This is a genomic window from Cupriavidus ulmosensis, from assembly GCF_977008105.1.
On sequence record NZ_CDRMWP010000002.1, the window covers coordinates 1,754,697 to 2,200,666 of the forward strand.

The following is a 445,970-nucleotide window of genomic DNA, read 5'->3' on the forward strand; positions in this document are numbered from 1 at the left end:
CGCGCGCGCGCATGGCGTCAACTTCATCGACACCGCCGACGTCTACAGCAAGGGCGCCTCCGAGCGCATGGTCGGCCGCCTGCTGGCCGGCGACCGCCACGACTGGGTGCTGGCCAGCAAGCTCGGCAACCCGATGGACGCCGCGCCCAACCGCTCGCACTACTCGCGCACCTGGATCCTGCGCGAGTCCGAGGAAAGCCTGCGCCGCCTGGGCACCGACTACCTCGACATCCTCTACCTGCACCGCGACTTCCCCGGCGAGAACCTGGAAGAGCCGGTGCGCGCGATGGGCGACCTGATCCGCGCCGGCAAGGTCCGCTACTGGGGCGTGTCCAACTTCCGCGGCTGGCGCATCGCCGAGATCGCGGCGCTGTGCGACCGGCTCGGCGTGCCGCGCCCGGTGGTCTGCCAGCCCTACTACAACCTGCTCAACCGCATGCCGGAAGTGGAGATCCTGGCCGCCTGCCAGCACTTCGGCCTGGGCGTGGTGCCCTACAGCCCGATCGCGCGCGGCGTACTCACCGGCAAGTACCTGCCCGGCCAGCAGCCGCCGCAGGATTCGCGCGCGGGCCGCGCCGACCGCCGCATGATGGAAACCGAGTTCCGCGAGGAATCGCTGGTCATCGCGCAGACGCTCAAGCAGCATGCCGAGGGCCGCGGGCTCCAGCTCGGGCAGTTCGCCACGGCCTGGGTGCTGGCCAACCCTATCGTCAGCTCGGTGATCGCCGGGCCGCGCACGCTGGCGCAGTTCGAGGACTATTTCGGCGCCGTGGGCGTGGCGCTGTCGGCCGACGAAGAAGCACTGGTGGACAGCCTGGTGCGCCCGGGCCACGCCTCCACGCACGGCTACAACGATCCCAACTACCCGCTGACGGGACGGCCGATCTCGGCGTTCTGACCCTGCCGGCCGCCCCGGCCGGCACTGGCACCACCACCGCACCCGCCGCCCGGCGGGTGCCGCCGCGCCCGCGCGGCCTCGCCGCGCGACTGCCCAAGATTTAGGCAGGCCGGCATCCTTCCGCCCCCATTGGCCGCGCGCCCCGCGCGGGCCCCGCTTATCCACACATCCTGTGGATAACGTCGGGCGGCGCTTTCGGACAAATCATGTATGCGCGCTGCGGCGGGCGCGCCCGCGTCCGCCGGCGCGCCCGCCGCACAGGATGAGTCGCCGGGTATTTTGGGAATGCTCTGCCTGGGCTTGCGGACAGCTCCGATCAATATCCGGCCCGGCGCGGACTATGCTGCCCGCATCGCCTTGCGGGACAGGCCCAGCCCATCCCGGTCCAGCGCATGGCTGCCCGTCTGGCCGGGCGGCGGATGCGCGCGCCCGCCCGCCATTTGCCCAAACGCCAGTTGGACATTCCCCCATGAAGATCGCACTGCTAGCGGACCGCTCGGTTCAGGCCGAGGCCCTGTCGGATTCCCTGCTCCGCGCCGGCATGCATTGCCACACGTACCATGCCAGCCGAGACCTGTTCCAGCGCATCGACCGCTCGCGCTACGACGTCCTGCTGATCGACCACGAGCTGGCCGACATGCCGGCGGTGCAGGCCGTGCGCGCGGTGCGCGCGGCGTGGAGCGGCGAGCTGCCGGTGATGGTGCTGTCCGACCGGCGCGACGAAGACTCGGTCGTCAACACCCTGCAGGCGGGCGCCGACGACTACATGATCCGCCCGCTGCGCGCGCGCGAGCTGGTGGCGCGGCTGCACGCGCTGCGCCGCCGCACCGGCGCGCGCGAGACGGCCCCCGGCCCCGCCATCGCGATGGGGCCCTACACGCTGGACTGCCTGTCGCGCCGTGCCGCCTTCCGCGGCCAGCGCGTGGCGCTCACGCCCAAGGAGTTCGATCTCGCCGCGCTGCTGTTCTCGGGCGCCGGGCGGGTGATGCCGCACGCGCAGATCGAGCACGCGATCTGGGGCTACGCGCTGCCGCCGGGCTCGCGCGCGCTGGCCAACCTGGTCTCGCGCCTGCGCCGCACGCTGGCGCTGCACCCCGGCAACGGTGTGGTCCTCTCGGTGGTCTACGGGCAGGGCTACCGCCTGGAGGAAACCGCGGCCGGCGTCAGCCGGCGCAACCGGCGCGCCGGGAGCTAGGCGCGCACCGCCGGGCCGGCCGCGCTCAGGCGCCGAGCCGCCCGTCGCGCATCAGCTCGCGCAGGTCGATCACGACGAAGCCGCTGCTGGCCTTCTTGGCCTCGCGCTTGGCGGTGGCCGCGGCCGCGCCGATATGGCTGCTGTCCAGCCGCCACGGGCCGGGCCCGCCGGCGGGCCCGGCGGCCGGCCGCGGTCCCACGCGCACCGCGCCGGCGGCCATCGTCACGGCCGGAAAAAAGGTCTGCTGGCCGAGGCGGTCCTCGCCGTGGATGCCGCCGGCCTCGCGGTCGGCGCTGGTGTACAGCTCGCGCGCGGCGCGGTTGAAACCGGCGATGGCCGTGCGCGTGCGGGTTTCCCAGTCGGGGCTCTGGTACAGCACCAGGAAGTCGTCGCCGCCCACGTGGCCGAGGAAGTCGCGCGCGGGGTCGCACGCCTGCGCCAGCAGGGCAGCCGCGCCCTTGAGCATCTCGTCGCCCTTCCAGTAGCCGTACTGGTCGTTGTAGGGCTTGAAATGGTTGAGGTCGACATAGCAGGCGTGGAACTCGGCGCCGGCGTCGAGCAGGCGGTCGATATGGCGGTTCAGCGGCATGTTGCCGGGCAGGAAGGTCAGCGGGTTGGCATAGCGCGCCGCCTCCATGCGGATTTCCGTGACCGCGCGGATCAGGTCCGCGCCGGTGCCCAGCCCGGCGTAGCGCCCCTGCTCGGTCACGATGAAGCCGTCGGCCAGCGGGCGCTGGTCCTCGCCGGCGAGCGCGCGCGCCATCTCGTCGATGCCGGCGCCCTTGTCGAAGCACAGCGGCGCGCGGCTGGCCAGGCTCATGCCGTTCTTCTTGCCGTACAGCTCGCGGTGGAACGGCGCGGTGAAGCGGTCGAGGAAATAATGCCGGTTGACGATGGCCAGCGGCGTGCCGTCGTCGTTGACCACGGCCACCGCGTGCAGGCCGGGGCGCGCGTGGAACAGGTCCAGCAGCGCGTTGTTGGTGATGCCGGCGCGCACCGCCGGCGCGGGCCGCATCAGCTTGCCCGCGGTGACGCCCGGGCGCGCCGAGCGCACCGTCTGCGGGAACACCGCGATCTGCTTGGACCCCAGCGCCTGGCGCGCCTGCGGCGCGACCGCCATGACCGGCTGCGCCGCTGGCCGGCCCAGGTAGTAGCCCTGCCCGAACGGCACGCCGAGGTCGCGCAGCACGGCCAGCTCGTCGGCATCCTCGATGCCTTCGGCGATGACCGCGCAGCCGAGCGCCTTGGCCAGCGCCAGCATGGTGCGCACGATCTCCAGGCGCCGCGGGCTGGTGCCGATGCCGCGCACCAGCGACTTGTCCAGCTTGACGTAGTGCGGCGTCAGGTGGATCAGGCGGTCGAGGTTGGCGTGGCCGGTGCCGAAATCGTCCAGCGCGTACTGCATGCCCAGCTCCTGCAGCACGCCCATCGCCTGCCCGAAGCGCTCGGCATGCTCGATCTGCGCCTGCTCGGTGATCTCGATCACCACCCGCGCGGGGTCGATGCTGCCGGCCACCAGCGCCTTCATCGCGCGCCCGCCGTCGGCCAGCAGGCAGCGCAGCGCCATCGTGCTGAAATTCAGGAACAGGCTGCCCGGCAGCGCGAGCGCGGCGCTGGAGGACAACGCCGTGCGCGCCGCCTCCAGCTCGATCTGCACGGTGTCGTCCTCGTTGCGGGCGAGGCGGAACAGCGCATCGGGCATGGCCAGTTGCGAGCCGGTCGGGCCGCGCACCAGCGCTTCGTATCCGAGGATCTCGCCGGTGCCGAACGCAACGATGGGCTGGAACACGGTGTGCAGCGGCGGCAAGCGAAGCCGCGGCAAGGTCACGCCGGCCAGGGGGGAAGCGTTGGACATGAACGGATAACGGACGGGCGTGACGAAACGTGAGCGGGAGGCGAGATAAAACGCGGCGAATGGATGGCGATTGGGCGGCGGCTGGTGGTGGAGGCGGACGCGGCGCGGGGAGGCCGGTGTGGCGCACACGTATTTCATGTCAGCTATATGACACGCCGATGACAATGGGTATTACCCCAATGGCCGGTCAGGGTGTCACGGTTTTGTCACAGAGGTATCCCAGCATGCGCGGCATAAGAGAAGTCGCCGCCGGCGGCCGCCGGCGCACGGCGGGCCGGATCGCGGCGACCAGGGTCAGTATGCGGGCCGCGAGGCCCATCGGAGTCCTCACCGTGTTGCAAGCCGCCGTTCCACTCTCCCCCGCCCGCCGCGCGGGCCCGCGCCTGCCCGCCTGGCTGGGCCGGCTGCCGCTGGCCGCGCGCCTGTGCATCGCCTTCGCGCTGGTCTATGCGTTCGGCGCCGCGGTCGGGCTGACGGGCATCGTCAGCCTGGTCTCGGTCAAGCAGATGACCGACACCCTGTACCAGCGCGACATGCGGGGCGCCATCGCGGCCGAGCGCGCGCAGTCGGCGCTGGCCCGGCTGGAGCGCGCCCAGCTTTCGCTCACGCTGGCCACCAGCGGCAGCGAGCGCGACGCGGCCGGCGCCGACATCGACAACGCCCTGGCGCGGCTCGACCAGGCCCTCACCGTGGTGCGCGCGGCCACGCCGGCGCAGGCCGAAGCGCTGCGCAAGGAACGCGACAGCGCCGCCACGCTGCTGGGCAGCTACGTGGCGCTGCTGCGCAAGCAGCCGCTCGACCCGCTGCAGTTCGACAGCGCGGTTTCCGTGGACGGCCATTTCCTCGGCGAGCAGTTGCAGAAGCTCGCCACCGTGGTGGAGGCCGCGCGCACCCGCCAGGAGCGCCAGGCCGCCGACACCGTGGCCGCGGTGACGTCCAGCCAGTTGCGCGCGCAGGGCCTGATGGTGGCCATGCTGCTGGCCAGCCTGGCCGCCGCGGCGGCGCTGGCCTGGTTTGCCGCGCGCCAGTTGCTGTCGCAGCTCGGCGGCGAGCCGGCGGACGCCGCCGAGGTGGCCAGCCGCATCGCCTCCGGCGACCTGCGCCAGGCCGTGCCGCTGCGCCGCGGCGACACCCGCAGCCTGATGTGCATGCTGGCCCGCATGCGCGACCAGCTCGCCGGCGTGCTGGCCGACATCCGCCGCTCGTCGGGCGAGATCGCCGCCACCAGCGCGGGCATCGCCGGCGGCAACCAGGACCTGTCGCGCCGCACCGCCTTGCAGGCCAGCGCGCTGGCCGCCGCCACCGACAGCGTGGCGCGCCTCGCCACGCTGGTCGGGCAGGCCCGCGAGCAGGCCACGGAGTCGAGCGCGATGGCGCGCCAGGCACGCCAGGCCACCGACGCCGGCATGGGCGTGGTCAGCCAGATGAGCGGCGCGATGGACGCCGTGCACGGGCATTCGCGCAGCGTGGCGGAGATGGTGGGGGTAATCGAGAGCATCGCCTTCCAGACCAACATCCTGGCGCTCAACGCGGCCGTGGAAGCGGCCCGCGCCGGCGAAGCCGGGCGCGGCTTCGCGGTGGTGGCCGAGGAAGTGCGCGGGCTGGCCCAGCGCAGCGCCACCTCGGCGCGCGAGATCCGCGCCACCATCGGCCAGGCCACCGCCGAGATCGCGCGCGGCGCGCAGCTGAGCCAGGAAGTGGTGAGCGCCATGAGCCGCATCGAGCAGGCGGTCGGCCAGAGCCACGCGCTGTCCGAGCGGCTGTGCGGCGTGGCCGACGAGCAGGCGCAGGGCGTGTGCGCGGTCGGCGAAGCGGTGGCCCAGCTCGAGCAGACCAGCCGGCAGAACGCCGAGCTGGTCGAAGCGGTCACGGCGCAGGCGGCGAGCCTGGACGAACAGGCCGCCGGGCTGGCGGCCGGGGTGGCGCGCTTCCGCTTCTGACGTTCGGCTTCTGACGTCCGGCTTCTGGCGTCCTCCCATCCATGTTCCGCAATGCAGAACATGGGTTCCACGGTGCAGTTGACGGGCACGGCGATCGATGGGACTATTGCCGCCATCGAACAAATCCGGCGGCCACGCCGGAAAGCCTTGCCCGGAGACATTGATGAGCACCACCACGCCCGGCGCGTCCGCGCCGGCGGCGGAATCGCGCGCCGATTCCATCGCCGCCACCCCCGCCACCTCCCCCGCCACCGCGTTCACCCGCCTGCACCAGACCATCGCGCCTTGGGTGCGCAGCCATCCGGAGCGCCTGGCCCTGGTCGATGCCGAGCGCTCGCTGCGCTACGGCGAGCTCGACGGCGCCATTGCCGGCACCGCCCGCGCGCTGGCGGCGCTGGGCGTGCGCGGCGGCGACCGCGTGGTGCTGGTGACGGAGAACTGCGTGGGCTGCGCGGTGCTGATCCTGGCGCTCAGCGCGCTCGACGCGTGGGCCGTGCCGGTCAACGCGCGCCTGTCGCAGCGCGAGATCGGCAACATCGTCGAGCATGCCGGCGCCCGCGTGGCGCTGTACCTGGACGGCGCCCATGCGGAAGCGCGCGAGCACGGCCTGGCGCGCGGCGCGCAGCCGGCGCAGTGGCCGCACGTGGGCCGCCTGCTGGTCGGCGCGGTGAACGCGGCGGCGGTGCCCGAGCCGGTCGAGCCGGCGGCGCGCGACCAGGTCGCCGCGCTGATCTACACCACCGGCACCACCGGCGCGTCCAAGGGCGTGATGCTCACGCATGCCAACATGATGTTCATCGGCCGCTCCAACCGCGCGCAGGGCCGCGTGCAGCCGGGCGACCGCGTCTACGGCGTGCTGCCGATGTCGCACGTGTACGGCCTGTCGGTGCTGCTGGTGGGGCCGCTGTCCAACGGCGCCACGGTGTTCTACGAGGCGCGCTTCCGCCCCGAGACGCTGGCGCGGGCGCTGGCCGAACAGCAGCTCACCGTGCTGCACGGCGTGCCGGCGCTGTACGCCAAGCTGATCGAATGGAGCCGCGCGCAGGCCACGCCGCTGCGCGCGCCCGCGCTGCGCATGGCGCAGTCCGGCGGCGCGCCGCTCACCGAGACGCTCAAGGCCGCCTTCGAAAGCAGCTTCGGCATCGTGCTGAACAACGGCTACGGCATGACCGAGACCTCGCCCACGGTGTGCCAGACGCGCGTGGAGTCGCCGCGCGCGGACTGCTCGGTCGGCCCGGTGGTGCCCGAGGTGGAGATCCGCCTGGGCGACCCGCTGCCCGACGGCAGCGGCGAGCTGCTGGTGCGCGGCCCCAACGTGATGAAGGGCTATTACCGCCGCCCCGACCTGACCGCGCAGGTGATCGACGCCGACGGCTGGCTGCATACCGGCGACCTCGCGCGCATCGACGCCGACGGCGCGGTGTTCATCGTCGGCCGCTCCAAGGAAATCATCATCCACTCCGGCTTCAACGTGTACCCGGAGGAAGTCGAGCAATCGATCAACGCCTTCCCGGCCGTGCTGCAGTCCGCCGTGGTAGGGCGCGCGGTGGAGGGCAACGAGGAAGTCGTCGCCTTCGTCGAGGTGCGCGCCGGCATGGCGCTGGACCCGGCCGCGCTGCGCGCGTTCCTGCGCGAGCAGTTGTCGCCGTACAAGATCCCGCACGAGGTGCGCGTCGTCGAGCACCTGCCGGCCGCGCCGTCCGGCAAGATCCTCAAGGCGAAGCTGCGCGAGATGCTGGCCGCCGCCGGCTGATCCGCATCCACGGCCCCGCCAGTCACCGCCCGCGCATGGACAACCTCGACGATCCGGACCCGCCGCCGCCCGACGACGGCGCCCAGCCCAAGGAAGACCGGCATTTCGTCACCGCGCTGGCGCGCGGGCTCGACGTGCTGGCGTGCTTCCGCAGCTACGAGACGCGGCTCGGCAATGCCGAGCTGGCGCAGCGCTGCGGCCTGCCCAAGTCCACCGTGTCGCGCCTGACCCATACCCTGACCGAGCTGGGCTACCTGCGCCTGGACCCCGAGCAGGCCAAGTACCAGCTCGGCAGCTCTGCGCTGGCGATGGCGCCGGCGGCGCAGCAGGGCGTGGACGTGCTGGAGGTGGTGCGCCCCTTCATGCGGGCGCTGGCGGACCTGTCGCAAGGCGTGACCTCGCTGATCGTGCGCGACCGCGCGCAGATGCTGATCTACGAGAACTGCCAGTCGGAGTCCTACCTGACGCTGCGCGTGGCGGCGGGCACGCGCATCTCGGGGCTGACCACGGCCGCCGGGCGCGCCTATCTCGAAGCGCTGCCGCCGGCCGAGCGCAAGCAGGCGCTGGCCGCGTTCCGCCGCCACGACGGGCTGGACGCCGCGCGCGCCGAGGCCATCGTGGCGCACGGCGGCGCCGAGGTGCGGCGCATGGGCTGCACCACGTCGTTCGGCGAATGGCTGCCCGACATCAACTCCATCGCCGCCGCGTTCCGCCCGGGCCGCGCGCTGCCACCGATGACGCTGTCATGCAGCGGCCCCACCGCCATCGTGCCGGCCGCGATGCTGCTGGAAACGGTGCGCCCGCTGCTGGTGGAAAGCGTGCGCGGCATCGAGGCGGCGCTGCAAGCGCAGGCGCGCTGAGCGGCGGGCAGGAAGACGGACGGATAGACGGACAGTCAGACCGACGGACGGCAGACCGGCAAAAAGGCGAGCAAGGAGGCGGGCAGGAAAGCGCCGCGCCGGCTCAGCTTTCGTCCAGGCCCGGCGGCATCGCGCGCGGGTTGCCGCCCTGCTCGCCCTGCCTGCCTTCCGGGCCGTGGCCGCCGAAGTCGCGGTGGCGCTTGTGCTCGCGCAGCAGCGCTTCTTCCTGCCGCAGGCGCCGGCGCAGGCCGCGCTCGAAGCGCCCGCCGATCAGGAGCAGCAGCAGCCCCAGCGCCAGCGCGATCGCCACGATGGCGTAGTACCCTGCCCCGCACGCCGCGCCGACGATGGCGGCCAGCCAGATCGCCGCCGCCGTGGTCAGGCCCTGGGGCTTGTCGTCGTTGCTGTGGCGCGAGATCACGCCCACGCCGAGAAAGCCGATGCCGGTCAGCAGGCCCTGCAGCACGCGCGACATGGCATCGGGCGGATGGCCCGACACCGTCACCACGCACACCGCGGCGGCGGCGCCCAGCGACACCAGCCCCAGCGTGCGCACGCCCGCCGGCTTGCCGTGCAGGTTGCGGTCCAGCCCGAGCAGGACCCCGCACAGCAGGCCGGAGAAAAGGCGGAGGAACAGGTCGAGGCTGAAAGCTTGCATGGATGGCGGCGGACGATGGCAGGCGGATGCCGGATTCCGCGAGCTTACCGCACGGCGCCGGCCGCCGGCCAGCGCCCCGGTCTCACGCCAGCGCCGCGGGCGCGGCCATGCCGTACTTTTCCAGCCACGGCGCGAGCTGCGGCAGGATCGCCGGGTTCAGCGCCACGCCCTCGCGCAGTTGCCGCGCCTTGCGCTCGAGCGCGCCCTGCCCCGGCAGTCTGACCCGGTCCACGCCGGGCCGCGGCGGGTTGCCGGTGCTGGCGCGCGCCACCCAGCCCATCTGCGTGGCGAAGGCTTCCTCGCCGGCGAACGCGGCCGGGTCGAGGATCTGCAGGAACACGGTGTTGCCCCAGCGCTTGCCCGGGTCGTCGCGGCCGTGGCCGGTCAGGCCGGCGGTCAGCGCCTCCACCATCAGCGACAGCGCGAAGCCCTTGTGGCCCACGTCGAGCCCGCCCAGCGGCAGGATCGAGCCGGCGTGCGGGGGAAACAGCACGGCCGGGTCGTCGCTGGCGTTGCCGTGCTCGTCGATCAGCCACTGGTGCGGCAGGCGCTTGCCTTCCTTGTACAGGCGGCCGGTCAGGCCGTTGGTGGTGATGGAGGTGGACACGTCGATCAGCACCGGGCCCTCGGGCGTGGGAAACCCGACCGCCAGCGGGCTCGGCGAGAACACCGCGCGGGTGCCGCCGAACGGCGCCACGGTGGCCGCGCCGGGCGCCGACGAGAACAGCAGCATGACCAGCCCGGCCCGCGTGGCGCGCTCCAGGTAGGCCGCCAGGCAGGCGATGTGGTGCGAGCGGCGGATGGTGACGGTGCCGGTGCCGTAGTCGCGCGCGCGCGCCATCGCGCTTTCCAGCGCGCGCAGGGTCAGCCACGGGCCAGGCAGGCGCTTGCCGTCCCAGGTGGCGACGGCGGCGCGCTCGGAGATGACGTCGTAGTCTTCCGTGACCGCCATGCTGCCGCTCTCGATCTCGGCCAGGTAGGTCGGCAGCAGTTGCAGGCCGTGGGTGTCGTGGCCCATCAGGTCGGCCTCGATCAGGATGTCGGCCACGTCGGCGGCGCGGTCGTCCGGCATGCCGGCGCGCGCGAACATGGCCTGGGCCATGCCGCGCAGCGCGGCGGCGTCATGGCGCGAAGTGGCAGGGCGCGGAGTGGCGGGGGCGGGATTGCTCATGATGATGGTTCCTCGATGGGGGCGCGCCCGGCGCAGCCTGCCGGGCGCCGGTTTATTCGTCGACCGAGACGCCGGCCGCCTTGACGACCTTCTCCCAGCGCACCTTCTCCGCCAGCGCGAAGGCCTGGAATTCGGCGGCGGGCTTGGGGTCGGGATCGGCGCCGGCGGTCACCAGCGCCTCGCGGAAATCGGGGCGGGCCGAGGCCGCCATGATGATGTCGCTCAGGCGCGTGACGATCTCGCGCGGCGTGCGCGCCGGCGCGAACACGCCGAACCACGAGCCGGTGACGAAGCCCGGCAGGCCGGCTTCTTCCATCGTCGGCACGTTGGGCAGCGCGCTCATGCGGTGCGCGCCGGTGACGGCCAGCGCCTTGAGCTTGCCGGCCTTGACGAACGGCAGCGAGGTCGGCGCGTTGTCGAACATCAGCTGCACCTGCCCGCCCATCAGGTCGGTCACGGCGGGCGCGCTGCCCTTGTAGGGCACGTGCACCATCGACACGCCGGTCATGACCTTGTACAGCTCGCCCGAGAGATGGATCGAGGTGCCGGTGCCGGACGAGGCGAAGGTGGTGCTGCCGTTGGCGCGCTTGACGTACTGGGTCAGCTCCTTGACGCTGTTGGCCGGCACGCCGGGGTTGACCACCAGGATGTTGGGCACCGAGGCGACCATCGCCACCGCGGCGAAGTCCTTGACGGTGTCATAGGGCATCTTGCGGTAGAAGCTGGCGTTGATGGCATTGGTGCCGACCGTGCCCACCAGCAGCGTGTAGCCGTCCGGCGCGGACTTGGCCACGGTGTCGGCGCCGATGTTGCCCGAAGCGCCCGGGCGGTTGTCCACCACCACCGCCTGCCCCAGCGACTTCTGCAGCTCGCGCGCGACCAGGCGCGCCACGATGTCGGTGTTGCCGCCCGCGGTGAACGGCACGATCAGGCGGATCGGCTTGGCCGGCCAGGTCTCGGCCCGCGCCGGCAGCGCGCCGCAGACGGTGGTGGCGGCCAGCGCGGCCAGGGCCAGCAGCGAGGCGCGGCGGCCGCGCTTGTGCGTTGCATCTTGCATCGGTGTCTCCTGCTCTTTGCGAGCTTTGTGGTTCGGCTTTCTTCGGGGCTTCTTCGAGCCTTCCCTGGCCTTCCTCGGGCGTTCTTCTTGCCTTCTGCGGGCTTTCTTCCTGCCCTCTGCGGGGCTTTCCCGGTTCGCCTGTCAGCGCGGCGGCAGCAGCCGGCCCGGGTTCATCAGGCCGTGCGGGTCCAGCGCCTGCTTGATCCTCTGCATTAGCGCCATTTCCACGGCGGACTTGTAGTGCGCGTTCTTCCCGACCTTGAGCTGGCCGATGCCGTGCTCGGCGGAGATCGAGCCGCGCACGCGCGCCACCGCCTCGTACACCAGCGCGCTGACCGCCGCGCCGCTGGCCTGCACGAACGGCGCCTGCGGCTGGCCGGCCGGGGCGCTGACGTTGTAGTGCAGGTTGCCGTCGCCGAGATGGCCGAAGGCCAGCACGCGCGCGCCCGGATGGGCCGCCACGATGTCGGCGCTGGTGCGCTCGATGAAGGTGGCGATGGCCGAGATCGGCACCGAGATGTCGTGCTTGACGTTGTCGCCGCCGTCGAGCGACTGCGCCTCGGGCAGGTGGTGGCGGATGCGCCAGAGCGCGTCGGACTGCGCCAGCGAGGCGGCGATGGCCGCGTCGGCCACGATGCCGGCCTCGAAGGCTTCCTCCATCAGCTCGCCGAACGCCTGCGTGGCGTGCGCCTCGCTGTGCGGGTCGCTGCTTTCCAGCAGCACGTACCAGGGATGGTCCTGCTCGAACGGCGCGCGGCAATCGGGGAAATGGCGCGCCACCAGCGCCATGCAGGCTCCGCTCATCAGCTCGAACGCGGTCAGCGTGGCGGCCAGCCGGCGCTGGGCCAGCTCCAGCAGGCGCAGCGCGGCATGCGGGTCGGCCACGGCGGCCAGCGCGGTCATGCGCGCGGCCGGGCGCGGATAGAGCTTGAGCGTGGCGGCGGTGATCACGCCCAGCGTACCCTCGGCGCCGATGAACAGCTGCTTGAGGTCGTAGCCGGTATTGTCCTTGCGCAGCGCGCGCAGGCCGTCCCAGATCTCGCCGTCGGGCGTGACCACTTCCAGCCCCAGGCACAGCTCGCGCGTGTTGCCGTAGCGCAGCACCTGCACGCCGCCGGCATTGCTGGCGAGGTTGCCGCCGATGGTGCAGCTGCCTTCCGCGCCGAGCGAGAGCGGATAGAGGCGGTCCGCCTCCTGCGCGGCCTGCTGGACGTTGGCCAGGATGCAGCCGGCCTCGGCGGTCAGCGTGTTGTTGAGCGGGTCGATCTCGCGGATGCGGTTCAGGCGCGCGGTGGACAGCACCAGCGCGTGGCCGCCGCCGTCGGGCACGGCGCCGCCCACCATGCCGGTATTGCCGCCCTGCGGCACCAGCGGCACGCGGTGCGCCGCGCACCAGCGCACCACCGCGGCCACGTCCGCCGTGGTGTCCGGCTGCGCCACGGCCAGCGTGCGGCCGGTGAAGTTGCGGCGCCAGTCGGTCAGGAACGGCGCGGTGTCGTCGGGCGCGGTCAGCAGCCGCCCGGAGAAATGGCCGCGCAGGCCATCCAGCGTGCCAGTGGTCATGCGAAGGGTCTCCTGTTCTGCGTTCTTGTTATGGATCTGGTGCGAGGCGTGCCGTATGCGGCACGCCGTATATCAGGTGCCGGCGGCTGTCCGGCGTCATGGGTCCGGCCGGTCTTGTGTTCCTTGTCTTCCGTGTCTTCCCATGCCCGCCGGACACGCGCCGCCGTCAGCCGGCGATGCGCATGGCCGGGGTGATCTGGCGCGGATCGGTGGTCAGTTCCAGCACGGCGGGCTTGCCCGCCGCCAGCGCGCGCTCGAAGGCACCGGCGAAGTCCTCGGTGCGCGTCACGCGCTCGGCCCAAGCGCCGCACGACTGCGCCATCGCCACGAAGTCCGGGCTGGGGATGTCGGTGCCGCTGACGCGGCCCGGATAGCGCTTTTCCTGGTGCATGCGGATGGTGCCGTACATGCCGTTGTTGACCACCACCACCACGAGGTTGGCGCCGTAGGCGGCGGCGGTGGCGATCTCCTGCGGGTACATCAGGAAGCAGCCGTCGCCGGCGAAGCACACCACCGTGCGCTGCGGGTCGCGCAGCTTGGCGGCGATGGCCGCCGGCAGGCCGTAGCCCATCGCGCCGCAGGTGGGCGCCAGTTCGGTGCGCGGCTGGCGGTAGGCGTAGTAGCGGTGCAGCCAGACCGTGTAGTTGCCGGCGCCGTTGCTGAGCACGGCGTCGGCCGGCAGGGTCTGGTTGAGATGGTCGACCACCGCGGTCATGTCCACGCCGCTGAGTTCGGCGTGCGGCTTGCCCGGCGTGACGAAGGCGATGTGCGCGGCGCGCGCGGCGCCGGTCCAGTCGCCCCAGGCCACGCTGGCCGGGGCCGGCAGCGCGGCCAGCATGGCCGCGCCGGTCTCGGTGCCGGCCTCGATGGCGAGTTCGGGCTGGTAGACGCGGCCCAGCTCGGCGCTGTCGGCGTGCACGTGGATCAGGCGCTGGCGCGGCGTGGGTGCCTCCAGCAGCGTGTAGCCGTCGGTGGCGATGTCGCCCAGGCGCGTGCCGAAGGCGAGGATCACGTCGGCGGTGCGCACGCGCTCGGCCAGCGCCGGGCTCACGCCCAGGCTCAGGTGGCCCACGTAGTGCGGGTCGCGGTTGTCGAGCACGTCCTGGCGGCGGAACGCGCATGCCACCGGCAGGTCCCAGCGCCGCACGAAGGTGGCGAAGTCCGCCGCCGCGCGCGGGCTCCAGTTGGCGCCGCCGGCGATCACCAGCGGCCGCTGCGCGCCGGCCAGCAGCGCGGCCAGCGCCTCGGCGTCGGCCGCGCGCGGGGCCGCCGCCACGGGCTGGTAGCGGGGGGTGTCGGCAACCTCGCACAGGCCGTCGAGCACGTCCTCGGGCAGCGCGATCACCACCGGGCCGGGCCGGCCCGAGGTGGCGCAGCGGAACGCGCGCGCCACCAGTTCCGGGATGCGCGCGGGGTCGTCGATCTCCACCACCCACTTGGCGATGGAGCCGAACATGGCGCCGTAGTCCACTTCCTGGAACGCCTCGCGGCCCTTGTGGCCGCGCGCGATCTGGCCGACGAACAGCAGCATCGGGGTGGAGTCCTGCGCGGCGATGTGCACGCCGATGCTGGCATGGGTGGCGCCCGGCCCGCGCGTGACGAAGCAGATGCCCGGGCGGCCGGTGAGCTTGCCGTCGGCCTCGGCCATGTTGGCCGCGGCGCCTTCGTGCTTGCACACGATCAGGTCGATGGCGGGCTGGTCGTGCAGGGCGTCGAGCACGTCGAGGAAGCTTTCGCCGGGCACGCAGAAGATGCGCTCGGCGCCGTGGATGCGCAGCGCGTCGACCAGCACGCGTCCGCCCGTGCGGGCGGCCGGCGCGGCGGAAACGGAATGGGTGGACGCGGTGGCGGCAGGAGTCTGGGTCATGTCGGTCTTCGGATGATGCACTGCGGTCAGGTCTGCGCCGGCGGCTGGTGGCGCGATTCGTATGGCGATTCACGGCGCGATTCACAGCACGATCACGGCGCGATTGTTGCGGCGCGGGACGCGAGCGGCGGCGGCGGATCGGCGGCAAGGCCGGGCAATGTGGTGATTGTTATGGCCGCCCCCCTTGCGCGCCCGGCATATGGCGCATTTCTGCTATGCGTAAAACGCAAGGCTGTGCCGTGCCGGTCGCGTGTAGATTGTGACCAAGGCGATCCCGCCCTGCCCCACCTTGCCGCTTGCCAGATGATAGCGGCCCGCGCGGGGCGGCGGAAAGAAGGATGGCCGCACAACAAGCCAGGAGACCAGCATATGCCTACCCACCGCCGGCCGCAGCGGCCCGCCCGCGTCCAGTTTCCCCAACATTTCCGTGCGGCACCGCTGTCCGCGCCACGCCGCGCCCTGCGCGCCCTGGCCGCCGCCGGCGCGCTGGCGCTGCTGGCCAGCGGGCTGGCCGCCCATGCGCAGGACGCCTGGCCGACCAAGCCCGTCAACTACGTGGTGCCGTTCGCCGCGGGCGGCACCACCGACGTGCTGGGCCGCCTGATCGGCCTGCGCCTGTCGCAGATGATCGGCCAGCCGGTGGTGGTGGAAAACCGCGCCGGCGCGGGCGGCAACATCGGCTCGGACTACGTGGCCAAGGCGGCGCCGGACGGCTACACGCTGGTCGGCGGCACCATCAGCTCGCATTCCATCAACGTCAGCCTGTACCCGAAGATGCCCTACGACCCGGTCAGGGACTTCAAGCCGGTGGCGCTGATTGGCACCCTGCCCAACCTGCTGGTGGTCAACGCCGGCAGCCCGTGGAAGAGCGTGCAGGACGTGATCGCCGCCGCCCGCGCCAAGCCGGGCACGGTGTCGTTCGGCTCGGCCGGCAACGGCACCTCGCAGCACCTGGCCGGCGAGCTGTTCGCCAGCATGGCCGGCGTCAAGCTGCTGCACGTGCCGTACAAGGGCAGCAACCCAGCGGTGCAGGCGCTGCTGGGTAGCCAGGTCGACGTGCTGTTCGAGAACAGCGTGGCGGCCATGCCGATGATCCAGGCCGGCAAGCTGCGCGCGCTGGCCACCACGGCGGCCACGCGCGCGCGCGAGCTGCCGGACGTGCCGACCGTGGCCGAGGCCGGCGGGCCGAAGCTGGCCGGCTACGAGATCGTCTCGTGGCAGGCGGTGTTCGCCCCGGCCGGCACGCCGCAGCCCATCGTCAACCGGCTCGGCGCCGACATCGGCAAGATCGTGCAGGAGCCGGACATGCGCGCGCGCTTCGCCACGCTCGGCATCGAGCCATCCGGCGCGGGCCCGGCCGAGCTGGGCGCGTTCCAGAAGCGCGAGGTGGCCAAGTGGGCGCAGTTGATCAAGAGCGCCAATATCCGGCCGGAATGACGCGGATGCATGGCCGGCGCCCATTGCCGGGTACCCAAGCGGGGCCGGGCGGCTTATGATGGTGGCCGCCGCCGGCCCTGCCGCCGTTTTCTTGCGCCGGTTTTTGCGCCGGTTCTTTCGCTATCTTCTGCCGCCTGTCTCGTCCGCCCCCTCCTTCCGCTATCCCGCTACCCGATCCCATGAGTGAACACCGCATCCCGACCGCCGCCCTGCATCAGTGGGTATCCGACCTCTGGCTCGCCGCCGGCTCCGACGCGCGCGAAGCCCGCCTGACCGCCGACCACCTGGTCGGCGCCAACCTGTCCGGGCACGATTCGCACGGCGTGGGCATGATCCCGAAGTACGTGCTGTCCTGGCTGGGCGAGCAGCTCCAGCTCAACCAGCACGTGAGCGTGGTGCACGAGTCCGGCGGCATCCTGAGCCTGGACGGCAACCGCGGCATGGGTCAGGCGGTCACCGAGGAGGCCATGAACCTGGCCATCGGCCGCGCGCGCGAGCATGGCGTGTGCGTGCTGGGGCTGCGCCGCTCGCACCACCTCGGCCGCGTGGGCCACTGGGCCGAGCAGGCCGCCGCCGCCGGCATGATCTCGATCCACTTCGTCAACGTGCTGTCCCGGCAGATCGTGGCGCCGCACGGCGGCTACGAGGCGCGCTACGGCACCAACCCGTTCACCATCGGCGTGCCGGTGGCCGGCGCCGCGCCGCTGGTGATGGACTTCGCCACCAGCGCGATCGCGCTGGGCAAGGTGCGCGTGGCCAACAACAAGGGCGTGCCGGTGCCGCCGGGCTGCCTGCTGGACGCCGACGGCCATCCCACCAACGACCCCGCCGTGATGTTCCCGCCCGCGGGCCAGCCGCATGGCGCGCTGCGCTCGTTCGGCGAGCACAAGGGCTACGTGCTGGCGATGATGTGCGAGCTGCTGGGCGCGGCCGTGACCGGCGGCCACACCATCCGCCCGGAGACGCTGACCCACGAGCACGCGGTCTGGAACAACATGCTGGCCATCGTGTTCGACCCGGCGCGCCTGGGCAGCAGCACCACCTTCGGCCACGAGGTGCAGTCCTTCGTCGACTGGGTGCGCTCGTCGAAGCTGCAGCCCGGCACCGAGGCCATCCTGCTGCCCGGCGAGCCCGAGCGCGCCTGGCGCCGCGCGCGCGCCGAGCACATTCCGGTGGACAGCGGCACGCTGGCCCAGCTCGACGACGCCGCCGCGCGCGTGCAGGCCGCGCGCGGCAAGTCGCCCGGCCCGCTGTCGCCGCTGGCGGTGGACTGAACCGCCCCCTTTCGGCAACCCGTCACCGGAACCACCATGCCCCATCTCATCATCGAACTCACCGAAAACACCCGGCTGGCCTGCTCGCAGGAAGAGCTGATGGACCAGGCCAACGCCGCGCTGCTGGCCTCCGGCCAGTTCAACGAGCCGGACATCAAGTCGCGCTGCGTGACGCTGACCGCCTACCGCCAGGGCACCGAGGCGCGCGAGCGCGCCTTCGTGCATGCCACGCTGCGCATCCTCGACGGGCGCGAGCTGGCCGTGCGGCAGGCGCTCGGCAAGGCCGTGTGCGAGGCGATCGCCGAGCAGGTGCGCCCCGGCCAGGCCGGCGAAAGCGTGCAGGTCAGCGTGGATGTGGTGGAGATGGAGCGCGCCAGCTTCGCCAAGCAGGTCGTCGGCGCATAGCCGCGCCCGGCAGGAACGCAGCACCGATGGCCTCCGCGCCGCGCCGCCGCCGTGCCTTCCGGGCACGCGCGGCGCGGCCGCCACGAGAGGCCACGCAGAAAGACAATCAGTGAAGATGCCCACAGGAGACAGCGTGACCACCACCAGCCCCGCCACCGCGCCCGCCGCGCCGGTCATCCGCCTGCACGCGCAGGACAACGTGCTGATCGCCCGCACCGAACTCAGCATCGGCACGCCGGTGCCCGGCGAGACCTTCACCATCCGCAGCCAGGTACCGGCCGGCTACAAGATCGCCGCGCGCCCGATCCACAAGGGCGAGCCGATCCTGAAGTACAACACCACCATCGGCTTCGCCGGCGCCGACATCGCGCCGGGCGCGCTGGTGTCCGGCCACAACATCGAGTTCCGCGAGTTCGACCGCGACTACGCCCATGCGCGCGACTTCGTGCCGGTGGCGCTGCTGCCCGAGGTCGAGCAGGCCAGCTTCGACGGCATCGTGCGCGACGACGGCCGCGTGGCCACGCGCAACTTCATCGGCGTGGTGGCCACCGTCAACTGCTCGGCCACCGTGGTGCACAAGATCGCCGAGTGGTTCACGCCCGAGCGGCTGGCGGACTTCCCCAACGTGAACGGCGTGGTGGCCTTCGCCCACAGCACCGGCTGCGGCATGGAGATGAGCGGCGAGCCGATGGCGATGCTGCAGCGCACGCTGGCCGGCTACATGCGCCACCCCAACCTGGCCGCGGTGCTGGTGATCGGCCTGGGCTGCGAGCGCAACCAGGTCAACGCCCTGCTCAAGGCCGAAGGGCTGGAGACCGGCCCGCGCCTGCACGCGTTCACCATGCAGGACACCGGCGGCACGCGCCGGACCATCGAAGCCGGCGTGGCCGCGGTGCAGGCGCTGCTGCCGGACGCCAACCGCGCGGCGCGCCGGCCGGTTTCGGCCAGCCACCTGAGCATCGGCCTGCAATGCGGCGGCTCGGACGGCTTTTCCTCGATCACCGCCAACCCGGCGCTCGGCGCCGCGATGGACATCCTGGTGCGCCACGGCGGCACCGCCATCCTGTCGGAGACGCCCGAGATCTACGGCGTGGAGCACACGCTGACGCGCCGCGCGGCCAGCCGCGAGGTGGGCGAGAAGCTGGTCGAGCGCATCCGCTGGTGGAAGGACGTGTACGCCGCCGGGCGCGACGTGCAGATCAACGGCCGCGTCAGCCCCGGCAACCAGGCCGGCGGGCTGGCCAATATCTTCGAGAAGTCGCTGGGCTCGTCGATGAAGGGCGGCACCGGCCCGCTGATGGACGTGTACCGCTATGCCGAGCCGATCACGCGCAAGGGCTTCGTCTTCATGGATTCGCCGGGCTTCGACCCGGTCTCCGCCACCGGCCAGATCGCCAGCGGCGCCAACCTGATCTGCTTCACCACCGGGCGCGGCTCCATGTTCGGCGCCAAGCCGGTGCCGTCGCTCAAGCTCGCCACCAATTCGCCGATGTACCGGCGGCTGGAGGAAGACATGGACATCAACTGCGGCGAGATCCTCGACGGCACCGCCACCATCCAGGAAATGGGCGAGCGCATCTTCGCGCAGATCCTGGCCACCGCCTCGGGCCAGCGCAGCAAGAGCGAGCTGCTGGGCCTGGGCGACCATGAATTCGCGCCGTGGCAGATCGGCATCACGGGCTGACGCCCGCTTGCGCCCGTTTGTGCCCGACTCCCTCCGACTCCGCCCGTACCCGACAAACTGCGCCAGGACACACCGCCTCATGCCTTCGTTGCCGACCCCGTTGCCGAACTCGCTGCTGCCCTCGCCGCTGCCCAACCGCTTCCGCGCCGACATCCTCGCGCGCCGCCGCCTGATCGGCTGCTGGTGCTCGCTGGGCAACGCCACCACCACCGAGATCCTCGGCCTGGCCGGCTTCGACTGGCTGCTGCTCGACGGCGAGCATTCGCCCAACGACGTGCTGACCTTCATCCCGCAACTGCAGGCGCTGCAAGGCAGCGTGAGCGCGCCGGTGGTGCGCCCGCCGGTCAACGACCCGGTGCTGATGAAGCGCCTGCTCGACATCGGCTTCTACAATTTCCTGATCCCGTTCGTGGAAAGCGCCGAGCAGGCCGGCCGCGCGGTCAGCGCCACGCGCTACCCGCCGGCCGGCGTGCGCGGCGTGTCGATGTCCCAGCGCAGCAACCGCTACGGCACGGTGCCCGACTACTTCAGCCGGATCAACGACAATATCTGCGTGCTGGTGCAGATCGAAAGCCAGAAAGGCGTGGATGCCGTGGACGAGATCTGCGCGGTGGACGGCGTGGACGGCATCTTCATCGGGCCGTCCGACCTGGCCGCCGCGTGCGGGCACATCGGCAACCCCAACCACCCGGACGTGCAGGCGCAGGTGGCGCGCATCTTCGCCGCCGCCAATCGCGCCGGCAAGGCCGTGGGCACGCTCACGCCGGTGGAGGCCGACGCACGCCGCTACCTCGACATGGGCGCGGCCTTCGTCGCGGTGGGCGTGGACCAGGGCATCTTCCGCAACGCGACGCAGGCGCTGCGCGACCGCTTCGCCGGCTGAAGCATCCTGACGACCTGAGGCTGCATGGCGTGGCGCCAGGCAGCGCACATGAAGAGAGGACAGACATGAGCAAGATCGGATTCATCGGCCTGGGCGTGATGGGCACGCCGATGGCGCAGCACCTCGCGGCCGGCGGCCACACGCTCTACGTGCACTCGCGCAGCGGCGCGCCCCAGGCCCTGCTCGACGCCGGCGCGCAGGCGTGCGCCAACGCCGCCGAGGTGGCGCGCCAGAGCGAGGTCGTTTTCCTGATGCTGCCCGACACGCCGGATGTGGAAAAGGTGCTGTTCGGCGACAACGGCGTGGCGCAGGGGCTTTCCAAGGGCAAGACCGTGGTCGACATGAGCTCGATCTCGCCGATCGAGACGCGCGTGTTCGCCGGCAGGATCGAGGCGCTCGGCTGCGACTACGTGGACGGCCCGGTGTCCGGCGGCGAGGTCGGCGCCAAGGCCGCCACGCTGTCGATCATGGCCGGCGGCAGGCAGGAGGCGTTCGACCGCGTGCTGCCGCTGCTCAAGCTGATGGGCAAGAACATCACGCTGGTGGGCGGCGTGGGCGACGGCCAGGTGGCCAAGGTGGCCAACCAGGTCATCGTCGCGCTGACCATCGAGGCCGTGGGCGAGGCGCTGGTGCTGGCCGCCAAGGCCGGCGCCGACCCGGCGCGCGTGCGCGAGGCGCTGATGGGCGGCTTTGCCAGCTCGCGCATCCTGGAAGTGCACGGCGAGCGCATGATCAAGCGCACCTTCGACCCGGGCTTTCGCATCGAGCTGCACCAGAAGGACCTGAACCTGGCGCTGTCCACCGCGCACAAGCTCGGCGTGAGCCTGCCCAACACCGCTTCGTGCCAGCAGCTGTTCAACGTGTGCGGCGCGCTCGGCGGCGCGCGCTGGGACCACTCCGGCCTGGTGCGCGCGCTCGAGCACATGGCCGGCCACGCCATCGGCGACAAGCCGGCGGCCAAGGGCTGATGGCGGCGGCGCGATGACGGCAAGCACGCTGAACTCGGAAGACCTGGCCTGCTTCGTCTGCGTGGCCAACACGCAGAGCATCTCGCGCGCCGCGCTCGAAATGGGCGCCGACCAGTCCACCGTGAGCCGCCAGATCGCGCGGCTGGAATCGGCGCTGGACACGCGCCTGTTCCACCGCAGCGGGCGCGGCGTGGTGCTGACCGAGGCCGGCCAGACGCTGATCGTCTACGCGCGCCAGGTCGCCGCCACGCTGGCGGAGGCGCGCGAGGCCATCCGCGCGTCGTCGGCGCAAGGGCCGGCGCAACTGGTGATCGCCGCGCAGCCGACCATCGCCAACACCGCGTTCGCCAGCATCGGCACCGCGCTCAAGCAGCGCTTTCCCGCCACCAAGGTACGCTTCGTCGAAGGGCTGGCCAGCCCGGTGCTGGCGTGGCTCGCGGCCGGCGAGATCGACGTCGCCCTGCTCTACCTGCCTGAGCAGCAAGGCGCGCTGAAGGTGGACATCCTGCTAGAGGAAGACCTGACCCTGGTCACGCCGACCTCGTGGAGCCATCTCGGCCCGACCTTTGCCGTGCGCCGGCTCGCCGAAGTGCCACTGATCCTGCCCAGCACCGGCCACGGCCTGCGCGTGCTGGCCGAGTCGCTGGCCGCGCGCAGCGGCACCGCGCTGCAGCTCGCGCTGGAATGCGATGCCTCCAACACCGTGGCGATGCGCCTGGTGGAAGACGGCTGCGGCGCCACGCTGCTGCCGTTTGCCGCGGTCGCCGACCGCGTGGCGCAGGGCCGGCTGCACTCGGCCCGGCTGGTGGATCCGGTGGTCACGCGCCAGGTGGCGCTGGCGACCGCGCGCAACCGCCCGCCGGTGCCCGAACTGTGGGACATCATGCAGACGGTGCGGCAGTCGGTGCGCAATATCGTGATGTCCGGCGCGTGGCCGGGGGCGCGGCTGATCTGAGCCGGGCCGGGTCCGCATTGCGCGGCCGGCACGGCTCGGGAGGGGAAGTGCCGGCAGAAAAGCGCCGGCAGGGAATCGCCGACGGAAAGGCGCCGACAGGGAGGCGCCGGCCGGCGCCTCCCGCCACGCTTACGGCAGCAGCGTCGAGACCGGCCGGCCGGAGGCGTAGATGCTGCGCACCTCGTCCGCGGTCAGCAGCCTGTTCCACAGCCCGATGTCGTTATAGTCGGCCTGGATGCGCGGCGAACCCGGCTGGTTCTTGGTGGTGTAGAACTTCCCGGAGCCGTCCTCGTTCAGGCTGAAGCCATTGCCCAGCCCCGCAACCTTGCTCGCCACGTTGGCGCTGATGCTCAGGTTCGTGATCTGGGCGCCGTACACCGGATCGAACAGGTAGGCCGACGCCGTCCTGTTGACGGTATCCACCGCCAGCGCGATGTAGACCCACTGCCCGTCCGCGAGGTGGCTGTTGGTCGCGTCGGCGCGGTCGCTGCCGCTGCCCAGGTTGAAGCGCACTTCGCACCCGGAGAACAGGCCAATCGTGATGCCGGCATTCTGGCCCGAGGTCCACAGCTTGTTCGACAGCATCGGCACGGCGGAACTGAGGTCCCGGGCGCAGACGTTCGTGACCCGGTACCAGAACCCCACCGTGAACTGCGGCGAGCCGGTGATGTCGCCGCCGCCATTCTGGATCAGGCGATATCCGGCCTGGCCAGTGGTCGCGCCGACCACGGCCGCGTCCACGCGCAGCGCCTGGGTCTGCCACGCATCGAGGAAATTGTCCGCCGGCAGGACGGAGCCGCCGTCGGCGGTGCTGTCCCACGGAACCAGCGAGGTCGCGCTCCTGGCATCAGCGAGGAAGGCGCCCGACAGCGACGCGCCGACGAACGGGAAGTAGCTGGTCAGCCCGGTGGTCAGGCTGCCGGCGAGCACCACGGGCTTCACGTAGTCGAGCTGCGCCGGGAACGATGCGAGCGCGTCGTCGGCCTGGATGGCATAGCTGTATTTCAGCAGCCCGCTGGCGGCGGCCGTGATGCCGGTGTCGAGGAACGTGCGCGCATCCGCCGCCAGCGTGGCAATCACGTTGCCGTCGCGCCAGACCTTCAGCGGGTTCGCTGGCGACTTCGTCAGCGACCAGGAAAGCGCGATGCTGGCCTTGTCGCCGCCGGCGGCGAAGCCGGTCGGCCGGATGCCCATGCCGGCCGCCAGGTTCTGGCCGTCGAAGTAGTAGTTCTCGGCGATCAGCGGCACCTGCAGGCGGTTCAGGATGGTCGGCGCGATGTCCGTGATGGCGCCGTGCTGGTAGAGCGCGCCCAGGTCGGCAACCAAATGCTCATCGGTTCCCGGCAGCGACGGCAGGCTCTCGCTGCTAGCGATGAACACCGTCTTGTTATCGAGCGACTGCCAGCCGCTGTTCGAGCCGAACTGGTCGAGGCCGTAGCCCGACGTCAGCAGCACCAGCCACTTCTCGTTCGGATGCGTCTTCTGCCGCTGCGCAATCTGGGCGCGCAGCGTGCCGACCGCGCTGGCCACGTCCGCCAGGCCGATGGCGGGCTGGTTCGCCGCCGCGCCCAGTTGCGCCACCGTGAGGTCGTATCCGCGCGACACCATGTCGGAAGCGCGCGCCGTCACGCAGGCCGCGTCTCCGGCGCAGTTGGTCAGCTCGTCGAAGACCCCCTTCGTGATATCCCCGTCGAGCAGGGCCAGGTCGGGGTCGCTGACCCCGGCCACGCCGATATGGACATTGGCGCGCGCCGCCTTGAGCATGGCGAACATGGTGTCGGCTTTCAGCGTCTCGCCGGCATCGTCGTCGGTATAGACGCCGTGCCGGTAGGCCCATTTCCCGGTAATCAGGCTCGCCCAGCTCGGGCGCCCGAGCGTGCGCTGCTCGGTCAGGCCGCCGGCCGTGCCGCCCGTCCACGCCGGTGCCACGGAGAGTCCGTCCAGCCCCGCGGCGGCATGGGCATCGAATGCCGCGCGCACGGCGCTGAAGGAGATGCCGTCTGCCTCCACCAGCAGAACCTTGGTGCCGGCATCCTGGGAAATTGCGACCGGCGTCGCGGGGGAATCCGCCGCAGCCGTGCTCGTATTCGAGTCGCCCCCTCCGCAGCCCGCGACGAGGCTTGCCAAGAGCAGGCTGGGAAACAACGCGATGACATGAATCTTGCGCATGAGAATTGATTGGCTCTGTGATGATTGATCGTGGACCGAAGGCCAGTCCACGCATCGGACTTCAGTCGGGACACCAGCGGGAATCGGCCAGCCGCCGGCCGGCACAGGACCAGCACTGCTGGCCTGCGCGGGCGCGGCGGTTTCGATCCGCTGGTGCAAGGACAAGGCCGGTTGCTTGCCGGCAAGGCGGCTGCGGCCGGGCGCGGCGAGGCATGACCGCCCGGCCGCGCCCGCCGCAGCCCGGTGCTTACTGGGCTCCCATCCCCATTGCCGGGTCGGAGATGGAGTCCTTGGCGATCTCCATGCGTCCGGCAAAGCGGCGCTTGAACGCGGCCGACGCATCGCAGGTCACGACGAAGTCGTACCACTGGCCGCTGCCGGCGATCTGCCATTCGAGCGAAGCGACCTGGCCCGGCTGGACGGTCGCCGACCACGGCCCGTCGGTCCGGTATGCCTGCGCGGCGACGCTGAACGTGCATGCGGAGCTGCCGCCGTTGTGCAGCTTGACCTGCACCGCGGCTGCGTCGCACGGGACGTAGCAGACCTGGATCTCCGGATTGGCGCCGGCCAGCTCCGTCACGTTGCCGGCAAATTCGCGGTGAAAGCCGTTGGGCCCGAGCACCCAGAGGTTGTACTGGCCGGCGTCGGCCGCGAGGTCCCATGCGTCGTCGAGCGTCTTGCCGGCCTCGACGACGTAGCGCCTGGGAATGCGATCCAGGTGCAGCTTGTCGTAGACGTGGAATACCGCCCCGGTGTTCGCGCTGCTGGCGTTGGCGAACAGCAGGCGCACCTGGTTCTGCGCCGCGTCGGCGCGCGCGCTGGCATGCAGCTCATACGGCAGCGCGCGCGAAGGCCGCGCGCCCTGCGGCACGGCGGGCAGGACCTGGTTGGCCGGCACGGCGATGCTTGCCTGCGACTGCTGCCAACTGGTGAGGCTGTCCGCGTCGTCCTTGGTGGTGCGTCCGGCAAGGGTCGGCAGCGTCTGGCTGTTCGGCGTGGCGAAGTTGAAGGCCGAGGTCAGGTCGCCGCAGATCGAGCGCCGGAAGGCGCTGATATTGGGCTCCTTGACACCGAAGCGTTCCTCCAGGAAACGAAGCGTCGAGGTGTGATCGAACGTCTGCGAATTGACCCAGCCGCCGCGGCTCCACGGCGAAACCACCCACATCGGCACGCGGATGCCGGGCCCGAAGGGGCGGCCGTCCGCCGGCGACTGGTTCGTGGTGGCCGGCGAATAGTTGTGGTATTCGAACGCCATGTCGCTGTCGGAAAGCGTGAACTTGCCGGCCAGGGAGCCGTCGCTGTTCCTCGACGGCGCGGACGGCGGCGGAAGGTGGTCGAAAAAGCCGTCGTTCTCGTCGTAGCAGATGATCAGCGCCGTCTTGCTCCATACGTCCGGCGACGCGGTCAGCGCGTCCAGCACGGCCTGGGCATACCAGCCGCCCTTGGCGGGGCTCGAGTCGCCCGGATGCTCGCTGTAGGCGCCCGGGGCGATGATCCACGACACCTCGGGCAACTGGCCGTTGGCGACGTCGTCGCGCAGGCTTTGCAGGAAGCCACCGTCCGGCATCGTGTTGGCGAAGCCCTTGGCCAGCGAGCTGTATTGATCGTCGATGTCGGCGTTGTAGGCCGGGTTGAAGCCGGTGGCCACGTTGTTCGACACCTGCCTGCCCGACGGCATCTTTTCCATCTCGGCACGCCAGTGGCGGAAGCCCATCAGCGCATTGCAGCCATAGTTCCCCGGCATGTTCTGGTAGATCTTCCAGCTGACGCCGGCCGCCTGGAGCCGCTCGGCGTAGGTCGTCCACGTCCACCCCTGCGTGGACGGGCCGACGCCCGCGCCCGCGTTGAATTCATTGATCGTGGCCGCGACGTTGTCGCCGGACGGGCCGTTTGTCCCGGTCCAGTAGAACAGGCGATTGGGGATGGTCCCGGTGTGCATCGAGCAGTGATAGGCGTCGCACAGCGTGAAGGCATCGGCCAGGGCATAGTGAAACGGCACTTCCGCCTCATCGTAGTAGCCCATCGACAGCGTTCCCTTCGCGACCGGCCATTGATTCATGCGGCCGTGGTCCCACGCCGCCTGGCAATCCGGCCAGGTGTGCGGCGTGCCGCCCGCGGCCTGGGCGTTGCCCTTGGTGAAGTCGAGGTGATACGGAAGCTCGGTCGTGCCGCCCGAACGGGTCTGATAGAAGACGTTCTGCCCATTGAGCAAGGGGATGGGAAACCGGTCCCCGAAACCGCGGGCACCCTTGAACATGCCGAAATACCCGTCGAAGGAGCGATTCTCCAGCATGAGCATGACGACGTGTTTTACGTCCTGGATTGTCCCGGTGGTGTTATTCGCCTCGATGGCGAGTGCCCGGCGAATACTTTGCGGAAAACCGGCCATCGCGGCAACCGCGGCCGTGGTCCCGAGGGTGGTTTTCAGGAACTTCCGTTTTGATTGATTGAATGTCATGACGTCTTTATCAGGAATTGGGGGCGGCCGAACCGATCGGTGATTATGGTGCGCAATGCGCCGCGCAAACGGAATTGCCGGTCCCCGGCGCAGCCGGCGTGGTTGGCGAGGCCGGCGAAGTGGATGCGCTTGTGCCGCCCGCGGTCTGATCCGCATCGTCGCCGCCGCAACCGGAAAGGACCAGCACGAGAGAAAGCGCGGCGGCACCCAGTAATGATCTTTTCGTGCCCGACATGGGGGAAAGTATTTTTTTCATGGCTTCAATCAATATCAATGGTAAAAAATGCACGCACCACTGCTCCGATAAAGTAGAACCGGTCAACGAAATTGACGGCAACAATATCCCCACACACCGAAAAACCCACGGGGAGTCGTTGGATGCGGCGGTGAGCAATGAGCGCGCCTGGCGGACTTCCGAAATACTGTTGCTGCGACCTCACCCTGGAATGGATTGCCTGGCGGAACGACGCGATGGCCGAGGCTCCCTCGCAAGACCACGAACAGCGGGCAGCAAGGTGCTCAGCGGCCGGCAGGCGGACTTGCCTGGCGCGATCCCCGGACACGGCAGTGATCTGACGGCAGCCTCCGCGGGCTGCTCCTGGTGCTCGGGCGCGGTGAAGCTGCGCCCGTCAGGACTCGCGCCGCCTTGCCCTGGCTGGCTTCCAGGGCGGCGATGCGCTGCCGTGGCCCCAGTGCGGTCGGCAGAGAAGAGGCTTCGCCGGGTGGACGCCGGTTCCGCCATTGCGCAAGGCATCGGCACGGATTCCCGCCGGCACCGGCGCGTGTTCGAGGCAATTGCCAGCCACCACGCCGGACGTGGCGACAGCCGCGGACATGCGGGGAGCGCGATCTCCGCAGGCGGCCGTTGCAGCGGCAGCCGCCAGGGGATAGTGCTTCAGGGCTCGGTACATGGGTTCTTCCGTTTCGACATTTGCGAAGGGGTTTTCTTGGGCACCCCTCAATGGCGGACGCATTTTCACGGCGCAATATTTCAGGTTGATGATTTTTTTGTTTCATTTCACCTTTTGCGCCAGAAAGGCAAGAACCATATCGGATTATGGATTTATTCATATTCTATGGATATGGCGCGCCATATCGTATAGATCTCCACACCAATTTCTGTTTCTGGCCAAAATCAATCAGGCGATGAAATAGATACGCCTCGTTAATACCAGTCGCAACGATCCTTGCCAGCCAGGCCTCAAATAACTATTTCATGAAATATCGATAAATCACATCGATATAATCGTCGCAAGGCAACAAATTAATCATCCATGCAAATATCGACGCAATCCATGATTTAATCCGCTACACAATGAAACCGAAAAATACTCCGTACCCGCTCATAGACTACACGGCGGCTCCACGCGATAATGCGTGGCAACTGGAGAGGGTAATTCCGGACGCGTGCCCGGAGGGATGTCGCGGGGCGCGAGTCTCCCGCCGGCGGAGCCCGCCGGAAATCGTTTCCGGATGGCGTCCGCCGGCGGTTCCGCTTATGCCGGCTTGATGTTCTGGTTGTGCCGGAACAGGTTGCCCGGGTCGTAGCGCCGCTTCAGTTCCGCCAGCCGCGCGTAGTTCGGCCCGTAGGCCGCGCCCACGCGGTCGCCCTCGTCCTGCGTGAGGAAATTGACGTACACCGTGCCCAGCGCATAGGGCGCGGCCGCCGTGAAGACCTCGCGCGCCCAGGCGACGCAGGCGGCGTCGCTGGCCGCGTCGTCCCAGCGGCCGTGCACGTTCATGATGAAGTTGGCGTCGCGGTTGGCGTAGGCGGTGGCGTCCGGCGCCACGCGGTTGGTCTGCCCGCCCATCGCGCCGATGAAGATCTCGGTCTGCGGCGACGGCAGCCGGGTGAGGCACGCCGTCAGCACCTCGATCAGGCCGTCGTCGAGCCCGGCGAAGTTGTGCGACTTCCAGTAGTTGCGCGCGCCCGGCACCAGCATGGGATCGAATGCCTGCTGCCACGAGGCGAAGCGCATCGGGCCCAGGTGCTCGCCATAGGGCGTGCCGAGATTGCGCAGCGGCGCGGCGAGCTGCGGGCCGTTTTCCACCGGGCCGATGTAGCAGACCGCGAGCGCCACGACGGGCTTGCCGTGCACCTCGGGCGGCAGGAACGGCAGCGGCGGCGCCTGCCGCAGCACCGCCCACACGGTGAGCTCGTCGGGCATGCCGGGAAAGCGGTCGCGCAGGCCCTGCAGCACCGTGCCCGCCTGCTCCAGCGGATAGACGATCAGCCCGCCGTAGATCTCGGGGCCGACCGGATGCAGCGCGAACTCGAACATCGTCACCACGCCGAAATTGCCGCCGCCGCCGCGGATGGCCCAGAACAGGTCGGCGTGCTCGCCCGCGCTGGCGCGCAGCAGCTTGCCGTCGGCCGTGACCACGTGCGCGCCGGTGAGGTTGTCGACCGAGGCGCCGAACTTGCGGCTGATCCAGCCGAAGCCGCCGCCGAGCGTGAGCCCGGCCACGCCGGTGGTGGAGTTGATGCCGAGCGGCGTGGCGAGGCCGAAGGCCTGCGCCTCGTGGTCGAACTCCGCCAGCGTGGCGCCGGACTCGACGTGGGCGCGCCGCGCCACCGGGTCGATGCGGACCGACTTCATGCCGGACAGATCCAGCGTGATACCGCCGTCGCATACCGCGTGGCCGCCGATGTTGTGGCCGCCCGAGCGCACCGACAGCAGCATGTTCCGGTCGCGCGCGAACGCCACCGTGGCCATGACGTCGGCCGCGCCGGCGGCCTTGACGATCAGCGCGGGGCGCCGGTCGATCATCGCGTTCCAGATCGTGCGGGCCTCATCGTAGCCCGCTTCGCCGGGCAGCAGCGCCTTGCCGCGCAGCCTTGCCCTCCATTCTTCCACCAGTTCACCGGACAGGTCAGCCATGATGCACCTCGCGACGTGAGTCCCCGGTTCGGTAGCTGGCCACGCGGCCGGCAAACGCGCGCACGGCATGCCCCCGCCGAAGCGTCATGTCGGCGGGAAAAGCGGCATGGCGAAGCGAACGGAGCAACGCGGTGGCGGCAGGCCGGGCGCCTGCCGTGGCGGCGCCCTTTGCCTTGTGCGGCTGGTTTGTGCGGTGTGTTGTCGCCGCGGTGGGGAACGGATCCTTCCCCAATTTAAGGTTGGCGCCGCGCCAATGTAAAGGCGTCCGGGACGCGTGCCCCGGACGCCGGCGGAAACCGGCCGCGCGGCGGGACTCAGGTCACGGGCGCCGGGTTGAACAGGGCCAGCGCATTGTGCAGCTTGTGATGCTCGGCCCAGGTCTTCCTGCGTCCGCTCGCCACGTCCAGCATCAGGAGGAAGAGCTCCCAGCCCACGTCCTCGATGGTGGCCTCGCCGGTGGCGATGCGCCCGGCGTTGACGTCCATCAGGTCGTGCCAGCGGCGCGCGAGGTCGCTGCGCGTGGCGACCTTGATGACCGGCACCTCGGCCAGCCCGTAGGGCGTGCCGCGGCCGGTGGTGAACACGTGCAGGTTCATGCCGGCGGCAAGCTGCAGCGTGCCGCAGATGAAGTCGCTGGCCGGCGTGGCGGCGTAGATCAGGCCCTTCTGCGTGAGCTTCTCGCCCGGCGACAGCACGCCGGTGATGGCGCTGGTGCCGGACTTGACGATCGAGCCCATCGCCTTTTCCACGATATTGGACAGGCCGCCCTTCTTGTTGCCGGGCGTGGTGTTGGCGCTGCGGTCCACGCGCCCCTTTTCCAGGTAGCGGTCGTACCAGTCCATCTCGCGGATCATGGCCTGCGCCACCGCGGGCGTGGCCGCGCGCGCGGTGAGCTGGTCGATGCCGTCGCGCACCTCGGTGACTTCGGAGAACATCACCGTGGCGCCGGCGCGCACCAGCAGGTCGGTGGCGAACCCGACCGCCGGGTTGGCCGTCACGCCCGAGAAAGCATCGCTGCCGCCGCACTGCACGCCCACCACCAGCTCGGAAGCCGGGCAGGTCTCGCGGCGGCGCTGGTCCAGCCTGGCCAGGTGCGTGTGCGCCATCGCCATGATGGAATCGATCATGCTCTCGAAGCCGACATGCGCGTCGTCCTGCAGGCACACCACGCCGACGTCGAGGCTGCCGGCGCCGGCCTGCGCGGGCAGGGTGCCGGCCGGCATCAGGCGCTCGGGCTGGAGCTTCTCGCAGCCCAGGCTCACCATCATCGCGGTGCCGCCGAAATTGGGGTTGAGCGCGATGTTGCGCAGCGTGCGGATCGGCACGATGGCGTCCGGCGCGTCGATGGCGACGCCGCAGCCATAGGTGTGCTCCAGGCCGATCACGTCGTCCACGTTGGGATACTGCGGCAGCAGCTCGGCCTTGATGCGGCGCACCGCGTGCTCCACCACGCCCGACACGCACTGCACGGTGGTGGTGATGGCGAGGATGTTGCGCGTGCCGACCGAGCCGTCCGGGTTGCGGAAGCCCTCGAAGGTGTAGCCCTCCAGCGGCGGCAGCGGCGCCGCGGCGCGCGTGCCGACCGGCAGGTCGTGCAGCTCGGGCGCGACCGGCATCTCGATCACGCGCTCGTTGACCCAGCTGCCGCGCGGCAGGTCCTTGAGCGCGTAGCCGATCACCACGTTGTAGCGCACCACCGCGTCGCCTGCCCTGAGGTCGGCCAGCGCCACCTTGTGGCCCTGCGGCACGCGCTCGCGCAGCGTCAGCCCGTCCGCGAACACCGCGCCTTCGGGCAGCCCGCCGTCATTGGCAACGATGGCCACGTTGTCCTGCTCGTGGATGCGGATGTACAGCGGGGCGCCCTGCGCCTGCGCGCCCGCCGGCGCGCCGCCTGGTTGTTCAATCTTGATATCGATCACCGACATGACCTTCCTTGTTCCTTGCCAGATACGTGCCCAGATGCGTGCCGCGCGCCGCTCAGGGATGCCTGAGCTCGACGCGCCCGATTTCCTTGACGATCACCAGATAGCTGATCACCGTCACCAGCGCGTTGGCGCCGACGAAGACCAGCGCGCCGTTGAACGAGCCGGTGGCGCCAAGGATATAACCGATCACGATCGGCGTGACGATGCCGGCAATATTGCCGAACATATTAAAAATACTGCCGGCCAGCCCGATCACTTCCTTCGGCGCGGTATCGGCCACCACGGCCCAGCCCAGCGCGCCGATGCCCTTGCCGAAGAAGGCCAGCGCCATGAAGCCCACCACCAGCCATTCGCTGTCCACGTAGTTGCAGGCCACCATGCTGACCGACAGCAGCATGCCGGCGACGATCGGCACCTTGCGCGCCATCGTGAGCGAATGGCCGCGGCGCAGCAGCGTGTCCGAGATCACGCCGCCCAGCACGCCGCCGAGAAAACCGCAGATCGCCGGCAGCGAGGCCACGAAGCCGGCCTTGAGGATGGACATGCCGCGCGCCTGCACGAGGTACACCGGGAACCACGTCAGGAAGAAATACGTAAGCACGTTGATGCAGTACTGGCCCAGGTACACGCCCAGCAGCATGCGGTTGGACAGCAGTTGCTTCACATAGAACCAGCGCGCGCCGGCGGGCTCCTTGCCGGCGCGGGCCTTGCCGCCGTCGCCGCTCATCTCGATCAGGCCGCCGCCCTGCCGGATGTGCTCCAGCTCGGCGCGGTTCACCGCCGGATGCGTGGCCGGGCTGCGCACCACCTTGATCCACAGGCCCGCCAGCACCATGCCGAACGCGCCCATCCACATATAAACGTGATGCCAGCCGAGCGCATGCGTGAGCCACGCCATCAGCGGCGTGAACAGCACCGCGGCGAAGTACTGCGCGGAATTGAAGATGGCCGAGGCGGTGCCGCGCTCGGCCGTGGGGAACCAGCTTGCCACGACCTTGGCGTTGGCCGGGAACGCCGGCGACTCCGCCAGCCCCACGGCGAAGCGCAGCACGAACAGCGTGGTGACGGCCGCGCCGACCGTGGCGAACACGCCGATAAAGCCCTGCAGCAGCGTGAACAGCGACCACAGGAAGATGCTGCACGCATAGATGCGGCGCGCGCCGAAGCGGTCGAGCAGCCAGCCGCCCGGGATCTGCGCCATCACGTAGGCCCAGCTGAAGGCGGAGAAGATGAAGCCCATCTGCACGGCGTCGAAGCCGAACTCCTGGCGCATGGCCGGGCCGGTGATGGAGAGCGTGGCGCGGTCGGCGTAGTTGACCGTCGTCACCACGAAGATCATCAGCAGGATCCAGTAGCGGACGTTGCTGCGGCGGGTGGCCTCGCCGGCCACGGTGAGGGTGTTGCTGGGATTCATGGGGTCTCCGGCAGGCCGGCCGCGCGCGTGGAGGCCCCCTTCCAACCGGTGCCGGCCACATCGAGACTGCCGCCGGCCTCGTGATATGTCATCGTATGACTGGAATTATAAGCACCTGGTTTCGGATGCGAAGCTAAGTGTTTACCCGATGTCGGGCTGCAGGACCGATTAGTCGCCGGGCGGCTTTGCCGATGGGACATGGCGTGCGGGAGAAGGCGTCCGAAGCGCTACCGCACCTGTCTTTCAGCGAGCTTTCAGGCATCCGTCGGGTATTCAGCGGACATTCGACGCGGAGCGGCGCATCGAAGCCGGTCCCCTGCCCGGCCGGCCAGCGCCGCCGCTTTCCGCCATCGCCACCTCCCACGGTCGCCCTCATGACAAATCCGCTTGCATAAACCCGGTCACAGTTGTACGATGACATATCTCAAGAACGAGTGCTCCCCACGGGAAGCACGGAGCCAACTGACCTAAACCTTGCCCTTGCGGCGCTCAGGACCAGCCATCATGACCACACCACAAGAACTCAAGCAGATCATCTCGGAAGGCCTGCTCTCCTTCCCCGTGACCGACTTCGACGCGCAAGGCGACTTCCGTCCCGACACCTACGTGGAGCGCCTCGAATGGCTGGCGCCCTACGGCGCCACCGCGCTGTTCGCCGCCGGCGGCACCGGCGAGTTCTTCTCGCTGACGCCGGACGACTATGCCAACGTGATCCGCACCGCCGTGGAAACCTGCGCCGGCAAGGTGCCCATCCTGGCCGGCGCAGGCGGCCCGACCCGCATGGCCATCGCCTACGCCAGGGAAGCGCAGCGCCTGGGCGCCAAGGGCATCCTGCTGCTGCCGCACTACCTGACCGAAGCCAGCCAGGAAGGCATCGCCAACCATATCGAGGAGGTGTGCAAGTCGGTCAACATCGGCGTGATCGTCTACAACCGCGCCAACTCCCGCATCAACGCGGAGATGCTGGAACGGCTGGCCGACCGCTGCCCCAACCTGATCGGCTTCAAGGACGGCGTGGGCGAGATCGAGCCGATGGTGCGCATCCGCCGCAAGCTGGGCGACCGCCTGTCGTACCTGGGCGGCCTGCCGACCGCGGAAGTCTATGCCGCGGCCTACAAGGCGCTGGGCGTGCCGGTGTATTCGTCGGCCGTGTTCAACTTCATCCCGAAGACGGCGATGGACTTCTACCGCGCCATCGCCGCCGACGACCACGCCACCACCAACCGCCTGCTCGACGAGTTCTTCCTGCCCTACCTGGACATCCGCAACCGCCGCGCCGGTTATGCCGTGAGCATCGTCAAGGCCGGCGCCAGGCTGGTCGGCCATGACGCGGGCCCGGTGCGCGCGCCGCTGACCGACCTGACCGAGCAGGAATGCGAGCAGCTCGACGCGCTGATCAAGAAGATGGGGCCGCAGTAAGCGGGCCGGCCGGCGGGCCGCCTCCGGGCCGCCGGCTGTCTTGCGCGGAGCCCGTCCCGGCTCCGCTCGCCGCCGCCGTTCCTTCCGCATCCTTTGCTTCCTCCGTCTCCTCCTCCCCCCTGCCGGCCCAGTTCCCCGCCTCGCGCTCCAGCCGCGCCCGCATGAAATCCATCAGCGTGCGCGTGGCCAGCGTGGGAAAGCGGTTGGGCGCGGTCAGCATGTAGATGCTGTCGCCCACGCCTTCGGGCTCGTATTCCGGCAGCACCGCCACCAGTTCGCCGCGCGCGATCTGGCGCCACACCGCATAGCGCGGCAGCAGCGCCACGCCGAGGCCGCCCGTCACCGTCTCGACCAGGAACGGGTAGTCGCCCGACTGGATGCGCGGCGCCACGCGCAGCATCAGTTGCGTGCCGGCCATCTTGAGCTTGAGATCGAAGCGTCGCCCCAGCGAAGCCGGGGAGATCAGATCGCAGCCCGCCAGCGCCTCGGCGCTCGCCGGCGCGCCGTGCCGCGCCAGGAAGTCCGGCGCCGCGCACAGGGTCCAGCCCACCGCGCAGATGCGGCGGGCCACGTGGTCGTCCGGCGGCTGGGAGGTGATCTTGAGCGCCACGTCCACCTCGGCGGACACGAGATCGCCGATGTAGTCGTTGATCAGCACCCGCAATGAGATGGCCGGATACTGCCGCGCGAACTCCAGCAGCACCTGCGCCAGGTAGAGATGGCCGAGGCCGGTCGGCAGGCGGATGCGCACGTCGCCGCGCACGGTCTGGCCGAGGCTGTCGATCGAGGTGCCGGCGGCCTGCAGCTCGTCCAGCATGCGCACGCCGTGGGCGTAAAGCAGGCGGCCCGCCTCGGTCAGCTCCACGTGGCGCGTGGTCCGCCGCATCAGTTGCGCGCCCATATGCTGCTCGAGCGCCTTGAGGCGGCGCGAGACGTTGGAGCGGGTCATGCCGCCGCGCTCGGCGGCGGCCGTGAGCGTCTTCGATTCGACCAGCGTGACGAACAGGCGGATCAGGTTGAGATCGAGATGTCCGAGGGTATTGTCAATCATGGATCAACACGGTTGGCACAGTCAGGCGGATTGTTACCGCGGGAGATGCGCCGTAGCATAAGCCATCCCCAGCCACCTGACGATTCCGCGTTCGATACCGATGGCCCAGACCCAGCCCCCGCACACGACTCATCCTTCCGCTTCGCCTGCCGACCTGCCCTTCGCCGGGCTGCGCGTGCTCGACATCAGCCAGGGCATCGCCGGGCCGTACTGCGCGCATATCCTGTGGCAGCAAGGCGCCGAGGTGGTCAAGGTCGACCCGCCCGCGGGCGACTGGGGCCGGCACGTGGGCGTGGTGCGCGGCGAGCACAGCGCGCTGTCGGTAGCCTACAACGGCGGCAAGCGCAGCGTCTGCGTCGACGCGGCCACCGATGCCGGCAAGACCCTGCTGTTCGACCTCGCGCTGCGGGCCGACGTGGTGGTGCAGAACTTCCGCCCGCAGGTGGCCGAGCGCCTCGGCGTGGGCTACGCCGCGCTGGCCGCGCGCGACCCGGCGCTGGTCTATGTGTCCATCAGCGGCTACGGCGCCGACGGCCCCTATGCCGACCATCCCGCCTCGGACTCGGTCATGCAGGCCGACAGCGGATTGATGTTCGCCAACCGCCTCGCCGACGGCACGCCGCGCCGCATCGGCATGCTGCTGGCGGACGCGGCCACCGGCCTGTACGCGGCGCAGGCGTGCGCCGCCGCGCTGTGCCGGCGCTTCCGCACGGCGGGCACCGGCGCCCACGTGGAATTGAGCCTGTTCGACGCCTGCTGCGCCTTGCAGGCCAACAACATCCTCGAATACGCCATCCAGGGCACGGCCGCGGCCGGCCCGGTCAGCGCGCCCAACGGCGTGTTCCCGACCCGCGACGGCAGCATCACGCTGCTGGCCCTCAACAATGCGCAGTTCGGCCGGCTCTGCCAGGCGCTCGGCCAGCCCGGCTGGGCCGCGGACCCGCGCTTTGCCGACAACGCCAGCCGCATGGCCCATGCCGGCTGGCTGCGCGACGCGGTCACCGATTGCCTCGCGCGCGAGCGCACCGCGCACTGGCTCGATGTGTTCCAGGCGCACGACGTGCTCCACGCGCCGGTGCGCGACCACCGGCAGGTGCTGGACCATCCGCAGGCGGCGCAGCAAGGCACCTTCCAGCAGATCGAGCAGCCGGGACTGGGCACGCTGCCGTTCGCCGGCATTCCCGCCCGCGGTCTGCGCCGCCCCACGGGCGCCGCGCCCCGCATCGGCGAGCACACCGAGGCCGTGCTGCGCGAATGGGGAGTCTCCCAGGACGATCTCGACCGCTGGCTGGCGGCCGGCGTGGTGCGGCAGGCAGCGGGAGCCGCGGCATGATGCGCGCCCTGCTGTGCGACCGGTTCGGCCCGGCCGAGGACGTGCGCGTGGCGGACATCCCCGCCCCCGCAGTTCTCGACCCTGCCGCACTCGACTCCGCTGCGCTCGACCCGCATGCGGTGGTGATCGCCGTCGAATACGCCAGCGTCAGCCACGCCACCGGCCTCATGGTGGCCGGACGCTACCAGACCAGGCCGCCGCTGCCCTTCGTGCCCGGCACCGAGGCGGTGGGCCGCGTGGTCGCCCGCGGCAGCGCGGTCACGCGCCTGCGCCCCGGCGACCGCGTGGTGGCCATCGCCGACTGGGGCTGTTTCGCCGAGCAGGTCTGCCTGCCCGAGTACACGGTCTACCCCATACCGGATGCGGTCGACACCCTGCGCGCGCTGCCGGTCCCGCTGTCCTACGGCACCGCCTACTGCGGGCTGGTGTGGCGCTGCGCGGTGCAGCCCGGCGAGACCGTGCTGGTGCTGGGCGCCGGCGCCGGGGTCGGACTGGCGGCGGTGGAGATCGCGCGCGAACTCGGCGCGCAGGTCATTGCCTGCGCCAGCACCGAAGCCAAGCGCGAGGAGGCGCTGCGGCGTGGCGCGGCGCACGCGCTGGCCCCCGAAGACCTCGCCGCCGCCGTCAAGCGCGTGACCGGCGGGCGCGGCGCCGACGTGGTGGTGGACCCGGTGGGCGGCGACCTGTTCGACCAGTCGCTGCGCGCGGCCGCCGCCAACGCCAGGCTGCTCAGCGTGGGCTTTGCCAGCGGGCGCATCCCGCAGGCGCCGCTGAACCTGCTGCTGGTCAAGAACCTGACGCTGCACGGCTTCTTCGTCGGCCGCTATATCGGCTGGACGCCCGCCAACGAGCGCGCGCAGCACGCGCCCGCGCTGCAGGCCGTGATGCAGACGCTGCTGGCGTGGGCCAGCGCGGGAAAAATTCGGCCGACCGTGTCGAAGGTGTACCCGATGACCGGGCTGGCCGAGGCGCTGCACGCGCTCGAAGCCCGCCAGGTGGTCGGCAAAGTCGCGATAAAAATCCAGGAGACAGAACCATGCACCACCACGCCGGCCGCAGGGCCGCAACCGGGCTAGCGCTGCGCGCCGCCACCCTCGCCACCGCCACCGTCGCCATCGCCATCGCCTGCGCCTTGGGCGGGGGGGCCGCGCGCGCCGCCGACGACTACCCGCAGCACCCGATCCGCCTGGTGCTGCCCTATCCGCCGGGCGGCCCCACCGACCTGCTGGCGCGCGTGGTCGCCGTGCGCATGGGCGACACGCTCGGGCAGACCGTGGTGGTGGACAACCGGCCCGGCGCCAGCGGCATGATCGGCGCCGAGAACGTGGCCAAGTCCGCGGCCGACGGCTACACGCTGCTCGCCAACGCCTCGCTGCACGTGATCAACCCGAGCATCTACCCCAAGATGCGCTATGACGCGTTCCGCGATTTCGTGCCCATCACGCAACTCGCGGACGTGCCGCTGGTGCTGGTGGTCAACAACGAGTCGCCGGTCAAGACCGTGCGCGACCTGATCGCCCTGGCCAAGGCGCGCAACGGCAGCCTCAACTTCGGCTCGGCCGGCAACGCCTCGGCCCAGCAGCTTGCCGGGGAATCGTTCAAGATCGCCGCCAGCGTGTCGATGCAGCACGTGCCGTACAAGGGCAGTTCGCCCGCGCTGACCGACCTGATGGGCGGGCAGATCCAGCTCATGTTCGACTCGATGCCCTCGGCCATGCCGTTCATCAAGGCCGGCAAGCTGCGCGCGGTGGCCGTGACCACGCTCAAGCGCGCCCGCGCGCTGCCGGATGTGCCGACCGTGGCCGAATCCGGCCTGCCCGGCTTCAACATCAGCACGTGGTACGGCTTGTGGGCGCCGCGCGGCACGCCCGGCCCGGTGGTCGAAAAGCTCGCGGCCAACGCCGCGCAGGCCCTGCGCCAGCCCGACGTGCAGCGCCAGTACGCCGAGATGGGCGCCGAGCCGGTCGGTTCGTCGCCGGCCGAGTTCGCGCGCTACACGCAGGCCGAAGGCAACAAATGGGCCGAGATCGTGCGCAAGTCGGGCGCCAAGGCGGACCAGTAGAACCCCGCGCAGGCATGTCGATCCCGTAACCGGCGTTCGCGCATGCCGCGGATGCGGGCGCCCGGGCGTCCCCGCCCACACATTTCGCGCCGCACCGCCCGCCGCCCCGCATGCGCGCCGCGGCACCGCGCCGCCCCCGGTTTGATCCAGCGCAATGGCCATGCGACATGGCGCCAGAGATGGCGCCGTGGCACATATAGTTCTTGAGCACCGCAAGCGGACACGGCCGGGCTGCCGCAATGGCCCTGTCCCGATGGCCGCCGGCGGCGCCCCGATAGCCATATCCGCGTGCTGGAGACAATGATGCCTGTGATGCTGAGCCCTCACGAGATCGCAGCCCTGATGATCCTTAACGATTCGGCGCGCCATCGCGAGCTGGATCCCGCCGACATCGGCGCGCTGGTCGAGCGGCAGCTGGTGCGCCTGGAAGCGCCGGTGCCCGGCTGCAAGCGGATGCATGTGACCGGAGACGGCCATCGTTTCCTGCGGGCCATCGGCTGGCTCTGCTAGCCGCCCGCGCTGTCCTTTCCATCCGCCTTCACCCGAAGCTCCCGCCAGCAGCGCATCGACCACGCCGGCCGGCACGCTGCCCGCGGCCACGTACCGCACATGACCTGAACGAGGCTTGCCATGAACCAGGAAAAACTGCTGACGTACCAGCCTGTCGCCGGACTGCTGCCGAGGCCCTCGGCCGGCACGCCGGCGAAGACCATCGCGCTGCCGGCGCCGGACATGACCACCGGGCTGCCGCTGATGGGCGCGCTCTGGCAGCGCCACAGCACGCGCGAGTTCGGCACGGAGGCGCTGTCGCTGCACCGCCTCGGCGAGCTGCTGTGGGCCGCCAACGGCATCAACCGCGCCGCCGCCGGTGGGCATACGGCGCCCTCCGCCCACGGCATCCACGAGATCGACGTCTACGCCGCCCTGCCGGGCGGCCTGTACCGCTACGATCCGCAGCAGCATTGCCTGCTGCTCAAGCGCGACATCGACGCGCGCGGCCTGACCGGCTACCAGGACTTCGTCAAGGAAGCGGCGCTCGACCTCGTGTACGTGGTCAACCACGGCCGCATGACCGGCATGCCCAGGCAGCAGCAGGACGTGTTCTCGGGCGTGGCCGCCGGCGCCATCGCCCAGAACGTCTATCTCTACTGCGCGTCCAGCGGGCTGGCCACCGTGGTGCGCGGATGGCTGAACCAGCGCCAGCTCGCGGAAGCCATGTCGCTCAACGAGGACGAGGTGCCGGTGCTGGCGCAGTCGGTCGGGTTCCCGGCGGCCGGCGGCGCGGCGCAGTAACCCCGGCCGCGCGGCCTACAGCGCGAAGCTGTCCGCGCGCGCCAGCGGCCAGTATTTCTCGTAGAGCTGGTAGCGGAAGTTGCCGTTGAGCAGGTCGCCCGGCGCGAGGAACTTGAGCAGCTCGGACATCAGCCGCACCTCGTTGGGCGAGATGCGGCGCACGATGTGGTGCGGCTCGAGGTCGCCCGGATGCTGCAGGCCGGCCGCCTGCAGCAGTTCCTGCAGCGCGTGCAGGGTCTGGCGGTGGAAGTTGGCCACGCGCTGGGCCTTGTCCGGCACCACGATGGCGCGCTGGCGCACCGGGTCCTGGGTGGCCACGCCGACCGGGCAGCGGTCGGTGTGGCATTTCTGCGCCTGCACGCAGCCCAGCGCGAACATGAAGCCGCGCGCGGAGTTGCACCAGTCGGCGCCGGTGGCGAGCGTGCGCGCCACGTCGAAGGCGGTGATGATCTTGCCGCTCGCGCCGATACGGATCTTGTCGCGCAGGTTCGCGCCGACCAGCGTGTTGTGGACCAGCAGCAAGCCTTCCTGCAGCGGCACACCGATGTGATCGACGAATTCAAGCGGCGCCGCGCCGGTGCCGCCTTCGGCGCCGTCGACCACGATGAAGTCGGGCAGGATGCCGGATTCGAGCATGGCCTTGACGATGCCGAAGAATTCCCACGGATGGCCGATGCAGAGCTTGAAGCCGGTGGGCTTGCCGCCCGACAGGTCGCGCAGGCGCTCGACGAACTGCAGCAGGCCCAGCGGCGTGGAGAACTCGCTGTGGGTGGCCGGCGAGATGCAGTCCTCGCCCATGCCGATGCCGCGCGTGGCGGCGATCTCGGGCGTCACCTTGGCCGCCGGCAGCACGCCGCCGTGGCCGGGCTTGGCGCCCTGCGAGAGCTTGACCTCGATCATCTTGACCTGCGGCGAGCGGGCCTGCTCGGCGAACTTGTCGGGGTCGAAGCGGCCGTCGGCGCGGCGGCAGCCGAAATAGCCCGAGGCCACTTCCCAGATCAGGTCGCCGCCCTCGGCGCGGTGGTAGGGCGAGATCGAGCCTTCGCCGGTGTCGTGGATGAAGCCGCCGATCTTGGCGCCGCGGTTGAGCGAGCGGATCGCATTGCCGGACAGCGCGCCGAAGCTCATCGCCGACACGTTGAACACCGACAGCGAGTACGGCTGGGCGCGGCCCTCGCCGACGGTGATGCGGAAGTCGGCCGACGGGATGCGGGTGGGCGCGAGCGAGTGGCTGATCCATTCGTGGCCCGCCAGGCGCACGTCGATCTCGGTGCCGAAGGGCCGGCTGTCGACCTCGTTCTTGGCGCGCTGGTAGACCAGGCTGCGCTGCTGGCGCGAGAACGGCATCTCGTGCGTGTCGTCCTCGATGAAGTACTGGCGGATTTCCGGGCGGATGAATTCGAAGAAGAAGCGCAGGTGGCCCCAGATCGGGTAGTTGCGCAGGATGGAGTGGCGCGACTGGCCGATGTCGCGCAGGCCGACCAGCAGCAGCGCGACCGGCACGGCGAGCCAGCCCGGCGAGATGCGGTGGACCGCGGCGAGGACCGCGCAGGCGAGCAAGGCCAGCGCGGACAACCACACCGCGCCGTAACGACGAGAAAACATGGATGCTCCTAGGTGCCGGCCCCGGGCCGGCGGCCCCGCGATTATCGCCGTTCCGCGCGAATCCGGCATGGTGGCGGTTGCCTCGCCGGATGCCGCGCATGGCGGCCGCGCGGGCGGCGCTGCAAAGAAAAAGGAGCCGGCAAGCGGCTCCTTCTCTCAAGCTGCATTCAGGCTTCCCCGTGGAAGCCCGGCACAGTCGCCGGTCAGGCGGCGGCCGCGTCCTTCAGCTTCTTCAGCGGGCGCACCTTGACCTTGACGCTCGCGGGCTTGGCCGGGAACCAGCGCTCTTCACCGGAGAACGGGTCCTTGCCGAAGCGCTTCTTCTTGGCCGGCACTTGCTGCGCCGTGACCTTCATCAGGCCGGGCAGCGTGAATTCGCCGGCGCCCTTCTTGTGCAGCGCGCTGACGATGGTGTTTTCCAGATGGGCCAGCACCGTCTTCACGGCCTTGGCTTCCAGCTGGGTCTGGGCTACCAGGTGAGCGACCAGGCTCGACTTGTTGAAGGTTTCCTTCAGCGGCTTCGGTGTTACCGCAGCAGCGGGAGCAGCCTTCTTGGCCGGCGCGGCCTTCTTGGCAGCAGCCTTTACGGGTGCTTTGGTTGCCGGTGCCTTCTTGGCAGCGGTCTTGGTTGCAGTCTTCGCGGTCGGATTCGCTTTGGTCGCCATATCGATAAATATGAGTTGAACAGAAGGATGTCGCACGGGATGTGGCACCCGATGCCGCGCTGGTTCTTGACCAGCCGGCTGTCGGCGCGCGACACCGACTGAATCATAGCGGAAACGAGCGCACGTCAAGGGGTTTTCGTGCTTGTCGATGCAAAAAGCGGGGTTTTCCCCGGGTTTTTCCGGGTTTTTTCCTGTCGTGGTGCGCCGTTGTGTCGCGTGGAAGCAGCAGCGCGCACCGCTTTGGCCCCTGAAAACAAGGGGTAAACACGAAAACGGGGAACGCGAGGCGCGCTCGCGCGCGGTACCGGCGGCGGAAAAAAATCAGCAACGTCCTAGTCATGCGTCGAGTCCGAACGCGAACACCGGCCCGAGCAGCAGCGCGCCGAGCGCGATCATCAGCAGCCCGCCGTCGAGGTGCTTCCACTCGTGCAGCACGGCGCGCGCGCCGGCGTGCGGCCAGAACAGCGCGATCACGCCGAGCAGCACCGCCGCGACCGCGCCGGCCAGCAGCAGCGCGCGCCGTGCCGTGCCGGACCGGCGGCGCGAAGGACTATCATTGGGGACGCGAAGGTCTGGCATGGCAGGCTCCCGGAAAGGCGGCAACGACGAAGGCGCCGATTGTGGCGAGCACTCCCTGAACCGCGCCTGAGCGCCGCGTTCAGCCCCCGTTCAGCCTCCGTTCAGCCAGGCCCGCGCACCATGCGTCCACCATGCGCCCGATGAAGACAGACCCCGCCGCCCGCCGCCCCCGCTGCCGTTTTCGCTACCCGCTGCCGCTGCTGGCCGCGCTGTCGCTGCTGTGCGCCGCGGCGCCCGCGCATGCCGACAAGGACGCCGACCGCGCGCGCGCCGCGGTGCAGTCGGGCGAGATCCTGCCCCTCACCCGCATCCTGGAGACGGTCGCGGCGCAGTACGCCGGCGACGTGATCGGCGTCAAGCTCGACCACGACGACGGCCTCTGGCAGTACGAGGTCAAGCTGCTGCTGCCCACCGGCGCGGTCGCCAAGCTCGAATACGATGCCCGCACCGCGGCCCTGCTCAAGGCCAAGGGGCGCGATCTCGACCAGGCCCGCAAGAAACCCTGAAGCCCGCATGCGCATCCTTCTGGTGGAAGACGAAGCCACGCTCGCCGCCCAGGTCCACGCCAGCCTGGCCGACGCCGGCTACGCGGTCGACACCGCCGCCGACGGCATCGACGGCTGCCACCTCGGCGCCACCGAGCCGTACGACGCCGTGGTGCTCGACCTCGGCCTGCCCGGGCTGGACGGCCTGTCCGTGCTGCGCCGCTGGCGCGCGGCGCAGGTCAACGTGCCGGTGCTGATCCTGACCGCGCGCGACAGCTGGACCGACAAGGTCGAAGGCATCGACGCCGGCGCCGACGACTACCTCGCCAAGCCGTTCCGCATGGAAGAATTGCTGGCCCGCATCCGCGCGCTGATCCGCCGCGCCCACGGCATGCCGGCGCCGGAGCTGGCCTGCGGTCCGCTGCGGCTGAACCCGCGCACCGGCATGGCCACGGTGGACGGCGCGGCCGTGGTGCTGACCGCGCACGAGTTCAAGGTGCTGGACTACCTGATGCACCACCCGGGCGCCATCGTCAGCAAGGCCACCCTGACCGGGCATATCTACGCGCAGGATTTCGACCGCGACAGCAACACCATCGAGGTCTTCGTCGGCCGCCTGCGGCGCAAGCTCGGCGTGGACGTGATCGAGACCGTGCGCGGCCAGGGCTACCGGCTGCGCCCGCCGCCCGCGCCGGCAGGAGACTGAGCCATGCGCCAGTCGCTCGCGCTGCGCCTGCTCGCGGTGGCGGCCATCTGGCTGGCCGCCGCGCTCGGCGGCACCGGCTGGCTGCTGTCCACGCTGTTCGCCCGCCACGTCAACCAGACCTACGTGCGCCAGCTCGACAACCAGCTCGCCAGCCTCGCCGCCGCGCTGGACTGGAGCGCCGACGGCAAGCTCGCGCTGACGCGCGCGCCGGCCGACCCGCGCTACGAGCTGCCCTACTCCGGCGCCTACTGGCAGGCGCAAGGCGGCGGCAGCACGCTGCGCTCGCGCTCGCTGTGGGACGCGGACATGCCCACCACGGTGGACAGCCGGGTCGCCGGCAGCCACGCCGAGGTGCGCCCCGGGCCCAACGGCCAGTCGCTGCTGGTGGTGTCGCGGCCGATCGTGCTGGCCTCGGCCGATGCGCCGGTGACGCTCTCGGTGGCGCTCGACCGCACCGAACTGCGCGCCGCGCGCCAGGCGTTCAACCGGCTGCTGGCGTGGTCGCTCACGGCGCTCGGCGCCGGGCTGCTGCTGGCGGTGGCGGCGCAGGTAAAGTTCGGGCTGGCGCCGCTGGCGCGGCTGCGCCAGGCGCTGGCGGCGATGCAGGCGCGCCGCGAAAGCCGGCTGGGCGGCACGTGGCCGGCCGAAGTGGTGCCGCTGGTCAGCGAGATCAACAGCCTGCTGGCGCGCAATGCCGACGCGCTGGCGCGCTCGCGCCGGCAGGCCGCCGACCTCGCCCACGCGGTCAAGACGCCGCTGGCCATCCTCGCCAACGAGGCCGCCCGGCTGCCCGGCGACGCCGCGCGCGCCGCCGCCGCGCAGGTCGAGGCCATGCGCCGCCAGGTGGACCGCCACCTGGCGCGCGCGCGCGCGGCCGGCGCCGCCAGCGCGCGCGGCGCGCGCATCGAGGCCGGCCCGGCCGCGGCCGAGCTGGCGCGCGCGCTGGCCCGCCTGCATGCCGGGCGCGCGATCGCCATCGAGGTGGAAGGGGAAGGACACTTTGCCGGCGACCGCCAGGACCTGATCGAGATCCTCGGCAACCTGCTCGACAATGCCTGCCAGTGGGCCGCCTCGCGCGTGCGCGTGACGCTGGCCGAACGCGGGGAAATGCTGGAAGTGCGGGTGGAGGACGATGGCCCCGGCATGCCGGAGGCGGCGCGCGAGCTGGCCACGGCCCGCTTCGCGCGGCTCGACGAAACCGCCGCCGGCAGCGGCCTGGGGCTGGCCATCGTCAGCGAGATGGCCGCGCTCTACGACGGCGGCCTGGAACTGGGCCGCGGGGAGCTGGGCGGGCTGCTGGCCCGCCTGACGCTGCCGGCGGGCCAGCCCTGAAGCCGGCGCGCCGGCTTCAGCAGGCCGAGGCCGCGGTCATCTTGAAGATGCCCTGCGCGTTGCCGGCGTCGAAGGACAGGTCCAGCGTGCCGGCGGTGCCCTCGGTGGCGGGCACGAAGTCGCGCGTGATGAACTCGTAGAACGAGCCCGGCACGGTGCGCTTCACGATGGCGCCGTCCGCGCCGACGAAACCGCGCTCGACCGGATCGGCCTTGAACGCGGTCTGCAGCACGCGGCCCGAGCGCGAGACTTCCACCGTGTCCTTGATCGGGCGGCCCAGGCCGCGCTGCGCGTCGGCCACGGCGCGCACGTCGGCCACGCGGTCGGTGGCGTGGTTGAAGGCGTTGCCCTCGGTGGAGATCCAGGCCATCTCGGCCGATTCCTTGAGCAGCAGCTCGTAGTCGGCCAGCGCCGGCGCGGCGTGGTGGCGCTCGAAGCAGGCGGCCAGTTGCGGCACCAGGCGCGCGGCGTCGGCCAGCGGCAGGCTGGCATCGCGCTCGAGCACGGCCAGCAGCACCACGGCGTCCTCGCCCAGCGGGTCGGCGGAGCCCGACACCACGCGCGACACGGCGGCCTGGAATTCGGCGCTGAAGCGCTCCGGATGCAGTTCGCTGAGGAAATACTGGGCGATGTCGTCGGGCAGGTCGGCGTGCGCGTAGGAGCGGCCGGTCATGCCGATGCGCTCCAGCGGATAGGTGCCGTTGAGGCGGTAGCCCAGTGGCCCCAGGATGCGGGTGAAGGCGATCTCGCCGCCGGGCAGGCTGCCGCAGTCCCACTTCACGGTGCGCAGCGCGCCGTGGTCGAACACCACGCGGCCGCCGGACCGGATCACGTCGCGGGTGTAGGCCATGCCAGTCGGCACGCGCTCGAGGATGCCGGCGAACAGCACCATGTTGAGGGCCTGCGCCACTTCGGCGCGGCTGGCCGTGTCGCCGCCAGCGTTCAGCAACTCGGGCGAAACATTCATCAATTGCAGCAACTCGGTTGCCTGTGCTTCGCCACAGATGGTTTCGAGCAGGCGTTGCAGATTCGGCTTGGTCATGGTCAATACGCTGGAAATCGTTTGTTTTCGGGGGACGGCGGGAGCCTGGAGCCTCCCGGCGGCCTTATTGTGAGACCGCGCGGGACTTCGTACAATTGATAACTTCGCACCAACTTCCTTCCCAAAACGCACTATGCGCAAAGGCATACCCAGCCTCACCGCGCTGCAGATGTTCGAGGCCGCAGCGCGGCTGGGCAGCTTCACCCGCGCCGCCGACGAGCTGGCCGTGACCGAAAGCGCGGTCTGCCGGCAGATCGCCGCGCTCGAGGCGCGCCTGGGCGTGCCGCTGTTCCACCGCATCCGCAAGCGCATCGCGCTCACGCCGGCCGGCAGCACCTATGCCGAGGAAGTGCGCGAACGGCTGGACCAGATCGAGCAGGTCACGCTGGACGTGATGGCGCAGCGCCCGCGCGGGCGCGCCATCGAGCTGGCCATCGGCCCGACCTTCGCCAGCCAGTGGCTGATCCCGCGCCTGCCGCAGCTGGCGCAGGCCCTGCCCGACCTCACGCTGCACCTGTCGGCGCGCACCGAGGCATTCGAGCTCAGCGATACCGCCTTCGACGCGGCGATCTACTACGGCGAGGGATTGTGGCCGGGCACCGAGGGCGAGCGCATCCTGCAGGAAGGCCCCTCGGTGCCGGTGTGCAGCCCGTCGCTGCTGGGGCGGCGCAAGCGGCTGGACCTGGCGCAGTTGCTGGCGCTGCCGCTGCTGCACCTGACCACCCGCCTGCGCGCGTGGCACGACTGGCTGGCGGCGGCGGGCGCGGCGCTGCCGGCGCAGGCCATGCGCGGCCCGCGCTACGACCTCTACACCATGCTGGCGCAGGCCGCCGCCGCCGGCGTGGGCGTGGCGCTGATTCCGCGCATCCTGATTGCCGAGGAGCTGGCGCAGGGCCGGCTGGTGATGCCGCTGGCCGCGCTGCCGGCCGAGGCCGAAAGCCGCAAGGCCTATTATTTCGCGCACCGGCGCGGGCTGGCGCCCGACGACAAGGTGCTGCAGCTGCGCGGCTGGCTGCTGGCGCAGGCCGCGTAGGCGGCCGTCCGCTCAGTGCGCGTGGGCGCTGACGGCCTCGCGCGTGTCGCGCGCCAGGCCGAGCGCGAAGGCGGTCTCGGCCACCAGGAACAGCGGCCCCACCACCAGGCCGGACAGGTCGTCGACGAAGGCGGGCTTGCGGCCTTCGTAATAGTGGCCGACGAACTGGATCACCCAGCCGATCACGAACAGCCCGATGCCCCAGGCCAGCCAGGCGCCGGTGGACAGCGCCGCCAGCAGGCCGCCCACATAGACGAAGCCCGCCAGGATCGCCGTCATGGCCAGCCCGAAGCCGGCCGACAGGCGCAGGTAGAACAGGCACGACAGCGCGTACAGCACCATCGCCGGGGTCAGGTAGGCCGGGCCCTCGCCGAGCGGCATGGCCGGGCGCGCGAGCAGCGTGGTCACGGCCAGGACGATCATCGGAATGCCGATAAAATGCGTGAACACATTGCGCGGATCGCGGTGGTAGGCCGCGTAGTTCGCGAGGTGGTCGATCAGTGTTTTCAACTGTGTCTCCTGCCGTCCCGCGAACGCCGCCGCTCGCCGTGCGGCTTATGATGGGGCCGGATGTGGCGGTATGGTAAAGGGGCGCCGGCACGCGGGTCTGTCCGGTTTTTGACAGTCCCCGGCCGCCCCGGCAGAGGGAAAACACCAAGCCCGCCAGGCCAGACAAAAACACAGGAGACGACGATGCCCGCAACGCCACGCGCGCAGCCGGCGCAGGCGCCCGACCCGCTGCCGGTGCTGCGCGCGGGAAGCTGGTTCGCCGCGCTGCCCGCGGCCATGCAGGACGCGCTGCTGCGCGACGCCACGCCGCGCCGGCTGGCCGCCGGCCAGTTGCTGTTCGCGCGCGGCGACGCCTTCGACGGCATCTTCGCGGTGCTCGCCGGCACGCTGCAGATCGACGCCCACAGCGCCGCCGGCAAAGCCGCCCTGCTCGGCCTGCTGGTCCCGGGCGCGTGGTTCGGCGAGATCTGCCTGTTCGACGGCCTGGCGCGCACCCACGACGCGCACGCCACCAGCGCCGCCACCGTGCTGCACCTGCCGCGCGACAAGCTCTACGCCATGCTGGCGCAGCATCCGCAATGGTGGCGCGAGTTCGGCAAGCTGCTGGCGGCCAAGACGCGCGAGGCCTTTCATTACGTGGAAGAGACCCAGGTGCTGCCGCCGCTGGCGCGCACTGCGCGCCGGCTGGCGGCGATGGCGCAGGCCTACGGCGACCTGCCCGCCGGCGGGCGCCGCTCCGTGCACATCCCGCAGGAGCAGCTCGGCCAGATGCTCGGGCTGTCGCGCCAGACCGTCAACCACGCGCTGCGCGAGCTGGAAGCGCGCGGGCTGCTGCGGCTGCATTACGCCGATATAGAACTGCTCGACGTGCCGGCGCTGCTGGCGCTGTCCTGACCCCGCATGACGATACCCATGACCACACTGAACACGCCGACCACGCTGAGCGCCCCGCGCCTGCAAGCCTATCTCGACCACATCGGCCACCCTCATCCGCCGGCCCCCGACCGCGCCGCGCTCGACAGCCTGATCGCCGCGCACCTGGCGCGGATTCCGTTCGAGAACATCGACGTGCTGCTGCAGCGGCCCGTGCGCATCGGCATCGACGCCGTGTTCGACAAGCTGGTAAGCCGGCGCCGCGGCGGCTATTGCTTCGAGCACAACACCCTGCTGGCCGCCGCGCTGCGCGCGCTCGGCTACGGCGTCACGGCGCTGGCCGCGCGCGTGCGCTGGCACGTGCCGGACGCGGTGCCGACCATGCAGTCGCACATGCTGCTGCGCGTGGAAGCCGCGCACCTGAGCCATATCGTGGACGTGGGCTTCGGCGGCCCCACGCCGTACCGCGCGCTGCCGCTGCCGCCGGCCGGCGAGGCCGATCCCGCGTTCCCCTACCGGCTGGCCCCGGCCCCGGCGGATGCCGCGCCCGCGGCCTTCCACCAGTACGACATGGAAGCGCGCGGCGCCGAGGGCTGGTTCCGCCTCTACCGCTTCGACCTCTCGCCGCAGCAGGAGATCGACTACGAGCAGCGCAACTGGTACACCGCCACCCACCCGGACAGCCTGTTCCGCAACAGCCTCACCGTGGCGCGCTCGCAGGGCGAGGCGCGGCTCACCCTGCTCGACGGCGACTTCCACGTGCGCGCGGCGGACGGCAGCGTGCAGCGCGAACGGCTCGATGCGCCCGATGATGTGATCGCGCTGCTAGCCGGGCGCTTCGGCCTGGCGCTGGAGCCGGCCGACGCGCAGACGCTGAAGGCGATGCTGCCGGCGCTGTTGTCGGCATCGCGCGCCGGCTGAGCGCCGGCCGCGTGTCAGGCGCCGGCCGGCTGCGTCTCGAATCCGGCCTGCGCGAGCAGCGCCGGCAAGCCGGTCTCGCCGACCAGGTGCAGCGCGCCGACCACCACCAGCGCCGGCGTGCGCGTGGCGATCAGCGCCAGGATCTTCGGCAGCCACAGCCGGTTGCGCGCGTCGACCAGGGCCGCCAGCGTGGCCGGCCACTGCGCGCGCCGCTGCGCCAGCAGCGCGGCGAACGGCGCGGCCTGCCCGCCGCGCCACCAGCGCACCATGTCGGCCGGCTCGGCGGCGGCCAGCGCGGGCTGCGCGGCGAAGAACGCCAGCATGCCGAGCTGCTCGTGCAGCGGCACGTCGCGCAGCAGGCGCAGCGCCTCGCCGGCGTCTTCGAGCGCCTCGGCGGGCAGGCCGTCCGCCCGCGCGCGCATCCACAGGTAGCGGTCCACGCCGTGCTGCGCCACGATGCCCTGCCGCGCTGCCAGCGCGAACTGCAGGTGCAGCGCCGCGAACACCGGACGCAGGCGCTCCAGCTCGGCGGCGGGCAGGCCGAAGTCCTGCCACAGCGCCCGCACCTGCCCGAGCACGGCGGGCGCGAGATGCCGGCCGAGGCCGTCTCCTTCCGGGAAATAGGCCGCGCCGCCGTCCGGCACGCGGTCCAGCGCGACCTCGAAGACCACGCGCGAGGCCGCGCGGTAAGCCTGTTCCGCCGCCGGCGCCAGCGCCGTGAGCGGCGCATCGAGTACGTGGATGGCGCCAAGCAGGGCGACGCCGGTGTTCCTGATCTGCCAAAGCATGAAGCGTATCTCCCCGGCGCGGGCAATGCCGCCGCCGCGCCGCCAGCATACCGCCTCCCGCTGTGCAGAACACGGCCATGCACCGCGTGAATTGCCGGCAGAAAAAACACTGATAAGCCGTGCCGGCCGCCGCTTTGCGTGTGGACTGGGCCATGCCGCCCGACCATAATCTACCGGGCGGTAGCATTGCGCGGCGCGCCGGCAGGTCCGGCGGGTCTGGCTTCCGCGCCCGCATCCCGATCACGCTTTTCATAAAACATCCGGTCCCGCGCGGCGAGGACCCGGACATCTGGAGACACGCATGTCATTGTTCGACCTGACCGGCAAGGTTGCCATCGTCACCGGCTCTTCGCGCGGCATCGGCCGCGCCATCGCGGAGCAGATGGCGGTACAGGGCGCCCGTGTGGTGATTTCCTCGCGCAAAGCCGAGGCCTGCCAGGAAGTCGTCGACGCCATCAATGGCAGGCATGGCGCCGGCACCGCCATCGCCGTGCCCGCCAACATCTCCTCCAAGGAAGACCTGCAGCGGCTGGTCGACGAGACCAGCCGCGCCTTCGGCAAGATCGACGTGCTGGTCTGCAACGCCGCCTCCAACCCCTACTACGGGCCCATGAGCGGCGTCACCGACGAGCAGTTCCGCAAGGTGCTGGACAACAACGTCATCTCCAACCACTGGCTGATCCAGATGGTGGCGCCGCAGATGATCGCGCGCCGCGACGGCTCCATCATCATCGTGTCGTCGATCGGCGGGCTGCGCGGCTCGCCCACCATCGGCGTGTACAACGTGTCGAAGGCGGCCGACTTCCAGCTCGCGCGCAACCTCGCGGTGGAGTTCGGCCCGCACAACGTGCGCGTGAACTGCATCGCGCCGGGGCTGATCAGGACCGACTTCGCGCGCGCGCTGTGGGAAGACCCGGAGCGCTACAAGCAGTCGACCCAGGGCGCGCCACTGCGCCGCATCGGCGAGCCGGTGGAGATCGCCGGCGCGGCGGTGTTCCTGGCCTCGGCGGCCAGCACCTTCATGACCGGGCAGGCGATGGTGGTGGACGGCGGCGTGACGATCTGAGCCGCGCGGGCACGCCCGTGCCCGCGCGCCCGCCCGCTGTTCCCGCTGTTCCCTCGGGAGTCCGCCGCCAGCGGGCTCCATTCCGCCATGCAGTCAGGGAGGCACCGATGCCGAACCAACCGCAAGCGGCCGCGTCCTGGCCGGCCATCAGCCTGGCCGAGGCGCATGCCCGCCTCACCGCGCCCGGCGCGCCGTTCGAGACCGAGACGCGCGTCATCCGCGGCATTCCCACCACCATCTTCAGGAACGCGCCGCCCACGTTGCGCGAGCTGTTCCTGCTCGCCCGCGCGCAGGGCGGCAAGACCTTCGTGGTCTATGAGGACGAGCGGGTCTCGTACGACGCCTTCGGCCGCGCCGCGCTGACGGTGGCGCACGCGCTGGCCCGCGACGGCGTGCGCAAGGGCGACCGCGTGGCGCTGGCCATGCGCAACCTGCCCGAGTGGCCGGTGATCTTCTACGGCGCGCTGCTGGCCGGCGCCATCATCACGCCGCTCAACGCCTGGTGGACCGGCGCCGAGCTCGAATACGGGCTGGCCGATTCGGGCAGCCGGGTCGCCTTCGTCGACGACGAGCGCCTGGGCCGCATCCTCGAACACCTGCCCGGCTGCCCCGCGCTGGAAAAGGTCTACGTCAGCCGCGCCGGCGCCGCGCGCGGCGACGCGCGCATCGCCGCGCTGGAAAGCCTGCTCGGCGCGCCCGATGCGTGGGCCGCGCTGCCCGCGCTGCCGGTGCCGGACATCGCCATCGAGCCGGACGACGACGCCACCATCTTCTACACCTCCGGCACCACCGGCAAGCCCAAGGGCGCGCTCGGCACGCATCGCAACTCGGCCACGGTGGCGGTGGCCGGCCTGTTCAGCCCGATGCGCAACTGCCTGCGCCGCGGCGAGCCGATTCCCGCGCCCGATCCGCTGGCGCCGCAGAAAGGCATGCTGCTGTCGGTGCCGTTCTTCCACGTCACCGGCTGCATGGCGGCGCTCAACGGCGCGCTGGCCAACGGCAGCAAGATCGTGCTGATGCGCCGCTGGGAGCCGGTGCGCGCGATGGCGCTGATCGAGCGCGAGCGCTGCACGGCGGCGGGCGGCGTGCCGACCATCGCGTGGCAGCTCATCGAGCATCCCGAGCGCGCGCGCTTCGACCTGACCTCGCTGGAGAACATGAACTACGGCGGCGCGCCCGCCTCCGCCGAGCTGGTCCGGCGCATCACCGAGGTGTTCCCGCATTCGGCGCCGGGCATCGGCTGGGGCATGACCGAGACCTCGGCCACCTTCACCAGCCACAGCGCCGAGGAATACGTGGCGCGCCCGGAAAGCAGCGGCCCTGCGCTGCCGGTGGGCGAGATGAAGATCGTGGACGGGCGCGGGCGCGCGCTGCCCGCGGGCGAGACCGGCGAGCTGATGGTGCGCGGCGCGAACGTGGTGCGCGGCTACTGGAACAAGCCCGAGGCCACCGCGCAGGCCTTCGTGGACGGCTGGCTCCGGACCGGCGACATCGCGCGGCTGGACGAGGACGGTTTTCTGTACATCGTGGACCGCATGAAGGACATGCTGATCCGCGGCGGCGAAAACATCTACTGCATCGAGGTCGAAAGCGCGCTCTACGGCCACCCCGCGGTGATGGACGCGGCGCTGGTCGGCATCGCCCACCGCACGCTGGGCGAGGAGCCGGCCGCGGTGGTCGCGCTGAAGCCCGGCGCGCAGGTCACGGAAGCCGAGCTGCAGGCCTTCGTGGGCGAGCGGCTGGCCGCGTTCAAGGTGCCGGTGCGGATCGTGTTCTGCCCGGAGATGCTGCCGCGCAACGCCAACGGCAAGATCCTGAAGTCGACGCTGCGCAAGATGTTCGATGCGGCGGCCTGACGCTGGCCCGACGCGGCCACGGCGGCACGGCTGCGTGCCGGCCCCGCGTTCCGCGCCGCGCCGCTCAGCCGCGCCCGACGAACGGCATCTTGGTGGCCATCACGGTCATGAACTGCACGTTGGCGTCGAGCGGCAGGTTGGCCATGTGGACCACCGAGCTGGCCACGTGGGCCACGTCCATGAGCGGCTCCGGCGCGATCTCGCCGTTGGCCTGCGGCACGCCGCGCGCCATGCGCGAGGCCATGTCGGTGGCGGCGTTGCCGATGTCGATCTGGCCGCAGGCGATGTCGTGGGCGCGGCCGTCGAGCGAGAGGCTCTTGGTCAGGCCGGTGATGGCGTGCTTGGTGGCCGTGTACGGCACCGTGTTCGGCCGCGGCGCGTGCGCCGAGATCGAGCCGTTGTTGATGATGCGCCCGCCGCGCGGGCTCTGCGACTTCATCAGCGCGAAGGCCGCGCGCGAGCACAGGAACACGCCGGTCAGGTTGGTGTTGACCACCGCCAGCCACTGCTCCACCGACAGTTCGTCGATCGGCACCGCCGGCGCGTTGATGCCGGCGTTGTTGAACAGCACGTCGAGCCGGCCGAATTCCTTGCGGACCGTCTCGAACAGGCGCTCCACCGAGGCCGGGTCGCCCACGTCGCACTGCACCGCCAGCGCGACGTGGCCGTCCGCGCGCGCCTGCGCGGCCAGCGCCTCGATCGATTCGGCCGTGCGGCCGGCGAACACCACGCGGTAGCCCGCCGCCAGCAGCGCCTGCGCCACCGCCTTGCCGATGCCGCGGGCCGCGCCCGTCACCAGCGCCACCTTGCCTTGCTGAGTCATGTTGTCTTCTCCGATGCTTGATTGGAATTGCAGCGGGCCGGGCCCGGGGCCTGGCCCGCCGGATGGGAATGCGTGGACGATGCTGGACGATGCGGATATGGCGGGAAGCGGGATCCCGGCGGCGCTACCTGATCGGAATCGGCGTGTCCGCCCCCACCGGCACCGCGGTCACGCTGTTCTGCGGACTGCCGGAGACGATGCGGTCGGAATACGTGAGGTAGACCAGCGTGTTGCGCTTGCGGTCCACCGTGCGCACCACGTGCAGCGCCTTGAACAGGATCGACATGCGCTCGGAGAACACATTGTCCTGCTGGCGCAGCGGCTCCTTGAACGAGATCGGGCCCACCTGGCGGCAGGCGATCGAGGCTTCGGCCGGGTCCTCCGCCATGCCCAGCGATCCCTTGATGCCGCCGGTGCGCGCGCGCGACACGTAGCAGGTCACGCCCGCCACCACCGGATCGTCATAGGCTTCGATCACCACCTTGTCGGAGCCCGTGATGCGGAAATTGGTGCTGACGCTGCCGATCTCCTCGGCCCGCGCCGGCAGCGCGAGCGCCAGCAGCGCCGGCACGGCAAGGGCAAAAGCGAGCTTGCGCTTCATCATGGTCTGCATGGCCGCGCCCATCGTCTCAGGACGCCTTGCCGGTGATCTCGTCATGCCGTTTTTCCATTTCCTGGCGCAGCTGGCGGCGCGCCTGCGCGGCGGCGAAGCGCTGGCGCTCCACCTCGTCGCGCGGCTGCAGCGTCGGCACCTCGGCCGGGGCGCCGTTGTCGTCCACCGCCACCATCGTGAAGTAGCAGCTGTTGGTATGGCGCACCAACTTGCTGCGGATGTTCTCCGTCACCACCTTGATGCCGATCTCCATCGAGCTGCGGCCCGTGTAGTTGACCGCCGCCAGGAACGTCACCAGTTCGCCGACGTGGATCGGCTGGCGGAACACCACCTGGTCCACCGACAGCGTCACCACGTAGCGCCCCGCGTAGCGGCTGGCGCAGGCATAGGCCACCATGTCGAGATACTTGAGGATGGTGCCGCCGTGCACGTTGCCGGAGAAGTTGGCCATGTCCGGTGTCATCAACACGGTCATGGAAAGCTGGTGGGACAGGTCATTCATGATCAAAATCCGGATTCTGGGGGCTGCCGGGCAGGTCCGCGAAGGCCCGCGCCGATGCCCGGCAGTGTAACCCGGAACGGCCGCGCCGCCGCGCCCGCGCGGGCGGGGACGATGCCGCCGGCGATACCGCCGGAGACACGGGCAATGAGATGCGGGAGATGGGAATGCGGGACGATAAAAAAGCGGCCTTTCGAGGCCGCCTTCTCATTTCCGCTGCGCTGCAGACGCGAACTGCTTACTTCTTCTTGTTCACAGCGTCCTTGAAGCCTTGGCCGGCGGAGAACTTCACCGTCTTGGCGGCCGGAATCTTGATGGTTTCGCCAGTACGCGGGTTGCGGCCGGTGCGCGCTGCGCGCTTGCCCGAGCCAAAGCTGCCGAAGCCCACCAGCGTTACCGAATCACCCTTGGCAACCGCCTTCTTAATGTTGTCCAGAGCGGCATTCAGCGCGCGCTCTGCTGCAGCATTGCTCAGTTCCGCGTCAGCGGCGATGGCAGATACCAGTTCACCTTTATTCATGGCTGATTTCCCTTGTTGGTCGTCGTCATCGGAGTGTCTGCCACGCGGCAAATCACCGATCGGCGCAGTCTAATCCGCGCTTTACGCATTGGGCAATCCCCAGTGGCACCAATGCAACGAAAAAAGCCGGAAATCCTTGAGTCAAGCGCCTTTGCGGGGAATTTACACTCCTTTTCCACGCTTTCAAATACGGTTCGTGAGGGTAGCCGAATTCGAACGCGCGTAAGTCCGCGGGCACGGCGCGCGAGCCTGTCCGGCACCGGCCGCCCGGCCCCGCCGCGCGGCCCGGAAGCCCCCTGGCGCCCCCGTCGGAACCGGCAGCGCCACCGACGCCGCCATGCACCGATATGGCGACAACGCTCATTTTGGTGCAGGCCAGGACCATCCGCGCGCCCCAAATCAATGCACCGCATCATTTTGGCGCAGGCCGTGCGGACCGCCGGCTCGCCTCCCGGCGCGCGGCACGGCGCATTCTGCCCGCCCGCGGCCGACATTGCCAGTCCTCGACTGCCGCCGCCGGCCACAAAGCAGTGCGGCAACCACCAAGACGGTGCAGTCATGCACCTGCATGGGACCAATCTGGAACGGTTATTGCATACGGGTGCTCCCATTTTGAGCATGAGGAATGTATGGACAATTGGAAGAGCGGCACCGATGCCCTGTTCATCCTGTTAGGGGCGATCATGGTGCTCGCCATGCACGCGGGCTTTGCGTTTCTTGAGCTCGGCACGGTGCGCAAGAAAAACCAGGTCAATGCGCTGGTCAAGATTTTGGTGGATTTCGCCATATCCACGATTGCCTATTTCTTTATCGGCTATACGGTGGCTTATGGCGTGGAGTTCCTCGCCAGCGCCCAGACGCTGGCGCAGCGCAGCGGTTATGAACTGGTGAAGTTCTTCTTCCTGGCGACATTTGCCGCGGCCATTCCGGCGATTATCTCGGGCGGCATTGCCGAGCGCTCGCGTTTCAACCCGCAACTGGTGGCCACCTTCGTCCTGGTCGGCCTGGTCTACCCGTTCTTCGAGGGCATCGCCTGGAACAACCGCTTCGGCGTGCAGGACTGGATCGCCTCGGTGGCCGGCGCCCCGTTCCACGACTTCGCCGGCTCGGTGGTGGTCCATGCGATGGGCGGCTGGATCGCGCTGCCGGCCATCCTGCTGCTGGGCGCGCGCCGCGGCCGCTACCAGAAGGATGGCCGCATCAGCGCGCATCCGCCCTCCAACATCCCGTTCCTGGCGCTGGGCGCCTGGGTGCTGGCGGTGGGCTGGTTCGGCTTCAACGTGATGAGCGCGCAGACCGTCGACAAGATCAGCGGGCTGGTGGCGATCAACTCCCTGATGGCGATGGCCGGCGGCACGCTGGCGGCCTGGGCCGCGGGCCGCAACGATCCCGGCTTCGCCTACAACGGGCCGCTGGCCGGGCTGGTGGCGGTGTGCGCGGGCTCGGACCTGATGCACCCGCTGGGCGCGCTGATCACCGGCGCCATCGCCGGCGTGCTGTTCGTCTATCTGTTTACGCTGGCGCAGAACAAATGGCACATCGACGACGTGCTGGGCGTGTGGCCGCTGCACGGCCTGTGCGGCGCGTGGGGCGGCATTGCCGCCGGCATCTTCGGCGCGCGCGCGCTGGGCGGCATCGGCGGCGTCTCGCTGGTCGCGCAACTGATCGGCACCCTGCTGGGCATCGTCATCGCCCTGGTCGGCGGCACCGTGGTCTACGGCACGCTCAAGAAGGTGGTCGGCATCCGGCTCGATGCCGAATCGGAATACAACGGCGCGGATCTCTCGCTGCACCGCATCTCGGCCACGCCGGAGCGCGAAACCAGCTGGTGAGCCGGCCGCCGCGGCAGACACCAAGCCCCACAATTCTGTGCTTGAACTTCCGCTCGCCGCAACGCAATAATGCGTAGCCCGCACGTGCGCCGCGCCGCCGGCGCGCGCGGGCGGCGCCGCACGACGTTCGGTGTTCATGAACCTGCAAGAGCCGGCAAGGGAGAACGCGATGGATGCCACCACGCTGCAGAAGCTACAGGAAGTCGTCGTCGCCTACGCGACGGAGTTTGGGGTCAAGGTGCTTGCCGCCCTGGCCTTCTGGGTGATCGGCCGCTGGCTGATCCATTTCGTGGTGCGCCTGGTGCAGGGCTCGCTGGCCAAGCAGAAGGTCGACCCCACGCTGCTGCGCTACGTCGGCTCGATCGTCACGGTCACGCTGAACGTGGTGCTGGTGATCGGCATCCTCGGTTATTTCGGCATCCAGACCACCACCTTCGCCGCGCTGATCGCGGCGGCCGGCGTGGCCGTCGGCATGGCGTGGTCGGGCCTGATGGCCAACTTCGCCGCGGGCGCCTTCCTGGTGGTGCTGCGCCCGTTCAAGGTCGGCGACTTCGTGACGGTGGCCGGCGTGACCGGCACGGTCAGGGAGATCGGCCTGTTCGCCACCACGCTGGACACGCCCGACAACGTGCTGACCGTGGTCGGCAACAACAAGATCTTCTCCGACACCATCCAGAACTTCAGCGCCAACGCCTTCCGCCGCGTCGAGCTCAAAGCCCAGCTGGCCGGCAGCACCGATGCGGCCGCGGCCATCGCGCTGCTCAAGGAACGCCTGGCCGCGCTGCCCAACGTCCTGGCCGAGCCCGCGCCGGACGTGGAAATCCTGGAGTTCACGCTGGTCGGCCCGGTCCTGGCGGTGCGCCCGTACTGCCATAACGACAATTACTGGCAGGTGTATTTCGACACCAACCGCGTCATCCGCGAGAGCTTCGGCGAAGCCGGCTACGCCGCGCCGATGCCGGCGCAACTGGTGGTCTTGCAGCAAAGCGGCGCCGCCGCGTCCTGACCCCGCGCGGCCCGGCTCATGCCGGGCGCTGCGCCTGCATGCCGGCGCGGCCGACCAGGCGCATGCCCACCGCGCCGATCCCGCACACCGCCATGACCACGGCGAGCGGCAGCGCGGTGCCGTCGCGCCACACGCTGACCGCGGCGCCGGCCAGCGTGCCGAGCGAAAACTGCAGCGTGCCCATCAGCGCCGAGGCCGTGCCGGCCCGGTGGCCCTGATGGGCCATCGCCAGCGCCGACGCATTGGGCAGGATGCAGCCCAGGCTGCCGATGAACACGAAGAACCCCGCCAGCAGCACCGGCAGCGGCGCCGTGCCCGCCAGCGCCACCGCGGCCAGCATCACGCCGGCCGCGCAAGGCGCCAGCAGCGCGCCGCGCAGCACGTGGTCGAGCGCGCGGTTGCGCACCAGCCGCGCGTTGACCTGCGACATGGCGATCAGGCCCAGCGCGTTGGTGCCGAACACGAAGCCGTAGTGCGATGGCGCGATGCCATGCAGCTCGATCAGCACGAACGGCGAACCCGCGATGTACGCGAACATGCCGGCCTGCGCGCAGCCGGCCGACAGCGAATAGCCGACGAAGCCGCGGTCGCGCAGCAGCTCGCCGTAGTTGGACAGCACGCGGCCCAGGCGCAGCGGCATGGCGCTGGCGTGGTCGAGCGACTCTTCCATATAGCGGTGGACCACCAGCAGGATCAGCAGGCTGGCGCCGCACAGCAGCCAGAAGATCGCGCGCCAGCCGAACACGCCGAGCACGGCGCCGCCGATGATCGGCGCCAGGATCGGCGCCAGCCCCATGACCAGCATCAGCGAGGAAAAGGCGCGCGCGGACTCGTGCGCCTCGAGCCGGTCGCGGATCACCGCCCGCGCCATCACCATGCCCGCGCAGCCGCCCAGCGCCTGCAGGAAGCGCCACAGCATCAGCGCCTCGACGTCGCGCGCGAGCGCGCAGCCGGCCGCGGCCGCCGCGTACAACGCCAGCCCGGCATAGAGCGGCGGCTTGCGCCCGAAGCGGTCGCTGATCGGGCCATAGAAAGCCTGCCCCGCCGCCAGCCCCACCAGGAAGGTGCCCAGCGTCAGCTGCACGCGCCCGATGTCCACGCCGAGATCCGCCGCCAGCGCAGGAAAGCTCGGCAGGTACATGTCGATGGACAGCGGCCCCAGCGCGGTCAGCGACGCGCATACCAGCAGCCAGAGGGGGAAACGCGCGGCCCGGGGGGCGCGGGCGGAGAGGCTCATCGGAACATCCTGGGGAACGGGGGACGCGCAGCCGGCGGCGCGCGCGGGGAACGGCAAGGCGAAAGGCGTAATTGTTGCATAGCGTAACAAGCCGCGCACCCGCGGCGGCAAACGCGGATGATGCTGGCGCGCGCGGCGTGCGCGCGCCCGGCGGCGAAGGTCCGCGCCCGGGCGCGCCGCCGCGCGGCGTGGATCAGGGGGGCTGGCTTTCAACCGCGGCAAGGCCAAGGGTACAATGCCACCCTGTCGGCCGCCCGGGGCGGACGGTCACGCAGCCCGACGCACCGCGGAAGCCAGCCTGCCGGCATGGCTTCCGGCAACGTTTTCCTGCATGAGAACAAGACACGCTCTGCTTACCGCCTTACTGACCCTGGCCGCCGCCGGCGCGGCCAGCTTGCCGTGGGCGCGGCACGCGCACGCGGCCCCGCCGCCCGCCAAAGCCGCCGCCTCCGCTCCTGCGGCGCCGCCCGACGAAGCCGACGCGCTGGCCCAGATGCTCAAGGGCGCGGCCACCGGCCAGAACACCGGCGCGGCCGGCGTGCCCGAACTGCTGCGCAACACCGCGCGGCCGGACAACATCCTGGCGCGCGCCTGCCGCCAGCTCAACGACATGCTGCCGATCGACATCGACGGCGAGACGCGCCTGCGCCGCTGCCAGTCGGTGCCGGGCAAGCACGTGCTGTTCCAGCTCGAGCTCACCAAGTACCGCGGCCCGATGCTGGACCTCGCCAGCTTCGAGCTCAGCTATGCCGCGCCCCTGCAGCGCAATATCTGCGCCAACCGCGACGTGGAAATCCTCACCAAGCTCGGCGTGAGCATGATGTTCCGCTACATGACGCGCGGCGAGCGCGGCGAGCGCCGCGTGGGCGATGTCTACATCAACGCGCCGATCTGCACCTCGGCACTGCGCTAGCGCGCCGGCCCGCGATCGCGCCGGACAAGCCTGCTTGAGGTCCGGGACGCCGCCCCCTCTCTCCCCTCCCTCCGCGCTCCTCTACCCCACAAAGAAAAACGCCGGCATCCCCCGCGAGGAATGCCGGTGCCGTCGTCCGCGCACTGCTCAGGCCAGCCGCGGCCGCAGCGGCACCACGTTGGCCGCGCGCCGCGGCAGGATGCGGGTTTCCTTCCAGCTCGCATGCGCCAGCGGCGAGGCCCACACCTGCTCATGCAGGCTGGCCAGCGCGAACGGGTCGCCCAGCAGCAGGTGCTTCTGCGCGGCGCCCAGGCTCTCGGGCCCCTCGGTCAGGGCCTGCTGCACCAGCGCGGCATGCGCGAGCCGCGTGGCCTCGGGCTGGATCAGGCGCGACGAGCCGGTGGCGCACATCAGGGCGTTGGTGACGGGGTCCACCACCGCGTCGATGAAGGCCGGCGGCTCGCCGGCGGCTTCCACGTGCTCCTGCATGGCCACCATCTCGCGCGGCGGCCGGGCTTCCTCGGGCGTGACGAACAGCCGGGCGCGGCGCAGCGCGCGGCCGAACGACACGCGCGACAGGAACACCGACATCGGGATCGACAGCGCCAGCGCGCCGACGATCGGCAGCAGCCACCAGACGAAGCTCGGATCGATCCACAGCACCAGCCCGCCCCACGCCAGGCCGAGCAGCGTATGCAGGCCGTGGCGGCGGAACGCCTCGCCCCAGGTGGTCTCGGCATCCTCGCGCGGGGGCGACTTCCAGGTAATGCCCCAGCCGCTGTAGGCCGCCACCACGAACTTGGTGTGGAACAGCATGCGCACCGGCGCCAGCAGCGCAGACATCACCACCTCGATCAGCATCGACATGACCAGCCGGCCCGGCCCGCCGTAGTTGCGCGCGTCCTTCATCAGCAGCAGCACGCTGGCCACCTTGGGCAGGAACAGCAGCGTCGCCGTGGCCGAGAACAGCGCGAGCGCCTTCTCGGGATGCCACTCGGGCCAGGTCGGGAAGAACTGGTAGGGCTGCGTGAAATACTCGGGCGGCACCAGCGCGTGCTTGGCCAGCATGATCGTCGACAGCACCAGGAACAGGAACCACAGCGGCGCCGACAGGTAGGCCATCACGCCGGTGAGGAACACCGCGCGGTGCACCGCGTGGAAGCCCTGCTTCATCCACAGCCGGAAGTTCATCAGGTTGCCCTGGCACCAGCGGCGGTCGCGCTTGACCTCGTCGAGCAGGTTGGGCGGCAGTTCCTCGTAGGAGCCTTCCAGGTCGTAGGCGATCCACACGCCCCAGCCGGCGCGGCGCATCAGCGCGGCCTCGACGAAATCGTGCGAGAGGATCTCGCCGGCCAGCGGCCCCTTGCCCGGCAGCGGCGCCAGCGCGCAATGCTCCATAAACGGCTGGATGCGGATGATGGCGTTGTGGCCCCAGTAGTGCGACTCGCCCAGCTGCCAGTAATGCAGGCCGGCGGTAAACAGCGGGCCGTACACGCGCGTGGAGAACTGCTGCACGCGCGCGTACATGGTCTCGCGCCCGACCGCCAGCGGCGCGGTCTGGATGATGCCGGCGCCGGGGTTGCTCTCCATCAGCCTGACCAGCGTGGTCAGGCACTCGCCGCTCATCACGCTGTCGGCATCGAGCACCACCATGTAGCGGTAGGCGCTGCCCCAGCGGCGGCAGAAGTCCGCCACGTTGCCGGTCTTGCGCTTGACGCGGTGGCGGCGCCAGCGATAGAAGATGCGGCCGAAGCCGTTGACGGCACGGCAGGTCTCCATCCAGGCGTCGGTCTCGGCGGCGCGCAGGTCGGGGTTGCCGCTGTCGGACAGCACGAAGAAATCGAAGCGCGCCAGCTCGCCGGTGCGCTCCATCGATTCATAGGTGGCGCGCAGGCCGGCGAACACGCGCGTCACGTCCTCGTTGCAGATCGGCATGATGACCGCCGTGCGCGCCTGCTCGGCGATGGGCCCGGCCTGCGCCGCGGAGCGCGAGATCAGGTGGCGGTCGCCACCCTTGGCCAGCACCAGGAAGCCCATCATGGCGGTCCAGAAACCGGCCGACACCCACGAGAACAGGATGGCGAAGAGTGCCAGCACGGCGATCTCGAGCGGGTCGGTGCCGTGGTACGGCAGCACCTTCGTCATGAAATAGGTGGCCAGCGCGGTCTGCCCGGCCACCAGGCCCAGCAGCACCCAGCGGCGGTGCGTGCCGGCCGGGTGCCACTTGCCCTCGGCGTCGGGGCCGTCGTGCAGCGTGTCCCAGGTCTCGGGCACCGGCGGGCGCCCGAACAGGCGCCGGCCCAGGTTGCGCAGAAAGCCGGTGACGATGTGGGGCGGCCACGCGCGCGGCACCATCGAGGCGCGCCGCGGGGCCGGGCCGGTGTCGATATGCACGGTGCCGTCCTCGCGCCGCGCGATGAGCGGCTCGCCCGCTGCCTGCGGCGCGCCGTAGGCGAGGCCGAGGCGGCGCCAGACCGAGGCGTAGGCCGCGCCGCCGGGGGCCGGCTGCGCGCCGTCCTTGGCGCAGTCCTTCGCCGCGAGCTTGCGCTGCAGTTGCTGCATGGCCGGCTCGGCGCCGTCGCTGCCGGCGATCTCGCCAAGCAGCTCGCGGCGCTGGTCGGGCGAGACCGGCACGCGATCGAGATAGCGCTCGCATGCCGCCGCCGGGGCGGCGCGCCGCTTTAGCCTGGGGGTAAGATGTAGCTCCACGTCTCGGATAGGGTTGTATTGCCGTTGCGAAGATAGCCGCGCAGCTCGACCGGCTTGGTCTCGTCCTTGCGGCGCACGACCATCGTCATGCGCCAGCCGCCGGTGGCCTCGTTGCGCTGCGTCGAAGTGCTGAGCAGCTCCCCGTTGCTGTCGGCCGAGATCACCGGATCGATGCGGGTGTCGGCGGCCAGTTTCTTGAAGGCAGGGCCTTCGAAATCGACAGCCAGCGAGAAGCTGGTGTCCTCCTGCTTGCGGCTCAGGCCCTGGCCTCGCCGCGTCTGTGTCACCCACGACAGCGGCGGCAGCTTCTCGCTGTCCTTCTGCCACAGCAGGCGGTATTCGTAATCGAAGGGCTGCCGCGGCTTGGGCGGGTTGTCCGGCACCCAGTAGGCCACGATGTTGTCGTTGGTCTCGTCCGGCGTCGGGATCTGCACCAGCTCCACGCGGCCCGAGCCCCAGTTGCCCTTGGGCTCCACCCACGCGCTCGGCCGGCGCTCGTACCACGCGCCGATCTCCTGGTAGTTGCCGAAGCTGCGGTCGCGCTGCATCAGGCCGAAGCCCTGCGGGTTGGTGGCCGAGAACGACGTCACCAGCAGCCGCTTGGGATTGCCCAGCGGGCGCCACAGCCACTCGCCGGTGCCGAGCTGGACCGACAGGCCGTCGGAATCATGCACCTCGGGCCGGTAGTCCGGCACCGGCGACGGCTGGTTCTCGCCGAACAGGTACATGCTGGTCAGCGGCGCCAGGCCAAGCTTGGTGACGTGCTCGCGCAGGAACAGCCGCGACTTCACCTCCATCGCCGTCTCCGCGCCGGGGCGCAGCACGATGCGGTAGGCCCCGCTCACGCGGCGCGAATCCATCAGCGCGTAGATGGTCAGCTGCTTGTCCGCCGGCGACGGGCGCTCGATCCAGTATTCGACGAAGCGCGGGAATTCCTCGCCCGAGTTGAGCGCGGTGTCCAGCGCCAGCCCGCGGGCCGACAGGCCGTACCACTGGTCCTTGCCGAGCGCGCGGAAATAGCTCGCGCCGACGAACGACACCACCTCGTCCTTGACCTTGGGCTGGTTCAGCGGAAACAGCACGCGAAAGCCCGCGAAGCCGAGCGGCTTGAGCTTGGTCGCGTCGAGCTTGTGCGGGCCGTAGTTGAAGGCCGAGGGGTCGAAGCGGATCTCGCGCACGCTGCCGCTGACCACTTCGTTGATGCGCACCGGCTGGTCGAACACCATGCCCTCATGGAAGAAGGACAGCTCGAACGGCAGCTTGGCGTTGCGCCACAGGTGACGGTCGGGCTTGAATTCGATTTCGCGGTAGCGCTCGTAGGAGAGCTCGCGCAGCTCGCGCGGCAGGTTCTGCGCCGGCGTCTTGTACGGGGTGGCCGCAAGCTGGCGCGCGCGCGCCGCCACGGTCTCGAAGTCGAACGCATGCGCCGCCAGCGCGCACACCGCCAGCAGTCCGCCGCACAACCACCGGCCCAGGCGCAGGGCGCCGCTGCTGGCGCGCGCCGGCTGGCGGCGCGGAAGGTTGACGGTGGTCGGCACGGTAACGGTATCGGACATGGATGCCAGTGGCAGGCAGGGTTGAACACAAGGGCCGCGGCAGGCTTCGCTGCAAGAGGCGGGCCATCGCCGGGCCGGGGCGGCAGCAGGCGGAGATCGCGTCGGTCGCGCAGGTCACGGCCGGGCGCGGCGGCTTCGGCACGCCGCCGGCGCGATCCCGAAAGAGCACGCGACGCATCATAACGACAATGTCTTGAAAAAGTAACAGCCTTGTTGCAATGCGCAATAGGACCTTAACAATTCGAGACTTAAAAGTCACGTTTCGACCACGCAACGTTTGCAACAATTTGAAACCCCGGTGGGCTGGAAGCCGCTTGGCGCGCGGCTTTCGGGCCGGTGCGTCACACCGGGAGCGCGGTGCGGCGCAGGTCAGGCGCGCAGGCCGTTCGTCGGCGTCTTACGGATCGCGGCGCTTGGCGTGGGAAGGCGGGCATGGCAGTCATCGCGCGGGTGTCGTGCGCGTTTCGCGTTTGTCGGGCTCGCTGGAACCAGTATGGACGAACCCCGAATCTGCAACGCTAGGATACGGATCGCGCTTCGTCAACGCGGGGGCCGGCGCCCCGAAACGGCGCATGGCGCACCCCGGTCTTCGTGCGGCGCACAGCGGCCGCGTGCCGCCCTGCCGGGCAGGCAAAAAAAAGAGAGGCCGCAGCCTCTCGATCGGATCTCACCCCGGTGCCGGTCCCCCCGGACGGCATGTTGCCACTGGGCACCGTTTCCCCGTCATCGCGGCAACGCGCCGGCGCGTCGGCCTATTGGCGCGGCGCGGCATGCAGATGCGGGCGGCACGGCGAACTGCTGGCGTCGCGGGCATGCCCGCCGCCGGTCGCCTTCGCTACCAGCAACGGCGCAGGAGCGCAAAAGGTTGACGCGCGCGCCGGCCCGCTCAGTGGCACAGGCGGTTGAACAGCTCGCCCGCCACGGTGCCGGCGGCGACCTGCTGCGGCATGCCGGCCTGCGGCGCGTCGATGGTGTAGAGCGATTCGCCGCGCGCGTAGCGCTTCGGATACAAGGTCTGCTCGACCACCGCGTACATCGAGGTCGCGCAGTTGAAGATCATGCGCCGGAGCGAGGAGCGGATCTGCTCGCCGCTCGTGGTGCGGATCACGCCGGCCGGCGCGTTGCGCATCACGGCCACGCCCACTTCCGCGCCGCGGCGGCGCACCGAGGTCTTGTCGAAATAGGAGATCGCGCCGTTGGCGCCCGCGAGCGGCAGCCAACGCTGCGGATCGGGCGCGCCGGTCTCGGGCGCCGCCACCGCGGTGCAGCCGTCGCGCGGCGTGGCGCGCAATGCCACGCCGCCGTCGGCGCCGGGGCATTGATACAGCCCCGCCGCGGCGGGACGGACCGTGCCGGTGGCCGTCTCGGCATGGGCGGCAAGGCACAGGCTGCCGCCCGCAAGCAGGACGATGGCACAGGAAACGGCGTGGAAAGCGGCGCGCAAGGACATGGACGGACCCTCGTTCAGGCAGAAAACAGGCCGCATTGTCGCATACGGTCCCGCCGCCGCCCCGCGCCGCGGGGCGCCGCGCTCAGCCCTGCTGACCGCGCCAGGCCACCAGGTCGGCGATGGTCAGTACCGGCAGGCGGTACATCTCGGCGAACGCCAGCGCCTCGGGGCGGCGCGCCATCGTGCCGTCCGGGTTCATCAGCTCGCACAGCACCGCGGCCGGCGCCAGCCCGGCCAGGCGGGCCAGCTCGACCGAGCCTTCGGTATGGCCGCGGCGCGCCAGCACGCCGCCGTCCACCGCCACCAGCGGGAATACGTGGCCGGGGCTGACCACGGCATCGAGGCCAGCGTCCTCGGCGATGGCGGCGCGGATGGTGGTGATGCGGTCGGCCGCGCTCACGCCCGTGGTCACGCCTTCGCGCGCCTCGATCGAGACCGTGAAGGCGGTGCCGTACTGGCTGCGGTTGTTTTCGACCATCGGGCGCAGGCCCAGGCTGGCCACCTTCTCGCGCGTCAGGCACAGGCACACGATGCCGCTGCACTCGCGGATCATCATGGCCATGTTGGCCTGGGTCAGGCGCTCGGCGGAGAGGATCAGGTCGGCCTCGTTCTCGCGGTCGTCATCGTCGAGCAGTACCACGGGACGGCCTTCGCGCATGGCGTCGAGCGCCCGCGCGATGCGCTCGCCGAGCGGGCGCTGGTCGGCCTCCGCGCCGGCCGGGAAAGCGACAACGGGTTGTTCCTGGGTGGGAAGTGACAGCATGAAACGCTCCTATTGCAACGATAAGCGGGCGTTCCAGGGGATCAGCGGAAAACACGGGCAAATCCAGCCGCGCAGGCGCGCAGCACGCGCATGCCGGGGGGAGCCAGCCGGGTTGTACCGCCCATCTTCTTTCATCCGGACTATGACCGTCGGCCCTGGCCTCTCACCAGGTCTGCTGACCCCGCACGGGAATGCGGGCGCTCGCGGGCTCGCCACGCGCTGTGGTGGCATACCGCCGGTGGGGACTTGCACCCCGCCCTGAAGACGTAACGATGCCGGCGCGCCACCATCGGGGATGGCAGGCGCGCCGGCAACGGCATGTTAGCACGGGTGCGCCAAGGCTTGCTTGGCGCGCCCCGGCCTAGGGCGCCACGGCCGCGGCGTGGCTGGCCAGCGCCTCCAGCGCCAGGCGCGAGGCCTCGTCGGCCGGGAAGAAGCACTCGATGCGCATTTCCTGCAGCGTCACGTCCTGCGGAATGCCGAGCGTGGTCAGCGTGGTGAACAGCGCGGCGCGGAAGCCGCCCGCCGCCACCGTGACCGGCAGCAGCGGCGGCGGCGGGCCGCCGGCGGCCTCGTCGTCGGCCAGCGGCAGGCCGCCCGGCCCGAGCAGATCCGGGTGCCAGGCCGCGATGCGCGCGAAGAGCGCGCGCGCGGCCTGGTCCTGCGCCTGCGTCTGCAGTTCCTGCCAGACCCGGCGCAGCAGGTAGCGGCCGACCTGGCGGGCGTTCCCGAGCGCCGGCCACAGCCCCTGCGGGTCGAACACCGTGAGCATCAGGTTGACGCGCGCATCGCCCGGCTCCAGCGTGGACGGCGCGCGCCCGCCGAGCAGCACGCGGAGCATGTCGCGGTAGGCCCGGTTGGCGTCGAGCAGGTTCCAGAAGCGGTCCAGCACCACCGCCGGATACGGTTCCTGCTTGCTCAGGATCAGCGCCACCGCCTGCTGCACCATCTGCAGCGCCGGCGCGCCGAGGCCGTGCTCGCTATAGGCCGGGGCGAAGCCGCCGGCCAGCAGCAGCCGGTTGCGCTGGCGCAGCGGCACGCCGAGGCGGTCCGCCAGCGACAGCACCATCTCGCGGCTGGGCCGGGCGCGGCCCGACTCGAGGAAGCTGATATGCCGCTGCGACACCCCGGCGGCCAGCGACAGCGCGAGCTGGCTGTAGCCGCGCCTGCCGCGCCAGTAGCGCAGCAGGCCGGGAAAGTCGGTGGCGGTCTCGGAGCTCGGGGTCAGGGTGTCCATGACGGCATTACAGCACGGCCGGCGCCATGCGGCGATTACCTCCGAGGTAATCCCGCGCCCCTGCTACAGCACCCTGCCCCGCGTCTCGCTCAACGCCGCCGCGAGGCCGTACTTGCGGATCTTCTGGTACAGCGTGCTCTTGGCGATGCCGAGGTGCGAGGCGGTCTTGGTCAGGTTGCCGCCGCTGTACGCCACCGCCCGGCGGATCGATTCCGCCTCGGCCATCTCCAGCGAGTACACGGCGCCGGGCGGCGCGGCAGCCGCGGGTTCCGCCCGGGCCGCATCGCCCTGCCAGGCGGCCGCGCCGATCTCCAGCGGCAGCTTGTCGACCGTGATCACGCCGCCGTCGGCCATCAGCAGCGAGCCTTCGAGCGCGTTGCGCAGCTCGCGCACGTTGCCGGGCCAGTCGTAGGCGAGCAGGCAGGCATAGGCGTCGTCGTCGAACGAGGCCAGCGGCAGGCCGTAGCGCTCGCACAGATGCGTGAGCCAGTGCGCCACCAGCGCGGGGATGTCGTCCTTGCGCTCGCGCAGCGGCGGGATGGCGATGTTGGTGACGGCGATGCGGTAGAACAGGTCCATGCGGAACTTGCCGGCGGCCACGTCGTCGCGCAGGTTGCGGTGGGTGGCGGCGACCAGCCGGAAGCTGACCTTGCGCGGCGTGTTCTCGCCGAGCCGGTAGATCTCGCCTTCTTCGAGCACGCGCAGCAGGTGCGGCTGGATGTCGAGCGGCATCTCGCCGATCTCGTCGAGGAACAGCGTGCCGCGGTTGGCGGCCTCGATCTTGCCGGCCGCGCCCGACTTGCGCGCGCCGGTGAAGGCGCCTTCGGCATAACCGAACAGCTCGCTGGCGAGCAGGTCGCGCGACAGCCCGCCGCAGTTCAGGGCCACGAACGGCCCCTCGGCGCAGGCGCTGGCCTGGTGGATGCCCTGCGCGAACAGTTCCTTGCCGACGCCGGTCTCGCCCAGCAGCAGCACCGGCACCCGGGACGGCGCGAGGTGCTGCGCCTTCTCCACCGCCGAGCGCAGCGCGGCGCCGTTGCCGACGATGCGCGAGAAGGCCGGCGCCGGGGCCGTGCGCGCCGGCGGCGCGCCGCTGGCCGCGCGCTGCGGCACGGCCGGGACCACCAGCAGGAAGCCGAGCGTCTCGCCGGCCTCGCGGATGGTTTCGAGGCGGGCCAGCCGCAGCCAGTCCGGCGCGGGCCGGACGGCGGCGCCGGCCTGCCGGATGCCCAGGCCCGGCACCGAGAACCTGCGGTCCAGCGCGGTGTCCACGCCCAGCCGCAGCAGCGCCGCGGGCGCCTGCGGATTGGCCTTGACCAGTTGCCCGCATTCGTCGAGGACCAGCACGCCGTCGCTGCGCAGCGAGCCGAAGTGGCTGGCGCAGCGGTCCAGCAGCCGCAGGCGGCGCTCCATCGCCAGCTTGGCCAGGCGGCTTTCGATGCGCCCGGCCAGCGAGACCGTCAGCGCCAGGCTGTGCCGGCTGTAGGTCTGCGCCAGGCCAGACACGTCGATGACGCCGAGCACGCCGCCGTCGAGCGGGTCGCGGATCACGGTGGCCGAGCAGGTCCAGCGCTTGATGCCGGCGCAGAAATGCTCGGCGCCGTGGATCTGCACCGGCTGCTGCAAAGCCAGCGCGGTGCCGATGGCGTTGGTGCCGCAGTTCAGCTCGGTCCAGTCGCAGCCCGGAATCAGGCCGACCTCGCCGGCCGGCTCGACGATGCGCATATCGCCTTCCTGCTGCAGGATCATGCCGTCGGGATCGGCCAGCAGCATGATGGTGCCGGTCTGCGAGAGGAATTCGTGGGTCTGCTGGATCAGCGGCAGGCTGGTGCTGACCAGCCGCGCGTTCTTCTCGCGCCGCGCCCGCAGGCCGTCCTGGCCCAGCGGCGGCGGCGCGGCGCCGGCGCCGGGATCGACGCGGGCCACGAGGCAGCGCCGCCACGAGTCGTCCACCACGCAGCGCAGCTCGCCGGCATTCGCCTCGCCGCCGCCAATCAGGTGTTCCCAGGCGGACATGATGCTCGCGTCATGATCGGGATGGGAAAACCAGTCCATCGGTGTGCTGGCTGGATGCATGCCGTGTCTCCTTGCGGGGTCCGCCGGTGGCGGATCACGAATGGCCGGTGTGCCGGCTCGCTCTTTTTCGCTCTCTGGCTCTGCCTGCGCGGGACTGGCGCCCGCGTTCCTGGCCTGCGCCTTCGCTTGCCTGGCCGTCTGCTTTGCGCATGCTACTCCCGGCAGCGCCACCAGGGCCAGCCGGGACTTGCCCATCCCTGCTGGCAGACTGCGAGCAAATTCCACGCCACCGGCCCGGCGCCGCGCCACGGCGCGCGCGCGCCGGACCGCCCGCGCGGCGCCGTCCGAAAACACGACGGCCGTCCGAAAATCGAACGGCCGTCCGGCCACCGGCCAAAACCGGCGGCCTGTCCACATGCGGTTGCCCGATGCGGAGGATGGGCTACATCGGCAGCGGAGCGCGCGTCAGTCCGCGCGCTCCGGCAGCGGCAGCTTCACCCAGTCGGTATAGAAAGCCTCGATGTCCGGCTCGAAGTCGTGGATCACCGGATACCACGGCGTGGGCGCCTCCACGTCGTGCATGGTCCCGCACTTCGGGCAGTAGTACTCGCGGTAGACCTGCCACTGGGTGTCCGGCGCCATCAGGTGCGGATAGACCTCGGTCATGGCTTCCTCGGTGTCGCGCACGTAGATGTTGGCGTGCAGCTTCCAGTTCTCCCGGTAGTCGCAGAACACATGGCCGCAGTCGCACTGCGTGACCCACTTGCGGGTCTTGGCCTGTTGCACGATGAACATGTGCGGGCCCAGCGGCAGCACGATGCGGTCGTCCCAGTCGAGCTTCTTCTGCAGCGCCTCGACGTACAGCTTGAAGCGCTCCGCGTCCTTGGGCATGGACAGCATGCGCAGCGTGGTGTCCCAGTCGAGCTTGCCGTCGACGAGGTTCTTGACCTGTTCACTGGTATAGGTAGACATCTTGCGTCTTCTCCTGAATCCTGCGTGATTGGATGTGCCGGGGCGGCCTTACTCTTCGACCAGCACCACGGTATGGACGTCCGGCATCTTGGACAGGTCCATGCGGTACTTGGAGCCGTAGGTCGGCACGTCGAGCTCGTCCTCGGTCAGGGTCCATGACGCCGGCAGGTCCCAGAACGCGCGGAACTGCTGCTCGAACTTCTGCGACAGGCCGAAGCTGGTGGCGAACATGTGCTGCACCTGGGTCGAGGCATGCTTGACCAGGATGCGCTCGCGCTCGCCCTTCATCCATTCCTGCGTCGGCTGCGAGCGCGCCAGGCGCTGGTTGCGGATCTCGACGCGCTGCAGCGCGGTCTGCCGGGCGTCCACCTTCCAGATGCCGTTGCCGTCCCTGGTCGCCACCGCGCCGTAGACCTTCTGCGCGTACTCGGGCAGCAGCACGGCGTTGTTCAGGTCGCGCTCGATGGCCTCCACCTCGCGGTCGAGCGGATCGCCGAAGCCGGGGCCGCCGCGCAGGTAGTTCAGGTACAGGTCGTAGTTGTCGTAGCAGTCCTCGGTGGTCATGCACTGCTGGTCGCGCTTGACGACGGCGCCGGCGTTGAGGTGGTTCTCGTAGTCCGGCAGGTCCGGGTTGGCGTCGCCGCCCAGCGGCAGGCTGTCGCCGCCGGCGATGCGCTCCTTCAGGCCGGTCTTGTGCGCCTCGAAGCGGTAGCCGGTGGCGGCCGGGTAGCCGCCCATCAGGCCCCAGTCGCTGTTCATGTAGCCGTTGCCCATGAAGAACATGGTCCAGTCCTGCGCCTTCCACACCATGCGCAGGGTCTCGAAGCCGCAGCCGCCGCGGTACTTGCCGTAGCCGCCGGAGTTGGCCTTGACGTTGCGCCCGAGGTAGAGCAGCGGCTCGGCCATCTCCCAGATCTCGATGTCGCCCATGTCGCCTTCGGGGTTCCAGATCGCCGCGGCGTGGTTCAGCCCGTCCTTGATGGCGCAGGCGCCGGTGCCGCACGACGAGGCCTCGAAGCTGTTGACCGCGTGGATCTCGCCTTCCTGGTTGATGCCGCCGCCCTGCAGCCAGTTGGAAGTGTTGGCATTGCCGGCGTTGACCTCTTCCAGGTAGCCGCGGCTGAAATACGCCTGCGACAGCCCGCGCCACATCGCGCTCCAGCCGGACACCAGGAAGTGCCAGGCGTAGGCGTGGCCGGTGCGGCGGTCGTCCGGGTTCATCCAGGTGCCCTTGGGCAGGTGGAATTCCGTGCCGAAGTAGGCGCCGTCGTTGATGCGCTGGGTCGGCACCAGGGTCTGGGTCATCATCACCCAGATGCCGCTGGTGAAGGCCACCTGGTGCGCGTTGTACGAATGCCAGCCCCAGCGGCTCGCGCCCTCGAAGTCCAGCCGCCACGAGCCGTCCTTGCGGATCTCCATCTCCACCGGCGAGTGCATGATCGAGTCGAGCTTGGCGAAGGCCGACGAGGTCTGCACGTCCGGATGGTTGTAGGGCACGTCGACGAAGGCCACCTTGCGGTACTTGCCCGGCAGCGTCATGGCCTTGATGCGGGTCTGCAGGCCGCGCCGCCCTTCCTCGATCACCTCGTAGGCGAATTCCTCGTAGGCTTCCAGCCCTTCGTCGGCGATCACTTCCTCGATCAGGTCGCGGATCATGTGGCAGCCAGCGATGCGGGTGCGCTCGTCAAGGATCCAGTATTTCGGCGTGCGCACCGAACGCTGGCTTTCGTGCAGCCAGTCGCGCAGCGGCGTGTCGTTCACGCCGGTCTTGCGGCAGGTGATCATGTAGCCGTCGCCGAAGCGCTGCACCTGCCCGGTCGACATCGAGCCGGGCGTGACCGCGCCGGTGTCGATCACGTGGGTCACGCCGCCCACCCAGCCCACCAGCTTGCCGTGCGAGAAGATCGGCACGATGGTGGCGATGTCGCACGGGTGCACGTTGCCGATCGAGCAGTCGTTGTTGGTGAACATGTCGCCGGGATGGATGCCGGGATTGCCCTCCCAGTTGTTCTCGATCATGTACTTGATCGCCGCGCCCATCGTGCCGACGTGGATGATGATGCCGGTCGAGGTCAGCACGCAGTCGCCGGCGGCGTTGTAGAGCGTGAAGCAGAGCTCGCCTTCCTGCTCGACGATAGGGCTGGCGGCGATCTTCTTGGCGGTCTCGCGCGCATGCACCAGGCCGCCGCGCAGCTTGGAGAACAGCTTTTCGTAGCGGATCGGGTCGCGCTCGCGGAAGGCCAGGCGCGTGAGCCCGTTGTAGTGGCCGGTCTGCGCGGTGCGCTCGAGTATCGCATCGCGGAATTCCTTGAGCGTCTGGCCGGTCTTGAGCAGGTCGGCCAGGCCGACTTCCTTGCTGGACATCATGTTCATGGCGTGTCTCCTGTTATTTCGCTGCCTTGTTCACTTCCTTGAGGTGGAACAGGCGATGCTTGTCGAGCGTGGTGGCGAAGCCCTCCGGCACCACGAAGGTGGTGGCGTCGGACTCGATGATGGCCGGCCCGGTGATGGTGTTGCCCGGCTGCAGCGCCTCCATCTTCCACAGCACCGCGTCGTGCCACCGCTTCTGGCGGTAGAGCGGGCGCGTGCCGATGCGGGCCGCGGCCGGCGGCGTGGGACCGCCGTCGGGGTCTTCGGGCAGCACCGGCTTCTGCGTCAGCACCATGCCGCGCATGATCGCGCCCGTCACCGAGAAGCCCAGCTCGGGCGAGCGCGCCGAGCTGGCGTACACGCGGCCGTAGGTCTGCTCGAAGGCATCGACGATGCGGTCCCAGTCGGCGGCGCCGGCCGCGCTGGGAATCGGCGAGTCGATCTCCAGGTCGTTGAGTTGGCCCATGTACTGCATGCGGTAGCCGGGGCGCAGGATCACGTCCTCGGGCTTGAAGCCGTTGATGCGGAATTCCTCGATCACCTTGGCGGCCAGGTCCGACCAGGCCTGCTGGATGGTCTGCGCGGCCTGCGCCTTGTCGGCCTCGGCCGCGCCCTGCGGCAGCGCCAGGTCGACGCTCTTGTCGTAGCGGTACTCGAAGTCCGCGCAGGCGCAGCCGAACGCCGAGAAGCCCGCGGCCCAGGCCGGCACGATCACGTCCTTGAAGCCCAGCCCTTCGGTATAGCCGTAGGTATGGACCGGCCCCGCGCCGCCGTAGGAGAAGCAGACGAACTCGGTCGGGTTGTAGCCCTTGGCGCTGACGTTGGAGCGCAGGTACTCGCGCAGCTGCAGGTCGAGCAGCTCGATCACGCCGGCGGCGGCGTCCTCCACCGACAGGCCCAGCGGGTCGGCGATCTGATCCTTGATGTGCTGGCGCGCGCGCGCCACGTCGAGCTTGATGGCGCCGCCGAGGAAGTTGTCGGGATTGAGGTAGCCGAGCACCACGTGGCAGTCCGACACCGAGACCGTGTCCAGCCCGCTCTCGGGCCAGCAGGTGCCGACCCGGTAGCCGGCGCTGTCCGGCCCCAGCTTGATGGCGCCGCTGTACGGGTCGAGCCGCACGAAGCTGCCCGCGCCCGCGCCCACGGAATCCATCGTCACCAGCGGCAGCGACAGCACCAGCCGCGCCATGTCCGGGTCGGCGGCGATGGCGAAGTTGCCCTTGGTGATGAGCGCCATGTCGAACGAGGTGCCGCCGATGTCGGAGCAGGCGATGTTGTCGTAGCCCAGCGTCTCGCCCAGCAGGCGCGAGCCGATCACGCCGCCGATCGGGCCGGAGACGATGGTGCGCGCCAGTTCCTTGGCCTTCCAGCTGATGGTGCCGCCGTGGGTGGCCATCACGCGCAGGTCGAACTTGGCGCCGTGCTTGCGGAAACGGTCGCTGACCTTCTTGAGGGTTTGGCGCGAGGGCTCGGCCGCGTAGGCTTCGAGCACCGTGGTGTTCATGCGGTGGCTTTCCTTGCGCTGCGGATAGTAGTCCACCGAGGCGAACACCGGGATGTCGGCGCCGAGCTTCTTGAGCTCGTCGCGCACGATGTCGCGCGCCTGCTGCTCGCTGGTGCCGTTCTTGTGCGACTGGAGGAAGCAGATCACGATGGCCCTGGAGCCGGCCGCCACCAGCTCGCGCGTGGCCTGGCGGGTCTCGTGCTCGCGCAGCGGGATCACGATCTCGCCCTGCACGTCGGTGCGCTCGGTCACGCCGCGCGTGCGCGACAGCGGCACCAGCGGCTCGTCGTAACGGTGCGTGTTGAGGTGGATGCGCTCTTCCAGCGCGTAGCCGAGGTAGCTCTGGATCGCGCGGCCCATCGAGTGGACGTGCTCGAAGCCCTTGTTGACCATCAGGCCCACGTCGAGCCCCTTGCGCTGCACCACGCGGTTGAGCATCGCGGTGCCCGAATACACGCAGGTCAGCAGCTCGGGATAGACGTCGTCGACGCCGCGCTGCCAGTGCGCCAGCGCGTCCTCGGACGAATTGAAGATGGCCAGCGATTCGTCCTCGGGGTTGCTTTGCGCCTTGCCCACGACGAAACGGCCATCGGAGCGCACAAAGAAGGTGTCGGTCATCGTGCCGCCGGCATCGATGCCCATCACCTGGACTTGCGATTGCACTTCCATATCCATGTCTCCTTCCAGTGATTGCGTTCACGGCGGCTGCCGGGCAGCGCCGTTGCCAGGCTCGCCGCGTCGCGGGGCCCGGTTTCTCTTCGCAACCGCTGTGCCAGCGCACGGAAGGCGGTGAATTGTCTTTTGCATCAACGGGTTGGCGCGCAGCCGCCGGGTCGCGGCGAGGGCGCCCGCGTAGCGGACGTCGCGATTTCGAACGGCGCCACCGTCCGGTTTTCGCGCTGTGGCGCGATGGCGGGAGAGGTGGAGGAAGAAATGGCACGGGAGGTGGCCGGGCGACCGGAACGGCACGTCCGGCGCCGGCGCGCGCGCGCCGGGAACGGTTCCGACACATAGCAATGTTATGCTTTGGCCCTCGATAACTCCTGCGCGCACAGGGCGCGCACCCTGATGGAAATTGCCATATTACTGGCGCTGATTTTGCTCAACGGACTGTTCGCCATGTCGGAAATCGCGCTGGTGACGGCCCGCAAGGCTCGTCTGCAAAAACGGATCGAGGAAGGCGACCGCGGCGCCATCGAGGCGATCAAGCTGGGCGAAGATCCCACCCGCTTCCTCTCCACCGTGCAGATCGGCATCACCTCGATCGGCGTGCTCAACGGCGTGGTCGGCGAATCCACGCTGGCCCAGCCGCTCGGCGTCTGGCTGCAGGGCTTTGGCATGCAGACCGTCACCGCCGGCTACGTGGCGACCGCCATCGTGGTGGCCGGCCTGACCTACTTTTCCATCGTGCTCGGCGAGCTGGTGCCCAAGCGGCTCGGCCAGATGGCACCCGAAAGCATCGCGCGCCTGGTGGCGCGCCCGATCTCGTTCCTGGCGGTGGCTTCCACGCCGTTCGTCAAGCTGCTGTCCAGCTCGACGCGCCTGGTGCTGCGCCTGCTTGGCGTGACGAGCGGCCGCGGCCCGGCCGTGACCGAGGAAGAAATCCACGCGCTGCTGGTCGAAGGCTCGGAGGCCGGCGTCATCGAGCAGAACGAGCACACGATGGTGCGCAACGTGTTCCGCCTCGACGACCGCCAGCTCACCTCGCTGATGGTGCCGCGCGGCGACGTGGTGTGCCTGGACGTGGAAGTGCCGCTGGAAGAAAACCTGCGCCGCATCGAGGAGTCCGACCACTCGCGCTTCCCGGTGGTGCGCGGCGGCATGCACGACATGCTGGGCGTGGTCAGCGCCCGCCAGTTGCTGGCGCGCCGCCTGCGCGGCGAGCCCACCGACCTGACCGCGGTGCTGCAGGCGCCGGTGTTCGTGCCCGAGAGCGTGACCGGCATGGAGCTGCTGGAGAACTTCCGCGCCTCGGGCGGGCAGATGGCCTTCGTCATCGACGAGTACGGCGAAGTGCTGGGCCTGGTGACGCTGCAGGACCTGATCGAGGCCATCACCGGCGAGTTCAAGCCCGACAGCGCCGGCGAGGAATGGGCGGTGCAGCGCGAGGACGGCTCCTGGCTGCTCGACGGCCTGATCCCGATTCCCGAGCTCAAGGACCGCCTCGTCCTGCGCCACGTGCCGGAAGAGGACAAGGAGCGCTACCACACGCTGTCCGGCATGCTGCTGCTGTTGCTGGGCCGGCTGCCGCAGACCGGCGACACCGTGCGCTGGGGCGACTGGAAGTACGAGATCGTCGACATGGACGGCAAGCGCATCGACAAGGTGCTGGCCTCCGTGGTGGTGCCCGAGGACGGCGCCGACGCCGAGACCACCGGCTGACCGCGCGGCGGGCATGGCGCCCGCCCTCCGTTCCTCTTGCCCCTTCCGCATCCCCTTCCGCATTCGCCGGCCCGCTCCGCACCACCGTGGGGCGCCGCCGGCGAGACTTGATCGCCATCAAGTCCGCGCGCCGGCGCACGATCCCGGCATCCGCCGCGCTTCGGGCCGCGCCCGCCCTGCCGTATGATCTTCGTTATGCCGAGCCAAGTGCGGCGCGGCGGCATGATCCACCAACACCCCTCCCATGCACCCAGACGCAGACGGCATCGTCGGCAAGCCGGAAGCGGACCTGCCCGACACCGGCGATTTCGCCGCCCTGCTGGCCGCGCGCCGGCAACGGCCAGGCGCGGCGCCCGGCCTGGCGGTGCTGGTCATCCACCTGGACCGCTTCAGCCACGCCAGCGAGACGCTGGGCCCCGGCCTGGCCGCCGGCCTGCGCGCGCAGGCGGCCGCGCGCGTCGCGGCGCTGGCCCGCGGCGCCGACCTGGCCTGGTTCGGCGACGCGGAGATCGGCGCCATCGCGGCGCTGCCGCCGCGGGCCGCCGACGCGCGCGAGGCCGCGCTGCGCCTGGCGCGCGCCGTGGCCGGCGCGCTCGCCCGGCCGTTCCGGCAGGACGGCTTCGAGCTGTTCCTGTCGTCCAGCATCGGCGTCGCGCCGGACGACCCCGCCCTGCCCGCCGAACGCACCGTGCGCCAGGCCTGCGACGCCATGCTGCGCGTGCGCAAGCGCGGCGGCGACGGCATTGCCGGCGCCGACGGCACGGCGCCGTCCCCGCTCTCCTCGCCGGTCCTGGCGGCATTGCCGCACGCGCTGGCGCGCGGCCAGCTCACGCTGAACCTGCAGCCGCGGGCCATGCTGGCCGGCGGCGAGATCGCCGGCTACACGGTCAGGCTGCGCTGGCAGAACCCCGAGTTCGGGCGCGTGGCGCCGCAGGATTTCCTGCCCGCGCTGGAATCGCGGGGCCTGATCGGCGACGTGGCGCGCTGGCTGATGGAGAGCGCGCTGCCGCTGCTGGCCAGCCCCGGCATCGCCGAGCCGTTCGAGCTGAGTTTCCCGGTTTCCGGCGCGCAGTTGCACGACCCGCCGCTGACCGGCACGCTGCTGCGCACGCTGGAGCGCCTGCGGCTCGACCCCGCCCGGGTCCGCCTGGAAATCCCCGCGGCGGCCGTGCCGGCGGGCGACCGCGCGGCCGCCGGCAGGCTCGCCGCGCTGCGCGACGCCGGCCTGCGCATCGCGCTGTGCGATCGCGCCGGCGCGCCGGGCGGCGAGCCCCTGCACGCGGCCCTGGAACGCCTGCGGCCGGACCTGCTGATGCTCGATGCGCGCGCCCCCGGCGGCGCTGGCCGGCCCGGACGCGAGGACACCGCCGCGGCGCACATGCGGGCCGCCTGCGAACTGGCCGGGCAACTGGGCCTGGCGGTCTGCGCCAGGGGCATCGAGACGCGCGGGCAGCTGGCCGGGGCGCGCCGCCTGGGGTGCGGCAGCGTGCAGGGCTACCTGCTCGCGCAGCCCTTCCCCGCGCACTGGCTGGCGCAGACGCATGCGGCCATCCGCGCGCGCGTGCGCGAGCTGCTGGCGCAGCCATAGGCCGCAGCCTCGCGGCGGCGCGGCGGCGCACCGTGAAAAAGTTACAAAATGCCGTGCCGGGTACCCCAATGAAGTGCGCCAACAACGGTAAAATTGCGGCGGACAAATCGACCAAAAGGAGTCTGGCGTGAAAAAAGGATGGATCTTCTGCGTTCTGCTTGCCACCCTGCTGGCGGGCTGCAATACGATGGCAGGCCTCGGCCAGGACATCCAGAAGGGTGGCCAGAAGCTCGAAGGCGCTGCCGACCGCAGCAAGTAAGCGGGACGCGCGGGCGCCCGCACAGGCACCCGGCGGCAAGAAGCCGGCGCATCGCGCCGGCTTCTTGCGTTGTTGCCGCGGCCTGGCAGCGGTTCCCCGGACCGCGGCGGCGCTTCCGGCTATAGCAGTTCCTCCGGCTACAGCAGTTCCTCCGGAGTAAACGGCGCCAGCACGTCGATCCACAGCCGCCTCGACCACGTGGTGTCCGGCTCGGCATCGAGCACGGCCGCATCCTTCCCCTTGCCATCCACCCATTGCACCGCGCCCGTGCCGGACAAGCGCAGCAGGTAGCTGTTGTCGTCGATGGCGCCGGCGAACAACTGCGCGACCTGCTGCGCCAGGCGCGGGCTGCGGATGATCAGGCCGGTCTCGGTGTTCTGGCTGGCCGAGCGCGGATCGAAGTTCATCGAGCCGACGAACAGGTTGGCGCGGTCCGCCACGGCGGCCTTCACGTGGAGGCTGGCCTGCGAGGACGTGAAATCGCCGACCGCCCGCTGCGGGCGGCCGGGGCGCGACTTCAGCTCATGCAGCTCCACGCCGGCGCGCAGCAGCGCCGCCCGGTAGCGGCGGTAGCCCACGTGCACGATCGGCGCATCGGTGGCGGCCAGCGAATTGGTCAGCACCCGCACCTTGACGCCGCGCCCGACGAGGCCCGCCATCCATGCCACGCCCGCGTCGCCGGGCACGAAGTACGGCGAGATCAGGATGATTTCCTGCTGCGCGCCGCCCAGCATGCGGCCCAGTTCCCGCACCATCGTGTCCTCGCCTTCGGGCGCCTTGTCGGGCGAGGCCTTGTCCGGCGTGTCGACCATCACGCTGGCGGCGGCCCATTCCAGCGGCAGCTTGCCGCCGCCGGCGAGCTGCCGCGCCAGGAAGCTCGCGCGCGGATCGATGCGCGCCGGCGGCGCCGCGCCCCGGGACTCGCCGCGCCCGGACTCCGCCTGCGGGCCGGCCAGGCCCGGCTCCAGGCTCGCCGCGCTGGCGGGCTCGGCCGACGCCGCCAGTTCCTCGGGGCTGGCCAGCGCCTCCACCGGAATCGCCAGCGGGCTGTTCCAGTAGCGGTCGAACGCCGCCGACAGCCGCCGCACCGCGGGGCCGGCGGCGATCACGTCGAGATCCACGAAATTGGTGTCCGGCGCGCGCAGGAAGTAGGCGCTGCCGATATTGCGCCCGCCCGTCATGGCCAGCGCGTTGTCGGCGATGAACGCCTTGTTGTGCATGCGCCGGTTGATGCGGCGGATGTCCGCCGCCGACGACACCATGCGCGTGAGCCTGGAAAAGCGCCCGGCCGGGAACGGATTGAACATCCGCACCTCGATGTTGCGGTGGCGCGCGAAGCGCAGGAAGGCGCGGTCCTTGCCGTCGCTGTGCAGGTCGTCGACCAGCACGCGCACGCGCACGCCGCGCCCGGCGGCGGCGCGCACGTGGCGCAGGATCTCGCGCGAGGACTCGTCGGCGTCGATGATGTAGTACTGCAGGTCGAGCGTGCGCGTGGCGCGGTCGGCCAGCGTCACGAGCGTGCCGAAGGCTTCCTCGCCCGAGGTGATGACGTGGAAGCCGGACAGCGCCGGGTCGGGCGCGCTCTGCGCCACCAGCCGGCCCAGCGCGGTGGCGGCGGGATCGGCCAGCGCCGCGCTCGGCTGGCGCGGCACGTCGCGCGGCAGGCTGGCGCAGCCCTCGGTGGCCAGCACCAGCGCGCAGGCCAGCGCGCGCGCCAGGCGGGCGATCCATGCCGGTCCGGCGCGGCGCTCTCGCGCCACCGCCCCCGCCGCCGTCACCGCCGCCGTCACCGTGAATCGCACCAGCATGCCGCCTCCAGCCGCGGGCCATCCAGGACCCGATACCGGAAGCTTAGGAGCTCGCGCCAGGCGCGGCTATCCGCCTTTGTCCGACGTGCCCGACAAAGCGGCGGCCAAGGCGGCGGCCACCCGGGGACGCTCCAGGCCGCTCAGGCCGGCTTGCGCAGCGCGGCCGCCTCGCGCGCCAGCGCGCGCACGCGCTCCCAGTCGCCCTTGGCCACGGCATCCTTGGGCACCACCCACGAGCCGCCCACGCACACCACGTTGGGCAGCGCCAGGTAGGACGGCGCGCGCGCCGCGTCGATGCCGCCGGTGGGGCAGAAGCGCAACTGGGCCAGCGGGCCGTACAGCGACTTGAGCATCGGGATGCCGCCGGCGGCCTCGGCCGGGAAGAACTTGAGGAACTGGAAGCCCGCTTCGAGCGCGGCCATCGCCTCGCTGGCGGTGGCCACGCCCGGCAGCAGCGCCACGCCGGCGCCCTGCGCGGCCACGGCCAGCGCCGGGGTCAGCCCGGGCGACACGGCGAACTGCACGCCGGCCTCGCCCACGGCCTGGAGCTGGGCCGGCGTGAGCACCGTGCCGGCGCCGACCACCGCCTCGGGGAAGGCCGCGGCCACCGCCTTGATGGCATCCAGCGCCACCGGCGTGCGCAGCGTGATTTCCAGCACCGGCAGGCCGCCGCCGATCAGCGCTTCGCTGACGTGCAGCGCTTCGTCGACCGAGGAGAATTCCAGCACCGGGATCACCGGCACGCCGGCGAAGCGTTCGATCAGGGAGGATTGAGTTTGCATGACGGATATTCAGTCAGGTAGGTCGGACAAGCCGACGAGGGCACGAAAAAACAGCGAACCGGTCGCGCGAAGACCGCGCGAAGCGGGAAAGATCGGAAAAATCAGGCAATCACGGAAACCGACTGCGCCAGCCGGGCCAGCACGGTCTCGGTGGCCGGGATCGGCGCCACCGCGCCGTAGCCGGTGGTGGACAGCGCCGCGGCCACGTTGGCGTAGCGCGCGGCCTCGAACGGATCGTCGCCGGCCGCCAGGCGCGCCACGAAGCTGCCGCCGAAGCAGTCGCCGGCGCCGGTGGCGTCGAGCGCCCGCACCGGGTACGGCGCCACCAGCGAGCGCGCCTCGGGCGTGGCCACGTAGGCGCCCTCCTCGCCCAGCTTGAGCGCCACCAGCCCGATGCCGCAGCCGAGCAGGTGGTCGACGATGGCGTCGCGGTCGTCGAGGCCGGTCAGCACGGTGATGTCGTCCCAGCTCGGCAGGCACACGTCGGTGAGCGAAAAGGCTTCGCGCATGATGCCGCGCGCGCGCGCCAGCGTCCACAGGCGCAGCCGCAGGTTGGTGTCCAGCGTCACCTTGGCGCCGGCCTTGCGCGCGTGCTCCATCGCCGCCAGCGCGGTGTCGCAGGCGCTGGTGCTGATGGCCAGGCTGATGCCTGACACATGCAGGTAGCGCGCCTCGGCGATGGCGTGGTGCGGCAGGTATTCATGGTGGTAGCGGCTGGCCGCCGAGCCGCTGCGCAGGTAGTCGAAGCGGTGGCCGTGCGCGTCGTGGCTGACGAAGTACACGCCGGTCGGCGCGCCGGCGTCGACGCGCACGTGGCGGGTGTCGACGCGCTCCTGCGTCCACAGCGCCAGCAGGCGCTCGCCGAAGCTGTCGTCGCCCACCGCGCTGATGTAGCCGGCGCGCGCGCCCTGGCGCGCCGCGGCGATGCAGAAGTTGGACGTGTCCCCGCCGAAGCCCTGCAGGTAGCGGGCGGGGTCGTCGGGCTGCTGGTTGAACTCCACCAGCGCTTCGCCGAAAGCCAGGATGTCGATGCTCATGGTGCGGGCGTCCTTCAGGAGGTTCCGTGGTTCCGTGATTCCGTTCGTGGCGGTCAGAAGAAGGTCTGGACGATGTCGGTCACGCGCAGGCTGCCGTCCAGCACCGGGATGTGGCGCCACTTGTCGAAGGTCAGGCACGGATGCGAGATGTCGAAGGCGATCATGTCGCCCACGCGGATGTCGTCGCCGGCGCGGATCCGCAGGTAGGCGTGCTGGTCCATCATGCCGCTCACCTCCCAGTGCGCGGGCGCCGCCTGCGGCGCGGCCGCGCCGGGCCGGTACAGCCGCGCCGGGACCGGCATGCCGGCGTCGAAGGCCGCGTCGCGCTTGCCCATGCCGACGATGGCGCGCTCCGGCTCGGGAACCGACTGCACGTAGGCCCACAGCTGCAAGGCCGGCAGCAGGCCCTCGCGCATCTTCTGCGCGACCGGGTTGCTGGCCAGGATGCGCTCCTGCGCGGCGCGGTAGATGCCCACGTCGTGCGTCAGGTAGCAGCCCGGGCGCAGCACGATGTCCAGCGGCGCGCCGATCTCGGCGCGCGCGAATTCCTCCGCCACCACGTCGTACCAGGCCGAGCCCGCGCCCGACAGGATCACCGGGCTGCGGCCGAAGCGGCCGGCCGCGGCCAGCTCGCGCGTGACCGCCACGGTGCGTTGCAGGAAGGCGCGGATGTCGGCCTCTTCCTTCAGCACGCCTTCGTAGATTTCCACGCCGGCCAGCGACAGCGCGCCGGGCCAGCGCGCCAGCGCAGCCAGCACCGCGGCCTGCTGGCGCGCGTCGCGCACGCCGGTGCGTCCGCCCGCCACGCCCAGTTCCAGCAGGACCTGCAGCGTCTGGCCGCGGCCGCTGAAATACGCGCCCAATTGATCCGCCAGTTCCGGCGAATCCACCAGCGAGAAGAACTCGAAGCCGGGATCGCGCAGCAGGTCCGCGACGATCTCCATATTGCGGCGGCCCACCAGCTGGTTGGCCATCAGCACGCGGCGCACGCCGTGCGCGTGGGCGGCGGCGGTCTGGTGCGCGGTGGCCAGCGTGATGCCCCAGGCGCCGGCTTCGAGCTGGCGCGCGAACAGCTTGGGCGCCATCGTGGTCTTGCCGTGCGGCGCGAGCTGCACGCCGTATTCGTGCATGAAGCGGCGCATCCACGCCAGGTTGTGGGCCAGGCGCTCTTCATACAGTACCGCCGCCGGCAGGCTCAGGTCCTCGGCCAGCAGTTGCCAGCCGACCTGGCCTGCGGCCGCCGGCGCCAGCGGCGCCTCCAGCTTGCCGAGCGCCTTGTTGAGCGGATCGATCATACCGGTCTGGTACTTTATTTCATGCATCTCTGTCATCACTGCGCAAAATTCCGATTGACGTAATGATAGCCTTGAAATTACGATATTTCACCCTTGTTATAAAGTAACATCCACGGCGTGCCGAACCTTGCCGGCGCCGGCGGATGCGCGCACGTTCCGCCCTTACGCTTCGCCCTACGCTCCCGTCCATGTCCGCGTCCTTCGACATCCTTTCCCGCATCGCCGAGCGCGGCCCCACGCTGCGCCTGGCCGAGCAGAAGGTCGCCCAGGTGATCCTGGAGGACCTGGCCGGCGCGGCCGCGACCAGCATCAACGAGCTGGCGCGCAAGGCCGGCGTGAGCGAAGCCAGCGTGACGCGCTTTGCCAAGGCCATCGGCTGCCGCGACGTGCGCGACCTGAAGCTGCGCCTGGCGCAGGCCACCGCGGTGGGCCAGCGCTTCCTGCAGGCGCAGGGCGCGCGCACGGCCGAGCCGGCCCCGGCCACGCTGGCCGACAGCATCCATGCCGACATCCTGGACTCACTGGAAGTCAACCGCAAGCTGATCGACCCCGACCACATCGGGCGCGCCGCGCGCCTGTTGCTCGACGCGCGCATGGTCTACGCTTTCGGCATGGGTGGCGGCTCGTCCTTCATGGCCGACGAGGCGCGCTACCGCCTGGCCCGCCTGGGCCGCCCCGTGGCCAGCTACCAGGATGCGCTGCTGCAGAAGATGGTGGCGGCCACCCTGCACAAGGACGACGTCGTGCTCGCCTTCTCCGCCACCGGCAGCGTGCCCGAGATGCTGGCCAGCTGCGACATCGCGCGCGAGTACGGCGCGCGCCTGGTGGCCGTGACCGCGCTGGGTTCGCCGCTGGCCGCGCGCGCCGACGTGCTGCTGCCGGTGCGCACGCTCGAAACCGATTTCATCTTCAAGCCCTCGGCCTCGCGCTACGCCATGCTGCTGGTGATGGACGTGCTGTCCACCCAGCTCGCACTGCTGCAGCAGGAGCAGAGCCAGGACCGGCTGCGCCGGCTCAAGTTCGTGCTCGACGCGCACCGCGGCAGCGCGGGCCCCGGCGCCGCGGACAGCCGCCAGCCGCTCGGAGACTGACATGCCCGCCTCGACCGACACCGCGCCGTCCGGCCTGCCGCCGTTCGACACGCTCATCCGCGGCGCCACCGTGCTCGACGGCTCCGGCGCCGAGGCGCGCCGCGCCGACGTGGCGCTGCGCGCCGGGCGCATCGCGCGCATCGCCATGCTGGACGACGATGAGGACGGCGGCATCGACCCCGCCGGCGCCGCGCAGGTGGTGGCGGCCGACGGCCTGGTGCTCGCGCCCGGCTTCATCGACGTGCACACGCACGACGACACCAACGTCGTCCGCCAGCCGCAGATGACGCCCAAGCTCTCGCAGGGCGTGACCACCGTGATCGTCGGCAACTGCGGCATCAGCGCCGCGCCCGTCGCGCTGCGCGGCGAGCCACCCGACCCGATGAACCTGCTCGGCGGCGCCGAAGCCTTCCGCTACCCGGATTTCGGCAACTACGTGCAGGCCGTGCGGGACGCGCGGCCCGCCGTCAACGTGGCGGCGCTGGTCGGCCACACCGCGCTGCGCAGCAACCACATGGACCGGCTCGACCGCGCCGCCACGCCGGCGGAGATCGCCGCCATGCGCGCGCAGCTGGAGGCGGCGCTGGCGCACGGCGCGCTGGGCCTGTCCACGGGCCTGGCCTACGCCAGCGCGTTCAGCGCCACCACCGACGAAGTGCTGGCGCTGTCCGAGCCGCTGGCGCGCGCCGGCGCGCTCTACGCCACCCACCTGCGCAGCGAGTTCGCCGAGATCCTCGAGGCGATGGACGAAGCCTTCCGCATCGGCCGGCACGCGCGCGTGCCGGTGGTGATCTCGCACCTGAAATGCGCCGGCGTGGCCAACTGGGGCCGCAGCGGCGAAGTGCTCGACGCGCTCGAGCGCGCGCAGCGCTGGCAGCCGGTCGGCTGCGACTGCTATCCCTACACCGCCAGTTCCTCCACGCTGGACCTCAAGCAGGTCACTAGCGACTTCGACATCATGGTCACGTGGTCCGGGCCGCATCCCGGCATGAGCGGCCGCCTGCTGGCCGACATCGCCGCCGGGTGGCAGACCAGCCTGGAAGACGCCGCGCGCCGCCTGCAGCCGGCCGGCGCGGTCTACCACGGCATGGAAGACGCCGACGTGGACCGCATCCTCAGCCACCCCGCCACCGTGATCGGCTCGGACGGCCTGCCCAACGACCCGCTGCCGCACCCGCGCCTGTGGGGCGCGTTCCCGCGCGTGCTGGGCCACTACGCGCGCGACCGCGAACTGTTCCCGCTGGCCGTGGCCGTCAACAAGATGACCGGCCTGTCGGCCGAACGCTTCGGCCTGGCGCAGCGCGGCTTCGTGCGCGAGGGCTACTGGGCCGACCTGGTGCTGTTCGACGCCGCCACCATTCGCGACGCGGCCAGCTTCACCGACCCCATGCAGCCGGCCGAAGGCATCGCCGCGGTGTGGGTCAACGGCGCGCTGTCCTGGCGGCAGCGCGCGGCCACCGGCGCGCGCGCCGGCCGCTTCCTGCCGCGCGCGCGGCGCGCCGGCGACGTGGCCGGCTAGCGGCGCCGCAACCCGTTTTCAGCAATCCGCTTCAGGAGTCCTCATGGAAATCAGACGATTCGGCGTGGAAGGCGGCACCGGCTCCGGTGGCCAGCACATGCCCTTTGCCCGCGCGGTCGCCGCCGACGGCTGGCTCCACGTGTCGGGCCAGGTGCCGATGGTGGCCGGCGAGGTCATCGACGGCGGCATCGTGCCGCAGACCCACCAGGCCATCAGGAACGTGCTCGCCATCCTGGCCGAGGCCGGCTACGGTCCCGAGCACGTGGTGCGCTGCGGGGTGTGGCTGGACGACGCGCGCGACTTCGCCTCGTTCAACAGGATCTTCAGGGAATATTTCGGCGCCAACCCGCCGGCACGCGCCTGCGTGCAATCGAGCATGGTGGTGGATTGCAAGGTCGAGATCGACTGCATCGCCTACAAGAAGCCGGCGGCCTGACCAACGCCTTCCGGCAAACACCTCAACCGGCCGCCTGCGCGGCCATTTTCATAACGGACGCGGGAGAGCCCCGCCGGACCCTCCGGCGGACCCCGCAGCAAGGAGACAATATGGGCGCCGTCACCGGAACCACACTATTGCTGTACGCGCTGATCGCCGTGATCGCACTGGTCGTGCTGATCGCGAAGTTCAAGCTCAATCCCTTCATCACCCTGGTCGTCGTCTCGGTGCTGCTCGGCTTTGCCGTGGGCATGCCGATGGGCGACATCGTCAAGTCGTTCGAGGCCGGCGTCGGCGGCACGCTCGGCCACATCGCGCTGGTCATCGGGCTGGGCACCATGCTCGGCAAGATGATGGCCGAATCGGGCGGCGCCGAGCGCATCGCGCGCACGCTGATCGATTTCTTCGGCGAGAAGAACGTGCACTGGGCGATGGTCACGATCGCCTTCATCGTCGGCCTGCCGGTGTTCTTCGAGGTCGGCTTCGTGCTGCTGGTGCCGATCGCCTTCAACGTGGCCAAGCGCACCGGCACCTCGATGGTGCTGGTCGGCATCCCGATGGTGGCCGGCCTGTCGGTCGTGCACGGCCTGATCCCGCCGCACCCGGCCGCGCTGCTGGCCGTGACCGCCTACGGCGCCGACATCGGCAAGACCATCCTGTACGCGCTGATCGTGGGCATCCCCACCGCCATCATCGCCGGCCCGCTGTTCGCGCGGCTGATGGACCGCTACGTCAAGCTGCCCGACGTCAACCCGCTGGCCGCGCAGTTCACCGAGGACGAGAGCAAGGGCACGCATGAACTGCCCGGCTTCGGCATCACCATCTTCACCATCCTGCTGCCGGTGGCGCTGATGCTGATCGGCAGCTGGGCCGACCTGCTCACCGCGCCCAAGACCTTCGCCAACGACTTCCTCAAGCTGATCGGCAACTCGGTGATGGCGCTGCTGATCGCCGCGCTGGTGAGCTTCTACACCTTCGGCAAGGCGCGCGGCTTCAACCGCGAGAACATCCTCAAGTTCACCAACGAATGCGTGGCGCCCACCGCCATCATCGTGCTGGTGGTCGGCGCCGGCGGCGGCTTCGGCCGCGTGCTGCGCGACTCCGGCATCTCCAACGCCATCGTCGACGTCGCCACCGGCGCGCACGTCTCCGTGCTGCTGCTGGGCTGGCTGGTGGCCGTGCTGATCCGCATCGCCACCGGCTCGGCCACGGTCGCCATGACCACCGCCGCCGGCATCGTCGCCCCGATCGCCGCCAGCGTGCCGGGCACCCGCCCCGAACTGCTGGTGCTGACCACCGGCGCCGGCTCGCTGATCCTGTCGCACGTGAACGACGGCGGCTTCTGGCTGGTGAAGGAATACTTCAACATGACCGTGGCGCAGACCTTCAAGACGTGGTCCGTGTGCGAGACCATCATCTCGGTGGTGGCACTGCTGCTGACGCTGGCGCTGGCCACGGTGGTCTGATACCGGCTGGCGTTGCCCGAGGCGGGGCGCTCGTCCCGCTTCGGCTTCGCGGCCCGGGCTGCGACCGGGCCGCGCTCCCTCCCGTCTCCTCCCTCCCTCCCCCTTTTTCGCTGCGCGGGCGTTCGTTTCCGTGGCTGCCCTTCGCCTTCGACATCCCTCCGTGGGCAGCGCAAGCCAATGGCGGCCTGCCGCAATCAATGAGACTTGTCGCCTTGCCGGCAACTCGCGCATCGCGGATAAACAGGCCATGCCTTCCCGCGAGGCGACGTATCTACAACGTAGATACGAAATTTGACCACCACAACCAGCGTATCTACAATGGCTATACATCTACTGGAGCCTGCCGTGGAACTGTCGATTCAGAAATGGGGCAACAGCGCGGCCGTGCGGCTGCCCGCCGCGCTGCTCGAACAACTCAAGGTCGCCTTGGGCGACAAGCTCACCGTCGACGTGCGCCAGGATGGCGTCCTGCTCAAGCCCGCCCGGCCCCGGTACGCACTCGAAGAACTGGTCGCGCAGTGCGATCCCGCCGCGCCGATGCCCGCGGACCTGGCCGCCTGGCACCACGCCGGGCCGGCCGGCCACGAAGCATGGTGAAGTCCGCCGGGTTCGACCGGGGCGACATCGTGCGGGTAAGCCTGAATCCCACGGCCGGCCGCGAGCAGCAGGGAGATTTCCGCCCCGCGCTCGTGCTGTCGCCCGCCGCCTTCAACGCGCTCGGCGTCGCGCTGGTCGCGCCGATCACGCAGGGTGGCGACGTTGCCCGTTTCGCCGGCTTCGCCGTGCCGCTGTCCGGGTCCGGCACCGAGACCCAGGGCGCCGCGCTGGTGAACATGGTGCGCGCGCTGGACCTTGAAGCGCGGGGCGCAAGGAAGGTCGAGCGCGTGCCGGCCGAAGTGGTGGAAGACGCGCTGGCGCGCCTGCAGACGATCCTGGCGTGACTGGAAAGGCCGGGCGAGCGTTTGCCGCGGCCGTCGGCCGCGCCTCCGATGCCGCCCGGCAATGTCATGACATTGCGTGTCCATGCATGCCGTGCCGGCATGTTCCCGTCATGACGGTGCCCCGGTGAAAGCGGCGATGCGCAGAACGGGCAATTCGCAAGGGGTGCCGATCCCGAAGCCGATCCTGGCCCGGTCGGGCCTGGGAGACGAAGTGGACATGCCGGCCGAAAATGATGCGCCCGGCGCCGCGCCGCGTCCCCGTCACCCTCATGAAGCGGGACGGCTCGCTAAAGAAAGCCGGGGTCGCAGCCGACAACACAATGCTGAACAGCCTGCGAGCGTTGCAGGAGGTAGTCGCGGAATGGCGCCGGGCCGGACGGACACGGGTTGCACCCCCTGTCCGTCCGGCCTGGCCCAGGTTGTGCCCCCGCCCCGCGTAGCGAGAATGGCCGCCCGGCCACCGGCGCCACGCGCGGGGCAATGGCAACCCCGCATGGGAAAAAGACAAACACGGAGCCAGTTGTGACCATCGATAGCATCATGTCCAGAAAGATCGTCAGCGTGGTGTTCGACGATACCTTGGCAACGGTCAAGCACATTTTCGACGAGGCGAAGTTCCATCACCTGCTCGTCGTCGAAGACGAGAGACTGCATGGCGTCGTATCGGACCGCGACCTGCTGCGCGCGGTGAGCCCGTTCATCGGCAGCAACGTGGAGTCGGCCAGGGACCTCAACACCCTCAACAAGCGCGTGCACCAGATCATGACGCGCAAGCCGATCACGTTGCGCCCCGAGGCCAGGATCCCCGATGCCATCGCGCTGTTTCTCGCTCATCGGATCTCATGCATCCCCATCGTGGACGCGCAGTTCCGGCCGGTCGGCATCGTCAGCTGGCGGGATATTCTGCGGTGGATTTCGGATGCCCCGGCGCCCGCGGATCCCGAACCGGACGACGCCGCGGCATGAACGCCGGTGGCATCCGGCCGCCCTGCGCCTGACATCGCCTGTCGGGACGGGTGCCGGGAGCCGCGGCCGGATCGCGGCCTGACCGGAAACTCGCGCCGATGCACGGCACCGACGGCCGCCCTGGCTCGTTCAACGCCGGAGCCGCGCTGTCCGGCAGGCATCGCGGCCCGCCGGCTTCCCGGTTCTATCTTCCCGCCACCGGCGCATTCGCCTCGAACTTGGCCCGATGCGTCGAGAAAAACGTCCGCACGTTGCGCACGTTGGACGCGCCGGCGAACAGCCGCCGCGCGAACGCATCGTAGGCGGCCATGTCGGCCATCTCCATCGTGACGATGAAATCCGGCCCCGGCGAAACCCGGTAGCACTGCGTGACCGCGGCCTCGGCGCAGATATAGGCTTCGAAGGCGTCGTGGTCCTCGGCGGTCTGGCGGTCTAGGCTGATCTCGATGATGGCGGTCAGCGGCGAGCCGGTCTGGCGCGGATCCAGCACGGCGATCTGGCGCTGGATAACGCCGCTTTCCCTGAGCCGGCGCACGCGCCGCAGGCAGGTGGGCGCCGAGGCGTGCACGCGCTCGGCGAGGTCGGTGTTCGAGATGGCCGAGTCGGCCTGCAGGATGCGGAGGATGCGCAGGTCGAGCTCGTCCAGGAAGGTGCCGGGCAATGGGGACTCCGCGAGGCCTGATGAAATAAAATTTCATCACTATTTGATGATGATTGATTATTTCATTGTTTATAGATTTAAGAAAGAAAATTACATACCGATCCCTCTACCATGCTAACCGCTGGCCCGGCCTCGGGCCGATCATGAGGGAAAAACGGATATGTGCGGAATTGTCGGGGCGGTCGCGCAGCGCGACATCGTGCCCAATCTCGTCGAGGGCCTGAAGCGGCTGGAGTATCGCGGTTATGACTCCTGCGGCGTGGCGCTGCACCAGGACCGGCAGTTGGTGCGCGCGCGCAGCGTGGACCGCGTTGCCGCCCTGCAGGCCGACATTGCCCGGCAGGCGCTGGCGGGCTACACCGGCATCGCGCACACGCGCTGGGCCACGCACGGCAAGCCGGTCACGGGCAACGCGCACCCCCACTTCTCGCCGCGCGAGGAAGCCGCGCGCATCGCGCTGTCGCACAACGGCATCATCGAGAACCACGAGGAACTGCGCGCGGGCCTGGAGGCCAGCGGCTACGTCTTTGCCAGCCAGACCGACAGCGAGGTGATCGCGCACCTGATCGACCACCTGTACGACGGCGACCTGTTCGAGGCGGTGAAGGCGGCCGTGGCGCGGCTGCGCGGCAGCTTCGCCATCGCCGTGCTGTGCCGCGACGAGCCGCACCGGCTGGTGGGCGCCCGCAGCGGCATGCCGCTGGTGGTCGGCGTGGGCGAAGGCGAGAACTTCCTGGCGTCCGACGCGATGGCGCTGTCCGGCGTCACGGACCGCATCGCCTATCTCGAGAACGGCGACGTGGTGGACGTGCAGCTGCACCGCTACTGGATCGTCGATGCCGCCGGCCAGCGCGTGGAGCGCCCCGTGGCGCGGGTGGCGGCGCACGGCAGCAGCGCCGAGCTCGGCCCGTACCGCTACTACATGCAGAAGGAGATCTTCGAGCAGCCGCAGGCGGTGGCCGACACCTTGCAGGACGTCACCGCGGTCATGCCGGAACTGTTCGGCGACAAGGCGTGGCGCGTGTTCAACGCGGTCGACTCGGTGCTGCTGCTGGCGTGCGGCGGCAGCTATCACGCCGCGCTGACGGCCAAGTACTGGATCGAGAGCCTGGCCGGGCTGCCGGTCAGCGTGGAGATCGCGAGCGAGTTCCGCTACCGCGAAAGCGTGCCGAACCCGAACGCGCTCGTCGTCGCGGTATCCCAGAGCGGCGAGACCGCCGACGTGCTCGGCGCGCTCGAGGTGGCCCGCCAGCTGGGCATGCGCCACACGCTGGCGATCTGCAACGTGCCGACCAGCGCGCTGGTGCGGGAATGCGCGCTGACCTTCATCACGCGGGCCGGCGTGGAGATCGGCGTGGCCTCCACCAAGGCGTTCACCACGCAGCTGGTGGCGCTGTTCCTGCTCGCGCTGACACTGGCGCAGACCCGCGGGCGGCTTTCCGCGCAGGACGAACAGCACCACCTGCGCGCGCTGCGCCACCTGCCGGACGCCATGCGCCAGGTGCTGGCGCTGGAGCCGCAGATCATGGCCTGGTCCGAACTGCTGGCGCGCCGCGAGAACATGCTGTTCCTGGGCCGCGGCATGCACTACCCGGTGGCGATGGAAGGCGCGCTGAAGATGAAGGAAATCTCGTACATCCATGCCGAGGCCTATCCGGCCGGCGAGCTCAAGCACGGCCCGCTGGCGCTGGTCAGCGACGAGATGCCCGTGGTCGCGGTCGCGCCCAACGACCGCCTGCTGGAAAAGCTCAAGTCGAACATGCACGAGGTCAGCGCGCGCAGCGGGCGGCTGTTCGTCTTCGCCGACAGCGACTGCGGCATCGCGCCGAGCCCCGGCATCGAAGTGCTGCGCCTCACGGAATACTACGGGCCGCTGTCGCCGATCCTGCACACGATCCCGATGCAGTTGCTGGCCTACCATGCCGCGCTCGCGCGCGGAACCGACATCGACAAGCCGCGCAACCTGGCGAAATCGGTGACGGTGGAGTAGCGATGTTGCCGGCGCAGTGACGCCGTGGCGGGCCTGGACATGCCGGGAAAGCCGCATGCCCCGTCCCCGCACCCCGAATCCTGTCGGAACGGCACGACAGGCAACACGCAATAAGTGACTCAAAGCCGATTCTTCGCGAGCAAATGTGAATGATGCACCGCCACAACGATGTTTTTGAGCAAACACTCCAATCCGCCCACTAGACAGGATTGGACTAGGGTTTATACTTACACCTGTCTCCTCCTTGTCTCCAACGACATGGATTCAACCCGCCCTTCGGGGCGGGTTTATTTTTTTCCGCCTCCGTTCGAATTCATCCGCAGGCCGCCGCCCCCGGTGTTCAGAGCATGAAACGTTTTGCAGCATTCGCCACGGCAAGCTGGTCGGCAGCCGCGCTGGTCTATTTCGGGCAGCACTCGACGGCCATGCTGGCCATGAGCGCCATCGTCGCCCTGGCCGGGCTGGACATCGCTTCCAGCCTCTGACCGGCACGCGGTCCCGCTCTCCATAGTTCCCCCGCTTCGCCACTGCGCGCCGTTTACCGCGCCGCCTTGACTGCCGGCCATATATGAAGGTAGCCTTCACAGCTAACCTTCATAATTTCCCGCGACCGACATGACCGCCCCGCACACGGATTCCGACGCCGCGCACGCCCTGGCCGCCGAACTGCGCGTGGTGCTGGGCAAGCTGACCCGGCGGCTGCGCGAGAAGTCGCATTTCAGCCATCTCACCTGGACCCAGTTGCGCGTGCTGCTGCGGCTGGAGCGCGAAGGGCCGGCGACGGTATCGGCGCTGGCGCGGGCCGAGGGCATGCGCCCGCAATCGATGGGCGAGACGGTTGCCGTGCTCAAGGCGGCCGGGCTCGTCAGCGGCGCGCCCGATCCCAGCGACGGGCGGCAGACCGTCCTGTCGCTCACGCCGGCCTGCGCCGAGGCGGTCCGGGCCGGCCGCGCGGCGCGCGAGGACTGGCTGTTCCATGCCATCGAGACCCGGCTCGCGCCGGCCGAGCAGGACGCGCTCGCCGCGGCCGTCGCGCTGCTGGCGCGGCTGGTGGAGTCCTGACGCCGCCGCCCGACGCACGACACCGCACTCGCCGCCCCCCCTTCCCAAGGAAACGCCATGACAACGACCACGCTCGACCCCAGGACCGCCCTCATCGTCATCGACCTGCAGCAGGGCATCGTGTCCTACCCCACGGTCCATCCCATCGGCGAGGTGGTGAAGAACGCCGGCGCGCTGGCCGCCGCCTTCCGCGGCCACGGCCTGCCGGTGGTGCTGGTCAACGTGGCCGGCGGCGCGCCGGGGCGAGCCGAGCAGACGCGCAACTTCGGGCAGCTTCCGCCCGGCTGGGCCGACCTCGTGCCCGAACTGGACCGCCAGCCGGGCGACCACCTCGTGACCAAGCGGACCTGGGGGGCATTTACCGGCACCGGCCTCGACGCGCACCTCAAGGGCCTGGGCGTCACGCAGGTCGTCATTGCCGGCGTGTCCACCAGCATCGGCGTGGAATCGACCGCGCGGCAGGCGCACGAACTCGGCTACAACGTCACGCTCGCGCTGGACGCCATCACCGACATGCACCCGGACGCGCACGCCAACAGCGTCGCGCGGATCTTCCCGCGGCTGGGCGAGACCGGCACCACGCGCGAGATCGCCGAATTGCTCGGCGGGACCCGCGCATGAGCGCCGCCGCGGCACGGCGCGCGCGGGACTGGGCGGCATCGTGTCCAACGTCGGCACGTGGATGCAGCGCACGGCCCAGGACTGGATCGTGCTGACCCACCTGACGCGCCACAACGCGACCGCGATGGGCATCGGCGCGGCGGCGCTGGTGGGAATCCGCCATCTCCGGAAGTACCAGGGCCTGCGCATCCGCGGGCATGACGGGCGGATGCGCCTGAGTTTCGATAGACTCGACACCGCCGCGGGGACGGACCCGCATGAGGCCGGCCCCGCGCGGGCGCCATGACGGACGGCACCCGCGGCGCGGCGTGAAGGCGCCGCGTTTCCTTGCCCGGCCAGCCAAAGCAGCGCTTCGCGCCGGAATGCGCTACGCTGCATGCCTGCGGTGTCCCGCCCTGCCATCCCATGCTTTTATGACAGTTGTCACAATCTCTTCATACGGGGAAGCAGGATGGCTACCCTCCCCCGCTATAGAATCGAACCCTAACTGGAGGAATAAAACGATGCCCAAAAAGCCAAGGAAGGTCGAGGAGTCAATCCCGGCCACTACCACGGCGCAAGGCCTGATCGCCCTGCTCGACCATATCGCCAACGCGACCGCCCAAGGCCAGCTGGACCCCGAGTTCGCCCGCAAGCTGGGCAAGCGGGCCCGCAAGGAAGCCGATGCGCTGGTCGCGGACGAAGTATTCTCCGCCGCGCACGGCGCGCAGGTGACGGCAGCGCTGCAGTCGCTGGAAGGCGCCATCGCCGACAGCGAAGGCGGCCTGCTGGGCAAGGCAGTGAAGCGCCTGCGCGACGCCGACAAGCGCGCGGCGGAAACCCCGGGCGCCTGAGCGCCCCCGCCACGGAGCGGGCTTGCGGTCCGGCCCGTGGCTGGTCCTGCGCGCATCCAAGTCCGTGCCGCGCGGGACCAGGGTGCAGCGGAGCATCGTCCAGCCATTATTTCGACAGTTATTTAAATATTGAAATCAGTACGGCCGCATGGCCAGCCGGAACCCGAACCCGACCGTGCGCGCCCGGATTCAGGGCGGATCCGGGGCCTGGGGTCGGGAATCAGGGATCGGGAGAAACGGCGCGCGCGCCGTGGCGCACGGGTGTCCCGGCATGCGCCTGTTTCACCGGGTCCGGCGCGGCGGCGCGCGCCTCGGCGGCGGAAATGGGCTGGAACGCGCCCGGCACGACGCGCGCCGCCACCTTGCGCGCGCCCGCCTCGCCCGGCCCCTCGGCGGCCGTGGCCGCCGCGGCGCTGCCGGAGGCCGGCCCGAGCGGCTCCGGACCCGCGCGCCGGTCATGGCAGATCCACATCGCGCGCTGCGGCACGTCGTTGAAATTGCCGTCGCTGGCGGCGAGGATGCGCGCCCAGACCTCGGGCGTGGAGCTGCGCCACACGCCGCACAGCAGGCGGCGAAAGCGCGGATCGCGCGCGGCCTGCCGCTCGATGCGGCCGATGAACGCGGGGCCGTGATATTCGATGAGGTCTTCGAGTTCGCCGGCGGCCAGGGCGCCGAGCACGCGCTCGTTGCCGGTGCGGGTCAGGATCTCCAGCACCAGCGCCCACAACTGGTCGGGGTCGTTGACGCAGAGCCAGTCGCAGGCCTGCCAGACCCAGAACGAACGCACTTCATGCCGGCCGATGGCCGGATCGTAGCGGCTGTAACGCTCGATGTAAGCGTTGACCAGGCGCTTTTGCTCATGGGTTTCCATCGTCCCCCCGGACTACCCGCCTGAAAAACGAATGGGTCCGGCCGGCGACCGCCGCCGCGCCCTGTCCCGGGCGACGGCCGGCAGCCGGTCCGGCTTGCCCCTGTCCGCCAGCGGCTCCGCGCTGGTCGACTCATGTACTGCCCCGGCTGTCCCCTCTGTACCGGGCCCCGCCCGGCAGCCACCCGTGCGGGCTGCCTCGCCACAACCGCCACCATGCCGCCGCCGGCAATCGGGCGGCGGATCCCCTGCGGCGGATCCAGAACAATGATAGGCGGCAATCCCGCGCCCGGATGAGTGAGCGGGGACCGGGGCGGGTTAACCATGAGAATGCCCCGCCGCCGGCTCCGCGCTCCAGCCCTGTTTCCACGCCATCCTGCCCGCTTGCCGGCCACCTTCCACCCGCTCGCCGCGCCCAGCAGCGGCCATGCCATCTGTGAGAAGATGTCGGCCAGCCCCAGCAAGCAGGGAGATCGCCATGTCATCCGATCGACGCCGGTTCCTTCGCCACAGCACCTGTCTCGCCGCGGCCCTGACCGGCCTGTCCGGCAGCGCCTGGCCCGCCGCGGGGCCGCATGCGCCGGGCCCGCTGCGCCGCCTGATTCCCGGCGGCCGCGAGACCCTGCCCGTGATCGGCATGGGCACCTCCGACACCTTCAACGTGGGCACCGAGGCGAGCGAGCGCGCCCCGCTGGCCGAGGTGCTGGCGCTGCTGCTGCAGACGCCCGGCGCCGTCATCGATACCGCGCCCAGCTACGGCAGCGCGGAGGCCGTCACCGGCGACCTGCTGCGCAGCGCGCAGGCCCGCGCCAAGGTGTTCCTCGCCACCAAGATTTCCACCTCGGCCGGCAGTCCGGCGCAGGCGCAGTGGGCGCAATCGCTGCGCGACCTGCGCAGCGACAGCGTGGACCTACTCCAGGTGCACAACCTGATCGACTGGCGCGACAACCTGCGCTTGCTGCGCCAGCTCAAGGAACAGGGCAAGACGCGCTATGTCGGCATCACCCACTACCGCGAGGACGCGCACGAGGCGCTGATCCAGATCGTGCGCGCCGAGCGCCTGGACTTCGTCCAGCTCAACTACTCGCTGGCCGAGCGCAATGCCGAGCGCACGCTGCTGCCGCTGTGCCAGGAGCGCGGCGTAGCGGTGCTGGTCAACCGCCCGTTCCAGGACGGGCGGCTGTTCCGCGCGGTCAGGGACCGGCCGCTGCCGCCGCTGGCGGCCGAGCTCGACTGCGCCTCCTGGGGCCAGCTGTTCCTGAAATTCATCGTCAGCCATCCGGCGGTGACGGCGGCCATCCCCGCCACCTCCAAGCCGAAGAACATGCAGGACAATCTCGGCGCCGGCTTCGGCCGCATGCCCGACGCCGGCCAGCGCGCGCAGATCGCCGCGCTGCTGGCCTGAACCGGCCATGAGCGCACCGACCCTGGCAGCCCGGCGCGGCCTCGGCATCCAGCCCGGCGAAGGCAGCGCCGTGGTGGCCGGCTTCCTGTTCTTCTTCTGCCTGTTCGCCAGCTATTTCATGCTGCGCCCGGTGCGCGAGACGATGGGCATCGCCGGCGGCGTGCAGAACCTGCAGTGGCTGTTTACCGCCACCTTCGTGGTGATGCTGGTGGCGATTCCCATCTACGGCCTGTGCAGCGCGCGCCTGCCGCGCCGCCGCTTCGTGCCGTGGGTGTACGCGTTCTTCGTGGCCAACCTGGTGGGCTTCGCGCTGGCCACGCGCGCCGCGCCCGACAACCTGTGGCTGGCGCGCGCGTTCTACGTGTGGCTGTCGGTGTTCAACCTGTTCGTGGTGTCGGTGGCGTGGAGCCTGATGGCGGACGTGTTCCGCCCGGGCCAGGCGCGGCGCCTGTTCGCGCTGCTGGCCGCGGGCGCCAGCGCGGGCGGGCTGGCCGGCCCGGTGCTGGGCGGCTGGCTGGTGCCGCGCATTGGCCTGACCGGGCTGATGCTGCTGTCGGCCGCGCTGCTGGCGGCCACGCTGCCGGGCGCGGGCTTCCTGTTCGGCTGGCGCCGGCACGCCGGCGCGGGCGTGCCGGTGGCGGACGACCCGGTGCTGCCGCAGGACCCGGCCCGGCCCATCGGCGGCGGCCTGTGGGCGGGGCTGACGCTGGTGGCGCGCTCGCGCTACCTGCTCGGCATCGGCCTGTTCGTGATCCTGCTGGCCACCGCCAGCACCTTCCTCTACTTCGAGCAGGCCCGGCTGGTGGCGCAAACCTTCCCCAGCCGCACGCAGCAGACCCAGGTGTTCAGCGCCATCGACGCCGTGGTGCAGGGCCTGACCATCCTGGTCCAGGTGTTTTTCTCGGGGCGCGTCGCCCGGCGCTACGGCGTGACCATGCTGCTCAGCGCGGTGCCGCTGGCCACCGGCCTGGGTTTCCTCGCGCTGGCGCTGTGGCCCGCCTTCGGCGTGCTGGCGGCGGTCATGATCCTGCGCCGCGTGGGCGAATACGCGCTGCTGCGTCCGGGGCGCGAGATGCTGTTCACGGTGGTGGACGCCGAGACCAAGTACAAGGCCAAGAACGTCATCGACACCGCGGTCTACCGCGCCGGCGACGCCGTCAGCGCATGGATCAAGACGGCCATCGACGCCTTCTCCGGCCATCCCGCCGTGGTGGCGCTCACCGGCGCCGTGCTGGCGCTGGGCTGGGCCTGGCTGGGCTGGTGGCTGGGCTGCCGGCACGAAGGCCGCGCCGGCACCGAGCCGCCGGCCGCGCGGCTGGAAGCGGCGCCCGGGCGGCCCGGCGGCGCATGAGATTGCGGGCCTTGCGCACGGCCGCGCGCGCGTGGCTGCCTGCCGCTGCGCTTGCCACGATCCTGGCCGCCGCGGGCTGCGCCGGTCCGCCCGCCCCCGCACTCACTCCCGCACTCACTCCCGCGCCGGGCCCGGCCGCGCTGGCGCTGCTCGGCGAGCAGCGCATCGCCCTGCGCCAGCCGTTCCGGGACACCATCGTCGGCGGCCTGTCCGGGATCGACTACGACGCCCGCTCCGGCACGTGGTTCCTGGTCAGCGACGACCGCTCGGCGCTCGGCCCGGCGCGCCTCTACACCGCCACGATGCGCTACGACGCGAACGGGTTCCACGCGCTTGCGCTCGACGGCGTGATCGTGCCGCGGCAAGCCGACGGCACCGTTTTTCCGGGCCGCCGGCAATGGCTTGAGGGCCGCGGCGAGGTGCCGGACTTCGAAGCCGTGCGCGTCGATCCGCAGGACGGCAGCCTGTGGCTGGCCACCGAGGGCGACTGCTCGCTCAAGGAAGACCCGGCCGTCATCCACGTGGCGCGCGACGGCCGCTACTTGTCCCGCATCGCCGCGCCCGCGATGTTCGCCATGTGCCGGCAGGCGGGCTACGGCTCGCGCGACAACCTGACCTTCGAGGGCCTGAGTTTCTCGCATGACGGCAGCTCGCTGTGGGTGGCGATGGAAGGCCCGCTGCAGCAGGACGGCCCGGAACCCGCGCGCGGCCACGGCGCCGTCGCGCGCATCACCGAGTTCGCGCGCGACGGCCGCGTGCTGCGGCAGGTCGCCTACCCCGTCGATGCCATCCCCGCGATGCCCGGGCAGGACGTGCCGGCCAACAATGGCGTCACCGAGATCCTGGCGGTGGACGCGCACCGCCTGCTGGTGCTCGAGCGGGCCGCGGTGCGCCAACCCGACGGCAGCTTCGCCAACGACATCCGCCTGTACGAGATGGACCTGCGCGGCGCCAGCGACATCCGCGACCTGCCCGCGCTGGCCGGCGCGGACTACGTGCCGGCGCGCAAGCGGCTGGTGTCCGGCCTGCGCAAGCTGGCGCTGCCGCGGCTGGACAACCTGGAAGGACTGGCCTGGGGACCGAAGACGGGGCGCGGATGCGCCACGCTGGCGATGGTGTCGGACGACAACTTCAACCCGCGGCAGGTCATGCAGGTGCTGGCCTTCGACGTGCTGCCGGACAGCGGCATCTGCCCGCCATGAACATCGCCAGAACACGGGAGCTGGTCCGCGAACCGGCTTCTTTTGGCCTCTTTTAGCCTCCTCCCGCTCCCCGCCACCCCGGCGAACGCCGATAATGGTGACGGAATATTACCAACCCGGCAGCAAGCACCAATGAGATTCCCCATGAAAACACACCGGATCCTCGCCAGGGCAGCCGTGCTCGGCGCCAGCCTCGCCGCCCTCGCCCTGGGCGGCATCGCCCACGCGCAACTGCCGCCGCCCCAGCCGCAAAGGCCGCAGGGCGAGCGCGCCACCGCCACGCCGCTGCCGGCGCAGCCCGCGCCGCACAAGCGACACAAGCACAAGCACCGGCATCACCACAAGAAGGCGCAGCCGTCGCCGGGCGCCCAGCCGTCGGCCGTGCCGGCGCCCGCGGCTGGGCCGCAGCCGTCCCCGCCGCCGCGCCCGGCGCCCTGAGTCCGGCGCGCGCGCAGGGGGCGGCACGGGTCGGGCCGGCGTTACATCTGCTAACCGCGCCGTAATATTGCAGTGACACCTTGGGCCTAGCATGACTTCATGGCCAGCGCGCTTGCGCCGGCCGCCATCAGGATCAGGAGCCAGTCATGCGCAATCCCACTCGTGCCAGCCGTGCAGTCCGTGCCATCGGCGCCGGCCTGCTTGCCGCCTCGCTGCTCGCGGCCGGTCCCGCCTCGGCGCACGGGCGCGATCATGGCCGTGGCGGCGGCGGCGGTGCCGCCGCGGTGCTGGCCATCGGCGCGCTGGTCGGCCTGGCCGTCGGCGCGGCCGTGGCCAGCCAGCCGGTGATGGCCGCCGCGCCCGCGCCGGCCTACGCGCCGCCCCCGGGCTACTGCTACAGCAACTACGACCGCGCCTACGTGCCGTGCGGCCCGCAGCCGGTGCAGGCCGTGCCGTACTACCAGCAGCAGCCCTATCCGCAGCAGTACCAGCAGCCGTATCCGTCCTACTAAGCTGGCACACGCGCCACCGCGCGGCCCTCGGGGCGGCGCGGGCGCGCCGTCTTCCCGCCGCCGGCCACATCTCTCCCCGCCCGTTCTCTCCCCGCCCGCCCGCGCGGCGCGCCTCCGTCCGGCATTTTCATTCAATGAAAATTTCCAGCCATTGTTTGACGCTGAAACCGGCATCTGAATAAGATCACCGCCAGCAGTTTTCAATAAACAAAACGCCGCGGCGCACCGACGCACGCGGCAATGCCACCATGCGCCGCCATCCCGGCGGCGCCTGCGAGGAGACAACCATGAACCGACGCGCCACCCTGCGCCTGGCCGCGCTGGCCTGTGCCGCCCTGTGCGCCCCGCTCGCGCTGACCGCGCTGCCGACCAGCGCGGCTCACGCGGCCGAAGCCTATCCGTCCAGGCCGATCCGGCTGGTGGTGCCGTTCACGCCGGGCGGCACCACCGACATCCTCGCGCGGCTGGTCGCGCTCAAGCTCGGCGAGACGCTGGGCCAGACCGTGGTGGTGGACAACCGGCCCGGCGCCGGCGGCAACATCGGCGCCGAAGCCGTGGCCAAGGCCGCGCCTGACGGCTACACGCTGCTGATGGGCACGCTCGGCACGCAGGTCACCAACCAGTTCATCTACGCGCGCATGCCCTATGACTCGGGCAAGGATTTCGCGCCGGTCACGCTGGTGGCCAACTCGCCCAACGTGCTGCTGACCAACGCCACGCTGCCGGTCAAGTCGGTGGCCGAGCTGATCGCGCTGGCGAAGCAGCAGCCGGGCAAGCTCAACTATGCGTCCACCAGCACCGGCGGCTCGCCGCATCTTTCCGGCGAGCTGCTCGACAGCATGGCCGGCGTGAAGATGCAGCACGTGCCATACAAGGGCGCCGCGCCCGCCATGACCGATCTGCTGGCCGGCCAGGTCAACCTCATGTACGACAACCTGCCCTCGGCGCTGGCGCAGATCCAGGCCGGCAAGGTGCGCGCGCTGGCCGTGACCACGCCGCAGCGCGCGCCGGTGCTGCCGGACGTGCCGACGGTGGCGGAATCGGGCCTGCCCGGCTACGTGGTGAACTCCTGGTTCGGCCTGCTGGCGCCGGCCGGCACGCCGGCCGCGCTGGTGGCGCGCATCCAGCAGGCGGTGGCGCGCATCCTGGCCACGCCGGAGGTGCGGCAGCGCGTCGAGCAGCTTGGCGCGGTGCCGGGCGGCGACACGCCCGCGGCCTTCGCGGCGGTGATCCGCGCCGATACCGAGAAATGGTCGCGCGTCATCAAGAACGCGGGCATCCAGGCGCAATAGCCGGCCGCCCCACAGACAAGGAATTCCTCATGGCAACAAGGACCATCCGCATCGGCTCGGGCTCGGGCTGGTGGGGCGACCGCGTGGAACCCGCGGCGCTGAGCGCGCAGCACGGCCGGCTCGACTTTCTCTGCTTCGAGACGATGGCGGAAGCCACGGTCTCCGCGGCGCAGGTGCGCAAGCGCCGCGACGCCAGCTTCGAAGGCTACGACACCTATCTCGACGAGCGCATGCGCGCGGTGCTGCCGCACTGCATCGCGCAGGGCACGCGCATCGTCAGCAACCAGGGCTGGATCAACCCGCTCGGCGCGGCGCGGCGCATCGCGCAGCTGTGCGAGGAGCTTGGCCTGCCGCGCGTGAAGATCGCCGCGATCACCACCACCGACCTGACCGGCACCATCTGCGACCAGGCGCTGGACATCCTGGAGAGCGGCGCGCCCATCGCCACGCTGCGCGAGTCGCTGATCTCGGCCGAGCCCTACGAGGGCGCCGCGCCCATCGTGCGCGCGCTCGAAGCCGGCGCGCAGATCGTGGTCACGGGGCGCGTGGCCGATCCCTCGCTGTTCCTCGCGCCGATGATGCACAGCTTCGGCTGGCGCGCCGACGACACGGCGCTGCTGGCGCGCGGCAGCGCCATCGGCCACCTGCTCGAATGCGGCGCCCAGGTGACCGGCGGCTACTTCGGCGACCCCGGCTACAAGGACGTGCCGCAGCCGTGGAACCTGGCCTTCCCCATCGCCGAGGTGGACGCCGGGGGCACCGCCGTGATCTCCAAGGTGGCCGGCACCGGCGGGCGCATCGACCTGCAGACGGTGAAGGAGCAGATGTTCTACGAGGTGCACGACCCGCGCCGCTACATCACGCCGGACGTGGTGGTGGACTTCACCACGGCGCGGCTGGAGCAGGTCGCGCCCGACCAGGTGCGCATCAGCGGCGTGGGCGGCGCGCCGCGCACGCCCACGCTCAAGGTCTCGCTGGGCTGCACCGAGGGCTTCATCGGCGAGGACATGTTCTTCTACGCCGGTCCCGGCTGCCTGGAAAAGGCGCGCCTGGCCAAGACCATCCTCGAGCACCGCTTCCGCCTGGCCGGGCTGCGGGCCGAGGCGCTGCGCATCGACTTCCTCGGCGTCAATGCCATCCACGGCGACGCCTCGCCAGCGCCGGCCTGCGAGCCCAACGAGATCGCCGTGCGCGTGGCCGCGCGCACGCGCACGCGCGCCGAGGCCGCCAAGGTCGGCCGCGAGATCGACAGCATGGCGGTGTGCGGGCTGGCCTCCACCGGCAAGCGCGTGCCGCACCAGGAACGCACGCGCGAGATCATCGGCGTGTGGTCCGCGCTGGTGCCGCGCGAGCAGGTCAGCTCCGACATCCACTACCTTTGAGGCAACCCGCGATGAAGGTTTCACTGAGGCGCCTCGCGCATACCCGCTCCGGCGACAAGGGCGACATTTCCAACACGGCGGTGATCGCCTACGACCCGGCCTTCTATCCCCATCTCAAGGCACAGCTCACCGCCGCCGCCTTCAAGGCGCTGTACGGCGGCGTGGTCAGCGGCAAGGTGGAGCGCTTCGAGGCCGACGGCCTGCAGGTGCTGAACTTCGTGGCGCATGGCGCGCTGGGCGGCGGCGTCTCGCGCAGCCTGGCGCTCGACAACTACGGCAAGGCGCTGGCGAGCGCGGTGCTGCGCTTCGAGGTGGAAGTGCCGGAAGAACTGGCGCCGCTGCTGCGCGGGCCGGCCGGCTGAGCGCGCCGCGCGCCTCAGTCCACCAGCACGCGGCGCGCCCACGCGCTGGTGACGCGCCGCGCTTCCTCCTTGAGCACGCGCGCCATCTTCGCCTCGCGCGCCAGGATGCGCTCGCTCAGCGCCGCCACGCTCAAGGCGCCGATGGGCCGGCCCTCGTAGTCCAGCAGCGGCACGGCGATGCCGCCCATCTTGTCCACCACCCAGTCCAGGAACAGCGCGTAGCCGCGGCCGCGCGCCGCGTCGATCTGCTCGCCGATCACCTCAGCGTTCAGGCGCGGATAGCGCGCGCGCTGGCTCTTGCCCAGGCGGAAGCGCGCGGCGCGCTCGGCCTCGGGCATCCACGCCAGCACCGCCAGGCTGCCGGCGCCCACGCCGAGCGGGCGCCGCGTGCCGATCTCCACGTAGTTGGCGCGGATCGGGAAGGTGCCCAGCTCGATGTCCGCCACCACCGATTCGCCGCGGCTGGCCAGCGTCAGCACCGCGGTGTCCCCGAATACCTCGACCAGCCGCTCCAGGCTCGGCCGCGCCAGCGCGCGCAGGTCCACGCGGCGCTGCGCCACGTCGGCCAGCTGGAAGATTTCCGGGCCGATGCCGAAGCGGCGGCCGGCATCGCGCGTAACGAAGCCCTCCGCCACCAGCAGCTCCAGCAGGCGCGAGGCGGTGGCCGGATCGAGGCCGGTGGCGCGCGCCACGTCGGACAGGCGGCGCACCTGCGGGTCGGACAGGGCGCGCAGGATCCACAGCGCGCGCTGCACGGGAGAGGCGCGCGAGGCGGGAGGCATAGCTGGCGGCGGCGTCGGATCGTCTGTCATGAGTCGGTCATTTAAGCGGTTGCCTCGCCGGCGGTCAATCGGGAGCACTCCGGCCCTCGTCCGCGGCCAGCCCGCGATTCCGGCCAATCTGGGGGCGGCGCGGGCCAAATCCGCCGCCTCGGGCGCCAACGGCCAGCCGGATGGTCGTATAGTCTTCCCCTGACGAACGAATCGCCCCGCGCCGCGTCTCCCCATGCCGGCGCCGGGCTCGTTGCGCCCCGACACACACCGTGCCGGCCAGCCGGCCGCCGCCACACGACAAGGAAAACCGATCATGAAGACCAAAGCCGCCATCGCCTGGAAAGCCGGCGCCCCGCTGACCGTGGAAGACGTCGACCTGGACGGCCCGCGCGCCGGCGAAGTGCTGGTGGAGATCAAGGCCACCGGCATCTGCCATACCGACTACTACACGCTCTCGGGCGCCGACCCCGAAGGCATCTTCCCGGCCATCCTCGGCCACGAAGGCGCCGGCATCGTCACCGACGTGGGCCCGGGCGTGACCTCGCTCAGGCCCGGCGACCACGTGATCCCCCTCTACACGCCGGAATGCCGCCAGTGCAAGTTCTGCCTGTCGCGCAAGACCAACCTGTGCCAGGCCATCCGCGCCACCCAGGGCAAGGGCCTGATGCCGGACGGCACCTCGCGCTTTTCCATCGGCGGCAAGCCCATCTTCCACTACATGGGCACCTCCACCTTCGCCAACCACATCGTGGTGCCGGAGATCGCGCTGGCCAAGATCCGCCCGGACGCACCGTTCGACAAGGTCTGCTACATCGGCTGCGGCGTGACCACCGGCGTGGGCGCGGTGCTGTTCACGGCCAAGGTCGAAGCCGGCGCCAACGTGGTGGTGTTCGGCCTCGGCGGCATCGGCCTGAACGTGATCCAGGCGGCCAAGATGGTGGGCGCCGACAAGATCATCGGCGTGGACCTGAACCCGGGCCGCGAAGCGATGGCGCGCAAGTTCGGCATGACGCATTTCATCAACCCGAACGAGGTCGAGAACGTGGTCGACCACATCATCCAGCTCACCGACGGCGGCGCCGACTACTCGTTCGAGTGCATCGGCAACACCAAGGTCATGCGCCAGGCGCTGGAGTGCTGCCACAAGGGCTGGGGCAAGTCGATCATCATCGGCGTGGCCGAGGCCGGCGCGGAAATCTCCACGCGCCCGTTCCAGCTCGTGACCGGGCGCGAATGGAAGGGCTCGGCCTTCGGCGGCGCGCGCGGCCGCACCGACGTGCCTCGGATCGTGGACTGGTACATGGAAGGCAAGCTCAACATCGACGACCTGATCACCCACACGCTGCCGCTGGAGCGCATCAACGAAGGCTTCGACCTGATGAAGCGCGGCGAGTCGATCCGCTCGGTGGTGCTGTACTGAGGCCGGCCATGAGCACGCTCGAACTGCTCTCGGAGCACGGCTGCTACGGCGGCGTGCAGCGCTTCTACCGGCATGCCTCGCAGGCCATCGGCCTGCCGATGCGCTTCTCGGTGTTCCTGCCGGCGGCGGCGCTGGCCACGCCGGCGCGGCGCCTGCCCGCGCTGTTCTACCTCGCGGGCCTGACCTGCACCGAGGAAACCTTCATGATCAAGGCCGGCGCGCAGCGCTTCGCCGCCGAGCACGGCCTGATCCTGGTGGCGCCCGATACCAGCCCGCGCGACACCGGCATCGCCGGCGAGGCCGAGTCGTGGGACTTCGGCGCCGGCGCGGGCTTCTACCTCGACGCCACGCAGGCGCCGTGGAGCCGGCACTGGCGCATGGAGAGCTACGTCACGCAGGAACTGTTCGACATCGTCACCGGCGAACTGCCGGCCGACCCGCGGCGCGTCGGCGTGTTCGGCCACTCGATGGGCGGGCACGGCGCGCTGGTGCTGGCGCAGCGCCATCCACAGCGCTTCCGCTCGGTGTCCGCGTTCGCGCCGATCGCCGCGCCCACGCGCTGCCCGTGGGGCGAGAAGGCCTTCAGCCGCTACCTCGGCGACGACCGCGCGGCCTGGGCGCAGTACGATGCCGCGGCGCTGATGTCGCGCCAGGGCGCGGCGCCCTTCCCGGGCGGCATCCTGGTCGACCAGGGCCTGGCCGACAAATTCCTCGCCGAGCAGCTTCACCCGGAAGCGCTGGAGGCCGCCTGTGCCGCCGCCGGACAGCCGCTCACGCTGCGCCGCCACGCGGGCTACGACCACGGCTACTACTTCATCTCGACCTTCATCGAGGATCACATCCGGCACCACGCGGCGCAGCTCTAGCGGCGCAAGGGCAGCTGGCGCCGCCTGCGTAATACGTTGAAACACGCCGGCGCGCGCTGAAACGCAACGCTACGTTGCCGACGTTGCGGCGCGTCCGCGCGCGCTGCTAGCATCCGCCGGATCGCTTGCCAGCCCGCCCCGGAGGACCGCCATGACCCGCATCGCCCAACCGCTCCGACTGATCTGCCTGACGGCCGCGCTGTCGCTGCCGGCCGCCGTGTTCGCCCAGGGCTCGCCCGCCACCGGCGACGAGGCCATCAACGCGATCAACAGCAACTTCGCGCGCATGACGCCGGGGCCGCGCACGGTGGACAGCATCAACCAGGAACTGCGGCAGAACCATGCCGCGCCCGTGGGCGGCGGCGGTGGCGGCATGCGCGGCCGCGGACGCGGCCGCCAGCGTTCGCAGGACGGCGCCGCGGATGGCGCGAACGGCGGAGCCAATAGCGGAACCAATAGCGGGACCAGTAGCGCGGCAGCCGGCGGCGCGAGCCAGGATGGCGGCGGCCTGCGCACCAGCCTGCCGGGAACCGCCGGCACGGGCGCGGCGCCGGCCGCCACGCAGTAACGGCACGCCGGCCGTGGCCGCGCATGGCCGGCCGATGCACTATGATTAGCGCTTCTTTTCCGACCCGCCCGGCGCGCGCACCGGGCAACGCCATGACCGCCAACGACAACAAGGCGCCGCCGATGAACGTGAAGACGGCGCTGCGCGTGCTCGAGATCATCGAAACGTTCGCGCGCGAGCGCCGCGCGCTCTCGCTCTCGGAGCTGGCCCGGCTGCTGGCGGTGCCGGCGTCGAGCTGCCTGGCGCTGATCCGCACCCTCACCTCGCTGGGCTATCTCTACGAGACCGGGCGCCGCCAGGGCTATTACCCGACCGGGCGCCTGCTGGCGATGGCCCAGCAGATCGCGCGGCACGACCCGGTGCTGGACCGCGTGCACGGCACCATGAACGAGCTGCGCGCCGCCACCGGCGAGACGGTGGTGATCGGCAAGCTGCACGAAGGGAAATGGGTGGTGTACCTGGACGTGCTGGAGTCCCCGCACGCCATCCGCTACATCGCCACCGCGGGCGAGCGGCGCGACCTGCATGCCAACTCGATCGGCAAGGCGCTGCTGTCGGCGATGCCCGAGGAGGAGCGCCGCGCGCTGATCGCGCAACTGGGCTTCGAGCGCTTCACGCCGCGCACGGTGGCCGACGCGGCCCAGCTCGAGACCGAGCTGAAGGCGTCGGCCGAGCGCGGCTGCTTCGTCAACCTGGGCGAGTCGCTGCCCGACGTGGGCGCGCTGGCGTGGCCGGTGCGGCTGTCGGGCGAGTGCTACGGGATCTCGATCGCCGGCCCGGCCTACCGCATCGAGCCGGCGCTCACGCGCTTCTCGGCCATGCTGCGCACCGCCTGCTCCACGCTGGAGCGCGACGAGCGCAACCGCTTCTCCAAGTAGCGCCCGCGCCCGGGATCAGGCCGCGCGCGGCGTCTCCGCCCCGCCGTTCTGGCGCAGCAGGTCGCGCAGCTCGTTGATGACCGGGAACACCTCGTGGTTCCAGTCGGCGCCCTGGGCATCGTGCGCGGCCTGCTCCATCTCGACGATCTCGCGGTCTTCCTTGAAGATGCGCTCGGTAAACCAGACCAGCAGCGGCCAGGCCAGGTCCAGCGCGCCGGGAATGCCCGGCTTCTTGATCGACAGCAGGCCGAAGGTGCGGTTGGTGCGCTGCTCGGCGTCGAGCGGCACGTAGACGATCCACAGGTCCATCACCAGCGTGCCTTCCGCGGTGCGGATCTGCAGCGTCTGGTAGGGATAGCTGGTGCGCACCGTCATCACGTCCTTGTTGTTCTGGCCGCCGCCCTTGCCGCTGCCGAACACCAGCGCCTCGCCCACCGGCTGCTTGCCTTCCTCGCGCGAGAAGGTGTAGTCCACCTCGACCCAGCCGTCGCCGCGCCGGCGGCCCAGCGAGCGCGCGCGCATCTGCCCCATCTGGCGGCGGTGCAGGAACTGGTGGTTCATGTCCATCAGGTTCTCGTGCATGAACGAGTAGTGGCACTTGACCTCGCGGCCGAAGCGGCGGGTCTTGTAGGCCTTGTCGGCGACCGAGCCGAGCGCGGGCAGCGGGGTCTCGTCGGCCAGCACGGCGCTGCCCGGGAAGACGAAGATCAGGCCCTCGGCCTCGCGGCACGGATAGGCGCGCACGCCGTTGGGCAGGCGCTCGCGGCCCAGGTAGGGCACGTCGATGCAGCTGCCGGTGCAATCGTAGGTCCAGCCGTGATAGCAGCAGCGAATCGATTCGCCGGCCACCACGCCTTCGTGCAGCGGCACCTGCCGGTGCGCGCAGCGGTCTTCGAGCGCGAACACGGAGCCGGACTCCGTGCGCACCAGCACGATGGGCTCGCCGGCGAAACGCACGCCGTGCGCCTTGCCGCGCTTGACTTCGCGCGACCAGGCCAGCGGATACCAGTGATCGGGGTGGATCGCGACGCGGCGCAGGTCGCGAAGGGGCGCTTCGGCAGGGCTATCGTTGGCACTGCTGTCAAGCAACGGGACTGCATGCATGGGGGACATTCTCCTCGCGTAGTCGGGAATCCGGGAATCTCGGTGAGCCGGTTGCATGGGCGGAGGGCGCTCGCACTGCCCAGTCTACCCGAAGGCACGCGATCCGGATGTAGGAAGGTCGCCGACGCCACTGCGGCGGCCCTGCCGGCGGCGTGACGGTCAGGCCGCTTGCGCGGCGGCGAGGCGCCAGTAGCGCAGGCCCGCCGGCAAGACGCCGGCGAGCGCGGGCGGCGGCCCGGCGCACAGCGCCAGCATGGCGCCGCCGTGCTGCCAGGTGCAGGCGTTGGCGGCATGGCCGGCGCCGCCGTCCGGCGAGATGGCCGCAGAGACGGCCGGAGACACCGCCGGAGAAACGGCCGCCACGTGGCCCAGCATGGTCTGGAACAGCGCGCCGCCGGCGCGCTTGAGCCAGGCTTCCTTGAGGGTCCAGAGTTCGAAGAACGCGGCCAGCCGCGCGGCCTCGTCGGCGGCGAGCAGGGCCGGCATGGCGGCGCGCTCGGCGGCGCTGCTGACCGCCCCGATCAGGGCGTCGAGGCCGCGGCGCGGACGCACGCATTCGAGGTCGAGCCCGAGCGGCGCATGGCCCGCGGCGCAGGCGACCAGGCCGCCGGAATGGGAAATCGAGACATGCGCGGGCACCGGCCCGCTGGCGCGCGGCGGGCCGTCCGGCGCGGCGTCGAGCGACCAGTCCTGCCAGGCGCCGCCGCAGGCCTGCGCCAGCAGCGCGCGCGCCAGCCAGCGCCCGGCCACGAACTGCGCGGCGCGCGGGCCGGCGCGCAGTTCGCCGAGCCGGCGCGCCTCCTGCGCGCTCATCCAGCGCGCGGGCGGCGGCGCCAGCGCTGCCGTGGCGTCCACGTCCGCCACCCGCACGTGGACCGCCCCAGGTTGCACGATTGGCGGCATGGCGCGCTTCAGCCGCGGGCGGCGTCGCCCGTCACCGGGCGGCGACGCGGGCGTAGGTGCCCTTGAGCGCGACGCCGGCCACCACGGCGCCGGCATGGCATTCGTACTCGGTCGCGCTGGCGACCTCGGCCTTCTTGTAGTAGCTCACCACGTTGACCACGGCGTTGACGCCGAGCGACCTGGCCTTGTCCTGGAACGCGATCAGCGCCGACAGCGCGGCCCAGCGGCAGGCTTCCTCGTCGCTCTTGCCGAAGCTGTTGGTCTTGCGGTTGGACACGTCCTCCTCCTTGCTTTCGAGCACCTTGGGCTTGCCCTGGCCGGCCAGGAAGAACTTGACCGAACCGTCGAGCTTTTCCTGCGCCTCGGGCATGTCCAGCACATCCTTGAACGGCAGCATGTACCTGGTGTCGCGCGCCGCGGCGGGCGTGGACAGCAGCATGGCAACCGCGGCGGTCGCGGCCAGGATCGGGAGAGCGTGCTTCATTGACCTTCCTTTGTTGGTTTTGTCGATCAGGAAAAACGCGGGCGGCCCCGCCGGGGAGCCGCCCGGGTCCGGCTACCCGCGCCAGCGGCGGAACACCAGCGAGGTGTTGATGCCGCCGAACGCGAAATTGTTGCTCATGGCGTAGTCGATGTCGAGCCGGCGGCCCGCGCCCATGATGTGGTCGAGCGGCGCGCAGCGCGGGTCCAGCGTGGCCAGGTTGATGGTGGGCGCGAACCAGCCCTCGCGCATCATCTCGATGGTCATCCACGCTTCCAGCGCGCCGCACGCGCCCAGCGTATGGCCCAGGTAGCTCTTGAGCGAGCTGACCGGCACCGCGCCGCCCAGCACTTCCGCGGTGGCGTGCGACTCGGCGATGTCGCCCTGGTCGGTGGCGGTGCCGTGGGCATTGACGTAGCCGATGGCCGACGGCGCCACCCCGGCGTCCTCGAGCGCCAGGCGCATGGCCTGCGCCATCGTGCCGGCCTGGGGCTGGGTCACGTGCGCGCCGTCGCTGTTGGTGCCGAAGCCGACCAGCTCCGCCAGGATGCGCGCGCCGCGCGCCTGCGCGTGCTCCAGCTCCTCCAGCAGCAGCGTGCCGGCGCCCTCGCCCAGCACCAGGCCGTCGCGCTCGCTGTCGAACGGGCGCGGCGTGGTGTGGGGCGCGTCGTTGCAGGTGCTGGTGGCGAACAGCGTGTCGAACACCGCGGCCTCGGTCGGGTCGAGCTCCTCCGCGCCGCCGGCCAGCATCGCCACCTGGCGCCCGCTGCGGATGGCCTCGTAGGCGTAGCCGATGCCCTGGCTGCCCGAGGTGCAGGCGCTGGAGGTGGTGATGATGCGCCCGGTGATGCCGAAGAACACGCCGATGTTGACCGCCGTGGTGTGCGGCATCATGCGGATGTAGGTGGTGGCGCTGATGTCCTCGGTGGTGCGCTCGTTCATCATGCGGCCGAAGTCGGCCACCGCCGCCGGCGTGCCGGTCGACGAGCCGTAGGCGATGCCGAGCCTGCCGCCGGTGACCAGCGGATCGCCGAGCAGGCCCGCCTGCCGCAGCGCGGCCTCGCTGGCCAGCACCGACATCACCGCCACGCGCCCCATCGCGCGCGTGGCCTTGCGCGTGTAGTGCGCGGGCAGCGCGAACGGCGGCACGGGCGCCGCCAGCTGCGTGTTCAGGCCCTTGTATTCCTGCCAGCCGGGCATGTGCACGACGGCGTTGCGGCCCTGCGCCAGGCGCTCGCGCACGGTGGCCCAGTCATTGCCCAGCGCGCTGACCGCGCCGGTTCCGGTAACGACGACGCGCTTCATCCGAACATCCCCCCGTTGACCGAGATCACCTGGCGCGTGATGTAGCCGGCGTCGGCGGACATCAGGAAGGCCACCGTGGCGGCCACCTCGTCCGGCGTGCCCATGCGGCGCGCCGGGATCATGCGCAGCGCTTCCTCCAGCACGTGCGGCTCCACCATCTCGGTGTCGATCAGGCCCGGCGCCACGCAGTTGACGGTGATGTTGCGCTTGGCCAGCTCGATGGCCAGCGCCTTGGTGGCGCCGATGATGCCGGCCTTGGCCGCGCTGTAGTTGGCCTGCCCGCGGTTGCCCACCAGCCCGGAGACCGAGGACAGCGTGACGATGCGGCCCGGCTTGCGCCGCTGCACCATCGGCATCACCACGGGATTGAGCACGTTGTAGAAGGCGTCGAGGTTGGTGTGGATCACCTCGTCCCACTCCTCGCCGGTCATGGCCGGGAAGGCGGCATCGCGCGCGATGCCGGCGTTGCACACCACGCCGTAGTAGCAGCCGTGCGCCTCGATGTCGGCCAGCAGCGCGGCGGCGGCCTGCTCGCGCTGGCGCACGTCGAAGCACAGCACGCGCGCGCCGCGGCCGAGCGCGCGCACCGCGTCGGCGACCGATTCGGCCTCTTCGCGCCGCGCGCGGCAATGCACCACCACATCGCAGCCCTCGCGCGCCAGGCGCAGCGCGATGGCGCGGCCGATGCCGCGCGATGACCCTGTGACGAGCACGGTCCGGTTCGTCATGGTTGTTGTCCTTGCAAGAACGCCCGCGCGTCGGCGGGCTGGAAAACGGAAACGTTGGCGCGCGCCACTTCGCGGCCGTCGAGCGACAGCGCGCAGGCGAACATGCCCAGGCCGTTGTCGCCGATCAGCTCGGCGCTGACCTGCACGGTCAGCACGCTGCCCACCGGGAACGCCGGCACGTCGCACTCGTAGCGGCGCGAGCCGAGCAGGAAGCCGATGCCCGGCTCGCGGCCCGCGCGCCAGTCGCGCGCGCCGGCCCAGGCGGCGATGGTCTGCGCCATGTACTCGATGCCGACCCAGCCCGGCATGCCGGCCTCGTCGACGAACAGTTGCGTGGCGCGCACCGTGGCGCGCGCCACCGCGCGCTCCTCGTCGGCGCCGAGCAGCTCGTCGAGCAGGCGCATGGCGCCGGCATGCGGCACCAAGTCGGCAATCGGCGGCAGGCCGGGGAAGGCGGCGCGGCGGCTTGCGATGGTCTCGCTCATGCTCAGCCCGCCCCCAGGATCACGGCGCTGTTGCTGCCGCCGAACGCGAAGGAATTGCTCATCACGTAGCGCGGCGCGCGGCCCAGCGCCTCGCCGGGCGCCACCACGCGCAGCGGCGGCAACGCCGGGTCGGCGGCGCCGTCCCACCAGTGCGCGGGCAGGCGGCCCCGCGGGTTGCCGGCCAGCGTCAGCCACATCAGCGCGGCCTCGATGGCGCCGGCGGCGCCGAGCGCGTGGCCGGTCATCGGCTTGGTCGAGCTCAGCGGCACGCGCTCGCCGAACAGCGCGGCGCAGGCCAGCGCCTCCATCGCGTCGTTCTGCGGCGTGGCGGTGCCGTGCAGGTTGAGGTAGTCGATGTCGCCGGCGGCGAGGCCGGCGCGCGCCAGCGCCTGCCGCATGGCGGCCTGCGCGCCGGCGCCGCTGGGATCGGGCGCCGACATGTGGTGCGCGTCGGAGGTCTCGCCCCAGCCGGCCAGCCGCACTTCGCCCGCCTCGCGCGAGAGCAGGAAGAGCGCGGCGCCCTCGCCCAGATTGATGCCGGCGCGGTTGACCGACAGCGGGTTGCAGCGCGCGGCCGAGACCGAATCCAGTGCGCTGAAGCCGGCCACGGTAAACGCGCACAAGGTGTCGGCGCCGCCCGCGATGACCGCGTCGGCGGCGCCGCTGCGCAGCAGCCGCGCCGCCGCGGCCAGCGCCTTGGCGCTCGACGAGCAGGCCGTGGACAACGTATACGCCACCCCGGTCACGCCCAGCGCGCCAGCCAGGAACTGCGCCGGCGAGCCCAGCTCCTGCTGCCCGTAGTGAAAGCCCTCGGGCCACGCGCCGCCGACGCTGCGCGCGTCGACCGCCTCGCCGCCCTCGGCGATGCCCGAGGTGCTGGTGCCCATCACCACCGCCACGCGCGCCGGGCCGAAGCGGGCGATGGCCGCCTGCAGCTGCGGCAGGCATTGCAGCGCGGCGTGATGCAGCAGCGCGTTGTTGCGCGTGCGGTGCACCAGCGGCGTGCCTTGCGGCAGCGCCAGCGCGGCATCGACCGTGCCGAGGTGCAGCGGCCGGCCCGCGCTGTAGCGCTCGGTGACTTCGCCGCCGGGCGCGGCGTCGGTGCGCCAGAGCGCGGCGCGCACGGCGTCCGCGCCGTCGCCGAGCGCGCAGGTGACGCCAAGTGCATGGATAAAGACATCGTTCATTCCGGCCCTCCTTGCGTGGCCGCCGGCAGCGTGCGGATGGTCAGCCGGTAGCCGTCGCGGTACTGCTCGAACTCGATGGTCTGCGCGTCCGGGTAGCGGATCTCGGCCACCGTCTCGCCGCCCGCGCGCAGCACGCGGCGGCCGGCCACGGCGTCGAGCCGCCAGCCGGGCGGCAAGGCCGCCGCGATCGCCGCCACCGGCCACAGCGACAACTGCATCTCGCTCAGGATACGCTCCGGCACCAGTTCGGCCGGCGCCCACGGCGAGCGCGCCACGCGCAGGTCGCGCCCGTCCCAGTCCAGCCGCGCCAGCACCTGGCCGCCGGCCAGCGCGGCCAGCCGCGTGTGGGCGGCGTCCGCTTCGAGCAGGGCCTGGATCTCGCGGTGCTCCTCGCCGCGCGGCGTGCGGTACGTCACCGTGATCTGCTGTTGCAGCATCAGCGCGCGGCCCAGCGAGGCCGGCGGCAGGCGCAGCAGCGGCACCGGCGCGCGGCCGGCGGCCTCGATGCCGGCCGGCGGCACCGGGCCGGGCGCGGCGCAGCCCGCCAGCAGCACGGCCGCGGCGGCCAGCGGCGCGGCGGCCATGCGTGGCGCAAAGCGGAAAACGGTCACGCGCAAAGCTGCTCCAGCACGGCCAGGCGGCGGCGCGATTCGGTCACGAACGGGTTGCCGCGGTCCCACGCATAACCGGCCAGGATGGCCGAGATCATGCGGCGGATGTCCGGCGTGGCGTCGGGGTGGAAGATCAGCTTCTGGAAGCTGCCCTCGTACCACGCCTCGACGAAGGTACGGAAGCAGTCCACGCCCTGCTTGAGCGGCGTGCCGTACTCGGCCTGCCAGTCCACCGCCTCGCCGGCGAACTGGCGCGCCAGGCAGGCGGTGGCGAGGCTGGCCGACTTGAAGGCGATGGTCACGCCCGACGAGAACACCGGATCGAGGAACTCGCCGGCGTTGCCGAGCAGCGCGTAGCCCTTGCCCCACAGCGACTTGACGTTGGCCGAGTAGCCGACGATCTGCCGCGCCGGGGTGTCCCACGCGGCGTTGGCCAGCAGCTTCGCCAGGCCCGGCTCCTCGCCGACCAGCGCCTGGAGGCGCTCGGTCTCGGTGCCGCCGTACTGGTCGAGGAAGCGCTTTTCCGCCACCACGCCCTGCGAGCAGCGCCCGTCCGAGAACGGGATGGTCCAGTACCACACATCCACGTGCTCGGGATGCACGCCGATGCGGATCTTGTTGCGGTCGAAGGTGCCGGGCGGGATGCGGTCTTCCACGTGCGTGAAGATGGCGCTGCGCACCGGGAAGTTGGACGGCGACTCCAGGTCCAGCAGGCGCGGCAGCACGCGGCCGAAGCCGGAGGCGTCCAGCAGGAAGCGCGCCTGCACGCCGTAGACGTTGCCGTCGGCGCCGCGCACGGTGACGCGGGGCTGCTCGCCCTCGACGTCCACCGCCGTGACCTGGTGGCGGAAGCGGACCTCGGCGCCCTGCTTCTGCGCCTCGCGGATCAGCACGTCGTCGAAGCGCGCGCGCTGGACCTGGTAGGTGGTGCCCCAGCCGGCGGAGAACTTGTCGCGGAAATCGAATTCGGTGTAGCGCTCGCCGCGCGCGAAGGCCGCGCCGTTCTTGTACTGGAAGCCCGCCTCCACCACGGCCTGCAGCATGCCGGCCTCCTCGATATACGCCATGCTCTGCGGCAGCAGGCTCTCGCCGATCGAGAAGCGCGGGAAGGTTTCCTTCTCCAGCACCAGCACGCCGATGCCGCGCTTGCGCAGCAGGCCCGCGGCCACGGAGCCGGCCGGCCCCGCGCCGATGATAAGGACGTCCACCTGTTCGGTATGCATTCGTAACCCTGTTCCTGTGGTTGGATCTTGTCGATCTCGTTGGTCTGTTTTCCTGCTTCTTTCCTGCTTCTTTCCCGCTTGCTGCCTCTTGCTGCTTCTTGTTCCCTACCTGCCGCCGTGCGGCGCGGCGCGCGGCCGGAACCACGGCGACAGCAGCCACACCGCGCCCACGCCGGACAGCATGGTCATGCCGAACGCATGCAGCGCCGGCGTGGACGACAGCGCGAGCAGGCCGAACGCCAGCAGCGTGCTGGCCGCGCCGAGCACGATCGCCGTCCATGACTCGCCGTCGCCGGGATGCTCGAGCAGGAAGATGCCGTAGTCCACCCCCACGCCCAGCAGCAGCGCCAGCGCCAGCACCGAGAACAATTGCAGCGGCACGTGCAGCCAGCCCAGCAGCGCCACGCTGAACAGCGCCGCCAGCAGCGTGGGCACCAGCGCGCGCCACGCGCCGCGGCCGTAGCGCCACGCCAGCAGCAGCGCCACCGCGGCGGCGCCGGCGGCCAGCAGCCACGTCATCAGCACGCGGTAATGCTTGAGCAGCGCGGACAGGTCGGCCACGCGGTCGACCCACTCCACGCCCGGCACGGTGGCCGCGGCGGCCTCGATCAGCGCCAGCGTGGCCGGCTTGTCGAGGCCGCGCAGCAGCATGACGCTGGCGTAGCCGTCGCCTTCGCGGTCCAGCCACAGGTGGCGCAGCGTGTCCGAAACCGGCGCGGCCAGCCACGCCGGCAAGGTCAGCACCTGCCCGGCCGGCGCCGCGCCGGCCGCGCCCACGGCGCCGCCGACCGCGCGCGCCACGCGCTCGCGCACGGCGCCTTCCAGGCCGTCGGCCAGGGCCGCGTCGGCGCGCTGGCGCGCGGCCGAGGGCACCCAGTCGGAAATCGCCACGAAGCCGTCCAGCCCGCCGCGCGCGACCACGCCGGCCAGCGCCTGCTTGATCTGTTCCTCGCGCGCCAGCACCTGGTCCGGCGTGGCGCCGCGCACCAGCAGGAACTGCGCCGGGCTGGGCGTGCCGAGCAGCCGCCCGGCGGCGCGCTGCGCCTCGATCAGCGCCGGCGGCGAGCTTTGCAGCTGGCGCACGTCGTCGGCCACGCGGACCTGCCACAGGCCCGGCACCACGAACAGCGCCAGCAGCCCGAGTAGCAGCAGCGAGCGGCGCTCCGCGCCCACGCGCGGCCAGCGCGCCAGGCTGGCGGTCAGCCAGGACGACAGGCGGGTCTGGCGCAACTGGCCGCGGTCGAGCAGCGGGAACCAGAACACCACGGTCAGGAACGCCGCCACCAGCCCCACCGCCGAGAACAGCGCCATCTGGCGCAGCCCCGGGAACGGCGCGATGCCGAGCGCGAGATAGGCCACCGCGCTGGTCGACAGCGCCAGCGCCATGCCCGGCAGCAGCCGGCGCATCACCTGCGGCGGCGTGGCGCCCGGGCTGGCCTGGCGCGAGACGAAATAATGGATGCCGTAGTCCTCCGCCACGCCCACCAGGCTGGCGCCGAACACCAGCGTGATCAGGTGCACGCGCTCGAACACCAGCGCCGTGACGGACACCGCCGCCGCCGTGCCCACCAGCAGCGACAGCCCGACCAGGACGATCGGGCGCAGCGAGCGGAAGGCCAGCCACACCAGCAGCAGCACCGCCACCAGCGAGCCCCAGCCGATCACGTTCATCTCCACGCTGGCCTGCGCGGCGGCCGCTTCCGCGTGCAGCGGGATGCCGGCCGCCACCACCTGCACGCCGCCGCCCTGCTGCGCCGCGCGCGTGGCGAGCCTGAGCAGGTCGGCGTAATCGGTGTCGCCGCTCACGGAGAACGCGGGCTTGCTGATGCGGTAGGTCAGCAGCACCCATTCCTTGCCCTCGGCGCTGAGGGCGGCCAGGCCGTCGCGCTCGTGCACGCGCGTCATGGCCGCGCGCGACAGCCACCAGTCCTGCCACAGGCCGAGCGGGTCGGCGGCCCAGCCGGTCAGGCGCGGGCCGGTGGAAAGCTGGTAGAGGCGGGTCAGCGCCTGCCGGGCCAGCGCGTCCGCGTTGGCGTGGCCGAGCATGGCGCGCTGGCCGTCGGTCAGCAGCCGGTCGCGGTAGGGCCGGTAGAAGGCCAGCGCCGCGTCCAGGTCGAAGCTGGCGATGCGGTCCACCGGCTGCAGCAGGCTGGCCCGCGGCTGCGTCGCGGCGCTGAAGCGCTGCGCCGCGGCGCGCGCGGCGGGCCAGTCCGGCGCGCCGACCAGCACCACGATCTCGCGCGAGACGCCATCGGCCAGCCGGCGCAGCACGCGGTCGGCGGTGGCGGTGCGCTGGCTGGTGGGCAGCAGCGCCATCACGTCGGTGTCGAGCCGCGAGGCGCGCCAGAACTGCAACTGGTGCGCCGCCAGCGCGATCACCAGCAGCAGCCAGCCCACGGCCAGCACCCGCTCCAGGGGGCTGAGGCCGCGCAGGGGCTTGCCGGTGGCCATGCTGGCGTTGCTGGCATTACTCAAAGCGCGGCTCCTCGTCGGCGGCCAGCCGGGTGGCCGCGCTCGGGTCGATCAGCTTGACGTGGGTGCTGTCGCCGCCCGCTTCCTCCAGGCGCACGTCGCGCACGAAGCGGTCGCCGGCCAGCTCGATGCGCGCGAACACGCGGCGCATGGCGGCGTCGCGCGGCGTGAGCGTGAGCGACCAGCCGTTCTTGCCGGCCAGCTTGCCGGCCACCTCGAAGCGCGCCGACAGGGTCTGCAGGTCGCCGCGCAGCACCGCGATCACCGATTCGCCGACCACGCGCATGGCGGGCTGGGCGTCGGCCTGCATCTGCTGCTGCACGCGCCCGTCGGCGCCGCGCATGACCAGCCGCTCCGGCGTCACCAGCAGGCTGGAGGCGAACGGCTCGCGCGTGCTCCACACCACGCCGCGCTCGCGCGCCAGCACGAAGTCGCCGCGCGACACCAGCGGGTTGGCGAAGCCGGACAGGCGGCGGGTCTGCTCGAAGCGGCCGTGGATCACCGGCGCGTCGGACAGGCGCGCGGCCACCGCGGCCAGCAGGTCGGGTGCGGCCGCGCCGGCCAGGCGCGGGGCGGCCAGCATGGCGCCGCACAGGGCCAGCAGGAAGGCGCGGCGCTTCATGCCTGGCCCTCCCCGTCCGGCGCGGCCGGCACGCCGAGCCGCTCCCACAGCACCGGCGGGCACACGTAGCACATCTCGGCGCTGCGCATGTCCACCGCCACCTGGATGGTGTAGCCCTTGGTCAGGCGCCGGCCGGTGGCGGCGTCGCGCACCAGGTAGTCGATCTTCAGGCGGTTCTCCCACTCGACGATGGTGGCGCGGATGACGAAGGGCTGGCCGTAGGTCAGCGGGCCGACGTACTTCACGCGCATGTCCACCACCGGCCAGGCGTAGCCGGAGTCGCGCATGGCCGGGTAGTCGTAATGGAAACGCTCGAGCAGCGCGCAGCGCGCCTGCTCGAAATAGCGCACGTAGTTGCCGTGCCACACCACGTTCATCGGGTCGAGGTCGTGGAAGGCGGGGCTGAGCGTGATCTCGTGGCTGAGGTCTGGAGACATGGCGGTTGCGTGATGGGGGCGGGACGTCAGTCGCCGCGCGGCGCCGGTGCCGCGTTTGGTGCGTTTGGTGCGTTCGGCGCATGCGGCGCGCCGGCGCGCGCGGCCTCGGCCACGCCGCCGCCCTGCCCCCAGAAATCGTAGAAGTTGAACCAGTCGTAGGGCGACTCGGCGAGCAGCCGCGACAGCCATTGCGCATAGTCCGCGGCGTGGCCGCTCAGGACAGCCTCGCGCCGCGCGCGCGGCAGGCGCACCTCGCGCGCCAGTTCGGTGAAGCGCAGCAGGTGGCCGTCGCCCGAACGCACGCAGCCCATCGCGAACAGCGGGCATTCCATCAGCGCGGCCAGCACGTAGGGGCCGACCGGGAAGCGCGCCGGCGCGCCGAAGAACGGCACCGTCACGGTGCGGCCGCCGTGCACCGGCACGCGGTCGCCGGCGATGGCGACGAACTCGCCGGCGCGCACCTTCTCGGCCAGTTGCAGCGCGGTGGCCGGCGAGATGTCGTCGACCTGGAACAGTTGCAGCCCCGAGCGCGGATCGAGCCGCGACAGGATGCGGTTGAACTGCGCCGCGTGCGCGGTATGCACCAGCACCGTCAGGCGCAGGCCCTGGCGCTGGTTGGCCAGCACGCGGCACAACTCCAGGCAGCCCATGTGCGCGGTCACGATGATGCCGCCCTGGCCGCTGGCGATCTGCCGCAGCATCACCTCGGCGCCTTCGCGCCGCACGTTGCCGTAGCGGTAGCCGCCGCCGATGGCCAGCAGCTTGTCGAGCAGCGTGTCGGCGAACGAGAACAGGTGGCGCAGGCTGTGGCGCAGGCCCGGCGTGGCGCCGGCCGGCAGCACCGCGCCGGTGGCGGCCTGCACGCGCCGCAGGTAGTCGAGCGAGGCGCGGCGCGCGAGCGGCCTAGCCAGCCAGTAATAGGCCACGACCGGGTACAGCACGGCGCGGAACAGTGCGCGGCCGCACAGGCGGTAGAGCCCGTACAGGCACCACACGCCCCACACGCAGGTGGACTCGCGGATCTGGCTCCAGTGGCGCGCCATGCGGCCCGGCGGCGCGGTGTCTCGCGGCGCGCTCATGCCGGCCGCACCTTGCGCCACAGCAGCCGCGGCAGCCGCGCCACCATGCCGCAGAACAGCCGCGCGTGCATGGTGGAGATCAGCGCGTTGTCGCGCCAGACCTGGAAATGCGAGACGCCGTCGGACGGATACGTGACCTGGGTGGGCACGTTGACGATCGGCACGCCGCGCCAGACCAGGTGGACCAGCACCTCGGTGTCGAACTGCATGCGCCGGCCCAGCCGCACCTCGCGCACCAGCGCCAGCGCCGGGCCGAGCGGATAGACGCGCAGCCCGCACATCGAATCGCGGATGGCGAGCGAGAGCGTGTTGATCCACACCCACACGTGGGTCAGGTAGCGCGCCAGCAGCCGCACGCGCGGCACCGATGCGTCGTAGACCGGGTAGCCGCAGACCATCGCCTCGGGGCGCGCCTGCGCCAGCGCCGCGAACTGCGGGATGCAACCGGCGTCGTGCTGGCCGTCGGCGTCGATCTGCAGCGCGTGCGTGAAGCCCATGCGGGCGGCTTCCTCGAAGCCGGCCATGATGGCGCCGCCCTTGCCCTGGTTCTCGGGCAGGCGGATCAGGTGCACGCGCCCGGCATGCGCGGCGGCGATCTCGCGCAGCACGCGCTCGCACGCGGGGCTGCTGCCGTCGTCCACCAGCAGGCACGGCAGCGGATGCCGCAGGATGGCCTGCACCATCGCGCCGATGGCGCGCTCGTGGTTGTAGACCGGCACCAGCACCACCGGCTTAAACATGCGCGTCTCCGAACACGATGCGCCCGCTCGCGTGCGGGCCCTGCGCCGAACTGAGGCGGAACGCCAGCGCATTGCGCTCGGGCTGCCAGGTCAGCGCCAGTTGCACGGTGCTGCCGGGCACGATCACGGCCTGGAACTTGAGCGTCTCGAGGCGGCGGAACTGCGCGCGCGGCGGCACCGGCAGGCGCTCGGGCGCCAGCGCCATGACCCAGTCGACCTGGGCCACGCCGGGCGCGATCGGGCTGCCCGGGAAATGGCCGTCGAACACGGCGAGGTCCGCGCCGATCTCCAGCTCGGCGCTGGCCGACAGCGCGTCCGGCGACGGCTGCCAGCGCGCCACCGGCAGCACGCGGCGGAACACGTCGCGCAGCATGGCTTCGGTGGTCTTGCCCTGCGCGTTGCACGGCAAGGCCTCGGCAAAGCTCCAGCGGCGCGGCAGCGCGAGCGCGTCCACGGCGGGCGCGAGATCCGCGCGCAGCGCGGCCAGCAACGCCGCCCTGCCGGCGCCGGCCAGCATGGCGGCACCGCCTTCGCTGGGCACCACCACCGCGCCCAGGCGCATGCCGCTGTCGAGCTCGAGCAGCACCACGCGCGCTTCGCGCACCAGCGCGGACTGCTGCAGGGCCTGCTCGACCTGCGTCAGCGAGACGCGCTTTTCCTCGATCTTGACGATGCGGTCGGCGCGCCCCGCCAGCGCGAAGCCGCCGTCGCCGGCCGGCTGCGCGCGGTCGGCGCACAGATGCCAGCCGTCGTCCGGCAGATGGGCCGAGCGCACCGCGAGAAATCCGTCCTGCAGGCGCCACTGCACGCCCGGCAGCGGCGTCCAGCGCTCGTCGTGGCGCGCGCGCTGGCGCCAGGCGATGCCGCCGGTCTCGGAGCTGCCGAACACTTCGACGGGCGCGTGGCCAAGATGGCGCAGCGCGTCGGCCGCGGCCTCGGGCGGCAGCGGGCCGCCCGACGAGAACACCGCGTGCAGCGCGGCGCGCGCGGGCGCCCAGTCGAGCGCCGGCGGCATGCGCCGCAGGTGCGCCGGGCTGGTCACGAGCACGGCCGGCGCGCCGTCGCCGCAGGCGCGCACGATTTCCTCGTGGAAGGCCAGCCGCGCGGCCGGCATGGCGCGCGCCGCGGCCAGCGGCCACAACACGCAGAACAGCAGGCCGTAGATGTGCTGGTGCGAGACCGTGGCCAGCACGCGCGCCCGCGCCGGCACCGCGGCGCCGAACGCGGCCTGCAGCGCCTGCACTTCCGCTTCCAGTTGCGACAGGTGCTTGACGATGGCGCCCGGCGCGCCGGTGGAGCCGGAGGTGAACATCGTCACCCGCGTCGCGCGCGGGTCGAGGCGCGGCCATTCGGGCGCGGCGCAGGCCGCGTGCTGCCGCGGGCGGATGCCGCCGGGCAGGTCGCCGGCGCGGACCGCGGCGTGCCCGTCCAGCGCGGCGAGCGTCTCGGCGCGCGTGTCGCCGGGCAGCACCACGTGCTTGCCGGCATGCCACGCGCCGAACAGCGCGGCGGCGAACTCGGCGGTGGATTCGGCATAGAGCGCCACGCTCGCGCCGGGCGCCGCCGCGAAGGCTTCGCGCCAGGCCGCCGCGCGCGCCACGAAGGCGGGCGCGTCCAGGCTGCCGTCCTCGCCATGCGCCACCACGTGCGCGCGCGCCGGCAGCGCCGCCATCAGGCCGCCGATGCCAAGCCACTCAGCCATGCCGCCCTCCCGCCATCACGCGCTGGCGCACCAGCCATTCGCCGGCGAACATCGCGCCCATCAGGCCATAGGCGATGCCGCCGTTGTAGAGCGCCCAGATGCGGTCGCTGGCCAGCACCGCGGTAAGCGCCGCCGCCGTGCCATTGCAGACGAAGAACACGCACCAGGCCTGGGTCACGCGCCGCGTGTAAGCCACGCCGGCGGGCGGCAGGTCCGGCTCGCGCAGGCGCGCCAGCCGTTCGACCAGACTGGGCGGATGGCGCAGGCTCCAGCCGAACACGGCCAGCATGGCGGCGTTGACCAGCACCGGGTAGAGCTTGAGCGGCAAGGCGTGGTTGGAGGCTGCCACCACCGCGGCCAGCCCGGCGGCCAGCACCGCCAGCCAGCGCCAGCCGGCCTGGCGGCTGGTCAGCGCGCGCAGCAGCGCCAGCGCCACCAGCGCCAGCGCCAGCACGCGCGGCGGCCAGTATTGCAGGCCGGCGTAGATCGCCACCGGATAGCACAGCGTGAGCACGCCGAGCAGCAGTTTGCGCCAGCGCATGCGGCTCAGGCCGTGGCGGGCGAGTCGATCAGCAGGGCCAGCGCCTGCACCACGTCCTGCACGGTGCGCACCGCCTTGAACTGCTCGGGCTTGATCGGCTTGTTGAGCATGGGCTTGAGCTTGACCAGCAGATCGACCGCGTCGATGCTGTCGATGTCCAGGTCTTCGTACAGGCGCGCTTCGGGGCGGATGCGCGCGCGCTCGATCTCGAAGGTTTCCTCGAGCACGGTGGCCACCCGCGCAAAGATTTCATCATGGGTCATGAGGGGCTCCCTTGTCGGTTGTGCTTGATGGGCTAACGGGATGGGCGGGCGGAATCAGGCCTGGGTCCGGCCGGCGCGCTGCGATGCCACGAAGGCGGCCAGCGCCGCGACACTGGCGAAGCGCTCGCGCATCTCGTCCTTGTCGCCGTTCATGGTCACGCCGTAGCGCTTCTGCAGCGCCAGCCCGAGTTCGAGCGCGTCGATCGAATCCAGGCCCAGGCCGTCGATGAACAGCGGCGCGCCGGCGTCGATGTCGGCCGGGCCGATATCTTCGAGCGACAGCGATGAAATGATCAGTTCCTTGATTTCGTGTTCAAGCGCCTTCACGGCGGACCTCCCTGGAGAAAAACTCGGATAGCGATTGTGTCAGTTGCCGCACGGCCAGCGCGTCGTCCAGCCCCGGGCGCGCCCAGCGCTCCACGCCGACGTCCTCGCGCACGTCGATGACGTAGCGCGGCCGGCGCGCCGGCACGCGGTACCACTTGTCGCCCTTGGCCAGCGTGGGCGGCTCGCAGCGGATCACCACCGGGGTGAGCGCGAAGCCGCCGCGCACGGCGATGTTGGCCGCCCCGCGCTGCAGCCGCAGCGGGCCGCGCGCCGGGGTGCGCGTGCCTTCGGGAAAGATGACGAGGTTGTTGCCCGCGCGCAGCGAGGCGATGCAGTCGTCCACCATGCCGGCGCCGGAATCGTTGCAGACGTAGCCGGTGGCGCGCACCGGCCCGCGCGTAAACGGGTTGCGCGCCAGCCCTGACTTGACCACGCAGTCGGCCTGGCGCGTCAGCGCGACCAGGAAGATGACGTCGATCAGCGAGGGATGGTTGGCCACGATCAGCAGGCCGCTGCGCCGCAGCCGCTCGGGGTGCAGCACTTCGTAGCGGATCACGCCGACCGCGCGCATCAGCAGCAGGAACAGGCGGAAGGCGTGGCGCACGACGTGCTTGCAGACCCGCTGGCGGCTGGCCGGCGACCACAGCAGCAGCGTCAGCAGCGGAAACACCAGCACGCGCAGCAGCAGCCCGCCCACGCCGAAGCTGGAGAAGCACAGGCCGGTGGCGCACACGCGCCAGGCGCGGTCCAGGCGCTCAACCATGACGCCGCCACCTCCAGCCGGCGCGCTCGCCGGCATGGTGCAGTTCGGCGTCGCCGGCCAGCACGAAGCGCAGCACGTCCAGCCCGTGGGGCAGCAGCGGCTCCCGCGGCGTGGCCGGCACGGCGTCGGTCGCCTCCAGGCTGAACACGGTTTCGCCGGCGCGCGGGCCGGCCACGCGCCAGGCCCAGCCGAACAGGCATTCGGGCTCGTCGGCGAAGACCGCATAGGGCGCCGGCAGCGGCGCCTCGTACTGGACCAGCAGGACTTCGGGGGCGCCGTCGGCCAGCAGGCCGCAGGCTTCCACCACCGCCGCCTCCACGGTGTCGCGGCCGGCGGCCAGCGCTTGCAGGTTGGCGGGGTCGCCGCGGTCGATCGAGTACAGCGCGCCGATGGCGTTGTGCACGGACAGGCCGAACGCCGTGGGCGAGAGCGCCTCGCCGTCGGCGAGGTTGCCGAGCATCTGCAGCGGGCGCAGGGTGTCGCCGTGGCGCGAGGCGAAGATCACCGGCATGCCCTCCACGCCCGGCTGGCAGGCGTAGGCCGGGTGCAGCGCGGCGCGGCCGAGCGCGGTCACGCGCCGGCGCAGCATCGGCGCCATCGGGCCGAGCGCCGGCAGTTCTTCGCCGGCCGGCAGCCAGGGCGCGCGGCTCCAGGCCAGCCAGGCTTGCTGCGTGTCGAGTTGTGCTGCACATGCCGCCCATGCGCGAATACCGAATTCCATTGCCCTGCCGTTCGCGTTGGGTGGAAAAAATGGCCCGCCGGCACACCGCCCGCCCGGGGTGGCTGTCGGCGACCGCGCCAGACGCGCGGAGCGCGCATATCGCTCCGTTGACGTCTTGTTGACGCTTCGTTACGCCCCGTTGCCGGCAGATGCCGCTGGCTGCCTCCTGTTTGCCACCTGTCCGGCAATCTGCCCGCCGGCGATGAGTTCTGCTTTTGTGGGTGCTTTTCGCCGCCTGTTTTTCCGGGCCCGGCCCCGGCATGGCCGGGGACCGCGGTCCGCATTTCCGTATTAACGGCGAAAGGCTTGCCAAACTGACCTCGGGGCGGGGCCGCAGCCACAAGCACCCCGGAATGGCAATACATCGGTGACGCGGAAAACAGGACAAACTTTGGCCCGCATTTTTTGTCAGGCCCGAATTCTCGCACAAAGGAACAGCCGCGGGGGATGCCAGAGCGTTAAGAAAGTTCGCAAATGTAACCACCGGAACGAGGGGGGACGGAGGCTGCGCCTCCCCGCTTCCGCGCCCCCGGCAGCCTGCCGCCCGGGGCGGCCCGGCGCCAGGATGGCGGGCGGACGGACCGCCCCCGGGCCGGGCAAGCCCGCGGCGGCGCGCCGCTCAGTTCGCCGGCAGGATCTTGCCGCTCACCTCGCCGAAGCCCACGCGGTAGCCGTCGCCCTGGCACCAGCCGGTCATCACCACCTCGTCGCCGTCCTCGAGGAAACCGCGCCGGGCGCCGCCGTCCAGCGCCAGCGGCTCGGCGCCGTTGCGGGTCGACTCCAGCAGGCTGCCGAAGGCGTCCGGCGCGGTGCCGCTGATGGTGCCGGAGCCCATCAGGTCGCCCACGCGCACGTTGCAGCCGGAAACGGTGTGATGGGCCAGTTGCTGCGCCACGGTCCAGTACATGGCCTTGAAGTTGGTGCGGCAGACCGTGGTGGCGTGCTCGGCACCTTCGGGGCGCAGCGCCACTTCGAGCGCGATGTCGTAGGCGTTGCCGCGCGGCTGCCGCAGGTACGGCAGCGGCTCGGGCGACTGGACGGGATTGTCGCGGCGGAACGGCTCCAGCGCGTCCATCGTCACCACCCACGGCGAGATCGAGGTGCCGAAGCCCTTGCTGTTGAACGGCCCGAGCGGCACGTATTCCCACTGCTGGATGTCGCGCGCGCTCCAGTCGTTGAGGATCACCATGCCGAAGATGTGCGCGGGCGCGTCGGCGGTGCTGATGGCTTCGCCCAGCGCCGAGGGCTTGCCGACGATGAAGGCCATCTCCAGTTCGTAGTCCAGCTTGCGGCAGGCCGCGAACACGGGGCGCGGCGCGTCGGGCGGCTTGATCTGGCCCTTGGGGCGGTGCAGCGCGGTGCCGCTGACCACCACCGAGCTGGCGCGGCCGTTGTAGCCGATGGGGATTTCGAGCCAGTTGGGCAGCAAGGCGTTGTCGGGGTCGCGGAACATGCGGCCGACGTTGGTGGCGTGCTCGCGCGAGGAATAGAAATCGGTGTAGCCGGGAATGTCCACCGGCAGGTGCAGCGTGGCCCACGCCATCGGCACCAGCGCCTGCTCGTGCAGGGCCGACTTGCCGCGCAGGGTGTCGTCGCCGGCCGACAGCAGGCGGGTCAGGTGCTGGCGGGTCTCGGTCCAGGCCGGCTTGCCGAGCGCGATGAAGGCATTGAGCGTGGCGCCGCCGAACACGCCCCTGACGGCCGGCGGCAGCAGACCGGCGCCGTCGAGCACGGCGAGGTCGAGGATGAAGTCGCCGATGGCGACGCCCGCGCGCGGGCCCTGGCCGGTGGTGGAAAAGATGCCGTAGGGCAGGTTCTGCAGCGGGAAATGGGTGACGCCGTCGTTGGCGGATTCGATCCAGCTATGCGGGATGGTGGTCATCGGGGGCTCCGGAAGGAAATGGCGATGCGCCGGGGCGCCCGCGCGGCCAGGCTGCGCGGGCGCCCCGGGGAAACTGGACGAGGGATCAGCGGCGGGCCGGGTCGAAGTGCTTCTTCAGGCCCTGCCAGCAGGTGTAGTAGTCATGCTGGAGCTGGGCGGACTCGGCCGCGTAGGGCGTCGGCCGGATCACGGCCGGGGTCTCGAACATGAACGCCATCGTATCGCCGATGTGATGCGGCTGCGAGGTGTCCGCCGCGCTGGCCCTGGCGAAGGTCTCGGCGTCCGGGCCGTGGCCGCTCATGCAGTTGTGCAGGCTGGCGCCGCCGGGCGAGAAGCCGTCGGCCTTGGCGTCGTAGACGCCTTCGATCAGGCCCATGAACTCGCTGGCGATGTTGCGGTGGAACCAGGGCGGGCGGAAGGTGTCCTGCGCCGCCAGCCAGCGCGGGCCGAAGATCACGAAATCGATGGTGTCCACGCCCGGGGTGTCGGACGGGCTTTGCAGCACCAGGAAGATCGACGGGTCCGGGTGGTCGTAGCTGATCGAGCCGATGGTGTTGAAGCGGCGCAGGTCGTACTTGTAGGGCGCGTAGTTGCCGTGCCAGGCCACCACGTCGAGCGGCGAATGCCGGATCGGCGCGCGCCACAGGTTGCCCTGGAACTTGGCCACCAGCTCGAAATCGCCTTCGCGGTCCTCGTACCAGGCGTGCGGGGTGAGGAAGTCGCGCGGGTTGGCCAGGCCGTTGGCGCCGAGCACGCCGAGGTCGGGCAGGCGGAACAGCGCGCCGTAGTTCTCGCAGATATAGCCGCGCGCCTCGCCGTCCGGCAGCGCCACGCGGAAGCGCACGCCGCGCGGCACCACCACGATCTCCTGCGGCTCGACCTCGAGCACGCCCATCTCGGTGGCCAGCCGCAGCCGGCCCTGCTGCGGCACGATCAGCATCTCGCCATCGGCGTTGTAGAAGAAGCGGCCGTCCATCGACTTGTTGGCGAGGTACAGGTGGATGCCGCAGCCGCTCATGGCCTCGGGGCCGCCGTTGCCGGCCATCGTGACGATGCCGTCGATGAAGTCGGTCGGCGCGGACGGCATCGGCGGCGGGCTCCAGCGCATCTGGTTGGGCGACGGCGGCACCGCGTCGAAGCGGCTGACGATGCGCGTCTGCGCCAGCGGCGTGAACGGCTCGTGCATGGCCGCCGGGCGGATGCGGTAGCACCAGCTGCGGCGGTTGTGCGCGCGCGGCGCGGTGAAGGCGGTGCCGGAGAGCTGCTCGGCATAGAGGCCGTAGGGCGCGCGCTGGGGCGAGTTCCGCCCCTCCGGCAGCGCGCCGGGCAGCGCCTCGGTGGCGAATTCGTTGGCGAAGCCGGACTGGTAGGCCAGTGCGGCTGCCTCGTGCGGGCGCGCCGCCACGTTCAATTGGGTCTGGGTCATGGGCTGGGTCTTCCTCGGGTCTTTCCTCTGGATACGGGAAATGGCTGGCCGCGCAGCGTCAGGCTGCGGCCGCCGGGTCGGCGGCGGGCTGTCGGCCAGCCCGTGCGAGCACGCCCGCGCGGGCGTGCGTCATGGCTTCCTGCAGGATGGCAAGGTCGCCGATGTGATTGGCGAGCAGCAGGATCAGCTGCGCGTTGGCGGACTGGCTCTGGGCGTCAGACAGGTCGCAGTGCATGTCGATCAAGGCCTCGTAGAAGTCATCCGGACGGGCGAGATTGGGTTCGGTGTTGAGCGGCATCGGCGTATCTCCGGGACGGGTCATGCGGCGGCCTCGGCAGCCGCGCCGGCGCCCTCCGGCCAGCCCAGCGCGCGCCGCAGCGCGGCCTGCACGCGGGCGGGCTCGAAGGCGCGCCAGCGCGCGCACACGTGCTGGTCGGGGCGCAGCAGGTAGGCGGTGCCGGGCCGGCCATCGTAGCGGCGCGCCAGCCAGCCTTGAGTATCCTCCAGCAGGCTGGCGCCGGGGGGCAGCACCGGGCCTTGCGCCGCGTCGGCCGGCGTGGCCACGCAGACCAGCGCCAGCGGCACCGGGCCGGCGGCGAGCGCGCGCAGGGCATCGAGCATGGCCGGCGGCAAGCCCGCCGGCCCCACGAACAGCAGCAGGGCGAAGCGGTTGCCGAGCTGCGGCAGCAGCCAGGTGCCGCGGCCGCCCTCGCGCACCGGCGCGTCGGCGCACGGCGCGCCGGGCACCATGAAGCCGGCGAATGGCGGCGCGCCCGCAGCGTCCACATCGTCGGCCGTATTGAGCACCGAGCCGTGCAGCACGGCGGGCACCGACAGGCGCCCGCTGTTGACCAGCCGGCGCGCGAACGCATGGTCGCGCGCCAGGCTCAGCGCCGCGTCGCGGAACACGCGGCTCACCGGCGTCTTGGGCGTGATGAAATCGGTCGCGCGCGTGGAATGGCGGATGTTCTCGTCGGCGGCGAATTCGCGCTCGCCGGCGTAGCTGTCGAGCAGCGCGTCGGGCGCGTGGCCGGCCAGCACCAGCGCGAGTTTCCAGGCCAGGTTCTCCGCGTCCTGCACGCCGCTGTTGGCGCCGCGCGCGCCGAACGGCGAGACGCGGTGCGCGGCGTCGCCCGCGAATAGCACGCGGCCGTGGCGGAAACGGTCCATGCGCTGGCAGGAGAAGGTATAGACGCTGACCCATTCCAGCGTGAAGGCCGCATCCTCGCCCAGCAGCGCCTGGATGCGCGGGATGACCCGCTCGGGCTGCTTTTCCAGCTCGGGATCGGCATCCCAGCCGAGCTGGAAGTCGATGCGCCAGACATCGTCGGGCTGGCGATGCAGCAGCACCGACTGGTTGCGGTTGAACGGCGGGTCGAACCAGAACCAGCGCTCGCTCGGGAACGGCGCGCTCATCTTCACGTCGGCGATCAGGAAGCGGTCGCGGAACGTGCGTCCCTTGCTTTCCAGGCCCATGCACTGCCGCACCGGGCTGCGCGCGCCGTCGGCCACCACCACGTAGCGCGCCCGCAGGGCGTAGCGGCCGTCCGGCGTTTCCACGTCGAGCGTCACCGCGTCGCCATCCTGCGCGAGGCCCGCCACGCGGTGCTGCCAGCGGATGGCAATGCCGGGCAGCTCGGCCGCGCGCTCCACCAGATAGCCTTCCACGTAGTATTGCTGCAGGTTGATGAAGGCCGGGCGGGCGTGGCCGGCCTCGGGCAGCAGGTCGAAGCTGTAGACCAGTTCCTCGTCGAAGAAGATCTTGCCGACGTTCCAGCTCACGCCCTTGTCCACCATGCGCGCGCCGCAGCCGAGGCGGTCGAAGATGTCGAGCGTGCGCTTGGCGAAGCAGATCGCGCGCGAGCCCACGGACAGCGTGCAGTCGTCGTCCAGCAGCACCACCGGCACGCCTTGCTGGGCCAGGTCGATCGCCGCGGCGAGGCCGACCGGGCCGGCCCCGATCACCGCCACCGGATGCACGGGATGCGCGCCGGCGCCGGGCCGCGGCGCGCGCTGCTCGGCGCACGGCTGGTACGCGAAGCGCTGCGTCTGATAGTTCGTTTCCGTCATGTCTCCATCCTCCAGCCTTGGCCGCTGGCGCGGCTCTTGCGGCGAAGCGGCGGCATGCGCCGCCGCCAGGGACCGTCTCCCGCGCGGCTTCAGTGCTGCAGCGCGGCCCACATGGCCTTGTCGCGCTCGGCGGTCCAGATGCGCGGGTGCTTGATGCCGCTGGCCTCGTCGTAGGCGCGCGCCACGTCGAACGGCAGGCAGTGCTCGTAGATGAAGACGTGGCCGAACTTGTCGTCCATCGCCGCGCGCGTGTGGGCCATCGCGCCCTTGAGGTCCAGCTTCTGCGCCACCGCTTCCCTGCCCCGCTGCAGCAGCGTGCTGACGAAGTCGCGCGTGTAGTCCAGCCCGCGGCCGACCATCTCGGGCGTGGTCAGCACCGGCCCGCGCCCGGGCACCAGCGCGGCCGGCGCCAGCGCGCGCAGCACCTCGAGCGTGGCCGGCCATTCCTCCAGTTGCGCGTCGCCGCAGTAGCAGGCGGCGTCGAACTCGACCAGATCGCCGGAGAACAGGATCTTCTGCGAGGGAATCCACACGATGGTGTCGCCCCTGGTGTGGCCGGGGCCGGGATGGATGACGCGGACCTCGAGCTTGCCGAGGAACAGCGTGAGCTCGCGCTCGAACACCACGTTGGGCCAGGTCAGGCCGGGCACGGTCTCGACGCCGGCGAACAGGCGCGGGAAGCGCTCGATCTCGGACTTCATGTCGGCCTCGCCGCGCTCCACGATCATCTCGTAGGTGCCGCGGCTGGCGATCACGTTCTGCGCGCCCTCCTTGAAATAAGCGGAGGCGCCCAGCACGCGCACGGCGTGGTAGTGCGACAGCACCACGTGCTTGATCGGCTTGTCGGTGATGGCGCGGATGCGGGCGATCAGGTCCTGGGCCATCGCCGGCGTGGCGGTGGTATCGACGATCAGCACGCTGTCGTCGCCGACGATCACGCCGGAATTGGGGTCGCCTTCGGCCGTGTAGGCATAGGCATTCTCGGACAGCCGCGTGAAAGTGACCTGCTTGTCCTGCAGGTCCGCCTGCGATGCAAAGGCCTTGCTCATGCTTGTGCTCCTCTCTTTCTCTTGGTGGACCGGCCGCCTACGGGACACAGCACTTCGCGCCTTGCCAGGCAGGTGCGCGCTGCAGGGGACTGTGGCGGCCGGGGATTACGCCCGCGGCGGCCCTGCCCTTGCCGCGTCCGACCGGACCGGCGAGACAGGACCGCCACCAGGAATTACACAATACGTAATCTATTTACCATATCGTAATCGTAGCCTTTAGGGCTGTCAAACCGCCGGCGCTACCGCCATTGAAGGCGCACCGCGGCCACAGGCGACGAAAAACACGCAGCGGCAAACGCGCCGGGCGGGCATCGCGCCGCGGCACGGAGGGCAGATCGGGAGGAGAAAGACAGGAAGCGCAGGAAGCGCAGGAAATGCACGAAAGGCCCGAAGACGGACGAGCCTTGGCAGGCGGGACGGATGCCGTCCCTGCGGGGAACGCCGGCGCACCGGCGACAGCGCGCGCTGGCCGCGCGGCCAGCGGGAAGACCGTTCGAGGCGGCCGCGCAGACGCGAACAGCAGGCCGGGGGATGCCTGCTGCGCCGGAACAGACAACGCCGCCCCGGCCTGCGATCAGGCCGGGGCGGCGTGCATGGTCAGGCGGGCTTGTGACCTTCGCCGGAACTCGCCGCGAAGCCGGCGCCGACCGGATTGGACGGCGCGGGGCTGGCGGGAGCGGAAGGCGCGGCGGGCGCCTGGCCGGCCATCGAGGCGGCCGTGACGCCGCCGTTGCGGCTGGCTATGAATGCGTTGACGTCGGCAGCGAGATGCTGGGGAGCCAGCACCACTTCCAGGCCGAGCGCCTCGCAGGCCGCGAGGAAGGTAGACATGCGGGGGTCGGCTTGACCCGATTCGGCCCGCAGGTAAGCCTCCCGGGAAATGCCGGCCTTACGGGCGACGTCTTCCTGCTTGAGCTTTCGCGCTCGGCGCAACGCCCGCAGTTGCCGGAACGGTTCGCTAGCGCCTCTTGGCACGGCTGTACTGTTCATGTCGGTCTCCAGTCACCAGTGAAAATAAAAGTGCGCGGACGTGCATTCGAGTATAGAGCACGCAAAGCGTTCCGTATGTAATCAGGGGAACACTTTGTGCAGATTTCTTGAGAGTGCCCGGCCAAAGCGGATTTGCACCTGCCCGTAGGCCCGATAAAGCACAATCTACTGCCTCCGTGCTGACATAACGGGTGACTCCGGTTTAGGTTGACGAGAGCGCACAAGTGTGACATTGACAAACCGACCGGTCGTGCTATTCTCGACCGATGCAAAAAGGCCAGATCACCCGCGCCGCGATCATCGAACAAGCGCTCGACACTGCCGCCCAGGTCGGTTTCGAGCAGTTGTCGCTCGCCACGCTGGCGGCCGACACCAGCATGTCGAAAAGCGGGCTGTACGCGCACTTCAAGTCGAAGGAAGCCCTGCAGCAGGCCGTGCTGGCGCTGGCCGCCGAGCGCTTCGCCGAGATCGTCGTCCACCCCGCCCTGCGGCAGCCGCGCGGCACGCGCAGGCTGCAGGCGCTGTTCGACGGCTACATGGCATGGCTGGGCGGCCCGATCAACAAGGGCCGCTGCCTGTTCATCGCGCTGAGCCAGGAATACCGCGACCGGCCCGGGCCCACGCGCGACCTGGTGGTGCAGTCGCTCAAGGACTGGCATCGCCTCATCGCCCGCGCGGTCGGCGATGCCATCGAGGAAGGCGACGTCTCGCCGGCGCAGGACCCGCGCCAGTTTGCCTTCGAGATGGTCGGCATCGGCATGTCTTTCCAGCTCTCCTACAAGTTGCTGGGCCGCGAAGACACCGAGAGCATGGCGCGCCGCGCGTTCGAAGCGCTGCTGCGGCGCGCCGAACTGGCGCAACCGCCGCGCAGGTAGCGCCGGCCTTGCCGCCGCCGGCCGGGTCTGCCGGCGGCAGTTGACGAAAGAAACGACCGGGAAAAGACGGCAACGACCGTCTTTTCCCGGGACTAAAAATAGCACGACTGGTCGGTCTTTCCGGGCGCAAGAGGATGCCCGGAGCGGGACCGCCGGCCATGATGCAGGTCTTCGTTGGAGATTGGGCCGTGACACAAGCGTTGAACCCCTCCCCCGCCAGGCGGCGTGCCGCGCCGGCATCCCGCCCCGCCATGCGCTGGATGCGCCTCTGCTGGCAGCTCGCCAGCCTGGTCCATCCGGCGGGCGCCGCCCGCGCGCTGGAGCGGACCTGGTTCAGCCCGCCGCGCGGCAACGGCCCCGATGCCGCCGCGCGCGACGTGCTGGCGCAGGCACGCACGGATTGGGCGCTCGTGACCGGCCAGGGCGCGAGCCGGCGCGTGCGCGTGTACCGCTGGGGCGGCGCAGGGCCGACCGTGCTGCTCGCGCACGGCTGGGGCGGCCATGCCGGGCAATGGCACGCGCTGGTCGGCCCCCTGCTCGCCGCCGGCCTGCGCGTGGTGGCATTCGACGCGCTCTCGCACGGCGAATCGGATGCCGGCGCGCGCGGCCCGCGGCAAAGCTCCGTGGTGGAGATGTCGCGCGCGCTGCTCGCCACCGCCTGGCATGCCGGCCCGATCCATGCCGCCATCGTCCATTCGCTCGGCGGCGCCGCGCTGGCGCTGGCCGTGCGCGAAGGACTCCACCTCGAAGCCGCCGTGATGATCGGCCCGCCTGCCGACATGCGCCGCGCGGCGGCGGCGCTCGCGTGGCAGCTCGGCATCGCGCCGGCGGTGCTGGACCGCATGCAGCGCAACAGCGAGGACTGGCTGGGCATGCCGTGGTCCGCCTTCAACGTGCCGGCGCTCGGCCATGCGCGGCGGGTGCCGGCCACGCTGGTCATCCACGACCGGCAGGACAAGGAGGTGGACTGGGAAAACGGCGCGGCCATTGCCGGCGCCTGGCCCGGCGCCAGCCTGATGACGACCGAGGGCCTGGGGCACCGGCGCGTGCTGCACGATGCGGCGGTGATCGCGCGGGCGGTGGCGTTCGTGCGTGGCCAGTGCGAACCGGCCCGGAGCGCGCGCGCGCCCGGCGCCGTGGCCGCCGAAGCTCACGCGTAAGTCACCCGGAAACATCCGGCCACCCCGGCAGCCCCTCCAATCCCCGCCATCTGCCTGCCAGCAAAACGGGGTTCGCGGCATGGCCGCGAACCCCGTAATCCGGAGGCGATCTGCTCTCCCGGCCGTTAATTGCACACTCTACGAAGAACCCCGCGCTACCCTCCCCAGGGCAGCATCGGTCATCAAGGCAGCAGCACCAGCCAGCCAGGAACACCGCGAGGATGTCCGGCGAAGTCCCGAAGGACTTCCGCCCTTCCGCCATCCGGCAGGCTTCAGGTCAGATCCTCCGGCACCGCCCGGTAGCCCATCGGCGCGGCGGCATTGGCATGCACGTACTTGCGCGCATGCGCCTCGCGCATCGGCTTGAGCACGAACATGGCCAGCAGCGCCGACAGCGCGGCCATGCCCGAGGCCAGCATGAACACCGCGTGCCAGTCGCCGGTGGCGGCGGTGATCACGCTGGAGAACGGCACCAGCAGCGCCGCCGTGCCCTTGGCCGTGTAGAGCAGCCCGGCATTGGTCGCGGCGAACTTGGGGCCGAAGGTGTCGCCGCAGGTGGCCGGGAACAGGCTGTAGATCTCGCCCCAGGCGAAGAACACCACGCCGGTCAGCACCACGAAGGCGACCGGGTTCTGGCCGTACCTGGCGAGCAGCAGGATGCCGACCGCCTCGACCGCGAACGCCAGGAACATGGTGTTCTCGCGTCCGATGTTGTCGGAGATCCAGCCGAAGAACGGCCGCGTCAGGCCATTGAGCACGCGGTCGATGGTCAGCGCGAACGTCAGCGCCGGCAGCGTCAGCCCGAGCAGCGACACCGGCGTGCCGTCGAGGCCGAAGTCCTTGGCGATGGGGCCGAGCTGCGCCGTGGCCATCAGCCCGCCCGCCGCCATCATCACGAACATGGCGTACATGACCCAGAAGATCGGCGACGACAGCACCTGGCGCGGCGAGGCGTTGTAGGCGGCGGTCTTGACCGCGTCCTTGACCTGGCCGAGCACCCTGGCCGAAGGCGGATAGAGCGCCATGCCGAGGAAGAACACGACCAGCCCCTGGCCCAGGCCGAACCACAGGAAGGTGGCTTCGTAGCCGCTGGTCTTGATCATGTTGGCGATCGGCACCACGGTCAGCGCCGAGCCGGCGCCGAACCCCGCCGCGGTGATGCCCGCGGCCAGCCCGCGCCGGTTGGGGAACCACTTGAGCGCGTTGCCGACGCAGGTGCCGTACACCGCGCCCGCCCCCACCCCGCCCACGGCGGCGGCGAAGTAGAGCAGCGGCAGCGACGAGGCCACGGAGTTCAGCGCCCATGCCGCCGCGCACAGCAGGCCGCCGCCCACCACCACCGGGCGCGGGCCGTACTTGTCGACGAGGTAGCCCTCGATCGGCACCAGCCAGGTTTCCGTCACCACGAAGATGGTGAAGGCCACCTGGATCGCCGTGCGGCCCCAGTGGTACTTGTCGTCGATGGGATTGACGAACAGGGTCCAGCCGTACTGCATGTTGGCGATCATCGCCATGCAGATGACGCCAAAACAGAGTTGTACCCAAGGCGAGGCAAAGCGGGACTCGGGCGCGTTTTGCTGATGTTCCATGTGGTGTCTCCTGATGGCGGCGGTGCCGCCTTTTGTTTTGGGAAGGGTGTCCGGGGACACCGCTTTGCGGGACGCATCGGAATGCCTGGTTCCGGCTCGCCGGCCCGCGCCCTCTGCCCGGGCGCCCTTGTCCGGCGCGGCATTCCGGCTGCCTGGGTGGTCGTTTCAGTGCTATACAGTATGTGATATATCAATATAGTCAAGCCACTTTTCGGCCACACCGATGCGGCCCGGAACGCGACGCGGGCGGCGAGAAAAATCCGAAAAAACGAGAGCCGATCCACTGGTGCGCGGCACGCATCAACCGCGGCCGGCGGCGGGCGCGGCAGTGCTGTCGGATCAATGACTTAGGGCGCGGCGCGTGATCAATGGCGCGGGCGAAAACGCGCGAGGCGGCGTCCGGCGGAAAAACCAGGGATGTCGGGAAACCGGGATCCATCTCCCCGCATTGGGGAAAGTCCCTAGAACAAGTCAGGCGGCAAAAGCGCCGGATGTTCTCAATGTATGGAGGGGCAAGGCAGTTGCGAAGGCACGAATCCGGGGCAGCATCCCGCGCGAATCCGGCGAGGCGTCATCGATGCGCGATGGCCGGACAGGCGTCCCGGGGAACATCGGCCGCAGCACGTGGCGGGCCGGGCCGGCGGCCGCATGGCCCGCCGGTCCCGCCCTGCCGGCGGCACATCACGCACGGGCCAGTTGCGGCGCCACGCTGGCGGCGGGACGCGGACGGCCAACGCCGGTGGTTTCCTGCGAAGCGCCCAGCCCCGCGAAACGGCCATGCTCTTGCGCGCGGGCCAGCACGGGCGTGGGCACGCGGGTGGCGATCAGGAAGGTCATGCCGACGCCGAAGGTAATCAGGCCAAGGGCAAGACCGAGGAGAAGAACGCTGTCCATCAGAAAACTCCGGTATGGATGGTGAGTAGGAGTTTTCATTATATGCTGCGTCGCACTATGTGTAAATATCCTGTATGTAATATATCAGAAGAAATTTTGTGGTGATGCAACATGGCAACAAGCCGTGAGACCTGGACGTTTCGGGGGCCGGCAGCATCCCGCTCGCCCTCGCCCTCGCCCTCAGCCCGTCACAAGCACCAGCCCGGCACAAGCCACCAGCCCCGGCCACCAACTCAGAGCCAGAGCCCAACCACTACCCCGCCCGGACCACCCGCGCCTGCTCATACTCCATGCCACGCAACGTATCCCAGATGGCGGCCGCATTCGGCTTGAGCGACCGGCTCTTGCGCCGCACCAGCATCACCGTCGACGTGACCTGCGGGCGCAGCGGCCGCATGATCGCCGCCGGGTTGAGGCCGGCCGCATGCGCGCGCGAGGGCACGATGCCGATGCCCAGCCCCAGCGCCACCATGCCGAAGATCGCGGCAAAGTGGCCCAGCACCTGGAGCGATCCCGCCCGCACGTGATACACGCCGAAGGCCTGTTCCACCGCCGGCTGGATGCCCGAGCTCTGGTCGAGCATCAGCACGTTCGCGTCGTTGAGGTCGCCCCACCCGATCGCCTCGCGCATGGCCAGCGGATGCTGCGACGGCAGCACCGCATGGAACGGGTCGGCGCACAGCGCCTCGCAATAGAGATCGTCGCCGGGCTCCGGGTTGGTGGCGATGCCGAAGTCCACCTCGCCGCTGCGCACGCACTGCAGCACGGCATCGTGCGTGCGGTCCTTGAGGCAGATGCCGATGCCGGGCCAGGCCGTGCGGCAGCCCGCCATCCAGCCCGGCACCGACATCGAGGACAGCACCGGGTCGGAGGCGATCTGCACCGTGCCCTGGCAGGCCTTGCCGGTGCCCTGGCTTTCGCGCAGGGTCTGCTCGACTTCCTCGATCAGGTGGCAGATGCGCTGCGACAAATGCTCGCCCGCATCGGTGAGCTCGACCTGCCGCGTGGTGCGGTCGAACAGGCGCTGATCGATCTCGTCCTCCAGTTCGCGCACGCTGCGGCTGATGGCCGACTGCGTGAGCCCGAGTTCGGCGGCGGCGCGGGTAAAGCTTTTCTGGCGCGCCACGGCGGCAAATGCCTTGAGCTGCGGAAGCGAGATATTCATGATGCCTCCTTCTGTATGCGCGATGCCCGGCCGCGAGGGCCGGGCTGCTGCTGGTGCGGTGGTGCCCCGGGTGGCTTGCCTATTCGCTCTTGCGTGGCGACAGCGCGGCGAGATAGGCGGTGCTGTCCGTGCCCACCGGCACGGCCTCGCCGGCATGGCCGGTGATGAAGCGCCGGCGCATCGGCGCCAGCACCAGCTTGGCGGACAGACCGGCGACGATAGTCACCACCGCCGCCACCGTGAACACCGCGTCCCAGCCGCCGCGCGCGGACAGCACGGACGCCAGCGGCACCAGCATCGCCGCCGTGCCCTTCGCGGTGTAGAGCGTGCCGGCGTTGGCCGCGGCGAACTTGCTGCCGAAGGTGTCGGCGCACAGCGCCGGGAAGATCGAGAAGATCTCGCCCCAGAACAGGAAGGTCAGCGCGGCGAACGTCATGAACCAGTACGGGTTGTGGCCGAACTCCATCAGCCCGAGCAGCGACAGCCCTTCGCCGATGAAGATGAAGAACATGGTGTTCTCGCGCCCGATGCGGTCGGAGATGAAGCCGCACAGCGGCCGCGTCAGCCCGTTGCAGAGGTTGTCGATCGACAGCGTCATGGTCAGCAGCGGCAGCGTGAAGCCCAGCATCGTCACCGGCATCGAGGCAAAGCCGAAATCGCGCGCGATCGGGCCGAGCTGCGCGGTGGCCATGATGCCGCCCGCGGCCACCGCCACGAACGAGGCGTAGATGACCCAGAACACCGGCGTCCTGACCATGCGCCCCGGCGTGAATTCGAGCGGGTTGGTCAGCACCGCCTTGCTCGCCGTGGCGCCCGCGGGCGGGCGCGGCTTGACCAGCAGCAGCGCCATCAGCAGGATGCAGACGCCCTGCAGGATGCCGAAGGTGATGAAGGCATGCTCGTAGCCCGAGCGCTGGATCATGTTGGCGATGGGAATCACGGTGAGCGCCGAGCCCGCGCCGAAGCCGGCCGCGGTCAGCCCGGCCGCGAGGCCGCGCCGGTCGGGGAACCACTTGAGCGCGTTGCCCACGCAGGTGCCGTACACCCCGCCCGCGCCGATGCCGGCGATCACCGCGGCCAAGTAGAGCTGCGGCAGGCTGGTGGCATAGGCATTGATGACCCAGGCGAGTCCCGCGCACAGCGCGCCGGCCGCCACCACCGGGCGCGGCCCGAGCTTGTCGACCAGCCAGCCTTCGAGCGGCACCAGCCAGGTCTCGGTCACGATGAAGATGGAAAAGGCGACCTGGATGGCCGATTCGCCCCAGTGATGCCTGGCGTTCATCGGTCCGACGAACAGCGTCCAGCCATATTGGAGATTGGCCACCAGCCCCATGCAGACCACGCCGATCGCGAGCTGGAACCAGCGATTGCGGAGCCAGCCGGAACGGCCGTGGGCGGAGGCCGCCGTGTTGTCGTGCGTCATGTCGTGTCTCCTGCATAGTGCTGTCGCGCTCTGCGGCGCGAGGGATGGGCGTCTCTGCTGGGGGAGCCCTTGGTCACTACTGATCGAGCGCGCCTGACATTGCGGCACGTTGCATCCGTGGACTGATGCTAGTTCAAACTAAGTACGGCACGACATAAAGTTTTTTATTATGATCATTGACGATCCCTTATATATCGGGCGGACCCGTGCATGAAGAACGCCACGCTGCGCCAGCTGAAGGTTTTCGAGACCGTCGCCCGCCACCTGAGCTTTTCGCGCGCGGCCGAAGAGCTGCACCTGACCCAGCCCGCGGTCTCCACGCAGGTGCGCCAGCTCGAGGGGCACGTCGGCCTGCCGCTGTTCGAGCAGCTGGGCAAGAGGATCTACCTCACGCCAGCGGGCACCGAGATGCTGCACTACAGCCGCAGCATCATGCAGCAATTCCGCGAAGCGGAAGATGCCATGTCGCAGCTCAAGGGCATCTCCGGCGGACGCCTCAACGTGGCCGTGATCAGCGCCGGCGACTACTTCTTCCCGCGCCTGCTCGCGCAGTTCATGCAGCGCCACGACGGCGTGAGGCTCAACCTTGCGGTGCACAACCGCGAGGAATTGCTGCACCAGCTCGCCGGCAACCTCACCGACCTCGCCGTGATGGTGCGCCCGCCCGAGGGCATGGACACCATCAGCGAGCCGTTCGCGCCGCACCCCTACGTCATCGTCGCCGCGCCCGGCCACCACCTCGTGGGCAAGCGCAACATCCCGCTGTCGGCGCTGACCGACGAAGCCTTCGTCGCGCGCGAGAAAGGCTCGGACACCTGGAACTCCATGCAGGAGGGTTTTGCCGGGCGGCTGTCGAACATGCGCATCGCGATGGAGATCAAGAGCACCGAAACCATCAAGCAGGCCGTGATCGCCAACATGGGCATCGCCTTCCTGTCGGCCCACACCGTGGGGCTCGAACTGCAGACCGGCAACCTCGCCGTGCTCGACATCGCGGGGTTCCCGGTGATGCTCAACTGGTACGTGGTGCACCGCAAGAACAAGCGCCTGCCGCCGGTGGCGCTCGCCTTCAAGCATTTCCTGATGGAAGAAGGCGCCAGCCTGATCCAGCGCATCACCGGCGTGGATGGGCTGATCCGGCCGCGCCGGCGGCCGGCGCCCAAACCATAAACAATGACTTATGGTTACTCGATTTAACTTTAATTATCGTTAATTGATCGGCAACCCTATGCTTCGGTGCAGGCCCACCACTGCCAAGCGCCCGAGGAGTCCGATCATGAACCAGGTCCAGTCCGCAGTCCGCCCCGCCAGCCATGCCGCCGCCAGCGCCCCCGCGGCGGCCGACGACGCCCAGCTTGCCGCCTACAACGCCGCCTTCACCGAACTCGGCCTGCGTTTCCGCTGGGACGGCGAGACGTTCGCCTGGCTGTGCGGCATCGAATGCGAGCAAAACCGCATCGCGCACTATCTCGAGCAATACCACGCGCACCTGCTCAAGGCCTATGACGCCGGTTTCCTCGGCAAGCTGATTCTCGACAAGAAGAACGAGTACCTGCGCGCGCTGGCCGGCCGGGCCAACTGAGCCGGGCCGCCGCGCCGAGCGTGTCCGCCGGGCGGGCTCGCCCGAAAGTGCGCTTGCGCACTTAACGCGCGCCCGCCGCCCGCTAAATTCGGCCTACCAGTCAAGACAACGGGAGGCTGACATGGGCTCGCAAACGATGTCCGGCACCGCTACGCCGGAACGCACGCCCGCGCGGCGCCGCGCAGGCGCGTTCGCCAACACGCGCGACCTGCCGATGCAGAACTGCCCCATCGACCCGGCCTGGATCCGCGCCGGCGAGCCGCAGTCGCGCGCGGCGCTGCACTCGCGCGCCGTCGACGGGCTGGCTTGCACCAATCTGTGGGAATGCACTTCCGGCACCTTCCAGTGGTACTACGGCTGGGAAGAAACCGTGGTGATCCTGGAAGGCAAGGTCCAGGTCACCAGTGCCGACGGGCGCACGCACGCGCTGCGCGCCGGCGACATCGCCTACTTCCCTGCCAACACCACGTGGCTGTGGGAAGTCGACGGCTACGTGCGCAAGGTCGCGTTCTGCCGCAGGCAGGTGCCCTTCATGCTGCGCTTCGCCACGCGCGTGCTGGCGCGGCTGAACCTCGCCAGCCGGCTTGGCGAGGCGGGCGGCGCGGCGCTGGCCGCCTTGCGCCGGCTGGCCACGCGGGCCGGCCTGCGCGACACCTCGGCGCTGACGCTGCTGATGACGCTGCCGCTCTGAGCGCGCAGCCGCGCCATCGCGGCGCCGCGCAAGGCGCTCTTCGCCGTCGCGCGGCCCGGACGGCGCGCCGCCCCGCTACGCGCCGTGCTGCGCCGCCGCGCCCGGCAATGCCGACGCGAACAGCGCCGCCGGCGCCGTGAACAGTCCCCGCCCCAGCAGGCCCGTGCGGCCATCGGCACCGATCATCGCGATGGCGGCCAGCGGCGCGGCCTGCCCGGCCGCCACGCGCGCGGCATCCAGCCCGCAGCGCAGGTCGGCGAAGGCCGGATGCCGGCCCGCGTACAGGCACGCCTGGCTCTCCTGCCAGCGCGGCGGCAGCCACGCCGAGAACGCCGCCGCCGGCTCGGGGGCCAGCGCCAGCGCCTGCGCGCCGAAACCGGCGGCATCGATGACGCCGCTGTCGCCGGTCATCGGCGCGGCGGCCACGGTGCAGGCCGCGTCGAGGCGCGGGCCGTCCGGCGCGTCCGCGCGCGCGGTGAACCAGCGCGACGCGCGGCCCGCCAGCCGCACGCCGACCTCGCTGCCGTTGCCGGCCAGCGCCACCACCAGCGTGGCCTCGGGCGCGGCGCCGTGCGCCGCCGCCGCCGTCATGGTGTGGCAGGCCGCCATCCACAACGTGAGGAAGAACAGCGGCGTGCGCGCCAGCACCGCCATGACCTCCTCGTCGTGCACGCGCGGCGCCAGGTGCCGGATCAGCGCGGCGGTGGCGCTCGCGGTGCGCGCGTGCAGGTCGTCGCCGCCGTCCACGCCGTGGCGGGCCAGCGGGATCAGGTCGACCGGGCAGCGCGCCAGCGTCGCCGCCAGCGCCGGCGCCAGCACGTCGTCGCGCCAGCCGAGGCGCGCCAGCACGGCCGGGTCGCGGCTGCCGAAGCGGATCTGCGGCCCCGCGCCGCTGCCCAGCAGCGACCACGCGCGGTTGGCGGGGTTGCCGGCGTCGGCCACTTCCACCAGCGCGGTGCGCGGCGAGATGACCGCGGCCAGCGGCGTCACCACGTCGAACGACTGCGCGCTGGCCAGCGTCACCGCGCCGGACGCGATCAGCGCCTCGGCCTCGGCTTCGGTGTCCGCCCAGCCTTCGTACAGGCAGCACAGCACCGCCGACGACAGCACCGGCGCCGACGGCGCGCGCGGGTCGGCGAACGGCGGCCCGGCGTGCAGCAGCGTGCGGTCCGGCAGGCCGACGGCGTCGCGTGCGCTGCGCACGCCCTGCCACTGCGGCCGCACGGCGTAGAGCCGTTGCAGCGCGGCGTCGTTGGCGCGGCCGGCCGCGGCGGATGTGTCCGGCATCGGTGTCGCGGGCATCATCAGCGGCTTCCCGCGCCGAACAGGCCGCGCAGCCGTGCCCACAGGATCTTCCAGAACAGGTTGCCGAGGTTGAGCGGCGCGTTGGCGGGCATCGGCTGGCGCGCGGCCGCGGCGGGCGCGGACATGGGCGCCGGCGCCGGCGCGCTGGCCACGGCCGGCGATGCGTCGCCGGCGGGCACGGGCGCCGCCGGCGCGGGGGCCGCCGCCGGCGCGCTGGCGTCGAGCCTGGCCTTGAGGTTGGCGGCGAAGGCCTCGGTCATGCGCGTGGCGAGGTCCTTCACCAGGCCGCCGCGCGAGAACTGCGCGAGGCTGCCGGCGATCGTGTAGTCGACCTTCACGTCGACGCGCGTCTGTCCCGGCGCCGCCTCTTCCAGCGCGAAGGCCGCCACGCCCTTGACGCGCGAGGCGCTCTTGCGATCGACGCCGCCGCCGCTGACGCTGCCGCGGAAGGCGTCTTCGTCGAGCCGCATCTCGCCGTCGCCGCTGAACGAGGCGGCGATCGGGCCCAGCTTGACCGCCATCGCCAGCTTGAGCAGGCCGCCCTCGGGCGGCGCGAGCAGCGACGCGCCGGGCAGGCAGCCGACCACGCCCGGCGCGTCATGGAAGCAGGCCCACACGCTGGCGCGCGGGTATGGCACGGTGAAGCTTTGTTCGATTTCCATCATGGTTCCCTGTGAATTCCTGAATCAGGCGCCGGCGAGTTGCACAGCCGGCGCGGCGGCACGCGCGCGGCGCGCCTCCAGCACGCGCCGGATGGCCCGCACGATGCCGACGTAGCCGGTGCAGCGGCACAGGTTGCCGGACAGCTCCAGCCGCACGCGCGCGTCGTCGGCATCGGGCAGCCGGGTCACGATGTCGCGCGCGGTCATCAGCATGCCGGGCGTGCAGTAGCCGCATTGCAGCGCGTGCTCGGCGCGGAAGGCCTCGCGCAGCTCGCGCATGGCGGGGTCGTCGTCGAAGCCTTCGATGCTCTGCACGCTCGCGCCGGCGCAGGCCACCGCCGGCGTGATGCAGGAGCGCGCGGGCGCGCCGTCGACCAGCAGCGTGCAGGCGCCGCACACACCCTGCTCGCAGCCGATGTTGGTGCCGCACAGCATCTGCTGCTCGCGCAGGAAATCGGCCAGACTGGTGCGCGGCTCCACCGTGGCCCGCACGCGGGCGCGGTTGACGGTCAGCTCGATGGCGTGCTCGATCACGGGCACGGTCACGGCGTCGTGGCCGCCAGAGGCAGCGGGGTCGGTGAGGTCGGAAAGATCGGTGAGGTCGTTCATAGCGGGTTCCTGCCGTGGCGCTGCACGATGGCGATGGCGCGCTCGAGCGCCACGCGGTGCACCTGGAATTCATAGCTGTCCGCGTCCAGCCCGGCGGCCTCGACGTGGCGCCCGGGCAAGCCGGCATCGGCGCCCGGCGCGAGCAGCGCGCGCGCGTCGTCGATCCGGTGCGGCGCGCCGTCGATGGCGCCGATCACCGCGCGGCACGTGCCGGCGGCCGGATCGTCGATCACGATGGCGATCGCCTCGGCGAATTCGCCGGGCTTGCGGTTGAATTTGTAGTAGGCCCAGCGCGCCGCCGGCGACAGCCGCCGGTAGCGCACGCCGGTCAGGATCTCGTCGCCCTCCAGCGCGGTGGTGAAGGCGCCCAGCATCCAGTCGGCGCTGGCCACCGTGCGCGCGCCGCGCGGGCCGCTGACCAGGAACTCGGCGTCGAGCGCGCACATGGTGTTGATCCAGTCGGCGGCGGGGTCGGCATGGGCCAGGCTGCCGCCCAGCGTGCCGCGGTTGCGCACCGCGCGGTAGGCGATGCCGCGCGCCACGTGGGGCATCAGCCCCTGCGTGCCGTCGTCGACCTTGCCGTCCTCGATCTCGGCATGGGTGATGCACGCGCCGAGCACGGCCGCGTCGCCCTGCGCGCCGCATTCGCGCAGCGCGGCAATCGCGCGCAGGTCCACCAGCATGCCGGGCTGGGCCAGGCGCAGGTTCATCATCGGCCCGAGCGACTGGCAGCCGGCCGCGAACTTGGCCATGCCGTCGGCCAGGTCGGGATGGGCGAACGCGTCCGCGCAGGTCAGCGGGCGGGCGTAGTCGAATGCCGGCGGCTTCATGCTGCGACTCCCGCCGCGGCGCGGGCACGGCTGAGCGCCTCGACCACCACGCGCGGCGATACCGGCAGCTCCAGCACCTCGGCGCCAAGCGCGCGCAGCGCATCGTTGACGGCGTTGGCGATGGCCGCCGGCGAGCCGATGGCGCCGCTCTCGCCGATGCCCTTCTGGCCGAATTCGGTGTAAGGCGCGGGTGTTTCCATGTGTTCGATCCGGATGGCCGGCACCTCGGTGGCGCCCGGCAGCATGTAGTCGGCCAGCGTCGAAGCGAGCGGCTGGCCGTCCGCGCTGTACGGCATGGCTTCGTACAGCGCCGTGCCGATGCCCTGCGCGGCGCCGCCGAACACCTGTCCGTCGACCACCATCGGGTTGATCAGCACGCCGCCGTCCTCGACGATCGCGTAGTCGAGGATCTCGGTGTGGCCCAGTTCGGTATCCACCGCCACCACCACCGCGTGGCAGGCGTAGCTGAAGGTGCCGGTGTCGCGCCGCGCCTGGTAGGAGGTGGACACTTCCAGGCCGCGCGGGTCCACGTCCGGCGGCAGCAACTGCGGCGCCAGATACCAGGTGCGCGCGATTTCCGCCAGCGTGCGCCGCCCGCCGGCGCCCACCACCGCGCCGTCCTCCCAGCGCACGTCCTGCGGCGCCGCGCCGAGCAGCCATGCGCCGATCTTGAGCAGGCGCTGCCTGAGTTCCTTGGCCGCCTGGCCCACCGCGCCGCCCGCCATGACGATCGAGCGCGAGCCCCAGGTGCCGGTGGAATACGGCGTGACGCCGGTGTCGCCCAGCACGATGCGCACGCGCCCGGTGTCGATGCCGAGCACCTCGTGGGCGATCTGCGCCAGCGTGGTCTCCATGCTCTGCCCGTGCGAGTGCACGCCGGCGCGCACTTCGAGCACGCCGTCCGGCGTCAGCCGGATCACGGCCGGCTCGTAGCCGGGCACCATCGGGATGCCCCAGCCGTGGTAGACCGAGGTGCCGTGCGCGCCCTGCTCGCAGAACACCGCCATGCCGAAGCCGATGCGCCTGCCGTCGGCCTCGCCGCGCTGCTGGCGCGCGCGCACCGCGGGCAGGTCGATGGCGCGCATGGCGCGCCGCACCGCCTCGGGATAGTCGCCGCTGTCGAAATGCTTGTTGGTGATGTTGTCGTAGGGCATCTCGTGCGGCTGCACCAGATTGCGCAGCCGCACTTCGTAAGGCTCGATGCCGGCCTGCACGGCGATCGCGTCCATCATGGTCTCGATGGCGTAGCAGACCCCGGTGCGCGCCACCCCGCGGTACGGCAGGATGGGCGGCTTGTTGGTGGCCACCGACCACGTGCGGCAGCGGTAGCGCTCCATCTTGTACGGCCCCGGCAGGATGCTGCCGACCTGCGCGGCCTCCAGGCAGGCCGAGAACGGGTAGGACGAATAGGCGCCCGAGTCCACGTGCGCCTCGCACTCCACCGCCAGCAGGCGGCCGTCGCGGTCGGCGTAGGCGGCGATGTCGTAGGCGTGCTCGCGGCAATTGGCGTTGGCCGTCAGTTGCTCGCGGCGGTCCTCGATCCAGCGCACCGGCTTTTCCAGCCGCATGGCCAGCCAGCCGCAGCAGACTTCCTCCGGCAGCAGGATGCCCTTGTAGCCGAAGCCGCCGCCGACGTCCGGCGCGATCACGCGCACCTGCCCCTCGTCCAGGCCCAGGCAGTGGGCCAGGCCCGTGCGCGTGATGTGCGGCATCTGCGCCGAGGTGTGCACGATCAGTTGCGACAGGCGCTTGTCCCAGTGCGCCACCACGCCGCGCCCTTCCATCGGCGCCATGCTCTGGCGCGCGGTGCGCAGCCGGCGGCGCACGCGGATCGGCGCGTCGCGGCGGATGGCCTCGAGATCCACCTCGGGATGCGCGTCGACGAATGCCTCGAGGAACACGTTGTCGCCCCAGTGCTCGTGCACCAGCGCCGGCGGCGCGCTGCGCGCGGCCAGCATGTCGACCACCGCGGGCAGTTCCTCGAAATCCACGAAGACCTGCGCGGCGATGTCCTCGGCCGCCGCGCGCGTGGCCGCCACGCACATGGCGATGGTCTCGCCGACCTGGCGCACCTTGCCCTGCGCCAGCACCGGCTGCTCCGAGGGCTTGAAGCCGGGCAGCCCCGAATTGGCGACGATGGGCGCCACGCCGTCGAGATCCGCGATGGTGTACACCGCGTGCTCGAAGCCGGCCGGCTTCTCGATGCCGACGATGTGGCCGTGCGCGACCGGGCTGCGCACGAAGGCCACGTCGAGCATGCCCACCATGCGGATGTTGCCCACGTACTCGCCGCGCCCGCGCATGAAGCGCTCGTCTTCCTTGCGCGGCAGCGACGCGCCGATGCCCTGCGGCCCGTCGTGGGCCTTCGCCTTGCCTTGCCGGTTCATCGGCTCTCTCCTTGCTCGGTCAGGCCGCGCGTGCTAGCGGCAGCGTCGGCGAAGTGGCGTCGTGGCGGATGCCGTCGCGCAGGCAGAACAGCGGCGACAGCATGCGGTCCGTCACCAGTTGCGTGCCTTCGTTGTCTTCCAGCACCCAGCGGCCGCGGCGGTCGTCGAGCACGCTGATGTCGGCGGCGCCGCCCACCTTGAGCGTGCCGATCTCGCCTTCCATGCCGGCCATGCGCGCCGCGTTGGCGGTCGCCATCGCCACCACGTGGTTCAGCGGCAGGCCGAGCGCGAGCATGCTGCTCATCGCGCTGACCAGGCTGAACTGGGTGCGGCCGAGGAAGGAATGCTCCTCGTCCGGGTGGCTGTCCGGCGTGCCGGCGGGAGCGGGAACGTGCGTGTTGTAGCCGTGCATGTCGGCGCCAAGCGTATCGGGAATGACACCGGCATCAAGCACGATGCGTGCCGTCTTGAAGCTGAAATGCGAGCCGTGGCCCACGTCGATCTTGAGCCCGCGCGCCACCGCCTCGTGCACCAGCGGGTGCAGGCGGCCGTTTTCCTCGACGAAGCCGCCCGGGTGGCGGCTGAACGGGTGCGCCAGGATGTCGCCCGGCTTGAGCATGTCCACCACCTGGTTGAAGATCGAGTCCGGGTTCACCTCGCGCCCGCCCTGCTCGGGCTTGGGCCACAGCTGGCCGAAGTGGATGTAGACCGGCAGCGCGGCGTCGCGCCCGATGCGCGAGGCGATGCGCATGACGTCCAGGCCCCAACGCGCGAAACCGCCGATCTCGGCATGCGCCTTGACGCCCTTGACCAGGTCCGGGTTGGCCAGCGCGCTCTTGACGGTGGCCGCCGCGTCGAGGCAGGCGGGGTTGTAGAGGTCGGGATAGTAGTGTCCCTCCAGCCCGCCCACCAGGTAGGCGGAGATGTACGACAGCACGCGCGTGGCGGCCGGCTCGGCGACGAAGCGCCGGAAGCCCGGCAGCGTGATGCAGCTCGCGCCGCCCTGGTCGATGATAGTGGTCACGCCCGACTGCACGCCGCAATGGTCGGCGTTCAGGCCGAAGCGCCCGGTCACGTACTGGTACACGTGGCCGTGGGTGTCGATGAGCCCGGGCAGCACCAGTTGGCCAGCGCAGTCGATGACGTCGGCGAACGGCGCCTGCGCGGCGAGGTCCGGCCCGATGGCGGCGATGGTGTTGCCGTCGACGAGGATGTCGAGCGTGGCGTCGAGCGCCGCGGCCGGATCGATGACGCGGCCACCCTTGAGCAGAATTTGAGGCATGAGATGCGGTTCCGGTGACAAGATGTGTGGTGTACCGCAAATACCGTGCCGATAAACGCAGGGCCGGCATCCGCGGAGATTCTCGGGAAAAACGGTTTGATGCGGGTTATACCCCGCATCTCTGGCGTGCGCGCTGCACCAAGTTGTGGGGCGCGCCGGCGCGGGCGCACCTTTTTGATGCCCGCGGCGGGGTTGCTGGCGAGCGCATGCAGTACCATGTACGGCACCAAGCGGCCCGGATTTTGCTTTTCGGCAGTGGCACGGCGCACCGGCGCGGACAGCGCGGCCTGCGCCATCCGATCCGACGAATCACGTCCCGGACAAGAACCCGGGCTCCCAATTTCGGCTTACAGCATTCCATGTCAACCACGACTATCGAGACATTCATCACCGATCCGGTCCGGGCCGAGCTCGACGTCCTGCAGGCGAGCACGCCCCTGTTCAAGCGCCCCGGCTTCCTGATCCGGCGCATGCACCAGATCCACGGCTTCCTGTTCGCCGAGGAGGCGGGGGAATTCAACATCACGCCGGTCCAGTACAGCCTGCTGAGCACGCTGGACGCGCTCGGCGAGATCGACCAGAACACGCTCGCGATCGAGATCGGGCTGGAACGCTCCAGCGTGGCCGAGGTCATCCCGCGCCTGCACGCGCGCGGCCTGGTCGACCGCGCGCAGGCCATCCACGACCGGCGCCAGCGGCTCGTCAAGCTGACCACGCAGGGCAAGCGCCTGCTGCGGAAGATGGCGCCCGCGGTGCAGCGCGCGCATGACCGCACCATCGACCACCTGTCGCCGGCCGAGCGCGACATCTTCATGCTGCTGATGATCCGCCTGGTCAAGGCCAACAACGCCGACAACGTGGTGCCGCTGCGCCTGCCGCAGGACTGAGGCCCCTGCCCCGCCGCGGCCCCGCGCGCGGCGCTCACTCGCGCGCGATGTCGTGGTAGCGGCGGTTGTAGTAGATCAGGATGCCGGCGTGCGCGTTGCTCTCGATGCGGTCGACCTCGCACAGCAGGATGTCGTGCGTGCCGACCTGCACCGCGCTGTCGATGCGGCAATGGATCGACATGATGGCGCCGCGCAGCGCCGGGGCGCTGCCGGGCGCGCCGGACCACTCGCCGCTGGCGAAGCGCTCGTCCATCGACGCCTTGGCCGAGAACGCCGCCGACAGCGGCTTCTGGTCCGCGCTCAGCGTGTTGATGCACACGGCGCCGTTGGCGATGGTCGCGGCGTAGGCCGAGGACGTGCGGTTGATGCAGACCAGCACGCTCGGCGGCGAGTCGGTGACGCTGCAGACCGCCGAGGCGGTGAAGCCCGCGCGCCCGGCGCGGCCATCCGTGGTGACGATGTGCACGGCCGCCCCGAGGTCGGCCATCGCGTCGCGGAACGCCGCGACGGTGACGGCCCTGGCGGCGGCCTGTGTCCCCGCCTGCGCGGCCGGGGTGAGTACGGTATCGGTGGACATGACATTTTCCCTTCGATCGAATCTGACTGCGGACATCATGGCGGGCGCCGGCACGCGCCGGCGCCCCGCGCGGGGACGGCCGCGCGCGCAGCGCATGCCTAGCGCGCGTAGCGGTTCGCGGGCCGCTCCAGGCCGAGGTGCTCGCGCAGCGTGGTGCCCGTGTACTGCTTGCGGAAGCGCCCGCGCCGCTGCAGCTCGGGCACGACCTTGCGCACGAAGTCGGTGGTGTCGTTCGGGATCACGTGGAAGGCCAGCATGAAACCGTCGGCCGCGCCGCCGTCCACCCATTCCTCCATGTGGTCGACGATCTGCTCCGGCGTGCCGCACAGCGTCACCTTGCCGCGGTCGTAGCTGGAGTAGATCTGGCGCAGCGTGAGCTTCTGCTCGCGGATCATGGCGGTGATCTGGCGGAAATAGGCCTGGTGCAGGTTGGCCTTCTGCGGGATCACGTGCTCGGGGATCGGCTCGTCCACCGGCAGGCCGGTCAGGTCCGCCTCCAGGTCCATGCCCAGCCGCATGCGGCCCACGTCCGGATGGATCAGGCTCTGCAGCTCGCGGTACTTGTCCTCGGCCTCGGCCTTGCTGCTGCCGACCATCACCGACAGCCCCGGCAGTACCTTGAGCTGGCTGGTGTCGCGGTTGAAGCGCGCCATGCGGCCCTTGACGTCGGCGTAGAACTGCCTGGCCTCCTCGAAGGTCGGGTCCGACGAGAACACCACCTCGGCGGCTTCCGCGGCGAAGGACTTGCCTTCCTCGGACGAGCCCGCCTGGATGATGACCGGGCGGCCCTGCGGCGTGCGCCGGATGTTGAGGCCGCCGTACAGCTTGAAGTGCTCGCCGTGGTAGTCGGTGATGTGGAACTTCGCCGGGTCGAACATGCGGCAGTTGGCCTTGTCGGCGAGGAAGGCGTCGTCCTCCCAGGTATCCCACAGGCGCATCACCACGTCGAAGAACTCGCGCGCGCGGGCATAGCGCTGGCCGTGCGGCGGCAGCTTGTCGAGGCCGAAGTTGCGCGCGGCGTAGTCGCTCGCGGTCGTCACCACGTTCCAGCCGGCGCGGCCGTGCGAGAGGTGGTCGAGCGAGGCGAACAGGCGCGCCAGGTTGTACGGCTCGTAGAAGCTGGTCGAGCCGGTGGCGCCGAGGCCGATGTGCTTGGTCGTGCCGGCCAGCGCCGACAGCAGCGAGATCGGCTCGAACATGTTCATCATGTACGGGAAGCGCGAGAAGTCGTTGAGCTTCTCCGTGCGCGCGCCGGGGCTGTCGGCCAGGAAGAACAGGTCGAGCATGCCCTCCTCGGCCAGCGCGGCCACGCTGCGCCAGTACTCGATGTTGGTGGTGGCGTCGGCCGGCGCGGTGGATTGCAGCCACGACGCCGCGTGCTGCCCGGTGGCGTAGGCGAGCATCCCGAGAACCATGTGTCGATCATTCATAACGGTAGGTGTCCTTCAAGAATTGGAGCGTCGTGCCGGCGCTCCGGTGGCAATGAAAACGGTTGGCCCGCGGCGCCCGGTGCTGCGCCGGGCCGGCAGGCGGGAGCGGAGCGGCGGGCTCATGCCGCGCGCTCGGCGACGACCGGCGCGGCGACCGGGACGACCGGCGCGAGCGGCGCGATCGACGCCACGGCGCCCGCGTCGCCGCACGGCGCGTCGCCCAGGCCGATGAAGCGGCGCACGCGCCCGGCGCCGGGCTGCTGCCGGATCTCCGCGGGGGAGGCGAACAGCTGCACCGTGCCGCCCTCCATGAAGGCGATGCGGTCCGAGATCGACATGGCGAAGTCCATCTCGTGCGTGACGATGACCATCGTCATGCCCTCGCGCGCCAGCTTGCCGATCACCGCCAGCACGTCGCCGACCAGCTCGGGGTCGAGCGCCGAGGTCGGTTCGTCGAACAGCATGATGGCCGGCTCCATCGCCAGCGCCCGCGCGATCGCCACGCGCTGCTGCTGGCCGCCGGAGAGCTGGTGCGGATACTTGTGGGCGTGCGCCAGCAGGCCGACCTTGTCGAGCAGCGCCAGCGCGCGCGCGGCGGTCAGCGCGCGGCCGCCGCGCCCGTGGTAGTTCGGCGCCAGCGTGACGTTCTCGAGAATGGTGCGGTGGGGAAACAGGTTGAAGCCCTGGAACACCATGCCGATGTCCTTCACGCCCCGGCGCACGCGCGGGATGTCGGCGCGGTCGGTGGCCGTGATGAAGGTGTTGCCGAACAGGATGATCTCGCCGCCGTCGATGCGCTCCAGCGCGTTGATGGTGCGGATCAGCGAGGTCTTGCCCGAGCCCGACGGGCCGATGATCGAGACCACCTCGCCGGCGCGCACGTCGAGATCGATGCCCTTGAGCACGTGGTGCTCGCCGTAGCGCTTGTGCAGGCCCTTGAGGGCCAGGGCCGGCGGCGCGCCCTTGCCGGACGCGGGCGCGGCCGCCGCCGCGGGCACCGGCAGCGTGCCGCGCAGCGTCGCCACCTGCTCCGCGCTCATCGTGGCGGGCTTGCGGCCGGCGGTGTTCATGCGGTGCTCCACGTACTTCATGGCCCAGCCGAACACCGTGACGATCAGCACGTAGTAGATCGCGCAGGCCAGCAGCGTCTCCATCACGAGGAAGTTCTGCGCGTAGAGCCGCTCGCCCACCAGCAGCAGCTCGCTCAGCGAGATCACCGAGGCCAGCGAGGTCAGCTTCACGCAGGACACGAACTGGTTGCCCAGCGTCGGCAGCGCGATGCGCAGCGCCTGCGGCAGGATGACCAGGCGCTGCGTGCCGACCGGGCGGATACCCAGCGCGGCGGCGGCCTCGTACTGCCCCTTGGCCACCGACAGCAGCGCGCCGCGGTGGATCTCCGCCATGTAGGCGGTCTCGGTCAGCGCCAGCGCGATCAGCGCCGAGATGAACGGACTCGACAGCACGCCGCCGGTGGCCGGCAGCAACTGCGGCATGTTGTAGACGAACACGATCAGCACCAGCAGCGGCAGGCTGCGGAACAGCCAGATGTAGAGCGCCGCCGGCACGCGCAGCATGCGCGCGCCCGACATCCGCGCGCACGCCAGCGGGAAGCCCAGCACCACCGCGAACAGCCATGCCAGCCCGCTGAGCTCGACCACGGTCAGGCTGGCCTTCCAGAATGCCGGCATCGCGAACAACGTCAGCATGTATCCAAGATCAAAATGCATGGGGTCTCTCCAGGGAATGCCGCGCGCGGCGGCGGGCCGCCGGCGCGGCTGCTGCAGCGACAGCAGCCGCGGGACGGTGCCGGGCGGGCATCGCGCGGTCCGTCAGGACGCCTTGTCCGCCGGCGGCAGCGCCAGCCCGTAGCGCTGCAGCAGCGCCGGGTACTCGCCGGATTTCTTGAGAGACGCCAGGGCCCGCGACACGGCCTCGAAGAGCGCCTTGTTGTCCTTGCGCACGAAGATGCCGATGGTCTGGGGATTGATCAGCTCGGTCGAGGTCACCACCACGCGGCCGGCGGACTTGTCGGCCAGCGCCTTGGCGGTGGCCGCCACCTGCATGCCGGCCTGCACGTTGTTCGACAGCAGCGCCTGGAACACATGCGAGGTCGAGGCGAACTCGCTGATCTGGATCTCGGCCTTGCCGTTGGGCTTGCAGTAGCTGTCGGAGACCGCGTGCAGCTGCCCCACCCAGGCCGTGCCCTGCACGATGCCCAGGTGCATGCCGCACAGGTCCTGCATGGTGCGCGGCTTGAGGCCGGTCGCGGCGGCCACCATGATGGCCGAGCCGGTCTGGGCGTAGGGAATCGCCGCGGCCTGCGCGCTGCGCTCGGGCGTCACGTACATGGCCGACATGATGATGTCGTAGCGGCTGGCGTTCAGGCCCAGGATGAGCTGCGACAGCGGCGTGTCGGCGAAGCTGGCCTCGGCGCCGAGCTGCTTGGCCAGCGCGCGCGCCAGTTCGGCGTCGGCGCCGACGATCTTGTCGCCCTCGTAGTATTCGAATGGCGGATAAGTCGCTTGCATGCCGACCTTGAGCGTGCCCGCCGCCAGGGTCCGCGCGGCTTGCGCCCATGCGCTGCCGGCGCCCAGGCCGAACACGGCGGCCGCGGTGGCCATTGCCATCAGGAAAGCTGGGAAAGTTGCCTTGCCTTGCTTCGATTTCATGCTTGTCGCTCCGCTTTAGTAGGTTGGTGCGGGGGTGGTAATCGCGGGAATGCGTGGTGTACCGCAAATACCGTGCCGGGCATCCCCCCGCGCACCCCCTGCCGCCCGCCAACCCTTGGCCGGATTCGCGCGGCGGCTGGCCGGCGCCCCCGCGCGGCGCGCCGCCGCCGCGCGCCGCCGGCACCAAGGTGGATTGGGCGCGCCGGCGCGCGCACTGCGCCTGTGCGGATGGCGTCGTTTTGGTGAATTGAGTGGTATGCCACGTAAATGGCGAAATGGCTCCGTGCCGCCCTGCTGGCGGGTCGCCGGGCGCGTGAAAGCCGAATGAAAGGGGCGTTGGCGGGGCGTCCGGGAAGCGCCGAAAGCCGCCGAAAGTCGTCAAAGCGCGCCGGACGGCGCGGAAACACGCGCAAGGCGCCACGCAAGCCGCGCGCCGGCGGCCCGGGCAGGAACGTCCCCGCGCAAACGGCGAGCCGGCACCGCGCGCGCCGCCGCCCCGGCAGCACGGCTGGTACGGACCGTGCTGTATGCCAGCACCTTCCACAGCCGGTTTCCCGGAAATCATGCAAAAGAGACAATCGAAGAAGAACGGGCGCCGCATGGCGCCCGCGGCCCCCCGGGCGCGCGCGTCGCGGCGCGCGCCGATGCGCGTCGACGACCCCGCCGTGATGGCGGAGGTCGCCGAGGCCGTAGAAGCCTATGAGCGCGCGCTGGTCGGCAACGACCTCGGCGCGCTCGGCCAGTGGTTCTGGCACGACCCGCGCACCCTGCGCTACGGCTCCGGGGAAAACCTGGTCGGCTACGCCGAGATCGAGGCGTTCCGCGCGGCGCGCCCGGCCGCCGGGCTGGCGCGCGAGGTGCTGTCCCGCCATATCACCACCTTCGGCAGCGCGTTCGCCACCGCCAGCCAGACCTTCCGCCGCGACGGCGAGGCGCGCGTGGGGCGGCAGACCCAGACCTGGGTGCGGCAGGCGCAGGGCTGGCGCGTGGTGGCCGCGCACGTCAGCTGGATGGACCGCTAGAAGCGCTCCGCCGCCGGCCGCGCCGGCGGCAATTCAGCGCGGCGGGCGCCGCCGCCGGATCCGGCCGACGCGGCGCATGGCCGCCCAGAACAGCGCGTTGAGCGCGGACGAGCCGCGCGCCACGCGCATGCATTCCTGCTCGCAGGCGGCGTCGAGCAGCACGCCGAACTCGGCCGCGCAGGCAAAGCACACCACCTTCTGGCGCGCGTTGGTGTTGGCGATCCAGGTTTCCAGCACGCGCGACAGCGCCGCGCCGTGGTCGCCGTGCTCGCCATGACCGCCGCCGCCATGCCCGGCGCGCGCGGCGCGCCACGCCTGCGCGCCGGACGCCCGCACCTCGCGCCGCAGCGCGGCCAGCTCCGCGGCCAGCGAATCCCGCGGCCCGCTCACGCTTCCTGGCGCACCGGGTTGGACAGCGTGCCGATGCCGCCGACCTCGACCTCGACCACGTCGCCCGCGCGCATGAAGCGCGGCGGCTGGCGCTTGAAGCCGACGCCGCCAGGCGTGCCGGTGACGATCACGTCGCCGGGCAGCAGCGCGGTGAAGCTCGACACGTAGGCGATGATCTCCGGGATCGCGAAGATCAGCATGCTGGTGTCCGCCTGCTGCAGCACCTCGCCGTTGATGCGCGTCTCCAGCGTCAGCACGTCGCCTTCGCGGATCTCGTCGGTATCGGCCAGCCACGGGCCGAACGCGCCGGTGTCGGGGAAGTTCTTGCCCGGCGCCCACTGCGTGGTGTGGGCCTGCCAGTCGCGCAGCGAGCCGTCGTTGTAGCAGGAGAAGCCGAGGATGTGCGAGAACGCCTGCCCGGGCGCGATGCGCCGCCCGCCGCGCCCGATCACGATGGCGATCTCGCCTTCGTAGTCGAAGCGCTCGCTTTCGCGCGGGATCACCAGCGGCTGGCCGTGCCCGGTCTGCGAGCCGGCCAGGCGCAGGAAGATGGTCGGGAACGCGGTCTCGGCGCGGCCCGCCTCGACGCGGTGCTCGTGGTAGTTGAGGCCGACGCAGAAGATCTGGCGCGGATCGGCCACCACCGGGCGATACGCTTCGATGCCGTCGGCGCCGGCCAGCGGGAAGTCGGCGGCGTGGCGCGCGGCGAGGTCGCGCAGCGCATCGGCGCCGTGCACGCGCAGCGCCTCGCCGAAGTCGAGGCCGCCGAGGCGGGCGGAAAGATCGATGACGCCGTCGCCGGCGAGCGCGCCGAAGCCCGCGGCCGCGCCGCGGGTGAAGCTCAGGAACCGCATGGATGCTCCGTTGATGTGTGGTGGTGGGTGCCGGGGCCGGCAAGTCCGCTCAGGACCTGCAGGCCGTTGGCGGATTGCCGCTCTAGCGACAGCAACTGGTCGAACAAGGCCTCCCCGCCCTCCCCGGCTCCGCCCGCCTGCAGGCAGTCGAGGAATTTCTCGCGCAGCATGGCCGGCGGCAGCGGGCGCCGCGCGTGGCCGAGCGCGTGGTGGACCGGCTCGCTGGCGTGCACGGCGCCGTCGCGCATGCGCACCACCACCTGGTCGGCGAAGGCGGCGCCGGGCGTGTCGGGGTCGTAGGCGCTGGCGAACGACACGTGCACGCGCCCGAACAGCGCCTGCACGGGCGCGCTGCGCACGAAATCGTCGTCGAGCTGCGCCATGCCGACCTTGCCCGCCACCAGCGCCGAGGCCACGGCGAACTCGATGCTGAACTTCGCCGCCAGCGCGTCGGCGGGACGGTGGTTGCGCAGCACGGTGGCATGCTCGCGGCTCATGGTCACGTCGACGCTCGCCACCTCGGCCGCATCGAGCGGCGCGCGCGCGAGCAGGGCCAGCAGCGCGTCGATGGCGCGGTGGGTGTAGTAGCAGGTCGGGTATTTCTTGAGGTTGAGGCCGCGCGCCTCGATGCGCCATTGCCGCCCGAGCGTGTCGGCCGGGCTTTCGCGGTCGACGTCGCCGGCCGGGGAAATCGCCGCCAGGAAACCCTGCGGATGCTCCAGCGCGTCGGGCGAGGCGGTGAAGCCGGCCGCGGCCAGCCGCGCCGACAGCACGCCGGCCTGCGCCGCGCGCCCGGCATGGAACGGCTTGGCCATCGAGCCGAAGTTGGACATCAGCCCCGCGCTCTGCGACGCGGCCAGCCCCAGCGCGTGGCTGGCCTGGCGCGCGTCCAGCCCCATCAGGCACGCGCACGCGGCGGCCGCGCCGACCGCGCCGAACACGCCGGTCGGGTGCCAGCCCTTCATGTGGTGGATGCCGGATTCGCGGTCGACCAGTTCGCCCCAGGCTTCGAAACCGGCCACGTAGGCGTCCAGCATGGCCCGGCCCGAGGCGTCGCGCTGCTGCGCCAGCGCCACGATGGCCGGCACCAGCACCGCGCTCGGGTGGCCGCGCAGCGATACGTCGTCGAAGTCCAGCGCGTGGGCGGCCATGCCGTTGAGCAGCGCGGCCTCGGCGGCGCCGGTGCGCGTGGCGCCGAACCACAGCCGCGCGGGCCCGTCCGGCAGCGGCGCGAGCGCGCCGAACGCGGTGCGCACCGCGTCCTCGCCGCGGCCCGCGATCATGGTGGCGATGCTGTCGATGAAGCCGGTCTTGGCCACCGCGTGCGCGGTGGCCGGCGCGCCGCGCGCGGCCACGCCGGCGACGAATTCGCCGAGTTCGAGCGTCAATGCCATGATGGCTCCCCGCCTCAGTCGAGCTTGACGTCGGCCTTCTTCACCACGGCCGCCCACTTCGCGCTCTCGCTGCGGATCATGGCGCCGAACGCCTCGGGCGTCTTGGGGTCGATCTCCACGCCCTGCGTGCCGAACTTCTCCTTCAGGTCCGGCGACTGCAGCGCGGTGTTGACCGCCGCGTTGAGCTGCTTGACGATGTCGCGCGGCGTGCCGGCCGGCGCCACGATGCCGTTCCAGCCGATCGCCTCGAAGCCGGTCACGCCGGACTCGGCGATGGTCGGCACGTCGGGCAGCGCCTGGATGCGCTTGGCGGTCGTCACCGCGATCGGGCGCACCTTCTCGGCGCGCAGCAGCTGCAGCGCGGGCTCGATGCTGCTGAAGGCCAGGTTGACCTGCCCGGCCATGAGGTCGGTCAGCGCCGGCGAGCTGCCCTTGTAGGGCACGTGCAGCATCGCGGTGTTGGTCATCTGCTCGAACAGCTCGCCGGCCAGGTGCGCGGGGCTGCCGGCGCCGTAGGAGGCGAACGTCACGGCGCCGGGCTTGGCCTTGGCCGCGGCGATCATGTCGCGCACGTTGCGCACCGGATAGGCGTTGTTGGCCAGCACGATCAGCGGCACGCGCGCCACGAACGCCACCGGCGTGAAGTTCTTCTCGGTCGAGTAGTTCAGCTTGTAGAGGCTGGGGTTGATGGCGAACGAGCTGGCCACGTAGAGCAGCGTATAGCCGTCGGCCGGCTGGCGCGCCACGATCTCGGTGGCCAGCGAGGTGTTGGCGCCGGGGCGGTTGTCGATGATGATGGTCTGGCCCAGGTTCTCGCCCACCTTGGCGGCGACCAGGCGCGCCAGCGAGTCCGCGCCGCCGCCCGGCGGATAGGGCACCACCAGCCGGATCGGCTGGCGCGGGTAGCCTCCGCCCTGCGCGCTGGCCGCGCCCGGCAGCGCGAGCAGCGCCGCGCCGATGGCGAGGCCGGCCCGCAGGAGGCCAAGGGCCCGGTTCAGGTGCATGCGTTTCATGAGATGTCTCCTTCCATTAATGCCGCTTCTTCAGCTTCCGACGACACGGCCCTTGCAAGCGGCAAGACAAAGGGGTGGCCGGCGCGGGCATCGCTGCCCGCACGGCGGGATCGGGAAAACCGGCCGGAGGCCGGGGAAAATCGGGTATCGCTCGGGTATGACCCGGATATCGCTCGGGTGCTGCCCCGCTATCGCTCAGTTGCCGAACAGGAAGCGGCGGATCGCGTCGTGCATCGCCGCCAGCGTCGGCCCGCGCAGCGCCTCCAGCTTGCTGGTGGGCAGCACCACGCTGATGGCCAGGGGCACGTCCCAGCCCTGCGACGGAATCAGCATCGCCACCGCGGAATTGCCGCGCAGCACGCCGTCCACGCTCTCGGCGAAACCGGTGCGCCGGCTGGTTTCCAGCTCGGCCCACAGCGCCTCGAAATCGACAGGTTCCTCATAATCGGTCTCCACCGCGTTGATATGGCGCACCAGCCGCTGCACCTCGTCGCGTGTCTTGGGAATCAGCAGCGTCTTGCCCACCGCCGAGCGGCACAGCGGCCGCAGCTGGCCCGGCAGCAGGTCCAGGTTGACCGGGCGCCCGGCCTCGGTGCGCACGTACTGCACCTGCAGGCCGTTCTGCATGCCCAGCCGCACGATGCGCCCGGTGGCCGCGGCCACCGCCTCGACCATGCGCCCGAGGTTCTCGCCATGCCGGAAATGGTGCTGCATCCACATGCCGAGGAACATCACGCGCGCGGTCGGGAAATAGGTCCGGTCGGCCCGCTGGTGCGTCAGGTAGCCGCGCTGCGCGAGCTGGTTGAGCAGCACCGAGGTGCTCGACTGCGGATAGCCGAGCCGCGCCGCCACGGTGCCCACGGTCAGCGGGCGCTGCTCGATCGAGAACAGCTCCAGCACCTCGAGCGAGCGGCTGAACGATCCGGTGCCGTCCGGTTTTTTCTTGTCCTGGTTCCCAGGCGCTGTCATGTCTGTGTCCCCGTTCCTGGCTTGGTTTTGCTCTTGCGGCTCCCGCGCCGGCCGCCGGCCGGCGCGGCGTGACCGTGTCAATACGACCGCGGCAGCCCGAGCACGTGCTGGGCGACGTTGGCCAGGATCAGGTTGGTCGAGACCGGCGCGATCCGCGCCAGGCGCGCCTCGCGCCACTTGCGCTCGATGTTGTACTCGCGCGCGAAGCCGAAGCCGCCGTGGGTCTGCATGCATGCCTCGGCGGCGTTCCACAGCGCTTCCGCGGCGAGGTAGCGCGCCATGTTGGCCTCCGAGCCGCACGGCAGCCCGGCCTCGAACAGCGCGGTGGCGCGGCGGATCATCAGGTCGGCCGCCTCGGACTGGATGTGCGCCTGCGCGATCGGGAACTGGATCCCCTGGTTGGCGCCGATCGGGCGGTTGAACACCTTGCGCTCGCTGGCGTAGGCGGTGGCGGTGCGCACGAACCAGCGCGTCGAGCCGAGCGCCTCGGCGGCGGTGATCATGCGCTCCGCGTTCATGCCGTCGAGGATGTAGCGGAAGCCCTTGCCTTCCTCGCCGACCAGGCTGTCGGCCGGGATCTCCAGGTCCTGGAAGAACACCTCGGTGGCGTGGTGGTTGACCATCGTCGGGATCGGGCGGATGTCGAGGCCCTTGCCGAGCGAGGTGCGGATGTCGATCAGGAACGTGGAGATGCCGTCCACCTTGTTCTTGACCTCGCTGGCCGGCGTGGTGCGCGCCAGCACCAGCATCAGGTCCGAGTGCAGCGCGCGCGAGGTCCACACCTTCTGGCCGTTGAGCACGTAGCCGTTGGCCGTGCGCGTGGCGCGCGTCTTGAGCTGCGTGGTGTCGGAGCCGGTGGTCGGCTCGGTCACGCCGAAGGCCTGCAGGCGCAGCTTGCCGGCGGCGATCTGCGGCAGGTACTTGCGCTTCTGCTCGGCGCTGCCGTGGCGCAGGATGGTGCCCATGATGTACATCTGCGCGTGGCCGGCCGCGGCGTGGCAGCCGGCGGCGCAGATCTCTTCCATGATGACCGCGGCCGCGCGCAGCGGCATGCCGGTGCCGCCGTATTCCTCGGGGATCAGCGCGGCCAGGAAGCCGGCTTCCGTGAGCGCGTCGATGAACGCGGTCGGGTACGCCTCGGCGTCGTCGATCTCGCGCCAGTAGGTGTCGGGGAAATCGGCGCACACGCGGCGCACGGCTTCGCGGATTTCCTTGTAGTCCTCGCCAAGCTCCAGCGTGACGGCATCGTGATTCGGCTGTACGTCTTGCATCGTGTTGTCTCTCTCTGTCTCTCTGGCCAACTCTGTGTCTGTCTTGCCGCGGCCCGGCTCGCGCGCGGGCCCGCGCGGCTCAGCGCCCCGTGAACACGGGCTTGCGCTTCTCCTGGAACGCCCGCACGCCTTCGCGCCGGTCCTCGGTGCCGACCAGCCGATTGTAGGCTTCGACCTCGAACTGCAACGCGCTGCGGATGTCGAGCTGCAGGCCGGTGCGGATCGATTTCTTGGCCTGGCGGATCGACAGCGGCGCGTTCTGCGCGATGCGCGCGGCCGTCGCCAGCGCGGCGTCCAGCATGGACTGCGCATCGTCGAACAATGCGTTGACCATGCCCCACTCGCGCGCCTGCTCGGCCGAGAACGGCAGCCCGGTCAGGATGATCTCCATCGCCCTGGGCTGGCCGACCACGCGCGGCAGGTACTGCGTGCCGCCCGAGCCGGGCATGATGCCGAGCGTGACCTCGGTCAGCGCGAAGCGCGCCGAGCGCACGGCGTAGGCGAAGTCGCAGGCCAGCACGGTCTCGCAGCCGCCCGCGTAGGCCGGGCCGTTGACCGCCGCGATGACCGGCACCGGGCATTCGATCAGGCCGCGCCGGCTGGCTTCGAAGATGGCGTGCTGCTGCTGCCACTGCTCGTTGCTCATGCCGTTGCGTTCCTTGAGGTCGCCGCCGGCGCTGAAGGTGCGGCCGGCGCCGGTCAGGATGACGCAATGCACGCCGCTGCCGGGCGCGGCCACGCGCGCCCACATGTCGCGCATCTCGCGCCCCATCTGGGTGTTGGTGGCGTTGCTCGCCTGCGGGCGGTTCAGCGTGACCACCAGCGTGCCGTTCTCGGTCAGCGTGGTCTCGATGGTTTCGTAGGATTCGTGGGTTCCGGTCATGCGCGATCCTCGCGGTCCTTGTCTTTGTCTTGGTCGCCGGCGGGCGCGTCCAGCACCTCGCCGGTATGGGCGCCGAGCCGCGGCGCGGCGCTGCGGTAGGCGCTGCGCTTGCCGTCGAAGCGCAGCGGCAGGCCGACCGTGGGCATGGAGCCCGCCGGGCCTTCCTGGATCATGCCGAGCGCCTGCGTCTGCGGGTCGTCGACGATCTGCTCGATGGTCTGCACCGGCGCGTTCGGCACGCCGTGGGCGTCCAGCAGCGCGCCGAGGCTGGCGTTGGTGTGCGTGATCGCGCGCGCCTCGAGCGCGGGGATCAGCGCATCCTTGTTCTGCACGCGGCCGCGGTTGGTGCGGAAGCGTTCGTCCTCGGCCAGCGCGGGCAGGTCCAGCGCGCCGACCAGCTTGGCGAACAGCTTGTCGTTGCCGGCGCCGATCACCAGCCAGCCGTCCTGGGTGCGGAACGCCTGGTAAGGCACGATGCCGGCCGCGCCCGAACCCTGCGGCAGCTGCGGGCCGCCTTTCATCAGCGCGCGCGTGACCGGCACCGTGGTCCAGGCCAGCGCGGTTTCGAACAGCGAGGTCTCGACCAGGCCGCCGAGGCCGGTGCGCTCGCGCTCGAGCAGCGCGGACAGCATGCCGACCGCGCCCCACAGGCCCGCGCCCATGTCGATGATCGACACGCCGACGCGGATCGGCGGGCGCTCGGCGCTCTCGCCGGTGATGCTCATCATGCCGCCGTAGGCCTGCATCAGCGGATCGTAGCCGGGCTTGTGCGACATCGGGCCGCCGCTGCCGAACGCGCCGATCTCGCAATAGACCAGCGCGGGATTCTCTTCCAGCAGCGACGCCGGGCCCACGCCGAACTGGTCGGCCACGCCGGCGCGCAGGTTGCAGATCACGCCGTCCGCCTCTTCCAGGATCAGGCGCCGCAGCGCCTGGCGCTGCGTCTCGTCGGCCAGGTCGATGGCGGCGCTGCGCTTGTTGCGGTTCATGGCGACGAAGTGCGGGCCGGCCTCGTCGAAGAACGGCGGCCCCCAGCCGCGCGCATGGTCGCCGGAGCCGGGGTTCTCCACCTTGATGACGGTGGCGCCGAGGTTGGCGAGGATAAGCCCCGTATAAGGCGCGGCTACGCTGTGGCCGATCTCGACGATCGTGTAGCCGGATAAGGGTTGGTTGGTTGGCATCGTGTTTCGTTTCCGGGGGGCCATGCCGCGCATCGGGCATGGCAGAACAGGTACGGAGGCCAGAATAGCCAGCGTGAAGGGGCGTCGCAAGCATCCGGCGCCCTGCGCGGTGCGATATCACGTAGCTGATATTTGCGCCCGCGCGGCGGCGGGCAGCGCACATATCAGCGGGCGGATATCGGCGCCACGCGGCGCGGCGCGCATTGCCAGCGCGCGCGCGGATGCCTAGCATGCAGGCATCGCGCGCTCGCTGTGTGCATTGCCTCCGTCTGCATTGCCCTCGCCGCGCCGCCCTTCCCACATGTTCACCGAAGCCCCGCATGACGACCGCCCCGACCTACCCCCGTTCCGTCCACATCATCGAAGTCGGCCCGCGCGACGGCCTGCAGATCGAGCCGAAGGTGCTCACCGTCGCCGAGAAGATCGAGCTCATCGGGGCGCTTGCCGCCGCCGGCCTGCGCGAGATCGAGGTCGGCTCGTTCGTCAAGCCGGACGCGGTGCCGCAGATGGCGAACTCGCCCGAGGTGATCGCCGCGCTGCCCGAGATTGCCGGCATGACGTGGCGCGCGCTGTGGCTGAACACGCGCGGCCTGGAGCTGGCCCGCGCCAGCCGGCGCATCGCGATGGAAGGCCGCCTGACGATCACCGCCAGCGAGACCTTCATCCGCCGCAACACCAACCGCGGCATCGAGGACGCCTTCGCCGACATGCCGCGCTGGATCGAGGCCTACCGCGCGGCCGGCATGGTGCCGGACAGCCTCGGCGTGATGGCGGCGTTCGGCTGCAACTTCGAGGGCGACGTGCCGGTGGAGCACGTGATCGGACTGATCGCGCGGACCGACCGGCTGCTGCTCGAGAACGGCAACCGCCTCGCGGCGCTGCGGCTGGCCGACACGATGGGCTGGGCCAATCCGCTGCACGTGCGGCGCCTGGTCGGCGCGGTGCGCGAGCGCTGGCCCGAGGTGGAGATCAAGCTCCACCTGCACGACACGCGCGGCGCAGCGCTGGCCAATGCGGTGGCGGCGCTGGAGATGGGCGTGCGCCAGTTCGACGCGGCCATCGGCGGCCTGGGCGGCTGCCCGTTCGCCGGTTTCGGCAGCGCCAGCGGCGGCGTGCCGCCGGCGGTGGGCAACGTCTGCACCGAGGACCTGGTGGCGCTGTGCGAGGAAATGGGCATCGAGACCGGGCTGGACCTCGACAAGCTGGTGGAGGCCGCGCAACTGGCCGAGCGGCTGGTCGGCCACGCCCTGCCCGGCAAGGTCATGAAGGGCGGCTCGCTGGCGCGGCTGCGCCGGCGCGCGCAGTCCGCCACGGCCACCGCGGCCGCGCGGTGCTGACCAGGCGCGGCTAGCCGCGCATGTGGTTGACCAGCGCGCCGATGCCGTCGATGCCGACCTCGACCACGGCGCCGTCCTTCATCGAGCCGACGCCGAGCGAGGTGCCGCACGCGATCACGTCGCCGGGCATCAGCGTGAGGTCCTGCGAGATCAGGCTGACCTGCTGCTCGGGCGTGAAGATCAGGTCGGCGAGCGGGTAGTTCTGCCGCTCGGTGCCGTCGAGCCGCGTGACCACGCGCGCCGCGCGCCAGTCGAACCCGGTGACGATGGCCGGGCCGATGCAGCCGAAGGTATCGAAGCCCTTGGCGCGGCACCACTGCGGGAAGTTCGGGTCCTCGGCGATCACCTCCGAGGCGGTCACGTCGTTGACCACGGTGTAGCCGAAGATGTGCGCGGCGGCGTCCTCGGGCGCCACGTCGCGGCAGCGCCGGCCGATCACGATGCCGAGCTCGCCCTCGTAGACGATCTTGCCGGCGTAGCCGCGCGGGCGCACGATGGCGTCGCCGGGCCCGGCCAGCGAGCTGGCCGGCTTGATCAGGAACAGCGGGTGGCGCGGCACCGGCTTTTCCAGCTTGCGCGCCAGCGCGTGGAAGTTGTTCCACAGCGCCACCACCTTGCCCGGCTCGCACGGGCTCAGCAGGCGCAGGCCCTCGCCCGGCAGCGTGGCGCCGGTCGGCTGCCCGCCCGCGTAGCCCGCGCCATCGTATGCCACCACGCGCTCGCCCTCGATACGGCCGAAGCCAACCTCGCCGTCGCCGGTCTGGAAGCGGATCCATGTCTGCACAGCCAACTCCCTGCGGCGGGCGCGGCTGCCCGCCGCCCGCCTTCGTGCCGCATTGTCGTCGCGTCGGCGCCGCGCGGCGCGGCACCGACGCCCCAGGTCAGATCTTGCCCGCGCCGCGCGCCCACTTGTACTTGGCGCCCAGCACCGCGACCGGGATCTCGGTCGAGTAGGCATAGGCCGGCACGCCGTGCTCGTACAGGTACTCGGCGGCCTCCTCCACCTGCACGTCGCCGGCCAGCGAGGCCACGATCGGCTTCTCGATGCCGCGCGCGGCCATCTCCTGCTTGACCTCCACCACCAGCCGGGCGAACACCATCGGCGGCGTGATGATGGTGTGCCAGTAGCCGAGGATGATGGCGTGGATGCGCGGGTCCTCCATGCCCAGGCGCAGCGTGTTCTGGTAGGTGGAAGGCGGCTCGCCGCCGGTGATGTCGACCGGGTTGCCGGCCGCGCCGAACGGCGGGATGAACTTGCGGAAGGCCGCGTCGAGGTCGTCCGGCATGGTCATCAGCGACAGGTTGTTGTCCACGCACGCATCCGACAGCAGCACGCCCGAGCCGCCCGCGCCGGTGATGATGACCACGTTCTCGCCCTTGGGCGTGGGCAGCTTGGGAATGCCGCGCGCGAACTCCAGCAGGTCGCGCAGCGAGCGCGCGCGGATCACGCCGCACTGCCTGAACACGTCCTCGTAGATCTTGTCGTTGCCGGCCAGCGCGCCGGTGTGCGAGCTGGCCGCGCGCGCGCCCAGGCTGGTGCGCCCGGCCTTGAGCACCACCACCGGCTTTTTCTTCGAGACGCGGCGCGCGGCCTCGGCGAACGCGCGGCCGTCCTTGAGGTCCTCGCAGTGCTGGGCAATGATCTCGGTGTTGTCGTCCTGCTCGAAGAAGGTCAGCAGGTCGTCTTCGTCGATGTCGGACTTGTTGCCCAGGCCGACGATGGCGGACACGCCCATCCTGGCCGAGCGCGAGAAACCGATGATGGCCATGCCGATGCCGCCCGACTGCGACGACAGCGCCGCCTTGCCCTTGACGTCGTACGGCGTGCAGAAGGTCGCGCACAGGTTCTTGGGCGTGTAGTAGAAACCGTAGATGTTGGGCCCCATCAGGCGGATGTCGTGCTTGCGCGCGATCGCCACGATCTCCTCCTGGCCCGCCACGTTGCCGGTCTCGGCGAAACCGGACGGGATCAGCACCGCGCCGGGGATCTGCTTGCGCCCCACTTCCTCGAGCGCGCCCGCCACCAGCTTGGCGGGAATGGCGAACACCGCCACGTCCACCGTGCCCGGCACGTCCAGCACGCTCTTGTAGGCGGTCATGCCCATGATCTCGCCGCCCTTGGGATGGATCGGGTAGATCTTGCCCTGGTAGCCGCCGTTGATGAGGTTCTTCATCACCGAGTTGCCGATCTTGCCGTCCTCGGCCGAGGCGCCGATCACGGCCACCGCGTCGGGCCGCATGATGCGGTTCATCTGCCGCACGATCTCGTCCTGCGTGGGCCGGTAGCGCTCGGGCTGCGGCGAGAAATCGACCACGATGCGCACGTCGGCGGCGATCGCGCCGTCCTTGCTGGCGAACACCGGGTTGAGGTCGAGCTCGGCGATCTCGGGGAAATCGCTGACCAGCTCCGACACGCGCCGGATCATGCCGGCCAGTGCCTCGCGGTTGGCCGGCTCGGCGCCGCGCACGCCCTTGAGCACCTCGGCCGCGGCGATGCCGTCGAGCATCGACAGCGCGTCTTCCTCGCTGGCCGGCGCCATGCGGAAGGTGATGTCCTTGAGCACCTCGACCAGCACGCCGCCCAGGCCGAACGCCACCAGCTTGCCGAACGACGGGTCGGTGACGGCGCCGATGATGACCTCCTGGCCGCCGGCGATCATCTGCTGCACCTGCACGCCGACGATGTCGGCCTGCGCGTCGTAGCGGCGCGCGTTCTCGATGATGGTCAGGTAGCCGCGCTCCACTTCGGCGGCGTCCTTGAGGCCGACCAGCACGCCGCCGGCCTCGGTCTTGTGCAGGATGTCCGGCGAGACGATCTTCAGCACCACCGGGTAGCCCATCTTCGCGGCCAGCTCCACCGCGCCGGTCGGCGTGCGGGCCACGCCCTCGCCCGGCACGCTGATGCCGTAGGCATCGCATACCAGCTTGCCCTCGGGGGCGGTCAGGGCATCGCGGCCCGCTGCCTTCACCGCGGCGAGGATCTTGCGCACCGCGTCTTTGTCGTGTGCCATGTCAGGTCTCCATCTGTTCTGTTGCTGGGGTTGCAGCGGGACGCACCGTCCCGCGCCCTCGCGGCGGGCGCGAGGGCGGGCGGTTTGCGGACTTGCCAGGGGAAGTGTCTGAAGCGCCGGAAACCCGGGCGCTCAGACGGCGCCGGCGGCGCGCAAGGCTTCGATCTGCGCGGGCGTGCGGCCCAGCCAGTCGAGGATTTCCTCGGTATGCTCGCCCAGCAGCGGCGAGCGCTCCACCTCCACCGGCGAGGCCGACAGCGTGATGGGGCAACCGAGCTGCACGTACTGGCCGCGCTCGGGGTGGTCGAGCTCGACCAGGTAGCCGCGCTCGTAGAGCGACTTGTCCTCGATCAGGTCTTTCATCGAGAGGATCGGCCCGCACGGCACGTCGACCTCGTTGAGGGCGTCCATCACTTCGAACTTGGTGCGCGTGCGCGTCCATTTCTCGATGATGGAGAAGCACTCGTCCAGGCACTTGAGGCGCGCCTCCGGCGTGGCGAACTGCGCGTGGGTGATGAGGTCCTCGCGCCCGCACAGGCGCATCAGCGGCTCCCAGCCCTGCGGCTGCACGATCACGTAGACGTAGTCGTTGGCGCCGCCCGGCGCGCAGCGCAAGGCCGCGCCCGGCTGGCCGCCGCCCGAGGCGTTGCCCGCGCGCGGCACGAAGTCGCCGAACGCCTTGTTGGGGTACTCGCGCATCGGCCCGGCGGCCAGGCGCTGCTGGTCGCGCAGCTTGACCCGGCACAGGTTGAGCACCGAGTCCTGCATGGCCACCTCCACGCGCTGGCCGCGCCCGCTGTGCTCGCGGTGCAGCAGCGCCGCCAGGATGCCGACCACGCAGTGCACGCCGGTGCCGGAGTCGCCGATCTGCGCGCCGGTCACGGTCGGCGCGCCTTCGGCGGTGCCGGTGGTGCTGGCCGCGCCGCCCATGCACTGCGCCACGTTCTCGTAGGCCTTGCAGTCCGCGTACGGCCCCGGGCCGAAACCCTTGATCGAGGCGTAGATCAGGCGCGGGTTGAGCGTCTGCAGGCGCTCCCAGTCGAAGCCGGCGCGGTCCAGCACGCCGGGGCCGAAGTTCTCCACCAGCACGTCGCAGCGCTGCACCAGGTCTTCCAGCAGCGCCTTGCCTTCCGGCGTCTTCATGTTGAGCGTGAGGCTGCGCTTGTTGGAGTTGAGCATGGTGAAGTACAGGCTGTCCGCGTTGGGCACGTCGCGCAGCTGGCTGCGCGTGATGTCGCCGCGCCCGGGCAACTCCACCTTGATCACGTCGGCGCCCAGCCATGCCATCAACTGGGTCGCCGACGGGCCGGCCTGCACATGCGTCATGTCCAGGATCCGCACACCGTCCAGTGCCTTGTCCATGAGTTGTCTCCTCGCGCGTGGTTATTTGTACATGGTCTGGTTCTTGGTGCCCGGCGCGTATTCGCGCGGGTCCACCCAGATATTGATCACGGCGGACTTGCCGGTGCGCTGCACCGCCTCGCGCCCGCGCCGCAGCGCGCCGGCGATGGCGCTGGCGTCGCGCACCTCCTCGCCGTAGCCGCCCAGCATCTCGGCGAACTTCGAGAACGGCACGTCCGACAGCAGGTTGCCGACGTTGCCGCGCTCCTCGCCGTACTTGGCGAGCTGGCCGTAGCGGATCTGGTTCATGGCCGAGTTGTTGCCGATCACCGCCAGGTAGGGCACGCCGAAACGGTTGGCGGTCTCCATGTCGAAGGCCGTCATGCCGAACGAGCCGTCGCCGTAGTAGCAGAGGATCTCCTTGTCCGGGTTGGCCAGCCCGGCGGCGATGGCGAAGCCGGTGCCCACGCCGAGCGAGCCGAGCGCGCCGGGGTCCATCCACTGGCCCGGGCGGCGCGGGCGCACCGCCTGCGCGGAGATGGTCACGACGTCGCCGCCGTCGCCGATGTAGACGGTGTCGTCGCCCAGGAACTCGTTCAGCTCGTAGGCCACGCGGTACGGATGGATCGGCGACTTGTCCGAGCGGAACAGCGGCATCAGCTTCTCGGTGGCGGTGGCCTCGGCCTCGGTCAGCTGGCCCATCCACTTCTGGCGCGCCTGGCGCTTGTCGTTCTTGATGCGGCCGCTGGCGGCCTGCAGCACCGCGCCGAGGATGGCGCCGGGGTCGCCCACCAGGCCGAGGTCGATCTCGCGGTTCTTGCCCACCGTGCGGTAGTCCATGTCGATCTGCACCAGCGTCAGCTCGCGGCTGATGCGCTTGCCGTAGCCCATGCGGAAGTCGAACGGCGTGCCCACGATGATCAGCACGTCGGCGTTGGCGAAGGCCTGCGAGCGGGTGCGGTCGAAGTGATGCGGGTCGCCCGGCGGCAGCAGCCCACGGCTGGCGCCGTTGAAATAGCCCGGGATGTCCAGGCCCTTGAGCAGCGCGATGGCTTCGCCGTGCCCGCGCGCGGTCCACACCTGCTGGCCGTAGAGGATGGCCGGGCGCTCCGAGTTGACCAGGATGTCGGCCAGGCGCTCGATGTCCTTCGGGTCGCCGATCGAGCGGGTGGAGGCGCGGTAGTGGCCGGGGCGCGGGATCACGGCGCGCGCGAGGTCGACCTCGCGGTCGAGCACGTCGCGCGGGATCTCCAGGTAAGACGGCCCGGGCGCGCCGTTGAAGCATTCGCGCACGGCCATCGAGATCATGTCGGCCACGCGCTCGGTGCTGGGGATGGTGGCGGCGAACTTGGTGATGGGCGACATCATGTCCACGTGCGGCAGGTCCTGCAGCGAGCCCATCTTGTGCTGCGACAGCGCGCCCTGCCCGCCGATATGGAGCACCGGGCTTTCGGAGCGGAACGCGGTGGCCACGCCGGTCACGGCGTTGGTGCAGCCGGGGCCGGCGGTGGTGACGACGCAGCCGAGCTTGCCGGTCTGGCGCGCGTAGCCGTCGGCCGCGTGCGCGGCGACCTGCTCGTGGCGCACGTCGATGATGCGGATGCCCTCGTCCACGCAGCCGTCGTAAATGTCGATGATGTGGCCGCCGCACAGCGTGAAGATGGTGTCGACGCCTTCGTTCTTCAGGGCCCGCGCCACCAGGTGGCCGCCGGAAATCACGCCGGCGTCGCGGGTCTTCTGCTTCAGGGTGTCTTCGGCCGTGGTGGACTCGGGCCGCGTGGATACGACTGCAGACATGTCTTGGTCTCCTCGTTGACTGGATTGCGACTGGCTGTGACACGCGCCTGCCGCCGGCGCGGTGCCGCGACACCCTTTCGCCTATCGTCTGTCGCCGCGCTGCCGCCTCTCGGCCGGCCGCGGCGTACCTCTTGCGTCCGCCCTGCGACGCGCTCGATCCTTTTCTCCGGATCTTGATGACATACGGTATGTGATATATCAATGAACCTCAAGAGAAATCTGCCGTACAGGCTGCAGGTTTCGACGACGCGGCGCAGCATTTAAGCGGAATTGGCGGGATGATGAGCGGAATTGCTGAATCCGCGCGGACTCATTCCATTCCCGCACCAGCCCTTCCGGCCTGCTTCGAACTAGCCTCGGGCCGGTTTCGGATCGGTTCGGACTGACTTCGGCCGCCTCCCGGTCGGCAATGCCGCGCCTCTTTCGCCGCATTTTCGTGTAATGCATTTTCCTTGTTTCTCTTTGATATATTACATACCATATTTCACAGCGCAATCCGGCCGGCAGCCGATCCGCGGCGCCCGGCCCCGCGCCATCACAAGAGCGAGGAGACCCGTGAACATCCACGAATATCAGGCCAAGGAACTGCTGCGGCGGTTCGACGTGGCCGTGCCGCGCGGCGCGGTTGCCTTTACCCCGGAGGAAGCCGCCGGCGCCGCGCGCAAGCTCGGCGGCGCGGTCTGGGTGGTGAAATCCCAGATCCACGCGGGCGGGCGCGGCGCCGGCCGCTTCCGCAACGACCCCGGCGGCAAGGGCGGCGTGCGCGTGGTCAAGTCGGTCGATGCGGTGCGGGCCGAGGCCGGGCAGATGCTCGGCGCCGTGCTGGTCACGAAGCAGACCGGCGAGGCCGGGCGCGAAGTGCGCCGCCTCTATGTGGAGGAAGGCTGCGACATCGCCCGCGAGCTGTACCTGGGCATGCTGATCGACCGCGCCACCTCGCGCGTGACGGTGATGGCCTCCACCGAGGGCGGCATGGAGATCGAGGAAGTCGCCGTGCGCACGCCGGAGAAAATCATCAAGGTGGCGATCGACCCGGCCAGCGGCATCCAGCCCTTCCACGCGCGCCGCCTCGCGTTCGGCCTGGGCCTGTCGGGCAAGCAGGTCGGCGCGGCCTCGCGCTTCATCCTGGCGGCGTACCGCGCCTTCGTCGAGCTGGACGCCTCGGTGGTGGAGATCAACCCGCTGGTGGTCACGCGCGCCGGCGACGTGATCGCGCTCGACGCCAAGTTCAACTTCGACGACAACGCGCTCTACCGCCACCCCGACATCGAGGCGCTGCGCGACGAGACCGAGGAGGACCCCGCCGAGACCGCCGCCGCGCGCCACGGACTGAACTACGTCAGGCTCGACGGCAACATCGGCTGCATGGTCAACGGCGCCGGGCTGGCGATGGCCACGCTGGACATCATCAAGCTGCACGGCGGCGAGCCGGCCAACTTCCTCGACGTGGGCGGCGGCGCCACGCGCGAGCGCGTGACGGCGGCGTTCCGGCTGATCCTCGACGACCCCAAGGTCGAGGGCATCCTGGTCAATATCTTCGGCGGCATCATGCGCTGCGACGTGATCGCCGAAGGCGTGGTGGCGGCCGCGCGCGAGATCGACCTGACCGTGCCGCTGGTGGTGCGGCTCGAGGGCACCAACGTGGAACAGGGCAAGGCCATCCTGCGCGACTCGGGCCTGCCCATCGTGTCGGCGGATCACCTCGCCGACGCTGCCGCGAAAGTGGTCGACGCGGTCCAGGCCGCGCATGCCAAGGGAGGGAAATAAGATGGCCGTACTGATCGATCGAGACACCAGGGTGATCTGCCAGGGCTTCACCGGCGCGCAAGGCACCTTCCATTCCGAACAGGCCGCGGCCTACGGCACGCGCATGGTCGGCGGCGTGACGCCCGGCAAGGGCGGCGAGACCCATCTCGGCCTGCCGGTGTTCGACACCGTGGCCGCGGCGGTGGCGCGCACCGGCGCCGACGCCTCGGTCATCTACGTGCCACCGCCGTTCGCCGCCGACGCCATCCTGGAAGCGGTGGATGCCGGCATCGGCCTGATCGTCTGCATCACCGAGGGCATCCCGGTCATCGACATGGTGCGCGTCAAGCGCGCGCTGTCGGGCTCCGGCAGCCGGCTGGTCGGCCCCAACTGCCCCGGCGTCATCACCCCGGGCCAGTGCAAGATCGGCATCATGCCGGGCCACATCCACCGCCCCGGCAAGATCGGCGTGGTGTCGCGCTCCGGCACGCTGACCTACGAGGCGGTGGCGCAGACCACCGCCGCCGGGCTGGGCCAGAGCACCTGCGTCGGCATCGGCGGCGACCCGGTCAACGGCACCAGCTTCATCGACTGCCTGGAGATGTTCCTGGCCGACGACGACACCGAAGGCATCATCATGATCGGCGAGATCGGCGGCTCGGCCGAGGAAGACGCCGCGCGCTTCCTGCTAGACGCGCGCAGCGGCGGCAAGGTCAAGCCGGTGGCGGGCTTCATCGCCGGCACCACCGCCCCGCCCGGGCGCCGCATGGGACATGCCGGCGCGATCATCTCGGGCGGCATGGGCACCGCGGCGGCCAAGATCGACGCCATGCGCGCGGCCGGCATCCGCGTGGCGCGCTCGCCGGCGGAACTGGGCAAGACGATGGTGGAGGCGATGGGGGCGTCGTGACAGCTGCGGTGTGAGCGATGGCGGTGGCAGCCGTGTGAAGACGGGGGCGGCAGTGCCGAAGACTGAAGACGTCGGCAGCGATGCCGCCGCCGGCTGGCTTGGCGACACCCCGCGACGACTGCCGCTTCTCTCCCCTCTCCCGCGAAGTGGTGGAGAGGGGAGCAAACCCGCGGCAAATCGGACCATATCGGGGATGACGAAGCTATCCGGGATAACGTAGCCATCCCGGATAGCAGCCGCCTGCCGCGGCCTCAGTCCAGAAAATCGCAGTGCTTCTCCACATAGGCCGCGAGGTCCAGCGAGTGCTGCCGCACCAGCCGCTCGGCCAGTTCGGTGTCGCGCTTTTCCAGGGCCTCGATGATGCGCAGGTGATCGACGATCGAGCGCGAGGCGCGGTCGCTCTGCGAGATCGTCATCTTCCGGATGGCGCGCACGTGGACGAAGATGTTCTTGATCGCGTCCATGATGACCTGCGACTTCGACAACTGCACGATGGCCTGGTGGAAGGCGATGTTCGCGTCGGAGTATTCCTCGATGTGCTCGGCCGGCGTGGCGTCGCGGAAGCTGTCGAACATATGGCGCAGCGTGGCGATCTCCGCGTCGCTCGCGTGCAGCGTGGCCAGCCGCGCGGCCATGCTTTCCAGCGCGGCCCAGACCTGGATCATCTCCACGATCTCGCGCTTGGTCTTGCGCATGATGTAGATGCCGCGCCGCGGCACGGTGCGCAGGAAACCCTCCTGTTCCAGCAGCGTCATGGCCTCGCGGATCGGCGTGCGGCTCACGCCGAGCGCTTCGCTCAGGACGCGCTCGTCGAGCCGGATTTCCTCGTCCGACTGGTAGATGTCGGCGTCGGCGATGGCCTGGCGCAGCATGGCGTAGGCCTGGTCGCGCAGGCTGGCGCCCGCGTTGATGGGCTGGAGGGACAGGGTCAGCCCGGCGGGCTGTTCAGCGGATTGGCTTTGCGCAGACATGGATGGGCTCATATTGATACCAGCACCGCGGCGCCCTCGGAAAGCGGCGCCGGCGGCTTGCCGCCTAGCTTACCAAAAGCCGCATGGCATGCGCGGAATGCATAGAAAAATGCACAATTGGCATAAATTCAGCCACATTTAGACGGCGGCGGCCGAGTTGCGTATATGGTATATCACATGGCCGCCACCCGTCTTCATACCTTGCATGGCCCGCATGGCCGGTCTCCGCTATCCGTCTTGCCGCCCACGCGGCGCGGCCACGCTAGGCCGCCCGCGCCAGGGCCGACTGCGCCATCCGCTCGCGCTGCTTGATGAGGCCCAGCACGGCGTCGACCATCGGCGTCGGCTGGCCGACCAGCCGCCCCATTTCCTGCACCACCGTGAGCAGCGGGTCGATTTCCATCGCGCGCCCCGCCTCCAGGTCCTGCAGCATCGAGGTCTTGTGCGCGCCGACCGCGCCGGCGCCGTCGATGCGCCGCTCCACGTCGACGCGGAAATGCACGCCGAAGCGCTCGGCGATGTCCTTGGCTTCCAGCATCATGGCGCGCGACAAGGCCCGCGTGGCCGGGTCGGCGGTGATGATGTCGAGCGTGGCATGCGTCAGCGCGCTGATCGGGTTGAAGCACAGGTTGCCCCACAGCTTGAGCCAGATCTCGTCGCGGATATTGTCGCGGATGGGCGCCTCCAGCCCGGCCGCCACCATCATCTCGCTCAGGTGCGCCACGCGCGCGGACCGGCTGCCATCGGGCTCGCCGAGCGGGAATTTCTTGCCGTAGACATGGCGGATCACGCCGGGCTCGACGATTTCGGCGGCGGGATAGAGCACGCAGCCGATGGCCCGCTCCGGCCCGAACCCGTGCCACTGGCGCCCGCCGGGGTCCACGCTCTGCAGCGTGGTGCCGGCCAGCGGCCCGCCGTGCCGGTGGAAATACCAGTAGGGAATGCCGTTGACGCCGGTCACGATCGCCGTGCCCGGCCCCAGCAACGGCTGCATGAGGTCGACCACACCGGGTACCGAGTGCGCCTTCAGCGTGATGAACACGTAGTCCTGCGGCCCCAGTTCGGCGGGATCGCTGGTGCAGCGCACGCGCGCCACCCGCTCCTCGCCGTCGATCCGCAGGCGCAGGCCGCCGGCCTGCATGGCCGCCAGATGCGGCCCGCGCGCCACCAGGCTGATCTCCGCGCCCGCCAGCGCGAGTTGCGCGCCAAGATAACCGCCGATCGCGCCGGCGCCATAGATACAGATTTTCATGCTGTCGTCTCCCGCTGCCTGATGGATGGAATGATTTTTTTGATATATCACATACTACATTCCACGAAGCAGGAGTCAACCTCAATCGGCGGGCCACAGCCGGTCGACCCGCGCGGCGGGAAAAGGCGAAAAGGCGGCAACGCGGCCAGACCGCACGGTCTGCACTTCACCGCGTCAATCGGAGCGGCAGGCTGCGGGAATCCATTTCCGGCCAAACCCGCCGGCAGCAATGCGGGTCCGCGAGGCGAACGATGCCGGGGCCGTCGACGCCGAACCGGAGCGACTGCCCGCGATCAAGGCTGGGCTCCCGGCTCGCCGCGTGGTAGAACTCGAATCGTGGTTGCCGCGAGAAGTCGTGTCCGACAAGACACCGATGGCAACGGCACATTGATCCGACCCCATGAAAACCAATCTGCACGTCACCGCTGTCCGGCTGCCGCAAGAGAGCACGCTGGCGGCGCGCTTCGGCGAGGCCGATCTCGCGGACGCCTTTGCTGTCACCCTGCCCGCGGGCAGCCCGCTCGACCTGGACGGATGGGCCGCCGCGACCCTGACCCATCCGCCTCGCTGGATCGCCGCGCTGCTCACGATGCGCGATACCGCCGTGCGCGGGCTGGGGCTGAAGACGACCCTCGCCTTGCGCCAGTCGGCTCAGGCGCGTCCCGGGGAATATGTGGACTTCTTTCGGGTGCAGTCGCGCTCCCCGCGCGAGATCGTGATGGGTGAGGACGACCACCACCTGGACTTTCGCTTGTCGTTGCTGCTGCGCGCCTTGCCCGGCGGCAAGGGACACCAGCTCGTGGCGACGACGGTCGTGCATTGCCATAACCGGCTGGGCCACGCTTACCTGACGGCCATCCGGCCTTTTCACCGGCTGGTGGTAAGGTCCAATCTGCGCCGCGCGGCGCTGTGGATTCCCTAGGCGATGCCGATGCGGGTATGCCGCCAGCGCCCGGCGTTCAGGCATCCGTCGAGCGCGTCACCGTTTCCCACTCGTCCATCCCGGCTGCCATAACGGCCAGCTTCTGGCGTACCAGTCCCAGCGCATCGCTGCCCAGCAGCAGGTGGGCCGGCGCCGCCGCGCTATCGACGATGCGCAGCATGGCTTGCGCTGCCTTGGCGGGATCACCGAGCTGCTTGCCGCTTTTTTCTTCGCGGGCCTGGCGGACCGGATCGAACAGCGCGTCATAGTCGGGAATGGACCGGGGCGTGCGGATCATGGAGCGGCCGGCCCAGTCCGTGCGGAACGAGCCGGGAGCAACGGCCGTCACGGCGATGCCGAAGTCCTTCACCTCTTTGCCCACGGCTTCGGAGATGCCTTCCAGGGCGAATTTGCTGCCGCAATAGTAGGCAATGCCCGGCATGGTGATGAAGCCGCCCATCGAGGTGATGTTGATGATGTGCCCGCACCGGCGTTCCCGCATGCAGGGCAGCGCCGCCTTCATCATGGCCACGGCGCCGAACACGTTCACATCGAACTGACGGCGCATTTCGGATAGCGGCGACTCCTCCATCACCCCTTCGTGGCCGTAGCCGGCGTTGTTGACCAACACGTCGATCGGGCCGATCTCCGCCTCGATGCCGGCCACCGCGCCGTCGATGGCGTCGAAGTCGGTCACGTCCAGCACGCGCCCGAAGGCCCGGGCCGGATCGAGAGCCTCGAACGATTGCTTCGCTTCGGCGCTGCGGACGGTGCCGACCACGCGATGGCCGGCGGACAGCGCCTCCCGGGCCAGGGCACGGCCAAAGCCGCTGCTGACGCCGGTGATGAGGAAAGTCTTGGGGGATGACACGGTATGCACTCCTGAAGATCCAGTCAGAAGTGCATAATATTCAGATCGAACTCCCCACGACAGATCGGTTTTTCTGGTTTTATTGCCTATTACTATGACCCGGAACGTTGCCACACATGCCCCCTCGGGGGCCGGCATGATCCCTTTGCTTCGCGCCCTGGCCCCGCAAGAGGGATATAACCTGACCGCGCTGCCGGACGTGCGCATCCTGCGCTCGGACCGGCCCTTGCTGAACACTCCGGTCTTGTACGACCCCGGCCTCGTCCTCGTCTGCCAGGGGACCAAGCGGGGCTACTTTGGCGATGAGGTCTACCTGTACGACGAGCAGCATTACCTGGCGGTCTCGGTGCCGGTGCCCTTCACCATGCAGACGGATGCCACGCCGGCCAGGCCGCTGCTGGCCGTCTATATGCACCTGGATTTCCAGGCCGCGGCCGAACTGATGCTCCAGATCGACCGCACCGGCCTGGCCGAGCCGGCCCAGGCGCCGCGGAGCATGATGTCCAGCCCGATGGACGCAGCCATGCGGGCGTCGCTGCAGCGCCTGCTGGCGGTGTTGAGCCGCCCCCTGGAAGCCGCGGTCCTTGGTCCGGCCGCGGTGCGGGAAGTGTATTTCCGGGTGCTGACCGGCCCGCAGGGACAGGCCATGCGCGCGGCGCTGGCGTTGCAGGGGCAGTTCGGCAAGATCGGCAAGGCGCTGCGGCGCATCCATGCCGGCTACGCGGGCAAACTCGACCTGACGCAGTTGGCGCGGGAAGCCGGCATGAGCGTGCCGACCTTCCACAGCCACTTCAAGGCCGTCACCCGGACCTCGCCCATGCAATACGTGAAATCGACGAGGCTGCACCAGGCCAGGATGCTGATGGTCCGGGAAGGCATGACCGCCGCGGCCGCCTGCCACGCGGTGGGCTACGAGAGTACGTCGCAATTCAACCGCGAGTTCAAGCGCCTGTTCGGCCTGACCCCGGCGATGGAAGTGCGTCGGATGAAGGCGAGCTTCGCCGTGCCGCCGGCGCATCCGGGTTCGGGCTACGTATCGTCCCACTAGGCAGCGCTTTGGCCGGCCGGGCGATATGGCTGGATATGGCTGGTCCTGGAATCCGGCTTGACCCACGACAGGCTTCCCCTGACCGCGCCCGGCGCGCGCAGCACACTCGCGCGGCCGCCTCTGCGCCATCCCTCGACACCTTCAACACGCCCTGCCCGCGCGCCGGTAATGCCGCGGGGAATCGCCGGTCACGCGCTTGAAGGCATTGCTGAAAGCGCTCTCGGATGCGTAGCCGAAACGCGCGGCGAGCACGGCGATCGGCGTGCTCTCGTCGCGCAGCGCCCGCCGCGCCAGACGCATGCGCCATTCGGTCAGCCACGCCAGCGGCGCCGTGCCGGCCACCGCCTTGAAGTGCGTGGCGAACGCGGTGCGGGACATCGCCGCCGCGCCGGCCAGTTCTTCCAGCCGCCATGCCCGGCCGGGCTCGCCATGCATCAGCTGCAGGACCGGCGCGAGCCGCCTGTCGCCGATGGCGCGCAGCCAGCCGCCGTCGAGAGGGACGGAGGTATCGAGGTGCACGCGCAGCATCTGCACGAACATCAGTTGCGCCAGATAGGCCGACGCGAGACGGTTGCCGGGACGATCCGCCGCCAGCTCCCGCACCATCTGGTCGAGCAGCCATTGCAGCACCGCCGCCTGCGGCGACGCGGCCCGGATATGGATCAGCGGCGGCAGCGCCTCGGCCAGCCACGCGCCGTTGACCGGGTCCAGGCGGACATGGCCGCCGATCTGCACGCAGTCGTTGCCGTCGCCGAGCTTCGCCGTCTTGCTGTCGCAGCCGGTGAAGAGGCCGACCGCGTCGAGCGGCGCCAGGTCCGGGTCGCTGGCCAGCACGAAGGCGCGCTGCCCGGACAGCAGGAACACGTCCCCCTGCTCCGCCCGCACCGGCTCGGCCACGCCGTCGATGCGCAGCCAGCAGCCACCCTTGAGCAAGGCGAAGAACTTGAGCTTGTCCGGCTGCGGGAAGCGGATCGCCCACGCCCCGCCCGCGGAGAAACCGCCGGCCACGGCGGGCTGCGCGTCGGCGAGCTTGAGGATGTCGGAAAGCAGGTCGGTCATTATTTCTGAACGAATACGAAAGTATTCGGGATTCTAAAGCATTCATCGTACAGGCCGCCACGCCTACACTGCCGCTACACCTCCATTCCCGAAAGGACACCATGCTTACCCCGCAACAACCGATCGGCTCCGGCTTCGGCGCCGCCTCCACCGCCAGCGAAGTCATCGCCGGCATCGACCTTGCCGGCAAGACCGCGATCGTGACCGGCGGCTATTCCGGCCTTGGCCGCGAGACCGCGCGCGTGCTGCGCGCGGCCGGCGCGCGCGTCATCGTGCCCGCCCGCGACGTGGAACGGGCGCGGACGGCGCTGTCCGACATCGACGTCGAAGTGGAACCGATGGACCTGCTCGATCCGGCCTCGATCGACGCGTTCGCCGCCCGCTTCCTCGCCGCCGGGCAGCCGCTGCACATCCTCGTCAACAGCGCCGGCATCATGGCCGTGCCGACGCTGACCCGCGACGCGCGCGGCTACGAATCCCAGTTCGCCACCAACCACCTCGGTCACTTCCAGCTCACCGCGCGGCTGCTGCCCGCGCTGCGCCAGGCCAGGGGCGCGCGCGTGGTGTCGGTATCCTCGCTCGGCCACCGTTATTCGCCGGTGGTGTTCGACGACCCCGACTACGAGCGCCGCCCCTACGATCCGTGGTCGGCCTACGGCCAGTCGAAGACGGCCAACGTCCTGTTCGCGGTGGCGCTGGACGCGCGCTACCGCGGCGAGGGCATCCGCGCCTTCTCGCTGCACCCGGGCGCCATCGTCGACACCGGCCTCGGCAAATACATCTCGCGCGAGCAACTGATCGCCGCCGGCGTGCTCGACGCGAACGGCAACCCGGTGCGCGACCCGTCGCGGCAACTGAAGACCGTCGAGCAAGGCGCGGCGACCAGCGTCTGGTGCGCGACCAGCCCGCGGCTCGACGGCATGGGCGGCGTCTACTGCGAAAACGTCGAAGTGGCGAGCATCATGGACGGGAAGCCCGAAAGCATGGACATGCGCGACGCCATGCGGCTCGCCGGCGTGATGGCCTACGCGGTCGACCCGGCCGCGGCGGATCGCCTGTGGGCGCTGAGCGAGGCGCGCGTCGGCCGCTGAGCGGCCGCGCCGCAGAGGATTGCGGCGGCTGCGCCGGCCCGGGAAACCGGGCCAGTCAGCGCGCCGCGGTCAACGCGCCGCAGTCAACGCGTTCCAGGCCGCCAGGGAATCCATGTAGTCCCGCCAGTGCCCGATCTTCCGATTCTCGATGGCGATGATCGAGCAGAACCGGTTGTCGTATTTCACGCCCGTCGCGAGAATCACGCCGTGCACCTCGTATTCGATGACGACGGCATGGCCGTCATCGGCCTTGTGCACGATCAGCTTGTCGGCGGACTGAAGTTCGATATGTTCGGCGTAGCCCCGGAAGGCGGCCATCAGGTCGGTCCGCCCCCGGATGACGCGAGGCCAGCCGGGAATGTCGTAAAGCACTTCGTAGACGGTGTCATTCGTCATGACGTCGAAAAAGTGCTCACCCTCGACCAGATCCCCCAGCGCCTCGCGCACCAGGTTGAAGTACGGAGCGGCAGGCTCGTAGGCCGCGTATTTCGACTTGTCCATTCAGGGCGCCCTCCCGCCTGCGATGCTGCCGATGCAATGAGCGTCAAATATAAGCGGTCGGCGAAGTCCACGCCGACTCGGCCCAAAATAAAACGCGGCCCGAAATAAAAAAACCGGCCAGAAGCGCTGCGCTCACCCGAGCGACGCGTTGGCCGGTCTTGCCGCGCGGAATGTCCGCGCCGGGTCCGACGGCGCCGATGCCCGCGCCCGCATTGATCCGTGCCTCGGCACGATCCGCAAAGCCGCGGCCGCATGGCCGTCAAACCGATACTGCAAAGCACTACAAAGCTAGCTGATCGACAACTCAGCCATCAAGCGACGATCGACTATCCACACCGCCGACGATCGCAAACAACAGACTCCAGACTAACTACCGGGCACAGCGACAGCCGCTGGCTCCCCGACGACGATCGCGACTGCCGCGATCAGCCGTTGGCGTAGGCGATCTTTGCCTTGCGTGCCTGGCTTTGCAGACGGCCGAAGACGCGCTGCACGGCGGCGACAGCGCTCTTAACGTCGTCGACGAAACCAGGGCTGCGCGGGCCGAGTTCGCGTTCGATCAGTTCGCGTTCCAGTTGGTCGGTCATCTTGATATCGGATTGCTTGGTCATGATTCACTCCTTAAGGGATAACCCGCATCGGGTTTTCCCTAATTGTAGCAAAAGGAATGTCGCAACGCAGCATTAGGTGATAGTACGTATGTAGGAAAGCAACGAAGTGCACATTGCATTACTTCCAATGCTCTCCATCGCCGACGATCCCGTTTTGTCACTCCTTGAGCGTCACGCTATAGGGAGCCGGTACCCAACTGAAACCGCTCCGCTCGGCCCGTACATGGCCGATCCCCGGAAATGACACGTGCGCGCCGCCGACCATGAAGCCCTCCCTGGCCGCGTCGGCCAGGACGCGGCGGCGCGCCGCCGCGGCGCCGGCGCGGTCGACGTCGTAGTCGATGGTGATGCCGGGATCGCGGAACTGCGCCTCGCTGGCGTGGATGATGTCGCCCCACAGCAATAGCCGCTGGCCCTGGCTCTCGATGAAATAGCCGTTCATGCCGGGCGTGTGGCCGTACAGCGGCACCGAACGCACGCCCGGAAACAACTGGGTGGCGCCATCGAAGGTGCGCAGCCTGCCGGCCGCCACGTACGGGTCCACGGTCTGGTGCGACTGGCGGAAGGTCGTGCGGGCCGCCGCCGGCGCGCGGGCCTCGGCCTCGGCGCTGAGCCACAGGGCCGGGTCGCGCTGGTCCACGTGCACCACGGCATTCGGAAACACCCGCCGCCCGCCGATGCTGAGGCCGCCGGAGTGGTCGCCGTGGATGTGCGTCAGCAGGATGTCGTCGATGTCGCCGGGTTCGTAGCCGGCGGTGCGCAGGTTGTCGACGAGGCGGCCCGTCAGCGGCCCGAACAGTTCGCCGGCGCCGGTGTCGACGAGGATGCGGCGCTCGCCGGTATCGATCAGGAAGCAGTTCACGGAGATCTCGACCGGCAAGGCCTGGTGGGCGGCCGCGAACGCCGCGCGCACGGCTTGCGGGTCGCTCGTGATGGCCGGCACGTCGCGCGGCGCGGTGCCGTCGGACAGTACCGTGACGCGAAACGCGCCGAGCGCGAAGCGATAGAAACCGGGGGCCTGGCGCGCGACCCATCCCGGGCTGGCCGGCCTGTCCGGCGAAGGCGCCACGTCGGCGCCGGCGGGGCTGGCGGCGAGGACGGACATGGAAGCGGTGGCAAGCAGCAGGAAGCGGGAGAAATGCATGGCGGGTCTCGTTCCGGTTATGCGGCGGCCTCTTCGTCAGGCGCCGCACTGGATCTGATATTGGTGCCGAATCGGCGATGAATGGTACGATAACAACGGTCCGCCACCGCGATAAGCCGTCGTTTCCGGCAATCATTGTGCCGCCGATGGCATAATCGGCGTCACCCGCCATCGCTCCTGCCACGCCGCGCGCCGCCCCGACCATGCCCGACATGAACGACACCCTGGTCTTCCTCAAGGTCGTGGAAGCCGGGAGCTTCACCGCCGCCGCGGCCGCGCTGGACCTGCCCAAGACCACGGTCAGCCGCAAGCTGCGCGAGCTCGAGCAGCGGCTCGGCGCGCAGCTCCTGCACCGGACCACGCGCCGCCTCGGCCTGACGGAGGCCGGCACGCTCTATTACGAATCCTGCCGCGCCATTCCCGCCATGCTGGCCAACGCCGATGCCGCGGTGGGCCAGTTGCACGGCGCGCCGCGCGGCACGCTGCGCATCACGGCGTCGTATTCGCTGTCGGTCAGCCTGCTCGGCCCGCTGCTGGCGGAATTCCGCGCCGGCTGCCCGGACGTGCAGATCGACCTCGTGCTCAGCCACCGCACGCTCGATCTGGTCGGCGAGGAAATCGACCTCGCCCTGCGCATGGGCGACCTGCCGGATTCGTCGATGGCGGCGCGCCGGCTCGCGACCTTCCCGAACCGCATCTACGCCAGCCCCGCCTATCTCGCGCGGCACGGCGCGCCGGCCCATCCGGATGCGCTGCGCGAGCACGCGGCGCTGTCCACGCGCGTGGCCCGGCGCGCCGGCGGCCATGCCTGGCCGATGCGCCGCGCGGACGCGGCCGGAAAGCTCGTCGACTACCCGATCCGCCCCGTGATCGAGGCCGACGACCCGGAGGCGCTCAAGGCGCCGCTGTTCGACGGCGCGGGCCTGATGATGGCAACCGACCTCATCATGGCGCGGCATGCCGGACAGGGGCTGGTGGTGCCGGTGCTGCCGGGCTGGCTCGGGCGCTGCCCGGACCTGCACGCCGTGTTCCCGCGCGGGCGCGTGCAGCCGCCCAAGCTGCGCGCGTTCATCGACTTCCTCGTGCCGCGGCTCGAACGGGCGGCGACGGGCGCGCAGCGCTGAACGCGGCGCCGGCATGGCAACGCAACCATATGCCTCCGGTTCCGTCGTCGGCTTGCCGGCCGCGCCCCGCGTCAGGCTGCGTGCGCCGGCCGCCGATGCCCGCCGGACATGCGCCGCGCCGCGCGGCCCCGCCTTTCCGGGGCCGGCGCTTTGTGGCATGTTTGCCGTGGACCGGCCGCCGCCGGCGCAACTCAACAACGGGTAAGTCTGTGGAACTACGACATCTGCGCTATTTCATCGCCGTGGCCGAGCACGAGAGCATTCGCGTGGCGGCGGAGCATGTCCACGTCACGCAGCCCGCCATCTCGCGCCAGATCCACGACCTGGAGGAGGAGCTCGGCTTCGCGCTGTTCGAGCGCACGCCGCGCGGCCTCAGGCTGACCTCGGCCGGCCAGGCCTACCTGCGCGATGCGCGCGCGGCGCTCAACCAGCTCGACGTGGCCGCGCGCGGCGCGCAGCGCATCTCGGCCGGCGTGCAAGGCTACCTGCGCCTGGGCTTCGTCGAGAACAGCGGCTGGGACGGCATCGTGCCGCACGTCTTCCGCCGCTTCCAGGAAGAGGTGCCCGACGTGCGCATCGAGCTGGTGCCGATGAACACGCCGCTGCAGCTCGACGAGATCCGCGCGGGCACGCTCGACGGCGGCTTCATCTACCAGTACGGACCGCTCGCCGAACCGCTCGGCACGCTGCCGCTGACGACGAACGACGTCATGCTGGCCGCGCCGCTCGCCTGGCCCCTGCCGGCGCAGGAAACCGCCCGCGCCCGGCCGGGGCTGCCCGGCGTGGCGCTGCGCCAGATCGCGGACTGGCCGTTCGTGACCTTCCCGCGCGCCACGTATCCGCTCTACTACGACCGTCTGATCGGCGCCTGCCAGGCGTGCGGCATCACGCTCAACGTGGTGCAGGAGGTCTCGACCGAGGCCGCCATGCTGTCGCTGGTCTGCGCCGGCGTCGGCGCGGCCATCGTCAATTCGGCCAACCTCGGCCGCCCGCCCGCGCTGTGCCGCTTCGCCGCGTTCACGGACCTGTCGATCCCGATGCCGCTCGTGTTCGCGCACAAGGCCGATGCGCCCGCGCCCGCGCTTGCGCGCTTCATCCAGACCGTCGAAGCGATGCGACAGGCCGGCGCCGCGCCGGGCTGATGCCTGGAAGGCATCGCCTGCGCCAGAAAACGGTATTTGTCGTCGACCGCCGCGGTCATCAATATGACATGCAGCGCGGCCGCCCCCTCCAGACGCCAACCGGCCGCGCCCGATCCCCCACCGGAGACAAGGCATGCCAGGCCGACCGAACGACCACACCCCTTCCAGGAAAACACTGATCTCGACCGGGATCGACTACGAGCGCGAGGGTTTCCAGACCGGCGTGCTGCGCATCCCCTATTCGCACGACCGCTCCGCCTACGGCCACATTCCCGCGCCGGTCGCCGTGCTCAAGCAGGGCACGGGGCCGACGGTGCTGCTGACCGGCGGCAACCACGGCGACGAATACGAAGGCCCGCTGGCGCTGATGAAGCTGCTGCAGCGCATGCCCGCCATGCGGATCGAGGGCCGGCTGATCGTGATCCCGGCGCTGAACTTCCCGGCGTTCCTGAACGGCTCGCGCACCTCGCCGATCGACCGCGGCAACCTGAACCGGATGTTTCCCGGCGAGCGCAACGGCTCGGTCACGGCGATGATCGCGCACTACGTGGACACCGAGCTCTTTCCGCGCGCCGACGTGGTGCTGGACCTGCACGCCGGCGGCGCCTCGTTCAACCACATGCCCACGCTGCTGGCCGCGCTGCCGCCCGACCCGGCGCGCCGCGCCGAGTACCTGAAGCTGGTCAATGCGTTCGCCGCGCCCCACACCATGATCATGGACCTGCTCGGCGAGGACCGGACCTACGGCGCGGCGGCCGAGCGCCACGGCACCTTGTTCCTGTGCGGCGAGTTCGGCGGCTTCGGCAGCTGCAATGTGGAAGGTCTCGCCATCGTCGAGGACGGGCTGCGCCGCGTGCTCCACGCCACCGGCCTGACGCGCGGCGACAACCCGCCGCCGCCGCGCCACGACACGCGCTTCATCGCCGTGGACGGCACCCGGCACTACCTGTTCGCGCCGCGCCACGGCGTGTTCGAACCCTGCTTCACGCTGGGGCAGCAGGTGGCCGCCGGCGAACTGGCCGGGCGGCTGTTCGATCCCTACGCGCCGTGGGAGCCGCCGCGCGAACTGCATTTCGGCGGCGCCGGCATGGTGGTGTGCGCGCGCAGCTTCGCCGGCGTCGAGCCCGGCGACTGCATCGCCCTGCTGGCCGCCCCCGCCACGCTGTAGCCGACAGCCCCGCCGGGACCGGCGCGCCTTCCCTGGCGCGCGCCGGCCCGCCCTCCGCCCTTACGAGGAAACCTTCATGCACTCCGCCCCCGAAGCCGCGCCGGCCCTGCAAGCCGGCGCGCCCGGCGCCGACGCGCCGGTGATCGAAGACACCGGCACCGCGTTCTCGCATGGATACATCGTATTCATGTTCTTCGTGTGCTTTGCCTTTTCCTATATCGACCGGCAGGTCGTCAGCATCCTGGTGCAGCCGCTCAAGGCATCGCTGCTGCTCAGCGACACCCAGATCGGCCTGCTGCAGGGCGCGACCTTCACGCTCTGCTACGCCACCGCCGGCGTGTTCGTGGCGCGGCTGGTGGACCGCTCCAACCGCGTGCGCCTGAGTGCGGCCTGCGTCGCCATCTGGGCCATCTCCACGGCCATGTGCGGCACCGCCGGCAGCTTCGGCGAACTGCTGGTCTGGCGCGCCGGCACGGCCATCGCCGAAGCCGCGCTGAGCCCGGCCGCGCTGTCCATCTTCAGCGACATGTTCCCGCCGCGCAAGGTCACGCGCGCCAGCAGCGTGTTCATGCTCGGGCCCTACATCGGCGGCGGCGTCGCCCTGCTCGGCGGCGGCGCGCTGCTGGGCTGGATGGACCAGCCCGCGATGGCCGGCTGGCTGGCCAGGCAGGGCCTGCAGCCGTGGCAGGTGGTCTTCTTCCTGGTCGGGCTGCCCGGCCTGGCGCTCGCGGCGCTGGTGCTGGCGACGATCCGCGAGCCGGCGCGGCGCGGGCTGCCGGCCGCGCAGGGCGCCGCCGGGGCCGCGCCGCCGATCGGCGAAGTCCTGCGCGAGCTGTTCGTGCGCAACCGCTTCTGCCTGCCCTATTTCTTCGGCTACGTCGCGCTCATCCTGCTGTTCTACTCCCACGCCGCGTGGTTCCCGACCCTGCTGATCCGCAGCTTCGGCCTGTCCGCCAGCGCGGTCGGCAAGCTGACCGGCCCGGTCTACATGATCGGCGGCATGGCGGGCGTCGTCAGCGCGAGCCTGTTCGTGGGCAAGGTCGACGACCGCGATGCGCTGCGCAAGGTGCTGCGCATCGCCTGCGGCGCGGCCGCCCTGCTGGTGCCCGCCGCCTGCGCGGCGCCGCTCGCGCCGGCGATGTGGCTGTCGCTGGCGCTGTACGGCCTGTGCGCGTATGCCGCCAGCATCGTCATGGCGCTGGCGCCGGTGCCGCTGCAGATCGCCATTCCCAACCGCATGCGCGGCCGCGCGGTGGCGCTGCTGGTGTTCCTCACCAACGCCATCAGCGGCGGGCTGGGACCGTTCGCGGTGGGCGCCATCAACGAATGGCTGGGCCATCCCAGGGCCGGGCTGGCGATCGCCCTGGCCATCGTCGGCACCGCCGCCGCGGCCGCCAGCGCGCTGCTGTATTTCATCGCCGCCCGGCGGGCCGGCGGCGGCATCGAGGGAGCGCGCTGATTCGAGATCGAGGTGCCGGCCTGCCGCGACGGGGCGCATCGGGCCTGAGCAAGGACGCACGCCTACCCCGGCGCGATCGCTTCCTTCAGCAGCGCGATCAGCGCCTCGGCCGCGGTCGACGGGCGGGCGTTCCAGCGGCGGATCAGCGAGATCGGGTGGCTGTAGTCGGCCGCCGGCAGCAACACCGAGGCCAGCCCGATGTCCGACACGAAGCTCATCACGTAGCCGGGCAGCACCGCCACGCCGACGCCGGCCTTCACCATCCCCAGCACGGAGAGGACGGTGCCGACCTCGATCACGGACACGTAGCCCAGCCCCTTCTGTCCGTACACGCGGTCGACGGTGCGGCGCACGCTGAAGGACGGATGCATGGAGACGTGCGGATAGGCGCTGAGCGCGTCCCAGGAGACGCGCTTTTTCTTCGCCAGTTCATGGTCCCTGGCGCAGATGGCGTACATGGACTCGTCGTAGAGCCGCTCGATGGCGAGCTTGGGATGGGTCTGCTCGATCGAGACCAGGCCGAAGTCCGCCTTGCCGTTGACCACGTAGTCGATGGTCTCGTCGGTGGAGAGTTCGTGCAGCCCGATGCGCACGCCCGGGTGCGCCGCGTGGAAGCGGCTGACCGGGCCGGTCAGCAGGCCCTGCGTCATCATCGGCGAGGCCGCCACGCGGACCTCGCCCTGCTCCAGGCTCAGCAGCCCGTTGAGGCTGCGCTCGGCGGCGTCCATCGTGCCGAGGATCTCGCACGCATAGCCGTAGAGGTGGTCGGCCAGCATGGTGGGCTCCACCTTGCGGGTGGAGCGCTCGAACAGGCGGTGCCCGACCTTGGCCTCCATTTCCTGGCAGAGCTTGCTGACCGCGGACTGCGTCATGTGCACCGCTTCGGAGGCGGCGCTGAAGCTGCGCAGTTCGTACACCACGCGGAAAACGCGGAACTCCCGGATCGTCAGGTTCATGATGGCGCGGCCGTGTGCGAAAGCGCCGGATGACGCCCTGCGGCCGGACCGCCGCCGCGAGGGCGCCGCCCGGCGCCCCCGATCTTACAAGAGAACCCCGCGCCGGCTCACGCCGGGCGCTTGCGGTTGAGGAAGCGCTGCATGTACTGGTCCGGCTCGGCGCCTTCGTAGACCGCGCCGAACATGGCGATGCTGTCCTTCAGGCCGCGCTCGAGCGCCGGGTTCTCCCAGCCGCGCAGCAGCGCCTTCTGCGCGCGCACGGCGGCCGGGCCGCATTCGAGGATCTCGCCCACCGCGTGCGCGATGGCGGCGTCGAGCGCGTCGGGCTCGGCCAGCTCGTTGAGGAAGCCCCACGCGTGCGCCCTGGCCGCGTCGATGGCGGCGCCGGACAGCAGCAGCCAGCGCGTGTTGCCTTCGCCGATCAGGCGCGGCAGCAGGTTGGCGTGGATCACCGAGGGGATGCCGATGCGCACCTCGGGCATGGAAAAATGCGCCGCGGTCGATCCCACGCGGATGTCGCAGGCCGCCGCCAGCTCCATGCCGCCGCCCATGCACCAGCCGGCCAGGCGCGCGAAGGTCGGCACCGGAAAGTCGCGCACCGCTTCGCACAGGTCGTGCAGGCGCGTGATGAAGGCCACCGCGGTGTCGGGATCGAGCCGGGCCAGTTCCTTGATGTTGGCGCCGCCGATGAAGGCCTTGTCGCCGCTGCCGCGGATCACCAGCGCGCGCACCTGCGGGTCGCGCGCCAGCGTGCGCAGCAGGCGGGTCAGCTCGACGATGGTGTCGGAGTCGAGGATGTTGAGCGAGGTGCCGTTGGCGATCTGGATGGTGGCGACGCCCTGCGCGGACGTGGCGAGCGTGACATGGTGAAGCGTCTGCATGAGGGGAATTCCCGGATGATGGTTGGATTCAGCGGTCCGCCGGCTCGATCTGCCCGCGCGGCACGGTCTGCGTGGCTTGCGCGGCTTGTGCTGTGTGCGCGCCAAGCTCGGGCGCCGCGGCGCCGCCACGCGCGGATGCCGTGGATGCCGCGGGCGAGCGGAAGCGCGCGGCGATGCGGCGCGTGCCGTGCGCGGCCCCGCCGGTGTCTTCCTCGAAGAAGCCGACGGCGCGCAGGTGCGGGTCGTCGAGCAGGTCTTCGACGCGGTTGACCGGGCTGCACGGGATGTCGGCCGCCGCCAGCAGCGCCAGCCAGTCGGCGCTGGTGCGCGTGGCCAGCACCCCGGCCAGGTAGCCGTAGATGGCGTCGTAGTTCTCGGCGCGCGCGGCGGCGGTCTGGAAGCGCGCGTCGGCCTCGAACGCGGCGAGGTCGCCGATGGCTGCGAAGAACGCGCGCCAGTGCTTGTCGTTGTACACCACCGCGGCGATGTGGCCGTCCAGCGTGCGGTAGGGGCGCCGGTGCGGCGTCAGCAGCCGGCTGTAGCCCATCGGGCCGGCCGGCGGCAGGAAGCTCGCGCCGCCGAGGTGGTCGCCCAGCACGAACGCGGCCACGGTCTCGAACATCGAGACCTTCACGGATTCGCCCTGCCCCGTCTGCCGGCGGCGATAGAGCGCGGCCAGCGTGGCATGCGCCGCGGTCAGGCCGGTGACGCGGTCGGCGATCAGGGTCGGCACGTACATCGGCGCGCCGCCCGACTGGCGCGCGAACAGCTCGGCCAGGCCGGTCTGCGCCTGGATGATGTCGTCGTACGCGGCGCGGCCCTCGTAGGGGCCGTCGGCGGCGTAGCCGGTCAACTCGACGTGAACGACCGACGGATGCAGGCGCCGCACCGCGGCTTCGTCCAGGCCCAGGCGGCGCATCGCCTGCGGGCGCACGTTGTGGATGAACACGTCGAAGCCGGGCAGCATGGCGCGCAGCGCGTCCTGGTCCTGCGCGCGCTTGAGGTCGAGCACCACCGAGCGCTTGCCCTGGTTGGCATGCAGGAACATGGCGCCCATGCCCGGCGCGCGCTTGGCCCCCGCGTGGCGCATCACGTCGCCCTCGGGCGGCTCCACCTTGACCACCTCGGCGCCGTAGTCGGCCAGGATCTGGGTGCATACCGGCCCCATCACGACCGAGGTCAGGTCGAGCACGCGCACCCCTTCGAGCGGCGCCGGCTGGCTGAACGGCTGCGTCATTGCTGCTCGACTCCCGCCCTGGCCGCGCGCGCCGTCCAGATGTCGCGCTGCGCCAGCGCGAAGGCGCCGTGCTCCCTGATGCCGCTCGGGCTGGCCACCATGCCCAGGCGGGCGAGCTTTTCCTTCACCTGCGGGTCGGACAAGGCCGCGCCGACTTCCTTGTTCCAACGCTCGGTCACGCTCGCGGGCGTGCCCGCGGGCGCCGCCAGCCCGACCCAGACCACGAGGTCGAAGTCCTTGTAGCCGGCCTCCGTCATGGTGGGAATGCCGGGCAGGTCGGGCGAGCGCCGCGGGCTGGAGATGGCCAGGCCGGCCAGCTTGCCGCCCTTGAGGAAGCTCGTCACCACCGAGGTGTCCGCTAGCATGTAGTCGATCTGGCTGCCCATCAGGTCCGTGACCGCGGGCGGCTGGCTCTTGTACGGAATGCCCTCGGAGGGCGCGTCGGCCACCATGCTGAAGGTCGCCGCGGCGATCTGCGCGGAGCCGCTGCCGTAGCCGTAGCGCAGCGGCGCCTTGCGGGCCTGGGCGGCCAGTTCCTTCGCGGTCTTGTAGGGCGCGTCGGGGCGCGTCACCAGCACCATCGGGATGGTGGCGATGCGCGTGATGTGGACGAAGTCCTTGATCGGATCGTAGCCGGGATGGCGGTACAGCGCGCCGATGCCGGAATGGGTGGCGCTGCTGGTCAGCAGCAGGGTGTAGCCGTCGGGCGCGGCCTTGGCCACGTAGGCCGAGCCGATGATACCGTTGGCGCCGGGGCGGTTGTCCACCACGATGGTGCCGAGCTTGTCGCGCACCGCCTCGGCGACGATGCGCGCCGCGGTGTCGGACGCGCTGCCGGCGCCGAACGGCACCACCAGTTTCACCGGGCGGGCCGGATAGGCCTCCCCGTCCTGCGCGAAAGCGGCGTGGGCCAGCGCGGCCGATGCCACCAGCAAGGCTGCGAATCTCTTCATGCCATGTCTCCTCATCGTCTGTTCTGTTTTGATGGGGGCATCCTATTCGCAGCCCGCCGCGCGTCACAAGCGAATGGTTTTCATAAACCTATCCCGGCATGGAATGAATGCGTGGCGCGCCCGCGGCAGCCGGCACGGCCATTCCGGCACGACGCAGGCGCCGCGCCACCCTCCTCAAGCGCCGCGCGACGCGGTACTATCAGGCCATCGTGTCGCCGCCGGTGGCGACCCATACAAGAAAAAGGATTGAAGTCGAATATGGCCGAAGGCTCGGGTGTCCCACTGCAGACCGCCCCGTCCCTCCCCTTGCCGTCGAGTGATGCAAAAGGCGCCCCCGCGGATTTCCTCGCCAGCGCCGATGCCCGGCAGACCTTCCTGAACCGCATCGCCAGCCAGCTGGAGTTCAACCACCGCGTGCTGCTCCAGGCCGCGGACCCCGAGGTCCCGCTGCTGGAGCGGCTGCGCTTCCTGTGCGTGTTCAGCAGCAATCTCGACGAGTTCTACGAGATCCGCGTGGCCGGCCTCAAGGAGCAGATCAAGCTGCAGTCCGCGCTGCCCGGCCCGGACGGGCTGGACCCGCGCCAGGTCTACGCGCTGCTCGGCGCGCGGGCGCGCAAGCTGGTGGCGGAGCAATACCGGCTGTTCAACGACGTGCTGGTGCCGGAGCTGGCCACCGAGGGCATTCGCTTCCTGCGGCGCCCGCACTGGTCCGCCGAGCAGGCCGAGTACATCCGCGAGTTCTTTTTCCGCGAGCTGATGCCGATGCTCACCCCGATCGGCCTCGACCCGGCGCACCCGTTCCCGCGCGTGCTCAACAAGAGCCTGAACTTCGCCGTGGAGCTCGAAGGCAAGGACGCCTTCGGCCGCGAAGCCGGCGCCGCCATCGTGCAGGCGCCGCGCGCGCTGCCGCGCGTGATCCTGCTGCCAAGCAAGATCTCGGGCTGCCCGCACGGCTTCGTGTTCCTGTCGTCGATCCTGCATGCGCACGTGGGCGAGCTGTTTCCCGGCATGCGCGTGCGCGGCTGCTACCAGTTCCGCGTCACCCGCAACAGCGAGCTGTTCGTCGACGAGGACGAAGTGCGCAACCTGCGCGACGCGCTGCAGGGCGAGCTGCCGCAGCGGCACCTGGGCGACGCGGTGCGCCTCGAGGTGGCGGACAACTGCTCGCCCAAGATGACGCGCTTCCTGCAAGGCCAGTTCGGGCTGGAAGAGACCGAGGTCTTCGCCGTCAACGGGCCGGTCAATCTCGTGCGGCTGCTGCCGGTGCCCGACAGCGTCGCGCGCGACGACCTCAAATACCCGCCGTGCCGGCCCGGCCTGCCGAAGGCGCTCCAGCAGGAGCAGACCGACATGTTCCGCGCCATCCGCGACGGCGACATCCTGCTGCACCACCCCTATCAGTCGTTCGCGCCCGTGGTGGACTTCATCCGCCAGGCCGCCGAAGACCCGGACGTGATGGCGATCAAGCAGACGGTGTACCGCGCCGGCAACGACTCGGCCCTGCTCGACGCGCTGATCGGCGCGGCGCGGCGCGGCAAGGAAGTCAGCGTGGTGGTGGAGCTGCTGGCCCGCTTCGACGAGGAAGCCAACATGAACTGGGCCGCGCAGCTCGAGGAAGCCGGCGCGCACGTGGTGTACGGCGTGGTGGGCTACAAGGCGCACGCCAAGATGGCGCTGGTGGTGCGGCGCGAGGGCGGCAAGCTGCGCCGCTACGTGCATCTTTCCACCGGCAACTACCATTCGCAGACCGCCCGCAACTTCACCGACATCGGCCTGTTTACCTGCAAGGAAGCCATCGCCGCCGACGTGGCCAACGTGTTCTCGCAACTGACCGGGCTCGGCCATCCCGGCACGCTCGGGCACCTGTGGCAATCGCCGTTCACCATGCACGCGGCGCTGATCGAGGCCATCCGCCGCGAGGCCAGGCACGCCAGGGCCGGCCGCAAGGGCCTGATCATCGCCAAGATGAACGCGCTGCTGGAGCCGAAGATCATCGAGGCGCTGTACCAGGCTTCGTGCGACGGCGTGAAGATCGAGCTGATCGTGCGCGGCGCCTGCGCGCTGCGGCCCGGCCTGCCGGGGCTGTCGGAGAACATCCGGGTGCGCTCCGTGCTCGGCCGCTTCCTCGAGCACGAGCGCATCTTCTATTTCTACAACGACAAGGCCGAGGACGTGCGCCTGTCCAGCGCCGACTGGATGGAGCGCGACTTCTTCCGCCGCGTCGAGATCTGCTTCCCGGTGCTGGACAAGGCCCTCAAGAAGCGCGTGATCGAGGAAGGCCTCAAGCGCTATCTCAAGGACAACCGCGATACCTGGGAGCTGGAGCCGGACGGCAGCTACCGGCGCCGGCGCGGCCGCCGGCTGGTGTCCGCCCAGGACACGCTGATGAACCAGCTGGCGTAGCGCCCTCGACATCGCCCGCGTCCGGGCCGGCCGGCGCGGCATCCGCCACGCTTTCCCAACCTCATCACCCATTGCCGCAACCGGCACTGCCGCCGTCCGGCCCGGGCAATCCCGGGCCGGCTGCCAGCCGCCGCGCCGGCATTGGCGGGCAGGTTATTCATAAGCCACATCCATTCCCCCCGATTCCGCCGTTCCTTGAAATCCCCCGATTACTGTATATATTTACAGTTACTGTATGCATGAACAGTATTTCAGGAGCCCATCATGGAACATCTGGTCCGGGTCCAGAACGAATACGACCGCCAGGTCCTCGCGTGGCTGCGCGCGCGGGTCGGCGACGCGGCCCTCGCGGCGGCAGCGCAGCGGCTGACCGGGGAACGCAAACCCTACCTGTCCACGATCTGCCGCAGCCTGAACGTCACGCCGCCGCCGCGGCGCTCGCTGCGCGCGCAGGCCAACCGCGCCACGCGCGAAGTCGGGGACCGCTACCTCGCCTCGATCCGCCAGATGCTGGCGCGCCCGGCGCCCGCGGCGCGGCACGCGGTGGCACTGGCCGCTTCCCAGCCGCCGTCGGTGCTGGCCGGGAACCCCCGCTGACAAGACTGCCGGCTCAGCGCTCGCTGTCGAGAAACGCCATCTGTTCCTCGCCGTAGCGCGTGCCGGCCACGGCTTCGCGCGGCACCGCCTGCTCGATGCGGGCCATGTCCTGCGCCGACAGCGGCAACCGCAGCGACCCCAGCGCGCCCTCCAGCTGCGCCAGCGAGCGCGAGCCGACCAGCGGCACGATCTGCACGCCGAGCGCGCGGCCCTTGGCCAGCACCCAGGCGATCGCCACCTGCACCGTGGTCGCGCCCAGTTCCTGCGCCACCTGCCCGAGGGCAGCCACGAGCTGCTGGTTGCGGCCCAGGTTCTCGCCGGTGAAGCGCGGCAGGTGGGCGCGGAAATCCCGCGGCCCGGTCGGGCGCGAGCCGCTGATCAGGCCGCGCGACAGCACGCCGTAGGCGGTCACGCCGATGCCCAGCCGCCTGAGCACGGGGAAGATGCCGGCCTCCGGCCCGCGGCTGAGCAGCGAATATTCGATCTGCAGGTCACTGACCGGATGCACCTTGTGGGCGCGCTCGATGATCTCCGGCCCCACTTCCGACAGGCCGATATGGCACACGTAGCCGGCCTTCACGAGATCGGCCACGGCGCCGATGGTGTCCTCCACCGGCACGGCCGGGTCGTGCCGCGACATGCGGTAGATGTCGATGTGGTCGGTGCCGAGCCGCTGCAGGCTGTAGGTGATGAAGTTCTTCACCGCCTGCGGGCGCCCGTCCATGCCCAGCCAGTTGCCGTCGGGCGCGCGCAGCGAGCCGTACTTGACGGACACCAGCGCCTGCCCGCGGCGGCCCCGGAGCGCCTCGCCGATCAGCATCTCGTTGTGGCCGGCGCCGTAGAAGTCGCCGGTGTCGAGCAGGTTGATGCCGGCGTCCAGCGCCGCGTGGATGGTGGCGATGCTCTGGCCGCGGTCATTGGCGCCGTAGAAATCGGACATGCCCATGCAGCCCAGGCCCAGCGCCGACACCTGCTGCGGCCCGTGCGCGCCGAGCGCGGCCAGGGGAACCCCGGGGGATTGGGAAGACTGGGAAGACGTGCTCATGTGAATCTCCTTCGCATCGTTGAATCGGTGAAGGCAGTCTATTGTGCTAATGGATGCGTATAAACTGCGAAGCGAAGAAATCACTATTCCCTATATTCAGAACAATCCCACCATGTCCATCGACCGGTTCAAAGCTATGGAGGTCTTCGTCCGCGTGGTGGAGCTGGCCAGCTTCTCGCGCGCGGCGACCGCGCTGCACCTGCCCCGGGGGCGCGTCACCACCATCGTCCAGGACCTCGAAAGCCACCTCGGGGTGCGGCTCCTGCACCGCACCACGCGGCGGCTCAGCCTGACCGACGACGGCATGGCCTACCATCAGCGCGCGCGCACCATGCTGCAGGAGATGCACGAGCTGGAGGCCATGCTCGGGCAAGCCGTGGTCACGCCCGCCGGCCGGCTGCGCGTGGACGTGCCGGCCTCCCTGGGCCGCCATGTCATCGCGCCGGCGCTGCCGGACTTTTTCGCGCGCTATCCGCAGGTGATGATGGAACTGGGCAGTTCGGACCGCCCGGTGGACCTGATCGCCGAAGGCGTGGACTGCGTGATCCGCGGCGGCCTCGTGCACGACGAGAGCCTGGCCGCGCGGCGGCTCGGCGAGCTGGAAGTGGCAACCTGCGCCGCGCCGGCCTACCTGCAGCGCCACGGCATGCCCGCCACGCTGGCCGACCTCGACCGGCACCGCTTCGTGAACTTCTTCTCGGCCAAGACCGGGCGCGTGTTCCCGTTCGATTTCCGGCGCGACGACGAGGCGCATGAAATCACCCGCCCGCACTGGGTCGCGGCCAACGATGCCGACACCTGCATCGCCGCCGCCGTGGCCGGCATGGGCCTGATGCAAAGCCCGCTCAACGGCGTCGTGCGCGCGCACCTCGCCAGCGGCCGGCTGGTGCCGGTGCTGCCGGACTGGAATGCCGGCACGCTGCCGATGCTGGCCCTGTACCCGCGCAACCGCCACCTGAGCGCCAAGGTGCGGGTCTTCATCGACTGGGTCGCGGGCCTGCTCGAGGCCAGGCAAGGCGTGGCGCCGTGAGGCGGCCTCGCTGCCGTCAGTGCGCGGCCACCACCTCCCTGGCCGCCAGCGCCGCATTGATGGCGCGCGGGAAACCGGCATAGGCCGCGATCTGGATGATGGCCTCCACGAGCTGCTGCCGCGTGCCGCCCACGTTCAGCAGGCCATGCATGTGCACCTTCAGTTGCGGCGTGGCCGAGCCCATCGCCGCCAGCGCGGCCACCGTCACCAGCTCGCGGCTGGCCAGATCGAGGCCGGGCCGCGCGTAGATGTCGCCGAAGGCGAACTCGATGATGAAGCGACCCAGGTCCGGCGCGATGTCCTGCAGCGAGGCGATCACGCGCACGCCGGCCTCGCCGTCGATCTCGCGCAGGCGCGCGAGCCCGGCCTCGTAGCGCGAGCCGGCGGCGGCCGGCCGCGCGGCCGCCGCCACCACGACACCCGCGCGGGCAAACACGGCCCGCGCCGCCGCAATGCCGTTGAGCGCCGCCGGAAAACCCGCGTACACGGCCAGGTGGATCATGGCCTCGACCAGTTCCGCCGGCTGGCAGCCAACGTTCAGCGCGCCGGCCAGGTGGAACTCCAGTTGCGGCGCGAGCCCGCCCATCGCCGCGAGCGCGGCCACCGTGACCAGTTGCCGCTCGGGCAGCGACAGGCCCGCGCGCGGATAGATCTCGCCATAGACGAAGCCGATGGCAAGGCTGGCCAGATCGGGCGCGATGTCGCCGAGCGCGTCGAGAATGGAGGCATCGGCGCTGCCTTCGATGGCGGCAAGCCGGGCCCGGCCGAGAGACAGCGTGTGCGGAAGAGTATGCGGATTCATCGGGAAGGTGTTCCTTGGTTCGGTGACGAGTTGGTGATGTGAAGCAAGCAGTGAAGCAAGCTTAGCCAGCGCGTGCGCGCGCCGCCAATGCCTTCGGCGTGATACCTTGCACGTATCAGCAACCCGTCCGAGCGCACCCCGCATGCAGCCCCGCCTGGAACTCTGGCAACTCGAATACTTCGTGGCCGTGGCCGACGAACTGAGCTTTCGCCGCGCGGCGGAGCGCCTGTCGATCACCCAGCCGCCGCTGACCCGGCAGATCCAGGCGCTCGAGGAAACCGTCGGCGCGCGCCTGTTCGAGCGCGACCGCAATGGCGTGGCGCTCACGCCCGCCGGCAGCCAGTTGCTGCCCGAGGCGCGCGCGCTGCTGGCCAGCGCCGACGCCATGCTCGCCCGCGCGCGCAAGCGCGCGCGGCGCAACGCCGGGCTGCGCCTGGGCATCACCACGGTGGTCGACGCCGCGCTGTTCACATGGCTGGCGCCGGCCCTGCAGGCGCGCGCGCCGGACGTGCGGCTGCTGCAGAAACGGCAGATCTCGCAGCAGTCGATCGCCGACCTGCGGCGCGGCGCGCTCGATGCCGCGCTGATCGGCCTGCCGTCCGGCACCGGCGAGCTGCACGTCGAGCACCTGTTCGACGATCCGCTGGTCGCCGCGCTGCCGGCCACGCACCGGCTGGCCCGGCGCAAGCGCCTCTCCATCCTGGAGCTGCAGGCCGATCCGCTGTTCTGGTTCCAGCGGCGCCTCAACCCCGCCTACTTCGACCACTACGAAGCGCTGTTCCGCGCGCTGGGCTTCTCGCCGCCGCGCGTGCCCGAGCCGGCCGACCACCACGTGCTGCTCGGCCTCATCGCCGACGGCCAGGGCGTGGCGCTGGTGCCGGCCTCGCTGCAGGCGATGGCGCGCGCAGGCGTGGTCTACAAGCCGCTCAAGGAAGCGGCCGTGCTGCGGATCGGCGTGGCCGTGGTCCACGCGCCCGGCAATCCGGCGCCGGCCCTGCCGCTGCTGCTGGAAACGCTGCGCGAGCGCTACCGGCCAGCCCGGCCAGCCGCGAGGCCGCCCGCGCGCCGGCGCTGAACGCACTGCCCTTCTCCTTACCCTTCCCCTCCCGCCTTGCAAGTCACCCCGGCGCGCGCAAACCCTGCGCGCGGCAAGGTCTTCTTGACTTAACCATCCCAATAAATGATAGTTAACTGAAATTTGTTCTTTTTTAAAGAACACACTTCAATCCCATATCGAGGAACCCGCCGTGGATCTGGCCGAGCTGGAAATCTTCAGGACGGTGGCGCGCGAGGAAAGCGTGACGCGCGCCGCCCGGGCGCTGGACCGCGTGCAGTCCAACGTCACCACGCGCGTCAAGCAGCTCGAGGAAGAGCTTGGCGTGGCGCTGTTCCTGCGCGACAGCAAGCGCATGACGCTCACGCCCGAAGGCCAGCGCTTCCTGGGCTACGCCGAGCAACTGCTGGCGCTGGCCGAGGAAGCCCGCCAGTCGATGCGCGCCGGCGAGCCCTCCGGCCGGCTGCGCGTGGGCAGCATGGAAAGCTCGGCCGCGGCGCGGCTGCCGCGCCCGCTGGCGCGCTACCACGGCAAGTGGCCGCAGGTGCAGATCGAGATCCAGACCGGCACCACGCAGGCGCTGGTGGACGCGCTGCTGGCGCACCGCATCGACTGCGCGGTGGTGGCGCATCCCGGCGAAGGCGCGCCGGACACGCTGGACATGGACGAGCTCGGCCCCGGGCTGGAAGGCAGCTTCCTGTTCTCCGAGGAACTGCTGCTGGTGCTGCCGCCCAGCCACCCGCCGGTGCGCGCGCCGCAGGACCTCGTGCTGCGCAGCCTGGCCACCTTCTCGCGCGGCTGCACCTACCGCCTGTGCGCCGAGAACTGGCTCGCCGGCGGCGCGGGCCAGCGCCCGGCGCTCAACATGCTGGAGCTGGCGTCCTACCATGCAATCCTGGCCTGCGTGACGGCCGGCTCGGCGGTCGCCGTCGTGCCCCGCTCGCTGCTCGCGCTGCACCCGGACGCGGCGGGCCTGCAGACCGTGCCGGTGCGCACCGCGCATACCTTCCTGGTGCGCCGCCAGGGTTTCACGACCGCGGCATACCAGGCTTTCCTGCAGGAGCTGCAACATGGCTGAAGCCCGACCTGCCTGCGCCGCCCGGCCCGCCGGCGACATCGAGAGCGGCAGCGAGCGCGGCGCCGAGCGCGCCGGCGCGCCCTGGCTGCCGGCGCTGGCTGCCTCCCTGGTGCTGGCCGTCGGCATGGGCTTCGGCCGCTTCGCCTTCACCGGCATGTATCCGCTGATGGTGCGCGACGGGCTGCTGAGCGTCGGCGCCGGCTCGCTGGCCGCGTCCGCCAACTACGCGGGCTACCTGGCCGGCGCGCTCGCGGTGACACGCCTGTCGCCGCGCGCCACGCCGCGGCTGTGCCGCATCGCGCTGGCCGGCACCGTGCTGTGCCTGCTGGTGCTGACGCTGCCGGCGGCGCCGTGGTTCGTTGCCGGCACGCGCTTCGTGGCCGGCTTCTTCAGCGCGCTGGCGCTGGTGGCCGCCTCGGTGTGGCTGTTCCAGCTCGTGGGCCAGCCGCACGGCGCGCCGCTGCTGTTCGCGGGCGTGGGCAGCGGCATCCTGCTGTCGGCCGAGGCCATCGCCGCCGGCAACCTCGCCGGCTGGCGCAGTCCTGCGCTGTGGGCCGCGCTGGCCGCCGGCGCGCTGGCGCTGTCGCTGCCGGCATGGCGCCTGCTCGGCGGGCGCGCGCCGCCGCCGCCGCATCCGGCCGGCGCGGCCGTGGCCGCCGTCGGCGCGGCCAATGCTGCCGATGCCGCCAACGCAGCCAGCGTCCCGGGACCGTGGCCGCTGATCGCCAGCTATGGCCTGGCCGGTTTCGGTTACATCGTGACCGCCACCTACCTGCCGCTGTTCGTGCGCGACGCGCTCGGCCAGGTCGACCCGATCCACGTGTGGGCCGTGTTCGGCCTGGGCGCGGCGCCGTCGTGCTACCTGTGGCACGCCCTGCATGGGCGCCTCGGCACGCGGCGCGCGCTCGCGCTCAACCTGCTGGTGCAGGCCGCGGGCGTGATCCTGCCCGCGCTCAGCCATGCCGCGTGGTCCTACCTGGCCAGCGCGCTGCTGGTCGGCGGCACCTTCGTGGGCACCGTGACCATCGCCATGCCGGCGGCCAGGCGCGTGGCCCACGCGGTGCCATTCAACCTGCTGGCCGCCATGACCTCGGCCTACGGCGTCGGCCAGATCGCCGGGCCGCTGGCAGCGGGCGCGCTGATGGCCCGCAGCCACAGCTTCAACGGGCCGCTGGCCGCCGCCGCCGTGGCGCTGCTGGCGGCCGCCGGCGTCATCTTCGTGCGCGCGCCGGGAGCCGGCAAGCGCCCCTCTTCCGAAGGAGTCACGCAATGAACACCCCCAATTCCGCCACCCCGCCGCGCGCGCTGCCGTCCCGGCTCGGCCTTGCCGTGCCGCTCATCCAGGCGCCGATGGCCGGCATCGGCACGCCGGCGCTGGCCGCGGCCGTCTCGAATGCCGGCGGGCTGGGCTCGCTCGGCGTCGGCGCCACGGACGCCGAAGGCGCCCGCAAGATGATCCGCGACACCCGCGCCCTGACCGGCAAGCCGTTCAACGTCAATCTGTTCTGCCACGCGCCCGCGGTGGCCGACGCCGCGCGGGAGGCGCGCTGGCTGGCCTATCTCGCGCCGAGCTTCGCCGAGTTCGGCGCCACGCCGCCGGCCGCGCTGCGCGAGATCTACCAGAGCTTCGTGGCCGACGAAGCCATGTTCGCGATGCTGCTCGAGGAGCGCCCGGCGGTGGCGAGCTTTCATTTCGGCCTGCCGCCGCAGCCGTGGATCGCCGCGCTGCGCGAGGCCGGCATCTACCTGATGGCCACCGCCACCAGCGTGGAAGAGGCCCGCCAGGTGGCCGACGCCGGCGTGCACGCCATCGTGGCGCAAGGCGTGGAAGCGGGCGGCCATCGCGGCATCTTCGAGCCGGCCGCGCGCGACGAGCGGCTCGGCACGCTGGCGCTGGTGCGCCTGCTGGTGCGCAACACCACGCTGCCCGTGGTGGCGGCCGGCGGCATCATGGACGGCGCCGGCATCGCCGCCGCGCTGGCGCTGGGCGCGCAGGCCGCGCAGCTCGGCACCGCCTTCGTGCCGTGCCCGGAAAGCGCGGCCGACGCCGCCTACCGCGCCGCCCTGCTCGCCGGCCAGCCGGTCCGCACCACGCTGACGCGCTCGGTGTCCGGGCGCGCCGCGCGCGGCATCGTCAACCGGCTGACCGAGCTGGGCGAGGCGCCGGACTGCCCGCCGATCCCCGACTACCCCATCACCTACGACGCCGGCAAGGCACTGCACGCCGCGGCCAAGGCACGGGGCAGCGCCGGCTTCGCCGCGCAGTGGGCCGGCCAGGCCGCGCAACTCTCGCGCAGCCTGCCGGCGGCGGAGCTGGTGGCGCAGCTGCGCGCGGAGCTCGCGCAGGCGGTGGCGGACCTCGCCCACGCCGCCGGCGCCGCTGCCTGAATCAGACCAGAACCCGAACGGGAACGCGGATGACACACCGATGAAGCGCCAGTTCGACGACCTCCAGCTTGGCAGCATCGAGCTGTTCTGCCTGGCGGCGGAACTGGGCGGCTTCACCGCCGCGGCGGTGGCGGCCAGCGTCACGCCGGCGGCGGTGAGCCGCTCGGTGTCGCGGCTGGAAGAGCGGCTCGGCGTGCGGCTGTTCGTGCGCACCACGCGGCAGATCCGCCTGACCGACGAAGGCCGCGCGTATTTCGAGCGGGCCCGGCGCGCGCTGTCGCAACTGGTGGATGCCGAGCGCGAGGCCACCGGCCAGCACGCCAGCCCGGCCGGCCTGCTGCGCATCAGCCTGCCCACGCCCTACGCGCATTACCGCGTGCTGCCGGTGCTGCCCGAGTTCCGGGCGCGCTACCCGCAGGTGGAGATCGAGACCCACATCAGCAACAGCAACGTGGATTTCGCCGACGACGGCTTCGACCTCGCGGTGCGCGGCCGCGCGCCGGACGACTCCAATCTCATCGCGCGCAAGCTGGAGGACGCCGAGCTGGTGCTGGTGGCGGCGCCGTCCTACCTCGCGCGCGCCGGCGTGCCCGGCACGCTGGACGCGCTGCAGGCGCACGACTGCATCCAGTTCGAGCTGCCCAGCAGCGGCCGGCGCATTCCGTGGCTGTTCATGGAGGACGGCGAGCTGGCCGAGGTGGCCACGCGCGGCGGCTACGGCTGCTCGGACGACGTGCTCGGCGGCGTCACGCTGGCGCGCAGCGGCGCGGGCCTGTTCCAGACCTACCGCTTCGTGGCGGAGCAGGACCTACGCGATGGCCGGCTGGTGGAACTGCTGCCGCAATTCGGCGGCGCCAGCCGGCCCTTCGTGCTGCTTTATCCGCATGCGCGGCATATGTCGTCGCGCGTGCGGGCCTTCGTCGATTTCCTGGTCGACAAGTTCGCCGGCTAGCTCAGGCCGGGGACACGCGCGGCGCGGGCGCCGTCGGCGCGATCGGCGTGACCTGCGCGATCACCACCAGGATCACCGCGGCATCGGCCGGCAGTTGCGTCTGCGAGAACGCGGCGCGCGCGTGCCCGGCCTTGTCGCCCAGCACCGCGGCGAACAGGTCGGAGGCGCCGTCGAGCACGGCCGGCTGGCCGAAGAAGCCCTGCGCGCTGCTGACGTGCCCCTCCACGCGGACGATGCGCGCCAGCCGGTCGAAGCCGCCCAGGTGCGCGCGGATCTGCGCCAGCACGTTGAGCGCGGCCAGTTGCGCCGCCTGGCGCCCGTCTTCCGGCGTCAGCCCGGCGCCGACCTGGCCCCGGTACAGGAGCTTGCCGTCGCGCAGCGGCAGTTGCCCCGAGATGAACAGCAGGTCGCCGGCCTCGCTCGCCGCCGTATAGCTGCCGAGCGGCTGCGGCGGCGCCGGCAGCGTCAGCCCGAGCGCCGCGATGCGTTGTTCCACTGACATGATCGTCTCCGTCATGTTGCCCGCATGCCGGGCGGCAACGGCATGCCGCCGCCCCGCATGGCCTGCTTACCAGCGGCCCGCCGTCGCGCCGCCGTCCACCGGCAGCACCACGCCGCTGGTGAACGCGGCGCCGGTCAGGTACAGCACCGCGTCCACCACGTCCCTGACCTGCCCGATCTCGCCGCTGGGCGACAGCGTCTTGAGGAAGTCATGCGTGCCGGCGCCGTGCAGCGGCGTATCGATGATCCCGGGCGCGACCGCCGACACCTTGACCCCGTGCGGCGCCAGTTCCAGCGCCAGACCGCGCGTGGCGTGGTTCAGGCCGCCCTTGATCAGCACCGGCAGCAGCGCCGGCACCTGCGCGGTCGGCTGCATGGCGAGGCTGGCGGTAATGCTGACGATATGCCCCGCGCGATTCGCGCTCATATGCGCGGCGGCCTGCTGGGTAATATAGAAAAACCCCTTGAGGTTGGTATTGACGATATTCTCGACGTCGTCCTCGGTATATTCGCCGACCGGCTTGGCGATAAAGATGCCGGCATTATTGACCAGCACGTCGACCTTGCCGAAGCGCGCGCTGGCGCGCTCGAAGATGGCACGCGCGGTGGCGGGCAGCGCGATGTCGCCGGCCACCGGCAGGAAGTTGTCGGGATGGCCCAGGCGCGCGGCGGCGGCGTCCAGCCGTTGCTGCGTGCGGGCGTTGCCCACCACGTTGTCGCCACGCGCGAGATAGGCCTCGGCCAGGGCGAAGCCGATGCCGCTGGAAGCGCCGGTGATGACGACGGTCTTGGGATGGTTGCTCATTGCAGACTCCAAATGGTTTGACGGTTGGAAAATCGCGCCGTTAATCGATCAATTCAGTCGGGCGATTCATCGCGGATCTCGGTGTCGGCTGCTTGTCGGAAAATGCCAGAAACCTTGAGTCGAACTATAGGCAGGCGCCGCGGCGGGATAAACGGGCGGCCCGGTACATGACTTGATACATGGCGGAACAAGTCGCGGCGCGCCGGCGGGAGAATGCCGAGCGGGAATGAGGGGAAGGGAAAAGCAGAAGCGAAAACGCCGCCGCCCCGATCGGGACGGCGGCGTTCCCGCAAGAACAAGACGGCGCGCTTACAGCCCGAGGTCGCTCAGGCCGGGATGGTCGTCCGGGCGGCGGCCCAGCGGCCAGAAGAACTTGCGGTCGGATTCCTTGATCGGCGCGTCGTTGATGCAGGCGAAGCGGCGCTGCATCAGGCCGGCCTCGTTGAACTCCCAGTTCTCGTTGCCGTAGGAGCGGTACCAGTTGCCGGAATCGTCATGCCATTCGTAGGCAAAGCGCACGGCGATGCGGTTGCCGTCGAAGGCCCACAGTTCCTTGATCAGGCGGTAGTCGAGCTCCTTCTGCCACTTGCGCGTCAGCAGGCCGACGATGGCTTCGCGGCCGTTGACGAACTCGGCGCGGTTGCGCCATGCGCTGTCGACGGTGTAGGCCAGCGACACGCGCTCGGGGTCGCGGCTGTTCCAGCCGTCTTCGGCGCCGCGCACCTTCTGGATGGCGGTCTCGCGGGTGAACGGGGGAAACGGCGGACGGGATTCGGCTTGGGACATGGGTGTTCTCCTGGCTAGGGTGCGGCTGGGGCGCGGTTGGGGCGCGGTTGGGGGTGAAGCAATGATACAGGTCTGTCTACACATTGTTTGAGTAGACAGGTCTGTATGTCAAGGAGAAATTCGAAACCCCCCACGGCGGACGGCCCGCGGGCCGCCGCCGCCCCCCCCCGCCCGCTCCCCGCGCTCAGCCCGGGCGCCGCATGCGGAACAGCATCTCGGGCACGATCTCGAAGTAGTCCGCCGGACCGCCGCCGCGCAGGATCGGCCGGGCGGCGGCCGTGTCATAGATGCCGTCCTTGAACAGCGACTTCTCCACGTGCACGCCGACCACCTCGCCCAGCACCAGCCATGTGGGCACCTTGTGGCCGTCCGCTCCCTGGAGCTGGATCAACTGCGTGAGCTTGCACTCGAACGAGACCGGGCTTTCCGCCACGCGCGGCACCGCCACCATGCGCGAGGCCGCCGGCGTCAGGCCGGCCAGCGCGAATTCGTCCACCTCGGGCGGCACCGCCGCGCAACTGGCGTTCATCTGCTCGGCCAGCGCGCGCGTGGCGAGGTTCCAGCAGAACTCGCCGGTCTGCTCGATGTTGCGCACGCTGTCCTTGTAGCCCACGCTCGAGAACCCGACGATCGGCGGCGTGTAGTTGAAGGCGTTGAAGAAGCTGTACGGCGCGAGATTGGCGATGCCGTCGGCGGCGCGCGAGGAGATCCAGCCGATCGGGCGCGGCCCGACGATGGCGTTGAAGGGATCGTGCGGCAGGCCGTGGCCGCGCGCGGGTTCGTAGAAGTAGAAGTCGTGGGACACGGAGCGGGACACCCGGGAAAGACTGCGTTGAAGACCATGCCGGGCGGCGCAGGGGCCGCCCGGCAAGCTGCCTGCGATGCTACCAGTTGCGGGCGCCGCGCGTTTTGTGGCGCCGCGTTGTGGCGTCACGTCATGGCGCCGCAGGCTCGTCGTAGGCGTCCCGCGCCAGCAGCACGAGGTCCGCGATGGCCTTGCCGCCCGCGGAGACATGCGCGCGCATGGCCGCCGCCGCGGCATCCGCGTCGCCGGCCAGCACCGCCGCCACGATCGCGCCGTGCTCGCGGAACGAGCTGGGCACGCGCGCCGCGTTGATGAGCCCGCGCTGGCGCCAGTAGATCGCCAGGCGCCGGCGCAGCATGCGGATCTGCTCGGCGAGGTAGGGATTGGCGCCGGCGTGGTACAGCACGTCGTGGAAGGCGCGGTTGGCCTCCACGTAGCCGGGCGTGTCGGCCGCCTCGACGTAGGCGCGGCCCTGCTCGAAGGCCGCCGCCAGCGCGGTCCGGCCCGCCTCGGTGATGCGCTGCGTGGCCAGCCGCGCCACCACGCCCTCCATCTCGGCCAGCGTCTCGAACATCGCCACCAGCTCGGCCACCGTCGGCTTGTGTACGAAGATCCCGGCGCGCGGCGCGATCGTCACCAGCCCCTGCGCCGCCAGCATCAGCAGCGCCTCCCGCACCGGCGTGCGCGAGCTGTCGAAGCGCTCGGCCAGCGCGCGCTCGTCGAGCTGCGAGCCCGGCTTGAGCTTGCCCGCGTGGATGTCCGCCTCGATGGCCTCGCGCACGCGGTCCTGGAGCGACTGACCGGGTAAACCTCGATTTGACTGCTCTTTTGGCATATCTAGAATCGTCTTAAATATATCTATACATCAATCTTATATGCAAAACCACGGCGAGCCGCGGCTTCGCGTCGAAGAACGCGCAGCAATCATCACGTTGAGCCGCCCCGAGATGACCAGCCGCCTCAGCCCGCGCGACCTCGAGGTACTGCGCGAGCATATCAATGCCGTCGACGGCATGGAGCAGGCCCCGAACCGGATCGCGCGCAGCGCCACCGCCGCGTGGCGCGGGAAGCGGCCGTGGGCATTCGCCGGCAGCTAGGCGCGCGCAGCCCAAAAAACCGCGAAGAAAACGCGGACAAACCGAGAAAGGAGACAAGCATGACCAAGCGGCACCCGACCTTGCTGTTCATGACGATGGCCTGCGCGCTGGCCGGCCCGGCGCTGGCCTCGGACTCGTTCCCGTCCAGGCCGGTGCGCCTCGTGATCGGCTTTCCCGCCGGCGGCGGCGCCGACAACGTGGCGCGGCTGTACGGCGACGCGCTGTCCAAGGAGCTGGGCCAGCCGGTCATCATCGACAACAAGCCGGGCGCCGGCACCACCATCGCCGCCGAAACCGTGGCCAAGGCGCCGCCCGACGGCTACACGCTGTATATCGCCACGGCCAGCGTGATGGGCGGCGACAAGGTGCTGTACAAGAACATCCACTACGAGCCGGCGGACTTCGCCCCGATCACGCGGCTGACGGTGTCGCCGCTGCTGCTGGCGGCCAACAAGGCGGCGGGCATCAACAGCGTGGCGGACCTCGTGGCCAGGGCGCGCCAGCAGCCCGGCTCGCTCAACTATTCGTCGTCCGGCAACGGCGTCATCACGCACCTGGCCGGCGTGCAGTTCGCCAAGCTGGCCGACGTGCGGCTCACCCACGTGCCGTACAAGGGCGGCGCGCCGTCCGCGCAGGCGGTCGCCGCCGGCGACGCGCAGCTTACCTTCGCCACGCCGGCCTCGGTGCAGGCGGTGATCGACACCGGCAAGGTGGTCGGCATCGCCGTGACCTCGGCCACGCGCTCGCCGGTGCTACCCAACTACCCGACCATCGCCGAGGCCGGCATCAAGGGCTACGACATAACCAACTGGTACGGCCTGTTCGCGCCCGCGCAGACCCCGCCAGCGGTGATCGACAAGCTGTTCGCCGCCTCGGCCAGGGCGCTCGCCAAGCCCGATCTGCGCGCGCGGCTGGCCAGCCGCGGCGAGGAGGTCTCGCCGTCGGCCTCGCCGGCCGAGTTCAGGCAGTTCGCGCTGCGCGAAGGCAAGACCGTGACCGAGCTCACGCTCAGCAGCGGCGCCCGCATCGACTGACTTCCCGCGTTCTTCCAAGGAGCAAGATGAACCGCAATGCCGCGGGCCGCCCGCCCGCGGGCTTCACCGCCGCGCCGCGGCTCGATCAGCATCGCGAGCCGTTGCTGGCGGAATTCGCGGCGGCGCGCGACGACTGACCGCTGACGACGGCGGCATCACCGGCTGTTGTCTCCGCTCTCCCGCGAAGTGGGCGAGCGGAGGCAACCATCGGCATCTGAACCGGGGCGGCGCTACACGAAGCGCATGCCAGCCTCGTGCGCCGACCGGCGCCCTTTCCCTCATACAAAAGCCGCAATGCCCGCCATGCGCCGCCGCGTATGGAGAATCGCCGCGTCTCCCTTAGTCTTCGCCATGCCGGACCACGGCCGCCAGCACGGAGTGGCGTCCACGTGGCCGGCACCCGCGCACCGCGGCATGCAGTGCAGCGCGCGGCACAGGCAACCGGCCTGTGCCGCCGCACCCGCCCGGCGACGACGAAAACAAAGCGAGACAGCCCGGATGCGAGTGGCGACGCCACCGCCCCGGCGCACCACAAAGGAGACACTCCGCCATGCTTGAGCAGCCCTTCCCCGGCACCGATGCCGTCGAGGCCAAGGCCGTCGATGCGATCGAAGCCATCGAGGTCAACGGATTCCTCGACAAGTATTTCCAGATCAGCGCGCGCGGCAGCACCGGCCGCCGCGAGGCCGTGGCCGGCGTGACCACGTTCATGGCGATGGTCTACTCGGTCTTCGTGGTGCCGGGCATGCTCGGCAAGGCGGGCTTCGACACCAGCGCGGTGTTCGTCGCGACCTGCCTGACCGCGGCCTTCGGCTCGCTGCTGATGGGCATGTGGGCGCGGCTGCCGATCGCCATCGGCTGCGCCATCTCGCTGACCGCGTTCACCGCGTTCGGGCTGGTGCTGGGCCAGGGCCTGTCGCCGGCGGTGGCGCTCGGCGCGATCTTCCTGATGGGCGTGGTGTTCACCGCGATTTCCGTCACCGGCGTGCGCGCGTGGATCCTGCGCAACCTGCCGGCCGGCGTGGCGCACGGCACCGGCATCGGCATCGGCCTGTTCCTGCTGCTGATCGCCTCCAGCGACGTGGGCCTGGTGGTGAAGAACGCCGGCGCCGGCCTGCCGGTCTCGCTGGGCAAGATCACGGCCTTCCCGGTGGTGATGTCGATCGTCGGGCTGGCCGCCATCTTCGGGCTGGAGCGGCGCCGCGTGCCGGGCGGCATCCTGCTGGTGATCGTCGCCATCTCGGCGCTGGGGCTGGCCTTCGACCCCGCGGTCAGGTTCGGCGGCGTGTTCGCGCTGCCCGCGCTGAGCGCGCCGGGGCACGCCTCGCTGATCGGCGCGATGGACATCAAGGGCGCGCTCTCGCTGGCGGTGCTGCCGAGCGTGCTGGCGCTGGTGATGACCGCCGTGTTCGACGCCACCGGCACCATCCGCGCCGTGGCCGGGCAGGCCGGCCAGCTCGACGAGAAGGGCCGGATCCCCAACGGCGGCCGCGCGCTGACCGCCGATTCGCTCAGCTCGATCTTCTCGGCGTGCTTCGGCGGCGCGCCGGCCGCGGCCTACATCGAATCGAGCGTGGGGGTGGCCGCCGGCGCCAAGACGGGCCTCGCCGCGGTGGTGGTGGGCCTGCTGTTCCTGGCGGTGATCTTCTTCTCGCCGCTGGCCGCGCTGGTGCCGTCCTACGCCACCGCGCCCGCGCTGATGTATGTCGGCCTGCTGATGCTCGGCAGCGTCGGCAAGCTGCATATGGACGATCTGGTCGACGCGATGGCGGGCCTGGTGTGCGCGGTGTTCATCGTGCTGACCTGCAATATCGTCACCGGCATCATGCTGGGCTTCTGCACGCTGGTGATCGGCCGCGTGGTGGCCGGCGAATTCCGCAAGCTCAACGTGGGCACGGTGGGCATCGCGCTGGCGCTGGCGGTGTTCTACGCGGGCGGATGGGCGATCTGACAGCCGCGGCCCGCGACCGCGTACTGGAAGCCGGCGCACGATGACGCCGGCTTCTTTGGAGGCGGATGACAGCCGCGAGCCGGCCCCCGCCTCCTCTTTTCCTGCGGCCTCAGGCGGCCGCGCGCGGCCGCGCCGCCTGGCGCTGCGTCGCCGCCAGTCCCTGCTCCAGATCCGCGATCAGGTCCGCCGCCGCCTCCAGCCCCACGTGCAGCCGGATCACCGGCTCGCTGCCGCGCCAGTAGGAATGCTCGGCCAGCCGTTCCCGCGCCGCCACCTGCGCCAGGCTTTCATAACCGCCCCAGGAAGCGCCGAGCCCGAACAGCGCCAGCGCGTCGACCAGCGCGTTCGCCGCCGCCGCGTCGGCGCCCGGCAGCGTGAACGACACCAGCCCGTTGGCGCCCGAGAAATCGCGCCGCCACAGCGCGTGGCCCGGGTCGGACGGCAGCGCGGGATGGAACACGCGGCCCACGGCCTCGTGCCCTTCCAGGAACTGCGCCACCGCCAGCGCGTTGCGCTGGTGCTGGGCCAGCCGCACCGCCAGGGTGCGGATGCCGCGCAGCGCGAGGTAGGCATCGTCCGCGCTGATGGCCAGGCCGAAACTGTCGTAGGTCTCGGCGATGCGGCGCGCCAGCGCTTCGTCCTTGACCACCACCGCGCCCTGCATCAGGTCCGAATGGCCGCTGACGTACTTGGTCGAGGCCAGCACCGAGACGTCCACGCCCAGCGCGAGCGGCTGCAGCAGGTGGCCGGAAGCCCAGGTGTTGTCGGTGGCCACGGTCACGCCATGCCGGTGCGCGATCTGCGACAGGCGCGGCAGGTCCAGCACTTCGTACAGCAGCGAGCTGGGCGACTCCAGGTACAGCAGCCGCGTATTGGGGCGGATCAGCGTCTCCAGGTCATCCCGCGACGGCGAGAAATAGGTCAGCTCGATGCCGAGCCGGCGCAGCAGCGACTGGTCCAGCCGGCGCACCGGCGCGTAGACGCTGTCGGCCACCAGCGCGTGATCGCCCGGCGACAGCAGCGCCACGAACACCAGCGAGATCGCCGCCAGCCCCGAGGGCGCCAGGAAGGTGCGGCTGCCGCCTTCGAGCGCGGCCAGCGCATCCTCCAGCGCGCGGTGCGTGTCCATGCCCTGGCGCCCGTAGGAACTGACGCGCTCGCCGCGCGCGTGGCGGGCGCGGATGTCGTCGTAGGCGGCGGTGCTCTCGAAACGCACGGTGCTGGTGCGCACCACCGGCACGTTGACCGGGCCGTGCCCGTCGGTAAACGGCGGCGTGCCGGCGTGGATCAGCTGGGTATCGCGATGGTGGCTCATGGTGCTCGGTGGTGGATGCGGGTGTGGCTCAGATGGCGAAGCGCAGCTTGTCGAAGCTGACGACGAAGGGATCGGCGGGCGGGCGCGCCTGGGCACCGAGCGCGCGGTTGAGGAAGGCGCGCGTGCGCTCGCTGCCGGGCGCGCTGAAGATGCGGCGCGCCGGGCCATGCTCGACGATGCGCCCGCCCTCGGTGAAATACACCTCGTCGCTGATTTCCTCGGCAAAGCGCATCTCGTGCGTGACCAGCAGGCAGGTCAGGCCTTCTTCCACGAGGTCGCCGATCACGGTCAGCACTTCGCCCACGGTTTCGGGGTCGAGCGCGGAGGTGACTTCGTCGAACAGGATCAGCTCGGGCTCCATCGCCAGCGCGCGCGCGATCGCCACGCGCTGCTGCTGGCCGCCGGACAGCTCGCCCGGGTAGGCGCCGGCCTTGTCGGCCAGGCGCACCTTGCGCAGCAGCTCGATGGCGGTGTCCTCGGCCTGCGCGCGGCCGCGCCCCAGCACGCGCAGCGGCGCGATGGTGAGGTTCTGCAGCACGGTCAGGTGCGGGAACAGGTTGTACTGCTGGAAGACGAAACCCACGCGCTTGCGCAGCGCGATGCGCTCGGCCTCGCCGCGCAGCTCGCGCACCGCCACGCCGCCCACGGTCACGCTGCCCTGCTGCGGCTCCAGCAGCCCGGTGATGCAGCGCAGGATGGTGGACTTGCCCGAGCCGGACGGCCCGATGATGGACACCGCCTGCCCGCGCCGCACGTCGAGGTCGATGCCCTTGAGCACCGCGTTGCCGCCGAAGGACAGGTGCACGTCGCGCAGGGCGACCAGCGGCGCGGCCGGCGCGGGGAGCGTGGCCAGCGCGGGGCCGTCGGCATGTTCAGGCAACAGCATGTTTTTGTTCCAGATAACGGGTGAAGCGCGAGATCGGGTAGCACCAGGCGAAGAACATCGCCATCACGACGAAGTAGATCAGCACGGTGAAGGCGGTCTGGTTGACGGTATTGCTGGCGATCTGCGCGGTGTCGAGCAGGTCGTGCACGCCCACCAGCGAAGCCAGCGCGGTGCCCATCGTCAGCGTGGCGTAGAGGTTCATCCACGGCGGCAGCATGCGCCGCACGCACTGCGGCACGATGATCAGGCGCAGGATCTGCCGGCGCGAGAACGCCATCGAGCTGGCCGCCTCCCACTGCGTGAGCGGGATCGACTGCACCGCGCCGCGCAGCACCTCGGCCACGTTGGCGCTGGCCGGCAGCGCCAGCCCCACCACCACCTTGAACCAGTCCGGGAACGGCAGGATGTGGCGGCCGATGTTGATCTCGAACGGGAACACGTAGGTGGAGAAATAGATCAGCACCAGCCACGGCGCGTTGCGGAACACCTGCACGTACCAGTGCGCGGGCCGCGCCAGCAGCGCCACCGGCGACAGCCGCAGCGCGCCCACCAGCAGCCCGCCGGCGGTGCCCAGCGCGATCGCCAGCACGCTCACGCCGATGTTGACCAGGAAGCCGCGCAGCAGCGCCGGCGACCACTGCCACGCGCCGGCCAGCGCGCGCGCGAGGTCGGGATGGCGGCTGGCCGCCACCGCCAGCGCGGCCAGCGGCAGCAGCCACAGCAGGCCGGAGAAGCGCCGCGCCGCGGGCCAGGCGATGCCGGCGCGCGGCAGGCTTGAATCAGCGGTTGCCATAGCCGGGCATCCTCAATCGGAGTTCGAGCCAGTTGCCGGCCCGGCTGACCACCCAGGTCAGCACGCCGAAGAACAGCAGCAACAGCACCATCAGTTCCAGCACGTTGTCGCGCTGGGTCCAGATCATGATCGAGGCGTAGGTGATGTCGCCCACGGCGATGGCCGACGCCACCGCGGTGGCCTTGACCAGCTCCACCGAGTTGTTGACCAGCGCCGGCAGCGCGAAGCGCAGCGCCAGCGGCAGCTGCACGCGCCACAGCAGCGTGCGGCGGTCGAAGCCGAGCGACGCCGCCGCCTCCAGCGTGACCTTGGGCACCGCCTCGATGCCGGCGCGCAGGGCCTCGGCGTGGAACACGCCCTTGTGCAGCGACAGCACCACCACCACCCACAGGAACGGCGTGAGCGGGTTGCTGCGCTGCGCGTCCTGCAAGGCGTGGGTGATCAGCATGTTGAGCACCAGGAAGGCGCAGTAGAGCTGCACCAGCGTCGGCGTGTTGCGCGTGACCTCGACGAACGCGCGCGTGGCGCCGGCCACCAGCGCGTGGCGCGAGGTCAGCGCGGCGGCCAGCGCCACGCCCGCGACCAGGCTGCCGGCCAGCGTGCACAGCACCAGCTCCAGCGTGACCCAGGCGCCGTGCACGAAGGCGCCGCGGTCATAGGCGTCGGCCAGGAAGGCGTAGTTCAGGCCGAGGTGGCGCGCCCCCGCGATCAGTGCGGCGATCGCGGCATCCATCAGCCGCGGCCGCCCTTGAACTTGTCATGCAGCTCGGTGAGCGAAGGCGACGGCGGCAGGATGCCGTTCTTCTTCTCGGTGCCGATCAGCCAGCCGCTGCGGTGCCAGCCCTGCACCACGCGCTCGACCGCCTGGATGGTGTCCTGCTCGCCCTTGCGCGTCCAGATCACCGTGGGCGCGGGGTTCAGCTCGGGCAGCACGATGCGGTAGTTCTGCCATTCCGGGTTGCCGCGCACCAGCGGCTGCAGCAGCGTGTTGTCGTGCACGGCGCCGGCGCAGTTGTCGCCGCGCAGCGCCAGCAGGGACTCGGACGAGCCCTTGAAGCCCTTCGGGATCGCGCCGTACTCCACCTGCACCGGGCGTGTATAGCTGCTGCCCTGCGAGATGCACACGGTCTTGCCCTTGAGGTCTTCCCAGCGCTTGATGTCGCTCTGCTTGGGCACGATCACGGCGCCGCCCACGCGGTAGTACGGCGTGGGCACGTAGCCGAGCTGCTCGCCGCGCTCGGGGGTGTATTCCATCGACGCGATCAGCACGTCGACCTTGCCCTGCTGCAGGAACTGCACGCGGTTGGACGGCTGCACCTGCACCGTCTCCAGTTCCACGTTGAGCTGCTTCGCGAGGTCCTGCGCGAGGTCCGCGTTGAAGCCGACCGGTTTCTGCGTGGCGGGGTCGATCGAGCCGAAGGCGCTGCCGGACAGCATCACGCCGACCACGATCTTGCCGCGCTGACGGATCTTGTCGAGCGTGGCGTCCGCATGCGCGGCGCCGGCGAGGAAGGTGCCGGCCAGCAAGGCGGCGGCAAGGGCCGGCGAACGCGGCGACCGTGGCGAAAAAGTGCGTGTCATGGTGTGCTTCTGGTTGTTATGCGTGTCGTCATGCCGCGCGCCGGCCAGCGCGCGGCAGCCGGTGCGGTCGACCAACTGTACGCAAAGGCCCGGTGCCACGGAACGAATAAAAGAGGCAATCGTTATGCGCCGCGCGTTGCCACCGGGCACGCCGCATAACCATGCGCGGAAAGATTCGTTGGCCGCCGGCGGGGTGCGTTCCTAAGCTGTTCCTCCTCCTTCCATCCCGCACGTCCCGGCAACGCGCCGGGGCCGCAACGCCATGCAACGCCGCACACTCTTTCGCACCTTCATCGGCCTCGGCGCCGCCGCCATCGCCGGCGCCCCGCTGCTGCTGCGCGCGCACGCCGCGCCCGCGGCCACCGAGACCGACGCCTTTCCCGCGCACGCCGTGCGCATCGTGGTGCCGGTTGCCGCCGGCGGCAGCGCCGACAAGCTCGCGCGCACGCTGGCGCTCAAGCTCGGCGAGAAATGGGGCCAGCCGGTGGTGGTGGAAAACGTGGCCGGCGCCAGCGGCACGCTCGGCGCCGCGCAGGTGGCCAGGGCCAGGGCCGACGGCTACACCCTGCTGCTCGGCGGCGAGGGCGTGACGCTCAACGCCTCGCTGTTCAAGACGCTGCCCTACGATACGGCCCATGCGTTCCGCGGCGTGAGCAAGGCGGTGGTCAACCCGCAGATCCTGGTGGCGCGCCCGGACCTCGGCGTGCGCACGTTCCAGGACTACCTGGCGCTGGCCCGCAGGAAACCCGGCGAGGTGACGCTGGGCCTGCCCGGCAACGGCGGCATCGCCCACGTCGCGCACGAGATGCTGTCGCGCCAGGCCGGCATCCGCGTCAACTACATCCCGTATGCGGGCGGCGCGCCGGCCACGGTGGACCTGCTCGGCGGCCATATCGACGCCACCCTCATCACGCTCGCCGCCGTCACCGACTACGTGCGCGCCGGGCGCCTGACGGCGCTGGCCGTCACCACGCCCTATCGCTCGAAGGCGCTGCCGCAGGTGCCGACGATGGCCGAGGCCGGCGCCGCCGGCTTCGCCGTGGAAAGCTGGCAGGGCCTGATCGCGCCGGCCGCCACGCCCACGCCGGTGGTGGAGCGCATCAGCCGCGACGTGGCCGCCGTGCTCAGCGTGCCGGCCACGCGCAGCCAGCTGGAAGACGCGGGCTACGTGGTGGTGGGATCGACGGCGCAGGAACTCGATGCCACGCTGTCGAAGGACATGCCGCGCTATGCGGCGGTGATCGCGGCTTCGGGGATTTCGTTGCGGTGAGGGAAACAAACCCCCAGGGCTTTTGTACCTTTCAGGCCTTGCGATAGTCCACCAGCTTCACCGCCAGATCGCCATCGCGCCCGAGCTGGTCCACCAGCCCGATTTCCCAGTTCAGGTAGGCATGCATCTCGGCCTTGCGCCGGCCTTCGTCTTCGTAGGCGTAGGCGCTGTACCAGGCATCCTCGTCGCCGGTCAGCACGCGCGCGGCGGCGGCGGAGCCGGCCGGCGCGGCTTCGGCCGGCAGCCCCAGCGCCTGCCAGCGCGCGTTGCCGCCGAGCAGCGCGCGCACGTCGCGCGCGCTGGCGTGGCGCAGCGCCGCGGCCACCACCTGCGCCAGCACGCCGTCGGCGGAGGTGACGACGATCACGTCGGCCGGGCCGGCGTGGTCCAGCACCAGCGCCGCCTTTTCCGGCGTGGCGAACCAGGCGCCGGGAATGTGGCCGCGGCGGAAGGCCAGGCTGCTGTCGACGTCGGCCACCGTCACGCCGCCGCGCGCCTGCAGCGCGGACAGCGAAGCCGCCTCGATCCACGGCGCCTCGGTGGCCGAGGTGCGCAGCACGCGCACCGGCTCGGGCCCGGCCTCGCGCGCGGCGCGCGGATCGGCGCGGAACAGGAACACTTCGTGCCCGCTGAACTGGGCCAGCCATGCCGCCGTGGTCTGCGCGCGCACGCCGTCCCAGTCGGCCAGCACGATGCGGGCGCGGCGGGTGCCGGCGTAGGCGTCGGTGGCCTGCACCAGCTGCCCGCCGGGCGCGCTGCGCCAGCCCGGCAGGTGGCCGGCGGCGTATTCCTCGGGCGAGCGCACGTCGAAGCGATACAGCGTGCGCTCATGCGCCTGCTGCTCGAACGCGGCCAGTTGCGCGGCGTCGATGTGCCGCACGCCGGCGCGTCCGGCCACGCGGGCGGCGCGCTCGCGCGCCGTGGCCTGCGCGGCGTCGCCGGGCTGCGGGGCGAAGCGGGTCTGGCCGTGGTCGAGCGCGTAGCCGGCCAGCAGCCATGCCATCGTGCCGTCCTTGAGCGACACCACGCGGTTGGGAATGCCGGCGTTGATCAGCGTCTGCGCGCCGACGATGCTGCGCGTGCGGCCCGCGCAGTTGACCACCACCAGCGTGTCCGGGTCGGGCGCGATCTCGCCGATGCGGTAGACCAGCTCGGCGCCGGGGCAGTCCACCGCGCCGGGAATGCTCATGTTCTGAAATTCGCTGAACGGGCGGCTGTCCACCACCACCACGTTGTCGCCGCGCTGCTGGTGCAGGCGCAGCGCCTCGGCGGTGATCCACGGCGTGTGCAGCTCGTGCTCGATGACTTCGCCGAAAGCCTTGCTGGGCACGTTGGTGCCGCTGAACACTTCGTACCCGGCGGCCTGCCACGCGCGCGTGCCGCCGGCCAGCACCGAGACGTCGGTGTAGCCGAAGCGCAGCAGCTTGCCGGCGGCGGCGTGGGCGAGGTCCTCGGCCAGGTCCGTCACCACGATGCGCGTGTTCCGGCGCGGCACCAGGCGGTCGATCACGGTTTCGAGCCGGCCCAGCGGCGCGGGCACGGCGAACAGCAGGTGCGCGCGTGAGAAGGCGCCCTCCTCGCGCGCGTCCAGCACGGCCAGCTCGCCGCCGCCGGCGATGGCGTCCTTGAGCGCGGCCGGGCTTACCCGTGGATGGTCCGCGCGCGCGGCGGCGGGGTCGTCGGCAAAGGTCTGGGTCAGGTCGGTGATGGTCATGGCGGGGAAGAAAAAGGAGATCGTCGGATACGGCAAGGCGGCAACAAGCCGCGCGCGCTCAGGCAGCGGCCGGCTGCAACCCGCGCAGCAGGCTCACGAGGCGGTCCACGCCCTGCGCGCATTCCTCGGGGCTGGCGACCAGCGCGATGCGGACATGGCCCACGCCGGGGTTGTGGCCGTCGACCGTGCGCGCGAGGAAGGTGCCGGGCACCACGGCGAGGTTCTGCTCGGCCAGCAGCAGGCGCGTGAAGGCCACGTCGTCCAGCCCGCTGGCGCGGATGTCGAGCCACGCGAAGAAGCCCGCCTGCGGCGCTTCCAGCCGCGCCACCTGGCGCAGGCGCGGCACGGCGAAATCGAACTTCTCGCGGTACAGGCGGCGGTTCTCCACCACGTGCGCCTCGTCGCGCCACGCGGCGAGGCTGGCGCCCTGCACGGCCGGGTTCAGTACGCCGCCGGAATAGCTGCGGTACTGGCGCAGCCGCGCCAGCACGTCGGCGTCGCCGGCGACGAAACCGGAGCGCAGGCCGGGCGCGTTGGAGCGCTTGGACAGGCTGGCCACCGCCAGCAGGCGGCGGCGGTCCCGGCCCAGCGCCTGCGCGGCGGCCAGCGCGCCGAGCGGCGGCGCGGCCTCGTCGAAATACAGTTCGGAGTAGCACTCGTCGGAGACCACGTGGAAGCCGTAGCGCTCGGACAGCGCCAGCACGTGGGCCCAGTCTTCCAGCGGATAGACGCGCCCGGACGGATTGTCCGGCGAGCACAGGTAGCACAGCCGCACGCGCGGCCAGACCTCGGCGGGCACCGCGTCCAGCGCGGCCACCAGCCCGCGCGCGGTGTCGATGTAATAGGGCTCGGCGCCGGCCAGCAGCGCCGCGCCCTCGTACACCTGGTAGCCGGGATTGCTGACCAGCACCACCGGCGCGCCCTCGCGCGGGCGGCTGGCGCCCAGCACGGCCTGCGCCAGGCTGAACAGCCCGTCCTTGGCGCCGTTGACCGGCACGATCTCGCGCGCCGGGTCCAGGTCGCCCACGCCGTGGCGGCGCGCGATCCAGGCGGCGATGGCCTCGCGCAGCGCGTCGCTGCCGGGCACCTTGGGATAGCGGCCGATCTCGCCGGCGTGCCGCGCCAGCGCTTCCTCGATGAAGCGCGGCGTGGCATGGCGCGGCTCGCCCCAGCTGAAGCTGATCGGCGGCAGGCTGGTGCGCAGCGGCGTCTGTGCCGCCAGCGCCGCCAGTTTCTCCGTGGGATAGGGTTGCAGGCGTTCGTGCAGGGTCTGGCTCATGTGCGGTCTCCGTTCCGGGAACGGGGCCCGGCAATGGCTGGCCCCCGGGGCTTGCCCGGACCGGCTTGCGCCCAACTCTAAGAGCCGGGCAGGCGCCGCGGCAACGAATCTTTCCGCCATTGGAAATGCGAAGCGCGGCGCCCGCCCGACTGGGGCTTGGCGGCAAAACCGCATATGCATCGGCGATATTGTTCTTTCAGCCGCCGCCGCGCACTCCGTAGAGTGGAGGCCTGCCGATCAGAACGAGGATTCCCCCAGATGACCATCCAGAGCCAGCGCAGCGCCGCCGTCGCCACCACCCTTGCCGAAGTCCGCGCCCTCACCAGCCAGCGCGACGTGGACCGCGCCACGCTCGAGCGCGTGACCCACGCCCTGCAGGCGCTGGCCGACAAGAAGGCGTTGTTCGGCTTCGCCGATTTCCCGCCGCCCGCCGACGGCACCGCCACCTCCACGCGCTACCGCCTGAGCGAGGAAGGCCAGTTGCCGGCGCTGTACCTGAACTCCATCGTTCCCGGCAAGAAGACCATCCCGCACAACCACGACACCTGGGCGGTGATCGTGGCCGTGCAGGGCGACGAGCTGAACCGCGTCTACCGCCGCACCGACGACGGCAGCGATCCCGCCCGCGCCGCGCTGGCGCTGGAGCGCGAGCAGGTGGTGCGCCCCGGCGCGCCGATCGCCTTCCTGCCGCAGGACATCCACAGCATCCACGTGGTGGGCGACGCGCCCACGCTGCATTTCCACCTCTACGGCCGTCCTCTGGAAGCGCTGACCGGGCGCATCGGCATCGAGCCGGAGACCGGCCGCATCGTCAACTACAACACCACCCAGATGAACCGCAGCGAACAGGTCCCGGCCCAGGCCGCGGCCTGAAGCGCCGTCCATCCCAGCCCCCAGGAGCCCGCCATGACCCGATCCATCGATGCCGCCACGCTGCGCGGCTGGCTCAACGACGGCCAGCCCCTGGCGCTGTTCGACGTGCGCGAGCACGGCCAGTATGGCGAAGGCCATCCGTTCTTCGCCGTGCCGCTGCCTTATAGCCGGCTGGAGCTGGACATCGGGCGCCTGGCGCCGCGCCTGGCCGAGCGCATCGTGCTGCTCGACGACGGCGACGGCGTGGCCGCGCGCGCCGCGCAGCAGCTGGCGCAGCTCGGTTACGGCGACGTGACCCTGCTCGCGGGCGGCGCGCCGGCCTGGGCCGCGGCCGGCTATACGCTGTTCAAGGGCGTCAACGTGCCCTCCAAGACCTTCGGCGAACTGGTCGAGCACTGGCACCACACGCCGCGCCTGAGCGCGGACGAACTGGTGGCGCGGCGCGCGGCCGGCGAGAGGCTGGTGCTGGTGGACGGCCGCACCTTCGAAGAGCACCAGAAGATGACGATCCCCGGCGCCAGCAGCCTGCCCAACGGCGAGCTGGCGCTGCGCCTGGACGCGCTGGTGCCCGACGCGCGGACCACCGTGGTGGTGCACTGCGCGGGCCGCACGCGCAGCATCATCGGCGCCCAGACGCTGCGCAACCTCGGCCTGCCGAACCCGGTGCTGGCGCTGGAAAACGGCACCCAGGGCTGGTATCTCGCGGGCCACGCGCTGGAGCACGGCAGCCAGCGCCGCTATCCGCCGGCGCCGGATGCCGCCGCGCTGGCCGCGGCGCGCGCGCGCTCGGCGCGGCTGCTGCTGCGCTTCGGCCTGCCCGCGCTGTCGGCCACGCAGGCCCAGCAATGGCTCGACGATGCCGGGCGCACCACCTTCCTGCTCGACATCCGCACCGCCGAGGAATTCGCCGCGGGCACCATCGACGGCGCCACGCATGCGCCCGGCGGCCAGCTGATCCAGGCCACCGACCAGTACGTCGGCGTGCGCGGCGCGCGCGTGATCGTGTTCGACGACGACGGCGTGCGCGCGCCGGTGGTGGCAAGCTGGCTGTACCAGCTGGGCTACGAAAGCGCGGTGCTGGCCGACGGCGTCGACGCGGCGCTCAAGGTGAGCGCGCCGCCGCGGCCCCTGTCCGCCCGCAAGCTGCCGGTACTCGACGCCAGCCTGCTGCGCGCGCTGCATGCCGAGGCGCCCGACGCCATCGCGATCGACCTGCGCGACAGCGCCGCCTACGGGCGCGGCCACGCCGACGGCGCGGTCTGGTCGATCCGCCCGCGCCTGCCGCGCACGCTCGGCGAGCTCGGCGCCGAGCCGGGCCGGCCGGTCATCCTGATCGCCGCCGACCCGCGCGTGGCCAGCCTGGCCGGCAACGACCTGCTCGCCGAGGGCTACACCCATGTGTACCGGCTGGCGCAGGGCTACGACACCTGGCTGGCCGCGGGCCTGCCCCAGGCGGTGCGGCCGGCGCCGCTGCCGGCGGCGGCGCGCATCGACTTCCTGTTCTTCGTGCACGACCGCCACGAGGGCAACCACGAGGCGGCGCGCGCCTACCTGGCGTGGGAAACCGGGCTGATCGCGCAGTGCGCGCCGGACGAGCTCGGGGTCTTCCGCCGGGCGCCGGGCCAGCCGGCCGTGCACGGCCGCGCGGCGTAGCGCCCCGGCGCCGCCGGTTCCCTGCCACCGGGCGGCGCCGCTGCCGGCCGCCGGCGTGGGCGGCGCGCGGCACCGGCGGCCGGAACCCAGGGCTTTCCCGCCCGCCATCGCCACGGCGCGCGAGCCCGCCGCCGCGCCCGCGGCGAGCGCCGGCCAAGGACCGGCCTGCCCGCATCCGCGGCATCACATCCCGGTGTATTATGTTATGACATAGTTTCAATAACAAAACTATGGAATAGCATAAATCCGTCCAGCCATCTGCTATGCTATGACATATATATTCAGCTAAAACTATGTCATGGCATCATTCCAAGCACAGTTGCAGGCGCGCCGCGCCGCGCGCAAGGCTTCCCTGGCCGAGGTGGCACGCCTGATCGGCATGGCGCCATCGAACCTGACCACCGCGCTGAGCGGCAGGAGCGACGTGCGCGCCTCCACGCTGGAGGCCATCGGCGCCGCGCTCGACGCGGAATGGGTGCTGGTGCCGCGCGAGCACCTGCTGGCGGTGCGGCGCCTGCTCGAAGGCAAGGACAGCGGGCCCGACCGCGACGCCCGCACCTCGGTGGAAATGTTCCTGGAGCCGCAGCCGTGAGCCCCGGCCTGCGGCCCCGCTACCTCGAAGTCCATCTGCACGGCGTGCTGTGCGGGCATCTGTGCGAGGTCGAGCGCACCTGCCGCTTCGTGCCGGCCGAAGCGTTCCGCGGCGATCCGCTGCGGCCCACGCTGAGCCTGTCGCTGACCTTCCCCGGCAACGAGGCGCTGACCGCCACCGTGCTCTCCAACCCGTTCCATCCGGCGCTCTACAACACCAACGGCGCCTTGCCGCCCTACTTCGCCGGGCTGCTGCCCGAGAGCGAGCTGCGCAGGCACCTGGAAGCCACCCGCCAGCACGCCGGGGACCGCGACGACTTCGGCATCCTGGCCGCCGCCGGCGACGACCTGCCCGGCGCCGTGGTGATACGCCCGGCCCCGCTCGACACGCTGCCCGGGCACGTGCGCACCGTGGGCGTGGCCGGCGGCGCCGACAACCTCGAGATCGCCGTGATCGAAGGCGCCACCGAAGGCGCGGCCTCGGTCTCGGGCGTGCAGAACAAGCTCGCGCTGTCCACCGCGCAGGCCGGCAGGCGCTACATGCTGCCCACGCACGGGCGCCTCTCCGACCTGATCGCCAAGCTGCCCGCGCGCAACGACGACAGCCAGGTCTTCAACGAGTACGTCGCCATGCAGCTGGCGCAGGCCGCCGGCGTGGCGGTGGCGCCGTGCCGGCCGGTGCCGCTGGCCGCCATCGAGGTGGAAGGCCTGCCCGAGGCGCTCGGCGCCGGCCTGCATTTCCTCGCCGTGGACCGCTTCGACCGCGAGCCGGGCGGCCGCGTGCATGCCGAGGACGGCTGCCAGGTGCTCACGCGCATGCCCAGCCGCAAGTACGCCGGCCCCGAGGCCTACGCCGCGCTGGTGCAACTGCTGGAGCGCCTGAGCGTGCGCGGCATCGAGGACGTGCGCCAGTTCTTCATCCGCCAGGCCGTCAACACGCTGCTGGGCAACAGCGACGCCCATCTCAGGAACTTCTCGTTCCTGTACCGCAACGGCATCGCCGCCGAGCTGTCGCCGGCCTACGACATCGTCAGCGTGGCCGCCCTGCCCGGCTTTGCCGGCTTCGGCCAGAACGTCGCCATCGACCGCCAGCAGCGCGCGCAGACCCTGCAGACCTACCGCGAGTTCGCGCGCGCGGCCAGGGTCGCCGAGCGCATCGCCACCGCCGCCGCGAAAGACGCGGTGGCGATGGCGCACGAGCGCTGGCCCGCGCTGCTGGAACAGTTGCCGGCGCCGGCGGGCATGCGCGCCGTGGTGCTGGAGCGGCTGGCGACCCTGCCGCTGGCGCGGCCCGGACCGGCATGAGGAACGCGGCGCCGGCCTAGCTCAACCCGTCCAGCACCAGATGCTGCCCGTGGATGGCCTGCGCGCCGTCCGACGCCAGGAACAGCACCGCGCGCGCGGCCGCGGCCGTCGACACCCAGGCGGCCGTGTCCGCATGGGGCATGGCGCGCCGGTTGGCGGGCGTGTCGAGAATGCCGGGCGCGATGCTGTTGACGTTGATGCCGGCCTGCCGGACTTCGTGCGACAGGCTTTCCACCAGGCGCTGCAGCGCGCTCTTGGAGGCGCAATAGGCACCCATCGCGGCGGCGCCGCTGGCCGCGCCGCGCGCGGACACGGCGACCACCTTGCCGGCGTGCTGCGCCAGCATGGCGGGAATGAAGTGCCGGGTCACGGCCACCAGCGACCACGCATTGAGATCCATCATGCGCAGCCACGACTCGCGGCTCAGCGCGTGCGCGGGCTCGCCCATCTCGAAGCCGCCGGCCACGTGCACCAGCACGTCGAGGCCGCCGAAGGCGTCGAGGATGGCGCGCGCGGCCTGCGCCATGCTGTCCGGCGAGGTCACGTCGGCGCCGAGCGGCAGGTGCCAGCCGGCGGCCTGCGCCACCGGCGCGTGCGCGCGCAGCGCTTCGGCGTCGAGGTCGATCAGGGCCAGGCGGTCGCCTTCGTCGGCAAAGGCCCCGGCGACGGCGCGGCCAAGCGCGCCGGCCGCGCCGGTGATCGCGACGCGGCGGGGAGAGGCGGAGGATGCCATCGGAGTTCTCCTGAAGGCGGTGGCGGGGCCGGCCATGCCGGCGTTCTCCTTCAACATAGACATCGCCCTCCTCGGCCGCCAGCGCCATGCGGCGCCTCGGCACGCACCAGCGGCGCGGACCACCCGGTGCGCGGCGCGGGCGGGCCGGGTCCGCCATGCTGCACATGTCCTAGCCAGCGCCGGCAAGATCGTTCAAGATGCAGGCCTCGCCGCCGCCTGCCGGCCCGCCGGCTGCCCGGACACCCCCTTCCCGAGACTCGCAATTGCCGCTGAACCGACTGAAACAAAGCACAACCCTCGTTGCCGTGCTGGCGCTGGTCGGGTCGATGGCCTCGCTGTGCATCGGCACCTCGTTCGCCAAGACCCTGTTCGCCACAGCCGGCGCCCAGGGCACCACCGCGCTGCGCGTGGGCTTTTCCGCGCTGATCCTGCTGTGCGTGTGGCGGCCGTGGCGGCTGCCGCTGAGCCGGGCCAACGCGCGCGCGATCGCGCTGTACGGCGCGGCGCTGGGCGCCACCAACCTGCTGTTCTACATGGCGCTGCGCACGGTGCCGCTCGGGCTGGCCATCGCCATCGAGTTCACCGGGCCGCTGGCGGTGGCGGTGTCCTCGTCGCGCAGGGCCATCGACTTCCTGTGGATCGCGTTTGCCGTGGCGGGCCTGTTGCTGCTGCTGCCGCTCGGGCAGAACGTGGGCACGCTCGATCCGGTGGGCATCGGCTACGCGCTGGCGGCGGGGGTGGGCTGGGCGCTGTACATCATCTTCGGCCAGATGGCCGGCAACGCGCATGGCGGGCAGGCCACCTCGCTGGGCCTGACCGTGGCGGCGCTGGTGGTGCTGCCGTTCGGCCTCGCGCACACCGGCACGGCCATGTTCAGCCCGGCGCTGCTGCTGGCGGGGCTGGCGGTGGGCCTGCTGTCGAGCGCGATTCCCTATTCGCTGGAGATGGTGGCGCTCAAGCGCCTGCCGCGCCGGACCTTCGGCATCCTGCTGAGCATGGAGCCGGCGATGGGCGCGCTGGCCGGGCTGGTGTTCCTGCACGAGACGCTGAGCGCGCAGCAGTGGCTGGCCATCGCCAGCATCATCATCGCTTCGGTCGGCTGCACGGTCACGGCCGGCACGCGCCGGCGCGACACGGTGCCGGCGTAAGCCAGTCTGCGTTGCCGCTCAGCCCGCCGCCGCGCGGGCGGCGCCGGCCGCCGCGTCCTGGCCGGCGCCGCCGCGCAGCACCAGCGTGACCTCGTGCAGCATGACGTCTTCCGGGTTGCGCCGGCTGGAGAAGCCGAACTCCCGCATCAGCGCCAGCATGCGGCGGTTCTCGCTGAGCACGTCGCCGCGCAGCAGGCGCAGGCCCGCGCCGGCCGCGGCGTCGCGCAGGCGCGCGATCAGCCGGCGGCCCAGGCCCTTGCCCTGCCAGTCGTCGGCCACCGCCACCGCGAACTCCGCCACGCCGGCGGCGGTGACGACATAGTTGCCGTTGGCGACGATGACCGGCTCGCCCGCCACCTCCGCCGTGACCACCAGCGCGAGGCCGTCCTCGTCATGGATGAACCGGCTGATCACCTCGTCGGACACCCGCCCGCCGGTGAGGAAGCGGTAATAGCGGCTCTCGCGCGACAGCGCCTGGACGAAGGCGCGCTCGCGCGCCGCGTCGGCCGCGCGCACGGCGCGCACCACCACCCGCTCGCCGCCGGCAAGCTGCCAGCCCTGGGCGCATTGCGGGCATCCGGCCGCGGCGGCGGGTGGTTGCGACGAGAGCATCGGCGACTCCTGACTACATTTTTAATAGTCAGGAGTATAGGCTATACCCTGACTTTTGCAAATGAAGTCAGGGTGCTATGCTGGTTTCCATGCGACCCACCGCCGAAGACCTCCAGCACTGCTCGATTGCCGCCACGCTCAACCTGATCGGCGAGAAGTGGACGATCTTGATCCTGCGCGACGTGTTCCACGGCATCCGGCGCTTCGACGACTTTCTCGCGCGGCTGCAATGCTCGCCCGCCGTGCTGTCCGCGCGCCTCCGGACGCTGACCGAGGCCGGCATCCTGCGCAAGGTCGGCTACAAGGAGCCCGGCGAGCGCGAGCGCTTCGAGTACCGCCCCACGCGCGCCGCCGTCGAGCTGCTGCCGGTGCTCGTGGGCCTGCTGCAATGGGGCGACCGCCACCTGGCGCCCCACGGGCAAGGCCCGGTGGCATTGCTCACGCCCCAGGGCCGCCACGTGCGCGCCGCGCTGGTCGACGACATGGACGCGCTGGTGCGGCCCAACGACATCGAGCTCAGCCGGGTACCGCGCGAGGCCCCTCCCGCCGCCGCCGACGACGGGCGCACCGCCGCGGCCGGCGCCTGAGCCGCGCGGCGGCGCCGCGCACCGCCCTCGTTCACTGCACTGCACCATGACCGTGCCGCGCCGCCGCGGCTGCCCCAAGGCGGCGCACGGCCGCCGCCGCCGAAGCGCCCTTTCCCGCCAGAAGCCCCGCTCGCCATCACATCCGCCGCTGGCACGCCGCTTGCTCAACAGAACGCGAGCGGACCAACGGCGGCCCGCTCCCCCCACACACGGCGACAGCGGTCTTTACCGATGCCGCCAGGACAACGGCGTCCCCTGATCCTGTCTTCATGACCGGCTCGCGGGACGCCATTTGTTTTTCTGGAGTCTGGAGCCATGATGACCGGCAAAGCCACCCGCATCGAACTGCTGAGCCTGCGCACGCCGCAGATGCGCGCCTTCCACCTGACGTGGATGGCATTCTTCGTGTGCTTTTTCGCGTGGTTCGCCTGCGCGCCGCTGATGCCGGTGCTCAAGGGCGAGTTCGGCCTGACGCCCGACCAGATCGCCAACATCAACATCGCCGCGGTGGCGGTGACCATCCTGGTGCGCCTGGTGGTGGGCCCGCTGTGCGACCGCTTCGGCCCGCGCCGCACCTATACCGGCCTGCTGGCGCTCGGCGCGATCCCGGTGCTGGGCGTGGCGATGGCGCAGAGCTACGAAGCCTTCCTGTTCTTCCGCCTGCTGATCGGCGCGGTCGGCGCGAGCTTCGTCATCACGCAGTACCACACCTCGGTGATGTTCGCGCCCAACGTGGTCGGCACCGCCAACGCCGCGGCCGCGGGCTGGGGCAACGCCGGCGGCGGCGCCGCGCAGGCGACCATGCCGCTGCTGCTGGGCGCGATCCTGATGCTGGGCGTGAACCACGCGCTGGGCTGGCGCCTCGCGCTGCTGGTGCCGGGCGTGCTGATGCTGGTGGTGGCCGTGCTGTACTGGAAGTTCACCCAGGACTGCCCGCAGGGCGACTTCATCGCGCTGCGCAAGCAAGGCATCGCCGTGGACAGCGGCAAGAAAGGCGGCTGGGCCAGCTTCGCCGCGGCCAGCGCCAACTACCGCGTGTGGATGCTGTTCATCACCTACGGCGCCTGCTTCGGCGTGGAGATCTTCATCCACAACGTGGCCGCCACCTACTACGTGGACCACTTCGGCCTGTCGCTGGGCAGCGCCGGCCTGGCCGCCGCCAGCTTCGGCCTGCTGGCGCTGTTCGCGCGCGCGCTGGGCGGCTGGCTGTCGGACAAGGCGGCGCTGCGCCGCGGCCTCGACGCGCGCTCGATGCTGCTGTTCGTGCTGATCCTCGGCGAAGGCCTGGGCCTGCTGTGGTTCGCCCAGGCGCACAGCGTGGTGGCGGCGGTGGTGGCCATGCTGGCCTTCGGCCTGTTCACCCACATGGCGTGCGGCGCCACCTACGCGCTGGTGCCGTTCATTGACCGCAAGGCGCTCGGCGGCGTGGCCGGCATCATCGGCGCCGGCGGCAACGTGGGCGCGGTCGCGGCCGGCTTCCTGATGAAGGGCCTGGGCGGCAACCTGCAGCAGACCCTGACGGTGCTCGGCGCGGCCGCGCTGGCCTCGGCCCTGTGCGCCATCGCCGTGCGCTTCTCCGCCGAGCACAAGGCCAGCGAGCAGGCCCTGTTCGACAACGCGCTGGCCGGCTCCTGAGCCGCGCGGAACGACAAGAAGCACAGCAAGGCCCCGGCCCCACAGAACAAGGAAACCATCATGAAACTGATCGTCATCGGCCACGGCATGGTCGGCCACAAATTCCTGGAAAGCCTGGCCGAGGCCGGCTCGCAGGACATCGAGGTCACGGTGCTGTGCGAGGAGCCGCGCCCGGCCTACGACCGCGTGCACCTGTCGGAATTCTTCGCCGGCAAGTCCGCCGAGGACCTGTCGCTGGTGGAGGCCGGTTTCTTCGAGCGCAGCAACATGCTGCTGCGCCTGAACGCGCGCGCCACCGGCATCGACCGCGCGGCCAGGACGGTCAGCATTTCCACCGGCGAGACGCTGCCCTACGACAAGCTCGTCATCGCCACCGGCTCCTATCCGTTCGTGCCGCCGCTGCCGGGCAAGGACCGCAAGGACTGCTTCGTCTACCGCACCATCGAAGACCTCGAAGCCATGCAGGAATGCGGCGCGCGCGCGCGGACCGGCGTGGTCATCGGCGGCGGCCTGCTCGGGCTGGAATGCGCCAAGGCGCTGCGCGACATGGGCCTGCAGACCCACGTGGTGGAGTTCGCCCCGCGCCTGATGGCGGTGCAGGTGGACGACGGCGGCGGCGAGATGCTGCGCCGGAAGATCGAAGACCTCGGCGTGACCGCGCACACGCGCAAGAACACCGTGGAGATCGTCGACGGCGAGGCCGGCACGCACCGCATGAACTTCGCCGACGGCAGCCACCTGGAGACCGACATGATCGTGTTCTCCGCCGGCATCCGCCCGCGCGACGAACTGGCGCGCGCGGCCGGCCTGGCGGTGGGCGAGCGCGGCGGCATCGCCGTGGACAACCAGTGCCTGACCTCCGACCCGGACGTCTACGCCATCGGCGAATGCGCGCTGTGGCAAGGCAAGATCTACGGGCTGGTCGCGCCCGGCTACGAAATGGCGCGCGTGGCGGCGAAGCACCTGCTGGGCCACCAGGCCGAGTTCGCCGGCGCCGACATGAGCACCAAGCTCAAGCTGATGGGCGTGGACGTGGCCAGCCTGGGCGACCCGCACGGCAGCGCGCCCGGCGCGCGCGCCTACCAGTTCACCGACGAGCGCAAGCAGGTCTACAAGAAGCTGGTGGTGTCCGACTGCGGCAAGTACCTGCTGGGCGGCGTGCTGGTCGGCGACGCCGAGGAATACGGCACGCTGCTGCAGATGATGCTCAACAAGATCGAGCTGCCCGAATCGCCCGAATTCCTCATCCTGCCGTCCTCCGACGGCCAGGCCAGGCCGGCGCTGGGCGCCGACGCGCTGCCCGACGCCGCGCAGATCTGCTCGTGCAACAACGTCTCCAAGGGCGACATCTGCGCCGCCGTGCGCGACGGCGCCGCCACCATCGGCGCGCTCAAGGGCTGCACCAAGGCCGGCAGCACCTGCGGCGGCTGCGTGCCGCTGGTCACGCAGGTGATGAAGGCCGAGATGAAGAAGCAGGGCCTGGCGGTCAACAACCACCTGTGCGAGCACTTCGCCTATTCGCGCCAGGAGCTCTACCACCTGGTGCGCGTGGGCGGCTTCAGGAGCTTCGGCGAGCTGCTGGCCGCGCACGGCAAGGGCCTGGGCTGCGACATCTGCAAGCCCACCGTGGCGAACATCCTGGCCTCGTGCTGGAATGAGTTCGTGCTCAAGGAAGAGCACGCCAGCCTGCAGGACTCGAACGACTACTTCCTCGGCAACATCCAGAAGGACGGCACCTACTCGGTGGTGCCGCGCATGCCGGGCGGCGAAGTCACGCCCGACGGCCTGATCGCGGTGGGCCAGGTGGCCAAGAAATACGGCCTCTACACCAAGATCACCGGCGGCGCGCGCGTCGACATGTTCGGCGCGCGCCTGGAAGAGCTGCCGATGATCTGGGAAGAACTGATCGCGGCCGGCTTCGAGTCGGGCCACGCCTACGGCAAGTCGCTGCGCACGGTGAAGTCGTGCGTGGGCTCGACGTGGTGCCGCTACGGCGTGGACGACTCGGTCGGCCTGGCCATCGAGATCGAGAACCGCTACAAGGGCCTGCGCGCGCCGCACAAGATCAAGTTCGGCGTGTCCGGCTGCACGCGCGAATGCGCCGAGGCGCAGGGCAAGGACGTGGGCATCATCGCCACCGAGCGCGGCTGGAACCTGTACGTGTGCGGCAACGGCGGCATGAAGCCGCGCCACGCCGAGCTGCTGGCCAGCGACCTGGACCGCGCCGCGCTGCTGCGCTACGTGGACCGCTTCCTGATGTTCTACGTGCGCACCGCCGACCGCCTGCAGCGCACCAGCACCTGGCGCGACAACCTCGAAGGCGGCCTGGACTACCTCAAGGCGGTGGTGCTGGAGGACAGCCTGGGTATCGGCGCCGAACTGGAAGCGCAGATGCAGCACGTGGTGGACACCTACGAGGACGAATGGAAGCTGGCCGTGACCAACCCGGAGACGCGCAAGCGCTTCCGCCACTTCGTCAACAGCGACCTGCGCGACGACAACCTGGTGTTCATGGAGGAGCGCGGCCAGGTCCGCCCGGCCACGCCCGAGGAACGGATCTTGCATCGCTCCCGGATCGAACAGATCCCCGTGACCGTCGTCAAGGCCGCCTGAGCCGCCCCGCCCGAGCCACCCGCCCCACCGCGCCAGACCCAAGGAGAACAAGCATGAGCCAAGCCCGCCAGCCCGAGACCTGGACCGCCGTCTGCGCCCTGCGCGACATCGTGCCCAATACCGGCGTGTGCGCGCTGGTGGACCAGGCGCAGATCGCCGTGTTCCGCGTCGGCGCGGGCGAGGCCGAGCAGGTCTTCGCCATCGCCAACTACGACCCCAACTCCCACGCCGCGGTGCTGTCGCGCGGGCTGGTCGGCAGCCTGGGCGAGCGCGTGGTGGTGGCCTCGCCGATCTACAAGCAGCACTTCGACCTGCGCACCGGCGAATGCCTGGAGGCGCCCGAGCATTCCGTGGCGGCCTACCCGGCGCGCGTCTACGACGGCAAGGTGTGGGTGGCCGCATGAGCGCCAGCCCCAAGCCCCGCCTGGTGGTGGTCGGCAACGGCATGGCCGGCATGCGCACGGTCGAGGAACTGCTCAAGCTGGCGCCCGACCTCTACGACATCACCGTGTTCGGCGCCGAGCCGCACGGCAACTACAACCGCATCCTGCTCTCGCCGGTGCTGGCCGGCGAGAAGACCATCGCCGACATCATGCTCAACACGCGCGAGTGGTATGCGCAGAACGGCATCGAGCTGCTGGCCGGCGACCCGGTGGTGGCCATCGACCGCGCGCGCCGCATGGTGCGCTCGCAGTCGGGCCGCGAGGTGCGCTACGACCGCCTGCTGCTGGCGACCGGCTCCAAGCCCTTCATCATCCCGGTGCCGGGCCACCAGCTCGACGGCGTGATCGCCTTTCGCGACATCCAGGACGTGGAAACCATGCTGGCCGCGGCGCGCGACCACCGCCACGCGGTGGTGATCGGCGGCGGCCTGCTGGGCCTGGAGGCCGCCAACGGCCTGATGCGCCAGGGCATGGAAGTCAGCGTGGTGCACGTCACCGGCAGCCTGATGGACCGCCAGCTCGACGCGCCCGCCTCGGCCCTGCTCAAGCAGGCGCTGGAGCGCAAGGGCCTGCGCTTCCTGCTCAACGCGCATACCAGCGCCATCCTCGGCGAGACGCGCGTGACCGGCGTGCGCTTCAAGGACGGCACCAGCGTCCCCGCCGACCTGGTGGTGATGACCGCAGGCGTGCGGCCCAACATCGAACTGGCGCGGCAGGCCGGCCTGCACTGCGAGCGCGCCATCGTGGTGGACGACACGCTGCAGACCTACGATCCGCGCGTGTACGCCGTGGGCGAATGCGTGCAGCACCGCCAGGCCACCTTCGGCCTGGTGGCGCCGATCTGGGACCAGGCCCGCGTGGCCGCCGCCCACCTGGCCGGCGCCGGGCACCGCCGCTACGTGCAGCAGGCCACCGCCACCAAGCTCAAGGTGACGGGCGTGGACCTGTACTCCGCCGGCGACTTCATCGGCGGCGCGGGCAGCGAGGACCTGGTCATGCGCGACGCGCGCCGCGGCGTCTACAAGCGGCTGGTATTGCAGGACGGCCGCCTGGTCGGCGCGGTGCTGTACGGCGACGTGCAGGACGGCCCCTGGTACTTCGACCTGATCCAGCGCGGCGCGCCGGTCGGCGCGATGCGCCAGCGCCTGCTGTTCGGCCGCGCGCAGTGCGAGGCGCTGGCGGCCTGAATGCCGCGCCGCCTCCGATAGAACCGTCAGCAACGAGCGCCATCGTGAACCTGTCCGATATTCCCGTCATTGTCTCCACCAAGGCCGCGGCCGGGCTGTCCGCCGGGTTGTCCGCCGACACCACCGTCACCGACACCACCTGCCCCTACTGCGGCGTGGGCTGCGGCGTGCGCGCCACGCGCCATGCCGACGGCAGCGTCGAGGTGGCCGGCGACGCCAGCCACGGCTCCAACCAGGGCCGCCTGTGCGTCAAGGGCTCGGCGCTGGCCGAGACCACCGGGCTGGAAGGCCGCCTGCTGCATCCGCAGGTGCGCGGCGCCGGCGGCGCACTCACGCAGGTCTCGTGGGACCACGCGCTCGACCGCGTGGCGCGGGGCTTCCGGGACATCATCGCCGAGCACGGCCCCGACGCCGTGGCGCTGTACGTCTCCGGCCAGCTGCTGACCGAGGACTACTACATCGCCAACAAGCTGATGAAGGGCTTCATCGGCAGCGCCAACATCGACACCAACTCGCGCCTGTGCATGTCGTCGGCGGTGGCCGGGCACAAGCGCGCCTTCGGCGAGGACCTGGTGCCGGGCAACTACGAGGACCTGGAGCTGGCCGACCTCGTCGTGCTGGTCGGCTCCAACACCGCGTGGTGCCATCCGATCCTGTTCCAGCGCCTGTCGCGGGCGAGGGAAGCGCGCCCCGGCATGAAGCTGGTGGTGATCGACCCGCGCCGCACCGCCACCTGCGAGCTGGCCGACCTGCACCTGCCGGTCAAGCCCGGCACCGACGTGTGGCTGTTCAACGGCCTGCTGCACTATCTCGCGCAGCACGGCGCCGCCGACGCGGATTTCATCGCCGCCCACACCAGCGGCCTCGATGACGCGCTGGCCGCCGCCGGCCCGGACTGCGCCGACCTCGACACGGTGGCCCGCGCCTGCAGGCTCGACGTGGCCGACCTGCGCGCGTTCTACGCGCTGTTCGCCGCCACGCCCAGGGTGGTCACGGCGTTCTCGCAGGGCGTCAACCAGTCCTCGGCCGGCACCGACAAGGTCAACAGCATCATCAACTGCCACCTCGCCACCGGCCGCATCGGCCAGCCCGGCGCGGGGCCGTTCTCGCTGACCGGCCAGCCCAACGCGATGGGCGGGCGCGAAGTCGGCGGCCTGGCCAACATGCTGGCCGCCCACATGGAGCTGGCCGAGCCGCTGCACCGCGAGATCGTGCAGTCGTTCTGGGGCTCGCCCGCCATCGCGGACAAGCCCGGCCTCAAGGCGGTGGAACTGTTCGAAGCCATCGAGCAGGGCCGCGTCAAGGCGGTGTGGGTGATCGCCACCAACCCGGTGGTGAGCCTGCCCGACGCCGACCAGGCCCGCCGCGCGCTGGCCCGCTGCGAACTGGTGGTCAGCTCCGACATCATGCTGCGCACCGACACCAACGACGCCGCGCACGTGCTGCTGCCCGCGCTCGGCTGGGGCGAGAAAGACGGCACCGTGACCAGCTCCGAGCGCCGCATCTCGCGCCAGCGCGCGTTCCTGCCCGCGCCCAGCGAAGCGCGCGCGGACTGGCGCATCCTGTGCGAGGTGGCCACGCGCATGGGCTTCGACGGCTTCGCCTACGGCGGCGTGCACGAGATCTTCGACGAGCACGCGCGGCTGAGCGCCTACCGCAACGGCGGCGCGGACGCCACGCACGCGCCGCGCGTCTTCAACATCGCCGGGCTGGCCGGCATGAGCCGCGCGCAGTTCGACGCGCTGCCGCCGGTGCAATGGCCGGTGGCGGCCAGCGCGCCCGCGCTGCGCGGCAGCCGCGGCACCGAGCGCCTGTTCGCCGACGGCCGCTTCGCCCACGCGGACGGCCGCGCCCGCTTCGTCGCCACCGCGCCGCGCGCGCCGGCCAACGCCACCGACGACGCATACCCGCTCGTGCTCAACACCGGCCGCGTGCGCGACCAGTGGCACACCATGACGCGCACCGGCAAATCGCCCAGGCTGGCCGACCACATCGCCGAGCCGTTCGTCGACATGCACCCGCAGGACGCGCTGCTGTGCGGCGTGGGCGAAGGCAAGCTGGCGCGCGTGAGCACCCGCTGGGGCGCGCTGGTGGCGCGCGTGCAGCACAGCGGCGGCATCGCGCGCGGCAGCATGTTCGTGCCGATCCACTGGAACGACCAGTTCAGCTCCGACGCGCGCGTCGGCGCCCTGGTCAACCCGGTGGTGGACCCGCTCTCCGGCGAGCCCGAGTTCAAGCACACGCCGGCGCGCGTGGAGGCGTTCCCGGTCTCGTGGCACGGCTTCGCGCTCAGCCGCGGCGAGCTGTCCGGCAACGCCCTGACCTACTGGACGCGCGTGCAGGGCCGCCAGTTCCAGCGCTACGAATTCGCCGGCCGCGAGAACGTCGACGACCGCGCCGCGTGGGCGCGCGCCCTGCTCGGCATCACCGACCCCGACGCCGACTGGATCGAATACGAAGACCGCAGCGCCGGCATCTACCACGCCGGCCACGTGGTCGACGACCGCCTGCAGAGCTGCATCTACGTCGCCACCCGGCCCGAGCTGCCCTCGCGCGCGTGGCTGTCCACGCTGTTCGCCAGGGAGCGCCTGGAAGACGCCGACCGCATCGGCCTGCTGCTCGGCCAGCCGCTGGAAAAAGGCGTGGATGCCGGCCCCACGGTGTGCTCGTGCTTCGGCGTGGGCCGCAATACGATCTGCGACGCGGTGCGCAAGCACAACCTCGCCACGCCCGCCGAGATCACGGCCTGCGTCAAGGCCGGCGGCAACTGCGGCTCCTGCGTGCCGGAACTGAAGAAACTGCTGACGGAGATCAGGGTGGCGGAAACGGCTTGAGCCCGGCGCGAAACCTCGCTTCGCGGCAGAAAATGCCGGCCCGCGAGCCGGCGGCGGCGACGCCCGCCATGTGTAAGTACGATGAAGACCCTGCCGTGGACCGGGGATTAGCGCGGTATTTGCGGGCCGCCAGCGCAAAGCGCGCGGCGGTGGTATGTTGCCCGTCTTTCCGGGTCGCGCCCCGCAGATCCGCAACAGACAAGCAAACGAGCAGACTCATGATGATGGAAGGCAGTCACCCCGCGGGTAACGCAACGAACAATCCCCACGCCGATTCGCCCCTGCGGGCGTGGCTGGCGGTCGGATCGGTAACGGTGGGCGCGTTCGCGTTCGTGACCACGGAATTCCTGCCGGTCGGGCTGCTGCCGCAGGTCGCCGCGGAATTCGGCGTGACGCCGGGCACCGCGGGACTCATGGTGACGACGCCCGGCATCCTGGCCGCCATCTCCGCGCCGGGCATGATGCTGGGCGCCGGACGCATCGACCGGCGCCTGATCCTGCTGGTCCTGTCGGTGCTGCTGCTGGCGTCGAACCTGATCTCGGCATTCGCGCCGAGCTTCACGGTCATGCTGGTCGGCCGCGCGCTGCTGGGCGCGAGCCTGGGCGGCTTCTGGACGCTCGCGCTGGCCGCGGCGGGCCGGCTGGTGCACCCCCACGAAGCGCCGAAGGCCACCGCGATGATCCTCGCGGGCGTGACGTGCGCCACCGTGATCGGCGTGCCGCTGGGCACCTTCATCGCCGGTCTCGCCTCGTGGCGCGCCTCGTTCATGGCCACCGGCGTGCTGGTGGCGGTCGCGCTGGTGGCCCAGGCCATGCTGGTGCCGGCGCTGCCGTCGAAAGCCGCGCTGCGCATGGCCGACCTGCTCGCGCTGCTGCGCCGCACGCATTCGCGCCGCAGCCTGATCATGGTCGCCTTCGTGTTCGGCGCCCACTTCTCGTCCTACACCTTCATCGCGCCGTTCCTCCAGCAATACGCCGACTTCAGCGCGCAGAGCATCACCCTGGTGCTGCTCGGCTTCGGCATCATCGGCTTCGTCTCCAACTTCGCGGTCTCGGCCACGGTGGGACGCAACCTCAGCGCGTCGCTCGCGGCGATGATCGTGATACTGATGGTCTCGCTGCTGGCGATGCCCGCGCTGCGGCATGCGGCGCCGGCGGTGGTGGCGACCGTGCTGGCGTGGGGCATCGCCTTCGGCGCGATCCCGCTGTGCCTCAGCGTATGGATCCAGCGCTCCACCGCCGACCTGCCCGAGGCCGGCTCGGCGCTGTTCGTCGGCATCATCCAGGTGGCCATCGCGGTGGGCTCCTCGGTTGGCGGCGGCATCGTGGACCACGCCGGCATCCCGACCGACTTCGGCCTGGGCGCGGCCCTGGCGGTGATCGGCCTGGCGCTGCTCGGCAGCTTCCGCGCCATCGGCAAGGACCACGCCGCGGCCCCGGCGGCCGCTGGCGTGATCGCGCCCGCGCCGGACTGCAACTGCTGAAGCCAGGGAAAGCCGCCATGCGGGCGGCTCAGGGCATGAGGGCGGGGACGGCGGCACAGAACGCCAGCCCCGCCCGTGCCGCGATATTCGGCTGATGCACGCGGGAATGCGTGGCACGGAAAATCCGCAGGCTATCGCGAGCGGCACGAAAAAAACAATACCGGCCCGAAACGCCTCCAGGCATTTCCAGATCTACCCGCGGCATTCGGCCGCCGCGCCATGTTCGCCGCCTGGCGCGGATTCGCTCGCGCGCCGCCACCGGCCATAAGCGGGTTATGGCCGGCCAGGCGCGGTCGCGACAAATCATGGCGAAACCCGCTGCCCGCGAATTGGCGTCCGGCGTGGCTGCCACAGCCGCTGCGCGCCATCGACATCCGCATTGGCATAAGGAAACGCCGCGGAATTTTCGCAATCGGATTGAATTGCGCCATTTCCTGCCGTGCACGAATATCACGCGCCGCATGTGGCAAAGGAGCGAATGCGCGGCACGCCATATCATTTGAAAAACGCTTATGACAGAATCAGCCCGACACACCGGCCGACGGCATTTTTCCGGCCTTTGTGCATGGGCAAGCGGCAAGGGGACGACGCATCCGCCGCTTCATATCACCGTCACGATCGCGCGCCAGCGCGCCCGCGCCGTGATGCTGTTTGCGGTACGGACCAGGTCAACCGTACCTCCTCGGACCACTACCATGCATGCCGCCACTCCAGAGCGCCAGTCCGGAATCTTGTCGCCGTATTCGATCTACATCACGCTGCTGGTCCTCATGGCCGGCATGGTGCTGCTGCTCTACGGCGCGCTCACGCTGTACGAGCGGCATGCGAGCAGGCAGCTCATGCTGGTGCAGGCGCGAACCACCTTCGAGCGGGTCGGCCGGGAGGCGGTCGCCTCGGCCGAGGCCGAGTTGCGGCCCGCGCGGCTGACCGCCGTGCTGCTGGCGCAGACGCCGCTGCTGAGCGCGCCGGACCAGGCCACGCGGCTGGCGCAACTGCCGGTGCTGGCGACCGCGCTGCGGCACAACCCGTCGCTGTCGGCGGTCTACGGCGGCACCGGCGACGGGTCTTTCGTGCTGCTGCGCAACCTGCGCGCGGTCGGTCCGCAGGCCGTGCCGGACACGCCGGCCGGCGCCGCCTTCCTGCTGCAGTCGGTGGACCGCTCCGGCGGCGCGGCGCGCGGCCGCTTCGCCTTCTACGACGCCGGGCTGCGGCTGCTGGCCGAGCGCGACGAGCCGGACTACCGCTACGATCCGCGCGCGCGGCCCTGGTTCACTGCCGCCACGGCCGCCGCCGGCGCCGTGGTGCAGACCGGCCCCTACCGCTTCGCCACCACGCAGGAGCTGGGCCTCACGCTGGCCAGCGCGCAGGAGCGCGCGGTGGCGGGCGTCGACGTCAGCCTGCGGGACCTGTCGGAAATGCTGGCGCGGCAGCACATCACGCCGTCGGCGGAACTGATGATCGTGAATGCGCAGGGCACGGTGCTGGCCTACTCGCGCGCCGGGCAGCCGGGCGGCGCGTCCGGGCAGGCGCCCGGCGTGGCGGCGCTCGGCGTGCCGGTCCTGAGCGCGCTGTGGCAGCAGCATGGGCGCGGCCCGCAGCCCGGCGTCGCCATGCTGTCGGTGGACGAGCGCGAGTGGGTGACGCGCCTGGAGCCGCTGCCCAATCCCGCCGGGGCGCCGCTGATGCTGGCCATCGCCGCGCCGCGCGACGAACTCCAGGCCAACGCGATCCGCAGCCGCAGGCTGTCGCTGCTGATCACCGGCGGCATCGTGCTGCTGATGCTGCCGCTGCTGCACTGGGCGGCCAGCCTGATCGCCCGGCCGCTGGAGGAACTGGGACGGCAGGCGGCCGCGATCCGGCGCTTCGACTTCAGCTTCACCGGGCAGCCGCGCAGCCACATCCGCGAGATCGACCGCCTCGCCACCGCGATGCTCGGCATGAAGGAGACGCTGCGGCGCTTCCTGGAAATCTCCGACGCCTTGTCCAGCGAGCATCATTTCGAGACGCTGCTGGACCGCATCCTGACCGAGACGATCTCCGTCAGCGGCGCCAGCGAGGGCGCCATCCACCTGCTGGCCACCGACGGCCGAACGCTCGAGCCGGCGGCCATCCGCGTGGGCGGCGCGCGCGGCGACCTCTCCGGCGTGAAGGGGTGGTCGCTGAACGACCCCACCAATCCCTCGGCCGCCATGCAGGCGGCGCGCGACGGCCGCACCGTCAGCATCGAAGCCAGCCAGGACGATCCGGCCCTGGCCACCACCTACGGCCACCTGTTCGCGCGCCTGCGGTCGCCGCACTTCCGCGTGCTCGCGCTGCCCCTGAAGAACCGGCAGGACGAAGTGGTGGGCACGCTGTCGCTGGTGTTCCTGCCGGAGACCGGCATGGAAGACAATCTGCCGTCGTCGCGCGCGGCCTTCGTCGAGGCGCTGTCGGGCACGGCGGCGGTGGCCATCGATAACCAGCTGCTGTCGCGCGGGCGCAAGGAGCTGATGGAGAGCTTCATCCAGATGCTGGCGGGCGCCATCGACGCCAAGAGCGCCTACACCGGCGGCCACTGCCAGCGCGTGCCGGAACTGACCAAGATGCTGGCGCGCGCCGCCTGCGACGCCGACCGCGGCCCCTACGCCAGCTACCAGCTCAGCGAGGCGCAGTGGGAGGAACTGCATATCGCCGCGTGGCTGCACGACTGCGGCAAGGTGACGACGCCGGAGTTCGTGGTCGACAAGGCGACCAAGCTGGAGACGCTCTACGACCGCATCCACGAGATCCGCATGCGCTTCGAGCTGCTCAAGCGCGACGCCTACGTCGAACGATGCGAGCAGGCGCTGCGCGCGGGCGGCGCCGATCTCGCCGCCGTGCGCGCGGCGGCGGCGCCGGCGCAGGCGGTGCTGGACGAGGAGTTCGCCTTCGTGGCGGCCTGCAACCACGGCGGCGAATTCATGGCGCAGGAGAAGATCGAGCGGCTGCGCGCGATCGGCTCGCGCACGTGGCTGCGCACGCTGGACGACCGGCTCGGCATCTCCCGCGACGAGCGCAGGCGCAAGGAGGCGCAGCCCGCCCCGCCGCTGCCGGCGGCGGAGCCGCTGCTGGCCGACAAGCCCGAGCACCTGTTCGCGCGCCCCGAGCGCGAGCGCCTGCCGGCCGGCAATCCGTGGGGGTTCACGGTCAAGCCGCCCGAGCACCTGTACGACCGCGGCGAGCTCCACAACCTGTCGATCGGCCGCGGCACGCTGACCGAGGAGGAGCGCTACAAGATCAACGAGCACATCGTGCAGACCATCAAGATGCTCAGCGCCCTGCCCTTCCCGCGCCACCTGCGCAACGTGCCGGAGATCGCCGGCGGCCATCACGAGAAGATGGACGGCACCGGCTACCCGAAGGGACTGACGCGCGAGCAGATGAGCCCGGCCGCGCGCATGATGGCCATCGCCGACGTGTTCGAGGCGCTGACCGCCGACGACCGGCCCTACAAGAAAGGCAAGATGCTCTCCGAGGCGATGGAGATCATGGTGGCCATGAAGAACAACCACCATATCGACCCGGACCTGTTCGACCTGTTCCTGCGCTCCGGCGTCTATCTCGCCTACGCCCGGCGCTACATGCGGCCGGAGCAGATCGACGAATTCGACCTGGAAGCCTGCCTGGCCTGAACGCGCGCGCGGCGGCGAGGTTGGCCCGGAAGGGATTTCAGGAAGATCCCGGCGTCGTTGCGCAGGCGGGCCGCCGCGCGATCCGAATGCCCTGCTCCGCCCGGGCCAGGACCGCCGCGCTTCATCCTGAAACAGATTCCTGATGGCGCCCGGCGTCGCCGCCCGCGCTCGCCTCGGTGCCGAGGAAATCGCGCAGCGCATCGGTGAAGCGCGCGGGCTGCTCGAAGCTGGACAGGTGCGCGGCTTCCAGCTCCACGTATCGCGCGCCGGCAATGGCGTCCGCCAGCGCGCGGCCCGCCGCGGGCGGGGTCGACAGGTCGGCGCTGCCCGCGATCACCAGCACGGGAACGGGAATGACCCCGACCGCCTCGCGCAGGTCGGCATCGCGCAGGGCGGCGCAGTTCGCGGCATAACCGCGCGCATCGAGCCCCGCCAGCACGGCGCGCAGGCCGTCGAGCCCGGCGCCCGCCGCCGACGCGAACGCCGGCGTGAACCAGCGCTGCACCGAGGCCGCCACCAGCGGCGCCATGCCGCCGCGCAGCGCGCCGTCGATGCGGGTGTTCCAGGACGCGGCCGTGCTGATCCTGGCCGCGGTGTTGGCCAGCACCAGGCGGGTGAAGCGCCGCGGCGCATTGACGCCGAGCCACATGCCGGTCAGCCCGCCCATCGACAGGCCGCAGAACGCGGCCTCGCGGATGCCGAGCGCGTCCATCAGCGCCAGCACGTCGCCGCCCAGCCCGGCCACCGTGAACGGCCCCGGCGGCAGGGTCGAGCGGCCGTGGCCGCGCGTGTCGTAGCGCAGGATGCGGAACTGCCCGCGCAGCGCTTCGGCCTGCGGCGCCCACATGGTGTGGTCGGTGCCGAGCGCGTTGGAGAAGATCAGGACCGGCGCGGAATCGGGGCCTTCCAGGGTGTAGAACAGCGAAGCGCCGGCGTGGTCGAGATGAGGCATCGGGTCTCCGGGGGCGGGAATCGGTCTCGGCTTGGGGTTGGGTGGCGCGCCCTCTCACATCTCGCCCGCGTCCGCCATCTTCTTGCCCGCCGGCCGCGCCACGTCCGGCGACAACTGCAGGAAGATCCACGCCGAGGCCGAGGTGATCAGCCCCACGCAGATGAAGGTGGCATGGAACGCCGGCAGCGCCGAGGTCGTGCCGTGGCGGGCGAAGACGCCCTGGAACGTCGCCAGCAAGGCGCCGGCCGACGTCACCGCCAGGCTCATCGACAGCATCTGCACCATCGACAGCAGGCTGTTGCCGCCGCTGGCCCCGGCGGTGCCGAGGTCCTTGAGCGTGACGGTGTTCATGGCGGTGAACTGGATCGAGTTGACCGCGCCGAACACCGCCAGTTGCAGCAGGATCAGCGCGAACGGCTCGCGCGGCGAGATCACCGCGAACGACGCCATCGTCAGCCCCACCACGAAGGTGTTGGTGACGAGCACCCTGCGGTAGCCGTAGCGTTCGATCAGCTTCGTGGCCAGGCGCTTGGAGGCCATGCCCGCGGCGGTGACGGGCAGGATCATCATGCCGGCCTGCAGCGGCGAGTAGCCGAGGCTGATCTGCAGGGTCAGCGGCACCAGGAACGGCATGGCGCCGTTGCCGATGCGCGCGAACAGGTTGCCCAGCAGCCCCACGCTGAAGGTATGGATGCGGAACAGCCGCAGCGCGAACAGCGGGCGGCGGTGCCGCGTGGCGTGCAGCACGTAGGCGGTGAGCGAGGCCATGCTGGCGATCAGCAGCATCAGCACCACGGCGTGCTCGAAGCCGAGCTCGGCCAGGCCGTCGAGCGAGAACGACAGCGTCAGCATGGCGATGGCCAGCAGCACGTAGCCGCTGGTGTCGAAGCGCGCCACGCCGTGCAGGCGGCTGTTGGGCATGTAGCGCAGCGTGGCCAGCCCGCCCAGCAGGCCCACCGGCACGTTGATGAGGAAGATCCAGTGCCAGGAGAACGCCTCGGTGAGCCAGCCGCCCAGCGTCGGCCCGATCAGCGGCCCGACCATGCCCGGGATGGCGACGAAGCTCAGCGCCTGCAGGTACTGGTCGCGCGGGAAGGTGCGCAGCACGGCCAGCCGCCCCACCGGCAGCAGCATCGCGCCGCCCACGCCCTGCAGCACGCGCGAGACCACCAGCATGGTCAGCGTGTTGGAGTACGCGCACGCCAGCGAGCCGGCCACGAACAGGCCGATGGCGGTCTGGAAGATGGTGCGGGTGCCGAAGCGGTCGGCCAGCCAGCCCGAGGCCGGGATGATGACCGCCATTGTCAGCGAATAGGCGATGATCACCGACTGCATGCGCAGCGGGCTTTCGCCGAGGCTCCTGGCCATCGAGGGCAAGGCGGTGTTGACGATGGTGGAGTCCAGCGTCTGCATGAAGAAGCCGACGGCCACGACCCACAGCATGATCCTGCGGGTGTGGTCGTCGACGGCGGAAGGCGCGGAAGGACCGGAAGGCGCGGAAGGTGCGGAAGGTGCGGAAGACGCGGCCGGGGCCGGGGGCGTGGCGGATGTCGAGGGCTGGGTATCGTCTTGCATGTGGTCTTGCATGTGGACGTGCGGAGCGGCGCCACGCGGCCGTGGCCATGCGACAGTTTAGTGCAGGCCGGCGGCATTGCGGCGGCATTGCGCCGCGCAGGCCGCCCCGGCGCCGTCAGATCTGCGCGCGCAGCCCCAGGAAAAAGCGCCGCCCGGGCGCCGGCTCGAAGTAGCGGCCGTTGCTTTCGTTGACGATCACCGAGCCGATGTAGCGCCGGTCGGCGAGGTTGTCGATGCGCCCGAACGCATACCAGCGCGTGCGCCCCACGCGGAAGGCGTAGCCGGCGCGCAGGTTGAAGCTGGCGTAGCCGGGCGCGGCCTGGGTGTTGAGGTCGTCGGCGAAGACGCGCCCTTCCACGCGCATTTCCGCGCCCAGCACGAGGCCGGCCACGGGGCGGCAGGTGGCCTCGAAGTTCAGGCTGTGGCGCGCGGTGCCGGGCACGCGGGCGCCGGCGGCCACGGTCTGGCCCTGGGCGTTGACGAAGGCTTCGCCGAAATGGGCGTCCAGCCAAGTGTAGGCCAGCCCGGCGCCGTAGCGCTGCCCCGCGCCGAACGCGCCATGCCAGGCCAGCTCGAAGCCGCGCCGGCGCACGCCGTCGACGTTCTGGTAGACGCTGCGGCCGTTGTCGTTGGACAGCGGCACGATCTCGTTGCGGCTGTCGGCGTCGAACAGGGCCGCCTCGACGCGCTGGCTGGCGCCCTGCCACTTGACGCCCAGTTCGCCCTGGCGGCTGGTGGACGGACTCAGCCCGAGGTTGGTGCCGGTGCCGGCAGGGCCGTAGGCCACCTCGGTCAGCGTCGGGGTCTCGAAGCCGCGCCCGAGGTTGGCGTAGACGTTGACGGACTCGAACGCCTGCCACACCACGCCGAGCACCGGGCTGACGTTGCCGAAGGTGTTGTTGCCGCTGTCGTCGGGGCTGGCGGCGGTGACAAAATGGTCGGCGATGCCGAGCCGGACCCGGCTCGCGCGCACGCCGCCCACCAGCCGCCACGCCGGGTGCCAGGTCCAGTCGAACTGGGCGTAGGCGCCGTAGCTGCTGGCGGTGTCGGTCTCGTCGCGGCGCGGCGCGCCCTGCGTGCCGTTCTGGTTGACGTAGCCGGTGCGCGCGTCGCGCATGCCGTCGGCCTCGATGCCGGCGCTCCACAGCAGCGGCAGGCCGGCGAAGCGCGTGTCGTGGTGCCACGACAGCGCCGCGCCGCCATAGCTGCGGTCGATGTCGACGATGCCGCCGGCGGAATTCGGCGCGGCGCCGCTGAAGCCCAGGTACTGGGTCAATGCGCGCGTGCCGCCGTAGGCGCGGGCCTCGATGCGGTCGCGCTCGCCCAGGCGCTGCTCCCACGCCAGCCCGCCCTGGGTCTGCCTGACGGTCTTGCCGGTGTCGAACTGCGCCGACAGCGGCACCGACTGGCGCGGGCGGGCCTCGGCCTGCGCGCGCGTGAGGCCGAGCGGGTCCTGCGCCAGCGGCTGGTCGAAGATGTTGAGCAGCGCGGTGAGGCGGGTGCCCGCCGCCGGCTCGGCCACCACCTTGGCGTTGAGCTGGCGCCGCCGCGCCGCGCCGTGGTCGCGGTAGCCGTCGGTCTCGAAGGACCAGGCGTCGAGCGTGGCGCCGATCTTGTCGTTGCCGCCGCCCAGCGTGACGCCGGCGGTCCGCTGCCCGTCCGAGCCGAAGCCGGTGGACGCGCGCGCCATCGGCGCCCTGGGCGGGTCCGGCGTGAAAACCTGCACCACGCCGCCCGACGCATTGCCGTACATCTGCGCGAAGGGGCCGCGCAGCACCTCGATGCGGCTGGCGTTGTTGAGGTCGAAGGTCGAGGCCTGGCCCTGGCCGTCCGGCATGGTGGCGGGAATGCCGTCGACGAACAGCCGCACGCCGCGCACGCCGAAGGTGGAGCGGCTGCCGAAGCCGCGCACGGCCAGCTGCAGGTCCTGCGAATAGTTCTGGCGCTCGCGCGCGGTCACGCCCGGCACGCCGGCCAGCAGTTCGGAAAGGTTGACCAGCGCGCTGGGCGCGGCCATCGGGTCGACCGGCACGCTGTCGATGGCGGCGGGCGCGTCGAAGCGCTTCTGCTCGGCGCGGCTGGCGCCGACCACCACGTCGGGCAGCGTGTCGTCGGCAAAGGCGCCGCCGGCGCCCGCCGCGAGCAAGGCGGCGGCCAGGCAGCACAGGCGCCGCGCGGGACGCGGCGGCGCATGCCGGCCAGCCGGTCCGCCGGCCGGTCCGCCGACCTGCGCGCCAGCCGGCCTGCCACCCCGCGCGCGCGCCCTGTTGCCCGCCATGTGCCTGTCCCGGGTTCGTTGATCGGATCCTGCGCCACCGCCGCCCGATTGTGCCCGATCACGCGCGGTTTGCCAGGGCCGCCCGGCGCTCACTTGGGCCGGATCGCGTCGGCGGTGCCCTGGATGAACGCCTTGATCTTCTCCACGTCCTCCCTGCTCAGCTTGCCGGTGAAGTCCGGCATGCCGCGCGCCATCGCGGGGCCCTTGAAGACGATCTTGTCGAGATGCTCGATGTAGGTGGTGTCCAGGTAGCCCAGGTTGGGAATGTTGCCGCCGCGGTCCACGCCCGGCACGCCGTGGCACAGCACGCAGTTGCTGACATAGAGCGCGGTGCCGGCGGCGACGTTGGCCGGGTCGTACTTCACGCCCGACAGCAGCCGGCCGGCGCGGTACTGCGCGAACGCCGGCAGCGGCGCCTTGCCGCCCACCGCGAAGGTGTAGACCGTGCCCGGCCCCTGCCGGTCGGTGGCGCGCTGGGCCTGGCCGTACACGCCGCCCCAGCCCACCGCGACGGACACGTACTGCCTGCCGTCCACCATGTAGCTGACCGGCGCGGCGATCACGCCGGTGCCGGTGGGCGACTCCCACAGCTTGGCGCCGCTGGCCGCGTGGTAGGCGATGAAGCGCCCGTCCGCGGTGCCCTGGAACACCAGATTGCCCGCCGTGGTCAGCGTGCCGCCGTTCCACGGCGAAACCTGCTCCTGGGTCCACACCGCCTTCTGCCGCACCGGGTCCCACGCGATCAGGCGGCCGAAGGGCTTGCTCGCGGGCGGCTCGGCGTTGAGGAACTTGGCGGTGTTCCAGCCCACGTTGCCGTGCGGCTGGCCCGGCTGGCCGCCGTTGAAGGTCCAGTTCTTGTCGTCCATCAGGTTCAGCGGCACGTGCTGGGCCGGCAGGTAGACCAGGCCGGTCTGCGGGTTGAACGACATCGGGTGCCAGTTGTGCGCGCCGTAGGGGCCGGGGATGGCGTCGTAAGGCTTGTCGCCCTCGCGCGCCGCCGGGATCTCCACCGGCCTGCCGTTCTGGTCGTAGCCGCTGGCCCAGTTCACGTCGACGAAGTTCTGCGCCGAGATGAACTTGCCGTTGGTGCGGTCGATCACGAAGAAGAAGCCGTTCTTGGGCGCGTGCAGGATGACCTTGCGCGCCTGTCCGCCGATGTTCAGGTCGGCCAGGATCATCTGCTGGGTGGAGGTGTAGTCCCAGTTGTCGCCCGGCGTTTCCTGGTAGTGCCAGACGTATCTGCCGGTGTCGGGGTCGAGCGCGACGATGGAGGCCAGGTAGAGATTGTCGCCGCCGGCCGGGCTGCGCTTGCTGCGCGCCCACGGCGAGCCGTTGCCGGTGCCCACGTACATGAGGTTGAGCTCGGGGTCGAACGCCAGCGTGTCCCACGCGGTGCCGCCGCCGCCCGCCTCCCACCACTTGCCGGCCGGGTCCCAGGTCCTGGCCGCCGCGGCCATCGACTCGTCCTCGAACGGTTTGGCGGGGTCGCCGGGCACGGTGAACCAGCGCCATTTCTGCTCGCCGGTGCCGGCGTCGTAGGCGGTGATGTAGCCGCGCACGCCGAACTCCGCGCCGCCGTTGCCGATGATGACCTTGCCCTTGAACACGCGCGGCGCGCCGGTGATGGTGTACGAATGCTTGCGGTCGATGATGGTGTCCTTCTCCCACAGCTTGCGGCCGCTGGCGGCGTCCAGCGCGATCAGCCGGCCGTCGTAGGCGGCCACGAACACCTTGCCCTGGTACAGCGCCACGCCGCGGTTGACCACGTCGCAGCAGCCGCGGTAGCCGAGCGCGCGGTCGACCTTGGGGTCGAAGGTCCACAGGCGCTTGCCGGTGCGCGTGTCCACCGCATGCACCACGCTCCACGAGGCGGTGACGTACATGATGCCGTCCACCACCAGCGGCGTGGACTCGACCCCGCGCGTGGACTCGAGGTTGTAGGACCAGACCAGCCCGAGGTCCTTGACGTTGTCGGCATTGATCTGCGCGAGCCGGCTGAAGCGGGTCTCGGCATAGTCCAGCCCGTAGCTGGGCCAGTCCGGCGTCCTGGCCGCGTTGGCCTCGATGAAGGCGCCGTCGACGCTGCGCGTGACGGCGCGGATGTGGTCGGGCGTGGCCGCGCGCGGGGCGGGCCGGCCCTGCGCGGCAGCCGGCAGGGATGCCGTCATGGCCGCGGCTGCCAGCAGCGCGGCGGCGGCGCGCAACCGGCGCGGCAAAGCACGGGACGGAACCCGCGTGGATTCGTGGCGCATCGTGTCTCCTCTCTCTTTTGTTTTTTGCTTCTTCTGCGGGGCTGCGGGGGGCTGCAAGAGGGTGCCGCGCCTGCGGGGCCGGCGTGGCGGACCTCCTCCACCACGCCGGCGCATGCGGCAGGCCCAAGCATGTGTGCAACGCGGACCTTTTAAATACCCGGAATTACCCCGAGGGGGTCCGGCGCCGCTCAGTAGGCCATGCAGACCGACTTGATCTCGGTGTACGACTCGATGGCCGAATAGCCGTGCTCGCGCCCCACGCCGGACGCCTTGTAGCCGCCGAACGGCATGTTGGGGTCGACGATGTTGTGCGTGTTGACCCAGACCGTGCCGGCATCGAGCCCGTCCACCAGCCGCTGCACCGCGCGCAGGTCGTTGCTCCAGATGCTGGCGCCGAGGCCGTATTCCGAGCGGTTGGCTTCGGCCAGCACGGCCTGCGGGTCGTCGAACGGCATGGCCACCACCACCGGCCCGAACACTTCCTCGCGCACCAGCGTGAGGTCCTTGCACGCCGCGTTGGCCACCACCGTGGGCCGCACGAAATAACCGGGACGCTCCGGCGCGGTGCCGCCCGCGACGATCTGCGCGCCCTCGCTGCGGCCGGTGCCGATCAGGCCCATCACCTTGTCGCGCTGGCGCGCCGATACCAGCGGCCCCATCTGGCTGGCCGGGTCGAGCCCGGCGCCGAGCACCGTGGCGTCGGCCACCTTGCCCAGCCCCTCGACCACCTGCTCGTAGTGGCGGCGCGCCACGTACAGGCGCGAACCGGCCGTGCACACCTGGCCCTGGTTGAGGAAGATGGCGCCGGCCGCGCCCTCGATGGCGCGCGCCGGGTCGCAGTCCTCCAGCACGATGACCGGGCTCTTGCCGCCCAGCTCCAGCGACACGCGGCGGATGTCCTGCCCGCAGCGCGCGCCGATCAGCCGGCCCACTTCGGTGGAGCCGGTGAAGGTGATCTTGTTCACGCCGGGGTGCGCCACCAGCGCCGCGCCGGTCGTGCCGTCGCCCGTCACCACGTTGAACACGCCCGCCGGAAAGCCGGCCTCGAGCGCCAGCTCGGCCAGCCGCAGCGCGGTCAGCGGCGTTTCCTCGGCCGGCTTGAGCACCACCGTGCAACCGCAGGCCAGCGCCGGCGCGATCTTCCACACCGCCATCAGCAGCGGGAAATTCCACGGCACGATGGCGCCCACCACGCCCACCGGCGTGCGCCGCGTGGACGCGCGGTAGCGCGTGCCCGGCGGGAACGGCACCGAGATGTCGAACGTGCTGCCTTCGATCTTGGTGGCCCAGCCGGCCATGTAGCGCAGCCACTGCACGCTGCCGGCCACCTCCAGCCCCTGCGCGAAGGCCAGCAGCTTGCCGTTGTTGAGCGTCTCCAGCCGGGCCAGCTCGTCGGCGTGCTGCTCCACGAGGTCGGCCAGCCTGAGCAGCAGGCGCTCGCGCTGGGCTGGCGTCATGGCGGGCCAGGCGCCGCCGGCAAACGCGCGCCCGGCGGCGGCCACGGCCGCATCGACGTCGGCCGCGCCGCCCGAGGGCACGCGCGCGATGGCCTCGCCGGTGGCCGGATCGAACACGGCGAAGGTCTCGCCGGACGCGGCCTGGCGCCACTCGCCGTCGACCAGCATGGCATTGCGGATGGCCTGGTCCAGGCCGCCGCGGGCTTCCTTGGGTGCATTCATCTTCGTCTCCGGTCATTGTCGGCTTGCGCCTTGTCATGGAGAACGAAGTTAGCATCGGCCCCGCGCGCATGGCTTGTCTGGCCGTGCACAAAGCTTGCCGATGCGTGCAAGCGCGGCGAAAGCGGACCGCGGCCGGAGAGACGGATCAGTGCGGCAGCGCAATATGCGCGCCCGCGTGCCGCTGCCGCCATTGCGACGGGCTCATGCCGAAACGCTCGTGGAACACGCGGCTGAAATGCGCGGCATCGGCAAAGCCGAGCGCGAAGGCGATCTCGGTGATGGTGCGCCCGGGCTCGCCCGACAGACGCCGCGCGGCCTGGCGCAGCCGCCGCGACAGGATGTAGGCGTGGGGCGTGAGGCCGGCCTCGCGGAACAGGTTGTACAGCGTGCGGCGGGACACGTTGAGCACGGTGGCCAGCCGCTGCGCGCACAGCTCGGGATCATGCAGCTGGGCATCGACGAACTCGGCCAGCCGGCGCATGCGCGCCTCGCCCAGGCGGCGCGCCACCGCGGCGCCCGCCACGCCGGCCACGCCGTCCATGTCGCCGGCCGCCGGCTGCGCCGCGCGCGCGCCCTGCAGCGCGGTCTCCATCAGCGACACCACCGAGTCCTGCAGCACGGCCTGCCCGTGATGGTCCAGCAGGTGGCCCGCGCAGGTGTCGTGCAGCAGCGCGCCCAGCGCCGACACCGCGATGCGCGCCGCGCCCTCGCCCGGCAGCGCCTGCCCGCCCAGGTTCGCCGCCGCCTGGCGCCAGCCGAACGCGTGCGCCTGCGGCACCAGCAGCACCAGCACGCGGCTGCGCTCGCCCATGTCGATGCTGTAGGGCTGCGCGGTATCGTAGATGGACCACATGCCCGCGGCCAGCTCGGCCGCGTTGTTGCGCTGCGCCACGCGGCTGTGCCCGCTCAGTTGCCAGAAGATCTTGAAGAAGCCCGCGTCCGACGCCGCCGCGTGGCGCGGCTCGCGCGCCACGCGGTGCGCGTCGACCTCCAGGTCCGCCACCGCGCACGCGCCAAAGCGCGCATAGCTGAAGCTGCAATGAAAACGGCCGCTGGCCTGGCGCGAATACGCGAGCGGCAGGAAGCTGGTGTCGATCGCCTCGCGCCATTGCTCGAAGGTCAGGCCATTGCGGCGGGACGCGGTCTGCGGCGGGCTTGGCACGGCGGGCATCGGGCATCTCCAGTGACCGGCGCTGCGGCGCCGGCGGGATCGGAAAGCAGTGGGCCAGCCTAATGGAAAGCCGCGGCTCGGACAATCGGCGCAACTACCCGGCCGGCGCCGCCGCGTGCGTCGAGGCCAGCCGCGCCGGCCGGCACGCCCCTGTCTGCGGCGCGCGCACACGGCGCACGCGGCTGTCTGGCGCCGCCCAACAGCGCGGCCGCGCCAGGCGCTCCCTGAGGCACGGCAAAGGCGGCTTTGTGCCCCGCGCGCGGCCGGCACGGGAAATGCGATGCATCCGGGAAACGCCGGCGCCGATGCCGCAACCGTCCGGAGGATTGGCCATGCGAAGACTGCCGCTTCTCACGCTCTGCCTGCTCGCCGCCCTGGCCGGCATGACCGTGTTCATCTGCCTGTCCGGGGCGCTCACGCTGCACGACACCGAATACGGCAGCGGCACGGCCCTCGCCCACTGCCTCGTGGACGAGCCGATGGATGCCGCGCGGCAGCAATGACCGCGGCAGGCACGGGGCAGGCAGGAACGGGAATGACGGACGGAAAAAAGGCCGGTCGTCCGACCGGCCCAACGATCCCTGCGCCAGGCAAGGTCGATATGAGACTTGGCGTGCCGGGTCGTCCCCGGCACGCCCGCTGTCACTGCGCGGCGCGGACGAATCCGCCCCGCGTCAGGTGTCAGGCATCAGGTCAGAAGCGGTGGCGCACGCCGATGGTGGCGCCGGTCTGGTTCGCGCCCACCAGGGCCGTGCCCGCGCCGTTCAGGCCCAGCGACGAGCCGTCCTTGTTCTTCACGTAGCCGATGTTCAGGTAGGCATCGGTGCGCTTGGACAGCGAGTAGTCGCCCGACAGCACGAACATCCACGGATCCCCGCCGCTGTTCTTGGTGTCGGTGTAGTAGGCCGCGCCGGTCAGCTGGAAGGCAGGCGTGAACTTGTAGCTCGCGCCGGTCCAGTACACGTTGCTGCGCTGAACCGCGGCGGTGGTGCTGGCGGTGCCGTCGTCGCGCAGCCAGCGGTAGCCGGCGAACACCTTGGCGTCGCCGAAGGCGAACGCGGCGCCGAGGGCCGCGCGCTTGGCGCTGCGGTCCTGCAGCGCGACCGATGCGCCCTGGTACTGGTCGTAGGCGCCGCCGATCGACAGGCCGCCCACGGCATACGACAGGCCCGCGCCATAGTTGCGGCCGACCTTGTTCGCGCCCGGCACTTCGCTGCCGTTGGACACGGTGGCGTCGCGGCCGAAGCTGTAGAAGCCGGTGGCGGTCAGGCCGCCGAACTTGCCGGTGTACTTGATGGCGTTGTCGGCGCGGCCGTTGAACTGCGCGTCGACGTTGTTGAGCGAGTAGCGCGGGCCCACGCCCATCGGGTCATAGGCGCCGAACAGGTCGTACAGCGCGTTCTGCTGGCGGCCGAAGGTCACGGCGCCGAAGTCGCCCTGCAGGCCGACATACGACTGGCGGCCGAACAGGCGGTTGCCCTGGCCGGACAGGCCGGTGTCGATGTCGAAGCCGCTTTCCAGCACGAAGATGCCCTTCAGGCCGCCGCCGAGGTCTTCGACGCCGCGCACGCCCCAGCGCGAGCCGGACAGGTTGCCGGAATTCAGGCGGGTCACGGTGCCGCCGGCCGAGCCGGTGGCCGGCGTATGGTTGATGACTTCGACGCCGGCGTCGACGATGCCGTAGAGCGTCACGCCCGAGGTGGTCTGGGCGAACGTGGCGCCCGACGCTGCGGCTGCGGCCGCGGCGGTCATTACGAGGAGAGCTTTCTTCACTGGGTTGTTCTCAGTCTTATGGATGGATGAGGCGATCTGCCACGAGCCTGAAGCTGTTGCGGCTGACGCATTCTCTCCACCTTTCGTGAAAGCTTTATGTCCGTACAACGCAATAATTCGGTCATATTGCGGCCCCGCGTGACCGCCCGTCCCCGTGCGCAGGGCGTAATGTGCTCCCAACAGCATGGCGGTACCCCCGCGCATGGCGAGGTGGGCCGAGTTGCGGATCTACTAGCCGGGAAACGGATATTCCGCGTCGAAGGCGGCGAAGCGCGCCTGCAGGAATTCGATCAGGCGGCGCTGCCGGTAGGATGGGAAGCGGCTTTGCAGGAACAATGGAGGCCGCCGCAGCGAGCGAGAAACGCATCGGCACCCTATTGCTGCGTTTGCCCATGCCATGCGCCAAGCGCGGCAGCGACCGTGTCCGCCGGCAGAAACTCCTGCTCGAGCCGGCCACGTTCCAGTCCGCACAGATACTGGTAGAAGGCCGCCTCCGCCGCATCCAGGCCTTCCGGCGGCTCGGCACCTGCCCGCACGGGTTCATTGACCGCGAGCGCCGGGGCGTAGCGATCGAAGCACGCGCGATCCATGAGCACGGGCCTGACACCGTGCAATGCCCGCCGGGCTCCGGCCAGCATCGCCAGGCCCCAGGTATCGAGATCGCCCCAGTACGCAACGTGCCTTCCGATCAGCCATTCCTGACGCATCCAGCCGAGGTGCAATCCCGCGCCCAGAATGGCCACTGTGCCGGCCAGCGCCGGCAACTGGTGCAGGCAACGTTCGTTCTCCACGATCAGGATGCGGCTGGCTTCTCCCGGCATGCCAGCCAGCTCTCCGACCGGCACGCGCTGCTGCGCGAACGGCAGCAGCCCTGGCACCAGCGGCGCCACCAGCAGCCAGTGATCGCTGTCCTCCGCCGCGCCCAGGAAGGCCTCCAGCCCGGCGCCACCCGCCAGCCCGCCGAAGCGGGCATCCAGCATCTGCGTCAGCAGTGCACGATTACGCTCCAGGAACTTGCTGTCGATGTTGCAGACCGTCACGGCCCGCAACGGGCGCCCGCCGGCGCAGCCAGGCGACAGGGCAAGCGCGACCTCGCTCGCCTTGAAAACCTCCCCGGCGGGACGATCCAGCGCGAGGCTGCGATGACGCAGGATCAACGAGTGGAACAGCGGATCCACGCCTTCCACCAGCTGCCCCAGCGCCCGGTATTCGGCCTGGATCGCGGCGTCGCCGGTAGCCTCGATCCACTCCGATGGCGTGCCGATCTCCCATGCCACAGGCAGCTCGACCGGCGCTTCGCCGGCACGGTAGACCGTGCTTTCCCAGGCCACCTTGCCGACCCGCACCTGCCGCCAGGACTGGGCATGACGCCGGACCGCCTCGGTCTCGCGGGCGAAGATGCCCGCCGTGGGCCGCCCGATCATCAGCCGCAGCGGCCAATGGCCCCGCTGGAGCAGGCGTGAGGTCCGCAACGAAGCCGACTGCCATTGCCGGCCCAGCTTCGCGGCCAGCTCAGCCGGTGACTTCATCGCGCCTTCCTTGCCGCACGCGGGCCACTTCGTCCAGTTCTTCCCAGCTCAGCGAAGTCATGGTGGCCTGCTGTCCCCGGCGATGGATCAGGATCGCGGAACGGGTATGCGCGCGCAGCAGGCGCATTTCCTTGTTGGGCGTGACGAACAGCGGGTGCAGGCCGAATTCCCGCAACGCGGAAATGATGCGGCCCGCCACCGCTTGCGAGCTCTTGGAAAAGGCTTCGTCCAGGACGATGGTGCCGAACAGCGGCCTGCTGCTGCCATTGGGGCACAAGGCGTAGCTCAGCGAAGCGGTCAGGATGTAGCTGGCGATGATTTCCTTCTCGCCGCCGCTGCCGCCCTGCGAACCCGTGCGCGTTTCCACCACGCGAGCAGTGCCGCGCTCGATCACGGAGACGGCGAACTGCAGGCGATAGCGCGGATCCAGCAATGCGCGCGCGGCGACAGTGGTACGCCGCTCGCTGGCTTCGCGCAGCAAGGCCACGACGTGCGCCAGCGCCCGAAACTGGCCTTCGCCCTGGTCGTCCAGCAGCGTCGCCGAACGCAAGGTGCGCTGCGCCTGCTGCAGCGTGCGCAGGCTCTCGTGCACGACCTGGCGCGGCTCCAGCCGCAAGTAGCAGCCAGGGTGGAAATCGACCCGGCGCATGGTGTTGTTGAGATCCTCGATGCGCTCCTCGATGATCGCCACCTCGTTCTCGATGCTGCCCAGCAACTGCGTCACGCCCTGGTCAGAGGAATGGTTCAGATAGTCGAGGAAACGCTGCTGCTTCTCGGGCAGCGCTTCCTCGGTGAGGATCTTCAGGCGTTCCAGGTATTGCGGCACGTCTTCGAGATCGGTGCCGGCATCGGCGAGACTGCCGGTATCCTTGCCCTTGGCAATGCCCATGTTGCGCACGAGATCCTTCTCGCAATGGCCGATATCGCGCTCGAGCACCTTGAGTCGTTCTCGCAATGCCTGTTCCGCCGCGGTCTCGTGGTCTTCCAGCGCATCTGTCCCCGATATCGCCGCGAGATCGAAGTGCTGCCGCGCCAGCGCCTGCTGCGGTGCGGTCAAACCGCTGCCGCAGGGGCGATAGGCACGCTCCTGCCCCGTCCGTGCCACCTCCCTCTCCCGGCGCAGCACGGCATCCAGTGCGAGACTCTTGCTATACGCCGTCTTGGTCTCGGACAGAGCGAGCTTCGCCGCTTCCCACTCACGCTTGGCCTTGGCGGTGTCCGTGCCAGGATCGGCAAGCATGGACACTTGCCTCTGCAGGTCTGCCAGCTTTGTCTCGGCTGCCGGCAGGTCGATGTCTTCGAACCGCAGCTCCAGCAACCGCGTAAACGCCCCCTGGAGCATGCGCAGCGCGCTGACTTCCGCCTTGGCCGCCTCGAACTGCCTCTGCTGCGCCGCCAGCCCGGCCCTGGCCTCTGCCAATTGCTGCTGCAGCGCCGCCAGGCGGTCCTTGTTGTCGAATCCGGTCAGCCAGCCCTGATTCAGCGGTGTCTTGTCCTGTTTCTCGAAAAACCCGCTTTTGCCCGACATCAGGCCCTGGGCCGTCATGCCGTGCGGCGTGCCCTTGAGCGCTTGGGGCGAGGCGACGCAATGCCGGTCGATGTCGACCAGGAAGTGCCTGAGCGCATCCTGGTATGCATGGTCCTTGAACCGTAGCTTGCGCATGAAACCATCGTTGAAGCCATCGACAGCCTGCGTGGCCACTCTCACTTCCAGCAAACGGACATGCAAGCGGTTGTCGCGTCCGTTCACCCAGGACAATGCCGCCTCCATTTCGTCAGGAGGCACCATCAGCCGCAGGCGGTGCCCGCCAACGGCACGTTCGATGGCGCCGCGCCACTGGGCTTGCTCTGCCTGCACCTCCATCAATTCCGCGACAAACGGCAAGGCGTCGTCGGTCAACGCAAGGTGTGCCGCCAGGTCGCTCCTGAATTGCTGGTACTGCCCCGGAATATTGGAATGTCCGAGCGCTATCTCGAAAAGCTCCGCGTTCGACGACATCGACAGCGAAGTGTCGCGGCCGCCAGCGCCACTTCGGGTAACGCCGTTCAATTCGTCATCGGCGAGTCCCTGCAGCCGTTCGACTTCTCTTGCATGGGCGTCGCCATTCGAACTGTTGATGCTGGAACTCCGGCTCGCCAAGTCGCTACCCAACGCATTGCCCCCCCCTCCACCCGCCCCATTCCCTCCACCAACCGCTCCGCCACCTGGTTCCCGATCGTATTCCCCACCAAGTCCGCCGCGATATACCCCAGACTCTGTGCCGACAAATCCCCCCGCACTCCCGCGCTCGCCAATCCAGCCCCCAAACCGCTGCTCACCTGCCGCGCCAGCGGGCTCCATTTCGCCGCGCCGGCCGCCTCGCCGATCCCCGCACCGATCCCACCGGCGATCGCCGATGCCGCCACGCCCCGCCAGTCAAAGCGCTGCTGCATCCCGCTCGCCAGCGCCACGCCCTGCGTCGCTGCCGAACCGATCGCCCCGCGTACCATGCCGGCGCCAATCGGGTTGAGCGACGAACCTACGCCCGCACCTGCCAAGCCGCCCGAGATCGCGCCTCCCACCGCCCCCAGCGCCACACCCTTCCAGTTGAATCCATGCTGCTCGCCCGCCAGAATCATCACCCCCTGGCTCAGCGCCGCCGCCGCCGCTCCCGCCATCGCCCCATAGCCGATCGGGGCTAATGACAGCGAGGTCGCGCCGGCCGCGCTTACCGCAGTTGCACCGCCTGCCGCCGCTCCACCTCCCGTCACGCCCGCGCCCGCCCCGCCCAGCGCCTGCACCGCCGGCGCCGTCCCCATGCCGCTCGTGGGGATGCAAGGTGTAGCGAGTCCGGTCCAACGCCTTTCAGGCGCGGGCCGTGGCTCGGCAGACCCGCAGGTGCAGGTCTACGTCAGGAGAGAAGCGATTTTGGTTTAGCCTTTACCGGAGACCGGCCACTGGCAAGGCTTTGCGGGGAGTTTGAGATGCCGCCGGCCAGGCGGCTGAGAGCGAACCCGGGGGGCAGGAACGACAACGCCCGCGCGGGGCGGGCGTTGGGTCGGACCTGCTGCTCGTTCTTTAACGCAAGGCAATTTGCGCCGGGTATAAAACCACTTGCGCAGTGGTCACCCCAAGCTCGTCACAGAACTCGACTTCATAGGCCTCTATCGGCTCATCATATGCCATAACGATGACCCCTATCGCCCCCTTTTGAAGGGAGTCTTCTGGCAGGTCCACTAGCAACTGCACCGTGTCATTCACTCGCAAGCCCATACGCACTCTCACTTAACGAAGATGGTTGTTAACTCGGGAACATTAGAGCCTGGCTTATAAATCCAACCGCTCCAAACAGTACCGCTTCCAGTTGGTCCTGTTACAGGTATATCAACAGTGAATCGTGAGCCAAACTGGTCAATTTTTCCTGGAATAGGAGTATTTCCCATCACGCCTTGTCTAAGTTGTTGCAATAAATCATCGGCATTGGATTGCGTGAATCCCATTGCGGACTCAAATACGCGAGCCTTGTTACCGCCCACCGGATGCTCAGGGTTCAGTGCATACTCGGTCAATTTTCTAGGGTCTATGACCGCACGATTGGCACCCAACAAGGAGTACGAGCCCTCGACCAACTCCGGCGCAGTCGCCATTCTGGGAGCCGCTGCAATTACGCCCTCGACCGGGCGCATGGCGCCCATGCCGAACCCAAGGACGGCCATGCCTGCGTCGGAGAAGGATTTGGCACCCCATGATGCCGCACCAAGGTAGTCGCCGGCGGCTAGACTGACCCTAGCAGCATTAAACGCCGAAGCGCCCGTCATGTCGTACACGGCCTGCTTGGTACTATCCCAGACATCTCCAAGATACTTGCCCGCCATCAGTGCCGTGGATGGATTGGCCCCTTCCATCACGCCCATGTATCCACCCGACCAGCCTCGCAGGAAGTCCTGCCCGGCATTCCCGCCTGACTGCGCAGCAACCCTATCTCCGAACTCTGGCAGTGCCGTTCCAACGACGTTCTGATAGGGAACCGCGTAGGCATGCACGTCTGCAGTCGACCCGACGCCACCGGCCTTTCCAACGCCTGTAATTTCCACGTTGAACGGCGCGCCGTTGAGCTCGTAGGTATCGCCTTCGCTCAGCGCTTGGCCGGCCATAGCCTGCAACTGTGCCACCCGCGCGTCGTGGCCGTCGTATCCACCGTAACCAGCATCCGACATCACCTTAGGCAGTCCGGGGCCTGTCAGGTCGTTGGAAGCTTGCCACGGAGACAACAAGCTAGTGTCGCCATAGCTGCTGCCCGGCTGGCTGAAGGCATCCACAAGCTGGTTGTACGCCGCGTCGCTGTTGTAGCCCCCGCCGGCCTGGGCCAGCGCCGCCTCGCCACTACTGCTGGTGACGCTCGAATTGCCACTGGCGAGGCTCGCGCCCAACGCATTGCCAACCCCACCCTCCCGCCCCATCCCCTCCACCAACCGCTCCGCCACCTGGTTCCCGATCGTATTCCCCACCAAGTCCGCCGCGATATACCCCAGGCTCTGCGCCGACAAATCCCCCCGCACTCCCGCGCTCGCCAACCCGGCCCCCAACCCGCTGCTCACCTGCCGCGCCAGCGGGCTCCACTTCGCCCCGCCTGCCGCCTCGCCGATCCCCGCACCTATCCCGCCGGCGATCGCCGATGCCGCCACGCCACGCCACGCCAGTCAAAGCGCTGCTGCATCCCGCTCGCCAGCGCCACACCTTGCGTCGCCGCTGAGCCGATCGCACCGCGTACCATGCCGGCGCCAAAGGAGTTGCAGATCATCAAGCTGCCCGAAGCCAAGAAGGGCTTTGTCTTGCTGCCCCGGCGGTGGGTGGTGGAACGCAGTTTCGGCTAGGCCAATCGTTTTCGCAGATTGGCGCGAGGCTACGAGCGCTTGCTAGAAACCCTGGCCGAATTGCACTTCGCTGTCTCTGCCATGCTCATGCTGGTTCACGCCATACCCATCCTGCAAAGTGCATAACCCCCTCTGGGGATTAATATTAGGGACATCTAGCTTAGGCTCTGGACACGCAGGTTGTAGATCGCCCAAACCGCATCCCGCCCCCTCTCCCTCTCCCCCTCATCAAACGCCTTAAACATCTCGTCCAACTTCCCCTCAATAAAAGCAGCACGATCAAGATCGTTTTTCAATTGGGGACGAATCTCCGCCCATAGTGCCTTGAGGTCAGCCATATTACTTTCATAGGTCACATACCCCCAACTGGGATACTCGTCCGGAGCATCAGTGGCACTCGTAAGTGCTCCGGCGAAGTCAGCCAAGCGTTCACTCAATGACATCACATACCTCGATTTGCTGCCCTTGTGAACTGGGGAATCGAGTTACGAGGAATCGCATACGCCCCCCCTAATTCAGTTGGACGAATAATTAACACGTTACCAGGCCGGATTTCGTTCCATTTCATTATCTGTGGTGTGTAAGCGCTTTTACGTGCTAGCGTCGTATCTGCATAGAGATTCGTGCCCAGCCGGTTGTCTGGAATACCCCAGCCAGGGACCAAATCGCTCTTGATACGCCGATTGACAGCCCAGATACTCGAGGCCGCGCTGTCGCTGAGGCCCTCTGCCGCGGCGAACGCCCGCAACTGGTCACGCACCCGTCCGTCAATGAAGGTTCCCAAAGCCTTTGCGTAGCCGCCTTCCGTCACCTCAAGTTTCCCCCTAGCGATGGCATCGACGCCCTGTTTATACGCTGCATCCGTCACTTGCTGATGCACATCAAGAACTCGCTTTTCGAACTCGATTGGATCCATTTGCGATTTGCCAATGCGCAGATTCTTATAATCCTCTCCCCAAGTCTCCTTCAGCCGTTGATCGCGAACGAAGTCCTCATAGACACGCTGCATATTTTCAGCAGTCGCACCGTAGTCCCGAACGTTCGTAGCAACACCATCTGGCCCCACTGACCAAGCTTCGGAATAACTAGGTACATTCTGCACACCGGCAGTATTCATAGCCTGACGCATTGCCTCGATACGACCCTCGGCCTGAAGCTGACTAAGCTTGCCCAAATCTTGCCTTAAGGCCGGCAATTCACCGAGTATACCCATTGGATCAGCAGCAAGATTCAGAGCAGCATCCCAATTGCCGTTGCGTACCATCTCGAAGTTACCGACGCCTCCCCGCGGCATGCTACGCGCCGGCCCGCCTGTGGCTAGCAGCCGCCCGCCTTCCAATGAAGCATCTCGCGCTTCCTGCCCCGCGAGCTCCCAGCGCAATCGATCTTCGACAACATTCGTGCACGCCTGTAGGTCTTCTGGGGACATGCTTCGATCCGTATCGCTCTCGGCATAGCTATCAGCCTTCGCAAATACACCACTGACCCGTGTATCACTTAGATAACTGAAGGCCGACGGATTTCCATAGAAATTCCCTTCCCACGCCGAACCCGAGTTAGGGCTTAGAGTAGCTGAATCGTTCCAGACAGGCGACTGCTGCAACTCGGCGATCTTTTGCCCCAGCACATCTTCCTGCATGCTATTCGAGTTACTAGAGCGGCCCGCTAGGCTACTACCCAATGCATTGCCAACCCCACCCTCCCGCCCCACCCCCTCCACCAGCCGCTCCGCCACCTGGTTCCCGATCGTATTCCCCACCAAGTCCGCCGCGATATACCCCAGGCTCTGCGCCGACAAATCCCCCCGCACTCCCGCGCTCGCCAATCCAGCCCCCAAACCGCTGCTCACCTGCCGCGCCAGCGGGCTCCACTTCGCCGCGCCGGCCGCCTCGCCGATCCCCGCACCTATCCCGCCGGCGATCGCCGATGCCGCCACGCCACGCCAGTCAAAGCGCTGCTGCATCCCGCTCGCCAGCGCCACCCCTGCGTCGCCGCTGAGCCGATCGCCCCGCGTACCATGCCTGCGCCAATCGGGTTGAGCGACGAACCTACGCCCGCGCCCGAGATCGCGCCTCCCACCGCCCCCAGCGCCACACCCTTCCAGTTGAATCCATGCTGCTCGCCCGCCAGGATCAGCACCCCCTGGCTCAGCGCTGAAGCCGCTGCCCCCGCTGCGGCTCCGTAGCCGATCGAGGCACCCAGCGACAATGGAGCACTCGCCCCCGCGCCAGCAGTTGCACCGCCGGCCGCAGCCCCACTTCCCGTCACGCCCGCGCCCGCCCCGCCCAGCGCTTGCATCGTCGGCGCCATCCCCGTGCCGCTCGTGTACACCGTCACCACGGCAACCACCACGACTGCGATGCCACACCCGACAGTCAAAGTGCTCGTGCATCCCGCTCGCTAGTGCTGCACCCTGTGTCGCCACCGAGCCGATCGCACCGCGTGCCATGCCGGCACCAATCAGGTTGAGCGACGAGCCTACGCCTGCATGGGTCGCTCCTGACGAGTGGGTGTGCAAGGTGTAGCGAACCCGGCTCAACGCCTGTGGGCGCCGGCCGGGGCTCGGCAGACCCGCAGGTGCAGGTCTACGTCAGGAGTAAGCGACTCGGGTTTAGCCTTTTACCGGAGACCGGCTCCCGGTAAGGCTTTGCGGGGAGTTTGAGATGCCGCCGGCCAGGCGGCCGAGAGCGAACCCGGACGCCAGGAACGACAACGCCCGCGCGAGGCGGGCGGTGTAACGAAGTGGTCGAATGACAAAGCTAGAGCTTTGCCCTCGTTTTCAGGAAGTCGAGATAGTGAGCGTCTTCCGGAGCGAAGATTTCTAACCCTCCGCCCATATAGGCACGCATGAGCTCGTTAGCCGCGCCATCCTCGTCGCCACCATCGAGTAGCACCTGACCCAAGCGCAAATGCAGGAACGGGTTACCAACTGCCCCCGGACAGGTCATAGCAAACTGCAGTGCCTCCCGAGCCGAGGTCTTATAGCCAGACAAGAAGCATGCATCAGCGATTGCCGCAAGAATCCACGTCGATGCCTGCCATTCGCTCTTTGGCTCCGGCACCAACAACCACGCCTTGTTGTACTCGGCAATGGCTGCCTCATAGCTTCTCGTCTCTGCCAGCCTGTCTCCAGCTGCACACAATGTCTTGATTGCCTCGTGTGTTGAGGCATCAAGCTCAAATGAATTGCTCATCTCGCCTTACCTCTTTAGTGTCGTAAAGTCCGGAACCACCGGCGGTTGATATGTTTGCCCAAGCCTTGCTCCATCGGAACGATTTATTGAGCTAGGCTGCAACACATAGTTGTCCGAATTCAGCATGAATTGCCGCACTTCCGGCGCTTTAGGGCCATAGAAGCGACCAACATTATTCCACCAAGTCACCGCGTCAACCGTATGAGCCATATCGACCTTGGAGTCGATACGCCTCAAAGCACCGTCCGGCCCGACCAACTGTAAGTTGTTGGGATTTCCTCGCAGGAGTGGCCCCTCCCCTGCAACTAGCCCCTCCGTGCGCATACGTTCCACAACTTCCTGGCCAGTTCGGGAGTACTTGTCCGGAGTCGCCCCCATGTAACGAAGGCGTGCGCTCGTGCTTGCGCCACCATCAAGTGTCACATCCCCAGATGTCTCAGGAGACCGCGTCCTAATTCTACTCGCGGCGGCAGCTTGTCCAGGCTGCGGCGCACGCGGCATCTGGTACCCAGCCACGCCGGCTAGCATGCCATCCACGGCACCCATAGCTCGTGAAGCGTTGTACGCATCCACGTGAGACCCGCCAAGCAAGTACGCCGCCCCGCCGCCAATGGCGGCCATGGGGCTGCCGAGCATATTTTCCAACGCAGCGGCCCCAGGGCTCAACTGCGGTCGCATCTGCGCGATGCGCTGCTGCGCGTCCGGCACCGTGTAGTTCGCCAAGTCCCAGGTCCGGCCCAGCTTCGTGCCCAGCGAATCGTTCGAACCCCAAATCTGTCCGAACTGTGTGCCCCAATCGAAGTTCGACGGCCCATTCAGCGGCTGCCCAAACTGGTCATAGGCCACGCTTTGACCAAAGCCGCCATTCACCGGCAGCGCCTTCGCGCCCACGGTGATTTGCGGCATCTGCCCGTTCTCCTCCCGCGGCCCGACATGCGGGAACGCGGGGTCGAATCCATTCGTCGCCCGCCGCAAAACCTCCGCATCGGGGCTCGGCATCGCATCGCTCACAATACCACCGTTGCTGGCCAACAGAACCGGAACTGGCGTGTTTTGTGCAACCGCTAGTCCGTCGAACATGCCACTCGTGGGCGTATTGCTCAAGTAGCTCGAACCATCAGCATTTCCATAGACGCTGCCGAAACTCATCACGTTGCCCCGTGCCTGCGCGAGCGCCTGCTCCTGGCTGGTCCTGCTGCTACCGCTGGAATTGCCTCCCGCGAGACTGCTGCCCAACGCATTGCCACCCCCCTCCACCCGCCCCACCCCCTCCACCAACCGCTCCGCCACCTGGTTCCCGATCGTATTCCCCACCAAGTCCGCCGCGATATACCCCAGGCTCTGCGCCGACAAATCCCCCCGCACTCCCGCGCTCGCCAACCCAGCCCCCAACCCGCTGCTCACCTGCCGCGCCAGCGGGCTCCACTTCGCCGCGCCGGCCGCCTCGCCGATCCCTGCGCCTATCCCACCGGCGATCGCCGATGCCGCCACGCCACGCCAGTCAAAGCGCTGCTGCATCCCGCTCGCCAGCGCCACGCCCTGCGTCGCTGCTGAGCCGATCGCCCCGCGTACCATGCCGGCGCCAATCGGGTTGAGCGACGAACCTACGCCCGCACCTGCCAAGCCGCCCGAGATCGCGCCTCCCACCGCCCCCAGCGCCACACCCTTCCAGTTGAATCCATGCTGCTCGCCCGCCAGGATCATCACCCCCTGGCTCAGCGCCGACGCCGCGGCTCCCGCCGCTGCTCCGTAGCCGATCGAGGCACCCAGCGACAATGGAGCACTCGCCGCCGCGCCAGCAACTGCACCGCCGGCCGCAGCCCCACTTCCCGTCACGCCCGCGCCCGCCCCGCCCAGCGCTTGCATCGTCGGCGCCGTCCCCGTGCCGCTCGTGTACACCGTCACCACCGCGACCACCACGACCGCGATGACCACCGCGATCACACTCGCTATGCCACCACACCCGCCTCCTCCCTTCGGTTGCGGCGGCGGCGGCGGATCCAGCATCGTCGGCGAGGCGTCCCCCACGCCCTGGCCCGCCTGGTACGGCTTGAAGGTCTGCGCCGTGTTGTGGATGTTGGTGACCTTGTTCGGAATCACCAGCGTCGTGTTCGGCTTCAGCGCTTCGTCCGCCGACAGTCCGTTGGCATCCGCCAGCACATACCACAGCGCCGCGTCGCCCCACACTGCCTGTGCCACCGAGCGCAGCGTGTCCCCGCCGCGCACCGTGTAGCTGCCCGGCGTCACCGCCGGGTAATTGCCCGTGATCGGCTGATAGTTCTCATCAAAATCCGCCGACATCACCGGCTTGAACCGCTTGTACGACTCCAGCTTGGATTCCGGCGCCGCCGTTATCCGTGCCAGTTCCTGCACGTAGTCCGCACGCTCCGATTCGTCCGTGCCCGCATTGCCGACGCGGTGGCCGTTTGCGTAGTAATACTGCCGGTAGCGATTCGACGTCGCGCTGACCACCTTGCCATCCTTTACCGTGACGCCAAGGTATTCCTGCCGGTTCAGCACCCGCCCGTCGCTGTCCGTGTCGTAGTCGAACTTGCGTCCGCCGTTGACGTCCACCGCACTCCTCAGGTGACCGTTGACGTCGTATTCGAACAGCGAACTGCTATCGGCCCAACCGGTACCCAGCTTGATCGTCTTCTGCTTTGCGCTGTCCCATTGCTCGTAGGTGTAGTTCAGCGTCTGCGTGCTGGCGCTGCCGCCCGCCACTGTCGTGCTGGTGGTAATCGACTGTACGCTCCCATCGGCGTTGTTGACGTATGTGGCATCGCTGCGGACTTCCTGGCTCTTGTCATTCAGGTGCCGCACCGCCTCGCTCGTCTGCGCGCCGTCCGCATCCCACGCGCGCGTGGTCGTCGAAGTCCACGCACCGGCCGTATTCCACGTCTGATACACCCGCACGCGGCCCAGCGCGTCCAGCGTGCGCTCGCTCACCAGCTTTCCGTTGAGCATCACCTGCGTCAACCGGCCATTGCTGTCGTACTCGTAGCGTTCTGTGCGCTGGTCGCTCGCGTAGAACGCCGACTTGCGCTCCCCGGCCGCGTTGTAACCGAGCTCCACGCCGTCACCACTTGCCCCGCCGACGATCTTGCCGCCTTCCAGCTTGCCCATGGTCACTACGAAGCGGTTCTGCGCATCGTAGCGATACCAGTAGTTCTGCACCGAGGCTCTGCCCGCCACCGTGTCACGGTACGTTGCCACCATGCGCCGGCGGTTGCCTACCGCGTCATACTCGTAATCCACCGTGTAGCGGCTCTTCTCGGGCGCGTCGCCAGACTGGCCACTGTCCTTGATCCGCTTGATGCGATTCAGCGCGTCGTACTCGATGTAGGCATGCTGGAACACCCGGTTTCTGCCGGAGTCGTAGTAACCCTCGAAGGTGCGGTTGCCGTCTTCGTCATACTCATAGCTGGAGACAGTCTTGATGGCGAGATCCCGGACCGTCTTCGTCAGGCCGTTGGCGTAGTATTCGAAGGCGATGTTCTGCCCATTGCTGGATGTCTGCCCCGACACCAGACCCGCCCAGTTGTAGTTGTAGACGAACTTGCGGCCGCCGAGGTCGCTGTGCCAGCTTGTGCGGCCGTCGATGTCCTGCTGATCCACCAGCGTCCTGCCGTCCGCCTGGGTCGTGGTGATCTTCCAGCCACCAACCTGCGCCCCGCCGGCGCCGAGAACGATCTTGTCGTAGGCATAGCTATATTGCGTAGCCCGCCCGGCCGCGCTGACCTGCTTGATCACACGGCCGATTTCGTCATAGTAGGTACGCGTGCGGCCGCCCGAAGCATCCGTCGTGACAATGCGATTGCCGAGAGAATCGTACTGATACTGATCGACAAGGCGGCTGCCGTCGGCCTGCGCTGGACGTTCGACGCGAATCAGCCGATTATTGCTGTCGTAACGATAGTCTGTGCGACGACCCAGCTCATCGATCTCCGCGACACGATTGCCGAAGATGTCGTAACGCATCAGCCGCGTGCCACCGCCGGGCGCGCTCTCGTTGAGGCTACCCGCGTTCCATTGCTGGATCACAACCGGTTCAGGCATGCCGTAACTGAGCCGCCGCGTATTCACATACCCGTTCGCATCGCGCGTACCCACCGTCTGCGCGGCGCGATCCACGTAGTAGTACGTGGTGGGTGCCACGGTCTGCTTGACTCCGGCTTCGTTGGTGATCGAGGTCCGGGCGTCGACCTTGCGGATCAGCGCGCCCTGCGTGTTGTAGACAAACTGCGTTGTATTTCCGCGCCCATCGACTTCACTGATGACTTCGCCATATGCATTCCGCGTCTGCTTTCGATGGATCGTCACCCCCTTCTCGTACAAGCCCTCCAGGACATATTGCACCGATTGGTTCTTTCCGTTGGAGGCATCCCTGACATCCGGCTTGAACGTGCCGGTACTGCGGCCGAGATTGCTGGCGCCGGAAAATGCGTCGTAATAGTATTCATAGGTCCGGGCGGGATCGAGCAGGCTGGCATCCCATTTGAATGCGCCCGATGGCAGCGCATTCAGGAGCACCTTCGTGAAGTCGCGCGTGCCATCCGGGTCGGCGACCCGATAATAGAGTTCCAGCCGGGTGCTGCCGGCGGGTGGCGTGAAGGCCAGCACCGGCGGCCGCGTGCTCCCCGCTATCGTGATGCTGTTGGCCTGCCCCGTGGCACCCAGCGTCATGCGCCCCACACCGCGATTGACGACAAAGCCATCCTGGTCTCGAGCCACGTATTCGATCTCGTAGTCGTACAGCAGCGAGTTGTCCGGCACCAGAGCGCTCGCGTCCCAAGCCAGCGACGAACTGCCGGACGATGCGAGGGTCTGCCGTGAAAACGCGCCAGTCGATCCGGAGCGGCGATAGAGAATCTCGAGACTCTTCGTCTGCGTACTCAGGTTGCTGAAGACGACGCTGCTGGGCAGGCTCTTGACGTAGTTCAGCACCAGGTTCGGCGAGCCGCCAACGGTAAGCGTGCCTCGCATGGTGTCGAGCAGTGCGTTGTCGGCATTCTTGAGGTCGAAGATCACCTCGTAGTCACCGCTCGCCAGTCCCGATACATTCCAGCTGTATCCACTATTGATGTCCGGGACTGCAAGTGTCGTGGCGCTGTACGCGCCGGACGACCCGAGCGGCCGATAGCGGATGGCAACCTTCGCCGGCTTGACGCCGCCTGCCGTGCGCAAGTCATAGCATGTCAGAACCCCCGCATTGAATACGAAGCCTCCGGTCGCAGTGAGCTGATAACCAGTACCGCGCACGTTGTTGCCGTGACTGACTTTCCTCAAAGTGTTGGCCTGGCTGCCTGCGTCACGCGAAAGGTCATAGCGTGTAAAGCGCTCGAAGCCGCCGCCCGGCTTGGTGGAGACCAGGAGGATCTCGTAGTTGCCCGTCGCCAGGCCGTTCAGTTGGGCGTAGCTGTGGCCATTGACAGATACCTTGGACAGCTTGGCGAAGGAACCCGTGGCGCCCTTTTGCCGATAGTAGACATCGGTGGCCTGGGCATTGTCGCTGGTGTGAAGCTGGAGCAGATTGGACACGCGGTCACCTGTCACCGCCGGCGTGTCAGTGGGGTAATACGTCGTGCTACGGGAATTGTTGGGGCCGTTCGCCGTCTCGATGAATTTGATGTTATCCGAGCGGAAGCTCATCACGCCCGGATCCGAGACTCCATTGGACTCGACATCGAAATAAATGGTGTACTGAAGTGAAAGTTTCTCGTAAAGCAGCGTCGTCCCGCCGCCATTGCTGCTCCAGTTCAACGGGATGTTAATCGCCGATCCCCCGGTGTATATCTGACTTACAGTCGACTCCGGCTTGTTCTGGCTATCGGAAAAGGGAGTATCCGAAAAAATCGGATTGGAACGCCAGCCGCTCCCCATGAAGCGATAACTCACCCTGACCGTCAGCTTGTCCGCCCCAAGAAACTCCTTGATCCGATCGGGAACCGTCACACGCATGGAATTTACCCAAGCGCGTTGTACGACATTGTTTTCCGACATGGTGTAGCCAACGTCAAACGACGTCGTCACACGCGGCTTGCTGCTGGCCGCAATATCGGAGAGATTATTCAGTTCCCGCAGGCTGCCGGTCGAACCTGCCTGCGAGGCCCCGATCTTCGCCGTGACATTGTCGAAACTCCCGGTGACCATGTTCACGTTGCGTGCCTGCAGCGTGGCACCGGTTCCCGACACATTCATCTGTGGCGTGATCCGCTCCAGTATCTGATTGCGCTTGTCATAGACCACGACGGTACGCATCACTTGCGGACTGGCCAGAATCTGGTCCAGCGACAGCGAGTTCAGATCCAGGGTCTGCGACTCGAACTCCGCCGTGGCGTTGCCCATGGCATCGTAAAGATAGACCTTGGTCACGCCCGCGCCGGCGTTGGTCCGCCACACGCGCCCCATCTGGTCGTATTCGCTGACCTTCTGCCACGCGCCGGCCGCGTTGCCGCCGCCCACGCGCTGGCCGGTCATCTCGCCATAGAGGTTGTAGCGCGTCTCCGTGACTGGCTTGGTGCTCCATGTGTTGGCCGAGGCATTGAGCACGGCCATACGGCGGCTGGTCTCGCGGCCGGCAAGATCGTAGGCAATGCCGGTTTCTTCGAGCCATTTGGTGCCGTCGGCGTCCAGCCGTTCGGTGATGACGGCATTGACGTTGCCCGCGCGATCGTAGCCATAGCGCACTACGTTGCCCTGAGGATCGACACGCCGGGCTAGGCGGCCCAGGGAGCCATAGGCATACAGGGTGATCTGGTCGTCGGCCTCCGAGCTGTTGTCCGCGCCCCGGCGAATCTCACGCACCACGTTGCCAAGGCCGTCGTACTCATAGTCGGTGACCATCCGCACGCCGGCTGCCGCTTCGGTGTCGAACAGCGGCAACGTTTCCTTCACGCGACGGCCAATCGCATCGTAGGCCCAGTTGCTGCGGCTGGCATTGCCATCGGTCCGCCCGGTGACGTTGCCGAGGCCGTCATAGCTGTACCAGATGATTGCCGCTCCCTTGTTGGTACCGCTGAGCGCACCGTTGGAGCCGACCGTCCAGTACTCCACGTTCTGGCGGCCTTCGCTGAGAACGCGGCCATTCTTGTCGTAGGTATACAACGTGATACGGTCCGCCCCGGCGACAGTCCACTGCTGAATGAGCGCCGCGCCATCGCTCTGGGTAGTGACGGGATTGCCAAATTGCGTGGCAAAGCGGGTCTCCCGCAAGGCGTTGCCGTTCGTGTCCCGCACATAGGCCACACCATAGCGCTCCGGGTCCACCGTGAGAATCAGTTCACCCGATCTGTTGTAGAAGGAGTAAGTCTCGCCGCCGTTGGCGTCTGTGACCAACACCGCGTTGCCGTTGGCATCGTATTGCGTGCGGGTAACGACGTCGGTCACGCCTTTCTGATAATTTCCACTGGCGGGATCGCGCCTGCCGAAGGTAATGCCTTTGACACGCGTCTCGATCTGCCGGTGGTTGGCATCATAGCTATAGAGAGTCGCCCTGGCGTTCGCAGTATTGACGGGCTGCGGCAAGGCACGATCCGCGGGCACTGCCACCGGGTCGCCATAGGTCCGCACGACGGTCACATCGCCGCTGCGGTTGTAGCTCCACTGCGTCAGTTGTCCCAATGCCGAGATCTCTGCGCTCTTTCTGCCGATCGCGTCATAGTACGAGGTGGTGACTCCGCCGTCCTTGGCAGTGACCCGGATCAGGTTGCCGCGCGCGTCATAGGCACGCGATTCCGACAGCGTGGCAAGTGTCTCCGCATGTGTACTCAACGAATAAAGCGGCACCGCGCCGAACGTTCGCTTGATCTCGCGGTTCATGGCGTCGAACTGATATGTCGTCTTGCGCTGCTCCGGCAGCCCATCGGCTTCAACGACAAGCGTGCGATTACCACGCGCGTCATAACCGTAGCTATTGACAACGGCAACCGCGACGCCGGCCGCGTTGCGCGAGGTAATGGGCAAGGTTTCCCGGATCAACAACCCGCGCGCATCATATTGATAGCTGGTGACGCAACCGAGCTTGTTGCGATAGCTGACGCGGTTGCCGAAGCCGTCATAGCCGAAGCTCTCGTATTTCCCGAGCGCGTCGGTACTCCGCGTCAGCCGCCCGAACTGGTCTCGAACGAAACTCGTGGTAGCGTCCTGCTCGCTGGCAACAAGCAAATAGGGAGTCGTCGCCGTCTCGGCCGGCGCGGTGCGCATCTCTGGCGGTACAGCGGCGCTCACGCTGCCCACGACACGATTGACATGGCGCGTGACTGTGCCGACCTCTCCGAATACCGTGTAGGCGGTGGCCGTGACAAAACCCTCCGGATCCACCTGGAGGACATTATTGCCTTGCCGGTCGTAGTAGAAATATCCGGCGTTGCCCAATGGGTCCACCACCTTGACGGCGTTGCCGAAGGCGTTGTATTCGGTCCTGCGCGTGCCGCCGAGCGCATCCGTTTCCATCACGACATGGCCCAGCGCATCGTACTGGAAGCTGGTGGCATGACGGGAACGCAGCAGTTCCTTCTGTTGGGCGCTCAATGCGGTGGCAACGAGCACATTGCCATCGGCACCGACCATGCCCATCGCCTTGCGTTCGCCGAGCGCCCAGTTGCTGTTGGATTCGCTAAGCTCATGGCCGAGCGGATCGATGCGCCGGGTCAGACGTCCCAAGGCGTCATACTCATACAAGGTCGAAGAGGCTTCCGGCCTGCCATAGCCGAGCGTTTCATTGTAGAGCCGGCCCGCGCGATCGTAGCGCCGCAACGTCACTGACTCGTCCACCGTGCCAAAGGCCTCGAACGTTTTTGTCGCTTGCCCCAGTGCATCCCGTTCGAAGCGCGTGACCACCCCGCCTGCGTCGACCGATTCGAACAGCCTGCCGGCACGATCGTAGCGCGATTCGGTTACCGCGGCGGATGCCGGTGGCTGCGACGCCAGCGCCGCCGCCAACGAAGCGGAGGTCGTGCCGTCCGACACCTTGACGGCGCTGGCGTAGCGGACGGTACGGACCGTCCGGCCAGCCTCGTCGCGATCGTACTGCGTGACGTATCCGGCAGCGTCCACCTCATACTTCAGCCGGTTGGCGGCATCGTAACGGCTCTGGCTGCCCCGTGCATCGGCGCTATTGCTGCCGGTTGCCAACCACGCACGCATGGCGGCATCGCTCGGATTGTCTGAAGTGGCGTAGCGAGTCGCATAGGCCACCGTGGCGAGCAAACTGCCCGCCTTGTCATAGCGGTATTCGGTAACCTGCCCGCCGGTGATCTTGAAGGTCTGCCGGCCCGCTGCATCGAACACATAGCGCGTGACTCTATTGGTGAGCAGGGCGGAGAGCCCCTGCGCCGTGACTGCCGCCGCCACGGTTGCCGGCGTCAACACCTCGGGAGAAACGAGTTCGCCGCCATAGCGCGCATGCCAGACAACGTTGCCCCCCTTGTCATAGATCCGCTGCTCGACGTAGCCGCGGCCGTCGATGCTGTAGCGCAGCCGGCCATCCTTGTCGTACACCCAGCGCTCCACGCGGTCGGCACTCGTGTCTGGCGCGACGCGGCCCGCCACTTCTGTCGAACTCAACGTCAAGCCGAATCCGGATAGCGAAATGCGCCTGGCATAAGCGCTGCGGGTCGCGAGGCGACCCTCGGCATCGTATTCCTGCCGTAACACGCCGCCGGTGGCGTCAACCACATAGATCACGCGGCCTTCGCCGTCATGAACGTAGCGGGTCACGTTCCCGGCCGCATCGGTGCGCGCGGTCACATTGCCCGCGGCATCGTAGGCATATCGCGTCACCAGGTTCAGTCCGGTCGGATCCACCGCGGACTCGATGCGCCGCCCCACGCCATCGTAGACATGGACCGTCGTGCGCGCCGCCGGGCTGCCGCTTCCCTCGACGATCCTGACCACATTGCCGGCGTCGTCATAGCTCATCGCCGTGGTGAGGGCGAGCGTGCCGGTACCCTGGTCCACCACGACCTTGACCGAACGGCCATTGGCGTCGTAGGTGGTTTCCGTCACCATGCCGCCCGGATCGGTCGCCCTCACCACGCGGCCGCTGCTGTCGTAGGCGTAGGTCGTAACCAGCGCCAGGCCGCCAGGATCGACAGTGCGCGTCAGCAGCCGGCTGGCCGCATCGTAGGCAAGCGCCACTTTGTTGCCATTCGGATCGATGCTCTCGGTCAACTGGCCCGCCCGGTCGTAGCGTTGGCTACTGACCAGATCGAGCGCGCCGGCGGCCTGTCTGGTGGTCAGCAGCCGACCGTCTGCGTCATAGCTGTACTCTGTCCGGTTGCCCAATGGGTCCTGCACCGCGATGGTCTGCCCGCGCGCGTTGCGCGTGGTAGTGGTGACCAGCCCTTCCGGCGTGGTCATCTTCAGCTCGCGCTCGAAGGCCGAATAGGCGTAGCGGGTAATGTTGCCGAGCCGGTCGGTCTGCGTCAGCACATTGCCGAATGCGTCATAACTCATGCCCGTCTGCTGGCCGAGCGCATCGGTGACGGCAATCACCCTGCCGTTCCGATCGTAGGCCTGCTTGCGCACCGCGCCGTTGGGCAAGGTGATCTGGGTGGCCCGGCCGAAGGCGTCATAGACGGTCCGGGTGGAGAGCTTCAGGCCACCCTCCGCCGCGTCCGCGGTACTGACGAGCAGCAGGCCGCGCCGGTCATACGCGCGCGTGGCCTGGCGCGATTGGCCCCCAACTGCCGGCGAAATCGTGCCGGCCAGTTCGCCGAAGGCGTTGTAGCTGAATCTGGTCGCCTTCGCAAGCGCATCGGTGGTCTGCTCGACAGCACCTTGCTTGCCGTAGGTGATCTTGTTGTTGGTGTACTTTCCGCCGGCAGCCTGAATCAGATCGGTAAAGCCGGTGGTTATCGCGCCACCAGTCAAAGCCGCCAGTCCGGCGGCGTCCAATCGGTTGATATAGATACGGGTCTCGATCAAGCGAGACAGGCCATCGTACAGATATCCGACGTGTTCTCCCGCGCCGTTGACCGTATAGGCCAGTTGTCCGATGTTGTTGTAGTAGTACAGGGTACGGATACCGTTGGCATTCGTCGCCGAGATGCGGCGCCCCGCGATATCGTAGGCATAGGAAGTTGCCCAAGCGGACCATATGGCATCCTGATCTGCTTGTGTGGCGCCATTCCCAAGCGCGGCCAGTGCCGCACTACCTTCGCCGAAGAGTTCCTGGACCACGCGGCCCTGGGCGTCGCGACGCCAGCGCACGGTCTGCCCGGCGACCGTCTCCGCGAGCTTGTTTCCGACCGCATCGTATGCCACCGTGTCGGACTCCGTCGCCCCACCGGCAAGATAGCGGGTAGTGGTCAGCAAGCGACCATCCGCGTCGTAGCTATACGCTGTCCGGCGCGGATTCGCTGGCATCTTCGCAAAGGCGGCCAGCGTGGCGGCGGGATCCACGGCCCAGCGGACCGCGCCACCACGGCTTATCGTCTTGGTCCCGCCAACCGCGGTGGCTGCGACGGACAGCCCATCAAATGCGGCGGCGCCCACACCCTGGTCGAAAACCGAGGTATCCACCCCGGCCTCCAGAGAACGCGCGCCGAATTTGACGTTGCGCACCCAGACATTGCGATCCTCGGTGGCAGTCAACAGGTCGTTGGTGAATACCAGCGCAATCTCGTGCGTGGCGAACGGCACGACATCCGGCACGTTTACCGTGTAATTCGCGGACTCGATGACATCAATGGTGAGCGTGGTGATTTTCTTGCCGTCCACCCATACCTCAAGTGCCGGCCACTCGCCATTGGCAACCGAGCCGCGCGCCTGAAAGGTCAGCGGTACCGTTTGCGGCGCGGTGAACTGTGCCGGATCGACGCGGCCGCCTTCCACCTTCCCGGCCAGCCTGCCAGTCTCGTCATAGCGATAACTGGTGAGATAGCCTTCGCCGTCCACGGCCGACGTGAGATTGCCTCGCGCATCGTAGAAGAAGAACTGCCGGATATCCATCGCGCTCGCCGTGGCTTTCAGTCCCGCCAGGGTCTCCGCCGCGCGCTGGGCGCCGCCGATGGCCGTTGCGTAGGCTATGCTGTGTGTCCTGTTGCCCGCAGCATCGTAGCGATACTCGGTGAGGTAGCCTTCGGCATCGAGCTGGCCGGTGAGCTTGCCGTCGCCGTCATAGAACTGCCTGGTAAGCCTGTCAGCGGCATCCGCAACGGGGGTCGCCCGGGTGACAACCGGATCCGCGGCAAATGCCGCCATATCGATTTGCCGCGCATAGGCAAGCGTCGCCACGAGGCGCGAAGCACCGTCGTAGCGGTATTCCACCACCGATCCGGCGCCGTCGACCGTCCTGTACAGGCGGCCGGCAGCATCATAGAATCGATAGTCCACGCGGTCCTGCGCCGACGCCGCCGGCCTGACTCCGGCATTGTCCAGGGTCAGCGGCACACCGTCCTTGCGCTCGATGGGTTTCCCGCTGGTGGCGTCGAACAGCACCGCGCGCTGGGCAGTTGTCAGCCGCGTAGCGTAGTGGATCGTCCTGGCGAGATTGCCACTGCGATCGTAGACATACTCGGTGAACGCACCCTCCGAATTGATCTCTGCCGCCTTGCGACCCGCCTCGTCATACAGCACCTGGGAACGAGCCTTGCGTTCGTCGAGCACGATGCGAAGTCGCCCCAGGCCATCGTAGAACCGCCTGCTGACCGATGTCTGGACGCCGGCACCGGATTCCGTCAGCGACACGAGTTCGCCCGCCTGGTTGAACAGCGAGGTCCTGGCCAGCCCATTGGCCAGCGTCACCGTGGTCTTGCGGCCGGCGTCGTCATACTGGTACAGCGTCAACGCGCCGGTGGCGCTGGTGACATTCTGCAGCCTCCCCAGGCCATCGTAGACGAAGCGCTCGGATTGTCCCGATGCCGACGAGAGCGAACGGCGTTCAAGCAAGCGCCCCGCCTGGTCATAGACATACAGCGTGGTCACTGTTGCGCTGCCCGCGCTCGCGATGCCCACGCCGTCCGGCCGGACGGCGCCGTACTCAGTGACACGCGCCACGTTGCCGCGAAAATCGTAGGCCGTATCGGTGCGGCGAGTCTGGTTGCCCGGCTGTGCGAGCGCCCATGCCTGCAACTGGCTCTCGCTCAGAACGGCATCGACCGGCAGCGTGGAGACGTCATAGCAGCGTGCCTGATACTGGATGGCGGTGACACGCTGCCCGAAACCGTCGTACCGGTATTCGCTGACGCGCCCCTCCGCGCTCAGCGCAAAGCGCAGGCGCGACTGCTTGTCGTAGACGTAGCGCACCGTCAGCGGCTTGCCGGGTTGACCCGCGCCCGCCCCATCCGGGTCCGGCACCAGGTACGTGGTCTCCGACATCAGCAGGTTTGCCTCGCCATAGCTACGACGAATCGTATTGCCGGCCTGGTCGCGCTGCACGGCGAGATTGCCGTTGTTGTCATACAGGTAACTGACCGTCCGGCCCAGTGCATCGGTAGCGGATGTCACGTTGCCGCGCGCATCGTAGGCGTAGCTGACGGTATCCGGGACACCGCCGGCGCCAGTTGTCCGGACCTGGGTCAGGCGACCCTGGGCATCATATGCCAGCGTGGTCTTCTGACCCAGATTGTCGACGACCTCGGTGGTCTTGCCATCCGCTCCGTAGGCAAAGGTAGTGCTACGCGCCGTGCCGTCCACGGTTTCGCGGATCGATCCCACCCGATAGATGCCACCCATCTCGACATAGGAGATTTCCAGCCGGGTACCGTCGGACTGCTCGGTCCGGTTGACTCTGCTGCTGGCCCCGTCATAGGCATAGGTCGTCCAGTATTCCTTGCCATCCGCCACGCTGTCGTCGTCCGGGCTCACGTCCACCCCAACCCGGCTCAGCCGGCCGCTGGCATCGTATTGATAGCGCACGATGGTGCGCACGGCCTGCGCACCGTCGGAACTCTTCGCCTCACTGCGCAAGCGAGTCAACAGCTTGCCCGTGTAGTCCAGGTAGATGCTCTCGCCGTTGGCGGTACGCACGCTGCCAAGATAGCCAGCCGCGTTATAGGCATAGCTCACGGTGTTGCCGCTGAGGTCGGCCCGCGACAACACGCGGCCGCCATTGCCGCCGTCGTAGACTTCCGTCACGCCATCGGTACCACCCTTCCAGCGCCACTGCCTGGTGCTGGCATCGAACGTCAGCGTATCTCTCGCTCCCGCCATTTCGCTGGCCACGTAGCAGCCTTTGCCCGCATCCCAGCCATACAGGACCTCGGAGCCATCCCAATCGACGCGGCGCGCAACGCTGCCCGCCGTGCCGACCGCGCCGGACACCAGTCCCGCCACACGGAACTGGCCGGGTTGCCAGTTGTCGCCGTTGTCGTCATTCATCAGCCCCAGGCTGTTGTACGCCCGCGTCAGCTCCACGCCTGAGCCGACACCCATCAACGTCGCATCGAGATGCTTGATGTGCAGATTGCCGGTCTTCGCATTGACGTAGATCTTGTCGCCGCCGCGCCCAAGGGCGGCTTCGCCGAGCTGGCCGCGGCCCCCCAGCACAAAACTCGACCCTGTCCGAATTCCCAATCCGTTTCCCGTGACAATCGCAACCATCTTGGCATCCTGTAAGCGTGCCGACCGGCTCGGTCGTGAAAGCAGCGCGGGGCAATTTGCCTCACGCTTCTTCATTACTTATCCAGTCTTCGACGATCTTGTTTAGTGACCCGCCCATCCACGCCGCTCTCGCGCCAAAGATGGATATGGAACCGTGGACGCCGGCACCGTTCTTGGGTACGCTGACTGCCTGCCTATTCACCGTCTGGACACCATGCAACACTCTCAACGTCTGCAGCGGCTTCTGGGTTTTCTCGAGAAAGATCCAACAAATCCCAATCTGCGCTTCGACACCGCACAGATGGCATTTTCAGAACAGGACTACTCGCTATGCCGCGCCCTGCTTGTCGCCGAGGACGCGCCACGGCCACCCGCACCTGCCATGACGCATCTGCTCGGTCAAACGCTGCTCGCAATCGGCGAACTGCAACAAGCCACAGCGCTGTTTCACATCCTGCTTGCCGGCGGGCAGGCTGACGTCGCCGTCCGCCATGACCTTGCCTATGCCCTGGCCTGTCAGCAGCAATATCAGGATGCCCTAGCAGCCTTGCCCGCTGATCTAGTGGGCAATTCCGCCAACGCTCAGCAATTGCGGCTCAGACTCCTGCATCGCACCGGCCAATTGGAGACAGCTCTGGCGGAAGGGGAGCAATGGTTGGCCGAGCAGACGCTGACGGCCGAGGGCGCTGGCGCACTGGCCCTGCTTTGTCTCGACATGGACCGCGGCAACGATGCCGCCCGTTTCGCCACGCTTGCCGGAAACAACGATGATGCGATGGTGGCACGCGGTTGGCTGAATCTCGAGCAAGGGGAACTCGAGCAGGCCACGCCCGCATTCGAGGCGGCAAGACACATGACACCGCGCCATGGGCGCGCCTGGCTGGGCGCCGGACTGGTCTCGCTCGCCAGCAAGCGATATGCCGAGGCAGCACAGCAGCTCGATCGCGCCGCGGACCTGCTACCCAGACATGCCGGGTCATGGGTAGCCGCGGGATGGGCCCATTTGCTGGGCGGCAATCTCCCCACCGCACTGAACCGCCTCGGGCAGGCACTGGACATCGATCGGAATTTCCCCGAGGCGCATGGCAGCATGGCAGTGTGCCTGCTGCAGGACGGCCAGCGCGAACGGGCAGAACACCACGCGCGCGCCGGCAAGCGGCTGGGACCGACGAGCCTGTCGGTCCTGCTGGCCGAGAGCCTCCTGCTCCAGGCCGATGGCGACCGCGCGCGGGCTGAAGAGATCATCGCCCAGGCGCTCGACCAGCGCACAGCGCCTGGTGGCCCCACTGTGCTGCAGGCAGTGGCCCGGTACTCCGCGCGCGCCGACAAGCACTGATACTGGATACAGGCCGTCATCGCCGGAAACGCCGCGGACGCCGAACCGCTTCGGTAGTCTGCATGCCCTCCCGCAGCGTCGAGGTTGTTGCATGCAAGGAAGGATCATGCAGTGATCCGCCTGCGCAGCGATGCGCGCCTGCCAGCGCGCATGCGCCCTGCAAGGGCGGGGCCGCAGACAGTACAACTGGTACTTGCCGTGCCCCGCAACGACGCCAGGATCTTCTTGAAATGACTTCTAGGGCCGGGTCCCGGCAATGCGGCTGCGGATGCGTTGCGCATAGGCATCGCGCAACGCCGGGGTTTCCGAATGGTACGCGCCCACGGCCTGCCAACTGTTGCCGTGCTTGAGGATCTTGCCGCGCAGGTACCAGGCGGCCACATAGGCATTGATGCAGGCATCGAGCAGTGCGCCGCGCGAAATGCCATGGCGCGCCAGCATCGGAAGATGGATCGAATTGATACCCATCATGCCGATATCGTCCGTGCCATTGGCGTTTCTGCTCTGAGTGCGCGGACGCATGCCGCTCTCCTGCATGGCAATCGCTCGCAATACCACGTCATTGACCTTGTGGTAGCGCGCCGCCTCGCCGAGACAGTCGTCCTCCGCCAAGGCCCTGCCGCAACCGCAAGCAAGAAAAACAAGCAGCACGCAAGCGCCTCGCCACACAGGATTCGCAAGGGTGATCATCATCGCCTGGCGAGGGTGTCCAGCATCGCCATGAATTCGTCCCAGAGCGCGGAATCGGCACGCAGCATGCCAGTCACCTGATCGACCACCTGCTGGAATTCGGCATCGTTGACGACTTCTGGCCCAAACTCCGCGCCGAGCATCTGCTCCACGGCAATGCGCCCGATTCCATAGGCATCTCCGCCAGCCTCTTGCACTGCGGCGGATGCCGCTCCGACAGCACCTGGCAAAGAAACCGCGCCGGATGGAGAGGCAGACGCCGCAGGGCCTGTGCCGGCGGGCCTTCGATCGCGCGCCTCCAGTTGGCGGCGGAGCTGGATGACCACTTGGTCCAGAATGGAAACAGGTTGCATGAGGGACAGTCGCTAGTGGCGGGTGGAATCCGCAGAATAGCGGGCCAGCATAAGACGGCGAAGTACGTCCTGATCCTGGTCGGGCTCCGGCACCTTGGCCTCCGCCGACCGCCCGGCGCGCTCCGCCTCCGAAGACAGCGAAGCAAGTACCGCGCGAAAATAGTCGTTCAGTTCCGGCAACTCGCGATTGCCACGCAGGCCACGCTCGATCATCGCTGCAGCCTGGTCGAAACGATTCTCGGCAAGAGCCAGCATGCCATCGCGGAAGATCCGCATGCTGCTATCCGCTGGGAGCGGATCCAGCGCACGCCACGCCACCGCAGCCGCTTCCGGTTGCGAGTCGAACATTTCGAGCAAGCCAAGGAAGAAGGCAGCAGGCGCAAAGCCAGGGGCCCTCTCCAGCGCCGTGCGGAACGACTGCCGCGCACCGTCGTGCAACTGCCCGGCAGCAAGCACCGCTCCTTTGAGAACCCACAGGCGATGATCGCCGGGCCACACGGCCAACACCTCATCGATGCGCGTCAGGTCGTCAGCCTGCCCCGTGCGCAGGGCATTCACCAGGATATCCAGATCGGCGTCATCGCAGCATGCATTTTCCGAGTCGTTCGTCATTCTTGCCACTCCTTGTCCGTTTCACCGTGCAGCCGCTTGCGCAACGACAGCAGAGCACTCCGATGCAGTTGCGAGATCCGGCCTTTCGTCACGCCCATGATATCGGCGATCTGATCAAAAACCAGGCCATGAAAGTAGTGATAGGTAATCACCTTGCGTTCCCGTTCGCCCAGACTGCGTACCGCGGCCTGCATCGAGGCGCGAGCCTGCCGCCATGCCACCTTGCGGTAGCCGTGACAGGAAGTGTCCTGCGCGACATCCTGCGCATCGTACATTCCCGTATCTTCCAGCATGAAGCCAATCGCAGCCGCCACCGCCACCTCGCAAATGGTGGCGAACGCCTGCGGAAGCCTGCTGCGCACGGCTCTCCCGTCCGTCAACGACGCCAGCCGCTCGCTTCGCAGCCGTGCGCCTAGCATCGCCTGCTCGTGCCTGTCGCTGACGGTCTCGATGCCATTCAACATGGCGCCCCGGATCCGTGGCGTGCTGAACGTCTTGAACGAGGCTCCCCGCGCTGGATCGAAACGGTCGATCGATTCGAGCAGGCCAACAATGGCAAACTGGCAGTAATCGCGGAACTCCGCATCATTGCCGAATCGATTGCGGTAGAGCTGCATGCTCAGCGCCCGGGCATAAGGAAGATAGTGCTGCAGCAGCGCCTCGCGGGCCGCGGCCCTGCCAGGAGCGCCATCCGGCACCTGGCGGAGCGTCTGCCAGAGCATTCCCTCTTCGGCATCAACCGCGGGCATGGCGGCGGAGTCTGCCGCGCCGGCCGACTCATACCCTTCAGTCATTTGAAGCTACCCAGTACACCGCGCAATACGAGGGCCCAGCCGTCGATCAGCACAAACATCAGGACCTTCAGCGGCAAAGCGATGGTCGACGGAGGAACCATCAACATACCCAGCGCGAGCAGAATGCTCGAGACCACCAGGTCGATCAGCAGGAACGGCAACAGCACCACGAAACCGATCTGAAATGCCACGCGCAATTCGTTCAGGATGAACGCCGGCGTCAGTTGCACCAGGCTGACGGCATCGGGCGACGGCGGCGGCGGCTGATGCGACAATTCGTACATCAGACGAAGGTCCTCCTGCCTCACTTGGCGCAGCATGAAGTCCCGCATCGGGGCGGCGGCACGCTCGAGCGCGACCGGCATTTCCATCTGACCCTGGAGGAATGGCTGCAGCGCATCCTGATTCACCGCGGCCACCGTAGGCATCATGGTGAAGAGCGTCAGGAACAGTCCCAGGCTGATCAGCACTGCGGTAGGGGGTGTCTCTGGCATGCCAAAGGCATGGCGAATCATCGACAGGACGATGACAATGCGGGTAAAGGCCGTCATCGACACCACGACCGCCGGTCCCAGGCTAAGGAAGGTGAGCAGGATCGCCGTGCGCATCGGCCCCGACACAGCCTCACCGGCGTTTTGCGACATCTGAGCCGTCCGGCTCCCGAGCGCGGGCAGCAAAGCGTCGGTCCCGGCATGCGCCAAGCCGGCGAACAGCGCCAGCACCAACACCACGCCGAAGGCAGGCCAAACTGTGCGCCTCATGCCAACGGCTCCGCCGCGGCGACGCCGGTCGGCGCCAACGTGCTGACCGATACGATCCCCCTTGCGTCCGCCGCGATCAGCAATGTGTGCGCCTGGCAACGAACCAGGTAGAGCGTCCCGTGCCTGCCCAGCGGCAACGACGCCAGCGACTGCAATTGAGCAGGCAGGCGCGCACCTGCCGAGCCCGCCTGCTTGCGCCGATGGAGCCACAGAATAACGGCCACGGCAAGCGCCAGGCAGAGCAAGAGGGAAATGCCCACCAGCGACAGATCGGGAAGCACGGGCGGAGGCGGCGCCAGATCAGGCCAGCCGCGAGCCGATGCCGGGGTCGATGCGGCGGGCATCAGCGCTTCTCCACAAGTTCCGTCAACTGAATACCGAAATGGTCGCCGATTGCCACCAATTGGCCGCGGGCAACCGTCTTACCGTTCAGGCGCAGCGCTACCGGCTCGTCGAGCGCCGCGTCCAATGTGAGTGCGATACCCTTTTCCAGCGCAAGCAGCGCCTCCACCGTCAACGTAGCGCTGCCCAGGTAGACCTCGAGATCGACGACGACATCCTTTACAAGTCGAAGATCGATCATGCCCCGCCCTTCCGGCGCCTGAGCGATAGCCGCCGTCTCGTCGAATTCCAGCGGTGTGATAGTGGCTTTCTGAATGCTCATGATGTGGCCTGCTGAAGTAAGTCGGCAGCACTCCCGCCCGCTGCGTCGAGTTGTAGCGCCAGGTGCCTCGCGTTGCGCCGAAGATGGCCGTGGGCAATGCACTCACTTGTGCCCGCGACGCGCAGCGCCGCCGGCGCATCGAGCAGGCAATCGAGCTCGATCACATCGCCAGGCTCCATATCAGCGATCTGCGCCAGCGGCAGACGGACGCAAGCAAGCACGGCATCGAGCGCGACGGTGGTCCGCCCCAGCGCCTCCACCGGCGTGGCAAGCGCAGTCCTTCCCGAACGCTTCGACGGCACCTCCGGAGCGGCAGGAAACATGGTCAAACCAAGTTGCGCACGGAGCAGACGCATCTCGCCCACCTCGACGGTCATCCTCACCCCGCCCTCCGGCACGCGCCGCGGCAAGTCCGTGATCGCGCTTGCAGACGCCATGCCTCTGGACTCGAAAGAAAAAGCATCGGCAAGGCGCATGGCCAGGTCATCCATGACGACGGACTGCAGACCAGCCAGCAGCCGCACGCCAGTCGTTTCGGCTGGCTCGCCTGGCACAGGCATCTGCAATGCCCGCCGCGCCACGGCATGTCCCGCCGTGGCGCATATCCGCATGGCGGCATCGCAGCGCGCCGAATATTCATCCAGTTCGACGCCGAGTGTGGCCGTGGGATCCATCCTGGCTATTTCGCCGAGCGTCGCCGGCAGGCCGAACCAGTTTTCTCCCCAAGCATGAACGACGGTCTCGGCACATGCATGGACCGCTGCCAGTTCGCGGCTGCCCAGCCATCTCCACGGTCTTGCCGCGGCGGTCATGTCTGGCCCCTGAGCTGGAACAACTGGAGCAGCATTTCGTTGGCAGTACTGATGACTTGTGACGATGCCTGGAAACCTCTTTGCACCAGGATCAATTGTCCGAACTCGGCGGACAGATCCACATTGGATGCCTCGATGACACCGGACTTCACGTGGCCCGCGGCATTGGAAGCACCCGACGAAAAGCGTGCCTGCATTCCCGAGGGTGCCTCGAACAGGCCTTTGTCGTGCTGGATCAAACGCTGACGATCCGAAAACTGCGCCAGCGCCACCAGGCCGAGCTTGCCTTCCTGGCCGTTGGAATATTGCAGCGTCAATTGGCCGGCATCATCCACCGAGAAGGCAGAGATCGTTCCGGCGGCGTATCCGTCATTACCGGCCACCCGCAGCGTCGACGCCGTACCTGCCGAAAATCCTGTCACGCCACTGGAAAAATCGAGTTCCAGCGGCATCCGCGTGCCATCGTCAAAAGCGAGCATCGCCTGCAACTTTTCCTGGCCCGGCTGTGGCATGCCGCCGACGAATGGCAGCATGCCGGTATAGAGATTGCCTCCCTCCGCGGATTCCACCGCGACCTTCCACTGCGTCGCCGCTTCATCGTCATGGGTGAATCGTATCGTCAGGGCGCGAGCGTTCCCGTTGGCATCGAACACGCTGATGCTCTGCAGCACGTGATCTTCCGATCCACTCGACAAGTTGTCAGTGAATTTCAACGTGGTTGTCGTTCGCGGCGGACTCCACTGCCGGCCTGCCACCGATGCGCCCTGCACCGTGCCGTCCGCTGCCAGGATCCCCAATTGCATGCCGGTATTGCTGTCCACGATACGGCCATCGTCAGCCACACGGAATTGTCCGGTCCGCGCATAGCGGGGACCTTCGCCCCCCAGCATGGTCAGAAAACCGGCGCCGGAAACGCCCAGATCCAGGGGACCGTCACTGTCGCGCAGATCGCCGGCGGCAAAATTCAGATAGCTCTGCAGATAGCTCACCCCGGAGCCGAAGCGAGGTTGCGCGTCCCTGAACCGGCCGGTCGCATCCGATGGCGTGCCGTAATAGAGATCGCTAAAACGTGGAATCGCGCCCTTGAAACCCGGCGTATTCATATTGGCAACGTTGTTGCTGATGGTCTGCAAGCCACGCGAGTACGTCTGCAAGCCCGACAGTCCGATTTGTACCGCATCCAGCATGATGTACTCCTGATGATTGACCGTCTTCCGATCCGGATCTAGCGAACCTGGGAGATCTGGGACAAGCCGATGTCGGTCAAGTAAGCGCCGTCGGCCGTCTGCACGGTAAGCGCGGGCTGGGTACCGGCAAAGCTGACCGCGGTGACTTTCCCATCGATCAGGCCACTCTCGGACTGGAAACCGACTTCCTTGCCGAGCAGTCCGATGGTCTGGGTGGCCGATTGCAGAGACAGGAGGCTGTCCACCTTTTCGCTAAGTTGACGGGATTGCTCGAGGCTGGTGAATTGAGCCAGTTGAGAGATGAACTCGAAATTGTCGACTGGCTTGAGCGGATCCTGATACGTCAACTGCGTCAGGATGATCCTGAGCAGCGACTGCATATCCAGCCCAAGCGAATCGATGCGAGTATCGATGCCGCTGTTTATCGCGCCAATCGCCATGGAAATTCTCCTGAAGAAAAATCGATGAAGCTGCCATTGATGCACGCTTCGTCGAGGTGCACGCCATATCGCCCACACTCGGCGCGGACACGATCCCGCAAGCGCGTCGCATCAGCCGGCGCCAGTGGCGGTACCCGCACCAGCAGCCGCACGGAATCGCCCTGCCGAGCAACGGTGACTTGTGCCTCGGCAGTGCCGTGCGCCGCGAAAAGCCTTCGCGCTCGATGCTCCGCTGCCGACATAGACAAGGCCGCGCCGCATGCCCTGGACTGGGCTTGAGTATCGGAGCCGACGCCGCCCGGCTCGCGACGCAAGATCGGGAGTGCACATGGCAGCGCGAGAGGCAGTCCTCCGGACACACCGTTCAGTGCATCGCCCCGCGCCGCGCGCATGGTGCCGCCCGACGTGGACGGCATCGCTTTCCCGGCGTCGCGCGCGGACACGCGTATCCCGGGCATGAGCAACGGGATGTCCTGCTGCTGGTCAGGCACGCGCGGCGGGCTGCCTCGCTGCAACCGCGCAATACCAACAGCATGTGGGAACGGCAAGGTTCCACCCCCACTGCCGGGTTGTCTCGCTCCCCGCTGCGCATCCCACATGCGCTGCTCCATGCTATGCAGCAATTGCTGGAAGTTTCCATGTGCGGATGTATCCCCCACGCGCCTTTCCAGGGGTATCACCTGCATCGTCGACGCGATTTTCATTCCTCCTCCTGCCGTGACGCCCATCGATCTTCAAGCCGCCGCTGAAGCGCCATGTCGTTCTGATGCCGCAATATCCTGCGGCCTTTCTTCTGCATCGCGCTAACCGCCTGCAGCCGCGCCTGGGCGGCAGCCAGTCCCGTCAGCGCAACCTGCAGACAGCGGCGCGCCTCGGCCTCGTCGGCGATCGCGCTGGCTTCACGGCTGCGTGAGCAGTCCAGAACAGCATTCCAGTTGCCCAGCGCCAGCGGATCGAGTTCTGCGCCCGGCAACACCCCTGCATGCCAGGCCGTGCCCTGGCGTGCCAGCTCGCCGCTGCATGCGAGCCTCCGTACCGTGGCACCCGCCAGATTCGACCGCGCTCCTCGTACCACAGCCTGGGCACGCTCGCGTTCCTGTTCGCGCAGCCGCATGATGGCGGCGAGTACCGGCAAAGCCTTCCATGCCTTCACCGCGCCCCCTTCAGCACGCGCATCAACGTCGCGCTCGCGGTGCTGGCCGGGACCGCCTCACCCAGATCCTGGCGCAGGAACTCGAGCAAAGCCGGGTACAGCTCGATTGCACGGTCGGTCAGGGAATCGCTGCCTGCCGCATAAGCACCGGATTCGACCAGCAGCTTCGCACCCTCGTAGCACGCCAGCAACGAGACAGCTTCCAGCCGCAAAGCGGTGTCCTGCGGCGTCTCCACTCGCTGTGCCGCCCGGCTGACGCTGCGCGTGATCTCGATGGCGGGATAGTGGCCTCGCTCGGCCAGATCGCGTGACAACACGATATGGCCGTCGAGCAGCGAGCGCATCGTCTCCGCCATCGGGTCGTCAATCTCGTCGGATTCCGCAAGGATCGTCATGATCGCCGTGATGGCGCCGCGTGCACGGAACACCCCGCAACGCTCCACCACCTTGGGCAGCAAGCCGAACACACTCGGTGGGTAAGCCCGTACCGTAGGCGGCTCGCCAGCCGACAAACCGATCTCCCGCAGCGCCATGGCGAAGCGCGTGATCGAGTCCACCAGGAACAGCACATGGGCACCTTGCTGCGACAGCGCTTCGGCGTGAGCCAATGCCGTCCACATGGCTCGCGCACGTAGCGCGGCGGAAAGATCGGAGGTGGCCAGCACCATTACCGAGCGCCGCCGCGTGGCTTCCGGCAATGCCTCGCGCCACAGTTCCTCGGCCTCCCGGCCACGCTCTCCGATCAAGCACAGCACGCAATGATCGGCCTCGACATGACGCGCCAGCCCGCCCAGAAGCGAGGTCTTTCCCACCCCGCTACCAGCGAAAAGCCCAACCCGCTGCCCCTTGGCAAGCGGCAGCAGCGTATCCAGCGCGCGAATGCCGGTGTCAAGCCGGGCGCTCGGCGGCAAACGGTCGAGAGGGCCAGGTGGATAACCCGCCAAGGGCTGTAGCCGCGTGGCGCCGCCCACCGGACCAGCACCATCGATCGGCACGCCGAAGGGATCGAGAACACGCCCCAGAAAACCCTCGCCAACGCGCACGCCATGGCCGCCAAGGCTCTTGTGCACCCGGTCGCCAAGACGCACTGCGGCAGCCGATCCATAGGGTGCCAGCACAATGCGCCCTCGCTCGACGCCGATAACCTCGGCACGGATGCAGCCATCCTTGGCCCCAATCTCGCATACCGCGCCCAACGCCGACGGCGGGCCATCCGCCTCGATCGCGGTGGCACGCAGGCGAGTAACCAGGCCGAAGCGCGGCACGGGATCGAAGTCCCTCAGCGCGCGCAGCACGGGATGCACCGAGTCAGTCATTCGACACCTCGATGCACTTGCGCAACGCGGCCAGTTGCGAATCGATACCGGCATCCATGTGCTCGAACTCCGTGTGCAGCAGACAGGCGCCAGAGGGCAGATCGGGATCGATCCGCAGCGTCACGTACTGGCCGTCGGGAAGACTCGCGCGCAACAATGCTTCGTCGTGGAAATCCGCTGCGGAAATGTCGACCTCCAGCACCGCCTTGCGTCCCAGCAACGCCAGGCGGTGCCGCACAATCTCGGCCACCAGCGAGGCACGCTCGGCGGACGATCCAAGCATGCGCTCGAGCGCCGCTACCGCCACGGCTACCGCCATTGCATCCAGACTGGTCAATTTCGCCGCCAGTGTTTCGCGGGCCGCGGCTACGCCCTTGCCAATCAAGGCGATGCGCACGGCCTCATCCTGATCAGCCTGCTCCCGGCCAATGCGCATGCCCGCCGCAAGCCCCGCCTTCGACCCCTCGTCATAAGCCGCTTTTTCGCGAGCGGCAACCTCTTCCCGGCAGGCCGTCAGTTCATCCGCCAGCGTGGCCAACTCGATTTGCCGTGGATCCGGCCCGGCCCGGGGCCGCGCCAAGGCTCCGCCAACCGCCCCGGCATGCGCTACGCCCGTCGGTAAGTTTTCCGTCGCGGACGGCGTCACGCGCTTGCGGTCTTCCGCGATGGCCACATCGATTGCTTTGTGCAGGCGTGTCACGATGGCCCCATGCGACGGCGGAAAAGGCGGCGCCACCAGGTTCCATCTTGCGGTCGGCCGGTTCCATCCGACCGTGCTGGCTCCGCTACAAGCTCACGCAACGCGAGATCCCGCAGTTGTTGCGCCAATGCAGCACGTGTGGCGCGCGTCATCGCCACCTCCGAAGACGGTGCATGCTGGCAGACCCCATCGCCTTCTGCCGGATGCGACAGCGCCATGGCGGCGCATGACTGCAGCCAGGGCGGCAAGCCTTGCACCAATGCACGCACCTGCGACAGATCCGCCCCACGCGGATCGATGGCGTCTTGCGCGGCAGCGGCGTCCGGCTCGCGCCTCCTTGTAGTCTCCGCGGCGTCGTCGCCATGCACCTTGGCCAGCAGCGGTGCAAGGATGTGGCGTTCCTCTGCCGTCAACGCCCCCAAGACGGCCTCGCTGTCCTCGGCCGACAGTTCGGCGAGCCTGGCCACAGCACGGCGCAGGGAGCGCGCCTTTTCATGCGGCAGCATCGTCGCTCCCGCTGGCAAGCAATTCACGCAGACGCCGCACGTGCTCCTCGCGTTGCTGCATGGTCAGCCGCGGCTGGCGCGGAGTGCGCCTGAGAAAATGCCGCAGGCCGGCATAGAGCCCTGCGCAGATCAGGACAGCCAGCGCCGCCAAGCCGGAGGCATGGACCATCAGGTTTTCGATATTCCTGTCCGTCGTCTCCTTTTGGGGAGGCGTTCGCGGTGCGACGCCGCCATACCGCATATCGGCGATGTCATCCGATGCGCTCGCATGCTCGCCAGACAGTCGCTCATGCGCGTCGACAGTAACCACATCGCCGCGCCGTGAATCCAGCCCCGCAGCGACTGTCACCAGGTTGCGAACGCGCTCCTGCTCCGCGGGCTCCAGCGCGCGTTCCACCAGTATCCCGACAGACAAGCGCCGCAGCGTTCCCGGTGCGCTGACCGTTTCCTCCAACCGGCGTGCCGTCTTCTCTTCCTGCGAGGATTGGAATACCGGCAGAGGCGCGCGCCGTGCCCCCCCAATATCGCTGCCAGCAGCTTCGCCGACGCCGGCTGGCAAAGGCAGCGGCTCGCTCCGGTCCGCCTCGCCATCCCTCCAGCGGCCCTGCGGGACCCTCACCTGCTCGTCGCGGCTCAGGCGACGACTGTCTGGGTCCAGTTCCGCGTTGACGGCGACTACGAACGGCGCAGGACGAGCCAGTGGCTCGATCTGCGCCCGGATCTTGCGCGCATAGTACTGTTCCAACGCCAGCTTCTGCGCCAGCACCGGATTGCGCACCTCTGGCTCTGCCGACACCGCCGGCGTACCGTGCTGATCGAGGATGGCGACATCGGCAAAATCGAGCTGCGGCACCGCCGCGGCCACCAGCCGGCGAATGCCGTTGACTGTGGCCTCGGCAAGCACCTCGCCTTCGTTCAGGAAGATCGCCACTGACGCGCGCGGACGGATGTCATCGCGGCGATACAGCGTCGCCTCCGGCAAGGACAGGTGAACGCGCGCCAGACGGACCTCGTCAAGGCTCATGATGGTGCGCGCCAGCTCCCCCTGCAGGGCACGCTGGAAATTGACCTTCTGCGCGAATTCGGTCAAGCCCAGATCAGCATGCTCGAACAACTCCAGCCCGGCTACGCCCTGGAGATGAATGCTGCCACTCATCACCTTCAGGCGCATGGCACGCTGTTCCCCTTCCGGCACCAGCACGGAAGTGCCGTCATCCGACACGCGGTACGGCACCCCGGACTTTTCCAGTTCCGCGACGACGGCGCCAGCGTCCTGATGGTTCAGGTCGCGGAACAGTACCTCGTAGCGCGGCTGGACAGCCCACACGAGCGCCAGGACCGCGCCCGCCAGGATTGCCGCGGCGCCTGCCCCCAAAGCGAGCCGTCGTGACGGCGACAGCGAAGCCACCAGCGAGAATATTCCAGGCATGGGGATTTCCTTAAAGTTGCATGCGCATCAATTCCTGGTACCCCTCGACCAGTCGCGTTCGGACCTGAAGCACCAGTTGAAAAGACTGGCGGGCCTCCTCGAGCGCCAGCATGACCTGGTGTGGCGGCAGGTTTTCGCCAGCGGCAAAGTGCCGGGTCATGTCTTGTGCCGTCAGCATGGCGGCATCGGCACGCATGGCGCCATCCAGCAACTGCCCGGCGAACCCGCCAGACACCAATGACAGAGGCTGGTTGGCCAACTCGCCGGGAAGACTGGCGGCGGTGGCGTGCGCGGCCAAGCCAATGGAGTCCAACGCAGCGGTACTCAAGAGCGGCTCCCTATTTCGAGCGCACGCGCATACATGGTGCGCGCGAGGTTGTATACGGCGACATTGGCTTCGTAAATGCGTTGTGACTGGATCAGCAAAATCATCTCCGCGGCATGGTCGATTCCCGGATAGGCGACATTGCCGTTCGCATCTGCATGGGGATGGGCAGGCTCATGCATCAGCCGGGGCTGCGTGTCCATGGCTTCGATTCCATAGATCCGGACCCCCCCCGCCGGCCTGGCGTCGGCAGGCCACGGCGCGACGCCGGCCTGCGTCATGAACGCCGGACCGGAAATCAGGCGCTGCGGCACATACGCCTCTCCGCTGGCCATGCGGGTGGTCCCGGCGTTGGCGAGATTGCGCGCAATGACTTCGATGCGCTGCCATTCGACCTCCATGCCCGAGCGCGCGATGGCGGCAATCGTGCCGGCCGCAGTCACAGCACCCCCTTGAGTGCCAGCGAGTGCAATTGGAACTGCCGGTCCGCCAATGCCGTCAGCACGGCAAAACGGCTCGCGGTGTCACTGGCCAGGCTCAGTTCGAGATCGGGGCGCAATCCTCCCACGGTTGCCGGGAGTTCCCTCGCGGCATCGATCGGGGCCGCGCTCACCTTCGATGGTTCGGCCATCATCAGTACCTGCTGCAGAGAGCGCTCAAATGACACGCGCACCGGCAAGAAACCAGGACTGCCAAGATTGGCAACGTTGTGGGCAGTGGCGAATGCGCGCGCGTCGAGCCCATCGAGTGCGCGCGCGACAGTGGCGATAGTGAGATCTGGCATGATGTTGGATGGTCTGCTCTTGGTCTGTCGCGCCGGCTATTGCACGATGATGTCGGCATACAAGGCGCCGGCAGCCTTGATCGCCTGCAGGATGGAAATGATGTCGCGCGTGCTGACCTGAAGCCTGGCCAGTGACTGCACGAGATCGCCGACAGTGGTATTGGGAAACGTCGCTGCGACCGTTTTCGGCGATTCGGCGACCTTCAGTTCACTGTTGCCTATCACCAGGCTGCGCACCTGCGGTCCCGCTACGGTGATCAGACCAGGCTGGGAAGCGCTGTACTCGGTAGTCACCGAAATGCGCAAGTCACCATGCGAAATGGCAATGGCGCCAATGCGAACGTTGCCACCTGCCACTACCGTGCCGGTACGTTCGCTGATCACCACCCTTGCCGCCCAGTCCGGCATGACCATGAGCCGCTCCACGCGGGCCACGAAAGCGGCAAGACCCGCGGCGCCGCCTTGCGCGCGAATCGCCACCGACTGCGCGTCGCGCAGGCTGGCAATACCTGTGCCGAAGGTTTCGTTGATGCGCGCTGCGACGCGATCGGCGGTAGACGCATCGGCATCCTTGAGCAAGAAGACGATCTGCCCATCCTGCAGCGTCAGTGGCGAAACGACCTGACGTTCCACGGTAGCGCCCGCCGGTACCAGCCCGACCGTGGGATGATTCTTCTGCTGCAGGTTGCCGTTGGCGTCATAACGGAATCCACCGACCGATACCGGCCCCTGTGCCAGCGCGTAGACTTCCCGGTCCGGCCCGCGAAGCGGCGTCATGATCAACGTGCCTCCGCTCAGGCTCCTGGCATCGCCGATGGAAGTGACATTGATGTCCAGCTTGTCGCCAACGTGTGCCGATGGCGGCAGCGTACCCGACACCATCACCGCCGCCACGTTGCGGCTCTGCAGTTGCTCGGGACCGACCGCCGCATCGAAATTCGACAGCACATTCGCGAGTGCCTGCCGGGTCGCCTGATGACGACTGCTGTCACCTGAGCCGGCGAGACCGGTGACGATACCGTAGCCAACCAGCATATTGTCGCGCCAGCCCAGAAAGCGGCCGAGATCCTTGAGGCGGACTTCCGCATCGGCACACCAGGCGGATGGCGGCAACCCGATCGCCATGATCAGTGCGAACCAGAGACGAAGATGCCTCACCATAGTCCCAACCATGCCAGAATGCGTGGAATCAAGCCCGGCTTGGCTCGATCGGTAATGAAGCCGTCGCCGGTATAGTCGATATGCGCATCGGCAAGCCGGCTCGATATCACCGTGTTGTTGGGTCCGATATCCGTGGCACGGACTCGGCCATCCAGGCGAATGCCCGTCTTCTCGCCGTTGACATCGATGCGCTGCTCGCCTGCTACGCGCAGGTCGCCGTTGGGCATGACCTCGACCACCGCGGCACTCAGTTGCGCCAGTAGCCTCCCGGTGCGCTGGATACGGCCACGGCCGCCATAACTGTCCGATGCACCCAGTGCAGCGCCATTGCGGCGCGCATCGAGCACGGACACATTGGCCTGAACGCTGAAACTGGTGCTGGTGGAAGTGTCGGCGGTATTGGATGCGCTGGAGTTCTCGTAGACCAGGATCGTGACTATGTCTCCCTGCCGCGCTGCGCGCCGATCCCCCACCAGTGCGCGATGCTCCGTCGCCGAAAACAGATCGGCTGCCACGGCCGGGCCGAGCGTCAATGCGGCCAATCCGAATGCGCTTATGCGACGAGCCATGGCGCACATCATCTGCCTTCCTCCGTTGCCGCCAGTTGCATAACCCTGCCATCTGCCAAGCCATATGCCGTGACCTGGCCACTACGGCCGCTCTGCAACGAGAGCGCCCGACGCGAGATGGTCACGGCCCCCTGACGCGCCACGAGCTCGACCGGATCGCCCTTGCGTATCGTGGCAAGGAAGCCATGCAGATACGATGGCAGGCAACTGCCAGCCGCCAGTGTTTCACGTGCGATCACGATGCCGCGACCGGCGGAAAATCTGATCGAGCGACCCGCCTCCCGCTCCGGATGGCAATTGGCGGTATGCACATCGCCCGTGCGCAGTGCCAATCCCGGCGGCACCGCCTGGGAAAGCATCAGCCCCGTGGGCACGCCACGCCGACGCGGGCCGGTCGCATCGGGTCTTGCAGTGCAACCGCCAGGCGGAAATCGCACCGTCACCTCGCTGTCGTCATCTGCGCTCAGCCACGGCGCCAGCGCCGGAATCTGCCGCCGCGCGCGCGTGGCAAGGCGATCCGCCGGCAACCGCATACCGGCACCGGCCAGCGTGCCCAGGCTCAAACGTTCGGCGGGTTCACGCAAGACGGGCGGCAACGCCGATAAATCGGCCACCTCGGAGAAGCGGATATCGCAGGACGACACCACCGCCGTGTCGCGAAAATGCACCAAGCCTGCGGCATCGGCGCCTTCGGAGCCGGTCGACAACAGGCTAAGAAGGCCCAGAAGGACCAGCGGCACACGGCGGGCCAGTGCCTCCATCAGCGACGCAATCCGTTGACGATACCCATCAACTCGTCGCCCGCCTGCACGACACGGGCATTGGCGGCGTAGGCACGCTGAAAAATCAACAGGTTGACCATCTCGTCGGACAACTGAACATTCGAGCGTTCGAGAAAACCCTGCACCATCGCCCCCGCACGTTCCTCGCCAGGTTTGAGCCGCGTCAATGCGGCGTTCTCGTCGGCCTCGAAGATACCTTCGCCACGTGGGCGCAGCGCGCGCACATCGGCGGCAAGCACGAGTTCCAGTTGACCGAGTTCCACAGATTCAGCCCGATCCGGTACCGTGGCGCGAATCCGGCCTTCCGCGTCGATCGTGATTCCGCTCGCATCGGAGGGCACTGCAATGGTCGCCTTCAAGGTCTCGCCGGAGGCGACGGCCAGATGACCGTCGTCGTCAACATGCAAGGTACCGCCGCGCCACAGCAGCGGCTCCCCGCCTGCGGACTGCAACTCGACAAAACCCTCGCCGCGGATAGCCAGGTCCATGGCATTGCCGGTCTCCCGCAGCTCGCCTTGAGAAAATGTCCGAAGTCCGGAGACAAGCATCACGCCCTGGTCCACCGGGTCGCCGGACGGCGCAGACGAAGTGGCACGCACCGCAGACGGCGCCGAGGCTACCAGCGTGGCGAAGTCCGCAATGCCACGCTTGAATGCCACCGTATTCACATTGGCGATATTGTGGCCGACGATATCGACCGCACCCTGCTGTGCGAGCAGCCCCGTCGCACCGATATAGAACGCGCCGTTCATGGTCAGGAAATCTCCCCAATGCGCTGCAATACGGTGCCGAGCATCTCGTCGTATGCCCTCACCACTCTCTGGCCGCCTTCGGCTTCGCGCAGCGCTGCCATCAGGCGCAGCATGTCGTCCGCGCTGGAGACATTGGATGCCTCATAGCTACCCTGCACGACCGTTGGCCGCTCGACCTCCCGCGGGTCCGCGCCGGCGGTAAAGCCAGCATGGCTTCGCACAAGCCTCGCGGGTTCGGCGAAATCCACGATGAGCAAACGATCCACCGGCATGCCGTTGTCCAGCACGGTACCGTCGTGAGTGACGCGCCATTGGGCGCCACGCACCACGATATCGCCTCCCGTTCCCTGCAGCGCCTGGCCTTGCGCACTGGTCACGCGACCGGACGCATCGAGGACGAAGCGCCCCGCGCGTGCATACTCGACGCCCGCCCCGCCTGATTCATTGCGAAGTACGAAAAAGCCGGAACTGGCCAACGCGAGGTCAAGTGGATTGCCGCTGTTTACCAATTTGCCCTGGAGGAAATCGCTTGCCACGCGCAACGCAGGCATGCCACGTCCGGCCATACCGAGTTGCTCGGCAAAGGACACCTCGCGCTTATACCCTGCGGTGGTTGCATTGGCGATGTTCCTGGCGGCGCTTTCGAGCCGCTGCGAAGCAATCGACAATAGCTGAGTCGAGATGCGCATCAATTCAGTCATTGGATTCACTCGTCCTGTTTGCCTTGTGGCCACGCTAGTTGATGTTGACGACACCGAACGCTCTGAGATTCATCGAGGGCGGGATCTCGTTGACTCCCACCACCGCAAGCCGGGGCACCACGCGCTGCGTGAACAGCTTGATAGCGCGGCGAATCTCCGGCCGGCACAACAACACCGGCGACTGGCTCTGCCGCATCATTGCCTCGGTCTGCGCCAGCAGGCGGGACAGCAGTTGCTCCGCCAGGGCCGGCTCCAGCACCGGCCCTGCTGCGCCGTCTTCGGCCGACCGCAGGTTGTCCAGCACCCGGCTCTCCAGCGCCGGGTCCAGTGTCAGGACGGACAATGCGTCGTTTTCCCCGCGCAGGGCCTGGCAGATCTGGTGGCCCAGGCGCTGCCGCACCGCTTCGCCCAGTCGCGCCGTATCTTTCTCGTGCCGCCCCGTATCCACCAGGACCTCGGCAATGCGATCCATGTTCCGTATCGAGACGTGTTCGGCCAGCAGATTGCAGAGCACCTGCTGGATATCGGTCACGCTCAGCAACGCCGGCACCATTTCCTCGACCAGGCCGGGCTGCCTGGCACGAACCTCATCCAGCAAATTCACCACGGCTGCCCGCGAAACCAGCTGAACGAGATTGAGCTTGATGACCTCCGTGAGATGGGTCATCAACACCGTGACCGGATCGACGATCGTGTATCCCTTTCGCTTGGCCGATGCTGTCTCCTCGGCATCCATCCAGACTGCGGGCAAGCCGAACGCAGGATCCCGCGTGCGCACGCCCGGAAGCGACTCGCCATTGTCGGAAGCGTGGATGGCCATCATCCGCTCCGGATAGAGCGCCGCTTGTCCGTAGCGGCTGCCAAACAGCGAAATACGATAGTCATCGGGCGGCAGCGTCAGTTGCTCCTTGAATGCGATCTCGGGCAGCATCACTCCCAGCTCTTGCTGGATGTCCTGCCGCAATGCGAGCGCACGCCCGGCAAGCGCGGGACGTTGCGACGCCAGCGCCGCGCCCAGGACGCTCCCGAAACCGATCTCGATCGGCGCGGGCTGGGCCGAGAACGTGGCGGTTTCCGGCGCGGCCTGTGCTGCCCCTTCGCCCCCGGCTTCCTCCCGCGCGCCGGCGCTGGTTCGCCTCAGCAGCCAGCCTAGGATCATGACGGGCCCGATGACCAGCGCCAGCCATCCCGGCATGCCTGGCAACAGCAGCAAGGCCAGCATGGCGATCGAAACCAGCCATTGGACCTTGGGGAACCGGAACAACTGCTGCCCGACCACGATGCCGAGTTGCTGGTCCGACGATGAACGCGTGACAATCAGGCCAGTCGCCACGGAGATGATCAGGGCCGGCACCTGCGTCACGATGCCGTCGCCGATGGTGAGCAGGGTGAAGGTCTGCAGAGCCTGCTGCCAGCCCATCCCCATCTGCGCGATGCCGACGATCCAGCCCGCCAGGACATTGATCAGCAGGATCAGTATCCCGGCAATCGCGTCGCCCTTGACGAACTTGCTCGCTCCATCCATCGCGCCGTAGAAGCCCGCCTCCTTTTCGAGCGACTTGCGTCGCCTCTGCGCCTCTGCCTGGTCGATCAGGCCCATGTTCAGGTCGGCATCGATACTCATCTGCTGGCCGGGCATGCCATCGAGCGCGAAACGGGCCGCCACCTCCGATACACGTTGCGCACCGCCTGTGACCACGATGTATTGAACGACAACCAGAATCAGGAAAACGATGAAGCCGATGACGAAATTACCTTGCACCACGAATTTCCCGATGGCGGCAATCACATGTCCTGCCTGTGCCTTCGAGAGAATCAGCCGCGTCGCCGCAATGCTTAGGGAGAGTCGGAACAGAGTGGCCAGCAGCAGCAGTGACGGAAAGGTCGAGAAGTCCACTGGCTGTGCCACATAGAACGTCAGCAACAGGATGGCCAGGGCGAACGCGAGATTGACGATGATCAGCAGATCGAGCAGCGCCGCGGGAATGGGAGTGAAGAGCAGCAGCAGAATCGCCACGACACAGGCGACCAGCGCGAGATCTGCCTGCTTGCCCAAAGTCATCCGCAGCGCGTTCATCGACCGCCCCTCATCCGCCGCGATTGCAGATAGACATTTGCCGTGTCCGCATACAGTGCGGACGGCACCTCGCCATCCAGCGGCGTCCGGTAGAACAACGTGCGCGCCAGAGCGCGAGATTCGACGACCGGCACTCCGTAGATGAAAGCCAGGCGCCGCAGCCGGCGAGCCAATTCCCCTCCGCCTTTGGCCACCACCCTGGGCGCGGACATCTGCTCCGGCCGATAGCGCAAGCCCACTGCGAAATGCGTGGGATTCGTCACGAGAAAATCAGCGTCACGCACGTTGCGCAAGCTCTGCGCATGCTTGACCAACTCTCGCTGCACTTGGCGACGGCGCGCCCGGATGCGGGGATCCCCTTCGCGCTGCCGCATTTCCTCGCGTTGCTCTCGGCGGCTCATCCGCATCGACTGCATGAAGCTATGCCGGACCCAGAGCCTGTCAACGACGGCGAATACCAGTGCCGCCGACAACAGCAGCATCACCAGCCGAGTCGCCGCTCCCGCCAGCAGGCGAGACAGATCCGCCGCGGTTGCCGGCACCTGTAGCGCACCCTGCATTGCGGTGCGGGCAACCCAGCCGGTGATCGCCGCGTAGACCAGCAGTTTGACAATACCCTTCAGGCCCTGCACCAGGGTTTCTTTCGAGAAAATGCGCCTGAATCCCTTGACCGGGTTCACCCGTGTCCAGTCGACGCGCAGCGCTTGCGGAGCAAACAGAAAGCGCGTCTGCAGCAACGCCGGCACTGCCGCACCCAGGATCGCGACCGAGATCACTGGCACCATCAGGAAGGCCGTGGTAGCCAGCAAATGCATCGAACTGGCAAGCCAGGCATCCTGACCCGCCGCCAGCAACGCCCGCGCGACCTCCCGGGAAAACTGCCGTGCCCAGGCATCGCCACGCCAATAGCATGCGATTGCCACTGCGGCGAATGCCGTGACCATGCTCCATTCGGCACTGCGGGAAACGGTGCCCTTTTGGCGCGCGCGCTCCAGCTTGTACGGCGTGGCCTGTTCGCTGCGATTCTGTTCCGCATCGCTCATCGCGAGGCTCCGAGCAAATGCGGAACAAACGATGCCGCCAGCGCCGACAGCCGCACCATCACCGGCCCAAGCAAAGCAAGGCTGAGACCCAGCACCAGCACCGAGACAATGCTCTTGACCTGCAAACCGAGCATGAGCACGTTCATCTGCGGCAACACGCGGGAAAGGAAGGCGAGCGCAAGGTCGATCAGGAACAGGACCACGATTGCGACAGCCGTCGTGACCAGCCCGACTGACATGACCTTGCCCAGATAAGAGGCCAGTACCGAGGAATCCAGCGCCAATGTCATGCTGCCGGGCGGCAGCCATTCATTGAGTGCTGCCAGCAACCGCAAGACCTCGTGGTGAACATTGCCGGCAAAAAATACCACGCCACCACCCAGTGCCAGAAGCGTGCCGAACAGCGGTGTCTGCGCGCGGGTAGCGGGATCGATGATCAATGCCATGCCGAATCCGGCCTGCAGATCCAGCACCCGGCCCGCAAACAGCAGCCCGGCAAACGCCGCCTGCCATGAGAACGCAATCACTGCGCCGAGTAGCAACTCTCCCGCCATCGCCGACAGCAACTGCCCCGAGGATAGGGCACCCACGGGCCTGGCCAGCGCCGCCAGCGCGGTGGCGCACCCAAGCACGCAGACCACGCGCACGCGCGCCGGAATACGCATCAAGGAAAACGGGGGAGCAAACAGGAACATCGGCCCCAGCCGCAATGAAACCAGAAGGCTCTCTATCGCGGGTGCAGGCATGAGGGAGGCTGCGGCAGCCATCAGCCCAACGCTGGAATCAGTTGAAAAAGGCCGCTGGCGAAGCGCGTCACGCGCCCCATCATCCAAGGACCAAGCAGGCCCAGGACCGCCACCGTCACGACAAGCTTCGGTATGTAGCTGAGGCTCATCTCCTGCAACTGCGTGATGACCTGGAACAAGCTCACCAGAAGGCCCACAAACAGGGTGGCGGACAAAAGCGGCGCGCAGATGATCGCGCATTGCATGAGCAATTGCGCCAGTAGCTGCTGAGCTTGATCTGCTGTCAATGCCGCCCCCCTCGTACTTGTCAGGCACGCATTAGAGCAGGCGGCAATTTCGCTGCCTATCAGCCAACTCCCAAATATCAGGACTAGTACGTTATTCCGAATTCTCTGCAGGAATCCCAGGACATATCCCGGTATCGAAGCAGAAAAAGGAGGAATGGCATGCAGCATTATCTGCACGAGGCCACGCTCGATTGAGCGCATATGCCGTGGAGGGCCTTGCGGAATCACCACAGAAGACAAAAGCCGCTTGCGGCTCCCGGCTCCTTGGGCTCAATACCGTGTCTTCCGTCGTGGGCATTGCCACCACGCAGGACACGCATAGCACCCGCCCATCAATTGCCAGAGAAGTGGCGCATTTATCGCTTTTCCACTTCTGTGTCGGCGTGATGGAGACACGGAAGTGGCGAGTATCCGGACGGCTATTCCAGGCAACCTTCCGGATCATCCGGAGTGCGCCGCCAGGGCTTTGTTACAACCGCTCCGCCAGCCCCAGCGCCGCTTCCTCGTTCGTTCTCTCGAAGCGCAGCGGCGTGACCGAGATCCCGCCCCGGCCGATCACCATCGCCTCGCTGTCCGGCGCGTCGGGCCGCGGGCCGCGCGAGAACTGCAGCCAGTGGTAGGGAATGCCGCGCGGGTCGACATGGGCGCGCACGGCGATGTCCTTGACGAGGCCGGCGCCCTGGCGCGTGACGGTGAGCGGGCCGGCGGCCGCGGGCGCGACGTCGGGGAAGTTGACGTTGAGGCAGGCCTGCTCGCTCCAGCCGGCGGCGAGCAGGCGGAGGATGACGTCCGGAGCCAGCGCGCGCGCGGTTTCCCAGCGCACGTTGTCGCGGTCGGAGAAGGCCTGGCTCAGCGCGATGGAGGGGATGCCCAGCAGCATGCCGGTCATGGCCGCGCCCACGGTGCCGGAGAACACGGTTTCGAGGCCGAGGTTGCCGCCGCGGTTGATGCCCGAGAGGACCAGCGTGGGCGGCGCGTCGGCCATCAGGTGGCGGGCGGCCATGACGACGCAGTCGCCCGGCGTGCCGGCGACGCCGAAGCGGCGCTCGCCCTGCCGGCTGAAGCGCAGCGGCGCGTGCAGGCTGATCGAGTGGGAGGTGCCGCTCTGGTCGTGCTCGGGCGCGACGACCCAGACTTCGCGCGCCAGCGTGGCGGCCACGGCTTCGAGCACGGCCAGCCCGGGGGCGTCGATGCCGTCGTCATTGGTCAGGAGAACGCGTTCCAGCAGGGGATGGGACATGGGCGGGAAAAGGTAGGAGAGGACGGGAAAGGACGAAAAAGGACGCAAAAGAACGGCAAGGCGGATGGCCGGCGGGAATCCAGCGGCAACTATAAACCGCGCGCGGCGGCGGCGCAGCCGGCGGGCATTGCCGGATTTGCCAAGACGGCCGGCCGGCGCCGCACTATGCTGCCGCGCATCGTCGTCCTTGCCGCGCCCCGCCGCGCCGATGCCATGTCTTCGTCCCGCCTTTCCCTGCGCGCCGGGCTGCCCAGCCTGGCCTTCGTGCTGATCTGGTCGACCGGCTTCATCGTCGGCCGCGCCATCGTGCCGGTGGCGCAGCCGAGCCTGTTCCTGCTCGCCCGCTTCGCGCTGGCGGCGCTGCTGTTCGCGCTGGTGGCGGTGGCCGGCGGCGCGCGCTGGCCGGCGCTGCGCGACGTGCCGAAGCACCTGCTGGCGGGCGCGCTGCTGCACGGCAGCTACCTGTGCGGCGGCTACTGGGCCGTGGCGCACGGGCTGCCGCCCGCGGCGATGGCCTTGCTGGGCGCGCTGCAGCCCGTGCTGACGGCGCTGCTGGCCATCCCGCTGCTGGGCGAATTCCCGTCGCGGCGGGGCTGGGGCGGCCTCGCGCTGGGCTCGCTGGGCGTAATATTGGTGGTGGCTCCGGCCATGCTGGCCAGCGTATCCCACCCGGTTTCGCCGTGGGTGCTGCTGGTGGCCCTGCTTTCCATCCTTTCCATCACCGTGGGCACCATCCTGCAGAAAACCTCGATCGCCGCCGCCGACCTGCGCGCCAGTTCCGCCTGGCAGAACACCGGCGGCGCGCTGGTGGCCGGCGCGCTGGCGTGGCTGCTGGGCGAGACGCACTGGCAGCCGGGGCTGGCCTTGTGGTCGGCGCTGGCGTGGGCGGCGCTGGTGCTGTCCGGCGCGGGCACCTACCTGCTGCTGCGCATCGTCCGGCGCGGGCAGGCCGCCACCGCCGCCTCGCTGATGTTCCTGGCGCCGCCGCTGGCCGCGCTGCAGGCGTGGCTGCTGTTCGGCGACAAGCTGGGGCTGCTGCAACTGCTCGGCCTGGCCGTGGCCGGGCTCGGCGTGTGGCTTTGCCAGACCGGGCAGCCCGCCCGGCCGCCGCAACGTACCGGCCATGCCGTCGCGCGATGATCCCGCCGCGCGCGCGGGCCCGCCGGCGCCGCTGGTGGAGACCCGCGTCTACCGGCCGGAGCCGGACTGGCACCGGCACGGCTACACCCAGGTCCTGTTCGGCCTGGACGGCGCCAGCGAGCTGGAGATCGGCGGCCACCTGCACCGGCTCGACCCCGGCAGCGGACTGATCGTGCCCGCCGGCGAGCGCCATGACTTTCTCGGCCTCGCGGACAACCGGCAACTGGTGCTGGACGTGCCGCCCGGCTCGCTCGCCGTGCCGGCGGCGCTGACCGGGCGCCCCCGCGCCTTCGCCGTCACCGCGGGCTGGGCCGAGCGCGTGCGCCGCATTGCCGCGATGCCGCCGGAGCCGGGGCGCGGCGGCTCGCGCCAGCACCACTGGCGGCTGGCCGCGGCGCTGGCGGGCGACCTCGCGCTGGGCCTGGACGTGCCGGAGCGCGACCGGCTCGCGCCGTTTCCCGTGGCGCAGATCGACGCCTACCTGCGCCAGCACCTGGACGCGCCGCTGCGCGCCGGCGACCTGGCCGGCCGCTTCGGCTGGAGCGTGCGGCGCTTCCACACCTTGTTCCAGGAAGCGTTCGGCGACACCCCGCACCGCTACCAGACGCGCCTGCGCCTGGACTACGCCACGCGCCTGCTGGCCGACCGCGGCCACGCGCTGGCGGACATCTCGCTGATACTCGGCTTTCCCGACCAGACCACCTTCACGCGCCGCTTCGCGCAGCGTTTCGGCATGCCGCCGGGCGCGTGGCGCAATGCCGGCGCACGCGCATAGCGCGCCGTTCGCACGCAACAAGTGCTGCTTGATCGCTGTGGGGGAGATTCGCATAGGCATCCGGCCACGCCCTGCGGAGAAGTCGCAGGGGTGTTTCTTGTCGGCGGCGGGCGCGCGCGGACCGGAACGCGCCCGCCGCCGGGTACGTCCTGCGGGCTAGTTCCGGCAGAACATCCACGGCCCGATCTGCAGGCGGACCTGGCTGCTGTCGGGGCAGTTGGATTGCAGGAAGGCGATCACGGCGTCGAGCTGGCGCCAGCGCCGGATGCTGCCGCGCACGGTCCCGAGCATGTAGGTGTGTCCCGCCAACAGGAACTGCACGCGCCAGAAGCCGTCGCCCTGGCTGGTGACGACCGCGTCGTACTCGCATTTGAGCACCTGGGTGAGCCGGCCAAGGTCCGTGATGGTGATCCGGCCCGTTTCCTCCGTGTCCAGTCGATTCATATTGCCTCCAACCTCGTTGTCCTTCGATTATCAAAATCGACGCCGCAACTGGGCTTTTGTTCAAGGCGCCGCTAAAACCCAAGGCGATTTGAGACCAGTCGCGGCGGCTGGTTACTAGGCCATTTCGCAAAACAGCTTGAGAAATATCCCAAACACCGGTTTCGATTACCGTAATTGCCGCCGCGCGATTACCGCGATTACCGCGCGGCGGCGCCTCGCCCGCATCGCGCGGGATGAAACGGGATGACGCGCGGCCCGGTCCGGCGCGCCGGCAGCCCGCGCGGGCGCTGGCGCGCCGGGGCCTCTGATACCTGCCGCGCACACGCAGCCCGCCGGGCCACGCTAGAATGGCTCCGGATCGTCAATTGCCAGGGGGAGCCGGGATGTCAGACGCGCTTGCCGCACCCAGCAGAACCGAGAAAACCGAAGAATCCGGCGCCGAGGCCCGGGCAACCGCCGCCGCGGCCATCATGGCGAAGACCGCCGTGGAGCAGGCGGACTACGCCATGCGCAACTGGACCGACCCCGAGCCCGGGCCGGTCCGCCTGGGCTCGGCCCGGCACCTGCGCCTGTTCTGCGACATGCTGCTGCAGACGCACAACCCCTACAAACCCGCCGTGATCGACTGGCCCCGGCTCGACCCGGACGCCCTGCGCCGCGTGACCTCGCTGCCGATCTGGGACATCGCCGTGCAGACCGAAGGCCGCGCGTCGGTGCGCGTGCAGGCGTTCGCCGATACCGTGGCCGACCCGCTGCTGCGCAGCGCGCTGGAGATGGACGGCGCCGAGGAAGCGCGCCACAAGGTGGTGCTCTCGAAGCTGGTGGAGGCCTACGGCATCGCGCTGGCGCCCGAGCCCGAGTACCTGCCGCCGGCCGACCCGGAATGGGGCTGGCTGGCCACCGGCTACAGCGAGTGCATCGACAGCTTCTTCGCCTTCGGCCTGTTCGCCGCGGCCAGGAAGTCGGGCTATTTCCCCGCCGAACTGGTGGAAACCTTCGAGCCGGTCATCCAGGAGGAAGGCCGGCATATCCTGTTCTTCGTCAACTGGGCCGCCTGGTACCGCCGCAGCCTGCCGTGGTGGCGGCGCCCGCTGTACCTGCTCAAGGTGGCGCGCGTGTGGCTGTTCCTGATCCGGGAGCGCATCGGCATCGCGCGCGGCATCGAGGCGGACGGCTCGGCCAAGGACGCCAATTTCCCGATGAACATGAACAACTCGGCCGGCCTGGGCACCACCCTGACCGCGCGCGAGATGATCGACCTGTGCCTGAGCGAGAACGAAAGGCGCATGGCGGGATATGATCCCCGCCTCGTGCGCCCCGAGACCGTGCCCAGGCTGGCCCGGCTCGCCCGGCGCCTGTTGCGCTGAGCGCACCCAACCTTGTCTGTCCCCCGGAGTCTCCTGAGATGTTCCTGCTGTCCCTGATCCCGCTCGCCATCTGGTGTGTCCTGCTGGCTGCGCGCGGCGGCTTCTGGCGCGTGCGCAAGCCCGCGCCGTCGCCCGCGCCGGCGCGCTGGCCGGAAGTCGTCGCCATCATTCCCGCCCGCAACGAGGTGGCGGTAATCGGCGGCGCCGTGGCCAGCGCGCTGGGCCAGGACTACCCCGCGCGGCTGCACCTGGTGGTGGTGGACGACCACAGCACCGACGGCACCGCCGAGCACGCGCGCGCCGCGGCCGCCGCGCTGGGCAAGGCGGACGCGCTGACCGTGATCACCGCGCGCGAGCTGCCGGCAGGCTGGAGCGGCAAGGTCTGGGCGCAGTCGCAGGGCCTGGAAGCGGCAGACGCGCAGGTGCCCGGCGCGGCCTGGGTGTGGCTGACCGACGCCGACATCCATCACGGCGCCGGCGTGCTGAAGCAACTGGTGGCGCGCGCCGAGCACGAGCAGCGCGACCTGGTCTCGCTGATGGTGCGGCTGCGCTGCGCCTCGTGGTGGGAGCGCATGATCGTCCCGGCCTTCGTGTTCTATTTCGCCAAGCTGTATCCCTTCTCGCGCGTCAACGACCCGCGCAGCCGGGTGGCGGCCGCGGCCGGCGGCTGCATGCTGGCGCGGCGCGCGGCGCTGGCGCGCATCGGCGGCTTCCACGCGATCCGCGGCGAGCTGATCGACGACTGCAGCCTGGCCGCGTGCATCAAGCAAGGCGGCTCGATCCGCCTGGACCTGGCCGACGACAGCATCTCGGTGCGCCCCTACGACGACTGGCGCAGCCTGTGGGACATGATCGCGCGCAGCGCCTACACGCAACTGCACTATTCGCCGCTGCTGCTGGCCGGCGCGGTGGCCGGCATGGTGCTGACCTACCTCGCGCCGCCGCTGCTGGCGCTGGCCGGCGGGCTGCGCCTGTGGCCGGCCTGGGCGGCGTGGGCGGCCATGTCGGTGGCCTACGCGCCGATGCTGCGCGAGTACCGCCAGCCGCTGTGGCTGGCGCCGCTGCTGCCGCTGACGGCGCTGTTCTACCTGGGCGCCACGGTCGATTCGGCGCGCCGCTACTGGCTGCGCAAGGGCGGCCAGTGGAAGGGCCGCTCGCAGGCGCCCCAGCGCGGCTGAGGGCAGCCAAGCACGGTTGAGCGAGCGCCGGGCCGTGCCCCGGCGCGGCTCAACGCAGGTAGCCCGCGGCGCGGAACCACTCCAGCGCCTCGCGCAGCGCCTCCTGGTAGGGCCGCGCCTGGTAGCCGAGCACGCGCCGCGCCTTGTCCGAGCTGAAGAACATCTGGTATTTCGACATGGACAGGCCGTCGGCGGTCAGGAACGGCTCCTTGCCGGTCACGCGGGCCACCGCCTCGGCCGCGTAGGCCAGCGGATAGAGCGGCCAGCGCGGCAGCTTGATGGTGGGCGGGCGGCGCCCGGTCATGGCGGCCAGGTCGGCCAGCATCTGCTGCAGCGTGACGTCCTGGCCGCCCAGGATGTAGCGCTCGCCGGTCGCGCCGCGCTCGAGCGCCAGCATGTGGCCCTCGGCCACGTCGTCCACATGCACCAGGTTGAGGCCGGTATCGACGAAGGCGGGGATCTTGCCGCTGGCCGCCTCGACGATGATGCGGCCGGTCGGCGTGGGGCGCACGTCGCGCGGGCCGATCGGCGTGGAGGGGTTGACGATCACCGCCGGCAGCCCGTCGCGCGCCACCATGCCCTCCACCACGCGCTCGGCCAGCACCTTGCTGCGCTTGTAGGCGCCGATCGCCTCGTGGCCGCTCATCGGCGCGTCTTCGTTGACCGGCGCCGTTGCGCCGGCGACACGCAGGGTCGCCACGCTGCTGGTGTAGACGATGCGCTCCACGCGGCAGGCCTGCGCGGCGCCCATCACGGCCTCGGTGCCGGCCACGTTGGTACGCACGATTTCCTCGGGATCGGGCGCCCACAGGCGGTAGTCGGCCGCCACGTGGAACAGGTAGCGCACGCCCTGCAGCGCCGCTTCCATCGCGCGCGCGTCGCGCATGTCGCCTTCCACGATCTCCACGGGCAACCCGTCCAGGTTGCGTCGCGGGCTTTGGGCGCGTACCATCGCGCGCACCCGGAAACCCCGTGCCAGGGCCTGCCGTGCCACGGCCGAGCCGAGAAAGCCGGAGGCGCCGGTTACCAGGACATAGTCTCCTGACGTCATATTACTCACGGAAAAAACCTCAAATTGTTACTGGCTAATGCCAGGTGCCAGGCAAAGGTTGCGGCACGGGTATATAGTAACCACCGTATGACGGGAAAGTGATTCCGGAATATCAACCAATGCTGAACCCGTTGACTGGGTCGGGGGGCCTATTTTTATGCAGGTGATTCTTGCTCAACCCCGTGGCTTCTGTGCCGGCGTAGTGCGCGCGATCGAGATTGTAGACCGCGCCCTGCTCAAGCACGGAGCCCCGGTGTTCGTGCGACATGAGATCGTGCACAACAAGCACGTCGTGGAAGGACTGAGGCGCAAGGGCGCGCGCTTCGTCGAAGAACTGGACGAAGTGCCGAGCGGCGCCGTCACCATTTTCAGCGCGCACGGCGTGTCCAAGGACGTCGAGGCCGATGCCCGCGCACGCGAGCTGCACTCGATCGATGCCACCTGCCCGCTGGTCATCAAGGTCCATACCCAGGGCCGCCAGTACGCGGCCAGCGGCCGCACCGTGATCCTGATCGGCCATGCCGGCCATCCGGAAGTCGAAGGCACGATGGGCCAGATCCCCGGCAAGGTGATCCTGGTGCAGAGCGAGGCCGAGGTGGCCAAGCTGGACCTGCCGGACGACACCCCGGTCGCCTACGTGACGCAGACCACGCTGAGCGTGGACGACACGCGCAACATCATTGCCGCGCTGACCCGCCGCTTCCCCAACCTGGTGGGACCGGACACGCGCGACATCTGCTATGCCACGCAAAACCGCCAGAGCGCGGTGCGCGAGCTTTCGAAACAGGTGGAGCTGATCCTCGTGATCGGCGCCACCAACAGCTCCAACTCCAACCGGCTGCGCGAGATCGGCACCGAGAGCGGCGTGCCCAGCTACCTGATCGCCGACGGCAGCGAGCTGGACCCGGAGTGGGTGCGCGGCGTCGAAGTGGTCGGCATCACCGCCGGCGCCTCCGCTCCCGAGGAGATGGTCATGGACGTGATCGCCACGCTGCGCCGCCTGGGTCCGGTGGAAGTCTCCACCATGGACGGCCGCGAGGAGCACGCCGAATTCCGGCTGCCGGCCGAGCTGGCCGACCCGCCCGCGCGCCCGCGCACCGCCGCCGGCAAGGCCACCCCCGAGGCCGTGCCGCAGCCGGACCCGCAAACCGCCGCCGGATAATCATCCGGCCGCCCCCAATACAAGAAGGAAGTCAATGGCTATTCCCTTTCTGCAGGTCGCCCGCGTGGGCGCCTACGTCGTCAAGCAACATCTCTCCGGCAACAAGCGCTATCCCCTGGCGCTGATGCTCGAACCGCTGTTCCGCTGCAACCTGGCCTGCAACGGCTGCGGCAAGATCGACTATCCGGACGAGATCCTGAACCAGCGCCTGTCCGTGGCGGAATGCCTGGGCGCCGTCGACGAATGCGGCGCGCCGGTGGTGTCCATCGCCGGCGGCGAGCCGCTGCTGCACAGGGACATGCCGGAGATCGTCAAGGGCATCATCGCCCGCAAGCGCTTCGTCTACCTGTGCACCAACGCGCTGCTGATGGAAAAGAAGCTGGACCAGTACGAGCCCAACCCGTACTTCGTGTGGTCGGTCCACCTCGACGGCGATCAGGAGATGCACGACCACGCGGTCAGCCAGGAAGGCGTCTACGACCGCGCCGTGGCGGCCATCCGCGCGGCCAAGGCACGCGGCTTCCGCGTCAACATCAACTGCACGCTGTTCAACAACGCCGAGCCGGAAAAGGTCGCGAAGTTCTTCGACTCGGTCAAGGACATCGGCGTGGACGGCATCACCGTGTCGCCGGGCTATGCCTACGAGCGCGCGCCGGACCAGCAGCACTTCCTGAACCGCAACAAGACCAAGCAACTGTTCCGCGACATCCTGCAGCGCGGCCGCAACGGCAAGAACTGGGCCTTCAGCCAGTCCACGCTGTTCCTGGACTTCCTGGCCGGCAACCAGACCTACCACTGCACGCCGTGGGGCAACCCGGCGCGCACGGTGTTCGGCTGGCAGCGTCCGTGCTACCTGGTCGGCGAAGGCTACGTGAAGACCTTCAAGGAACTGATGGACACCACCGACTGGGACGCCTACGGCACCGGCAACTACGAAAAGTGCGCCGACTGCATGGTGCACAGCGGCTTCGAAGCCACCGCCGTGGCCGATACCATCGCCCATCCGCTCAAGGCGCTGGGCGTGTCCCTGCGCGGCGTGCGCACCTCGGGCCCGATGGCGCCGGACATCCCGCTGGACAAGCAGCGCCCGGCCGACTACGTGTTCTCGAAGCACGTCGAGATCAAGCTCGAGGAAATCGGCCGTTCCAAGGCCAAGGCCGCCAACGACGCTGCCGCCCGCAAGGCCGCGGCGGCGGGGCACTGAGCGACGGGCGCCCCTGCCGATGGGGGCGCCATGCCGGAGGTACCTTGCGTACCTCCGTGCGCCTGCCGCGCGGCGCTCAGGCGTCCGCGGTCTGGCGCGCGTTGTGGCTGGCCAAGTACTTGAGCAGGCCGTCGATGCCGTTGCGCGCGACGATGTCGGCGAACTGGCGGCGGTACACCTCGATCAGCCACGCCCCCATCATGTTGATGTCATAGATCTTCCAGCCATTGCCGCTGCGCTGCAGGCGGTAGTCGATCTGCATCTCGTCGCCGTTGTTCAGCACGCGCGTCTCCACCACCACGTCGTTGGCCCCGGCCGCCGCGAGAACCGGCTTGTAGGTGAACTTCACCTTCTGCTCGCGCAATTGCGACAGCGACACCGCGTAGCTGCGCACCAGCAGGGTCTGGAACTGTTCGTAGAGCTGCTTCTGCTGCTCGGGCGAGGCATTGCGCCAGGCGCTGCCCACCGCCAGCCGGGTGGTGCGCTCGAAATCGGCATAAGGCAGGAACTGGCGCTCGACCACGGCCGTGATCTTGGCCAGGTCGCCGTTGCGCGTGTCGGGGGTGGACTGGATCGTGCCGATCACGCCCTCGACCGCCGCGCGCACCAGGCGGTCCGGCGAGGACCGGTCCACCGACTGCGCCTGCGCGGCGGACACCATCGCCACCGCCGCGAGCGGGACCAGGACCTGGAAAGCAATACCGTGTGTCTTCATGCGAATTTAGACCTGAAAAAGCCAGCCGGGCCGCTGCCGGGCCGCTGCCGGCACTCGCCGGCGGAGTCGCCGGGAAAGCCGGATGGAAAGCAGGATGAAAAGCGCGCCGCGGCGCACCCGGCGGCGGCCGGAAACAGGCTGCCGCCCGCCGGCGCACGCGTGACGGGGCAGTATAGCGTACCCATGCGCAGGCGTGCCGCGCCCCGCTGCGGCCGCCATCGTGTCGCCGCGCGGCCCGCCGCCGGAGCGCCTTGCCGCGCCGGCCCGTTATACTCGCGGCTGCCGCTTTGTGCCGCGGCGCTGCTTTGCGCGCTACCTTGCGCGCTGCCCGGCGCTGCGCGCCGCAGCGCGAGCCGCGCCGGCCGCGGCCGCGGTCATGCCGGCGGTTGTGCCAGCGGTCATGCCGGCAGCCATGCCAGCGGCCGCACCTTTTTTTACCGCGCCCTCCCCGGCGCATCACTCAGGCCCCCACACAGGCCCCCAAAACGCCCATGATGACGTCGTCGGTCATTCGCATCGTCAAGTTCTCCACCCGCCGCGCGTGGCCCGTGATCGCGCTTGCGCTGTTGCTGACCATCGCCAGCGGCATCTATGTCGCCCTGCATTTCGCCATCAACACCGACATCAGCCGCCTGCTGGAGTCGGACCAGCCGTGGGCCAAGCGCGATGCCGCGGTCAGCGCCGCCTTCCCGCAGCGCGACCAGATGATCCTGGCGGTGGTGCGCGCGCCGGCGCCCGAGCTGGCCGATGCCGCCGCCGACGAGCTGGCCGGCGCGCTGGCGCAGGACACTGCGCGCTTTCGCGCCGTCAGCCAGCCCGGCGGCGGCGATTTCTTCGAACGCAACGGCCTGCTCTTCGTCGACACCGCCAAGCTGCGCGACGTGACCTCGCAGCTCAAGCAGGCGCGCCCGCTGCTCAACGCGCTGGCGCACGACCCGACCCTGCGCGGCCTGTCCGACACCCTCACCACCACGCTGTCGCTGCCGCTGCAACTGGGCCAGGTCAAGCTCGCCGACATGACCAGGCTGCTCGGCAGCAGCGCGGCCGCCGTCGACCAGGCGCTGGCCGGCAAGCCGGGCGCGCTGTCCTGGACCGGGCTGGTGGACGCCAGCCAGCAGCCGGCGCCCGGCGCGGAGGCGATGTCCTTCGTCGCCCTCAGCCCGGTGCTGGACTACGCCGACCTCCAGGCCGGCGCCGGTGCCGCCGAGGCCATCCGCACCGCCGCGCTCAAGCTCGGCCTCGACGAGCGCTACGGCGCCAGCGTGCACCTGACCGGCTCGCAGGCCCTGGCCGACGACGAGTTCGCCTCGGTCAAGCAGGGCGCGGCGGTAAACGGCATGCTCACGCTGGTGGTCGTGATCCTGATCCTGTGGCTGGCGCTGCGCTCCAAGCGGCTGATCCTGGCCGTGCTGGCCAGCCTGCTGGTGGGCCTGGCCATCACCGCCGCGCTGGGCCTGGCGATGGTGGGCGCGCTCAACATGATCTCGGTCGCCTTCGCCGTGCTGTTCGTCGGCCTGGGGGTGGACTTCGGCATCCAGTTCGGCGTGCGCTACCGTGCCGAGCGCCACACGTACCCGCACATTCCCGACGCGCTCGCCAGCACCGCCAAGGCGGTCGGCGTGCCGCTCGCGCTGGCCTCCACGGCCACCGCGGCCGCCTTCTTCTGCTTCCTGCCGACCGACTACCGCGGCGTGGCGGAGCTGGGCAAGATCGCCGGCGTGGGCATGCTGGTGGCGTTCAGCACCACCATCACGCTGCTGCCGGCGCTGATCACCGTGATGCGCCCGAAGGACGAGACCGGCCGCGTCGACGTGCCGGGCTTCAAGTGGCTGGCGCCGGCCGATGCCTTCTTCGAGCGCTACCGCACCCAGGTGCTGTTCGCCACGCTCGGCGTGATCCTCGCCGGCCTGCCGCTGCTGCTGCACCTGCGCTTCGACCTCGATCCGCTGCACCTGAAGGACCCGCATTCCGAATCGATGGCCACGCTGCTCTCGCTCAAGGACGCGCCCCAGGCCGGCACCGACAACGTCAACGTGCTGGCGCCGTCGCTGGACGCCGCGCGGGCCACCGCCGACCGCCTCGCCGCGCTGCCGGAAGTGGCGCGCTTGGTCACGCTGCAGACCTTCATCCCCGACGACCAGCCGGCCAGGCTCGAACTGATCGCCGACGCCGCCACCAGCCTGCTGCCGGTGCTGACGCAGGCCGTGGCCACGCCGGCCAACGACGAGCGCCGCGTCAACTCGCTCAAGAACGCCGCGCGCCAGCTCGCCCTGGCCGCCGAGGACCATCCCGGCCCGGGCGCGGCGGAAGCGGCGCACCTGGCCGCCTCGCTGCGCAAGCTCGCCGCCGCCGATGCCGCCACGCGCGACCGCGCCGAGCAGGCCATCGCGCTGCCGCTGCGCCTGGCGCTGGCGCGCCTGCAGCGCATGCTGTCGCCGCAGCCGATCACGCAGGCCGCGCTGCCGCCGGCGCTGGTGCGCGACTGGGTAGCCCCGGACGGCCAGGCGCTGATCAGCGTCACCCCCAAACTGCCCGCCGCGGCCAAGCCCGGCGACGCCGACGCCTCCAGCCGCGACAGCGAGCTGCGCGACGCCGCGCTCAAGCGCTTCATCGACGCCGTGCAGCGCGTCGCGCCGGGCGCCGTGGGCGGCCCGATCTCGATCCGCGGCTCGTCCGACACCATCATGACCGCCTTCGCCCACGCCGGCGTGTGGGCCGTGCTGTCGATCACGCTGCTGCTGTGGATCACGCTGCGCCGCGTGGGCGACGTGCTGCGCACGCTGGTGCCGCTGCTGGTGTCTGCGCTGCTGACGCTGGAGCTGTGCGCGGTGTTCGGCATCCCGCTCAACTTCGCCAACGTGATCGCCCTGCCGCTGCTGTTCGGCATCGGCGTGGCGTTCAAGATCTACTACGTGCTGGCGTGGCGCCAGGGCAAGACGCACCTGCTGCAGTCGCCGCTGACCCACGCCGTGCTGTTCAGCGCGGCCACCACCGCCACCGCCTTCGGCAGCCTGTGGCTGTCCCAGCATCCCGGCACCGCCAGCATGGGCAAGCTGCTGGCGCTGGCGCTGGTGTGCACGCTGGCCGGCGCCGTCTTCTTCCAGCCGATCCTGATGGGCAAGCCGCGCGAACGCGCCAAGTCAGCCAAGAAACTGGCCCAATGAACCTCCGCCAACCATGACCCACCGCCCCGATTCCCGATCCAGCCGCCTGGCGCGGCTCCTGTCCGCGCTGTCCCTCGCGCTGCTGGCCACGGCCTGCGCCAGCGGCCCGCAGGCCAGCCCGGCCGACCCCATCGAGCCGTTCAACCGCGCCGTGTTCACGGTCAACGACAAGCTCGACGAATACGTGGCGACGCCGCTGGCCAAGGGCTACCGCGCCGTCACGCCGCAGCCGGTGCGCACGGCGGTGACCAATTTCTACTCGAACATCGGCGACGTCGGCAATTTCGTCAACAACCTGCTGCAGGGCAAGGGCGTGGACGCGGCCGAGAGCTTCATGCGCATCGCCATCAATTCGACGCTGGGCATCGGCGGCCTGATCGACATCGCCACGCCGGCCGGCCTGGGCAAGCATTCGCAGGATTTCGGCCTGACCCTGGGCGTGTGGGGCATCCCGTCGGGCCCCTACCTGGTGCTGCCGCTGTTCGGCCCGAGCTCGATCCGCGACGGCGTCGGCCTGTACGTGAATCTCCAGATCTCGCCGACCACCTGGATCGACCAGGACTATCGCTACGGCATGTATTTCCTGGGCTTCCTCGATGCCCGCACCAACGCGCTGGGCGCGACCGACCTGCTGGCGCTGGCGGCGCTGGACCGCTACAGCTTCGTGCGCGATGCCTACCTGCAGCGGCGCCAGTACCTGATCGACGGCGGTGGCGGCAAGCTGCCGCAGTATGACGACGACGAGGCGCCGGCGGACGCCGCCCCGGCCGCGCCCGGCACGCCGGCTACCGCGCCCGCCGCGCCCGCCGCATCCGCCACATCCGCCGCGCCTGCCGACGCCACGGCCGAGCCGGTGCCGCCGCCGGCCGGCGGCGCGGAGAAAGCCCCCGAAGGGGACGGCAAGAAGGAATAGGAAGGACGCCGGCGGGGCGCCGCGAGCGCCCCGCATGCGGCATGCGCGTGCCGGCACCCGTTCGGGTCCGGATCAGGCGCCGGGCGCGGCCCGGCGGAACGCCAGGCAGGCCAGCCCCGGATCAGGCCAGCCCCAAATCAGATCAGCCCGAATCCCGCGCCCGCCCGGCGGCGCGCGGCCTCCAGCCCGAGCCGGGCCAGTTTCGCGTCGCGCGCCAGCCTGAGCAGGTCCGGCAACTGGCCGGGCGCGGCCAGCAGCGACTTCAGCACGGCAACGATGTCGGTGCCGCCGTCCGCGCCCATGCCGGCGACGGCGGCGGGCGGGACTTCGCGCGCGGCCGGGTCCACCACCACGCGGCAGGCGGCGAAAGGCACGCCATGCGCGTGCGCGATGCGTGCCGCGATGTGGGATTCCATGTCGGCCGCCAGCGCGCCGGTGGCGGCGTGCAGGGCGGCCTTGGCGGCCACGGCGGTGACGGGGTCGTCGCCGCCGGCCAGCGTGCCGGCGGCCGCGTCGGGAAGCGCGCGGGAGAGCGCGCGCAGCCAGCCGGCATCGGCCGGCCAGAAGCTGGCGCCATCGTGGATGCCGGTGGCGACGATCACCTTGCCGGGCAGCAGCGCGGGCGCCAGCCCGCCCGCCACGCCGAAGCTGATGACGCCGGCGCAGGGCCGCGCCAGGCGCTCGCGCAGGGCCTGCGCGAGCGCTTCGGCGCGCAGGCCGTAGAGGGTCTCGATGCCGGGGCCCGCGGCGATGCGGGCCTCGAAGCGCATGCCGGCCACCACCAGCGTGGGGCCGGCGCGGCGCGGCGCCGGCGCGGCCGCTGCCCTGCCTACATCCCCCACGCCACCGCCTGCGTGCCGGCGCGGCGCAGATTGCGGAAACGCGCCAGCGCCCACAGCGGGAAGAAGCGCGCGTAGCCGTGGTAGCGCAGGTAGAACACGCGCGGGAAGCCCACCGCGGTGAAGCGCGCTTCGTGCCACAGGCCGTCGGCCTGCTGCGTGCCCACCAGGTAGTCGATGCCGCGCGCCACCGCCGGATGCTCGACCGCGCCGGCCGCCATCAGCGCCAGCACCGCCCACGCGGTCTGCGAGGCCACGCTCGGCGCGGGCTCGTAGCCCTGGTAGTCGAGGCGGTAGCTGCTGCCGTCCTCGCCCCAGCCGCCGTCGGCGTTCTGGATCGAGACCAGCCATTCGGCGGCGCGGCGCATTTCCGGCGCCTCCGGGCCCATGCCGGCGGCGTTCAGCGCGCACAGCGCGCTCCACGTGCCGTAGATGTAGTTCATGCCCCAGCGGCCGTACCAGCTGCCGTCCGGCATCTGCTCGTCGAGCAGGTAGCGCAGCGCGCGCCGGAAGGCGTCGCTGCTGGAGGCGGACTCGCCGAGCTGCGCCAGCATCGACAGGCAGCGCGCCGAGACGTCGGCGGTGGGCGGGTCGAGCAGCGCGCCGTGGTCGGCGAACGGGATGTTGTTGAGGTACTCGTGCGTGTTCTCGGGCTCGAAGGCGCCCCAGCCGCCGTTGCTGCTCTGCATGCCCTCGACCCACTCGCGCGCGCGCGCCACGGCCTGGCCATAGCGCTCGCGATGGCTGGCCGCGGTCACGGCCGGCGCGCCGGCGCCCACGCGCGCGGCGCGGTCCATCGCCATCGCCACCACGGCGGTGTCGTCCACGTCCGGGTAATGCGGGTTGGCGTACTGGAAGGCCCAGCCGCCGGGACGCACCTGCGGGCGCCGCACGATCCAGTCGCCGCGCACGTCCAGCACCTGCAGCGGCAGCAGCCATTGCAGGCCGCGCTCGGCGGCCGCTTCGGCGCGCGCGCCGCCGGCCTCGAGCAGCGCGTGGCTGGCCAGCGAGGTGTCCCACACCGGCGACAGGCACGGCTGGCAATAGGCTTCGTCGCCATGCACCACCAGCAGCTTCTCGACCGAGGCGCGCGCCACCGCCACGTCCGGGTCGGTCTTCGGCACGCCGAGCACGTCGAACATCATCACGGCATTGGCCATCGCCGGGAAGATGGCGCCCAGGCCGTCCTCGCCGTTCAGGCGCTCGCGCACGAAGCGCTCGGCGCGGGCGATCGCGCGCTTGCGCAGGCCGCGCGGGAACAGCGGCTCGGCCACGCGCAGGCCGGCATCGACCACGCGGAAGAAGCTGAACCAGGCGCGGCTCTGGTGCGGCGCCTTGGGCGGCAGGCGCGCGGCCTGGCACGGGCGCGCGAACAGCTCGTCGATGCCCACGCCGCGCGGGTTGCGCGCCTGCGGGCGCAGGCTGTTGAGCACCAGCAGCGGCACCACCACCGTGCGCGCCCAGTACGCCACCTTGGACAGGTGGAACGGGAACCACAGCGGCAGCAGCATGATCTCCACCGGCATCATCGGCACCGCCTGCCACGGCATCACGCCGTACAGCGCCAGCAGCGTGCGGGTGAAGACGTTGCTGCCCTCGGCGCCGCCCTGCGCGTGGATGGACGCGCGCGCGCGCCGCATGTGCTCGGACTCGGGATCGTCGCCGATCATCTTCAGCGCGAAATACGCCTTCACGCTCGCGCTGATGTCCGAGGCGCCCTGGTGGAACAGCGGCCAGCCGCCGTCGGCATTCTGGATGCGGCGCAGGTAGCGCGCGATGCGGGCTTCCAGCACGGTGTCGGCGCTCTCGCCGAGGTAGTGCACCAGCAGGACGTACTCGGCCGGGATGGTGGCGTCGGCTTCCAGCTCGAACACCCAGTGGCCGTCCGGCCGCTGGGCCGCCAGCAGCGCGTCCTGCGCGCGGCCGATCGCGCCTTCCAGCGCGCCCGTCTCCGCCATGCCTTGCACGGATGCCGCGGCAGCGGCCGGATCGGGAGATATTGCTACTTGGCTCATCGGTCTCGATGTCCTCTCTTCAACAACGCGATTACAGCAATGCTGCGCGCTCGCCAGGCCCGCGGGGTGGCGACGGCGCGCAGCGGCAAATCAGCGAAATGGCTTCAGACGAAGCCGTGCCGCAACAGGATCCAGAGCGCCCGCGCGCGCGGCACCCGCACCCGCTCGCGCGGGTTGGCCCAGCCGCGCGCCAGCAGGCGCTGCAGCACCACGTGGTAGACCTCGCCCATGATGCGCGGCGAGCGCACCACGCGGCGCGGGGCGTCCGCCATGATGGCGAACGCCTTGTCATAGTGCGCCTGGGCCTGCCCCGCCACTTCCAGGCAGGCGCGGCCCACCGCGGGATGGCCGACGATGGCCTCGGGCGCGCCCGGCGGCACGCCGGCCCCGGCCAGCGCCTCGGCCGGCAGGTAGACCCGGCCCAGCCCGGCATCCTCGTCGATGTCGCGCAGGATGTTGGTCAGCTGCAGCGCGCGGCCCAGGTGATGCGCCAGCGCCACGCCGGCCTCGCGCTCCATGCCGAACACGCGCACGGCAAGCCGCCCCACGGCGCTCGCCACGCGGTCGCAGTACAGGTCCAGCGTGGCCGCGTCCGGCGCGCAGATGTCGGCCAGCACGTCCATCGCCATGCCGTCGACCACCGCCAGGAAATCCTCCTGCAGCAGGCCGTAGCGCACGATCTGCGCGTGCAGCCGGCGCAGCGCCGGCGGCGGCGTGCCCGCATAGCAGGCGGCCAGGTCGGCGCGCCAGGCGTCCAGCCCGGCCAGGCGCTGCGGGCGCGGGCCGTCGCCGTCGGCAATATCGTCCACCTGCCGGCAGAAGGCGTAGATCTCGAACATCGCCTCCCGCTGCGCGGCAGGCAGGATCTTCATGGCGGCATGGAACGAGCTGCCGGTCGAAACGGGATTGCCCGCGCTGGGTGGGACGTCTTGCACTGCGATATCGGTTCCGGCCACGTAACTCCCCGTCACGCATTGAACCACCCTCGCCGCCGCCGTTGCCGGCAAAGCGCGGGCAAAGGCATGCGCGCGGCCGGGGCGGCATGATTTTTGGGTAATTCGGGATTATAGCAAGGCGCGCCGCACAGGGCCGGGCGAGGCGCAGCCGGGTGAACCCGGGGTGGCGCGGGCGCCTGGCGCCTGGAGGCCGGCTCGCCGTGGCGGAGCCGGAAATGCGGCCGGGAAGGCACAGGAAGGAAGAGACCCCGGGGACGCCCGCCGCCGTGCCGGCGGGCGGGACGCCATGCCTGTCCGCGTCAGGCGTCGCGCACCCCGCCGCGCAGCCTGAGCAGTACGAAGCCGCGCAATCCCGGATCGTAGCGGGCGAACTCGAAGCCCTCGCCCGCCGCGTCCACCGGCGCGCGGCCGGCGGCAGCCAGCGCCCGGGCCCATTCGGTGGCCGCCTGCATCCGGCGCAGGTCGGCCAGCACGGCCGGCGAAACACGATCGAGCAGGCGGCGGGACCGGAGCGTTTCCATGGCGACCTCTCCTTGGCTGGCAAAAAGGACGCCTTCAGTCTATGCCCCGGTTCCGGCTGTTTGATGTGTCCCAACCCACACACCCGACTATTTTTCCGCCGCCGCGCAAACGGCAGCCCGGTATCAGAAACCGACCGGGTAGCCGTCCTTGCGGTGATCCGACGCGGCCGCGTAGCCGCTGTCGAGCCGCATGGCGATCTGCGCGCCGCCGAACTCCAGGTTGCCGCGCGGAGCCACCTCCACCTTGTGGCCGCGCGCGCGCAGCCCGGCCACGGTGGCTTCCGGGCAGTTCCATTCCACCGCGACGGTGCTGTTGTCGTCCAGCACGCGCCAGCGCGGGCCGTCGCACGCGGCCTGCGGGTTCTGGCCGAAGTCGGCCAGCCGGCTGGTCATCTGCACGTGGCCCTGGGCCTGCATGGAGCCGCCCATCACGCCGAAGCCGGCCAGCGGCTTGCCCTGGCGCATCAGGAAACCGGGGATGATGGTGTGGAACGGCCGCTTGCCCGGGCTGACCTGGTTGGGGTGGCCCGGCTTGAGGTTGAAGCCCCAGCCGCGGTTGTGCAGGGCGATGCCGGTGCCGGGCACCACCACGCCGGAGCCGAAGCCCTTGAAGTTGGACTGGATGTACGAAACCATCATGCCGTTGCGGTCCGCCACGGTCAGGTAGACCGTGCCGCCGCTGTGCGGCTTGCCCGGGCCGGGGTTGCCGGCGCGCTCCGGGTCGATGGCTTTGGCGCGGCTGGCCAGGTAGCCGCGGTCCAGCAGGTGCGCGGCCTGCACCTCGTGCATCGCCGCGGGATCGCCCACGTAGGCGTGCAGGTCGGCGAAGGCCAGCTTCATGGCCTCGACCTGCAGGTGGATGGCCTCGGCCGAGTCCACGCCCGCGCCGGCCACGTCGAACTGCTCCAGCATGCCCAGCGCCATCAGCGCGCCGATGCCCTGCCCGTTCGGGCCGATCTCGAACAGCTCCAGATCGCGGTAGGCCGTGCTGATCGGCTGCACCCAGTCGGCGCGGTGCGCGGCCAGGTCGGCCTCGGTGATCAGCCCGCCGGTGGCGCGCGCGTGCGCGGCGATGCTGGCCGCGAGCTCGCCGTGATAGAAGTCGTCGCCCTTGCTCTCGGCGATGCGCGCCAGCGTGCGCGCCTGGCCCTCGCAGATGAAGCGCTCGCCCGGCAGCGGCGCGCGGCCGTTGGGGGCGAAGGCCTCGGCGAAGCCCGGCTTGTCGATCAGCACCGGCACCTGCGCCTGCCACTGGCGGTGCACCGTGTGCGACACCAGGAAGCCGTTGCGCGCGTATTCCAGCGCCGGCTCGAACAGGTCGGCGAACGGCAGGCTGCCGAACTTTTCCCAGGTGGCGCGCCAGCCCGAGACGGCGCCCGGCACGGTCACGGCGTCCCAGCCGTTGGGCGGCATGCTGTCGTAGCGCGAGAAATATTCCGGCGTCCACGCCGCGGGCGCGCGGCCGCTGGCGTTCAGGCCGTGCAGTTCCTTGCCGTCCCAGATCAGCGCGAAGGCATCGCCGCCGATCCCGTTCATGCACGGCTCGACCACGGTCAGCGCGATGGCCGTGGCCAGCGCCGCGTCCACGGCGTTGCCGCCGCGCGCCAGCATGCGCAAGCCGGCCGCGGCCGCCAGCGGCTGCGAGGTGGCCACCACGTTGTCGGCCAGGACCGGCACGCGCTGCGAAGGATAGGGGAAATTCCAGAAATTGTTCATGGCGAGGAATGCTTCGCGTCCGCTGGGCGGCGCGTGGGAATTGAGAAAATCGGGCGGGCAGGCCCATACCGGCAAGGCCCGCGCCGCCCGCGACCTGCGCCCTTCCCCGATGCGGCGGGAGAAGGGTCGGGAGCGGGCGCCGCGCCGGCGAACGCCGAAGGCGTCCGCTGCGTGGCGGCGCCGGCCCGCTCCCCCTGCCCCTCTTCCGCGCGCGGAAGAGGGAAACAACCTGCGGCAAGCTGCCTTGCCGGCAAACCCGGGCCCGCGGGCAAGCCCGCCAGCCCGTCACTGCATGGCCGCGCTAGTCTATCCGCACGTTGGCGGCGCGCGCCACCTTCTCCCAGGCGCGCATCTCGTCGCCGATCATGCGGCCGAACTGCTCGGGCGGGGTGTACTTGATCTGCACGCCCTGCGCTTCCATCGCCGCGCCCAGTTCGGGCGAGGCCAGCACGTCCTTCATCGCGGCGGCGAGCTGCTTGACCACCTGCGGCGGCGTACCCTTGGGCGCCACCAGGCCGAACAGGTTGTCGGCGCGGAAATCGGGGATGCCCGACTCGGCCACGGTGGGCGCGTCCGGCAGCGAGCTCACGCGGCGCTCGGAGGCCACCGCCAGCAGCCGCAGCTTGCCCGACTTCACGTGCGGCAGCGCCGCCGGGATGCTGTCGAACATCATGCTCGAGCGCCCGGCCATCAGGTCCGGCAGCGCGAACGAGCTGCCCTTGTACGGCACGTGCACCACGTCCACGCCGGTGCGCAGCTTGAACAGTTCCGACTCCAGGTGCGACAGCGTGCCGGCGCCCTGCGAGGCGAAGTTGTACTTGCCGGGCGCCGCCTTGAGGTAGCTCACCAGTTCCGGCACCGAGTGCACCGGCAGCGAGGCCGGCACCACCAGGATGTGCGGCACGGTGCCGATGCCCGCGATCGGCACGAAGTCGCGGCTCAGGCTGGCCGGCTGGCTGTTGTAGGTGGCCGCGGCGATGGCGGCGTTGCTCACGGCGGCCAGGTACAGCGTGTAGCCGTCCGGCGTGGCCTTGGCGGCATAGCTCATGCCGATGGCACCGCCCGCGCCGGGCCGGTTGTCCACCACCACCGGCTGCTTGAGCACGGTGGACAGGCGTTGCCCCACCGCGCGCGCCAGCACGTCGGTGGCGCCCGAAGGCGGGAAGGACAGCACCAGTTGCACCGGGCGGTCCGGATAGTCCGCGGCGGCGGCCGGCGCGGCGGCCGCGCCAAGGGCCAGCGCCAGCAGCAGGGCGCCCTGCTGCGCGCGGTGACGGAAAAGCGACTGCATGAACATGATCAGGGTAACTCCCGAAAGCGTCGAAACACATTGACGGCCGAGTTGGGGTCGGAACGTTCCGGCGCGCGGCCGCTTTGCCAGCCGGCTTGTCTGCGCGCCCCTGTCATGCTGGATCTGCTTCGCCTGCGGCGATATGTCGGCTGATGGGAAGCAACGATTCTAGGCCGGTCCCGCCGGCACCGGGATGCGGATCGCCCATAGGCTTATGCGAAAATGGAATACCCGCGGCAGCCCGCCGCCCCGCCGTCCCGCTTCCCTGCCCCGCCGCCAAGGCGCCAAGCCATGCAACTGAAATGGATCGATGACCTGCTGGTGCTGGAAAAGACCCGCAGTTTCTCGCGTGCCGCCGAGCTGCGGCACATCACCCAGTCGGCCCTCTCGCGGCGCATCCGCTCGCTGGAGGACTGGGCCGGCGCGGTGCTGGTCGACCGCAACACCTTCCCGCTCGACCTCACCCCCGCCGGCAAGACCTTCTGCGCCAGCGGCCGCGAGGCGCTGACGCTGCTGATGGACGCGCGCGCCACCCTGCGCCAGGAAAGCCGCATGCCGGGCAAGGCCATCCAGATCGCCGCCGGGCATACCTTGTCGCTGACCTTCCTGCCGGCCTGGCTCAAGGCCTGCCAGGCGCGCTACGGCCAGTTCAACGCGCGCGTGGTGGCGGCCAACGTGCTCGAAGCCGTGGTGGCGCTGTCGGAAGGCAACTGCGACCTGATGCTCGGCTACAACCATGCGCGCGTGCCGGTCTCGCTCGACGCGGACAAGTTCCGCAGCCTGACCGTGGGCCACGACCTGCTGATGCCGCTGAGCGCGCCCAACGTGCGCGGCGGGCCGCTGTTCTCGCTGGGCGGCGCCAGCAGCAAGCCGATCCCCTACCTGGCCTACACCGCCGGCACCACGCTCGGCCGCGTGGTCGACGTGATCCTGGAAACCGCGCCGCCGCGCCGCCCGCTGGAGCGCTGCTACGAGGCCGACATGGCGATCCTGCTGATGAAGATGGCCATCGAGGGGCACGGCGTGGCCTGGCTGCCGCGCACCACCGCGGCCGACGCGCTGGCCGCCGGCACGCTGGTGCCGGCCGGCGACGCTACCTGGCAGTCGGCGCTGGACATCTGCGCCTACCGCGCGGCGCACGCCGGCAATCCCACGCTGCTGGAACTGTGGGACGTGCTGGAGCGGCAGGTGCCGTAGCGATGGCGCCGCGCTGCGCCACGGCGCCGGCGGACGCATAATGCGCGCACCGGAAGCCGCCGCGCGCCGCGCGGAGCCTGGCGCGAACCCCGCCAGCGGGCGATCCGGCGCCATTTCAGGAGTCGGCAAATGCATATCGGTTTTCTCGGCCTCGGCAACATGGGCAGCGCCATCGCCGCCAACCTGCTCAAGGGCGGCCACCCGCTGCGGGTCTGGAACCGCTCGCCTGGCCCGGCCGCCGCGCTGGCCGGCGCGGGCGCGCAGGCAGCGGCCACGCCGGCCGAGGCCTGCGAGGCGGACGTGGTGTTCGCCATGCTGGCCGACGACCAGGCGCTGCGCGAGGTGCTGCTCGACAGCGGCCTGCTCGCGCGCCTGCCGCCGACGGTGATCCTGGTCAACATGGCCACCATCTCGGTGGCGTTCGCCGCGGAGCTGGCGCAGCGCGCGCAGGCACGCGGCATCGCCTACGTGGCCGCGCCCGTGCTGGGCCGCCCGGACGCGGCGGCGGCGGCCAAGCTCAATATCCTGGCCGCCGGCCCGGACGCCGCCATCGACGCCGTGCAGCCGCTGTTCGCGCTGATCGGCCAGAAGACCTGGCGCTTCGGCGCGCAGGCGCAGCAGGCCAACGCGGTGAAGCTGACGGTGAACTTCATGCTGGCCGCCGCGGTGGAAACGCTGGGCGAGGCCACGGTGCTGGCCGGCGCCCACGGCATCGCGCCGCAGCAGTTGCTGGACCTGCTCACCGGCAGCATCTTCCCGGGCCCGGTGTACCAGGGCTACGGCACGCTGATCGCGCAGCAGCGCTACGCGCCGGCCGGCTTCAAGGCGGCGCTGGGCCTCAAGGACCTGCGCCTGGCGCTGGCCGCGGCCGACGCGGTCGCGGTGCCGCTGCCGGTGGGCAGCGCGGTGCGCGACAGCCTGCTCGACGCCGTGGCCCACAACGAAGGCGGCATGGACCTGGCCGTGCTGGGCCAGGTGGCGGCGCGCCGCGCCGGGCGCTGAAGCGCCACGCCTGCCGTCGCCATCGCCGCCATCGCCGCCATCGCCGTCACCGACGCGGCGGCGCGGCGCGCCGGCGCCTCAGGCCGCCTGCCGGCCGCGCTCGGGCAGCACCGCCGCGTGGATCGCCTCGCGCAGCGCGTGCGCGGCGAGCGGCTTGTGCAGAATGCGGAAACCGCTGGCATCCAGTTCGCGCAGGCGGTCGGGCGCGGTGTCGCCCGTGACCACCAGCGCCGGCACCTCGGCGCCCAGGCAGCCGCGCAGCGCGGCAATCGCGGCAAAGCCGGTGACGCCTCCCGCCAGGCGGTAGTCCACGATCAGCAGATCCACCGGCGCCGGCCCCTGCGCCGCGGCGGCGGCATGGGCCGCGCACGCCTGCGGCGCGGTGGCGCCGGCATAAACTGCGTGGCCCCATAGCGCCAGCAGCTCGCTCAGCGCCGCCAGCACGCGCGCGTCGTCGTCCACCAGCATGATGCCGAGGCGGTGCTGCGAGGACGGCGCGCCGTCCTCGCCGGCGGGCGCGGGCACGGGAGCGGGCGCCGCCGGCGCGGCCGCATACGCCACCAGCACCGAGAAGCGGGCGCCGCGCCCCGGCACCGAGCGCAGGCCGATCTCGTGGCCGAGCAGGGCGGCCAGCCGCCGCACGATGGCCAGGCCCAGGCCCAGCCCTTCCTCGGGATGGCGCTGGGTCTCGGGCAGTTGCGCGAATTCCTCGAACACCCTGGCCTGCTGCGCGCAGGCGATGCCGGGCCCCTGGTCGACCACCTGGATCTCCATGCCGTGCGGCCGGCGCCGCGCGCCGAGCAGGATCTTGCCGCCGGGCGCGTAGCGCAGCGCGTTGGACAGCAGGTTGTCGAGAATGCGCCGCAGCAGCGCCGGGTCGGTGTCGATCCATGCCTCGGTGGCCACCACGCGCAGCTCGCCGCCGCGCTGGCGCGCCTGCCCTGCATACTCGCCGCCCAGCTCGCGCAGCAACGCGCCCAGCGCCACCGGGCGCCGCGCCACCGGCATCAGCCCGGCGTCCAGCCGCGACACGTTGAGCAGGCCGTCGAGCAGGTCGCCCATATGGGCCAGCGTGCCGTCGATGCGCGCCGCCACCTGGATGGCCTGGGCCGCCGGCACGTCGCCGCGCCGCGCCACGCTGGACAGCGTGGCGGTGAACAGGCCCAGCGCGTGCACCGGCTGGCGCAGGTCGTGGCTGGCGGCGGCCAGGAAACGGGTCTTGGCGTTGTCCGCGGCGGTGGCCCGGTCGCGCTCGCGCTCGAGCTGGCCGATCAGCGCCACGTTCTCGAAGCGCAGGCGCACGCCCTCGAGCACGCTGCGGTAGGTCACGCGGCAGTAGTAGAGGTTGACGCAGGCCAGGCACAGCGCGAAGGCGAAGAACACGTTGTAGAGCGGGCCGCCCTGCCACAGGCAGTTGAGCATGAACGGCAGCACCATCGCCGTCATGGTCCCGACGTAGGTCAGCGGGCACGCCGACAGCGAGGGAATCGCGCCGCACGTCATGCCGGCGATGATGATGATGCAGAACGCCACCAGGGCCGGGTCGGGCGGCAGGAAGACGGCCGACCCGAGCCATCCCCACAACAGCCCGGACAGCCACGACATGACCGTGAAGCGCTGCGCCCACGCGCGCGGCGACAGGCTGCGCGGCGCGGCCAGCGAGGCCGGCGTGAGCGGCGCCGTGCCCTCGGCCCGCGCATGGCGGAAGTACTGCACCGAGTTGAAGATGCGCACCGCGGTGAGCAGGTAGACCACGGCCAGCCAGCCCAGCAGCAGCGTCAGCGGGGCGCCCCGCTGCAGCACGTAGAGCGCCGGCAGCGGAATGATGAAGTTGGCGAACATCACCGCGTTGGACTGCCGGTAGAGCAGCCCCACCATCGCCGCCTCGACCTGTCCCTCCGCGCAGGGCCGCGGCGCGGCGGCCGGGCCGCCGGTCCGTGCCGTCGGGTCTGGGGAAGATGCTGGGGCGGGCATTGGCGATCCGGTGATGGGTGGGCGCGGGCTGGCCGGTTCTGCAGAAACCGGAGCCTGATAATATCGCGTTCGTCCGCGCGCGTCCGCGCCCGACAAACAACACTTCCTCGCCGCCGGCCCTGCCCACCGCCACGATGCACGCCCTCCCCGCCCCGCTGCGCGCCGTGCTGGCCGACGACCACCCCCTGGTCCTCGCCGGCCTGCAGATGCTGTTCTCGACCGTGGACGGCATCACGGTGGTCGGAGAAGCCACCCATGCCGGCGAACTCACGGCGCTGCTCGCGCGCGCGGCGGCCGACCTGCTGGTGGTGGACCTCGGCCTGCTCGGCCCCGACGCCTTCCGCGCGCTGCGCGAGCTGCGCGGGCGCCATGCGGCGCTGCGCATCCTCGTGCTGACCGGCAATACCGCGCCCGGCACCGCCGACGCCGCGCTGGCGGCCGGGGCCGACGGCTTCCTGTTCAAGGACGGCAATATCGGCGCGCTGCTGCCGGCCATCGAGGCCCTGCGCGCGGGGCGGCGGTAAGGGCGGCATCAGGGACGACATTGAGGGCGGCGTTCAGGGCAACGCCAAGGCGGTCCCGCCCTCGTTCCGCCGGAATCCCTTCGCGGGCTTCGCCCCGCCACCCTTGCGCCGGACCGGCATGGCGCCGGCGTCCGCCCGCGCGACGGCAGCGGCCGGACGCGGGAATCGAGGCATGCCAGATACCTCATCCGCCACAAAGAATTCTCTTGCGTTCTATATCGATTGATATAGTATTTCGTTCTATATCACTTGATATATAACAAGACGCACCTCGGGAACCGCGGCCGCCGCGCGGCCAGGCCCGTCGCCGGAGAAGTTCATGTCACAAGACACCATCGCCACCCCGGTGCGCGGCGCGCCCCCGCTGGACATCGAGGCCATGTTCGCCATGCTGGCCGGCCTTTGCGCCAGCCTGGTCGCCATCGGCCTGGCGCGCTTCGCCTACACGCCGCTGATCCCGCCGCTGATCCAGGCACACTGGTTCACGTCGTCGCAGGCGGTCACGCTCGGCGCGGCCAATTTCGCCGGCTACCTCGCCGGCGCCCTGCTGGGCCGCCCCATCGCGGCCGCGCTGTCCAACCGCACCGCGCTGCGCCTGCTGATGCTGGTCGCCGCGCTGGCGTTCTTCGCCTGCGCGTTCCCGCTGTCGGTGGGCTGGTTCTTCGTGTGGCGCTTTGCCTCGGGCCTGTCGGGCGGCGCCATCATGGTGCTGGTGGCGACGACCATCCTGCCGCACATCCCGCCGGCGCGCCGCGGTTTTGCCGGCGGCATGATCTTCCTCGGGCTCGGGCTGGGCATCGCTGCCTCGGGCACCCTGGTTCCGCAGTTGCTGCGCTTTGGCCTGCGGGACACCTGGATCGGGCTCGGCACGGTCGCGCTGGTGCTGACCGCGGTGAGCTGGTTCGGCTGGCCCGCCGGCAACGCGCCGCAGCCGGCAACCCCGGCCGCCGCGCCGGGGCAGCCCGCCGCGCCGCCGGCCCGCCGCGAAGGCCCGGCCATGCGGGTGCTGTACGCCCAATATGCCGCCAACGCGCTGGGGCTGGTGCCGGCGATGGTCCTGCTGGTCGACTACGTGGCGCGCGGGCTGGGCCGCGGCGCGGCGGCCGGCTCCGGCTACTGGGTGCTGTACGGCGTCGCGGCCATCGCCGGCCCGGTGCTGTGCGGCAACGTGGCGGACCGCATCGGCTTCCGCGCGGCCTACCGCATCGCGCTGGCGCTGCAGGCGCTGGCCGCGGGCCTGCTGGCGCTGTCCGGCAACGGCATGCTGATCGGCGTGGCCACGGTCATCCTCGGCGTCTTCACGCCGGGCATCGTGCCGCTGGTGCTCGGCCGCATCCACGAGATGGTGCCGCACGACCACGCGGAACAGCGCGCGGCGTGGAGCCGCGCGACCACCGCGTTCGCGCTGTTCCAGGCGCTCGGCGGCTACGGCTACTCCTACCTGTTCGGCGCCACCCACAACAACTACGCGCTCATCTTCGCCTGCGGCGGCGTGGCGCTCGCGCTGGCGCTGCTGGCCGACTTCGCGCTGCGCCGCCGGCAGGCGGGCGGCGCGCGCTGAATGCCGCCGGCCCGGGCAAGCACGCCTTGCGGCCGGGCCGGCCTTGCGCTATTCCGTTAGCATGCGCGGCGCATCCGGCCCGCCTGGAGAACGGTCATGGCACAACATCACGCGGCACCCGGTGAAATCGTCAAGCTCCGCCCGCAGGGCGCGGCGCTGCGGCAAACCCAGAACCTGACCCTGGTCCGCGCGCCGGACCTGCAAGTCATGCGGCTGGTGCTGCTGGCCGGCAAGTCGCTGCCGGCACACAGCGTGCCCGGCGCGCTGACCGTGCACTGCCTCGAAGGCGCGATCGAGATGGAAGCGCACGGCAGCACCCAGCGCATGGAGGCCGGCGACCTGATGTTCGTGGCGGCGGGCGCGCCGCACGCGCTGCGCGGCATCGAGGATGCGTCGCTGCTGGTGACGCTGCTGCATCACCGCGACGCATAGGCGCTCCCCCGCGCTGACCGCTTCTCAGCGCCGCTCCGGCGCGATGCCCGCGATGGCCGCCGCGAAGCGCGCGTGCGCCTGCGGGTCGACCGGCTTGTGCTTCTTCTGCGTGCTGGCCGGGTCGTTGTCCAGGCAGTTGTTGTTGCGCCAGTTGCGCGCCGGCCGCACCGGCCGCGCCGTGAAGCCGCCGCCGCAGTTGGGGCATACGTTCTGCAGGAGGCCGTCCACGCACGCGGCGCAGAACGTGCATTCGTAGCTGCAGATGCGCGCGTCCGTCGCCGCCGGCGGCAGCGCCTTGTCGCAATGTTCGCAAGTGGGTCGCAGTTGTAGCATCATGTCTCCCGTATCGACGTGGCCAGGTAATTTACATGACATGGTAGGAACAAGGCTGCCCGCCGGAAAGCCGGCAATCTGCCACGCTACGTAAAAAACCTGCCATGCCAGGCGACCTTCCTCCGAAACCCGATGAAACGGATCTACTTCGTGGTGCCGCCCAGCGTGCACGTGCTGGACCTGGCCGGGCCGCTGCAACTGTTCGGCGCGCTCGGCGAGCTGGGACTGGGCGCGGTCGAGTGCATCTGCGCGGGGCCGGAGCGCGAGCTGCGCAGCTTCCAGGGGCTGGCGCTGAGCGCGCTGCGGCCCCTGCCGGCGAAGCTGGCGCGCGGCGACACCGTGATCGTGGCCGGCTGCAAGCTCGCGCCCGACGCCCCGCTCGCGCCCGGCAACCGCGTGCTCGTGCGCTGGCTGCAAGAGGTGGCGCGCCCGCGCCTGGGCGACATCACGCTGGCCAGCGTCTGCACCGGCGCGTGGCTGCTGGCCGCCGCCGGGCTGCTCGACGGGCGCCACTGCACCACGCACCACGACTACCTGGAGCGGCTGCAGCAGCGCTACCCCGCCGCGCGCGTGCTGGCCAACCGCCTGCTGGTCGACGACGGCGGGCTGGTCACATCGGCCGGCGTCACCGCCGGCATCGATCTCGCGCTGCACCTGATCGCGCGGGACTTCGGCGCGCCCGCGGCGATCCGCGTGGCGCGCGACAACGTGGTGCCGTTCCGGCGCCTGAGCCAGGACCCGGCGCTCGACGCGCAATTGCGCTACCGCGGCCACGACCACGCGGTGATCCACGCGGTGCAGGATTTCCTCACGGCCCGGCCGGACTACGCGCTGCCCTACGAGGCGCTGGCCGCCCGCTTCGCGCTGAGCTACCGTCAACTCGCGCGGCTGTTCCGGCAGCAATGCGGCGTGACGCTCAAGCAGTACCAGCAGCAGTTGCGCATCGCGCTGGCGCGGCGGCTGCTCAGGGAAAGCGACTGGCCGGTGGAACAGGTGGCCGCGCGGTGCGGCTTCGCCAGCCCGCACGCATTCCGCGCGGCGTGGCGGCTCGAAGAGCCGGTGACGCCTTCCGCGTGGCGCGTCACACCCTGAATGCGGCGAGGCGCTATATTGGAAGCTCGCTTTTGATCCACCAGAAAGGAGCATCGCATGAAAGCCAGCTTTAGCCGCCTCGCCGCCGTATCGATCCTGACCGCCGCCCTGTTACCGGCGGCGGCCCACGCGCAACTCGGCGACCTGCTCAAGGGCGCCACGCAAGGCAACGGCTCGGGCGGCGGCAGCGGCGGCCTGGGAGGGCTGGCCGGCAGCCTGGGCGGCGGGGGCGGCGGCATGCCCTCGCTGCAATCGCTGAGCTCGGGCAGCACCGGCAACGTGGCCGGCGTGCTGGAGTTCTGCGTCAAGAACAACTACCTGGGCGGCGGCAGCGGCGCCGCTTCGGTCAAGGACAAGCTGCTGGGCAAGCTCGGCGGCGCGCCGGCGTCCGACCCCGGCTACAGCGAAGGCGCCAAGGGCATCCTCAGCAGCGCCGAGGGCGGCAAGCTCGACCTCAGCGGCGGCGGCCTCAAGGAGCAGATCACCAGGCAGGTCTGCGACAAGATCCTGGCACAGGGCAAGTCGCTGCTCTAGCCACCGCCGCCGCCATCGCGGCGCGCTTCAGGCCGCCAGGCGGAAGGCGGACACCGCCTGGTGCAGCGCGCCGGCCTGGTCTTCCAGCGAGGCCGCGGCCGCGCTGGCCTGCTCCACCAGCGCCGCGTTCTGCTGCGTCATCTGGTCCATCTGCGAGACCGCGCGGTTGACCTCCTCGATGCCGGTGCGCTGCTCGGCCGTGGCCGAGGCGATGCCATCCATGATGGCGGTCACGCGGCCCACCGCGCTGACGATCTCGGCCATCGTCTGGCCGGCCTGCTCGACCAGCGCCGAGCCGCTGTCGACCTGCCCCGTCGATTCCACGATCAGGGTCTTGATCTCCTTGGCCGCGCTCGCGCTGCGCTGCGCGAGGTTGCGCACCTCGCCGGCCACCACGGCGAAGCCGCGGCCCTGCTCGCCGGCGCGCGCGGCTTCCACCGCGGCATTGAGCGCCAGGATATTGGTCTGGAAGGCGATGCCGTCGATCACCCCGATGATGTCGTTGATCTTGCGCGAGCTGGCGGTGATGCCGCGCATCTTGTCCACCACCTCGCTCACCACGCTGCCGCCCTGCTGCGCGATCTGCGCGGCGTCGGCCACGTACTGGCTAGCCTCGGCGGCGTTGTCGGCATTCTGGCGCACGGTGGCGGTGAGCTGCTCCATGCTGGCGGCGGTCTGCTGCAGCGAGGCGGCCTGCTGCTCGGTGCGGCCCGACAGGTCGGAGTTGCCGGCGGCGATCTGCTGCGCCGCGGCGCTGATGGAATCGGCCGCCTGCTGGATGCCCCCCACGGTGCCGGCGAGCTGGTCGCGCATATGGCCGATCGCGTACATCAGGCTGGCGCGGTCGTCCGGCGCGGTGCCGGCGCGCACGGTCAGGTCGCCGGAGGCCATGCGCAGGGCCAGCGCGGCGGCGTCGGCGGGCTCGCCGCCCACCGATTTCTGGATGCTGCGGATCACCAGCGTGGCCACGCCGGAGATCACGATGCCGAGCAGCACCAGCAGGCCGACCGACTGATACAGCGACGAGCGGAACTGGGCCTCCACGTCATCCATGTAGGTGCCCGCCAGCAGGTCCCAGTTCCACGGCTTGTAGCGCGCCACGTAGCCGATCTTGGGGCTGGGCTGGTCGCTGCCCGGCTTGGGCCACCAGTAGTCCAGGTGCCCGGTGCCCTCGGGCGAGGCGCCGCGCGCGGCGATCTCGACGTAGAGCGCCTTGCCCTTCGCGTCCTTGAAATCGATCATGTTCTTGCCGTTGAGCTTGGCGTTGATCGGGTGCATCACCAGCACCGAATCGGCGCCCACGATGGTGATGTAGCCATCCTTGCCGTAGCGCTGCGCGGCGATGCGGGCGGTGGCCTGGGCCTTGGCCTCGGCTTCGCTCATCTTGCCCTGGCGCGCCAGCTCCGCGTAGTCGCGCACCAGCGAGAGCGACATGTCGACCACGTTGGCCAGCTCGCCGCGGCGGTCGGCCATCTGCAGCTGCCGGGTCTGGAAGGCGTGCATCACGGTCAGCAGCAGCAGGCCGAGCCAGGCCAGCACAAGGGGAATCCACAGCTTTTTTCGCAGGGTCAGGTGGTTCATGACGAGGTTCGCGTTATCGGGACGGGCACCGGCCATGCAAAAGGCAGGCGGTGTTCCCCCCGGATATCGGAGCACGCCCTGCCTTCTTTAGCGCCGCATGCGGTATTCCCGCGCGCGGTGCCGGAAACACCAAAAAGATGCCGGACGATGCCTCGCGATGACGACACGATTCATCATGTCGGCGCAATGCGCCGGCTTCGCGGCGCAGCCACGCCGGGTAAAAACTACCGCCCCGGATCACTTAAATCCCGTTACAATCCGCCTCGCACCCGCGCTGCTTTTGCAACCGGGTTGCAAAAGGATCGAAGGTGCCCCGCCCGCGTTGCGCGGTCAGGGGTTAAACGGGAAACAGGTGCGCCGCCCCGCCGCGGCAAGTCCTGTGCTGCCCCCGCAACGGTCAGCAGGTAGAAAGGTGTCACGCCGCGCCCCACAAGCAGCGGCAGCCACTGCGCGCAACCACGCGCGGGAAGGCGGCACCCCGGACGCGCCCACCCGGCAGCGCATCCCCCTGCGAGCCCGGATACCGGCCTTGCGACCCATCACAGCGGCTGCGGACGGGCACCGCGCGTGAGGCCGCCGGGCATGCGCCCGGCGCCGGCGCGCGCGCGTCCGTGGCTGGTTCGTTCATTGCCGCGGGCGGGGTCGCCCGCGGCCAACGATGGAAAGTCCATGTCCGCGCGCCACCGCCTTGCCCGCCGCCTGCTGCCCGCCTCCGGCCGGCTCCGCTTCATCCCCATCCGCCGCACGCTGGCGCGCCAGTGCGCGCTGGCCCTGTCGCTGGGCGCCTTTGCCGGTGCCGGCGCGGACGCCGCACGCGCCGCCGACGACACCGAGGCCGGCCGCCCGCCGGCGCGCCCGGCGCAGAAAGAGGCCGCGGCGCTGCCGCCGGTGGTGGTCAGCGGCGCCGCGCTGCCGCCGGGCCTGTCGCTGTCGGAGCCCGCCAGCACCGGCAGCCGCCTGGGGCTGACGCCGCTCGAGACCCCGGCCAGCATCGAGGTGCTGTCCGGCGAGACCATCCGCGAGCGCGGCGACCAGAGCGTGAGCGACGCGGTGTCGCGCGCCACCGGCATCACCGCCGCCGGCGCGCCCGGCAACGGCGGCACGGCGCTTGCCGCGCGCGGCTTCTCGGGCCAGGGCTCGGTCATGCAGCTGTACGACGGCACGCGCCTGTACGTGGCGGCCGGCACCGTCACCTTCCCGTTCGATACATGGTCGGTGGACCGCATCGAGGTGCTGCGCGGCGCGGCCTCCGTGATGTACGGCGAGGGCGCCATCGGCGGCGTGGTCAACGTGATCCCGAAAAAGCCGCTGCGCGGCCCCATCACCAACGAGCTGCAGCTCACCGGCGGCACGCAGCGCACCGCGCGCGCGGCCTTCGACAGCGGCGGCGCGGTCAACGAGAACCTGTCCTACCGCTTCAACGTCAACTACGGCCGCTCCGCCGGCTGGGTGGACCGCGGCGAATCGCGCGACGTGGACGTGTCCGCCGCGGTGCGGCTCGACGTCTCGCCGGCATTCAACCTCACGCTGTCCTACGACGACGGCGACCAGCACCCGATGCGCTACCTGGGCACGCCGCTGGTCAACGGCAGCCTGGATACCTCGCTGCGCACGAAGAACTACAACGTGGGCGACAGCACCATCACCTACCGCGACCGCTGGACCCGGCTGGCCGCCGAATGGCAGCCCAACGAGCGCGTGGCCGTGCGCAACCAGTTCTATTACCTCACCAGCCAGCGCCACTGGCGCGACTCGGAGTCCTACACCTACCTGCCCGCCACCGGGCAGGTGCGCCGCACCGACTACCTGGAGATCCTGCACGACCAGGAGCAGATCGGCGACCGCGCCGACCTGAAGGTCGACGGCCAGCTGTTCGGCCTGGCCAACACGGTCACGGCGGGCTTCGACGTCAACCGCATCAACTTCACCCACAGCAACAACTCGCCCTATGGCGGCGCCTCCACCGTCGGCGCGTACCAGTTCGACCCGGGCCAGTTCTTCAGCCCGCCGGGCGTGGTCACTTCGCCGCGCTACCGCACCCACACCACCCAGGCCGCCCTGTTCGGCGAGGACCGCCTCAAGCTCACGCGGCAATGGTCGGTGATCGGCGGCGTGCGCTTCGACCATGCCCAGCTCGAGCGCGGCAACCTGCTGACCGGCGACGACTGGACCCGCACCTTCAACAACGCCACCTGGCGCGCGGGCACGGTCTACGAGTTCACGCCATCGCTGTCGGTCTACGCGCAGTACGCCACCGCCACCGATCCGCTCGGCGCGCTGATCACCACCTCGGACGCGCAGAAGGACTTCCGGCTCGCCACCGGCCGGCAGATCGAGGCCGGCGTCAAGCAGGCGTTCTGGAACAGGCGCGGCGAATGGACCTTCGCCGCCTACCAGATCGTCAAGAAGAACCTGCTCACGCGCGACGCCGGCAACCCGGCGCTGTCGGTGCAGGTGGGCGAGCAGTCCTCGCGCGGGCTGGAGGCGTCGCTCAGCATCGAGCTGATGCGCGGCCTGCGCGTGGATGCCAACGGCACCGTGCTGCGCGCCCGCTACGACGACTTCGCCGAAAGCGTCAACGGCGCACTGGTCTCGCGCAACGGCAACGTGCCGACCGGCGTGCCGCAGCAGGCCGCCAACCTGTGGCTGACCTGGGCCTTCGCGCCGCAGTGGCAGGCGGGCGGCGGCCTGCGCTACGTGGGCCGGCGCTATACCGACAACGCCAACACCGCGGCCATGCCTTCGTACACGGTGGTGGATGCCGCGCTGCAGTGGCGCGTGTCGCGCCAGACCGCGCTGGCGCTGCGCGTCTACAACCTGTTCAACCGCGACTACGCCGAGACCTCCGGCAACAGCGGCGGACAGTGGCTGCTGGGCCGCCCGCGCGCGGCCGAGCTGTCGGCCAACTTCTATTTCTAGCCCGGCCGTGGCACACCCTTCCCTGTCCTGGCCGGAACGCTGCTGGCGCTGCGCGCGCCGCTGGCTCTACCTGGTGCACCGCTGGGCCGGGATCGCCGGCTGCCTGCTGATCGCCATGTGGTTCCTGTCCGGGCTGGTCATGATGTACGTGGCGTTCCCCGCGCTGACCGACACCGAGCGCCACGCCGGCCTGCCGCCGCTGGACCTGCCGGCGGTGCGCGTCGCGCCCGCCGCTGCCCTGGCCGGCGCGGGGCTGGACCGCTTCCCGCGCAGCCTGCGCCTGGAGATGATGGGCGCGCTGCCGGTCTACCGCATTGTCGACTGGCGCGGCCAGCCGCATACGGTCTCGGCGCGCGACGGCACGCGCATCGAACAGGTGGACGCCGCCGCCGCGCGCGACATCGCCGCGCGCTTCGCCGGCGCGCCCGGCGCGCGCTGGGCCGAGACCGCCGCGCGCGACCAGTGGACCGTGCCCAACGGCCTGAACGCCTGGCGCCCGCTGCACCGCATCGCGCTCGGCGACGCCGCCGGCACCGAGCTGTACGTGTCCGCGCGCACCGGTGAAGTCATGCGCGACACGAACCGCGCCGAGCGCTTCTGGAACTGGCTGGGCGCCGTGCCGCACTGGCTGTATTTCACGCCGGTGCGCGCCGACCCGCCACTGTGGCGCCAGGTGGTGCTGTGGACCTCCGGCGTGTGCGTCGCCGTGGCGGCGAGCGGCATCTGGATCGGCTGGCTGCGGCTGCGCGTGCGCCGCCGCTTCGCGCACGGCAGCGCGGGCGGCACCTCGCCCTACCACGGCTGGATGGCCTGGCACCACGTCGCCGGGCTCGGCGGCGCGCTGTTTCTGCTGGCCTGGCTGGCGAGCGGCTGGCTCTCGGTCAATCCCAACCAGTGGTTCCCCGCGCGCAACTTCGACCAGTCCGCGCTGGAGCGCTATGCGGGACAGACGCTGCCGCGCTTCCCCGAGCTCGACGGCGATGCGCTGGCGGCGCGGCTGGACGGCATGGCCGCGCCGCGCGAGATCCGCATGGTCTGGCAGGCGGGACTGCCGCTGCTGCTGGCGGCGGGCGCGGGCGACGACAGCCGCGCCGTGCGCGCCGACGGCGGCCGCGCGCCCGCGCCGGACGACGCGGCGCTGACCGCCGCCGCGGCCAGCCTCGTGCCCGGCGCCCGCGTCGCCGGCAGCGAACGGCTCACGCAGCCCGATGCCTACTGGTATGGCCATCACCAGCCGCGCCGGCTGCCGGTGCTGCGCGTGCGCTTCGACGATGCCGCCGCCACCTGGGCCTACCTCGACCCGGCCAGCGGCAGCCTGCTCGGCCGCAGCGACCGCAGCCGGCGCGCCTACCGCTGGCTGTTCAACGCCGCGCATAGCTGGGACCTCGGCTGGCTGCTGCAACACCGCCCGGCGTGGGACATTGCCATGTGGGCACTGTCCATCGCCGGGCTCGTCATCTCCGTCAGCGGCGTGGTGATAGGCTGGCGGCGCCTGTTCCGCCCGCGCCTGCGCCCGCGCCGCTCCTGAAAACCGCCGTCCACCCGATACGCCCGCCGCCCCATGCTCCGCTTCCTCGCCAGCATCTTCAACGACCAGCACGACGACGTGCGCCGCAAGACCATCGCCTTGTACGCCTTGCTGATCGCCGCCAACGTGGGCGCCTGGATCTGGGCGCTGGCCGCGTTCCGCGACCATCCCATGCTGCTGGCCTCGGCCGTGCTGGCCTACACGCTCGGCCTGCGCCACGCGGTGGACGCCGACCACATCGCCGCCATCGACAACGTCACGCGCAAGCTGATGCAGGAAGGCAAGCGCCCGGTCACGGTCGGCTTCTTCTTCTCGCTCGGGCACTCCACCGTGGTCACGCTGATGTCGGTCGGCATCGCCATCGCCGCGGCGGCGCTGCAGACGCGCTTCGCCGACATGAAGGCCGTGGGCGGCATGATCGGCACCAGCGTCTCGGCGCTGTTCCTGTTCCTGCTGGCCTTCTTCAACCTGCTGATCCTGATCTCGGTGTGGCGCGCGTTCCGCGCGGTCAGGCGCGGCGAGCCGCTCAGGGAACAGGACCTGGACCTGCTGCTCAACAACCGCGGCTTCCTCGCGCGCCTCTTCCGCCCGCTGTTCCGCCTCGCCAGCCGCAGCTGGCACCTGTTCCCGATGGGCCTGCTGTTCGGCCTGGGCTTCGACACCGCCACCGAGGTGGCGCTGTTCGGCCTGTCCGCGGCCGAGGCCGCCAAGGGCGTGCCGTTCTGGACCATCATGGTGTTCCCGGCGCTGTTCACCGCGGGCATGTCGCTGGTGGACACCACCGACGGCATCCTGATGCTGGGCGCCTACGGCTGGGCCTTCACCAAGCCGATCCGCAAGCTCTACTACAACATGACCATCACGCTGGTCTCGGTGGTGGTGGCGGTGGTGATCGGCGGCATCGAGGCGCTCGGCCTGATCGCCGACAAGCTCGGCCTGGCGGGCGGCCTGTGGGACGTGGTCGGCGAGCTCAACGCGCACTTCGGCATGCTCGGCTACGTCATCATCGGTGTGTTCGTGCTGAGCTGGCTGGTGTCGATGGTGGTGTACCGCGTGCGGCGGTACGACGAGATCGAGGTGCGGATGGGGTGACGGCGCGCTGCGGCAAATGCGATGTGAACGCGGTGAAGCAGCGATGAAAACGGAACGACGCCGCCTGCGCATGCGCGCGGAACGGCCCGCGCGGCGGCGGACTCAGGCGAACACGATGCCGCCGGCCCGCCGCATCGCATCCGCCAGCGCCACGTCGAAGGTCGCCAGCGCCGCGCCGCTGCGCAGCGCGAGATCCAGGTAACTGGCGTCATAGGCGGTCAGCGCGTGCTCGCGGGCCAGCCCCATGACGACCTCGCTGCGCTCCGCGGGCGCCGCCACGTCGGTCTCGATCGGCAGGCGGCCGAGCTTGGCGACGAAATCCGCCACCTGGGCCTCGCTCACGACCTGCCTGCGCTCGGCCACCAGCAGCGCGTTGGCGGTCTCCACGTGCCACAGCGGCGGCACCAGCACGCGGCATGACGGCAGCGCCGCGAGCACCCGCCCGGCGCAATCGGCCTGCGCCGGCTCCGTCCGCTCGAACAGCCAGGCCAGCGCCACGGAGGCATCCAGCACCAGCGTCGCCGGCACCGCGGACACCACCGGCACCGCCGACGTCACCGGCGCCCCTCCGCGATCCAGCGGCCGAGTTCGTCGGCCGCCACACCCTGCACCCGGGTAGTGGCGCGCATCGCCGCGACCGCGGCTTCCGCGCCGAGCCGGCTGTTGTCCGCGCTCGGCACGAGGTCCGCAATGGGACGGCCACGCTGGGTGATGGTGAAACGCTCGCCCTGCTCCACCTTGCGCAGCAATTCGGGCAGCCTGGTCTTGGCATCGTAGGAACCCACCTCGACAAACATGCTAGCCTCCATCTGGTCTATGAACCGGTCTAGTCTAGCAAATTTGATGGAGGTGGTGCGGGCAACGCTTGCGTTGCGTTGTTGTGCGGTCACATGAGCTCCTTTCACGATGACGTCGGATGGCAAAAATGGCTTTGGATGCATGCAGGATGCGGGGTATTTTCAGCCGCCATCCGATTCTGGGCACCCGCGACCATCGCCAGGAAGTCCCGGATTCTCATTTTAGGAGTGCTTCCACCGCCACCCACTCCCCGTCCCACGCCGCCGCCAGTTCGCGGCAGCGCCCCAGCGCCACCGCCTGCTGTTCGAAATCCACCACCATCACGGCATCCGCCCCGCGCGGGCGCGCGGGCTGCTCCGCGCTGCGGCCGTCGCTGAGCAGCCACAGCCAGCGCTGCTGCGCCGGGCGGCGGCGGGCGGCGCCGGCCAGCACCTCGCCCGCGCGCTGCATGCCGAGCGCGAGCGGCGTGCCGCCGCCGCCGGCGATCGGGCGAATCCAGGCTTCGCTCCACGGCCGCGCGCGGGCCGGCTGAAGGCGGACTTCCGCGTGGCTGCCGGCAAAGCACACCAGCGCGACCTCGGCGCGGGCCTGGTAGGCGCGCTGGAGCAGACGCAGCAGCACGCCCTTGGCCTGCGCGAGCTGGCGGCCGTGCAGCATGGAGGCGGAGCAGTCCAGCACGAAGCAATGCAGCACGCCGGCGTGGGCATGCTGCGCGCGCAGGCGCAGATGCGCGGGCGCGAGCGGCGCGGCGCCCTTGGCGGCGAGCGTGCGCGGCCAGTGGATGCGGGTGCCGGCAAGACGGCCTTGCCGCGGCCGTGGCGCGGCGAAACGAGGGGCTTGCCACCGGTTGCCGCCCTGCCCGGAATCGGCGGCGGCCTGCCGGTGGCTCAGGCTTTTTTTGCGGGCAGCGGCCTCACGGATTTGACCGGAGCGATGCCGGCCGCGCGGCTGTCCGCGGGCGGCGGCAATGCGCCCCAGGGATTGGCCGCGCTGCCGGCGTCGCCGCGCTCGCCCGCCTGCGCGTCAGCCGGCGCGTCAGCCTCCGCGCCGTCCGGCGCGCGGCCGGCATCGGGCGGCGCCTGCCGGCGATGATGCAGCACCAGTTCCGCCACGGCATCCACATGCGCCGGCGCGATGGCGGCGTCGCCTTGCAGCGCGGCCAGCGCGCGCGCCGCGCGCAGCATCACGAGGTCGGCGCGCACGCCGTCCACGGCGGCATCGAGGCACAGGCGGCTGACGCGCTCGTGCACGGCATCGCCGAACGGCAGCGCCGCCAGCGCGGCCCGCGCGACTCGCACCTGCCGCGTCAACGCTTCCTGCGCGCCGGCGTGGCGCGCGCGCAGCGCCTCGGGATCGGTGTCGAAGGCCAGCCGGGTGCGCACGATGGCCTGGCGCTGCGCCGCGTCGGTGCAGTTCTCCAGCGTCAGCGCGAGGCCGAAGCGGTCCAGCAGTTGCGGGCGCAGCTCGCCTTCCTCGGGGTTCATGGTGCCGACCAGCACGAAGCGCGCCTCGTGCTGGTGCGAGACGCCGTCGCGCTCCACCACGTTGACGCCGCTGGCGGCCACGTCGAGCAACTGGTCGACGAGATGGTCGGGCAGCAGGTTGACCTCGTCCACGTAGAGCACGCCCTGGTGCGCGCGCGCCAGCAGCCCCGGCGCGAAACGCACCTCGCTCTGGCGCAGCACGTGGCCGAGGTCCAGCGTGCCGACGAGCTGTTCCTCGCTGGCGCCCAGCGGCAGCGTGACGAACTGCCCTTCGGGCAGCAGCTCGGCCAGCGCGCGCGCGGCGGTGGACTTGGCGGTGCCGCGCGGCCCGCTCACCAGCACGCCGCTGATGCCGGGGTCGACCGCGGCCAGCAGCAGCGCCTGCTGCAGGCGCGGCTGACCCACCAGCGCGCTGAACGGAAACGGCAAGCGCGGGCGCTGTGCGGCGGCGGTCATCGGGAAGCTCCTTCCAGCGCCTGCTCGCTGTCGAGCAGGTGTCGTTCGAGTTGGGCGCGGCGCTCGCCGGGGGCCTGCCACAGGCCGCGCTGCGCAGCTTCGAGCAGGCGCTCGCAGATGGCGTGCAGCGCGCGCGGGTTGTGGCGGCGCAGGAACGCGCGCGTGTCGGCGTCATTGACGTAGGCATCGGCCACCAGCGCGTATTGGTGGTCGGACACCACGCGCGTGGTGGCATCGAAGCCGAACAGGTAGTCCACGGTGGCGGCCATCTCGAAGGCGCCCTTGTAGCCGTGGCGCTTGACGCCGTCGATCCACTTGGGATTGACCACGCGCGCGCGGATCACGCGGCTGATTTCTTCCTGCAAGGTGCGGATGCGCGGCGCGGCCGGGTTGCTGTGGTCGCCGTGGTAGATGGCCGGCTGCGCGCCGCCGAAGGTGCGCGCGGCGGCGGCCATGCCGCCCTGGAACTGGTAATAGTCGTTGGCGTCGAGCAGGTCGTGCTCGCGGTTGTCCTGGTTCTGCACCACGGCGTCCAGGCCGGACAGGCGCGCGGCAAAGCTGGCGCGCGCCTCCACGCCGTCGGTGCCCTGCCCGTAGGCATGACCGCCGGCGTGCAGGTAGGCCTGGGCGAGGTCGTTGTCGTCCTGCCAGGCGCGGCTGTCGATCAGGTCCTGCAAACCCGTGCCGTAGCCGCCCGGGCGCGCGCCGAACACGCGCCAGCCGGCGCGGCGGCGCGCCTCGGCCGCGGGCAGGCCCTGCGCTTCGAGGCGGGCGCGCTCGGCCAGCACGCGCGCGCGCAGCGGGTTGAGCTCGGGCGGCTCGTCCAGCTCGGCCACGGCCTGCACGGCGGCGTCGAACAGCCGCATGACGTTGGCGAAGGCGTCGCGGAAGAAGCCCGACACGCGCAGCGTCACGTCCACGCGCGGGCGGTCGAAGATGGCCATCGGCAGGATCTCGAAATCCGTCACGCGGAAGCTGCCCGCGGCCCACCTGGGCCGCACGCCCATCAGCGCGAAGGCCTGCGCGATGTCGTCGCCGCCGCTGCGCATGGTGGCGGTGCCCCACACCGACAGGCCCACCGCGCGCGGGTAGTCGCCGTGCTCCTGAAGATGGCGCTCGATCAACTGGTTGGCGGACTTGAGGCCGAGCGTCCACGCCGTGCGCGTGGGCACCGCGCGCGTGTCGACCGAATAGAAATTGCGGCCCGTGGGCAGCACGTCGGGCCGGCCGCGCGACGGCGCGCCGCTCGGGCCGGGCGGCACGAAGCGCCCCGCCAGCCCGCGCGCGAGCTGCCGCATTTCCTGCTCGCCACAGGCGTCCAGCCTGGGCGCCACCTCGGCGCGCAGGCGCGCCAGCACGGCGGCGGCGCGCGGCAGGCCGGCGGGCGCGGCGTCCTCGTCGAGCAGGCGCGTTGCCAGCAGCTCGAGCCGCTCGCGCGTGTCGCCGTGGTGGCGCCACGCGCCGGCGTCGACGGCCGCCAGCGGCGCCGGGCGCGGGCCCTGCCACGGCGCGCCCCAGTCCGCGTCGAGCGGATCGAAGCCCTCGCCCAGGCCGAGGTCGGCGGCCAGCGCCGTCAGCAGGCCCGCTTGCGCGCCGCGGCCGTCGCCGCTCGGGAAGCGGCCCAGCGCGAGCAGCGTGTCGCGCCGCTGGCGCCCTTGCGGCGACACGCCGAACACGTGCAGGCCGTCGCGGATCTGCGATTCCTTGAGCTCGCACAGGTAGGCGTCGGTGCGGTTGAGCAGCGCGTCCTCGCCGTCGCTGTCGGCCGGCGCGTCGAGTCCCAGCTCGCGGTGCAGCTGCTGGCCGACGATCAGCTTGAGGATGGACTTGCGCAGCAGCCGCGCGCGGCGCGGGTCCACCGCCAGCGCCTCGTAGTATTCGTCGACCTGGCGCTCCAGGTCCTGCAGCGGGCCGTAGTTCTCGGCGCGCGTGAGCGGCGGCATCAGGTGGTCGATGATGACCGCCTGCGCGCGCCGCTTGGCCTGCGCGCCCTCGCCGGGGTCGTTGACGATGAACGGGTAGAGATGCGGCAGCGGGCCGAGGATGGCGTCGGGCCAGCAGGTGTCGGCCAGCGCCACGCTCTTGCCGGGCAGCCATTCCAGGTTGCCGTGCTTGCCGACGTGGACGATGGCATCGGCGCCGAACGCATGGCGCAGCCAGAAATAGAAAGCCAGGTAGCCGTGCGGCGGCACCAGTTCCGCGTCGTGGTAGCTGGCGTAGCCGCACGTGCCGGCCTCGCCGGGCAGCGCATGGTCGCGCGCCGGCTGCAGGCCGACGAACAGGTGGCCGCTGCGCACGCCGGCGATCATGAAGCGGCCCTGCCGCACCATCGGGTCCTGCTCCGGACTGCCCCATTGCGCGGCGATGGCGCACTGGTTCTCTTCGGGCAGGCCGCGCAGGTGGCGCAGGTAGTCCGCCATCGCCAGGCTCTGGAAGGCCGGGCGCCAGCCGTGCTGGGCGAGGTCGTTGGTGATGCCCTGCGTGAGCCCGCGCATCAGCGCGTCGCCGTCGGCGGGCAGGCCTTCGCAGTGATAGCCCTGCTCGCGCAGCATGGCGAGGATGCCGACCACCGAGGCCGGCGTGTCGAGGCCCACGCCATTGCCGATGCGCCCTTCGCTGGACGGATAATTGGCCAGCACCAGCGCCACGCGCTTGTCCGCGTCGGGCAGCTCGCGCAGGCGGCACCAGCGCCGCGCCAGCTCGGCCACGAAGGCGATGCGCCCGGCGTCGGGCTGGTAGCGCACCACGTCCACCTCGGTGTGCGGGCAGCGGTAGGCCAGCCCCTTGAAGCTGACCGCGCGCGTGATGATGCGGCCGTCCACCTCGGGCATGGCGATGTGCATGGCGACGTCGCGCGCGCCCAGGCCCTGGTTGTCGCGCAGCCAGTCCTCGCGGTTGCCGCCGCTGAGCACCACCTGCAGCACCGGCGCGGCGCCGGCCAGCGCCATCGTCCCGGGCGCGTCGAGCGAGGACACGGCGAAGGCCGTGGTGTTGAGCACCAGCGCCACGCCATGCTCGGCGCAAAGCTGCTGCAGGACCTCGCGGCACAGCGTGTCCTTGAGCGAGTTCACCGCCAGCGGCAGCGGGTTGAGGCCCTCGGCGCGCAGCGCGGCGATCAGCGCGTCGAACACCGCGGTGTTGCCCGCCTGCAGGTGCGCGCGGTAGAACACCAGCGCCGCCACCGGCGCGCCGGCGCGCCAGTCGCGCTGCCAGTCCGCCATCGTGGCGACGCCGTGCGCCGGATGGTAGAGCGCGGCCTGCGGCAGCACGCGCGGCTGCAAGGCCGGCTCGCCCCAGCCGAACGCATGGTGCGCGAGGCAGCGGAAGAACTGCTCGGCGTTGTCGGCGCCGCCTTCGCGCAGGTAGCGCCACAGCGTATTGGCCAGCGCCGCCGGCGCGTTGCCGCGCGCGAGCAGGTTGGCGTCCTCGGCGAGGTCGCCCGAGAACATCACCAGCAACTGGCCGCGCGCGCGGGCGAGCTCGGTCAGCCGCTCCAGGCCGTAGGCCCAGTCGCTGTCGCCGCCGAGATGGTCCACCACCACCACGCTGGCATGCTGCAACACGTCGTCCACGTACAGGTCGAGCGAGGCCGGCTGGCGCAGGTACATCTGGTTGGCCAGCCGCACCGTGGGGAAGTCTTCGCCCAGGCGCGGAAACACGCCGGCCAGCAGCGACAGCGTGGTGTCCGCCGCGCTCAGCACCACGATGCGCGCCGGGCTCTGCGCGATGCGCACCACGCCGGCATTGTCGTCGACGAAGCCGCCCGGGCGGGTGGAAAGCAGGTGCATGCGCGTGGCGGCGCGTCAGCCCTGCGCCGTGGCGAGCGCGGCTTCGAGGGCCGCCTGCAGCGTGGCCCGCTCGAGGTCCTGGCCGATCAGCACGATGCGCGTGGCCTGCGCCTCGCCCGGCTGCCAGCGGCGGTCGAAGTAGCCGTCGAAGCGGCGGCCCACGCCATGCAGCACGAGGCGCATGGGCTTGCCGGGCAGCCGGGCAAAGCCCTTGACGCGGTAGATGGTGTGCTGCTCCACCAGTTGCTGCAGGGCGCCGACCAGATGCTCGCGCTCCACCTCGCCGAGCTCCACCACCACCGAATCGAATTCGTCGTGATGATGGTCCGGGTCGTCCGCCGAGCCGTGGTGATCCGGGCGCAGGTGGATGGTGTCCTCGGAGGCGCGGTTCAGCCCGAGCAGCAGCGCCACGTCGAGCTTGCCGCCCTGCGCGCCGACGATCTTGACCTCGGCGGGAATCTCGGGGCGGATCAGCGCTTCCACTTCGGCGCGCTGCGCGGCGTCGATCAGGTCGGTCTTGTTGAGGATCACGAGATCGGCCGAGCCGAGCTGGTCCTCGAACAGTTCGTGCAGCGGCGATTCGTGGTCGAGGTTGGGATCGGCCTTGCGCTGCGCGTCCACCGCGTCGGGGTCGGCGGCGAACTGGCCGGCCGCCGCGGCGGCGCCGTCGACCACCGTGACCACCGCGTCCACGGTGAACGCGTTCTTGATGCTGGGCCAGTTGAAGGCCTGCACCAGCGGCCTGGGCAGCGCGAGGCCGGAGGTCTCGATCAGCACGTGGTCGATGTCGGCGCGGCGCTCCAGCAGTTGCTCCATCACCGGGAAGAACTCTTCCTGCACGGTGCAGCACAGGCAGCCGTTGGCCAGTTCATAGAGCTGGCCGTTGCTCTCGCCCGTCTCGTCGCAGCCGATGCCGCAGCCCTTGAGGATCTCGCCGTCGATGCCGAGCTCGCCGAACTCGTTGACGATCACCGCGATGCGGCGCCCGCCGGCGTTCTCGAGGATGTGGCGCAGCAGCGTGGTCTTGCCGCTGCCGAGGAAGCCGGTGACGATGGTGGCGGGGATCTTGCTGGTCTGCATGATGGTGGCGGGCTCGGGAAATCGGGCGTCTGGAGAGGCCGCGGCCGGGCTGCGGCGCGCGGCGGAAGCGAGGCGGACAGCATAAAGACATCGCGCGGGGCTGTCCACCGCCGCGGCATCAGCGCGGCATCAATGCGGCATCAGCGCGATCGCCGCGGGCGCCGGCCACGGCGCCATTCCGCGCCGGCCCCGGCGGCGACCAGCAGCGCCATCAGCGCGGCCACCTCCCACGCTTCGCGCGCCCGCACGCCGGAAAGTGGCGCCGAAGGCGCGAGCTGGATGACGCGCGACTCGAGCACCCGACCGGCCACGTGTTCGGTGGCGGGTGCCGGCGGCGCGGATGGTGCCTGCGCCGGCTTCGCCGCCGGCACGGCCGGGGCCTTCGCCACGCCGTGCCGCGCGGGCGCGGCGCCCGGCCCCGCCGACGGCTCGCGCCCCGGCATGGCCCGCGCCAGCCGCTCGCCGAACGCGCGCAGCGCGTCCACCGGCACGCGCGCCTGCTGGCCCAGCCCGGCGATGTACTGCATCAGCGCCGGATTGCCGCAGCTGTTGGCCGTGCACGACAATCCGTCGCGGTTGACCGAGGCCACGTAGCGCCGCGCCATGTCCGCGCGCTCGGCCGCCGTGAAACGGTAGCTGCCTTGCCGGTCCACTTCCAGCAGGCGCGCCAGGATGCCCTGCCGCGCATGCGGATTGCTGCGCGCGAAGAAGCGGTCCATGTCCATGCCGAGCTTGTCGGCCACGTAGACGTCGTAGGTCTGCTGCCAGAAGTCGCCGCTCATCTGCTCCGGGCTGGTGGCCTGGAAGCCGTAGAGATGCTCGATCTCGCGGGCCATCTCGCGCGCGCCGGCGTAGCCGGAGCGCTGCATGCCGGCGATCCAGCGCGGGTTCCAGTTGCGCGCGTTGAGCTCGGTGGTCAGCCACGTGCGCGCGTCCACGGTCTCGGCCTCGGCCGGGCGGCGCAGGTTGTGCAGCCAGAAGCGCGGCGCCTGCCCGCTGACCGCGCGCGTGGCGAGGTTGAGGCCGCCGGCGTACTGGTAGGTATCGTCGTTGTCGAGCGCGCCGTAGAGCGTGCTGGCGCGCGAGAACAGCACGGCCTGGTTGGACTTGAGATGGCTGGCGAGCGCCTGCGGCGCGGTCTCGCCCCAGCCTTCGGCGGAGAACGCGAAGTTCATGTAGCGCAGGTATTGCTGCGCCAGCGCCTGCCCGGCCGGCTCGCCGGGCCGGGCCACGGGTCGGGCCACATCGAGACTCTGCTCCACCATCTGCTGCACGCCGATGCCGTAGTTGCCGGGCCTGGCGGCGAACACGCGCGCGCGCGCCAGGCGCCCGGCCAGCGGCGGCGCCACGCCGGCGGCCAGCAGCGCGGCCTCCGCTTCCCGGTCGTGGCGGCTGACGGCGTTGTCGCCGGCCGCGGCGGCCAGGCGCGCGGCCTTGTCCAGCAGCGCCACCTTGTCGCCGAAGCCGTCGCGGTAGATGCCGGAGATGGTGAACAGCACGTTGACGCGCGGGCGCCCCAGTTGCGCATCGGGAATCAGCCGCACGTCCTCGACCACGCCGCGCGCATTCCAGACCGGCTCCACGCCCAGCAGGTAAAGCGCCTCGCTTTCCATCGCGCCCTGGTGGCGCTCGGTCTCGCCGTAGAACAGCACCATCGAGACCTGTTCCGGCACGGCGCCGGTCTCGGCGCGGTAGCGCGCCAGCGTCTGCCGCGCCAGCGCCTTGCCGACTTCCCATGCGGCCGGCGTGGGGATGAACGCGCCGTCGAAGGCATGCAGGTTGCGCCCGGTCGGCAGGCCCTGCGGCGTGCGCACCGGATCGCCGAGCGGCGCGGTCGGCAGGTAGCGGCCCGCGAGCACCGCGACCAGTCCGTCGAGCTCGCTCCGCGGCGAGGCGCGCAGCCCGGCCAGCCATTCGCGCGCGGCGGCCAGCGCGGCCCCGGCCTTGTCCGCCAGCGGCGGCGGCAGGTCCGCCAGATCCGGCTCGCGCCCGTCGAGCAGCGCGCCGGCCCAGCCGGCCAGCGTGTCATGGCCCAGGCGTTTGCGCTCGTCGGCGCCGAACGCGCTGTCCAGCACGGTGGCCAGCGCCTGCCGCTGGAAATCCGGCGGCGGCAGTTCGCCCAGCACATGGATGCCCTGCGGTATCGGCTCGGCTTCCACCTTGTGCAGGAAGCGGTGGACCACCGGCTCGACCTGCTCCCACGGCGCGGCAAGGTCCACGCCCAGCTGGCGGTCCAGGCCCAGCGCGCGGATCTGCGCCTGCGCCTGCAGGCGGTATTGTTCGGCCAGCGCGGGCGCGCCGTCGGCGGTGGCTTCCTGCTGCTCGATCACCTCGTCGAGCTTCGCCAGCGCAGCCGGCATGCCGGCGCGGGTCAGCAGCGGGGTCAGGTGGCTGACCAGCACGGCGGCGCTGCGGCGCTTGGCCTGGATCGCCTCGCCGCCGCCGTCCTGGATGTAGTAGTAGGCGTTGGGCAGGTCGCCCAGCAGCACTTCCGCGCTGTCGTCGCCGGCCTGCCCGGCCTGCTTGCCGGGCAGCCATTCGAGCGTGCCGTGGCGGCCCACGTGGACCACCGCGTCGGCGCCGAACGCATGGCGGTACCACAGGTAGGCGGCGATATACGAGTGCGGCGGCGGCGTGACGGTGTCGTGCGACGTGTCCAGCGCGCGCGCGAAGGTGGAGCGCAGCGGCTGCGGCCCGACGAACAGGTTGCCGAAGCGCAGGCCCGGGATCACGAAATCCTGCCCGCCGCGGCCGTCGTCCACCAGCATCAGCGGATTGCGCTCGGGCGGGCCCCACGCGGCCAGCACGGACTGGCGGAAGGCCGCGGGCAGCGCGTCGAACCAGCGCTTGTACTGCGCCATCGGCAGCAGCGTGACGCGCCCGCGCGCGACCATCTCGCGCAGCTCGCCCGGCGACCATGCCTCCATGTTGCGGCCGTTGCGCTCCAGCAGCGCGGTCAGCCCGGCCTCGTCCGGCAAGGCGGTGCCGGCCTGACCGGTCTGGTAGCCGGCCGCGCGCAGGCGCGCCATGATCCGCGCCAGCGACGGCAGCGTGGCCAGGTAGCTGGCGCCGATGTTGCCGCTGCCGGGCGGGTTGTTGTAGTAGAGGATGGCGACGCGCTTGTCCGCCGCCGGCTTGTCCTGCAGCGCGATCCAGCGCCGCGCGCGCGCCACCGCGGCGTCGGCGCGCTCGGGCACCGCGCGGCTGGCCTTGGCGCTGTTTTCGTCCTCCAGCGTGGCGAACAGGATCGGCTCGCTGGCGCCGGCGCGCTCGGGCGTGTTGAGCAGCAGCGGCAGGCGCTCGCCGGCGATGCCGCGCGCATCGGCGCGCCACGCGGCCTGACTGTCGCGCGTGGCGATCAGGTTGATGGCGTGCACGCCGTGGCGCTCCAGCCAGGCCTTGTCCTCGGCGCGGCTGATGGTGAGGTTGAGCGTGAACAGCGCGCGCAGCGGGCTGCGGCCATCGATGGTCAGCGCGGCGTCCAGGCTGGACAGCGGCCAGCCGAACACGGGCACGGCGCCGATGCCCTGCCGTTCGAGCGCGGCCACCAGCGCGTCGATGTGGGCCAGGTCCTGCTGGCGGTAGTTGCTGGCGTAGAAGGCGATGCCGGCCAGCGGCGCGCCTGCGGGCAGGCCGCCGTTGGCGCGATACCAGTCCAGGTATGCCGGCAGCGTGGCAAACACCTGCGCGGCGCGCGGGTGGTAGATGCCGGCCGCCGGCAGCGGGCGCGGCGCCGGCACGGCGATGGCGTCCGTGCCACGCAACTGCGCCACGGTCCACGCCAGCCAGCCGGCCAGGTTGTCGGCGCCGCCGGCGCTCCAGTAGGCCTCGGCCGCCGGGCCGCGCGCGGCGTCGAGGCCGATGCCCCAGGCGGCTTCGGCGGCGGCGGCCGGCGCGGCCAGCACCAGCGCGCCGCGCTGCCTGGCCTGACGCACGGCCGGGGCCATCTGCTTCAATACGGCAGTGGGCGCGAAGTAGGCGTAGATGGCATCGGCGGCGGCGATCTGCGCCGCGTCGGGCGCGGCGGTGACCGCCTGCAGTTCGACGCGGCCCGGGCCGGCCAGTTCGCGCAGGCGCGCTTCGGCGGCGGGCAGCAGATGGGTGTTGGTGGTGACCACCAGCACGCGCACCGGCGCCGCGGCCCGCGCCTGCGCGCAGGCCAGCAGCAGCCAGCCGAGCAGGACAAACGCGGCCGGCAGCCAGCGTTGCCGCGCCAGCCTCATTTGCCCGCGCCCGCCGGGGCCGGCCGCGCGCCTTCGGGCACGTAGACCACGCTGCCGTCCGGCAGCCGGTAGGCCACGCCGAGGCGCGTGCCCTCGCCCGCCTTCTGCTGCGCGGACAGCTTGCTGACCTTCACTTCCTTGCGGTTCTTCTCGATCAGTTGCAGCTCGCCCGTGCGCGGGTCGCGCTGGACCAGCGTGAAGCGCGCATCGGGATCGAGCAGCTGGGTCAGGCCGAAGGCCTGCGTGAGCGCCACCATCAGGCCCACGGCGAAGACGATCGAGGCATCGAACAGGTTGGCCACGCCGGCCAGCGGGTCTTCGCGGTGCACCGAGGCCAGCTCGCCCTGCGCATGGCGGCGGCGCACGAAGCGGCGGCGCCGGAAACGGTGTCCGTGGCCGGCCTCCATCAGGCTCGCGCCCCCGTCGCCGGCAGCGCGCGCAGCACCAACTCGCACAGGTTCTCCATCTCCTTGAGGTCGGCGCGCGCCCAGCGCTCGCGCGTGAGCGTGAGCACGTAGGCGATGCCGCCCAGCACCAGCCCGCACACCACCGCGCCGAAGCCGATCACGAGGTGATTGACCATGCCGGCCATGTCGCCGGCCAGCAGCGCCTGCAGCGCCGGCCCGAGCGGGATGATGGTGCCGGCCAGCCCCAGCATGGGCGCGATGCGCACCAGCGTGCGGGTCAGGTCGAGGCGGTTGGTCACGCGCATTTCCTCGCGCTGCAGCGTCTCGTCGAGCCACAGGTCGAGGTGCTCGTGCGAATCGAGGCGCGCCAGGCGGCCCTCGAGCAAACCCCAGAAGCGCGCCAGCGCGGGCGACATCGGCAGCGCGCGCCATTGCGCCTGCGCGCCGTGGCGCAGGCCGGCGGCGAGCGCGTTGGCCAGCGCCGGCAGGTCGGTGCGCGGCGCGGCGGCGCGCCGGCGCGACTGCACCAGCAGGCTGCCGAGGTCCGCCAGCGACAGCACGAACAGCACCAGCAGGGCCAGCGCGACGGGCCAGAAGAACGCCGCGGAAAGGCGATAGAAGATCTCGGTGACGGCGCTTTCCATCGTGATTGTCAGCGGGGAAATGAGATGAGGCGGCAAGGCCCGCGGCAGCCGCGCGCGGGTGCCGGCAGGCCGCGCGCAGGGTCGCACGCGGGCCGCAAGCGCAGCATTGTACGCGGCGCGCGCGGGCGCCGCCGCCCGGCCTCAGGGCCAGCTTTCGCGCGCGTAGACGCCCGACAGCGCCCGCACCCGCGCGGCGCGCTCGGCCTGCCGGCCGTCGGTGTAGAACGGCGGGTCGGCCAGCGCCAGGCCGTTGTCGCGGGCTTCCTCGACCAGGATCTGCAGGTACTCCGTCATGTGCGAGGCGGTGTAGTCGTTGGTGTCGTGGAAGCTCACCACCACGGGCACCACGCCGCCGGCCGGCGCCAGCCGCTGCTCGGACAGCGCCACCTTGACCTGCGCCAGCTCGCTGTTGATGTGCGAGCGGCGGCGCAGGCTGATGTGCCAGCCGTAGATCTTGCCGTCGCGCGCGTTCACGTCCGACATCAGCATGGCGAGGCCGAGCTTGCGGTAGACCGCCTGGACCGCGTCGTCGTAGGCCCAGTTGGGCGGGCGCACCAGTTGCGCCGCGCCGCGGCACTGCTCGATGATGTCGGCCTCGCCGGACAGCAGCGATGCTTCCAGCTCCTCGGGCGCCAGGCGCGTGTGCGATACGTGCCCGTCCGGCAGGCCGCTGTGCACCGCGAGGCGGTGGCCGGCCTTGCAGGTGGCGTGCATCTGCTCCTTGCCCGCCTCGCCGCCGCCGCGGCGCGGATGGGCGGTCTGCACGAAGAACAGCGCCTTGATGCCGGGCGTGACGGGATTGTCGGCAAGCTGGCGCAGGATCAGCGGCGTGCTGCCGTCCTCGCCGGCGTCGGGGCCGTCGTCGAAGGTGAGCAGGAAGCGGATCGGCGGCAGCGGCCGCGCGGCGCGCAGCGTCGCCAGCCGGATCGACGGCGCGGCCGGCGGCGGATCGGCGGTGCCGGGTGCCGCGGCGCACAAGCCGCCGGCCAGCATCGCGGCGGCCAGGAAACAGGAACGGAAAAAACGCATGCGTTGGGGGACGCGGCTGTGCGCGGCGCGCCACTGCGTGCGCTGTGCCGGCCAGCCGTCATGAAATTTCAGGCAAGGATCAGGTGTCCGGCCGGGCACGCCCTGCGCGGGTGCGCGAGGCGCCGCAGCGGCGGCCGGGCCTCGCCCGGACACGACGCGGCATTGTGCCATAGCGTCCGGCGGCGGCACCGCCGGCAAAAAAAACCAGGCCACATGCGGGTGGCCTGGTGATAAAGCGGCAGCGATGCGGGCGCTGCCTGCGGGTTCGGGAAGCTGGCGAAGGCTCCCCTTCATTCAGGTTAGCGGCTGGCCGGACGGCCAAGGTGAACAACTGTGTCGGCGGCCCCGCGCGCACGGGCGCCGCGGCTCATTCGAGCCGGCCGGGCTCGGACACCGCGTCGAAGCGATAGCCGTGCGAGTACACCGAGGTCAGGCGCACGCCGTTCTGCGGACGCAGCGCGAGCTTGATCCGCAGGCGCGACACGTGGGTGTCGAGCGTGCGCGAATCGGGGCCGATCACGCGGCCCCACACCGCCTTCTCCATCATCTCGCGCGGCAGCAGCCGACCCACGTTGCGGAACAGGAACAGCGCCACGTCGAACTCGCGCGGCGAGACGTCCAGCCGCGTGCCGTTCAGCGAGATGGTGCGCCCCACGGGGTCCAGCGCGTAGCCGCCGACCTCGATCATCTCGCTCTGCACCATCGCCTGCGGATAGGCGCGGCGCAGCAGCGCGCGCATGCGCGCCACCAGCTCGGCGCGGCGGATCGGCTTGGTCATGTAGTCGTCGGCGCCGGCGCCCAGCGCGGCCACCACGCTTTCTTCGAGCGGGCGGCTGGTGAGGAACAGGATCGGCAGGACGCGGCCCACGCGCTGGCGTATCCACGGCACCAGGTCGAGCCCGCTGATGTCGGGCAGCTGCCAGTCGAGAATCACGAGGTCGAAGGTGTCTTCGCGCAGCGCGCGCACGAAGGCGCTGCCGCTGCCATAGGTGGCGCACGCATAGCCCGCGTCTTCCACGATCTGCCGGATGAGTCCGGCCTGGCTGTCGTCGTCTTCTACCGAAGCAATTCTCATGGCTCTCTCTTGACCATCCCCGGTATCGTTACCGTGTCCAGCCATAGCGCCAAAGGATTCGGCGAAAGAGAAAGGCGACTGCAATGCGAAAACGCTCACAGGCATGCTGCCGGGCCAGCATCAGACCCCGCTAGCCTAGCGCAGCCATGCGCGGCAATTGTCACTAAATGTGAACGCCAAGGGGAACGCGCCGGGCGGGCGGCGGCGAGATGGCAGCAAGTCAACGGCAAGTCGACGACAGGGCGGCGTCCTGCAAGCGCCCGTCAGCGCCTGTCAGCAGGTTTCGTCGGCGGGATCGATCATCAGTTGCAGGCGGGCGGCCACGCCGGCCAGCCGCGCCTCGTCACCGCTGCGCACCAGCCAGCCGGCGAAGGCGTCGGCCTGCGTGTCCCAGCACCACAGGACATGGCCGGCCGCGCGCAGGGAGGCCTGCGCGATCGTCATCAGCGCGGGCACGCCGTGGGCCGCGAGAAAGGCCGGCGCATGGGGGTCGGCCACGCCCCAGTCCACGCGCAGGCCGGCCCGCGCGGCCAGTTCCTGCACGCTGCGCACCAGCGCCGCGGCATCGTTCCACTCGACGTAGAAGCCGGCGCCAGCGGTGCCGGCGGCTTCGCTCAGCGGCCACAGCAACTGATGGCCTTCGCATCCCGGCCCGGCCTGCGCCAGCGCTTGCCGGAACGCGGTCCAGCAATGCTGCGCCGCGTCGCGGTCATGCAGGCACACCAGCAGGATCAACTCGCGCATGGCGTCCTGCGTTTCACTCGGGAGCTCAATCGTCATAGGCCTCTGGCGGGTCGGAACGGGGAAACTGCGCAGTGGTCGCGGGAACGGTCCCGCACACGGTTTGCCGCTGCGCAGCCGGCGATGCCCGGACGCCGGCGGCGATCGAGACCCGCTATTCTGACAAAGCTTGTAAGGTGGCGCCACTGCGCCCGCGCGGCTTTCCTGCATGGCGCAAACACCCCCCCAAAAAGCGGTTGCCAAGCGCGTGGTGGCTTTGATACGCTCGCCCCGTCGTCGCTGCGCAGCCATCTCCATGAGCAGCCGTTCCGACCGGCCCGCAGCCCCCGCGGCCGCATCCTGAACGGCCGGGCAAGTCCAGGCGCATGCAGGCCCATGCAGGCACCTGCGTGCTGCCACTCGCCGCTGCCCTGGCCGGCAGGCGGCGACCGGCGGCAATGCAGCGAGCGCAGTGCATCGAGCGGATTCTCCGCGCGTTGCCCCTCCTTCCCGTTCCTTGCGAGACCCGCGGCCACCGCGCCGCGCGAAAGCGTTCGCCCGCGCGGGCCGTTGCCGCAGTACAGTGTCGGCGCGCGGCACGCAGCGCCACGCCGGCGACACGGGCCTGACACCTGCGCGCCATACAAAGGCGGTAGCGCCAGGGCCGGGACCTGGGAAACAATGACGAAAACGCACTCTTGGCTCACAGCCGGGGAACACCTGCCATGCAATCCCTCCAAGCGTTCCAGAACATCAATCTCACTTCGCTGATGGATACCCTCGTCAGCCTCACCACCGCCTTCGTGCTGGGCGCGGTGATCGGCTACGAGCGGCAGATCCGGCAGCGCACCGCCGGGCTGCGCACCAACGTGCTGGTGGCGGTGGGCGCGGCCATCTTCGTCGACATGGCCAACCGCATGGCCGGGCACGAGGGCGCGGTGCGCGTGGTGGCCTACGTGGTGTCCGGCATCGGCTTCCTCGGCGCGGGCGTGATCATGCGCGAGGAAGGCAATGTGCGCGGGCTCAATACCGCCGCCACGCTGTGGGGCTCGGCGGCCATCGGCGCGAGCGCGGGCGCGGACCTGATCCTCGAGGCCACGCTCGGCTGCCTGTTCGTGCTGGCCGCCAACACGCTGCTGCGGCCCGTGGTGGACCGCATCAACCAGCAGCCGATGGACACCACCGCGGTGGAAGTCACCAACACCGTCTACGTGATCGCGCCGCGCGCCTCGCAGAAGCAGGCGCTGCAGTTGCTGGAGCGCACGCTGGAGACCGGCAACTACCCCACGCGCGACCTGGAGGTGCACGCCTTCGGCGATGCCGACGTGGAGATCGAGGCGGTGCTGACGTCCACCTCGATCGACGGCGACGTGCTGGACCGCCTGATGGCGCAGCTGGCCGAATCCGAGCATATCCACCAGGCCTTCTGGAGCCCCAGCACGACGGACTGAAGCCGCGGCCCGGCGGCGCTCGGGCAGGCGGAGGGGCAGGCGATCAGCGCACACAATCGGAGCGGGTCCGGTTGCAATGCGCGCATGGCATGGCATCCTTGCCGGCGACCGTGGACGGAGATCCCGGCGCGGTCCATGACAGACAAGACGAGGAGCCAATGAAAGTATCGAAGCCGTCCGCCGCCCGGGCGCCGCGCCTTGCGCGCCGCATCCTGGCCGCCGCCATCGCATGCCAGGCCGCCGCCGCGGCCATTCCCGCCACCGCCGCCACCGCCGCCGAGGCATGGCCGTCCAAGCCGATCAAGGTGATCGTGCCCTACACGCCGGGCGGGTCCACCGACACCGTCTCGCGCATCGTCTTCGAAAAGGTCGCCGAGCGGCTCGGCCAGCCCGTCGTGATCGAGAACAAGCCCGGCGGCAATTCCACGCTGGGCACCTCGATCGCGGCGCGCGCCAAGCCCGACGGCTACACCTTCCTGTCGGTGCTGGCGGCCTACTCGGCCAACCCCAGCCTGTACTCGCACCTGCAGTACAAGCCGGGCGACCTGACGCCCGTCTCGCTGATGGCGGACCTGCCGCTGTTCCTGTTCACCAGCAAGTCCGTGCCCGCCACCACGGTGGCGCAGCTGGTGGACTACGGCCGCAAGAACCCGGGCAAGCTGAACTTCGGCTCCAGCGGCACGGGCTCCAGCGCGCATCTGGTGGGCACGCGCTTCGGCATGGTCAGCAAGATCGAGATGACCCACATCCCCTACAACGGCAGCGCGCCGATCCTGACGGACCTGATGTCGGGCAACGTGTCGATGGTGTTCGACCCGCTGCTGGTGCCGATGCCGCAGGCCAAGGCCGGCAAGATCAACGTGCTGGCGGTGGCCTCGGCCAAGCGCTGGCCGGGCGAGCCGAATATCCCGACGATGGAAGAGGCCGGCTTTCCCGGCTTCGTGATGAGCTCGTGGGCCGGGCTGGTGGCGCCGGCCGGCACGCCGCAGCCTGTCATCGACCGCATGTCGAAGGAGATCGCCGAGGCGGTGCGCTCGGCGGAGGTGCAGAAGAAGCTGGAGAACCTCGGCTTCATCGGCGTGGGCAGCACGCCGGATGCGTTCCGCAAGCTGATCGAGCGCGACTCGGCGCGCTATGCCGAAATCATCAAGGCGGCGAAGATCTCGCTCGACTGATCCGGCCCTCACGGCCCTTTCCTTCAACGGCCTGCTCGCGCAGGCCGTTTTTCATTTCCCCTTCCGTTTCCTCCGCGAGCGCTCCCGCGTGCCGCGTCGCGCGGTGCCTTGACAACCCTGGCCGGCCCTCCTATTCTCTCGCTTAAATTCCTTAAGTAAGATCATTGTTCTGTTCTACAGAACACAAGAATCGGAGACAAGACCTGGGCGACGGCCCCGCGCCGCTGCCGCGCGCCGCGCCCACAGGCCAGTCGAGACACCTTTCCAACCGCATTCGCCGGCATCGCAGGACGCCTCCGCCCCCGGCGGCGGCGCCGCGGCACCGGCTCGACCATTCCACAGACGGAGACCCAATGAAGCGCTTCACCTCCCGCATCCGCGCCGCGCTGATGCTCGCCATGCCCGCCGCGCTGCTGGCCACGGCCGCCCTGCCCGCCGCCGCCGACAGCTATCCCAGCCAGCCGGTGCGGCTGGTAGTGCCGTTCCCGCCGGCCGGCGGCACCGACGTGATGGCGCGCCTGGTCTTCAACAAGGTGGGCGCGAGCACGCACTGGAACGTGGTGGTGGAGAACCGCGCGGGCGCGGGCGGCAACATCGGCATGGACGCGGTGGCCAAGGCGCGCCCGGACGGCTACACGCTGGGCATGGGCCAGACCGCCAACCTCGCGATCAATCCCACGCTCTACCCGAAGATGCCGTATGACGCGGTCAAGGATTTCACTCCGGTGGCGCTGGTGTCGGCGCAGCCGCTGGTGCTGATCGTGCGCGGCGACGCGCCGTACAAGAACCTGGCCGACCTCGTTGCCGCCGGCAAGGCCAGGCAACTGTCGATGGCCTCGGCCGGCACCGGCACCGTGGGCCACCTGACCGGCGAGCTGTTCGCGCGCCGCACCGGCATCAAGATGCTGCACGTGCCGTACAAGGGCGCCTCGCCCGCGCTGACCGACCTGCTCGGCGGCCAGACCGATTTCTACTTCGCCACGCCGCCGATCGCGCTGCCGATGCTCAAGGGCGGCAAGCTGCGCGCGCTGGCGGTGACTTCCGCCAGGCGCCTGCCGCTGCTGGCCGACGTGCCGACCGTGATCGAAGGCGGCTACGCCGGCTTCCAGGCCGAGGACTGGAAGGCGCTGGTGGCGCCGGCCGGCACCCCGGCCGAAGTGGTCAGGCGCGTCAACGAAGCCGTCAACAAGGCCATCGCCGAGCCCGAGACCATCACCAGGATGCGCGAGGAAGGCAGCGAGCCGCGCGGCGGCACGCCGGCCGAGCTGGGCGCCTTCATCAAGGCCGAGAACGCCCGCTGGGGCACCATCGTGCGCCAGTCCGGCGCCAAGGTCGAGTAAGAAGCCGTTTCAAGAAGATCCTGGCGTGGTTGCGCGGCACGGCAAGTACGCTGGTACTGTCCGCGTCCGCGCGCCTGGCCAGGACCGCTTCGCTTCATCTTGCAACAACTTCCAAGCCGCCGCCGCCGCGCGGCCCGCCCCCGACGAATCAAGCAACATGCAAAAACCGCTACGCCATATCCGCGTGCTCGACCTCACCAATGTGCTGGCCGGGCCGTTCTGCTGCCACCAGCTCGCCCACATGGGCGCCGAGGTCATCAAGGTGGAAACGCCGGGCACCGGCGACCTGGCGCGCCAGCTCGGCGCCGACGCCGAACTCAACCGCCGCCTGATGGGCGTGTCCTTCCTGGCGCAGAACCCGGGCAAGCGCTCCATCACCGTCAACCTCAAGCATGCGCGCGGCAAGGAAGTGTTCCGCAAGCTGGTGGCCAGCGCCGACGTGCTGGTCGAGAACTTCCGCCCCGGCGTGATGGCGCGCCTGGGCCTGGGTTTCGAGGCGCTCAAGCAGGTCAACCCGAAGCTGATCTACTGCGGCATCTCCGGCTTCGGCCAGGACGGCCCGCTGTCCGACCTGCCGGCCTACGACCAGATCATCCAGGGCATGTCCGGCGTGATGAGCATCACCGGCGACGCGCAGACCGCGCCCTACCGCGTGGGCTATCCCGTCTCCGACACCATCGGCGGCATCACCGCGGCGTTCGCGGTGGCCGCCGCGCTGGCGGACCACCAGCGCACCGACGGCTATTTCATCGACGTATCCATGCTCGAAGCCACGCTCGCCACGATGGGCTGGGTGGTCTCCAACTACCTGATCGCCGGCAAGACCCCGGCACCGATGGGCAACGAGAACATGACGGCCAGCCCGTCCGGCACCTTCCACACCGGCGACGGCCTGCTCAACATCGCCGCCAACAAGCAGGAACAGTTCGAGGCGGTGTGCCGCGTGGTGGGCCGCCCGGAACTGGCCGCCGACGCGCGCTTCGCCGAGCGCCAGGCGCGCCTGGCCAACCGCGCCGAACTCACGCGCGCGCTCGAAGCCGAGCTGGCGAAGAAATCCGCCGACCAGTGGTGGGCGCTGCTCAACGAGGCGGGCGTGCCCGCCGGCCCGGTCTACAGCGTGCCGCAGACGCTGGACCACCCGCAGATCAGCGGGCGCGGCATGATCGGCGACTTCGCCGACGTGCCCGGCGTGGGCCGCGACATCCGCCTGGTGCGCACCGGCTTCAAGCTCAACGGCGAGGCGCCCTCGGTGGATACGCCGCCGCCCGAACTCGGCCAGCACACCCGCGACATCCTCGCCCAGCTAGGTTATGGCGAGGCCGACATCGAAACCTTGCAACAGGAGCACGCCGTATGAGCGAATCCACCCAGGCCGGCAACCAACCCGGCATCGACGCGGGCCAGCGCCTGTCCCAGGACTGGTGGCGCACCGGGATCATCGACATGCAGCCCGGCGAGATCCGCTACCGCGGCTATCCCATCGAGCAGCTGATCGGGCAGGTCTCGTTCGCGCAGATGATCTGGCTGATGCTGCGCGGCGAATTGCCGGGCCGCAAGCAGGGCGAGCTGCTCGATGCCGCGCTGATGTCGGCGGTGGACCACGGCCCGCAGGCGCCCAGCATCGCCATCGCGCGCATGGCCGCGACCTGCGGCGTGGGCCTGAACAACGCGATGGCGTCGGCCGTGAACGTGCTCGGCGACGTGCACGGCGGCGCCGGCGAGCAGGCGGTGGAGCTGTACCAGGACGTGGCGCGCCGCATCGACGGCGGCCTGGCGCAGGCCGACGCGGTCAGGGCCGCGCTGGCGGACTACCGCGACGCGCACGGCAAGTTCGTCTCGGGCTTCGGCCACCGCTTCCACCCGCTCGACCCGCGCGCGCCGCGCCTGCTGGCGCTGGTGGAGCAGGCGGCGCGGGACGGCGTGGTCTCCGGGCGCTTCGCGGCCATCGCGCGCGCGGTGGAGGCGGAGCTGGGCTCGGGCCGCAGCAAGCCCATCCCGATGAACATCGACGGCGCCACCGCGGTGATCTACGCCGAACTGGGCTTCCCGGCGCCGCTGGCGCGCGGGCTGTTCTGCCTGTCGCGCTCGGTCGGCATCCTCGCGCATGCGTGGGAGCAGACGCAGCAGGGCGGCCGCAACAAGGGGCCGATCCCGCGCCAGTACATCTGGACCTACGACGGCCCGCCGCAGCGCGACGTGCCGCCGGCGCGGGACTGACCGGCGCCGGCGCGGTGCCGGCGTGAAGCTAGCGGCTCGGCACGTGGGCGGAATCGCCCACGTCGCCCGGCACCGGCCGCGTGGCCGGCGCCATCCACGACGCCAGCGCGTAGCGGTCGCGGCCGAACTCCTTGGCCGCGTAAAGCGCGCGGTCGGCCGCCGCGAACAGCGAGCGCCACAGCCCCTCCGGGCCGGCCACGCCGCCGCGCAGTTCCGCCACGCCGATGCTGACGCTGGCGAACGCGGCCGGCGCGCCGGGCAGCGGGATCGCGCGGACTTTCTTGAGGATGCGGTTGGCCAGCGCGGTGGCCTGGCCTTCGTCGGTATGCGGGCAGAGAATGCAGAATTCCTCGCCGCCATAGCGGCCGGCCACGTCGGAGGCGCGCCGCGAGTTGTCGATGGCCTCGGCGATCAGCTTGAGCACGGTGTCACCGGCATGGTGCCCGTTGCGGTCGTTGACCTGCTTGAAGTGGTCCACGTCGATCACCAGGCAGGACAAGGGCTGGCCGTGCCGCTCCCAGGCCGCGACCAGGCTGGTGGCGGCCTTGTCGAGCGCGCCGCGGTTGAGCAGGCGCGTCAGCGCGTCGAAGCGGGCGCCGCTTTCGTTGGCGGCGATGACCTGCTCGGTGGCCATCAGTGTGAAGCCGAACAAACCCAGCAGGGTCGCCGCCAGCGGCGCCAGCGTCAGCACGGCGCTGGCGTTGCTGGCGTAGAACGGGCCCGAGAACACCGTTCCCGCCAGGCCGGCGGCCACGCCGGCGAGCTGGTTCGCCAGATGCACCAGCGTGGCCAGCACCACCAGCGGCGCGCCGATGCTGCGCCGCGCGCCGTGCGCGTGGAGCAAGGTGAGCAGCGTCAGCGACGCCACCACCGCCAGGCAGCCATAGCCGACCACGTGCAGGCGCGCGTAGCTGTCGGCCATGCCGGCGGCGCCGAGCAGCGCCAGCCCGGCCAGCGACACGCCCAGCGCCAGCGAGCGGTCCCACGGGGCCAGCCCGTAATAGACCCGCACGCCGCGATAGACCAGCAGGCGCCCGCCGATGTAGACCGCGGCCGCCACGGCGCTCACGTATACGTGCCGGGACGAGACATTGAAGGCCAGCGCCAGCCCGGCCGCCGACAGCAGCAGGTGCCCCACCGCCCACAGCCGCCCGGCCGGGCTGAGCCGCAGCGCGGCCAGCAGCCCCAGCGAGATGGCCAGCGTGCTGGCATACACCACCAACATGACGACAACTACCGCTTGCTGGTCTAACTGCACGGGAGTCCTTTGAAGATGCCGCGTTGCTGTTGGCGTTGAGGAGAGGGAAAGAAGGAAGGTCGGCGGCGATGCCGGCGCGATGGTGTAGTTGCCGCCGCGCGGACAAAATTTTCGCAAACGCGAATGATAACGTCCCCGGCCTGCGCCTGACACCCCCGACAAGCCGGGCGGAGACCACTTTCGGCAGGAACATTGACCGGCCGCAAGCCCGGCGCCCCGCTACCGGGCCCCGGCGGCGCCGGGCGGGAGGCAGGAACCGGCGCTTGCGGGCCTGGCGCGGCGCCGGCGGCGAGGCTAGCGGTGGTTCGGGTGGCGCGTCGGGTGGCGCGTCAGGTGGCAATTCGGGCGGTAATTCAGGCCGGATAGGGAAAGCGGCCGCCCAGCGCCACCGTCAGTTCGCGTGCCGCATTCACCACATCATGGCGAAACGCCGAGTCGAACCGCGGCGTCGGGCAGGTCAGCGTCAGCGCGCCCTTGAGCTCGCCGTCCGGCCCGAACACCGGCGAGGACACGCCCGCGATGTCCGGCACGCGGTCGCCGACCATCTCGGCCACGCCTTCGTCGCGGATCTTCTGGTAAATCTCGCCGCGCGCGCCGCTGAACGCGCGCAGCACGCGGCCGCCGGCGCCGCGGTTGCGCGGCAGCAGGTCGCCGGCCTTGGCGTGGTCGCGCACCGGCTGCGGCGAATCGACGCGGTACAGGCACAGGCGGTGCTCGCCCTGGTCGATGTGGAACGCGGCGCTCTCGCGCGTGGCCTGCACTAGCTGGCGCAGCACCGGCATCACCACCAGTTCCAGCGAGAACGAAGCGGCATACACCGCGTGCAGGCGCGCCACCTCGGGGCCCAGCCCGTAGCGGCCGTCGGGCTGGCGCAGGACCAGGCGGGCATGCTCGAGCGAGGCCAGCAGCCGCAGCAGCGTGCTCTTGTACAGGCCCGAGCGCTGCGCCAGCTCGACCAGCCCCAGCGTGGTGTCGCCCTGCCGGAAGGTGGAGAGCACGAACAGGGCGCGGTCCACGGCGATGGCGCCGCCCTCGGCGACGTGCTTGTCGGCTTCGGAAAGTTGCGCGGCTTTACGGGGCATCGATCGGCTTGCTCAATGGAAGGAATGAAAGGAAGCGGGGAAACGCCGTGGAGGCCGGACCAATGGATCAACGGACCGGTAAGCCGGCATGCGGCAGTTTCAGGCATTTCTTGGCATGGCGGTTCCACGGTACAGAACGCCACCGGCATTGTCAACGCGGCCCGGCCGGCCATGCCGCACCGCCGCGCCGGCCTTTGCCGCGCCCGCGCCGGAAGCCGTCCCGCGCCGCCCGCCGGCCGGGCTGTCCTTGAATTGTCCCGGAAGTGATCTAGAGTGATGTGATGCACCATTTCGCCCGGCTGCGGCCATGCCCGGCAGGGCACCGCGACATGGCGCGCTTCATGCCACGACGCACGGCACGACGCGCGGCACGACTCACGCCGCGCGCATGTCACGGCTTTCGTCACGCTTCACGTCACGATGGAGTAATCCAGCAATGGTTGGATTGAACGCACTGACCCGGGCCCGCCTTCAGCTTGCGCAAAACACGTTCCTCCACCCCTTCCGCCTTGCCGGTCGCGCCTGCCCTGCCAGGGCCAGCGGCGGCAGCCGACACCCCTTTCCCGACGGCGCGCGCCGCGCGCCGCGCCCGGCACTGGACCAGGACCGATAGCCCAGCGCCCATTTCCGACGACGCCATCCGACCATCGCCTTGCAGCCAGTGCCAGGCCATGCCGGCCTCATGCCTGCCCGCCCGCTCTCCTGTCCGTGTGCCTGCCGGGCGCGGCCACGCTGCTTCAACCTTCCTGCCGCCCCGCGGCCCCAAGCCTGTCCATGCCCAGACTCCAGCGCACGCGCGTTCCTGTGTTGCCAGCCGGCCCCAGCCACCCCTATCGACTCCGAGGTTCTTCCATGCGCATCGAGCGGATTCCACTTCGCCATCTCGGCGCCGCGGCGATCGCCGCCCTCCTTGCCGCATGCGGAGAGAAGCCGGCCGCGCCGCCGCCGCCCCCGCTCGAAGTAGGCGTGGTCACGGTCAGGACCAGCACCGTGCCGGTGACGGTGGAGCTGCCCGGGCGCACCAGCGCCTTCCTGGTGGCGCAGGTGCGCGCGCGGGTGGATGGCATCGTGCTGCGCCGCGAGTTCACCGAGGGCGATGACGTCAAGGCCGGCGAGCGGCTCTACAAGATCGACCCGGCGCCCTACATCGCCGCGCTGAACAACGCCCGCGCCGCGCTGGCCAAGGCCCAGGCCAACGTCACCACGCAGAACGCGCTGGTCAGCCGCTACAAGGTGCTGGTGGCCGCCAACGCCGTCAGCAAGCAGGACTACGACAACGCCGTGGCCGCGCTGGGCCAGGCCCAGGCCGACGTGGCCGCCGGCAAGGCCAGCGTGGAGACCGCGCAGATCAACCTCGGCTATACCGACGTGATCTCGCCCATCACCGGGCGCAGCGGCCTGTCGCAGGTCACGCCGGGCGCCTACGTGCAGGCCAGCCAGGCCACGCTGCTGACCACCGTGCAGCAGCTCGACCCGGTCTACGTCAACCTGACGCAATCGAGCGTGGAAGGCCTGCGGCTGCGCCGCCAGGTCCAGGAAGGCAAGCTGCAGACCAGCGGCATCCACGCCGCCAAGGTCACGCTGCTGCTCGAGGACGGCCGCACCTACGCCGAGCAGGGCCGGCTGCAGTTCTCCGACGTGAGCGTGGACCAGACCACGGGCTCGGTCACGGTGCGCGCGATCTTCCCCAACAAGGACCGCGTGCTGCTGCCCGGCATGTTCGTGCGCGCGCGCATCGACGAAGGCGTCAACGACAAGGCGATGGTGGTGCCGCAGATCGGCATCACGCACGACCAGAAAGGCCAGCCGGTGGCGCTGGTGGTTGGCCCCGACAACAAGGTGTCGCAGCGCCAGCTCGTCACCGGCGCCACCTACGGCAACGGCTGGGTAGTGGAAAGCGGGCTGCAGCCCGGCGAGCGCGTGATCGTCAACGGCGTGGAGAAGGCCAAGCCCGGCATGACCGTCAAGCCGGTCGAGACCCAGGTGCCGGCGCAGCCCGCCTCGGGCGCGCGGGCGCAGCCGGCCTCCGCGCCGCCGGCCCCGTCCCCGGCTCCGTCCGCCCCCGCCTCCGCTCCGGCGCCCGCTGCGGCGCCCGCGTCCGCCGCGCAATAACAGGGAGCCTGCCTCATGGCAAAGTTCTTCATCGACCGGCCGATCTTCGCCTGGGTCATCGCCATCATCCTGATGCTGGCGGGCGTGGCGGCGACGGTGACGCTGCCGATCGCGCAGTACCCGACGATCGCCCCGCCGGCCATCCAGATCAGCGCCACCTACCCGGGCGCTTCGGCCAAGACGGTGGAAGACACCGTCACCCAGGTGATCGAGCAGCAGATGAGCGGCCTCGACCACCTGCTCTACCTGTCGTCGACCAGCGACGACTCCGGCACCGCCACCATCACGCTGACCTTCGCCGCCGGCACCAACCCCGACATCGCCCAGGTGCAGGTCCAGAACAAGCTGCAGCTCGCCACGCCGCTGCTGCCGCAGGTGGTGCAGCAGCTCGGCGCCAAGGTGACCAAGTCCAGCAGCAGCTTCCTGCTGATCCTGGCCTTCGTCTCGCGCGACGGCAGCATGAACCGCTACGACCTGACCAACTACGTCGCCTCCAAGATCCTCGACCCGATCAGCCGCATCGACGGCGTGGGCACGGTGACGCTGTTCGGCTCGCAGTTCGCCATGCGGATCTGGCTCGACGCCACCAAGCTCAACAACTACAACCTGACGCCGATCGACGTCAACAACGCGGTGCTCGCGCAGAACGTGCAGGTCGCCGGCGGCAGCCTGGGCGGCACGCCGTCGGTGCCCGGCCAGATGCTGCAGGCCACCATCACCGAGGCCACGCTGCTGCAGACGCCGGAGCAGTTCGGCAACATCCTGCTCAAGGTCAACACCGACGGCTCGCAGGTGCGCCTCAAGGACGTGGCCCGCATCGAGCTCGGCGGCGAGACCTACAACTACGACACCAAGTACAACGGCCAGCCGACCGCGGCCTTCGGCATCCAGCTCGCCACCGGCGCCAACGCGCTGAACACCGCCAAGGCGGTGCGCGCCAAGATCGCCGACCTGCAGCGCTACTCGCCGCAGGGCCTGGTGGTGGAATATCCCTACGACACCACGCCGTTCGTCACGCTGTCCATCGAGGAAGTGGTCAAGACGCTGATCGAGGGCATCGTGCTGGTGTTCCTGGTGATGTACCTGTTCCTGCAGAACCTGCGCGCCACGCTGATCCCGACCATCGCCGTGCCGGTGGTGCTGCTGGGCACGTTCGCGGTGATGGCGGTGGTGGGCTTCTCGATCAACACGCTGTCCATGTTCGGGCTGGTGCTCGCCATCGGCCTGCTGGTGGACGATGCCATCGTGGTGGTGGAGAACGTCGAGCGGGTCATGGCCGAGGAGGGCTTGTCGCCGCGCGACGCCACCCGCAAGGCGATGGAGCAGATCACCGGCGCGCTGGTGGGCGTGGCGCTGGTGCTGTCGGCGGTGTTCGTGCCGGTGGCGTTCTCGGGCGGCTCGGTGGGCGCCATCTACCGGCAGTTCTCGCTGACCATCGTGGCGGCCATGCTGCTGTCGGTGATGGTGGCGCTGATCCTGACGCCGGCGCTGTGCGCCACCATGCTCAAGCCCATTCCTCAGGGGCACCACGACGAGAAGACCGGCTTCTTCGGCTGGTTCAACCGCAACTTCGCCAAGAGCCAGCAGAAGTACCACGGCGGCGTGCTGCACGTGATCCGCCGCTCGGGGCGCTGGCTGATCATCTACCTGATGGTGATCGTGGCGGTGGGCTTCCTGTTCCTGCGGCTGCCCAAGTCCTTCCTGCCCGAGGAAGACCAGGGCACCATGTTCGTGCTGGTGCAGGCGCCGGTGGGCTCCACGCAGGAGCGCACCGCCAAGGTGCTGGCCGACGTGCAGGACTACCTGCTCAACCAGGAGAAGGACGTGGTCGAGGCGGTGCTGACCGTCAACGGCTTCAGCTTCGCCGGGCGCGGCCAGAACTCCGGCCTGGTGTTCGTGCGCATGAAGGACTTCAAGCTGCGCGAGACCGACAACCTGAAGGCGCCGGCGCTGGTGGGCCGCATCTTCGGGCATTTCGCCTCGTACAAGGACGCGCAGATCTTCCCGCTCAACCCGCCCTCGATCCCGGAACTCGGCACCGCCGCCGGCTTCGACTTCGAGCTGCAGGACCGCGCCGGCCTCGGCCACGAGAAGCTGATGGAGGCGCGCAACATGCTGCTCGGCATGGCCGCCAAGGACCCGACGCTGTCGCAGGTGCGGCCCAACGGCCTGAACGACACGCCGCAGTTCAAGGTCAGCATCGACCGCGAGAAGGCCAACGCGCTCGGCGTGACCGCGACCAGCATCGACCAGACCTTCTCCACGGCGTGGGCCTCGCAGTACATCAACAACTTCCTCGACATCGACAACCGCATCAAGAAGGTCTACGTGCAGGGCGAGGCGCGCTTTCGCATGAACCCCGAGGACCTCAACGCGTGGTACGTGCGCAATGCCGCCGGCACGATGGTCCCGTTCAGCGCCTTCGCCACCGGCAAGTGGATCTACGGCTCGCCCAAGCTGGAGCGCTACAACGGCATCTCGGCGGTCGAGATCCAGGGCGCGGCCGCGCACGGCAAGTCGACCGGGCAGGCCATGCAGGCCATCGAAGCCATCGCCGCCAAGCTGCCGGCCGGCATCGGCTACGAATGGACCGGCCTGTCTTACCAGGAAATCCAGTCTGGCTCGCAGGCGCCGATCCTGTACGGCATCTCGATCCTGTTCGTGTTCCTGTGCCTGGCCGCGCTGTACGAGAGCTGGTCGATCCCGTTCTCGGTCATCATGGTGGTGCCGCTGGGCGTGCTCGGCGCGCTGCTGGCCACCACCCTGCGCGGGCTGGAGAACGACGTGTTCTTCCAGGTCGGGCTGCTGACCACGGTGGGCCTGTCGGCCAAGAACGCCATCCTGATCGTGGAATTCGCGCGCGAGCTGCGCGACCAGGGCATGAGCACGCTGGACGCCGCGGTGGAAGCCGCGCGCCTGCGGCTGCGCCCGATCCTGATGACCTCGCTGGCCTTCATCCTCGGCGTGATGCCGCTCGCGCTGAGCAACGGCGCCGGCTCCGGCAGCCAGCATGCCATCGGCACCGGCGTGATCGGCGGCATGCTGACCGCCACCTTCCTGGCCATCTTCATGATCCCGATGTTCTTCGTGGTGATCGGCAAGTTCAGCAAGGCCAAGCCCCACCACGACCCGCATCCCGCGGCCCCGCCGCCGGACGACCCCGCCGGCGGCGACGGCACGCTCAGGGAGGGACACTGACATGCGCAGACATGCCCTGATGACCGCCGCCGCGATCCTGGCCGCCGGCTGCACGCTCGCGCCGAACTACGAACGCCCGGCGGCGCCGGTGGCGCCGGCCTTCCCCGCCGGCGGCGTCTACGACCAGCAGCCCGGCGCCGCGCCGGGCGCCGCCAGCGCCGGCGGCGCGGCGGCCACCGACATCGGCTGGCGCGATTTCTTCGCCGACGCGCGCCTGCAGCGCATCATCGAGATCGCGCTCAGGAACAACCGCGACCTGCGCGTCTCGGTGCTCAACATGGAAGCCGCGCGCGCCCAGTACCAGATCACGCGCGCCGGCCTGTTCCCCACGCTCGACGCGGTGGCCTCCGGCAGCCGCACGCGCACGCCGCTGAACCTGTCCTCCACCGGCCGGCCCATCGCCAGCGAATACTCGGTCGGCGCGAGCGCGTCCTGGGAGATCGACTTCTTCGGCCGCATCCGCAGCCTCAAGGACCAGGCACTGGCGCAATACCTCGCGCTGGCGCAGACCCGCAAGGCCGCGGAGATCGCGCTGGTGTCGTCGGTGGCCGACCAGTACCTCACCATGCTGGCCTACGACGACGCGCTCGCCGTGACGCGCAACACGCTCGTGACCGCGCAGGAATCGTTCCGCATCACCAAGCTGCAGTTCGAGACCGGCACCGGCTCCGAACTCGACCTGCGCCAGGCCGAAGGCGTGGTCGAGCAGGCCAACGCCAACCTCGAATCGCAAAGCCGCCTGCGCGCGCAGGCGGAAAACGCGCTGGTGCTGCTGGTGGGCGAGCCGCTGCCCGAGGACCTGCCCGGCGGGCTGCCGCTCAACGGCCAGGCGCTGCTGACGGACATCCCGGCGGGACTGCCGTCGGACCTGCTCGCGCGCCGCCCGGACATCGCCGCGGCCGAGCAGTCGCTGCTGGCCGCCAACGCCAACATCGGCGCGGCGCGCGCGGCCTTCTTCCCGCGCGTGGTGCTGACCGGCAGCGCCGGCACGCTCTCGCCCACGCTCGGCGGGCTGTTCAAGCCCGGCTCCGGCGCGTGGTCGTTCAGCCCGCAGATCACGCTGCCGATCTTCGAAGGCGGCGCCAACGTCGCCAACCTCGACCTCGCGCACGTGCAGAAGCGCATCGAGATCGCCAGCTACGAAAAGGCCATCCAGACCGCCTTCCGCGAAGTCTCCGACGGCCTGGCCGCGCGCGGCACCTACGACAAGCAGATCCAGTCGCTGGAGCGCTTCACCGGCTCGCAGGAACGCCGCCTGACGCTGTCCGACCTGCGCTACCGCAACGGCGTGGACAGCTACCTGAGCGTGCTGACCGCGCAGACCGATCTCTACAACGCGCAGCAGTTGCTGATCACCGCGCGGCTGCAGCGGCTGACCAACCTCGTCGACCTGTACCAGTTCCTCGGCGGCGGCTGGATCGAGCGCGCCGGCGACACGCCGCGGCCGGCCGATGCGCCGGCGGATTATGGGGCGCAGGCGCGGGCGGATTCGCCGGCGGGATCGCCTTGAAGGAACGCCGGGAACGTCAGAGGCGCCGGCAGCTGTAGGCTTCCGTGCGATACGGAAACGCCAGCGCCGCCTTCCCGGCCAGCGCCGGGCTGCCGTCGATCACGGCCTGCAGCTGCGCCCGCACCTTGTCCTGCTCGGCCGCCGGCAGCGAGGCGATGAAGCTGACCGACATCACGCGGTCGACGATGACCTGCTGCGCCGGCCCCACGTGCTCGTAGGGCAGGCTGGCCAGTTCGAGCGAACCGAAGCCGTCGGCCGGGAACACCGCCTTCCAGTCGCCCTTGTAGAAGCGCGGCGCGTCGCCCTCGTAGGGCGTCATGATGGTGGTCAGCTGCGCGACCCAGTCCACCGATTCGTCGCGCACGTTCCACACCAGCCCGAGCCTGCCGCCCGGGCGCAGCACGCGCGCGATCTCGGTCATGGCGGCTTGGTTGGCGAACCAGTGGAAGGCCTGCGCGCAGACCACGGCGTCGACGCTGGCGTCGGGCAGCGGAATCGCTTCGGCGGTGCCTTCGAGCGCCTGCACGGCGGGCAGCGCGGCGCTGAGTTGCGCGCGCATGGCGGCGACCGGCTCGACCGCGATCACGGTGGCGCCGGTGGCCTGCAGCAGCTTGCTGAACTTGCCGGTGCCGGCGCCGAGGTCCAGCACGGTCTTGCCGGCGCGCAGGCCGAGCGTGTCCTGCAGCCATTGCGCCAGCGCGGGCGGATAGTCGGGACGGCCGCGGGCATAGGTGTCGGCCTGGGTGGAAAAGCCCTGGGCGGCGGCGTGGTGGATGTCGGTCATGAGGCGCGGTCTCTGGATGCGGGAAGGATCGCTCCAGGGCGCGCGGGATGCCGCGCGGCCCCGGGAAGCGGCAGCGCCGGGCGGCGCGCGGTCAAAACCCGGGGAGTCTTGCCGTCGCGGCGGCGGCAAGCCGCAACGGTACGCCTTCGGCGCGGCGCGCGCAAGGCCCGCCGCCGCCGTGCCTTCAAACTGTCATGCGCCGGCTGTCACGCGCCGTCAGTGCTGCATGCCCCAGCGGCGCACGGTCACGCGTTCGAGCGTGCGGAACACGAGGTTCTCGACCAGCAGGCCGATCAGGATCACCATCGCCAGGCCGGCGAACACGCGGTCGGTGTACAGCTCGTTGCGGTTCTGGAAGATGTACCAGCCCAGCCCGCCCTTGCCCGACGACGCGCCGAACACCAGCTCGGCCGCGATCAGCGTGCGCCACGCGAAGGCCCAGCCGATCTTCAGGCCGGACAGGATGGCCGGCAGCGCGGCCGGCACCAGGATCAGCAGCACGTAGCGCAGCCCGCGCAGGCCGTAGTTGCGCCCGGCCATGCGCAGCGTGGCCGGCACGCCGCGGAAACCCGCGTAGGTGTTGAGCGCGAGCGGCCACAGCACCGAGTGGATCAGCACGAACACCAGGCTCTTGCTGCCCAGGCCGAACCACAGCAGCGCCAGCGGCAGCAGCGCGATGGCCGGCAGCGGGTTGAACATCGACGTGAGGGTATCGAGCACGTCGCGCCCGATCTCGGTGGACACCGCCAGCGTGGTCAGCACGAAGGCCAGCACGATGCCGCCCACATAACCTTGCAGCAGCACCGACAGCGACACGCCGGCCTTGTCCAGCAGCTCGCCGCTGGCGATGCCTTCGGCGAACGCGCGCGCGGTGGCGAGGAAGGTCGGCAGCAGCAGGTCGTTGTCCTGCACGCGGGCAATGACTTCCCACAGGCAGGCCAGCACCACCAGGATCAGCGTCTTGCGCAGCCAGCCCTGCTGCCACAGGCGCTGCGGCCACGGCAAGGCGCGCGTCACGGGCAACGCGGTAAACGGCTCCAGCGGCAGCTCGTATTCGGGGCGCACCGCCGGGGTGGCGGCGAGGGATGAGGGGGCTTGGCTCATGGTCGGTCCTGGCGGGCGCTCAGCGCGCCTGCGCGGCGCGGGCCGGCGCGGCGGCCGTGCGCGGCGCCTCGTCGAACAGCAGATGATGGATGCGCTGGGCGGTGGCCTGGAACTCGGCGCCGCCCTGGCTGGCGAGGTCGTACTGGTGGCTGTTGAGCTCGGCGCGCACCCGGCCCGGATGCGGCGACAGCAGCAGGATGCGGCTGCCCACCACCAGCGCTTCCTCGATCGAGTGGGTCACGAACAGCAGCGTGAAGGCCGCGTCCTGCCACAGCGCCAGCAATTCCTCCTGCATGCGCCGGCGCGTGAGCGCGTCGAGCGCAGCGAACGGCTCGTCCATCAGCAGCACCTTGGGCCGCATGGCCAGCGCGCGCGCGATCGCCACGCGCTGCTTCATGCCGCCGGACAAGGTATGCGGATAGGCGTCGGCGAACTGCGCCAGCCCCACCTTGTCGAGGAAGTGCAGCGCGCATTCGCCGGCCTCGCCGCGCGACATGCCGCGCGAATGCACCAGCGGGAACATCACGTTCTGCCGCACGGTCTTCCACGGCGGCAACTGGTCGAACTCCTGGAACACCACGATGCGGTCCGGGCCCGGCGCGCGCACCGGCACGCCGTCGAGCCGGATCTCGCCCTCGCACGGCGGCACGAAGCCGGCCACCGCCTTGAGCAGGGTGGACTTGCCGCAGCCCGACGGGCCCAGCAGCACGAAGCGGTCAGCCGCGTGCACGTCGAAGCTGACCTGGTGGGTGGCGCGCACCACGCGTTCGGGGGTGCGGTATTCCAGCGACACGCCATCCACCTGCAGCAGCGGCGCGGCAGGGGTGGCGGGACGCGCGGAAACCACGCGCAGAGGCTGCACGGACATGTCAGCTACCTTGTGCGGTGGCCGGGTCCTGGAAGAAATAATCCTGCCAGGACTTCGGCTGGTTGCGGATGGCGCCCACGCGGTACATGAACTCGGCCAGCGTGAAGGTGTTCTGCGGCGTGACCTTGAACTGCACCTGCGGGTTCTTCAGGATCTTGACCAGCAGCGCGCGGTCGATCTTGGCCTTGTTGACGCGGATGTACAGGTCGGCCGCCGCTTCCGGGTTGCTGCTGGCGAACTTGGCCGCCTCGGCCAGCGCGTCGACGAAGGCGCGGTAGGTCTTGGGGTTGTCGTTGCGGAATTTCTCGGTGGCGTACAGCACCGTGGCCGAGCTCGGCCCGCCCAGCACGTCATACGAATTCAGCACGATGCGCGCATTGGGGTTGCCGGCCAGCTCCTGCTCCTGGAACGGCGGGTTGCCGAAGTGGCCGCTGATCTCGGTGCCGCCGGAAATGATGGCCGCCGCCGCGTCGGGATGCGGCACCGCCACCGTCCATTTGTCCAGGCGGTTGTATTCCTTGTCGCCCCACTGCTTGGCCGCGGCCAGCTGCAGCACGCGCGACTGCACCGAGACCGACACCGCCGGCAGCGCGATGCGGTCCTTGTCGGTGAAGTCCGCGATGGTCTTGACCTTGGGATTGTTGCTGACCAGGTAGTACGGGAAGTTGCCCAGCGACGCCACGCCCTTGACGTTCTGCTTGCCGTGCGTGCGGTCCCACACCGTCAGCAGCGGGCCCACGCCGGCGCCGGCGATGTCGATGGCGCCCGACAGCAGCGCGTCGTTGATGGCCGCGCCGCCCGAAAGCTGGGTCCACTCCACCTTGATGTCCAGGCCCTGCTGCTTGCCGTGCTTCTCGATCAGCTGCTGGTCGCGCGCCACGTTGAGCAGCAGGTAGACCACGCCGAACTGCTCGGCGACGCGGATCTTGCCCTCGGCATGGGCCGCGCCCGTGACCGCCATGCCGGCGGCCAGCGTCAGCGCGACGGCGCCGCGCTGCCAGCGGGCGGAGAAGAGGCGGGAACGAAACAGGGACATGCGGAACACTCCGTTGGATGCGAGACAGGAAGACGGGCGGCGGCGGCGGCGCCGGCCGGCGCCGCCATCCGGGAAGGCTCAGAGGGGCAGGTCGCCCTCGATGGTGGTGCGGTACATCACGCGGCGCAGGTGGTCGGGCGTGCCGGCGGCCAGGTGCAGCAGCGAGCGGTTGTCCCAGAACACCAGGTCGTGCGGCTGCCACTGGTGGCGGTACACGTGCTCGGGCCTGACGCTGTGCGCGAACAATTGCGCCAGCAGGTCGCGGCTCTCGTCCTCGGGCAGGCCGGCGATGCGCGTGGTGAAATGCTCGCTGACGAACAGCGCGCGGCGGCCCGTTTCCGGGTGCGTGCGCACCACCGGCTGCAGCACCGGCGCCACCTGCGCGATCTGCTCAGGCGTCAGGTTCGGACGCCACGGGCTGCGCTGCTGCAGCTCGGCGTACTTGGCCAGGTAGGTGTGCTCGGCCTTGCGCCCTTCCACCGCGGCCTTGAGGTGCGCGGGCAGCGTGTCCCACGCCGTGTGCATGTTGGCGAACAGGGTGTCGCCGCCTTCGGCCGGCAGTTCCTGCGCGTGCAGCAGCGAGCCGAGGCTGGGCTTTTCCTTGTACGACAGGTCGGAGTGCCAGAAATGGCCGGCGTCGCCCAGGCCGATCGGCTTGCCGTCCTTGAGCACGTTGGAGACGATCAGGATTTCCGGGTGCCCGGCCAGCTGGAACTGGTTGAGCACGTGGATCTGCAGCGGCCCGAAGCGGCGGCTGAACGCGATCTGCTGCGCGGGCGTGATGCGCTGGTCGCGGAACACCACCACGTGATAGTCGAGATGCGCGCGGTGGATGCGGGCGAAGTCCTCGGCGGACAGCGGCTCGGACAGGTCCAGGCCGACGATCTCGGCGCCCAGCGGGGCGTCCAGCGGGTGGATCTCGAAAGTGCCGGCCTGGCCGGAATGCGGTGCGCGGGCAGGCGCTGCGGCTGCCGTTTGGGTACCAATCGTCATGACGGGCTCGGGGAACGAAAGTGCGGACTGATCTATGTGGACCGGCCGGCGCGGCGCCGCGCTCCGGCAAAGGAGGGCCCCGCACTGCTTGGTTTCAAGCCTTGCACTGTAGTGACCACGAGCTAGTGCGGTCAACGAAGGTTAACGGTGAGCCTTATTCGTTTATCGCATATGGTGTCCGCATGGCGCTTGTCCACCGCCTCATCCCCGGCATCCCGCGTTCCGGCGCGCTCAGGAACCGCCAATCCTGCCGTCCACCACGAAGCCGCCGCGGTTCGGCATGCGCACGCGCGGCAGCGTGCGCGCGTCGAGCACCGCGTCGTCCGGCACGATGCCGTGCAGGTCCTGCAGCGGCGTCATCGACGAGTTGGCGCCGGGCATCGGCGCCGCGCCGCGGTTGCGGCGGATCACGTTCTTCTCGAATTCGGCGGGCTGGCCGCAGGCGCGCCACAGCACCGGCTCGCCGGGCGCGCGCGTCCACGGCGGCACCGCCAGCGTCTCCGCGCCCGCCGCCGGCGCGGCGGCAAGCGCGCCGGCACCCAGCGCGCCGGCCGCGCCAAGGCCCGCGCCGTGGCGCAGGAAGCGGCGCCGGGCAGGCCGCGCGGGCGGGCGCGCTGTCTTGTCGTTATCGTCGGTCATTGTTCTTGCTCTTGCGCGCGGGGGCGCGCGCCCGTCCGTGCGGCACGTAAGAGACGGCCGCCGGAAACCGCGCACTCTATGCCAGTGCGCGGCCTCGCGGAAGGAAGGAAAACGCATGCCCATATGCGCCGCCGCATATGCGCGCAGCCGATAACCAAAACCAAAAACATTCCTTCTGCCGCGCCGCGGGCGCCGCGTATCTTGGGAGCCGTCGATTCCCCGACCACCGCCCCGCACAGGAACAAGAACACAATGCCCCTCACGCGCCGCAGCCTGCTCAAACACCTTGCCTGGTCCGGCCTTGGCGCCGCCGCCGCGTCCACCCCGCTGAGCGTGTTCAGCGCCACCGGCGCGGCGCGCCCGGACGTCATCCGCATCGGCGTGGCGCAGCCGGCCACCGGCACGCCGCCCAGCTTCGGCGGCAGCTCGCTGTCGATCGCCCACGCGCGCGGCTGGCTGGAGGAAGCCTTCAAGCCGGCCGGCACGCGCGTCGAGTGGTACTTCTTCAAGGGCGCGGGCCCGGCCGTCAACGAAGCGCTCAGCACGAAGCAACTGGATTTCGCGCTGCAGGGCGACCTGCCCGCCATCGTGGCGCGCGCCGCCGGCCTGAAGACGCGGCTGGTGCTGGCCACCAGCGTGCGCACCAATATCTATATCGGCGTGCCACCCGATTCGCCGCTCAAGACCGTGGCGGACCTGCGCGGCAAGCGCGTGTCGCTGTTCAAGGGCACCAACATGCATCTGCCGGCGCTGCGCCTGCTCGAAGCCAACGGCCTCGCCGAGAAGGACCTGCGCCTGCTCAACCTCGACACCGCGAGCTACCTGGCCGCGCTCACCACGCGCGACCTCGACGCCGCCATCGGCGCGATGGACATCCTGCGCCTGCGCGACAAGGGCGCGGTGCGCATCCTCTATTCGAGCAAGAACCAGTCGCCGATCTACACGCGCCAGAGCCACGTGCTGGTGACCGACGAGTTCGCCAGCAAGTACCCCGAAGCCACCCAGCAGTTCGTCAAGACCTCGGTGCAGGCCGCGCGCTGGGCCTCGGACGAGAAGAACCGCGACGACGTGCTGCACACCTGGGCGCGCGCCGGCACGCCCTACGAGCACTGGAAGGAAGACTACGAAGGCGAGCCGCTGCGCGTGCGCGTGAACCCGAACTTCGACCCGTTCCTGGTGGCGCGCTACAAGGACGCCACCGAGCAGGCCTACCGCCTGCGCCTGTCGCGCGCGCGCTTCGACGTGGACCAGTGGATCGACACGCGCTTCCTCAAGGCGGCGCTGGACGACCTGAGCCTGCAGAGCTACTGGCCGGTCTACCAGGCCAACGGCAAGATCCTCGGAGCCTGACGCGATGGCGGCCAACGAAACCCTGGCGTTGCCGCCGGCGGGACCCGCCGCCACGGAAAGCGCCGCGCCCCCGCGCCGCTGGCGCCCCGGCCGCCAGCACCTGGCGTGGCTGCTGGCGTGGCCGGTGCCGCTGGCGCTGCTGCTGGGCTGGTACGTGGCGGCGCGCTTCGAGTGGATCCCGCCGCAGGTGCTGCCCGCGCCCGACGCGGTGTGGCACACGCTCTCCGACCTCTACCAGAGCGGCGAGCTGCAGGCCAATCTCGCCGTCAGCGCGATGCGCGTGGCCGGCGGTTTTGCCGTGGGCCTGGCCGGCGGCCTCGCGCTCGGCGTGGGCATGGGCCTGTCGCCGAATTTCCGCGACTACGTCTACCCCACCTTCAAGGCCTTCAGCCAGGTGCCGGTGCTGGGCTGGCTGCCGCTGCTGATGCTGCTGGTGGGCATCGACGAGGCGCTCAAGATCATCCTGATCGCCAAGGCCTCGCTGGTGCCGATCGCGCTCAACACCTACAAGGGCATCCAGAACGTGCCCACGCGCTACATCGAGGTGGCGCGCGTGCTGCGCTTCACGCGCTGGCAGATGCTGTCGCGCGTGGTGTTCCCGGCCGCCGCCGCGCCGATCTGGAACGGCATCCGCTACGGCCTCACGCATGCGTGGCTGGCGCTGGTGGTGGTGGAGCTGCTGGCCTCGTCGGAGGGGCTGGGCTACATGATCGTGTACGGCCGCCAGCTGTTCCAGCTCGACATGGTGATCGCCGCGGTGATCGTGGTCGGCGCGGTCGGCTTCGCGCTGGACAAGGCGCTGGCGCTGGCCGAGGCGGCGGTGCTGCGCTGGCGCAAGCCCGGCCTGTGATCGCCCTTCCTGGCCGCACGACGAACCGATAGCGAAGGAACCAAGATGGCGGAATCATCCAAACGCGCCCTGCGCATTCCCCGGCCGCTGCGCGGCTGGGTCCTGCCGATCGCCCTGGTGGTGCTGTGGTGGGCCGCGGTGCGCTTCGGCTGGAGCACCTCGCCGCTGCTGGTGCCGGTCTCCAAGGTGTGGGACACGGCGGTGCAGCAGGTGCGCAGCGGCGCCCTGTTCGAGGCGCTGCGCGCGAGCCTGTGGCGCGACCTGGCCGGCTTCGCGCTGGGCGCCAGCGTGGGGCTGGCGTTCGGCGCGGCGCTGGGGCTGTCGCGCCTGTTCGAGCAGCTGGCCGGGCCCACTTTCCACACCATCAAGCAGATCTCGCTGTTCGCGTGGATCCCGCTGATCTCGGTGTGGTTCGGCCTCGGCGACACCGCCAAGGTGGTGTTCCTCTCGCTGGCGGCGTTCTTCCCGGTGGTGCTCAACACCTTCGAGGGCATCCGCGGCGTGCCGGCCGACCTGCTGGAGGTCGCGCGCGTGCTGAAGTACTCGCGCTGGCAGGTGCTGCTGCGCGTGGTGCTGCCGGCGGCCTCGCCGTCGATCTTCGCCGGCATCCACCTGGCGCTGATCTATGCGTGGCTGGCCACGCTCGGCGCCGAATACCTGCTGGTGGCCGGCAAGGGCATCGGCAACACCATGATCGACGGCCGCGAGAATTTCTGGATGGACCTGGTGATCTTCGGCGTGATCGTGGTCGGGCTGGTCGGCTTCACGCTGAACTGGATCGCCAGCCGCATCGAAGGCCGCCTGCTGGCCTGGCGCGGCCGCTCGGTCGCCGCCTTCTAGGATGCCAGGAGGCACGATCAAAGAGATCCTGGCGTCGTCGCGCGGCCCGCTTGTACTGTCTGCGGCCGCGCGCCTGGCCAGGACCGCTTCGCTTCTCTTTGACCGCACCTCCCTTTCCCTTTTCTTCGCACTGCCTCATCTTTTCCGGAGAACCACATGGCGCACGCCGGCACGCTCAGCATCGAGCACCTGCGCAAGCAATACCAGGTCAAGGGCGCGGCCCTGCCTGTGCTGGAGGACATCACGCTGTCGATCGCCCCGGGCGAGTTCGTCAGCATCGTCGGCGCCAGCGGCTGCGGCAAGTCCACCCTGCTGCGGCTGGTGGTCGGGCTGGAAGAAGACTACAAGGGCGAGATCCTGCTCGACGGCAAGCGCGTGGCGGGCACCAGCCTGGACCGCGGCATCGTGTTCCAGGAGCACCGGCTGTTCCCGTGGCTGACGGTGGAGCAGAACATCCGCATGGCGCTGCTCAACGCCAACATCACCGAGACCGACAAGCGCCGCACGGTGCGCGAGCACATCGAGCTGGTCGGGCTGGCCGGCTTCGAGACCGCGTTTCCGCACCAGTTGTCCGGCGGCATGTCGCAGCGCGTGGCGATCGCGCGCGCGCTGGTCACGCGCCCGGAAATCCTGCTGCTCGACGAGCCGTTCGGCGCGCTCGACGCGCTCACGCGCGCCTACCTGCAGCAGGAGCTGCACCGCATCTGGCAGGCCGAGGGCATCACCATGATCCTGGTCACGCACGACGTGGAGGAAGCCGTCTACCTGGGCGACCGCGTGGTGGTGATGGAGCCGCGCCCGGGCCGCATCCGCCGCATCCTGCCGGTGCCGCTGCCGCACCCGCGCGAGCGCGCCTCGGCCGCCTTCGCGCGCGTCAAGGACGACGTGCTGCGGGAATTCACCGGGCGCCTGGCCGAGCTGGCCGAGGCGCCGGTCAGGCGCGAGCCGGACGCGGACGCCACGCGGCTGCCGCCCAATATCCGCTTTGCCATCTGAAATCTGAAGCGCGCCGGCAGGCGCCGGACACCAACGCAGGACTAGACCCACGGGAGAACGCCATGACCCAGCAGCACGCCGCATCGCAAGTCGAACTCGACATCCACCCGGTAGCCGGGCGCATCGGCGCGGAGATCCGCGGCGTGCGGCTCTCGCCGCAGCTCGACGCCGCCACCTTTGCCGCCGTGCGCGCGGCGCTGCTGCGCCACAAGGTGCTGTTCTTCCGCGGCCAGGACCATCTCGACGACGCCGCGCAGGAAGGCTTCGCCAGCCTGTTCGGCACGCCGGTGCCCCACCCCACCGTGCCCTCGCGCGACGGCACGCGCTTCCTGCTGGAGCTCGACTCCGAGCACGGCGGGCGCGCCAACTCCTGGCATACCGACGTCACCTTCGACCTGGCCTACCCGCAGGTCTCGGTGCTGCGCGGCGTGACCATCCCGGCCGCCGGCGGCGACACCGTGTGGGCCAACACCGCCACCGCCTACCAGGACCTGCCCGAGGGCCTGCGCGAGCTGGCCGACCGCCTGTGGGCGCTGCACACCAACGACTACGACTACGCCGCCACGCGCGCCACGGTCAGCACCGACGCCATCAAGCGCTACCGCGAGGTCTTCACCTCGGCCATCTACGAGACCGAGCATCCGGTGGTGCGCGTGCACCCGGAAACCGGCGAGCGCACGCTGGTGCTCGGGCATTTCGTCAAGAAGCTGCTCGGCTATTCGGGCTCGGACTCGCAGCACCTCGTGGCCGTGCTGCAGGACCACGTGCACCGCCTGGAGAACACCGTGCGCTGGCGCTGGCGCGCCGGCGACGTGGCGATCTGGGACAACCGCGCCACCCAGCACTACGCCATCAACGACTACGGCGATGCCAAGCGCGTGGTGCGGCGCGTGACCATCGCCGGCGACGTGCCGGTCGGCGTGGACGGCCGGCGCAGCGTCGCGGTCAAGTCCGGCGCGCCCAAGGCGGGCGAGCCGGCCAACCACGCGGCGCACGCGCGCGCGGCGGCATAGGCAGCCGGACTCCGGAAACGACAAAGGCGGCCCGCGGGCCGCCTTTGTCGTTACGCCGGAGGAAGATCCTCAGTGCACCATCATGTTCTGGTTCATGTTGTGCATGATCCACAGCGAACCTGCGATCACGATCAGCAGGATCAGCGCGGTGAAGGCCAGCGCCATCACGTTCCAGCGCTGCTCCGAGGAACGGTCCATGTGCAGGAAGTACACCAGGTGCACCACGATCTGCACCACGGCCAAGCCGAGGATGACGGCCAGCGTGGTGCCGGCGGCGACCGTGCCGCCGCCGCCCATCACCAGGCGGAACGGGATGACGGTCAGGATGACCGCCAGCACGAAGCCGATCACGTAGTTCTTGACGCTGCTGTGGCTGGCGCCGCCGGCGCTGGTGCCGTGCGCGCCGTGGCCGGCGGTCGAGACGTTGCTGTGTTCCATTACATCGCTCCCATCAGGTAGACCACGGTGAACACGCCGATCCAGACGATGTCCAGAAAGTGCCAGAACAGCGCGAAGCACGCCAGGCGCTTGCCCACGGTCGGCGTCAGGCCCTTGCGGGCGATCTGCCAGATCAGCACGGCCATCCACAGCAGGCCGCTGGCCACGTGCAGGCCGTGGGTGCCGACCAGCGTGAAGAACGACGACAGGAAGGCGCTGCGGTTGGGGCCCGCGCCTTCGGCGATCATGTGATGGAACTCGTTGATTTCCATGCCGATGAAGGCCACGCCGAACAGGAAGGTGATGGCCAGCCAGAACTGCAGGCGGGACTTCTGGCCGTTGTGCAGGGCCACCATCGCCATGCCCGAGGTCAGGCTCGAGAACAGCAGCAGGAAGGTCTCGACCAGGACGTAGTTCAGTTCGAACAGTTCCTTGCCCGAGGGGCCGCCCGCCACTTCGCCGCGCAGCACCGCGAAAGCGGCGAACAGACCGGCGAAGATGATGCAGTCGCTCATCAGGTAGACCCAGAAGCCGAACACGGTGTTGGCACTGGTGTCGTGATGGGCGTGGTCGTGCGAATGGTCATGGGCATGCCCTGCGGCATGCGCGGAATGACGGTCTAGGACTTGTGTGGACATAGGTTTCAGGCCTGCGACGCGACGCGCTGGAAGTGGGTCTTTTCGACTGCCTCGACTTCGCGTGCGGGCACGTAGTAGTCGATGTGGTCGTCGTTGCTGCGGAAGATGAAGGACACGATCATGCCCACCAGGCCCACGATCGCCAGCCACCAGATGTGCCAGGTCGCGGCGAAGCCCAGCACGAAGCTGAACGCGCCCATGTAGAAGCCGGCGCCGGTGTTCTTCGGCATGTGGATCTGCTCGTAGTGCGCTTCCTGCTTCGGCGCTTCGCCGCGGGCCTTCATGTCGGCGAAGGCGTCCAGGTCACGCACCACGGGGGTGTGCGCGAAGTTGTAGAACGGCGGCGGCGACGAGGTGGACCACTCCAGCGTGCGGCCGTTCCACGGATCGCCCGTGACGTCGGCCAGCGCCTTGCGGTTGCGCACGCTCACCACGATCTGCAGCACCTGGAACACCACGCCCAGGCCGATCAGCGCGGCACCGCACACGGCCACGTACAGGAACGGGTTCCAGGCCGGGTTGTCGGTGTGGTTCAGGCGGCGGGTCATGCCCATGAAGCCGAGCACGTACAGCGGCATGAAGGCCAGGTAGAAGCCGACCAGCCAGCACCAGAAGGCGCACTTGCCCAGGCGCTCGTCGAGCTTGAAGCCGAACGCCTTCGGGAACCAGTAGGTGATGCCGGCCAGGTAGCCGAACAGCACGCCGCCGATGATCACGTTGTGGAAGTGGGCGATCAGGAACAGGCTGTTGTGCAGCACGAAGTCAGCGGCGGGCACGGCCATCAGCACGCCGGTCATGCCGCCGATCACGAACGTGACCATGAAGCCCAGCGTCCACATCACCGGCGTGGTCATGCGCACGCGGCCGCGGTACATGGTGAACAGCCAGTTGAAGATCTTCACCCCGGTCGGGATGGAGATGATCATGGTGGTGATGCCGAAGAACGCGTTCACGCTGGCGCCGGAGCCCATCGTGAAGAAGTGGTGCAGCCAGACCAGGAACGACAGCACCATGATGGCGCAGGTCGCGTAGACCATGCCCTTGTAGCCGAACAGCTTCTTGCCCGAGAAGGTCGAGATGACTTCCGAGAAGATGCCGAATGCCGGCAGCACCAGGATGTACACCTCGGGGTGGCCCCAGATCCAGATCAGGTTCACGTACATCATGGCGTTGCCGCCCATTTCGTTCGTGAAGAAGTGCATGTCGAAGTAGCGGTCCAGGCCCAGCAGCGCCAGCGAGACCGTCAGCACCGGGAACGAGGCGATGATCAGCACGTTGGTGCACAGCGCGGTCCAGGTAAACACCGGCATGCGCATCAGGGTCATGCCCGGGGCGCGCATCTTGAGGATGGTGACCAGGAAGTTCACGCCGGTGAGCAAGGTGCCCAGGCCGGAGATCTGCAGGCTCCACAGGTAGTAGTCCACGCCCACGCCGGGGCTGAACTGCAGGCCCGACAGCGGCGGGTAGGCCAGCCAGCCGGTGCGCGCGAACTCGCCGACGCCCAGCGAGACGTTGACCAGCATCGCGCCGGCCACGAACAGCCAGAAGCTCAGCGTGTTGAGGAACGGGAAGGCCACGTCGCGCGCGCCGATCTGCAGCGGCACGACCAGGTTCATCAGGCCCGTCATCAGCGGCATCGCCACGAAGAAGATCATGATCACGCCGTGGGCGGTGAAGATCTGGTCGTAGTGCTCGGGCGGCAGGATGCCCGGCGAGCCGTTGGTGGACAGCGCCAGCTGCGTGCGCATCATGATCGCGTCGGCGAAGCCGCGCAGCAGCATGACCATCGCCACGGCCGAATACATGATGCCGATCTTCTTGTGGTCGACCGAGGTGAACCACTCATTCCACAGCCAGCCCCACTTGCGGGTGTAGGTGATCAGCGCGAACACCGCCAGCGCGCCCAGGGCCACCACCGACAACGTGCCCATGACGATGGGCTCGTGGAACGGGATGGCATCCAAACTCAATTTGCCAAACATCATTACTCCTAGGAATTCGAGCCCGGCGCCGACTTAGCGGGCGCGGCCAGGGACACCTGGCTCTCGCCGAGGGTGTTGCGCGAGGTGCAGACAGGACCGAACGAGGTGCCGTTGCCGGCGATCGCGCCTCCGGCGCCGTCCATGTACTTGTGCAGGATGCCGTGGTACAGCTGCGGATCGACCTTGGCGAACAGCGTCACGGGTTCCTTCTCGCTGGGCTTGGCCAGTTGTTCGTAGTCGGCCAGGTTCAGCTCGCGCGACGAGGCGCGGACCTGCTTGACCCACTGTTCGAAGTCGAAGTTCGACACGGCCTTGGCCTTGAACTTCATGCCCGAGAAGCCGCCGCCGCTGTAGTTCGCCGACATGCCGTCATAGCTGCCGGCTTCGTTGGCGATCAGGTGCAGCTTGGTCTCCATCCCCGCCATCGCGTAGATCTGGCTGCCCAGCTGCGGGATGAAGAAGGAGTTCATGATCGAATCGGACGTGATCTTGAAGTTCACCGGCGTGTTGACCGGGAACGCGATCTCGTTGACGGTGGCGATGTGCAGTTCGGGATAGATGAACAGCCACTTCCAGTTCAGCGCCACGGCCTCGATCGTGATCGGCTTGACGTCCGACTCGATGGGCTTGTACGGGTCCAGGTCGTGCGAGGACTTCCAGGTGATGATGCCCAGCACCAGGATGATCAGGCACGGGATCAGCCACACCACCACCTCGATCCCGGTCGAGTGCGACCAGTCCGGCTCGTAGCGGGCGTTCTTGTTGCTTGCGCGGTACTTCCAGGCAAAGGTGAACACCAGGATGATCACCGGCACCACCACCAGCAGCATCAGCCAGGTCGCGATCAGGATGATGTTCTTTTCGTCGGCGCCGATCTGGCCCTTCGGATCTAGCACGGTCATGTTGCAGCCGGCCAGCAGCAGCAGGGCGCCACCGGGCAGGAACCGCGTCCAACGCGGAAGTTCGGGTATCTTCATGTCACGACTGGTTGAGTAAGCCACGGAACGACGGCGCGGCGTGGTTTTGCCGCCCGATGCGCAAGCAAGAGGCAGACGACTTAAGGCTTGGGGGAAACTCGGTTCAGGCGGCCTGCCGGCCCGGAGAAGCGCCAATCAGCGGCGGACTGGCCTGGTCCTTGTGGGACGGGTTGGGCAGGATGGCCCGGTCCTTGCTGGACAGAGCGTTGCGGGACTGCGGCGGTCCACACAGGAGGATGTTGCGGTGACGATGCTCGACACGCCTGCCGGTGCGGCAAACGTGGTTTATTGATGAGAATCGGGGGCCGTCAGACATCGTGGCGCGAATCTACCGCATCGCAACAACGAGGGTAAACCCGGGAACAGGAACACACTGTCCGCCAAACAGGACAATACGGCATCTCGCACGATCGTGCGGTGAACGGTGCGCTTGTTCAGAAACATCCTGACTGCGGCAAGGTGTCGCAGGGTGCGCACCCTTGAAAGCAGTTGCACAAATTGCAACGCGCAGGCGCGGCCCGCGCGGCGGTCTTCCACCGTCCGCGCGTCGCCTGCGCGCCGCGCCGGCGGCCTCCGGTCTGACCTCGGGCGGCCCGCCCGGTTCTATCCAAATGCAATAAGCTTCCTTCCCCTGCCACCGCGATTTCGCAACCATAGGGCCCAGCCGGATCTTCCCGATCCCCGCCACCCTTCCGGAGAAATCGCATGACCCTGTTGCGCAACTGGCCCCGCCGCCTCGGCCTTGCCCTGTCCTTCGCCGCGCTGGCCTGGTCCGCCGGCGCCGCCGCCGCCGACCAGGCCGTGCGCGTGGGCTACCAGAAGGCCGGCCTGCTCGCCGTGCTCAAGGCCCAGGGCTCGCTCGAGAAGAAGCTCGCGCCGCTGGGCTTCAAGGTCGAGTGGAAGGAATTCCCGGCCGGCCCGCAGCTGCTGGAGGCGCTCAACGCCGGCAGCATCGACTTCGGCTACACCGGCGCGCCGCCGGCCGTGTTCGCCCAGGCCGCGCGCGCCAGCTTCGTCTACGTCGGCGCCGAGCCCGGTGGCAAGACCAACGAGGCCCTGTTCGTGCTCGACAAGTCCCCGGTGCGCGCGGTGGCCGACCTCAAGGGCAGGCGCGTCGCGCTGCAAAAGGGCTCCAGCTCCAACTACCTGCTGGTGCAGCTGCTCAAGAAGAACGGCCTGAGCCTGCAGGACATCCAGCCGATCTACCTGCCGCCGGCCGACGCCCGCGCCGCCTTCGAGAGCGGCAACGTGGACGCCTGGGTGGTGTGGGACCCCTACTACGCGCTGGCGCAGAAGGCCCTCAAGGTGCGCACCATCGCCGACTACGAAAACGTGCCCTCGCCGTTCAACTTCTACGAAGCCGCCGGCGCCTTCGTCAAGGCGCACCCGCAGGCGGTCAACGCCATCCTCGAGCAACTGCGCGCCAGCGGCCTGTGGGTGGTGAAGAACCCCGGCGAGACCGCCGCCCTGCTCGCGCCCGCGGTCGGCCTCGAAGTGCAGGTGGTGGAAGCCTGGCTCCGGCGCGTGCCCTACGGCGCCACCCCGGTCACGCCGGACGTGGTGGCCGCGCAGCAGCAGGTGGCCGACCTGTTTTACCAGCAGAAGCTGATCCCGGCCCCGATCCAGATCAAGGACAACGTCTGGCAGGCCAGTTTCCCGCTCGCCAGCCAGTGACCGGGCGGCGGGCGTCGACGGACATCGCCGGGCAGCGCCGGCACGGACCGCGCGCGGCCCGGTGCGATCACCGGCCACCGCCTTGGCGGGCGCCGGCCCGCGCTGCTACCATGCCCGCTCCCGGCAGGCTTCCCATCACCATAGATCCAGCAACCACAACATGAAACTCGAGACGATTGCAGTCCACGGCGGCTACTCCCCCGATCCCACCACCCGCGCGGTGGCCGTGCCGATCTACCAGACCGTGGCCTACGCCTTCGACAACGCGCAGCACGGCGCCGACCTGTTTGACCTCAAGGTGCCCGGCAATATCTACAGCCGCATCATGAACCCGACCAACGACGTGCTCGAGCAGCGCCTGGCCGCGCTCGAGGGCGGCGTGGGCGCGCTGGCGCTGGCGTCCGGCATGGCGGCCATCACCTACGCGATCCAGACCATCGCCGAGGCCGGCGACAACATCGTCTCGGCCAGCCAGCTCTACGGCGGCACCTACAATCTGTTCGCGCACACGCTGCCGCTGTCCGGCATCGAGACGCGCTTTGCCGACGGCCGCAACCCGGCCGCCTTCGGCGACCTGATCGACGAGCGCACCAAGGCCATCTTCGTCGAGTCGGTCGGCAACCCGCTCGGCAACATCGTCGACATCGCCGCCATCGCCAAGGTCGCGCACAGCCACGGCATCCCGCTGATCGTCGACAACACCGTGCCCTCGCCCTACCTGTGCCGGCCGTTCGAGCACGGCGCGGACATCGTGGTGCACTCGCTGACCAAGTACCTGGGCGGCCACGGCAACAGCGTGGGCGGCGCCATCGTCGACAGCGGCAAGTTCCCGTGGGCCGAGCACAAGGCCCGCTTCAGGCGCCTGAACGAACCCGACGTGTCCTACCACGGCGTGGTCTACACCGAAGCGCTGGGCCCGGCCGCCTACATCGGCCGCGCGCGCGTGGTGCCGCTGCGCAATACCGGCGCGGCGCTGTCGCCGTTCAACGCCTTCCTGATCCTGCAAGGCGTCGAGACCCTGGCCCTGCGCCTGGACCGCATCACCGAGAACGCGCTGGCCGTGGCGCGCCACCTCAAGGCCAGCCCCAAGGTCGAATGGGTCAACTTCGCCGGCCTGCCCGAGCACCCGGACCACGCGCTGGTGCAGCGCTACCTCGGCGGCCGCGGCCCCGGCATCCTGTCGTTCGGCCTCAAGAGCGGCGGCCGCGAGGCCGGCGCGCGCTTCCTCGACGCGCTGCAGCTGTTCACGCGCCTGGTCAACATCGGCGACGCCAAGTCGCTGGCCACGCACCCGGCCTCCACCACCCACCGCCAGCTCGACGCCGCCGAACTGAAGGCCGCCGGCGTGAGCGAGGACATGGTGCGCCTGTCGATCGGCATCGAGCATATCGACGACCTGCTCGAAGACCTCGACCGGGCGCTGGCGGCGGCCTGAGGCCGGCGCTGCCCGCCCTGCCTGTCGTTTCCCGCAGGTTCCCCCTCTCCCGCTTGCGGGAGAGGGACCGCGGGAGAAGGCAGGCGCATCGCACACCACCCCGCCAGACCCATCTGCCTTATTCGCCCGAGTTATATGCCCATGCATATTTACTCGTTCCTCGCGCATAGGTAGCCCCCTACAATGGCTCCCTCGCCCGCCGCTGAAAGCGCGCGCGGGCACGCCATACACACCAACGACACGGGGAGCTTTGATGAAAATGGGTTTCGGGATTCGACTGATTGCCGCGGTGCTTGCCCTCGGCGTGATCCAGACGGCCGGCGCGGCCGATCCGGACAAGAAGGAAATCCGCTTCGGCGCCACCGCCGGCCCGTACTCCGACCAGATCCGCTACGGCATCAAGCCGTTGCTGGAGAAGAAGGGCTACAAGGTCACCATCGTCGAGTTCAGCGACTACGTGCAGCCCAACCTGGCGCTGGCCGATGGCGCCATCGACGCCAACGCCTTCCAGCACGTGGCCTACCTGAAGAAGTTCGCCGGCGACCGCAAGCTGCAACTGTCCGAGGTGCTGCAGGTGCCGACCGCGCCGATCGGCATCTACAGCCACAAGCACAAGACCCTGGCCGAAGTGAAGCCGGGCGCCACCGTCTCGCTGCCCAACGATCCGTCCAACCTGGCGCGCGCCATCGCGATCCTGCAGCAGATCGGCTGGGTCACGCTCAAGCCCGGCACCGACACGATCCGCGCCAGCGAGCGCGACATCGAGACCAACCCGAACAAGCTCAAGCTGATCCAGCTCGAAGCCGCGCAGCTGCCGCGCTCGCTCGACGACGTGGACTACGCCTTCGTCAACGGCAACTTCGCGCTGTCCTCCGGCCTGAAGCTGACCGAGGCGCTGTCGCTGGAGAAGATTCCCGACTACTACATGAACCTGGTGGCCGTGCGCACCGCCGACCTCGGCAAGCCGTTCGTCAAGGACATCCGCGACGCCTACCAGTCGCCGGAATTCAAGGCGACCACGCAGCAGCGCTTCGCGGGCTTCCTGCCGCCGGCATACCAGCGCTGAACCAGCGCTGAGGCAGCGCGGCCCTTCGGGGCCTGGGAAGCAAAAAGCGCCCGGCTTGGTCCGGGCGCTTTTTTTTTGGGGCAACGTGCCAGGGCAATGAACGAAGCCGCCGGATACGCCCAAGCCGCCAGAGCTAGCCCAGGCAAGGTGTTCTCCCGCTCCCGCACGCGGGAGAGGGGAGCGAACCAGCGGTATGTCGAGGTTCGCGCCAGGGCTGATGACGCGAGCAATCTGCTTGCGTGCAAACCTTCGGCATGGCCAGCCACGCCGCCGGACCCATCCGCTACTTCGCCGCCACCTGCTTCATCCCCTTCATCGCCTTCGCCCCGCCATCGGCCAGCGTCGAGGCGCCGCCCCAGTCGCCGCCCAGCGCCTTGACCAGGAACACCGCGGTCAGCATCTGCTGGCCGCGCAGTTGCGCCGCCGTGCGCTCGGCGCCGAGCAGGCCCTGCTGGGCCGTGATCACGTCGAGGTAGCCGGTGGCGCCGCCTTCGTAGCGCGCGGTGGCCATGTCGAGCACCTGGCGCGCGCTGCCCACGGCGCGCCGCTGCTGGTCGTTGGCGCGCGACAGCGCGGACAGGCCGGTGATGCCGTCTTCCACTTCCTGCATCGCGGTCAGCACCACGCGGCGGTAGTTGGCCACGGTGCCGTCGTAGCCGGCCTGCGCGAACGACAGGTTGGCGCGCAGCTTGCCGCCGTCGAACAGCGTCACCGCCGCCGTGGCGCCGACCGACCACACCAGGCTGGGCAGGTTGAACAGCGAGCCGAACGTGCCGCTCTCGCCGCCGATCGCCGAGCCGAGTATCACGCTCGGATAGAACGCGGACTTGGCCACGCCGATCTGCGCGTTGGCCGCGGCCATCGCGCGTTCGGCCGAGGCCACGTCGGGCCGGCGCTCCAGCACGTCGGACGGCACGCCGAGCGGCACCGCGGGCGGCACCAGCTCCGCCACCTCGGGCGCCAGCGCGAACAGCGGCGCGGCGGTGCCGGTGAGCGTGGCGATGGCGTGCTCGAACTGGCTGCGCTGCTTGGCCAGCACGTCCACCTGAGTGAGCGTGGCGTCGAGCAGCGCCTGCTGCTGCGCCAGATCCAGCCCGGACGCGGCGCCGAGGTCGTGGCGCGCGCTGACCAGATCGAGCGCGCGGCGCTGCAGTGCGATGGAGCGCTGCAGCACGTCGAGCTCGATGTCGAGCGCGCGCAGGTTGTAGTAGTTGGCGGCGAGGTCGGTGGTCAGCAGCAGCCGCACGTTCTCGAAATCGGCCTGCGACTGCTGCGCCGAGGCCTCGGCGCTTTCGATGGTGCGCCGCACGCGGCCGGCCAGATCGAGCTCGTAGCCCACCGTGAACGAGGGCGTGAGGTCGTTCTGCACGGTGCCGAAGTTCGGCGCCGCATAGTTGGTCAGCGGGCGGTTGGCGGAGATGGCCGCGCGCTGCGCGCGCGCATTGATGCCGATCTGCGGGAACAGCCCGGCATTGGCCGCGTTGGCCTGCGAGCGGGCCTGCGCCAGGCGGGCATTGGCCACGGCCAGCGTGGGGTTGGCCGCGAGCGCCTGCTGCTCGAGCGCATCGAGGCGGGCATCGCCGAAGCGTTCCCACCAGGTGCCCTTGGCCACGCTGTCGCCGGGCGTGCTTTCGCGCCACGGCGGCTCGACCTTCCATGCCGCGGGCAGCTCGGAGTCGGGCTTGCGGTAGTCGGGGCCGGCCGCGCAGCCGCCGAGCAGGATCGCCGCGGCGAGGGCCGCGGCAAGCGCCGGCGCGAGGACCGGCGACGGGCGCCGCAGCCTCATCGCTTGGCCTCCGCCGCCGGCGCGGCGCTTTGTCCCGCGCTTTGTTGTCCTGCGCCCTGCCCGGCACCCTCCGCGCCGTTCTTCGCGCCGTTCTGCGCCACCGGCGCCAGCACCACGCGGTCGCCGTTGGCGATCGAGTCGGAGGGGTTGAGCACCAGCCGGTCCTGCAGGCCGAGCCCGTCCAGCACTTCCACCGTGGTGCCGTAGTAGCGCCCGAGGTTGACCGGGCGCAGCGTCACCTTGCCCTGCGCGTCCACCACGGCCACGCGCGTGCCTTCGCCGCGGAACAGCAGCGCGTTGCTCGGCGCCAGCAGCGCCTGGCTGTTCTTGAGCGGCAGCGAGACGGTGACGTAGGCGCCGGGCAGCAGCGCGCCTTCGCGGTTGGGCAGGTTGACTTCCACCTGCATGGTGCGGGTGGTGGTGTCGATCGAGGCGGCGGTGCGCGCCACCTCGCCCTTGAAGGCCTGGCCGCGCAGCTCGACCTGCGTCACCACCACTTCCTGGCCGGGCTTGACGAGGTTGGCGTAGCTCTGCGGCACGTTGACGTAGACGCGCAGCGGATCGGTCTGCGAGAGCAGGAACAACTGCCGGTTGCCGTCGATCAGGTCGCCCACGTCGACGCTGCGGCGCGTGATGATGCCGGAGAACGGCGCCACCACGCGCTTGAAGCCTTCGAGCTGGCGCAGGCGCTGCACGTTGGCGTCGGCCGCGGCCACGTTGGCCACGCCCTGCGTCACCGCGCTGCGGCGCTCGTCCAGTTCCTGCTGCGACACCACGTCTTTCTTGCGCAGCCCTTCCCAGCGCTCCACCGTGCTGCGCGCCAGCGCGAGGCTGGAGGCGGCCTGCTCGCGCGCGGCGATGGCCTGGCTCAACTGCTGGTCGATTTCCGGGGTCTCGATCTCGGCCAGCAGCTCGCCCTTCTCCACGCGCGCGCCGATGTCCTTGGTCCAGCGCTTCACGTAGCCGTTGGCGCGCGCGGCGATGGGCGCCTGCACGTAACCCTGCAGCGTGCCCGGCAGCGCCAGCGACTGGCTGCTGCCGGTCTGCGGCAGCGCCGTCTGCACGTACTGCATGGCGCGCTCCTCGGTGCCGGTCTTGAGCGCCTTGGCGTTGGCGTAGCGGCTGATCATGGTGCGCCCGGCGCCCACCACCAGCAGCGCCAGCACCACCAGCGCGGCGATGCGCGTGCGCCGCGCCACCTCGCGCCGCTTGAGCTGCTCGTGCGGGTCCTGCCCGCCGGCCTCGTCGTCAGCCAGGTGCAGACCCAGCTCTGCATGGCGTTGTTCGGTCATTGCTTCAACCCTCTTGATGTGTGGGAGCCAGCGGCGGATGGGCCGTGCCGCCGTGCGGCTTGCGCCCGGCCAGCCAGCGATGCACGGCGGCGAACACCACCGGCACGAAGAACAGCGTCGACACGGTGGCGAACAGCAGCCCGCCGATCACCGCGCGGCCCAGCGGCGCGTTCTGCTCGGCGCCTTCGCCCAGGCCCAGCGCCATCGGGATCATGCCGATGATCATGGCCAGCGCGGTCATCAGCACCGGGCGGATGCGGGTCGCGCCCGCCTCCAGCGCGGCCGACAGCGGCGGCACGCCTTCTTCCAGGCGCTGCCGCGCGAACGACACCAGCAGAATACTGTTGGCGGTGGCCACGCCCATCGTCATGATCGCCCCGGTCAGCGCCGGCACGCTCAAGGTGGTGCCGGTGATGAACAGCATCCACGCGATGCCGGCCAGCGCCGCGGGCAGCGCGGCGATGATGACCGCCGCGTCGATCCACGACTGGAAGTTCACCACCACCAGCAGGTACACCAGCACGATCGCCATCGCCAGCCCGACGCCCAGGCCGATGAACGACGACTGCATGGTCTGCACCTGCCCGCGCACCACGAGCTGCGAGCCGCGCGGCAGCTTGCCCGTCATCTGGTCCACCAGCTTCTGCACCTTGCCCGCCACGCTGGCGAGGTCGGTGCCCTGCACGCTGACGTAGATGTCGATGGCGGGCAGGATGTTGTAGCGCGACGCCACCGCCGGCTGGCGCGCGGTCGAGGCCTGCACCAGGTTGCCCAGCAGCTGCGAGCTGCCCGGGCTGGCCCCGGCCGCGGGCGCCGCGGCGTTCGCGGCGCTGCCGGCGCCGGCCACCGGCAGGTTGAGCAGCGTGTCGAGCGAGTCGATCTTGTACTGCGGCGTCTGCACCGCCACGCTGTAGACGATGCCGTTGGTCGGGTTGAGCCAGAACGCCGGGGCGGTCTGCGCGCTGCCCGACAGCGAGATCAGCACGTTCTGCCCGACGTTCTGCGCCGACAGCCCGAGCTGCTGCAGCCGCGTGCGGTCCATGTCGAGGTTGATGGCGGGATAGTCGTTGCGCTGGTGCACGTGCGCGTCGACCGCGCCGGGGATCTCGCGGATCTGCTTGACCAGCTCGCCGGCGAGCTGCGCGTTGCCCTGCAGGTCGTTGCCGGTGAACTGCACGTCGATCGCCGCCGGCAGGCCGAAGTTCAGGATCTGCGTGACGATGTCGGCCGGCTGGAAGAAGAACTCCACGCCGGGGAAGCGCTTGGGCAGCTCGGCGCGCAACCGCGAGATGAACTCCTCGGTGGGCCGGTGGCCTTCGCGCAGCGACATCAGGATCTCGCCGTCGAGCGTGCCGATGGTGCCGGCGTTGCTGTAGGAGAGGTTGATGCCGCTGTTGGGCACGCCCAGGTTGTCGAGGATGGTCTCGAGCTGGTCGGGCGGGATCATCTCGCGGATGGCCGCCTCCACCTGGTCGGCCACGCGCGCGGTTTCCTCGATGCGGGTGCCGGTCGGCGTGCGCATGTGCAGGCGGATCTGGCCGGCGTCCACGGTGGGGAAGAAGTCGCGCCCGAGGAACGGGATCAGCGCGCACGACAGCACGCAGAAGCCGAGGAACACCGTGGCGAAGCGCTTGCGGTTGCCCAGCTGCGCCGACAGCGCCAGCGTGTAGACGCGCCGCACGTGCTCGAAGCGGCGGTCGAAGCCGCGGTACAGCCGCTGCAGCAGGCTGGGCTTGCCGCCGTCGGCGTGCGCGTGGGCGCCGCCCATCAGCAGCATCACCAGCGTCGGCACCAGCGTGCGCGACAGGATGTAGGAGGCCACCATCGCGAACACCACCGCCTCGGCCAGCGGCACGAACAGGAAGCGCGCCACGCCCTCGAGGAAGAACATCGGCACGAACACGATGCAGATGCACAGCGTGGAGACGAACGCGGCCACGCCGATCTCGCCGGCGCCGGCGTCGATCGCCTCCAGCAGCGGCTTGCCCAGGTGCATGTGCCGCTCGATGTTCTCGATGGTGACGATGGCCTGGTCCACCAGGATGCCGACCGAGAGCGCCAGGCCCCCCAGCGTCATCAGGTTCAGGGTCTCGCCGAGCGCGTGCAGCATCAGCACCGAGGCCAGGATCGAGAGCGGGATGGTCAGCCCGATGATCAGCGTGCTGCGCCAGTTGCCGAGGAACAGCAGCACCATCGCGGCGGTCAGGCCGGCGGCGATCAGCGCCTCGAACACCACGCCCTTGACCGCGGCCTTGACGAACACCGACTGGTCGAACAGCGGCGTGATCTTCACGTCGGACGGCATGATCTGCTGCGCGCGCGGCAGCATCGCGCGCAGGTTGCTGACGATGTCGAGCGTGGAGGCCGCGCCGTTCTTGAGCAGCGACAGCAGCACGCCGCGCTGGCCGTCCTGGCGCACGATGTTGGTCTGCGGCGAGAAGCCGTCGCGCACGTAGGCCACGTCGCGCAGGTACGTGGTGTTGCCGCCGATGGTGCGCACCGGCAGGTCGTTGAGCCCGGCGATCGCGTCGGGCGAGCCGTTCATCCGGACGTTGAACTCGGTCTCGCCGAGCTTGGCCGTGCCCGACGGCAGGATCAGGTTCTGCAGGTTGACGGCGTTGACCACGTCGGCCGGCGCGAGGCCGCGCGCCTGCAGCGCCTGCATGTCCAGGTCGACCGACACCAGCCGGTTCTTGCCGCCGTAGGGGAACGGCACCGCCACGCCGGGGATGGTGATGAGCTGCGGGCGCAGCAGGTTCACGGCCGCGTCGAACAGCGACTGCTCGGACAGCGTCGGGCTGGACAGCCCGAGCTGCACCACCGGGATGCTGGAGGCCGAGTACTTGATCACCAGCGGCGGCGTGATGCCGGGCGGCAGCTGGCGCAGCTGCGACTGCTCCACCGCCACCACCTGCGCGATCGCGGTCTGGATGTTGGCGGTGGGCTGGAAGAAGATCTTGATGATCGCCACGCCGTTGAGCGACGTCGACTCGATGTGCTCGATGTCGGAGACGGTGGTGGTCAGGCTGCGCTCGTTCTGCGCCGAGATGCGCTGGCCCATCTCCTGCGGCGACAGGCCGTTGTAGTTCCAGATGATGCTGATGACCGGGATGTTGATCTCGGGGAAGATGTCGGTCGGCATCTTCAGCAGCGCAAAGGGTGTGGCGAGCACGATCAGCATCGCCATCACGATAAAAGTGTACGGGCGACGCAGCGCCAGCTGGACCATGGACACGGGGCGGGTCTCTTGTGGAAAGGACAGCGGGATTCCTGCAGGACGTCGACCCGGCACCTGACCAAGGCGCGCCGGCGGCATGCCCGCGGCGAGACTTTTGCCGCGCACTGACATGCGCCGTACTGTCGACGGTGAAGGAATATAGCACGCCATTTCGTATCGCGTGGACTGCCCCGGCAATCCCCGGCAAGCGGCATGCCAAGGTGTTGCGCGCGGTGCAAATACATTCACGCAGACATTTATCCGCACCCAGAATGCATGGACATTTGCCGCGCCGCAGCGGCCGGACGCCGGCCAAACGCATAAGCTTGTGCGGCATTCTTCGTTCCCTGCTGGCCCGCGCTCGCCTACCCTGCTGCGCTTGTGCACGGATAAGGCAGGAACGGCAATGACGCAAGCATTCGACAAAGGGCGGCGCACGGTGGTGAACGCGGTGCTGGCGGCGGGCGCCGCCGCCGCGCTCGGCGTGGCGGGGCCGGCGCGCGCGCAGGCGCAGAAGCACACGCTGCGCATCGGCTACCAGAAATCGTCCACGCTGATGATCCTGCTGAAGTCGCGCGAGACGCTGGAAAAGGCGCTGGCGCCGCTCGGCGCGTCGGTCCAGTGGTACGAGTTCACCTCCGGCCTGCCGCTGCTGGAGTCGCTCAACATCGGCAACCTCGACCTGAGCGCCGACGTGGCCGACGCGGTGCCGCCGTTCGCGCTCGCCGCCGGCGCCAACCTCACCTACTACGCGATCGAGACGCCCTCGCCCGAGGCGCAGGCCATCGTGGTGCGCCAGGACTCGCCGATCCGGGAGATCGCCCAGCTGAAGGGCCAGCGCGTGGCCTTCGCCAAGGGCGCCGGCGCGCACTACCTGCTGCTCGAGGCGCTCGCCGGCGCGGGCCTGAGCATCCGCGACATCGAGCCGGCCTACCTGAACCCGGCCGACGCGCGCGCCGCGTTCGAGCGCGGCAGCGTGGCCGCCTGGGTGATCTGGGACCCGTTCCTGGCCGCCGTGCAGCGCCAGGCCAACGCGCGCATCCTGCGCGACGGCAAGGGCCTGTCGAGCTACCGGCGCTTCTACCTCGCCGCCACGCCCTACGCGCAGAAGCACGCCGACGTGCTCGCGGTGGTCTACGACGAGCTGCGCCGCGCCGGCGAGTGGATCAAGCAGAACCCCGCCGCCGCCGCGCAATGGCACGCGCCGCTGATCGGGCTGGACGCGCCCACGGTGGAGGCGGCCAACCGCCGCCGCACCTATCAGGTGCAGACCGTGGACGCGGCCTCGCTGGAAGAGCAGCAGCGCATCGCCGATGCCTTCACCAGCCAGAAGATCCTGCCGAAGAAGGTGGTGGTGGCGGACTCCCCGGTGTGGAAGCGGGCCTGAGCGCCGCGCCGCGGCGGCGCGTCAGTCCCGCGCCAGCCGCATCCTGAAACCTGGAACCACGCCTCAATCGCACCCGGCCGCCGCCACCGGGCTGCCGTCGGCCATCAGCGTCTCGCCGCGCCGCTCCACCAGCATGCGGTAGGCGTGCGGCTGCCGGTGCGCGTCGAAGTTGAAGGTGGTGCGCTTGTAGACCGCGCAGAAATCCAGGTCGCAGCGCGCGATGGCCACCTCGTCGCCCTTGGTCAGGCAGGCGCCGACCACCTCGCCCGACGGCGCGATCACGCAGCTCCCGCCGATGCTGTCCACGCCCTCCTCCACGCCGGCCTTGGCCACGCCCACCACCCACGACCCGTTCTGGTAGGCCCCGGCCTGCATCGACAGCTGGTTGTGGAACAGCGACAGGTCGTCGTGCTCGGGCGCGGGCGCGTTGTGCACCGGCGTGTTGTAGCCGATCAGCACCATCTCCGCGCCCTGCAGCCCCATGACGCGGTAGGTCTCGGCCCAGCGCCGGTCGTTGCAGATGGCCATGCCGATCTTGCCGCCGAACGCCTCGGTCACGCCGAACCCGCCGCCCGGCACGAAATAGCGTTTTTCCAGATGCTGGAAGCGGCGCCACGGCTCGTGCTCGCGATGCCCCGGCAGGTGGACCTTGCGGTACTTGCCGACGATGCGGCCCTGGCGGTCGACCAGGATCGAGGTGTTGTAGCGCGCCGGCTTGCCGGCCTCGGTCGCCAGCTCCGCGTACCCGAGGTAGAAACCCACGCCCAGCGCCCGCGCGAGATCGAACAGCGGCTGCGTCGCCGCGTTGGGCATCTCGCGCTCGAAGAAGCTGTCGATCTCGTCCTGGTCCTCGATGTACCAGCGCGGGAAAAACGTGGTGAGCGCGAGTTCCGGGTAGACGATCAGGTGCGCGCCGCAGGCATGCGCCTCGCGCATCAGTTCGCACAGGCGCCCGACCACGCGCTGGCGGCTGTCCGCGCGCGCGATCGGCCCAAGCTGGCCGAGGGCCACATTCAGGATTCTGGACAAGGAAAGGCTCCGGGAAAAAGGGAACAGCGGAAAAAGGAAACCGGTCGGCCGCGCGGCGGCGGCCTTACGGTCGGTTCATGGACGGTTCATGGTCGATTCATGGACAGGTCACGGACAGGTCACGGCCGGTCCGCCAGCTTCAGCACCACCTGCAGCAGCAGTTGCGCGCCGTTGACCAGGTCCGCCGGCTCGGTGAACTCGCGCACGTTGTGGCTCAACCCCTTGACGCTGGGCACGAAGATCATGCCGGCCGGGCACACCCGCGCCAGCATCTGGGCGTCGTGGCCGGCGCCGCTGGGCATGCGCAGCATGGACAGGCCCAGCGCCTCGCCCTCCTGCTGCACCAGCCCGGTCACCATCGGGTCGAACGCGACCGGCGCGAACCGCGCCAGCCGCGTATGCAGCAGCGACAAGCCCTGCGCCTCGCATACCTGCTCGGCGAAGGCCTGCACCTCGGCTTCCGCGCGCGCGAGCATCGCCTCGTCGGTGTTGCGCAGGTCCACCGTGAACACCGCGCGGTTGGGAATGACGTTGATCAGATTGGGCTCGAAACGGATCGCGCCCACCGTGCCGATCTGCCGGCCGCCGTAGCGCAGCGCCAGCTCGCGCACGAACACGGCGACGCACGCCGCGGCGTGGCCGGCGTCGTGCCGCATCTCCATCGGCGTGGTGCCGGCGTGGTTGGACACGCCCTCGATGCGGTACTCGGTCCACGAGATGCCCTGCACGCCCTCCACCACGCCGATCTGCACGCCGCGCTGGTCCAGCACCGGCCCCTGCTCGATATGCAGCTCGACGAAGCTGTCGACGGCGGGCCGCCCGACCGGCGCGGTGCCGGCGTAGCCGATGCGGCGCAACTCCTCGCCCACCGTGCTGCCGTCGATGCCGGCCGTGGCCAGCGCCTCCGGCAGCGGCAGGCCGCCCACGTAGACCAGCGAGCCCATCATGTCGGGCTGGAAGCGCGCGCCTTCCTCGTTGGTGAAGAAGGCCACCGCGAGCGGGCGGCGCGGGCGCAGGCCGGCATCGCGCAGGGTCGCCACGACCTCCAGCCCGGCCAGCACGCCGTAGTTGCCGTCATAGCGCCCGCCGGTGCGCACGGTGTCGATGTGCGAGCCGATCATCACCGGCGGCAGGTCGGCGCTGCCCGGATACACCGCGACGCCGTTGCCGATCGCGTCGATGGTGACGGTCATGCCGAGCTCGCGCATGCGGGCCACGGTCCAGTCGCGGCCGTGCCGGTCGGCATCGGTCAGGGCCAGCCGGCACACGCCGCCGCCGTCGATGGCGCCGTGCCGGGCGAGCGCATCGAGGCTGGCCAGCAGCCGCTCGCCGTCGATGCGGGGACAGGCGGGCGCGCTCATGCCGCATCCTCCGCGTTGTCCATGCCATCCGCGCCCTGGGCACCGCCGGCGCGCACGCTGTCCGCGCTGCGCCCGACCAGCCGCGCGTACAGCTCGGGATCGGTGTCCGCCTCGCTGCCGATCAGCAGCAGGCGGCTGCGCGCGTCGAGGCCCAGCGCCGCGCGCGCGGCCGGGTCCTGCATCGCCGCGATGGCCGCCGCCAGCCCCGCCACGGCGGACTCGCCGGCGACGATGGCCGGATCGCCGCCGGCCGGGCTGGCCAGCAGGCGCATGACCGCCACCGCGGCCTCGTCCTCGATGGTGCAGAAGGCGTCGGCGCCATTGGCCAGGATCTCCCACGCCAGCAGCGAGACCTCGCCGCAGGCCAGCCCGGCCATCAGCGTGTCGAGCTCGCCCGTCACCGCGGTGACGGCGCCGGCGCGCGCGCTGCGCATCAGGCAGTCGGCGCGGGCCGGCTCCACCACCACGAACACCGGCCGCGGGCCCGCGCCGCTGCCCTTCCCGCTGCCCTGCTCGCGCTCCCAGAAATACGCGCACACCGCCGCGGCGAAGCCGCCCACGCCGGCCTGGATGAACACATGCGTGGGCCATTGCGGCAGCGCCTCGACCGCCTCCGCCACCATCACCTGGTAGCCCTGCATGACGTCGCGCGGCACGTCCATGTAGCCCGGGTAGGAGGTGTCGGAAATCACGTGCCAGCCCCGCGCGCGGGCATCGCGGTCCGCCTGCTGCACGGCCTGGTCGTAATTGCCGCCGGTGCGCACCACCTCGGCGCCGAAGGCCTCGATGGCGGCCTTGCGGCCCGCGCTGACGGTCGCGTGGATATAGATCACGCACTGGCAGCCGAACAATTGCGCGCCCCACGCCACCGAGCGCCCGTGGTTGCCGTCGGTGGCGCAGGTCACGGTCAGTTCCGCGCAGAGCCCGCGCACGGCCGGATCGGCGAGCTCGGCGATGGACAGCGCGCGCCCCAGGCGCCGGCCCAGCTCGCGGCACAGCAGCCGGCCCACCGCGTAGGCGCCGCCGAGCGCCTTGAAGCTGCCCAGGCCGAAGCGCGAGCCCTCGTCCTTGTAGCGCACCTCGGCCACGCCCAGCGCGGCCGCCAGCGCCGGCAGCGCCGCCAGCGGCGTGGGCGCGTAGCCGGCCCAGGCGCCGATCTCGCGGCGCGCGTCGGCCAGCGCCGGCGCGCCGAGGATGGCCGCGCGGCGCGCGCCGTAGGGCTCGTCGCGGCGCAGGGCGGGGTTGGGAAGCAGGGCAAGCGAGAGGGAAGGAAGTGCGTTCATGCGTCTGAGGTTCCGGTCGGGATGGCGGTCCGCGCCGACGGATGCGGCGCGTCGCGCGGGGAAAAGAGGGACGAAAAGAGACGATAAAAGGAGCAATAAAGGGAGCAAAGAGGGAGCGACGTCAGGCTTCGAGGTCGGCCAGCACCTCGTGCGCGCGCTCCACGCGCGCCATGCGCGCCCGCGAGGACTTGCGCGCGCGCCCGGCCATCGCGCCGGCCAGGTAGTTCACCAGGCTGACCGCCGCCACGTAGGAATCGAACACCTGGCCGCCGTGGTGCGAGCAGCGCAGCAGCGCGTCGGCGTCCGGCGCCAGCGCCGACACCGGCGCGTCGCTGAGCAGGATCAGCTTCGCGCCGGCTTCGCGCGCGAGCGTCACCACGCCCTTGAGGCGCCGCGTGCGCCGGCGGAAATCCACCGCCAGCAGCACGTCCTTGCCGTCGATCTCGGCGATCAGCTCGGCATCCTTGCCAGCCTGCTCGTTGAGCAGGTAGACCTCGGGGCGCACCTGCGAGAGCAGCGCGTTGGCGTAGAAGGCCAGCATGAAGCTGTTGCGGTAGCCCACCACCCACACGCGCCGCGCGCCGGCCAGCTCGGTCATCGCCACCTCGAGCGCGCGTGCGCTGAGTTGTTCCGGCAGCGCCGCGAGCCGGCTGCTGTCGAGCGCCACGTGCGCCTGCAGCGCGGCCAGCGCCGTGCTGCCGCCCTTCGCCGCGCGCGGCAGCCCGGCGTGCTCCAGCAGGAACAGCGGCGACTGCTCGGACACCTGCTCGCGCAGCGAGCGCCGGAACGCGTTGAAGTCCGCATGGCCAAGGCGCCGGAAAAAACGCGCCGCGCTGGCCTTGGACACGCCGGCCAGCTCGGCCAGCTCGGTGGCGGAATAGCTCAGCAGGTCCTTGCGCCGCGCCACCAGCACGTCGGCGAGTTTCTTCTCGGCGGCGGACAAGTCGCCGTAGCACTGCCGGATCTGGGTTTCGAGGGCGTCGCTCATGTCTGTTGGCTGCCTGGTGCCGCGCCGCGCACCAAACTGGCCGCGAGCGCACTGTTATGAAACACTAATTTCATGTTGTGGTGCATATGAAACCGTAGTTTCTTCGATGCCAGAGCCATGAGCAAATGCGATGCCAGGGCCGTGCCGGGCGCGGACCGATGCCCCGGAAGCGCCGCCCGGCGCGGCCGCGCGGCCGCCCGCGCGGTCCCGGCCGCCGCGCCGGGCGCGCGTGGCACGCTCTTTGCCTACAGAGCCTGCCATCCCTCCCACCGACTGATGAAAGGTGTCGTAATGAAACGCAGACAGTTCACCACCGTTGCCGGCCTGATCGCAGGCGCGGTCCTCGTGGCATCCATGCCGGCGCGCGCCGACGATTCCCTGAACGCCGTGCTCGGCAAGAAGTCGATCGCCATCGGCATCCCCACCGACTTCGCGCCCTACGGCTTCGTCGGCCCGGACCTCAAGCCGCAGGGCCTCGACGTCGCGGTGGCGCAGCTGATCGCCGACAAGCTCGGCGTCAAGGCGGAGCTGGTGCCGGTGAGCACGCCCAACCGCATCCCCTATCTGCAGACCAGGAAGATCGACCTGATCGTGTCGGCGCTCGGCAAGAACGCCGAGCGCGCCAAGGTAATCGACTTCACGGTCGCCTACGCGCCCTTCTACCAGGCCGTGTTCGGGCCGAAGTCGCTGAGCATCAAGAGCTTCGCCGACCTCGGCGGCAAGACCATCGCGGTCACGCGCGGCACCATCCAGGACGACGTGCTGCAGCAGGTCGCGCCGCCGACGCTGAAGATCCAGCGCTTCGACGACGACAACGCCACGGTGACCGCCTTCGTGACGCAGCAGACCCAGCTGCTGGCCACCGGCGCGGCCGTGGCGGCCGCCGCCATCGCCAAGAACCCGAAGGCGGACGCGGAATACAAGCTGCTGCTCAAGGACTCGCCGAACTTCGTCGGCGTGCGCAAGGGCGAGACCGCGCTGCGCGAGAAGGTCAACCAGATCCTGAGCGCCGCCAAGACCGACGGCACGCTGAACGCCTACGCCCAGCGCTGGCTCGGCCGCGGCACCGGCGAGCTGCCGGAATAAGCCTTCCGCCAGCCGCCGCCCTGCCCGCGCGCCGCCACCGCCGCGCGGGCATCGCCAACCCTTGCCGCCCGACCGCATGATCTCCCTCGACTTCGCCACCGTCCTCTCCCAGTGGCCGATGCTGCTGCACGGGCTCTGGCTCACGCTGCTCCTCACGGCCTTCTCCGCGGCCTGCGGCACGGTGCTGGGCATCGGCTGCGCGTGGACCCGCATCCACGGCACGCGCGCGCCGCGCCTGCTGGTGGCCGCCTACGTGGAGTCCGTGCGCAACACGCCTTACATCGTCCAGCTGTTCTTCATCTTCTTCGGCCTGCCCGCGGCCGGCGTGCGGCTGCCCGTCGAGCTGGCCTGCGTGCTGTCGATGACGCTCAACCTCGGCGCCTACGCCTGCGAAATCATCCGCGCCGGCCTCGAGGCCACGCCGCGCGGCCAGATCGAGGCGGCGCAGAGCCTCGCGCTGGACCGCTGGCAGACCTTCACGCGCGTGGTGCTGCCGCCCTCGCTGGCGCGGGTGTGGCCGGCGCTGGTGAGCCAGGTGGTCATCGTCATGCTGGGGTCCTCGGTATGCAGCCAGATCTCCGCCGAGGAGCTCTCCTACGCCGCCAACCTGATCGCCAGCCGCACCTACCGCAGCTTCGAGGCGTACATCGTCGCGGCGGCGGCCTACTTCGCGCTCGCCGTGCTGGTGCGCGCGGCGCTCAACCGCATCGGCGCGCGCCTGATCTTTGGCCGCTGAGCCCCGGAGACACGCATGGTTGAATTTTCCTTGTGGGACGTGCTGCGCAACCTGCTGCTGGCGCTGCGCTGGACCGCGGGCCTGTCGCTGATCGCGTTCGCCGGCGGCGGCGTGGTCGGGCTGCTGTTGCTGGTCGCGCGCTTCACCCGGCTGCCGGGCGCGGCCACCGGCATCGCCGGCTACGTGCAGGTGTTCCAGGGCGTGCCGCTGCTGATGCAGCTGTTCCTGACCTACTTCGGGCTCGCGCTGCTGGGCATCGACACCTCGGCGCTGCTGGCCGCCGCGCTGTGCCTGACGCTGTACACCAGCGCCTACCTGACCGAGATCTGGCGCGGCTGCGTCGAGGCCATCCCGCGCGGGCAATGGGAAGCCTCGGCCAGCCTCGCCATGACGCCGTGGCAGCAGCTGCGCCACGTGATCCTGCCGCAGGCCGCGCGCATCGCCGTGGCGCCGACCGTGGGCATGCTGGTGCAGGTGGTGAAAGGCACCGCGCTGGCCTCGGTGATCGGCTTCGTCGAAGTCACCAAGGCCGGGCAGATGATCGCCAACGCCACCTTCCAGCCGTTCGTGGCCTACGGCGGCGTGGCGCTGCTCTACTTCGCGCTGTGCTTTCCGCTGTCGGCCTGGAGCCGGCACTTGGAGCGGCGCCTGAAAACCAACGCATGAGCCGAGCGCACACGATGCCAACACCTGACGAATCCACCACCGCCGCGCCCCCCTCCGCCCCTTCCGCACCGTTCGCCCTGGTCGACATCCGCGGCCTGCGCAAGCGCTTCGGCGACCACGAAGTCCTCAAGGGCATCGACCTGCAGATCGGCCGCCGCGAGGTGATCTGCATCATCGGCCGCAGCGGCTCGGGCAAAAGCACGCTGCTACGCTGCATCAACGGCCTGGAGAGCTTCCAGGACGGCACCGTCAGCGTGGACGGCCAGCCGCTGCGCCAGGGCGACCCCAGGGCCATGCGCGAGCTGCGGCAGAACGTGGGCATGATCTTCCAGGGCTTCAACCTGTTCCCGCACCTGAGCGCCGGGCAGAACGTGATGCTGGCGCCCACGCTGGTCGCCGATGTGCCGAAGGCCGAAGCCCGCCGGCGCGCCCGGGCCCTGCTCGAGCGCGTCGGGCTGGGCGAGAAGTTCGACAGCCATCCGGACCGGCTCTCCGGCGGCCAGCAGCAGCGCGTGGCGATCGCGCGCGCGCTGGCGATGGAGCCCGAGGTCCTGCTGTGCGACGAAATCACCTCCGCGCTCGACCCGGAGCTGGTCGGCGAAGTGCTCGGCGTGGTCGAGGCGCTGGCCGCCGACGGCATGACCCTGGTCATGGTCACGCATGAAATGCAGTTCGCGCGCAAGGTCAGCGACCGCGTGGTCTTCATGCACGACGGCAAGGTGCACGAGATGGGCCCGCCGCAGGCGATCTTCGGCGAGCCCCGCACGCCCGAGCTCAGGCAGTTCCTGTCGGCGTCGCACGGCGCCTGAACGGCGCCGCCTCAGGCCGCCGCGGCCTTGAAGCGTGCCGCCGGCTCGCTGCGCGACAGGTTCGGCCCCAGCGCCGCGCGCGCCGCCTCGAAGGCCTGCCAGTCGGCCGCCTCCGGCAGCGACGGTATCGTGACCACTTCGCCCTGGTCGAAGCCGGACAGCGATGCGTCGACCATGTCCGCGGCGCTCATCACCCACGCTTGCGGCAGGTTGTCCACCGACTGGCCCGCGACTTCCCAGAAGTCGGTGCGGGTGGCGCCGGGCAGCACCGCCTGCACGCGCACGCCGCTGGCGGCCAGCTCATGCTGGAGCGACTGCGTGAAGGCCAGCACGAACGCCTTCGAGCCGCCGTACACGCCGTTGAGCAGTTCGGGCGCCACCGCCACGATGGAGGCGATGTTGATGATGGCGCCGGTGCCGCGCGCCACGAAGGCCGGCGCCACGGCGTAGGTCAGGCGCGTGAGCGCGGTCACGTTGAGCGCGATCATGGCTTCCATCTTGTCGACGTCCGACTGCAGCAGCGGAGCCGCCGCGCCGATGCCGGCGTTGTTGACCAGCAGGGTGATGCTGGCGTCCTCGCGCAGCAGCGTTTCCAGCCGGCGCACGTCGGCGTCGCGGGCCAGGTCCGCCGCGACCACTTCGACCGAGCGGCCGGTCTCGCTGGTCAGGCGCCCGGCCAGCGTGTCGAGCCGCTCGCGGTTGCGCGCCACCAGGATCAGGTCGTAGCCGCGCCGGGCGAGCCGGTCCGCGTAGATCGCGCCGATGCCGGAAGAGGCGCCGGTGATGAGGGCCGTGCCCCGGTGGGATTGGTCTGCGGTGGGTTGGGTGGTTGCCATGAGGGCTCTCCGTTGTCGCTGCCGGCCCGATTGCCGGTCATCACGGAAGCAAGATTAGGCGTATAGTCCGATGGCGCCAATGTCATAGATGCCACCTTTCATGCCATCACCCACCTTGCTGGCCGGCCGCGCCCCGCTGCGCACCGGCATCGTCGTCTATCCCGGCTTCCAGGCCATGAACCTGGCCGTCACCACGGTGCTGGAATTCGCCAACATCACCGCCGGCCGCGCGCTCTACGAGGTCGTGCTGCTGTCCGAGCACGGCGGCCCGGTGCCCACCTCGGGCGGCTTTTCCGTCACCACGATGCCGCTCGACGACCAGCCGTTCGATACCGTGCTGGTGGTCGGCGACAACGACGTCCAGCCCACGCCGCCGGCGCTGACCGCGTTCCTGCGGCGGGCCGCGCCGGCCGCGCGGCGCATCGGCGCCACCTGCACGGGCGCCTTCAACCTCGCCGAGACCGGCCTGCTCGACGGCCGCCGCGCCACCACCCACTGGTTCTACGCCGCGCGCTTCCGCCGCGCCTACCCCCGCGTCAAGATGGAGGAAGACCGCATCTTCATCATCGACGGCCCGGTCTGGACCTCGGCCGGCATGAGCGCCTGCATCGACCTCGCGCTGGCGCTGGTGGAAAAGGACGCGGGCGCCGAGATCGCGCGCCAGGTGGCGCGCAAGCTGGTGGTCTACCACCGCCGCGCGGGCGGCCAGTCGCAGTTCTCCGCGCTGCTCGAGCTGGAGCCCAGGTCCGACCGCATCCAGTCCGCGCTGGACTACGCGCGCCAGAACCTGCACGAGGAACTGTCGGTGGAGCAGCTGGCGCAGGCCGCGCATCTCAGCCCGCGCCAGTTCAGCCGGGCCTTCCGCGAGGAAACCGGCCAGACCCCGGCCAAGGCGGTGGAACACCTGCGCGTGGAGGCCGCGCGGCTGATGATGGAGTCCGGGCGCCACCCGATCGACGTGGTGGCGCGCGACACCGGCTTCGGCGACCGCGAGCGCATGCGGCGCGCGTTCCTGCGCGCGTTCGGCCAGCCGCCGCAGGCGATCCGGCGCATGAACCGCGCGGAGGCCGAGGCGCAAACCGAAGCGCAAGCCGCCTGACCGGTTCGCCGCCGGCGCTATCCGCGGCTGGCGGCGAACCGGTCCGTGGCCGCCACCAGCTGGTCGAGGATGCCCGGCTCCGACCATGCGTGGCCGGCGCCTTCGACCAGATGGAAGTCGGCGCCGGGCCAGGCCCGGTGCAGCGCGTAGGCATGGCGCGCCGGGCACGGCATGTCGTAGCGGCCATGCACGATCACGCCGGGAATGCCGGCCAGCCGGTGCGCGTCGCGCAGCAGCTGCCCTTCTTCCAGCCAGCCGCCGTGCACGAAGTAGTGCGTCTCGATGCGGGCGAAGGCCAGCGCGAAATGCCCGTCGCCATGCGTGGCGGAGAACGCCGGATCGGGCAGCAGCGTGATGGTCTCGCCCTCCCACAGACTCCACGCCTTGGCGGCCTCGATCTGCTTGTCGCGGTCGCTGCCGGTCAGCAGCTTGCGGTAGGCGCCCAGCATGTCGCCGCGCGCGGCCTCCGGCACCAGCGCCTGGAAGCGCTCCCACTTCTCCGGGAACATCTCCGACACGCCGAACTGGTAATACCAGTTCAGCTCCGCCTTGCTGAGCGTGTAGATCCCGCGCAGCACCAGTTCGCTGACCCGCTCCGGGTGGCGCTGCGCGTAGGCCAGCGCCAGCGTCGAGCCCCACGAGCCGCCGAACACCAGCCAGCGCTCGGCGCCGGCCAGCCGGCGCAGCCGCTCGATGTCCTCGACCAGGTGCCAGGTGGTGTTGGCCTCCAGGCCCGCGTGCGGCGTGGAGCGGCCGCAGCCGCGCTGGTCGAACAGCAGCACGTCGTAGCGCGCGGGGTCGAACAGCCGCCGGTGCTCGGCCGAGATGCCGCCGCCGGGCCCGCCGTGCAGGAACACCGCGGGCTTGCCGCCCGGCGTGCCGACCCGCTCGTAGTAGATGACGTGGCCGTCGCCGACGTCGAGCGTGCCGCTCGCGTAGGGTTCGATCGGCGGGTAGAGCGTGCGCAGTGCGGTCATGTCGGGTTCGTCGAGGTTCAAAGGTTGCCTGCGCGAGATTGTAGACCGCTGCCCCACCCTCCGCCCTCCGGCCCTTCGGGGTCAGGCCGCCGCGCGCGCCCCCCGCCCGTCGCGGCGCGCCGCCAGGTCCAGCGCCACGTCGACGATCATGTCTTCCTGGCCGCCCACCATGCGGCGCCGGCCCAGCTCCACCAGGATGTCGACGGTCTTCAGCGCATAGCGCGCGGCGGCGGCCTCGGCGTGGCGCAGGAAGCTCGAATACACCCCCGCGTAGCCCAGCGCCAGCGTCTCGCGGTCCACCCGCACCGGCCGGTCCTGCAGCGGCCGCACGATGTCGTCGGCGGCATCCATCAGCGTGTACAGGTCGCAGCCGTGGTCCCAGCCGAGCCGGCTGGCCGCCGCGATGAACACTTCCAGCGGCGCGTTGCCGGCACCGGCGCCCATGCCGGCGAGGCTGGCGTCGACGCGGTCGCAGCCCTCCTCCACCGCGACGATGGAGTTGGCCACGCCCAGGCCCAGGTTGTGGTGCGCGTGCATGCCGGTCCGCGTCTCGGGCCTGAGCACGTCCTTGAACGCGCGGAAGCGCTCGCGCACGTCGTTCATGCCGAGCGCGCCGCCCGAATCGACCACGTACACGGTCTGCGCGCCGTAGCTTTCCATCAGCCGGGCCTGCCGCGCCAGCGCGTCGGGCGTGGTCATGTGGCTCATCATCAGGAAGCCCACGGTGTCCATGCCGAGCCCGCGCGCGTACTCGATGTGCTGGCGCGAGACATCCGCCTCGGTGCAGTGGGTGGCCACGCGCACCACGCGCGCGCCGGCGTCGAAGGCCGCGCGCAGGTCGTGCACGGTGCCCACGCCGGGCAGCAGCAGGGTGGCGATCTTCGCGTGGCGCACGGTCTCGGCCGCCGCGGCGATCCATTCGAGGTCGGTATGCGCGCCGAAGCCGTAGTTGAAGCTGGAGCCGGCCAGGCCGTCGCCGTGCGCGACCTCGATCGAGTCCACCCGCGCGGCGTCCAGCGCGGCGGCGATGCGGCGCACGTCGCCGAGGCCGTACTGGTGGCGGATGGCGTGGCTGCCGTCGCGCAGCGTGACGTCCGAGATGTAGAGCTTCTTCCCGCCGGCTGGCGTGGATGGCGTGGATGGCGTGGCTTGCTGGTCCATGTCTGTCTCCGTGGGCGCGGCGCTCATGCCGCCAGCCGCGTCTGCGCCAGGCGCTCGGCGCAGGCAAGCGCGGCGCTGGTCATGATGTCGAGATTGCCGGCATAGGCCGGCAGGTAGTGCGCGGCGCCCTCCACCTCGAGGAAGATCGAGGTCTTGAGCCCGCTCGTCGGGCCCAGGCCCGGGATGTTGAGCGGCGCGGCGGGGTCGATGCGTTCGAACTGCACGCGCTGCTTGAGGCGGTAGCCCGGCACGTAGGCCCGCACGGCGGCGGCCATCGCCTCGATGCTGGCCTCGATCGCAGCCGGGTCGCCGTCCTCCGACAGCGTGAATACCGTGTCGCGCATCATCAGCGGCGGCTCGGCCGGGTTCAGCACGATGATGGCCTTGCCGCGCGCGGCGCCGCCCACCGAGCAGATCGCCCGGCTGGTGGTCTCGGTAAACTCGTCGATGTTGGCGCGCGTGCCCGGCCCGGCCGAGCGGCTGGAGATCGAAGCCACGATCTCCGCGTAGTGCACGTGCGCCACGCGCGACACCGCCGCCACCATCGGGATGGTGGCCTGCCCGCCGCACGTCACCATGTTGATGTTGCGCGCCTCCAGCTGCTGGTCGAGGTTGACCACCGGCACCACATAGGGCCCCAGCGCGGCCGGCGTGAGGTCGATCACCTGCACGCCGTGCGCGCGCAGGACCGCGTCGTGGCGCGCGTGGGCGCCGGCCGAGGTGGCGTCGAAGACGATGCGGATGTCGCCGAAGCCCGCCATCCCCACCAGCCCCTCGATGCCCTCGGCGGTGGTGGGCACGCCCAGGCGGGCGGCCCGCGCCAGCCCGTCCGAGGCCGCGTCGATGCCGGCCATCGCGCCCATCTCCAGGTGCCTGGCCTGGCGCATCACCTTGATCATGAGGTCGGTGCCGATGTTGCCCGAGCCGAGGATGGCAACCTTGTGCCTGCCGCTGGCTTTCGTGTCCATGCCGGTTCTCCTTCGCCGCCTCAGCGGCCCAGTTCCTTCGCGGTCTTGCCGGCGATGCCGAACTGCGTGTTCGGCACCTCGGTGATCATCACGCGCACGCTTTCGACGGGCGCGCCGATCGATTCCACCGCGGCATCGGTGAGCGCGCGGATGAGGCGCGCCTTCTGTTCTTCGGTCCGGCCTTCGATCAGGAAGACTTGCATGATGGGCATGGTGCTTGGCTCCGGTTGGATGTTGGATGTTGGATGTTGAATGTCGGGGGCGGGCCGCGGGCGCCGCCCGCGGCCGGGCATGGCCGCGCGCCCCGCCGTGCTCAGGCGAAGCGCATCGATACCGTGCCCAGATGCTGGTAGCGCGCCGTGATGCAGTCCCCCGGCGCCACCGCGATGGCCTCGGTCACGCCGCCGGTCATGATAAAGGTGCCGGCCGGCAGCGCGCGTCCGCGCGCGCCCAGCATGTTGGCCAGCATCGCCACGCTGCTGGCCGGATGCCCCAGCACCGCCGCGCCGGCGGCGGTGGCCACCACCTCGCCGTTCTTCTCCAGCACCACGCCGAGGTTCTTCAGGTCCAGCCCCCCGGCGCGGCGGTGCGTGCCGCCGGCGACGAAGCGCGCCGACGAGGTGTTGTCGGCGATCACGCTCTTGAGGTCGAAGCGGAACTGCTCGTAGCGCGAATCGATCACCTCCACCGCCGGCAGCACGAAGTCGGTGGCGGCCAGCACGTCGCCGATATGGCAGCCGGGCCCGCGCAGCGGCCGCCGCAGCACGAAGGCGATCTCCGCCTCCACCTTGGGGTGGATCAGCGCGGCGGTGTCGATGACGCCGCCGTCCATGCACGCGCCATAGTCGGTGAGAAAGCCGTAGACCGGCTCGGTCACGCCCATCTGGCGCATCTTGGCGAACGAGGTCAGGCCCATCTTGAGCCCGGCCACGCGGGTGCCGCGCGCCTCCTTGCGCGCGCGGATCGCGTCCTGGATGGCATAGGCGTCGTCCCAGTCCATGCCGGGATGGGCATCGGTGATCTTGCGTACCGGCTCGCGCTTGAGCTCGGCGTCTTCCAGCAGCCCGGCGAGCTGCGCGATGGTGTCTTGGGTCAGGTTCATGGCGGATTCCGGAACGGCAGGCAAACGGGGTTCACACGAAGCGCACACCGGCCGAGCCGATGCCGCCCAGGCTGATGCGAAGCTGGTCGCCGGCCTTGACCGGCACCATCGCGGCCAGCGAGCCGGACAGGATCACCTCGCCCTGCTTCAGGCCCAGGCCCAGGCGCCCGAGCGTGTTGGCCAGCCACGCCACCGCGTTGGCCGGATGGCCCAGCGCGGCCGCGCCGGCGCCGGTGGCGACGATCTCGCCGTTCTTCTCCAGCGTCATGCCCACGGTGCCCAGGTGCAGCCCGCACGGGTCCACCGCCGCGTCGCCGAGCACGAACACCCCCGACGACGCGTTGTCCGCCACGGTGTCCTGGATGCGGATCTTCCAGTCGCGGATGCGCGAGTCGACGATCTCGAAGCACGGCAGCACGCAGGCGGTGGCGCGCAGCACGTCGGCATTGGTCACGCCCGGCCCTTCCAGGTCCGCCTTGAGCACGAAGGCGATCTCGCCCTCGGCCTTGGGCGCGATCAGCGTATCGGCGGCGATCGCCGCGCCGTCGCCGTGGACCATGCCCGACAGCAGGTGGCCGAAGTCCGGCTGGCGCACGTCGAGCATGTCCATCACCACGCGGCTGGTCACGCCGATCTTCTTGCCCACCACGCGCTCGCCGGCGTCGATGCGATGCCCCACCATCGCGAGCTGGATGCGGTAGGCGTCGTCGATGGACAGGCCCGGCCAGGTTTCGGTCAGCGGCGCCAGCGGCGCGCGCGCGCGCAGCGCCCGGTGCAGGCTGGCGCCGGTCTCGCGGATCTGCGCCTCGGTGAGCTTGTCCTTCATCGTCTCGTCTGGTTTGTCGTTGCGCATGGCCGGCCTCACAGCTTCACGCAGATATTGCGCAGTTCGGTGTAGAACTCCAGCGAATGCACCCCGCCCTCGCGGCCGATGCCGGATTGCTTGGCGCCGCCGAAGGCGGTGCGCAGGTCGCGCAGGAACCATGCGTTGATCCAGCAGATGCCCACGTCGAGCGCGCGGCCCATGCGGTGCGCGGTGCCGAGGTCGGACGTCCACACCGTGGCGGCCAGCCCGTAGGGCGTGTCGTTGGCCAGGCGCACCACCTCTTCCTCCGTGTCGAACGGCGCGACATGGCAGCACGGCCCGAAGATCTCCTCGCGGATCACGGCGGCGTCCTCGGGCAGGCCGGTCCAGATGGTGGGCTGCACCCAAGCGCCCTCGGCCAGCGCGCCCGGCATCGGCGGCACGCCGCCGCCGGTCACCACGGTGGCGCCGGCCTCGGCCGCCTTGCGGTAGTACGACAGCACCTTGGCCTGGTGCTCCTTCGATACCAGCGGGCCCATGCCCACGCCCTCGTCGGCGGGCCGGCCCAGCCGGAGCGCCTCCGCGCGGGCCTTGAGCGCGCCGACGAAGCGCGCGAAGACCGGCCGCTGCACGTAGACGCGCTCGGTGCCCAGGCAGACCTGGCCGCTGTTCTCGAAGGCCGCGCGCGCGATGCCGGCCACCGCCTTGTCGAAGTCCGCGTCGGCGAACACGATGCCGGCGTTCTTGCCGCCCAGCTCGAACGAGACCGGGCGCACGCCGCTGGCCGCCGCCTTCATGATGGCCTCGCCGGTGCGCGTCTCGCCGGTGAAGGTGATGCCGTCGACGTGCGGGTGCGCGGTCAGGAAGGCGCCCGCCGAATCGGGTCCGAAACCGTGCACCACGTTGTAGACGCCCGGCGGCACGCCGGCCTCGTTCATCACCTCGCCGAGCAGCGTGGCGGTGGCGGGCGTCTCCTCCGACGGCTTGACCACCACGGTGTTGCCGCAGGCCAGCGCCGGGCCGACCTTCCACGTCATCAGCAGCAGCGGCAGGTTCCACGGGCACACCACGCCGATCACGCCGCGCGGCGCGCGCACCGCGTAGTTGACGGCCTCGCCGCCGTCCGGCGTGGACATGGCGAAGCTCTCCGTGGGCACGTTCCGGATGAGGTCGGCGAACACCTTGAAGTTGGCCGCGCCGCGCGGGATGTCCACGTGGCTGGCCAGCGCGAGCGGCTTGCCGGTGTCGGCGATCTCGGCCTGCAGGAAATCGTCGAAGCGGCGCTCGATGCCGTCGGCCACGGCGTGCAGCAGCGCCACGCGCCGCGCCGCGTCCATGCGGCCCCACGGCCCGCGCAGCGCCTGCCGCGCCGCCGCCACGGCGGCATCCACCTCGGCCTGTCCGGCCTCGTGCACGTGGCCGATCAGGCTGTTGTCGACCGGGTTGCGGTCCTCGAACCGGCGCGCGGTGCCGACCCACTCGCCGTTGATGAAGTTCTTGAATTCTTTCATGTTGGTCTCGATGGTTGTGGCCTCGGATGCGTGGGCGGGCAGCCGCTCCGCTCAGGTCAGCACGTTCAGGAACGCATCGTTCAGCTTGCGGTCGTGGTAGAAGATCGCGCGCCCGAGCTCGTTGTCGGTCCAGGTGATCGTGGGCTTGTCCGGGTAGTGGATGTAGCCGCCCGAGAACACCTCGTTGCGGTTGCCGGAGGGGTCGAAGAAGTAGATGGTGGCGCCGCGCGTGATGCCGTGGCGCGTGGGGCCGATGTCGAGCGAGACGTCTTTCTTGGAGATGATGTCGGCGGCCTTGAGCACCTCGCCCCAGTTGTCGAGGGTAAACGACGCGTGGTGGAACTTGTTCTTCTCCGGGTGGCGGATGAAGGCGATGTCGTGCGCCTTGTTGGAGCAGGTCAGGAACGCGCCGATCATCGTCCGGTCCGGCCCCGCCACCACTTCCTCGGCCAGCGCGAAGCCGAGCACGTCGCGGAACAGGCGCACGGTGCCGTCGAGGTCGTCGCCGTACAGCAGGCAGTGGTCGAAGCGGCTCGGCGCCATGCCGCGCAGGTCGTCGGGCCACGGGTCGGGGTTGCGGTCGCCGGTCAGGCAGCCGAGCTTGTCCTTGTCGGCGAACAGCTCGATCGCGTGGCCGGTGGGAATGATGAAGCGAAAGCGCGCGCCGGTGCGCGGATGCTCGCCGGCGGCGATCCACTCGCAGCCGGTGGCCAGCCCCGAGCGTTCGACGTCCCGCGCCAGGCGCTCCAGCGAGTGGCCGCTGTCGACGCGGAAGCCCATGTAGTCCATGCCCGGGCTGTCGGCCTCGCGCAGCACCACGCTGTGGTGGTCGTGCTCATCCCACGCCTTGAGGAAAACGCGCCCCTGGTCGTCGCGCGCGGTTTCGATCAGCCCGAGTACATCGATGTAGTGCCTGAGCGCCGGCTCCAGCTCCAGCACGCGCAATGCCACGTGCCCCGGGCGCAATACGCCTGTCAATGCCATGTCTGTCTCCTTGATGATGGGTCCGTCTTCGTCCTGCCGCGTTTGACCGCCGCGGCTGCGTCTTCAGCCGCGCCGCGCCAGGCAGCGCGCCAGCAGCGCCACCGGCCGCAGGCGGATGTCGCTGTCCGGGTAGGTCTTGCAGGCCAGCACCAGCCCGCTGCCCTGCTCCGCTTCCGACAGGCAGGCGCGGCTCATCTTGCCGGTGCGGTAGCGGCCCGACTCGATGCGCACCTTGCACACCCCGCAGCCGCCGCCGCGGCAGCCGGACGGGATGCCGCGCCGGCCCAGCGCCTCCATCGCGCGCAGCAGGTTCTGTTCCGGCGCGCACGGGTAACACTGCCCGCTGCCGGCGATCTCCACGTTGTGCATGGCCGCGCCTTTCGTCAGATCCTGAACAGCGGGCTGCGCGCGCTGTCCCGCGCGTCGCCCGCCGAGAGGAATGTCTCGGTGTGGATGTCCGCCTCGAACAGCCGCCCCTGCATCAGCGTGCGGATGCAGGCTTCGATCATCGGCGGCGGCCCGCACAGGTAGGCCTTGTGGCCGCGGAAGTCGGCGTGCTCCGCGGAACCGGCGTACAGGCCGCGCAGCACCTCGTGCACGTAGCCGCGCGCGCCGCCCCAGCCGCTGCCGGCCGGCTCGTCGGACAGCGCCGGCACGTAGCGGAAGTTGGGATGCGCCCGCGCCAGCGCGCGGAACTCGTCGTGGTAGTACAGCTCGGCCCGGTCGCGCGCGCCCTGCACCAGCGTGAGCGGCAGCGTCTCGCCGGCGGCCAGCAGGTCGAGGATCATGGCGCGCGGGCTGGACAGGCCGGAGCCGCCGGCCAGGAAGATCATCGGCGCGCGCGCCGAGCCGCGCACGAAGAAGCGGCCGTAGGGCGCGGAGAAGCGCAGCTCGTCGCCCACCGCCAGCCGCTCGTGCAGGTAGCCGGTGGCCTGCCCGCCCGGCACGCGCCGCACGTGCAGCTCGACCAGCTCGTCGCCGGGCCGGCTGGCCAGCGAGAACGCGCGCGGCTGGTCGCAGCCGGGCACGTGCAGGTTGAGGTATTGCCCGGCCTGGAAGGCGGCGGCGCCACCGTCCTTCACGCGCAGCCAGATGCCGCGGATGGTGGGCGTGAGCGCGCGCGTCGCCACCACCTCGGCGCGGTAGTCGGCCAGCGGCAGGCCGAGCGAGTCGGCGTCTTCCTCGATGTCGGCCTCGATCACCAGGTCGGACTGCGCGGTGGCGCAGCACGCCAGGCACTGGCCGTTGTCGCGCTCGAAATCCATCAGCGCGAAGCCCGAGGCCGCGCCGTGCTCGAACTCGCCGTCCACCACCTGCACCTTGCAGGTGGCGCACAGGCCGTGGCAGCACGCATGCGGCAGCCACACGCCGCCGCGCAGGCAGGCGTCGAGCACGGTCTGCCCGGGCGCGATGGGGATGGTCTGGCCGATCGGCTCGATGGTCAGTGCATACATGTCGGTTCTCCTCGCGGCCCGCGCCGCTCAACTGCCGCTGCCGCCGATGCCGTCCAGCCCCGGCGTGCGGAAGCGGATCACGTCCTTGTGGCCGAGGCCGTTCTCTTCCAGCGTGCGGTCCAGGTCCGGCTCCCACGGCACGCCGCCGCGCAGCCACTCCACGCGGCGCCAGTCGATGCGGGCGAAGTCGGGGTGGTAGCCGTAGATGCCCGGCAGCACGTTCTCCACCACGTCGCGCAGGCGCGTGGCGGGCGGGAACGGCAGGCAGTGCGGCGCGCAGAACAGCAGGTGGCGGTCCCAGCCGACATAGAGCAGCCGGTTGCCGTGGAAGGCGGCGGCGCGGTCGGCGGGCTCGAATTCATAGGGGCCGATGGATACGACGGGCATGGTGGTCTCCTCGCTGTGTTCGTTCTTGCCGGCGGCGCGCTCAGGCGGCCGCGCCCGGCACGCCCTTCCAGGCGTTCCAGTTCCGCTGGTCCTGCGAGCCCTCGAAGTCGAGGTTGTCCGCGCCGGCGTCGAGGCGGTACCACTTGAGCACGTCCTCGAGCGCGGCGCCGCCGCAGTTGCCCTGGTAGATCTGGTGCACCGGCAGCCAGGCCTGCGCATATTTCTCCGGCTCGCCGTCGAAGATGTCCTTGCAGCCGTCCGAGCAGAAGTGGAACTTCATGCCGTGGTAGCTGCTCTCGCGGTAGCAGGTCTGGGTGGGGTCGTCCGGCTCGGAGAACACCATCGGGATCTGGCAGGTCTGGCACAGCATCGGCAGCGTGCCGTTGTAGAAGCGCTCGCCGGCCTGCTGGCGCGCGTGCCAGTGGTCCAGGCGCGGCTTGTAGTAGCGCTCGAAGGTGTCGGGGTACTTTTGCGCCAGCCATGCCATCTCGTCGGGCTTGGGGATCCAGGTGTGAAAACCGGCGGCGGCGGCGTAGTTGTAGAAGGTGCCCCACGCTTCGTGCGTGATGCGGTCCTTGGTGCGGGTGGCGGCCTCGTGGTGCTTCGGCATGCGCAGGCCGTAGCGCTCCAGATCGCGGAACAGCGCGCCGCCGGCCTGCTCGAAGTACATCTCCCAGGCCTCGGCCCACGACATCACGCGGCGCGGCAGCATGTAGTCCATCATCATGCCGACCAGCGTGAGCAGGCGGAAGCCGCGCCAGAACCATTTGTCCAGCCACTTCTGCAGGATGGGGATGTTGCCGGGGTCCTGCTGGCACAGGAACTTCACCACTTCCAGGCCCAGCGTCATGTGGCGCGACTCGTCCGACTGCGCCGAGAAGCCGAACGTCACCGTGGCCATGTCGCCGTTGTAGGCCGCGCCCGACATGAAGGGCATGAACAGCAGGTTGGTCAGCACGTACTCGAACGAGAACGAGATCGCGGTGATGAACTCGAACGGCCCCGCGCTCATGGCGTCCTCGAAATACGACTTGGGCACCGACAGGTACCAGACCCGGTCGTGCATGTGGCGCCATTCGCCGAAACCGTGGAAATACTTGTTGTAGACCGACATCGTGTGCAGTTGCGTCTGCGCGTGGCGCAGCTCGTCGACGGACTGCATCTGCGCCGCCACGCGCGCGCCGGCGCCGCGGAAATGGCGCCCGAGATGGGCGTAGCCGCGGTGCGCGGCGTACTCCAGCGGCGTCACGCCGGTCAGGAACAGGCGCAGCGCGTTCAGGTAGCGCGGGTCGGAGACGTTGAGGTGGCCGTTGTTCTGCACGAAGGAGTCGATGATCGCGTACAGCTTGCGCTCCTTCTCCGACTGGTATTTCCAGTAGGCGTCCATCGTCATGCGGAACGGGTCCTCCCACTGGTCCCAGTCGTGGATCTTGATGCCCTCGTACTTGTCGTAGGGAAAGACCTTGTCCATCGGCTCGTAGGTGGTCTCCCAGCCGAGGTCGCGCGTCATCGTCGCGTATTTCTCGCGCAGGTTGAGCTTCTTGCGTGCGTCCATGATGTCTCCGTTATGCTTGCCCGCCGCCGGCGCGGCGGTGAATTCAGTCGTTCCAGCGCAGCGTGAAGGCGTCGTCGTCCTCGTCGATGTTGCCGCACAGCGAGATCAGGTTGAGGTGGATCTCCTGCAGGTCCCAGTCGCGGCCGAGCTTGTCCGAGACCAGCGCGCGCACGATGGTGAGGTGCCCCGGCGCGTCGATCTTCACCATCGCGGGAAAGCGCGACACCACGGCGTGCGGGTTGGCCTCGGTGATGGCGTCGATGATGGGGCGGGTGTCGTCGTTGCTCTGCAGCGCTATGTAGACGTTGGAGACGTTGGAGACGTTGGCGGTATTGGCGGTCATGGCGCGCTCCTCAGTCCAGGCCGAGCTTGCGCAGGCGCACGTCGAACTGCTCCAGGCACAGCGCCACGGCCTGCTCGCCGCCGGCGCCCAGCAGCGTGTCCGCCACCGGCACCAGCGCGGCGCCGGCCTGCGCGCGCGCGCCGCGCGCCCAGCCCGCCAGCAACGCGCGGTTGGCCTCCGACTCGGCCGCCGCGGTCTGCACCACGGCGTCGACCCAGCGCGCGTGTTCCTCGCGCCAGTCGTTCATGAACTCGGTCAGCACCGCCAGCCCGGTGCCGCAGGCGCGCGCGATGGCGGCGTCGGCGTGCTGGTACACCAGCGGATAGAGCAGGCCGTCGAGCACCAGGTTCTGGGTGACGAAGGTCTCGAACCAGTCCTCGATCACGAAGCTGTGCTCGACCATGCGGCGCAGCGGCTGCCACGCCGGGCTGTCCAGCCAGGCCGCCCTGGCGCGCTCCAGCGCCGCGCCGGTATTGCCGTCGAGCAGCATGCCGATGCGCGACAGGTACTGCGCGATGCCGAGCCGGTCCATCGCGCAATAGGTGCAGGCCTGCGTGATGGCGGTGCCCCAGCCGTAGTCGGCGCAATAGAAATTGTTCATGTTGGCGCCCCACTCCACGTGGCGCAGCGGCAGCAGGCCGTCGGCCAGGCGCTCCCGCCATTCGGCCGGCAGCGCCTGCAGCAGGCCGCGCTTTTCCACGAAGGCGAAGCTTTTCTCGGTGGCGTCCTGCTGGCGGCCGCGCGCGCCGACGTAGGCGCCGTAGTAGTACTGGCGCGGGTCCTTGAGCGCGTACCAGTCCGCCATGACGATGGCGGTGCGGCTCTTGTCGTAGAGCGCGTGGCCCGGGTCCCAGGTGGGGCGGTAGTGGAAGTTGACCTCCGACTGCACGTCGTAGGTGGCCTCCTGGTAGCGCGACGCGGGCTTGTCGCCGAAGCGGCGCGCCACGTGGCCGTAGGTCTGGCGCAGCGGCTCGATCTGCCGGGTCTTGATGTCGACTTGCATGGCTGGGTCTCCTGGGTCCTGCTGTTCTCGATGTTCCTGGTGTTCCGGTTTCGGGCGGGCGCTCAGGCGTCCGGTTCGGGCGGGAGGAAGCGCACGCGGTTGACGCTGCAGAACGCCTCGAACATCGGCTCGGGCATGATCAGCTCGACGTTGAGCCCGGGGTCCGCCACGCAGAAGGCGAACTGCACGAAGCCCGCCGGCGTGCGGCCGTCCACGCGCACGTAGCGCGGCACGGCTTCGAACAGGGGGACCGACTGGTTGATCATGGCGCGCTCCTCGGGTTGGCTGGCACGCAGCTCCATTGCGAAGAGCGTGCCAGCCGGCGCGAAGCACGGCGGCGCAAGGGCCGGCGGCCCGGAGCGCGGCGTTGCCCGCGCGTTTACCCGCACGGGAGCGGCGGCGGCGCGTCGATGAATTGATCAAGCCCGCGGCCGGGCTTGATCAAATGGTGAAAAGCCGCGTGGGGCGGGCGTTTGCGGGCGGCGCGCGCGGGCTGTGCGCTGCAACAGGCGGCGCCGCGCGGGACAGCGCGAACGATGGCGCGAACGGGGAGGAACGCAGCATGCGCCGCAGCAAGCCGCGCCGGGCGGCCGCGCGGCGCGCCGCGGGGGATGGATCAAATGGTGAAAGCGCGGCCGGGCACGTGGCAAGGCACGCGCCGGCCACGCGGACCGGCCCGCCTCAGTTGCCGCGGCCGCCGCGGTTCTTCCAGCGGTAGGCCAGTTGCGGCCGGGTGATGCCGAGCAGGCGCGCGGCCTGGCTCAGGTTGCCGTCGGCGCGCGCCATCGCGGCCTCCATCAGCACGGTCTCCACGTCGCCCAGCGCGAGCTGCTGCTCGGCCATGTGGTCGAGCAGGCCGTGCACCGCCGCTTCGCGCAGGGCCGGCAGCGTGCCGCCGGCGCCCAGGCGCGGCGCGGTGTCCATGCCGGCCTGCGCGCCCGCGGGCAGGAACAGGTGGTCGGCGGAGATCAGGCCGCCGTTGCCGGCCAGGATCACGCCGCGCTCGATCACGTTCTCCAGCTCGCGCACGTTGCCGGGCCAGTCGTGGCGGCGCAGCTCGGCCAGCGCGCGGTCGGTGATGCCGACGATCTTCTTGCCGTGGCGCGCGCCGCAGCGGGCCACGAAGCGCTCCGCCAGCAGGCGGATGTCGTCGAGCCGCTCGCGCAGCGGCGGGATGGTGACGGGATAGACGTTGAGGCGGTAGTACAGGTCCTTGCGGAAGGTGCCGGCCTTGACCGCCTCGGCCAGGTCCACGTTGGTGGCGGCCACCAGCCGCACGTCCACGCGGCGCGGCGCGGCGCCGCCCACGCGCTCCACCTCGCCTTCCTGCAGCACGCGCAGCAGCTTGGACTGCGCCGGCAGCGACAGCTCGCCCAGCTCGTCGAGGAACAAGGTGCCGCCGTGCGCGCGCTCGAAGCGGCCCGGGCGCGACTGGTGCGCGCCGGTGAAGGCGCCCTTGTCCACGCCGAACAGCTCGGACTCGACCAGCTCGTCGGGGATCGCCGCGCAGTTGACCGCCACGAAGGGCTTGTCGGCGCGCGCGCTCACGCTGTGCAGCGCCTGCGCGAAGCGCTCCTTGCCGACCCCGGTCTCGCCCAGCAGCAGCACCGTCACGTTGCTGGCCGCGGCGCGCTGCAGCAGGCCCCAGGCGGCGCGGAACCCGGGCGAGCAGCCCACCAGGTCGGCGGGCTTGCCGTCGCCGCGCTGGAGCGCGCGCAGGTGCTCGACCTCGCTCTGCAGCTCCAGGATGGTCTCGATCACCGGGTCGGGCTGGTACAGCGCCAGCACCGCGGCGCCGTCCTCCCACGCTTCCAGCGGCTTGCCGACGATGCGGCAGTGCGCATGGCCGCAGGCCACGCACTCCACCTCGCGGTAGAGGATGGTGCGGCCCATCAGCGCCGAGGTGTAGCCGGTGGCGTAGCCGATCTGCATCCAGCACGCGGGCGCGTCGACGATGCCGAACAGCTGCCGGTGCACGTCGCCCTCGAACGAGTCTTCCCACAGGAACTCGCCGTCGTAGATGCCGGCGGCGATGTCGATGTCCACCTTGACCGGCGTCACCCGCACCACGCCTTCGATGGTGTGCAGGCAGGGCCCGATCTCCAGCAGCCCGAAGTCGCTCTGGTTGGGCCGCAGCTTCTTGGCCAGCTCGGCGTCGCGCAGGCCGGAATGGAAGCCCATGCGCATGAACAGGCCGCGCGCGCGCTCCATGCCCAGCGTATCCACCAATTCCTTGCGCAGCGCGCCCAGCGACGCGGTGTGCAGCAGGATCATGCGCTGCTCGTCCAGCCAGATGGAGCCCTCCTCCATCGCGAAGCGCAGGCGGCGGGCGAGATTGGCCAGGCCATCGCGCATGGTGGCCGAGAATTTGTCGGTCGAACTGCTCATCGTCTCCTCTCCTGGCGGCCGGAAAAGCAGGCGCGCTCGTGCTTTTTCCGGCACGGTACGCACATTATGTGCCATCGCTGCCGCCCGCCGCGCGCGACGGCTGTCCAGCCGGCCCGATGTCGCCTATGCTGTCCATTGCAGGCGTGCCGGGCCGGTCCCGGCCTGATTCCCGATTCCCGGTTGCCTCTTCCCGATTCCCGGCGTTGTTGCTCTGCACCACGAGACATGGAAAAAACCGCATTCGTCTTTGCCGGCGGCGGCAGCCTCGGCGCCATCGAGGCCGGCATGCTGCGCGAGCTGGTGGCCTGGGGCATCAAGCCCGACATGGTCATCGGCGCCTCGGCCGGCGCCATCAACGGCGCCTATTACGCCTGCAACCCGCACGCGGCGGGCACCACCAGGCTCGAATCGCTGTGGCGCGGCCTGCGCCGCGCGGAGGTGATGCCGTGGTCGTGGCGCAGCCTGTTCGGCATGCTGCGCGGCCAGCGCGGCCATCTGGTGGAGTCGCACGCGCTGCAGCGCCTGCTGTCGCGCCATTTCGGCGACATGCCGCTGGAGCAGGCCGAGCTGCCGCTGTACGTGGTCGCCACCGACATGCAGGACGGCGCGGAGGTGGTGCTGTCCTCGGGCAGCCTGGTGCAGGCGGTGCTGGCCAGCGCCGCCATCCCCGGCGTGTTTCCGCCGGTGCGGCTGGGCGGGCGCACGCTGATCGACGGCGGCGTGGCCAACAACACGCCGGTCTCCACCGCCATCCGGCTGGGCGCCACGCGCGTGGTGGTGCTGCCGGCCGGCTTCGCCTGCGCGGCCCGGCGCGAGCCGCGCGGCCCCATCGACCACGCCTTCAACGCGCTGTCGCTGCTGGTGGCGCGCCAGCTGGTGCAGGACCTGGAGCGCTGGGCCGGGCACGCGCACATCTCGGTGGTGCCGCCGCTGTGCCCGCTCGACGTCTCGCCCTACGACTACACCCAGTGCGGCACGCTGATCGACCGCGCCGCGGCGGCCACGCGCGCGTGGCTCAACGCGGACGGCCTCAACAGCCGCCACATCCCCGGCGCGCTGACGCCGCACTCGCACGACGAGGCCAACCCGAGCTGCGATTTCGATCCGCGGCAGGCGGCGGCCATGCACGTGCACGAGGCCGCGCCCGGCCACGCGCCCCACTCGCACGCGTCCGCGCCGCCATGATCCGGCTTCGGTATCGGTGAACTGCCCGGCCTGAGCGCCGCGCGGCGCTCAGGCCGGGGCTGACGTGGCGGGGCAGCGGGAAAGCGGCATCCCGCGGCCCGTCGCGGCGCCGCGGCGCCGGGCGGCATCAGGCGATGCCGAAGCCCCCGTCCACCGGCAGGATCACCCCGGTCACGTAGCCGGCGTCCTCCGAGCACAGGAAGCGCACCACGCGCGCCACGTCGCGCGGCAGGCCCCAGCGGCGCATCGGCAGGCGCGCCATGATGGCGGCGCTGCGCTCGGGGTTGTCGAGCGCGCCGGCCGACAGGCGCGTGCGGATCCAGCCCGGCGCCACCGCGTTGACGCGCACGCCCTGCGGCGCCAGCGCCGCAGCATAGGAGCGCGTCAGGCCGAGGATGCCGGCCTTGCTGGCGGCATAGGCCGGGTTGTTGGCCGAGCCGAAGTAGCTCCACATCGAGGCGATGTTGACCACCGCGCCGCGCGCGCGCACCAGCCGCTCCTGCAGCACGCTGGTCAGGATCTGCGAGCCGTTCAGGTTCACGTCGACCACCGCGCGGAAGCCCTCGGGCGTGAACTCCCGGCCCTCGTGGCGGATGATGCCGGCGGCGTTCACCAGCACCGCCACCGCGTCCAGGTCCGCCGTGGCGGCGCGCGCGGCCTCGGCCGAGGTCACGTCGAGCTGGCGGAAGGCCAGCCCGTGCGGCAGGTCCGCGTCGGCGTCCATGCCGAGGCAGACCACGCGCATGCCCGCCGCGTGCAGTTCCTCGGCGATGGCGCGGCCAATGCCGGTGCCGCCGCCCGTCACCACTGCTACAGCTTGTTCCATCTTTCCTGACTCCTCTTGGTTCTCGTGCTGGTTTTTGTGCTGGTTCTTGTGCTGGTTCCCGGTGCGGCCGTCCATGCGCTAGACGCCGAGATAGGTTGCCCGCAGATGCGGATTGGCCAGCAGTTCCCTGCCGGTGCCCGCCAGCGCGATCGCGCCGCTCTCGATCACGTAGCCGTAGTCCGCCATGTCCAGCACCTGGTTGACGTTCTGCTCGATGACCAGGATGGCGAGGTCGCGCTCCTTGAGGCGGCGGATGCTGTCGAACAGCCGGTCGACCATGATCGGCGCCAGCCCCAGCGACGGCTCGTCGAGCGCCAGCACGCGCGGCATCGCCATCAGCGCGCGCCCGACCGCGAGCATCTGCTGCTGCCCGCCCGACAGCGTGGAGGCGGCCAGCTTCTGGCGCTCCTCCAGGATCGGGAACAGTTCGAACACCTCGCGCAGGGTCTGCGCGCGGCGCGAGCGCGCGCGCGGGTTGCTGGCGCCGACCAGCAGGTTCTCCAGGATCGACATGCCGAGGAACAGCTGCTTGCCCTCGGGCGACTGCACGAAGCCTTCCAGCACCACCTCGTGCGGCGCGAGGCCGCCGAGGTCCTTGCCGTTCAGGCGCACGGTGCCGCGCTTGCGGCGCAGCAGGCCCGAGACCGTGCGCAGGAAGGTGGTCTTGCCGGCGCCGTTGGCGCCGATCAGCGCCGTGATCGAGCGCGGCGCGAGCGACAGGCTCACGCCGCGCAGGATCTGCTGCTCGCCGTAGCCCGACCAGATATCACTGACTTCAAGCACTGGCGCCGACATAACCGTCTCCGAAATAAGCCTTGAGCACCTCGGGCATCTTCACCACCTCGGCCGGCACGCCGTCGGCGATCAGCCGGCCCTGCTCCATCACGATCACGCGGTCCGACAAACCCATGATCACCTTCATCACGTGCTCGACGATCAGCACCGTGATGCCGCGGTCGCGCACCTTGCGCACCAGCTCCACCATCTCGCCCGCCTCGCTCGGCGTGGCCCCGGCCACCACTTCGTCCATCAGCAGCAGGCGTGGCTGCGTGGCCAGCGCGCGGCCCAGTTCGAGCTTGCGCTTGTCGAACGCGGTGAGGTCGTTGGCGTCGGTGTCGGCGCGCTGGGCCAGGCCGAGGAACTCCAGGCAGGCATAGGCTTCGTCGCGCACGCGCGCGCGCCGGGCGCCGCGCGCGAAGCCGCCGACCATGACGTTCTCCAGCGCGCTCAGCCCGCCGAACGGCTTGGACAGCTGGAACGTGCGGGCGATGCCGCTGGCGCAGATCTGGTACGGCTCGCAGCCGCGGATCTGCTTGCCGCCGAACAGGATCTCGCCTTCGTCGGCCTTGATGAAGCCGGCGATCAGGTTGAAGGCGGTGGTCTTGCCGGCGCCGTTGGGGCCCAGCAGGCCCAGGATCTCGCCGCCGCGCACGGAGAACGACAGGCGGTCCACCGCCTGCAGGCCGCCGAAGCGCTTGGAGATGGATTTCACTTCCAGCAGGTTGCTCATCTCTTGGTCCTCCCTAGGCCTTGCGCGCCGCGGGCGCGTCCACCGTGGCGGCGCGCCGCGCGCGCGGCCGCAGCAGGCGCTCGAGCGCGCCGACGATGCCCCTGGGGAAATACAGCACCGCGCCGATCAGCACCAGCCCGTAGATCACCAGGTCCAGCCCGAGGAAGCGCCCCGCGAAGTAGGTCCGCGCGAGCTCCGAGACCGGATGCAGCACGAACGCGCCGAGCACCGGGCCGATGATGGTGCCCTGCCCGCCGACGATGGCCATCACGGCGGCGTCGATCGACAGGTCCAGGCCCATGTTCCGCTCCGGGTTGATGTAGCGGAAGAACTGCGCGTAGAAGGCGCCGCCCAGGCCGGTCATGAAGGCGCTGATCGCCAGCGCGATGAGCGGATACCGCGTGGTGCTCACGCCCACCGCCTGCGCGGCCGCCTCGTCGCCGCGGATGGCCTTGAGGTAATAGCCCAGGCGCGAGCGCTCCAGCGCCAGCGTGGCCAGCAGCATCGCCACCAGCATGGCCAGGATGATGTAGTAGTACGGCACCTTGCCGTCGAACTGGAATGCCGCCCAGCCGCCGGCCGACGGCGGGATCACCAGCCCCTGCGCGCCCTTGAGCGGGATGCCGAGGAACTCGTCGGTGTTCTCCACCCAGATGCGCACGATCTCGGCGAAGGCGATGGTGGTCAGCGTGAAATACGGCCCCTTGAGCTTGAACGTGGGGTAGCCGATGCACACCGCCAGCAGCGCCGCGGCCAGCCCGCCGGCGCACATGCCGAGCCACGGCGACAGGCCCAGCCCGGTAAACAGCAGCACCGTGACGTAGCCCGCGCTGCCGGCGAACACCGAATGCCCGAGCGAGAGCTGGCCGACGTAGCCGCACACGAAATTCCACGCCGACGCCATGTAGGCGAAGTACAGCACCATGACCAGCGAGTGCAGCACGTAGCTGTCCGTGACGAACAGCGGCAGCACCAGCGCGGCGCACAGCAGCGGCATGCCCAGCACCAGGTTGATATTGGTCCTTGACGACTTCATGCGGTGGCCTCCTTCATTTGCGGCCGAGCAGGCCGTTGGGCCGGACCAGCAGGACGACGATGAACAGGCAGAACGAGAACACCGACGCGGAGGTCGCGGTCACGAACTGCGAAGCGAACGATTCGAAGATGCCCAGCACGAGGCCGCCGAGCAGCGAGCCGGGGATCGAGCCGATGCCGCCCAGCACCACCACCAGGAAGGACTTGATGCCGAAGCCCAGGCCGGTGGACGGCGACACCGACAGGAACGGCACCAGCAGCGCGCCGAACAGCCCGAGGATGCCGGCGCCGATGCCGAAGGTCACGTTGTAGACCCGCCCGACGTTGATGCCCGACAGCGCCGCCGCCTCGCGGTTCTGCGCGGTGGCGCGGATCTTGCGCCCGGTGTCGGTGCAGCGCAGCCAGTAGGCCAGCCCGGCCGACACGGCCACCGCCGCCGCGCACGCGATCAGGCGCGGCACGTTGACCGGCAGCCCGCCGATGTCGACCGAGCCGCTCAGGGTATCGGTGGTCACCGTGCGCACGTCGGGGCCGAAGCTCATCAGGATGGCGTTGTCGATCACCAGGAAGATGCCGGTGGTGAGCAGCAAGGCGCCGAGCGGCTCCACCACCATCGTGGTCTCGCGCCGGAACAGCGGCGCGATGACCACGGCCTGGGTGAAATAGCCGAGCAGGAACAGCACCGGCACCGTCACCAGCGCCGTGGCATACGGATGGATGCCGAACACCGACCAGATCAGGTAACTGAGATACATGGCGAGCATCAGGAAGGAGCCATGCGCGAAATTGATCACCCTCAGCACGCCGAAGATGAGGCTCAGGCCCAGCGCGATGCCCCCGTAGATCCCGCCGAGCAATACGCCGTTGACCACGGCGTAGGCCAGAATGATTGGGTCCATATACCTACCTCGATTGGGCACGGCCGGCCGCGGCCGCCGTGCGGGATGTGACGGTCCGGCAGCCACGCCGGACCGTGCGACTGCGTGCCCGCCTCAGCGCGCCGCCGGCGCCGGCAGCGGCCACACCGGCTTGACGCCGGCCAGCCGGTTCTCCATCGGCCAGATGGTGCGGCGCTCGCCGTTGAGGTTCTGCGAGATCACGCCGTGGGCGTAGGTGTTCTGGCCCTGGTCGTCGAACTTGATGCGCTGGTAGCCCGTCACCAGCGCGGGGCCGCTGGTGATGTCGGTGGCGGCCAGCGCGGCGCGCAGCTTCTCGCGGTCGGCGGAGGCGGCGCGCTCGAGCGCGTCCTTGACGATGTAGACGTTGGACATGCCCTGCGAGCCGTAGGAATTCATGCCGTAGCCGAGCGCCGCCTTGAACCTGGCGTCCGCGGCGACGATGGCCGGGTCCTTGGCCGCGCGCATGATGTCGACCTGGAAGTCATCCTGCACGAACATGTACTCGACGGCCTTGGGCGACACCGCCTTGTAGAAGTTCGGGTCCTCCGAGCCGCCGCCCACCGAATGCACGCCGTAGGGAATGTAGAGGCGGCTCTCCGCGAGCTGGCGCGTGAACAGGATGTGGTCGGGCGTGTAGGCCACCACGATCAGCGCGTCCGGCTTCGCGCTGCGGATCTTCAGCAGCTGCGCCGAGAGATCGGTCTGGTTGGGCGGATACGACTCGTCGAGCGAGATCGCGTAGCCGCGCTCCTTGACCAGCCTCTTGATGTTGGCCGCGTGCGAGCGGCCCCAGTCGGTGCCCTCGTAGAACAGCCCGATGTTCTTCGGCCCCTTGCCGGTTTCCTTCTTGAGCAGGTCGAGCGCGTCGATCTGCTCGCGCGCGTCGTAGATGGCCTTGTTGTTGGGGCGGAACACGTACTTGAAGCCGCGCTCGGTGATCTCGTCCTTGACCGCGCCGGTCACGACCCAGGGTACCTTGTAGCGCTCCGCCACCTCGGTGGCCGGGAAGGTCACGGCGCTGTTGTAGGCGCCCACGATCAGCGGCACGTTCTCGCGCTGGATCAGGCGCTCGGTCTCGGCCACGCCCACGTCGGGCTTGGACTGGCTGTCGGCGAAGATCAGCTTGAGCTTCGCGCCGCCGAGCGAGCGGATGCCGCCGGCCTGGTTGATCTGCTCGGCGGCGATCTCGGCGCCCTGCTTGGTCTGGTTGCCGATGGTGGCGGCGCCCCCGGACAGGGGCAGCACGAAGCCGATCGGGATTTCCTTGACCTGGGCCGCGGCGGCGCCGCACGCCAATGCGGCGCCGAGGCCGGCGGCGAGCAGGACCGCCCGCCGGGTTCTTGATATGAGGTTGTACATTGACTGTCTCCTGTGTCGAACCGTTTTGTCTTTGCGACTTGTTATGAAATAGCTCCCTGCACCACTGCCTGCGCCGGCGCGGCGCGGCCGGGACCATGCCCGTCCGCGCCGCGCCGGTGTCCTGCTATGCCGCCATGACCTCGCGCGCCAGCTGCTCGATGCCGTCCGCGTCGAGCTTGTAGTGCGCGTACAGATGCGTCGGCGGCGCGATCAGGCTGTACTCGTCGAGGATGCCGTGGCGCACCAGCCGCACCCCGGCGCCGACGTCGGCCAGCACCTCGGCCACGGCGCCGCCCAGGCCGCCCAGCACGTTGTGTTCCTCCACCGTCATCAGCACGCGCGAGCGCGCCGCGGCGCGCAGCACGGCGTCGCGGTCGAGCGGCTTGACCGTGGCCATGTCGATCATCCCCACCGAATGGCCGGCGGCGGCGAGCCGCTTCGCCGCCTCGCGCGCGGGATGCACGCACGAGCCGGTGGCGATCAGCGTCAGCTCCTCGCCCTGCTGGTGCTCGATGGCCTTGCCGAACTCGAACGGCACGCCCTCTTCGTAGACGTCCGGCTCGCGCCCGCGGCCGATGCGGAAATAGATCGGCTGCGCGTGGCCGGCCGAGGCCTTGACCGCGGCGCGCAGCTGCGGGCCGTCGGCCGGCGCCACCACGGTGAGGTCGGCGATCGAGCGCATGATGGCGAGATCCTCGGTGGCGTGGTGCGAGGTGCCGTAGAAACCCAGCGAGATGCCCGCGTGGTGGCCCACCAGCCGCACCGGCAGGCCGCAGTAGGCCACGTCCATGCGGATCTGCTCGCAGCACAGCAGCGCCAGGAACGAGGCGAAGGTGGCGACGAACGGCGTGTAGCCCACGGTGGCCATGCCGGCCGCCGCCGTCACCATGTTCTGCTCGGAGATGCCGAACTGGATGTAGCGCTCGGGAAAGCGCTGGGCGAAGCGCGCCAGGCCGTTGGAGTACTGCAGGTCGGCCGAGCCGGCGAGCACCGGCGCGCCGGCCTCGACCAGGTCGATCAGACCGTTGGACAGGTAGCTCAGGCCCGGCGTGATGGCGTTCAGGCCCCGGTATTGCCAGGAGTCCTTGGAAAGTGGCTGGTTCATGCTATCGGTTCCGTTTGTCCTGTTGGTCCTGCTGGTCCTGTTGGCCCTGCCGTGCGTCCCTGGCGAGGATTTCCTCGGCCGCGCGCCGCGCGTCTTCGGGCGCGAGGTAGCCCAGGTGCCAGCCGGGCTCGGTCTCCATGTAGGACACGCCCTTGCCCTTGACCGTCTTCGCGATCACGCAGGCCGGCGTGGCGCGCGCGTCGTCGGCGCGCAGCCGGCGCAGCAAGGCGGTCAGCGCGGCCACGTCGTGGCCGTCCACCACGTGGACTTCCCAGCCGAACGCACGCCACTTGGCGTCGAGCGGCTCGATGCCCATCACTTCGTCCACCGCGCCGTCGAGCTGGAAGCCGTTGCGGTCGACGATGGCGACGAGGCGGTTGGCGCGATGGTGCGCGGCGGACATCGCCGCCTCCCACACCTGCCCTTCCTGCATCTCGCCGTCGCCGAGCATCACGAAGGTGGTGAAGTCCAGCCCCGCGTGCCGGCCGGCCAGCGTCATGCCCAGCCCGGCCGAGAGCGCGTGCCCGATCGAGCCGGAGCTGAAGTCGATGCCCGGCACCTTGCGCATGTCGGGGTGGTCGCCGAGCGGGCTGCCCAGGCGGGTGTAGTCGTCGAGCCAGGACTTGGGGAAGAAGTCGAGATCGGCGAGGATCGGGAACAGGCCCACCGCGGCGTGGCCCTTGCCCATCAGGAAGCGGTCGCGCTGCGGCCAGGCGGGCTCGCCGCGGCGCAGCTTCATCACGTCGTAGTACAGCGCGGCGAAGGTCTCGGCCGCCGAGAACACCGAGGTGTAGTGCCCGGTCTTGGCGATCTCGATCAGCCGGATGGTCTCCAGGCGCACGAAGGTGGCGCGCTCCTTGAGCCGCGCGACCTGCTCCGCGCTCGGCGCGAACGCGCCGTCGGCGGCCACGGGCGGCGCCGACACGATGGCTTGGCTCATCGGACGCCTCCGTTTTCGATTGATGCACGATATATCATGCATTTTTTCAGGGGACAGGGGAAATGCATTGCTTACGCTCCTCTCAGTTACCGCCCGGACACGCTGGCGCCGGGCTCCGGATAGTCTGCTGCGCCGCCGGCGGCGCCATCGCGCCCGGCCGGCCTGACGTGTAATCCGCCTGGCGGCTTAATGTGGGGCCCGCACCGCGCGCGCATCCACCTGCCGCATCGCATCGGCGATCGCGGCGGCGTCCAGCGCGCGCGGGAAGTTCTTCATGTGCGGGGCCGCCAGCGACAGTGTGGCGGCCGCCTCCAGTTCCTCGCGCGAGGCATCGGTGAGGCCCAGGTCCGCCAGCCGCAGCGGCAGGCCGATGCGGCGGTACAGCGCCTCGATCTCGGCGCGCGCGCCGTCCTGGCGCCGCTCCAGCTCCAGCTGGACCAGCAGGCCGTAAGCCACCTGCAGGCCGTGGGGCGCGCGCTGCGCGTGGCGCAGCGCGGACAGCCCGCGCGTGAGCGCGTGCGCGATCGACAGGCCGCCGCTTTCGAAGCCCAGGCCGGACATCAGGATGGTGGCCTCCACCACCCGCTCGAAGGCGGCATCCGGCACGCCCGAGCCGGCCACCGCCAGCGCGGCCTGCGCATCGGCCATCAGCACGCGGTGGCACTCGCGCGCCAGCGCCCCCGCCGACAGCAGCGGCCGGGTGCCGAACATGTTGGCGCCGTCGGGCGCGGCCGCGCATTGCGCCGCTTCGAAGGATTTGGAGATGGCGTCGCCGATGCCCGCCAGCAGCATGGCCGCGGGCGCCTGCGCGATCAGCGCGGTGTCGGCGATGACGCAGGCCGGGCTGTAGGGCAGGTGCCGGACCGCGAGCAGCCGGTGATGGGCGTCGTAGAGCACGTAGTTCTTGCTGGTCGGCGCATCGTTAGAGGCCACCGTCGGCACCGTGATGACCGGCGCCTGGTAATGGTCCGCCAGCGCCTTGCCGGCGTCGATGCTGCGCCCGCCGCCGGCGGCGACGATCACCGCCGGCGCGCCGGCGCCCAGCTCGCCGACGAGGCGCGCCACCAGCTCCGGCGTCAGGCCCTCGTCGAAGCTCAGCCGGCGCAGCGCCACCCCGGCGTCCGCGCACAACTGCCCGACGCGCGCGCCGATCATTTCCATCACCATCCGGTCCGCGACCAGCACCGCGTCGCGGCCGAGCCGGGCCACATGCCCGCCCAGCGCGTCCAGCGCCCCCGCGCCCTGGACATAGCGTCCGGGCGAGCCAAATACCGCTTGCACGTTGTCTCCTCCTTGGATTGCGCCGGCCTGGCGGATGCCGGCCCGCTGCGGGTTTCGGGGCGCGCGGGCCGCCGTTCCGGTGGCCCGCCGCCCTTCCCAATACATGATATAGGATATATGCTACATCATTATCGGTGGCTGGCAAGAAGCTTTTTTCGCCGCGGCCCGCCCCGCAACCCTTCGCTTGTTCTTCCGATTCTTCCTGGAGCCCTGACCGATGCCGGAAACCAATCCCCCCGCCACGAGCCCCGCGGTCAGCCCCATCGACGGCCGCACGCGGGTCGTCGTCATCCTCGCCTACCCCGCGCATCACGTGCGCACGCCGGCCTTCTTCAACGCGCGCGCCGCGGCGCTGGGGCGCAACGCGGTGCTGGTGCCGTGGCAGGTCTCGCCGGCGCAGCTGCCCGGCGCGCTGGCGGGCCTGCGCGCGGTGGAGAACCTCGCCGGCGTGATCGTCACCGTGCCGCACAAGCAGGAAGTGGCGCGGCTGTGCGACGAACTCGAAGGCGTGGCGGCCGACCTCGGCGTGTGCAACGTGGCGCGCCGCACGCCCGACGGGCGCTTCGTCGGCAGGGTGTTCGACGGCGTGGGTTTCGTGGCGGGCCTGCGCGCGCAGGGCATCGACCCGGCCGGCAAGCGGACCCTGCTGCTGGGCGCGGGCGGCGCGGCCACCGCGGTGGCGGCGGCGCTGCTCGATGCCGGCGTGGCGCAGCTGGCCATCGTCAACCGCTCGCGCGGCAAGGCCGACGCGCTCGCCGCGCAGTTGAAGGCGAAGCGGCCCGGCGCCGCCGTGGCCTCCGCCGCGGGTCCGGCCGGCGACTGGGACCTGATCGTCAACGGCACCTCGCTCGGCCTCAAGCCCGACGACCCGCTGCCGCTCGACCCCGCCCTGCTGCGGCCCGAGACCATCGTCGCGGAAGTCATCATGCAGCCGGCGCAGACCCCGCTGCTGCTCGCGGCCAAGGCGCGCGGCTGCCGCATCCATCTCGGCGAGCACATGGTGACGGCGCAGATCGACCTGCTGGCGGACTACCTGCTGGGCACGCCGCCCGCCGGCGCCGGCAGCCCCGCCTGAGCGGAAAAATAGCGCTGCATATCATATATGATGTGTCCTTGAACATTCCTTACCGAGGCAGGTTGTCATGAAAGAACTCGTGCGCGTGGAGAAGAGCAATCTGTCGTCACGCGTCTACGACCAGATCCGCTCCGCATTGATGAGCGGCAAGTACGTGCCGGGCGAGCGCTTGCGCGTGGCGGAACTGGCCCAGTCGATGGGGACCAGCACCACCCCCGTGCGCGAGGCGATCTTCCGGCTGGTGAGCGAGCAGGCGCTGGAAATGACCGCGGCGACCTCCATCACCGTGCCCGAGCTCGACCCCGGCACGGTCTCCGAGATCCAGCTGATGCGCACGCTGCTCGAAGGCGCCGCCGCCGAGGCCGCCGCGCTGCGCATCACGCCGCAGGAGATCGCGCGGCTGCGCAGGACGCACGAGGCCTTCATCAAGGCGGTGTCGGCCAGCCCGCGCGAGGCGGCGGGGCTGAACCGCAAGTTCCATTTCGAATTGCTCGCCGCGTCCCACCTGCCCAACCTGTTCGCGGTGGTGGAAAGCATGTGGGTGCGCATGGGGCCGCTGCTGCATATCTTCCACACGGAGCTGCAGGCCAGCCGCGAAAGCCTGGAAGAGCACCCGCACTACCGCGTGCTCGACGGCCTCGCCCGCAAGGACCCGAAGACGGTATCGGCGGCGATCGGCGACGACATCCAGTGGGGCAAGACGGTACTGCTCGACTGGATGGCGTCGCGGGAAGAAGAATCGGTCTGACACGGCCGGGCCGGCCATGCGCGGCGGCATCGCGCCGCGTCAGCCAGGCAGCACAGGAAGCAGAACAGGAGCAAGACATGCCGATCGCCGGGATGAACCACTTCACCGTCCTGACCGACGCCCTCGAAGACAGCGTCGCTTTCTATCGCGAGGTGCTGGGCTTCGAGACCGGCCCGCGCCCGCCGTTCTCGTTCCCGGGCGCGTGGCTGTACGCCGGTGGCGCGCCCATCGTGCACCTCGTCGCCACCGATGCGCTGCCGGCGCCCGCGGCCGGCGTGCTGGACCACATGGCCTTCACCGCCACCGGCCTGGAGCAATACACGGGCGACCTGCGCCGCCGCGGCATTCCGTTCACGCTCGGGCGGCAGGCGGGCTCCGGCCTGTGGCAGTTGTTCCTGCACGATCCCAACGGCGCCAGGATCGAGCTCGATTTCGATGCGAGGGAGCCGCAGCCGGGCGGCTTTTAGCTGCCCGGCTTGCGCGGCACGCGATTTACCGCGAGACAAGGTTTGCTCCCCGCTCCCACTTCGCGGGAGCGGGGAGCAAGACAGCGTGACGGGCAGCACGCGCCGGCCGAAGCCCGCGTGGCTCAGGCCTGCTGCTGGTGCTCGCGGAACTTGGCCAGCGCGATGGCCAGCGCGGCGCTGCCGATGGTCTTCACCAGCGTGGGATGCTCGGCGTAGAAGCCGGCGATCTGGTCGACCACACCCGGATGCGCCTGCTCGGCGTGGGCGGCGATCTCCTGCACCTGCGCCGGCGTCAGTTGGCTGGCCTGCTCGGGCGTGACCTGCGTGGCGCCGGGCGCCATCACCTTGCCCAGCACGCCGCCGGCCGCGCCGGACAGCACGGCCGGGCCCAGCAGGGCCAGCATCTGGTTGAGCATGCCGGCCTGCTGCGCGCCGTTCGACTGGCCGAACAGCTCGCCCACCATGTTGCCGAAGGCCGGCGTCTGGTCCGAGCGGAACGCGCCGGCCAGCAGTTCACCGAGCGCGCCCGGCGGCGCGTTCTGGGCGATGTGGTCGACCTGTTGCTCGGGGTTGCCGCCGAGGGCGGCGGCTGCGTTCTGCAGGATGTCCATCAGGCTCATGATCGGATCCGGTTCTTGGGTTGTCGGTATGGCTTGGAAGGAATGCGGCGCGGGCTGGCTTCAGCCCTTGCGCGCGATCAGGTGATAGCCGAGCAGCAGGATCACCGCGCCGACCACCGCGCCGATGAAGCCGGCGGACTGGCCCGGGCGATACCAGTGCAGGAGCTGCCCGAGGAAGGTGGCGGCGAGCGCGCCGGCAATGCCGAGCGCGGCGGTCAGGAAAAAGCCGCTGGGGCCGCTGCCGGGAGTGATGGCGCGCGCCACGAGGCCGGCCACGAAGCCGATGAGAATCGTCCAGATCAGGTGCATGAGGTCAGGGGGCTGGATGAAGAATGCGCCCCGCGGCGGGGCGCATTCCGGAACGCCGCATTACTGCGCGGCGGGCTTGGCCGGCGTGGCGGCCTTGGTATGCTTGGTGCCGTGCGCCTTGCTCTTGTGCGCGCTCTTTTCGACCTTGACCGGCTCCTTGGTCGCCTCGGCGGCGGGTGCCTGCGCGTAGGCGCCGGCGGCGAAGAGCGCGAGGGTCACGATGGCGAGAACCTTTTTCATTGCAATCTCCAGGTAGGCGCGCGGCTTGCGCGTTGCCTGTAAAAACGGCCCGCCGGTTTGCGGTGTTGACAGCCGGCCGGCGCGTCCGTGTAACAGTTCGTATCCGGCACTTTTCCCGGGCGCGCCGGCCGGCGCGCGGCACGCATGGAGACTAGCGCATGGCAGCCGCACGCGGCATGCCCCTGACAATCGTTTGCAATCGCGCTGCGGCATAATGCCCGGCGCGCGGGAAGAAAAGGAAACAGGGAGACGGGCAGGCGTCCGGGCCCGCGCCGGCACGGCAACAAGACAAAAATAAGCCAGAAACAAGACAAGAACAAGAACACCGACAGGACGACAACCCTCATATGCGCGCTACCGCCGCCGGCAAGGCCGGCCTCGACTGGACCACCCTCGGCCTGCTGACCTTCCCGCCCCTGAGCTGGGCCGGCAACGCCATCGTCGGCCACTACGCCGCCGGCGCCATCCCGCCGGTCACGCTGAACTTCGCGCGCTGGGCGCTGGCCGGCCTGCTGCTGGCCCCGGCCGTGTGGCGCGACGTGCGGCTGCATGCCGCCGCGCTGAAGCGGCACGCCGGCGTGATCGCCGCGATGGGCATGCTGTCGGTATCGGTCTACAACGCGATGCAGTACCTCGCGCTGACCACCTCGTCGCCGATCAACGTGACGCTGATCGGGGCCTCGGCGCCGATCTTCCTGCTCATCATCGGCGCGCTGTTCTTCCACGAGCGGGTGCGCGGCTGGCACGTGGCGGGCGCCCTGCTCTGCCTGGCCGGCGTGGGCGTGGTGCTGCTGCGCGGCGACCCCGCGCGGCTCGCGCAGCTCGATTTCGTGCCGGGCGACCTGTTCATGCTGGCCGCCACCGTCACCTGGAGCGCCTACACCTGGCTGCTGCGCAAGCGCCGCCCCGACCTGCCGCTGGCGGTGCTGCTGTTCGGCCAGATCGTGGCCGGCGTGCTCGCCAGCGCGCCGTTCGCGGCGTGGGAACTGGCGGCAGCGCACGCGCCGCTGCACCTGGACGCCAAGGTGGCCGCCATCCTGCTGTACGTGGCCACGGTGCCGTCGCTGCTCGGCTACTTCGCCTGGGACCGCGCCATCGCGCGCGCCGGCGCGCAGTTGCCGGTGTTCTTCTTCACGCTCACGCCGGTGTTCGCCGCGCTGATGTCGAGCGCGCTGCTCGGCGACTGGCCGCGCTGGTTCCACGCGGCGGGGCTGGCGGCCATCGTCGGCGGCATCTGGCTGGCCAACCGGCGGTGATTGTGTCTCGGGGATGCGGGCGTGCGGGGATGCTCGCCGTGCGTTGGTGCCTGGCGTCTGCGCGGCGTGATGGTCTTCGCTGTTGCGGGCGCCGGCAACAAGAAAAACGGCGCCCTCGCGGGCGCCGTTGTCTTTCACTTCCCGCCGGTCAGCCGACGAGGTTGCGCAACGCTTCCCCCGCCTGCCAGCGCCGCAGGTTGTCCATGAAGATCCCCGCCACGCGCGCGGCGTTGCCGTCGGAGAAGCCCGCGCTGTGCGGCGTGGCGATGACATTGGGCATGGTCCACAGCGGCGAGTCCGCCGGCAGCGGCTCGTGCGCGAACACGTCCAGGTAGGCGCCGGCGAGGCGGCCGGACCGCAGCGCCGCGATCAGCGCGGCTTCGTCCACCACTTCGCCGCGCGCGACGTTGACGAGCCGGGCGCCATCCGGCAGCAGCGCCAGCGCGGCGGCGTCCACCAGCCCCTGCGTCTGCGGCGTGAGCGGGCAGGCCAGCAGCAGCCAGTCGGTGCGCGGCAGCACGCCGCGCACGCCCTCGAATGCGACCGTCTCGTAGTCCGGCCCGGCGGAGGCGGCGCTCTGCCGCACCACCACCACGTGCATGCCCAGCGTGTGCAGCAGCTTGCCCAGCAGTTGCCCGATCGGGCCCCAGCCGACGATGGTCGCGGTCTGCCCGGCGATGTCGCGCGGCAGGCCGGAGCCGATCAGCGGCGCCCAGCGGCGCTCGCCCTGCGCCGCCAGCATCTGCGGGAAGTGCCGCGCCAGCGCCAGCAGCCCGGCCAGCGCGGTCTGCGCCACCACGCCGGCATTGGCGCCGGACGAGGTGGTCACCTGCACGCCGCGCGCGCGCAGCTCGCCGAACACGGCGCGGTCGGCGCCGGCCGAATGGGTGTGGGTCCAGCGCAGCGAGGGGCTGGCCAGCATGGCGTCGTAGAAGCGCCGCGTGGCGGGCAGGATCTCGTGCTTGGTGGACAGCCCGGTGACGTCGCGCGAGACGAAGGCAATGTCGGCGTCCAGCGTGGCGTCCGGCCCGCCATGCGGGCCGTCGCCGGCCGGCAGCGCCACCGGCACGAAGTGGCCGCCGAGCGCGGCGCCGATGTCCGCGCCGTACTGCCGCAGAGCTTGTTCCGACATCAGGATGCGCGGGCCTTGCCCGCCGGATGGATGGTTCATTGCAACCTACATAGCGTTAGTCGATGGAAGCGCCGGAATCATGGACCACGACCTTCCACTTGGTGTATTCCTTGCGGGTGAACTGCCCGAACTGCTCGGGCGAGCCACCCACCGGGTCCGCCCCTTCGCGCACCATCTGCGCCTGCAGCGACGGCAGGGCTTCGTTGACCGCCTGGTTCAGCTTGTCGATGACCGCCCTGGGCGTGCCCTTGGGCGCGAACACGCCGAACCACGATCCGGCCTCGAAACCGGGGAAGCCCTTCTCCGCCACCGTCGGCACGTCGGGCAGCGACTTCGAACGGTGCGCGCTGCTCACCGCCAGCGCCCGCAGCTTGCCGGCCTTGATATGGGCAATGACCGAGGGGATGGTGGCAAACATGAACTGTACCCTGCCGGACAGCAGGTCGTTGAGCGCGTCGGCCCCTTTGTAGGGGATATGCGTGGCTTCGGTGCCGACGCGCTGCGTCAGCATGAAGCTGGAGAGCTGCGACGAGGTGCCCACGCCGGTGGAGCTGTAGTTGAGCTTGCCCGGGTTGGCCTTGGCGTAGGCGATGAATTCCTCGAAGCTCCTGGCCGGCAGCGAGGGGTGCACCACCAGCACGTTGGGCACGTCGGCGATCTGCACCACCGGCACGAGGTCGGTGAGCGGATCGTAGTTGAGCTTCTTGTAGAGCGTCTGGTTGATGGAGATCGGCCCGACCGAATCGACCAGCAGCGTGTAGCCGTCGGCCGGCGAGCGCACCACGGCCTCGGTGCCGATGTTGCCGCCGGCGCCGGGCCGGTTGTCCACCACGAAGGACTGCTTGAAGCGCTGCGCCAGCGACTGGGCGACGCTGCGCGCGAGGATGTCGGTGGTGCCGCCGGCGGTGAACGCCACCACCATGCGCACCGGCTTGGTCGGATAGTCGGCGCCGGCCGGCTGGGCGTGGGCGGCGCCGGCCAGCGCGCAGGCAAGCACGGCGAGCGGCGCGCATGCGCGCGCGAGGCGCAACGGCAGCGAGGGCGAGGGCGAGGGGGCGAAACGAGGCATGTCGGGTCTCCGATGGGCGGCCGGGCCGGGACGCGCCCGCGTCCGCCATGTTCTTGTTCGTGACCGGCGCCGGCCTGGGCTGGCGGCGCCGGGTGATGAGCGCTACGCGCCGGGCAGCCGTCAGGCAGGCGCGCCGTCGAATCCGTAGAGCCGCGCCGGGTTGCTCACCAGCACGCGCTCGCGCGCCGCGGCGTCGGGCAGCCAGCGCGCCAGCAGGTTGAACAGCGTGCCGTCGTCTGGCACCTGCCCGGCTTCGAAGTAGTTGATGTGCGGCCAGTCGGAACCCCACACCACGCGCTCCGGGTTGGCGGCGAGCAGCGCGGTGGCGAACGGATCGACATCGCCATAGGGCGCGCCCGCGGCGCTCAGGCGGTCGGCGCCGGAGATCTTGGTCCATGCCGCGCCTTCGGCCAGCAGCGCGCACAGCGCCTGGAAGCCGGGATCGCCCACGCCGCGCGCGGTGGACATGCGGCCCATGTGATCGATCACCAGCGGCACGCCGAGCGCGCGCAGGCGCGGGGCGAGCGCCGGCAGGTCGGGCGCGTGGATCCAGATCTGCGCGTGCCAGCCGCGCTCGGCCAGCCGCGGCGCGAGCGCTTCGAGCACCTCCAGCCCCACGCCGTTGCGGTACACCGCGTGGCCGTCGACCTGGTACAGGTTGATGCGCACGCCGCGCATGCCGGCCGCGTGCCAGCGGTCCAGCTCGGCGTCGCTGGTGTCGGGCGCCGGCACCGCGATGCCGCGCAGCCGCTCGGGGTAGAGCCGCAGGGCCTCCAGCACGCTGCCGTTGTCGGTGCCGCAGGCGCTGGCCGTGACCAGCACGCCGCGCGTCAGCCCGAGCTGGTCGAGATGGGCGATGAAGTCGGCGGCGGGATGTTCGGCCGGGGTGTAGCTGCGCTCGGCGGCGAGCGGAAAGCGCTGGTAGGGGCCGAACACGTGGGCATGGCTGTCGCAGGCGCCGGGCGGCGCGCGGAAGGCCGGCTCGGCGTGGTTGGCAAGCGGTGGCAGGCAGGGTCTGGTCATGGCGGGGACGGCTTCTCTGTCGTGTTGATCGATGTGCGGCGGGTGCGTGCTGCGCGTCATTCCGCCTTGAGCCGGCCGGATGCCGCCAGTTGCTGCGCGCGCGCATCCTCGCGCTGCAGCGTCTGCAGCAGTTCCTGCGGCGACGAACTCTGGGCCACGCTGCCGACGTTCAGCAGGCGGCTCTTGACGCTCGGCTCGGCCAGCGCCTTGCGCAGCGCCGCGTTGAGCGTCTCGATGGTGGCGGCCGGCGTGCCCGCGGGGGCCAGCAGGCCGGTGGCGGTGGTCGCCTCGAAACCGGGCAGGCCGGATTCGCGCAGGGTCGGCACCTTCGGCAGGGTGGCATCGCGCTCGCGCGACATCACCGCCAGCACACGCAGCGCGCCGGACTGGATATGGGGCGCGGAGCTGGTGAGCTGGTCGACCACCATGTCGATCTGCCCGCCCATCAGGTCCATCAGCGCGGGCGCCGAGCCCTTGTAGGGCACGGTGTTGAGCTTGATGCCGGCGGCCTGCTCCAGCTGCAGCGCGGCCACATGGTTGGTGGTGCCGGGCCCGGCGTGGCCGGCGGTGACCTTGCCGGGATTGGCGCGCGCATGGGCCAGCAGCGCGCCCACGTCGGCGAAGCGCTTGTCGCCGCCCTTGACCACGATCACCAGCGTGGTGGTGGAGACCAGCCCGACCGGCTGGAAGCTGGCCAGGCTGAACGCGGTGCGCGTCATGCGCGGCAGCACCACGATGGCGTTGGGCGTGGTCACCAGCAGCGTGCTGCCGTCGGCCTCCGCGCGCGACACCGCGGACGCGCCCAGCACGCCGCCGGCGCCGGGCCGGTTGTCGACGATGACGTTGCGCCCGAGCGACTGCTCCAGCGCCGGCGCCAGCGCGCGGGCCACCACGTCGAGATTGCCGCCGGGGGCGAACGGCACCACCAGCGTCACCGGCTTGTTGGGCATCGCCTGCGCGCGGGTGGCGGCGATCCAGGGCGCGGCGCCAAGCGCCAGCGCCTGGGCCAGCATGCGTCGTCTGTTCATCTTGTCTGTCTCCGTTTCCGTTTTCTGCTCTTGTCTTCACGCGCTGCCGCTGGGGGGACAGCGGTCACGGCCGGGGGGCGGCCGTGTTCAGTCGCGGAAGCTCGGGTCGAGGCGGTCGAGCTTGCGCAGCAGCGCCGGCCACTCCATCACGCCATAAGGCCGGCGGGTGCCGGGCTGGTAGTTGTTCCAGGTTTCCTGCAGCACGTCGGCGCCGACCTCGCGCAGCGGCGTGTTGCACGACATCGCGCCGATCTGCGCGCGGCAGGCCAGCTCCAGCCGGTGCATCCAGTTGAAGGCCTCGCCCACGGAGTTGCCCACGGTCAGCGCGCCGTGGTTGCGCAGGATCATGGCCTCGCCGGTGCCGAGGTCGGCGATCAGCGACGCCTGCTCGGCGGTGTCCAGCACCACGCCCTGGTACTCGTGATAGCCGATCTTGAGAAAGCGCATGGCGGTCTGCGTGAGCGGCAGCAGCCCGCAGTCGAGCGACGACACCGCCATCGAGGCCCAGCTATGCGTGTGGATCACGCAGGCCACCTCGGGGCGCGCCTCGTGCACGGCGCTGTGGATCACGTAGCCGGCCTTGTTGATGCCGTAGTTGAGCGAGCCGAAGTCCGGCTTGGCGAGGATGGTGCCGGCATGGTCCACCTTGATCAGGCTGGAGGCCGTGATTTCCTCGTACATCATGCCGTAGGCGTTGATGAGGAAGGCGCCCTCCTCGCCCGGCACGCGCACCGAGATGTGATTGGCCATCATGTCGGCCATGCCGTACAGCTCCACCAGCCGGTAGCAGGCGGCCAGGTCTACGCGCGCCTGCCATTCGGCTTCGCTGCACTGGTCTCGCATCGACGAAATGGTGAGCACGCCGGGCTTGTTCATGGGGATCTCCTTGTGGATACGGTATTCGTTTCAGTCGGGGTTCGGGGGCGACTTCAGTCCGAGCCGAGCGCGAGATTGCTCGGCCGGCGTTTTTCGATATTCCATTTCAGCAGCGCGGCGCTGCGGTAGATGCCGTGCGCGAACTTGCCGTAGGGCAGCGTCAGGAACAGCGCCATCACCACGCCCAGGTGCAGGGCCAGCAGCAGCGCCATCGCGCCGGTGTCGCGCCAGGCCAGCAGCGCCAGGCCGGTGGCGCTGGTGAGGAACAGCAGCGCGATGAAGCCGCGGTCCATCGGTTTCTGCGCGGCGTCGCCGGTGTTCGGGTCGCGCGCCAGGTTGAGCCGCAGCAGCCCCGCCGTGCCGATCAGCAGGCCGATGCCGCCGGCCGTGCCGAGCAGCACCGGCAGGCTGGTCAGCGCATACGGCGCGTGCAGGTCCAGCAGGTAATGATAGAGCGTGGCCACCGCCGTGGCGGCGAAGCACAGCATGAAGCCGTAGAACGTGAAATGGTGGAAGCGGCGGCGCCACAGGGTGAAGGCATCGTCGGCGTTGTTGCAGCCCTCGCCGTGGCCGCCATCGAGGTAGCGCAGCCGCAGCGCGTCGTGCGCGGCGCCGCCGATGGCCGCACCGCGCGCCTCGCCGGCCAGCTCGCCCGGCGTCACGCGGCGCCAGAAGCGCGTCACGCCCACGCCCAGCGCCACGATGGCGAGGCCGAACACCAGCCCGAACATGGCCGCCAGCAGGTTGTGCGGGAAGATGGCGTAGAAGTTGCCGGCCAGCGGCGCGTGCAGCAGGCTGCCGCGCGCGGCCAGCACCATCACCAGGAACAGCGCCAGGCCGCCGGCCAGCGCCAGCGCGGTGGCCAGCCCGGCGCGGCGGTACAGCCCGCCGAAGGCGGCCGGCCAGGCGTAGTCCGAGTAGGTCTGCACGCGCACCTTGGCCATCGCCTGCGGCACGTTGACGCCGAACTCGTGCGGCGGCGCGTACTGGCAGGCGTGGTAGCAGGCGCCGCAGTTATGGCACAGGTTGGCCAGGTAGTGGATGTCGGCCTTGCCGAACTCGAGCCGGCGCGTCATGGCCGGGAACACGGCGCAGAAGCCTTCGCAGTAGCGGCAGGCGTTGCAGATCTGCATGATGCGGCCGACCTCGGCCTCGTCGCCGGTGAGCGGCAGCGCGCCCTCGGCCAGCGCCGCCGCTTCGCGCGTCAGCGCTTCAAGATGTTGCATGCTGGTCTTCCTGGATGTCGTTGCGCAGGCCCCGCGCGGCGGCGGCGGCCCGGGTGCCGGCAATGCGGCCGAAGGCGGTGCCGATGGCCATGCCCACGCCCGCCGTGTAGCCCTTGCCCAGCACGTTGCCGGCCATCATCTCGCCGGCCACGAACAGGTTGTCGCTGGGCTTGCCGCCGAAGTGCACGGCGGCGTGCTCGTTTACCTTCAGGCCGAGATAGGTGAAGGTGATGCCCGGGCGCAGCGCGTAGCCGTAGAACGGCGCGGTGTCGAGCGGGCGCGCCCAGTGGGTCTTGGCCGGGGAGATGCCCTCGGTGTGGCAGTCGTCGAGCACGGTGTGGTCGAACTTGCCCACGCGGCAGGCCGCGTTGTACGCCTCGATGGTGCGCACGAAGGTGGCTTCGTCCAGCCCGAGCAGGCGCGCCAGTTCCGGCAGCGTGTCGGCGCGCACGCCGGGGAACACCGGCGGCATGAAGCGGCCCACGGCCTTGGCGTCGATGATGGAGTAGCCGATCTGCCCGGGCTGCTGGGCCACCAGCCGGCCCCAGATGGCGTAGCGCTTGGGCCAGAAGTCCTCGCCCTCGTCGTAGAAGCGCTCGGCGTTGCGGTTGAGCATGACGCCCAGCGAGACGCAGTCCACGCGCGTGCAGATGCCGCCGTCGTACAGCGGCGCGCGCGCGTCGATGGCCACGCAGTGCGACTGCGACGGGTCGCCGATGGCGTCCGCGCCCGACTCGATCATGTGCTTGAGCAGCACGCCCATGTTGAAGCGCGTGCCGCGGATCAGGAAATTGTCGGCCGGCCATTCGCCGTCGGCGTTCTGGCCCCAGGCTTCGCGCAGCCATTCGCGGTTGGACTCGAAGCCGCCGGCGGCCAGCACGCAGCTGCGCGCCTCGATGCGCTCGCTACCGATGCGCGCGGCCACGAAGCGGTCGCCGTCCATCTCGATGGCGTCCACCGGCGCGTTGTAGCGCACCTGCACGCCGAGCGCCTCGGCGCTGCGGAAATAGGCGTTGACCAGGGCCTTGCCGCCGCCCATGAAGAAGGCGTTGGTGCGCGCCACGTGCAGCGCGCCCGACAGCGGCGGCTGGAAGTGCACGCCGTGCTTGCGCATCCAGTCGCGGCAGGTGGAGGACGCGCGGATGGTCAGGCGGGCCAGGTACTCGTTGGTGATGCCGCCAGTGACCTTGAGCAGGTCCTGCCAGTATTCTTCCTCGGGATAGGCCTCGATCAGCACATCCTGCGGCGCGTCGTGCATGCAGCGCAGGTTGCGGGTGTGCTGGGAGTTGCCGCCGCGCCACTCGCGCGGCGCCGCTTCGAGCAGCAGCACGCTGGCGCCGGCTTCGCGCGCCATCAGGGCGGCGCACAGGGCGGCGTTGCCGCCACCGATGACCAGGACGTCGATCATGGCCGCGCGCCTCCGGCGGCACGGCGGGAAGCCGACGGGAGGGGCTTCCGGGTTGGTGTAATCAGGAACACAATGCGGTCTTCTCGTGGGGTAGCCCGCACTGTACCGGCGGCGCGCCCGCCTGCTAAGGCCGGTGGCGGCATGGGGGCATCACGATTCGTGATACCCCTCGGGGGCCGCCCGCCCTGTCGGGATCCGCCGAAATGCGCCGAATGCGCCGAACCCCGCCCTCAGCCCTCCGGCCCCAGCAGCCGCGCGCCGCGCCAGGCGCCCGAGCGCACCAGCTCGCGCGCGCAGTCGGCCAGCACCACGCGCAGCGCCAGCGCGGCCGGGGACAGCTCGTCGTCGGACAGGCTGCACAGCACGTTCTGGCGCCGCACCTTGGGGTCGGCGATCTCGGCCAGGTGGAAGCGCTCGGTGGCGTCGGCATAGCGCCCCACCGCCGCCCACGGCTGCAGCGTGCCGCCGAAGCCCAGGTCCACCGCGTCCATCAGCATGGCCAGCGAATCCACTTCCTGCACCACCTGCGGCACGATCTTGGCGCGCGCGAAAGCGGCGTCCAGCGTGCTGCGCAGCCCGTGCAGGCCGGTCGGCATGATGAGCGGCACGTCCTGCAGCTGCGCCATGCGCAGCCGCGTGGGCAGGCCGGCCTCGGCGCCGGCCGGCAGGGCCTTGCGCGAGCGGATCAGGAACAGGGTTTCTTCCAGCAGCGGCATCACGCTCCAGCGGCGCGCCACGTGGGTATCGAACAGCACGGCGAGGTCGAGCTGGCGCGCGTTGAGCATGGCGCCGAGGTGGCCCGACAGGCTCTCCACCATGTGCAAGCGCACGTCGGGATAGCGCTCGCGCATGGCGCGCATCAGCGGCACGCCGACCATCGACGCGGTGGTCGGCGCCAGGCCCACGCTGACCGTGCCGGACAGGCGCGCGTGATGGGCCGCGCGCTTGGCCTGCTCGGCGTGGCGCAGCGCGAGCTGGGCCTCGCGGAAGAAGGCCAGGCCGGCCTCGGTCGGCGTGACGCCGCGCGTGGTCCGGCGCAGCAGGCGGGTGGACAGCTCGCTTTCCAGCCGGCTGATCTGCTGGCTCATGGCCGACTGCACCATGTCCAGGTCGAGCGCGGCGCGGCTCATGCTGCCGAGTTCGACCACCCGCACGAAGTATTGAAGCTGGCGCAGTTCCATCTGGCTCCCCCGAGGCCCGGAAAATCGTCTGCGTTGCTTATACCAGAATCGGGGACGCCGCCCGCCGCGCGGGCGGGCGGCGCCTGGACCATGCGGGGCTCAGGCCTCGTCGAAGCCGCTGTACCAGTCCACCGCCTGGTCCGAATAGACCAGCCCCTTCGCGGCCAGCGCCTCGCGCATCTTGTACATGTCCAGGCCCAGCACGCCGGCGGCCAGCGTGGCGCGCTTGGCCAGCTCGCTGGCTTCGCGCGCGGCGGCGAGCCGGGCGGTCGCCGCGGCCTGCGGGCGCGGCACCACCACCACGCCGTCGTCGTCGGCCACGATCACGTCGCCGGGACGCACGTGGGCGCCGGCGCAGACCACCGGCACGTTGACCGCGCCCACCGTTTCCTTGACCGCGCCCTGCGCCGAGACCGCGCGCGACCACACCGGGAAGTTCATGGCGTTGAGCGTGGCCACGTCGCGCACGCCGCCGTCGATGACCAGCCCGCGCGCGCCGCGCGCCTTGAGCGAGGTGGCCAGCAGGTCGCCGAACAGGCCGTCGGTGCAGTCGCTGACCAGCGCCACCACCAGCACGTCGCCGGGCTGCACCATCTCCACGGCGACGTGGATCATCCAGTTGTCGCCGGGATGCATCAGCACCGTCACGGCGCTGCCGGCGATCGCCGCGCCGGACTGGACCGGCCGCAGATAGGGCTTCATCAGCCCGGTGCGGCGCTGCGCCTCGTGCGCGGTGGCCACGCCGGCGCTGCCGAGCGCGTCGATGTCGGCCATGTCGGCGCGCAGGATATGGCGATAGGCGATGGTCTTCATGCCAGGGTCTCCGAGACTTGCGGGAACACGCGCGCGTATCCCTCGCCGTATTTGACCTTGCGGTCCGAGTTGCGCGTGGCCTGCGCGCCGCGCTGCAGCGCCACGCGGGTGTAGTACTCCCACAGGTGTTCCTGCGCCGCCATCGTGGCGAAGGCGCGCTGCTTCTTCTCCCATACGGAGGAAATGTCGAGCAGCACGTCGGGCTTCCAGTTGCATTGCTCGGGCTGGTGCGGCTCGAACAGGAACACCGGCGGCGCGCCGATCACCGGCACCTCGGGCTTGTAGCCGTGCGCCTGGGCGATCACGCGCGCTTCCTGCGCCACGTGGGTGGCCAGCGGGTGGTCGAAGTTGTAGATGTCCTCGCGCGAGTGGCTCATGACCAGCTCGGGGCGCAGCTCGCGGTAGATGTCCGCCAGGCGCAGCAGCGCTGCGTCGCTCACGCGCAGCGGGTAGTCGCCGAGGTCGAAGCACGTCAGGGTGGCGCCGAGGATGTCGGCGGCCTGCTGCGCTTCCTCGCGCCGCGCGGCCTTGACGCGCTCAAGCGTCATGCCGGGCTGGCGCCACATCTTGGCGGATTCGCCGCGCTCGCCGAAGGACAGGCAGACGATGTTGACGTGGTAGCCGCGCTCGGCGTACAGCGCGATGGCGCCGCCGGCGCGCCAGACGAAGTCGGCGGCGTGCGCGCTGACCACCAGGATGGCGGGGCGGCGGGCCTGGGCTTGGGTGTCGGAGAGGGGCGTGGACATGGGTGTTTCCCGTTGAATCGTGTTGCTTGCGCCGGGCGCGGCGGACCGCGCCCGGGGCGTGGTCAGTCGGCCGTGATGCCCGCCTTGCGGATCACGCCGTTCCAGGTCGTGGTCTCGCTGCGCACGAACTGGCCGAAGGCTTCGGGCGTGCCGGGCAGGATGGTCACGCCCAGTTGCGCGAGCTGCTTGCGCACGTCGGCGTCGGCCAGCGCGGTGTTGGCCGCGGCGTTGAGTTCATGCACGATGGCCGCCGGCGTCCTGGCCGGCGCCACCAGCCCCCACCACACCGAGGCGGTGAAGCCCGGCAGGCC

General features: G+C 70.1%; 391 protein-coding genes, 3 pseudogenes and 2 riboswitches (2 of these 396 cut by a window edge). Of the genes and pseudogenes, 148 read left to right on the plus strand and 246 right to left on the minus strand.

The genetic code is table 11. The features are described 5' to 3' along the window. Positions 1-898, plus strand: the 3' portion of a protein-coding gene (locus tag ACWTPI_RS27500; protein WP_454733312.1) for an aldo/keto reductase. It extends 128 nt beyond the left edge of the window; only the last 898 of its 1,026 coding nucleotides appear in the window; the start codon falls outside the window, past its left edge; the stop codon is at positions 896-898. A 469-nt stretch (positions 899-1,367) separates the two neighbouring features. Continuing rightward, on the plus strand, positions 1,368-2,093 hold the full coding sequence (locus ACWTPI_RS27505) for a response regulator transcription factor (RefSeq protein ID WP_454733313.1): 726 nt from the start codon (positions 1,368-1,370) through the stop codon (positions 2,091-2,093). A gap of 25 nt (positions 2,094-2,118) precedes the next feature. Here ACWTPI_RS27505 and ACWTPI_RS27510 read toward each other — a convergent pair whose 3' ends face one another. Continuing rightward, positions 2,119-3,948, minus strand: a complete 1,830-nt coding sequence (locus tag ACWTPI_RS27510; protein WP_454733314.1) for an EAL domain-containing protein — start codon at positions 3,946-3,948, stop codon at positions 2,119-2,121. A gap of 332 nt (positions 3,949-4,280) precedes the next feature. Between ACWTPI_RS27510 and ACWTPI_RS27515 the strand changes: the two genes are divergently transcribed. From ACWTPI_RS27515 to ACWTPI_RS27525, 3 genes are all read left to right on the plus strand, one after another. Then, positions 4,281-5,888 carry a methyl-accepting chemotaxis protein gene (locus tag ACWTPI_RS27515; protein WP_454733315.1) on the plus strand — a complete coding sequence of 536 codons (1,608 nt, stop codon included), beginning with the start codon at positions 4,281-4,283 and terminating at the stop codon, positions 5,886-5,888. Positions 5,889-6,051: 163 nt separating this feature from the next. After that, positions 6,052-7,641 carry a class I adenylate-forming enzyme family protein gene (locus ACWTPI_RS27520; RefSeq protein WP_454733316.1) on the plus strand — a complete coding sequence of 530 codons (1,590 nt, stop codon included), beginning with the start codon at positions 6,052-6,054 and terminating at the stop codon, positions 7,639-7,641. Between the two features lie 35 nt (positions 7,642-7,676). Next, the gene (locus ACWTPI_RS27525; protein ID WP_059411620.1) at positions 7,677-8,501 is read left to right on the plus strand and encodes an IclR family transcriptional regulator; all 825 of its coding nucleotides are present in this window, start codon (positions 7,677-7,679) and stop codon (positions 8,499-8,501) included. Positions 8,502-8,604: 103 nt separating this feature from the next. On the opposite strand, the gene ACWTPI_RS27530 is transcribed toward ACWTPI_RS27525, so the two are convergent. From ACWTPI_RS27530 to ACWTPI_RS27550, 5 genes are all read right to left on the minus strand, one after another. Further along, the gene (locus ACWTPI_RS27530; protein ID WP_063922985.1) at positions 8,605-9,159 is read right to left on the minus strand and encodes an MgtC/SapB family protein; all 555 of its coding nucleotides are present in this window, start codon (positions 9,157-9,159) and stop codon (positions 8,605-8,607) included. A gap of 82 nt (positions 9,160-9,241) precedes the next feature. Next, positions 9,242-10,330: an Ldh family oxidoreductase gene (locus tag ACWTPI_RS27535; protein ID WP_454733317.1), complete on the minus strand. Its 1,089-nt coding sequence runs from the start codon at positions 10,328-10,330 to the stop codon at positions 9,242-9,244. Positions 10,331-10,382: 52 nt separating this feature from the next. After that, on the minus strand, positions 10,383-11,387 hold the full coding sequence (locus tag ACWTPI_RS27540) for a Bug family tripartite tricarboxylate transporter substrate binding protein (RefSeq protein WP_454733318.1): 1,005 nt from the start codon (positions 11,385-11,387) through the stop codon (positions 10,383-10,385). A gap of 141 nt (positions 11,388-11,528) precedes the next feature. Then, positions 11,529-12,950 (minus strand): FAD-binding oxidoreductase, encoded by a 1,422-nt coding sequence (locus ACWTPI_RS27545; RefSeq protein WP_059411617.1) that lies wholly within the window; start codon positions 12,948-12,950, stop codon positions 11,529-11,531. Positions 12,951-13,116: 166 nt separating this feature from the next. Next, a complete protein-coding gene (locus tag ACWTPI_RS27550; protein WP_059411616.1) occupies positions 13,117-14,817 on the minus strand; it encodes a thiamine pyrophosphate-binding protein in 1,701 nt (566 codons plus the stop codon). A gap of 369 nt (positions 14,818-15,186) precedes the next feature. Between ACWTPI_RS27550 and ACWTPI_RS27555 the strand changes: the two genes are divergently transcribed. From ACWTPI_RS27555 to ACWTPI_RS27585, 7 genes are all read left to right on the plus strand, one after another. After that, positions 15,187-16,254 (plus strand): Bug family tripartite tricarboxylate transporter substrate binding protein, encoded by a 1,068-nt coding sequence (locus ACWTPI_RS27555; RefSeq protein ID WP_454733319.1) that lies wholly within the window; start codon positions 15,187-15,189, stop codon positions 16,252-16,254. A 179-nt stretch (positions 16,255-16,433) separates the two neighbouring features. Beyond that, entirely contained in the window at positions 16,434-17,528 is a 1,095-nt protein-coding gene (locus tag ACWTPI_RS27560; protein WP_454733320.1) for a malate/lactate/ureidoglycolate dehydrogenase, read from the plus strand. 36 nt (positions 17,529-17,564) lie between these two features. Then, the gene (locus tag ACWTPI_RS27565; protein ID WP_059411614.1) at positions 17,565-17,933 is read left to right on the plus strand and encodes a 5-carboxymethyl-2-hydroxymuconate Delta-isomerase; all 369 of its coding nucleotides are present in this window, start codon (positions 17,565-17,567) and stop codon (positions 17,931-17,933) included. Between the two features lie 133 nt (positions 17,934-18,066). Continuing rightward, positions 18,067-19,617, plus strand: a complete 1,551-nt coding sequence (locus ACWTPI_RS27570; RefSeq protein WP_454733321.1) for a UxaA family hydrolase — start codon at positions 18,067-18,069, stop codon at positions 19,615-19,617. Between the two features lie 79 nt (positions 19,618-19,696). After that, the gene (garL, locus tag ACWTPI_RS27575) at positions 19,697-20,500 is read left to right on the plus strand and encodes a 2-dehydro-3-deoxyglucarate aldolase (RefSeq protein ID WP_059411613.1); all 804 of its coding nucleotides are present in this window, start codon (positions 19,697-19,699) and stop codon (positions 20,498-20,500) included. Positions 20,501-20,565: 65 nt separating this feature from the next. After that, positions 20,566-21,468, plus strand: coding sequence for a 2-hydroxy-3-oxopropionate reductase (locus ACWTPI_RS27580; RefSeq protein WP_454733322.1), 903 nt, complete (start codon positions 20,566-20,568; stop codon positions 21,466-21,468). 13 nt (positions 21,469-21,481) lie between these two features. Beyond that, positions 21,482-22,423 (plus strand): LysR family transcriptional regulator, encoded by a 942-nt coding sequence (locus tag ACWTPI_RS27585; RefSeq protein WP_059411611.1) that lies wholly within the window; start codon positions 21,482-21,484, stop codon positions 22,421-22,423. 129 nt (positions 22,424-22,552) lie between these two features. On the opposite strand, the gene ACWTPI_RS27590 is transcribed toward ACWTPI_RS27585, so the two are convergent. Both ACWTPI_RS27590 and ACWTPI_RS27595 read right to left on the minus strand, forming a co-directional pair. Continuing rightward, positions 22,553-24,592 carry a LamG-like jellyroll fold domain-containing protein gene (locus ACWTPI_RS27590; protein WP_454733323.1) on the minus strand — a complete coding sequence of 680 codons (2,040 nt, stop codon included), beginning with the start codon at positions 24,590-24,592 and terminating at the stop codon, positions 22,553-22,555. A gap of 247 nt (positions 24,593-24,839) precedes the next feature. Next, positions 24,840-27,050: a phosphocholine-specific phospholipase C gene (locus ACWTPI_RS27595; protein ID WP_454734026.1), complete on the minus strand. Its 2,211-nt coding sequence runs from the start codon at positions 27,048-27,050 to the stop codon at positions 24,840-24,842. 224 nt (positions 27,051-27,274) lie between these two features. On the opposite strand from ACWTPI_RS27595, the gene ACWTPI_RS27600 reads away from it, so the two are divergent. Further along, positions 27,275-28,153 carry a hypothetical protein gene (locus ACWTPI_RS27600; RefSeq protein ID WP_454740528.1) on the plus strand — a complete coding sequence of 293 codons (879 nt, stop codon included), beginning with the start codon at positions 27,275-27,277 and terminating at the stop codon, positions 28,151-28,153. Positions 28,154-28,546: 393 nt separating this feature from the next. Here the strand turns inward: ACWTPI_RS27600 and ACWTPI_RS27605 are convergent, their stop codons facing one another. The 3 genes from ACWTPI_RS27605 to ACWTPI_RS27615 form a co-directional block, all read right to left on the minus strand. Next, a complete protein-coding gene (locus tag ACWTPI_RS27605; protein WP_454733324.1) occupies positions 28,547-29,932 on the minus strand; it encodes an FAD-binding oxidoreductase in 1,386 nt (461 codons plus the stop codon). A gap of 314 nt (positions 29,933-30,246) precedes the next feature. Further along, positions 30,247-31,857: a galactarate dehydratase gene (gene garD / locus ACWTPI_RS27610; protein ID WP_454733325.1), complete on the minus strand. Its 1,611-nt coding sequence runs from the start codon at positions 31,855-31,857 to the stop codon at positions 30,247-30,249. A gap of 52 nt (positions 31,858-31,909) precedes the next feature. Next, the gene (locus tag ACWTPI_RS27615; RefSeq protein ID WP_454740529.1) at positions 31,910-33,271 is read right to left on the minus strand and encodes an MFS transporter; all 1,362 of its coding nucleotides are present in this window, start codon (positions 33,269-33,271) and stop codon (positions 31,910-31,912) included. Between the two features lie 504 nt (positions 33,272-33,775). On the opposite strand from ACWTPI_RS27615, the gene kdgD reads away from it, so the two are divergent. Continuing rightward, on the plus strand, positions 33,776-34,690 hold the full coding sequence (kdgD, locus tag ACWTPI_RS27620; RefSeq protein ID WP_059411608.1) for a 5-dehydro-4-deoxyglucarate dehydratase: 915 nt from the start codon (positions 33,776-33,778) through the stop codon (positions 34,688-34,690). Here the strand turns inward: kdgD and ACWTPI_RS27625 are convergent. Further along, positions 34,668-35,741: a LysR family transcriptional regulator gene (locus ACWTPI_RS27625; RefSeq protein ID WP_454733327.1), complete on the minus strand. Its 1,074-nt coding sequence runs from the start codon at positions 35,739-35,741 to the stop codon at positions 34,668-34,670. The two genes, kdgD and ACWTPI_RS27625, sit on opposite strands and share 23 nt — an antisense overlap. A gap of 100 nt (positions 35,742-35,841) precedes the next feature. Between ACWTPI_RS27625 and ACWTPI_RS27630 the strand changes: the two genes are divergently transcribed. The 5 genes from ACWTPI_RS27630 (at position 35,842) to ACWTPI_RS27650 (ending at position 40,429) form a co-directional block, all read left to right on the plus strand. Then, a complete protein-coding gene (locus ACWTPI_RS27630; protein WP_454733328.1) occupies positions 35,842-37,074 on the plus strand; it encodes a CaiB/BaiF CoA transferase family protein in 1,233 nt (410 codons plus the stop codon). Continuing rightward, the gene (locus ACWTPI_RS27635) at positions 37,074-38,150 is read left to right on the plus strand and encodes an NADPH:quinone oxidoreductase family protein (protein WP_454734027.1); all 1,077 of its coding nucleotides are present in this window, start codon (positions 37,074-37,076) and stop codon (positions 38,148-38,150) included. The genes ACWTPI_RS27630 and ACWTPI_RS27635 overlap by 1 nt, the downstream gene beginning before the upstream one ends. Continuing rightward, positions 38,111-39,136 carry a tripartite tricarboxylate transporter substrate binding protein gene (locus ACWTPI_RS27640; protein WP_454733329.1) on the plus strand — a complete coding sequence of 342 codons (1,026 nt, stop codon included), beginning with the start codon at positions 38,111-38,113 and terminating at the stop codon, positions 39,134-39,136. The genes ACWTPI_RS27635 and ACWTPI_RS27640 overlap by 40 nt, the downstream gene beginning before the upstream one ends. A gap of 300 nt (positions 39,137-39,436) precedes the next feature. Then, on the plus strand, positions 39,437-39,646 hold the full coding sequence (locus ACWTPI_RS27645) for a hypothetical protein (RefSeq protein ID WP_454733330.1): 210 nt from the start codon (positions 39,437-39,439) through the stop codon (positions 39,644-39,646). A 120-nt stretch (positions 39,647-39,766) separates the two neighbouring features. After that, positions 39,767-40,429, plus strand: a complete 663-nt coding sequence (locus ACWTPI_RS27650) for a SagB/ThcOx family dehydrogenase (protein WP_020205732.1) — start codon at positions 39,767-39,769, stop codon at positions 40,427-40,429. Positions 40,430-40,444: 15 nt separating this feature from the next. On the opposite strand, the gene ACWTPI_RS27655 is transcribed toward ACWTPI_RS27650, so the two are convergent. The 3 genes from ACWTPI_RS27655 to ACWTPI_RS27665 all read right to left on the minus strand — a co-directional run bounded on the left by ACWTPI_RS27655 (position 40,445) and on the right by ACWTPI_RS27665 (position 43,278). Beyond that, complete coding sequence (locus ACWTPI_RS27655; protein WP_454733331.1) at positions 40,445-42,034, minus strand: FMN-binding glutamate synthase family protein; 1,590 nt, start codon at positions 42,032-42,034, stop codon at positions 40,445-40,447. Between the two features lie 203 nt (positions 42,035-42,237). Then, on the minus strand, positions 42,238-42,699 hold the full coding sequence (locus tag ACWTPI_RS27660; RefSeq protein WP_029044185.1) for an HU family DNA-binding protein: 462 nt from the start codon (positions 42,697-42,699) through the stop codon (positions 42,238-42,240). Positions 42,700-43,035: 336 nt separating this feature from the next. Continuing rightward, positions 43,036-43,278: a hypothetical protein gene (locus ACWTPI_RS27665; RefSeq protein WP_454733332.1), complete on the minus strand. Its 243-nt coding sequence runs from the start codon at positions 43,276-43,278 to the stop codon at positions 43,036-43,038. Between the two features lie 140 nt (positions 43,279-43,418). Between ACWTPI_RS27665 and ACWTPI_RS27670 the strand changes: the two genes are divergently transcribed. The 3 genes from ACWTPI_RS27670 to ACWTPI_RS27680 are packed head-to-tail and all read left to right on the plus strand — an operon-like array spanning position 43,419 to position 45,801. Beyond that, a complete protein-coding gene (locus tag ACWTPI_RS27670; protein ID WP_063922984.1) occupies positions 43,419-43,784 on the plus strand; it encodes a PepSY domain-containing protein in 366 nt (121 codons plus the stop codon). Between the two features lie 7 nt (positions 43,785-43,791). After that, entirely contained in the window at positions 43,792-44,469 is a 678-nt protein-coding gene (locus ACWTPI_RS27675; RefSeq protein ID WP_059411602.1) for a response regulator transcription factor, read from the plus strand. A 3-nt stretch (positions 44,470-44,472) separates the two neighbouring features. Further along, positions 44,473-45,801: a sensor histidine kinase gene (locus ACWTPI_RS27680; protein ID WP_454733333.1), complete on the plus strand. Its 1,329-nt coding sequence runs from the start codon at positions 44,473-44,475 to the stop codon at positions 45,799-45,801. A gap of 16 nt (positions 45,802-45,817) precedes the next feature. Here the strand turns inward: ACWTPI_RS27680 and ACWTPI_RS27685 are convergent, their stop codons facing one another. Beyond that, on the minus strand, positions 45,818-46,768 hold the full coding sequence (locus ACWTPI_RS27685) for a DUF1338 domain-containing protein (protein WP_231586447.1): 951 nt from the start codon (positions 46,766-46,768) through the stop codon (positions 45,818-45,820). A gap of 208 nt (positions 46,769-46,976) precedes the next feature. Here ACWTPI_RS27685 and ACWTPI_RS27690 point away from each other — a divergent pair, with 208 nt between their 5' ends. Further along, positions 46,977-47,876 carry a LysR substrate-binding domain-containing protein gene (locus ACWTPI_RS27690; RefSeq protein ID WP_020202806.1) on the plus strand — a complete coding sequence of 300 codons (900 nt, stop codon included), beginning with the start codon at positions 46,977-46,979 and terminating at the stop codon, positions 47,874-47,876. Positions 47,877-47,888: 12 nt separating this feature from the next. On the opposite strand, the gene ACWTPI_RS27695 is transcribed toward ACWTPI_RS27690, so the two are convergent. Continuing rightward, positions 47,889-48,386, minus strand: coding sequence for an Mpo1 family 2-hydroxy fatty acid dioxygenase (locus tag ACWTPI_RS27695; RefSeq protein ID WP_020202807.1), 498 nt, complete (start codon positions 48,384-48,386; stop codon positions 47,889-47,891). Positions 48,387-48,569: 183 nt separating this feature from the next. Between ACWTPI_RS27695 and ACWTPI_RS27700 the strand changes: the two genes are divergently transcribed. Both ACWTPI_RS27700 and ACWTPI_RS27705 read left to right on the plus strand, forming a co-directional pair. Then, entirely contained in the window at positions 48,570-49,280 is a 711-nt protein-coding gene (locus tag ACWTPI_RS27700) for a Crp/Fnr family transcriptional regulator (RefSeq protein WP_454733334.1), read from the plus strand. Between the two features lie 18 nt (positions 49,281-49,298). Further along, positions 49,299-50,180, plus strand: a complete 882-nt coding sequence (locus tag ACWTPI_RS27705; protein ID WP_454733335.1) for an arylamine N-acetyltransferase family protein — start codon at positions 49,299-49,301, stop codon at positions 50,178-50,180. 14 nt (positions 50,181-50,194) lie between these two features. Here ACWTPI_RS27705 and ACWTPI_RS27710 read toward each other — a convergent pair whose 3' ends face one another. Next, on the minus strand, positions 50,195-50,968 hold the full coding sequence (locus tag ACWTPI_RS27710) for a TraB/GumN family protein (RefSeq protein ID WP_454733336.1): 774 nt from the start codon (positions 50,966-50,968) through the stop codon (positions 50,195-50,197). 301 nt (positions 50,969-51,269) lie between these two features. Here ACWTPI_RS27710 and ACWTPI_RS27715 point away from each other — a divergent pair, with 301 nt between their 5' ends. Then, a complete protein-coding gene (locus ACWTPI_RS27715) occupies positions 51,270-52,034 on the plus strand; it encodes an SDR family oxidoreductase (RefSeq protein WP_020202811.1) in 765 nt (254 codons plus the stop codon). A gap of 107 nt (positions 52,035-52,141) precedes the next feature. Beyond that, complete coding sequence (locus tag ACWTPI_RS27720) at positions 52,142-53,890, plus strand: class I adenylate-forming enzyme family protein (protein ID WP_454733337.1); 1,749 nt, start codon at positions 52,142-52,144, stop codon at positions 53,888-53,890. Between the two features lie 64 nt (positions 53,891-53,954). Here ACWTPI_RS27720 and ACWTPI_RS27725 read toward each other — a convergent pair whose 3' ends face one another. The 4 genes from ACWTPI_RS27725 to ACWTPI_RS27740 form a co-directional block, all read right to left on the minus strand. Further along, positions 53,955-54,713 (minus strand): SDR family oxidoreductase, encoded by a 759-nt coding sequence (locus ACWTPI_RS27725; RefSeq protein WP_059411596.1) that lies wholly within the window; start codon positions 54,711-54,713, stop codon positions 53,955-53,957. A 124-nt stretch (positions 54,714-54,837) separates the two neighbouring features. Next, complete coding sequence (locus ACWTPI_RS27730) at positions 54,838-55,314, minus strand: CreA family protein (RefSeq protein WP_454734028.1); 477 nt, start codon at positions 55,312-55,314, stop codon at positions 54,838-54,840. Positions 55,315-55,342: 28 nt separating this feature from the next. Continuing rightward, complete coding sequence (locus ACWTPI_RS27735) at positions 55,343-55,828, minus strand: acyl-CoA thioesterase (protein WP_029043566.1); 486 nt, start codon at positions 55,826-55,828, stop codon at positions 55,343-55,345. A 235-nt stretch (positions 55,829-56,063) separates the two neighbouring features. Next, positions 56,064-56,345: an HU family DNA-binding protein gene (locus ACWTPI_RS27740; protein ID WP_020202816.1), complete on the minus strand. Its 282-nt coding sequence runs from the start codon at positions 56,343-56,345 to the stop codon at positions 56,064-56,066. A 629-nt stretch (positions 56,346-56,974) separates the two neighbouring features. Between ACWTPI_RS27740 and ACWTPI_RS27745 the strand changes: the two genes are divergently transcribed. Both ACWTPI_RS27745 and ACWTPI_RS27750 read left to right on the plus strand, forming a co-directional pair. Beyond that, positions 56,975-58,177: an ammonium transporter gene (locus tag ACWTPI_RS27745; RefSeq protein ID WP_020202817.1), complete on the plus strand. Its 1,203-nt coding sequence runs from the start codon at positions 56,975-56,977 to the stop codon at positions 58,175-58,177. Positions 58,178-58,346: 169 nt separating this feature from the next. Continuing rightward, the gene (locus tag ACWTPI_RS27750) at positions 58,347-59,183 is read left to right on the plus strand and encodes a mechanosensitive ion channel family protein (RefSeq protein WP_020202818.1); all 837 of its coding nucleotides are present in this window, start codon (positions 58,347-58,349) and stop codon (positions 59,181-59,183) included. Positions 59,184-59,199: 16 nt separating this feature from the next. Here ACWTPI_RS27750 and ACWTPI_RS27755 read toward each other — a convergent pair whose 3' ends face one another. Continuing rightward, the gene (locus ACWTPI_RS27755; RefSeq protein WP_020202819.1) at positions 59,200-60,420 is read right to left on the minus strand and encodes a Bcr/CflA family multidrug efflux MFS transporter; all 1,221 of its coding nucleotides are present in this window, start codon (positions 60,418-60,420) and stop codon (positions 59,200-59,202) included. 331 nt (positions 60,421-60,751) lie between these two features. On the opposite strand from ACWTPI_RS27755, the gene ACWTPI_RS27760 reads away from it, so the two are divergent. Next, entirely contained in the window at positions 60,752-61,333 is a 582-nt protein-coding gene (locus tag ACWTPI_RS27760; RefSeq protein WP_059411594.1) for a hypothetical protein, read from the plus strand. 147 nt (positions 61,334-61,480) lie between these two features. Here ACWTPI_RS27760 and mdoH read toward each other — a convergent pair whose 3' ends face one another. From mdoH to ACWTPI_RS27805, 9 genes are all read right to left on the minus strand, one after another. After that, on the minus strand, positions 61,481-64,042 hold the full coding sequence (gene mdoH, locus ACWTPI_RS27765; protein WP_082079482.1) for a glucans biosynthesis glucosyltransferase MdoH: 2,562 nt from the start codon (positions 64,040-64,042) through the stop codon (positions 61,481-61,483). Next, positions 64,015-65,598, minus strand: coding sequence for a glucan biosynthesis protein G (locus ACWTPI_RS27770; RefSeq protein WP_020202822.1), 1,584 nt, complete (start codon positions 65,596-65,598; stop codon positions 64,015-64,017). Before ACWTPI_RS27770 ends, mdoH begins: the two co-directional genes overlap by 28 nt. An 886-nt stretch (positions 65,599-66,484) precedes the next feature. Continuing rightward, positions 66,485-67,048: a surface-adhesin E family protein gene (locus ACWTPI_RS27775; RefSeq protein WP_454733338.1), complete on the minus strand. Its 564-nt coding sequence runs from the start codon at positions 67,046-67,048 to the stop codon at positions 66,485-66,487. Positions 67,049-67,130: 82 nt separating this feature from the next. Next, positions 67,131-67,811 (minus strand): 3,4-dihydroxy-2-butanone-4-phosphate synthase, encoded by a 681-nt coding sequence (ribB, locus tag ACWTPI_RS27780; protein ID WP_020202824.1) that lies wholly within the window; start codon positions 67,809-67,811, stop codon positions 67,131-67,133. A 119-nt stretch (positions 67,812-67,930) separates the two neighbouring features. After that, a riboswitch (FMN riboswitch) is annotated at positions 67,931-68,081 on the minus strand. Between the two features lie 91 nt (positions 68,082-68,172). After that, entirely contained in the window at positions 68,173-69,048 is an 876-nt protein-coding gene (locus ACWTPI_RS27785) for a helix-turn-helix domain-containing protein (RefSeq protein WP_020202825.1), read from the minus strand. 63 nt (positions 69,049-69,111) lie between these two features. Next, positions 69,112-71,124: a sigma-54-dependent Fis family transcriptional regulator gene (locus ACWTPI_RS27790; RefSeq protein WP_454733339.1), complete on the minus strand. Its 2,013-nt coding sequence runs from the start codon at positions 71,122-71,124 to the stop codon at positions 69,112-69,114. Between the two features lie 405 nt (positions 71,125-71,529). Beyond that, positions 71,530-72,036 carry an acetone carboxylase subunit gamma gene (locus ACWTPI_RS27795; RefSeq protein WP_020202827.1) on the minus strand — a complete coding sequence of 169 codons (507 nt, stop codon included), beginning with the start codon at positions 72,034-72,036 and terminating at the stop codon, positions 71,530-71,532. A gap of 48 nt (positions 72,037-72,084) precedes the next feature. Continuing rightward, positions 72,085-74,409, minus strand: coding sequence for a hydantoinase B/oxoprolinase family protein (locus ACWTPI_RS27800; RefSeq protein ID WP_454733340.1), 2,325 nt, complete (start codon positions 74,407-74,409; stop codon positions 72,085-72,087). A 13-nt stretch (positions 74,410-74,422) separates the two neighbouring features. Then, entirely contained in the window at positions 74,423-76,579 is a 2,157-nt protein-coding gene (locus tag ACWTPI_RS27805) for a hydantoinase/oxoprolinase family protein (protein ID WP_454733341.1), read from the minus strand. A gap of 399 nt (positions 76,580-76,978) precedes the next feature. On the opposite strand from ACWTPI_RS27805, the gene ACWTPI_RS27810 reads away from it, so the two are divergent. From ACWTPI_RS27810 to ACWTPI_RS27820, 3 genes are all read left to right on the plus strand, one after another. Continuing rightward, positions 76,979-78,292: a hemolysin family protein gene (locus ACWTPI_RS27810; protein ID WP_454733342.1), complete on the plus strand. Its 1,314-nt coding sequence runs from the start codon at positions 76,979-76,981 to the stop codon at positions 78,290-78,292. A gap of 244 nt (positions 78,293-78,536) precedes the next feature. Next, complete coding sequence (locus tag ACWTPI_RS27815; protein WP_454733343.1) at positions 78,537-79,880, plus strand: EAL domain-containing protein; 1,344 nt, start codon at positions 78,537-78,539, stop codon at positions 79,878-79,880. Positions 79,881-80,007: 127 nt separating this feature from the next. Beyond that, positions 80,008-80,139, plus strand: a complete 132-nt coding sequence (locus ACWTPI_RS27820) for an entericidin A/B family lipoprotein (protein ID WP_020202832.1) — start codon at positions 80,008-80,010, stop codon at positions 80,137-80,139. Positions 80,140-80,276: 137 nt separating this feature from the next. On the opposite strand, the gene ACWTPI_RS27825 is transcribed toward ACWTPI_RS27820, so the two are convergent. The 4 genes from ACWTPI_RS27825 to ACWTPI_RS27840 form a co-directional block, all read right to left on the minus strand. Beyond that, on the minus strand, positions 80,277-81,947 hold the full coding sequence (locus tag ACWTPI_RS27825) for a phospholipase D-like domain-containing protein (protein ID WP_454733344.1): 1,671 nt from the start codon (positions 81,945-81,947) through the stop codon (positions 80,277-80,279). A gap of 140 nt (positions 81,948-82,087) precedes the next feature. Further along, positions 82,088-82,729, minus strand: coding sequence for a bifunctional 4-hydroxy-2-oxoglutarate aldolase/2-dehydro-3-deoxy-phosphogluconate aldolase (gene eda / locus ACWTPI_RS27830; RefSeq protein WP_020202834.1), 642 nt, complete (start codon positions 82,727-82,729; stop codon positions 82,088-82,090). Positions 82,730-82,830: 101 nt separating this feature from the next. Further along, positions 82,831-83,766 (minus strand): sugar kinase, encoded by a 936-nt coding sequence (locus tag ACWTPI_RS27835; protein ID WP_454733345.1) that lies wholly within the window; start codon positions 83,764-83,766, stop codon positions 82,831-82,833. Between the two features lie 53 nt (positions 83,767-83,819). After that, positions 83,820-85,088 (minus strand): amino acid deaminase, encoded by a 1,269-nt coding sequence (locus tag ACWTPI_RS27840; protein ID WP_454733346.1) that lies wholly within the window; start codon positions 85,086-85,088, stop codon positions 83,820-83,822. Positions 85,089-85,249: 161 nt separating this feature from the next. Between ACWTPI_RS27840 and ACWTPI_RS27845 the strand changes: the two genes are divergently transcribed. From ACWTPI_RS27845 to ACWTPI_RS27875, 7 genes are all read left to right on the plus strand, one after another. Then, on the plus strand, positions 85,250-86,152 hold the full coding sequence (locus tag ACWTPI_RS27845) for a MurR/RpiR family transcriptional regulator (protein ID WP_059411583.1): 903 nt from the start codon (positions 85,250-85,252) through the stop codon (positions 86,150-86,152). A 1-nt stretch (position 86,153) separates the two neighbouring features. Next, on the plus strand, positions 86,154-87,671 hold the full coding sequence (locus ACWTPI_RS27850) for an N-acyl-D-amino-acid deacylase family protein (protein ID WP_454733347.1): 1,518 nt from the start codon (positions 86,154-86,156) through the stop codon (positions 87,669-87,671). A 43-nt stretch (positions 87,672-87,714) separates the two neighbouring features. Continuing rightward, complete coding sequence (locus ACWTPI_RS27855) at positions 87,715-88,107, plus strand: RidA family protein (protein ID WP_020202839.1); 393 nt, start codon at positions 87,715-87,717, stop codon at positions 88,105-88,107. 110 nt (positions 88,108-88,217) lie between these two features. After that, positions 88,218-89,573: a GntP family permease gene (locus ACWTPI_RS27860; protein WP_029043574.1), complete on the plus strand. Its 1,356-nt coding sequence runs from the start codon at positions 88,218-88,220 to the stop codon at positions 89,571-89,573. 345 nt (positions 89,574-89,918) lie between these two features. Beyond that, positions 89,919-90,170, plus strand: a complete 252-nt coding sequence (locus ACWTPI_RS27865; protein ID WP_020202841.1) for an AbrB/MazE/SpoVT family DNA-binding domain-containing protein — start codon at positions 89,919-89,921, stop codon at positions 90,168-90,170. Beyond that, on the plus strand, positions 90,164-90,514 hold the full coding sequence (locus ACWTPI_RS27870; protein WP_454733348.1) for a type II toxin-antitoxin system ChpB family toxin: 351 nt from the start codon (positions 90,164-90,166) through the stop codon (positions 90,512-90,514). Before ACWTPI_RS27865 ends, ACWTPI_RS27870 begins: the two co-directional genes overlap by 7 nt. Before the next feature lie 540 nt (positions 90,515-91,054). Beyond that, positions 91,055-91,480, plus strand: a complete 426-nt coding sequence (locus ACWTPI_RS27875) for a CBS domain-containing protein (protein WP_231586418.1) — start codon at positions 91,055-91,057, stop codon at positions 91,478-91,480. 184 nt (positions 91,481-91,664) lie between these two features. On the opposite strand, the gene ACWTPI_RS27880 is transcribed toward ACWTPI_RS27875, so the two are convergent. After that, positions 91,665-92,141 carry an Lrp/AsnC family transcriptional regulator gene (locus ACWTPI_RS27880; protein WP_454733349.1) on the minus strand — a complete coding sequence of 159 codons (477 nt, stop codon included), beginning with the start codon at positions 92,139-92,141 and terminating at the stop codon, positions 91,665-91,667. Between the two features lie 160 nt (positions 92,142-92,301). Between ACWTPI_RS27880 and glmS the strand changes: the two genes are divergently transcribed. From glmS to ACWTPI_RS27910, 6 genes are all read left to right on the plus strand, one after another. Further along, a complete protein-coding gene (gene glmS / locus ACWTPI_RS27885; protein ID WP_454733350.1) occupies positions 92,302-94,131 on the plus strand; it encodes a glutamine--fructose-6-phosphate transaminase (isomerizing) in 1,830 nt (609 codons plus the stop codon). A 347-nt stretch (positions 94,132-94,478) separates the two neighbouring features. Next, entirely contained in the window at positions 94,479-94,616 is a 138-nt protein-coding gene (locus tag ACWTPI_RS27890) for a hypothetical protein (RefSeq protein WP_020202846.1), read from the plus strand. Between the two features lie 130 nt (positions 94,617-94,746). Beyond that, positions 94,747-95,193 carry a MarR family winged helix-turn-helix transcriptional regulator gene (locus ACWTPI_RS27895; protein ID WP_059411580.1) on the plus strand — a complete coding sequence of 149 codons (447 nt, stop codon included), beginning with the start codon at positions 94,747-94,749 and terminating at the stop codon, positions 95,191-95,193. A gap of 57 nt (positions 95,194-95,250) precedes the next feature. After that, positions 95,251-95,814 (plus strand): cysteine hydrolase family protein, encoded by a 564-nt coding sequence (locus ACWTPI_RS27900; protein WP_454733351.1) that lies wholly within the window; start codon positions 95,251-95,253, stop codon positions 95,812-95,814. Between the two features lie 40 nt (positions 95,815-95,854). Beyond that, on the plus strand, positions 95,855-96,100 hold the full coding sequence (locus ACWTPI_RS27905; protein WP_454734066.1) for a hypothetical protein: 246 nt from the start codon (positions 95,855-95,857) through the stop codon (positions 96,098-96,100). 217 nt (positions 96,101-96,317) lie between these two features. Beyond that, positions 96,318-96,647, plus strand: a complete 330-nt coding sequence (locus ACWTPI_RS27910) for a hypothetical protein (RefSeq protein ID WP_020202849.1) — start codon at positions 96,318-96,320, stop codon at positions 96,645-96,647. Positions 96,648-96,867: 220 nt separating this feature from the next. Here the strand turns inward: ACWTPI_RS27910 and ACWTPI_RS27915 are convergent, their stop codons facing one another. Beyond that, on the minus strand, positions 96,868-97,518 hold the full coding sequence (locus tag ACWTPI_RS27915) for a DUF6869 domain-containing protein (protein ID WP_454733352.1): 651 nt from the start codon (positions 97,516-97,518) through the stop codon (positions 96,868-96,870). A 475-nt stretch (positions 97,519-97,993) separates the two neighbouring features. Between ACWTPI_RS27915 and ACWTPI_RS27920 the strand changes: the two genes are divergently transcribed. The 8 genes from ACWTPI_RS27920 (at position 97,994) to ACWTPI_RS27955 (ending at position 105,459) form a co-directional block, all read left to right on the plus strand. Next, the gene (locus ACWTPI_RS27920) at positions 97,994-98,920 is read left to right on the plus strand and encodes an aldo/keto reductase (protein ID WP_059411577.1); all 927 of its coding nucleotides are present in this window, start codon (positions 97,994-97,996) and stop codon (positions 98,918-98,920) included. A 7-nt stretch (positions 98,921-98,927) separates the two neighbouring features. Beyond that, positions 98,928-100,271, plus strand: a complete 1,344-nt coding sequence (locus ACWTPI_RS27925; RefSeq protein WP_454733353.1) for an NTP/NDP exchange transporter — start codon at positions 98,928-98,930, stop codon at positions 100,269-100,271. An 11-nt stretch (positions 100,272-100,282) separates the two neighbouring features. Next, entirely contained in the window at positions 100,283-101,473 is a 1,191-nt protein-coding gene (locus tag ACWTPI_RS27930; RefSeq protein ID WP_454733354.1) for an esterase-like activity of phytase family protein, read from the plus strand. Positions 101,474-101,617: 144 nt separating this feature from the next. After that, positions 101,618-101,911, plus strand: a complete 294-nt coding sequence (locus ACWTPI_RS27935) for a hypothetical protein (protein WP_063826836.1) — start codon at positions 101,618-101,620, stop codon at positions 101,909-101,911. A 146-nt stretch (positions 101,912-102,057) separates the two neighbouring features. After that, positions 102,058-102,423 carry a hypothetical protein gene (locus ACWTPI_RS27940; RefSeq protein ID WP_020202855.1) on the plus strand — a complete coding sequence of 122 codons (366 nt, stop codon included), beginning with the start codon at positions 102,058-102,060 and terminating at the stop codon, positions 102,421-102,423. 287 nt (positions 102,424-102,710) lie between these two features. Continuing rightward, positions 102,711-103,715: a Bug family tripartite tricarboxylate transporter substrate binding protein gene (locus tag ACWTPI_RS27945; protein WP_454733355.1), complete on the plus strand. Its 1,005-nt coding sequence runs from the start codon at positions 102,711-102,713 to the stop codon at positions 103,713-103,715. Between the two features lie 29 nt (positions 103,716-103,744). After that, entirely contained in the window at positions 103,745-105,097 is a 1,353-nt protein-coding gene (locus tag ACWTPI_RS27950; RefSeq protein ID WP_454733356.1) for an acyclic terpene utilization AtuA family protein, read from the plus strand. An 11-nt stretch (positions 105,098-105,108) separates the two neighbouring features. After that, a complete protein-coding gene (locus ACWTPI_RS27955; protein ID WP_020202858.1) occupies positions 105,109-105,459 on the plus strand; it encodes an AtuA-related protein in 351 nt (116 codons plus the stop codon). Positions 105,460-105,473: 14 nt separating this feature from the next. Here the strand turns inward: ACWTPI_RS27955 and ACWTPI_RS27960 are convergent, their stop codons facing one another. After that, positions 105,474-106,271: an IclR family transcriptional regulator gene (locus ACWTPI_RS27960; RefSeq protein ID WP_231401603.1), complete on the minus strand. Its 798-nt coding sequence runs from the start codon at positions 106,269-106,271 to the stop codon at positions 105,474-105,476. A 274-nt stretch (positions 106,272-106,545) separates the two neighbouring features. On the opposite strand from ACWTPI_RS27960, the gene ACWTPI_RS27965 reads away from it, so the two are divergent. The 4 genes from ACWTPI_RS27965 to ACWTPI_RS27980 all read left to right on the plus strand — a co-directional run bounded on the left by ACWTPI_RS27965 (position 106,546) and on the right by ACWTPI_RS27980 (position 109,964). Further along, positions 106,546-107,652: an S-(hydroxymethyl)glutathione dehydrogenase/class III alcohol dehydrogenase gene (locus ACWTPI_RS27965; protein WP_020202860.1), complete on the plus strand. Its 1,107-nt coding sequence runs from the start codon at positions 106,546-106,548 to the stop codon at positions 107,650-107,652. Between the two features lie 8 nt (positions 107,653-107,660). After that, a complete protein-coding gene (gene fghA, locus ACWTPI_RS27970) occupies positions 107,661-108,518 on the plus strand; it encodes an S-formylglutathione hydrolase (protein ID WP_454733357.1) in 858 nt (285 codons plus the stop codon). Between the two features lie 151 nt (positions 108,519-108,669). Continuing rightward, positions 108,670-109,086, plus strand: coding sequence for a hypothetical protein (locus tag ACWTPI_RS27975; RefSeq protein WP_454733358.1), 417 nt, complete (start codon positions 108,670-108,672; stop codon positions 109,084-109,086). A gap of 122 nt (positions 109,087-109,208) precedes the next feature. Continuing rightward, on the plus strand, positions 109,209-109,964 hold the full coding sequence (locus ACWTPI_RS27980; protein ID WP_454734029.1) for an IclR family transcriptional regulator: 756 nt from the start codon (positions 109,209-109,211) through the stop codon (positions 109,962-109,964). A gap of 15 nt (positions 109,965-109,979) precedes the next feature. Here the strand turns inward: ACWTPI_RS27980 and ACWTPI_RS27985 are convergent, their stop codons facing one another. From ACWTPI_RS27985 to ACWTPI_RS28110, 26 genes are all read right to left on the minus strand, one after another. Next, on the minus strand, positions 109,980-111,068 hold the full coding sequence (locus tag ACWTPI_RS27985; RefSeq protein WP_029043577.1) for an aromatic ring-hydroxylating oxygenase subunit alpha: 1,089 nt from the start codon (positions 111,066-111,068) through the stop codon (positions 109,980-109,982). A gap of 159 nt (positions 111,069-111,227) precedes the next feature. After that, a complete protein-coding gene (locus ACWTPI_RS27990; protein ID WP_454733359.1) occupies positions 111,228-111,971 on the minus strand; it encodes a 4'-phosphopantetheinyl transferase family protein in 744 nt (247 codons plus the stop codon). Between the two features lie 31 nt (positions 111,972-112,002). Next, on the minus strand, positions 112,003-112,455 hold the full coding sequence (locus ACWTPI_RS27995) for an excinuclease ATPase subunit (RefSeq protein ID WP_454733360.1): 453 nt from the start codon (positions 112,453-112,455) through the stop codon (positions 112,003-112,005). A 72-nt stretch (positions 112,456-112,527) separates the two neighbouring features. Then, complete coding sequence (locus ACWTPI_RS28000) at positions 112,528-113,757, minus strand: beta-ketoacyl-ACP synthase (RefSeq protein WP_454733361.1); 1,230 nt, start codon at positions 113,755-113,757, stop codon at positions 112,528-112,530. After that, positions 113,754-114,485 carry a 3-oxoacyl-ACP reductase FabG gene (gene fabG, locus ACWTPI_RS28005; RefSeq protein ID WP_020202868.1) on the minus strand — a complete coding sequence of 244 codons (732 nt, stop codon included), beginning with the start codon at positions 114,483-114,485 and terminating at the stop codon, positions 113,754-113,756. Before fabG ends, ACWTPI_RS28000 begins: the two co-directional genes overlap by 4 nt. Next, a complete protein-coding gene (locus tag ACWTPI_RS28010; RefSeq protein WP_020202869.1) occupies positions 114,482-114,970 on the minus strand; it encodes an ApeP family dehydratase in 489 nt (162 codons plus the stop codon). Before ACWTPI_RS28010 ends, fabG begins: the two co-directional genes overlap by 4 nt. Positions 114,971-114,972: 2 nt before the next feature. Beyond that, the gene (locus ACWTPI_RS28015) at positions 114,973-116,157 is read right to left on the minus strand and encodes a beta-ketoacyl-ACP synthase (protein WP_020202870.1); all 1,185 of its coding nucleotides are present in this window, start codon (positions 116,155-116,157) and stop codon (positions 114,973-114,975) included. Further along, positions 116,154-116,768, minus strand: coding sequence for a DUF3261 domain-containing protein (locus ACWTPI_RS28020; protein ID WP_454733362.1), 615 nt, complete (start codon positions 116,766-116,768; stop codon positions 116,154-116,156). The genes ACWTPI_RS28015 and ACWTPI_RS28020 overlap by 4 nt, the downstream gene beginning before the upstream one ends. Then, positions 116,765-117,991, minus strand: a complete 1,227-nt coding sequence (locus ACWTPI_RS28025; protein ID WP_020201163.1) for an NAD(P)/FAD-dependent oxidoreductase — start codon at positions 117,989-117,991, stop codon at positions 116,765-116,767. Before ACWTPI_RS28025 ends, ACWTPI_RS28020 begins: the two co-directional genes overlap by 4 nt. Before the next feature lie 105 nt (positions 117,992-118,096). After that, positions 118,097-120,466: an MMPL family transporter gene (locus tag ACWTPI_RS28030; RefSeq protein ID WP_454733363.1), complete on the minus strand. Its 2,370-nt coding sequence runs from the start codon at positions 120,464-120,466 to the stop codon at positions 118,097-118,099. Further along, positions 120,459-121,085 carry a LolA family protein gene (locus ACWTPI_RS28035; protein ID WP_020201161.1) on the minus strand — a complete coding sequence of 209 codons (627 nt, stop codon included), beginning with the start codon at positions 121,083-121,085 and terminating at the stop codon, positions 120,459-120,461. Before ACWTPI_RS28035 ends, ACWTPI_RS28030 begins: the two co-directional genes overlap by 8 nt. Further along, positions 121,082-121,522 carry an acyl-CoA thioesterase gene (locus tag ACWTPI_RS28040; RefSeq protein WP_020201160.1) on the minus strand — a complete coding sequence of 147 codons (441 nt, stop codon included), beginning with the start codon at positions 121,520-121,522 and terminating at the stop codon, positions 121,082-121,084. The genes ACWTPI_RS28035 and ACWTPI_RS28040 overlap by 4 nt, the downstream gene beginning before the upstream one ends. Before the next feature lie 26 nt (positions 121,523-121,548). Continuing rightward, complete coding sequence (locus ACWTPI_RS28045) at positions 121,549-122,601, minus strand: LpxL/LpxP family acyltransferase (RefSeq protein WP_454733364.1); 1,053 nt, start codon at positions 122,599-122,601, stop codon at positions 121,549-121,551. Next, on the minus strand, positions 122,598-123,341 hold the full coding sequence (locus tag ACWTPI_RS28050) for a glycosyltransferase family 2 protein (protein ID WP_020201158.1): 744 nt from the start codon (positions 123,339-123,341) through the stop codon (positions 122,598-122,600). Before ACWTPI_RS28050 ends, ACWTPI_RS28045 begins: the two co-directional genes overlap by 4 nt. Next, entirely contained in the window at positions 123,334-125,043 is a 1,710-nt protein-coding gene (locus ACWTPI_RS28055; protein ID WP_454733365.1) for an AMP-binding protein, read from the minus strand. The genes ACWTPI_RS28050 and ACWTPI_RS28055 overlap by 8 nt, the downstream gene beginning before the upstream one ends. Then, entirely contained in the window at positions 125,036-125,584 is a 549-nt protein-coding gene (locus ACWTPI_RS28060; RefSeq protein ID WP_059411563.1) for a COG4648 family protein, read from the minus strand. Before ACWTPI_RS28060 ends, ACWTPI_RS28055 begins: the two co-directional genes overlap by 8 nt. 5 nt (positions 125,585-125,589) lie before the next feature. Next, positions 125,590-125,847: an acyl carrier protein gene (locus ACWTPI_RS28065; RefSeq protein WP_020201155.1), complete on the minus strand. Its 258-nt coding sequence runs from the start codon at positions 125,845-125,847 to the stop codon at positions 125,590-125,592. 54 nt (positions 125,848-125,901) lie between these two features. Then, the gene (locus tag ACWTPI_RS28070; RefSeq protein ID WP_454733366.1) at positions 125,902-126,174 is read right to left on the minus strand and encodes a phosphopantetheine-binding protein; all 273 of its coding nucleotides are present in this window, start codon (positions 126,172-126,174) and stop codon (positions 125,902-125,904) included. Next, positions 126,161-126,937: a lysophospholipid acyltransferase family protein gene (locus tag ACWTPI_RS28075; RefSeq protein WP_454733367.1), complete on the minus strand. Its 777-nt coding sequence runs from the start codon at positions 126,935-126,937 to the stop codon at positions 126,161-126,163. Before ACWTPI_RS28075 ends, ACWTPI_RS28070 begins: the two co-directional genes overlap by 14 nt. Further along, positions 126,930-127,658 carry a beta-ketoacyl synthase chain length factor gene (locus tag ACWTPI_RS28080; protein ID WP_454733368.1) on the minus strand — a complete coding sequence of 243 codons (729 nt, stop codon included), beginning with the start codon at positions 127,656-127,658 and terminating at the stop codon, positions 126,930-126,932. Before ACWTPI_RS28080 ends, ACWTPI_RS28075 begins: the two co-directional genes overlap by 8 nt. 619 nt (positions 127,659-128,277) lie before the next feature. Beyond that, complete coding sequence (gene fahA / locus ACWTPI_RS28085; protein ID WP_020201151.1) at positions 128,278-129,540, minus strand: fumarylacetoacetase; 1,263 nt, start codon at positions 129,538-129,540, stop codon at positions 128,278-128,280. Between the two features lie 85 nt (positions 129,541-129,625). After that, a complete protein-coding gene (gene hmgA / locus ACWTPI_RS28090; RefSeq protein WP_020423661.1) occupies positions 129,626-130,966 on the minus strand; it encodes a homogentisate 1,2-dioxygenase in 1,341 nt (446 codons plus the stop codon). A 58-nt stretch (positions 130,967-131,024) separates the two neighbouring features. Further along, positions 131,025-131,264 (minus strand): DUF2783 domain-containing protein, encoded by a 240-nt coding sequence (locus ACWTPI_RS28095; protein ID WP_454733369.1) that lies wholly within the window; start codon positions 131,262-131,264, stop codon positions 131,025-131,027. Between the two features lie 20 nt (positions 131,265-131,284). Beyond that, positions 131,285-133,036 (minus strand): FAD-dependent oxidoreductase, encoded by a 1,752-nt coding sequence (locus ACWTPI_RS28100; RefSeq protein WP_454733370.1) that lies wholly within the window; start codon positions 133,034-133,036, stop codon positions 131,285-131,287. An 89-nt stretch (positions 133,037-133,125) separates the two neighbouring features. Further along, positions 133,126-134,085 carry an MBL fold metallo-hydrolase gene (locus tag ACWTPI_RS28105; RefSeq protein WP_454733371.1) on the minus strand — a complete coding sequence of 320 codons (960 nt, stop codon included), beginning with the start codon at positions 134,083-134,085 and terminating at the stop codon, positions 133,126-133,128. 597 nt (positions 134,086-134,682) lie between these two features. Next, positions 134,683-135,075, minus strand: coding sequence for a helix-turn-helix domain-containing protein (locus tag ACWTPI_RS28110; RefSeq protein ID WP_029043214.1), 393 nt, complete (start codon positions 135,073-135,075; stop codon positions 134,683-134,685). Positions 135,076-135,341: 266 nt separating this feature from the next. On the opposite strand from ACWTPI_RS28110, the gene ACWTPI_RS28115 reads away from it, so the two are divergent. Further along, the gene (locus ACWTPI_RS28115; protein ID WP_020201145.1) at positions 135,342-135,950 is read left to right on the plus strand and encodes a TetR/AcrR family transcriptional regulator; all 609 of its coding nucleotides are present in this window, start codon (positions 135,342-135,344) and stop codon (positions 135,948-135,950) included. Between the two features lie 251 nt (positions 135,951-136,201). Continuing rightward, the gene (locus ACWTPI_RS28120) at positions 136,202-137,110 is read left to right on the plus strand and encodes an alpha/beta fold hydrolase (protein ID WP_454734030.1); all 909 of its coding nucleotides are present in this window, start codon (positions 136,202-136,204) and stop codon (positions 137,108-137,110) included. Positions 137,111-137,382: 272 nt separating this feature from the next. Here the strand turns inward: ACWTPI_RS28120 and oxlT (ACWTPI_RS28125) are convergent, their stop codons facing one another. From oxlT (ACWTPI_RS28125) to oxlT (ACWTPI_RS28140), 4 genes are all read right to left on the minus strand, one after another. Next, complete coding sequence (gene oxlT / locus ACWTPI_RS28125; RefSeq protein ID WP_029043213.1) at positions 137,383-138,699, minus strand: oxalate/formate MFS antiporter; 1,317 nt, start codon at positions 138,697-138,699, stop codon at positions 137,383-137,385. Between the two features lie 681 nt (positions 138,700-139,380). Next, entirely contained in the window at positions 139,381-139,593 is a 213-nt protein-coding gene (locus ACWTPI_RS28130) for a hypothetical protein (protein ID WP_059411557.1), read from the minus strand. Positions 139,594-139,846: 253 nt separating this feature from the next. After that, positions 139,847-140,758: a LysR family transcriptional regulator gene (locus ACWTPI_RS28135; RefSeq protein ID WP_454733372.1), complete on the minus strand. Its 912-nt coding sequence runs from the start codon at positions 140,756-140,758 to the stop codon at positions 139,847-139,849. Positions 140,759-140,837: 79 nt separating this feature from the next. After that, positions 140,838-142,181, minus strand: a complete 1,344-nt coding sequence (gene oxlT, locus ACWTPI_RS28140) for an oxalate/formate MFS antiporter (RefSeq protein WP_059411556.1) — start codon at positions 142,179-142,181, stop codon at positions 140,838-140,840. 210 nt (positions 142,182-142,391) lie between these two features. Here oxlT (ACWTPI_RS28140) and ACWTPI_RS28145 point away from each other — a divergent pair, with 210 nt between their 5' ends. The 3 genes from ACWTPI_RS28145 (at position 142,392) to ACWTPI_RS28155 (ending at position 144,454) form a co-directional block, all read left to right on the plus strand. Continuing rightward, a complete protein-coding gene (locus tag ACWTPI_RS28145; RefSeq protein ID WP_454733373.1) occupies positions 142,392-143,351 on the plus strand; it encodes a LysR substrate-binding domain-containing protein in 960 nt (319 codons plus the stop codon). 106 nt (positions 143,352-143,457) lie between these two features. Continuing rightward, entirely contained in the window at positions 143,458-143,763 is a 306-nt protein-coding gene (locus ACWTPI_RS28150) for a LysR family transcriptional regulator (protein WP_454733374.1), read from the plus strand. Between the two features lie 121 nt (positions 143,764-143,884). Continuing rightward, complete coding sequence (locus ACWTPI_RS28155; RefSeq protein WP_454733375.1) at positions 143,885-144,454, plus strand: cupin domain-containing protein; 570 nt, start codon at positions 143,885-143,887, stop codon at positions 144,452-144,454. A 75-nt stretch (positions 144,455-144,529) separates the two neighbouring features. Here ACWTPI_RS28155 and ACWTPI_RS28160 read toward each other — a convergent pair whose 3' ends face one another. From ACWTPI_RS28160 to ACWTPI_RS28185, 6 genes are read right to left on the minus strand one after another with little or no spacing between them, the layout of a single operon-like run. Then, a complete protein-coding gene (locus ACWTPI_RS28160; RefSeq protein ID WP_454733376.1) occupies positions 144,530-145,741 on the minus strand; it encodes an oxamate carbamoyltransferase subunit AllG family protein in 1,212 nt (403 codons plus the stop codon). Between the two features lie 17 nt (positions 145,742-145,758). Then, positions 145,759-146,421 carry an SRPBCC family protein gene (locus ACWTPI_RS28165; protein ID WP_454734031.1) on the minus strand — a complete coding sequence of 221 codons (663 nt, stop codon included), beginning with the start codon at positions 146,419-146,421 and terminating at the stop codon, positions 145,759-145,761. Between the two features lie 24 nt (positions 146,422-146,445). Further along, positions 146,446-147,030: a (2Fe-2S)-binding protein gene (locus tag ACWTPI_RS28170; protein ID WP_231586411.1), complete on the minus strand. Its 585-nt coding sequence runs from the start codon at positions 147,028-147,030 to the stop codon at positions 146,446-146,448. Next, the gene (locus tag ACWTPI_RS28175; RefSeq protein ID WP_454733377.1) at positions 147,027-147,860 is read right to left on the minus strand and encodes an FAD binding domain-containing protein; all 834 of its coding nucleotides are present in this window, start codon (positions 147,858-147,860) and stop codon (positions 147,027-147,029) included. The genes ACWTPI_RS28170 and ACWTPI_RS28175 overlap by 4 nt, the downstream gene beginning before the upstream one ends. Next, the gene (locus tag ACWTPI_RS28180) at positions 147,857-150,247 is read right to left on the minus strand and encodes a xanthine dehydrogenase family protein molybdopterin-binding subunit (RefSeq protein WP_454733378.1); all 2,391 of its coding nucleotides are present in this window, start codon (positions 150,245-150,247) and stop codon (positions 147,857-147,859) included. Before ACWTPI_RS28180 ends, ACWTPI_RS28175 begins: the two co-directional genes overlap by 4 nt. 19 nt (positions 150,248-150,266) lie before the next feature. After that, positions 150,267-151,529: an amidohydrolase/deacetylase family metallohydrolase gene (locus ACWTPI_RS28185; RefSeq protein ID WP_020201131.1), complete on the minus strand. Its 1,263-nt coding sequence runs from the start codon at positions 151,527-151,529 to the stop codon at positions 150,267-150,269. 359 nt (positions 151,530-151,888) lie between these two features. Here ACWTPI_RS28185 and ACWTPI_RS28190 point away from each other — a divergent pair, with 359 nt between their 5' ends. After that, complete coding sequence (locus ACWTPI_RS28190) at positions 151,889-152,416, plus strand: MarR family winged helix-turn-helix transcriptional regulator (protein WP_020201130.1); 528 nt, start codon at positions 151,889-151,891, stop codon at positions 152,414-152,416. Between the two features lie 34 nt (positions 152,417-152,450). Here the strand turns inward: ACWTPI_RS28190 and ACWTPI_RS28195 are convergent, their stop codons facing one another. The 4 genes from ACWTPI_RS28195 to ACWTPI_RS28210 form a co-directional block, all read right to left on the minus strand. Next, positions 152,451-152,993 (minus strand): flavin reductase, encoded by a 543-nt coding sequence (locus tag ACWTPI_RS28195; protein WP_020201129.1) that lies wholly within the window; start codon positions 152,991-152,993, stop codon positions 152,451-152,453. Between the two features lie 98 nt (positions 152,994-153,091). Beyond that, positions 153,092-154,423, minus strand: coding sequence for an LLM class flavin-dependent oxidoreductase (locus ACWTPI_RS28200; RefSeq protein ID WP_231586410.1), 1,332 nt, complete (start codon positions 154,421-154,423; stop codon positions 153,092-153,094). A 119-nt stretch (positions 154,424-154,542) separates the two neighbouring features. Then, positions 154,543-156,150, minus strand: a complete 1,608-nt coding sequence (locus tag ACWTPI_RS28205; RefSeq protein ID WP_454733379.1) for an amino acid ABC transporter permease/ATP-binding protein — start codon at positions 156,148-156,150, stop codon at positions 154,543-154,545. Positions 156,151-156,252: 102 nt separating this feature from the next. Next, positions 156,253-157,092 carry a transporter substrate-binding domain-containing protein gene (locus ACWTPI_RS28210; protein WP_454733380.1) on the minus strand — a complete coding sequence of 280 codons (840 nt, stop codon included), beginning with the start codon at positions 157,090-157,092 and terminating at the stop codon, positions 156,253-156,255. 644 nt (positions 157,093-157,736) lie between these two features. Here ACWTPI_RS28210 and hpxZ point away from each other — a divergent pair. Next, positions 157,737-158,114, plus strand: a complete 378-nt coding sequence (hpxZ, locus tag ACWTPI_RS28215; RefSeq protein ID WP_454734032.1) for an oxalurate catabolism protein HpxZ — start codon at positions 157,737-157,739, stop codon at positions 158,112-158,114. A 33-nt stretch (positions 158,115-158,147) separates the two neighbouring features. Here the strand turns inward: hpxZ and ACWTPI_RS28220 are convergent, their stop codons facing one another. The 8 genes from ACWTPI_RS28220 to ACWTPI_RS28255 all read right to left on the minus strand — a co-directional run bounded on the left by ACWTPI_RS28220 (position 158,148) and on the right by ACWTPI_RS28255 (position 166,069). Next, entirely contained in the window at positions 158,148-158,504 is a 357-nt protein-coding gene (locus tag ACWTPI_RS28220) for a hypothetical protein (protein WP_020201124.1), read from the minus strand. Next, positions 158,501-159,358: a fumarylacetoacetate hydrolase family protein gene (locus ACWTPI_RS28225; protein ID WP_020201123.1), complete on the minus strand. Its 858-nt coding sequence runs from the start codon at positions 159,356-159,358 to the stop codon at positions 158,501-158,503. Before ACWTPI_RS28225 ends, ACWTPI_RS28220 begins: the two co-directional genes overlap by 4 nt. Next, positions 159,346-160,752: an MmgE/PrpD family protein gene (locus ACWTPI_RS28230; protein WP_454733381.1), complete on the minus strand. Its 1,407-nt coding sequence runs from the start codon at positions 160,750-160,752 to the stop codon at positions 159,346-159,348. The genes ACWTPI_RS28225 and ACWTPI_RS28230 overlap by 13 nt, the downstream gene beginning before the upstream one ends. Before the next feature lie 14 nt (positions 160,753-160,766). Further along, entirely contained in the window at positions 160,767-161,765 is a 999-nt protein-coding gene (locus ACWTPI_RS28235) for a tripartite tricarboxylate transporter substrate binding protein (protein WP_020201121.1), read from the minus strand. A gap of 195 nt (positions 161,766-161,960) precedes the next feature. Continuing rightward, positions 161,961-162,734, minus strand: a complete 774-nt coding sequence (locus tag ACWTPI_RS28240; RefSeq protein WP_454733382.1) for an IclR family transcriptional regulator — start codon at positions 162,732-162,734, stop codon at positions 161,961-161,963. Between the two features lie 77 nt (positions 162,735-162,811). After that, positions 162,812-164,005 carry an acyl-CoA dehydrogenase family protein gene (locus tag ACWTPI_RS28245; RefSeq protein ID WP_059411544.1) on the minus strand — a complete coding sequence of 398 codons (1,194 nt, stop codon included), beginning with the start codon at positions 164,003-164,005 and terminating at the stop codon, positions 162,812-162,814. 79 nt (positions 164,006-164,084) lie between these two features. Next, positions 164,085-164,888, minus strand: coding sequence for an enoyl-CoA hydratase/isomerase family protein (locus tag ACWTPI_RS28250; protein WP_020201118.1), 804 nt, complete (start codon positions 164,886-164,888; stop codon positions 164,085-164,087). Continuing rightward, the gene (locus ACWTPI_RS28255) at positions 164,885-166,069 is read right to left on the minus strand and encodes a CaiB/BaiF CoA transferase family protein (RefSeq protein WP_020201117.1); all 1,185 of its coding nucleotides are present in this window, start codon (positions 166,067-166,069) and stop codon (positions 164,885-164,887) included. Before ACWTPI_RS28255 ends, ACWTPI_RS28250 begins: the two co-directional genes overlap by 4 nt. Positions 166,070-166,389: 320 nt before the next feature. Between ACWTPI_RS28255 and ACWTPI_RS28260 the strand changes: the two genes are divergently transcribed. Then, a complete protein-coding gene (locus ACWTPI_RS28260; protein WP_454733383.1) occupies positions 166,390-167,406 on the plus strand; it encodes a hydroxymethylglutaryl-CoA lyase in 1,017 nt (338 codons plus the stop codon). Positions 167,407-167,416: 10 nt separating this feature from the next. Here the strand turns inward: ACWTPI_RS28260 and ACWTPI_RS28265 are convergent, their stop codons facing one another. From ACWTPI_RS28265 to ACWTPI_RS28280, 4 genes are all read right to left on the minus strand, one after another. Beyond that, positions 167,417-168,190 carry a fumarylacetoacetate hydrolase family protein gene (locus tag ACWTPI_RS28265; protein ID WP_020201115.1) on the minus strand — a complete coding sequence of 258 codons (774 nt, stop codon included), beginning with the start codon at positions 168,188-168,190 and terminating at the stop codon, positions 167,417-167,419. Between the two features lie 97 nt (positions 168,191-168,287). Then, positions 168,288-170,417: an acetate--CoA ligase family protein gene (locus ACWTPI_RS28270; protein WP_454733384.1), complete on the minus strand. Its 2,130-nt coding sequence runs from the start codon at positions 170,415-170,417 to the stop codon at positions 168,288-168,290. Positions 170,418-170,549: 132 nt separating this feature from the next. Then, entirely contained in the window at positions 170,550-171,779 is a 1,230-nt protein-coding gene (gene frc / locus ACWTPI_RS28275) for a formyl-CoA transferase (RefSeq protein ID WP_020201113.1), read from the minus strand. Positions 171,780-171,800: 21 nt separating this feature from the next. Then, a complete protein-coding gene (locus ACWTPI_RS28280) occupies positions 171,801-173,555 on the minus strand; it encodes a thiamine pyrophosphate-binding protein (RefSeq protein ID WP_454733385.1) in 1,755 nt (584 codons plus the stop codon). 555 nt (positions 173,556-174,110) lie between these two features. Between ACWTPI_RS28280 and sucC the strand changes: the two genes are divergently transcribed. Both sucC and sucD read left to right on the plus strand, forming a co-directional pair. Continuing rightward, positions 174,111-175,322, plus strand: coding sequence for an ADP-forming succinate--CoA ligase subunit beta (gene sucC, locus ACWTPI_RS28285; RefSeq protein ID WP_454733386.1), 1,212 nt, complete (start codon positions 174,111-174,113; stop codon positions 175,320-175,322). Position 175,323: 1 nt separating this feature from the next. Then, positions 175,324-176,211 (plus strand): succinate--CoA ligase subunit alpha, encoded by an 888-nt coding sequence (gene sucD, locus ACWTPI_RS28290; RefSeq protein ID WP_454733387.1) that lies wholly within the window; start codon positions 175,324-175,326, stop codon positions 176,209-176,211. Between the two features lie 251 nt (positions 176,212-176,462). Here sucD and ACWTPI_RS28295 read toward each other — a convergent pair whose 3' ends face one another. Both ACWTPI_RS28295 and ACWTPI_RS28300 read right to left on the minus strand, forming a co-directional pair. Beyond that, positions 176,463-177,182, minus strand: a complete 720-nt coding sequence (locus ACWTPI_RS28295; protein WP_020201109.1) for a GntR family transcriptional regulator — start codon at positions 177,180-177,182, stop codon at positions 176,463-176,465. 262 nt (positions 177,183-177,444) lie between these two features. Then, entirely contained in the window at positions 177,445-178,434 is a 990-nt protein-coding gene (locus ACWTPI_RS28300) for a 2-dehydropantoate 2-reductase (protein WP_454733388.1), read from the minus strand. Between the two features lie 400 nt (positions 178,435-178,834). On the opposite strand from ACWTPI_RS28300, the gene ACWTPI_RS28305 reads away from it, so the two are divergent. Further along, positions 178,835-179,356 carry a DUF2867 domain-containing protein gene (locus ACWTPI_RS28305; protein WP_454733389.1) on the plus strand — a complete coding sequence of 174 codons (522 nt, stop codon included), beginning with the start codon at positions 178,835-178,837 and terminating at the stop codon, positions 179,354-179,356. A gap of 37 nt (positions 179,357-179,393) precedes the next feature. On the opposite strand, the gene ACWTPI_RS28310 is transcribed toward ACWTPI_RS28305, so the two are convergent. Further along, entirely contained in the window at positions 179,394-180,227 is an 834-nt protein-coding gene (locus tag ACWTPI_RS28310; RefSeq protein WP_454733390.1) for an oxidoreductase, read from the minus strand. A gap of 136 nt (positions 180,228-180,363) precedes the next feature. Between ACWTPI_RS28310 and ACWTPI_RS28315 the strand changes: the two genes are divergently transcribed. After that, positions 180,364-181,275 (plus strand): AraC family transcriptional regulator, encoded by a 912-nt coding sequence (locus ACWTPI_RS28315; protein WP_020201105.1) that lies wholly within the window; start codon positions 180,364-180,366, stop codon positions 181,273-181,275. 141 nt (positions 181,276-181,416) lie between these two features. Here the strand turns inward: ACWTPI_RS28315 and ACWTPI_RS28320 are convergent, their stop codons facing one another. After that, positions 181,417-182,334 carry an AraC family transcriptional regulator gene (locus tag ACWTPI_RS28320; RefSeq protein ID WP_454733391.1) on the minus strand — a complete coding sequence of 306 codons (918 nt, stop codon included), beginning with the start codon at positions 182,332-182,334 and terminating at the stop codon, positions 181,417-181,419. Between the two features lie 101 nt (positions 182,335-182,435). Here ACWTPI_RS28320 and ACWTPI_RS28325 point away from each other — a divergent pair, with 101 nt between their 5' ends. Continuing rightward, on the plus strand, positions 182,436-183,425 hold the full coding sequence (locus ACWTPI_RS28325; RefSeq protein ID WP_454733392.1) for an oxidoreductase: 990 nt from the start codon (positions 182,436-182,438) through the stop codon (positions 183,423-183,425). 69 nt (positions 183,426-183,494) lie between these two features. On the opposite strand, the gene ACWTPI_RS28330 is transcribed toward ACWTPI_RS28325, so the two are convergent. The 3 genes from ACWTPI_RS28330 to ACWTPI_RS28340 all read right to left on the minus strand — a co-directional run bounded on the left by ACWTPI_RS28330 (position 183,495) and on the right by ACWTPI_RS28340 (position 185,681). Beyond that, complete coding sequence (locus tag ACWTPI_RS28330; RefSeq protein WP_020201102.1) at positions 183,495-183,926, minus strand: nuclear transport factor 2 family protein; 432 nt, start codon at positions 183,924-183,926, stop codon at positions 183,495-183,497. A 425-nt stretch (positions 183,927-184,351) separates the two neighbouring features. Then, positions 184,352-184,537, minus strand: coding sequence for a hypothetical protein (locus tag ACWTPI_RS28335; RefSeq protein ID WP_020201101.1), 186 nt, complete (start codon positions 184,535-184,537; stop codon positions 184,352-184,354). Positions 184,538-184,694: 157 nt separating this feature from the next. Next, on the minus strand, positions 184,695-185,681 hold the full coding sequence (locus ACWTPI_RS28340) for an MBL fold metallo-hydrolase (RefSeq protein ID WP_454733393.1): 987 nt from the start codon (positions 185,679-185,681) through the stop codon (positions 184,695-184,697). Positions 185,682-185,893: 212 nt separating this feature from the next. Between ACWTPI_RS28340 and ACWTPI_RS28345 the strand changes: the two genes are divergently transcribed. The 4 genes from ACWTPI_RS28345 to ACWTPI_RS28360 all read left to right on the plus strand — a co-directional run bounded on the left by ACWTPI_RS28345 (position 185,894) and on the right by ACWTPI_RS28360 (position 190,574). Next, complete coding sequence (locus ACWTPI_RS28345) at positions 185,894-186,805, plus strand: LysR substrate-binding domain-containing protein (protein WP_454733394.1); 912 nt, start codon at positions 185,894-185,896, stop codon at positions 186,803-186,805. Positions 186,806-187,014: 209 nt separating this feature from the next. After that, positions 187,015-187,947 carry a LysR family transcriptional regulator gene (locus ACWTPI_RS28350; protein WP_020201098.1) on the plus strand — a complete coding sequence of 311 codons (933 nt, stop codon included), beginning with the start codon at positions 187,015-187,017 and terminating at the stop codon, positions 187,945-187,947. A gap of 133 nt (positions 187,948-188,080) precedes the next feature. After that, on the plus strand, positions 188,081-189,115 hold the full coding sequence (locus ACWTPI_RS28355) for a succinylglutamate desuccinylase/aspartoacylase family protein (protein WP_020201097.1): 1,035 nt from the start codon (positions 188,081-188,083) through the stop codon (positions 189,113-189,115). A 76-nt stretch (positions 189,116-189,191) separates the two neighbouring features. Next, on the plus strand, positions 189,192-190,574 hold the full coding sequence (locus ACWTPI_RS28360) for an MFS transporter (protein WP_454733395.1): 1,383 nt from the start codon (positions 189,192-189,194) through the stop codon (positions 190,572-190,574). A gap of 62 nt (positions 190,575-190,636) precedes the next feature. Here ACWTPI_RS28360 and ACWTPI_RS28365 read toward each other — a convergent pair whose 3' ends face one another. The 4 genes from ACWTPI_RS28365 to ACWTPI_RS28380 form a co-directional block, all read right to left on the minus strand. Next, positions 190,637-191,530: a LysR family transcriptional regulator gene (locus ACWTPI_RS28365; protein WP_020201095.1), complete on the minus strand. Its 894-nt coding sequence runs from the start codon at positions 191,528-191,530 to the stop codon at positions 190,637-190,639. 107 nt (positions 191,531-191,637) lie between these two features. Continuing rightward, the gene (locus ACWTPI_RS28370; protein ID WP_020201094.1) at positions 191,638-192,411 is read right to left on the minus strand and encodes an enoyl-CoA hydratase; all 774 of its coding nucleotides are present in this window, start codon (positions 192,409-192,411) and stop codon (positions 191,638-191,640) included. Positions 192,412-192,439: 28 nt separating this feature from the next. Beyond that, positions 192,440-193,648: a CaiB/BaiF CoA transferase family protein gene (locus ACWTPI_RS28375; RefSeq protein WP_454733396.1), complete on the minus strand. Its 1,209-nt coding sequence runs from the start codon at positions 193,646-193,648 to the stop codon at positions 192,440-192,442. Then, positions 193,645-194,601, minus strand: a complete 957-nt coding sequence (locus tag ACWTPI_RS28380) for a Bug family tripartite tricarboxylate transporter substrate binding protein (protein WP_059411526.1) — start codon at positions 194,599-194,601, stop codon at positions 193,645-193,647. Before ACWTPI_RS28380 ends, ACWTPI_RS28375 begins: the two co-directional genes overlap by 4 nt. Before the next feature lie 258 nt (positions 194,602-194,859). On the opposite strand from ACWTPI_RS28380, the gene ppk1 reads away from it, so the two are divergent. Both ppk1 and ACWTPI_RS28390 read left to right on the plus strand, forming a co-directional pair. Further along, positions 194,860-197,004 (plus strand): polyphosphate kinase 1, encoded by a 2,145-nt coding sequence (ppk1, locus tag ACWTPI_RS28385; protein ID WP_454734033.1) that lies wholly within the window; start codon positions 194,860-194,862, stop codon positions 197,002-197,004. Positions 197,005-197,268: 264 nt separating this feature from the next. Beyond that, positions 197,269-197,601, plus strand: a complete 333-nt coding sequence (locus ACWTPI_RS28390) for a hypothetical protein (protein ID WP_020201090.1) — start codon at positions 197,269-197,271, stop codon at positions 197,599-197,601. Between the two features lie 13 nt (positions 197,602-197,614). Here ACWTPI_RS28390 and ACWTPI_RS28395 read toward each other — a convergent pair whose 3' ends face one another. Then, complete coding sequence (locus tag ACWTPI_RS28395; RefSeq protein ID WP_454733397.1) at positions 197,615-198,646, minus strand: aldo/keto reductase; 1,032 nt, start codon at positions 198,644-198,646, stop codon at positions 197,615-197,617. Positions 198,647-198,782: 136 nt separating this feature from the next. On the opposite strand from ACWTPI_RS28395, the gene ACWTPI_RS28400 reads away from it, so the two are divergent. Then, positions 198,783-199,676, plus strand: coding sequence for a LysR family transcriptional regulator (locus tag ACWTPI_RS28400; protein WP_454733398.1), 894 nt, complete (start codon positions 198,783-198,785; stop codon positions 199,674-199,676). A 16-nt stretch (positions 199,677-199,692) separates the two neighbouring features. On the opposite strand, the gene ACWTPI_RS28405 is transcribed toward ACWTPI_RS28400, so the two are convergent. Beyond that, positions 199,693-200,478 (minus strand): carboxymuconolactone decarboxylase family protein, encoded by a 786-nt coding sequence (locus tag ACWTPI_RS28405; RefSeq protein ID WP_059411523.1) that lies wholly within the window; start codon positions 200,476-200,478, stop codon positions 199,693-199,695. A 142-nt stretch (positions 200,479-200,620) separates the two neighbouring features. Here ACWTPI_RS28405 and ACWTPI_RS28410 point away from each other — a divergent pair, with 142 nt between their 5' ends. The 5 genes from ACWTPI_RS28410 (at position 200,621) to ACWTPI_RS28430 (ending at position 205,950) form a co-directional block, all read left to right on the plus strand. Next, positions 200,621-201,553 (plus strand): LysR family transcriptional regulator, encoded by a 933-nt coding sequence (locus ACWTPI_RS28410; RefSeq protein WP_454733399.1) that lies wholly within the window; start codon positions 200,621-200,623, stop codon positions 201,551-201,553. Positions 201,554-201,725: 172 nt separating this feature from the next. Further along, complete coding sequence (locus ACWTPI_RS28415) at positions 201,726-202,610, plus strand: LysR family transcriptional regulator (protein WP_454733400.1); 885 nt, start codon at positions 201,726-201,728, stop codon at positions 202,608-202,610. Then, positions 202,603-203,883 carry a YbfB/YjiJ family MFS transporter gene (locus ACWTPI_RS28420; RefSeq protein WP_454733401.1) on the plus strand — a complete coding sequence of 427 codons (1,281 nt, stop codon included), beginning with the start codon at positions 202,603-202,605 and terminating at the stop codon, positions 203,881-203,883. The genes ACWTPI_RS28415 and ACWTPI_RS28420 overlap by 8 nt, the downstream gene beginning before the upstream one ends. Next, a complete protein-coding gene (locus tag ACWTPI_RS28425) occupies positions 203,880-204,998 on the plus strand; it encodes an NAD(P)H-dependent flavin oxidoreductase (RefSeq protein WP_454733402.1) in 1,119 nt (372 codons plus the stop codon). Before ACWTPI_RS28420 ends, ACWTPI_RS28425 begins: the two co-directional genes overlap by 4 nt. Before the next feature lie 40 nt (positions 204,999-205,038). After that, positions 205,039-205,950 carry a LysR family transcriptional regulator gene (locus ACWTPI_RS28430; protein WP_059411519.1) on the plus strand — a complete coding sequence of 304 codons (912 nt, stop codon included), beginning with the start codon at positions 205,039-205,041 and terminating at the stop codon, positions 205,948-205,950. A gap of 1 nt (position 205,951) precedes the next feature. Here the strand turns inward: ACWTPI_RS28430 and ACWTPI_RS28435 are convergent, their stop codons facing one another. From ACWTPI_RS28435 to ACWTPI_RS28455, 5 genes are all read right to left on the minus strand, one after another. After that, positions 205,952-206,452, minus strand: coding sequence for a RidA family protein (locus tag ACWTPI_RS28435; RefSeq protein ID WP_052165780.1), 501 nt, complete (start codon positions 206,450-206,452; stop codon positions 205,952-205,954). Between the two features lie 66 nt (positions 206,453-206,518). Further along, positions 206,519-207,256 carry an SDR family NAD(P)-dependent oxidoreductase gene (locus tag ACWTPI_RS28440; protein ID WP_059411518.1) on the minus strand — a complete coding sequence of 246 codons (738 nt, stop codon included), beginning with the start codon at positions 207,254-207,256 and terminating at the stop codon, positions 206,519-206,521. Positions 207,257-207,565: 309 nt separating this feature from the next. Beyond that, positions 207,566-208,042, minus strand: a complete 477-nt coding sequence (locus ACWTPI_RS28445; protein WP_020201079.1) for a nuclear transport factor 2 family protein — start codon at positions 208,040-208,042, stop codon at positions 207,566-207,568. Between the two features lie 184 nt (positions 208,043-208,226). Then, a complete protein-coding gene (locus ACWTPI_RS28450) occupies positions 208,227-208,847 on the minus strand; it encodes a flavin reductase family protein (protein WP_029043201.1) in 621 nt (206 codons plus the stop codon). Positions 208,848-208,977: 130 nt separating this feature from the next. Further along, positions 208,978-209,682, minus strand: coding sequence for a GntR family transcriptional regulator (locus tag ACWTPI_RS28455; protein ID WP_052165779.1), 705 nt, complete (start codon positions 209,680-209,682; stop codon positions 208,978-208,980). Between the two features lie 40 nt (positions 209,683-209,722). Here ACWTPI_RS28455 and ACWTPI_RS28460 point away from each other — a divergent pair, with 40 nt between their 5' ends. The 3 genes from ACWTPI_RS28460 to ACWTPI_RS28470 all read left to right on the plus strand — a co-directional run bounded on the left by ACWTPI_RS28460 (position 209,723) and on the right by ACWTPI_RS28470 (position 212,929). Next, positions 209,723-209,944 carry a hypothetical protein gene (locus ACWTPI_RS28460; RefSeq protein WP_454733403.1) on the plus strand — a complete coding sequence of 74 codons (222 nt, stop codon included), beginning with the start codon at positions 209,723-209,725 and terminating at the stop codon, positions 209,942-209,944. 59 nt (positions 209,945-210,003) lie between these two features. Continuing rightward, positions 210,004-210,978 carry a Bug family tripartite tricarboxylate transporter substrate binding protein gene (locus ACWTPI_RS28465; RefSeq protein ID WP_454733404.1) on the plus strand — a complete coding sequence of 325 codons (975 nt, stop codon included), beginning with the start codon at positions 210,004-210,006 and terminating at the stop codon, positions 210,976-210,978. A gap of 550 nt (positions 210,979-211,528) precedes the next feature. After that, the gene (locus tag ACWTPI_RS28470; protein WP_020201073.1) at positions 211,529-212,929 is read left to right on the plus strand and encodes an NCS2 family permease; all 1,401 of its coding nucleotides are present in this window, start codon (positions 211,529-211,531) and stop codon (positions 212,927-212,929) included. 109 nt (positions 212,930-213,038) lie between these two features. On the opposite strand, the gene metC is transcribed toward ACWTPI_RS28470, so the two are convergent. The 5 genes from metC to ACWTPI_RS28495 are packed head-to-tail and all read right to left on the minus strand — an operon-like array spanning position 213,039 to position 217,504. Further along, on the minus strand, positions 213,039-214,244 hold the full coding sequence (metC, locus tag ACWTPI_RS28475) for a cystathionine beta-lyase (protein ID WP_059411515.1): 1,206 nt from the start codon (positions 214,242-214,244) through the stop codon (positions 213,039-213,041). A 28-nt stretch (positions 214,245-214,272) separates the two neighbouring features. Then, the gene (locus ACWTPI_RS28480) at positions 214,273-215,130 is read right to left on the minus strand and encodes an amino acid ABC transporter ATP-binding protein (RefSeq protein ID WP_020201071.1); all 858 of its coding nucleotides are present in this window, start codon (positions 215,128-215,130) and stop codon (positions 214,273-214,275) included. Next, positions 215,117-215,923 carry an amino acid ABC transporter permease gene (locus ACWTPI_RS28485; RefSeq protein WP_020201070.1) on the minus strand — a complete coding sequence of 269 codons (807 nt, stop codon included), beginning with the start codon at positions 215,921-215,923 and terminating at the stop codon, positions 215,117-215,119. The genes ACWTPI_RS28480 and ACWTPI_RS28485 overlap by 14 nt, the downstream gene beginning before the upstream one ends. Then, positions 215,910-216,656, minus strand: coding sequence for an amino acid ABC transporter permease (locus ACWTPI_RS28490; protein ID WP_454733405.1), 747 nt, complete (start codon positions 216,654-216,656; stop codon positions 215,910-215,912). The genes ACWTPI_RS28485 and ACWTPI_RS28490 overlap by 14 nt, the downstream gene beginning before the upstream one ends. After that, positions 216,656-217,504 (minus strand): transporter substrate-binding domain-containing protein, encoded by an 849-nt coding sequence (locus tag ACWTPI_RS28495; protein ID WP_454733406.1) that lies wholly within the window; start codon positions 217,502-217,504, stop codon positions 216,656-216,658. The genes ACWTPI_RS28490 and ACWTPI_RS28495 overlap by 1 nt, the downstream gene beginning before the upstream one ends. Positions 217,505-217,766: 262 nt before the next feature. Between ACWTPI_RS28495 and ACWTPI_RS28500 the strand changes: the two genes are divergently transcribed. After that, complete coding sequence (locus tag ACWTPI_RS28500) at positions 217,767-218,774, plus strand: tripartite tricarboxylate transporter substrate binding protein (RefSeq protein ID WP_454733407.1); 1,008 nt, start codon at positions 217,767-217,769, stop codon at positions 218,772-218,774. A 31-nt stretch (positions 218,775-218,805) separates the two neighbouring features. Here the strand turns inward: ACWTPI_RS28500 and ACWTPI_RS28505 are convergent, their stop codons facing one another. Continuing rightward, positions 218,806-220,488: a rhodanese-like domain-containing protein gene (locus tag ACWTPI_RS28505; RefSeq protein WP_454733408.1), complete on the minus strand. Its 1,683-nt coding sequence runs from the start codon at positions 220,486-220,488 to the stop codon at positions 218,806-218,808. Positions 220,489-220,546: 58 nt separating this feature from the next. Further along, on the minus strand, positions 220,547-221,767 hold the full coding sequence (dapC, locus tag ACWTPI_RS28510; RefSeq protein WP_454733409.1) for a succinyldiaminopimelate transaminase: 1,221 nt from the start codon (positions 221,765-221,767) through the stop codon (positions 220,547-220,549). 258 nt (positions 221,768-222,025) lie between these two features. Here dapC and ACWTPI_RS28515 point away from each other — a divergent pair, with 258 nt between their 5' ends. The 4 genes from ACWTPI_RS28515 (at position 222,026) to ACWTPI_RS28530 (ending at position 226,189) form a co-directional block, all read left to right on the plus strand. After that, a complete protein-coding gene (locus ACWTPI_RS28515; protein ID WP_059411510.1) occupies positions 222,026-222,640 on the plus strand; it encodes a cysteine dioxygenase family protein in 615 nt (204 codons plus the stop codon). A gap of 33 nt (positions 222,641-222,673) precedes the next feature. Continuing rightward, entirely contained in the window at positions 222,674-224,293 is a 1,620-nt protein-coding gene (locus ACWTPI_RS28520) for a rhodanese-like domain-containing protein (RefSeq protein WP_454733410.1), read from the plus strand. A 298-nt stretch (positions 224,294-224,591) separates the two neighbouring features. Next, the gene (locus tag ACWTPI_RS28525) at positions 224,592-224,885 is read left to right on the plus strand and encodes a helix-turn-helix domain-containing protein (protein WP_029043197.1); all 294 of its coding nucleotides are present in this window, start codon (positions 224,592-224,594) and stop codon (positions 224,883-224,885) included. Continuing rightward, a complete protein-coding gene (locus ACWTPI_RS28530; protein WP_454733411.1) occupies positions 224,882-226,189 on the plus strand; it encodes a type II toxin-antitoxin system HipA family toxin in 1,308 nt (435 codons plus the stop codon). The genes ACWTPI_RS28525 and ACWTPI_RS28530 overlap by 4 nt, the downstream gene beginning before the upstream one ends. 16 nt (positions 226,190-226,205) lie before the next feature. Here the strand turns inward: ACWTPI_RS28530 and ACWTPI_RS28535 are convergent, their stop codons facing one another. Continuing rightward, entirely contained in the window at positions 226,206-226,922 is a 717-nt protein-coding gene (locus ACWTPI_RS28535; RefSeq protein ID WP_020201060.1) for an SDR family oxidoreductase, read from the minus strand. Positions 226,923-227,185: 263 nt separating this feature from the next. Between ACWTPI_RS28535 and ACWTPI_RS28540 the strand changes: the two genes are divergently transcribed. Further along, entirely contained in the window at positions 227,186-228,070 is an 885-nt protein-coding gene (locus tag ACWTPI_RS28540; RefSeq protein ID WP_081651310.1) for an EamA family transporter, read from the plus strand. A gap of 18 nt (positions 228,071-228,088) precedes the next feature. Here the strand turns inward: ACWTPI_RS28540 and ACWTPI_RS28545 are convergent, their stop codons facing one another. Then, positions 228,089-228,682 carry an N-acetyltransferase family protein gene (locus ACWTPI_RS28545; protein ID WP_454733412.1) on the minus strand — a complete coding sequence of 198 codons (594 nt, stop codon included), beginning with the start codon at positions 228,680-228,682 and terminating at the stop codon, positions 228,089-228,091. 89 nt (positions 228,683-228,771) lie between these two features. Here ACWTPI_RS28545 and ACWTPI_RS28550 point away from each other — a divergent pair, with 89 nt between their 5' ends. From ACWTPI_RS28550 to ACWTPI_RS28585, 8 genes are all read left to right on the plus strand, one after another. After that, positions 228,772-229,269, plus strand: a complete 498-nt coding sequence (locus tag ACWTPI_RS28550; RefSeq protein WP_454733413.1) for a winged helix-turn-helix transcriptional regulator — start codon at positions 228,772-228,774, stop codon at positions 229,267-229,269. A 318-nt stretch (positions 229,270-229,587) separates the two neighbouring features. Further along, positions 229,588-230,904: an MFS transporter gene (locus ACWTPI_RS28555; RefSeq protein WP_029043195.1), complete on the plus strand. Its 1,317-nt coding sequence runs from the start codon at positions 229,588-229,590 to the stop codon at positions 230,902-230,904. 60 nt (positions 230,905-230,964) lie between these two features. Next, positions 230,965-233,517 (plus strand): nitrite reductase large subunit NirB, encoded by a 2,553-nt coding sequence (nirB, locus tag ACWTPI_RS28560; RefSeq protein ID WP_454733414.1) that lies wholly within the window; start codon positions 230,965-230,967, stop codon positions 233,515-233,517. Between the two features lie 53 nt (positions 233,518-233,570). After that, positions 233,571-233,921: a nitrite reductase small subunit NirD gene (gene nirD / locus ACWTPI_RS28565; RefSeq protein WP_059411505.1), complete on the plus strand. Its 351-nt coding sequence runs from the start codon at positions 233,571-233,573 to the stop codon at positions 233,919-233,921. Next, on the plus strand, positions 233,918-235,147 hold the full coding sequence (locus ACWTPI_RS28570; RefSeq protein WP_059411504.1) for an NAD(P)/FAD-dependent oxidoreductase: 1,230 nt from the start codon (positions 233,918-233,920) through the stop codon (positions 235,145-235,147). The genes nirD and ACWTPI_RS28570 overlap by 4 nt, the downstream gene beginning before the upstream one ends. A gap of 44 nt (positions 235,148-235,191) precedes the next feature. After that, on the plus strand, positions 235,192-237,981 hold the full coding sequence (locus ACWTPI_RS28575; RefSeq protein ID WP_454733415.1) for a molybdopterin-dependent oxidoreductase: 2,790 nt from the start codon (positions 235,192-235,194) through the stop codon (positions 237,979-237,981). A 218-nt stretch (positions 237,982-238,199) separates the two neighbouring features. After that, on the plus strand, positions 238,200-239,465 hold the full coding sequence (locus ACWTPI_RS28580) for an MFS transporter (protein WP_454733416.1): 1,266 nt from the start codon (positions 238,200-238,202) through the stop codon (positions 239,463-239,465). 731 nt (positions 239,466-240,196) lie between these two features. Beyond that, positions 240,197-243,115 (plus strand): HD domain-containing phosphohydrolase, encoded by a 2,919-nt coding sequence (locus ACWTPI_RS28585; protein ID WP_454733417.1) that lies wholly within the window; start codon positions 240,197-240,199, stop codon positions 243,113-243,115. 121 nt (positions 243,116-243,236) lie between these two features. On the opposite strand, the gene pcaD is transcribed toward ACWTPI_RS28585, so the two are convergent. The 6 genes from pcaD to ACWTPI_RS28615 all read right to left on the minus strand — a co-directional run bounded on the left by pcaD (position 243,237) and on the right by ACWTPI_RS28615 (position 253,022). Next, positions 243,237-244,067, minus strand: coding sequence for a 3-oxoadipate enol-lactonase (pcaD, locus tag ACWTPI_RS28590; protein ID WP_454733418.1), 831 nt, complete (start codon positions 244,065-244,067; stop codon positions 243,237-243,239). Between the two features lie 54 nt (positions 244,068-244,121). Further along, complete coding sequence (mdtD, locus tag ACWTPI_RS28595; RefSeq protein WP_020201048.1) at positions 244,122-245,510, minus strand: multidrug transporter subunit MdtD; 1,389 nt, start codon at positions 245,508-245,510, stop codon at positions 244,122-244,124. A 247-nt stretch (positions 245,511-245,757) separates the two neighbouring features. Then, a complete protein-coding gene (locus ACWTPI_RS28600; protein WP_454733419.1) occupies positions 245,758-247,920 on the minus strand; it encodes a TonB-dependent receptor family protein in 2,163 nt (720 codons plus the stop codon). Between the two features lie 89 nt (positions 247,921-248,009). Further along, positions 248,010-250,172, minus strand: a complete 2,163-nt coding sequence (locus ACWTPI_RS28605) for a PQQ-dependent dehydrogenase, methanol/ethanol family (RefSeq protein ID WP_454733420.1) — start codon at positions 250,170-250,172, stop codon at positions 248,010-248,012. Positions 250,173-250,360: 188 nt separating this feature from the next. Continuing rightward, on the minus strand, positions 250,361-251,851 hold the full coding sequence (styD, locus tag ACWTPI_RS28610; protein ID WP_020201044.1) for a phenylacetaldehyde dehydrogenase StyD: 1,491 nt from the start codon (positions 251,849-251,851) through the stop codon (positions 250,361-250,363). Between the two features lie 145 nt (positions 251,852-251,996). After that, complete coding sequence (locus tag ACWTPI_RS28615) at positions 251,997-253,022, minus strand: helix-turn-helix domain-containing protein (RefSeq protein ID WP_059411497.1); 1,026 nt, start codon at positions 253,020-253,022, stop codon at positions 251,997-251,999. A gap of 332 nt (positions 253,023-253,354) precedes the next feature. Here ACWTPI_RS28615 and ACWTPI_RS28620 point away from each other — a divergent pair, with 332 nt between their 5' ends. After that, positions 253,355-253,525 (plus strand): hypothetical protein, encoded by a 171-nt coding sequence (locus ACWTPI_RS28620; RefSeq protein WP_454733421.1) that lies wholly within the window; start codon positions 253,355-253,357, stop codon positions 253,523-253,525. 190 nt (positions 253,526-253,715) lie between these two features. Here ACWTPI_RS28620 and ACWTPI_RS28625 read toward each other — a convergent pair whose 3' ends face one another. From ACWTPI_RS28625 to ACWTPI_RS28650, 6 genes are all read right to left on the minus strand, one after another. Continuing rightward, positions 253,716-254,795, minus strand: coding sequence for a porin (locus ACWTPI_RS28625; RefSeq protein WP_454733422.1), 1,080 nt, complete (start codon positions 254,793-254,795; stop codon positions 253,716-253,718). 374 nt (positions 254,796-255,169) lie between these two features. Then, positions 255,170-256,324, minus strand: coding sequence for a Wadjet anti-phage system protein JetD domain-containing protein (locus ACWTPI_RS28630; protein ID WP_454733423.1), 1,155 nt, complete (start codon positions 256,322-256,324; stop codon positions 255,170-255,172). Next, complete coding sequence (locus tag ACWTPI_RS28635) at positions 256,308-258,374, minus strand: ATP-binding protein (RefSeq protein ID WP_454733424.1); 2,067 nt, start codon at positions 258,372-258,374, stop codon at positions 256,308-256,310. Before ACWTPI_RS28635 ends, ACWTPI_RS28630 begins: the two co-directional genes overlap by 17 nt. Beyond that, the gene (locus ACWTPI_RS28640) at positions 258,371-259,123 is read right to left on the minus strand and encodes a hypothetical protein (RefSeq protein ID WP_454733425.1); all 753 of its coding nucleotides are present in this window, start codon (positions 259,121-259,123) and stop codon (positions 258,371-258,373) included. Before ACWTPI_RS28640 ends, ACWTPI_RS28635 begins: the two co-directional genes overlap by 4 nt. A gap of 259 nt (positions 259,124-259,382) precedes the next feature. Then, positions 259,383-259,577, minus strand: coding sequence for a DUF4926 domain-containing protein (locus tag ACWTPI_RS28645; RefSeq protein WP_454733426.1), 195 nt, complete (start codon positions 259,575-259,577; stop codon positions 259,383-259,385). An 8-nt stretch (positions 259,578-259,585) separates the two neighbouring features. Further along, positions 259,586-260,851, minus strand: a complete 1,266-nt coding sequence (locus tag ACWTPI_RS28650; protein WP_454733427.1) for a DUF6883 domain-containing protein — start codon at positions 260,849-260,851, stop codon at positions 259,586-259,588. A gap of 240 nt (positions 260,852-261,091) precedes the next feature. Between ACWTPI_RS28650 and ACWTPI_RS28655 the strand changes: the two are divergent. Then, a pseudogene (locus tag ACWTPI_RS28655) lies at positions 261,092-261,304 on the plus strand (transposase); the annotation flags it as partial. 29 nt (positions 261,305-261,333) lie between these two features. Here the strand turns inward: ACWTPI_RS28655 and ACWTPI_RS28660 are convergent. The 4 genes from ACWTPI_RS28660 to ACWTPI_RS28675 all read right to left on the minus strand — a co-directional run bounded on the left by ACWTPI_RS28660 (position 261,334) and on the right by ACWTPI_RS28675 (position 278,994). Beyond that, a complete protein-coding gene (locus ACWTPI_RS28660) occupies positions 261,334-261,516 on the minus strand; it encodes a hypothetical protein (RefSeq protein ID WP_454733428.1) in 183 nt (60 codons plus the stop codon). Positions 261,517-261,620: 104 nt separating this feature from the next. Further along, positions 261,621-263,141 carry a hypothetical protein gene (locus tag ACWTPI_RS28665; RefSeq protein ID WP_454733429.1) on the minus strand — a complete coding sequence of 507 codons (1,521 nt, stop codon included), beginning with the start codon at positions 263,139-263,141 and terminating at the stop codon, positions 261,621-261,623. Positions 263,142-263,937: 796 nt separating this feature from the next. Next, positions 263,938-264,372 carry a tetratricopeptide repeat protein gene (locus tag ACWTPI_RS28670; protein ID WP_454733430.1) on the minus strand — a complete coding sequence of 145 codons (435 nt, stop codon included), beginning with the start codon at positions 264,370-264,372 and terminating at the stop codon, positions 263,938-263,940. Between the two features lie 6 nt (positions 264,373-264,378). Then, entirely contained in the window at positions 264,379-278,994 is a 14,616-nt protein-coding gene (locus tag ACWTPI_RS28675; RefSeq protein WP_454733431.1) for a carbohydrate-binding domain-containing protein, read from the minus strand. 79 nt (positions 278,995-279,073) lie between these two features. On the opposite strand from ACWTPI_RS28675, the gene ACWTPI_RS28680 reads away from it, so the two are divergent. Next, positions 279,074-280,255, plus strand: coding sequence for a tetratricopeptide repeat protein (locus ACWTPI_RS28680; RefSeq protein WP_081651516.1), 1,182 nt, complete (start codon positions 279,074-279,076; stop codon positions 280,253-280,255). Between the two features lie 237 nt (positions 280,256-280,492). On the opposite strand, the gene ACWTPI_RS28685 is transcribed toward ACWTPI_RS28680, so the two are convergent. The 29 genes from ACWTPI_RS28685 to surE all read right to left on the minus strand — a co-directional run bounded on the left by ACWTPI_RS28685 (position 280,493) and on the right by surE (position 302,139). Beyond that, positions 280,493-280,948: a lytic transglycosylase domain-containing protein gene (locus tag ACWTPI_RS28685; protein WP_454733432.1), complete on the minus strand. Its 456-nt coding sequence runs from the start codon at positions 280,946-280,948 to the stop codon at positions 280,493-280,495. Beyond that, positions 280,945-281,298 (minus strand): hypothetical protein, encoded by a 354-nt coding sequence (locus tag ACWTPI_RS28690; protein ID WP_454733433.1) that lies wholly within the window; start codon positions 281,296-281,298, stop codon positions 280,945-280,947. Before ACWTPI_RS28690 ends, ACWTPI_RS28685 begins: the two co-directional genes overlap by 4 nt. Positions 281,299-281,310: 12 nt before the next feature. Next, positions 281,311-281,910 (minus strand): hypothetical protein, encoded by a 600-nt coding sequence (locus ACWTPI_RS28695; protein WP_454733434.1) that lies wholly within the window; start codon positions 281,908-281,910, stop codon positions 281,311-281,313. Further along, positions 281,907-282,704 carry a sigma-70 family RNA polymerase sigma factor gene (locus ACWTPI_RS28700; RefSeq protein WP_454733435.1) on the minus strand — a complete coding sequence of 266 codons (798 nt, stop codon included), beginning with the start codon at positions 282,702-282,704 and terminating at the stop codon, positions 281,907-281,909. Before ACWTPI_RS28700 ends, ACWTPI_RS28695 begins: the two co-directional genes overlap by 4 nt. Beyond that, on the minus strand, positions 282,701-283,465 hold the full coding sequence (gene fliP / locus ACWTPI_RS28705; protein WP_454733436.1) for a flagellar type III secretion system pore protein FliP: 765 nt from the start codon (positions 283,463-283,465) through the stop codon (positions 282,701-282,703). The genes ACWTPI_RS28700 and fliP overlap by 4 nt, the downstream gene beginning before the upstream one ends. Further along, positions 283,462-283,809 carry a flagellar biosynthetic protein FliO gene (locus tag ACWTPI_RS28710; RefSeq protein ID WP_020423925.1) on the minus strand — a complete coding sequence of 116 codons (348 nt, stop codon included), beginning with the start codon at positions 283,807-283,809 and terminating at the stop codon, positions 283,462-283,464. Before ACWTPI_RS28710 ends, fliP begins: the two co-directional genes overlap by 4 nt. Continuing rightward, positions 283,809-284,129, minus strand: coding sequence for a FliM/FliN family flagellar motor switch protein (locus ACWTPI_RS28715; protein WP_020205406.1), 321 nt, complete (start codon positions 284,127-284,129; stop codon positions 283,809-283,811). Before ACWTPI_RS28715 ends, ACWTPI_RS28710 begins: the two co-directional genes overlap by 1 nt. Beyond that, entirely contained in the window at positions 284,126-284,941 is an 816-nt protein-coding gene (locus ACWTPI_RS28720) for a FliM/FliN family flagellar motor switch protein (RefSeq protein WP_454733437.1), read from the minus strand. Before ACWTPI_RS28720 ends, ACWTPI_RS28715 begins: the two co-directional genes overlap by 4 nt. Then, a complete protein-coding gene (locus tag ACWTPI_RS28725; RefSeq protein WP_454733438.1) occupies positions 284,938-286,128 on the minus strand; it encodes a flagellar hook-basal body complex protein in 1,191 nt (396 codons plus the stop codon). The genes ACWTPI_RS28720 and ACWTPI_RS28725 overlap by 4 nt, the downstream gene beginning before the upstream one ends. A gap of 38 nt (positions 286,129-286,166) precedes the next feature. Continuing rightward, complete coding sequence (locus ACWTPI_RS28730; protein WP_020205409.1) at positions 286,167-286,568, minus strand: flagellar hook assembly protein FlgD; 402 nt, start codon at positions 286,566-286,568, stop codon at positions 286,167-286,169. Then, entirely contained in the window at positions 286,550-287,272 is a 723-nt protein-coding gene (locus ACWTPI_RS28735) for a hypothetical protein (protein WP_454733439.1), read from the minus strand. Before ACWTPI_RS28735 ends, ACWTPI_RS28730 begins: the two co-directional genes overlap by 19 nt. Beyond that, complete coding sequence (locus ACWTPI_RS28740; protein WP_454733440.1) at positions 287,269-287,721, minus strand: hypothetical protein; 453 nt, start codon at positions 287,719-287,721, stop codon at positions 287,269-287,271. Before ACWTPI_RS28740 ends, ACWTPI_RS28735 begins: the two co-directional genes overlap by 4 nt. Next, positions 287,718-289,037: a FliI/YscN family ATPase gene (locus ACWTPI_RS28745; RefSeq protein WP_454733441.1), complete on the minus strand. Its 1,320-nt coding sequence runs from the start codon at positions 289,035-289,037 to the stop codon at positions 287,718-287,720. The genes ACWTPI_RS28740 and ACWTPI_RS28745 overlap by 4 nt, the downstream gene beginning before the upstream one ends. Beyond that, on the minus strand, positions 289,030-289,737 hold the full coding sequence (locus ACWTPI_RS28750) for a FliH/SctL family protein (RefSeq protein ID WP_454733442.1): 708 nt from the start codon (positions 289,735-289,737) through the stop codon (positions 289,030-289,032). Before ACWTPI_RS28750 ends, ACWTPI_RS28745 begins: the two co-directional genes overlap by 8 nt. Further along, positions 289,734-290,243, minus strand: coding sequence for a hypothetical protein (locus tag ACWTPI_RS28755; RefSeq protein ID WP_454733443.1), 510 nt, complete (start codon positions 290,241-290,243; stop codon positions 289,734-289,736). Before ACWTPI_RS28755 ends, ACWTPI_RS28750 begins: the two co-directional genes overlap by 4 nt. Beyond that, on the minus strand, positions 290,230-291,672 hold the full coding sequence (fliF, locus tag ACWTPI_RS28760; protein WP_454733444.1) for a flagellar basal-body MS-ring/collar protein FliF: 1,443 nt from the start codon (positions 291,670-291,672) through the stop codon (positions 290,230-290,232). The genes ACWTPI_RS28755 and fliF overlap by 14 nt, the downstream gene beginning before the upstream one ends. Before the next feature lie 10 nt (positions 291,673-291,682). Further along, positions 291,683-292,000 (minus strand): flagellar hook-basal body complex protein FliE, encoded by a 318-nt coding sequence (locus ACWTPI_RS28765; RefSeq protein ID WP_454733445.1) that lies wholly within the window; start codon positions 291,998-292,000, stop codon positions 291,683-291,685. Then, a complete protein-coding gene (gene flgC / locus ACWTPI_RS28770; protein WP_454733446.1) occupies positions 291,997-292,440 on the minus strand; it encodes a flagellar basal body rod protein FlgC in 444 nt (147 codons plus the stop codon). Before flgC ends, ACWTPI_RS28765 begins: the two co-directional genes overlap by 4 nt. Beyond that, complete coding sequence (locus ACWTPI_RS28775; protein ID WP_454733447.1) at positions 292,437-292,781, minus strand: hypothetical protein; 345 nt, start codon at positions 292,779-292,781, stop codon at positions 292,437-292,439. Before ACWTPI_RS28775 ends, flgC begins: the two co-directional genes overlap by 4 nt. A 36-nt stretch (positions 292,782-292,817) precedes the next feature. Next, on the minus strand, positions 292,818-293,906 hold the full coding sequence (gene flgI, locus ACWTPI_RS28780; protein ID WP_454733448.1) for a flagellar basal body P-ring protein FlgI: 1,089 nt from the start codon (positions 293,904-293,906) through the stop codon (positions 292,818-292,820). 29 nt (positions 293,907-293,935) lie between these two features. Further along, entirely contained in the window at positions 293,936-294,523 is a 588-nt protein-coding gene (locus tag ACWTPI_RS28785; protein ID WP_454733449.1) for a flagellar basal body L-ring protein FlgH, read from the minus strand. Then, positions 294,520-295,272 carry a hypothetical protein gene (locus ACWTPI_RS28790; RefSeq protein WP_454733450.1) on the minus strand — a complete coding sequence of 251 codons (753 nt, stop codon included), beginning with the start codon at positions 295,270-295,272 and terminating at the stop codon, positions 294,520-294,522. Before ACWTPI_RS28790 ends, ACWTPI_RS28785 begins: the two co-directional genes overlap by 4 nt. After that, a complete protein-coding gene (locus ACWTPI_RS28795) occupies positions 295,272-296,045 on the minus strand; it encodes a flagellar hook-basal body protein (protein ID WP_454733451.1) in 774 nt (257 codons plus the stop codon). The genes ACWTPI_RS28790 and ACWTPI_RS28795 overlap by 1 nt, the downstream gene beginning before the upstream one ends. Before the next feature lie 2 nt (positions 296,046-296,047). Next, positions 296,048-296,746, minus strand: a complete 699-nt coding sequence (locus ACWTPI_RS28800) for a flagellar hook-basal body protein (protein ID WP_454733452.1) — start codon at positions 296,744-296,746, stop codon at positions 296,048-296,050. Between the two features lie 34 nt (positions 296,747-296,780). Then, complete coding sequence (locus tag ACWTPI_RS28805; RefSeq protein ID WP_454733453.1) at positions 296,781-298,823, minus strand: flagellar biosynthesis protein FlhA; 2,043 nt, start codon at positions 298,821-298,823, stop codon at positions 296,781-296,783. Beyond that, positions 298,820-299,866, minus strand: a complete 1,047-nt coding sequence (locus tag ACWTPI_RS28810) for an EscU/YscU/HrcU family type III secretion system export apparatus switch protein (protein WP_454733454.1) — start codon at positions 299,864-299,866, stop codon at positions 298,820-298,822. Before ACWTPI_RS28810 ends, ACWTPI_RS28805 begins: the two co-directional genes overlap by 4 nt. Continuing rightward, positions 299,863-300,612 (minus strand): flagellar biosynthetic protein FliR, encoded by a 750-nt coding sequence (locus ACWTPI_RS28815; RefSeq protein WP_454733455.1) that lies wholly within the window; start codon positions 300,610-300,612, stop codon positions 299,863-299,865. The genes ACWTPI_RS28810 and ACWTPI_RS28815 overlap by 4 nt, the downstream gene beginning before the upstream one ends. Positions 300,613-300,632: 20 nt before the next feature. After that, the gene (locus ACWTPI_RS28820; protein ID WP_029043592.1) at positions 300,633-300,899 is read right to left on the minus strand and encodes a flagellar biosynthetic protein FliQ; all 267 of its coding nucleotides are present in this window, start codon (positions 300,897-300,899) and stop codon (positions 300,633-300,635) included. 469 nt (positions 300,900-301,368) lie between these two features. Beyond that, on the minus strand, positions 301,369-302,139 hold the full coding sequence (surE, locus tag ACWTPI_RS28825) for a 5'/3'-nucleotidase SurE (RefSeq protein WP_454733456.1): 771 nt from the start codon (positions 302,137-302,139) through the stop codon (positions 301,369-301,371). 213 nt (positions 302,140-302,352) lie between these two features. Between surE and ACWTPI_RS28830 the strand changes: the two genes are divergently transcribed. Together ACWTPI_RS28830 and ACWTPI_RS28835 are read left to right on the plus strand one after the other, a co-directional pair. Beyond that, positions 302,353-303,279, plus strand: a complete 927-nt coding sequence (locus ACWTPI_RS28830; RefSeq protein WP_454733457.1) for a DMT family transporter — start codon at positions 302,353-302,355, stop codon at positions 303,277-303,279. Continuing rightward, a complete protein-coding gene (locus ACWTPI_RS28835; protein WP_454733458.1) occupies positions 303,263-304,054 on the plus strand; it encodes an AraC family transcriptional regulator in 792 nt (263 codons plus the stop codon). The genes ACWTPI_RS28830 and ACWTPI_RS28835 overlap by 17 nt, the downstream gene beginning before the upstream one ends. A gap of 156 nt (positions 304,055-304,210) precedes the next feature. Here ACWTPI_RS28835 and ACWTPI_RS28840 read toward each other — a convergent pair whose 3' ends face one another. Beyond that, on the minus strand, positions 304,211-304,498 hold the full coding sequence (locus ACWTPI_RS28840; RefSeq protein WP_020202927.1) for a hypothetical protein: 288 nt from the start codon (positions 304,496-304,498) through the stop codon (positions 304,211-304,213). 470 nt (positions 304,499-304,968) lie between these two features. Here ACWTPI_RS28840 and ACWTPI_RS28845 point away from each other — a divergent pair, with 470 nt between their 5' ends. Both ACWTPI_RS28845 and ACWTPI_RS28850 read left to right on the plus strand, forming a co-directional pair. Continuing rightward, entirely contained in the window at positions 304,969-305,865 is an 897-nt protein-coding gene (locus ACWTPI_RS28845) for a ferritin-like domain-containing protein (protein WP_454733459.1), read from the plus strand. Between the two features lie 38 nt (positions 305,866-305,903). Next, a complete protein-coding gene (locus ACWTPI_RS28850) occupies positions 305,904-307,043 on the plus strand; it encodes a glycosyltransferase (protein WP_454733460.1) in 1,140 nt (379 codons plus the stop codon). A 49-nt stretch (positions 307,044-307,092) separates the two neighbouring features. Here the strand turns inward: ACWTPI_RS28850 and hpnA are convergent, their stop codons facing one another. Beyond that, on the minus strand, positions 307,093-308,094 hold the full coding sequence (gene hpnA / locus ACWTPI_RS28855) for a hopanoid-associated sugar epimerase (RefSeq protein WP_454733461.1): 1,002 nt from the start codon (positions 308,092-308,094) through the stop codon (positions 307,093-307,095). A gap of 157 nt (positions 308,095-308,251) precedes the next feature. On the opposite strand from hpnA, the gene ispH reads away from it, so the two are divergent. Then, complete coding sequence (ispH, locus tag ACWTPI_RS28860) at positions 308,252-309,256, plus strand: 4-hydroxy-3-methylbut-2-enyl diphosphate reductase (protein WP_029043595.1); 1,005 nt, start codon at positions 308,252-308,254, stop codon at positions 309,254-309,256. A gap of 34 nt (positions 309,257-309,290) precedes the next feature. Then, positions 309,291-310,460, plus strand: coding sequence for an adenosyl-hopene transferase HpnH (gene hpnH / locus ACWTPI_RS28865; RefSeq protein ID WP_059411490.1), 1,170 nt, complete (start codon positions 309,291-309,293; stop codon positions 310,458-310,460). Positions 310,461-310,536: 76 nt separating this feature from the next. Here hpnH and ACWTPI_RS28870 read toward each other — a convergent pair whose 3' ends face one another. Further along, positions 310,537-311,175, minus strand: coding sequence for an MlaC/ttg2D family ABC transporter substrate-binding protein (locus ACWTPI_RS28870; RefSeq protein WP_020202933.1), 639 nt, complete (start codon positions 311,173-311,175; stop codon positions 310,537-310,539). 491 nt (positions 311,176-311,666) lie between these two features. Between ACWTPI_RS28870 and hpnN the strand changes: the two genes are divergently transcribed. After that, on the plus strand, positions 311,667-314,339 hold the full coding sequence (hpnN, locus tag ACWTPI_RS28875) for a hopanoid transporter HpnN (protein WP_454733462.1): 2,673 nt from the start codon (positions 311,667-311,669) through the stop codon (positions 314,337-314,339). A gap of 13 nt (positions 314,340-314,352) precedes the next feature. Beyond that, positions 314,353-315,252 carry an MlaA family lipoprotein gene (locus tag ACWTPI_RS28880; protein ID WP_454733463.1) on the plus strand — a complete coding sequence of 300 codons (900 nt, stop codon included), beginning with the start codon at positions 314,353-314,355 and terminating at the stop codon, positions 315,250-315,252. A gap of 137 nt (positions 315,253-315,389) precedes the next feature. On the opposite strand, the gene ACWTPI_RS28885 is transcribed toward ACWTPI_RS28880, so the two are convergent. The 6 genes from ACWTPI_RS28885 to ACWTPI_RS28910 form a co-directional block, all read right to left on the minus strand. Next, on the minus strand, positions 315,390-316,022 hold the full coding sequence (locus ACWTPI_RS28885; RefSeq protein WP_059411849.1) for a phosphorylase: 633 nt from the start codon (positions 316,020-316,022) through the stop codon (positions 315,390-315,392). Between the two features lie 59 nt (positions 316,023-316,081). Continuing rightward, positions 316,082-318,049: a squalene--hopene cyclase gene (gene shc, locus ACWTPI_RS28890; protein ID WP_020202937.1), complete on the minus strand. Its 1,968-nt coding sequence runs from the start codon at positions 318,047-318,049 to the stop codon at positions 316,082-316,084. Between the two features lie 161 nt (positions 318,050-318,210). Continuing rightward, positions 318,211-319,062 (minus strand): presqualene diphosphate synthase HpnD, encoded by an 852-nt coding sequence (hpnD, locus tag ACWTPI_RS28895; RefSeq protein WP_454733464.1) that lies wholly within the window; start codon positions 319,060-319,062, stop codon positions 318,211-318,213. Positions 319,063-319,361: 299 nt separating this feature from the next. Continuing rightward, entirely contained in the window at positions 319,362-319,583 is a 222-nt protein-coding gene (locus ACWTPI_RS28900) for a hypothetical protein (protein WP_059411485.1), read from the minus strand. A gap of 123 nt (positions 319,584-319,706) precedes the next feature. After that, the gene (locus ACWTPI_RS28905) at positions 319,707-321,299 is read right to left on the minus strand and encodes a gamma-glutamyltransferase family protein (protein WP_059411484.1); all 1,593 of its coding nucleotides are present in this window, start codon (positions 321,297-321,299) and stop codon (positions 319,707-319,709) included. A 301-nt stretch (positions 321,300-321,600) separates the two neighbouring features. Further along, positions 321,601-322,590: a Bug family tripartite tricarboxylate transporter substrate binding protein gene (locus tag ACWTPI_RS28910; RefSeq protein WP_231401604.1), complete on the minus strand. Its 990-nt coding sequence runs from the start codon at positions 322,588-322,590 to the stop codon at positions 321,601-321,603. A 291-nt stretch (positions 322,591-322,881) separates the two neighbouring features. On the opposite strand from ACWTPI_RS28910, the gene ACWTPI_RS28915 reads away from it, so the two are divergent. Together ACWTPI_RS28915 and ACWTPI_RS28920 are read left to right on the plus strand one after the other, a co-directional pair. Beyond that, positions 322,882-323,787, plus strand: a complete 906-nt coding sequence (locus tag ACWTPI_RS28915; RefSeq protein ID WP_020202941.1) for a LysR substrate-binding domain-containing protein — start codon at positions 322,882-322,884, stop codon at positions 323,785-323,787. Between the two features lie 51 nt (positions 323,788-323,838). Further along, positions 323,839-324,789, plus strand: a pseudogene (locus ACWTPI_RS28920) (NAD(P)-dependent oxidoreductase); the annotation flags it as partial. A gap of 78 nt (positions 324,790-324,867) precedes the next feature. On the opposite strand, the gene ACWTPI_RS28925 reads toward ACWTPI_RS28920, so the two are convergent. Beyond that, on the minus strand, positions 324,868-326,763 hold the full coding sequence (locus ACWTPI_RS28925) for an ATP-binding protein (protein WP_454733465.1): 1,896 nt from the start codon (positions 326,761-326,763) through the stop codon (positions 324,868-324,870). A 134-nt stretch (positions 326,764-326,897) separates the two neighbouring features. Here ACWTPI_RS28925 and ACWTPI_RS28930 point away from each other — a divergent pair, with 134 nt between their 5' ends. From ACWTPI_RS28930 to ACWTPI_RS28940, 3 genes are all read left to right on the plus strand, one after another. Beyond that, the gene (locus ACWTPI_RS28930) at positions 326,898-327,287 is read left to right on the plus strand and encodes a response regulator (protein ID WP_020202944.1); all 390 of its coding nucleotides are present in this window, start codon (positions 326,898-326,900) and stop codon (positions 327,285-327,287) included. Positions 327,288-327,606: 319 nt separating this feature from the next. Next, entirely contained in the window at positions 327,607-328,848 is a 1,242-nt protein-coding gene (locus ACWTPI_RS28935; RefSeq protein ID WP_454733466.1) for a YbfB/YjiJ family MFS transporter, read from the plus strand. A gap of 96 nt (positions 328,849-328,944) precedes the next feature. Beyond that, complete coding sequence (locus ACWTPI_RS28940; protein WP_454733467.1) at positions 328,945-329,280, plus strand: cupin domain-containing protein; 336 nt, start codon at positions 328,945-328,947, stop codon at positions 329,278-329,280. 24 nt (positions 329,281-329,304) lie between these two features. On the opposite strand, the gene ACWTPI_RS28945 is transcribed toward ACWTPI_RS28940, so the two are convergent. Then, positions 329,305-329,613, minus strand: coding sequence for a DUF1272 domain-containing protein (locus ACWTPI_RS28945; RefSeq protein ID WP_029043599.1), 309 nt, complete (start codon positions 329,611-329,613; stop codon positions 329,305-329,307). A gap of 132 nt (positions 329,614-329,745) precedes the next feature. Between ACWTPI_RS28945 and ACWTPI_RS28950 the strand changes: the two genes are divergently transcribed. Continuing rightward, positions 329,746-330,705, plus strand: a complete 960-nt coding sequence (locus ACWTPI_RS28950) for a GlxA family transcriptional regulator (RefSeq protein ID WP_082079475.1) — start codon at positions 329,746-329,748, stop codon at positions 330,703-330,705. Between the two features lie 57 nt (positions 330,706-330,762). Next, positions 330,763-331,239: a DUF2501 domain-containing protein gene (locus tag ACWTPI_RS28955; protein ID WP_454733468.1), complete on the plus strand. Its 477-nt coding sequence runs from the start codon at positions 330,763-330,765 to the stop codon at positions 331,237-331,239. Positions 331,240-331,266: 27 nt separating this feature from the next. Here ACWTPI_RS28955 and ACWTPI_RS28960 read toward each other — a convergent pair whose 3' ends face one another. Beyond that, a complete protein-coding gene (locus ACWTPI_RS28960; protein ID WP_454733469.1) occupies positions 331,267-332,820 on the minus strand; it encodes a methyl-accepting chemotaxis protein in 1,554 nt (517 codons plus the stop codon). 289 nt (positions 332,821-333,109) lie between these two features. Next, positions 333,110-333,367: riboswitch (cobalamin riboswitch) on the plus strand. A 122-nt stretch (positions 333,368-333,489) separates the two neighbouring features. Between ACWTPI_RS28960 and ACWTPI_RS28965 the strand changes: the two genes are divergently transcribed. From ACWTPI_RS28965 to ACWTPI_RS28975, 3 genes are read left to right on the plus strand one after another with little or no spacing between them, the layout of a single operon-like run. Then, complete coding sequence (locus tag ACWTPI_RS28965) at positions 333,490-335,739, plus strand: TonB-dependent receptor (protein WP_454733470.1); 2,250 nt, start codon at positions 333,490-333,492, stop codon at positions 335,737-335,739. A gap of 7 nt (positions 335,740-335,746) precedes the next feature. Further along, positions 335,747-337,267 (plus strand): PepSY domain-containing protein, encoded by a 1,521-nt coding sequence (locus ACWTPI_RS28970; protein WP_454733471.1) that lies wholly within the window; start codon positions 335,747-335,749, stop codon positions 337,265-337,267. A 33-nt stretch (positions 337,268-337,300) separates the two neighbouring features. Further along, the gene (locus ACWTPI_RS28975) at positions 337,301-338,359 is read left to right on the plus strand and encodes a HoxN/HupN/NixA family nickel/cobalt transporter (RefSeq protein ID WP_020202954.1); all 1,059 of its coding nucleotides are present in this window, start codon (positions 337,301-337,303) and stop codon (positions 338,357-338,359) included. Positions 338,360-338,461: 102 nt separating this feature from the next. Here ACWTPI_RS28975 and ACWTPI_RS28980 read toward each other — a convergent pair whose 3' ends face one another. The 12 genes from ACWTPI_RS28980 to ACWTPI_RS29035 all read right to left on the minus strand — a co-directional run bounded on the left by ACWTPI_RS28980 (position 338,462) and on the right by ACWTPI_RS29035 (position 354,123). Continuing rightward, positions 338,462-338,917, minus strand: a complete 456-nt coding sequence (locus ACWTPI_RS28980; RefSeq protein WP_020202955.1) for a type II toxin-antitoxin system VapC family toxin — start codon at positions 338,915-338,917, stop codon at positions 338,462-338,464. Then, a complete protein-coding gene (locus ACWTPI_RS28985; RefSeq protein ID WP_020202956.1) occupies positions 338,914-339,156 on the minus strand; it encodes a type II toxin-antitoxin system Phd/YefM family antitoxin in 243 nt (80 codons plus the stop codon). The genes ACWTPI_RS28980 and ACWTPI_RS28985 overlap by 4 nt, the downstream gene beginning before the upstream one ends. 217 nt (positions 339,157-339,373) lie before the next feature. Next, positions 339,374-339,835: a vWA domain-containing protein gene (locus tag ACWTPI_RS28990; protein ID WP_454733472.1), complete on the minus strand. Its 462-nt coding sequence runs from the start codon at positions 339,833-339,835 to the stop codon at positions 339,374-339,376. A 209-nt stretch (positions 339,836-340,044) separates the two neighbouring features. Continuing rightward, positions 340,045-341,097, minus strand: a complete 1,053-nt coding sequence (locus ACWTPI_RS28995) for an ATP-binding protein (protein WP_454733473.1) — start codon at positions 341,095-341,097, stop codon at positions 340,045-340,047. Continuing rightward, a complete protein-coding gene (gene cobN, locus ACWTPI_RS29000; RefSeq protein WP_454733474.1) occupies positions 341,094-344,885 on the minus strand; it encodes a cobaltochelatase subunit CobN in 3,792 nt (1,263 codons plus the stop codon). The genes ACWTPI_RS28995 and cobN overlap by 4 nt, the downstream gene beginning before the upstream one ends. A gap of 15 nt (positions 344,886-344,900) precedes the next feature. Further along, the gene (gene cobW, locus ACWTPI_RS29005) at positions 344,901-345,965 is read right to left on the minus strand and encodes a cobalamin biosynthesis protein CobW (RefSeq protein ID WP_020202961.1); all 1,065 of its coding nucleotides are present in this window, start codon (positions 345,963-345,965) and stop codon (positions 344,901-344,903) included. A 140-nt stretch (positions 345,966-346,105) separates the two neighbouring features. Further along, complete coding sequence (locus ACWTPI_RS29010; RefSeq protein WP_454733475.1) at positions 346,106-350,188, minus strand: cobaltochelatase subunit CobN; 4,083 nt, start codon at positions 350,186-350,188, stop codon at positions 346,106-346,108. Further along, positions 350,185-350,643, minus strand: a complete 459-nt coding sequence (locus ACWTPI_RS29015) for a DUF2149 domain-containing protein (RefSeq protein WP_454733476.1) — start codon at positions 350,641-350,643, stop codon at positions 350,185-350,187. The genes ACWTPI_RS29010 and ACWTPI_RS29015 overlap by 4 nt, the downstream gene beginning before the upstream one ends. Then, a complete protein-coding gene (locus tag ACWTPI_RS29020) occupies positions 350,595-351,239 on the minus strand; it encodes a MotA/TolQ/ExbB proton channel family protein (protein WP_454733477.1) in 645 nt (214 codons plus the stop codon). Before ACWTPI_RS29020 ends, ACWTPI_RS29015 begins: the two co-directional genes overlap by 49 nt. 141 nt (positions 351,240-351,380) lie before the next feature. Continuing rightward, positions 351,381-352,268, minus strand: a complete 888-nt coding sequence (locus ACWTPI_RS29025) for a polysaccharide deacetylase family protein (RefSeq protein ID WP_020202965.1) — start codon at positions 352,266-352,268, stop codon at positions 351,381-351,383. Positions 352,269-352,635: 367 nt separating this feature from the next. Further along, positions 352,636-353,343 (minus strand): response regulator transcription factor, encoded by a 708-nt coding sequence (locus ACWTPI_RS29030; RefSeq protein ID WP_020202966.1) that lies wholly within the window; start codon positions 353,341-353,343, stop codon positions 352,636-352,638. 273 nt (positions 353,344-353,616) lie between these two features. Then, positions 353,617-354,123, minus strand: coding sequence for a DUF6630 family protein (locus ACWTPI_RS29035; RefSeq protein WP_231401606.1), 507 nt, complete (start codon positions 354,121-354,123; stop codon positions 353,617-353,619). Between the two features lie 665 nt (positions 354,124-354,788). Here ACWTPI_RS29035 and ACWTPI_RS29040 point away from each other — a divergent pair. From ACWTPI_RS29040 to ACWTPI_RS29060, 5 genes are all read left to right on the plus strand, one after another. Next, the gene (locus ACWTPI_RS29040; RefSeq protein WP_020202968.1) at positions 354,789-355,514 is read left to right on the plus strand and encodes an MgtC/SapB family protein; all 726 of its coding nucleotides are present in this window, start codon (positions 354,789-354,791) and stop codon (positions 355,512-355,514) included. A gap of 158 nt (positions 355,515-355,672) precedes the next feature. Then, positions 355,673-356,689 carry a Bug family tripartite tricarboxylate transporter substrate binding protein gene (locus ACWTPI_RS29045; RefSeq protein ID WP_020202969.1) on the plus strand — a complete coding sequence of 339 codons (1,017 nt, stop codon included), beginning with the start codon at positions 355,673-355,675 and terminating at the stop codon, positions 356,687-356,689. A gap of 353 nt (positions 356,690-357,042) precedes the next feature. Beyond that, on the plus strand, positions 357,043-358,029 hold the full coding sequence (locus ACWTPI_RS29050) for a Bug family tripartite tricarboxylate transporter substrate binding protein (RefSeq protein ID WP_020202970.1): 987 nt from the start codon (positions 357,043-357,045) through the stop codon (positions 358,027-358,029). A gap of 157 nt (positions 358,030-358,186) precedes the next feature. After that, on the plus strand, positions 358,187-359,386 hold the full coding sequence (locus tag ACWTPI_RS29055; RefSeq protein ID WP_029043604.1) for a CaiB/BaiF CoA transferase family protein: 1,200 nt from the start codon (positions 358,187-358,189) through the stop codon (positions 359,384-359,386). Further along, positions 359,383-360,246: a citryl-CoA lyase gene (locus ACWTPI_RS29060; RefSeq protein ID WP_454733478.1), complete on the plus strand. Its 864-nt coding sequence runs from the start codon at positions 359,383-359,385 to the stop codon at positions 360,244-360,246. Before ACWTPI_RS29055 ends, ACWTPI_RS29060 begins: the two co-directional genes overlap by 4 nt. A gap of 28 nt (positions 360,247-360,274) precedes the next feature. Here ACWTPI_RS29060 and ACWTPI_RS29065 read toward each other — a convergent pair whose 3' ends face one another. Then, positions 360,275-361,471: a GGDEF domain-containing protein gene (locus ACWTPI_RS29065; RefSeq protein ID WP_020202973.1), complete on the minus strand. Its 1,197-nt coding sequence runs from the start codon at positions 361,469-361,471 to the stop codon at positions 360,275-360,277. Positions 361,472-361,857: 386 nt separating this feature from the next. Further along, positions 361,858-362,586 (minus strand): IclR family transcriptional regulator, encoded by a 729-nt coding sequence (locus tag ACWTPI_RS29070; RefSeq protein WP_454733479.1) that lies wholly within the window; start codon positions 362,584-362,586, stop codon positions 361,858-361,860. 852 nt (positions 362,587-363,438) lie between these two features. Here ACWTPI_RS29070 and ACWTPI_RS29075 point away from each other — a divergent pair. Genes ACWTPI_RS29075 through ACWTPI_RS29085 form a run of 3 tightly spaced genes read left to right on the plus strand, consistent with a single transcriptional unit; the run spans position 363,439 to position 369,406 of the window. After that, positions 363,439-364,698 (plus strand): efflux RND transporter periplasmic adaptor subunit, encoded by a 1,260-nt coding sequence (locus ACWTPI_RS29075; protein ID WP_454733480.1) that lies wholly within the window; start codon positions 363,439-363,441, stop codon positions 364,696-364,698. A 15-nt stretch (positions 364,699-364,713) separates the two neighbouring features. Beyond that, a complete protein-coding gene (locus tag ACWTPI_RS29080; protein ID WP_454733481.1) occupies positions 364,714-367,896 on the plus strand; it encodes an efflux RND transporter permease subunit in 3,183 nt (1,060 codons plus the stop codon). 1 nt (position 367,897) lies between these two features. After that, positions 367,898-369,406 carry an efflux transporter outer membrane subunit gene (locus ACWTPI_RS29085; protein ID WP_029043703.1) on the plus strand — a complete coding sequence of 503 codons (1,509 nt, stop codon included), beginning with the start codon at positions 367,898-367,900 and terminating at the stop codon, positions 369,404-369,406. Between the two features lie 16 nt (positions 369,407-369,422). Here ACWTPI_RS29085 and ACWTPI_RS29090 read toward each other — a convergent pair whose 3' ends face one another. From ACWTPI_RS29090 to ACWTPI_RS29115, 6 genes and pseudogenes are all read right to left on the minus strand, one after another. Then, entirely contained in the window at positions 369,423-370,190 is a 768-nt protein-coding gene (locus ACWTPI_RS29090) for a class I SAM-dependent methyltransferase (protein WP_454733482.1), read from the minus strand. Between the two features lie 216 nt (positions 370,191-370,406). Further along, positions 370,407-371,294, minus strand: a complete 888-nt coding sequence (locus ACWTPI_RS29095) for an ABC transporter permease (RefSeq protein ID WP_029043704.1) — start codon at positions 371,292-371,294, stop codon at positions 370,407-370,409. A gap of 19 nt (positions 371,295-371,313) precedes the next feature. Continuing rightward, positions 371,314-372,162, minus strand: a complete 849-nt coding sequence (locus ACWTPI_RS29100; protein WP_454733483.1) for an ABC transporter ATP-binding protein — start codon at positions 372,160-372,162, stop codon at positions 371,314-371,316. Position 372,163: 1 nt separating this feature from the next. Further along, entirely contained in the window at positions 372,164-373,198 is a 1,035-nt protein-coding gene (locus ACWTPI_RS29105) for an ABC transporter substrate-binding protein (protein ID WP_020203444.1), read from the minus strand. Positions 373,199-373,276: 78 nt separating this feature from the next. Then, positions 373,277-374,191 (minus strand): TauD/TfdA dioxygenase family protein, encoded by a 915-nt coding sequence (locus ACWTPI_RS29110; protein ID WP_454733484.1) that lies wholly within the window; start codon positions 374,189-374,191, stop codon positions 373,277-373,279. A 231-nt stretch (positions 374,192-374,422) separates the two neighbouring features. Continuing rightward, positions 374,423-374,533, minus strand: a pseudogene (locus tag ACWTPI_RS29115) (c-type cytochrome); the annotation flags it as partial. A 549-nt stretch (positions 374,534-375,082) separates the two neighbouring features. Between ACWTPI_RS29115 and ACWTPI_RS29120 the strand changes: the two are divergent. The 5 genes from ACWTPI_RS29120 (at position 375,083) to ACWTPI_RS29140 (ending at position 379,879) form a co-directional block, all read left to right on the plus strand. Further along, positions 375,083-376,180, plus strand: a complete 1,098-nt coding sequence (locus tag ACWTPI_RS29120) for an ABC transporter substrate-binding protein (RefSeq protein ID WP_020203446.1) — start codon at positions 375,083-375,085, stop codon at positions 376,178-376,180. A gap of 4 nt (positions 376,181-376,184) precedes the next feature. Next, positions 376,185-377,030: an ABC transporter permease gene (locus tag ACWTPI_RS29125; RefSeq protein ID WP_059411462.1), complete on the plus strand. Its 846-nt coding sequence runs from the start codon at positions 376,185-376,187 to the stop codon at positions 377,028-377,030. Between the two features lie 45 nt (positions 377,031-377,075). Then, positions 377,076-377,870: an ABC transporter permease gene (locus ACWTPI_RS29130; protein WP_454733485.1), complete on the plus strand. Its 795-nt coding sequence runs from the start codon at positions 377,076-377,078 to the stop codon at positions 377,868-377,870. A gap of 156 nt (positions 377,871-378,026) precedes the next feature. Continuing rightward, on the plus strand, positions 378,027-378,866 hold the full coding sequence (locus ACWTPI_RS29135; protein ID WP_454733486.1) for an ABC transporter ATP-binding protein: 840 nt from the start codon (positions 378,027-378,029) through the stop codon (positions 378,864-378,866). Between the two features lie 62 nt (positions 378,867-378,928). Further along, positions 378,929-379,879 (plus strand): TauD/TfdA dioxygenase family protein, encoded by a 951-nt coding sequence (locus ACWTPI_RS29140; protein WP_020203450.1) that lies wholly within the window; start codon positions 378,929-378,931, stop codon positions 379,877-379,879. A gap of 69 nt (positions 379,880-379,948) precedes the next feature. Here ACWTPI_RS29140 and ACWTPI_RS29145 read toward each other — a convergent pair whose 3' ends face one another. The 4 genes from ACWTPI_RS29145 to cyoA are packed head-to-tail and all read right to left on the minus strand — an operon-like array spanning position 379,949 to position 383,914. Continuing rightward, positions 379,949-380,317, minus strand: a complete 369-nt coding sequence (locus ACWTPI_RS29145; protein ID WP_020203451.1) for a cytochrome o ubiquinol oxidase subunit IV — start codon at positions 380,315-380,317, stop codon at positions 379,949-379,951. Then, positions 380,317-380,955 carry a cytochrome o ubiquinol oxidase subunit III gene (gene cyoC / locus ACWTPI_RS29150; protein WP_020203452.1) on the minus strand — a complete coding sequence of 213 codons (639 nt, stop codon included), beginning with the start codon at positions 380,953-380,955 and terminating at the stop codon, positions 380,317-380,319. Before cyoC ends, ACWTPI_RS29145 begins: the two co-directional genes overlap by 1 nt. Positions 380,956-380,960: 5 nt before the next feature. Continuing rightward, positions 380,961-382,937: a cytochrome o ubiquinol oxidase subunit I gene (cyoB, locus tag ACWTPI_RS29155; protein WP_029043706.1), complete on the minus strand. Its 1,977-nt coding sequence runs from the start codon at positions 382,935-382,937 to the stop codon at positions 380,961-380,963. An 8-nt stretch (positions 382,938-382,945) separates the two neighbouring features. Further along, positions 382,946-383,914 carry a ubiquinol oxidase subunit II gene (gene cyoA, locus ACWTPI_RS29160; protein ID WP_020203454.1) on the minus strand — a complete coding sequence of 323 codons (969 nt, stop codon included), beginning with the start codon at positions 383,912-383,914 and terminating at the stop codon, positions 382,946-382,948. A gap of 705 nt (positions 383,915-384,619) precedes the next feature. Here cyoA and ACWTPI_RS29165 point away from each other — a divergent pair. The 3 genes from ACWTPI_RS29165 (at position 384,620) to ACWTPI_RS29175 (ending at position 388,089) form a co-directional block, all read left to right on the plus strand. Further along, on the plus strand, positions 384,620-385,588 hold the full coding sequence (locus ACWTPI_RS29165; RefSeq protein ID WP_454733487.1) for an aliphatic sulfonate ABC transporter substrate-binding protein: 969 nt from the start codon (positions 384,620-384,622) through the stop codon (positions 385,586-385,588). 160 nt (positions 385,589-385,748) lie between these two features. Next, positions 385,749-387,023: an O-acetylhomoserine aminocarboxypropyltransferase/cysteine synthase family protein gene (locus ACWTPI_RS29170; RefSeq protein ID WP_454733488.1), complete on the plus strand. Its 1,275-nt coding sequence runs from the start codon at positions 385,749-385,751 to the stop codon at positions 387,021-387,023. 253 nt (positions 387,024-387,276) lie between these two features. Beyond that, positions 387,277-388,089, plus strand: a complete 813-nt coding sequence (locus ACWTPI_RS29175; RefSeq protein WP_059411456.1) for a MetQ/NlpA family ABC transporter substrate-binding protein — start codon at positions 387,277-387,279, stop codon at positions 388,087-388,089. 283 nt (positions 388,090-388,372) lie between these two features. Here the strand turns inward: ACWTPI_RS29175 and ACWTPI_RS29180 are convergent, their stop codons facing one another. The 3 genes from ACWTPI_RS29180 to ACWTPI_RS29190 are packed head-to-tail and all read right to left on the minus strand — an operon-like array spanning position 388,373 to position 394,402. Next, positions 388,373-389,875 (minus strand): efflux transporter outer membrane subunit, encoded by a 1,503-nt coding sequence (locus ACWTPI_RS29180; RefSeq protein ID WP_454733489.1) that lies wholly within the window; start codon positions 389,873-389,875, stop codon positions 388,373-388,375. Further along, complete coding sequence (locus ACWTPI_RS29185) at positions 389,872-391,167, minus strand: efflux RND transporter periplasmic adaptor subunit (protein ID WP_059411454.1); 1,296 nt, start codon at positions 391,165-391,167, stop codon at positions 389,872-389,874. The genes ACWTPI_RS29180 and ACWTPI_RS29185 overlap by 4 nt, the downstream gene beginning before the upstream one ends. Positions 391,168-391,171: 4 nt before the next feature. Continuing rightward, the gene (locus ACWTPI_RS29190; RefSeq protein ID WP_454733490.1) at positions 391,172-394,402 is read right to left on the minus strand and encodes an efflux RND transporter permease subunit; all 3,231 of its coding nucleotides are present in this window, start codon (positions 394,400-394,402) and stop codon (positions 391,172-391,174) included. Positions 394,403-394,790: 388 nt separating this feature from the next. Between ACWTPI_RS29190 and ACWTPI_RS29195 the strand changes: the two genes are divergently transcribed. Continuing rightward, positions 394,791-395,771 carry an aliphatic sulfonate ABC transporter substrate-binding protein gene (locus ACWTPI_RS29195; RefSeq protein ID WP_020203461.1) on the plus strand — a complete coding sequence of 327 codons (981 nt, stop codon included), beginning with the start codon at positions 394,791-394,793 and terminating at the stop codon, positions 395,769-395,771. Between the two features lie 63 nt (positions 395,772-395,834). Here the strand turns inward: ACWTPI_RS29195 and ACWTPI_RS29200 are convergent, their stop codons facing one another. From ACWTPI_RS29200 to ACWTPI_RS29215, 4 genes are all read right to left on the minus strand, one after another. After that, a complete protein-coding gene (locus ACWTPI_RS29200; RefSeq protein ID WP_043366811.1) occupies positions 395,835-396,800 on the minus strand; it encodes an N-carbamoyl-D-amino-acid hydrolase in 966 nt (321 codons plus the stop codon). A gap of 119 nt (positions 396,801-396,919) precedes the next feature. Continuing rightward, positions 396,920-398,161: a Zn-dependent hydrolase gene (locus tag ACWTPI_RS29205; protein ID WP_020203463.1), complete on the minus strand. Its 1,242-nt coding sequence runs from the start codon at positions 398,159-398,161 to the stop codon at positions 396,920-396,922. Then, positions 398,158-399,444: a diaminopropionate ammonia-lyase gene (locus tag ACWTPI_RS29210; protein ID WP_454733491.1), complete on the minus strand. Its 1,287-nt coding sequence runs from the start codon at positions 399,442-399,444 to the stop codon at positions 398,158-398,160. Before ACWTPI_RS29210 ends, ACWTPI_RS29205 begins: the two co-directional genes overlap by 4 nt. A gap of 121 nt (positions 399,445-399,565) precedes the next feature. Continuing rightward, positions 399,566-400,432, minus strand: coding sequence for a MurR/RpiR family transcriptional regulator (locus tag ACWTPI_RS29215; protein WP_454733492.1), 867 nt, complete (start codon positions 400,430-400,432; stop codon positions 399,566-399,568). 291 nt (positions 400,433-400,723) lie between these two features. Here ACWTPI_RS29215 and ACWTPI_RS29220 point away from each other — a divergent pair, with 291 nt between their 5' ends. From ACWTPI_RS29220 to ACWTPI_RS29235, 4 genes are all read left to right on the plus strand, one after another. Next, complete coding sequence (locus ACWTPI_RS29220; protein WP_454733493.1) at positions 400,724-401,518, plus strand: transporter substrate-binding domain-containing protein; 795 nt, start codon at positions 400,724-400,726, stop codon at positions 401,516-401,518. A 76-nt stretch (positions 401,519-401,594) separates the two neighbouring features. Further along, positions 401,595-402,254 carry an amino acid ABC transporter permease gene (locus ACWTPI_RS29225; protein ID WP_454733494.1) on the plus strand — a complete coding sequence of 220 codons (660 nt, stop codon included), beginning with the start codon at positions 401,595-401,597 and terminating at the stop codon, positions 402,252-402,254. 15 nt (positions 402,255-402,269) lie between these two features. Beyond that, the gene (locus tag ACWTPI_RS29230) at positions 402,270-402,920 is read left to right on the plus strand and encodes an amino acid ABC transporter permease (protein WP_059411449.1); all 651 of its coding nucleotides are present in this window, start codon (positions 402,270-402,272) and stop codon (positions 402,918-402,920) included. A 14-nt stretch (positions 402,921-402,934) separates the two neighbouring features. Then, a complete protein-coding gene (locus ACWTPI_RS29235) occupies positions 402,935-403,729 on the plus strand; it encodes an amino acid ABC transporter ATP-binding protein (RefSeq protein WP_454733495.1) in 795 nt (264 codons plus the stop codon). 11 nt (positions 403,730-403,740) lie between these two features. On the opposite strand, the gene ACWTPI_RS29240 is transcribed toward ACWTPI_RS29235, so the two are convergent. Continuing rightward, positions 403,741-404,565, minus strand: a complete 825-nt coding sequence (locus ACWTPI_RS29240) for an SDR family NAD(P)-dependent oxidoreductase (protein WP_454733496.1) — start codon at positions 404,563-404,565, stop codon at positions 403,741-403,743. 100 nt (positions 404,566-404,665) lie between these two features. Here ACWTPI_RS29240 and ACWTPI_RS29245 point away from each other — a divergent pair, with 100 nt between their 5' ends. After that, the gene (locus ACWTPI_RS29245; protein ID WP_059411446.1) at positions 404,666-405,664 is read left to right on the plus strand and encodes a GlxA family transcriptional regulator; all 999 of its coding nucleotides are present in this window, start codon (positions 404,666-404,668) and stop codon (positions 405,662-405,664) included. A 17-nt stretch (positions 405,665-405,681) separates the two neighbouring features. Here ACWTPI_RS29245 and pip read toward each other — a convergent pair whose 3' ends face one another. From pip to poxR, 16 genes are all read right to left on the minus strand, one after another. Next, positions 405,682-406,641 carry a prolyl aminopeptidase gene (gene pip / locus ACWTPI_RS29250; protein ID WP_454733497.1) on the minus strand — a complete coding sequence of 320 codons (960 nt, stop codon included), beginning with the start codon at positions 406,639-406,641 and terminating at the stop codon, positions 405,682-405,684. Between the two features lie 81 nt (positions 406,642-406,722). Then, the gene (dmpG, locus tag ACWTPI_RS29255) at positions 406,723-407,802 is read right to left on the minus strand and encodes a 4-hydroxy-2-oxovalerate aldolase (RefSeq protein ID WP_454733498.1); all 1,080 of its coding nucleotides are present in this window, start codon (positions 407,800-407,802) and stop codon (positions 406,723-406,725) included. A gap of 23 nt (positions 407,803-407,825) precedes the next feature. Further along, complete coding sequence (locus ACWTPI_RS29260) at positions 407,826-408,770, minus strand: acetaldehyde dehydrogenase (acetylating) (RefSeq protein ID WP_454733499.1); 945 nt, start codon at positions 408,768-408,770, stop codon at positions 407,826-407,828. A 20-nt stretch (positions 408,771-408,790) separates the two neighbouring features. Then, a complete protein-coding gene (locus ACWTPI_RS29265; RefSeq protein ID WP_020203475.1) occupies positions 408,791-408,982 on the minus strand; it encodes a 2-hydroxymuconate tautomerase in 192 nt (63 codons plus the stop codon). 101 nt (positions 408,983-409,083) lie between these two features. Next, positions 409,084-409,872: a 2-oxo-3-hexenedioate decarboxylase gene (gene dmpH, locus ACWTPI_RS29270; protein ID WP_020203476.1), complete on the minus strand. Its 789-nt coding sequence runs from the start codon at positions 409,870-409,872 to the stop codon at positions 409,084-409,086. Positions 409,873-409,903: 31 nt separating this feature from the next. Beyond that, positions 409,904-410,698, minus strand: coding sequence for a 2-oxopent-4-enoate hydratase (dmpE, locus tag ACWTPI_RS29275; protein WP_454734034.1), 795 nt, complete (start codon positions 410,696-410,698; stop codon positions 409,904-409,906). A 35-nt stretch (positions 410,699-410,733) separates the two neighbouring features. Continuing rightward, entirely contained in the window at positions 410,734-412,188 is a 1,455-nt protein-coding gene (locus ACWTPI_RS29280) for a 2-hydroxymuconic semialdehyde dehydrogenase (RefSeq protein ID WP_454733500.1), read from the minus strand. A 51-nt stretch (positions 412,189-412,239) separates the two neighbouring features. Further along, positions 412,240-413,172 carry a catechol 2,3-dioxygenase gene (locus tag ACWTPI_RS29285; RefSeq protein ID WP_059411443.1) on the minus strand — a complete coding sequence of 311 codons (933 nt, stop codon included), beginning with the start codon at positions 413,170-413,172 and terminating at the stop codon, positions 412,240-412,242. Positions 413,173-413,235: 63 nt separating this feature from the next. Continuing rightward, complete coding sequence (locus ACWTPI_RS29290; RefSeq protein ID WP_020203480.1) at positions 413,236-413,541, minus strand: 2Fe-2S iron-sulfur cluster binding domain-containing protein; 306 nt, start codon at positions 413,539-413,541, stop codon at positions 413,236-413,238. 14 nt (positions 413,542-413,555) lie between these two features. Next, positions 413,556-414,626 carry an NADH:ubiquinone reductase (Na(+)-transporting) subunit F gene (locus ACWTPI_RS29295; protein WP_059411442.1) on the minus strand — a complete coding sequence of 357 codons (1,071 nt, stop codon included), beginning with the start codon at positions 414,624-414,626 and terminating at the stop codon, positions 413,556-413,558. A 27-nt stretch (positions 414,627-414,653) separates the two neighbouring features. Next, positions 414,654-415,013 carry a phenol hydroxylase subunit P4 gene (locus ACWTPI_RS29300; RefSeq protein ID WP_454733501.1) on the minus strand — a complete coding sequence of 120 codons (360 nt, stop codon included), beginning with the start codon at positions 415,011-415,013 and terminating at the stop codon, positions 414,654-414,656. A gap of 40 nt (positions 415,014-415,053) precedes the next feature. Beyond that, entirely contained in the window at positions 415,054-416,568 is a 1,515-nt protein-coding gene (locus ACWTPI_RS29305) for an aromatic/alkene/methane monooxygenase hydroxylase/oxygenase subunit alpha (protein ID WP_454733502.1), read from the minus strand. 43 nt (positions 416,569-416,611) lie between these two features. Further along, positions 416,612-416,911: an MmoB/DmpM family protein gene (locus ACWTPI_RS29310; protein ID WP_059411439.1), complete on the minus strand. Its 300-nt coding sequence runs from the start codon at positions 416,909-416,911 to the stop codon at positions 416,612-416,614. A 10-nt stretch (positions 416,912-416,921) separates the two neighbouring features. Beyond that, positions 416,922-417,914 carry an aromatic/alkene monooxygenase hydroxylase subunit beta gene (locus ACWTPI_RS29315; protein WP_059411438.1) on the minus strand — a complete coding sequence of 331 codons (993 nt, stop codon included), beginning with the start codon at positions 417,912-417,914 and terminating at the stop codon, positions 416,922-416,924. A gap of 62 nt (positions 417,915-417,976) precedes the next feature. Further along, the gene (locus ACWTPI_RS29320; RefSeq protein ID WP_059411437.1) at positions 417,977-418,180 is read right to left on the minus strand and encodes a phenol hydroxylase subunit; all 204 of its coding nucleotides are present in this window, start codon (positions 418,178-418,180) and stop codon (positions 417,977-417,979) included. Positions 418,181-418,595: 415 nt separating this feature from the next. After that, positions 418,596-420,302 (minus strand): phenol degradation transcriptional regulator PoxR, encoded by a 1,707-nt coding sequence (gene poxR / locus ACWTPI_RS29325; RefSeq protein ID WP_020203487.1) that lies wholly within the window; start codon positions 420,300-420,302, stop codon positions 418,596-418,598. Between the two features lie 225 nt (positions 420,303-420,527). On the opposite strand from poxR, the gene ACWTPI_RS29330 reads away from it, so the two are divergent. Then, a complete protein-coding gene (locus tag ACWTPI_RS29330) occupies positions 420,528-421,487 on the plus strand; it encodes a patatin-like phospholipase family protein (protein WP_059411435.1) in 960 nt (319 codons plus the stop codon). A gap of 127 nt (positions 421,488-421,614) precedes the next feature. On the opposite strand, the gene ACWTPI_RS29335 is transcribed toward ACWTPI_RS29330, so the two are convergent. The 9 genes from ACWTPI_RS29335 to ACWTPI_RS29375 all read right to left on the minus strand — a co-directional run bounded on the left by ACWTPI_RS29335 (position 421,615) and on the right by ACWTPI_RS29375 (position 430,442). After that, the gene (locus tag ACWTPI_RS29335; protein ID WP_043366818.1) at positions 421,615-422,313 is read right to left on the minus strand and encodes an SDR family NAD(P)-dependent oxidoreductase; all 699 of its coding nucleotides are present in this window, start codon (positions 422,311-422,313) and stop codon (positions 421,615-421,617) included. Between the two features lie 78 nt (positions 422,314-422,391). Next, on the minus strand, positions 422,392-423,108 hold the full coding sequence (locus tag ACWTPI_RS29340; RefSeq protein WP_020203490.1) for an ABC transporter ATP-binding protein: 717 nt from the start codon (positions 423,106-423,108) through the stop codon (positions 422,392-422,394). Beyond that, positions 423,089-423,823 carry an ABC transporter ATP-binding protein gene (locus ACWTPI_RS29345; protein ID WP_020203491.1) on the minus strand — a complete coding sequence of 245 codons (735 nt, stop codon included), beginning with the start codon at positions 423,821-423,823 and terminating at the stop codon, positions 423,089-423,091. The genes ACWTPI_RS29340 and ACWTPI_RS29345 overlap by 20 nt, the downstream gene beginning before the upstream one ends. Before the next feature lie 13 nt (positions 423,824-423,836). Next, positions 423,837-424,859, minus strand: a complete 1,023-nt coding sequence (locus ACWTPI_RS29350; RefSeq protein ID WP_454733503.1) for a branched-chain amino acid ABC transporter permease — start codon at positions 424,857-424,859, stop codon at positions 423,837-423,839. A 13-nt stretch (positions 424,860-424,872) separates the two neighbouring features. Continuing rightward, a complete protein-coding gene (locus ACWTPI_RS29355) occupies positions 424,873-425,757 on the minus strand; it encodes a branched-chain amino acid ABC transporter permease (RefSeq protein WP_020203493.1) in 885 nt (294 codons plus the stop codon). Positions 425,758-425,850: 93 nt separating this feature from the next. After that, positions 425,851-427,116 (minus strand): ABC transporter substrate-binding protein, encoded by a 1,266-nt coding sequence (locus ACWTPI_RS29360; protein WP_454733504.1) that lies wholly within the window; start codon positions 427,114-427,116, stop codon positions 425,851-425,853. A gap of 124 nt (positions 427,117-427,240) precedes the next feature. Further along, on the minus strand, positions 427,241-428,221 hold the full coding sequence (locus ACWTPI_RS29365) for a transketolase family protein (RefSeq protein ID WP_454733505.1): 981 nt from the start codon (positions 428,219-428,221) through the stop codon (positions 427,241-427,243). Position 428,222: 1 nt separating this feature from the next. Beyond that, positions 428,223-429,161 carry a transketolase gene (locus ACWTPI_RS29370; RefSeq protein ID WP_454733506.1) on the minus strand — a complete coding sequence of 313 codons (939 nt, stop codon included), beginning with the start codon at positions 429,159-429,161 and terminating at the stop codon, positions 428,223-428,225. Positions 429,162-429,347: 186 nt separating this feature from the next. Beyond that, on the minus strand, positions 429,348-430,442 hold the full coding sequence (locus tag ACWTPI_RS29375) for a glycerol dehydrogenase (RefSeq protein ID WP_454733507.1): 1,095 nt from the start codon (positions 430,440-430,442) through the stop codon (positions 429,348-429,350). Positions 430,443-430,659: 217 nt separating this feature from the next. On the opposite strand from ACWTPI_RS29375, the gene ACWTPI_RS29380 reads away from it, so the two are divergent. From ACWTPI_RS29380 to ACWTPI_RS29390, 3 genes are all read left to right on the plus strand, one after another. After that, on the plus strand, positions 430,660-431,517 hold the full coding sequence (locus ACWTPI_RS29380) for a shikimate dehydrogenase family protein (RefSeq protein ID WP_454733508.1): 858 nt from the start codon (positions 430,660-430,662) through the stop codon (positions 431,515-431,517). Positions 431,518-431,584: 67 nt separating this feature from the next. After that, on the plus strand, positions 431,585-432,265 hold the full coding sequence (locus tag ACWTPI_RS29385) for a GntR family transcriptional regulator (protein ID WP_020203269.1): 681 nt from the start codon (positions 431,585-431,587) through the stop codon (positions 432,263-432,265). A gap of 77 nt (positions 432,266-432,342) precedes the next feature. Beyond that, positions 432,343-432,732, plus strand: a complete 390-nt coding sequence (locus tag ACWTPI_RS29390) for a VOC family protein (protein ID WP_059411429.1) — start codon at positions 432,343-432,345, stop codon at positions 432,730-432,732. Between the two features lie 122 nt (positions 432,733-432,854). On the opposite strand, the gene ACWTPI_RS29395 is transcribed toward ACWTPI_RS29390, so the two are convergent. The 3 genes from ACWTPI_RS29395 to ACWTPI_RS29405 are packed head-to-tail and all read right to left on the minus strand — an operon-like array spanning position 432,855 to position 433,901. Further along, a complete protein-coding gene (locus tag ACWTPI_RS29395; RefSeq protein ID WP_020203267.1) occupies positions 432,855-433,352 on the minus strand; it encodes a hypothetical protein in 498 nt (165 codons plus the stop codon). A 60-nt stretch (positions 433,353-433,412) separates the two neighbouring features. Continuing rightward, positions 433,413-433,661, minus strand: coding sequence for a GlsB/YeaQ/YmgE family stress response membrane protein (locus ACWTPI_RS29400; protein ID WP_059411428.1), 249 nt, complete (start codon positions 433,659-433,661; stop codon positions 433,413-433,415). A 60-nt stretch (positions 433,662-433,721) separates the two neighbouring features. Next, positions 433,722-433,901, minus strand: coding sequence for a hypothetical protein (locus tag ACWTPI_RS29405; protein ID WP_020203265.1), 180 nt, complete (start codon positions 433,899-433,901; stop codon positions 433,722-433,724). Between the two features lie 347 nt (positions 433,902-434,248). Here ACWTPI_RS29405 and ACWTPI_RS29410 point away from each other — a divergent pair, with 347 nt between their 5' ends. Continuing rightward, positions 434,249-435,157, plus strand: coding sequence for a DMT family transporter (locus ACWTPI_RS29410; RefSeq protein ID WP_020203264.1), 909 nt, complete (start codon positions 434,249-434,251; stop codon positions 435,155-435,157). 148 nt (positions 435,158-435,305) lie between these two features. Here the strand turns inward: ACWTPI_RS29410 and ACWTPI_RS29415 are convergent, their stop codons facing one another. From ACWTPI_RS29415 to ACWTPI_RS29465, 11 genes are all read right to left on the minus strand, one after another. Continuing rightward, a complete protein-coding gene (locus ACWTPI_RS29415) occupies positions 435,306-436,328 on the minus strand; it encodes a D-2-hydroxyacid dehydrogenase (protein ID WP_020203263.1) in 1,023 nt (340 codons plus the stop codon). A gap of 16 nt (positions 436,329-436,344) precedes the next feature. Next, positions 436,345-437,358, minus strand: a complete 1,014-nt coding sequence (locus ACWTPI_RS29420; protein ID WP_059411425.1) for a Bug family tripartite tricarboxylate transporter substrate binding protein — start codon at positions 437,356-437,358, stop codon at positions 436,345-436,347. A gap of 120 nt (positions 437,359-437,478) precedes the next feature. Continuing rightward, positions 437,479-438,381 (minus strand): amidohydrolase family protein, encoded by a 903-nt coding sequence (locus ACWTPI_RS29425; protein WP_029043674.1) that lies wholly within the window; start codon positions 438,379-438,381, stop codon positions 437,479-437,481. A 56-nt stretch (positions 438,382-438,437) separates the two neighbouring features. Then, the gene (locus ACWTPI_RS29430; protein ID WP_029043673.1) at positions 438,438-439,409 is read right to left on the minus strand and encodes a tripartite tricarboxylate transporter substrate binding protein; all 972 of its coding nucleotides are present in this window, start codon (positions 439,407-439,409) and stop codon (positions 438,438-438,440) included. An 87-nt stretch (positions 439,410-439,496) separates the two neighbouring features. Next, positions 439,497-440,285 carry a class II aldolase/adducin family protein gene (locus ACWTPI_RS29435; RefSeq protein ID WP_454733509.1) on the minus strand — a complete coding sequence of 263 codons (789 nt, stop codon included), beginning with the start codon at positions 440,283-440,285 and terminating at the stop codon, positions 439,497-439,499. Positions 440,286-440,338: 53 nt separating this feature from the next. Continuing rightward, entirely contained in the window at positions 440,339-441,511 is a 1,173-nt protein-coding gene (tcuB, locus tag ACWTPI_RS29440) for a tricarballylate utilization 4Fe-4S protein TcuB (protein WP_059411424.1), read from the minus strand. Further along, complete coding sequence (gene tcuA / locus ACWTPI_RS29445) at positions 441,498-442,919, minus strand: FAD-dependent tricarballylate dehydrogenase TcuA (RefSeq protein ID WP_454733510.1); 1,422 nt, start codon at positions 442,917-442,919, stop codon at positions 441,498-441,500. Before tcuA ends, tcuB begins: the two co-directional genes overlap by 14 nt. 230 nt (positions 442,920-443,149) lie before the next feature. Next, positions 443,150-444,100, minus strand: coding sequence for a LysR family transcriptional regulator (locus ACWTPI_RS29450; RefSeq protein ID WP_020203256.1), 951 nt, complete (start codon positions 444,098-444,100; stop codon positions 443,150-443,152). Between the two features lie 99 nt (positions 444,101-444,199). Continuing rightward, complete coding sequence (locus tag ACWTPI_RS29455) at positions 444,200-444,913, minus strand: 4-carboxy-4-hydroxy-2-oxoadipate aldolase/oxaloacetate decarboxylase (RefSeq protein ID WP_454733511.1); 714 nt, start codon at positions 444,911-444,913, stop codon at positions 444,200-444,202. Further along, positions 444,910-445,659, minus strand: coding sequence for a PIG-L deacetylase family protein (locus tag ACWTPI_RS29460; protein ID WP_020203254.1), 750 nt, complete (start codon positions 445,657-445,659; stop codon positions 444,910-444,912). Before ACWTPI_RS29460 ends, ACWTPI_RS29455 begins: the two co-directional genes overlap by 4 nt. A 62-nt stretch (positions 445,660-445,721) precedes the next feature. Next, positions 445,722-445,970: the final stretch of a tripartite tricarboxylate transporter substrate binding protein gene (locus tag ACWTPI_RS29465; protein WP_029043672.1), read on the minus strand. 732 nt of this gene lie beyond the right edge of the window; the window shows 249 of its 981 coding nt (coding positions 733-981); its start codon lies off the right edge, out of view; the stop codon is at positions 445,722-445,724.

What these genes read in the sequence shown, in the direction of transcription:
- ACWTPI_RS28130 (WP_059411557.1), bottom strand. Translation starts at nt 139,593, where the DNA reads ATGGACAGCGTTCTTCTCCTCGGTCTTGCCCTTGGCCTGATTACCTTC.
- ACWTPI_RS27995 (WP_454733360.1), bottom strand. Translation starts at nt 112,455, where the DNA reads ATGAAGCACGCTCTCCCGATCCTGGCCGCGACCGCCGCGGTTGCCATG.
- ACWTPI_RS28640 (WP_454733425.1), bottom strand. Translation starts at nt 259,123, where the DNA reads ATGGGGACGGCGCCGGCGGTGCAGGCGCTGGGCGGGGCGGGCGCGGGC.
- ACWTPI_RS27700 (WP_454733334.1), top strand. Translation starts at nt 48,570, where the DNA reads ATGCCCGCAACGCCACGCGCGCAGCCGGCGCAGGCGCCCGACCCGCTG.
- ACWTPI_RS28435 (WP_052165780.1), bottom strand. Translation starts at nt 206,452, where the DNA reads ATGTCAGTGGAACAACGCATCGCGGCGCTCGGGCTGACGCTGCCGGCG.
- ACWTPI_RS29365 (WP_454733505.1), bottom strand. Translation starts at nt 428,221, where the DNA reads ATGAACCAGCCACTTTCCAAGGACTCCTGGCAATACCGGGGCCTGAAC.
- ACWTPI_RS28405 (WP_059411523.1), bottom strand. Translation starts at nt 200,478, where the DNA reads ATGAATCCGCATACTCTTCCGCACACGCTGTCTCTCGGCCGGGCCCGG.
- ACWTPI_RS27910 (WP_020202849.1), top strand. Translation starts at nt 96,318, where the DNA reads ATGCCCAAAAAGCCAAGGAAGGTCGAGGAGTCAATCCCGGCCACTACC.
- ACWTPI_RS27975 (WP_454733358.1), top strand. Translation starts at nt 108,670, where the DNA reads ATGACCCGCATCGCCCAACCGCTCCGACTGATCTGCCTGACGGCCGCG.
- ACWTPI_RS28230 (WP_454733381.1), bottom strand. Translation starts at nt 160,752, where the DNA reads ATGGCATTGACGCTCGAACTCGGCGAATTCGTCGCCGGCGTGGCCGCG.
- ACWTPI_RS28150 (WP_454733374.1), top strand. Translation starts at nt 143,458, where the DNA reads ATGAACCAGGTCCAGTCCGCAGTCCGCCCCGCCAGCCATGCCGCCGCC.
- ACWTPI_RS28500 (WP_454733407.1), top strand. Translation starts at nt 217,767, where the DNA reads ATGCAACGCCGCACACTCTTTCGCACCTTCATCGGCCTCGGCGCCGCC.
- ACWTPI_RS29380 (WP_454733508.1), top strand. Translation starts at nt 430,660, where the DNA reads ATGCCGGAAACCAATCCCCCCGCCACGAGCCCCGCGGTCAGCCCCATC.
- ACWTPI_RS28550 (WP_454733413.1), top strand. Translation starts at nt 228,772, where the DNA reads ATGCGACCCACCGCCGAAGACCTCCAGCACTGCTCGATTGCCGCCACG.
- ACWTPI_RS29305 (WP_454733502.1), bottom strand. Translation starts at nt 416,568, where the DNA reads ATGGACGCACGCAAGAAGCTCAACCTGCGCGAGAAATACGCGACGATG.
- ACWTPI_RS28400 (WP_454733398.1), top strand. Translation starts at nt 198,783, where the DNA reads ATGGAGGTCTTCGTCCGCGTGGTGGAGCTGGCCAGCTTCTCGCGCGCG.
- ACWTPI_RS28050 (WP_020201158.1), bottom strand. Translation starts at nt 123,341, where the DNA reads ATGTTTAAGCCGGTGGTGCTGGTGCCGGTCTACAACCACGAGCGCGCC.
- ACWTPI_RS28075 (WP_454733367.1), bottom strand. Translation starts at nt 126,937, where the DNA reads ATGGTTGAGCGCCTGGACCGCGCCTGGCGCGTGTGCGCCACCGGCCTG.
- ACWTPI_RS27690 (WP_020202806.1), top strand. Translation starts at nt 46,977, where the DNA reads ATGCGCAAAGGCATACCCAGCCTCACCGCGCTGCAGATGTTCGAGGCC.
- ACWTPI_RS28135 (WP_454733372.1), bottom strand. Translation starts at nt 140,758, where the DNA reads ATGAATATCTCGCTTCCGCAGCTCAAGGCATTTGCCGCCGTGGCGCGC.
- ACWTPI_RS29295 (WP_059411442.1), bottom strand. Translation starts at nt 414,626, where the DNA reads ATGTATGCACTGACCATCGAGCCGATCGGCCAGACCATCCCCATCGCG.
- tcuA (WP_454733510.1), bottom strand. Translation starts at nt 442,919, where the DNA reads ATGATCGACGTCCTGGTCATCGGTGGCGGCAACGCCGCCCTGTGCGCC.
- cobN (WP_454733474.1), bottom strand. Translation starts at nt 344,885, where the DNA reads ATGCACCTGCTTTCCACCCGCCCGGGCGGCTTCGTCGACGACAATGCC.
- ACWTPI_RS29235 (WP_454733495.1), top strand. Translation starts at nt 402,935, where the DNA reads ATGCCAACACCTGACGAATCCACCACCGCCGCGCCCCCCTCCGCCCCT.
- ACWTPI_RS27940 (WP_020202855.1), top strand. Translation starts at nt 102,058, where the DNA reads ATGCGCAATCCCACTCGTGCCAGCCGTGCAGTCCGTGCCATCGGCGCC.
- ACWTPI_RS28295 (WP_020201109.1), bottom strand. Translation starts at nt 177,182, where the DNA reads ATGTCTGCGCAAAGCCAATCCGCTGAACAGCCCGCCGGGCTGACCCTG.
- ACWTPI_RS28885 (WP_059411849.1), bottom strand. Translation starts at nt 316,022, where the DNA reads ATGCGCTTCGAGGCCCGCATCGCCGCGGGCCCCGGCATCGAGACCCTC.
- ACWTPI_RS29415 (WP_020203263.1), bottom strand. Translation starts at nt 436,328, where the DNA reads ATGAACCATCCATCCGGCGGGCAAGGCCCGCGCATCCTGATGTCGGAA.
- ACWTPI_RS29355 (WP_020203493.1), bottom strand. Translation starts at nt 425,757, where the DNA reads ATGGACCCAATCATTCTGGCCTACGCCGTGGTCAACGGCGTATTGCTC.
- ACWTPI_RS28965 (WP_454733470.1), top strand. Translation starts at nt 333,490, where the DNA reads ATGTCCGCGCGCCACCGCCTTGCCCGCCGCCTGCTGCCCGCCTCCGGC.
- ACWTPI_RS28235 (WP_020201121.1), bottom strand. Translation starts at nt 161,765, where the DNA reads ATGAAACGCATGCACCTGAACCGGGCCCTTGGCCTCCTGCGGGCCGGC.
- ACWTPI_RS27680 (WP_454733333.1), top strand. Translation starts at nt 44,473, where the DNA reads ATGCGCCAGTCGCTCGCGCTGCGCCTGCTCGCGGTGGCGGCCATCTGG.
- ACWTPI_RS28685 (WP_454733432.1), bottom strand. Translation starts at nt 280,948, where the DNA reads ATGATGATCACCCTTGCGAATCCTGTGTGGCGAGGCGCTTGCGTGCTG.
- ACWTPI_RS29245 (WP_059411446.1), top strand. Translation starts at nt 404,666, where the DNA reads ATGCCATCACCCACCTTGCTGGCCGGCCGCGCCCCGCTGCGCACCGGC.
- ACWTPI_RS28280 (WP_454733385.1), bottom strand. Translation starts at nt 173,555, where the DNA reads ATGTCTGCAGTCGTATCCACGCGGCCCGAGTCCACCACGGCCGAAGAC.
- ACWTPI_RS28190 (WP_020201130.1), top strand. Translation starts at nt 151,889, where the DNA reads ATGTCAACCACGACTATCGAGACATTCATCACCGATCCGGTCCGGGCC.
- ACWTPI_RS27950 (WP_454733356.1), top strand. Translation starts at nt 103,745, where the DNA reads ATGGCAACAAGGACCATCCGCATCGGCTCGGGCTCGGGCTGGTGGGGC.
- ACWTPI_RS28010 (WP_020202869.1), bottom strand. Translation starts at nt 114,970, where the DNA reads ATGAGCGAGACCATCGCAAGCCGCCGCGCCGCCTTCCCCGGCCTGCCG.
- nirD (WP_059411505.1), top strand. Translation starts at nt 233,571, where the DNA reads ATGAGCCAAGCCCGCCAGCCCGAGACCTGGACCGCCGTCTGCGCCCTG.
- ACWTPI_RS27705 (WP_454733335.1), top strand. Translation starts at nt 49,299, where the DNA reads ATGACCACACTGAACACGCCGACCACGCTGAGCGCCCCGCGCCTGCAA.
- ACWTPI_RS27625 (WP_454733327.1), bottom strand. Translation starts at nt 35,741, where the DNA reads ATGATTGACAATACCCTCGGACATCTCGATCTCAACCTGATCCGCCTG.
- ACWTPI_RS28525 (WP_029043197.1), top strand. Translation starts at nt 224,592, where the DNA reads ATGGCATCATTCCAAGCACAGTTGCAGGCGCGCCGCGCCGCGCGCAAG.
- ACWTPI_RS27560 (WP_454733320.1), top strand. Translation starts at nt 16,434, where the DNA reads ATGAGTGAACACCGCATCCCGACCGCCGCCCTGCATCAGTGGGTATCC.
- ACWTPI_RS29280 (WP_454733500.1), bottom strand. Translation starts at nt 412,188, where the DNA reads ATGAAAGAATTCAAGAACTTCATCAACGGCGAGTGGGTCGGCACCGCG.
- ACWTPI_RS29120 (WP_020203446.1), top strand. Translation starts at nt 375,083, where the DNA reads ATGCCCCTCACGCGCCGCAGCCTGCTCAAACACCTTGCCTGGTCCGGC.
- ACWTPI_RS27915 (WP_454733352.1), bottom strand. Translation starts at nt 97,518, where the DNA reads ATGGAAACCCATGAGCAAAAGCGCCTGGTCAACGCTTACATCGAGCGT.
- ACWTPI_RS28370 (WP_020201094.1), bottom strand. Translation starts at nt 192,411, where the DNA reads ATGCAGACGCTTCACCATGTCACGCTCGCCACGTCCGCGCAGGGCGTC.
- ACWTPI_RS28910 (WP_231401604.1), bottom strand. Translation starts at nt 322,590, where the DNA reads ATGCAGTCGCTTTTCCGTCACCGCGCGCAGCAGGGCGCCCTGCTGCTG.
- ACWTPI_RS28155 (WP_454733375.1), top strand. Translation starts at nt 143,885, where the DNA reads ATGGGCTCGCAAACGATGTCCGGCACCGCTACGCCGGAACGCACGCCC.
- ACWTPI_RS28380 (WP_059411526.1), bottom strand. Translation starts at nt 194,601, where the DNA reads ATGAAGAGATTCGCAGCCTTGCTGGTGGCATCGGCCGCGCTGGCCCAC.
- ACWTPI_RS28300 (WP_454733388.1), bottom strand. Translation starts at nt 178,434, where the DNA reads ATGAAAATCTGTATCTATGGCGCCGGCGCGATCGGCGGTTATCTTGGC.
- ACWTPI_RS29145 (WP_020203451.1), bottom strand. Translation starts at nt 380,317, where the DNA reads ATGGAACACAGCAACGTCTCGACCGCCGGCCACGGCGCGCACGGCACC.
- ACWTPI_RS29335 (WP_043366818.1), bottom strand. Translation starts at nt 422,313, where the DNA reads ATGGAACAAGCTGTAGCAGTGGTGACGGGCGGCGGCACCGGCATTGGC.
- ACWTPI_RS28165 (WP_454734031.1), bottom strand. Translation starts at nt 146,421, where the DNA reads ATGGAAATCGAACAAAGCTTCACCGTGCCATACCCGCGCGCCAGCGTG.
- ACWTPI_RS29310 (WP_059411439.1), bottom strand. Translation starts at nt 416,911, where the DNA reads ATGACCGCCAATACCGCCAACGTCTCCAACGTCTCCAACGTCTACATA.
- ACWTPI_RS27675 (WP_059411602.1), top strand. Translation starts at nt 43,792, where the DNA reads ATGCGCATCCTTCTGGTGGAAGACGAAGCCACGCTCGCCGCCCAGGTC.
- ACWTPI_RS28505 (WP_454733408.1), bottom strand. Translation starts at nt 220,488, where the DNA reads ATGACCATCACCGACCTGACCCAGACCTTTGCCGACGACCCCGCCGCC.
- ACWTPI_RS29180 (WP_454733489.1), bottom strand. Translation starts at nt 389,875, where the DNA reads ATGAGGCTGCGGCGCCCGTCGCCGGTCCTCGCGCCGGCGCTTGCCGCG.
- cyoA (WP_020203454.1), bottom strand. Translation starts at nt 383,914, where the DNA reads ATGAAGATACCCGAACTTCCGCGTTGGACGCGGTTCCTGCCCGGTGGC.
- ACWTPI_RS29130 (WP_454733485.1), top strand. Translation starts at nt 377,076, where the DNA reads ATGGCGGAATCATCCAAACGCGCCCTGCGCATTCCCCGGCCGCTGCGC.
- ACWTPI_RS28815 (WP_454733455.1), bottom strand. Translation starts at nt 300,612, where the DNA reads ATGCCTGCACCCGCGATAGAGAGCCTTCTGGTTTCATTGCGGCTGGGG.
- ACWTPI_RS29460 (WP_020203254.1), bottom strand. Translation starts at nt 445,659, where the DNA reads ATGTCCACGCCCCTCTCCGACACCCAAGCCCAGGCCCGCCGCCCCGCC.
- ACWTPI_RS27505 (WP_454733313.1), top strand. Translation starts at nt 1,368, where the DNA reads ATGAAGATCGCACTGCTAGCGGACCGCTCGGTTCAGGCCGAGGCCCTG.
- ACWTPI_RS27900 (WP_454733351.1), top strand. Translation starts at nt 95,251, where the DNA reads ATGACAACGACCACGCTCGACCCCAGGACCGCCCTCATCGTCATCGAC.
- ACWTPI_RS28730 (WP_020205409.1), bottom strand. Translation starts at nt 286,568, where the DNA reads ATGGCGATTGGCGCGATAAACAGCGGCATCGATACTCGCATCGATTCG.
- ACWTPI_RS28065 (WP_020201155.1), bottom strand. Translation starts at nt 125,847, where the DNA reads ATGACCCATGATGAAATCTTTGCGCGGGTGGCCACCGTGCTCGAGGAA.
- ACWTPI_RS28580 (WP_454733416.1), top strand. Translation starts at nt 238,200, where the DNA reads ATGATGATGGAAGGCAGTCACCCCGCGGGTAACGCAACGAACAATCCC.
- ACWTPI_RS27650 (WP_020205732.1), top strand. Translation starts at nt 39,767, where the DNA reads ATGAACCAGGAAAAACTGCTGACGTACCAGCCTGTCGCCGGACTGCTG.
- ACWTPI_RS27855 (WP_020202839.1), top strand. Translation starts at nt 87,715, where the DNA reads ATGGAAATCAGACGATTCGGCGTGGAAGGCGGCACCGGCTCCGGTGGC.
- ribB (WP_020202824.1), bottom strand. Translation starts at nt 67,811, where the DNA reads ATGCTGTCACTTCCCACCCAGGAACAACCCGTTGTCGCTTTCCCGGCC.
- ACWTPI_RS28355 (WP_020201097.1), top strand. Translation starts at nt 188,081, where the DNA reads ATGCCAGGCCGACCGAACGACCACACCCCTTCCAGGAAAACACTGATC.
- ACWTPI_RS27530 (WP_063922985.1), bottom strand. Translation starts at nt 9,159, where the DNA reads ATGCAAGCTTTCAGCCTCGACCTGTTCCTCCGCCTTTTCTCCGGCCTG.
- ACWTPI_RS28425 (WP_454733402.1), top strand. Translation starts at nt 203,880, where the DNA reads ATGAACACCCCCAATTCCGCCACCCCGCCGCGCGCGCTGCCGTCCCGG.
- ACWTPI_RS28845 (WP_454733459.1), top strand. Translation starts at nt 304,969, where the DNA reads ATGGCGAAGACCGCCGTGGAGCAGGCGGACTACGCCATGCGCAACTGG.
- ACWTPI_RS28240 (WP_454733382.1), bottom strand. Translation starts at nt 162,734, where the DNA reads ATGACAGCGCCTGGGAACCAGGACAAGAAAAAACCGGACGGCACCGGA.
- ACWTPI_RS28840 (WP_020202927.1), bottom strand. Translation starts at nt 304,498, where the DNA reads ATGAATCGACTGGACACGGAGGAAACGGGCCGGATCACCATCACGGAC.
- ACWTPI_RS27590 (WP_454733323.1), bottom strand. Translation starts at nt 24,592, where the DNA reads ATGCGCAAGATTCATGTCATCGCGTTGTTTCCCAGCCTGCTCTTGGCA.
- ACWTPI_RS29455 (WP_454733511.1), bottom strand. Translation starts at nt 444,913, where the DNA reads ATGAAGACCATCGCCTATCGCCATATCCTGCGCGCCGACATGGCCGAC.
- ACWTPI_RS28555 (WP_029043195.1), top strand. Translation starts at nt 229,588, where the DNA reads ATGACCGGCAAAGCCACCCGCATCGAACTGCTGAGCCTGCGCACGCCG.
- ACWTPI_RS29290 (WP_020203480.1), bottom strand. Translation starts at nt 413,541, where the DNA reads ATGCACAACGTGGAGATCGCCGGCAGCGGGCAGTGTTACCCGTGCGCG.
- ACWTPI_RS28775 (WP_454733447.1), bottom strand. Translation starts at nt 292,781, where the DNA reads ATGCCAGATCTCACTATCGCCACTGTCGCGCGCGCACTCGATGGGCTC.
- ACWTPI_RS28675 (WP_454733431.1), bottom strand. Translation starts at nt 278,994, where the DNA reads ATGAAGAAGCGTGAGGCAAATTGCCCCGCGCTGCTTTCACGACCGAGC.
- ACWTPI_RS28545 (WP_454733412.1), bottom strand. Translation starts at nt 228,682, where the DNA reads ATGCTCTCGTCGCAACCACCCGCCGCCGCGGCCGGATGCCCGCAATGC.
- ACWTPI_RS29195 (WP_020203461.1), top strand. Translation starts at nt 394,791, where the DNA reads ATGACGCAAGCATTCGACAAAGGGCGGCGCACGGTGGTGAACGCGGTG.
- ACWTPI_RS28260 (WP_454733383.1), top strand. Translation starts at nt 166,390, where the DNA reads ATGACGACCGCCCCGACCTACCCCCGTTCCGTCCACATCATCGAAGTC.
- ACWTPI_RS28930 (WP_020202944.1), top strand. Translation starts at nt 326,898, where the DNA reads ATGCACGCCCTCCCCGCCCCGCTGCGCGCCGTGCTGGCCGACGACCAC.
- ACWTPI_RS28430 (WP_059411519.1), top strand. Translation starts at nt 205,039, where the DNA reads ATGAAGCGCCAGTTCGACGACCTCCAGCTTGGCAGCATCGAGCTGTTC.
- ACWTPI_RS29410 (WP_020203264.1), top strand. Translation starts at nt 434,249, where the DNA reads ATGCGCGCTACCGCCGCCGGCAAGGCCGGCCTCGACTGGACCACCCTC.
- ACWTPI_RS27750 (WP_020202818.1), top strand. Translation starts at nt 58,347, where the DNA reads ATGGATGCCACCACGCTGCAGAAGCTACAGGAAGTCGTCGTCGCCTAC.
- ACWTPI_RS28245 (WP_059411544.1), bottom strand. Translation starts at nt 164,005, where the DNA reads ATGCAAGACGTACAGCCGAATCACGATGCCGTCACGCTGGAGCTTGGC.
- ACWTPI_RS28715 (WP_020205406.1), bottom strand. Translation starts at nt 284,129, where the DNA reads ATGAGCATTCAGAAAGCCACTATCACACCGCTGGAATTCGACGAGACG.
- ACWTPI_RS28145 (WP_454733373.1), top strand. Translation starts at nt 142,392, where the DNA reads ATGAAGAACGCCACGCTGCGCCAGCTGAAGGTTTTCGAGACCGTCGCC.
- ACWTPI_RS28305 (WP_454733389.1), top strand. Translation starts at nt 178,835, where the DNA reads ATGAAAACCAATCTGCACGTCACCGCTGTCCGGCTGCCGCAAGAGAGC.
- ACWTPI_RS29240 (WP_454733496.1), bottom strand. Translation starts at nt 404,565, where the DNA reads ATGGCAACCACCCAACCCACCGCAGACCAATCCCACCGGGGCACGGCC.
- ACWTPI_RS27850 (WP_454733347.1), top strand. Translation starts at nt 86,154, where the DNA reads ATGCCCGCCTCGACCGACACCGCGCCGTCCGGCCTGCCGCCGTTCGAC.
- ACWTPI_RS27805 (WP_454733341.1), bottom strand. Translation starts at nt 76,579, where the DNA reads ATGGAAGTGCAATCGCAAGTCCAGGTGATGGGCATCGATGCCGGCGGC.
- ACWTPI_RS28080 (WP_454733368.1), bottom strand. Translation starts at nt 127,658, where the DNA reads ATGGAATTCGGTATTCGCGCATGGGCGGCATGTGCAGCACAACTCGAC.
- ACWTPI_RS28520 (WP_454733410.1), top strand. Translation starts at nt 222,674, where the DNA reads ATGACCCGATCCATCGATGCCGCCACGCTGCGCGGCTGGCTCAACGAC.
- ACWTPI_RS28710 (WP_020423925.1), bottom strand. Translation starts at nt 283,809, where the DNA reads ATGCCCGCCGCATCGACCCCGGCATCGGCTCGCGGCTGGCCTGATCTG.
- ACWTPI_RS28055 (WP_454733365.1), bottom strand. Translation starts at nt 125,043, where the DNA reads ATGGCTGAGTGGCTTGGCATCGGCGGCCTGATGGCGGCGCTGCCGGCG.
- fahA (WP_020201151.1), bottom strand. Translation starts at nt 129,540, where the DNA reads ATGACCACCATCCCGCATAGCTGGATCGAATCCGCCAACGACGGCGTC.
- ACWTPI_RS29050 (WP_020202970.1), top strand. Translation starts at nt 357,043, where the DNA reads ATGAAGCGCTTCACCTCCCGCATCCGCGCCGCGCTGATGCTCGCCATG.
- ACWTPI_RS28470 (WP_020201073.1), top strand. Translation starts at nt 211,529, where the DNA reads ATGCTTGAGCAGCCCTTCCCCGGCACCGATGCCGTCGAGGCCAAGGCC.
- ACWTPI_RS28915 (WP_020202941.1), top strand. Translation starts at nt 322,882, where the DNA reads ATGCAACTGAAATGGATCGATGACCTGCTGGTGCTGGAAAAGACCCGC.
- ACWTPI_RS28790 (WP_454733450.1), bottom strand. Translation starts at nt 295,272, where the DNA reads ATGGAGGCACTGGCCCGCCGTGTGCCGCTGGTCCTTCTGGGCCTTCTT.
- ACWTPI_RS27960 (WP_231401603.1), bottom strand. Translation starts at nt 106,271, where the DNA reads ATGACAGACGATCCGACGCCGCCGCCAGCTATGCCTCCCGCCTCGCGC.
- ACWTPI_RS29360 (WP_454733504.1), bottom strand. Translation starts at nt 427,116, where the DNA reads ATGTACAACCTCATATCAAGAACCCGGCGGGCGGTCCTGCTCGCCGCC.
- ACWTPI_RS27760 (WP_059411594.1), top strand. Translation starts at nt 60,752, where the DNA reads ATGAGAACAAGACACGCTCTGCTTACCGCCTTACTGACCCTGGCCGCC.
- ACWTPI_RS29170 (WP_454733488.1), top strand. Translation starts at nt 385,749, where the DNA reads ATGAAACTCGAGACGATTGCAGTCCACGGCGGCTACTCCCCCGATCCC.
- ACWTPI_RS29035 (WP_231401606.1), bottom strand. Translation starts at nt 354,123, where the DNA reads ATGACGATTGAGCTCCCGAGTGAAACGCAGGACGCCATGCGCGAGTTG.
- ACWTPI_RS27660 (WP_029044185.1), bottom strand. Translation starts at nt 42,699, where the DNA reads ATGGCGACCAAAGCGAATCCGACCGCGAAGACTGCAACCAAGACCGCT.
- ACWTPI_RS28120 (WP_454734030.1), top strand. Translation starts at nt 136,202, where the DNA reads ATGCGCTGGATGCGCCTCTGCTGGCAGCTCGCCAGCCTGGTCCATCCG.
- ACWTPI_RS27945 (WP_454733355.1), top strand. Translation starts at nt 102,711, where the DNA reads ATGAACCGACGCGCCACCCTGCGCCTGGCCGCGCTGGCCTGTGCCGCC.
- ACWTPI_RS29085 (WP_029043703.1), top strand. Translation starts at nt 367,898, where the DNA reads ATGCGCAGACATGCCCTGATGACCGCCGCCGCGATCCTGGCCGCCGGC.
- ACWTPI_RS29215 (WP_454733492.1), bottom strand. Translation starts at nt 400,432, where the DNA reads ATGAGCGACGCCCTCGAAACCCAGATCCGGCAGTGCTACGGCGACTTG.
- ACWTPI_RS27775 (WP_454733338.1), bottom strand. Translation starts at nt 67,048, where the DNA reads ATGTCCTTGCGCGCCGCTTTCCACGCCGTTTCCTGTGCCATCGTCCTG.
- ACWTPI_RS29055 (WP_029043604.1), top strand. Translation starts at nt 358,187, where the DNA reads ATGCAAAAACCGCTACGCCATATCCGCGTGCTCGACCTCACCAATGTG.
- ACWTPI_RS29370 (WP_454733506.1), bottom strand. Translation starts at nt 429,161, where the DNA reads ATGAGCCAAGCCATCGTGTCGGCGCCGCCCGTGGCCGCCGACGGCGCG.
- ACWTPI_RS28835 (WP_454733458.1), top strand. Translation starts at nt 303,263, where the DNA reads ATGCCGTCGCGCGATGATCCCGCCGCGCGCGCGGGCCCGCCGGCGCCG.
- ACWTPI_RS28630 (WP_454733423.1), bottom strand. Translation starts at nt 256,324, where the DNA reads ATGAAGTCACCGGCTGAGCTGGCCGCGAAGCTGGGCCGGCAATGGCAG.
- ACWTPI_RS28605 (WP_454733420.1), bottom strand. Translation starts at nt 250,172, where the DNA reads ATGCGCCACGAATCCACGCGGGTTCCGTCCCGTGCTTTGCCGCGCCGG.
- ACWTPI_RS28365 (WP_020201095.1), bottom strand. Translation starts at nt 191,530, where the DNA reads ATGAACCTGACGATCCGGGAGTTCCGCGTTTTCCGCGTGGTGTACGAA.
- mdtD (WP_020201048.1), bottom strand. Translation starts at nt 245,510, where the DNA reads ATGCTGTGGGTCGTGGCCGTCGGCTTCTTCATGCAGACGCTGGACTCC.
- ACWTPI_RS29105 (WP_020203444.1), bottom strand. Translation starts at nt 373,198, where the DNA reads ATGTCCCTGTTTCGTTCCCGCCTCTTCTCCGCCCGCTGGCAGCGCGGC.
- fliP (WP_454733436.1), bottom strand. Translation starts at nt 283,465, where the DNA reads ATGAGGCGCACAGTTTGGCCTGCCTTCGGCGTGGTGTTGGTGCTGGCG.
- ACWTPI_RS28195 (WP_020201129.1), bottom strand. Translation starts at nt 152,993, where the DNA reads ATGTCCACCGATACCGTACTCACCCCGGCCGCGCAGGCGGGGACACAG.
- ACWTPI_RS28465 (WP_454733404.1), top strand. Translation starts at nt 210,004, where the DNA reads ATGACCAAGCGGCACCCGACCTTGCTGTTCATGACGATGGCCTGCGCG.
- ACWTPI_RS29080 (WP_454733481.1), top strand. Translation starts at nt 364,714, where the DNA reads ATGGCAAAGTTCTTCATCGACCGGCCGATCTTCGCCTGGGTCATCGCC.
- ACWTPI_RS27545 (WP_059411617.1), bottom strand. Translation starts at nt 12,950, where the DNA reads ATGACCACTGGCACGCTGGATGGCCTGCGCGGCCATTTCTCCGGGCGG.
- ACWTPI_RS28035 (WP_020201161.1), bottom strand. Translation starts at nt 121,085, where the DNA reads ATGAAGCGCCGCGCCTTCCTGCTGGCCCTGTGCGGCGCCATGCTGGCC.
- garD (WP_454733325.1), bottom strand. Translation starts at nt 31,857, where the DNA reads ATGTCGGTGATCGATATCAAGATTGAACAACCAGGCGGCGCGCCGGCG.
- oxlT (WP_029043213.1), bottom strand. Translation starts at nt 138,699, where the DNA reads ATGGAACATCAGCAAAACGCGCCCGAGTCCCGCTTTGCCTCGCCTTGG.
- ACWTPI_RS27955 (WP_020202858.1), top strand. Translation starts at nt 105,109, where the DNA reads ATGAAGGTTTCACTGAGGCGCCTCGCGCATACCCGCTCCGGCGACAAG.
- ACWTPI_RS28665 (WP_454733429.1), bottom strand. Translation starts at nt 263,141, where the DNA reads ATGCAGCAGCGCTTTGACTGGCGTGGCGTGGCGGCATCGGCGATCGCC.
- ACWTPI_RS27715 (WP_020202811.1), top strand. Translation starts at nt 51,270, where the DNA reads ATGTCATTGTTCGACCTGACCGGCAAGGTTGCCATCGTCACCGGCTCT.
- ACWTPI_RS27860 (WP_029043574.1), top strand. Translation starts at nt 88,218, where the DNA reads ATGGGCGCCGTCACCGGAACCACACTATTGCTGTACGCGCTGATCGCC.
- ACWTPI_RS27535 (WP_454733317.1), bottom strand. Translation starts at nt 10,330, where the DNA reads ATGAGCAATCCCGCCCCCGCCACTCCGCGCCCTGCCACTTCGCGCCAT.
- ACWTPI_RS28440 (WP_059411518.1), bottom strand. Translation starts at nt 207,256, where the DNA reads ATGAGCAACCATCCCAAGACCGTCGTCATCACCGGCGCTTCCAGCGGC.
- ACWTPI_RS27990 (WP_454733359.1), bottom strand. Translation starts at nt 111,971, where the DNA reads ATGCCGCCAATCGTGCAACCTGGGGCGGTCCACGTGCGGGTGGCGGAC.
- ACWTPI_RS29165 (WP_454733487.1), top strand. Translation starts at nt 384,620, where the DNA reads ATGACCCTGTTGCGCAACTGGCCCCGCCGCCTCGGCCTTGCCCTGTCC.
- ACWTPI_RS28255 (WP_020201117.1), bottom strand. Translation starts at nt 166,069, where the DNA reads ATGCCAACCAACCAACCCTTATCCGGCTACACGATCGTCGAGATCGGC.
- ACWTPI_RS28060 (WP_059411563.1), bottom strand. Translation starts at nt 125,584, where the DNA reads ATGCGCTGGCGCAAACTGCTGCTCGGCGTGCTCACGCTGTGCTATCCG.
- ACWTPI_RS28015 (WP_020202870.1), bottom strand. Translation starts at nt 116,157, where the DNA reads ATGAACGATGTCTTTATCCATGCACTTGGCGTCACCTGCGCGCTCGGC.
- ACWTPI_RS27800 (WP_454733340.1), bottom strand. Translation starts at nt 74,409, where the DNA reads ATGAACATGATGTCCAGCAAGGAAGTCGGCCTGGCCGACCTGCTCAAG.
- sucD (WP_454733387.1), top strand. Translation starts at nt 175,324, where the DNA reads ATGGCCGTACTGATCGATCGAGACACCAGGGTGATCTGCCAGGGCTTC.
- ACWTPI_RS29030 (WP_020202966.1), bottom strand. Translation starts at nt 353,343, where the DNA reads ATGAGAATTGCTTCGGTAGAAGACGACGACAGCCAGGCCGGACTCATC.
- ACWTPI_RS28645 (WP_454733426.1), bottom strand. Translation starts at nt 259,577, where the DNA reads ATGGGCTTGCGAGTGAATGACACGGTGCAGTTGCTAGTGGACCTGCCA.
- ACWTPI_RS27665 (WP_454733332.1), bottom strand. Translation starts at nt 43,278, where the DNA reads ATGCCAGACCTTCGCGTCCCCAATGATAGTCCTTCGCGCCGCCGGTCC.
- ACWTPI_RS27770 (WP_020202822.1), bottom strand. Translation starts at nt 65,598, where the DNA reads ATGTCCGATACCGTTACCGTGCCGACCACCGTCAACCTTCCGCGCCGC.
- ACWTPI_RS29010 (WP_454733475.1), bottom strand. Translation starts at nt 350,188, where the DNA reads ATGAGGCTGGCGCGGCAACGCTGGCTGCCGGCCGCGTTTGTCCTGCTC.
- ACWTPI_RS29435 (WP_454733509.1), bottom strand. Translation starts at nt 440,285, where the DNA reads ATGAACAAGCCCGGCGTGCTCACCATTTCGTCGATGCGAGACCAGTGC.
- ACWTPI_RS27965 (WP_020202860.1), top strand. Translation starts at nt 106,546, where the DNA reads ATGAAGACCAAAGCCGCCATCGCCTGGAAAGCCGGCGCCCCGCTGACC.
- metC (WP_059411515.1), bottom strand. Translation starts at nt 214,244, where the DNA reads ATGAGCCACCATCGCGATACCCAGCTGATCCACGCCGGCACGCCGCCG.
- cyoC (WP_020203452.1), bottom strand. Translation starts at nt 380,955, where the DNA reads ATGTCCACACAAGTCCTAGACCGTCATTCCGCGCATGCCGCAGGGCAT.
- ACWTPI_RS29100 (WP_454733483.1), bottom strand. Translation starts at nt 372,162, where the DNA reads ATGTCCGTGCAGCCTCTGCGCGTGGTTTCCGCGCGTCCCGCCACCCCT.
- ACWTPI_RS28480 (WP_020201071.1), bottom strand. Translation starts at nt 215,130, where the DNA reads ATGCTGTTGCCTGAACATGCCGACGGCCCCGCGCTGGCCACGCTCCCC.
- ACWTPI_RS28345 (WP_454733394.1), top strand. Translation starts at nt 185,894, where the DNA reads ATGAACGACACCCTGGTCTTCCTCAAGGTCGTGGAAGCCGGGAGCTTC.
- ACWTPI_RS28975 (WP_020202954.1), top strand. Translation starts at nt 337,301, where the DNA reads ATGCTCCGCTTCCTCGCCAGCATCTTCAACGACCAGCACGACGACGTG.
- ACWTPI_RS28250 (WP_020201118.1), bottom strand. Translation starts at nt 164,888, where the DNA reads ATGACCGGAACCCACGAATCCTACGAAACCATCGAGACCACGCTGACC.
- ACWTPI_RS27555 (WP_454733319.1), top strand. Translation starts at nt 15,187, where the DNA reads ATGCCTACCCACCGCCGGCCGCAGCGGCCCGCCCGCGTCCAGTTTCCC.
- dmpH (WP_020203476.1), bottom strand. Translation starts at nt 409,872, where the DNA reads ATGAACCTGACCCAAGACACCATCGCGCAGCTCGCCGGGCTGCTGGAA.
- hpnA (WP_454733461.1), bottom strand. Translation starts at nt 308,094, where the DNA reads ATGACGTCAGGAGACTATGTCCTGGTAACCGGCGCCTCCGGCTTTCTC.
- ACWTPI_RS28445 (WP_020201079.1), bottom strand. Translation starts at nt 208,042, where the DNA reads ATGTCCCAAGCCGAATCCCGTCCGCCGTTTCCCCCGTTCACCCGCGAG.
- ACWTPI_RS28850 (WP_454733460.1), top strand. Translation starts at nt 305,904, where the DNA reads ATGTTCCTGCTGTCCCTGATCCCGCTCGCCATCTGGTGTGTCCTGCTG.
- hpnN (WP_454733462.1), top strand. Translation starts at nt 311,667, where the DNA reads ATGATGACGTCGTCGGTCATTCGCATCGTCAAGTTCTCCACCCGCCGC.
- ACWTPI_RS28375 (WP_454733396.1), bottom strand. Translation starts at nt 193,648, where the DNA reads ATGACGCAGCCGTTCAGCCAGCCGGCGCCGCTCGAAGGGGTGCGCGTG.
- ACWTPI_RS28180 (WP_454733378.1), bottom strand. Translation starts at nt 150,247, where the DNA reads ATGAACCGGCAAGGCAAGGCGAAGGCCCACGACGGGCCGCAGGGCATC.
- ACWTPI_RS28495 (WP_454733406.1), bottom strand. Translation starts at nt 217,504, where the DNA reads ATGACACGCACTTTTTCGCCACGGTCGCCGCGTTCGCCGGCCCTTGCC.
- ACWTPI_RS29320 (WP_059411437.1), bottom strand. Translation starts at nt 418,180, where the DNA reads ATGATCAACCAGTCGGTCCCCCTGTTCGAAGCCGTGCCGCGCTACGTG.
- ACWTPI_RS29040 (WP_020202968.1), top strand. Translation starts at nt 354,789, where the DNA reads ATGCAATCCCTCCAAGCGTTCCAGAACATCAATCTCACTTCGCTGATG.
- ACWTPI_RS29340 (WP_020203490.1), bottom strand. Translation starts at nt 423,108, where the DNA reads ATGTCGGCGCCAGTGCTTGAAGTCAGTGATATCTGGTCGGGCTACGGC.
- ACWTPI_RS27585 (WP_059411611.1), top strand. Translation starts at nt 21,482, where the DNA reads ATGACGGCAAGCACGCTGAACTCGGAAGACCTGGCCTGCTTCGTCTGC.
- ACWTPI_RS27985 (WP_029043577.1), bottom strand. Translation starts at nt 111,068, where the DNA reads ATGCATGCAGTCCCGTTGCTTGACAGCAGTGCCAACGATAGCCCTGCC.
- ACWTPI_RS27670 (WP_063922984.1), top strand. Translation starts at nt 43,419, where the DNA reads ATGAAGACAGACCCCGCCGCCCGCCGCCCCCGCTGCCGTTTTCGCTAC.
- ACWTPI_RS28785 (WP_454733449.1), bottom strand. Translation starts at nt 294,523, where the DNA reads ATGATGTGCGCCATGGCTCGTCGCATAAGCGCATTCGGATTGGCCGCA.
- fghA (WP_454733357.1), top strand. Translation starts at nt 107,661, where the DNA reads ATGAGCACGCTCGAACTGCTCTCGGAGCACGGCTGCTACGGCGGCGTG.
- nirB (WP_454733414.1), top strand. Translation starts at nt 230,965, where the DNA reads ATGAAACTGATCGTCATCGGCCACGGCATGGTCGGCCACAAATTCCTG.
- ACWTPI_RS27645 (WP_454733330.1), top strand. Translation starts at nt 39,437, where the DNA reads ATGATGCCTGTGATGCTGAGCCCTCACGAGATCGCAGCCCTGATGATC.
- shc (WP_020202937.1), bottom strand. Translation starts at nt 318,049, where the DNA reads ATGGCGGAGACGGGCGCGCTGGAAGGCGCGATCGGCCGCGCGCAGGAC.
- ACWTPI_RS28115 (WP_020201145.1), top strand. Translation starts at nt 135,342, where the DNA reads ATGCAAAAAGGCCAGATCACCCGCGCCGCGATCATCGAACAAGCGCTC.
- ACWTPI_RS28745 (WP_454733441.1), bottom strand. Translation starts at nt 289,037, where the DNA reads ATGACTGACTCGGTGCATCCCGTGCTGCGCGCGCTGAGGGACTTCGAT.
- ACWTPI_RS28805 (WP_454733453.1), bottom strand. Translation starts at nt 298,823, where the DNA reads ATGAACGCGCTGCGGATGACTTTGGGCAAGCAGGCAGATCTCGCGCTG.
- ACWTPI_RS28535 (WP_020201060.1), bottom strand. Translation starts at nt 226,922, where the DNA reads ATGGCATCCTCCGCCTCTCCCCGCCGCGTCGCGATCACCGGCGCGGCC.
- ACWTPI_RS28110 (WP_029043214.1), bottom strand. Translation starts at nt 135,075, where the DNA reads ATGAACAGTACAGCCGTGCCAAGAGGCGCTAGCGAACCGTTCCGGCAA.
- ACWTPI_RS28600 (WP_454733419.1), bottom strand. Translation starts at nt 247,920, where the DNA reads ATGGCGGGCAACAGGGCGCGCGCGCGGGGTGGCAGGCCGGCTGGCGCG.
- ACWTPI_RS29185 (WP_059411454.1), bottom strand. Translation starts at nt 391,167, where the DNA reads ATGACCGAACAACGCCATGCAGAGCTGGGTCTGCACCTGGCTGACGAC.
- ACWTPI_RS27635 (WP_454734027.1), top strand. Translation starts at nt 37,074, where the DNA reads ATGCGCGCCCTGCTGTGCGACCGGTTCGGCCCGGCCGAGGACGTGCGC.
- ACWTPI_RS27815 (WP_454733343.1), top strand. Translation starts at nt 78,537, where the DNA reads ATGCACCCAGACGCAGACGGCATCGTCGGCAAGCCGGAAGCGGACCTG.
- ACWTPI_RS28325 (WP_454733392.1), top strand. Translation starts at nt 182,436, where the DNA reads ATGCTTACCCCGCAACAACCGATCGGCTCCGGCTTCGGCGCCGCCTCC.
- ACWTPI_RS29045 (WP_020202969.1), top strand. Translation starts at nt 355,673, where the DNA reads ATGAAAGTATCGAAGCCGTCCGCCGCCCGGGCGCCGCGCCTTGCGCGC.
- ACWTPI_RS27550 (WP_059411616.1), bottom strand. Translation starts at nt 14,817, where the DNA reads ATGACCCAGACTCCTGCCGCCACCGCGTCCACCCATTCCGTTTCCGCC.
- ACWTPI_RS29350 (WP_454733503.1), bottom strand. Translation starts at nt 424,859, where the DNA reads ATGAAGTCGTCAAGGACCAATATCAACCTGGTGCTGGGCATGCCGCTG.
- ACWTPI_RS28000 (WP_454733361.1), bottom strand. Translation starts at nt 113,757, where the DNA reads ATGAAGCGCGTCGTCGTTACCGGAACCGGCGCGGTCAGCGCGCTGGGC.
- ACWTPI_RS28735 (WP_454733439.1), bottom strand. Translation starts at nt 287,272, where the DNA reads ATGAAAATCGCGTCGACGATGCAGGTGATACCCCTGGAAAGGCGCGTG.
- ACWTPI_RS28690 (WP_454733433.1), bottom strand. Translation starts at nt 281,298, where the DNA reads ATGCAACCTGTTTCCATTCTGGACCAAGTGGTCATCCAGCTCCGCCGC.
- oxlT (WP_059411556.1), bottom strand. Translation starts at nt 142,181, where the DNA reads ATGACGCACGACAACACGGCGGCCTCCGCCCACGGCCGTTCCGGCTGG.
- ACWTPI_RS28755 (WP_454733443.1), bottom strand. Translation starts at nt 290,243, where the DNA reads ATGCTGCCGCATGAAAAGGCGCGCTCCCTGCGCCGTGCTGTGGCCAGG.
- ACWTPI_RS27725 (WP_059411596.1), bottom strand. Translation starts at nt 54,713, where the DNA reads ATGACTCAGCAAGGCAAGGTGGCGCTGGTGACGGGCGCGGCCCGCGGC.
- ACWTPI_RS28950 (WP_082079475.1), top strand. Translation starts at nt 329,746, where the DNA reads ATGAAACGGATCTACTTCGTGGTGCCGCCCAGCGTGCACGTGCTGGAC.
- hpnH (WP_059411490.1), top strand. Translation starts at nt 309,291, where the DNA reads ATGGCTATTCCCTTTCTGCAGGTCGCCCGCGTGGGCGCCTACGTCGTC.
- ACWTPI_RS29125 (WP_059411462.1), top strand. Translation starts at nt 376,185, where the DNA reads ATGGCGGCCAACGAAACCCTGGCGTTGCCGCCGGCGGGACCCGCCGCC.
- ACWTPI_RS28940 (WP_454733467.1), top strand. Translation starts at nt 328,945, where the DNA reads ATGGCACAACATCACGCGGCACCCGGTGAAATCGTCAAGCTCCGCCCG.
- ACWTPI_RS29075 (WP_454733480.1), top strand. Translation starts at nt 363,439, where the DNA reads ATGCGCATCGAGCGGATTCCACTTCGCCATCTCGGCGCCGCGGCGATC.
- ACWTPI_RS27745 (WP_020202817.1), top strand. Translation starts at nt 56,975, where the DNA reads ATGGACAATTGGAAGAGCGGCACCGATGCCCTGTTCATCCTGTTAGGG.
- ACWTPI_RS28615 (WP_059411497.1), bottom strand. Translation starts at nt 253,022, where the DNA reads ATGCCCGCCGTGCCAAGCCCGCCGCAGACCGCGTCCCGCCGCAATGGC.
- tcuB (WP_059411424.1), bottom strand. Translation starts at nt 441,511, where the DNA reads ATGCAACATCTTGAAGCGCTGACGCGCGAAGCGGCGGCGCTGGCCGAG.
- garL (WP_059411613.1), top strand. Translation starts at nt 19,697, where the DNA reads ATGCCTTCGTTGCCGACCCCGTTGCCGAACTCGCTGCTGCCCTCGCCG.
- ACWTPI_RS29315 (WP_059411438.1), bottom strand. Translation starts at nt 417,914, where the DNA reads ATGCAAGTCGACATCAAGACCCGGCAGATCGAGCCGCTGCGCCAGACC.
- ACWTPI_RS28900 (WP_059411485.1), bottom strand. Translation starts at nt 319,583, where the DNA reads ATGGAAACGCTCCGGTCCCGCCGCCTGCTCGATCGTGTTTCGCCGGCC.
- ispH (WP_029043595.1), top strand. Translation starts at nt 308,252, where the DNA reads ATGCAGGTGATTCTTGCTCAACCCCGTGGCTTCTGTGCCGGCGTAGTG.
- ACWTPI_RS27710 (WP_454733336.1), bottom strand. Translation starts at nt 50,968, where the DNA reads ATGCTTTGGCAGATCAGGAACACCGGCGTCGCCCTGCTTGGCGCCATC.
- ACWTPI_RS29220 (WP_454733493.1), top strand. Translation starts at nt 400,724, where the DNA reads ATGAAACGCAGACAGTTCACCACCGTTGCCGGCCTGATCGCAGGCGCG.
- ACWTPI_RS29060 (WP_454733478.1), top strand. Translation starts at nt 359,383, where the DNA reads ATGAGCGAATCCACCCAGGCCGGCAACCAACCCGGCATCGACGCGGGC.
- ACWTPI_RS27795 (WP_020202827.1), bottom strand. Translation starts at nt 72,036, where the DNA reads ATGTCTACCTATACCAGTGAACAGGTCAAGAACCTCGTCGACGGCAAG.
- ACWTPI_RS28960 (WP_454733469.1), bottom strand. Translation starts at nt 332,820, where the DNA reads ATGAACCACCTGACCCTGCGAAAAAAGCTGTGGATTCCCCTTGTGCTG.
- ACWTPI_RS28955 (WP_454733468.1), top strand. Translation starts at nt 330,763, where the DNA reads ATGAAAGCCAGCTTTAGCCGCCTCGCCGCCGTATCGATCCTGACCGCC.
- ACWTPI_RS28490 (WP_454733405.1), bottom strand. Translation starts at nt 216,656, where the DNA reads ATGGATGCCGCGATCGCCGCACTGATCGCGGGGGCGCGCCACCTCGGC.
- ACWTPI_RS28100 (WP_454733370.1), bottom strand. Translation starts at nt 133,036, where the DNA reads ATGACGGAAACGAACTATCAGACGCAGCGCTTCGCGTACCAGCCGTGC.
- ACWTPI_RS28570 (WP_059411504.1), top strand. Translation starts at nt 233,918, where the DNA reads ATGAGCGCCAGCCCCAAGCCCCGCCTGGTGGTGGTCGGCAACGGCATG.
- ACWTPI_RS27685 (WP_231586447.1), bottom strand. Translation starts at nt 46,768, where the DNA reads ATGAATGTTTCGCCCGAGTTGCTGAACGCTGGCGGCGACACGGCCAGC.
- ACWTPI_RS29020 (WP_454733477.1), bottom strand. Translation starts at nt 351,239, where the DNA reads ATGGAAAGCGCCGTCACCGAGATCTTCTATCGCCTTTCCGCGGCGTTC.
- ACWTPI_RS28105 (WP_454733371.1), bottom strand. Translation starts at nt 134,085, where the DNA reads ATGAGCAAGGCCTTTGCATCGCAGGCGGACCTGCAGGACAAGCAGGTC.
- ACWTPI_RS27755 (WP_020202819.1), bottom strand. Translation starts at nt 60,420, where the DNA reads ATGAGCCTCTCCGCCCGCGCCCCCCGGGCCGCGCGTTTCCCCCTCTGG.
- ACWTPI_RS28455 (WP_052165779.1), bottom strand. Translation starts at nt 209,682, where the DNA reads ATGCCAAAAGAGCAGTCAAATCGAGGTTTACCCGGTCAGTCGCTCCAG.
- ACWTPI_RS28340 (WP_454733393.1), bottom strand. Translation starts at nt 185,681, where the DNA reads ATGCATTTCTCCCGCTTCCTGCTGCTTGCCACCGCTTCCATGTCCGTC.
- ACWTPI_RS27895 (WP_059411580.1), top strand. Translation starts at nt 94,747, where the DNA reads ATGACCGCCCCGCACACGGATTCCGACGCCGCGCACGCCCTGGCCGCC.
- fliF (WP_454733444.1), bottom strand. Translation starts at nt 291,672, where the DNA reads ATGCCTGGAATATTCTCGCTGGTGGCTTCGCTGTCGCCGTCACGACGG.
- ACWTPI_RS28390 (WP_020201090.1), top strand. Translation starts at nt 197,269, where the DNA reads ATGGAACATCTGGTCCGGGTCCAGAACGAATACGACCGCCAGGTCCTC.
- ACWTPI_RS28045 (WP_454733364.1), bottom strand. Translation starts at nt 122,601, where the DNA reads ATGAGCGCGCCGCGAGACACCGCGCCGCCGGGCCGCATGGCGCGCCAC.
- ACWTPI_RS28800 (WP_454733452.1), bottom strand. Translation starts at nt 296,746, where the DNA reads ATGACTGAATTGATGCGCATCTCGACTCAGCTATTGTCGATTGCTTCG.
- ACWTPI_RS28205 (WP_454733379.1), bottom strand. Translation starts at nt 156,150, where the DNA reads ATGCATTTTGATCTTGGATACATGCTGACGTTGTTCGCGATGCCGGCA.
- ACWTPI_RS28410 (WP_454733399.1), top strand. Translation starts at nt 200,621, where the DNA reads ATGCAGCCCCGCCTGGAACTCTGGCAACTCGAATACTTCGTGGCCGTG.
- ACWTPI_RS28670 (WP_454733430.1), bottom strand. Translation starts at nt 264,372, where the DNA reads ATGAGCAATTCATTTGAGCTTGATGCCTCAACACACGAGGCAATCAAG.
- ACWTPI_RS27785 (WP_020202825.1), bottom strand. Translation starts at nt 69,048, where the DNA reads ATGGACACCCTGACCCCGAGCTCCGAGACCGCCACCGACTTTCCCGGC.
- ACWTPI_RS29425 (WP_029043674.1), bottom strand. Translation starts at nt 438,381, where the DNA reads ATGACCAGACCCTGCCTGCCACCGCTTGCCAACCACGCCGAGCCGGCC.
- ACWTPI_RS27720 (WP_454733337.1), top strand. Translation starts at nt 52,142, where the DNA reads ATGCCGAACCAACCGCAAGCGGCCGCGTCCTGGCCGGCCATCAGCCTG.
- ACWTPI_RS28995 (WP_454733473.1), bottom strand. Translation starts at nt 341,097, where the DNA reads ATGACCGCCGCCGCACAGCGCCCGCGCTTGCCGTTTCCGTTCAGCGCG.
- ACWTPI_RS29095 (WP_029043704.1), bottom strand. Translation starts at nt 371,294, where the DNA reads ATGAGCCAAGCCCCCTCATCCCTCGCCGCCACCCCGGCGGTGCGCCCC.
- ACWTPI_RS29210 (WP_454733491.1), bottom strand. Translation starts at nt 399,444, where the DNA reads ATGAACGCACTTCCTTCCCTCTCGCTTGCCCTGCTTCCCAACCCCGCC.
- fabG (WP_020202868.1), bottom strand. Translation starts at nt 114,485, where the DNA reads ATGACGAACCGGACCGTGCTCGTCACAGGGTCATCGCGCGGCATCGGC.
- ACWTPI_RS28725 (WP_454733438.1), bottom strand. Translation starts at nt 286,128, where the DNA reads ATGCTGGATGCGGTACAAATCGGACTGTCGGGCTTGCAGACGTACTCG.
- ACWTPI_RS29400 (WP_059411428.1), bottom strand. Translation starts at nt 433,661, where the DNA reads ATGCACCTGATCTGGACGATTCTCATCGGCTTCGTGGCCGGCCTCGTG.
- ACWTPI_RS28270 (WP_454733384.1), bottom strand. Translation starts at nt 170,417, where the DNA reads ATGGCACACGACAAAGACGCGGTGCGCAAGATCCTCGCCGCGGTGAAG.
- ACWTPI_RS28320 (WP_454733391.1), bottom strand. Translation starts at nt 182,334, where the DNA reads ATGACCGACCTGCTTTCCGACATCCTCAAGCTCGCCGACGCGCAGCCC.
- ACWTPI_RS29285 (WP_059411443.1), bottom strand. Translation starts at nt 413,172, where the DNA reads ATGGCATTGACAGGCGTATTGCGCCCGGGGCACGTGGCATTGCGCGTG.
- ACWTPI_RS27525 (WP_059411620.1), top strand. Translation starts at nt 7,677, where the DNA reads ATGGACAACCTCGACGATCCGGACCCGCCGCCGCCCGACGACGGCGCC.
- ACWTPI_RS29205 (WP_020203463.1), bottom strand. Translation starts at nt 398,161, where the DNA reads ATGAGCGCGCCCGCCTGTCCCCGCATCGACGGCGAGCGGCTGCTGGCC.
- ACWTPI_RS28175 (WP_454733377.1), bottom strand. Translation starts at nt 147,860, where the DNA reads ATGAAGCCGCCGGCATTCGACTACGCCCGCCCGCTGACCTGCGCGGAC.
- ACWTPI_RS28830 (WP_454733457.1), top strand. Translation starts at nt 302,353, where the DNA reads ATGTCTTCGTCCCGCCTTTCCCTGCGCGCCGGGCTGCCCAGCCTGGCC.
- ACWTPI_RS28795 (WP_454733451.1), bottom strand. Translation starts at nt 296,045, where the DNA reads ATGAACGGCGCGTTCTATATCGGTGCGACGGGGCTGCTCGCACAGCAG.
- ACWTPI_RS28925 (WP_454733465.1), bottom strand. Translation starts at nt 326,763, where the DNA reads ATGCCCGCCCCAGCATCTTCCCCAGACCCGACGGCACGGACCGGCGGC.
- ACWTPI_RS29175 (WP_059411456.1), top strand. Translation starts at nt 387,277, where the DNA reads ATGAAAATGGGTTTCGGGATTCGACTGATTGCCGCGGTGCTTGCCCTC.
- ACWTPI_RS29330 (WP_059411435.1), top strand. Translation starts at nt 420,528, where the DNA reads ATGGAAAAAACCGCATTCGTCTTTGCCGGCGGCGGCAGCCTCGGCGCC.
- ACWTPI_RS28185 (WP_020201131.1), bottom strand. Translation starts at nt 151,529, where the DNA reads ATGCCTCAAATTCTGCTCAAGGGTGGCCGCGTCATCGATCCGGCCGCG.
- ACWTPI_RS27605 (WP_454733324.1), bottom strand. Translation starts at nt 29,932, where the DNA reads ATGGCTGACCTGTCCGGTGAACTGGTGGAAGAATGGAGGGCAAGGCTG.
- ACWTPI_RS27615 (WP_454740529.1), bottom strand. Translation starts at nt 33,271, where the DNA reads ATGAATCCCAGCAACACCCTCACCGTGGCCGGCGAGGCCACCCGCCGC.
- ACWTPI_RS28420 (WP_454733401.1), top strand. Translation starts at nt 202,603, where the DNA reads ATGGCTGAAGCCCGACCTGCCTGCGCCGCCCGGCCCGCCGGCGACATC.
- ACWTPI_RS27980 (WP_454734029.1), top strand. Translation starts at nt 109,209, where the DNA reads ATGAACGTGAAGACGGCGCTGCGCGTGCTCGAGATCATCGAAACGTTC.
- ACWTPI_RS28170 (WP_231586411.1), bottom strand. Translation starts at nt 147,030, where the DNA reads ATGAACGACCTCACCGATCTTTCCGACCTCACCGACCCCGCTGCCTCT.
- ACWTPI_RS28720 (WP_454733437.1), bottom strand. Translation starts at nt 284,941, where the DNA reads ATGACCGCCGCGGCAAGACCGTGGAGATGGCTGGGCAGCCGCGAACTG.
- ACWTPI_RS27540 (WP_454733318.1), bottom strand. Translation starts at nt 11,387, where the DNA reads ATGCAAGATGCAACGCACAAGCGCGGCCGCCGCGCCTCGCTGCTGGCC.
- poxR (WP_020203487.1), bottom strand. Translation starts at nt 420,302, where the DNA reads ATGAGCAGTTCGACCGACAAATTCTCGGCCACCATGCGCGATGGCCTG.
- ACWTPI_RS29090 (WP_454733482.1), bottom strand. Translation starts at nt 370,190, where the DNA reads ATGACCGACATCCACCACGCCGCCGCCCAGGGCTTTTCCACCCAGGCC.
- ACWTPI_RS29265 (WP_020203475.1), bottom strand. Translation starts at nt 408,982, where the DNA reads ATGCCCATCATGCAAGTCTTCCTGATCGAAGGCCGGACCGAAGAACAG.
- ACWTPI_RS28200 (WP_231586410.1), bottom strand. Translation starts at nt 154,423, where the DNA reads ATGAATGATCGACACATGGTTCTCGGGATGCTCGCCTACGCCACCGGG.
- flgI (WP_454733448.1), bottom strand. Translation starts at nt 293,906, where the DNA reads ATGGCGATCGGGTTGCCGCCATCCGCCTGGTGTGCCGATGCGGAAGTC.
- ACWTPI_RS27845 (WP_059411583.1), top strand. Translation starts at nt 85,250, where the DNA reads ATGTCCGCGTCCTTCGACATCCTTTCCCGCATCGCCGAGCGCGGCCCC.
- ACWTPI_RS28210 (WP_454733380.1), bottom strand. Translation starts at nt 157,092, where the DNA reads ATGAAATCGAAGCAAGGCAAGGCAACTTTCCCAGCTTTCCTGATGGCA.
- ACWTPI_RS27595 (WP_454734026.1), bottom strand. Translation starts at nt 27,050, where the DNA reads ATGACATTCAATCAATCAAAACGGAAGTTCCTGAAAACCACCCTCGGG.
- ACWTPI_RS28700 (WP_454733435.1), bottom strand. Translation starts at nt 282,704, where the DNA reads ATGACTGAAGGGTATGAGTCGGCCGGCGCGGCAGACTCCGCCGCCATG.
- pip (WP_454733497.1), bottom strand. Translation starts at nt 406,641, where the DNA reads ATGACCGCACTGCGCACGCTCTACCCGCCGATCGAACCCTACGCGAGC.
- ACWTPI_RS27875 (WP_231586418.1), top strand. Translation starts at nt 91,055, where the DNA reads ATGTCCAGAAAGATCGTCAGCGTGGTGTTCGACGATACCTTGGCAACG.
- pcaD (WP_454733418.1), bottom strand. Translation starts at nt 244,067, where the DNA reads ATGCCTCATCTCGACCACGCCGGCGCTTCGCTGTTCTACACCCTGGAA.
- dmpG (WP_454733498.1), bottom strand. Translation starts at nt 407,802, where the DNA reads ATGGACCAGCAAGCCACGCCATCCACGCCATCCACGCCAGCCGGCGGG.
- ACWTPI_RS28810 (WP_454733454.1), bottom strand. Translation starts at nt 299,866, where the DNA reads ATGAGCGATGCGGAACAGAATCGCAGCGAACAGGCCACGCCGTACAAG.
- ACWTPI_RS29395 (WP_020203267.1), bottom strand. Translation starts at nt 433,352, where the DNA reads ATGAGCCTGATGGACATCCTGCAGAACGCAGCCGCCGCCCTCGGCGGC.
- ACWTPI_RS28225 (WP_020201123.1), bottom strand. Translation starts at nt 159,358, where the DNA reads ATGCGGTTCCTGAGCTTCACCCGCGGCGCGGCCGCGGGCTTCGGCGCG.
- ACWTPI_RS29110 (WP_454733484.1), bottom strand. Translation starts at nt 374,191, where the DNA reads ATGACGATTGGTACCCAAACGGCAGCCGCAGCGCCTGCCCGCGCACCG.
- ACWTPI_RS27630 (WP_454733328.1), top strand. Translation starts at nt 35,842, where the DNA reads ATGGCCCAGACCCAGCCCCCGCACACGACTCATCCTTCCGCTTCGCCT.
- ACWTPI_RS27840 (WP_454733346.1), bottom strand. Translation starts at nt 85,088, where the DNA reads ATGCATGAAATAAAGTACCAGACCGGTATGATCGATCCGCTCAACAAG.
- ACWTPI_RS27740 (WP_020202816.1), bottom strand. Translation starts at nt 56,345, where the DNA reads ATGAATAAAGGTGAACTGGTATCTGCCATCGCCGCTGACGCGGAACTG.
- ACWTPI_RS29230 (WP_059411449.1), top strand. Translation starts at nt 402,270, where the DNA reads ATGGTTGAATTTTCCTTGTGGGACGTGCTGCGCAACCTGCTGCTGGCG.
- kdgD (WP_059411608.1), top strand. Translation starts at nt 33,776, where the DNA reads ATGACCACACCACAAGAACTCAAGCAGATCATCTCGGAAGGCCTGCTC.
- ACWTPI_RS29225 (WP_454733494.1), top strand. Translation starts at nt 401,595, where the DNA reads ATGATCTCCCTCGACTTCGCCACCGTCCTCTCCCAGTGGCCGATGCTG.
- ACWTPI_RS29405 (WP_020203265.1), bottom strand. Translation starts at nt 433,901, where the DNA reads ATGAAAAAGGTTCTCGCCATCGTGACCCTCGCGCTCTTCGCCGCCGGC.
- cobW (WP_020202961.1), bottom strand. Translation starts at nt 345,965, where the DNA reads ATGCAGACCAGCAAGATCCCCGCCACCATCGTCACCGGCTTCCTCGGC.
- ppk1 (WP_454734033.1), top strand. Translation starts at nt 194,860, where the DNA reads ATGGCCGAAGGCTCGGGTGTCCCACTGCAGACCGCCCCGTCCCTCCCC.
- ACWTPI_RS28160 (WP_454733376.1), bottom strand. Translation starts at nt 145,741, where the DNA reads ATGCCGGACACATCCGCCGCGGCCGGCCGCGCCAACGACGCCGCGCTG.
- ACWTPI_RS29135 (WP_454733486.1), top strand. Translation starts at nt 378,027, where the DNA reads ATGGCGCACGCCGGCACGCTCAGCATCGAGCACCTGCGCAAGCAATAC.
- dapC (WP_454733409.1), bottom strand. Translation starts at nt 221,767, where the DNA reads ATGAGCCAGACCCTGCACGAACGCCTGCAACCCTATCCCACGGAGAAA.
- ACWTPI_RS28395 (WP_454733397.1), bottom strand. Translation starts at nt 198,646, where the DNA reads ATGAGCACGTCTTCCCAGTCTTCCCAATCCCCCGGGGTTCCCCTGGCC.
- ACWTPI_RS28360 (WP_454733395.1), top strand. Translation starts at nt 189,192, where the DNA reads ATGCACTCCGCCCCCGAAGCCGCGCCGGCCCTGCAAGCCGGCGCGCCC.
- ACWTPI_RS27925 (WP_454733353.1), top strand. Translation starts at nt 98,928, where the DNA reads ATGAGCGCACCGACCCTGGCAGCCCGGCGCGGCCTCGGCATCCAGCCC.
- ACWTPI_RS28905 (WP_059411484.1), bottom strand. Translation starts at nt 321,299, where the DNA reads ATGAACAATTTCTGGAATTTCCCCTATCCTTCGCAGCGCGTGCCGGTC.
- ACWTPI_RS27935 (WP_063826836.1), top strand. Translation starts at nt 101,618, where the DNA reads ATGAAAACACACCGGATCCTCGCCAGGGCAGCCGTGCTCGGCGCCAGC.
- dmpE (WP_454734034.1), bottom strand. Translation starts at nt 410,698, where the DNA reads ATGAAGGACAAGCTCACCGAGGCGCAGATCCGCGAGACCGGCGCCAGC.
- hpxZ (WP_454734032.1), top strand. Translation starts at nt 157,737, where the DNA reads ATGCGCGTCGACGACCCCGCCGTGATGGCGGAGGTCGCCGAGGCCGTA.
- ACWTPI_RS29025 (WP_020202965.1), bottom strand. Translation starts at nt 352,268, where the DNA reads ATGCGTTTTTTCCGTTCCTGTTTCCTGGCCGCCGCGATGCTGGCCGGC.
- ACWTPI_RS28315 (WP_020201105.1), top strand. Translation starts at nt 180,364, where the DNA reads ATGATCCCTTTGCTTCGCGCCCTGGCCCCGCAAGAGGGATATAACCTG.
- ACWTPI_RS27730 (WP_454734028.1), bottom strand. Translation starts at nt 55,314, where the DNA reads ATGAAGCGCAAGCTCGCTTTTGCCCTTGCCGTGCCGGCGCTGCTGGCG.
- ACWTPI_RS28695 (WP_454733434.1), bottom strand. Translation starts at nt 281,910, where the DNA reads ATGACGAACGACTCGGAAAATGCATGCTGCGATGACGCCGATCTGGAT.
- ACWTPI_RS28460 (WP_454733403.1), top strand. Translation starts at nt 209,723, where the DNA reads ATGCAAAACCACGGCGAGCCGCGGCTTCGCGTCGAAGAACGCGCAGCA.
- ACWTPI_RS28945 (WP_029043599.1), bottom strand. Translation starts at nt 329,613, where the DNA reads ATGCTACAACTGCGACCCACTTGCGAACATTGCGACAAGGCGCTGCCG.
- ACWTPI_RS29140 (WP_020203450.1), top strand. Translation starts at nt 378,929, where the DNA reads ATGACCCAGCAGCACGCCGCATCGCAAGTCGAACTCGACATCCACCCG.
- ACWTPI_RS27510 (WP_454733314.1), bottom strand. Translation starts at nt 3,948, where the DNA reads ATGTCCAACGCTTCCCCCCTGGCCGGCGTGACCTTGCCGCGGCTTCGC.
- ACWTPI_RS27580 (WP_454733322.1), top strand. Translation starts at nt 20,566, where the DNA reads ATGAGCAAGATCGGATTCATCGGCCTGGGCGTGATGGGCACGCCGATG.
- ACWTPI_RS28330 (WP_020201102.1), bottom strand. Translation starts at nt 183,926, where the DNA reads ATGGACAAGTCGAAATACGCGGCCTACGAGCCTGCCGCTCCGTACTTC.
- cyoB (WP_029043706.1), bottom strand. Translation starts at nt 382,937, where the DNA reads ATGTTTGGCAAATTGAGTTTGGATGCCATCCCGTTCCACGAGCCCATC.
- ACWTPI_RS28485 (WP_020201070.1), bottom strand. Translation starts at nt 215,923, where the DNA reads ATGGCAACCGCTGATTCAAGCCTGCCGCGCGCCGGCATCGCCTGGCCC.
- ACWTPI_RS28620 (WP_454733421.1), top strand. Translation starts at nt 253,355, where the DNA reads ATGCGAAGACTGCCGCTTCTCACGCTCTGCCTGCTCGCCGCCCTGGCC.
- ACWTPI_RS28095 (WP_454733369.1), bottom strand. Translation starts at nt 131,264, where the DNA reads ATGCCGCTCAACACCGAACCCAATCTCGCCCGTCCGGATGACTTCTAC.
- glmS (WP_454733350.1), top strand. Translation starts at nt 92,302, where the DNA reads ATGTGCGGAATTGTCGGGGCGGTCGCGCAGCGCGACATCGTGCCCAAT.
- ACWTPI_RS29390 (WP_059411429.1), top strand. Translation starts at nt 432,343, where the DNA reads ATGCCGATCGCCGGGATGAACCACTTCACCGTCCTGACCGACGCCCTC.
- ACWTPI_RS27825 (WP_454733344.1), bottom strand. Translation starts at nt 81,947, where the DNA reads ATGCTGGTGCGATTCACGGTGACGGCGGCGGTGACGGCGGCGGGGGCG.
- ACWTPI_RS27655 (WP_454733331.1), bottom strand. Translation starts at nt 42,034, where the DNA reads ATGTTTTCTCGTCGTTACGGCGCGGTGTGGTTGTCCGCGCTGGCCTTG.
- ACWTPI_RS29300 (WP_454733501.1), bottom strand. Translation starts at nt 415,013, where the DNA reads ATGCCCGTCGTATCCATCGGCCCCTATGAATTCGAGCCCGCCGACCGC.
- ACWTPI_RS29260 (WP_454733499.1), bottom strand. Translation starts at nt 408,770, where the DNA reads ATGGACACGAAAGCCAGCGGCAGGCACAAGGTTGCCATCCTCGGCTCG.
- surE (WP_454733456.1), bottom strand. Translation starts at nt 302,139, where the DNA reads ATGTCCCATCCCCTGCTGGAACGCGTTCTCCTGACCAATGACGACGGC.
- ACWTPI_RS29385 (WP_020203269.1), top strand. Translation starts at nt 431,585, where the DNA reads ATGAAAGAACTCGTGCGCGTGGAGAAGAGCAATCTGTCGTCACGCGTC.
- styD (WP_020201044.1), bottom strand. Translation starts at nt 251,851, where the DNA reads ATGAATGCACCCAAGGAAGCCCGCGGCGGCCTGGACCAGGCCATCCGC.
- ACWTPI_RS29450 (WP_020203256.1), bottom strand. Translation starts at nt 444,100, where the DNA reads ATGGAACTGCGCCAGCTTCAATACTTCGTGCGGGTGGTCGAACTCGGC.
- ACWTPI_RS27790 (WP_454733339.1), bottom strand. Translation starts at nt 71,124, where the DNA reads ATGCATCCAGCCAGCACACCGATGGACTGGTTTTCCCATCCCGATCAT.
- ACWTPI_RS28025 (WP_020201163.1), bottom strand. Translation starts at nt 117,991, where the DNA reads ATGCATACCGAACAGGTGGACGTCCTTATCATCGGCGCGGGGCCGGCC.
- hmgA (WP_020423661.1), bottom strand. Translation starts at nt 130,966, where the DNA reads ATGACCCAGACCCAATTGAACGTGGCGGCGCGCCCGCACGAGGCAGCC.
- ACWTPI_RS28985 (WP_020202956.1), bottom strand. Translation starts at nt 339,156, where the DNA reads ATGTTTGTCGAGGTGGGTTCCTACGATGCCAAGACCAGGCTGCCCGAA.
- eda (WP_020202834.1), bottom strand. Translation starts at nt 82,729, where the DNA reads ATGCAAACTCAATCCTCCCTGATCGAACGCTTCGCCGGCGTGCCGGTG.
- ACWTPI_RS28870 (WP_020202933.1), bottom strand. Translation starts at nt 311,175, where the DNA reads ATGAAGACACACGGTATTGCTTTCCAGGTCCTGGTCCCGCTCGCGGCG.
- ACWTPI_RS29070 (WP_454733479.1), bottom strand. Translation starts at nt 362,586, where the DNA reads ATGCCCCGTAAAGCCGCGCAACTTTCCGAAGCCGACAAGCACGTCGCC.
- ACWTPI_RS29430 (WP_029043673.1), bottom strand. Translation starts at nt 439,409, where the DNA reads ATGAACAGACGACGCATGCTGGCCCAGGCGCTGGCGCTTGGCGCCGCG.
- ACWTPI_RS28935 (WP_454733466.1), top strand. Translation starts at nt 327,607, where the DNA reads ATGTCACAAGACACCATCGCCACCCCGGTGCGCGGCGCGCCCCCGCTG.
- ACWTPI_RS28515 (WP_059411510.1), top strand. Translation starts at nt 222,026, where the DNA reads ATGACCATCCAGAGCCAGCGCAGCGCCGCCGTCGCCACCACCCTTGCC.
- ACWTPI_RS28040 (WP_020201160.1), bottom strand. Translation starts at nt 121,522, where the DNA reads ATGTCTCCAGACCTCAGCCACGAGATCACGCTCAGCCCCGCCTTCCAC.
- frc (WP_020201113.1), bottom strand. Translation starts at nt 171,779, where the DNA reads ATGGACAAGGCACTGGACGGTGTGCGGATCCTGGACATGACGCATGTG.
- ACWTPI_RS27890 (WP_020202846.1), top strand. Translation starts at nt 94,479, where the DNA reads ATGAAACGTTTTGCAGCATTCGCCACGGCAAGCTGGTCGGCAGCCGCG.
- ACWTPI_RS27640 (WP_454733329.1), top strand. Translation starts at nt 38,111, where the DNA reads ATGCACCACCACGCCGGCCGCAGGGCCGCAACCGGGCTAGCGCTGCGC.
- ACWTPI_RS27735 (WP_029043566.1), bottom strand. Translation starts at nt 55,828, where the DNA reads ATGAATGACCTGTCCCACCAGCTTTCCATGACCGTGTTGATGACACCG.
- ACWTPI_RS27835 (WP_454733345.1), bottom strand. Translation starts at nt 83,766, where the DNA reads ATGAGCATCGACATCCTGGCTTTCGGCGAAGCGCTGGTGGAGTTCAAC.
- ACWTPI_RS27520 (WP_454733316.1), top strand. Translation starts at nt 6,052, where the DNA reads ATGAGCACCACCACGCCCGGCGCGTCCGCGCCGGCGGCGGAATCGCGC.
- ACWTPI_RS28660 (WP_454733428.1), bottom strand. Translation starts at nt 261,516, where the DNA reads ATGGCTGACCTCAAGGCACTATGGGCGGAGATTCGTCCCCAATTGAAA.
- ACWTPI_RS27920 (WP_059411577.1), top strand. Translation starts at nt 97,994, where the DNA reads ATGTCATCCGATCGACGCCGGTTCCTTCGCCACAGCACCTGTCTCGCC.
- ACWTPI_RS28880 (WP_454733463.1), top strand. Translation starts at nt 314,353, where the DNA reads ATGACCCACCGCCCCGATTCCCGATCCAGCCGCCTGGCGCGGCTCCTG.
- ACWTPI_RS29065 (WP_020202973.1), bottom strand. Translation starts at nt 361,471, where the DNA reads ATGTTGGTGGTGTATGCCAGCACGCTGGCCATCTCGCTGGGGCTGCTG.
- ACWTPI_RS29345 (WP_020203491.1), bottom strand. Translation starts at nt 423,823, where the DNA reads ATGAGCAACCTGCTGGAAGTGAAATCCATCTCCAAGCGCTTCGGCGGC.
- ACWTPI_RS27810 (WP_454733342.1), top strand. Translation starts at nt 76,979, where the DNA reads ATGGAAATTGCCATATTACTGGCGCTGATTTTGCTCAACGGACTGTTC.
- ACWTPI_RS29420 (WP_059411425.1), bottom strand. Translation starts at nt 437,358, where the DNA reads ATGCCTCGTTTCGCCCCCTCGCCCTCGCCCTCGCTGCCGTTGCGCCTC.
- ACWTPI_RS28335 (WP_020201101.1), bottom strand. Translation starts at nt 184,537, where the DNA reads ATGACCAAGCAATCCGATATCAAGATGACCGACCAACTGGAACGCGAA.
- ACWTPI_RS27870 (WP_454733348.1), top strand. Translation starts at nt 90,164, where the DNA reads ATGGTGAAGTCCGCCGGGTTCGACCGGGGCGACATCGTGCGGGTAAGC.
- ACWTPI_RS27565 (WP_059411614.1), top strand. Translation starts at nt 17,565, where the DNA reads ATGCCCCATCTCATCATCGAACTCACCGAAAACACCCGGCTGGCCTGC.